The 461373-nt window shown below is 52.2% G+C and carries 411 protein-coding genes, 9 tRNA genes, 1 other RNA gene, 4 pseudogenes and 2 CRISPR repeat arrays (2 of these 427 running past the window's edge); of the genes and pseudogenes, 181 read left to right on the forward strand and 244 right to left on the reverse strand.

The window, feature by feature from the left end:
* On the forward strand, positions 1-1077 hold the 3' portion of the coding sequence (gene actP, locus QWJ20_RS06970; RefSeq protein WP_095701656.1) for a cation/acetate symporter ActP. It extends 582 nt beyond the left edge of the window; 1077 of the gene's 1659 nt are visible here — the last part of the coding sequence; its start codon lies off the left edge, out of view; the stop codon is at positions 1075-1077.
* A 168-nt stretch (positions 1078-1245) separates the two neighbouring features.
* Positions 1246-2166, forward strand: a complete 921-nt coding sequence (locus QWJ20_RS06975) for an Rpn family recombination-promoting nuclease/putative transposase (RefSeq protein ID WP_433992157.1) — start codon at positions 1246-1248, stop codon at positions 2164-2166.
* A 142-nt stretch (positions 2167-2308) separates the two neighbouring features.
* On the opposite strand, the gene QWJ20_RS06980 is transcribed toward QWJ20_RS06975, so the two are convergent.
* From QWJ20_RS06980 to QWJ20_RS07090, 23 genes are all read right to left on the reverse strand, one after another.
* Positions 2309-4054: a polysaccharide lyase family protein gene (locus tag QWJ20_RS06980; RefSeq protein ID WP_433992158.1), complete on the reverse strand. Its 1746-nt coding sequence runs from the start codon at positions 4052-4054 to the stop codon at positions 2309-2311.
* Positions 4055-4377: 323 nt separating this feature from the next.
* Positions 4378-6507 (reverse strand): HlyD family efflux transporter periplasmic adaptor subunit, encoded by a 2130-nt coding sequence (locus tag QWJ20_RS06985; RefSeq protein WP_433992159.1) that lies wholly within the window; start codon positions 6505-6507, stop codon positions 4378-4380.
* 2 nt (positions 6508-6509) lie between these two features.
* Complete coding sequence (locus QWJ20_RS06990) at positions 6510-7865, reverse strand: efflux RND transporter periplasmic adaptor subunit (RefSeq protein WP_433992160.1); 1356 nt, start codon at positions 7863-7865, stop codon at positions 6510-6512.
* Entirely contained in the window at positions 7862-8617 is a 756-nt protein-coding gene (locus tag QWJ20_RS06995) for an efflux RND transporter periplasmic adaptor subunit (protein ID WP_010282272.1), read from the reverse strand. The genes QWJ20_RS06990 and QWJ20_RS06995 overlap by 4 nt, the downstream gene beginning before the upstream one ends.
* Positions 8617-10410 (reverse strand): TolC family protein, encoded by a 1794-nt coding sequence (locus QWJ20_RS07000; RefSeq protein ID WP_433992161.1) that lies wholly within the window; start codon positions 10408-10410, stop codon positions 8617-8619. The genes QWJ20_RS06995 and QWJ20_RS07000 overlap by 1 nt, the downstream gene beginning before the upstream one ends.
* 145 nt (positions 10411-10555) lie before the next feature.
* Positions 10556-18577 (reverse strand): beta-propeller fold lactonase family protein, encoded by an 8022-nt coding sequence (locus tag QWJ20_RS07005; RefSeq protein ID WP_433992162.1) that lies wholly within the window; start codon positions 18575-18577, stop codon positions 10556-10558.
* 57 nt (positions 18578-18634) lie between these two features.
* Positions 18635-20254 carry a pilus assembly protein TadG-related protein gene (locus QWJ20_RS07010; protein WP_349718015.1) on the reverse strand — a complete coding sequence of 540 codons (1620 nt, stop codon included), beginning with the start codon at positions 20252-20254 and terminating at the stop codon, positions 18635-18637.
* A gap of 179 nt (positions 20255-20433) precedes the next feature.
* Complete coding sequence (locus QWJ20_RS07015; RefSeq protein WP_349718014.1) at positions 20434-21066, reverse strand: TadE/TadG family type IV pilus assembly protein; 633 nt, start codon at positions 21064-21066, stop codon at positions 20434-20436.
* Positions 21059-21619 (reverse strand): hypothetical protein, encoded by a 561-nt coding sequence (locus QWJ20_RS07020; RefSeq protein ID WP_349718013.1) that lies wholly within the window; start codon positions 21617-21619, stop codon positions 21059-21061. The genes QWJ20_RS07015 and QWJ20_RS07020 overlap by 8 nt, the downstream gene beginning before the upstream one ends.
* Positions 21619-22470: a tetratricopeptide repeat protein gene (locus tag QWJ20_RS07025; protein WP_095701645.1), complete on the reverse strand. Its 852-nt coding sequence runs from the start codon at positions 22468-22470 to the stop codon at positions 21619-21621. Before QWJ20_RS07025 ends, QWJ20_RS07020 begins: the two co-directional genes overlap by 1 nt.
* A 120-nt stretch (positions 22471-22590) precedes the next feature.
* Positions 22591-23550 carry a type II secretion system F family protein gene (locus QWJ20_RS07030; RefSeq protein WP_095993704.1) on the reverse strand — a complete coding sequence of 320 codons (960 nt, stop codon included), beginning with the start codon at positions 23548-23550 and terminating at the stop codon, positions 22591-22593.
* Between the two features lie 14 nt (positions 23551-23564).
* On the reverse strand, positions 23565-24545 hold the full coding sequence (locus QWJ20_RS07035; RefSeq protein WP_109410774.1) for a type II secretion system F family protein: 981 nt from the start codon (positions 24543-24545) through the stop codon (positions 23565-23567).
* 18 nt (positions 24546-24563) lie between these two features.
* On the reverse strand, positions 24564-25967 hold the full coding sequence (locus tag QWJ20_RS07040) for a CpaF family protein (RefSeq protein ID WP_095701642.1): 1404 nt from the start codon (positions 25965-25967) through the stop codon (positions 24564-24566).
* A 58-nt stretch (positions 25968-26025) separates the two neighbouring features.
* A complete protein-coding gene (locus QWJ20_RS07045) occupies positions 26026-27225 on the reverse strand; it encodes an AAA family ATPase (RefSeq protein WP_014914205.1) in 1200 nt (399 codons plus the stop codon).
* 14 nt (positions 27226-27239) lie between these two features.
* The gene (locus QWJ20_RS07050; RefSeq protein ID WP_400468671.1) at positions 27240-27926 is read right to left on the reverse strand and encodes a CpaD family pilus assembly protein; all 687 of its coding nucleotides are present in this window, start codon (positions 27924-27926) and stop codon (positions 27240-27242) included.
* Positions 27927-27947: 21 nt separating this feature from the next.
* On the reverse strand, positions 27948-29387 hold the full coding sequence (locus QWJ20_RS07055) for a type II and III secretion system protein family protein (protein ID WP_174866538.1): 1440 nt from the start codon (positions 29385-29387) through the stop codon (positions 27948-27950).
* An 80-nt stretch (positions 29388-29467) separates the two neighbouring features.
* Positions 29468-30412, reverse strand: a complete 945-nt coding sequence (gene cpaB, locus QWJ20_RS07060; RefSeq protein WP_249682866.1) for a Flp pilus assembly protein CpaB — start codon at positions 30410-30412, stop codon at positions 29468-29470.
* A 46-nt stretch (positions 30413-30458) separates the two neighbouring features.
* Entirely contained in the window at positions 30459-31010 is a 552-nt protein-coding gene (locus QWJ20_RS07065; RefSeq protein WP_109410770.1) for an A24 family peptidase, read from the reverse strand.
* A 7-nt stretch (positions 31011-31017) separates the two neighbouring features.
* A complete protein-coding gene (locus QWJ20_RS07070) occupies positions 31018-31239 on the reverse strand; it encodes a Flp family type IVb pilin (RefSeq protein ID WP_010285252.1) in 222 nt (73 codons plus the stop codon).
* Between the two features lie 315 nt (positions 31240-31554).
* Positions 31555-33054, reverse strand: a complete 1500-nt coding sequence (locus QWJ20_RS07075; protein ID WP_433992163.1) for a sensor histidine kinase — start codon at positions 33052-33054, stop codon at positions 31555-31557.
* Positions 33032-33742 carry a response regulator transcription factor gene (locus tag QWJ20_RS07080; protein ID WP_433992164.1) on the reverse strand — a complete coding sequence of 237 codons (711 nt, stop codon included), beginning with the start codon at positions 33740-33742 and terminating at the stop codon, positions 33032-33034. The genes QWJ20_RS07075 and QWJ20_RS07080 overlap by 23 nt, the downstream gene beginning before the upstream one ends.
* A 312-nt stretch (positions 33743-34054) precedes the next feature.
* Positions 34055-35701, reverse strand: a complete 1647-nt coding sequence (locus QWJ20_RS07085; protein WP_039485846.1) for a Na+/H+ antiporter — start codon at positions 35699-35701, stop codon at positions 34055-34057.
* A gap of 281 nt (positions 35702-35982) precedes the next feature.
* The gene (locus tag QWJ20_RS07090; RefSeq protein ID WP_095701634.1) at positions 35983-37338 is read right to left on the reverse strand and encodes an NCS2 family permease; all 1356 of its coding nucleotides are present in this window, start codon (positions 37336-37338) and stop codon (positions 35983-35985) included.
* A gap of 215 nt (positions 37339-37553) precedes the next feature.
* Between QWJ20_RS07090 and QWJ20_RS07095 the strand changes: the two genes are divergently transcribed.
* Positions 37554-37970 (forward strand): hypothetical protein, encoded by a 417-nt coding sequence (locus QWJ20_RS07095; RefSeq protein WP_433992165.1) that lies wholly within the window; start codon positions 37554-37556, stop codon positions 37968-37970.
* A 190-nt stretch (positions 37971-38160) separates the two neighbouring features.
* Here the strand turns inward: QWJ20_RS07095 and puuE are convergent, their stop codons facing one another.
* The 3 genes from puuE to QWJ20_RS07110 are packed head-to-tail and all read right to left on the reverse strand — an operon-like array spanning position 38161 to position 40591.
* Positions 38161-39120, reverse strand: coding sequence for an allantoinase PuuE (gene puuE / locus QWJ20_RS07100; RefSeq protein WP_275208028.1), 960 nt, complete (start codon positions 39118-39120; stop codon positions 38161-38163).
* A 14-nt stretch (positions 39121-39134) separates the two neighbouring features.
* Positions 39135-39872: an aspartate/glutamate racemase family protein gene (locus QWJ20_RS07105; RefSeq protein ID WP_433992166.1), complete on the reverse strand. Its 738-nt coding sequence runs from the start codon at positions 39870-39872 to the stop codon at positions 39135-39137.
* Complete coding sequence (locus tag QWJ20_RS07110) at positions 39869-40591, reverse strand: GntR family transcriptional regulator (RefSeq protein ID WP_039513453.1); 723 nt, start codon at positions 40589-40591, stop codon at positions 39869-39871. Before QWJ20_RS07110 ends, QWJ20_RS07105 begins: the two co-directional genes overlap by 4 nt.
* Positions 40592-40742: 151 nt before the next feature.
* On the opposite strand from QWJ20_RS07110, the gene QWJ20_RS07115 reads away from it, so the two are divergent.
* Positions 40743-42227, forward strand: coding sequence for an NCS1 family nucleobase:cation symporter-1 (locus QWJ20_RS07115; protein ID WP_120358730.1), 1485 nt, complete (start codon positions 40743-40745; stop codon positions 42225-42227).
* A 66-nt stretch (positions 42228-42293) separates the two neighbouring features.
* On the opposite strand, the gene lpxP is transcribed toward QWJ20_RS07115, so the two are convergent.
* Complete coding sequence (gene lpxP / locus QWJ20_RS07120; RefSeq protein WP_095701629.1) at positions 42294-43217, reverse strand: kdo(2)-lipid IV(A) palmitoleoyltransferase; 924 nt, start codon at positions 43215-43217, stop codon at positions 42294-42296.
* A gap of 377 nt (positions 43218-43594) precedes the next feature.
* Here lpxP and QWJ20_RS07125 point away from each other — a divergent pair, with 377 nt between their 5' ends.
* A complete protein-coding gene (locus QWJ20_RS07125) occupies positions 43595-44665 on the forward strand; it encodes a DUF1176 domain-containing protein (protein ID WP_433992167.1) in 1071 nt (356 codons plus the stop codon).
* Here the strand turns inward: QWJ20_RS07125 and QWJ20_RS07130 are convergent.
* From QWJ20_RS07130 to xerD, 13 genes are all read right to left on the reverse strand, one after another.
* Positions 44654-45163, reverse strand: coding sequence for an RES domain-containing protein (locus tag QWJ20_RS07130; RefSeq protein ID WP_433992168.1), 510 nt, complete (start codon positions 45161-45163; stop codon positions 44654-44656). The two genes, QWJ20_RS07125 and QWJ20_RS07130, sit on opposite strands and share 12 nt — an antisense overlap.
* A 548-nt stretch (positions 45164-45711) precedes the next feature.
* Positions 45712-46122: a hypothetical protein gene (locus QWJ20_RS07135; protein WP_433992169.1), complete on the reverse strand. Its 411-nt coding sequence runs from the start codon at positions 46120-46122 to the stop codon at positions 45712-45714.
* Between the two features lie 52 nt (positions 46123-46174).
* Positions 46175-46660 carry a hypothetical protein gene (locus tag QWJ20_RS07140; protein WP_433992170.1) on the reverse strand — a complete coding sequence of 162 codons (486 nt, stop codon included), beginning with the start codon at positions 46658-46660 and terminating at the stop codon, positions 46175-46177.
* Positions 46661-46698: 38 nt separating this feature from the next.
* Positions 46699-46944: a hypothetical protein gene (locus QWJ20_RS07145; RefSeq protein ID WP_433992171.1), complete on the reverse strand. Its 246-nt coding sequence runs from the start codon at positions 46942-46944 to the stop codon at positions 46699-46701.
* An 82-nt stretch (positions 46945-47026) separates the two neighbouring features.
* The gene (locus tag QWJ20_RS07150) at positions 47027-47317 is read right to left on the reverse strand and encodes a hypothetical protein (protein WP_433992172.1); all 291 of its coding nucleotides are present in this window, start codon (positions 47315-47317) and stop codon (positions 47027-47029) included.
* A 694-nt stretch (positions 47318-48011) separates the two neighbouring features.
* Positions 48012-48085, reverse strand: a tRNA-Gly gene (locus QWJ20_RS07155).
* 81 nt (positions 48086-48166) lie between these two features.
* Positions 48167-48850: a LysE family translocator gene (locus tag QWJ20_RS07160; protein ID WP_433992173.1), complete on the reverse strand. Its 684-nt coding sequence runs from the start codon at positions 48848-48850 to the stop codon at positions 48167-48169.
* A 62-nt stretch (positions 48851-48912) separates the two neighbouring features.
* A complete protein-coding gene (locus tag QWJ20_RS07165) occupies positions 48913-49668 on the reverse strand; it encodes an AraC family transcriptional regulator (RefSeq protein WP_433992174.1) in 756 nt (251 codons plus the stop codon).
* Positions 49669-49944: 276 nt separating this feature from the next.
* Positions 49945-51462 (reverse strand): lysine--tRNA ligase, encoded by a 1518-nt coding sequence (gene lysS / locus QWJ20_RS07170; protein WP_039487301.1) that lies wholly within the window; start codon positions 51460-51462, stop codon positions 49945-49947.
* Positions 51463-51470: 8 nt separating this feature from the next.
* Positions 51471-52569, reverse strand: a protein-coding gene (gene prfB, locus QWJ20_RS07175; protein ID WP_433992175.1) for a peptide chain release factor 2 whose coding sequence is annotated in 2 segments (ribosomal slippage) — positions 51471-52493 and positions 52495-52569 — 1098 coding nt in all. Because the reading frame shifts where the segments join, the coding sequence is not laid out codon by codon here.
* Positions 52570-52683: 114 nt separating this feature from the next.
* Positions 52684-54444 carry a single-stranded-DNA-specific exonuclease RecJ gene (recJ, locus tag QWJ20_RS07180; RefSeq protein WP_277512853.1) on the reverse strand — a complete coding sequence of 587 codons (1761 nt, stop codon included), beginning with the start codon at positions 54442-54444 and terminating at the stop codon, positions 52684-52686.
* Positions 54445-54450: 6 nt separating this feature from the next.
* On the reverse strand, positions 54451-55167 hold the full coding sequence (gene dsbC / locus QWJ20_RS07185) for a bifunctional protein-disulfide isomerase/oxidoreductase DsbC (RefSeq protein ID WP_010279866.1): 717 nt from the start codon (positions 55165-55167) through the stop codon (positions 54451-54453).
* A 138-nt stretch (positions 55168-55305) separates the two neighbouring features.
* Positions 55306-56205, reverse strand: a complete 900-nt coding sequence (gene xerD, locus QWJ20_RS07190) for a site-specific tyrosine recombinase XerD (protein WP_095701620.1) — start codon at positions 56203-56205, stop codon at positions 55306-55308.
* 311 nt (positions 56206-56516) lie between these two features.
* Between xerD and QWJ20_RS07195 the strand changes: the two genes are divergently transcribed.
* From QWJ20_RS07195 to QWJ20_RS07210, 4 genes are all read left to right on the forward strand, one after another.
* Positions 56517-57839 carry an MFS transporter gene (locus tag QWJ20_RS07195; RefSeq protein ID WP_433992176.1) on the forward strand — a complete coding sequence of 441 codons (1323 nt, stop codon included), beginning with the start codon at positions 56517-56519 and terminating at the stop codon, positions 57837-57839.
* Positions 57840-58062: 223 nt separating this feature from the next.
* Positions 58063-58449 (forward strand): acyl-CoA thioesterase, encoded by a 387-nt coding sequence (locus QWJ20_RS07200; protein WP_039282122.1) that lies wholly within the window; start codon positions 58063-58065, stop codon positions 58447-58449.
* A gap of 339 nt (positions 58450-58788) precedes the next feature.
* A complete protein-coding gene (gene fldB / locus QWJ20_RS07205; protein ID WP_039487295.1) occupies positions 58789-59307 on the forward strand; it encodes a flavodoxin FldB in 519 nt (172 codons plus the stop codon).
* 28 nt (positions 59308-59335) lie between these two features.
* Positions 59336-59659, forward strand: a complete 324-nt coding sequence (locus QWJ20_RS07210) for a hypothetical protein (protein WP_174866551.1) — start codon at positions 59336-59338, stop codon at positions 59657-59659.
* Between the two features lie 65 nt (positions 59660-59724).
* Here QWJ20_RS07210 and rlmF read toward each other — a convergent pair whose 3' ends face one another.
* The 3 genes from rlmF to sdhE all read right to left on the reverse strand — a co-directional run bounded on the left by rlmF (position 59725) and on the right by sdhE (position 61389).
* Entirely contained in the window at positions 59725-60660 is a 936-nt protein-coding gene (rlmF, locus tag QWJ20_RS07215) for a 23S rRNA (adenine(1618)-N(6))-methyltransferase RlmF (RefSeq protein ID WP_109410759.1), read from the reverse strand.
* Positions 60661-60728: 68 nt separating this feature from the next.
* On the reverse strand, positions 60729-61142 hold the full coding sequence (locus tag QWJ20_RS07220; RefSeq protein ID WP_039487287.1) for a protein YgfX: 414 nt from the start codon (positions 61140-61142) through the stop codon (positions 60729-60731).
* A complete protein-coding gene (gene sdhE, locus QWJ20_RS07225) occupies positions 61123-61389 on the reverse strand; it encodes an FAD assembly factor SdhE (RefSeq protein ID WP_039487284.1) in 267 nt (88 codons plus the stop codon). Before sdhE ends, QWJ20_RS07220 begins: the two co-directional genes overlap by 20 nt.
* Positions 61390-61624: 235 nt before the next feature.
* Between sdhE and ygfZ the strand changes: the two genes are divergently transcribed.
* Complete coding sequence (ygfZ, locus tag QWJ20_RS07230; RefSeq protein WP_433992177.1) at positions 61625-62626, forward strand: tRNA-modifying protein YgfZ; 1002 nt, start codon at positions 61625-61627, stop codon at positions 62624-62626.
* 55 nt (positions 62627-62681) lie between these two features.
* Here ygfZ and trhA read toward each other — a convergent pair whose 3' ends face one another.
* Positions 62682-63329, reverse strand: coding sequence for a PAQR family membrane homeostasis protein TrhA (gene trhA / locus QWJ20_RS07235; RefSeq protein WP_433992178.1), 648 nt, complete (start codon positions 63327-63329; stop codon positions 62682-62684).
* Positions 63330-63729: 400 nt separating this feature from the next.
* Here trhA and QWJ20_RS07240 point away from each other — a divergent pair, with 400 nt between their 5' ends.
* The 4 genes from QWJ20_RS07240 to QWJ20_RS07255 all read left to right on the forward strand — a co-directional run bounded on the left by QWJ20_RS07240 (position 63730) and on the right by QWJ20_RS07255 (position 69283).
* Entirely contained in the window at positions 63730-64338 is a 609-nt protein-coding gene (locus QWJ20_RS07240) for an HD domain-containing protein (RefSeq protein ID WP_433992179.1), read from the forward strand.
* Positions 64339-64392: 54 nt separating this feature from the next.
* The gene (locus QWJ20_RS07245) at positions 64393-65397 is read left to right on the forward strand and encodes a LacI family DNA-binding transcriptional regulator (protein ID WP_205556605.1); all 1005 of its coding nucleotides are present in this window, start codon (positions 64393-64395) and stop codon (positions 65395-65397) included.
* 209 nt (positions 65398-65606) lie between these two features.
* Entirely contained in the window at positions 65607-67751 is a 2145-nt protein-coding gene (locus tag QWJ20_RS07250) for an alpha-galactosidase (protein ID WP_433992180.1), read from the forward strand.
* Between the two features lie 269 nt (positions 67752-68020).
* On the forward strand, positions 68021-69283 hold the full coding sequence (locus QWJ20_RS07255) for an MFS transporter (RefSeq protein WP_109410755.1): 1263 nt from the start codon (positions 68021-68023) through the stop codon (positions 69281-69283).
* A 221-nt stretch (positions 69284-69504) separates the two neighbouring features.
* On the opposite strand, the gene QWJ20_RS07260 is transcribed toward QWJ20_RS07255, so the two are convergent.
* The 9 genes from QWJ20_RS07260 to gcvT all read right to left on the reverse strand — a co-directional run bounded on the left by QWJ20_RS07260 (position 69505) and on the right by gcvT (position 79880).
* Positions 69505-70812, reverse strand: coding sequence for an ABC transporter substrate-binding protein (locus QWJ20_RS07260; protein ID WP_433992181.1), 1308 nt, complete (start codon positions 70810-70812; stop codon positions 69505-69507).
* Entirely contained in the window at positions 70805-71893 is a 1089-nt protein-coding gene (locus QWJ20_RS07265; protein ID WP_205594972.1) for an ABC transporter ATP-binding protein, read from the reverse strand. Before QWJ20_RS07265 ends, QWJ20_RS07260 begins: the two co-directional genes overlap by 8 nt.
* Positions 71893-72717, reverse strand: a complete 825-nt coding sequence (locus QWJ20_RS07270; protein ID WP_433992182.1) for a phosphodiesterase — start codon at positions 72715-72717, stop codon at positions 71893-71895. Before QWJ20_RS07270 ends, QWJ20_RS07265 begins: the two co-directional genes overlap by 1 nt.
* A 37-nt stretch (positions 72718-72754) precedes the next feature.
* The gene (locus tag QWJ20_RS07275; protein ID WP_433992183.1) at positions 72755-73675 is read right to left on the reverse strand and encodes a carbohydrate ABC transporter permease; all 921 of its coding nucleotides are present in this window, start codon (positions 73673-73675) and stop codon (positions 72755-72757) included.
* Positions 73665-74537, reverse strand: coding sequence for a carbohydrate ABC transporter permease (locus tag QWJ20_RS07280; protein ID WP_433992184.1), 873 nt, complete (start codon positions 74535-74537; stop codon positions 73665-73667). The genes QWJ20_RS07275 and QWJ20_RS07280 overlap by 11 nt, the downstream gene beginning before the upstream one ends.
* A gap of 178 nt (positions 74538-74715) precedes the next feature.
* Positions 74716-75186 carry a GNAT family N-acetyltransferase gene (locus QWJ20_RS07285; RefSeq protein WP_120358711.1) on the reverse strand — a complete coding sequence of 157 codons (471 nt, stop codon included), beginning with the start codon at positions 75184-75186 and terminating at the stop codon, positions 74716-74718.
* 149 nt (positions 75187-75335) lie between these two features.
* The gene (gene gcvP / locus QWJ20_RS07290; RefSeq protein WP_433992185.1) at positions 75336-78209 is read right to left on the reverse strand and encodes an aminomethyl-transferring glycine dehydrogenase; all 2874 of its coding nucleotides are present in this window, start codon (positions 78207-78209) and stop codon (positions 75336-75338) included.
* A 103-nt stretch (positions 78210-78312) separates the two neighbouring features.
* Positions 78313-78705: a glycine cleavage system protein GcvH gene (gene gcvH / locus QWJ20_RS07295; RefSeq protein WP_095701601.1), complete on the reverse strand. Its 393-nt coding sequence runs from the start codon at positions 78703-78705 to the stop codon at positions 78313-78315.
* 59 nt (positions 78706-78764) lie between these two features.
* Positions 78765-79880 (reverse strand): glycine cleavage system aminomethyltransferase GcvT, encoded by a 1116-nt coding sequence (gene gcvT, locus QWJ20_RS07300; RefSeq protein ID WP_433992186.1) that lies wholly within the window; start codon positions 79878-79880, stop codon positions 78765-78767.
* Positions 79881-80432: 552 nt separating this feature from the next.
* Between gcvT and fucO the strand changes: the two genes are divergently transcribed.
* Complete coding sequence (gene fucO, locus QWJ20_RS07305; protein WP_433992398.1) at positions 80433-81584, forward strand: lactaldehyde reductase; 1152 nt, start codon at positions 80433-80435, stop codon at positions 81582-81584.
* 44 nt (positions 81585-81628) lie between these two features.
* On the opposite strand, the gene QWJ20_RS07310 is transcribed toward fucO, so the two are convergent.
* The 3 genes from QWJ20_RS07310 to budA form a co-directional block, all read right to left on the reverse strand.
* The gene (locus QWJ20_RS07310) at positions 81629-83095 is read right to left on the reverse strand and encodes an alpha/beta hydrolase (protein ID WP_174871908.1); all 1467 of its coding nucleotides are present in this window, start codon (positions 83093-83095) and stop codon (positions 81629-81631) included.
* Positions 83096-83228: 133 nt separating this feature from the next.
* Positions 83229-84908, reverse strand: coding sequence for an acetolactate synthase AlsS (gene alsS, locus QWJ20_RS07315; RefSeq protein WP_433992187.1), 1680 nt, complete (start codon positions 84906-84908; stop codon positions 83229-83231).
* 21 nt (positions 84909-84929) lie between these two features.
* Complete coding sequence (budA, locus tag QWJ20_RS07320; RefSeq protein ID WP_433992188.1) at positions 84930-85712, reverse strand: acetolactate decarboxylase; 783 nt, start codon at positions 85710-85712, stop codon at positions 84930-84932.
* A 129-nt stretch (positions 85713-85841) separates the two neighbouring features.
* On the opposite strand from budA, the gene QWJ20_RS07325 reads away from it, so the two are divergent.
* Entirely contained in the window at positions 85842-86744 is a 903-nt protein-coding gene (locus QWJ20_RS07325; RefSeq protein WP_433992189.1) for a LysR family transcriptional regulator, read from the forward strand.
* A 106-nt stretch (positions 86745-86850) separates the two neighbouring features.
* Entirely contained in the window at positions 86851-87141 is a 291-nt protein-coding gene (locus QWJ20_RS07330; protein WP_029369019.1) for a DUF1435 domain-containing protein, read from the forward strand.
* A gap of 145 nt (positions 87142-87286) precedes the next feature.
* Here QWJ20_RS07330 and QWJ20_RS07335 read toward each other — a convergent pair.
* The 4 genes from QWJ20_RS07335 to QWJ20_RS07350 all read right to left on the reverse strand — a co-directional run bounded on the left by QWJ20_RS07335 (position 87287) and on the right by QWJ20_RS07350 (position 88679).
* A tRNA-Leu gene (locus QWJ20_RS07335) sits at positions 87287-87373 on the reverse strand.
* A 43-nt stretch (positions 87374-87416) separates the two neighbouring features.
* Positions 87417-87503, reverse strand: a tRNA-Leu gene (locus QWJ20_RS07340).
* An 80-nt stretch (positions 87504-87583) separates the two neighbouring features.
* Positions 87584-87670, reverse strand: a tRNA-Leu gene (locus tag QWJ20_RS07345).
* Positions 87671-87773: 103 nt separating this feature from the next.
* A complete protein-coding gene (locus tag QWJ20_RS07350) occupies positions 87774-88679 on the reverse strand; it encodes a LysR family transcriptional regulator (protein WP_433992190.1) in 906 nt (301 codons plus the stop codon).
* A gap of 113 nt (positions 88680-88792) precedes the next feature.
* Here QWJ20_RS07350 and QWJ20_RS07355 point away from each other — a divergent pair, with 113 nt between their 5' ends.
* Positions 88793-89785, forward strand: coding sequence for an aldo/keto reductase (locus tag QWJ20_RS07355; protein ID WP_433992191.1), 993 nt, complete (start codon positions 88793-88795; stop codon positions 89783-89785).
* Between the two features lie 16 nt (positions 89786-89801).
* On the opposite strand, the gene rsmC is transcribed toward QWJ20_RS07355, so the two are convergent.
* Positions 89802-90851 (reverse strand): 16S rRNA (guanine(1207)-N(2))-methyltransferase RsmC, encoded by a 1050-nt coding sequence (gene rsmC / locus QWJ20_RS07360; RefSeq protein WP_109410740.1) that lies wholly within the window; start codon positions 90849-90851, stop codon positions 89802-89804.
* 159 nt (positions 90852-91010) lie between these two features.
* Between rsmC and QWJ20_RS07365 the strand changes: the two genes are divergently transcribed.
* From QWJ20_RS07365 to QWJ20_RS07375, 3 genes are all read left to right on the forward strand, one after another.
* The gene (locus tag QWJ20_RS07365; protein WP_249715552.1) at positions 91011-91424 is read left to right on the forward strand and encodes a DNA polymerase III subunit psi; all 414 of its coding nucleotides are present in this window, start codon (positions 91011-91013) and stop codon (positions 91422-91424) included.
* Positions 91393-91836: a ribosomal protein S18-alanine N-acetyltransferase gene (rimI, locus tag QWJ20_RS07370; RefSeq protein WP_249715553.1), complete on the forward strand. Its 444-nt coding sequence runs from the start codon at positions 91393-91395 to the stop codon at positions 91834-91836. Before QWJ20_RS07365 ends, rimI begins: the two co-directional genes overlap by 32 nt.
* Positions 91837-92052: 216 nt before the next feature.
* The gene (locus QWJ20_RS07375; protein WP_010279759.1) at positions 92053-92532 is read left to right on the forward strand and encodes a discoidin domain-containing protein; all 480 of its coding nucleotides are present in this window, start codon (positions 92053-92055) and stop codon (positions 92530-92532) included.
* A 183-nt stretch (positions 92533-92715) separates the two neighbouring features.
* On the opposite strand, the gene QWJ20_RS07380 is transcribed toward QWJ20_RS07375, so the two are convergent.
* Genes QWJ20_RS07380 through QWJ20_RS07390 form a run of 3 tightly spaced genes read right to left on the reverse strand, consistent with a single transcriptional unit; the run spans position 92716 to position 93909 of the window.
* Positions 92716-93219: a DUF4865 family protein gene (locus QWJ20_RS07380; RefSeq protein WP_433992192.1), complete on the reverse strand. Its 504-nt coding sequence runs from the start codon at positions 93217-93219 to the stop codon at positions 92716-92718.
* Positions 93216-93605: a tautomerase family protein gene (locus tag QWJ20_RS07385; RefSeq protein ID WP_174868578.1), complete on the reverse strand. Its 390-nt coding sequence runs from the start codon at positions 93603-93605 to the stop codon at positions 93216-93218. The genes QWJ20_RS07380 and QWJ20_RS07385 overlap by 4 nt, the downstream gene beginning before the upstream one ends.
* Positions 93606-93609: 4 nt before the next feature.
* Positions 93610-93909 (reverse strand): carboxymuconolactone decarboxylase family protein, encoded by a 300-nt coding sequence (locus QWJ20_RS07390; protein ID WP_174868577.1) that lies wholly within the window; start codon positions 93907-93909, stop codon positions 93610-93612.
* Between the two features lie 100 nt (positions 93910-94009).
* Between QWJ20_RS07390 and QWJ20_RS07395 the strand changes: the two genes are divergently transcribed.
* The 5 genes from QWJ20_RS07395 (at position 94010) to QWJ20_RS07415 (ending at position 101034) form a co-directional block, all read left to right on the forward strand.
* Entirely contained in the window at positions 94010-94906 is an 897-nt protein-coding gene (locus QWJ20_RS07395; RefSeq protein ID WP_174877269.1) for a LysR substrate-binding domain-containing protein, read from the forward strand.
* A gap of 183 nt (positions 94907-95089) precedes the next feature.
* Complete coding sequence (locus tag QWJ20_RS07400) at positions 95090-95632, forward strand: sigma-70 family RNA polymerase sigma factor (protein ID WP_249715555.1); 543 nt, start codon at positions 95090-95092, stop codon at positions 95630-95632.
* Complete coding sequence (locus tag QWJ20_RS07405) at positions 95629-96591, forward strand: FecR domain-containing protein (RefSeq protein WP_249715556.1); 963 nt, start codon at positions 95629-95631, stop codon at positions 96589-96591. The genes QWJ20_RS07400 and QWJ20_RS07405 overlap by 4 nt, the downstream gene beginning before the upstream one ends.
* Positions 96592-96741: 150 nt before the next feature.
* Positions 96742-99237: a TonB-dependent siderophore receptor gene (locus QWJ20_RS07410; protein ID WP_433992193.1), complete on the forward strand. Its 2496-nt coding sequence runs from the start codon at positions 96742-96744 to the stop codon at positions 99235-99237.
* 48 nt (positions 99238-99285) lie between these two features.
* On the forward strand, positions 99286-101034 hold the full coding sequence (locus tag QWJ20_RS07415; protein WP_433992194.1) for an ABC transporter ATP-binding protein/permease: 1749 nt from the start codon (positions 99286-99288) through the stop codon (positions 101032-101034).
* Between the two features lie 17 nt (positions 101035-101051).
* Here the strand turns inward: QWJ20_RS07415 and QWJ20_RS07420 are convergent, their stop codons facing one another.
* Positions 101052-101960 (reverse strand): LysR family transcriptional regulator, encoded by a 909-nt coding sequence (locus QWJ20_RS07420; protein WP_433992195.1) that lies wholly within the window; start codon positions 101958-101960, stop codon positions 101052-101054.
* A 92-nt stretch (positions 101961-102052) separates the two neighbouring features.
* On the opposite strand from QWJ20_RS07420, the gene QWJ20_RS07425 reads away from it, so the two are divergent.
* Together QWJ20_RS07425 and QWJ20_RS07430 are read left to right on the forward strand one after the other, a co-directional pair.
* Positions 102053-102757: a DsbA family protein gene (locus QWJ20_RS07425; protein WP_433992196.1), complete on the forward strand. Its 705-nt coding sequence runs from the start codon at positions 102053-102055 to the stop codon at positions 102755-102757.
* A 61-nt stretch (positions 102758-102818) separates the two neighbouring features.
* Positions 102819-103127 (forward strand): monooxygenase, encoded by a 309-nt coding sequence (locus QWJ20_RS07430; RefSeq protein ID WP_433992197.1) that lies wholly within the window; start codon positions 102819-102821, stop codon positions 103125-103127.
* A 147-nt stretch (positions 103128-103274) separates the two neighbouring features.
* Here QWJ20_RS07430 and deoD read toward each other — a convergent pair whose 3' ends face one another.
* The 5 genes from deoD to QWJ20_RS07455 all read right to left on the reverse strand — a co-directional run bounded on the left by deoD (position 103275) and on the right by QWJ20_RS07455 (position 109576).
* A complete protein-coding gene (gene deoD, locus QWJ20_RS07435; RefSeq protein ID WP_010279739.1) occupies positions 103275-103994 on the reverse strand; it encodes a purine-nucleoside phosphorylase in 720 nt (239 codons plus the stop codon).
* A 45-nt stretch (positions 103995-104039) separates the two neighbouring features.
* On the reverse strand, positions 104040-105263 hold the full coding sequence (deoB, locus tag QWJ20_RS07440) for a phosphopentomutase (protein ID WP_039485939.1): 1224 nt from the start codon (positions 105261-105263) through the stop codon (positions 104040-104042).
* 89 nt (positions 105264-105352) lie between these two features.
* On the reverse strand, positions 105353-106681 hold the full coding sequence (gene deoA, locus QWJ20_RS07445; RefSeq protein WP_039470747.1) for a thymidine phosphorylase: 1329 nt from the start codon (positions 106679-106681) through the stop codon (positions 105353-105355).
* A 93-nt stretch (positions 106682-106774) separates the two neighbouring features.
* On the reverse strand, positions 106775-107554 hold the full coding sequence (deoC, locus tag QWJ20_RS07450) for a deoxyribose-phosphate aldolase (RefSeq protein ID WP_433992198.1): 780 nt from the start codon (positions 107552-107554) through the stop codon (positions 106775-106777).
* 543 nt (positions 107555-108097) lie between these two features.
* On the reverse strand, positions 108098-109576 hold the full coding sequence (locus QWJ20_RS07455; RefSeq protein WP_433992199.1) for an amidohydrolase: 1479 nt from the start codon (positions 109574-109576) through the stop codon (positions 108098-108100).
* A gap of 201 nt (positions 109577-109777) precedes the next feature.
* Here QWJ20_RS07455 and QWJ20_RS07460 point away from each other — a divergent pair, with 201 nt between their 5' ends.
* A complete protein-coding gene (locus tag QWJ20_RS07460; protein ID WP_095702018.1) occupies positions 109778-110077 on the forward strand; it encodes a GIY-YIG nuclease family protein in 300 nt (99 codons plus the stop codon).
* Positions 110078-110101: 24 nt separating this feature from the next.
* Here the strand turns inward: QWJ20_RS07460 and QWJ20_RS07465 are convergent, their stop codons facing one another.
* Positions 110102-110644, reverse strand: a complete 543-nt coding sequence (locus QWJ20_RS07465; protein WP_095701577.1) for a GNAT family N-acetyltransferase — start codon at positions 110642-110644, stop codon at positions 110102-110104.
* On the reverse strand, positions 110638-111162 hold the full coding sequence (gene ubiT / locus QWJ20_RS07470) for a ubiquinone anaerobic biosynthesis accessory factor UbiT (protein WP_433992200.1): 525 nt from the start codon (positions 111160-111162) through the stop codon (positions 110638-110640). The genes QWJ20_RS07465 and ubiT overlap by 7 nt, the downstream gene beginning before the upstream one ends.
* A gap of 356 nt (positions 111163-111518) precedes the next feature.
* Between ubiT and ubiU the strand changes: the two genes are divergently transcribed.
* The 3 genes from ubiU to QWJ20_RS07485 all read left to right on the forward strand — a co-directional run bounded on the left by ubiU (position 111519) and on the right by QWJ20_RS07485 (position 114578).
* Positions 111519-112514, forward strand: coding sequence for a ubiquinone anaerobic biosynthesis protein UbiU (gene ubiU / locus QWJ20_RS07475; RefSeq protein WP_095993649.1), 996 nt, complete (start codon positions 111519-111521; stop codon positions 112512-112514).
* 11 nt (positions 112515-112525) lie between these two features.
* Positions 112526-113404, forward strand: a complete 879-nt coding sequence (locus QWJ20_RS07480) for a U32 family peptidase (protein WP_433992201.1) — start codon at positions 112526-112528, stop codon at positions 113402-113404.
* Between the two features lie 166 nt (positions 113405-113570).
* Positions 113571-114578: a luciferase-like monooxygenase gene (locus tag QWJ20_RS07485; protein ID WP_174868564.1), complete on the forward strand. Its 1008-nt coding sequence runs from the start codon at positions 113571-113573 to the stop codon at positions 114576-114578.
* Positions 114579-114669: 91 nt separating this feature from the next.
* Here QWJ20_RS07485 and QWJ20_RS07490 read toward each other — a convergent pair whose 3' ends face one another.
* The 12 genes from QWJ20_RS07490 to QWJ20_RS07545 form a co-directional block, all read right to left on the reverse strand.
* Positions 114670-116580 (reverse strand): DEAD/DEAH family ATP-dependent RNA helicase, encoded by a 1911-nt coding sequence (locus tag QWJ20_RS07490; protein ID WP_433992202.1) that lies wholly within the window; start codon positions 116578-116580, stop codon positions 114670-114672.
* Positions 116573-116650: a protein YrbN gene (gene yrbN, locus QWJ20_RS07495; protein WP_099606227.1), complete on the reverse strand. Its 78-nt coding sequence runs from the start codon at positions 116648-116650 to the stop codon at positions 116573-116575. Before yrbN ends, QWJ20_RS07490 begins: the two co-directional genes overlap by 8 nt.
* A 105-nt stretch (positions 116651-116755) precedes the next feature.
* Positions 116756-117640, reverse strand: coding sequence for a lipoprotein NlpI (nlpI, locus tag QWJ20_RS07500; protein ID WP_010279700.1), 885 nt, complete (start codon positions 117638-117640; stop codon positions 116756-116758).
* 140 nt (positions 117641-117780) lie between these two features.
* Positions 117781-119901 (reverse strand): polyribonucleotide nucleotidyltransferase, encoded by a 2121-nt coding sequence (gene pnp / locus QWJ20_RS07505; protein WP_095993646.1) that lies wholly within the window; start codon positions 119899-119901, stop codon positions 117781-117783.
* A 249-nt stretch (positions 119902-120150) separates the two neighbouring features.
* Complete coding sequence (rpsO, locus tag QWJ20_RS07510; RefSeq protein WP_010279698.1) at positions 120151-120420, reverse strand: 30S ribosomal protein S15; 270 nt, start codon at positions 120418-120420, stop codon at positions 120151-120153.
* A gap of 122 nt (positions 120421-120542) precedes the next feature.
* Positions 120543-121487 carry a tRNA pseudouridine(55) synthase TruB gene (truB, locus tag QWJ20_RS07515; RefSeq protein WP_433992203.1) on the reverse strand — a complete coding sequence of 315 codons (945 nt, stop codon included), beginning with the start codon at positions 121485-121487 and terminating at the stop codon, positions 120543-120545.
* Positions 121487-121885 (reverse strand): 30S ribosome-binding factor RbfA, encoded by a 399-nt coding sequence (gene rbfA / locus QWJ20_RS07520; RefSeq protein WP_039485963.1) that lies wholly within the window; start codon positions 121883-121885, stop codon positions 121487-121489. The genes truB and rbfA overlap by 1 nt, the downstream gene beginning before the upstream one ends.
* A gap of 74 nt (positions 121886-121959) precedes the next feature.
* Positions 121960-124662, reverse strand: a complete 2703-nt coding sequence (gene infB, locus QWJ20_RS07525) for a translation initiation factor IF-2 (protein WP_095701569.1) — start codon at positions 124660-124662, stop codon at positions 121960-121962.
* Positions 124663-124687: 25 nt separating this feature from the next.
* The gene (nusA, locus tag QWJ20_RS07530) at positions 124688-126217 is read right to left on the reverse strand and encodes a transcription termination factor NusA (RefSeq protein WP_039485969.1); all 1530 of its coding nucleotides are present in this window, start codon (positions 126215-126217) and stop codon (positions 124688-124690) included.
* Between the two features lie 21 nt (positions 126218-126238).
* Entirely contained in the window at positions 126239-126691 is a 453-nt protein-coding gene (gene rimP / locus QWJ20_RS07535; RefSeq protein ID WP_010279686.1) for a ribosome maturation factor RimP, read from the reverse strand.
* A gap of 218 nt (positions 126692-126909) precedes the next feature.
* Positions 126910-126986 (reverse strand) — tRNA-Met (locus QWJ20_RS07540).
* A 330-nt stretch (positions 126987-127316) separates the two neighbouring features.
* A complete protein-coding gene (locus QWJ20_RS07545) occupies positions 127317-127931 on the reverse strand; it encodes a response regulator transcription factor (RefSeq protein ID WP_249687365.1) in 615 nt (204 codons plus the stop codon).
* Positions 127932-128377: 446 nt separating this feature from the next.
* Between QWJ20_RS07545 and QWJ20_RS07550 the strand changes: the two genes are divergently transcribed.
* Genes QWJ20_RS07550 through QWJ20_RS07560 form a run of 3 tightly spaced genes read left to right on the forward strand, consistent with a single transcriptional unit; the run spans position 128378 to position 129913 of the window.
* Entirely contained in the window at positions 128378-128971 is a 594-nt protein-coding gene (locus QWJ20_RS07550; protein ID WP_249687366.1) for a DUF2589 domain-containing protein, read from the forward strand.
* Positions 128964-129425, forward strand: a complete 462-nt coding sequence (locus tag QWJ20_RS07555) for a lysozyme (protein WP_249687367.1) — start codon at positions 128964-128966, stop codon at positions 129423-129425. The genes QWJ20_RS07550 and QWJ20_RS07555 overlap by 8 nt, the downstream gene beginning before the upstream one ends.
* Positions 129426-129481: 56 nt before the next feature.
* Positions 129482-129913, forward strand: coding sequence for a hypothetical protein (locus QWJ20_RS07560; RefSeq protein WP_433992204.1), 432 nt, complete (start codon positions 129482-129484; stop codon positions 129911-129913).
* Between the two features lie 264 nt (positions 129914-130177).
* Here QWJ20_RS07560 and QWJ20_RS07565 read toward each other — a convergent pair whose 3' ends face one another.
* Complete coding sequence (locus QWJ20_RS07565) at positions 130178-133276, reverse strand: amino acid adenylation domain-containing protein (RefSeq protein ID WP_433992205.1); 3099 nt, start codon at positions 133274-133276, stop codon at positions 130178-130180.
* Between the two features lie 326 nt (positions 133277-133602).
* Here QWJ20_RS07565 and QWJ20_RS07570 point away from each other — a divergent pair, with 326 nt between their 5' ends.
* From QWJ20_RS07570 to QWJ20_RS07605, 8 genes are all read left to right on the forward strand, one after another.
* Positions 133603-134232, forward strand: coding sequence for a DUF2589 domain-containing protein (locus tag QWJ20_RS07570; RefSeq protein WP_174871891.1), 630 nt, complete (start codon positions 133603-133605; stop codon positions 134230-134232).
* 131 nt (positions 134233-134363) lie between these two features.
* Positions 134364-135875: an amino acid adenylation domain-containing protein gene (locus tag QWJ20_RS07575; protein ID WP_174871890.1), complete on the forward strand. Its 1512-nt coding sequence runs from the start codon at positions 134364-134366 to the stop codon at positions 135873-135875.
* Between the two features lie 10 nt (positions 135876-135885).
* Positions 135886-136158: a phosphopantetheine-binding protein gene (locus tag QWJ20_RS07580; RefSeq protein WP_119888167.1), complete on the forward strand. Its 273-nt coding sequence runs from the start codon at positions 135886-135888 to the stop codon at positions 136156-136158.
* Between the two features lie 99 nt (positions 136159-136257).
* Entirely contained in the window at positions 136258-136530 is a 273-nt protein-coding gene (locus QWJ20_RS07585; protein WP_174866586.1) for a hypothetical protein, read from the forward strand.
* A gap of 140 nt (positions 136531-136670) precedes the next feature.
* Positions 136671-142172: a beta-ketoacyl synthase N-terminal-like domain-containing protein gene (locus tag QWJ20_RS07590; RefSeq protein WP_433992206.1), complete on the forward strand. Its 5502-nt coding sequence runs from the start codon at positions 136671-136673 to the stop codon at positions 142170-142172.
* Positions 142173-142249: 77 nt separating this feature from the next.
* Positions 142250-146323, forward strand: coding sequence for an amino acid adenylation domain-containing protein (locus tag QWJ20_RS07595; protein WP_433992207.1), 4074 nt, complete (start codon positions 142250-142252; stop codon positions 146321-146323).
* Positions 146324-146387: 64 nt separating this feature from the next.
* Positions 146388-147014 carry a hypothetical protein gene (locus tag QWJ20_RS07600; RefSeq protein WP_205556636.1) on the forward strand — a complete coding sequence of 209 codons (627 nt, stop codon included), beginning with the start codon at positions 146388-146390 and terminating at the stop codon, positions 147012-147014.
* 52 nt (positions 147015-147066) lie between these two features.
* Positions 147067-148083 (forward strand): NADP-dependent oxidoreductase, encoded by a 1017-nt coding sequence (locus QWJ20_RS07605; protein WP_433992208.1) that lies wholly within the window; start codon positions 147067-147069, stop codon positions 148081-148083.
* 60 nt (positions 148084-148143) lie between these two features.
* Here QWJ20_RS07605 and QWJ20_RS07610 read toward each other — a convergent pair.
* The 6 genes from QWJ20_RS07610 to rlmE all read right to left on the reverse strand — a co-directional run bounded on the left by QWJ20_RS07610 (position 148144) and on the right by rlmE (position 153759).
* Positions 148144-148230, reverse strand: a tRNA-Leu gene (locus QWJ20_RS07610).
* A 24-nt stretch (positions 148231-148254) separates the two neighbouring features.
* Complete coding sequence (secG, locus tag QWJ20_RS07615; RefSeq protein ID WP_095701557.1) at positions 148255-148587, reverse strand: preprotein translocase subunit SecG; 333 nt, start codon at positions 148585-148587, stop codon at positions 148255-148257.
* Positions 148588-148836: 249 nt separating this feature from the next.
* Positions 148837-150174 carry a phosphoglucosamine mutase gene (gene glmM / locus QWJ20_RS07620; RefSeq protein WP_349987070.1) on the reverse strand — a complete coding sequence of 446 codons (1338 nt, stop codon included), beginning with the start codon at positions 150172-150174 and terminating at the stop codon, positions 148837-148839.
* A 7-nt stretch (positions 150175-150181) separates the two neighbouring features.
* Positions 150182-151015, reverse strand: coding sequence for a dihydropteroate synthase (gene folP / locus QWJ20_RS07625; RefSeq protein ID WP_039274140.1), 834 nt, complete (start codon positions 151013-151015; stop codon positions 150182-150184).
* Between the two features lie 117 nt (positions 151016-151132).
* Positions 151133-153082 carry an ATP-dependent zinc metalloprotease FtsH gene (ftsH, locus tag QWJ20_RS07630; RefSeq protein ID WP_167385194.1) on the reverse strand — a complete coding sequence of 650 codons (1950 nt, stop codon included), beginning with the start codon at positions 153080-153082 and terminating at the stop codon, positions 151133-151135.
* A gap of 47 nt (positions 153083-153129) precedes the next feature.
* Positions 153130-153759 carry a 23S rRNA (uridine(2552)-2'-O)-methyltransferase RlmE gene (rlmE, locus tag QWJ20_RS07635; protein WP_095701555.1) on the reverse strand — a complete coding sequence of 210 codons (630 nt, stop codon included), beginning with the start codon at positions 153757-153759 and terminating at the stop codon, positions 153130-153132.
* A gap of 143 nt (positions 153760-153902) precedes the next feature.
* Here rlmE and yhbY point away from each other — a divergent pair, with 143 nt between their 5' ends.
* Positions 153903-154196 carry a ribosome assembly RNA-binding protein YhbY gene (gene yhbY, locus QWJ20_RS07640; protein WP_010283039.1) on the forward strand — a complete coding sequence of 98 codons (294 nt, stop codon included), beginning with the start codon at positions 153903-153905 and terminating at the stop codon, positions 154194-154196.
* Between the two features lie 128 nt (positions 154197-154324).
* On the opposite strand, the gene greA is transcribed toward yhbY, so the two are convergent.
* Positions 154325-154804, reverse strand: a complete 480-nt coding sequence (gene greA, locus QWJ20_RS07645) for a transcription elongation factor GreA (protein WP_095701554.1) — start codon at positions 154802-154804, stop codon at positions 154325-154327.
* Between the two features lie 268 nt (positions 154805-155072).
* On the opposite strand from greA, the gene dacB reads away from it, so the two are divergent.
* Positions 155073-156506: a serine-type D-Ala-D-Ala carboxypeptidase gene (gene dacB, locus QWJ20_RS07650; protein WP_095701553.1), complete on the forward strand. Its 1434-nt coding sequence runs from the start codon at positions 155073-155075 to the stop codon at positions 156504-156506.
* A 67-nt stretch (positions 156507-156573) separates the two neighbouring features.
* On the opposite strand, the gene cgtA is transcribed toward dacB, so the two are convergent.
* From cgtA to rplU, 4 genes are all read right to left on the reverse strand, one after another.
* On the reverse strand, positions 156574-157746 hold the full coding sequence (gene cgtA, locus QWJ20_RS07655; protein ID WP_039485897.1) for an Obg family GTPase CgtA: 1173 nt from the start codon (positions 157744-157746) through the stop codon (positions 156574-156576).
* A 259-nt stretch (positions 157747-158005) separates the two neighbouring features.
* On the reverse strand, positions 158006-158968 hold the full coding sequence (locus tag QWJ20_RS07660) for a DMT family transporter (protein ID WP_249682766.1): 963 nt from the start codon (positions 158966-158968) through the stop codon (positions 158006-158008).
* 89 nt (positions 158969-159057) lie between these two features.
* Entirely contained in the window at positions 159058-159315 is a 258-nt protein-coding gene (gene rpmA, locus QWJ20_RS07665) for a 50S ribosomal protein L27 (protein WP_005971498.1), read from the reverse strand.
* A 19-nt stretch (positions 159316-159334) separates the two neighbouring features.
* Positions 159335-159646 (reverse strand): 50S ribosomal protein L21, encoded by a 312-nt coding sequence (gene rplU, locus QWJ20_RS07670; RefSeq protein WP_010283026.1) that lies wholly within the window; start codon positions 159644-159646, stop codon positions 159335-159337.
* A gap of 256 nt (positions 159647-159902) precedes the next feature.
* On the opposite strand from rplU, the gene ispB reads away from it, so the two are divergent.
* Complete coding sequence (gene ispB, locus QWJ20_RS07675) at positions 159903-160874, forward strand: octaprenyl diphosphate synthase (protein ID WP_109410715.1); 972 nt, start codon at positions 159903-159905, stop codon at positions 160872-160874.
* 76 nt (positions 160875-160950) lie between these two features.
* Here ispB and QWJ20_RS07680 read toward each other — a convergent pair whose 3' ends face one another.
* On the reverse strand, positions 160951-161325 hold the full coding sequence (locus QWJ20_RS07680; RefSeq protein WP_039485888.1) for a DNA-binding protein: 375 nt from the start codon (positions 161323-161325) through the stop codon (positions 160951-160953).
* A 249-nt stretch (positions 161326-161574) separates the two neighbouring features.
* Positions 161575-161961: a DNA-binding protein gene (locus tag QWJ20_RS07685; protein ID WP_433992209.1), complete on the reverse strand. Its 387-nt coding sequence runs from the start codon at positions 161959-161961 to the stop codon at positions 161575-161577.
* Positions 161962-162148: 187 nt separating this feature from the next.
* On the opposite strand from QWJ20_RS07685, the gene QWJ20_RS07690 reads away from it, so the two are divergent.
* A complete protein-coding gene (locus QWJ20_RS07690; protein WP_039485882.1) occupies positions 162149-162412 on the forward strand; it encodes a helix-turn-helix domain-containing protein in 264 nt (87 codons plus the stop codon).
* A gap of 70 nt (positions 162413-162482) precedes the next feature.
* Here QWJ20_RS07690 and mdh read toward each other — a convergent pair whose 3' ends face one another.
* A complete protein-coding gene (gene mdh / locus QWJ20_RS07695) occupies positions 162483-163421 on the reverse strand; it encodes a malate dehydrogenase (RefSeq protein ID WP_014914106.1) in 939 nt (312 codons plus the stop codon).
* 469 nt (positions 163422-163890) lie between these two features.
* Between mdh and argR the strand changes: the two genes are divergently transcribed.
* Positions 163891-164361 (forward strand): transcriptional regulator ArgR, encoded by a 471-nt coding sequence (argR, locus tag QWJ20_RS07700; protein WP_010283010.1) that lies wholly within the window; start codon positions 163891-163893, stop codon positions 164359-164361.
* 85 nt (positions 164362-164446) lie between these two features.
* Here the strand turns inward: argR and tsaD are convergent, their stop codons facing one another.
* Complete coding sequence (gene tsaD / locus QWJ20_RS07705; RefSeq protein ID WP_103971827.1) at positions 164447-165460, reverse strand: tRNA (adenosine(37)-N6)-threonylcarbamoyltransferase complex transferase subunit TsaD; 1014 nt, start codon at positions 165458-165460, stop codon at positions 164447-164449.
* 227 nt (positions 165461-165687) lie between these two features.
* On the opposite strand from tsaD, the gene rpsU reads away from it, so the two are divergent.
* The 3 genes from rpsU (at position 165688) to rpoD (ending at position 169804) form a co-directional block, all read left to right on the forward strand.
* Entirely contained in the window at positions 165688-165903 is a 216-nt protein-coding gene (gene rpsU / locus QWJ20_RS07710; RefSeq protein ID WP_001144069.1) for a 30S ribosomal protein S21, read from the forward strand.
* Positions 165904-166057: 154 nt separating this feature from the next.
* Positions 166058-167812: a DNA primase gene (gene dnaG, locus QWJ20_RS07715; protein ID WP_095701549.1), complete on the forward strand. Its 1755-nt coding sequence runs from the start codon at positions 166058-166060 to the stop codon at positions 167810-167812.
* A 153-nt stretch (positions 167813-167965) separates the two neighbouring features.
* Positions 167966-169804, forward strand: a complete 1839-nt coding sequence (rpoD, locus tag QWJ20_RS07720) for an RNA polymerase sigma factor RpoD (RefSeq protein WP_095701548.1) — start codon at positions 167966-167968, stop codon at positions 169802-169804.
* Between the two features lie 95 nt (positions 169805-169899).
* Here rpoD and mug read toward each other — a convergent pair whose 3' ends face one another.
* Complete coding sequence (gene mug / locus QWJ20_RS07725; protein WP_433992210.1) at positions 169900-170403, reverse strand: G/U mismatch-specific DNA glycosylase; 504 nt, start codon at positions 170401-170403, stop codon at positions 169900-169902.
* Between the two features lie 140 nt (positions 170404-170543).
* Here mug and QWJ20_RS07730 point away from each other — a divergent pair.
* The 4 genes and pseudogenes from QWJ20_RS07730 (at position 170544) to QWJ20_RS07745 (ending at position 172663) form a co-directional block, all read left to right on the forward strand.
* Positions 170544-170619 (forward strand) — tRNA-Ile (locus QWJ20_RS07730).
* A 166-nt stretch (positions 170620-170785) separates the two neighbouring features.
* A pseudogene (locus QWJ20_RS07735) lies at positions 170786-171186 on the forward strand (tyrosine-type recombinase/integrase); the annotation flags it as partial.
* Between the two features lie 20 nt (positions 171187-171206).
* On the forward strand, positions 171207-172157 hold the full coding sequence (locus QWJ20_RS07740; protein ID WP_433992211.1) for a hypothetical protein: 951 nt from the start codon (positions 171207-171209) through the stop codon (positions 172155-172157).
* A 146-nt stretch (positions 172158-172303) separates the two neighbouring features.
* Complete coding sequence (locus tag QWJ20_RS07745; RefSeq protein ID WP_433992212.1) at positions 172304-172663, forward strand: YebF family protein; 360 nt, start codon at positions 172304-172306, stop codon at positions 172661-172663.
* A gap of 22 nt (positions 172664-172685) precedes the next feature.
* On the opposite strand, the gene QWJ20_RS07750 is transcribed toward QWJ20_RS07745, so the two are convergent.
* Positions 172686-173588 carry a LysR family transcriptional regulator gene (locus QWJ20_RS07750; protein WP_433992213.1) on the reverse strand — a complete coding sequence of 301 codons (903 nt, stop codon included), beginning with the start codon at positions 173586-173588 and terminating at the stop codon, positions 172686-172688.
* Positions 173589-173769: 181 nt separating this feature from the next.
* Between QWJ20_RS07750 and QWJ20_RS07755 the strand changes: the two genes are divergently transcribed.
* Positions 173770-174531 carry a type 1 glutamine amidotransferase domain-containing protein gene (locus tag QWJ20_RS07755; protein WP_095701544.1) on the forward strand — a complete coding sequence of 254 codons (762 nt, stop codon included), beginning with the start codon at positions 173770-173772 and terminating at the stop codon, positions 174529-174531.
* Positions 174532-174533: 2 nt separating this feature from the next.
* On the opposite strand, the gene QWJ20_RS07760 is transcribed toward QWJ20_RS07755, so the two are convergent.
* Positions 174534-174758, reverse strand: a complete 225-nt coding sequence (locus QWJ20_RS07760) for a hypothetical protein (RefSeq protein WP_433992214.1) — start codon at positions 174756-174758, stop codon at positions 174534-174536.
* A gap of 71 nt (positions 174759-174829) precedes the next feature.
* Here QWJ20_RS07760 and QWJ20_RS07765 point away from each other — a divergent pair, with 71 nt between their 5' ends.
* The gene (locus tag QWJ20_RS07765) at positions 174830-176218 is read left to right on the forward strand and encodes a glycoside hydrolase family 1 protein (protein ID WP_433992215.1); all 1389 of its coding nucleotides are present in this window, start codon (positions 174830-174832) and stop codon (positions 176216-176218) included.
* 74 nt (positions 176219-176292) lie between these two features.
* On the opposite strand, the gene QWJ20_RS07770 is transcribed toward QWJ20_RS07765, so the two are convergent.
* The 9 genes from QWJ20_RS07770 to QWJ20_RS07810 form a co-directional block, all read right to left on the reverse strand.
* Positions 176293-177972, reverse strand: a complete 1680-nt coding sequence (locus tag QWJ20_RS07770; protein ID WP_433992216.1) for a sulfatase family protein — start codon at positions 177970-177972, stop codon at positions 176293-176295.
* A 56-nt stretch (positions 177973-178028) separates the two neighbouring features.
* Positions 178029-179252: an anaerobic sulfatase maturase gene (locus QWJ20_RS07775; RefSeq protein WP_433992217.1), complete on the reverse strand. Its 1224-nt coding sequence runs from the start codon at positions 179250-179252 to the stop codon at positions 178029-178031.
* Positions 179253-179359: 107 nt separating this feature from the next.
* Complete coding sequence (locus QWJ20_RS07780) at positions 179360-180817, reverse strand: sulfatase-like hydrolase/transferase (RefSeq protein WP_433992218.1); 1458 nt, start codon at positions 180815-180817, stop codon at positions 179360-179362.
* A 74-nt stretch (positions 180818-180891) separates the two neighbouring features.
* Positions 180892-182622: a sulfatase family protein gene (locus QWJ20_RS07785; RefSeq protein ID WP_433992219.1), complete on the reverse strand. Its 1731-nt coding sequence runs from the start codon at positions 182620-182622 to the stop codon at positions 180892-180894.
* A gap of 76 nt (positions 182623-182698) precedes the next feature.
* Entirely contained in the window at positions 182699-184615 is a 1917-nt protein-coding gene (locus QWJ20_RS07790) for a beta-glucoside-specific PTS transporter subunit IIABC (RefSeq protein ID WP_433992220.1), read from the reverse strand.
* Positions 184616-184931: 316 nt separating this feature from the next.
* The gene (copM, locus tag QWJ20_RS07795) at positions 184932-185294 is read right to left on the reverse strand and encodes a CopM family metallochaperone (protein ID WP_119888187.1); all 363 of its coding nucleotides are present in this window, start codon (positions 185292-185294) and stop codon (positions 184932-184934) included.
* Positions 185295-185364: 70 nt separating this feature from the next.
* Positions 185365-186834, reverse strand: a complete 1470-nt coding sequence (locus QWJ20_RS07800; protein ID WP_433992221.1) for a GGDEF domain-containing protein — start codon at positions 186832-186834, stop codon at positions 185365-185367.
* A gap of 192 nt (positions 186835-187026) precedes the next feature.
* Complete coding sequence (gene spy, locus QWJ20_RS07805) at positions 187027-187515, reverse strand: ATP-independent periplasmic protein-refolding chaperone Spy (protein WP_014914087.1); 489 nt, start codon at positions 187513-187515, stop codon at positions 187027-187029.
* Between the two features lie 185 nt (positions 187516-187700).
* Positions 187701-187997, reverse strand: a complete 297-nt coding sequence (locus tag QWJ20_RS07810) for a hypothetical protein (RefSeq protein ID WP_433992222.1) — start codon at positions 187995-187997, stop codon at positions 187701-187703.
* Between the two features lie 215 nt (positions 187998-188212).
* On the opposite strand from QWJ20_RS07810, the gene QWJ20_RS07815 reads away from it, so the two are divergent.
* On the forward strand, positions 188213-190267 hold the full coding sequence (locus tag QWJ20_RS07815) for an FAD-dependent oxidoreductase (RefSeq protein ID WP_433992223.1): 2055 nt from the start codon (positions 188213-188215) through the stop codon (positions 190265-190267).
* 38 nt (positions 190268-190305) lie between these two features.
* Here QWJ20_RS07815 and rlmG read toward each other — a convergent pair whose 3' ends face one another.
* The gene (rlmG, locus tag QWJ20_RS07820) at positions 190306-191445 is read right to left on the reverse strand and encodes a 23S rRNA (guanine(1835)-N(2))-methyltransferase RlmG (RefSeq protein WP_224072591.1); all 1140 of its coding nucleotides are present in this window, start codon (positions 191443-191445) and stop codon (positions 190306-190308) included.
* Positions 191446-191606: 161 nt separating this feature from the next.
* Here rlmG and QWJ20_RS07825 point away from each other — a divergent pair, with 161 nt between their 5' ends.
* The 3 genes from QWJ20_RS07825 to sstT all read left to right on the forward strand — a co-directional run bounded on the left by QWJ20_RS07825 (position 191607) and on the right by sstT (position 195338).
* Positions 191607-192605, forward strand: a complete 999-nt coding sequence (locus tag QWJ20_RS07825; protein WP_433992224.1) for a Gfo/Idh/MocA family protein — start codon at positions 191607-191609, stop codon at positions 192603-192605.
* A gap of 253 nt (positions 192606-192858) precedes the next feature.
* Positions 192859-193812, forward strand: coding sequence for a TerC family protein (locus tag QWJ20_RS07830; RefSeq protein ID WP_433992225.1), 954 nt, complete (start codon positions 192859-192861; stop codon positions 193810-193812).
* Between the two features lie 278 nt (positions 193813-194090).
* Positions 194091-195338: a serine/threonine transporter SstT gene (sstT, locus tag QWJ20_RS07835; protein ID WP_095701529.1), complete on the forward strand. Its 1248-nt coding sequence runs from the start codon at positions 194091-194093 to the stop codon at positions 195336-195338.
* Between the two features lie 83 nt (positions 195339-195421).
* Here sstT and QWJ20_RS07840 read toward each other — a convergent pair whose 3' ends face one another.
* From QWJ20_RS07840 to uxaC, 4 genes are all read right to left on the reverse strand, one after another.
* The gene (locus QWJ20_RS07840; protein WP_039481934.1) at positions 195422-195952 is read right to left on the reverse strand and encodes a YgjV family protein; all 531 of its coding nucleotides are present in this window, start codon (positions 195950-195952) and stop codon (positions 195422-195424) included.
* 104 nt (positions 195953-196056) lie between these two features.
* Positions 196057-197547 carry a UxaA family hydrolase gene (locus QWJ20_RS07845; RefSeq protein WP_095701528.1) on the reverse strand — a complete coding sequence of 497 codons (1491 nt, stop codon included), beginning with the start codon at positions 197545-197547 and terminating at the stop codon, positions 196057-196059.
* Between the two features lie 19 nt (positions 197548-197566).
* Complete coding sequence (locus tag QWJ20_RS07850; protein ID WP_039481937.1) at positions 197567-199033, reverse strand: tagaturonate reductase; 1467 nt, start codon at positions 199031-199033, stop codon at positions 197567-197569.
* Positions 199034-199235: 202 nt separating this feature from the next.
* The gene (uxaC, locus tag QWJ20_RS07855; protein ID WP_039481939.1) at positions 199236-200645 is read right to left on the reverse strand and encodes a glucuronate isomerase; all 1410 of its coding nucleotides are present in this window, start codon (positions 200643-200645) and stop codon (positions 199236-199238) included.
* 415 nt (positions 200646-201060) lie between these two features.
* On the opposite strand from uxaC, the gene QWJ20_RS07860 reads away from it, so the two are divergent.
* The 10 genes from QWJ20_RS07860 to QWJ20_RS07905 all read left to right on the forward strand — a co-directional run bounded on the left by QWJ20_RS07860 (position 201061) and on the right by QWJ20_RS07905 (position 208251).
* On the forward strand, positions 201061-202362 hold the full coding sequence (locus QWJ20_RS07860; RefSeq protein WP_095701525.1) for an MFS transporter: 1302 nt from the start codon (positions 201061-201063) through the stop codon (positions 202360-202362).
* Between the two features lie 209 nt (positions 202363-202571).
* The gene (gene exuR, locus QWJ20_RS07865) at positions 202572-203348 is read left to right on the forward strand and encodes a transcriptional regulator ExuR (protein WP_039303063.1); all 777 of its coding nucleotides are present in this window, start codon (positions 202572-202574) and stop codon (positions 203346-203348) included.
* 458 nt (positions 203349-203806) lie between these two features.
* Positions 203807-204490, forward strand: coding sequence for a DedA family protein (locus tag QWJ20_RS07870; protein ID WP_095701524.1), 684 nt, complete (start codon positions 203807-203809; stop codon positions 204488-204490).
* 2 nt (positions 204491-204492) lie between these two features.
* Positions 204493-204888, forward strand: a complete 396-nt coding sequence (mzrA, locus tag QWJ20_RS07875; RefSeq protein ID WP_095701523.1) for an EnvZ/OmpR regulon moderator MzrA — start codon at positions 204493-204495, stop codon at positions 204886-204888.
* Between the two features lie 5 nt (positions 204889-204893).
* Positions 204894-205298, forward strand: a complete 405-nt coding sequence (locus QWJ20_RS07880) for a DUF1090 domain-containing protein (RefSeq protein WP_262253189.1) — start codon at positions 204894-204896, stop codon at positions 205296-205298.
* A gap of 175 nt (positions 205299-205473) precedes the next feature.
* Positions 205474-205779: a DUF883 family protein gene (locus tag QWJ20_RS07885; protein WP_129702748.1), complete on the forward strand. Its 306-nt coding sequence runs from the start codon at positions 205474-205476 to the stop codon at positions 205777-205779.
* Between the two features lie 13 nt (positions 205780-205792).
* Positions 205793-206188, forward strand: coding sequence for a phage holin family protein (locus tag QWJ20_RS07890; protein WP_039282379.1), 396 nt, complete (start codon positions 205793-205795; stop codon positions 206186-206188).
* The gene (locus QWJ20_RS07895; RefSeq protein ID WP_095701521.1) at positions 206185-206475 is read left to right on the forward strand and encodes a YqjK-like family protein; all 291 of its coding nucleotides are present in this window, start codon (positions 206185-206187) and stop codon (positions 206473-206475) included. The genes QWJ20_RS07890 and QWJ20_RS07895 overlap by 4 nt, the downstream gene beginning before the upstream one ends.
* A gap of 276 nt (positions 206476-206751) precedes the next feature.
* Positions 206752-207147, forward strand: coding sequence for a DoxX family protein (locus tag QWJ20_RS07900; protein WP_010282928.1), 396 nt, complete (start codon positions 206752-206754; stop codon positions 207145-207147).
* Between the two features lie 108 nt (positions 207148-207255).
* Positions 207256-208251 carry a glutathione S-transferase family protein gene (locus QWJ20_RS07905; protein WP_433992226.1) on the forward strand — a complete coding sequence of 332 codons (996 nt, stop codon included), beginning with the start codon at positions 207256-207258 and terminating at the stop codon, positions 208249-208251.
* An 81-nt stretch (positions 208252-208332) separates the two neighbouring features.
* On the opposite strand, the gene QWJ20_RS07910 is transcribed toward QWJ20_RS07905, so the two are convergent.
* Positions 208333-209229: a LysR family transcriptional regulator gene (locus tag QWJ20_RS07910; RefSeq protein WP_039481961.1), complete on the reverse strand. Its 897-nt coding sequence runs from the start codon at positions 209227-209229 to the stop codon at positions 208333-208335.
* A gap of 112 nt (positions 209230-209341) precedes the next feature.
* On the opposite strand from QWJ20_RS07910, the gene QWJ20_RS07915 reads away from it, so the two are divergent.
* A complete protein-coding gene (locus QWJ20_RS07915; protein ID WP_433992227.1) occupies positions 209342-210040 on the forward strand; it encodes a pirin family protein in 699 nt (232 codons plus the stop codon).
* A gap of 122 nt (positions 210041-210162) precedes the next feature.
* Complete coding sequence (zur, locus tag QWJ20_RS07920; protein ID WP_010298842.1) at positions 210163-210672, forward strand: zinc uptake transcriptional repressor Zur; 510 nt, start codon at positions 210163-210165, stop codon at positions 210670-210672.
* A 55-nt stretch (positions 210673-210727) separates the two neighbouring features.
* On the opposite strand, the gene QWJ20_RS07925 is transcribed toward zur, so the two are convergent.
* From QWJ20_RS07925 to QWJ20_RS07935, 3 genes are all read right to left on the reverse strand, one after another.
* On the reverse strand, positions 210728-210937 hold the full coding sequence (locus QWJ20_RS07925) for a CsbD family protein (RefSeq protein WP_039289892.1): 210 nt from the start codon (positions 210935-210937) through the stop codon (positions 210728-210730).
* 464 nt (positions 210938-211401) lie between these two features.
* Positions 211402-212010, reverse strand: a complete 609-nt coding sequence (gene lexA, locus QWJ20_RS07930; RefSeq protein WP_005971310.1) for a transcriptional repressor LexA — start codon at positions 212008-212010, stop codon at positions 211402-211404.
* Positions 212011-212120: 110 nt separating this feature from the next.
* Positions 212121-212486, reverse strand: coding sequence for a diacylglycerol kinase (locus QWJ20_RS07935; RefSeq protein WP_039282393.1), 366 nt, complete (start codon positions 212484-212486; stop codon positions 212121-212123).
* A 127-nt stretch (positions 212487-212613) separates the two neighbouring features.
* Between QWJ20_RS07935 and plsB the strand changes: the two genes are divergently transcribed.
* On the forward strand, positions 212614-215109 hold the full coding sequence (plsB, locus tag QWJ20_RS07940) for a glycerol-3-phosphate 1-O-acyltransferase PlsB (protein WP_433992228.1): 2496 nt from the start codon (positions 212614-212616) through the stop codon (positions 215107-215109).
* Positions 215110-215249: 140 nt separating this feature from the next.
* Here plsB and ubiA read toward each other — a convergent pair whose 3' ends face one another.
* The 5 genes from ubiA to QWJ20_RS07965 form a co-directional block, all read right to left on the reverse strand.
* Entirely contained in the window at positions 215250-216113 is an 864-nt protein-coding gene (gene ubiA, locus QWJ20_RS07945) for a 4-hydroxybenzoate octaprenyltransferase (RefSeq protein ID WP_433992229.1), read from the reverse strand.
* Positions 216114-216147: 34 nt separating this feature from the next.
* Positions 216148-216657: a chorismate lyase gene (ubiC, locus tag QWJ20_RS07950; RefSeq protein ID WP_174866615.1), complete on the reverse strand. Its 510-nt coding sequence runs from the start codon at positions 216655-216657 to the stop codon at positions 216148-216150.
* A 265-nt stretch (positions 216658-216922) separates the two neighbouring features.
* Complete coding sequence (gene groL, locus QWJ20_RS07955) at positions 216923-218569, reverse strand: chaperonin GroEL (protein ID WP_095701514.1); 1647 nt, start codon at positions 218567-218569, stop codon at positions 216923-216925.
* A 45-nt stretch (positions 218570-218614) separates the two neighbouring features.
* The gene (locus QWJ20_RS07960; protein WP_005971295.1) at positions 218615-218908 is read right to left on the reverse strand and encodes a co-chaperone GroES; all 294 of its coding nucleotides are present in this window, start codon (positions 218906-218908) and stop codon (positions 218615-218617) included.
* Between the two features lie 253 nt (positions 218909-219161).
* Positions 219162-219632, reverse strand: a complete 471-nt coding sequence (locus QWJ20_RS07965; protein ID WP_433992230.1) for an FxsA family protein — start codon at positions 219630-219632, stop codon at positions 219162-219164.
* Positions 219633-220174: 542 nt separating this feature from the next.
* On the opposite strand from QWJ20_RS07965, the gene aspA (QWJ20_RS07970) reads away from it, so the two are divergent.
* From aspA (QWJ20_RS07970) to QWJ20_RS07990, 5 genes are all read left to right on the forward strand, one after another.
* The gene (aspA, locus tag QWJ20_RS07970; RefSeq protein WP_433992231.1) at positions 220175-221614 is read left to right on the forward strand and encodes an aspartate ammonia-lyase; all 1440 of its coding nucleotides are present in this window, start codon (positions 220175-220177) and stop codon (positions 221612-221614) included.
* 121 nt (positions 221615-221735) lie between these two features.
* Positions 221736-223037, forward strand: coding sequence for an anaerobic C4-dicarboxylate transporter (locus QWJ20_RS07975; RefSeq protein ID WP_095701512.1), 1302 nt, complete (start codon positions 221736-221738; stop codon positions 223035-223037).
* A 131-nt stretch (positions 223038-223168) separates the two neighbouring features.
* On the forward strand, positions 223169-223501 hold the full coding sequence (gene cutA, locus QWJ20_RS07980) for a divalent cation tolerance protein CutA (protein WP_433992232.1): 333 nt from the start codon (positions 223169-223171) through the stop codon (positions 223499-223501).
* A complete protein-coding gene (locus QWJ20_RS07985) occupies positions 223477-225207 on the forward strand; it encodes a protein-disulfide reductase DsbD (RefSeq protein WP_433992233.1) in 1731 nt (576 codons plus the stop codon). Before cutA ends, QWJ20_RS07985 begins: the two co-directional genes overlap by 25 nt.
* A gap of 34 nt (positions 225208-225241) precedes the next feature.
* A complete protein-coding gene (locus QWJ20_RS07990) occupies positions 225242-225817 on the forward strand; it encodes a transcriptional regulator (protein WP_014914059.1) in 576 nt (191 codons plus the stop codon).
* Here QWJ20_RS07990 and QWJ20_RS07995 read toward each other — a convergent pair.
* Positions 225814-226404 carry a LysE family translocator gene (locus QWJ20_RS07995; RefSeq protein ID WP_433992234.1) on the reverse strand — a complete coding sequence of 197 codons (591 nt, stop codon included), beginning with the start codon at positions 226402-226404 and terminating at the stop codon, positions 225814-225816. The genes QWJ20_RS07990 and QWJ20_RS07995 overlap by 4 nt on opposite strands.
* A gap of 35 nt (positions 226405-226439) precedes the next feature.
* A complete protein-coding gene (locus QWJ20_RS08000) occupies positions 226440-227285 on the reverse strand; it encodes an AraC family transcriptional regulator (protein WP_205556658.1) in 846 nt (281 codons plus the stop codon).
* Between the two features lie 172 nt (positions 227286-227457).
* Between QWJ20_RS08000 and QWJ20_RS08005 the strand changes: the two genes are divergently transcribed.
* Both QWJ20_RS08005 and QWJ20_RS08010 read left to right on the forward strand, forming a co-directional pair.
* Positions 227458-227533 (forward strand) — tRNA-Phe (locus QWJ20_RS08005).
* A gap of 161 nt (positions 227534-227694) precedes the next feature.
* Complete coding sequence (locus tag QWJ20_RS08010) at positions 227695-228954, forward strand: tyrosine-type recombinase/integrase (RefSeq protein WP_433992235.1); 1260 nt, start codon at positions 227695-227697, stop codon at positions 228952-228954.
* A 104-nt stretch (positions 228955-229058) separates the two neighbouring features.
* Here the strand turns inward: QWJ20_RS08010 and QWJ20_RS08015 are convergent, their stop codons facing one another.
* The gene (locus QWJ20_RS08015; protein WP_433992236.1) at positions 229059-229253 is read right to left on the reverse strand and encodes a YlcI/YnfO family protein; all 195 of its coding nucleotides are present in this window, start codon (positions 229251-229253) and stop codon (positions 229059-229061) included.
* Positions 229254-229438: 185 nt separating this feature from the next.
* On the opposite strand from QWJ20_RS08015, the gene QWJ20_RS08020 reads away from it, so the two are divergent.
* A complete protein-coding gene (locus QWJ20_RS08020; RefSeq protein ID WP_127031222.1) occupies positions 229439-229780 on the forward strand; it encodes a hypothetical protein in 342 nt (113 codons plus the stop codon).
* Between the two features lie 600 nt (positions 229781-230380).
* On the opposite strand, the gene QWJ20_RS08025 is transcribed toward QWJ20_RS08020, so the two are convergent.
* Positions 230381-230551, reverse strand: a complete 171-nt coding sequence (locus QWJ20_RS08025) for a hypothetical protein (RefSeq protein ID WP_433992237.1) — start codon at positions 230549-230551, stop codon at positions 230381-230383.
* 141 nt (positions 230552-230692) lie between these two features.
* Between QWJ20_RS08025 and mobC the strand changes: the two genes are divergently transcribed.
* Genes mobC through ccdB form a run of 3 tightly spaced genes read left to right on the forward strand, consistent with a single transcriptional unit; the run spans position 230693 to position 232021 of the window.
* Positions 230693-231436, forward strand: a complete 744-nt coding sequence (gene mobC / locus QWJ20_RS08030; RefSeq protein WP_433992238.1) for a MobC family replication-relaxation protein — start codon at positions 230693-230695, stop codon at positions 231434-231436.
* A 58-nt stretch (positions 231437-231494) separates the two neighbouring features.
* Positions 231495-231713, forward strand: coding sequence for a type II toxin-antitoxin system antitoxin CcdA (gene ccdA, locus QWJ20_RS08035; protein WP_015855076.1), 219 nt, complete (start codon positions 231495-231497; stop codon positions 231711-231713).
* 2 nt (positions 231714-231715) lie between these two features.
* A complete protein-coding gene (gene ccdB / locus QWJ20_RS08040; protein ID WP_433992239.1) occupies positions 231716-232021 on the forward strand; it encodes a type II toxin-antitoxin system toxin CcdB in 306 nt (101 codons plus the stop codon).
* Positions 232022-232219: 198 nt separating this feature from the next.
* On the opposite strand, the gene QWJ20_RS08045 is transcribed toward ccdB, so the two are convergent.
* The 6 genes from QWJ20_RS08045 to QWJ20_RS08070 form a co-directional block, all read right to left on the reverse strand.
* The gene (locus tag QWJ20_RS08045; protein ID WP_433992240.1) at positions 232220-233062 is read right to left on the reverse strand and encodes a DNA adenine methylase; all 843 of its coding nucleotides are present in this window, start codon (positions 233060-233062) and stop codon (positions 232220-232222) included.
* Positions 233063-233147: 85 nt separating this feature from the next.
* Complete coding sequence (locus QWJ20_RS08050) at positions 233148-234869, reverse strand: ATP-dependent nuclease (protein ID WP_433992241.1); 1722 nt, start codon at positions 234867-234869, stop codon at positions 233148-233150.
* A 423-nt stretch (positions 234870-235292) separates the two neighbouring features.
* Positions 235293-235781: a GNAT family N-acetyltransferase gene (locus QWJ20_RS08055; RefSeq protein WP_433992242.1), complete on the reverse strand. Its 489-nt coding sequence runs from the start codon at positions 235779-235781 to the stop codon at positions 235293-235295.
* The gene (locus tag QWJ20_RS08060) at positions 235778-236071 is read right to left on the reverse strand and encodes a DUF1778 domain-containing protein (RefSeq protein WP_433992243.1); all 294 of its coding nucleotides are present in this window, start codon (positions 236069-236071) and stop codon (positions 235778-235780) included. Before QWJ20_RS08060 ends, QWJ20_RS08055 begins: the two co-directional genes overlap by 4 nt.
* Before the next feature lie 192 nt (positions 236072-236263).
* Positions 236264-236950: a DUF5710 domain-containing protein gene (locus QWJ20_RS08065; protein WP_233982729.1), complete on the reverse strand. Its 687-nt coding sequence runs from the start codon at positions 236948-236950 to the stop codon at positions 236264-236266.
* A 472-nt stretch (positions 236951-237422) separates the two neighbouring features.
* The gene (locus tag QWJ20_RS08070; protein WP_433992244.1) at positions 237423-237677 is read right to left on the reverse strand and encodes a helix-turn-helix domain-containing protein; all 255 of its coding nucleotides are present in this window, start codon (positions 237675-237677) and stop codon (positions 237423-237425) included.
* 120 nt (positions 237678-237797) lie between these two features.
* Between QWJ20_RS08070 and QWJ20_RS08075 the strand changes: the two genes are divergently transcribed.
* Entirely contained in the window at positions 237798-238058 is a 261-nt protein-coding gene (locus tag QWJ20_RS08075; RefSeq protein ID WP_323635617.1) for a helix-turn-helix domain-containing protein, read from the forward strand.
* 278 nt (positions 238059-238336) lie between these two features.
* Here QWJ20_RS08075 and QWJ20_RS08080 read toward each other — a convergent pair whose 3' ends face one another.
* Together QWJ20_RS08080 and QWJ20_RS08085 are read right to left on the reverse strand one after the other, a co-directional pair.
* Positions 238337-239338: a hypothetical protein gene (locus tag QWJ20_RS08080; RefSeq protein ID WP_433992245.1), complete on the reverse strand. Its 1002-nt coding sequence runs from the start codon at positions 239336-239338 to the stop codon at positions 238337-238339.
* Between the two features lie 48 nt (positions 239339-239386).
* On the reverse strand, positions 239387-239764 hold the full coding sequence (locus QWJ20_RS08085) for a hypothetical protein (protein WP_433992246.1): 378 nt from the start codon (positions 239762-239764) through the stop codon (positions 239387-239389).
* 317 nt (positions 239765-240081) lie between these two features.
* Here QWJ20_RS08085 and QWJ20_RS08090 point away from each other — a divergent pair, with 317 nt between their 5' ends.
* A complete protein-coding gene (locus QWJ20_RS08090) occupies positions 240082-240342 on the forward strand; it encodes a helix-turn-helix domain-containing protein (RefSeq protein ID WP_433992247.1) in 261 nt (86 codons plus the stop codon).
* A gap of 78 nt (positions 240343-240420) precedes the next feature.
* On the opposite strand, the gene QWJ20_RS08095 is transcribed toward QWJ20_RS08090, so the two are convergent.
* The gene (locus QWJ20_RS08095) at positions 240421-241323 is read right to left on the reverse strand and encodes a LysR family transcriptional regulator (protein WP_103164620.1); all 903 of its coding nucleotides are present in this window, start codon (positions 241321-241323) and stop codon (positions 240421-240423) included.
* Positions 241324-241451: 128 nt separating this feature from the next.
* Between QWJ20_RS08095 and QWJ20_RS08100 the strand changes: the two genes are divergently transcribed.
* Complete coding sequence (locus tag QWJ20_RS08100; RefSeq protein WP_433992248.1) at positions 241452-241715, forward strand: DUF2798 domain-containing protein; 264 nt, start codon at positions 241452-241454, stop codon at positions 241713-241715.
* 38 nt (positions 241716-241753) lie between these two features.
* Here the strand turns inward: QWJ20_RS08100 and phnP are convergent, their stop codons facing one another.
* The 12 genes from phnP to aepX form a co-directional block, all read right to left on the reverse strand.
* The gene (gene phnP / locus QWJ20_RS08105) at positions 241754-242506 is read right to left on the reverse strand and encodes a phosphonate metabolism protein PhnP (RefSeq protein ID WP_433992399.1); all 753 of its coding nucleotides are present in this window, start codon (positions 242504-242506) and stop codon (positions 241754-241756) included.
* A gap of 59 nt (positions 242507-242565) precedes the next feature.
* On the reverse strand, positions 242566-243135 hold the full coding sequence (phnN, locus tag QWJ20_RS08110; protein WP_433992249.1) for a ribose 1,5-bisphosphokinase: 570 nt from the start codon (positions 243133-243135) through the stop codon (positions 242566-242568).
* A gap of 2 nt (positions 243136-243137) precedes the next feature.
* Positions 243138-244274, reverse strand: a complete 1137-nt coding sequence (phnM, locus tag QWJ20_RS08115; protein ID WP_174868518.1) for an alpha-D-ribose 1-methylphosphonate 5-triphosphate diphosphatase — start codon at positions 244272-244274, stop codon at positions 243138-243140.
* A complete protein-coding gene (gene phnL, locus QWJ20_RS08120) occupies positions 244264-245010 on the reverse strand; it encodes a phosphonate C-P lyase system protein PhnL (RefSeq protein ID WP_433992250.1) in 747 nt (248 codons plus the stop codon). Before phnL ends, phnM begins: the two co-directional genes overlap by 11 nt.
* Positions 245011-245031: 21 nt before the next feature.
* Positions 245032-245820 carry a phosphonate C-P lyase system protein PhnK gene (gene phnK, locus QWJ20_RS08125; RefSeq protein ID WP_433992251.1) on the reverse strand — a complete coding sequence of 263 codons (789 nt, stop codon included), beginning with the start codon at positions 245818-245820 and terminating at the stop codon, positions 245032-245034.
* On the reverse strand, positions 245817-246722 hold the full coding sequence (locus QWJ20_RS08130; RefSeq protein WP_095701503.1) for an alpha-D-ribose 1-methylphosphonate 5-phosphate C-P-lyase PhnJ: 906 nt from the start codon (positions 246720-246722) through the stop codon (positions 245817-245819). Before QWJ20_RS08130 ends, phnK begins: the two co-directional genes overlap by 4 nt.
* Positions 246722-247825 carry a carbon-phosphorus lyase complex subunit PhnI gene (locus tag QWJ20_RS08135; protein WP_205556668.1) on the reverse strand — a complete coding sequence of 368 codons (1104 nt, stop codon included), beginning with the start codon at positions 247823-247825 and terminating at the stop codon, positions 246722-246724. Before QWJ20_RS08135 ends, QWJ20_RS08130 begins: the two co-directional genes overlap by 1 nt.
* Positions 247825-248406: a phosphonate C-P lyase system protein PhnH gene (gene phnH, locus QWJ20_RS08140; RefSeq protein WP_109410670.1), complete on the reverse strand. Its 582-nt coding sequence runs from the start codon at positions 248404-248406 to the stop codon at positions 247825-247827. The genes QWJ20_RS08135 and phnH overlap by 1 nt, the downstream gene beginning before the upstream one ends.
* A gap of 6 nt (positions 248407-248412) precedes the next feature.
* A complete protein-coding gene (gene phnG / locus QWJ20_RS08145; RefSeq protein ID WP_226307660.1) occupies positions 248413-248856 on the reverse strand; it encodes a phosphonate C-P lyase system protein PhnG in 444 nt (147 codons plus the stop codon).
* Complete coding sequence (locus QWJ20_RS08150) at positions 248857-249750, reverse strand: NAD(P)-dependent oxidoreductase (protein WP_277512630.1); 894 nt, start codon at positions 249748-249750, stop codon at positions 248857-248859. It lies immediately after the preceding gene.
* 52 nt (positions 249751-249802) lie between these two features.
* The gene (gene aepY / locus QWJ20_RS08155; protein ID WP_433992252.1) at positions 249803-250957 is read right to left on the reverse strand and encodes a phosphonopyruvate decarboxylase; all 1155 of its coding nucleotides are present in this window, start codon (positions 250955-250957) and stop codon (positions 249803-249805) included.
* 180 nt (positions 250958-251137) lie between these two features.
* On the reverse strand, positions 251138-252070 hold the full coding sequence (gene aepX / locus QWJ20_RS08160) for a phosphoenolpyruvate mutase (RefSeq protein WP_211025986.1): 933 nt from the start codon (positions 252068-252070) through the stop codon (positions 251138-251140).
* Positions 252071-252859: 789 nt separating this feature from the next.
* On the opposite strand from aepX, the gene QWJ20_RS08165 reads away from it, so the two are divergent.
* Positions 252860-254941, forward strand: coding sequence for a DUF4034 domain-containing protein (locus QWJ20_RS08165; protein ID WP_433992253.1), 2082 nt, complete (start codon positions 252860-252862; stop codon positions 254939-254941).
* Between the two features lie 389 nt (positions 254942-255330).
* Here the strand turns inward: QWJ20_RS08165 and QWJ20_RS08170 are convergent, their stop codons facing one another.
* Genes QWJ20_RS08170 through QWJ20_RS08200 form a run of 7 tightly spaced genes read right to left on the reverse strand, consistent with a single transcriptional unit; the run spans position 255331 to position 271462 of the window.
* The gene (locus tag QWJ20_RS08170; RefSeq protein ID WP_433992254.1) at positions 255331-257445 is read right to left on the reverse strand and encodes an amino acid adenylation domain-containing protein; all 2115 of its coding nucleotides are present in this window, start codon (positions 257443-257445) and stop codon (positions 255331-255333) included.
* The gene (locus QWJ20_RS08175; RefSeq protein ID WP_433992255.1) at positions 257442-263819 is read right to left on the reverse strand and encodes an amino acid adenylation domain-containing protein; all 6378 of its coding nucleotides are present in this window, start codon (positions 263817-263819) and stop codon (positions 257442-257444) included. The genes QWJ20_RS08170 and QWJ20_RS08175 overlap by 4 nt, the downstream gene beginning before the upstream one ends.
* 22 nt (positions 263820-263841) lie before the next feature.
* Positions 263842-264612 carry a 2,3-dihydro-2,3-dihydroxybenzoate dehydrogenase gene (dhbA, locus tag QWJ20_RS08180; protein ID WP_224072617.1) on the reverse strand — a complete coding sequence of 257 codons (771 nt, stop codon included), beginning with the start codon at positions 264610-264612 and terminating at the stop codon, positions 263842-263844.
* A 5-nt stretch (positions 264613-264617) separates the two neighbouring features.
* The gene (locus QWJ20_RS08185; RefSeq protein WP_433992256.1) at positions 264618-267761 is read right to left on the reverse strand and encodes an amino acid adenylation domain-containing protein; all 3144 of its coding nucleotides are present in this window, start codon (positions 267759-267761) and stop codon (positions 264618-264620) included.
* Positions 267758-268633, reverse strand: a complete 876-nt coding sequence (locus QWJ20_RS08190; protein ID WP_130640466.1) for an isochorismatase — start codon at positions 268631-268633, stop codon at positions 267758-267760. The genes QWJ20_RS08185 and QWJ20_RS08190 overlap by 4 nt, the downstream gene beginning before the upstream one ends.
* 10 nt (positions 268634-268643) lie before the next feature.
* The gene (locus QWJ20_RS08195) at positions 268644-270269 is read right to left on the reverse strand and encodes a (2,3-dihydroxybenzoyl)adenylate synthase (protein WP_433992257.1); all 1626 of its coding nucleotides are present in this window, start codon (positions 270267-270269) and stop codon (positions 268644-268646) included.
* On the reverse strand, positions 270266-271462 hold the full coding sequence (locus QWJ20_RS08200) for an isochorismate synthase (RefSeq protein ID WP_433992258.1): 1197 nt from the start codon (positions 271460-271462) through the stop codon (positions 270266-270268). Before QWJ20_RS08200 ends, QWJ20_RS08195 begins: the two co-directional genes overlap by 4 nt.
* 343 nt (positions 271463-271805) lie before the next feature.
* On the opposite strand from QWJ20_RS08200, the gene QWJ20_RS08205 reads away from it, so the two are divergent.
* Together QWJ20_RS08205 and QWJ20_RS08210 are read left to right on the forward strand one after the other, a co-directional pair.
* Positions 271806-273056, forward strand: a complete 1251-nt coding sequence (locus QWJ20_RS08205) for an MFS transporter (RefSeq protein ID WP_433992259.1) — start codon at positions 271806-271808, stop codon at positions 273054-273056.
* Between the two features lie 95 nt (positions 273057-273151).
* Positions 273152-275113 (forward strand): TonB-dependent receptor domain-containing protein, encoded by a 1962-nt coding sequence (locus QWJ20_RS08210; RefSeq protein WP_254592401.1) that lies wholly within the window; start codon positions 273152-273154, stop codon positions 275111-275113.
* Positions 275114-275328: 215 nt separating this feature from the next.
* On the opposite strand, the gene QWJ20_RS08215 is transcribed toward QWJ20_RS08210, so the two are convergent.
* The 7 genes from QWJ20_RS08215 to prfC form a co-directional block, all read right to left on the reverse strand.
* A complete protein-coding gene (locus QWJ20_RS08215) occupies positions 275329-276045 on the reverse strand; it encodes a 4'-phosphopantetheinyl transferase family protein (protein ID WP_433992260.1) in 717 nt (238 codons plus the stop codon).
* 149 nt (positions 276046-276194) lie between these two features.
* On the reverse strand, positions 276195-277472 hold the full coding sequence (locus tag QWJ20_RS08220; RefSeq protein ID WP_095701486.1) for a NupC/NupG family nucleoside CNT transporter: 1278 nt from the start codon (positions 277470-277472) through the stop codon (positions 276195-276197).
* A 316-nt stretch (positions 277473-277788) separates the two neighbouring features.
* On the reverse strand, positions 277789-278586 hold the full coding sequence (locus tag QWJ20_RS08225) for a TatD family hydrolase (RefSeq protein WP_174866392.1): 798 nt from the start codon (positions 278584-278586) through the stop codon (positions 277789-277791).
* A 114-nt stretch (positions 278587-278700) separates the two neighbouring features.
* Entirely contained in the window at positions 278701-278889 is a 189-nt protein-coding gene (locus QWJ20_RS08230; protein ID WP_010284712.1) for a CsbD family protein, read from the reverse strand.
* Positions 278890-279043: 154 nt separating this feature from the next.
* Positions 279044-279205, reverse strand: coding sequence for a DUF1328 domain-containing protein (locus QWJ20_RS08235; protein WP_003019081.1), 162 nt, complete (start codon positions 279203-279205; stop codon positions 279044-279046).
* A 155-nt stretch (positions 279206-279360) separates the two neighbouring features.
* Complete coding sequence (gene osmY, locus QWJ20_RS08240) at positions 279361-279969, reverse strand: molecular chaperone OsmY (RefSeq protein ID WP_039481770.1); 609 nt, start codon at positions 279967-279969, stop codon at positions 279361-279363.
* Between the two features lie 524 nt (positions 279970-280493).
* Positions 280494-282083 (reverse strand): peptide chain release factor 3, encoded by a 1590-nt coding sequence (gene prfC / locus QWJ20_RS08245; RefSeq protein WP_433992261.1) that lies wholly within the window; start codon positions 282081-282083, stop codon positions 280494-280496.
* A 291-nt stretch (positions 282084-282374) separates the two neighbouring features.
* Here prfC and QWJ20_RS08250 point away from each other — a divergent pair, with 291 nt between their 5' ends.
* Complete coding sequence (locus tag QWJ20_RS08250) at positions 282375-283295, forward strand: hypothetical protein (RefSeq protein WP_433992262.1); 921 nt, start codon at positions 282375-282377, stop codon at positions 283293-283295.
* 54 nt (positions 283296-283349) lie between these two features.
* Here QWJ20_RS08250 and QWJ20_RS08255 read toward each other — a convergent pair whose 3' ends face one another.
* Complete coding sequence (locus QWJ20_RS08255; protein ID WP_433992263.1) at positions 283350-284048, reverse strand: YtjB family periplasmic protein; 699 nt, start codon at positions 284046-284048, stop codon at positions 283350-283352.
* Between the two features lie 156 nt (positions 284049-284204).
* Between QWJ20_RS08255 and serB the strand changes: the two genes are divergently transcribed.
* The 3 genes from serB (at position 284205) to nadR (ending at position 287955) form a co-directional block, all read left to right on the forward strand.
* Entirely contained in the window at positions 284205-285182 is a 978-nt protein-coding gene (gene serB / locus QWJ20_RS08260; protein WP_119888978.1) for a phosphoserine phosphatase, read from the forward strand.
* 17 nt (positions 285183-285199) lie between these two features.
* Positions 285200-286582: a DNA repair protein RadA gene (gene radA, locus QWJ20_RS08265; RefSeq protein ID WP_039481782.1), complete on the forward strand. Its 1383-nt coding sequence runs from the start codon at positions 285200-285202 to the stop codon at positions 286580-286582.
* Positions 286583-286701: 119 nt separating this feature from the next.
* The gene (nadR, locus tag QWJ20_RS08270; RefSeq protein ID WP_095701481.1) at positions 286702-287955 is read left to right on the forward strand and encodes a multifunctional transcriptional regulator/nicotinamide-nucleotide adenylyltransferase/ribosylnicotinamide kinase NadR; all 1254 of its coding nucleotides are present in this window, start codon (positions 286702-286704) and stop codon (positions 287953-287955) included.
* Here nadR and QWJ20_RS08275 read toward each other — a convergent pair.
* The 3 genes from QWJ20_RS08275 to zapA all read right to left on the reverse strand — a co-directional run bounded on the left by QWJ20_RS08275 (position 287952) and on the right by zapA (position 289229).
* Entirely contained in the window at positions 287952-288599 is a 648-nt protein-coding gene (locus QWJ20_RS08275) for a 5-formyltetrahydrofolate cyclo-ligase (RefSeq protein WP_433992264.1), read from the reverse strand. The genes nadR and QWJ20_RS08275 overlap by 4 nt on opposite strands.
* A 39-nt stretch (positions 288600-288638) precedes the next feature.
* Positions 288639-288822, reverse strand: a non-coding RNA gene (gene ssrS, locus QWJ20_RS08280) — 6S RNA.
* Positions 288823-288899: 77 nt separating this feature from the next.
* Entirely contained in the window at positions 288900-289229 is a 330-nt protein-coding gene (zapA, locus tag QWJ20_RS08285; protein WP_010284667.1) for a cell division protein ZapA, read from the reverse strand.
* A gap of 192 nt (positions 289230-289421) precedes the next feature.
* On the opposite strand from zapA, the gene QWJ20_RS08290 reads away from it, so the two are divergent.
* The 10 genes from QWJ20_RS08290 to QWJ20_RS08335 all read left to right on the forward strand — a co-directional run bounded on the left by QWJ20_RS08290 (position 289422) and on the right by QWJ20_RS08335 (position 297966).
* Positions 289422-290009: a YecA family protein gene (locus QWJ20_RS08290; RefSeq protein ID WP_095701479.1), complete on the forward strand. Its 588-nt coding sequence runs from the start codon at positions 289422-289424 to the stop codon at positions 290007-290009.
* Between the two features lie 57 nt (positions 290010-290066).
* Positions 290067-291392 carry a Xaa-Pro aminopeptidase gene (gene pepP, locus QWJ20_RS08295; RefSeq protein WP_095701478.1) on the forward strand — a complete coding sequence of 442 codons (1326 nt, stop codon included), beginning with the start codon at positions 290067-290069 and terminating at the stop codon, positions 291390-291392.
* A 45-nt stretch (positions 291393-291437) separates the two neighbouring features.
* Positions 291438-292616, forward strand: a complete 1179-nt coding sequence (gene ubiH / locus QWJ20_RS08300) for a 2-octaprenyl-6-methoxyphenyl hydroxylase (RefSeq protein ID WP_433992265.1) — start codon at positions 291438-291440, stop codon at positions 292614-292616.
* Between the two features lie 28 nt (positions 292617-292644).
* Entirely contained in the window at positions 292645-293856 is a 1212-nt protein-coding gene (gene ubiI / locus QWJ20_RS08305; protein WP_433992266.1) for an FAD-dependent 2-octaprenylphenol hydroxylase, read from the forward strand.
* Positions 293857-294205: 349 nt separating this feature from the next.
* A complete protein-coding gene (gene tssD / locus QWJ20_RS08310) occupies positions 294206-294538 on the forward strand; it encodes a type VI secretion system tube protein TssD (protein WP_433992267.1) in 333 nt (110 codons plus the stop codon).
* 1082 nt (positions 294539-295620) lie between these two features.
* Positions 295621-296043, forward strand: a complete 423-nt coding sequence (locus QWJ20_RS08315; RefSeq protein WP_433992268.1) for an Hcp family type VI secretion system effector — start codon at positions 295621-295623, stop codon at positions 296041-296043.
* A 6-nt stretch (positions 296044-296049) separates the two neighbouring features.
* A complete protein-coding gene (locus tag QWJ20_RS08320; protein WP_349906751.1) occupies positions 296050-296796 on the forward strand; it encodes a hypothetical protein in 747 nt (248 codons plus the stop codon).
* A gap of 28 nt (positions 296797-296824) precedes the next feature.
* Positions 296825-297127 carry a DUF2645 family protein gene (locus QWJ20_RS08325; RefSeq protein WP_433992400.1) on the forward strand — a complete coding sequence of 101 codons (303 nt, stop codon included), beginning with the start codon at positions 296825-296827 and terminating at the stop codon, positions 297125-297127.
* 61 nt (positions 297128-297188) lie between these two features.
* On the forward strand, positions 297189-297623 hold the full coding sequence (locus tag QWJ20_RS08330; RefSeq protein WP_433992269.1) for a hypothetical protein: 435 nt from the start codon (positions 297189-297191) through the stop codon (positions 297621-297623).
* A 40-nt stretch (positions 297624-297663) separates the two neighbouring features.
* Positions 297664-297966: a DUF2645 family protein gene (locus QWJ20_RS08335; protein ID WP_109410644.1), complete on the forward strand. Its 303-nt coding sequence runs from the start codon at positions 297664-297666 to the stop codon at positions 297964-297966.
* A 50-nt stretch (positions 297967-298016) separates the two neighbouring features.
* On the opposite strand, the gene QWJ20_RS08340 is transcribed toward QWJ20_RS08335, so the two are convergent.
* Both QWJ20_RS08340 and QWJ20_RS08345 read right to left on the reverse strand, forming a co-directional pair.
* Positions 298017-299054 carry an NADP-dependent oxidoreductase gene (locus tag QWJ20_RS08340; protein WP_433992270.1) on the reverse strand — a complete coding sequence of 346 codons (1038 nt, stop codon included), beginning with the start codon at positions 299052-299054 and terminating at the stop codon, positions 298017-298019.
* A gap of 94 nt (positions 299055-299148) precedes the next feature.
* Positions 299149-299655 (reverse strand): TIGR00645 family protein, encoded by a 507-nt coding sequence (locus QWJ20_RS08345; RefSeq protein ID WP_012822286.1) that lies wholly within the window; start codon positions 299653-299655, stop codon positions 299149-299151.
* 325 nt (positions 299656-299980) lie between these two features.
* Here QWJ20_RS08345 and rhaT point away from each other — a divergent pair, with 325 nt between their 5' ends.
* The 5 genes from rhaT (at position 299981) to QWJ20_RS08370 (ending at position 302982) form a co-directional block, all read left to right on the forward strand.
* Entirely contained in the window at positions 299981-301015 is a 1035-nt protein-coding gene (gene rhaT, locus QWJ20_RS08350; protein ID WP_249682616.1) for an L-rhamnose/proton symporter RhaT, read from the forward strand.
* A gap of 202 nt (positions 301016-301217) precedes the next feature.
* Positions 301218-301733, forward strand: coding sequence for a hypothetical protein (locus QWJ20_RS08355; protein WP_433992271.1), 516 nt, complete (start codon positions 301218-301220; stop codon positions 301731-301733).
* A gap of 16 nt (positions 301734-301749) precedes the next feature.
* Positions 301750-302136, forward strand: coding sequence for a DUF2750 domain-containing protein (locus QWJ20_RS08360; protein ID WP_433992272.1), 387 nt, complete (start codon positions 301750-301752; stop codon positions 302134-302136).
* A gap of 16 nt (positions 302137-302152) precedes the next feature.
* Entirely contained in the window at positions 302153-302554 is a 402-nt protein-coding gene (locus tag QWJ20_RS08365) for a hypothetical protein (protein ID WP_433992273.1), read from the forward strand.
* Positions 302555-302655: 101 nt separating this feature from the next.
* Entirely contained in the window at positions 302656-302982 is a 327-nt protein-coding gene (locus QWJ20_RS08370) for a hypothetical protein (protein ID WP_433992274.1), read from the forward strand.
* Between the two features lie 114 nt (positions 302983-303096).
* Here QWJ20_RS08370 and QWJ20_RS08375 read toward each other — a convergent pair whose 3' ends face one another.
* Entirely contained in the window at positions 303097-303525 is a 429-nt protein-coding gene (locus tag QWJ20_RS08375) for an SMI1/KNR4 family protein (RefSeq protein WP_433992275.1), read from the reverse strand.
* 221 nt (positions 303526-303746) lie between these two features.
* Between QWJ20_RS08375 and QWJ20_RS08380 the strand changes: the two genes are divergently transcribed.
* The 4 genes from QWJ20_RS08380 (at position 303747) to QWJ20_RS08395 (ending at position 305560) form a co-directional block, all read left to right on the forward strand.
* Positions 303747-304178, forward strand: coding sequence for a hypothetical protein (locus tag QWJ20_RS08380; RefSeq protein WP_433992276.1), 432 nt, complete (start codon positions 303747-303749; stop codon positions 304176-304178).
* Positions 304168-304554, forward strand: a complete 387-nt coding sequence (locus QWJ20_RS08385; RefSeq protein ID WP_433992277.1) for an Imm10 family immunity protein — start codon at positions 304168-304170, stop codon at positions 304552-304554. Before QWJ20_RS08380 ends, QWJ20_RS08385 begins: the two co-directional genes overlap by 11 nt.
* Positions 304555-304708: 154 nt before the next feature.
* Positions 304709-305131, forward strand: a complete 423-nt coding sequence (locus QWJ20_RS08390) for a DUF4265 domain-containing protein (RefSeq protein WP_227003572.1) — start codon at positions 304709-304711, stop codon at positions 305129-305131.
* A gap of 81 nt (positions 305132-305212) precedes the next feature.
* The gene (locus QWJ20_RS08395) at positions 305213-305560 is read left to right on the forward strand and encodes an immunity protein Imm33 domain-containing protein (RefSeq protein ID WP_095993549.1); all 348 of its coding nucleotides are present in this window, start codon (positions 305213-305215) and stop codon (positions 305558-305560) included.
* Between the two features lie 192 nt (positions 305561-305752).
* Here the strand turns inward: QWJ20_RS08395 and QWJ20_RS08400 are convergent, their stop codons facing one another.
* From QWJ20_RS08400 to QWJ20_RS08410, 3 genes are all read right to left on the reverse strand, one after another.
* Positions 305753-306367, reverse strand: coding sequence for a YagU family protein (locus tag QWJ20_RS08400; RefSeq protein ID WP_095701459.1), 615 nt, complete (start codon positions 306365-306367; stop codon positions 305753-305755).
* 448 nt (positions 306368-306815) lie between these two features.
* Complete coding sequence (locus tag QWJ20_RS08405) at positions 306816-307280, reverse strand: MEKHLA domain-containing protein (protein WP_226302182.1); 465 nt, start codon at positions 307278-307280, stop codon at positions 306816-306818.
* Positions 307281-307289: 9 nt separating this feature from the next.
* Positions 307290-309017: a thiamine pyrophosphate-dependent enzyme gene (locus tag QWJ20_RS08410; protein ID WP_433992278.1), complete on the reverse strand. Its 1728-nt coding sequence runs from the start codon at positions 309015-309017 to the stop codon at positions 307290-307292.
* 257 nt (positions 309018-309274) lie between these two features.
* Here QWJ20_RS08410 and QWJ20_RS08415 point away from each other — a divergent pair, with 257 nt between their 5' ends.
* From QWJ20_RS08415 to QWJ20_RS08430, 4 genes are read left to right on the forward strand one after another with little or no spacing between them, the layout of a single operon-like run.
* Positions 309275-310888 (forward strand): ABC transporter substrate-binding protein, encoded by a 1614-nt coding sequence (locus QWJ20_RS08415; protein ID WP_109410631.1) that lies wholly within the window; start codon positions 309275-309277, stop codon positions 310886-310888.
* On the forward strand, positions 310866-311825 hold the full coding sequence (locus tag QWJ20_RS08420; RefSeq protein WP_174871808.1) for an ABC transporter permease: 960 nt from the start codon (positions 310866-310868) through the stop codon (positions 311823-311825). The genes QWJ20_RS08415 and QWJ20_RS08420 overlap by 23 nt, the downstream gene beginning before the upstream one ends.
* Positions 311818-312684, forward strand: coding sequence for an ABC transporter permease (locus QWJ20_RS08425; RefSeq protein ID WP_039482013.1), 867 nt, complete (start codon positions 311818-311820; stop codon positions 312682-312684). Before QWJ20_RS08420 ends, QWJ20_RS08425 begins: the two co-directional genes overlap by 8 nt.
* Complete coding sequence (locus QWJ20_RS08430) at positions 312681-314390, forward strand: dipeptide ABC transporter ATP-binding protein (protein ID WP_433992279.1); 1710 nt, start codon at positions 312681-312683, stop codon at positions 314388-314390. Before QWJ20_RS08425 ends, QWJ20_RS08430 begins: the two co-directional genes overlap by 4 nt.
* 59 nt (positions 314391-314449) lie before the next feature.
* On the opposite strand, the gene QWJ20_RS08435 is transcribed toward QWJ20_RS08430, so the two are convergent.
* From QWJ20_RS08435 to rhaS, 4 genes are all read right to left on the reverse strand, one after another.
* Complete coding sequence (locus QWJ20_RS08435; protein ID WP_012822278.1) at positions 314450-314755, reverse strand: type II toxin-antitoxin system RelE/ParE family toxin; 306 nt, start codon at positions 314753-314755, stop codon at positions 314450-314452.
* Positions 314743-315033 carry a CopG family ribbon-helix-helix protein gene (locus QWJ20_RS08440; RefSeq protein WP_012822277.1) on the reverse strand — a complete coding sequence of 97 codons (291 nt, stop codon included), beginning with the start codon at positions 315031-315033 and terminating at the stop codon, positions 314743-314745. The genes QWJ20_RS08435 and QWJ20_RS08440 overlap by 13 nt, the downstream gene beginning before the upstream one ends.
* Before the next feature lie 61 nt (positions 315034-315094).
* Positions 315095-315949 carry a helix-turn-helix domain-containing protein gene (locus QWJ20_RS08445; protein ID WP_433992280.1) on the reverse strand — a complete coding sequence of 285 codons (855 nt, stop codon included), beginning with the start codon at positions 315947-315949 and terminating at the stop codon, positions 315095-315097.
* 24 nt (positions 315950-315973) lie between these two features.
* Positions 315974-316813: an HTH-type transcriptional activator RhaS gene (rhaS, locus tag QWJ20_RS08450; RefSeq protein WP_095993543.1), complete on the reverse strand. Its 840-nt coding sequence runs from the start codon at positions 316811-316813 to the stop codon at positions 315974-315976.
* A gap of 336 nt (positions 316814-317149) precedes the next feature.
* Here rhaS and rhaB point away from each other — a divergent pair, with 336 nt between their 5' ends.
* The 9 genes from rhaB to QWJ20_RS08495 all read left to right on the forward strand — a co-directional run bounded on the left by rhaB (position 317150) and on the right by QWJ20_RS08495 (position 331397).
* A complete protein-coding gene (gene rhaB, locus QWJ20_RS08455; RefSeq protein WP_433992281.1) occupies positions 317150-318640 on the forward strand; it encodes a rhamnulokinase in 1491 nt (496 codons plus the stop codon).
* Complete coding sequence (locus QWJ20_RS08460) at positions 318637-319899, forward strand: L-rhamnose isomerase (protein ID WP_010285282.1); 1263 nt, start codon at positions 318637-318639, stop codon at positions 319897-319899. The genes rhaB and QWJ20_RS08460 overlap by 4 nt, the downstream gene beginning before the upstream one ends.
* A 4-nt stretch (positions 319900-319903) precedes the next feature.
* The gene (gene rhaD, locus QWJ20_RS08465; RefSeq protein WP_161508746.1) at positions 319904-320728 is read left to right on the forward strand and encodes a rhamnulose-1-phosphate aldolase; all 825 of its coding nucleotides are present in this window, start codon (positions 319904-319906) and stop codon (positions 320726-320728) included.
* A 79-nt stretch (positions 320729-320807) separates the two neighbouring features.
* Positions 320808-321122 carry an L-rhamnose mutarotase gene (rhaM, locus tag QWJ20_RS08470; RefSeq protein WP_010285280.1) on the forward strand — a complete coding sequence of 105 codons (315 nt, stop codon included), beginning with the start codon at positions 320808-320810 and terminating at the stop codon, positions 321120-321122.
* A 430-nt stretch (positions 321123-321552) separates the two neighbouring features.
* Entirely contained in the window at positions 321553-323130 is a 1578-nt protein-coding gene (locus QWJ20_RS08475; protein WP_174869118.1) for a methyl-accepting chemotaxis protein, read from the forward strand.
* A gap of 471 nt (positions 323131-323601) precedes the next feature.
* Positions 323602-326313 (forward strand): magnesium-translocating P-type ATPase, encoded by a 2712-nt coding sequence (gene mgtA / locus QWJ20_RS08480; protein ID WP_433992282.1) that lies wholly within the window; start codon positions 323602-323604, stop codon positions 326311-326313.
* A gap of 438 nt (positions 326314-326751) precedes the next feature.
* Positions 326752-328701, forward strand: coding sequence for a methyl-accepting chemotaxis protein (locus QWJ20_RS08485; protein ID WP_433992283.1), 1950 nt, complete (start codon positions 326752-326754; stop codon positions 328699-328701).
* Positions 328702-329295: 594 nt separating this feature from the next.
* Entirely contained in the window at positions 329296-329931 is a 636-nt protein-coding gene (locus QWJ20_RS08490) for a carbonic anhydrase (RefSeq protein ID WP_010285276.1), read from the forward strand.
* Positions 329928-331397, forward strand: a complete 1470-nt coding sequence (locus QWJ20_RS08495) for a SulP family inorganic anion transporter (protein WP_433992284.1) — start codon at positions 329928-329930, stop codon at positions 331395-331397. The genes QWJ20_RS08490 and QWJ20_RS08495 overlap by 4 nt, the downstream gene beginning before the upstream one ends.
* A gap of 49 nt (positions 331398-331446) precedes the next feature.
* Here the strand turns inward: QWJ20_RS08495 and QWJ20_RS08500 are convergent, their stop codons facing one another.
* Positions 331447-332544 (reverse strand): DUF1615 domain-containing protein, encoded by a 1098-nt coding sequence (locus QWJ20_RS08500; protein WP_433992285.1) that lies wholly within the window; start codon positions 332542-332544, stop codon positions 331447-331449.
* 152 nt (positions 332545-332696) lie between these two features.
* On the opposite strand from QWJ20_RS08500, the gene QWJ20_RS08505 reads away from it, so the two are divergent.
* On the forward strand, positions 332697-333488 hold the full coding sequence (locus tag QWJ20_RS08505) for an HNH endonuclease (RefSeq protein WP_433992286.1): 792 nt from the start codon (positions 332697-332699) through the stop codon (positions 333486-333488).
* Between the two features lie 10 nt (positions 333489-333498).
* Here QWJ20_RS08505 and QWJ20_RS08510 read toward each other — a convergent pair whose 3' ends face one another.
* Genes QWJ20_RS08510 through QWJ20_RS08520 form a run of 3 tightly spaced genes read right to left on the reverse strand, consistent with a single transcriptional unit; the run spans position 333499 to position 336912 of the window.
* The gene (locus QWJ20_RS08510) at positions 333499-334842 is read right to left on the reverse strand and encodes a HEAT repeat domain-containing protein (protein ID WP_433992287.1); all 1344 of its coding nucleotides are present in this window, start codon (positions 334840-334842) and stop codon (positions 333499-333501) included.
* A gap of 38 nt (positions 334843-334880) precedes the next feature.
* Positions 334881-335672 carry a nucleotidyltransferase domain-containing protein gene (locus tag QWJ20_RS08515; RefSeq protein WP_433992288.1) on the reverse strand — a complete coding sequence of 264 codons (792 nt, stop codon included), beginning with the start codon at positions 335670-335672 and terminating at the stop codon, positions 334881-334883.
* Positions 335673-335676: 4 nt separating this feature from the next.
* Positions 335677-336912 (reverse strand): RtcB family protein, encoded by a 1236-nt coding sequence (locus QWJ20_RS08520; protein ID WP_161502920.1) that lies wholly within the window; start codon positions 336910-336912, stop codon positions 335677-335679.
* 191 nt (positions 336913-337103) lie between these two features.
* Between QWJ20_RS08520 and rtcR the strand changes: the two genes are divergently transcribed.
* The 4 genes from rtcR to QWJ20_RS08540 all read left to right on the forward strand — a co-directional run bounded on the left by rtcR (position 337104) and on the right by QWJ20_RS08540 (position 340282).
* Positions 337104-338693, forward strand: a complete 1590-nt coding sequence (gene rtcR, locus QWJ20_RS08525) for an RNA repair transcriptional activator RtcR (RefSeq protein WP_433992289.1) — start codon at positions 337104-337106, stop codon at positions 338691-338693.
* A gap of 160 nt (positions 338694-338853) precedes the next feature.
* Complete coding sequence (locus QWJ20_RS08530) at positions 338854-339123, forward strand: hypothetical protein (RefSeq protein ID WP_039462890.1); 270 nt, start codon at positions 338854-338856, stop codon at positions 339121-339123.
* Positions 339124-339137: 14 nt separating this feature from the next.
* Positions 339138-339482, forward strand: coding sequence for a hypothetical protein (locus QWJ20_RS08535; RefSeq protein WP_109410615.1), 345 nt, complete (start codon positions 339138-339140; stop codon positions 339480-339482).
* A 485-nt stretch (positions 339483-339967) separates the two neighbouring features.
* Positions 339968-340282, forward strand: a complete 315-nt coding sequence (locus tag QWJ20_RS08540; RefSeq protein WP_095701437.1) for a hypothetical protein — start codon at positions 339968-339970, stop codon at positions 340280-340282.
* A 172-nt stretch (positions 340283-340454) separates the two neighbouring features.
* Here QWJ20_RS08540 and QWJ20_RS08545 read toward each other — a convergent pair whose 3' ends face one another.
* Genes QWJ20_RS08545 through QWJ20_RS08555 form a run of 3 tightly spaced genes read right to left on the reverse strand, consistent with a single transcriptional unit; the run spans position 340455 to position 344439 of the window.
* On the reverse strand, positions 340455-341285 hold the full coding sequence (locus QWJ20_RS08545) for a hypothetical protein (protein WP_109410614.1): 831 nt from the start codon (positions 341283-341285) through the stop codon (positions 340455-340457).
* Positions 341282-342910, reverse strand: coding sequence for a hypothetical protein (locus tag QWJ20_RS08550; protein ID WP_433992290.1), 1629 nt, complete (start codon positions 342908-342910; stop codon positions 341282-341284). The genes QWJ20_RS08545 and QWJ20_RS08550 overlap by 4 nt, the downstream gene beginning before the upstream one ends.
* A gap of 17 nt (positions 342911-342927) precedes the next feature.
* A complete protein-coding gene (locus QWJ20_RS08555) occupies positions 342928-344439 on the reverse strand; it encodes an OmpA family protein (RefSeq protein ID WP_109410612.1) in 1512 nt (503 codons plus the stop codon).
* Positions 344440-345165: 726 nt separating this feature from the next.
* Between QWJ20_RS08555 and QWJ20_RS08560 the strand changes: the two genes are divergently transcribed.
* Both QWJ20_RS08560 and aspA (QWJ20_RS08565) read left to right on the forward strand, forming a co-directional pair.
* Positions 345166-346161 carry a LysR family transcriptional regulator gene (locus QWJ20_RS08560; protein WP_039470483.1) on the forward strand — a complete coding sequence of 332 codons (996 nt, stop codon included), beginning with the start codon at positions 345166-345168 and terminating at the stop codon, positions 346159-346161.
* Positions 346162-346396: 235 nt separating this feature from the next.
* Entirely contained in the window at positions 346397-347836 is a 1440-nt protein-coding gene (aspA, locus tag QWJ20_RS08565) for an aspartate ammonia-lyase (RefSeq protein WP_275243843.1), read from the forward strand.
* A 234-nt stretch (positions 347837-348070) separates the two neighbouring features.
* Here aspA (QWJ20_RS08565) and QWJ20_RS08570 read toward each other — a convergent pair whose 3' ends face one another.
* From QWJ20_RS08570 to QWJ20_RS08580, 3 genes are read right to left on the reverse strand one after another with little or no spacing between them, the layout of a single operon-like run.
* Positions 348071-348472: a fucose-binding lectin II gene (locus tag QWJ20_RS08570; protein WP_039481877.1), complete on the reverse strand. Its 402-nt coding sequence runs from the start codon at positions 348470-348472 to the stop codon at positions 348071-348073.
* A 10-nt stretch (positions 348473-348482) separates the two neighbouring features.
* A complete protein-coding gene (locus QWJ20_RS08575; RefSeq protein ID WP_039481874.1) occupies positions 348483-348884 on the reverse strand; it encodes a hypothetical protein in 402 nt (133 codons plus the stop codon).
* Complete coding sequence (locus QWJ20_RS08580; RefSeq protein WP_226309244.1) at positions 348881-350437, reverse strand: hypothetical protein; 1557 nt, start codon at positions 350435-350437, stop codon at positions 348881-348883. Before QWJ20_RS08580 ends, QWJ20_RS08575 begins: the two co-directional genes overlap by 4 nt.
* Before the next feature lie 1297 nt (positions 350438-351734).
* On the opposite strand from QWJ20_RS08580, the gene QWJ20_RS08585 reads away from it, so the two are divergent.
* From QWJ20_RS08585 to QWJ20_RS08600, 4 genes are read left to right on the forward strand one after another with little or no spacing between them, the layout of a single operon-like run.
* Complete coding sequence (locus QWJ20_RS08585; protein ID WP_433992291.1) at positions 351735-353156, forward strand: TolC family protein; 1422 nt, start codon at positions 351735-351737, stop codon at positions 353154-353156.
* On the forward strand, positions 353153-354151 hold the full coding sequence (locus QWJ20_RS08590) for an HlyD family secretion protein (RefSeq protein WP_433992292.1): 999 nt from the start codon (positions 353153-353155) through the stop codon (positions 354149-354151). Before QWJ20_RS08585 ends, QWJ20_RS08590 begins: the two co-directional genes overlap by 4 nt.
* A complete protein-coding gene (locus QWJ20_RS08595; RefSeq protein WP_433992293.1) occupies positions 354151-355266 on the forward strand; it encodes an ABC transporter permease in 1116 nt (371 codons plus the stop codon). The genes QWJ20_RS08590 and QWJ20_RS08595 overlap by 1 nt, the downstream gene beginning before the upstream one ends.
* Positions 355260-356453, forward strand: a complete 1194-nt coding sequence (locus tag QWJ20_RS08600) for an ABC transporter permease (protein WP_433992294.1) — start codon at positions 355260-355262, stop codon at positions 356451-356453. The genes QWJ20_RS08595 and QWJ20_RS08600 overlap by 7 nt, the downstream gene beginning before the upstream one ends.
* Positions 356454-356529: 76 nt before the next feature.
* Here QWJ20_RS08600 and QWJ20_RS08605 read toward each other — a convergent pair whose 3' ends face one another.
* From QWJ20_RS08605 to lptF, 13 genes are all read right to left on the reverse strand, one after another.
* Positions 356530-357690 carry a lipase family protein gene (locus QWJ20_RS08605; RefSeq protein ID WP_433992295.1) on the reverse strand — a complete coding sequence of 387 codons (1161 nt, stop codon included), beginning with the start codon at positions 357688-357690 and terminating at the stop codon, positions 356530-356532.
* 174 nt (positions 357691-357864) lie between these two features.
* Positions 357865-358986 (reverse strand): JmjC domain-containing protein, encoded by a 1122-nt coding sequence (locus tag QWJ20_RS08610; RefSeq protein ID WP_433992296.1) that lies wholly within the window; start codon positions 358984-358986, stop codon positions 357865-357867.
* Between the two features lie 90 nt (positions 358987-359076).
* Complete coding sequence (locus QWJ20_RS08615; RefSeq protein ID WP_433992297.1) at positions 359077-359505, reverse strand: GNAT family N-acetyltransferase; 429 nt, start codon at positions 359503-359505, stop codon at positions 359077-359079.
* A gap of 596 nt (positions 359506-360101) precedes the next feature.
* A complete protein-coding gene (locus QWJ20_RS08620; protein WP_433992298.1) occupies positions 360102-360614 on the reverse strand; it encodes an AAA family ATPase in 513 nt (170 codons plus the stop codon).
* 47 nt (positions 360615-360661) lie between these two features.
* Positions 360662-360937: a type II toxin-antitoxin system RelE/ParE family toxin gene (locus QWJ20_RS08625; protein ID WP_433992299.1), complete on the reverse strand. Its 276-nt coding sequence runs from the start codon at positions 360935-360937 to the stop codon at positions 360662-360664.
* 3 nt (positions 360938-360940) lie between these two features.
* Positions 360941-361189: a CopG family ribbon-helix-helix protein gene (locus QWJ20_RS08630; RefSeq protein ID WP_103808671.1), complete on the reverse strand. Its 249-nt coding sequence runs from the start codon at positions 361187-361189 to the stop codon at positions 360941-360943.
* A gap of 333 nt (positions 361190-361522) precedes the next feature.
* Positions 361523-362557: a virulence RhuM family protein gene (locus QWJ20_RS08635; protein WP_433992300.1), complete on the reverse strand. Its 1035-nt coding sequence runs from the start codon at positions 362555-362557 to the stop codon at positions 361523-361525.
* Between the two features lie 56 nt (positions 362558-362613).
* Positions 362614-365862, reverse strand: a complete 3249-nt coding sequence (locus QWJ20_RS08640; protein ID WP_433992301.1) for a type I restriction endonuclease subunit R — start codon at positions 365860-365862, stop codon at positions 362614-362616.
* Positions 365859-367232: a restriction endonuclease subunit S gene (locus QWJ20_RS08645; protein WP_433992302.1), complete on the reverse strand. Its 1374-nt coding sequence runs from the start codon at positions 367230-367232 to the stop codon at positions 365859-365861. Before QWJ20_RS08645 ends, QWJ20_RS08640 begins: the two co-directional genes overlap by 4 nt.
* The gene (locus QWJ20_RS08650) at positions 367232-369595 is read right to left on the reverse strand and encodes a type I restriction-modification system subunit M (RefSeq protein ID WP_433992303.1); all 2364 of its coding nucleotides are present in this window, start codon (positions 369593-369595) and stop codon (positions 367232-367234) included. The genes QWJ20_RS08645 and QWJ20_RS08650 overlap by 1 nt, the downstream gene beginning before the upstream one ends.
* A 272-nt stretch (positions 369596-369867) precedes the next feature.
* Positions 369868-369952, reverse strand: a tRNA-Leu gene (locus tag QWJ20_RS08655).
* Positions 369953-370170: 218 nt separating this feature from the next.
* On the reverse strand, positions 370171-371247 hold the full coding sequence (gene lptG / locus QWJ20_RS08660) for an LPS export ABC transporter permease LptG (protein ID WP_095701394.1): 1077 nt from the start codon (positions 371245-371247) through the stop codon (positions 370171-370173).
* On the reverse strand, positions 371247-372362 hold the full coding sequence (gene lptF / locus QWJ20_RS08665) for an LPS export ABC transporter permease LptF (protein WP_433992304.1): 1116 nt from the start codon (positions 372360-372362) through the stop codon (positions 371247-371249). The genes lptG and lptF overlap by 1 nt, the downstream gene beginning before the upstream one ends.
* 282 nt (positions 372363-372644) lie before the next feature.
* Between lptF and pepA the strand changes: the two genes are divergently transcribed.
* The 5 genes and pseudogenes from pepA (at position 372645) to QWJ20_RS08690 (ending at position 379207) form a co-directional block, all read left to right on the forward strand.
* Positions 372645-374156, forward strand: a complete 1512-nt coding sequence (gene pepA / locus QWJ20_RS08670; protein WP_010284628.1) for a leucyl aminopeptidase — start codon at positions 372645-372647, stop codon at positions 374154-374156.
* Between the two features lie 216 nt (positions 374157-374372).
* Positions 374373-374822, forward strand: a complete 450-nt coding sequence (locus QWJ20_RS08675) for a DNA polymerase III subunit chi (protein WP_433992305.1) — start codon at positions 374373-374375, stop codon at positions 374820-374822.
* A 12-nt stretch (positions 374823-374834) separates the two neighbouring features.
* Positions 374835-377690 (forward strand): valine--tRNA ligase, encoded by a 2856-nt coding sequence (locus tag QWJ20_RS08680; protein WP_433992306.1) that lies wholly within the window; start codon positions 374835-374837, stop codon positions 377688-377690.
* Between the two features lie 211 nt (positions 377691-377901).
* Positions 377902-378483, forward strand: a complete 582-nt coding sequence (gene tnpA / locus QWJ20_RS08685) for an IS200/IS605 family transposase (protein ID WP_433992307.1) — start codon at positions 377902-377904, stop codon at positions 378481-378483.
* 162 nt (positions 378484-378645) lie between these two features.
* A pseudogene (locus QWJ20_RS08690) lies at positions 378646-379207 on the forward strand (RNA 2'-phosphotransferase).
* Positions 379208-379283: 76 nt separating this feature from the next.
* On the opposite strand, the gene QWJ20_RS08695 reads toward QWJ20_RS08690, so the two are convergent.
* From QWJ20_RS08695 to QWJ20_RS08710, 4 genes are all read right to left on the reverse strand, one after another.
* A complete protein-coding gene (locus tag QWJ20_RS08695) occupies positions 379284-380903 on the reverse strand; it encodes a methyl-accepting chemotaxis protein (RefSeq protein ID WP_349965553.1) in 1620 nt (539 codons plus the stop codon).
* 212 nt (positions 380904-381115) lie between these two features.
* On the reverse strand, positions 381116-382195 hold the full coding sequence (locus QWJ20_RS08700; protein ID WP_174866443.1) for an alpha/beta fold hydrolase: 1080 nt from the start codon (positions 382193-382195) through the stop codon (positions 381116-381118).
* 349 nt (positions 382196-382544) lie between these two features.
* Positions 382545-383582, reverse strand: coding sequence for a M48 family metallopeptidase (locus tag QWJ20_RS08705; RefSeq protein ID WP_174866444.1), 1038 nt, complete (start codon positions 383580-383582; stop codon positions 382545-382547).
* 9 nt (positions 383583-383591) lie between these two features.
* Complete coding sequence (locus QWJ20_RS08710; RefSeq protein ID WP_433992308.1) at positions 383592-384770, reverse strand: YjgN family protein; 1179 nt, start codon at positions 384768-384770, stop codon at positions 383592-383594.
* A gap of 296 nt (positions 384771-385066) precedes the next feature.
* Here QWJ20_RS08710 and QWJ20_RS08715 point away from each other — a divergent pair, with 296 nt between their 5' ends.
* Positions 385067-385570 (forward strand): GNAT family N-acetyltransferase, encoded by a 504-nt coding sequence (locus QWJ20_RS08715; RefSeq protein WP_095701384.1) that lies wholly within the window; start codon positions 385067-385069, stop codon positions 385568-385570.
* Positions 385571-385672: 102 nt separating this feature from the next.
* Here the strand turns inward: QWJ20_RS08715 and rraB are convergent, their stop codons facing one another.
* The gene (rraB, locus tag QWJ20_RS08720; protein ID WP_103861577.1) at positions 385673-386098 is read right to left on the reverse strand and encodes a ribonuclease E inhibitor RraB; all 426 of its coding nucleotides are present in this window, start codon (positions 386096-386098) and stop codon (positions 385673-385675) included.
* A gap of 91 nt (positions 386099-386189) precedes the next feature.
* On the opposite strand from rraB, the pseudogene argL reads away from it, so the two are divergent.
* Together argL and argF are read left to right on the forward strand one after the other, a co-directional pair.
* Positions 386190-386237, forward strand: a pseudogene (argL, locus tag QWJ20_RS08725) (putative translational regulatory protein ArgL); the annotation flags it as partial.
* Positions 386238-386259: 22 nt separating this feature from the next.
* A complete protein-coding gene (gene argF / locus QWJ20_RS08730; RefSeq protein WP_205562764.1) occupies positions 386260-387267 on the forward strand; it encodes an ornithine carbamoyltransferase in 1008 nt (335 codons plus the stop codon).
* 47 nt (positions 387268-387314) lie between these two features.
* Here argF and QWJ20_RS08735 read toward each other — a convergent pair whose 3' ends face one another.
* Positions 387315-387782 carry a YhcH/YjgK/YiaL family protein gene (locus tag QWJ20_RS08735; protein ID WP_095993515.1) on the reverse strand — a complete coding sequence of 156 codons (468 nt, stop codon included), beginning with the start codon at positions 387780-387782 and terminating at the stop codon, positions 387315-387317.
* A gap of 252 nt (positions 387783-388034) precedes the next feature.
* Here QWJ20_RS08735 and QWJ20_RS08740 point away from each other — a divergent pair, with 252 nt between their 5' ends.
* From QWJ20_RS08740 to nrdG, 6 genes are all read left to right on the forward strand, one after another.
* A complete protein-coding gene (locus QWJ20_RS08740) occupies positions 388035-388157 on the forward strand; it encodes a hypothetical protein (protein ID WP_257979712.1) in 123 nt (40 codons plus the stop codon).
* A gap of 74 nt (positions 388158-388231) precedes the next feature.
* Complete coding sequence (gene pyrB / locus QWJ20_RS08745; RefSeq protein WP_095701378.1) at positions 388232-389167, forward strand: aspartate carbamoyltransferase; 936 nt, start codon at positions 388232-388234, stop codon at positions 389165-389167.
* Between the two features lie 15 nt (positions 389168-389182).
* Positions 389183-389647, forward strand: coding sequence for an aspartate carbamoyltransferase regulatory subunit (gene pyrI, locus QWJ20_RS08750; protein WP_039482089.1), 465 nt, complete (start codon positions 389183-389185; stop codon positions 389645-389647).
* Positions 389648-389745: 98 nt separating this feature from the next.
* Complete coding sequence (ridA, locus tag QWJ20_RS08755) at positions 389746-390132, forward strand: 2-iminobutanoate/2-iminopropanoate deaminase (protein WP_174871772.1); 387 nt, start codon at positions 389746-389748, stop codon at positions 390130-390132.
* Positions 390133-390532: 400 nt separating this feature from the next.
* Positions 390533-392671, forward strand: a complete 2139-nt coding sequence (gene nrdD / locus QWJ20_RS08760) for an anaerobic ribonucleoside-triphosphate reductase (protein ID WP_433992309.1) — start codon at positions 390533-390535, stop codon at positions 392669-392671.
* An 81-nt stretch (positions 392672-392752) separates the two neighbouring features.
* Positions 392753-393217, forward strand: coding sequence for an anaerobic ribonucleoside-triphosphate reductase-activating protein (gene nrdG / locus QWJ20_RS08765; protein WP_039470412.1), 465 nt, complete (start codon positions 392753-392755; stop codon positions 393215-393217).
* An 11-nt stretch (positions 393218-393228) separates the two neighbouring features.
* Here nrdG and QWJ20_RS08770 read toward each other — a convergent pair whose 3' ends face one another.
* The 3 genes from QWJ20_RS08770 to QWJ20_RS08780 all read right to left on the reverse strand — a co-directional run bounded on the left by QWJ20_RS08770 (position 393229) and on the right by QWJ20_RS08780 (position 394906).
* Positions 393229-393882, reverse strand: coding sequence for a hypothetical protein (locus tag QWJ20_RS08770; protein ID WP_095993512.1), 654 nt, complete (start codon positions 393880-393882; stop codon positions 393229-393231).
* A 121-nt stretch (positions 393883-394003) separates the two neighbouring features.
* A complete protein-coding gene (locus tag QWJ20_RS08775) occupies positions 394004-394450 on the reverse strand; it encodes a YhbP family protein (RefSeq protein WP_103861586.1) in 447 nt (148 codons plus the stop codon).
* A gap of 9 nt (positions 394451-394459) precedes the next feature.
* On the reverse strand, positions 394460-394906 hold the full coding sequence (locus tag QWJ20_RS08780; RefSeq protein ID WP_040031897.1) for a winged helix-turn-helix transcriptional regulator: 447 nt from the start codon (positions 394904-394906) through the stop codon (positions 394460-394462).
* Positions 394907-395059: 153 nt separating this feature from the next.
* Between QWJ20_RS08780 and QWJ20_RS08785 the strand changes: the two genes are divergently transcribed.
* Positions 395060-396325: an MFS transporter gene (locus QWJ20_RS08785; protein ID WP_433992310.1), complete on the forward strand. Its 1266-nt coding sequence runs from the start codon at positions 395060-395062 to the stop codon at positions 396323-396325.
* Between the two features lie 57 nt (positions 396326-396382).
* Positions 396383-397735 carry a pyridoxal phosphate-dependent decarboxylase family protein gene (locus QWJ20_RS08790; protein WP_433992311.1) on the forward strand — a complete coding sequence of 451 codons (1353 nt, stop codon included), beginning with the start codon at positions 396383-396385 and terminating at the stop codon, positions 397733-397735.
* An 89-nt stretch (positions 397736-397824) separates the two neighbouring features.
* Here the strand turns inward: QWJ20_RS08790 and QWJ20_RS08795 are convergent, their stop codons facing one another.
* The 3 genes and pseudogenes from QWJ20_RS08795 to QWJ20_RS08805 form a co-directional block, all read right to left on the reverse strand.
* Positions 397825-398283 (reverse strand): hypothetical protein, encoded by a 459-nt coding sequence (locus QWJ20_RS08795; RefSeq protein WP_010286715.1) that lies wholly within the window; start codon positions 398281-398283, stop codon positions 397825-397827.
* Between the two features lie 241 nt (positions 398284-398524).
* Positions 398525-399530: direct repeats of the CRISPR family, unit length 29 nt; unit sequence CGGTTTATCCCCGCTGGCGCGGTGAACAC.
* An 84-nt stretch (positions 399531-399614) separates the two neighbouring features.
* Positions 399615-399764 (reverse strand): annotated as a pseudogene (cas2e, locus tag QWJ20_RS08800) (type I-E CRISPR-associated endoribonuclease Cas2e); the annotation flags it as partial.
* Positions 399765-400120: 356 nt separating this feature from the next.
* A complete protein-coding gene (locus QWJ20_RS08805; RefSeq protein ID WP_433992312.1) occupies positions 400121-400453 on the reverse strand; it encodes a hypothetical protein in 333 nt (110 codons plus the stop codon).
* 53 nt (positions 400454-400506) lie between these two features.
* Here QWJ20_RS08805 and QWJ20_RS08810 point away from each other — a divergent pair, with 53 nt between their 5' ends.
* Entirely contained in the window at positions 400507-400680 is a 174-nt protein-coding gene (locus QWJ20_RS08810; protein ID WP_433992313.1) for a hypothetical protein, read from the forward strand.
* Between the two features lie 204 nt (positions 400681-400884).
* Here the strand turns inward: QWJ20_RS08810 and QWJ20_RS08815 are convergent, their stop codons facing one another.
* The 9 genes from QWJ20_RS08815 to casA all read right to left on the reverse strand — a co-directional run bounded on the left by QWJ20_RS08815 (position 400885) and on the right by casA (position 409473).
* Positions 400885-401301, reverse strand: a complete 417-nt coding sequence (locus QWJ20_RS08815) for a helix-turn-helix domain-containing protein (RefSeq protein ID WP_103861592.1) — start codon at positions 401299-401301, stop codon at positions 400885-400887.
* The gene (locus QWJ20_RS08820; protein WP_039482109.1) at positions 401298-401609 is read right to left on the reverse strand and encodes a type II toxin-antitoxin system HigB family toxin; all 312 of its coding nucleotides are present in this window, start codon (positions 401607-401609) and stop codon (positions 401298-401300) included. The genes QWJ20_RS08815 and QWJ20_RS08820 overlap by 4 nt, the downstream gene beginning before the upstream one ends.
* 95 nt (positions 401610-401704) lie before the next feature.
* Positions 401705-403503: a CRISPR direct-repeat array (repeat unit 29 nt; unit sequence CGGTTTATCCCCGCTGGCGCGGGGAACAC).
* Between the two features lie 84 nt (positions 403504-403587).
* The gene (cas2e, locus tag QWJ20_RS08825; protein WP_039482111.1) at positions 403588-403881 is read right to left on the reverse strand and encodes a type I-E CRISPR-associated endoribonuclease Cas2e; all 294 of its coding nucleotides are present in this window, start codon (positions 403879-403881) and stop codon (positions 403588-403590) included.
* Positions 403882-404799: a type I-E CRISPR-associated endonuclease Cas1e gene (gene cas1e, locus QWJ20_RS08830; protein ID WP_012822191.1), complete on the reverse strand. Its 918-nt coding sequence runs from the start codon at positions 404797-404799 to the stop codon at positions 403882-403884.
* A 27-nt stretch (positions 404800-404826) separates the two neighbouring features.
* On the reverse strand, positions 404827-405474 hold the full coding sequence (gene cas6e, locus QWJ20_RS08835; protein WP_433992401.1) for a type I-E CRISPR-associated protein Cas6/Cse3/CasE: 648 nt from the start codon (positions 405472-405474) through the stop codon (positions 404827-404829).
* On the reverse strand, positions 405474-406208 hold the full coding sequence (gene cas5e / locus QWJ20_RS08840; RefSeq protein ID WP_433992314.1) for a type I-E CRISPR-associated protein Cas5/CasD: 735 nt from the start codon (positions 406206-406208) through the stop codon (positions 405474-405476). The genes cas6e and cas5e overlap by 1 nt, the downstream gene beginning before the upstream one ends.
* 9 nt (positions 406209-406217) lie before the next feature.
* Positions 406218-407285 carry a type I-E CRISPR-associated protein Cas7/Cse4/CasC gene (cas7e, locus tag QWJ20_RS08845; RefSeq protein ID WP_433992315.1) on the reverse strand — a complete coding sequence of 356 codons (1068 nt, stop codon included), beginning with the start codon at positions 407283-407285 and terminating at the stop codon, positions 406218-406220.
* A gap of 3 nt (positions 407286-407288) precedes the next feature.
* Positions 407289-407921, reverse strand: coding sequence for a type I-E CRISPR-associated protein Cse2/CasB (gene casB / locus QWJ20_RS08850; protein WP_433992316.1), 633 nt, complete (start codon positions 407919-407921; stop codon positions 407289-407291).
* A complete protein-coding gene (gene casA, locus QWJ20_RS08855) occupies positions 407914-409473 on the reverse strand; it encodes a type I-E CRISPR-associated protein Cse1/CasA (protein WP_433992317.1) in 1560 nt (519 codons plus the stop codon). Before casA ends, casB begins: the two co-directional genes overlap by 8 nt.
* 614 nt (positions 409474-410087) lie before the next feature.
* Between casA and QWJ20_RS08860 the strand changes: the two genes are divergently transcribed.
* Both QWJ20_RS08860 and QWJ20_RS08865 read left to right on the forward strand, forming a co-directional pair.
* On the forward strand, positions 410088-410450 hold the full coding sequence (locus tag QWJ20_RS08860) for a type II toxin-antitoxin system HigB family toxin (RefSeq protein WP_433992318.1): 363 nt from the start codon (positions 410088-410090) through the stop codon (positions 410448-410450).
* Between the two features lie 3 nt (positions 410451-410453).
* Positions 410454-410927 carry a helix-turn-helix domain-containing protein gene (locus QWJ20_RS08865; RefSeq protein ID WP_433992319.1) on the forward strand — a complete coding sequence of 158 codons (474 nt, stop codon included), beginning with the start codon at positions 410454-410456 and terminating at the stop codon, positions 410925-410927.
* Here QWJ20_RS08865 and cas3 read toward each other — a convergent pair.
* Together cas3 and QWJ20_RS08875 are read right to left on the reverse strand one after the other, a co-directional pair.
* A complete protein-coding gene (cas3, locus tag QWJ20_RS08870) occupies positions 410917-413634 on the reverse strand; it encodes a CRISPR-associated helicase Cas3' (RefSeq protein WP_433992320.1) in 2718 nt (905 codons plus the stop codon). The two genes, QWJ20_RS08865 and cas3, sit on opposite strands and share 11 nt — an antisense overlap.
* A gap of 36 nt (positions 413635-413670) precedes the next feature.
* A complete protein-coding gene (locus tag QWJ20_RS08875) occupies positions 413671-414222 on the reverse strand; it encodes a bactofilin family protein (protein WP_433992321.1) in 552 nt (183 codons plus the stop codon).
* 471 nt (positions 414223-414693) lie between these two features.
* Between QWJ20_RS08875 and QWJ20_RS08880 the strand changes: the two genes are divergently transcribed.
* From QWJ20_RS08880 to QWJ20_RS08900, 5 genes are all read left to right on the forward strand, one after another.
* Positions 414694-415617 (forward strand): aminoimidazole riboside kinase, encoded by a 924-nt coding sequence (locus QWJ20_RS08880; protein WP_433992322.1) that lies wholly within the window; start codon positions 414694-414696, stop codon positions 415615-415617.
* Positions 415618-415816: 199 nt separating this feature from the next.
* Positions 415817-417373 (forward strand): carbohydrate porin, encoded by a 1557-nt coding sequence (locus tag QWJ20_RS08885; RefSeq protein ID WP_433992323.1) that lies wholly within the window; start codon positions 415817-415819, stop codon positions 417371-417373.
* A gap of 80 nt (positions 417374-417453) precedes the next feature.
* On the forward strand, positions 417454-418824 hold the full coding sequence (locus QWJ20_RS08890; RefSeq protein ID WP_433992324.1) for a sucrose-specific PTS transporter subunit IIBC: 1371 nt from the start codon (positions 417454-417456) through the stop codon (positions 418822-418824).
* Positions 418824-420233: a glycoside hydrolase family 32 protein gene (locus tag QWJ20_RS08895; protein WP_433992325.1), complete on the forward strand. Its 1410-nt coding sequence runs from the start codon at positions 418824-418826 to the stop codon at positions 420231-420233. Before QWJ20_RS08890 ends, QWJ20_RS08895 begins: the two co-directional genes overlap by 1 nt.
* 30 nt (positions 420234-420263) lie before the next feature.
* A complete protein-coding gene (locus QWJ20_RS08900) occupies positions 420264-421283 on the forward strand; it encodes a substrate-binding domain-containing protein (RefSeq protein WP_039313680.1) in 1020 nt (339 codons plus the stop codon).
* Between the two features lie 125 nt (positions 421284-421408).
* On the opposite strand, the gene exbD is transcribed toward QWJ20_RS08900, so the two are convergent.
* Complete coding sequence (gene exbD / locus QWJ20_RS08905; RefSeq protein WP_095701354.1) at positions 421409-421834, reverse strand: TonB system transport protein ExbD; 426 nt, start codon at positions 421832-421834, stop codon at positions 421409-421411.
* Between the two features lie 3 nt (positions 421835-421837).
* Complete coding sequence (gene exbB, locus QWJ20_RS08910) at positions 421838-422848, reverse strand: tol-pal system-associated acyl-CoA thioesterase (RefSeq protein WP_119889074.1); 1011 nt, start codon at positions 422846-422848, stop codon at positions 421838-421840.
* A 705-nt stretch (positions 422849-423553) separates the two neighbouring features.
* Between exbB and QWJ20_RS08915 the strand changes: the two genes are divergently transcribed.
* From QWJ20_RS08915 to QWJ20_RS08935, 5 genes are all read left to right on the forward strand, one after another.
* Positions 423554-424531 carry a TRAP transporter substrate-binding protein gene (locus QWJ20_RS08915; RefSeq protein WP_433992326.1) on the forward strand — a complete coding sequence of 326 codons (978 nt, stop codon included), beginning with the start codon at positions 423554-423556 and terminating at the stop codon, positions 424529-424531.
* 114 nt (positions 424532-424645) lie between these two features.
* The gene (locus QWJ20_RS08920; protein WP_433992327.1) at positions 424646-425152 is read left to right on the forward strand and encodes a TRAP transporter small permease; all 507 of its coding nucleotides are present in this window, start codon (positions 424646-424648) and stop codon (positions 425150-425152) included.
* 15 nt (positions 425153-425167) lie between these two features.
* The gene (locus tag QWJ20_RS08925; RefSeq protein ID WP_039482152.1) at positions 425168-426460 is read left to right on the forward strand and encodes a TRAP transporter large permease; all 1293 of its coding nucleotides are present in this window, start codon (positions 425168-425170) and stop codon (positions 426458-426460) included.
* A 339-nt stretch (positions 426461-426799) separates the two neighbouring features.
* Positions 426800-427990, forward strand: a complete 1191-nt coding sequence (metC, locus tag QWJ20_RS08930) for a cystathionine beta-lyase (protein ID WP_433992328.1) — start codon at positions 426800-426802, stop codon at positions 427988-427990.
* Positions 427991-428327: 337 nt separating this feature from the next.
* Positions 428328-428987, forward strand: coding sequence for a DedA family protein (locus QWJ20_RS08935; RefSeq protein ID WP_039482158.1), 660 nt, complete (start codon positions 428328-428330; stop codon positions 428985-428987).
* A gap of 29 nt (positions 428988-429016) precedes the next feature.
* Here the strand turns inward: QWJ20_RS08935 and QWJ20_RS08940 are convergent, their stop codons facing one another.
* A complete protein-coding gene (locus QWJ20_RS08940) occupies positions 429017-429985 on the reverse strand; it encodes an AraC family transcriptional regulator (RefSeq protein ID WP_433992402.1) in 969 nt (322 codons plus the stop codon).
* Positions 429986-430217: 232 nt separating this feature from the next.
* Here QWJ20_RS08940 and QWJ20_RS08945 point away from each other — a divergent pair, with 232 nt between their 5' ends.
* The 3 genes from QWJ20_RS08945 (at position 430218) to dkgA (ending at position 433235) form a co-directional block, all read left to right on the forward strand.
* A complete protein-coding gene (locus tag QWJ20_RS08945; protein ID WP_174871753.1) occupies positions 430218-430958 on the forward strand; it encodes an NADPH-dependent oxidoreductase in 741 nt (246 codons plus the stop codon).
* Between the two features lie 3 nt (positions 430959-430961).
* Entirely contained in the window at positions 430962-432125 is a 1164-nt protein-coding gene (yqhD, locus tag QWJ20_RS08950) for an alcohol dehydrogenase (RefSeq protein WP_433992329.1), read from the forward strand.
* 282 nt (positions 432126-432407) lie between these two features.
* Complete coding sequence (dkgA, locus tag QWJ20_RS08955) at positions 432408-433235, forward strand: 2,5-didehydrogluconate reductase DkgA (protein WP_095701347.1); 828 nt, start codon at positions 432408-432410, stop codon at positions 433233-433235.
* Between the two features lie 48 nt (positions 433236-433283).
* Here dkgA and QWJ20_RS08960 read toward each other — a convergent pair whose 3' ends face one another.
* The 6 genes from QWJ20_RS08960 to QWJ20_RS08985 all read right to left on the reverse strand — a co-directional run bounded on the left by QWJ20_RS08960 (position 433284) and on the right by QWJ20_RS08985 (position 440487).
* Complete coding sequence (locus QWJ20_RS08960) at positions 433284-434021, reverse strand: GntR family transcriptional regulator (protein WP_433992330.1); 738 nt, start codon at positions 434019-434021, stop codon at positions 433284-433286.
* 386 nt (positions 434022-434407) lie between these two features.
* Positions 434408-435823 carry a cell division protein FtsP gene (ftsP, locus tag QWJ20_RS08965; protein WP_039482173.1) on the reverse strand — a complete coding sequence of 472 codons (1416 nt, stop codon included), beginning with the start codon at positions 435821-435823 and terminating at the stop codon, positions 434408-434410.
* Between the two features lie 102 nt (positions 435824-435925).
* Positions 435926-436663 (reverse strand): 1-acylglycerol-3-phosphate O-acyltransferase, encoded by a 738-nt coding sequence (locus QWJ20_RS08970; protein WP_039482176.1) that lies wholly within the window; start codon positions 436661-436663, stop codon positions 435926-435928.
* Between the two features lie 150 nt (positions 436664-436813).
* Positions 436814-439084, reverse strand: coding sequence for a DNA topoisomerase IV subunit A (gene parC, locus QWJ20_RS08975; protein ID WP_127157069.1), 2271 nt, complete (start codon positions 439082-439084; stop codon positions 436814-436816).
* A gap of 278 nt (positions 439085-439362) precedes the next feature.
* Complete coding sequence (locus QWJ20_RS08980) at positions 439363-439800, reverse strand: SUKH-3 domain-containing protein (protein ID WP_433992331.1); 438 nt, start codon at positions 439798-439800, stop codon at positions 439363-439365.
* A gap of 36 nt (positions 439801-439836) precedes the next feature.
* Positions 439837-440487, reverse strand: coding sequence for a hypothetical protein (locus tag QWJ20_RS08985; RefSeq protein WP_433992332.1), 651 nt, complete (start codon positions 440485-440487; stop codon positions 439837-439839).
* Between the two features lie 301 nt (positions 440488-440788).
* On the opposite strand from QWJ20_RS08985, the gene QWJ20_RS08990 reads away from it, so the two are divergent.
* The 8 genes from QWJ20_RS08990 to QWJ20_RS09025 all read left to right on the forward strand — a co-directional run bounded on the left by QWJ20_RS08990 (position 440789) and on the right by QWJ20_RS09025 (position 449737).
* Positions 440789-443191 carry a TonB-dependent hemoglobin/transferrin/lactoferrin family receptor gene (locus QWJ20_RS08990; protein ID WP_433992333.1) on the forward strand — a complete coding sequence of 801 codons (2403 nt, stop codon included), beginning with the start codon at positions 440789-440791 and terminating at the stop codon, positions 443189-443191.
* 423 nt (positions 443192-443614) lie between these two features.
* A complete protein-coding gene (locus tag QWJ20_RS08995) occupies positions 443615-445165 on the forward strand; it encodes a BglG family transcription antiterminator (protein ID WP_433992334.1) in 1551 nt (516 codons plus the stop codon).
* 48 nt (positions 445166-445213) lie between these two features.
* Complete coding sequence (locus QWJ20_RS09000) at positions 445214-445693, forward strand: PTS sugar transporter subunit IIA (RefSeq protein ID WP_109410559.1); 480 nt, start codon at positions 445214-445216, stop codon at positions 445691-445693.
* 13 nt (positions 445694-445706) lie between these two features.
* Positions 445707-446021 (forward strand): PTS fructose transporter subunit IIB, encoded by a 315-nt coding sequence (locus QWJ20_RS09005; protein WP_010280229.1) that lies wholly within the window; start codon positions 445707-445709, stop codon positions 446019-446021.
* A 26-nt stretch (positions 446022-446047) separates the two neighbouring features.
* Positions 446048-447139, forward strand: coding sequence for a PTS fructose transporter subunit IIC (locus QWJ20_RS09010; RefSeq protein ID WP_010280227.1), 1092 nt, complete (start codon positions 446048-446050; stop codon positions 447137-447139).
* 11 nt (positions 447140-447150) lie between these two features.
* Positions 447151-448002, forward strand: coding sequence for a class II fructose-bisphosphate aldolase (locus QWJ20_RS09015; RefSeq protein ID WP_433992335.1), 852 nt, complete (start codon positions 447151-447153; stop codon positions 448000-448002).
* Between the two features lie 89 nt (positions 448003-448091).
* Positions 448092-448952, forward strand: a complete 861-nt coding sequence (locus QWJ20_RS09020; RefSeq protein WP_095993488.1) for a ketose-bisphosphate aldolase — start codon at positions 448092-448094, stop codon at positions 448950-448952.
* A gap of 203 nt (positions 448953-449155) precedes the next feature.
* Positions 449156-449737 (forward strand): NAD(P)H-dependent oxidoreductase, encoded by a 582-nt coding sequence (locus tag QWJ20_RS09025; protein ID WP_433992336.1) that lies wholly within the window; start codon positions 449156-449158, stop codon positions 449735-449737.
* Positions 449738-449777: 40 nt separating this feature from the next.
* Here the strand turns inward: QWJ20_RS09025 and QWJ20_RS09030 are convergent, their stop codons facing one another.
* Genes QWJ20_RS09030 through QWJ20_RS09040 form a run of 3 tightly spaced genes read right to left on the reverse strand, consistent with a single transcriptional unit; the run spans position 449778 to position 451570 of the window.
* Complete coding sequence (locus tag QWJ20_RS09030; RefSeq protein ID WP_226308201.1) at positions 449778-450674, reverse strand: LysR family transcriptional regulator; 897 nt, start codon at positions 450672-450674, stop codon at positions 449778-449780.
* Positions 450675-450714: 40 nt separating this feature from the next.
* Entirely contained in the window at positions 450715-450849 is a 135-nt protein-coding gene (locus QWJ20_RS09035; protein ID WP_433992337.1) for a hypothetical protein, read from the reverse strand.
* Positions 450830-451570, reverse strand: a complete 741-nt coding sequence (locus tag QWJ20_RS09040) for a 3-oxoacyl-ACP reductase family protein (RefSeq protein WP_095993485.1) — start codon at positions 451568-451570, stop codon at positions 450830-450832. The genes QWJ20_RS09035 and QWJ20_RS09040 overlap by 20 nt, the downstream gene beginning before the upstream one ends.
* A gap of 82 nt (positions 451571-451652) precedes the next feature.
* On the opposite strand from QWJ20_RS09040, the gene QWJ20_RS09045 reads away from it, so the two are divergent.
* Positions 451653-452306 carry a TetR/AcrR family transcriptional regulator gene (locus QWJ20_RS09045; protein WP_433992338.1) on the forward strand — a complete coding sequence of 218 codons (654 nt, stop codon included), beginning with the start codon at positions 451653-451655 and terminating at the stop codon, positions 452304-452306.
* A 74-nt stretch (positions 452307-452380) separates the two neighbouring features.
* Here the strand turns inward: QWJ20_RS09045 and QWJ20_RS09050 are convergent, their stop codons facing one another.
* The 5 genes from QWJ20_RS09050 to QWJ20_RS09070 form a co-directional block, all read right to left on the reverse strand.
* Positions 452381-453352 carry a quinone oxidoreductase family protein gene (locus QWJ20_RS09050; RefSeq protein WP_433992339.1) on the reverse strand — a complete coding sequence of 324 codons (972 nt, stop codon included), beginning with the start codon at positions 453350-453352 and terminating at the stop codon, positions 452381-452383.
* A 65-nt stretch (positions 453353-453417) separates the two neighbouring features.
* Positions 453418-454542 carry an MBL fold metallo-hydrolase gene (locus tag QWJ20_RS09055; RefSeq protein ID WP_433992340.1) on the reverse strand — a complete coding sequence of 375 codons (1125 nt, stop codon included), beginning with the start codon at positions 454540-454542 and terminating at the stop codon, positions 453418-453420.
* Between the two features lie 114 nt (positions 454543-454656).
* Positions 454657-455379, reverse strand: coding sequence for a dihydrofolate reductase family protein (locus QWJ20_RS09060; protein ID WP_433992341.1), 723 nt, complete (start codon positions 455377-455379; stop codon positions 454657-454659).
* 31 nt (positions 455380-455410) lie between these two features.
* Positions 455411-456631 (reverse strand): MFS transporter, encoded by a 1221-nt coding sequence (locus tag QWJ20_RS09065; RefSeq protein ID WP_433992342.1) that lies wholly within the window; start codon positions 456629-456631, stop codon positions 455411-455413.
* Positions 456632-457007: 376 nt separating this feature from the next.
* Positions 457008-457259, reverse strand: coding sequence for a YdgH/BhsA/McbA-like domain containing protein (locus tag QWJ20_RS09070; RefSeq protein ID WP_157910743.1), 252 nt, complete (start codon positions 457257-457259; stop codon positions 457008-457010).
* Between the two features lie 671 nt (positions 457260-457930).
* Between QWJ20_RS09070 and QWJ20_RS09075 the strand changes: the two genes are divergently transcribed.
* A complete protein-coding gene (locus QWJ20_RS09075; RefSeq protein ID WP_174866470.1) occupies positions 457931-458830 on the forward strand; it encodes an AraC family transcriptional regulator in 900 nt (299 codons plus the stop codon).
* Between the two features lie 142 nt (positions 458831-458972).
* Positions 458973-459857, forward strand: a complete 885-nt coding sequence (locus QWJ20_RS09080) for a LysR family transcriptional regulator (RefSeq protein WP_433992343.1) — start codon at positions 458973-458975, stop codon at positions 459855-459857.
* 84 nt (positions 459858-459941) lie between these two features.
* Here QWJ20_RS09080 and QWJ20_RS09085 read toward each other — a convergent pair whose 3' ends face one another.
* Entirely contained in the window at positions 459942-460661 is a 720-nt protein-coding gene (locus QWJ20_RS09085; protein ID WP_217451242.1) for an NADPH-dependent F420 reductase, read from the reverse strand.
* Between the two features lie 69 nt (positions 460662-460730).
* Positions 460731-461373 carry the 3' end of an NTP/NDP exchange transporter gene (locus tag QWJ20_RS09090; RefSeq protein WP_095701327.1) on the reverse strand. Its footprint extends 704 nt past the window's final position, so only the last 643 of its 1347 coding nucleotides appear in the window; the start codon falls outside the window, past its right edge; its stop codon occupies positions 460731-460733.

The raw sequence follows: 461373 nt of genomic DNA on the forward strand, positions 1-461373 counted from the left end.
GTGATGTACGTGATGTTTGGCGGCATGCTCGCCACCACATGGGTACAGATTATTAAAGCCGTCCTGCTACTATTTGGTGCCACCTTCATGGCCATTATGGTCATGAAATCCGTGGGTTTCAGCTTTGATGCGCTGTTCAAACAGGCGATGGCGGTTCACCCGAAAGGGGCGGCTATCATGAGTCCCGGCGGACTGGTTTCTGATCCAATATCCGCGTTGTCTCTCGGGTTAGGGCTGATGTTCGGTACGGCCGGTCTTCCACACATTCTGATGCGTTTCTTCACCGTCAGCGATGCGAAAGAAGCACGAAAAAGCGTGTTCTACGCCACGGGCTTCATGGGCTATTTCTATTTCCTGACCTTCATCATCGGTTTTGGTGCCATCCTGCTGGTCAGCGCCAATCCTGCGTTTAAGGACGCGACAGGCGCGCTCATCGGTGGAAATAACATGGCGGCGGTGCATCTGGCCGATGCGGTCGGCGGCAACTTCTTCCTCGGCTTTATCTCCGCCGTGGCCTTTGCCACCATTTTGGCCGTCGTCGCCGGTCTGACGCTAGCGGGTGCTTCTGCCGTGTCCCACGATCTCTACTCTAACGTGATCAAGAAAGGGAAAGCGACGGAACGTGATGAGCTGAAAGTCTCGAAAATCACCGTACTGGTGCTGGGCGTGGTGGCTATTTCGCTCGGTATCCTGTTTGAGAACCAGAACATCGCCTTCATGGTCGGATTGGCCTTCTCCATCGCTGCGAGCTGTAACTTCCCGATTATTATCATCTCCATGTATTGGTCGAAGCTGACCACGCGCGGCGCGATGATTGGCGGTTGGGCAGGTCTGTTGACGGCTGTCATTTTGATGGTGCTGGGGCCGACGATCTGGGTGAAAATCCTCGGTCATGCCGCGCCTATTTATCCTTACGATTATCCAGCGCTGTTCTCCATGTTGGTTGCGTTTATCGGTATCTGGTTCTTCTCCATCACCGATCGCTCCGAAGCCGGACAGCAGGAACGTGCACGCTTCCATGCACAGTTTGTCCGCTCACAAACCGGCGTCGGCGCATCAAAAGGCAGCTCCCACTAATATTCCTCTCTCTGGCCCGCATTTCGCGGGCCAGCTCTTCTCTGCAATCCAGCGCTACGCGCTATTGAAAGATTTTTGCGGGGCGGCTTCACGATAGTTATCAACCTTCTGTTCTTCCCTGAACGTTCCGCTAGGGTGTCTGCATAAACATCACAGGGAAAGGATGCGATGCAACCTCACGATGCCATCTTCAAACAATTCTTAAGCGATATTGATATCGCCAGAGATTTTCTTGCGGCCCATTTACCACCCGCTATTCAGCAGCAGTGCGATTTCAGTACATTGCAGTTGGAGTCTGCATCGTTTATCGAAAACACATTACGTTCGCGTCTGTCAGACATGCTGTACTCACTGCAAACTCGCTCTGGTTCTGGGTATATCTATTGCGTCATAGAGCATCAAAGCCGCCCCGACAAGCTCATGGCTTTCCGGTTATTACGCTATTGCCTTGATGCGATGCAGCAGCATTTATCCCAGGGTCATCAGTCGTTACCCGTGGTTATTCCATTCCTGTTCTATCACGGCAAACGCAGTCCTTATCCGTATAGTATGCAGTGGCTGGATCATTTCACCGATCCACCACTGGCGGCACAGGTTTACCACCATGCCTTTCCGCTGATAGACCTGACCGTGATCCCAGATGAAGAGATCAAAACGCACCGTCGTGCCGCACTGCTGGAACTTGTGCAAAAACATATTCGAACACGGGATATGCTGGAATTGGCACACGACATCGGGCTATTATTTGAACACTGGAACCTGTCTTTACCACTGCGGCACGCGTTATTACTGTACGTCGCAAAAGTGGGTAATACATCTGACATAGACAGGTTCATTGATTCAGTGGCTGAGCCCCTGTCAACGCATAAGGAGGACACAATGACCATTGCACAGCAATTACACCAAAGGGGATTTGAGCAGGGGATGCAGGCAGGGCTACAGGAAGGTATGCAAGAAGGGATGAAATCTAGCGCACTAAACATCGCCCGCCAACTGCTGCAAAACGAGATGGAGCAGGAGTTAATTCAGCGCGTTACCCAGCTATCCGATGAAGAAATGGCGCAACTGCTTCGCAGCGAGCAGAAGTAATTTTTTATCGTGGGCTATCCCTGCCCACGCCCCTCCGGGCCAACGCTTCGCGTTGTTGAAAATCGCTCCTGCTCTTTTTTATCGTGGGCTATCCCCGCCCACGGATCTCTGAAACCAGCGCTTCACCTTGTTAAAACGGGGTTTATTCCTCGCTTAAGGTCACCACGTCATACATCACGCTGCCGCCTTTTAATTGCAGCGTGATCGTGTTGTTGCCGTTTTTCAGAAAGCGGGATGACACGGGGATGCGGGCAATGTGATAGCGACCGCTCTGTAGCGCACCGCGATAAATGGTTTTGTCGTTTTCGTAAGTCAGCGTTTCCAGCGTGGTACCGTTTACCGCTACCGCCAGCTGTGGCATGGTCGGCTCACTCATACCACTGTTGCTCGCTGCCGCCAGTGCGATGTTCAGGAAATAGGTTTTCTTCTCAGGTTGCAGGGCAAAACGGATATCCCATTTTCCCGGTTTGGTCTGCGCGTAATACCAGTCACGCTGATAGTCACTGCGGCCAATATCGAACGTCAGATTTGCCGGAACCTCATGCTGCCAGCGGGTATTGCGTGCCTCATTGCCAAAGCGGAATTCACTCGCCTGCCGATTGGCCTGTCCAATGGCCCAAACAACCGATTCAGATTTGGGCAGCGTTATCACAGGCAGCACTTGCTTATCACCGGAAACGGACAGCGTTTGTTCTGCCAATATCCCTGGCTGCGTCCCGCTGTTGGCGTATACCGCCAGATGGTAATGACCCGGACGGACATGGGGAATGGCAAAATTCCCCTGCGTATCCGTGGTTGCCTGATACGAATAGCCGCGGGTTTGCACATCGAACGGTTCATCCATCGATGACGACAGCACGACGGTTACCGGCTGCTGGCTGGCAACGCGTCCACTCACCTGCGTGCGATCGCGCGCATAGCGGGAATCGTCTACCCATTTGTACGGCCAACTGACGGTTTCCGTCAGCGCCTGACGCTGAGCATCCGCCAGCATGTGTCCAGTATCGCCCTGATTGATATACAGCAGCCACGGACCGTAGAATTTTTTCCAGCCCGGTGGAGCTACCATATCTGGCGTGCCAAAGTGCGAACCCGTCATGTAGTTCAGGATGATCGCATCCTGATGCACCAGCAGATCCTGCTTAAGTGCATCGCCGGAGAAATACTCTCGATTTCCATGAATCAGCCACGCGCCCACGCCATTACCGAAAACGCCCCAGAAAGGCGCGGCACGCATATAACCGGCAAAGTCATATTTGGAATAAATGCTGCCATCCGGCAATCGCCAGGTTTCATCCTGCACCTTCGGCGACGCTTCAAGCTGGCTGTAGAGCAGCGGTTTACCCTGACGATCGCCATTGTAGAGATGATCTAATCGGGCGGGATCAAAGCGATAGACGTTACGCAGTTCGCTGACTTTAACGTCCTGAGTTCCGCTATTCTCGGCAACGACATAGCTATAAAGCCCGCTAACGCCGCGACGCATAATCAGATGATATTCAAGCCGTAACAGCCCGTCCCGATCGTCGATATACGCCACATGCGCCATATCACGATCGTTGCGCAGCACCTCTACCCGCTCAGGGACAAAATCTTTGACGCCTTTAGCATGAGCATCGTTAATACGGTCATTATTAATATAGTAATCGAGGTAGGCGCTGCGCGTTTTGCTTGGGTCGCGCGCTGCACCGGACAGGTTGGTGACGATATTTTTGCCTCCCGTCACCATGCTCGTCGCGCTGCCGTCCTCCCCGAACGCGACTTTCAGCAAGCCATTATCCAGAACGGTATTCAAACCAGAAACGGATAGCGACACCGCATTATCCTGCGCGCTATAGCTATAGGGTGCCAGCATGGCCCCTACCAACAACAAGACAGATCGCTTCACAGTCAGCCCTCTTGTGTTCAGTCGGTTAAACGAGAATTTTCATCACAGTGGTGATGGCTATTACCGTTTCAATATCGAGATACACGGGGCTACCACGGTGCGAGGTGTCCCTGCGGGAACCTCATCACCGTGCTTCCCCTAATATCCAGCATTGGGTGTAGCCTGAGATATTCAAAAATTCCCGTTATTTGAAATATATAGCAATGATGGGAACAACATAATCGAGGGGATAAACGCCCTCCTTCACGCCACTGCCAGCACACACAAGAATTTGGCAATAGCGGGAAGAAAGTCAGGATCGACATCGCAGAAATCAAAACTGATCAGAATGACAGCTCGCGAATCAGTACGGCGGACACCACTTTCCAGCCGCGAATCAACAGGCTTTGTGCCTCACCGTCCATCACCACCGTGCCGCGCAGCACCTGTGGCTGAGTACGATAATCGTCAGGCAGGCTGAGCAACACGCGATACACCGCCTGTTCAGGATGCAGCTTGCGTTGTGCATCGCTCAGCGTGGCAATATCGCCGCCATAAATTGATGCCAATTCCGGCGCGGCATTCAGATCGCGGGTTGCCGTGCTGGCAATCTCCACAATGGTGAGCGGCAGCGACGAGCGGCTGACATCCTGTAAATAAAACGTCCCCTTTGCCCCCGTGCGAAGCCGCTGCCAGTCTTTTTCCGATACGAACGCTTCCACCAGCCCGCCGGTTGGCTTGGTGACGACCGCCAGCCATTCGCCCTGCCCCAGCCATTCGCCAGTTTCCAGCGGCGTTGTCATGTCTGCCACCACGCCGTCTATCGGTGCACGCACCGTCAGCTGTTCAGACTGACGCTGCAAGACCTGTAGCTTTTGCAGCGCTGCTTCGTGCTCCTGCTTCACCCGCTGGTGATCGCCAGCCGCTTCCTTGTTGAATACCTGAAAGGTGCTTTGCCAGTTCAGCGTGGCGATTTGTCGTTCCAGCTGTTGCCGTTCATGCGCCAGCGCGTCAGACGACAGCGTAAACAGCGTTTGTCCCACTTGCACAGGCTGGCCGACCTTCACGTCAATGCGCTGAATCATCGCGGGCACGGGCATATACAGGCTACTTTGCTGTTCCGCCCGCAGCAGCGCCGGGGCGTACACGCCGCGCTGCCAGGGAATCATCAGCAAGAGCAGAACCACGGCGCTCACAACCAGTGTTGTCGTCATATTACGATTCATACGGTAATCCTTACGGCGTTTACTCCACTCGCGCACTTCATTCACCACTGGCATCACCACGAAGTAGCCGATTTCAATCGCGAAAAGCAGCATCCCCAGCAGTTTGAACGTCATGTGGTAAACCAGAATCGCGATACCCGTAAACAGGAAGAAACGGTATATCCACACCGCGAAGGCATAGCCCACCAGCGTGCGTTGCAGCCAGCGCGGAAAGTGCTCCGGCGGCGCATCCCCTAAGCCGAACAGCCATTCGCGCATCTGCCAGCGGCCGATAGCGAAGCCCCGGTTTTGCAGGTTCGGCATCTGTAATCCATCGGACAGCAGGAAATAGCCGTCGAAGCGCATCAGCGGGCTGAGGTTAATCGCCAGCGTCATGATCCAGGTCGTCGTCGCCAGCATAAACGCGGCGCTGCGCAGCATGCCGTCCGGCAAGAAGCTCCATGCCAGCGTCGCCCACGCCGCCAGCACCAGCTCGGTCATCATGCCCGCTGCGCCAATCGCCATCCGCTGCCGACGGCGGGTGAGCTTCCACGAACCGGACGTATCGGTGTACAGCACCGGCATCATCACCAGAAACGCGACGCCCATGGTGGCGACCCGCGCACCAAAGCGCTTGCAGGTGTAAGCGTGTCCGAACTCATGCAGAATCTTGGTAAAGCACAGCGTCAGCCCCGCCAGCGCCGCACCTTCCAGCGTGAAGAAATGCAGGAACGTATGCTTGAAGGTTTCCCACTGGCGTCCGGCGAGGAAGAGCCCCAGCACGGCCACCAGCAGCGTCAGTTTAAGGAAAGTCCGGCTGAAAAACGGTTCGACCCACGGCAGGGTCGCGCCCAGAAAACGATCGGGGTGCCATAAGGGGATACGAAAAAACAGATAGTTCTTCAGCAATTTGCGCCAGATCGAAACGCGTGACTGTTCCACCTGACGAGAAAATTGTGCCAGCGCCTCATCGCCGGAAACGCGCGTCAGGCTATTGGCCTGCAAGAAACGATTGAAGTACTGCACATCGCTGTCATCGAGCGTCAGCGCAGAAGTCTGGTTAACCTCGTCTACGATCTGCGCCGCATTCCCCATCGACCAGCGCGATAGCATCGCCATTTCTGCCCAGCCGATACGAAAATAGAGACCGCGCAGCGGATCTTCTAGCGTCCAACTGGGCGATCCGTCGCGGTTAGCTGGTCCGGCATGCAGGATCAGTTCATCGCGCAGCGGGCTAAGCCCAGCGGCTGGCGTTGCGCCTCCGGCCATCGTTAGACACCCAGCCAGACGCGCAGGGAGGCCAGCGGTTTACGCAGCAGGTAAACGAACAGCACCGTGCGTTTCCCGTACAATTTGGCGGTTCCCTTCAGGCCCACGCGCAGCTGCGGGTCATCCTGCGTAAAGCGGGCTCGTAGCCGATAGGCCATGACATTATCCGGCGTCGGTGCGGCACGATAGCCAATCTGTTCAAGCCGCGCTTCCTGTGCCGAATTCGGTGCAACGTTGAGGAACAGGCGCACGTCCGCACCGTTTTCCAGCGCAATCGCGTCCGCCGCAGGCAACTGTATCTCCAGCTCAACATCGTGCGGATCGGCGATCATCATGATGCGTTCCCCTACCGCCACCGAGCGGCCAATCCAGTCACTGCTGTCGTCAAAAATCGCCACGCCGTCACGCGGGGAAGCGAGCTGCATGCGCTCCTGCTGACGTTGCAGAAAATCCATGTCGCTCTGCGCCTGTTCGCGACGGCTTTGCAGCACGGCCAGACTGGCTTTGCTGTTAGCATCGAACAGCGCCTGCTGCTGCGCCTGACGATACTGCGCATCGGCGGTAGCAAAAGCCTGTCGGGCCGATTCCAAGCGATTTTCCAATTCGCGCACGTCCAGTCGCACCAGCGGCTGATTAGCGCTGACGGCCTGATTAGGGCGAACCAGTATGTCATCCACCACGCCCGCCACGGGCGCGCGCACCATCACAGGACGATGCGCGACGATCTCAGCAGGAGCCAGCACCGACTGGCGAACCGGGATCAACAAGATCAGCACCAGCGCCACGATCGCAGCAACGATCAAACGGCGTCTGGCAGGCGGCGTTTTCGACGGGCGGCGACGCACTTTGCACAGACTCGACCAGGCATGCGCGTAGGCGTCAGCCAGTTTTTCCAGCAGCACGATCTCGGCAGGCAGCCACGTGCTGTCCCGCGCTAACACCAGCACCAGTGGCGTATCGCCCTGCGGTAAACGCAGCGGCAGCCAGAGTAAAAATTCAGGCAGATGTTCCTGCCACAAAATCTGGTCATCGGCAGGCAGCTCGCGGCATTGCAGCGCCTGCGTTTGACGCCCTTCTTCCTGCCACTGGCGGCACAGGCGGCTAAATTCGGTACAAAACGGCGCGTTGTGATCGAGCGAGGCCAGCCCGGAAGCTGCCTGCAAGCGCCGTTTATCGCAGTCCCACAGCAGCGCCTGCCGATACTTCACTAAATTATGCGTCTCGTTGACGATAAAAAACGCCAGCTCATCCAGCGTTTCACGCGCTCTGGCACGGCTTTGCAGTTGCAATAACTCGGCCAGCAGCGCCAGCCGGGTATCCTGCTCCGTTTGTGCTGCTGTCGTGTTCCGTTCGGTCATGGCGACACGCTACCCGCATCAGGCGGTACGATTTGCGCAACGCCGCTCATGCCCGGCAGCAATCCAGCGGTAGACTGGGTAATGCGACCAAAGACTTTTACCGACTGACTAACCGGATCGATCGCCGAAGAAAGGCGGCTGATTTCCGCCGGATAGCTCAGACCGGTTTCATCCAGCACGACCTGAAAAGCACTGCCCTGCTTTAACCACACCAGCCAGCGCGACGGCACGATCATTTCCAGCTCGAACGCGCTGTCATCATAAATCGCTAATAGCTCTTTGCCTTCCGGCACGGATTCCCAACGTTTCACCTTGGTTTCCGTCACGCGACCGGAGAACGGCGCTTTAATGACACAGCGTTGCAGCATGGCGCGATTGACGCCGCTTTCGGCCTGCGCCATCGACACCGACGATCGCGCCTGATCGACATCCGACAGGCTGATCGAATTGAGCTTATCCAGCCGATCGGCAATCGCCAGCTTCTTACGTGCGGCATTCTCTGCGGCGTTTGAGTAGTTCAGCTTTTCGCGCAGCACAGTGCAGTCAAACGTCACCAGCGTATCGCCCTGTTTGAAGTGTTCGCCCTCTTTCACCGCAATATCCGTCACTTTTCCGGCAATTTCGCTGGATAACACGGTATAGCGCTGCGCACTGAGCTGTACGCGAATGTCTCCCGTTGTCGCAGCCTGCCCCAACAGGGGCAGACCTAACGCACTGACCAGCAATAGCGGACGCATCATGCCGAAAGCCATTAACGCGAACCTCCCGCCTGTAGGGATTGCAGGTTATCCCACATATCCGTGTTCACCACGCGATAGGGCTTACCCGCGCTAGCCGACGATGATGTAGTCGTCGACGAGGCAATCGGCTTCGCGACTGGCGTAGAGGATGGAGTAGAGACTGTTTTAGCCGACGCCGTCGTGGTAGCAGGCGTAGCCGGTGTTGCCAGAGACAGACGCGGTACCGCAACGCCGCCTTTCTCAAGGTTACCCGTGGTGAGGGCAATTGAGCTGCTCAGCGCCGCCAGACTGACATCGTTCACGTTATCCGGCAGCACATCCAGCCCGGCAGCCTGATACACCGCGCCGAGCGCGTTCTGTACATCGGCAAAGCTGCGGTCGCGCGCGCGGGTCGTCAGAATGGTTTCCGTGCTGACGCGCACCTGTTCCATCTGCGTTTCGGCACGATGCTGTACACTAAGCGTGGTCTGATTAAGGATGCCGCGCTGAATCCGCGCCAGTTCCTGATAGCGGCCAAACATCTGCGTACTCTGCTGATATTCCTGCCAGGCGACGTTCACCTGCGTTAGCACCGCCATGCGTAGCGCCTGACGACGAACTTCCGCCAGATCTTCATTCGCCTGTCCGGCGCGTTTCACCGATGACCACGACAGCACGTTCAGCAGGTTGCCGCTGACCTGAACGCCCGCGTTCGCCCACTGGTGATTGACCAGATAGCTGTTGCTGTCGCCGTTGATACCGGCAAACAGCGACACGCCCGGCAGCAGACGCAGCAGTGATTTACGGGTTTCCAGTACGCTATTGCGTGCCAGATAGCTCTCTTCGCGCACTTCTGGACGTTTAACCATCGAGAAGTTTTCCAGATCGTCGAGCGAGTACGCCATCTTCGGCGCGACCAGACTACTTTCGCTCGGCACGACGACATCGTATTTGCTCGACGGCGGCAGGTTCATCAGCGCCGCCAGACGGGATTTCGCCACCACCAGATCGCTGTCGACGATCTCCAACTGACGCACCATCTCCAGCATATTTTTCTGGAAACGCAGCGCCTCAACCGGTGCCAGCAGACGCTGTTGTTCGGTCTGACGCGCATATTCCAGCGCCTGACGCGCCTGCGTCAGCGCCGTGGTCACTTCCGGCTGCAAACGCTGTGCCGTTGCCGCTTCCCAATAGGCCGTCCGCACCTGACGAGTAATATCCGCAACTACCCGACGACGACGCTCTTCCGCCGCCAGTGATTTGTTCGCCTGTACTTTGGCGTTGAAGTAGCTAATACCGAAGTCCAGCACATTCCAGCTCATTGTCAGATCGGCGGTACGCTGGGTCTGATCCTGACTGGTTGACGCTTCCAGCGACTGCCGACCGGTGGTCACCGATTGGCTGCTGGAACCGGCCACGTTGTCACGGGTTTGTAGCCCAGCGCGCGCGGTCAGTTTCGGTAACAGCATGTCCAGATTCTGTACGCCCAACAGGTCATCTTCCATCGCCTGTTCCAGCAGCGCGACCCGCTGTTGCAGGTTATATTTCAGCGCACGGGCAATCGCTTCATCCAGCGTGATCGTGCCGCGCACCGGTTCCTGATTGGCGAACATCTGCGTTCTGTCGCTCAGCGCCTGTGCAACCTGTTGTTCGATCGTCACCGGCTCAGGTTTGACGGCACAGCCAGCCAGGCCCAGACAGGCCAGGGCTACCGCGATCCGTAACGCCCGGGAACCCGCGATACGTGGTGTAGCCTCGTGTTGAACGTTCTGCTGCTGACTGTCGTGTTGCTGGCTATCCCAGAAATGCGCTATGTGCTGATTCACCCGGGTTCTCCCCATCTTCTATTTGTCTGTTCCCTTCATCTTGCAGGCGGTGGTTTGGTTACCGCCTGCAAGCGCCTGGGTTAGTGGTTAAGTAATAAAATCTCGTCTCGGTATTCGATCTGCGCTTTACCAGGTTTGCGCTTGGTTACGCGCGCAGACTGCTCAGCTCACTGAGCGCCGCCAGCAGCGCATCCTGTTCAGGCTGATGCTGACGCAGCTGTTCGGTAAAGGCGGTTTTCCCCGCTGGCGCTAACCGCTCCGCATCCCGGTTTTCAACCGGATGTACTACAGAGTCAGCAGGCAGTTGCATCGCGCCACGGTCAGTCGCCATCTCTGCGCCATCGCCCTGTCCGGTTTGCAGCGTAATCGGTACGATCCGGCTGGTGCCATCTGCAGCCTGCGCTTTCAGCGCCAGTTGGATCTGATTAACCTGCACTGCGCTGGCATCGGTAATGCGCACCACACCGTTGCGGGAATCGAACTGCACCCACGCAGGCAGCGGACGCCCGTTCGCCAGTTGCAGCGTCAGCGTGGCATTGCCTTCGCGCACGCTAAACATGCGCTGCGGCAGGCTAAAAGCGAGTGCGCCGGAGGCATCCGGCTGTAACGCGCCCTGCACGCTGCTGAAAGCCGACTCCAGCGAGGTTGTCTGACCGCGCACGCTCAGGAATAAGTTGGAATCCGCCGGACGCAGCGCGGCGTTGTCGCGCATAGACGTTTCAGCACGCGAAGAGAAATTGACCTGCTCCAGCGTCGGCATCAGCGATGACATCACCGGATCGAGCACCCAAGGGGCATCTGACTGGCGTGTCGTACCGGTATCGCGCTGACGCACAGGTTCGGTAACGATGTTGTTTGGTAGCGGCTGCACATCCGGGCGAGACAAATCGGCGACAATCGCGCCCAGCGGCTGTTCGCGTTCTCTTTCGCTCGCATCAACAGGCAGGCTCACGCCCTGCTGCACCAGAATCACCGGTGCCGCTGTCGCAGTGTTATCGGGGGTTTCCGGTTGTGGCTCTACATTAGCTTGCGCCACCGTCACGTTGACTAAATGGGTGGCTTCCGCCTTACCATCGCTCGCCGTAAGCACCACAGTAAACTCACCGGATGCAGTCGGTGTGCCAGAAATCGTGCGAGTCGCCGCATCAAAACTCAGCCCATCCGGCAGGCCGCTGACACGCCAGGCCAGCGTGTCGCTATCGGCATCGGTAAACAGGTTTTCCGGCAGTGTATAGTGATACTCGGAGCCCGCTTGTAGCTGGCCCAGATTCAGCCCAGCGTTGTCGTTATAAACTGGAGCACTATTGTCTGGCTCCACATCCGGCGCTTGAGCCACCGTCACCTTGACGGAATGGGTAGCCTCCGCCTTGCCATCACTCGCCGTAAGCACCACGGTGAAATCGCCGAATGCAGTCGGTGTGCCAGAAATCGTGCGGGTCGCGGCATCAAAACTCAGCCCATCCGGCAGACCGCTGACACGCCAGGCCAGCGTATCGCTATCAGCATCGGTAAACAGGTTTTCCGGCAGTGTGTAGTGATACTCCGTGCCCGCTTGTAGCTGGCCCAGATTCAGCCCTGCGTTGTCGTTATAAACCGGGGCGTTATTGTCAGGAGCTTCACCGCCTTCAAAGGTGATGACTGCTTTTTCTTTGAACGCTGCCTCAACATTCTGTCGCCAGTCAGCATCTTCAAATACGGTTAACCCGATAGTGCGGCTACCAGAACCCTCAGTTCCACCGTGGCTATAGGCGAGGCCATCGATTAACTGTGCAGTACTTGCACCATCACGCGTTACATAGAGGGTCACGGTAGCGACACCATTAGCAACACTGACACGGTATTCTATCTTGCTGTCACCGACAAACATCTGATAGTCAACGGTTTTGTCGATAACAATTTCGCCGCCGTCCACATGTAGCACATCACCAGTTGTTGCAGGGGAAATGACGATTTCCATCCTGTGAATATTTTGGCCGACTTCAATAGTGTCTATGGCAGTATTCTTAAACAGGCTGACAGGTTCACCGCCTGACGCGTAGGATCCCCCGACTGGCTCGGTACTGACCACCGCAGGATCGTTAATGCCGACCACATTCACGGCCGCAGTAAATTCTGCCGTATGGCCTTCACCGTCATTGAAGCTGATGCGGAAAGTGGCGGTGTTTCCCGCTAGAGTGGGATCTTGACTGGTGGACTGGTAAGTTATTGCACGCAATACTTGTTGCGCTTCAGCCTGAGCGACGCCCGTCAGGAACGTGATGGTGAGCGCACCATTAGCAGCCGTTGTGACAGCAGCAATGGCCTTATCCCCTTGCCAGATTTGGCCGTCGTTGAAGCTCAAACCACTGGCAGATGAAACCCCAAACTGGTCACCGGTCTGTGTACCGCCAGTGCGCTCAATAACAATGCTGGCACCCTGATAGCTACTTTGGTCGTTTACCGGTGCAGATACCGTACCACCAGGAAGCAACGCTACCGGGTTGTCACTTTCGGTAAAGGTGACATTGGCTGGTTTCAGATCAAGAACAACGACACCCTCTGGGGAACCGTAATCAATCGCACCAGTTATATACAGCTGTTTGCCGTCAGCGCTAAACGCAACCTGACGAACCTCATTCAATAGCGTGCCATTAAAATTGGCAAGGTCGCCAAAACCATCCACAGCCTGCAACTGCGTCAGACTGCCATCTGCAGCACGGGCATACAAAATGATACCGTAGGTACCAAAATTATCGCTTTGTCCTAAATCGCCAGTGATCACCACCGATGTGCCATCGGGCGATACCAACACCTGTTTGACTACGCTAACACCATCTCCCAATGTGAGAGAATCTTTGGCGGTCAACGTACCGTCATCAGCCACAGCAATAATATGAATAAACTTATTGTTATCAACTACATAAATCGTTTCCCCATCGGGAGACACGCTCAACGTAGATGCATAATAGCCGTCTTCACTGGCGCTGACTCCCACAACGGATTGTGCAAAACTCAAAGCGCCGTCATCGCCAATACTAAACCGGCTCACCAAGGTATCGCCGCCAGACGTCGCGACAAACAATGATTTACCATCAGGTGATAACACCAGAGCATTAGCAGCATCAAGTTGTGAACCGCTGCTGTCGCCATCCGTAAAGGTCTTACTCAACGTCAGCATATCGCCATTGCGGGTGAAAACCAGCAGGCTTTCTCCGGTGGTGATATAAACCTGATTACCATTAACCAACACATCGCGCACCATACCAACATCATCACCAAACGTACCGAGCACGCTCAAATCGCTGGCGTTAAGTAGCACGATCTTCTCCGCCCCAATGACATAGAGGCTGCTCCCGTCACTGGACACACGCACCTGCGTCGCGTCAGTCAATCCTGTGATTTCTACGCTGTTAGCCAGCTGTAATGTGCCATCCTCGCCACGCTGAAGCACATAAAGCGTGTTGTAAGCCACGTCTGCGCCGGTTTCGGTTTCAGCGTTATAGACATACTCACTGTGAGTGCGAACCACATAAATATTTTCCCCCACCACGGCGATGCCCTGAATACCGGTAAAGCGCGAGTTCCCGTTGTCGTCCAACACCTCGAAAATTTCTACATAGTCAAGCGAACCGGCTTCTGCCCCCAAATGCGGTATCAGACGAGAGTCCAGCACAGCCACAGAAGCACTGATGTCAAGTTGCGCAGCGTTATCGTTCGCATCGACAAGGCGTGTCAGGGTGACGGTAACGTCGCCTTCAGCCACCGCATCCTCCAATGCCCGGTATTGGATATCGTCAATCAATGCAGCCACAGCGCTCGGTGCATTGTCTCCATCGTGCATCACGAACGTGATAGTCGTCGTGTTATTTTCGACAGACACCTGATACTGGTGCCCATTCGTTGTCACACCCGCAGCATCCGTTGCCGTTAACGGGATTGTACTCCCATCAATCACCAGTGCCTGGTCTGCTCCAGTACGGTTCACCGTGAGCGTCAATTCTGAGAGCGCCGCGCCATCTTTACCCAGAGCAATGTGCACGTCGTCAAATAAATCCACTGCAGCAGGCAAGCCATCCAAGCCAACGTCCACCACTGGCTGCTGGCTTTCCGCACTCATATTGGGTTCAACAGAAGGCGCAACCAGCATCAGCGCCAGTGGAATGTCAGCGGATTTTCCCCCGCTGTCGCGCACACTGACGGTCAGATCAACGCGTGCTGGCAATTCAGTCCCGCTGTTACGGTACGTCACCTGCTGTAAAATCTGGTTAACCACAGTTTTAGATATTGGTGATGTGATGCTGACCGTGATCGTGCCTTCCGCTACCGTTACATCGGCGATTTTCACATTATTGAGCAACAGCGTGCTGCCTTTCAGGCTCAGCCCCTGCCCATTTGCCAGCCCAAACACATCGTTAGCGGAAGCATCACCTGCACGAGCGATCGTGAAGGACATTCCCTGATAGCTATCCAGTTCATCCATATCAACATCGCTAAACTGTATGCCCTGAGTAAAAGGCGTATTAGAGATGGATGCACTATAAGGAGCGTGAACCAGTGCGAGGGACACCATCACACCGGTATTGTAGAAACGTGCACCGGTATACAGCGATTTGCCATCTTCTGATACCGTCAGCGTAGTGACCGGACGCCCAGCTGACAGCATCCCAGTTTGCGTCAGCTTGCCGTCCGTGCCAATCGCGTAAACCGTCACCATACTGTCATTGCTGCCGACATACAGTGTTTTGCCGTCCGCCGAGGCTGTCACGCCCCAGGGGTTGCTAAACGGTAGCGCCTCAACCCGAGCGATGGCGTTCGTCGAGCTATCGTAATGCAGCACCGTGAGTCGATTACCCACGTTGCTGGTGACCACGTAGATATACCCCTCATCCGTCACGGTAAAAGCGGCATTGGCGTGATTCAGTTCATTACTGGTGGCTAACGTTCCGGCCGCCTTTTGAGCTCCGCTACTGTCGGTATAAGTCAGCGTAACCCCATCACTGCCGCGTACCAGTTGACCAGCATAGCTCAATGTCTCGTTTGCTGCTGTGGTGTAAATCGTTATCTTGCCGCTGTTACCCAACACATAAACGGTACCCTTCGCATCAACAGACAAGCCAATCGGCGTCGTGCCATTAACTTGATCGAATGTCGCTGTATTGCTCAGTGTGCCACTTTCACCAATGGTATAGTGGTACAACGTACCGGACGTTAGCGCATACAGGCTTTTCCCGTCATCGGACCGTGCCATCTTCAACACATTGCCAGCTAACCCTTCCACACGCGTCGTCAGGCTTAACACACCGGTGTCAGCATCTTTACTGAATACCAGAACCGTCGAATCGGAACTCAGATAAACCGTGGAACCATCCGCCGAGAAAACGGCTGCGCGTCCGATAAGTCCGCTGACCTCCGTCCCATTATCCGCATTGCCATCATCCATTCCCGATACAAGACGCTGTAATAGCGTTAGTTTTCCTGTTTCAGGATCGCGCAGATAGAGGCTGACCCGCGCATCGCCGCCATAGTTAGTGGTGGTGGAACCAATAACCAGCAACGTACGGCCATCATCGGACAACACCATGCTGCTGACGTAGTTGTCATAGCCAGTGAGCAGCCCATCGGAGTAATACAAATTAGGATCGACCGTGATATCGGTCTGGATGGTTGGCGCATTATTGATGGCTAACGTTAAGGTGGCCGTAATATCCGGGAGGCCGGTATCCACACTCTCACCGCTGGTTCCGCCACTATCACGCAGGCTTACCAACGTCACAGTACGTGTGCCTGTCGTTGCCTCTGTCGTGTCATTAACATAGGCGACACCGTTGATCAGTGTTTGCGCCGCAGACACGGTCATACCAGCCGCATGATGGATAGTCAGCGTGCCATTACCATCGCTCAGAGCATAGGTGTAGGTATAGCCGCTTACCGTTGTTCCCTCGCCAGACTGGGTAAGATCAACGCGCGTGCCATCAATTACCAAGAATTCGTTGGCAGCTTGGGACAAACCGCCAATACTCAGCGTGATATCAAGGATTGTCTGCCCTGCTTCGCCCGCATTAATCTGCGTATTGGTGAACACATTGACGGCTGTCGCCGTTGTATCGTAGTTAGGCAGCGGCACGGCTGTCGCCGTCAGTATCGGTGCCGTATTGGTTGTCACCAGCACCGCCAGCGTAATAGGCAGGCTGTCAGCGTCGCCGTCATTTGCCCGCAAAGACAGCGTCACCACGGTGCCATCGGCTACCGCATCAGTATTCTGGTAGGTGACCTGATGTAAAACGGCATTCGCCTCAGCACGGCTTACGCCCGCCAGAAATGTGACCGTTAGCGCTCCACCACTCTGGCTGAACGTGGCAATCGCGCGATCGCCCTGAAGGATCTGTCCATTCTCCAACCGTATATCGTTCGCCGTGTGGAAATTAAACACATCCTTGTCTGATGCCCCGCCCTCACGAGAGACGATCAGTTGCATACCGTCATAGTTGCCATTTCCCGCATTCAGGGCGTCGAAATTGGCATCTGACAGGGTTATTCCAGAGGCAATCGCCACACCCGAGCCACGGATCTGCGTTAACAGCGTTGAATAACGGCTAACACCCTCACCCGCAACGAGTAAAGAACGGCCATCCTGAGATAACGCGATATCCCCGCCGTTAGTACTGCCCGCCACCTGACCAAGCAATGTCAGTGCGCCCGTCGCGGATACCGCGTAAACGGAAACCATGCCGTCCGTCGTCGCGGCATATAAGCGAGTTCCCTCGGTATTGAGTACCATGCTGCCTACGGGTGTGCTGGTGAACACATTCACTACGATCAGTGCGTTATCAGCTCCAACGCGGTAAAGCGTAATATCATTCGTTGTCGGGTTAGCGAGATAGACCGATTTTCCATCAGCCGACACCGCCATCGCATAATCGACGGGACCTTGCCCCGTTATACCAAGCGCCATGCTGCCTAAAAGCGTCAATTTACCGTCGCTCATACGCTGATAAACTTCCAGCGTATGTTTTTCGTAACTTACCGCTGCACTGTGCGCAATATAAACATACTCGCCTGCGGTGGCGATCACACCGTTGCGATGACGGAGTGAATCAGTGCGAGTTAACTCGCCCGTATCAGTATTACGCTGATAGACAAACACTTCTCGACCACTACCATTACTTGCGTCGGCATAAACTTGCGAACCATCATTCGCTATCGCCAGCCCCCCGTTTGCGCCATTGCCTACCGAGATCGTGCTGATATGGCTGAGCGTGCCGTCCTGAAGGCTAAATTGCATCAGGTTGCCGTTACCCGATAGGGTATACAGCGATTTACCATCGGCGCTGACCACCATGTCATTCACCTGACCCAGATTATCAACCACCAGACTCTGCTTTTGCGTCAGACGCCCTAGTTCATCAACCGTAAAGACCGTCAGCGTGTTATCCGAACCAGCAACATAAGCCTGCTTGCCATCCGTGGAATAGGCCACTTCCGTCGCCCCTGCCAACGAACCCGCCGTTAATGACTCCGCCTCCTGCAGAACTTCACCCGATACCACCGGCGCAACGTTGATCCTACTGTCGATGGTGACGGTAGAGTGAATATTCAGCTCGGCAGTATTGTTGCCCTCATCGCTCAGGCTTTTCAGCGTTACCGTCACATCGCCGCCTGCTACCGTGTTATCGCGTGGCTGGTAGGCAATACCGTCAATTAGTGTTGCAACGTTATTGGGTTGAAATGCATCGGAGGAAGATTCGATACTGATTGTGATGGTGGTCGTCTCACCACTGACCGCAACGCTATAACTGTATTTCCCTTCACCGTTTGTCAGTTGCGCACCATTAACCGCTTCAAGCGTAATTTCAGTACCGTCGATCACTAATGCCTGATTCGCTCCCGTGCGGTTAACGGTAATCACCAGATCTTTCAGTTCCTGCCCGTCTTTATCTGCCGACACGCTAACATTGCTAAACAGATCGACCGCCGGGAAGCTGTCACTGGTATCGGTAATCGTGACTGTCGCCTTGGTGGGTGTCGCATCAACACCCGGTGCGGTATCCGTTGCCACCACAACATGCGCAGCCACATCCACCGCCGTGACCACAGCAGCAGCATCAAACATCATGCGCGGTTCCAATACCCACGCCTGACGCGGCGTACGCGTTAAGCCTGAACCAGATTTTGAGCGGGAAAAAGTCATCGTGTCATGTCCTGTAATAAAGGGGCAAATCGCGTCATTTCTGGCTACCTTCAGCGGTCATTCAACCAGCCGAACATAGCCGCCCTCGGTTTCGATCTGGCCGGCAATACGATCCAGACGTCGGATCAATTGATCCTCTACGCCCTCAGCACCGAATCCTGCACCATCGATAAAACTCATACGTTTCTCACCCTCGGTGCAGACCAGCAGGCCTGGCGTCGCTTCGGCGTCGAACAGGTTGCGGCCAAAATCCTCTGGGTCGCCAGGGCGAATGCCGACAAAATAGAATTTGATGTTGCGCGCACGGAAGCTGGAACACAGATCACGGAAGCGCTGCGCGGCAAAGGTACGGGCAGGATCCGATCCGGTTTGACCACTGAATGCATTTCGGTTGAAGTTGTAGCTATCGGTGTCGAACCAATCACCGACGGTGTTGGCCATCATCACGATCACCTTTTGCCCGTCACCGTTGCCGTCCAGATTGAAATCCAGCGGCAGCGTGGAATCACCCCAACCGTCCGAACCACGCATGTTGGGCGACAGTGCCGCACCCGCCCATGACATCGCGATGGCGTAGTTCACGTTGAAACGGGCAGAAAACTGTTCGATACGCTGATTCAGCCTGTTTTCTTCATTGGTCAGCGGCATCAGTGCGGCATTCGGGCATCCTTTGTCCGCCACGATCCAGCGGGTATCCACCGCATTGTTATCGTCAAAATCAGGATTAGGGCCGCGCCAGGAGATCGGCGGTGCGCCGGGGCTACCGTTTTGCGGCAAGTCGTGGCGGTAATAGATCTGGAATTGGCCAACAGGAGGTTCATCCCAGAAGAAATTTTCTTCTCGTCCCAGCCCGCGATACATGCACAGCAGGTTGGCGCGACGATCCGGGAAACGACGGTCAGCCATGCTACTGACCACGCCGCTGGCAAACAGCGAACGCAACTCCGGCGGGTTCAACGCACCCGGTGAGGCCCAGCGCCGAATGCGGTTCGCGTCTTCCGCGTCATACACGCTGACCGACTGGCTGTACGGCACCAGCGACAACCACAGGTTGTCACGTTTGCCGTCAGCGCTGCTCAGCATGCGCTCGACGAAACTACGGCTAACACTTTTCAGCGAACGGATATCGGCATCACTCATATCCCCCGTCACCGGCATGACAAAGGCGATTTCGGTCGGACGATTGATAACTTCGGCGGTCGAGTACACTTCCTGCTTCCTCGCTCCGAGGTTCAGCAAACTGGGCTTAGTTTCGAAGGCGACGGTGACGGTATAGGTTTTACGCGTCTCGCTGTTGCGCCCTTCCGTGACGGCCACATCGCCCACCACCAGCTTTTCACTCAGGGCATTGTTCATCCCAAGATTATTTTTGACGTAGTCATACGCCAGCTTATTGGTCTCTTCCTGGCTGTATTCTTCGCCATTAATGGTCGCCTGATGCGCGACAGCCAACGCGGCGGCATCCGTCGCGCGTTTGATCTGCGTTGCATCACCGGTTGCCGTGGAGGTATCCACGATAAAAGCCGCTGTCACCAATAACGCCATCGCACCCAGTGCATAGAATCCGGTGCCCGCGCCTTTTTCCTGCTGAATAAAGGCAGACAAGCGTTCACGCCAGAACAGAGTAATTCCGGTAGCATCTTTTTTTACTTTTCTGTTCTGTAAGGTTTTTTTCATTCCTTCCTATCCTGTATTCCTGGATTCAGCGCGTACTTAACCCGCCCATAAAACGGGGAAATAAAAACGACATTGCTCATATGCCTATAGATTTTTAATGGTTTCATTATTCCGGTAACGAGAAGCTCGCTGCCGTTTGCGGTCTATTGCCGCTTCTGTATCTGGTATAAAACCTGTAGCTACTGATCTTCTTCTTCCAGACCAGCCTCTTTTCTGAGTACTTCATCCAGTTCAACCACGTCGACAGCGACCCGGTTGACCGACGACGCATGCAGCAGACCGCCCAACGACAGGCCACCCAGCAGGCTCACATCTTTCCCCTGACGGCAGATCTCGACCACGATCATGGAGATATTCTTGCTGCCCTCTTCACGGTCTCTTTCCGGCAGTTCAGGAAGGTACTCCTCGCCCGGCAGGGTTTCACTTTCTTCGCACAGCGCCTCTGCCGTGCCTCTGCTCAACTGCCAGTGCAGCTCACCGGTCTGGCGCACATTGCTGATTAACAGCTGGTAATTGCCTACACCTTCCGTTGGCAACACCGTATCGAGCAGCCCCTGTAGCCCACTCTCATCCAGCTTCTGCTGCATCGCTAATATCGATGCGATGGTGCCCGCACGCTGCTCCATGCGTGTACGCTCAAGCCCGACGGTGTAGATATCCGCGCACAGCGACCCAATCGCCAACACAATCGGGAACGCTAACGCCGTTTCTACCGCAGTAGAAGCACGGCGAGAAAACCAGAAGCGGCGTATCCCGCTCAGTAAACGACTGGCTTTCAGTAAACGACTGGTTTTCAATAAACGATCAGTCATTGCGAAGTTCCGTCCCAAACACATGTTTGTACTGATAGCGGAAGGTGTCACCCAGCGTTAACACTTCCGGCAGCGGGGTAATAAACGCCTTTTTAATCTGCACCGTCACGGACCACACCGGCAGCGTCGTCGTTTCCTCGCCATTGGGGTTGTCCTGACTGCCATTGCCGTTCGTCAGCCCACCAAGCTGGCTCAGATTGTCGAAGTGCAATACGCTGACGGTTAAATCGTCTTCCTTGAGGTAGCCGTATCCCGCTTCAACCATGCGCGCTTTTAGACGGGTTCCCATCTGCTCCGCGCTGTCCGATGCAAGGTTATCGAGGCGGAAAGCCTGCACAGCTTTATCCAACGCGGCACTGCCAGCAGCAATCACCAGCCCGATACGCGCCAGTTCAAACAGCATCATCACCCCGACCAGCACCACCGGCACCAGAAACGCCACTTCCGTCGCGATCACGCCGCACGTGCTGCGCCAGTGACGTTCATGGCGCGGCACGATACTTTGCACTACGCCTTCATCACGCCACGGGCCGAGATTACGAAGCCACGCCATTACTCAGGCGTACTCAATTGCAGGCGTTGACGGCTGGATAACAACAGCGCTTCGCCACGGGATTTATCCTGCTGCATCTGCTGTAAACGCTGATTCAGCTCATCAATCAGGCCATCAATACGCTGTGGCTGTGCAATGGTTGCCAGCGCAGCACGCGCGTCATCGTCTCTGCCACTCGAGAGATAGGCCAGCGCCAGATTCAGCCTGCCTGTCGCGTTGCTGTCATCCACCGAACGCAGCAGAGAAATCGCTTTGTCCGTGTTACCGCTTGCCAGCCATGAGAGCGCCAGATTATTGAGTGCCGCGACATCTGCTGGGTTTATCTGCAACGCTTTTTCAAACAGCTGACGCGCTTCGGCGTGTTTGCCAGAGGCATCCATCACCACGCCCATGCCATTCAGTGCGCCAGCGTCGTTCGGTTGTGCTTTCAGCGCGCAGGTAAAATCGGTTTGCGCCATGGCATTACGTCCTAATGCGAGCTGCGCACGGCCCATTCCCAGACACACCGCCAGCGCTTCTTCCGGCGTCATTTTGTTGGTATCGCCGCCCAGCGCCTGGCGTGCTCGTCCGTACAGCTCCAGCGTTTGCTGCGGTGGACGTGCCAGAGCCGCCACACTGGCATACTCCAGCATCTCTGCCCCTTTCAGCGCATCGCGGCTGTCGAGGCGCGCATACACTTCCGTCGCCGCTTCAACACGGCCCTGATCGCGCAGCAGACGCGCCAAGCGCAGGCCTTCATCTTTGCTGCCTTTAATCGCCATCGAGCTGCTGCATCCCGCCAGCACGGTACTGACTATCAGCAGTGCCAGCATGGGCGCGCCGCGCTTAAGTTTTGCTACCAGATCGACCATCTTCGATAACTCCATCGGTTGTAACCTTGGTGATTTCCGGTTCATACCGGGAATCGATGTTTGTAAAATCATTACCTTTAAAATCAGTGCTTTTAAAACCAATACGTTAAAAATAAAACATTACTGCGCCAGCAGGCGGATCACTCGCACCAGTGCAGGCGATGCCATAATGGCGATAATCGGCGGCAGGATCAGCGCCATCAGCGGCACGCTCAGCTGCGCAGGCAATTTACCGGCCTTCTCTTCCAGCCCCAGAATCAGCGTCTTGCGGCTTTCATCCGCAATCGTGCGCAGCGCCTGAGACAGCGGCGTGCCGTAGCGTTCCGCCTGAATCAGCGTCGCCACCATGCTTTCGATCTCGCTAACGCGGGTACGCTCCGCCAGATGCTTCATCGCCAGCGTACGATCCGACAGGATCTGTAATTCGGCGGCGGTGTAGTGCAGTTCATCTGCCATTTCCGGTGAAGACAGCCCCAGCTCTTTCGATACCACCTGCAACACGCGTCCGATAGGCAGACCGGCTTCGGCGCAGACCACCATCAGATCCAGCGCATCCGGCACCGCTCGCGCCAGCTTTTCACCCCGACTTGCCGCACGCCACTTCAACCACCATTCCGGCACCATCGAACCGACAAAGAAGCCGATCAGCCCCGCCGCTACGCCCGTCAGGCCCGCGCGGTCAGCAGGTGGCAACCATCCCCACACCAGCGCGATAGCGAACAGCGCCCCAGCGGCAAATTTTCCCATTACCAGCCAGCCCACCGCTTCGCTGCGGCGGAGCCCAGCCAGATCCAGCAGGCGGCGCAGATTGCGGCGATCGCGATCCGATCCCGACAGACGCTCGCCCTGCGCGGCAACGGGCTGCAAGACTTTGTCTAACCAGGGAGATAATGCAGTTCCCTGTCCTCTCAGGATGTTTTCCTGAGAGCTCGCCTCTGTCGAAGTGACGGGCAGATGCCCGCGCATGCGGATTTCCAGCTGTTTGTATTGCTGGATTTTATGTTGTGTACGGGCCAGATAGATTCCAGCCACCATCAGCACAAGCGCCAACAGTAATAAGGGATCGTCAAAAACAGTCATGAGTAGCTCTCCCTTTACCCTATCCGTTTAACCATAACGTGCGTGATCAACATGCCGACTGAGACGCTGCACAAGGCGTAAATCAGTACCGTCGTTCCTACCGGATCGGAGAATAAGAAACTGAAATCCTCCGGTGACTTCATGTACAGATAGGCCAGACAGCCGGGGAACAGGGCGGCGACAATCTTGGCGGACGCCCGCGCTTCCGACGTTTTGGATTGCACTTTCAGTTGCAATTCACGACGTTCACGCAGCGTAGCGGACAGACGCTCCAGCGTTTCCCCCAGTCGCCCACCCGCTTCCTGATTGATAATCAGAATCACCACGAAGAAACGGTATTCGGACATCGGCACCCGTGTAGCCGAGGCCTGGATCACCTGACGCAGCGGAATCCCCAGCCGCAGCCAGTGATCGATCGTCTTGAATTCATTCGCCAGCGGCCCGGTCAGGTGCTCCGCGACAATTGAGAAGGTATTCGCCACAGGCACACCCGCACGGCAGCTGCGGGTAATGGCATCAATGGCTTCCGGCAGGCTCTCACGTAGCGCTTTCAGGTGTTTTTGCAGCGTCGAACGGAATAGCAGCATGCCGATGCTGATAAACAGCACCAGTGTAAATATCAGCCCCATCGTGAGCGGCAGCAGGGTGCGTTGCCCCAGGATCATGCCGAGAATCAGGCTCACCGCCGCCAGCGAAAGGGAACGCTGAAGCAGGTTCTTTTTCCAGCCGATGAACGTCATCTGCGCCCAGAGAATCGCCAGCCAGCGCCCAATCACCGGGACACCCATCAGCGGCGTTCTGATCTCGTCACGCAGAATGGAATCAGACGCCACGGCGGCAGCCGACGGACTGACCTCATCCAAAATCTGCTGCCAGCGTTGTTCGCGCTGCATGCGCTGCTGCCGTGACTTTTTCCAGGCGTTGATCGCCAGAAACAGCATCAGCACGCTGCCAAATACCAGCAGCGTGATCAGATTCAGGCGTAAATCACTCATCGGCGTCTCCTCAGTCCGTCATTGCGCATCAAACAAATGCGCTTTATCGCTGTAGAACTGCGGGCGCTGAATGTGCTGAACATATTCACCGGTCAACAGACCCTGTCCATCCATCCCCTGAATGTTGAAGCTGAACAGATCCTGAAGCTGGATCACTTCGTTCTCCATGCCACACACTTCGGTGATGGAAACCACACGGCGCATACCGTCACGCATACGTTCGATCTGCACGATCAGGTGAACAGCGCTGGCGATCTGACGGCGGATCGCCATCAGCGGCAGCTGCATATTCGCCATCATCACCATGTTTTCCAGACGCTGTATCGCATCGCGCGAGGTATTGGCGTGCACCGTACACAGCGAGCCGTCGTGACCGGTGTTCATCGCCTGCAACATGTCAAAGCTCTCGCCGCCGCGCACCTCACCCAGAATGATGCGGTCAGGGCGCATACGCAGGGCGTTACGCATCAGATCGCGCTGATCGACGCGGCCGGTGCCTTCGGCGCTGACAGGACGAGTTTCCAGCCTCACCACATGCTCCTGCTGCAATTGCAGTTCGGCGGCATCTTCGATGGTGATGATGCGATCGGTGATGCCGATCTTCTGCGACAGCGCATTCAGTAAGGTGGTTTTACCCGCCCCCGTGCCGCCGGAGACGATCACGTTAACGCGCGCCTGCATCGCTTTGTTCAGAACATCCGCCATCGCGTAGGACATGCAGCGGCGCTCTGCCAGCATTTCCAATGACAGGTTGCGACGCATAAATTTACGGATCGAGATCGTGGTGCCGTCGATCGCCAGCGGATAGGTGATGACGTTGACGCGGCTACCGTCCGGCAGACGTGCATCCACCATCGGGCTGGCTTCGTCGATACGACGACCCACCGCGGCGGCAATACGCTGCGCGGTGTTAAATACATGCTCTTCATCAATGAAGGTAATCGGCGACAGTTCCAGCTTGCCAAAACGCTCGACAAACACCTGACCGGCACCGTTGACCAGAATATCGTTGACCGTGTCATCCGACAGCAGCGGCTGGATCGGCCCGATCCCGGTCATCTCATCCAGCATTTCGGTGGCGATGGCTTCCTCTTCCTGGCGAGAAAGCTGTAAGCGCTGCTCATCACAGATGCGGCGGATCACCGTTTCGATCTGTACCAACAGCTTGTCACGCCCCATCATCGCCGCTTTACCCGCGTCGATCTGATCGTAGAGCTGTGCACGGATAATCCGACGCTGGCTGTTTCGGTTGTCCGTCTGGCGGGCAGCCGGTGCAGATCCAGAAGACGTGTTCGCCGCAGGCTGTGTGCGGTTCTCCGCAGCCGGGCGCGTTTTCAGTTCTGCCACATTGGCAGCAGGCGCAGGCTGAGGCGTGCTTTTTCCTGCTTCACTTTTTTGCAGGTTGTTCTTACGAATCAACATGTCCGTAACCCTAAAATAGTCCGTTAGCCCTTTGAAAAACGGTAAACGCTGAACATCATCAGGCGCGTTTTAACCAACGCGAGAACCAGCGTTTTTCCGCCGGTCTGGCACGTACACCGCAGGCTAGATCGACCAACTGGCGTAATCCCTGCTGGAAAGCAGGTGCCGCGGCAAGATTCAGTGCGCCGAGCGTCAGGCTCTGAGATAACGCGTGGCCCGCATTCGGCAGCACGACATCAATCTTCCGGCCAGTAAATTGTTCGAACTGATCGCGGCTTAACGGCGCGGTCGTAGCAAAACGGCTCTGGTTATGCACCAGCAACAGACGTTGCCCTTCGCTTTCGTCACCGATCTCATTCAGCACGCGCCGTACATTACGCGCATCCTGAAGCGTCAATTCCGTCACGATGATGCGCAGATCCGCGTAGGTCAGCACGTCGAGCGCACCGGTCGGATAGCTGCTGGGCAGATCCCAAATCACCTGATTGAACATGCGGCACAGCGCACCGCCAAGATTCAGCACGTTATCGACGTCAACCGGGGCCAATTCCCCCAGTTCCGGCTTCTGTGCCAGCAGATGCAGACGGGTATCCACGCGTAGCATGGCGCGTTGCAGCAGTCGGGTATCCAGTTCCTGCGTACCCAACACCGCCGCCAGACCCGCGTCATCGGTTTGTCCCTGCAACAGCAGTTGGTCGCCGTTACGACGGTCAAAATCCACCAGCGCCACAGGCAAATGACGCTCGCCGGACAGCAGGCGGCTCAGCCCCATCGCCACGGTACTTGCCCCACTTCCGCCGCTGGCGCTGACGACCGCTATCGTCCTGCCCATGCGGGCATATTCCGGCCCGGCCTGTTGGCCTTCACACTTCGCCAGCGTTGCCGCCAGCAGATCCAGCGTGAACGGCTTAACCAGATAGTCCACCACGCCCGCCTGAAGCAGTGCGCGGTACAAGCCGACATCCTGTTCTTTGCCCGTCGCAATCACCTGGCTGGTGGGGCCGCAGACGCTCAGCAACTCCTCGAGTGCTGGAAGCGGCCAGTGCGCCCCTTCCAGATCCACCAGTAAAATGCGCGGCGGGACATTCAGTTCACACCACTGACGCGCGGCGGCGATACCGCCGGACATGACCGGTACATCCGGCTGTTTCAGGCGAGTAAAGAGATCGCCGATATCGGCCACGTCGCGTACATCATTGGCGAACGCCACCAGCGGCAGCGCCAGTTCTTCACCATCGTTAGGGGTAATTTCACTCATGGAATGTCACGCCCTTAATCTTCTTCAAAGTTAATGTCGATGAGCTCTTTCACTTCATCTTTGTGATAGCGTTCGATGCTATTGACCGCAGTCACGCCATCCGCACTATCCAGCGCTTTCGCCTGAATCAGATCGCGTGGCTCCGCAACCATCATCGCCAGATTATTTTGCGTGGCGCAGCCGAGAGAACCAATCGCTTCATAAGGCTTCACCATCAGCTGATTGGGGTCATTGATCGTGCAGCGGGTGGTTTTGACCACCAGCGCCTCGGAGATCACTTCCAGATCGCCATTCTGCCCACTCGCCGTAGAACGGCGCATCTGCTTCACATTCTGTGCATTGGCACCGGCGTTTTTCAGCACGGTAGCCAGTCGCCCTGCCATCTGCTCACCGCTTGCGCTGTGTGGGATCAGCGTCAGCGTCTGTGCGGAGAGTCGTCCCTGATCCTTCAGCATGATATTGAGCTGTCTCAAGGATTCAGGCAGGAACCCGCGCCCGTTCGGTGCAACCAGTAACGGCACTGACACCGATGAAGGCTGGACGGCAATCGGTTGAAGCCCAGGCTGATCAAAGCGCTGCATACGTACGTCGTTAATCGGCTTATTCCATCCGCATCCTGCCAGCAGAACAACGGCGGTCAGCACCGCCACACGCATGTGCAGCGGGCGAAGCAGGGGGTAACTGTTGTTGATCGTTTTCATGTTTTATTGCCCCTCGCGGACTCAGTAGAGATAGCCGATGGATGCAGAGCGCGGCATGGACGAATCCAGCATTTTTACGCCTTGTCCCGGTGTCTGAAGATCGCCCGCGTTAACTGGCTCAACGACATAGGCGGTCGCGATAATCACCAATTCCGTTTCTTCCTGACTGGTAGATTCGCTTTCAAACAGGCGGCCAAACATCGGAACGCTGCTTAATCCCGGCACACCGTTGATCGTCTGGCTACCGGCGCTACGCAGCATGCCCGCCAGCGCAAAGCTCTGTCCGCTGGCCAGCTCTACCGTGGTATCCGCACGACGTACCGTTAATGCAGGAATACGCGATCCGCCTTCCAGCTGCACGGAGCCGACGTCGGTTAGCTCACTGACTTCCGGCGCAATGTGCAGGCTGATGCGGTTGGCAGACAGCAGCGTTGGCGTCATGCGCAGAATCACACCGTAGGATTTGTAATCGATGCTGACGCTGTTATTGGTGATCAGGACGATTGGCACTTCACCACCTGCGGCAAACGCAGCGGTTTCCCCTGACATCGCCGTCAGGTTTGGCTCGGCCAACACGGTCGCCATGCCCTGCTGGTTCATCGCGGTTAACAATCCGCTCAGTCTGGAGCGACCGAAGTTCAGGAAGCCAGTATCCGTTGGGTTAGCAAATCTCCCGGTCGTGGCGCTGAACAGATTAAGACGCGATCCGCTGCCTGCGGTCATGTTGCCGCTACCGGTGCTCAGTGATGCCGCCCAGTTGAAGCCCAGTTCGCTGGTTAACTTGCGGGACACTTCCACCACGCGCACCTGAATATTGATTTGCGAAGGCGTTTTGATTTTGAGCTGGTTGATCACTTTGCCGGAGGATTCGCTGGAGCCAGGCAGTCTTTCGCCACCTCCTCCACCGCCCTGCCCACCACCGCCGGCGGACGCGCTGATATAAGCCTGTATGCTGTCGATCACGCGCTTGGCGTCCTGTGGGGTATCGACGCTACCGCGCACAATCACACCGCTGGGAATCGAGGCTTCCAGTTGGATATCCGCACCGGGGAATTCACGCTTCATGCGTTCACCCAGCGCTTTCAAATCATGCTCGGATACCAGACGAATGGCGTTGATCACATTGCCATTTTCATCCATCGCATAGAGCGTGGTGGTACCAACGCTTTTGGCGTAGACAAACAGGTTACCCGGTGAAGGCAGTTCGAAACTGGCAATATTCGGATCGGCCACCAGCACGCTGTCCGGCAGCTCGCTGAGTTGCAATAACCGTCCCTGGTGCACGGTCAGTCGTACCTCATCGGTTACCGGCGCTACAGATACCCCAGCAGCCAGCGTAGTCGCAGGCAACATCATCGTCGTCAGCGTGACAGGCAATACCGCATTAAACAGGCCAGCGGCCAGCAATCGTTTGCACGTACCCCGAAAGTCCGATTTCAAAAACAGCGAAAACATCGTCATTTACTTAATTTCCGTAATGGGCTTCATTTTTCCATGAGCAGCTCGCGGCACCCCGCAGGCTGTCAGATTGCGTGTTCGTCCTATCGGGAGGGGAACGTCACCACGTCTTTTTGCTCAGCGCGATAGATTTTCACTTTGTGCCCATCAGATCCTGCTGAGAATGCACCGTAGATATCGGTTGCCAGAGGCACTGTGGTCACATGAGGTCGCCCTGTTGCAGGATCGACTACATCATCCAGATCGGCACTGCGCAGCGCCAAATGCAGAATGCCCAGCTCTTTGGCAACCGCCAGCGCTTCAGCCTGCTGCGGCGTCACTTCCAGCGTAACGGTTTGATAGGTTGCAGGACGAGAACGCACGGCAGACTCACGGCTTTTGGCGGTGGCATCAAGCACCGTACCGTCTTCCGCGGTATCAAAGCGTGGGTATATCGGCGTACCGGTTTTATCGTTCAGCGCCAATACGCGTAAATCGCGCACGATCGTTTGTGATGCCAGCAGTGGCATCACAACAGGCTGGTTACGGCTTGCAGGTAGCTCTGACTGATCGTCTCGTCTCATGCTGAGGATCACATCAACACGATCGCCAGCGGACACTAGCCCGGCATTACTCGCAATAGCACTGGTAGGAACGGAGATAGCACGCATCCCTTTACGCAGCACAGCAGCAACAAAGCCCGGCTCATTGGGGTTCACAACAGCATTACTGCTGAGCCACGCGCCTTCCTTCACCGTTTCACGCAGGGTCGCGCCCAATAGCAGGGACTGGCTGTCCTGACCGCGAACAAAGTTAAACGCACGGGAAACCGATTCATCCGTGGTCTGCCAACGCAGCGAGGTAGAATCAATGAAATCACCGGGATGCAGATCTTTCGCGGCCACCAAAACAGCAATTTTTTCCGGCGCTTTAACCACGACCGGAGGCGGCGCAGGGGGTTCAGAAGAGAGATGGCTACGCACCATCAGCGCAACAATGCCTGCCAGAACGAGCGCGCCTGACAGTACGTATGTAGAGTTCACTTTCATTTCAACTTGCCTACCCTAGCGTGTGTGTCTTAAAGCTGCGACAGAATTAAAACAAGGGAAAAATCAGGACATACATCGCGCCGAACGCAATGGCGACGCCGTAAGGTATGCCTTGAGAAAGATCGGCGGGCAACGCGGGTGGCATAGGCAACCGACTCTTGAATATCCGGTTGGTGGTTTGAATGCCCATCGCCACCGCTGTGGGTACGGTATTCAGCAGCGGCAAGCTAAGCGCCAAAACACCGCCAGCCAGCGCCGTCACCATGACGAAAACGATCTGGTGTCCTTGCCCAACCCACAGGCACAGCACACTCATCAGCTTGACATCCCCAGCGCCTAATCTGCCGGTGAGGAAAAGCACAAATCCCACAACCAGTACTGCCGCCGCGCCTGGCAGCGCCCAGAGCGTTTTGCGTAGTGCCAACATATCTAACGCACCGGATTGCAGGACATGTGAAGCGCTGAAAAACAGCCAGCCCAGCAATAAAATCAGTACCGCCTGATTCGTAATTTTGCGTACTAACAGGTCGGTACTGATACACCACAGCAGGCACCCTATCAGCAGTACCGTCTGCGGCCAGTGCGCGTAATCCGCCATCTCGCGCTTATTTCGCTGCGCCGGATGTACCGCCGCTGGTGCCCGTACCGGTAATTTGATCGGCGATTTGGCTGAATTTCTCATTCAGCGCTTTCACGAAGATACCGTCGCCGCCGAAAATAGCGCCGATGGCTGCCGCCATTGCCGCCGCAAGAATGCCGTATTCGATTGCCGTTACACCGCTCTCGTCACGCAGGAAAGAACGCAATTTTGCTTTCATATTTTTCATGGGAAGACTCTCTAATCCGCAGGCAAAGAAATCATGGCCTACTCGGAAATTCGGGGGGGTGCCATGATGATAATAAGATTAATAATGAGACTTATTATCAAGCGCCGCAAGCAGTAGAACATTAATATTCGTTAATCTTTCCATACAAAAAATTATCAATATAAATCAATAATTAACACACTTTACATTGCAGGAAAAATTAATAAATATTCATGTTTTTTGCAGGGATATTCATAAACGATCAAGAGAAAATGGTCGCGGCAAGCAGGGGAAACCCACTCACCACGCATCGTATTCATCGAGAAAAAAAGAGGATTAGCAGCGATTAAGGCACAGATAAACGTTCAGGCCCGGCTCTGAGGAGTCCAGATAGAGCTTGCCACCGTGCAGGTCGGTAATCGCCTGAACCAGAGATAATCCCAACCCGTAGCCGGACTGAAACCAGGTATCCAACCGCTGAAAGCGCTGTAGCGCTTTGGCATGCAGCGCGGGCGGAATGCCCGGACCACGGTCAGCAACACTCAGGGCGATCCAGCCACGATACAGCGTCACGCTCAACGTAATGTATTTTCCCTGCGCCGCGTATTTCAGCGCGTTTTCCACCAGATTGGCCAGCGCCTGAAACAACAGCGCCCGGTCGCCAAAGAGCTGAATGCCGGCTTTGATTTCAATCTTCAGACGACAGCCGCGCTCTTCCGCCAGCGGCTGATAATATTCGGCAATTTCTTCCAGCAGCTGGCGCGCTTCAATGTTCTCAAACTGGTGCACGCAGCGCCCGCTTTCGATTTCACCGATGCGCATCACGGTACGGAATAGCCCGAGGATTTTATGTACCTCGCCCACCGCCAGATTCAATTCATCACGAATATCGTTATCCAGCCCTGCCCGCTCCGTCAGGTTGAACAAGCGATTTTGCAGATGCGTCAGCGGCGTACGTAGTTCATGCGCGACATGGCTGGAGGTGCTGCGCACCTGCTCCATCAAGCGCTCAATCCGTTCCAGATTCTGGTTAATATCGGCACTCAGGCTGTCAAAATCATCATCGTAAGGCGACAGCGGCATACGCACCTGTTGCTCACCGCTGCTGTAGCGATGCAGCGCCGCGCGGATTTTCTCCACGCTGCGCAAGCGGCGTAAACTGAAATGACGGCTGATAAACAGGCAGAAAAGCAGTACAATAAACAGTCCGGCCCCCGCCACAAGCGGGATTGTCCTCACCCGCTCTAACATGGGTCGAATGTTGTAAGCGGTAAACAGCACGCCACCGTCATCCAACATCACGGACAAACCGATCAGATTGGGATCGTCAGGGCTGGAAATTTCGGCTTTAAGACAGCTGACATCCATCTGGCAATCGGTATGCTGCCGCATTTCCAGAGGGTGCGAGTTTGCAGAACGGGGGGTTAAAAGATGCATTTTTAAGGGATGATTGTGATACAGAATATCACCGTGTTTATCCATCACCAGAAACAGCGGTAATTCATCCCCTTTCGCTCGATTATCGTGCCGTAATTGCGTAATCAGGCTATCGGCATTCGTTAAACGCGACTGCATCGAGTAGTCGTAAATATTACCCAGAATAACTTCACGGACATGCGTTCTAATCAGCGTTTCACTTAATGAACTGAAGCCGACAATACACATCAGCATCATCAATAAGAACAGAAAAACAATGGTTATTGCCTGGCGAAAATTAGAGGTGCATAAAAAGCCGGGATATTGGCTTGCCCCCAGTAATTGCCAGTGTTTTATTTTTACCTGCCAGCGCTGCCCAAGCTTCTTTATTTTTACTTTATTCAGCGTGGCTGCCAACATCGGTTTTTTCCTTATCTACCGCGCCTAATGCGTAGCCCATCGCTCTCAGCGTTTTAATTAATGGATGCGGGAAGCCTTTATCAATTTTTGCCCGCAGTTTTGACATATGAACGTCGATCAGATTGGTCTGCGGATCAAAATTGTAGCCCCATACGCGCTCTAACAGCATCGTACGCGTAATCGCCTGACCCGGATTTTCCATTAATATAATCAGTAACTTGATCTCTTTATCGGTCAAGTCGATACGCTTGCCGCCGCGCCATGCGACGCGCTGCATACGGTCAAGTTGCAAGTCTTCAAAGGTCAGCATGGAAGGATTATCGACATGGCGTTTACCGCGCCGCGCCATAATATCCAGACGTAATCTAAGCTCATTAAAATTAAAAGGCTTGCCGAGATAATCTTCCGCACCAAGCTCCAAACCCATCACCCGGTCGACATCACGATCCAGCGCCGAGAGCAGCATAATAGGCGGATGACGCGAGCCTTGTAATTCACGTAATACCGTAAATCCATCCATGATGGGTAACATTCTGTCCAACAGAACGACATCATAAACTTCATCCTTGATCGCTTTTAATGCGTGTGCGCCATCATGCACCATTCGGCAAGAATGGCCGTGGGAATGTAATTTAGACCCCAGCCAATGGCACAGCACAGAATCATCATCAACCACTAATACACGCATAATGTTCCCCTATAAACGTGGCTTATTACCTAATTAATTTAGGGTTAATGTCCGTTTATTTTATCTGATCCTTCAAACAGCCATTCACCCCACACGATGTTGATACCGTGCGGGCCGTTTTTCACTTCTAAGAAAAGTCCTACGGATAATAACAATCATTATCATTTAGTGACAAGCAGTTTACAATCGCCTGACGTCGTTCTTAGACTGGACGCATAAAAAACATCCCCATCGCTTACGCCATGGGGATGCAGAGAAAGGAAAGAGAAGAGAAAGAAATCAACGCAGTAACGAGGATCGTCTCACCGCGTCTTACTCATTTTCGATCAGAAGCGCTTCCATCAGGTCGAGGTCGCGCAGCATTTTTTGTAATGTCTCATTGCTGATTTGCTGCGTGGCACGCAGATGATACAGCTCCGCACGTTCGGAATTCAGCGCAGTCAGGCGAAAACGCCGTTCCAGATTCTCAATCAACAGGCCATTTTCAGGATCGTCTTTATCAATGAGCCGTCGACGCAGATTACCAATGACGCGTGCGCTGACTTCTTTTAGCACCTGCTCATCAATGTTTTCCTCTCGATCGGCGGCCAGACGCTCCTCCATTTTGTGCATACTTTTGATCGCCACTTCTGCCACCGCCATACGCGCCATGCGGATTTCTTTGGCATGCGCGGCCTTGTCCGCGACCACCACACCGCGCAGCAGAAACGGCAACGCCAGCACACCACACAGCAGAGAAAACAAAATAACGCCCGTGGCGATAAACACCAGCTGATAGCGTGATGGGAACGCGGTGCCGTCCGTCAGCAGCAGCGGAATAGATAGCACGCCCGCCAGCGTAATCGCCCCTCGCACGCCGGCAAAGGACGCGATCCACAGCTCGCGCGTGGAAAACTCGGCAAAGATCATCGGACGCTTTTTCTGAATGTGCATGCTGTATCTTTTCATCACCCACAGCCAGCAGAAACGTAGCAGCAGCAGAGCACCATAGATAATCACGATATCGGTAAACAGCATCCAGGTTTCAACCGTTGGATCCAGTTCTGCCTGCGTCACCGAAGTTTCCAGAATGTCCGGCAATTGCAGGCCCAACATGATGAACACCATGCCGTTAAACACGAATTCCAACATCGACCACACGCCGTTCGCACGCAACCGCATCGTCAGTGGCGCGCTACGAATCACGCCCGACTGCCCGATGGTCATCCCCGCCGCCACCGCAGCCAAAATTCCCGACACGCCGATGTGTTCGGCAATCAGATACGACGCGAAAGGTAACAGCAGCAGCAGTACGATCTGCGTTGCGGCATCATCACCACTCCAGCGGCTGATAGCGCGCAGCGATTTACCGAATAGCCAGGTCACGCCGACGCCCGCCAGCAGCCCGCCCAGTGCGACCTGCATGAATTCCAGCGTCGCACCGGAAACCGTAAACACCATCGTGCCCATCGCAATCGCGACAGCAAATTTCAGCGACACCAGACCGGACGCATCGTTCATCAACGCTTCGCCCTGCAAAATGCCCATCAGCTTTTTCGGAATACGATCTTCACCGACGATGCCAGACAGTGCGACGGCATCCGTTGGCGACAGCACGGCGGCCAGCGCGAAGGCCGCAATTAGCGGCATGCCCGGCACCATCCAGTAGATGAAATAGCCGATGCCCACTACGGTAATCAGCACCAGAACCAGCGCCAGACCAATAATTTCTCGACCGTGTTTCAGGAACTCACGCGTCGGCGTTTTCCAACCGTCGGCAAACAGCAGCGGCGGAATGAAGAGCACCATAAACAGCTCGGGATTGAAATCAACGTGCAAACCGAACTGGGGCCAGGCAAGGATGGCACCAAGCGCGATTTGCATTAAAGGCAGAGGGATTTGAAAAGGTAAAATGCGGGTAACGACCCCAGACAGGGATACAACCAGGGTCAAAATAAGAATCGTAAAAAATATTTCCATGCTTTCCTTAGACGTACTCCTAAATCAAAAAAATTCTGCCTGTTAGCGAGCAAACTGCTCTTCCATATTTAACGCATTTAGCTCGGTATGAAAATGGATTTCTGGTTGGAGGAGAGAAGTAATTACTTTACTGATTATCACACAAGTTACATCAACCCAAAGCCAATAAAAGGGCACATAAAGTCGCGTTTGGTGTGAGAAATGCTAAGGAAGGGAAAGAAGAAGGAAAGACGAGGAATGACAGACCTTCTGGACGGCGCCAGAAGGTCTGTTGGAAAGGATTACAGCGCCCAGCCGCCAGCGTAGAACACCACCAGCGCGACAGCAATCACCACGGTGCCGATGTTCAGTTTACGCCATTCGCCGGAGAAGATACGGCCTAATACCAGCGCACCAAAGCCCAGCATGATACCGGTCACGATGTTACAGGTCAGCACGATGAATACGGCGCATACCAAACCGGACATAGCATCGACGAAGTCATCAAAGTTCAGTTTGGAGACGTTGCCCAGCATCAGCAGGCCGACGTACATCAGCGCAGGTGCGGTGGCATAGCCAGGCACCAGATACGCTAACGGAGACACAAACAGCAGCAACAGGAATAGCACGCCGACTACGGTTGCCGTTAAGCCCGTTTTACCACCGGCTGCCGTACCCGCTGCGGATTCGATGTAAACCGCTGCCGGAGACGTCCCGACCAGACTGGAGAAAATGCTGCTCACGGAGTCTGCGGTCAGGGCTTTACCACCGTTGATGATTTGCCCGTCTTTATCCAGCAGGTTCGCCTGTCCGGCGACAGCACGGATCGTCCCCGTGGCATCGAACACAGCGGTCATCACCAGCGCCAGCACGCTCGGCAGAACCATCGGCTGCAATGCGCCCATGATATCCAGACTGAAGATCAGTGACGAACCGTCAGCAGCCGTCAAGCTCGGCAACGCAAAGAAGCCCGCGTATTTTACATTCGGGTCAAAAATCAGCCCCAGAATAGAGATCGCGATGATAACCAGCAGAATACCACCCGGTACGCGACGCTTCTCTAAACCGATAGTCGCTGCCAGCCCCAGCAGGGACATAATGACGGGGAAAGAGGTGAAATCACCCAGCGCAACCGGCAGGCCGTCAATGGGGTTTTTTACCACCAGACCGACACCGTTGGCGGCAATAATCAGCAGGAACAGACCGATACCAATCCCTGTGCCATGCGCCACGCCCATCGGCAGGTTACGCAAGATCCAAGAGCGGATGCCCGTGACGGAAATGATAGTGAACAGCACCCCCATCAGGAAGATCGCTCCCAGCGCCACAGGAATGCTGATTTGTTGCCCCAGCACCAGACTGAACGCGGTGAACGCCGTCAGCGAAATCGCACAACCAATCGCCATTGGCAGATTGGCCCACAACCCCATCAGCAGCGACCCCAGACCGGCAACCAGACAGGTTGCAACGAACACGGCGGTAGGCGGGAAGCCAGCCTTGCCCAGCATACTCGGAACCACAATCACGGAGTAAACCATCGCCAGAAACGTCGTCAGGCCCGCTAATACTTCCTGACGCACGTTACTACCGCGCTGTGTGATTTTGAAAAAAGCATCAAGCGTGCCCTGCGAGCCTGCCTGACGGGTGGTGTTTGACATGGTGGTATCCCCTGAAATGCCATTATTATTTAAGATCGATTCTGACGGTTACCGCGGCCTTGCTCCGCGAGCGCACCAACATTGCTGGCGCGGCATGAACCGTATAGCTCCGCACGCAAACGATTAACTCGCTGCATGCAAAGCTGGAAAACGTTGCTATATCAAGACACTGCTGTATCAAAAACAGGCTGAACTAAAACAAGCTGGATAAGACGGTGTCAGGCAATGTGAAGCGCGTGATTATCCCGCTTCACCTGCGCTTATTTCAACTGCTAATCGAGACAATTTACCTATCTCACTTCATCTGTCCGATAAGGAAGCGCACAGCCAGTACAGGTAATGCTCAATCAGGCCACTCGCTGAAAGTGAGTCAGTATGAAGAAAAAGCAGAAAGGGTTTTTAGACGGAAATCAAAACAGTGGTTTACTCCTCACAAACTGATCGTTCATTTTTTTGTGATTCACGTCACAAAAAAGTTGACCACCCGTATCAGTGCGAGTATTCTTAAAAACGTGAACAGCATCACAGAAAACAAATCAACTAACAACGAGGAAATGACCATGAAACTGCTGAACAAAATCATTGCTATGTTTGAAAACATCAACATCAACTTTGGTACTTTCAACCAATAATTATTTAAGAATCGTGGGGATAAAAAGATGCGCGTTGTCCGCAAAATCAATCAAATATTAAAAGCGTTGGGCAAAACCTATCGCGGTGTTAACCCCCACGCTATCTTCCGTTAATCGTACTTAAGTACGTTAACCACCATAAAATGGCTGCCATCCGGTAGCCATTTTTGTTTCTGGTATTCTCTGAGCTTCACAGCGCGACATACGGATGGTGCTGACGCCAATGCTCGGCGATATCCTGACGACGGCAAATCCACACTCGCTCATGCTGTTGAATATAATCCAGAAAACGCTGCAACGCCCGAAAACGGCCTGGCCGTCCTAGCAAACGACAGTGCATCCCGATAGATAGCATTTTAGGTGCGGTTTCTCCTTCCTCATAGAGCACATCAAAACTGTCTTTCAGATAGGTGAAGAACTGATCGCCGCTGTTAAATCCCTGTGGTGAGGCAAACCGCATATCATTAGCATCCAGCGTATACGGCACAATCAGATGCGGACGCACCTCACCATTGCTTTTTTTGACCGTCATCCAGAACGGCAGATCGTCACCGTAGTAGTCGCTGTCGTACCAAAAATTGCCGTTATCGACAACCAACTGGCGGGTATTGGGGCTGTCGCGCCCGGTATACCAGCCAAGCGGAGCCTGACCGAATAACGTCGTCAGTACATCAATGGCTTTATGCATGTGCTCGCGTTCGGTATCGATATCCATGTGCTGGTAATGAATCCAGCGCCAGCCGTGACTGACCACATCATAGTTAGCCGATTTGATCGCCTCGACCACCTCGGGATTACGCGCTAATGCCATTGCCACACCGAATACCGTCAACGGCAACCCGCGACGCTGAAACTCGTTATGGATACGCCAAAAACCGGCGCGCGAGCCATATTCATACAGCGAATCCATCGACATATGACGATCCGCATAACTCGCCGCACCGATAATATCGGACAGAAACTGCTCGGATCCGGCGTCACCATGCAAGACGTTATTTTCCGCACCTTCCTCGTAGTTCAAGACAAACTGCACGGCAATGCGTGCATTTTCGGGCCAGTTAGCATGCGGGGGCTGCCCTGCATATCCGATAAGGTCGCGCGGATAATCGCTCTCAATGCCATACATCGTTGCAGCAGGTGCTGTGATCATATCCTTTCCCTTTTTTAACGCAGCGAACTAAACATACCGCTCAGCGGCTTGGCAATTGGGTAATCCAGATCGCCCTGCTTACTGGTCGTCAATCCCAGAGCCGACAATGACTCAATCAGCTTGACGGCAGCGCTAACGCCGTCGATCACCGGAATCGACAGTTCTTGCGTCAGTTCCTGCGCCAGATCGGCCATTCCACCACACCCAAGCACAATCGCACCCACACCATCCTGACGCAGAGACTGTATACAATATTCACGCACCTTGTTCTGTGCGATCCCGCTATCCTGCTCCAGCGCGAGCACTGGCAAATCGATCGAGTGCAGCGCAGCACAGTGATGTTCAAAGCCATAGCGCTGTAGTAAATGGCGGGCGATGATGACGGTGCGCGGCAATGTGGTAACAATCGAGAAGCGCGTTGCCACTAGCGTCGCCATATGCATGGCGGCTTCGGCAATGCCGATGACCGGTTTACTGGCGACTTCACGAGCAGCAAGCAGCCCAGGGTCGCCGAAGCAGGCAATAATGTGCCCGTCAACGCCCTGCGCTTTTCCTTGTTTCACCTGTTCCAACACACCAATCGCGGCTATCGCTTCGTCAAAATGCCCCTCAATAGACGGTGCGCCCTGAGAAGGACACACCGCGACAATCTCCGTTCCTGGCGATGCCACGGCGCGCGCCGCAGCACCGATCGTTTCGGTCATAGCAAGGCTGGTATTGGGGTTAATCACCTGAATGATGCAAGGTTTCACGCGAGCTTCTCCTTAATATGGCCAAACAGTCGGCGGAAATCCGGCTCCACGTTTTCATCCCGGTCAAAACGCAGGCTGGCAACAATGTCATCAAAATGCTGCGTCATTGCTTCCGCTAACCCTGAGACATTTTTATCCCGTAGTAACGCCAGCAGATCGTGATGATCGTGGCATCGACACCCCTGCTGCCACGGCGTGCCATAGGCGGCGATAACCAGCGATGAGCGCAGCGTCAGTTGCGACACAATTCCCGTTAGCACGGTATTGCCAGAGATCGCCTGGAGTTGAATATGGAATGCGGCAGACAGGCGGATCGCTTCTGCACCGTTTTGGTCTGCGTGTGCCTGCTGCTCTGCCACGATCAATCGATCTAACGCCGCCAGATGAGGAGACTGGCAGCGCAGCACCACTTCAGACAGATTGGCACACTCAATAAAGCGGCGAGTCTGGAAAATTTCCTGCGCTTCTTCAACGGAGGGCGTCGATACCTGCGCACCACGTTTGGGCGTTAACGTCACCATCTGCACCATTGCAAGACGTTGTAAGACTTTTCTAATTCCCGTTCGACTCACATCAAACACATCTGCCAGCGCTTCCTCCGGCAATTTTGTGCCCGGCAGTAATTGGTGTTCGACGATAGCGTTAAGCAGAGCCTGGTAGATAACATCATCTTTTTGCTGCAAAAACTGCTCATTTCCCAGTCCGTAAGTGTAGTTCATTCGCTTTTCTCGTTGTCATATTCTTATCAAATCGTACACAAAAAACATAAATCACGTATACAAGAAATTAATTTTGGCCTGATTAATGCAACTCCTTTTCTACATACATAACGTCATTCATTTCACGACTAGGGTAAAAGGAGCAGATTCCATGCCAGAAAAAATGATTACAGGTAATGGTAGCAACGCGTACAGCCCCAAACTCTGCAATGAGGATCTGGCACCGACACGTGTTCAAACCTGGTCTTGGTACAACATCTTTTCATTCTGGATGTCAGATGTGCACAGCATGGGTGGATACGTGGTTGCAGCCAGCTTTTTCGCACTGGGGCTGGCAAGCTGGCAGGTGTTGCTGTGCCTGCTGGTGGGCATCTGTATTGTGCAGGTCTGTGCAAATTTGGTCGCGAAACCCAGCCAGATGAGCGGCGTTCCTTATGCGGTGATTTGCCGTCAGGCATTCGGTGTCTTTGGCGCGAATATTCCCGCTGTCATTCGTGGCCTCATCGCTTTTGCCTGGTACGGGATTCAGACATATCTGGCGGCACATGCGCTTATGCTGGTTCTGCTGAAGTTTTATCCTGCGCTCGCCCCACTGACACAGAGTCACTGGCTCGGCCTGTCCGCACTGGGATGGATCTGCTTTGGCATCATGTGGTTCCTGCAAGCCCTTGTGTTCTGGCATGGCATGAACGCGATTAAACGCTTTATTGATTTTGCAGGCCCGGCGGTTTACGTGGTGATGACGGCACTCGCGATCTGGATTGTTTACCAGACCGGATGGGAGAATATTTCTTTTACGCTGACCAGCAAAACACTCACGACCAGCGAGCAACTTTGGCAAATGCTCACCGCCACTGCACTGGTTGTTTCCTACTTTTCCGGCCCGCTGCTGAACTTCGGTGACTTTTCTCGCTACGGTAAAAGCATGCAGGAAATCCGTCGGGGCAACCGCTGGGGTCTGCCGTTCAATTTTCTGCTGTTCTCTATTATCACCGTGGTGATTGTTTCCGGAACACAGTCATTATTCGGCCGCATGATTACCGACCCGATTGAAACCGTCTCGCATATTGACAGCGGCTTTGCCGTCGCGCTTGGCGTGCTGACCATGATTATCGCAACCATCGGGATCAATATTGTTGCTAACTTCGTCTCATCAGCGTTTGATTTCTCCAACTGTTCACCGCAGCGTATCAGCTTCCGCACGGGCGGAATGATCGCCGCTGTCGGCTCCGTACTGCTCACACCGTGGAACCTCTTCAACTCGCCAGAATTAATTCACTACACGCTCGACGTACTCGGTGCCTTTATCGGCCCGCTGTTCGGCATTCTGCTCATGGATTTCTATGTCATCAAAGGCGGGAAAATCTATGTGGACGATCTGTTCGACGCGACGCCAAAAGGGAAGTACTGGTATCGAAATGGCTTCAATCCCAATGCGATAATGGCATTGATTCCCGCGGTGACCATTGGGTTGATAATCACCTTCACGCCACAGTGGCGTGACGCAGCCAACTTCAGCTGGTTTATCGGCGCATTCCTTGCCGCTGGCTGCTACCGCTATCTGGCTCGCCACGAATACGTTGGTGCAATGAAAAAATCCTTCGCTCCACGCGGGCTACTGTTAGAAAAAGAATAAAGCACCATCAGCAACGCCGCACCGCGTGAAAACCGGTGCGGCACTGCGTCTCAGGCGTAGTTCGTATCAGGCATAGAGCGACATTTCACCTGCCGGACGGGTTTTAAAACGACGATGCAGCCAGAGATACTGCTCAGGCGCACGCATGATTTCTGTCTCAATCACCTTATTCATGTAGCACGCCGCAGCCTGCTCATCGTGATAAGGATAATCCTGTAATTCAGGCTGAATCACCAGTTGATAACCCAAAGCATTGGGCTTGCGGATCAGCACTGTTGTCATCATCGCCGGTTTTGCCAAACGGCTAATGGTATACGTGCCGCTAGTGGTCGCCGCATTTTTCACCGCAAAGAACGGCGCAAAAACGCTACCTTTAGGGCCGTAATCCTGATCGGGCGCGAACCATACCGCTTCACCCCGTTTTAGCGCTTGTACCATGCCACGCAGATCTTTACGGTCGATCATCGCTTTGTTGGAACGAGAACGTCCCCAGGTTTGGACCATTTCCATCGCTTTATTATTGTGCGGACGGTACATCGCCATCATTGGCTGACACAGCCCCATCGCCCTGCCACCCAGTTCCAGCGACATAAAGTGAATACCAATCACCATTACGCCCTGACCTTTTGCAGTAGCGTGCTGTAAATGCTCCAGCCCTGAAACATCAAACCACTGGCGCACGCGGCGATCGGACCAAAACCAGGCCATGCCGGTTTCAACCAATGCCATTCCGAGCGAAGCAAAATTGCTGTCGATCATCGCTTCTCTTTCGTCATCAGAGATCGTAGGGAAGCACAATTCAAGATTGCGTCTGGCAATCGACACCCGGCGTTTCAGAAAAACGCGGGATAGACGACCCGCACTGCTTCCGAGCTTCATCAGCAGCGGGTAAGGGAGTTGAACTAATAAAAACAGCACGCCAAGGCCGAACCAAGTCATCCAATAGCGCGGGTGGAGTAATGCCCAGGTAAATGTTTGCTTAATCTTCATGATACTCGTCTTTAAGTGATTAACAGCGTACCGCATAAAGAGTCGTTCTCATCGCGCTACATCTATCATGACACTTTTTTATAGGGATCGTTTCAACTGTGTGGAAAACTGTTTCTGACCGTTATCGCGCGTGAGGTTAAAAAGCAGGATAAACATGCTGATAACACTGAGGGGATTTTGAGCAGCCGATGAACGGTTAACGGCAGCGGCATCATACCCGATTTACACTTAATAATGGAGTGGTCGGACAAGAAATATTCGCAATATCACGCCGCCTAACGCTACCATCTTGGTATATGTCAAAAACAGCTATTGGCTTTCTGGCAGCGAAAATAGGCTGGCGGCAAGCCACAACATAATCAAGGACTTGATGGAAAATGACTTTTTTTCTCCCTTCTCGCCTCCCTATGCTAACCGCATTGATCACCGGGATGCCTATTCTGGCGTTTGCCACCACCTTCGCCGATAGCACTTTCTTTCATAAAGACTGGGAAGTGGTCTGTGATAACACGCTAACGTGTCGGGCTGCCGGCTACTCGCCAGAAGAGAAGTACACGGGAGAAGATAAGGAAGCACAGGACGTCTCGATTCTCATCACACGCCATGCTGGGCAAAATACGCCAATAACGGCCGACGTTACGCTCGCTGAGGTAGACAAAGCGATGCCTCAAGGCACCAAACTCACGCTAACCATTGACGGCGTAGATAAAGGCCAGCTCACCTCAACCGGAGACAACCTCTGGCAGCTAAATGAGACACAGATTCCCCTCGTCCTACAGGCACTAAAAGGAAGCGGAAAAGTGGCGTTTCATCACAATGGCATCGTTTCCGAACTGTCTGGAGCGGGTGCCTACGCCGTTTTGTTAAAGATGGATGAAAGACAGGGTCGCATTGGCAAAACGGACGCTATCACCAAAAAAGGAAATGAAAGCAGCGCGTTACCTGCTGTAGCAACCCCCGTCATCTACGCGGCAGCAACTAAACAGGCACGATCAAGAAATCTGACAGACGCGGAACAGGCGGCCATCCAGAAAACGCTGCTTAAGACGCTAAAGGCAGATGACTGCGACAGTTTCCCACCGCAGGATTATCAAGAAGCAGAGCCAATTGAACGCATTCCGCTGAATGACAGCATGTCGCTGCTCAGTACTCTCTGCTGGCGCGCCGCTTACAACGAAGGCTACGCTTATTGGGTTATCGACAACGCTATGCAGACTCAGCCGCAGCTCGTGACGACAAGTGGAACAGGCTATGAAAACGGTGAGATTACCTCAGTGCAGAAAGGACGCGGGCTCGCAGACTGCATGAGCGATGAGGCCTGGACCTGGGATGGCAAAGCATTCCAATTGAGTCGTATGTCAATCACGGGCTCATGCCGCATGATCCGCCTCGGCGGCACCTGGGATTTACCCTACTGGACGACGACGGTGATTAAATCAGGAAAGTGAAACGTTGATTGGATCGCCGCAAACTTTTACCTGCGGCGTTTCTGGCTCATTCCACCGGAAGAGGCAAAGATGCCATCCATTAGGAATGTTTCGGGAACAATCAATCATGCCGTCAGCTCCACTGGCTCTTGCACGATCTGCGTTAACCCATGAACCTGGGACTAGCCCGCTCCTGATCGCCTCCCGCCAAGAGCCATTCGACGTTTGCGGATTAATTCCCATACGTAGAGAGATCTCCTCATTCCGCTGATCCAGTACCCATGCATCGGTAACGCTAATTGGGATAAGAACACGAGCAAGACCATCTTCTCTCATATAGCCTGAAACAGCACTGATTGACCATTCTGGAAATGGACTCATGTAGAGTGCAGGCTGGCCATGTCTATGATAGCGCCCTGCACTTTGTGGCCCTGGCGGATCAAGGACAGCCCCAGCATTCGTCGCCAACACAGAACGGTAGAAAACACCCTGAATTTGAAGAAAGTTTCTACGAACCATGAGGTTACTCTCCCTACCAGATGAATTTCGACCATAACAATCACCAGAAAGCGCGCTTAAAACTCTACACGCTTTCTTGGATTTTACTCTATGGCTTGGCACAGCGGTTCTCAAAATCTGTAAATGGAATGTGTATAGTATTTCAGGTGTCATCATTCCCTATACGCATAACTATACGCATCACTATACACATTAGGTTGTAGATTTAGATAGACGCGGGTTTTCCCCCAACGGCGGAGAATTAGCGCTAAGCCTTGTCATTACTGGGTTTATTGGACCTGGGTGAACGTTGAGAGAATAGAGGTTGGAGCGAGTGAAGGGAATCGAATATGCCACATAACTTAATGTAATTGTTTAATTTTTATGATTTGAAAAAACCAGACTAATCACATTCCTATACATATCTCTCTTCAACAACCACTTAGACAACTAGAAGATAATAAGGCGTTAGTCAACATGCACCGCATACAGAATTTTAAATTTGATAAAATCATACGTGGCTATGAGCAAAGCTCCTAAACTGCATCACAACTCAAAAATGCAAGCCATTAGCTTAGGATATATCTTTTTATTGCTAAATATTCCATCACTTTTCCATTCCAGTGTTCACTGGATTTCCCCATGGAGTCAATCAACTCATCAAAAAGGAATTCTCTATTATTTGATATAATCTCTTTATCAGGGATTCCTTCAGGCGATATCTTATGAAGATGCATCATAACATTAAATTTTTGAGTTTCACTTGCTGAGTCGTTTCTAGAGCAATCATCAATTATTGACGTTATTGATATATTTTTACCTCGAGAGACCTCAATCATGAATTCAAATTCATCTATTGTCATATAATAAATTCTATTCTTACTTATGGAAAGGAAACCATGCTTATTTTCAATCATATTAAAAAGTGAATGATCTAACATTTCCTCAATCGACTTACCAGTGGAAATATAATGATCCATGTGAGTTATTATTATTAAAGAATCACGTTCAGATATAGGTTTTTTGTATATTTCATTTATTGCTCTCGCACAGTCTTGTGCCTTGTATGACACCTTTAATAAAGCTATTACTCAACCGTTGTTTAATGTGTAGGGGCGTATTTGAATACTTTACTGTTTTATCTGGCTCGATCGCTTTTGAGTCAATATATACATTACCTTCAGTTTCGCAAACAACAAAATCAACAACTTTAGTTTTTTCAGATATTTTATTGTCTCTATACAGCTTGATAAGCTCATTTTCTACAATAACATCAGATGAAAGTTCACCTAGTAAAGTCGCTATATAAGACTCCATGACACGTCCAAATTTATCCTTATAGTTTGAACCATCCTCTTTTTTTAGCACTGAAGGAACTAGGGCTGCGAGAGAGGCTCTTAAAAGATGTTTGCTTAGTATAACTAAGCCATCATCTGTATGAATGAAGGGTTTATTCAACATTGGTGGATCTAAATAGTATTCAATCTCTTTTGACTCAAAATCTTTAAATTCACTCAAAAAGCTTCTTAATTCAACCTTTTTCACTGATACTAAATTTAAATATTTTTTAAAACATCAGCACCAAAACATGGAACAAGATGAATCAAATAAGTTTGCACAGGAATAAGTGTTGATTCTTTACCATCATCAATGCATGACAGCATCGCAAAGTATGCGCTAATTTTATAATAAGACTCAAGGCTTAGACCATATAAATCAAAAAACTTTTTTTCAAAATATCCGCCATCATAATTGCAATACCAATAATACTGCCGAGATAATGTATTTAACTCTAATTTCATAGGGACTTGATATAACTTTTGATTTATTAACATCCTACGTATACTTAATAACATCTTATTATTATCAAACAGGTCTTTCACTTCATTTTGAATGATTATATATCCTGTTTACTATATCAATAAAATCTCGCTCATGCATTGATACAGTTCTTCCTTTCAATGGTTCAGTAAACTTCCACTTTAGTGCTAAAAAACAGCACCATGGGAAATTTGATGTAACCCCATAATCAGGCTCTCTGATTTTTTGAAAATGTTGATAAATATTATAAAGAAAAGAATCGTCATCATAGGTGGATAATTTCTTTTTTATTGCTGCAACCTTTCCTTTATAATCTTTTTTTATTTTAACTTGAATAGGATGTTGTAACTTCATTAAATGCCCCATGACTTATATAATTATTTCAGAGCTATGTATCTGTAGTTTATAGCATCTTCCATAGAATAAAAACATTACCACACTTAAATTATATTCTGACAAAATCGGCGCTACACCGCACCCGCCTGCGGTTTTCGGATCATAAAAATTTTTCAGTTTTCTTTTTCTACAAATCAACCCGCCAGCCCGCGCCATTACTGGGCTTGTGCGCTTGGGTGCCAACTGAAATCATTGAAACAGATTTCAGTTTTGCCGCTTTTTTTCAGTTCTGGAACCCACAAAAAATTACGATATCAATTTGAATTTAAAGACAAATTATTATTTTATGTGGCGTGATGAAAAAATCAGGTAGGAAAATAAACGGATAGATACATCAATAGGCAAATGAATTTATAACAATCACGCTGTCCCTTCGGTCCGTTAGGTTAGGGAAGCCATAACCATCATTTCTGATGTAGACCTTGTCGCTGCTGAGTTCAAAACCTGTAAGCAACATCTGTATAGTTTCTCTCCTAGTATTGGAGTGACGCGTATAGTATTTCAGGTGTCATCATGCCCTATACACATCACTATACACATTAGGTTGTAGATTTAGATAGACGCGGGTTTTCCCACAACGACGGAGAATTAGCGCTAAGCCTTGTCATTACTGGGTTTATTGGACTTGGGTGAACGTTGAGAGAATAGAAATTGGAGCGAGTGAAGGGAATCGAACCCTCGTATGCAGCTTGGGAAGCTGCCGTTCTACCATTGAACTACACTCGCACGCAGAAGCGACTGGCATTATAGCGCTATGCCGTTGCCGAGCAAGTAAAAAACCCGGCAAAGTGCTGATATTTTAGCCGGTTATGCAGCGGTGGAGAGCGGTAAAAACAGCGTCTCATAGCCGTTGGAAATGACGTGCCAGGCAAAGTAGGCAAATAATAGCGCGGAAATCAGGCTGCAATAGAATGAGATCCGTTCTTTCAGCAGACGTTGGCCGTATTTCACCAGCGCGGCAAGGAAGAACGTCCACAGCACGCCGCCGACGAAAAAGCCCAGCAGAAACAGGCTAATCATGAAGGCTGAGCCATCGGTAGATTGCGCAATAATGGTGCCGCCAATCGCCGCAAACCACAGTAGCGCAGTCGGTGACGCCAGCGCCATGCCGACGCCGCTGAAGAACTCGGTATACCGGGCAGGGGGCGCAGTGAAATCCGCCGCATTCGCTTGCGCAGACAGGTCAGCGAAGCGTTTAACCTGATAGTCACGCCATGCTGCACGCGCCATGCTGAACGTCATCCAGAGCAGAATCAGCCCGCCACCAATCCATAGCACCCAGCGGACGGGCGTCAGGTTAAACACCACCGCCAGACCCAGCACCGACAGCGTGGCATAAAACAGATCGCCAAAACAGGAACCCAGCCCGATATAAAACGCCGAGCGCGCCCCGTGCCGCAGCCCACGGTTAATAATCGCGGTATTGACCATTCCCAGATCGAGACAGAGTGACAGGGATAGCAGCATCCCCGTGAAGACAACTAACAGCATGGTATTCCCTTCGAGCGTTAAGCAATAAGGCGAGTGTAGAGCCGAAGGGAAACGCTGTATTGTCAAAAATTGATACGGCGGAACTGCCCTGGTGTCATGGCGTTATAGCGATTGAAGGCCTTCGTGAAATGCGCCTGATCGGCAAACCCGACATCGCCCGCAACCTGACTAATCGCGGTGCCCTGCCGCAGCAGCTCCCGCGCTTTACACATGCGTCGCTGCATCAGCCACGCCAGCGGCGGCAACCCAACCGCCTGATTAAACGAGCGCACCAGATGTGCGACCGACAGATTTTCCTGCTGCGCGAGCTGGTCGAGCGTAGGGACATCGCTGAGATCGTTCAGCAACCCGTCTTTGATCCGCGTGATCCGCTCTGCTTCTTTGACCTGACCTTGAGACGGCACATGATGCTGGTTTTCCATCAACCCCGCGAGCAGCAGGATAATGCGCTCCTGACGCGTGCTGTCGTCCAAATCAGAGATGACCAGCTGTTTTAGCTCGGACGCCAACTGTGCTGACGGATTCCAGCCCCGTGAGAACCGAAAGGTTTGGTGGAAATAATGCTCGAATGCCTGTGGGTGAACATACAAGGATGCGCACTGCCAGCGGTCAAATTCGTTATCGCTGCCTTGTAGCTGATTGGGATTGTAGGTCGTCACCATATCGTTGGTGGCAACAAAGGTCTCTCCATCCAGCCAGACCGTTTCCAACCCGCTGAGATTGGCGCTGATGACGAACTCGTCGTGCGTATGCCGTGGAAAACTGCGGCCATTGGTTAACAGCGCCAGTTCGAACCAGGCATCGCGGTATGTCATCATGAGGGTGTTCCGGCAGTGAATGAATGCCTGAAAATAGCATCTTCCCCCGTCGGGCGACAATCACGAAATGACGGCAAGAATGCGGAGGGAAAACGAGGTGATAATACTATCGAGGTGAGATCGAGATACACGGGGCTACCACGGTGCGAGGTGTCCCTACGGGAACCTCATCCCCGTGTTTCCCCTAAAATTTGGCATTGTTGATAATAAAAAAACCGGTGCAGTTGCACCGGTTTAATAAAGTATGACGACAACGTCAGGCAGACTTTCTCTGTCTTATTTCTGCGGACGCATCGCTGGGAACAGGATCACGTCGCGGATGGTGTGGCTGTTCGTGAACAACATCACCATACGGTCGATACCGATACCCAGACCCGCGGTTGGCGGCAGGCCGTGCTCCAGTGCGGTCACGTAGTCTTCGTCGTAGAACATCGCTTCGTCATCGCCTGCATCTTTAGCGTTCACCTGCTGAGCAAAACGCTCTGCCTGATCTTCGGCATCGTTCAGCTCGGAGAAGCCGTTACCAATTTCACGGCCGCCGATGAAGAACTCAAAGCGATCGGTGATTTCTGGGTTCTGATCGTTACGGCGCGCCAGCGGCGACACTTCAGCTGGATATTCGGTGATGAAGGTTGGCTGGATCAGGCTGCTTTCTGCCGTTTCTTCGAAGATCTCAGTCACGATACGGCCCAGCCCCCAGCTTTTCTCGATCTTGATCCCCAGAGACTGGGCGATCGCGGTCGCTTTCTCCAGATCGTCCAGATCGGCAACGTTGGTTTCAGGACGGTATTTGCAGATTGCTTCGCGCATCGTCAGCTTCTCAAACGGCTTACCGAAGTCGAATGTCTGGTCGCCGTATTGCACCGTCGTCGAGCCCAGCACGTCCTGCGTCAGCGTGCGGAACAGGTTTTCCGTCAACACAATCAGGTCTTTATAATCGGCATACGCCATATAAAGCTCCATCATGGTGAATTCAGGGTTGTGACGCGGGGAAACACCTTCGTTACGGAAGTTACGGTTGATCTCGAACACACGCTCAAAACCACCCACAACCAGACGCTTCAGGTACAGTTCCGGCGCGATGCGCAGGTACATGTCGATGTCCAGCGCGTTATGGTGCGTGATGAACGGACGGGCAGATGCGCCGCCGGGGATCACCTGCATCATTGGCGTTTCAACTTCCATAAAGCCGTTATCCACCATGAAGCGGCGAATTGCCGCCATCACGTTAGAACGGATGCGGAAGGTATTGCGTGATTCGTCGTTAGCAATCAGATCCAGATAGCGTTGACGATAGCGGGTTTCCTGATCGGCCAGACCGTGGAATTTATCCGGCAGCGGACGCAGTGCTTTGGTCAGCAGACGCAGTTCGGTACAGTGGATGGACAGCTCGCCAGTCTTGGTTTTGAACAGCTTGCCGCGCGCGCCCAGAATATCGCCCAGATCCCACTTCTTGAACTGCTCGTTATAGATGCCTTCCGCCAAATCGTCGCGGGACACATACAGCTGAATACGGCCGCCAACGTCCTGCAAGGTCACGAAAGAGGCTTTACCCATGATGCGACGGGTCATCATACGACCCGCGACAGTCACTTCGATACCCAATTCTTCCAGCTCTTCGTTCTCTTTGGCATCGAACTCAGCGTGCAGACGATCGGACGTGCTGTCACGGCGGAAATCATTCGGGAATGCGATCCCGGTTTCACGCAGCGCCACCAGCTTTTCACGACGCGCTTTTAATTCATTATTCAGATCTTGCGCCTGATCGGCACCCTGTGATTGTGATTCAGCCATGTGAATTCTTATAACCCCGCTTTTAAACTTGCTTCAATAAATTTGTCCAGATCGCCATCCAGTACCGCCTGAGTGTTACGTGTTTCCACGCCGGTACGTAAATCTTTGATGCGCGAATCATCCAGAACATAGGAACGAATTTGACTACCCCAGCCGATATCAGATTTGTTGTCTTCCATCACCTGTTTCTCAGCATTTTTCTTTTGCATCTCAAACTCGTACAGCTTGGCTTTCAGCTGTTTCATCGCCTGATCTTTGTTTTTATGCTGGGAACGGTCATTCTGACACTGCGTGACAATGTTGGTCGGAATGTGGGTAATACGCACCGCGGATTCTGTCCGGTTAACGTGCTGACCACCCGCACCGGATGCGCGGTAAACGTCAATACGCAGGTCGGCTGGATTGATTTCGATATCAATATCGTCATCCACTTCCGGATAGACAAACGCGGAGCTGAATGAGGTGTGACGGCGACCGCCGGAATCGAACGGGCTCTTACGCACTAGACGGTGTACGCCCGTTTCAGTACGCAGCCAGCCAAACGCATAGTCACCGATGATCTTGATAGTGGCGGATTTCGTACCGGCCACGTCACCGTCTGACTCTTCAATAATTTCGGTTTTAAACCCTTTGGCTTCCGCCCAACGCAGGTACATACGCACCAGCATGCTCGCCCAATCCTGTGCTTCCGTGCCGCCAGACCCTGCCTGAATATCCAGATAGCAATCCGCGCTGTCGTACTCGCCGGAGAACATGCGACGGAACTCGAGCTGGCCTAACTTACTTTCCAGCACGTCCAGTTCTGCCGAGGTTTCATTAAACGTCTCTTCGTCGTCTTCTTCCACCGCAAGCTCAAGCAGACCGGTCACATCTTCCAGGCCCTGAGCCAGTTGATCGATGGTATCGACGATAGCTTCCAGCGAGGAACGTTCTTTCCCCAATGCCTGAGCGCGTTCAGGCTCATTCCAGACATCGGGCTGTTCCAGCTCGGCGTTTACTTCTTCGAGGCGTTCTTTCTTGGCATCATAGTCAAAGATACCCCCTAAGAACGGCACTACGTTCAGACAGATCCTGAATGCGGTTTTTTACCGGATTAATTTCAAACATGATTTTTTATATTCTTACGTTAAGTCGTTGACAACGGAATGGTGTAACCCGCCATTCTAGCGGATAAAAGGCCCATTTTATAGACTTTCTGCCCGCCGTATTCGGTTCACGCTATCAGCGCGGCCACAGATGTTGGATCATCAATTGCACCGAGCGTTTACCGCGAAACTCGTTAATATCTAGCCGGTACACCATTTCCACTTCTTTAATGCTCGGATCCGGCCAGATGGTGGTATCGATATTGAACGCGATACCGTCTAACAGCGGCACCTGCCCGGTTGCGCCGATCGGTTCAAACATCGCTTTCAAATGGCGCTCTTTGAGTAGGCGAGGTTGCAGAATGCGGAAGCAGCCATCGAACGTCGGTTCAGGGAACGCCTGTCCCCACGGCCCTGCATAACGCAGCATTTCTGCCGTTGAGAGCAAATCCAGTTCCGGCAGCACAAGTTCACCGTCAGACCAGACAACACCTTCAAGCTGGGACGGATCGAGCCATTCGCCAACCAGTTCGCCGAAACGCTGACGAAAATCTTCAAACCGATCTTCATGCAACGATAGCCCTGCCGCCATCGCGTGTCCGCCGAATTTCTGCATCATACCGGGATACAGCGTATCCAGACGCTCCAGCGCATCACGCAGATGCAGGCCAGAAATGGAACGCCCTGACCCTTTCAGCATACCGTCGCCCGCAGGTGCAAAAGCAATCACTGGACGATGAAAACGCTCTTTAATACGCGATGCCAAAATGCCGACAACGCCCTGATGCCACTCTGGGTGATACATCGCCAGCCCGTAAGGCAACTCCGTACGAGTGCGCTCCAGCGATTCGCACAGGCGCAGCGCTTCGACCTGCATCCCTTGTTCGATCTCCCGACGATCCTGATTCATTTCATTCAGTTCGTTGGCAAGGATGCGAGCTTGTACAATGTCATCGCTGAGCAGCAAGTCGACACCGATTTTCATGTCGTGTAGTCGCCCAGCAGCATTCAGCCGTGGCCCTAACGCAAAGCCTAAATCGCTGGCGACCAATTGGCTGGCATCGCGGTTTGCCACTTCCAACAGCGCCCGAATGCCCGGACGACATTCCCCCGCACGAATGCGATTCAGCCCCTGAGCGACCAAAATGCGGTTATTGGCATCCAGCGGCACCACGTCAGCCACCGTGCCCAGCGCGACCAGATCCAGTAATTCGGTGAGATTCGGCTTCGCCAGCCCCTGTTGCATAAATAAGGGCTGCGTAAACCAGTCGCTGTCACGCAGGCGCACGAACAGTGCCATCATCAGGTAAAACGCGACGCCTACGCCAGCCAATGACTTGGAAGGAAACTGGCAGTCAGGCAAATTGGGGTTAATCATCGCGTCGGCATCAGGCAAGATTTCGCCCGGCAGGTGGTGATCGGTCACCAGCACCGCGATACCGCGCCGGTGCGCATCTTCGACACCCGCGTGAGAAGAGATCCCGTTATCCACGGTCACAATCACTTCAGCACCCAGCGCGGCAGCCTGCGCCACCACTTCTGGGCTTAGCCCGTAGCCGTTTTCAAAACGGTTCGGCACCAGATATTTCACGTTCACGCCGCCCATACTGCGCAGCGCTAATACGGTGAGCGCCGTGCTGGTGGCACCATCGGCATCAAAGTCACCAACGATGACGATGCAGCGCTTCTCGGCCAGCGTGTGTTGCAGCAGGTCAATCGCTTTATCAATGCCGCTGAGCAAACGGTAATTCAGCAAACCACTCAGGCTACGTTCCAGCTCCTGCGCACCTTTCACGCCGCGCTGCGCATAAAGGCGACGCAGCAAAGGCGGAACGGTGTCAGGTAAATCAATGTCCTCCGCCAGCGGGCGCCGACGGAGTTGGGTAATCATATCCACGTAGTATTAACCGCCGGTTTTCTTCGAAGCTTTGTGTGCTTCCAACATCGCCAGCATCTCTTTCGGCCCTTGATATCCCGGCACGACCATACCGTCTTGCAGCACGATGGCAGGGGTGCCCTGCACGCCAAACTGTATGCCCAGTTGGTAATGCGCGGCGATATCGGTTTTACACGTTGCTGCCGAGATTGCGTCGCCCTTCATCGCGCTATCAAACGCTTTATTGCGATCGGCCACGCACCAGATGGACTGCATGTCTTTCGCTGCTGGCGATTTCATACCCTGACGCGGGAAGGCCAGATAGCGCACGGTAATGCCCAGCGCGTTGTAGTCTTTCATCTGTTCATGCAGTTTGTGGCAATAGCCGCAGGTGATGTCGGTGAAAACAGTGATAACGTGTTTTTCCTGCGCGGCTTTATACACAATCATCTGTTCCTGTAGCGCATCCAGCTTGCCGATCAGGATTTTATTGGTGGTGTTGACTGGCATGGTGCCGCTCACGTCATAAAGCGGGCCTTGCAGCAAATGCTTGCCGTCTTCGCTGATGTACAGCACGCCGCTATCGGTAATGACGGTTTTCATACCCGCCATCGGCGAAGGCAGAATTTCCGCCCCCTGCATGTCCAGACGCGTTAACGTCTGCTTGATCGCAGCATCATCGGCGTGCGCAAAATTGGTCGCCGTCGCCACCAGCAAAGAAAGCAGTAATAACCCTTTTTTCATTTCATCAATCCTGTTTTTCGCAGCATGGTCCATAGCAAAATAGCCTTGTACCAATGCGCTGTGATAGTGAACGGGGGTGTCCCGTCAGCCAGATAACGTCCTGTTACTCTGATAGTGACTCGATTGGTTATGTTATCCCTAGGCGCGCGGATGGTGCTGCTGATGCAGCTGTTTCAGCCGCTCCGTCGCGACATGGGTGTAAATCTGCGTCGTGGAAAGATCGCTGTGCCCCAAGAGCATCTGTACGACCCGTAAATCCGCGCCGTGGTTCAATAAATGGGTCGCAAACGCGTGGCGCAAGACGTGCGGCGAGAGCTTTTCGCTGTCGATGGACGCCAGTACCGCATAATGCTTGATACGGTGCCAGAACGTCTGGCGCGTCATTTGCCGTGCGCGATTGCTGGGAAACAGCACATCCAGCGTCTGCCCATTTAGCATCCACGGGCGACCATGTTCCAGATAATACTCGATCCAGTACACCGCTTCTTCACCCAGCGGCACCAGCCGTTCTTTATTGCCTTTCCCCAGCACGCGCACCACGCCCTGCCGCAGGCTGACATCGCTCATCGTCAAACTGACCAGCTCGGAAACACGCAGCCCCGTCGCATACAATACCTCAAGCATTGCCTTATCGCGTAATTCCAGCGGTTGTTCAATGCTTGGGGCGTTGAGCAACGCATCAACCTGCGCCTCGCTCAAATCTTTGGGTAGACGCTGCGGCAGTTTTGGCGATGACAGCACGGCACTCGGATCGTCGCTGCGCAGCTTTTCCCGGTAAAGGTACTGAAAGAAGCGGCGCATCGCACTCAGCAAACGAGCCGAGCTGGTTGCCTTGTAGCCCCCCTCGACTCTGTCGGCGAGAAACGCCTGAAGATCGAGCGACTGCGCCTGCAACAAATCGTTGTCATGATGTGCAAGCCACTCCGCGAGCGTTCGCAGATCCAACCGATAAGAGGCCAGCGTATTCTCTGCCAGATTTCTTTCCAGCCACAACGCATCGAGAAACTGTTCGATAAGCGCCTGATCGTGTTCTTGCATCGCCGTGTCCTTCTTCACTGATTGGCAATATTATGCCGATGAAGCGGCGACTTTACACCTTCATCGAGTCCGCATTCTCTCGCAAACAGAATTGTGCGCGATCTCACATATTCCGCGAACACCAACATAGCCATAACATTCTCCGGCAAAAACAAGGCCGCGGCACATTATATTTTATGTATCGTCAATATATCGGAACAGGCTCCTTGAAGCCGCGTGCCTACTGGTATTGACCTTACTTAATCAACGTTGAAAAGCCGATTTTTCTGTGCGTAGAATGGCCGTTCGTGTTGTTAAAATAAAGAAACATTATGCAAGCCACCACCACCACTCTCGATGCCGAAGCGGAAGCACCACCCGTAAACTCACGCAATAAAGTGATTGTTGCGTCATTAATTGGCACCGCCATCGAATTTTTCGATTTTTATATCTATGCCACCGCCGCGGTGCTGATTTTCCCGCACATTTTCTTCCCACAGGGCGATCCGACTGCCGCTACGCTACAGTCGCTGGCAACCTTTGCAATTGCCTTTGTGGCTCGCCCGATTGGCTCGGCGGTCTTCGGTCACTTTGGTGACCGCGTCGGACGTAAAGTCACGCTGGTCGCTTCTCTGCTGACCATGGGGGTTTCAACCGTTCTGATTGGGCTGTTACCGACCTACGAAACCATCGGTATTTTTGCCCCGATTCTGCTGGCACTGGCGCGCTTCGGCCAAGGTCTGGGTCTGGGCGGTGAATGGGGCGGCGCGGCGCTGCTGGCGACCGAAAATGCCCCGTCCAATAAACGTGCGCTGTATGGGTCGTTCCCCCAGCTTGGCGCACCGATTGGCTTCTTCTTCGCTAACGGTACCTTCCTGCTGTTGTCCTGGTTGCTGACGGAAGAGCAGTTCATGACCTGGGGCTGGCGCGTGCCGTTCGTCGCGTCCGCCGCGCTGGTTTTGGTTGGCCTGTATGTTCGTATCTCTCTGCACGAAGCTCCTGTCTTTACCAAAGCGGTCAAAGCGGGCAAGCAGGTGCGTATGCCGCTGGGCACGTTGCTCAGCAAGCATATGAAAGTCACGATCCTCGGCACCTTTATCATGCTGGCGACCTACACGCTGTTCTACATCATGACCGTTTATTCCATGACGTACGGTACGACGCCAGAACCTAAAGGGCTTGGCTTCTCGCGTAACAGTTTCCTGCTGATGCTGATGATCGCGGTGATCGGCTTTGGTCTGATGGTACCGGTAGCCGGCTATCTGGCGGATGCTTTTGGCCGCCGTAAGACCATGATTACCATCACCTGCCTTATGATCGTCTTCGCCATGCTGTTCCCTTATATGCTCGGTTCAGGTAATCAGGCGCTGGTGATGGGCTTCCTGGTGCTGGGTCTGAGCATCATGGGACTGACGTTCGGCCCGATGGGTGCCCTGCTGCCGGAGCTGTTTCCGACGGAAGTGCGCTACACCGGTGCGTCATTCTCCTATAACGTTTCGTCGATTCTGGGCGCATCAGTCGCACCGTATATCGCGGCGTGGCTGACGGCTAACTACGGCCTGTTCTACGTCGGCGTTTATCTGGCAGCCATGGCGTCGCTGACGCTGATTGCACTGCTTCTCACCAAAGAAACGCGTCACCAGTCTCTGGGATAATTTCCCTTCAGTGGGGGCTACGGCCCTCACTGCTCCTTTCCTTTTCACGATGTCACCAAACCGTTCACCCCACTCAAATCATAACTCCACGTTATTATCACTTTGATACATTTTCGCATTTACCACGCTAATCAAGTGAGGTATACCAACAGGCCTGTCGGTGTAACAAATCCGTTCGATACAACAAATCAGTTCGATACAACAGCCAAATTGGGATGCAAAAATGTTTTCAAAACATTATGAAGTTGAGGACAGTCATATCGACTTTCAGGGCGTCGTCGACGGTCTCTACTACCCGTTTTACATGGAGTGGACACGCCATGCCTTTATGAAAGAGGCGCTGGGCATTGATATTGAAGAAGAGTTCAAGCAGGGAAAGATTTATATGGTGCTTGAGTACACTCTGCGCTTCCGTAAAAGCCTGCAAAAGGGCGATCAATTAGAAGTGACCTGCCAGTTGGAAAAGAACGAAAAACGCAATCGTGTCAATTTCGTTCAGCAAATCAAGGTGGGTGGAGTCCCTTACGCAGAAGCCACGTTTGTCGCCACTTGCCTGACCAATGGTCGCCCATCCATGCCGGAAGCGGTAGTGAATGCGTTAGCGCTTTAAGCGCCCGTGTTGCCATGAGTTCTCTTCGTTAGCACACTCAACATATACGCGGGTGTGCTAATGCAGAGACGCTGAATGTTGTAATGCGATACGCCCTTCCCTCTGAAATCACTCCCTCAATACGGTTCTTTCCCCCGCCATTTAAGCCAACAGCTCTGCCCCGCGTGTTTCACCAGCGATTGTAAAAGACCTCAATATCATCGAATATGACAGCCATTGCCTGTTTTCTGCTGCAAATGAGCGATGGACTTGTCGCCTTTAGGCAGTCACATCGCCGCGCAGAGACTGAATCAACGCATTGATTGTAGAAAATAATTAAATCATGGACTTATAGATAGTATGAAAATCGGTCTGTTTTACGGCTCAAGCACCTGCTACACCGAAATGGCGGCGGAAAAAATTCGCGACATTCTGGGCGAAGAACTGGTGGATCTGCACAACGTTAAGGATGTCGATCCTCAACGTATGGAAGATTACAGTACGCTGATTCTCGGCATCCCTACCTGGGATTTCGGCGAGATTCAGGAAGACTGGGAGAACATCTGGGGTCAGTTAGCGACGCTAAACCTCAAAGGCAAAGTCGTGGCGCTCTACGGTATGGGCGACCAGCTTGGCTATAGCGAATGGTTCCTTGATGCGCTGGGCATGCTGCATGACCAACTGCTGCCGCTGGGTGTCACATTCATTGGATACTGGCCGATAGAGGGCTACGAATTCACCAGCCCGAAACCGCTGACCGCCGACGGCAAACACTTTGTCGGGCTGGCGCTGGACGAGGTGAACCAATACGATCTCAGCGATGAACGGCTGGAACAGTGGTGCGAACAGATTCTGCAAGAAATGGCGTCACTGCTGTAAACAGTACGACTCAACAGAGGTAAGCACGATGAAAATGTTACTCATTGCGGTCGCAGGATTGTTGCTTGCTGGTTGTGCTCAAACAGGCACGCAAGAATACGCCAGAAATCTGGGCGGGAAATGCGATGTGCCGCAGCATTACGCTATCGATTTCTCAAGGTTTGATGAGACAGCGCAGCAAATCGCGCACGCAACAGGCTGTGGCATCATCACCGATACCACGCTGACTGGCGCGATTAAACCGCATCCCGTCAAAGGCTATCTGACCCGACGGGAAGCGGTGTTTATGGCGATTCAGGGAACGTCGTTGAAGGTGACTCAACAGGAACCGGATACGATTACCGTCGAGTAACACGTTCACGGATACCGTCGTGACCGGTATCCGCGAATATTGATATTTGTAGACGTTGAAATGGCTTAGCGCTTTTGTAACCAGCGGGTACGCGCAGCGGTATCAAGGAAACTCCACGCGACAAAGCGGCTTTGCTTCTGGCCTTGCGCCATATCTATCGTTCTGACCTTCTCCACGTCAACCGCTTCCAGCGCGCGATAAATCTCCGGCAGGTTCTCTTTACGTGACACCAGCGACGTAAACCACAGGCACTGACGGGCGAAACCGGCGCTTTCTTTGATCATCTGACCAATGAAAGCCGACTCGCCACCTTCACACCACAGCTCATCCTGCTGCCCGCCAAAATTCAGCGGTGAGCGCTTATCCAGTCCCAGATTATGCAGTTTGCGCTGCGATCCCTGACGGGCATCTTCAGCGGAAGCATGGAACGGCGGATTACACATGACGGCATCAAACGTATCGTTCTTGTGAATGATACCTGCCAGTATTGCTTTGCTGTTCTTCTGACGACGCAGGCGAATCGACCGATTCAAGCCGGGGTTCGCCTCAATGGTCTCATTGGCCGCTTTCATCGCCAGCGGATTGATCTCGCTGCCGGTAAAACGCCAGCCGTATTCGCGATGCCCAATCAGCGGGTAGACACAGTTCGCACCGCAGCCGACATCCAACACGGACGCATCACGCGGCACAACGGAACGGTTATCTTCCGCCAGCAAGTCAGCCAGATGGTGGATATAGTCGGCGCGGCCAGGAATTGGCGGACACAGAAAGCCGTCTGGAATCGTCCAGTGCGCAATCTGATAAAAATGCTGTAACAACGCCTGATTCAGCGTTTTCACCGCCTCGGGGTTGGCAAAGTCCACGGATTCATCACCGTAGGCATTCACCTTTACAAACGGGATCAGTGCAGGATAGCTCTCTTTGAGCGCGGGAAAATCATAACGGTCGCGATGGCGGTTACGAGGATGCAGACCATTTTTTTGCACTGCGGGCTTAGTCATCAGTTATATCCAATCAATTTCAAAGCACGGCCAAACGATGACCGAATAAAAATATTTCCAACGCGCGGCTATCTTGCCCAGTGTTTCTGCTGCAAAAGAAGCTGACGCAAGTGACGCCACTCTTCATCACCCATGCTGTCCGATGCCAGCCACAGCTGTTGCTTGTCTTTACCGTTAACCGCTCGCAATGACAGCAATACGCCATTCTTCAGCAGCCACGGTCGTTTAACGATCTGCCATTCCTGCTGCCGCCAGTTCAGGGTCGTTTCGCTAAGCAGAACGATTTCCCCCTGTCGGGATTTGATATTCTTTTGGCTACGGATAAAGCCGAACATCACCATCGTGACCAGGCATAGCCATAGCCATGCATAGCCGTCCGGCCACGGTGCCAGCAGAATGAGCAATACTAATAGGCCATGCACAACCAATGACAGCAGTTGCATGCGCCAGGAAACACGAAGGTCACATTGCCACTGGGCCACGATCTTTATTTCGCGTCTGAATAAGGGAAATAATGCGTTTCAGCTCTCCGTCCTCCGGTTCACCGTGGTTCATCAGCCAGTTGAATAAATCGGGATCGTCGCTTTGTAACAAGCGGACAAACGTGCGCTTATCCGTGTCATTAAGTGTGTCATAGTCATGCTCAAAAAACGGCATGATCGCGATATCCAGTTCGCGCATACCACGGCGACATGCCCAATGAATGCGTGATTTATTATCGATTTCCATATTTCATGTCCACCTTGTTATCGCTGCTTGCCGCTAGTGTACTCCGATTCCGGTAGCGGGTATCAACTAATAGTAACATTTTGACATAGTTTACCGACGGGCACCGCGCCAAGTGCGCTCACCTGTCTCAGGATGTGCTATGCAATAACGCTGCGTGAATAACCACTTGCAAACCCTGAGCGCTCTTTTACCATTAGGCCATTCGGGAATCGCCCTTAGCGCAGGATTGTACTATATGGTTAACCAACATACGGCTTATCAACTTCCTTTTGCATCACAGCTCCCATTTGCTTCCGCCCAACTGGCCGCCACGCTCATCTCACTGGATGACTGGGCACTGGTCACACTCGTCGGGCCGGATACCGTCAAATATCTTCAGGGACAGGTCACCGCAGATGTCGGCGCACTGCCTGACGATGGGCACACGCTTTGCGCCCACTGCGACGCAAAAGGGAAAATGTGGAGCAACCTGCGTCTGTTCCATCACGGCGAAGGCTTTGCGTTTATTGAGCGTCGCAATCTACGCGACGCTCAGCTTAGCGAACTGAAAAAATACGCCGTTTTCTCGAAAACGACCATCGCACCGAACGACAACACCATCCTGCTGGGCGCGGCGGGTGCGGGCATCCGCGAGCTGCTGGCCTCTGTATTTAACCAGCTTCCAGACGCTGAACATCCAGTCGTGCAGCACGAAGGGGCTACCTTACTGCATTTTGCCCATCCAGCAGAACGTTTCTTGCTGGTGCTGTCTCCTGAGCAAAGTACATCGCTGCTTGAACAGCTCGGCGATAAAGTCAGCCTGAACGACAGTCGCCAATGGCTGGCGCTGGATATTGAAGCAGGTCAGCCCATCATTGACAGCGCAAACAGTGCGCAGTTCATCCCGCAAGCGACTAATCTACAGGCATTAAATGGAATTAGTTTCAGCAAAGGGTGCTATACCGGTCAGGAGATGGTCGCTCGGGCAAAATATCGTGGTGCCAACAAGCGAGCGCTTTATTGGCTGGCGGGTCAGGCAAATAAGGTGCCGCAGGCGGGGGATGACCTCGAATTGCAGCTCGGTGAGAACTGGCGTCGTACTGGTACGGTGCTGGCAGCCAGCCAATTGCAGAACGGTGACGTGTGGGTACAGGCGGTGCTGAATAACGATCTCACCGCAGAGAACGTTTTGCGCGTCCGTGAAGATGCCGAAAGCCAGCTCACGGTTCAGCCCCTGCCGTATGAAATAACGGATTAATCCGACGAGTGATACCGCGCATGAGTCATGCCTGGCTCATGCGTTTTATGCAGGCTCAGATATAAAGATAAATCGCCAGAAAGTGGCAGACGCTGCCGCCTAAAACAAACCCGTGCCAAATCGCGTGATTATAGGGAATCCGCTTGCTGGCATAGAAAATCACGCCCAGCGTATACACTACGCCGCCCACCGCCAGTAACGTCACGCTTCCTGCCGACAGCTTCATCACCATCTGGTAAATCACCACCAGCGACAGCCAGCCCATCACCAGATAAGTAATCAACGACAGCACTTCAAAACGATGAGCAAACGCCAGTTTGAAGATCACACCCAGCAGCGCCATTCCCCAGATGACAACCATCAGGCCATGCGCCAACGGTGAATCCAGCCCCACCAGCAAGAATGGTGTATAAGTTCCGGCAATCAAGATGTAGATAGCGCAATGGTCGAATTTTTTCAGCCACGGCTTAATACGCTGAGACGGAATCGCGTGATACAACGTCGATGCCAGAAACAGCAGGATAATGCTGCCGCCATAGAGGCTGTAGCTGGTAATCGCCACGCTGCCAGCGTCATTGTTGACCGCCTGCACCAGCAATAATATCAGCCCCACAATCCCGAAAATCACACCGACTCCATGGCTTATGCTGTTCGCAATTTCCTCTGCCAGAGAGTAATCCGGCATTTGTGCATTTTTTGACATCAATCGATTCCGCAGTATTCGGCAATAGTCCACGCTCTTGTGCAAAACGAAGCAGGCGCAGGTGTTTAACCTTTGAGCAGATTAACTGAGAATAGTTTCAGTGTACACGTGTAAGCTAAAATATTTACTCTCGCTTTACCTTCGGCTTTCTCTCTTACTTAACGTGCAATCATGCGTGTCAATCTCGGGCAACATCCCCTACAATGATCGGCGTTGATATCTCCCTGTTTTTTGAAGGGCTCTGCCGTTTTTACCGGTTATTCGCGTTAACGGTCATCCGGTTCTCACGCTCACAGCGCCTTCCTGTAGTTTTCACTACATATCGTTTTGGTTTTCACTACGTCTCGTTTCACTGCATGATTTTTACTGCATCGTTTTCACTGCAAGAGGTAAGTTTTTCATGTCATCTGCCCCGTCTACTCTGAATTTCGGTTCCATGACCGATGTTTTCAGCTTTCTGATAGAAATCGATAAATTAAAAAGCGTACAGCGCCGTACCAAGATTATCGGCAGCGAACGTCACGAAGATTCTGCCGAACACAGCTGGCATTTTGCCGTCGCCGCGATGGCATTAGCGCCTTATGCTGGTGAAGGTGTGGATATCCAGCGCGTGATCCAAATGGCACTGATTCACGATATCGTCGAAATCGATGCAGGCGATGTGATCGTTTACGATCTTTCCGCTCGTCTGGCGATTCACGATCAGGAAGTCGCCGCCGCCGCCCGTATTTTCGGCCTGCTGCCCGAACCACAGCGTCAGCAATTCCACGATCTGTGGGAAGAATACGAAGCGAATGAAACTCCCAGCGCCCAGTTCGCTCTGGTGCTCGATCGCGTCATGCCGATGCTGATGAACCTGTACAACGGCGGCCAAAGCTGGGTAGAAAATGGCATCCGTCTGGAACAAGTTCTCGACCGCGCCGAGTTCATCGCCACGATCAACCCGGAACTGTGGCAATACCTCCAGCAACATCTGGAAGACGCCAAAGCCAAGGGCTGGTTGCTATAATTCGGTTTTCCCGCTAGACGCCCCGTCGCCGGGCATTCACGTCAGGAGAGGGTGATGTCTTTAAAAACAATCGCGAATAACCTGGGTTTGTCCGTGGCGGCGGTGAGTCGTGCGCTGAACGGCCATCGGGATATCTCCGACGCCACGCGCCAGCGGATTCAGGAAGAAGCGGAACGCATTGGCTATCGCCCTAATACTCACGCACGCCGCCTGAAAATGGGCAAGAGCGACGCGGTCGGGCTGGTCTATCCCTACGCCTCTTCCCTGAGTAACGATATCTTTTTTGAGATGATTGGCGCGATCAGCCGCAAGCTGGCGCAGCATGAAGTCGATTTTCTCCTGCTGGCAGACGAGCAAGACGCCTGTCAGGGGGCCGCCCGGTTGATCGCCAGCCGCCGTATCGACGCACTGATCGTGGCACATACGTGCGAACAGGATGCGCGACTGACATTACTGCAACGTAACAACGTGCCGTTTCTGGCGCTGGGACGCAGCCAGCTCCCCCATCCTTACGCCTGGTTCGATTTTGACAACCGCGCAGGCATGGCGCTGGCGACCGAACACCTGCTTGAACTCGGCCATCGCCGTATCGCCATGTTAAGCGAAGATCACCCGCAGGCGTTTATCATGCAGCGTCGTCAGGGCTATCGCGATACCCTGCAACGCCACGGCTTGCCGTTTCACGACGCCTATCTGCGCTGTGTGAACCCCACGCGCCGCGCAGGTTATCAGGCCATGCTCGATCTTCTGGCGCTGCCTGAACCGCCCACTGCAATTGTGATGGATGGCAATGTCCACGGCGATGGTGCCGTTGCCGCATTACAGCAGGCGGGTCGGCTTTCCGGTTCGCACCCCATCGCATTAGTGATGTATGACGGCTTACCACAGGACAGCCTGACCGACCTCAACGTGACCGCCATCGAGCAGGCGACACGCGAGCAGGTTGGCGAACAGATTGCCAGTATGATGCAGGCGCTGATCGCGGGCGAAGCCGTAGAAAACTTGCAGGTGTTATGGCAGCCAACATTACGCATGGGTAACACGAGCTTTCCCGCCTAATCTATTCCGTTATCTGCCACATTTCATAAAGCCATCGGTTGGTTTGCTACACCAACCGTCAGCGAGATGATCTTCACATCTTCATCGCAACCTTTTTCCATTTCCTAACGATTATTTTAACAACATCACATTTCTTAAACGTTTAAGTTGATGACTTAAACGTTTAAGCTTTCACTGAGATCCACTCTTCGTAATTTGGAATCCTCCTCATGATGCGTGATATTGTTCAATTAACCAGCGCGCAGTGCGATGTCATCGTACGCTGCGCTCCAGCGGCAGAAATTCTCTACTGGGGGCCACGGCTACGCGGCTTTTCACCAGAAGATATCGTTTCTCTGCAACGCCCCGTCGCTAACGGTCGTCTGGATGTGGATCTTCCTCTAACGCTGGCGATGGAATACGGGCGCGGTCAGTTCGGTTCGCCGGGTATTGAGGGGCACCGCTCAGGCTATGACGCCGCGCCGATCTTCACGACGATGCAGGCTGACGTTCAGGGCAATACGCTCACCATCACGGCGAAAGATGAACTGGCAGGGCTACGCCTGATCAGCGAACTGCGTCTGGATCCGCAGACCGACGTCCTGCAACTGCGTCACTCGCTAGAGAATCTGCGTGCGGATGCCTGGCAAGTACAGCGCCTCGCCGTCACGCTGCCCGTCCCGGAACGGGCGAGCGACGTTATGGCATTCCACGGCCGCTGGCTGCGTGAGTTTCAGGCTCACCGCCTCACGTTGCAGCACGGCGGTTTTATTCAGGAAAACCGTCGAGGAAGAAGCTCCCACGAATATTTCCCCGCCTTTATCCTCGGCGAGTCCGCGTTCAGCGAACAGCGTGGATCGGTATGGGGCGTGCATTTAGGCTGGAGCGGCAACCACCGCCTGCGTGCCGATATCAAAACGGATGGCCGCCGCGTCGTGCAGGCGGAAGCCTTGTATCTGCCGGGTGAAATCACGCTGGCGCAGTCGGAATCCCTCACGACGCCGTGGGTCTACGCCGCCTTCTCCGATGCCGGTTTAAACGGCATGAGCCAGCGCTATCACACCTTCTTGCGCCAGTCCCTGATCCAATTCAGCGGCGATAAGCCACGCCCGGTACATCTCAATACGTGGGAAGGGATCTATTTCGATCATGACCCCGAGTACATCATGCAGATGGCGAGCAAAGCTGCCGACGTCGGCGTAGAGCGCTTCATTATCGATGACGGCTGGTTCCGTGGGCGTCACCACGACCAAGCCGCGCTCGGCGACTGGTATCTGGACGAGGAAAAGTACCCTAACGGGCTGATGCCAGTGATTGAGCACGTCAAAGCCTTGGGGATGGAGTTCGGCATTTGGGTCGAACCGGAGATGATCAATCCCGATTCCGACCTGTTCCGCGCCCATCCTGACTGGGTGCTGCAATTGCCCAGCTACACACAGCCAACAGGCCGCTACCAGTACGTGCTGAATTTAAACCAGCCTGAGGCCTTCGCTTATCTGCTGGAGCGACTTAGCTGGCTACTGGGTGAGCACCCGGTCGATTATGTGAAGTGGGATATGAACCGCGAGTTGGTGCAACCCGGACATGAAGGGCGTCTGGCCGCCGATGCGCAAACCCGACAGTTCTATCGTCTGCTCGATACCCTACGCCAGCGTTTTCCCCATGTTGAATTTGAATCCTGCGCCTCCGGCGGCGGCCGCATCGACTACGGCGTACTGGAGCGTACTCAGCGCTTCTGGGTGTCGGATAACAACGATGCGTTAGAGCGCCAGACTATCCAGCGCGGCATGAGCTACTTCTTTCCACCAGAAGTCATGGGGCAACACATCGGGCACGCCCGCTGCCACGCCACCTATCGGCGTCATACCATCGCCTTTCGCGGCCTGACGGCTCTGTTCGGCCACATGGGCATCGAGTTGGATCCCGTGAAGGCTGACGACGACGAGTTGGAAGGCTATCGCCACTACATCCAGTTGCACAAAACGCTGCGCCCGCTGCTGCACAGCGGCACCACTTGGCGGGTCGAGATGCCGGACGATACGGTGCAGGTCACCGGCGTGGTGAGCAACGATCGGCAGCACGCCGTTTTCCAGATCGCCCAGCTGCGTATGCCGGATTATTCGCTGGCGGGGACGCTCCGCATCCCCGGCCTGCTCCCCGACGCACGTTATGAGGTCACGCTGCTGGACGGCCCGGAAATCAAAACGGTGCGTGAAGGCGGCGGCACCATGCGTGAGCTCCCGCCTTGGTTACGTCAGCCAATCGTGGTTTCCGGCGACTGGCTGATGCAGGCCGGCCTTGCCCTGCCCGTCCTGACGCCGGAAACCGCCATTCTGGTCGCGCTTTCCGCGGTGCCGGACACCGCTGGCAGCTAGCTTTTTTGCTGTATAGCAATCATGGAACACCAACACATAACCACACACCTATACCCTAAATAATTCGAGTTGCAGGCAGGCGGCAAGAGAAGGCATCCCGATGAGCTTACTCAAGTAAGTGATTCGGGTGACAAATCTGCCGGGAGCAGATTTGAACGCTGCTAGCAGCGGCCCTTAGGGCGAGGCCCACGACGGGCCGAGTATTTAAGCGCAGCCAACACACCTGCAACTTGAAGTATGACGGGTATACCCTTTAGAGGGAAAGTAAGATGCCTACAACCTCGTGCTACTACAAAAACAACCGTAACTTCTGGATTTTCGGCGCGTTCTTCTTTCTTTATTTCTTTATCATGGCAACGTGCTTTCCGTTTTTGCCAATTTGGCTGGCGGACGTTATCGGGCTCAACAAGACCGATACTGGCATCGTTTTTTCCTTCCTGTCGTTGTTCGCGATCCTGTTTCAGCCTTTCCTCGGCATCCTGTCCGATAAGCTGGGCATGAAGAAGCACCTGCTATGGGTGATCTCTGTGCTGTTGCTCTTTTTTGCCCCTTTCTTTCTGTATGTCTTCGCTCCGCTGTTAAAAATCAACGTGATACTAGGTGCTTTAGTCGGCGGCCTGTATATCGGGTTCTCTTTCAGCGCGGGAGCCGGAGCCATTGAAGCCTACATCGAACGCATCAGCCGACAGCACCACTTTGAGTACGGTAAGGCGCGCATGTTTGGCTGTTTTGGCTGGGGTATTTGCGCCTCAACGGCGGGTATGCTGTTTAACATCAATCCCGATATTGTGTTCTGGATGGGATCCGGTTCGGCGATTATCTTGATCGTGTTGCTGTGTCTGGCGAAGACGGAAAGCAACCCGACCGCCGCCGTCATGGATTCACTCGGGGCCAACGCCTCGCCTTTTAGTGTGAAGATGGCGTTAGGATTGCTGGCCAATCGCCAGTTCTGGCTACTGGTGCTGTACGTGGTCGGCGTCGCCTGTATTTATGACGTCTACGATCAACAATTCGCTAATTTCTTTAAATCATTCTTTAGCTCGCAGGAACAGGGCAACCAGATCTTTGGTTTTGTCACCACCGCAGGGGAAGCAGCAAATGCGCTGGTGATGTTCTGTACGCCGTGGCTTATTAACCGGATCGGCGCTAAAAATGCGCTTCTGGTGGCGGGAACGATTATGTCGATCAGGATTTTGGGATCGGCCTGTGCCACCTCCATCACGGAGGTGATCATACTGAAAATGCTGCACGCCTTCGAAGTACCGCTGCTGCTTATCGGGATTTTCAAATACATCGCCAATACGTTTGATTCGCGCCTGTCGGCCACGATTTATCTGGTGGGCTTCCAGTTCGCCAAGCAGTTTATGGCGATATTCCTCTCCTCCGTCGCAGGCAATCTGTACGACCGCATCGGCTTCAACCAGACTTACCTTATTCTGGGCGGCATCGCGCTTACCTTTACCGCGATCTCCGCTTTTACGCTGTCATCGTCACGTAGCTCGGCGGGGATGAGCTCTCAGGCTGCGCATTAAAGGTGAGTCGAGCGGTGATAATGGGTAGATCGTAAAGACGCTGCAAGTACCTCCCTGTAAGCTCGAGCCGCGCCATCCCTGGCGCGGACGCTTTACTCTTCTATCCCATTATCACCGTTTTCGTTCTGCAAATAGGCTTGTTAACGATCTAAATCGCTCAGAACCGTTTTTCAACGCTCACCCCGCCCCGTTGAATGAGTGTCAACTGGGCGGGGATAGTGTTATTTCACGTCTCGCAACGCCGTTTTATCCACATAAGGCTTCATGATGCCATCCGCCTCTTTTTGTGCGGCAGCGGCAGCGTCATCGACCTTTTTCGCCGGATCGTTTAGCAGCGCCGCCAGCTGATTTTCCATCGCTTTGCGTACTGCAACCGTTTCATAGGTGGCGTACCACGGATGGGCATATTGCAGCTGTGACAGCGCAATGGCCGCACGCGGATCTTTCGCCAGATAGTCCTTCATTTCCGGCAGATCGTAGGCCGCCATGCGCGGGGCGAAGTAGCCGGTAAAACGACTCCAGTTTCCGCTCACTTCTGGGCTGACCAGATAGTTCATAAACTGCCAGGCCGCTTTCTTCTGATCTTCAGAAATCCCTTTGAAGCTCACCAGACTTGCCCCGCCGATGGTCACGCCACGACGCTCTTTTTCCGGCATCATCGCCACGCCGAGCTGGAAATCTTTGGTGTTTTCACGCATAAAGCCCAGCGCGCCGGTGCTCAGCATCGTCATCCCCAGCTTGCCGGAGAAAAACGCGGCGCTGATCTGTTTGGAATTCAGCACGCCAGCGGGCATCACTTTGTCGCGATACACTAAGTCGCGCCAGAACTGGAGCGCGCCTTTGGTTGATGCGGTGTTGTAATACACTTCGCCCGGATAGTCGGCATTGTAATACGCCCCGCCGTTGGCACGCGTCAGCGCAGACAGCATCCAGCCGCCGTAGTCGTCGTTCGTGGACGGGATCATGATGCCCCACTGCCCTTTTGCTGGGTCAGTCAGCTTCTTCGCAACCGTAATCACTTCATCCCAGTTTTTCGGCGGTTCGTTGAAACCGGCTTTCTTCAGCATGTCTTCGTTGTAATAAAGGATCGGCGTCGAGTTGTGGAACGGGATCGCATAAGTTACGCCCATCACCTGCGCGTTCTGATGCAGTGCAGGCCAGAAATTTTTGGTCAGGAATGGCGTGGCCTTTTCGTTGCCGTATTTGAACAGCTCATCCATCGGCAGAATTTCATCTTTGATGACCAGATCGGCAGTGAAGTTTGCCGACATAATTACCAGCGCCGGAGGATCGCCCGCTTTAGCAGCGGCTTCCGCTTTCACCTTCGTCGTGTCGTAATTGCCGGTGAAGATCCCACGCACTTCAACCTGATCCTGCGATTGGTTGTACTCCTTGATGATGCGCGTCATTTCCATCGTCAGCTTGCCATCAACCGGCGCGGGAAACATGAAATCGATACTCTCTTTCGCCAGCACAGGGCCGGACATCAGCAAGGCTATCGCCAGCGCCATCATACGGGGCTTACGCATTTCTTTTCTCCTGGGATAAATTACGGGCGGTTTGCCCGGAAAACCAATGACAATCCTGCGGTGAAAAATGAAGCACAATGGAGGCGCCGACATCCGGCACGCCATCGCGATTTGGCCGACGGTAACGAATATTTCCCAACGGCGTATCCACATGAATCAGATACTCCGCGCCAAACAGCTCCCGTTGCTTCACCGTTCCCGACAATGACAAGTCGCCGTCTGACGCGGCGTGTTCGGTAATATGCTCAGGGCGGATCCCGAGCAGCACACTAGTTAATGAACGCGTTTCTTCACTGGCGGGCAGCGCCACAGACAATGCCTGTAGAAATGCCAGTCCATCAGCACAAGGCAGCGTCACCATATTCATCGCAGGCGTGCCGATAAATCCGGCGACAAAGACATTCGCGGGGTGAGAATACAGCTGTTCCGGCGTGCCAACCTGTTGCAGCACGCCGCGATCCAGCACGGCGATTCTGTCCGCCATCGTCATCGCCTCGATCTGATCGTGCGTGACGTAAACGGTGGTCGTTTTCAGCTGCCGATGCAGATCCATAATGCCGTCCCGCACGTCGCTGCGCAGACGGGCATCCAGATTCGACAGCGGCTCATCCATCAAAAACAAGCGCGGATCGCGCACGATCGCCCGCGCCATTGCTACGCGCTGGCGCTGACCGCCGGACAGTTTCCCCGGCTTGCGTTTCAGGAGTGGCTCAAGCTGGAGCAGGCTGGCAACGCGCTGCACGCGCTGTGGGTATTCCGCTTTCGGCTCACCGCGCATCCGCATCCCGAAAGTGATGTTCTGCTCGACCGTCAGGTGCGGAAACAACGCGTAGTTCTGGAAGATCATCGAGAAATTACGCTGCTTCGGGCTCCACGTCGTAATGTCGTCGTCACCCAGCAGGATTTGCCCATCACTCACGTCTTCCAGACCGGCCAGCATACGCAGCAGCGTACTTTTGCCGCAGCCAGACGGCCCGACCAGCACCAGAAACTCGCCGTCAGCGATATCCAGCGACAGCGACGCCAGTGCCTGCATGTGCTCGAAGCGTTTACTGATATTACGTAACTGAATCACTGCCATTACGCATCCACCGGACAGCTGATACGCGGATCGTAGAGGTAAGGCCCAGGGTACGAGGTGATCGACTGGCTGTAGCTCACCAGCCCGGTGACTGGCACATAGCGGTGCATGACCACACTGGCAGGTTCCAGGTTGTAGTACGACGTATCGTCATAGTAGAAATACGGCACCTGATGGACGGTACCCGGCACGGTGGCGATAATCGCCTGCCGATGCTGCGTCATAATCAGGCGGTGCGTATGTCCACAGAAGATCCGCGTAAGCTGCGGGAAACGCTCGATCAGCGTCAGCAGCTCACTTCCGTTTTCGCAGGCGATCCGATCCATGTGTGCCGATCCCAGTGGGAGCGGTGGATGGTGCATGAAGATCGCCGTTTCGCGCGTTGAGTGCTCCTGCAACTGCTGCTCCAGCCAGCCCAGCGTGGACGGCGTCAACCAGCCTTTCGCCTGCCCAGCCAAACTCGTATCGATGAACAGCAGGCGCATCGGGAAGTCATCCACCGCATAGCGGATGTTCTCGGGATCATCGCCTAACTGCGGGCAAAGCGGGCGCATTGCATTGAGGAAATGCTGCTTATCATCATGATTGCCCGGAATCACATACATCGGGTAATCCAGCATCTGCAACACGCGCTGTGCCACCTGATACTCCTGCGGGCTTCCGCAGTTGACGATGTCGCCGCTAATCACCACCGCGTCCGGCCGCTCGCTCAGCGCGTTTAGCTGGTTAATGACCTTGGCGTTTTCTCCGTTAATATCAATAAATTCATAGAGCTTGCGCCCCTCACTGCGAAAATGCAGATCGGAAATTTGTGCCAGCAACATAACCACCACCTCTATCGTTATTTCGCCCGTTGGCGATTCACTTAATGCCCGAGAAGCCGAAGCTGCTCAGGAACTGCTTCTGGAACACCACAAAAGCCACCATCAACGGCAGGCACACCAGCAGCGTACCCGCGCAGATCAATCCCCACTGCCCGCCAGATTCCGCGCCCATAGCAAACGACACCAGCCCGATGGTCAGCACCTGTTTGTCAGGGTCATTGAGCACCATCAGCGGCCAGAGATATTCGTTCCAGTGGTAAGTAATGCTGACCGTGGCAAAAGCCAAAATCGACGGCCAGGTCATCGGGATCAGGACGTGAAACACCACCTGCCACCAGCGACAGCCTTCCATCAACGCGGCTTCTTCGATCTCTTTGGCGATATTGAGAAACGCCTGACGCATCAGGAATACGCCAAATGCCGAGGCGAAATACGGCATCATCACGCCGGTCAGGGTATTGAGCAGGCCGAGCTGTTTGAGCGTCATCATGTTCGGCACCATCATGACGACGGGCATGATCATCATTTGAATCAACAGCAGGTAGAACAGCAGCGTTTTGCCGCGAAATTCGTGATAGGCAAAGATGTAGCCCGCCGTGGTGATCGTCACCAGCTGTACCAGAAACGTGCCGACCGCAAAGATCAGCGTGTTGGTGTAAAGCCGTAACCAGTCAGCGCTGTCCCACGCATCGCGGAAGTTATCGAGCGTCAGTGGGAGACGCGGTAATAGCGAGGCCATGTCCACGCCAAAGCTGCTGGTGCTGACGGAAGAAGACAGCATCCAGATAAACGGGCTGACCCACAGTAACGCAGCGCAAATCAGCAACAGCGGCAGTGTGAACCGCGTCGTAATGCGCAGCGGATGGCGATTGGCAACGCTGCGGTTTGCAACATGCCGAACGTCAACGCTTAGGTTCTCAACATTCGGGTGATCAACGCTCGGATTTTCAACGTTCATAGTGCGCCCCTTTCTCCAGCACTTTCAGATTCATAATGGAAAAGGCGAACAGTATCGCCAGCGTCAGGAAGGTGGCCGCAGAGGCTTTACCCAGATCGTGCGTGTCATTCGCCAGATCCTGGATGTAATAGAGCAGCACGGTCGTCGCATTATTCGGCCCGCCGCGCGTCATCACGGCAACATGGTCGATCTGGGTAATGGCGTAGATAAAAGCGATGGTGACCACAAAGGCGATAGTCGGCCGCAGCAGCGGCAGCGTGACGTAGAAAAACACCTGACGCCGTGAAGCCCCTTCCATCAGCGCCGCCTCGCGTGCAGAGGCTGAAACGGCTTGCAGACCGGCGAGAAAAAACAGCATGTAGTAACCGGCGAATTTCCAAATACCGATGATGCTCACTGCGACCAACGCACTGTCGCTCATGCCGAGATAGTTGTTGTTCATCGGGCCGAATACTTTCGCCAGATAGTAATCCAGCAGCCCCAACCCCGGCATAAAGATGAACAGCCACAGCGTCGCAGCACTCACCAGCGGAATAATCATCGGAAAGAAGAAAGCAGTACGCAGCCAGCGGTTAACCCGCGTGTTTTCCCACAGCAGCACCGCCAGCAACAGCGCCAACAGCACGCCGGGCACCACCGTCATCAGGATATACAGCACATTGTTCAGCAACGCCTGCCAGAACACTGCGTCCTGCACCAGACGTACAAAATTATCCATCCCGACAAACAGCGGCGTATCGGCATTCAGCCGGGTGTCATACAGGCTGTCGATGACCGAGCGCAACAGGGGGAAATAGGTGAAGGCAAGCAAAAAAACCAGCGTCGGCAACAGCACAAGATAGGGAAAGCATTTTGCACGCATAACTCAAAGGTCGCTCAGTGTGAAACACAGAGGCCTTACCCTAGAACGCTAGCGTGTCAGTGGGGCGTCAGTTTAATGACAGTTTGTTTTCGAAAGTAAATAATTCGCTGGCTAAGTTGAGGGGTTAAATTCAGTACAACAATGAGCTAGCGCCATACAAGCCGCAAAGCAGCCAATACTACAATTTGAAAACCATATCTATACAGCGCATCTCACTCCCAGTAAGAGTGGATTGATATAAGCTTTCCTGCTGAAACAGGAAACCATGCTTTTGATAGAAAGAGTGAGCATTAGGGGTTGAGGATAATGTTAATTGCTCATAACCACGTTCGCGTGCCTCATTCTTTATAGCGTCAAGAATCATTCCAGCCAACCCTCTCCCAACATACTCAGGTAAGGTAAAAATAGCCTCAACACTGCGAGAAGAAATATCGAGAAAACCTGTAGCAACCGGTCTGTTATCTAAATCCACAACAACAAAGAACGGGTTAGTAGCAATAGCTCGCCTGTATCCCTCCGGCATGGATTCTGGTGTCCATGCTGCAATAATTGTCGCTTCATAGCTGCTCTTGCATCCATGGCGGATAGCCTGATTCCTGATCTCCCAACATTCTTCTGCTTCATCAGGTTCTGCAAGTCTGACTTTCATTTTATCTCCATTGTGGGCTATCCCTACCCACTGCTTATGCCTAACTGATTAGGTGATACAAGGCGGTATCTGAAAACTATCGTTAATTCGATAACTCAGTGTCCGCCTATCACATCACTGGCAGTAACCATCTCAACGATCGCGGTTAATTACGCATAATCGCTCATCGGCACACACGAGCAGAACAGGTTACGGTCACCGTACACATCGTCCAGACGCTTCACGCTCGGCCAGTATTTGTGTTCGCTGCCTGCCGGGAAGACCGCCAGCTCGCGGCTGTACGGGTGCGCCCAGTCAGCCACCAGCTCCGCCTGCGTGTGTGGTGCATTGACCAGCGGATTGTCATCCAGCGGCCATTCACCCTGCGCAACGCGGTTGATTTCGGCACGGATCGCCAGCATCGCGTCAACAAAGCGATCGATCTCTACCTGACTTTCCGATTCCGTTGGTTCCACCATCAGCGTGCCCGCTACCGGGAATGACATGGTCGGCGCATGGAAACCGTAGTCGATCAGGCGCTTGGCGATATCCATCTCGCTGATACCCGTGCTCTCTTTGAGCGGACGAATATCCAGAATGCACTCGTGCGCCACGCGACCGTCACGGCCGGTGTAGAGCACCGGATACGCCTGCTGCAAGCGCGTCGCGATGTAGTTGGCGTTCAGGATCGCCATCTGGCTAGCCTGTTTCAGCCCTTCCGCGCCCATCATGCGGATGTACATCCAGCTAATCGGCAAAATAGACGCACTGCCGAACGGTGCTGCAGAGACCGCGCCTTGTTCCGTCAGCACACCCTCGATTTTGACCACCTGATGACCCGGTACAAACGGTGCCAGATGCGCTTTCACGCCAATCGGCCCCATGCCTGGCCCGCCACCGCCGTGCGGAATACAGAAAGTTTTATGCAGGTTCAGGTGCGAGACGTCTGCGCCAATGTAGCCCGGCGTCGTGATGCCAACCTGCGCATTCATGTTCGCACCGTCCAGATACACCTGACCGCCATATTGATGCACGATCTGGCACACTTCGCGGATCGTCTCTTCATAGACGCCGTGAGTGGATGGATAGGTCACCATGATGCAGGAAAGCTGTTCGCCCGCCGCCTGCGCTTTCTCACGCAGATCGTGCAGATCGATATTGCCCTGCTTGTCACAGGCGACCACTACCACGTCCATCCCCGCCATCTGCGCCGATGCTGGGTTAGTACCGTGGGCGGAGCTAGGAATCAGGCAGAGATTGCGGCCAGCTTCATTGCGGCTTTCATGATAGCGACGGATCGCCAACAGCCCCGCGTATTCACCCTGCGCGCCTGAGTTGGGCTGCATGCAAATCGCGTCATAGCCCGTCAATTGCACCAGCCAGCCCGATAGCTGTTCGATCATCTGACGATAGCCCAGCGCCTGTTCCGTCGGGCAGAATGGATGCAGCTCGGCAAATTCCGGCCAGGTAATCGGCAGCATTTCCGCCGCCGCGTTGAGCTTCATGGTGCAGGAACCAAGCGGGATCATCGCCTGATTCAGCGCCAGATCCTTACGCGCCAGACGGTGCAGGTAGCGCATCATCTCGGTTTCGCTGTGATAGCGGTTGAACACCGGATGCGACAGGATCGCGTCGTGGCGCACCAGCCCAGCAGGGATCGTTGCCACCTTCTGACCGATAGCCGCATCAAGCGCGTCAATATCCAACCCGTGATCGTCGCCTAACAGCACGGCAAACAGCGCCAGCACGTCTTCACGCGTGGTCGCTTCATCCAACGTGATGCCTACCGCACTCGCCAAATCGCTGCGCAAGTTGATGCCAAAACTTAATGCCCGACTCAGCACCGCGTCTTTGTCCGCGACTTCGATAGTCAGCGTGTCGAACCAGCTGCGATGACGCAGCAGCAGCCCGCCCTGCGTTAATCCCGCCGCCAGAATATCGGTCAGACGATGGATACGTCCTGCGATACGTTTAAGCCCTTCCGGCCCGTGGAATACCGCATACATCCCCGCAATGTTGGCCAGCAACACCTGCGAGGTACAAATATTGGAGTTCGCCTTCTCGCGGCGAATGTGTTGTTCACGCGTCTGCATCGCCATGCGCAGCGCGGTATTGCCTGCCGCATCGCGCGACACGCCGATAATACGTCCCGGCATAGCACGTTTATGTTCATCACGGCAGGCGAAGAACGCCGCGTGTGGCCCACCGTAGCCCATCGGCACGCCAAAGCGCTGTGCGGAGCCGAAGACGATATCCGCGCCCTGCTTGCCCGGTGCGGTCAACAGCACCAGCGCCATAATGTCGGACGCCACGCAGCTGACGACCTTGCGTGCTTTCAGTGCGGCCATCAGGTCGCTGTAATCGTGCAGTTCGCCCGTCGTCCCTGCCTGTTGCAGCAGTACGCCGAACACCGCATCGTCTTTCAACGCTTCTTCCGCCTTACCAATGACAATCTCAAAACCGAAAGTTTCTGCACGGGTACGCACCACGTCCAGCGTTTGCGGATGCACGTCGTCGGCGACGAAGAAACGTTCGGCCTGTTTGAGTTTGCTGATGCGCTTCGCCATCGCCATCGCTTCCGCCGCCGCGGTCGCTTCATCCAGCAGCGAAGCAGAGGCCAAATCTAGCCCGGTTAAATCCTGTGTAACCTGCTGGAAATTCAGCAGTGCCTCAAGACGCCCCTGAGAAACTTCCGGCTGATACGGCGTATAGGCGGTGTACCAGCCTGGGTTTTCCAGCACGTTGCGTAAAATCACTGGCGGCATCAGCACCGCGCTGTAGCCCATACCGATGTAGCTTTTATAACGTTGATTGCGTCCTGCAATGGCCTTCAGCTCAGCTAACGCTTCATGTTCCGTCACCGCCTCTCCCACCGCTGGCGGGCTAGGCAATTGAATGTCCACCGGGACAATCTGGCGGATCAGCGCATCCAGCGACGTCGCGCCGACCACCGACAGCATGTGCTGCTGTTGGCTGACGGAAGGACCGATATGGCGCTCGATAAACGCGCCGTCATGTTCGAGTTGACTGAGTGTCTGGGTCATTACAGTAATTTCCTGCATTAATCGTGATCGCTGCCGCGCTGAAAGATGACGCGGGCGAATAAAACAAAACGCCCCCGGTTCAGCAAAACCGGGGGCGCGATAACTACTCGTCTTCTTCTAGCGACGCCTGATAGCCTTCGGCATCAAGCAATTCGTCCAAATCAGACTCATCAGAAATTCTGATGCGGAACAGCCAACCATCGGTATAAGGCGCGCTGTTGACCAGCTCTGGGGAGCCTTCCAGATCTTCGTTAACTTCTAGGATCTCACCGCTGATGGGCGCATAAATATCCGACGCCGCTTTTACCGACTCTACCACCGCACAGTCATCGCCTGCGGCGACGACCGTGCCAACTTCTGGTAAATCGACAAAGACCATATCACCCAGAAGCTCCTGCGCGTGTTCGGTAATGCCCACGCTGTAGACACCATTGCCCTCGTGCAGTACCCATTCGTGCGACGTGGTGTATTTTAATTCTACTGGTACATTGCTCATTGCATCCCCTTTCCTAAAGTCGTTAATCCCGTGCGCTTATCTTTACAGGCAAGCGGCTATTAATACTGAACGATGGCTTTTCCGGCGCGGACAAAGCCGGGTTTGGTCACATGGACAGGCAGTTCACGGTGACGAATCTGCACAATCGCCTGTTCACCAATCCCCACCGGAACACGCGCCAGCGCTATGCTCACGCCAAGCGTCGGCGAGAACGATCCGCTGGTGATGACCCCTTCTCGCATCGCGCCATCACTATCAGTAAAGCGCACAGGTAAATCATTGCGCAATACGCCTTTTTCCGTCAGCACTAAACCAACCAGTTGATCGGTCCCTTTTTCGCGCTGATGCGTTAATGCTTCACGTCCGATAAACTCGCGATCCTCCGGCTGCCAGGCGATTGTCCAGCCCATATTGGCCGCCAGCGGCGAAATGCCTTCATCCATATCCTGACCGTACAGGTTCATCCCCGCTTCCAGCCGCAGCGTATCACGTGCGCCCAGTCCGCATGGCTTCACGCCAACAGTCAGCAGTTGTTGCCAGAAATCGACCACCTGCTCATTCGGCAGCGCAATTTCATAACCGGCTTCGCCTGTATAACCCGTCGTGGCAACGAAGAAGTCGCCCGCCTGCTTGCCAAAAAACGGCTTCATGCTGGCGACAGCAGCCACGTCTGCATCACTCAGGCCTTTTGCCTTCAGGATTTCTTGCACTTTTTCCTGCGCCTGCGGGCCTTGCACCGCGACCAGCGCCAGATCGTCGCGCTCACGGATTTCAACCCCGAACGGTGCAGCATGCTGCTCGATCCAGGCGAGATCTTTTTCACGGGTCGCGGAGTTCACGACCAGTCGGAAATTGTCTTCCGTGAGAAAATAAACGATCAGATCGTCGATGACGCCGCCGGAGGCATTCAGCATGCCGCTATAAAGCGCTTTGCCTGGCTGTGTGAGTTTGGCGACATCATTCGCCAGCAGATAGCGCAGGAATTCACGCGTTCTCGCGCCGTGCAAATCGACGATGGTCATGTGGGAGACATCAAAAATGCCGGCTTCCCGACGCACAATGTGGTGCTCATCCAACTGGGAACCGTAATGCAGCGGCATCATCCAGCCGTGAAAATCCACCATTTTGGCGCCATCGGCCAGATGTTGTTGGTGCAACGGGGTCTGCTTTGCCATTCTTCATCCCTCTTCAGCGCATGGCGTTCAGGCGATAAAACACACTGCGCAAACGATATCTTATGACTGAACTTACCACCGACGCGCAGGTTAAACCACTCTCTTAGTCATAAGATAAATTATATAGAAGACAAAGAAAGTCGAGCCGCCCACAAAAAACAAAGCAGCGTAATATTCTTAATAAATGACAAAAACAAGCACGTAAATTATTTAAATCAGAGAAAACCACAAATTAATGACATTAAAACTGGCTAATGCAGGCATTGACACGCAACTGAAAACGCCATTCGGATTAGATAATATAATGATAAAAACAAACCTAAATTAGATTTTTTCAATCAAAAACCAACAACGCCCCCCAGACTGACTCCCTCCCTTACGCTGCATTCTGTGAACCGCTTCTCAGGCGTCTTTACCTCAGTGCCAGCGAACAAGATGACATGGCACCTGACGGAAGGCGCTGATAACCGATTTATCCCACACTAATAGCAAGGAATTGCGCGGCATGTATTTTTCGCTTTATCAAAATCAAACGTGATTAGGAGATAGATGATGGCTAACAGAATGATCCTTAACGAAACGTCCTACTTTGGCGCGGGCGCAATTGCCCACATCGTCGATGAAGTGAAGCGGCGGGGGTTCAAAAAAGCGCTGCTGGTGACGGACAAGGACTTGGTAAAATTTGGCGTCGCGACCAACGTCACGGCGAAGCTGAATGCAGCAGGCTTACCCTACGATATCTACGATGAAGTGATTCCCAACCCAACCATCGCCGTGGTGGAAAAGGGCGTCGAACGCTTCAAGGCATCGCAGGCCGATTACCTGATCGCGGTTGGCGGAGGCTCACCGCAGGATACCTGCAAGGCTATCGGGATTATTATCAATAACCCTGAATTCGCCGATGTCCGCAGTCTGGAAGGCGTTGCGGCCACCCGTCGCCCTGCCGTCCCGATAATCGCGATCCCGACCACCTCCGGCACGGCCGCAGAAGTCACTATCAACTACGTCATCACGGATGAAGAAAAACGCCGCAAATTCGTGTGCGTCGATCCGCATGATATTCCGATTGTCGCTATCGTCGATCCCGACATGATGATGAGCATGCCTGCCTCGCTGAAAGCCGCTACGGGGATTGACGCCCTGACGCACGCCATTGAAGGCTTCACCACCAAAGCCGCCTGGGAACTGACCGATACGCTGCATCTGAAGGCCATTGAGATTATCAGCCGTTCACTGCGCGATTCCGTCGCTGGGAAACCAAAAGGCGTGGAAGAGATGGCGCTGGGGCAATACATCGCTGGCATGGGATTCTCGAACGTCGGGCTTGGGCTGGTACACGGTATGGCGCACCCGCTTGGCGCGTTTTACAACACCCCGCACGGCGTAGCCAATGCCATCCTGCTGCCGCATATCATGGCCTACAACGCGGATTATACTGGTGAAAAATTCCGAGACATCGCCGTGGCAATGGGGGTAAAAGGCGCGGCAGAGATGCCGATTGCTCAAGCACGGGAAGCCGCAATTAACGCCGTGAGGCAGCTTTCCCACGATGTAGATATTCCACCGAGGCTGCGTGATGTGGGAGTAAGAGAAGAGGATATTCCCGCACTGGCACAGGCCGCCTTTGATGACGTTTGTACGGGCGGCAACCCGCGCGATACGAATATCGATGAGATTAAAGCACTGTATCGATCTATTTATTGAGAATATCTCAACGCCACCCGCGATATCCCGCGGGTGGCCGTTCACTATCGTGGAATTTTCTCTTCAATACGTTGGATCAAGTAGGGATAAAACGGATTCGATGACAGTCGCAGCAGCGTATCCAGATCGACCACCAGCGCAGCACGTTCTCCTCTTGGGGTAATTTTCCCCAGCGGCAAGCCAAACTCGGTAGGGTTCTGTGAGAAACGGCCATACAGCGAATCTGAATCCGGGAACGGCAGCGCGACATGCGATAGTGAATACACGTCAGATGGATAATCCATTCCCAGCTCGCGCGTCTGTTCTTGCGTCGTCCCCGCGGCGACGTCAAACGCTACGGCACGCGAACTATGCGGGACAGCATTGGATATCACCGTTGTATCGTAATGGCGTGGAGCGGCAGGTAGCAGTTGGCTGACAGCACCATTCGTTGACTCACGCAGAAGCGGGCCAAAATTAACGGTACGGTTTACATCAAAGAGTACAAGCTGACTGCCGTTAGCAGGCAACAAATTATAGAACGCCGTAATAACGGCACGCGTACTAACGGTGAAATCCATCACCGACTGGAACGTCAGCACCGGCGGCATATTGACCAACGTGCTCGCCTGCGCTTTACGGCTTAGCTGACTCTGAAGTTCATGCGTCAACAGCCAGGATTGGCGAGCACCATTTACCGGAAATGAATTGTATTTGAAGGGATTAAATTCCGGCAAAATACCCAGCCAAGCAGATTTGGCAAAGGCGGGAAAGATCGCGGGTAACCCAGCCAGTCCCGCAAAGCGCGCATAGCTGGTAATACCGATCATCGGGGAAATGAGGATGAGCTGGTCAGGGCGCACCAGCGCGGGATTATCTAACGCATCCAGTGCGTACTTCAGCGCCAGCGCACCGCCGTTGGAAAAGCCGACAATATGTAGCGGCAGCCTTTGGCCCTGTTGCATCGTCAGGTGTGACGTCGCTTCACGCACAGCAAGCCTCGTAGCCGCTAGCCAATCTTCCCATTCCACATCGGTCAGCGCCCCCGGCACCGTCCCGTGGGCAGGTAAACGAATCCCGACCACGAAAAAACCACGTTGGCGATAACGCTCCGCAACATGTCGCAAGCTGTAGGGGGAATCGGTCAGGCCGTGCAACATCACTACCGCGCCTTTCAGTTCCCCTTCCGGCGACAGTTCATAGGAACGATTCCAATCATGTTGAAATTTCCCAGGATAAACCGGGCTACCCGAAAAGTAGCGGTTGACCGGACGCTGTTCATCTTCGTCCAATTCCTGCGTGACGTGCTGATTAACTTGCTGGAAGATGAGTGCTTCCTGCTTTACATACGCAGTCCAATCGCTTTTATCCAACTCATCAGCGGACAGTTCATCCGGCACATAGGTATGCCAGGGTGCAAGCGGCGGCCCGCTTTGCGTATCATAAACGCGAATAGCCAGCAGCGTCATCGCGATCACCCCAATCACAATGAGCCCACGTCTGACAATGCGCCGGGCTGATTTCATTAGCATGCTCGTTTCCCTTACCGTTACCGTGTAGCGATGCAGATGATTCTAAAGAAAATCATGCAGACACACAGTATTATTTAGGGAAACACGACACACTCCCGCCCGATACCACACAGGCGGGTGATTACCTGCACTATCAGATCAGCACGCTAATATTTAGATTCTCCATCAGCCAGTGGTTATCGGAATAATCAACGGGGATCGCAATCACGGCAGGGCCGTCAACGTCCATCGCCTGACGGAGTTTGCTGACCAGTTCATCCGCGGATTCCACCGCAAACCCTTTAGCACCGAATGCTTCCGCATACGCTTTGAAGTCAATCGGCCCAAACGACACGCCCGCCGGACGGTGGTATTTGTGCAACTGCTGGATTTCCACCATGTTGTAGCCGTTATCCACCCAGATGATATGCAGAAGATTGCTTTTCAGGCGCACTGCCGTTTCCAGCTCCATACTGGACTGCATAAACCCGCCGTCGCCGGAGACGGACACCACTTTTTTGCCGGGCTGCACCAGCGATGCGGCGATCGCCCACGGTAGCGCCACACCCATCGTCTGCTGGCCGTTGGTCATCAGAATCTGTCGCGCCCGGAAGCTATACAGGTAACGCGCTAGCCAGATATGGAAACTCCCCATATCTACACACAGCGTGACATCCTCATTCACGATATCCTGCATCGCCCGCACCAGACGCAGAGGGTGGATCGCAAACCCCGCCATGTCGATCGCGCGCGTACTGAGATCGTGACGCTGGCGCTGACGATCCTGCAATACGAACCGTGTATCAGCAGACAAGATAAACGGTTCGCTGATGCAGGTATTCAGCGTGTCCACCGTCATCGCGATATTCCCCAGCAACTCAATATCGGGACGATAAGCACTGTCGATCTCCGCCCGCAGCACATCGATGTGGATCAGCGTCGCCTTACCGCTATTCCACAAAACCGGATCGTACTCAATCGGGCTGTAACCTACGGTCACGATCACGTCCGCCTGTTGCAGTAGCTTATCGCCAGCCTGATTGTTGAATAATCCGACACGTCCGGCAAAGTGATCGAACTGCTGCTGATCGATCACGCCAGCAGCCTGATACGTGCTGGTCACGGGGAGTTTGCTATGGTGAAGGAAACGACGCAGCGCCTGCGCATTTTCCTGCTGGCTGGCCATTAATCCGAGCAACAGCACCGGATTTTTAGCCTGCCGCAGCCGTTTGGCCGCTTCGGCAATGTCGCTATGCGGCGCGCCGTTTAGCAATGGCAAGTTCGGACACGCCAGCACCGGGCTAATGACCGGTTCATTGACGATATCCTGCGGCAGGCTGACAAACGCCGCCCCCGGACGCCCGCTCTCCGCTGCTCGGAACGCATTCGCCAGCACTTCAGAAATCGCACTGGATGCCGTGATTTCCGCACTGAATTTACTGACTGGCTGAAACAGGCTGACGGTGTCCAGACTCTGGTGCGTCAGCTTAAGTTTATCTGCCCGCTTAACCGCTCCGCCCAACGCCACAACGGCATCTCCCTCTGCGGTCGCCGTTGCCAGCCCAGTCACTAAATTTGAACAACCGGGGCCAGACGTCACCAGCGTCACCCCCGCTTTCCCCGTGAGACGCCCTATCGCCGCCGCCATAAACGCGCCGTTCGCCTCATGCCGTACGGGGATCGTTTGGATCGTTGAGTCTTCCAGCTCATCAAACACGCGATCGATTTTTGCGCCGGGAATACCAAAAATATGCTTCACGCCCTGCGCTTCCAGGTGCTTTACAATCAGCTCGGCTCCGCTACTCCAGCTTTGCTTTTCGGTGGACTTTTCCATGACATGACTCCGATGAAATGACTAACTCTCTACTGACTTGATGACGCTGTTGAGGTTTTCTGAGGACAGATCGGCATTGAGAAATTCCCGATCCTGAGGCAGATCGACGATCAGTTTGGCAATCACACCAAACGTCAGCGTGCCGTGGTCGACGTCATAATTCAGAATATGGCCGCCGCCCTGGCGATCGTCAGTAATGAAATGTTCGTGGTAACCCGCGACATTAATTCCCTGAGTGTAAGCTGGACTACGAAAACCAATAACGCTGCCGCTACGGTGTTCAAAATGAAATGTTGGTTGCCCTTCAATCGCTTCCTGCATCGGTTTATAAGGTCGGCACTGTCGGGGGACGGTACGCGTTTCAACGCAGCGAAAATCCCCATCAATCCGCAAAGCACAGAACAGATTGTCCGTTCCCACGATCTCATCGATCTGGCGATGTACGTCTGCACGCGAGGTCCAGCGATCAAAACGGATCGTTTCTGTCGGGCGAAAGAACGTCATCACCGCAAACGGCGTTTTCTGCTCCGGCTTTGCCGCCCGTGCGCTGCCATCGGATAACAGCTGGAAAATCTGGCTATTTAAGGCAACCAGTTCCCCATCCAAACTATTAAATGTTCCTAATCCAAAGTCGCCATGCTTCAGTAATTCAGCCATCGTTCGGCTACCTTCGTATACGCCATTTATTAGTCCACTCATTAATGAGGTTTGATAAATAACGCTATCTGCATGCTGTCGCCGAAAGTCATAGACGTAGCTAGCAAAGGCTTCTTCACAGGATTGATCACCGACATTCGTTTTCATACCTTCCTTCTCACCGCACCTATTACTTAAACATTACTAATCTTTAGATAAAGATTGACGCGGAAGAGGACAAAATTCCAATATGCCATTCAGGTCATTTCAAGATCGGAAACATATGGAGTTACGTAAATGGAGCTACGTTATCTGCGCTATTTTGTCGCCGTTGCCCAAGCGCGGCATTTCACGCGTGCAGCGGAAAATCTGGGGATGTCACAGCCGCCTCTCAGCCAGCAGATCAAGAAATTCGAGCAGGAGATCGGTACACCGCTGTTCAAGCGCCTGACGCGCGGCGTAGAAATGACGGAAGCGGGACAGGCGCTGTATGAAGATGCACGTCAGATTTTGCAGCTTACCGATTCGGCAATCGCGCGGACAAGAAGCATTGCGCGAGGTGAGAAAGGTAGCCTGAACGTGGGGTTTTCGCCGTCGGCCATGTTCCATCCGACCGTGCTTGCGCTGCTGCATCGTTACTGTCAGCAGCATCCACACGTTCAGCCGCTGCCAAAGGAGGAAAATCCAGCTGCGCTCATCACGGCGCTGCAAGAACGCAATATCGACATCGCATTTCTGCGCCTACCCTGCGATCTCAGTGATGATATTAATGGGGAAATTTTGGCCGAAGAGCCGATGAAGCTGGTGTTACCCGCTGGACACGCGCTTAGCCATAAAGCACAGATTTCACTCAGCGAACTGCGTCAGGAACCACTGATTATTTTCCCGCGCGAGGTGTGTCCGGGGCTGCACGATATGATTATCCGCACCTGCTATCTGTCAGGCTATGGCCCTAGACCCAGCCCATTTGCTCCGCAGTTAATGGCCACCATCGGGATGGTCGCCGCAGGCTTCGGCATCACGCTTGTGCCGGAATCTCTCGCCTGTATTAAGGCGGATAATGTGACCTATCATGATATCGGCATGCCCGAAATCCATACACAAATTGCGGCTATCTGGCGCAAACATGAACGATCGCCCACTATCGTGAATATGATCCACCTGATACGCCAGCATTTAAGCACTCAACATCCCGATTAACGCGCCTAGGTAGAAAATTCCAACCATCTGCTCGTCAAAAAGCTAGTAATTGATATAAATTCTTATATGATATTAGTTATCATTATCATTTTTGACGGGTGGAAAAATGCTGACAGCAATGATCACAGCCTGCGGGCTATGGGGTGTGAGTTGGTGTATGGGGAAGCATCTGTCTAGTGCGTGGGGCGTGCTGCTGCCTTGTGCCATCATGCCGCTATTGGCACTGCTCAACCTGAACCTGACACATCTGAAAGTGATTATCGCCATCGCCCTGCTGGCGACGCTTGTCATGCTGTTCCATCAACGCTTACGCCACTATTTACTGCTGCCATCCTGCATTGCACTGGCTGGCGGTTTGGCGGCGTTGTCCGTCACGTTTAACCTGACGACGCTGTAAATGTACGTTGATCAGTAAATGGATAAGTAGACGTGGCAAAATGCAAAGAATCAGAATTTCGAACAACGAACAGGTATAGAAAAGCCAGAAACGGGATAAAAGAGAATAAATAGGGGGAAAATCAGGGGAGTACAGAGCAAGTCTGTGGTGCGAAGAGAGGGACTTGAACCCTCACGTCCGTAAGGACACTAACACCTGAAGCTAGCGCGTCTACCAATTCCGCCACCTTCGCACTGAGAACGTTGTTTGTCTTATACGGTAAATCTATTACGACATGGTGCGAAGAGAGGGACTTGAACCCTCACGTCCGTAAGAACACTAACACCTGAAGCTAGCGCGTCTACCAATTCCGCCACCTTCGCAACTTTGTCATGTAATAACTGTGTCATGCAACACTGATTTACTGCTTCGGTTCGACAAACCAGAACCGTTGTAATGATGTTGGTGCGAAGAGAGGGACTTGAACCCTCACGTCCGTAAGAACACTAACACCTGAAGCTAGCGCGTCTACCAATTCCGCCACCTTCGCAACACTGCTTTACGCAATATCACTACGGGGGCGAATTCTAGAGGTTTTCGCGTTCACGTCAATGATTATTTCCTCTGGAATGCGGGGTTTGCTGCAAAAATCGTCATCTCGCTGCAGCGTTGCGCGTAAAGAGCTCATCGAGCCATTCTATAAACACCCGAATCCGTGGCGCGAGAAAACGACCGGGCGCATACATCACGTAAAGTGGCATCGCAGGCGGCGGCATTTCCGGCAGGATCTCCACCAGTTCCCCACTTTCCAGAAACGGACGCAGGCCACGACGCGGTGCCTGAATAATCCCCAGCCCGGCACGCGCGCTGGCGATGTAAGCATCGGTGCCGTTAACCTGCAACGCACCGGGCAACATACGCGTAATGCACTCATCACCCGACATGAATTCCAGCGGATAACGGTGTTCGGTACGCAGAGAGAAATAGCCAACCATCTGATGCCCCGACAGCTCATCAAGCGAACGCGGCACGCCGTATCGCGCCAGATAGTCGGCCGACGCACAGGTCATCTGCGGCATTGACGGCAAATGGCGGGTTGCCAGCGTTTCGTCGTCCGTCTGCCAGGCGCGCAGCACACAGTCGACACCTTCACGCAGCACATTAATCGCCGCATCGTTGGCGCTCAGCATCAGCGTCACCTGCGGATAGCGCGCGTAGAATTCGCCCAGCGCCGGAACGACGATTTCCCGCGCCAGCGAATGCGGCATATCTACCCGCACTTTACCCACCGGCTGCTGCTTTTGCTGCGTGAACAGCGTGTCGATCTCTTCAATTTCCGCGAGCAATTGCAGACAGCGTTCATAATAAACGCGCCCTTCATCGGTGATCTGCACCTGACGGGTCGTGCGTTGCAGCAAACGAACTCCCAGCCGAGCTTCAAGCTGTTTGATGGTGTTGCTCACCGTCGCGCGTGGCAGCGTCAGTCGCTCCGCTGCGCGGCTGAAGCTGCCCAGTTCGACAATACGCACAAAAACCCGCATCGCCTGAATGTGATCCATCGCTGCCACCATTGTTAGTTATTTCTGAATAGTGTTGCATAAAAAGCAGTATTTATCTTTGTTGGATAAACAACCAGACTGCTTGCACTGCCAACGAGATGAGGAAGATGACAATGCAACAACGCAAATTAGGCGCGAACGGCCCGCAGGTGTCGGCTATTGGGCTGGGCTGCATGGGAATGAGTGATTTCTATTCCACGGCGCAGGATGAAAAAGAATCCATTGCCACGTTGCATCGCGCACTGGAACTGGGCGTCACGCTGCTGGATACCGCCGACATGTATGGCCCCCACACCAACGAGCAACTGCTCGGCAAAGCGATAAAAGGCAAGCGTGAGCAGGTCTTCCTGGCGACCAAGTTCGGCATCATCCGCGATCCGGCAAACCCCAATGCACGCGGCGTCTGCGGTAAACCGGACTACATCCGCCGCGCGGTGGAAGGCAGCCTGACGCGACTCGGTACGGACGTTATCGATCTTTACTATCAGCACCGCATCGATCCAACCGTTCCCATTGAAGAGACGGTCGGCACGCTGGCCGAGCTGGTTCAGGAAGGCAAGATTCGTTACATCGGCCTGAGTGAAGCCTCCGTCACCACGCTGGAACGTGCGCATCGCGTGCACCCTATTACGGCGTTACAGAGCGAATACTCACTGTGGACCCGCGATATGGAAGCCGAGATTCTGCCCACTTGTGAGCGTTTGGGTATCGGATTTGTGCCTTACAGCCCATTGGGGCGTGGTTTCCTGACCGGCGCGATTCGCAGCCCAGACGACCTGGCCGCCGACGATTTCCGTCGTACCAATCCACGCTTCTCGGGGGAAAATTTCGGTAAAAATCTGCAGTTGGTAGAGAAAATCAACCAACTGGCGCAGGAAAAGCAGGTTACGCCATCACAGCTGGCGCTGGCGTGGGTATTGGCACAGGGTGAACATATCGTGCCGATTCCTGGCACTAAACGCCGCCGCTATCTGGAAGAGAACGTCGCAGCGCTGGATGTCACGCTGACGAAAGAGGAACTGGCCGCCATTGATGCCATCTTCCCGCCCGATGCCGCAGCAGGTGAACGCTACGGCAAGGAGAGTATGGCAGCACTGAATCAGTAAAAGGAAGTATCAGTAATTACCGACGACGGCCTTTAGTGCCTTTGCGCGGCGGGCGGCCCACGATGGCCTGGTATACCTTGAAGCGCCCGGTCTGCGCCAGCACTTCATGGCTACCAAAGGCGGCATCTAACAGCGCTGGATAAGGCAGGAAGGCGTTAGCGACGATGCGCAGCTGTCCGCCAATCGATAAATGGGTCACCGCACCACGAATCAGCATTTCAGCGGCTTGCAGGCTAGTCTGCAAGCCGTCATGGAATGGCGGATTAGACACGATCATATCGAAGCGACCGTCGATGTCTGAGTAGACGTTACTCGCAATCACACTGCCTTCTAACGCATTCGCCGCCAGCGTTGCCTTGCTGGATTCAACGGCGGCTGCGCTGACATCGCTCAACGTCAGGCGGATTTTCGGTGACTGTTTCGCCAGTACCGATGCAAGCACGCCTGCACCACAAGCGATATCCAGCACTTTGCCTTTCATGTGCGGCTCAAACGTAGACAGCAGCAGTCGGCTACCCGGATCCAGGTCATCGCGACTGAAGACGCCCGGAAGCGTTTTGACGGTCACGTCGTCCGTCACATACTCGTCCCACCAATCATCCAGCGTGAAGCTGGCCTGCTTGTCAATCCGACCGTGGTAAAGCCCACAGCGACGTGCACTGTCGATTTTTGCCAGCTCAACGAAGTCAGACAGCACGGGTTCAGCACTACGTACGCCGCTGCGGTTTTCCCCAACAACGAAGATTTCCGCACCGACCGGCATCAGGGACAGCAAGTTACGCAGTTGGAATTCTGCTTCCTGTTTGCTCTTCGGCCAGTAATAAATCAGCGTGTCGCTATCTGCCACCAGCGCCGCATCCGCGACCAGACCATATTGAGCGTTATCCCCAAGTGGCTTTGCCATCTGTTGCCAGTGGTGATATTGGTTGCAATGGACACGCACCGACGCCGCCTCAAATTGCGCGGGCAGGGTATCCTGCAAATCACCGGCAAACAGAACTCGGCGTGAAAGAAATTCGTCACTATGGCGCAGTATGACTTCACTGGCGGGGGTTAATGCGGACATCGGGCTACGGCTCCTTAATCATTGAGCGGGGGATTATATACGCTTCGTCCCCGAAGTTGCAGAGCGGAGAGGAAATAACCGCATCGACGTTGGCGCAGCCTGACGGGGTTTGTTAGCATAGGCACGAATTATTTTCTCGCACGCCAGACAGGATAACGCATGGAATCAAGACGTGACAGGCTGCTACAGCAACTGGGGATTACGCAGTGGACGCTGCGTCGCCCGACAGTGCTGCAAGGCGAAATCGCCGTCAGTCTGCCCGAACAGGTGCGTCTGGTAATCGTCTCCGCCGAGCCGCTGGCCGATGATGAACCGCTGTTGACCGACGTTCTGCGCAGTCTGGCGCTCACGCCTGCGCAAGCCTATCGCCTGACGCCACAGCAGATTGAGATGCTGCCCGCCGATGCACGCTGCCATAGCTGGCGGTTGGGCATCGCGGAACCCATTGCGCTACAGGGCGTTCAGCTTTCCAGCCCTCTGCTTTCCGAACTTTATCAAAATGCCGACGCCAAACGGGCGCTGTGGCAACAGATCTGTGAACATGAACACGATATCTTCTCTGACGCCAGCTGACCTGGCACAAGCCTTTAAAATTGAACAAGTCAGCCACGCTTTTCCCTGGTCGGAAAAGACGTTTATCAGCAATCAGGGTGAACGTTATTTCAACCTGAAATTGGAACATGACGGGCAGCTTGCTGCGTACGCCATCACGCAGGTCGTGCTGGATGAAGCGACGTTATTCAACATCGCGGTGCATCCCGATCACCAGCGTCAGGGATTGGGTCGCCAGCTATTGGAACACCTGATCGACGAAATGGAGCGACGCGGAATTCTGACGCTGTGGCTGGAAGTCCGCGAGTCAAACACACGCGCCATCGCGCTGTATGAAAGTCTGGGATTTAACGAAGTCTCCGTGCGCCGGGATTACTACCCCACGGCACAAGGCCGGGAAGATGCCATTCTCATGGCGCTGCCGCTCGGCTAACACCTTTATCTATACTCCAAATAATTCGAGTTTCAGGAAGGCAGCGGGTGCCATAATGTGCGCCCCGTCCCGCTCTGCTTTTTTTCCTGCCAGAAAAATCCCCGCAACGTGATCGTCATAAATAAAACCTCGTTTCTTTTTTATCACAATTACATTCCATTTCATGTTTCTGGTTTGCAGGCATGCATGGTTTATCCGTTATCTACGAGGAATAATATGAAAAAATACACTCTGGCTACGACGCTCCTGTGCGGCTTATTCTCTCTTTCCGCTTACGCGGTACAAGTAACGGCGGTGACAGCTTCCGCTTATGATTCAGACAAGGGCCACAAACCCGCCAACATTGCCGATGGCGACGTAAAAACCCGCTGGGCAGCAAATGGTGAGAGTTGGGTTCAGTTAGAACTGGATAAAGAACAGTCGGTTGAGAACTTTGTTCTGGTTCCTTTCAAAGCGGACGAGCGCAAACTGAAGTTCTCCGTTTCCTACTCCACCGATGGAAAAACCTGGCAAAAACTGGCCGACAATTTGGTGACCTCCAACAATGCCAAAGACGGTGAAAAATTCACTTTCCCTGCCGTGAAAGCGAAATTCTTCAAGCTGGATACGTTTGGCACCGATGTGAACAAATGGAGTGCCATCAACGAGATCAGCTTTAACAGCGCCGCACAGGTTCCGGCTCAGGCCATTAAGTAACACTGTCGGGGTGACCTGGAGCTTAGGTCTCATGCTGGTCAGTTAAGAGAATATGTTGATAAAAGCTGCTATTTCATTATGCGATAGCAGCTTTTTTGCTTAGTAGGGAGTGGGTGCTACAGATACCACCAAGGTGACAAGCATCTACAACGACGTTATCCAGATGATGTACCTAACAATGAGTTACCGTACTTCATTCGCGACATATTCAATACGAAAATTCTCCCGTTCGGCCTGTGGAGCATCACCAAAATTAACCTGCAATACTTGCCAACGGCTGACATCCCATGCGCAAAGTTGCCCATCCAGTGCCAATGATGCTAGCTCGCTATACGCGGCAATGTTCTGCGCTGTCATCGACAACCAGGCAGCGTTATTCACTTCGTCAATAGCTGGAAGACGCAACGTCAGCCAAGTATCGATCTGCGGCCAGCCAAAATCCAGTGTCAGCTTTTTAAAACCGGGGCTCTGTAAAAACTGCGCCATCGCTTCAGCATTTTTCCATACATAGAGCGGGGCATAGCAGTTTTCATTGTAAAAAGCGTCATCACGTAGGGAAATGAGATAAGCCTTAAACAACAGGCCAGGGAAGCCATTAAGTTTAGCGCCGTTCTGCACAATGCGTGTCTTGACGATAGCCATGTCGTAGTCGGCTGGTAAGGTAAAGCGATATTGCATCACAATCATAATATTTCCTCCGACAACATCTGGCCGTTGCTGAAACTCCATTCATCGGCAGTATTAAACTGGATTATCACCATCACATCATCCGGATGAATATTCAGCACGCTATGCAGTCGCTCGCTTAGCATGCGGAAGAAGTTTCGCTTTTGCTCACGTGTTCTAGGTTTTCCCGCAAAAATATGGAACTGCATAAAATTGTCGCTACGTCCGCCACTTTTATAATGTCTGTCAAATATGCGCTGGCCGGCTGGCAGCGTTTCAAACACTTGAAAGCGATCGGCAGGCGGGACAGCAAACTCATCTATCAGGCTTTGTTGCAGAACATCGGAGATCTGACTTATCTGTGCGTCACTATAACCCTGACGCAGGGTTATACGGGTGAAAGGCATTTCCTTATTCCTCCAAACAACCAAGGGCGGAAACTGCCGCTGGCCAGCCTGCGTAGAATGCCAGATGAGTGAAAGCCTCAACGATCTCTTCGCGGGTTAACCCATTCTGCTGTGCGAAGTTGATATGCCAAGGAAGCTGCTGCACGCGCCCTTGCGCCGTCAGGGCCCCCAGTGTGATCAGGCTACGCTCGCGCGGGGAAAGCGTTTCACGCTTCCAAATATCATTAAACAGTGTGTCTATGCTCAGTTCGGCCAGTTTCGGTGCGACGCTGGCCAGCGTTTCACGATCAAGCGATTTCGCCATGGTATTTTCTCCGTATTGACAGTAGATCAATTCTGGCGCGATAGTTTCATCCCGAAAATCAAATTATTTTCAAATAACCATCCCGAATTTCAGGACGATAATGGACAAACTTTCTCTGACGCTTGACCTCGATGCGCTACGCAGTTTTGTGACAGGTATGGAGTGCGGCAGCTTTGCACTGGCTGCGACACGACTTTGCCGCTCAACCTCGGCGATAAGCGCCCAACTAAAAAAGTTGGAGCAACAGTGCGGTGCCAAACTGGTGGTAAAGCAGGGCCGTCACCTGGTGTTGACCCATACAGGCGAGATATTGATAGGCTATGCCCGTCGTCTGTTGGCACTGAATGATGAGGCGCAGCGAGCAGTGAAAGGTGAGCTATTGCAGGGGGAAATCCGCATTGGCATGCAGGAAGATTTTGGTGAGTCGCTGATGCCTGGTATTTTGGGTGAGTTCAAACGCCACCATCCGGGGCTGCGGATTATTGCGCGAGTAGATCGTAACCAAGCGCTGCTCACCGCACTTGATAACAACGCACTTGATATGGCACTACTGTGGCAGCCGGAGAACACCACGCGTGAAGGCCGACTGCTCGACCAGTGCCAGTTGGAGTGGATACAGCATCCAGAGCTGGACATCAACACACTACTAGCACGGGGGGAACCCTTGCCGTTAGTGATGCTTGAAAGCCCCTGCCTGATGCGTTCACGTGCCACAACCAGCTTAGACCGGGCTGGTATTGCGTGGAAAGTGGTGTTTATCAGCCATAGCCTGAGCGGTATCTGGGCAGCAGTGCAGGCCGGGCTGGGTATTACCGTGCGTACGCGTATTGGGATGCCCAACAATCTCCACATAATGGGGAATGTTTTACCCTCACCAGGGACTATCGGCATTAGGCTGGAGCAAAGGACTGAGAATCAAGCCGTTCACAACGTGCAGGCAGTTCTGGGACAGTTGATGGAAAAGGCGCTGTTAAATGTGAAGCTTGAGTCGCCATGATCAACCTAAAGGCCAGTCTCCCACGGGTTTTACTTAAACGCCCCTCTGATAACCGTACGCAGGTGGGATATTTTCCCTCTCCCCATCAGTACCCACATTTTCCTTAGCATTGAAATAAAAATCATTCTCAACTAATATGCGCCTGAAATTTGACCTCCTATCGCTCCGTTTCAGGCACCAGACATGTCATCAGCCAATATTGATACCTCAGCAGATCTGCATCAGCTCTATTGTCAGCATCATGGCTGGTTACAGGGGCTATTGCGCAAACGGCTGGGGAATCTGTGTGATGCGGCCGATCTGGCGCAGGATGTATTTTTACGGCTTTTGCTGAAGCCGCGTCAGTTCGACAACCACGCAGGCGCGCGGGCTTACCTGAGCGTGATGGCGCAAGGCATGTGCGTCGATCTCTGGCGCAAACGGGAAATTGAGCGCGTCTGGCTCACCTCATTAGCCGAACAGCCGGAGCCAGTTGCTCTGTCGGCGGAAGACAGCAACATCATTCTCGAAACGCTGTATCAGGTTGATGCCATGCTGCGTGCACTACCGGAGAAGGTGCGTGCCGCCTTTATCATGGCGCAGGTGCAGGGATTGCCCTATCGGGAGATTGCCGAAACGCTGGGCGTTTCCGAACGCATGGTGAAAAAGTACATGGCGCAGGCCATGCTGCACTGTGTACTGCTGGAAGCGGAGATAGACGCGGACGGTCAGGCCGTTCATTCATGAACAAGCCCAGCTTCATTGCCTTGCAGCAGGCATCGCAATGGTACGCCCAACTGTGCGATCGGGAACCTGACGATGAGCGCTACCACCACTGGCAGCGCTGGATGGACGAAAGCGAAGAGCATCGTCAGGCCTGGGAATACGTGCAAACGGTCAGCCAGCGTTTCCAACCACTGCGTGGCGACAATCAGCAACCCGCGCTGAACACGCTACTGCACCAGCCTGCGCCGATGACACGCCGCCGTGCGCTCAAGCTCACCGCGCTGCTCAGCACTGGTTCTCTGCTGTCCTGGCTGACTTACCGCCACACGCCGTTAAAAGGCTCGCTGCTGGCGATGACGGCCGATCATCACAGCGCGGTAGGAGAAATCAAACCACTGACCTTACCGGACAACACCCGACTGTGGCTGAACACCGCCAGCGCGATTGATATCCGCTACAGCGACCAGCGGCGGGAAATTGCCCTGCTGGCGGGGGATATTCTGATTGATACCGCCGCCGATGCTCGCCCTTTCTTCGTCACCACCGCGCAAGGGCGCTTGCAGGCGCTGGGCACGCGCTTCAGCGTCGCACAGGAATCGGACACCACCACGCTGACCGTGTACCAACACGCGGTCGACGCCAGCGCCAAGAACGCCACCGCCGCACGTCGAGTCAACGCGGGCTATCACCTGAGTTTTAACGCTGACGGTCAGGGTGACATCGTGCACAACCAGCAGAACGATGCCGACTGGTCACACGGCGTGCTCCAGGCGGACAACATGCCGCTAGGGGACGTCGTGGCGCAGCTGTCCCGCTATCGCCACGGCTATCTGGCGTGCCAGCCTGCCATCGCGGATTTACGCGTGATGGGCACCTTCCCCTTAGCCGATACCGACATGGCACTGAACATGCTGGCGCAGGCCTTCCCGGTCCGCATCCATCGCCGTTTTCCGTGGTGGGTGACCGTCGAACCGCGCTGATATCGCCGTCTTTTTTAGATACCGTTTTTTGGATACCGTTTTTTGAGAAGACAGCCAAAAAATTTTCTCTTTTGAGTTCCCCTTTTTCCACTGTCGTTCGATTCACAGTAAAACCACCAATTTTTACTCTGGGTCAGAAGGCGAATTTTCATGGCATTGATTCCATTTTTCTCTACACAGCGCACACCGTCCAAACTGGCAATGGCCGTTCATCTACTACTGTGCGGCGCACCGCTGGTCGCGCATTCCACCGCAACGGCGGCAGAAACGACAGTCGCGGCGGCAACCAAAACCTATTCCATCTCTGCCGGGCCGCTTAACCAGCAGCTAAACCAGTTTGCCGCCCAGTCGGGCGTTTATCTGGTCGGCGATGCACAGCTGGCGACCGGAAAAACCGGGCCGTCCCTGCAAGGGAATTACAGCGTCGATAGCGGGTTTTCGGCACTGCTCGCCGGAAGCGGGCTTCAGGTGATTCCGCAGCCTAACGGCGTCTGGCGCTTACAGAGAATACCGCAGGGGGATGAAATGCTGGTCGTGGCGGGCGTCAACCGCCACGGCGTGACCGAAGGCACCCAGTCCTACACCACGCGCAGCATGAACACCGCAACGCAGCTGAATCTGTCGCCGCGAGAAACGCCGCAGTCGGTGAGCGTCGTCACGCGTCAGCGGATGGACGATCAGAATATGACCTCTCTGGATGAGGCGATGAAGCAAACCACTGGCATTAACGTGGTCAATCAGAATAGCTATCAGGTGAAATACGAATCGCGCGCCTTCGTGATGGATAATATCAAGGAAGACGGCGTTAACTTCTCAAGCCAGAACAGCGTCTCCAACATGGGCGCGGTGCAAGCTTCCAGCGAATCACCCGATCTGGCGATTTATGACCGCGTCGAGATCCTGCGCGGCGCGTCTGGCCTGTCACAAGGCAATGGCGAACCCGGCGGCACCGTTAATCTGGTGCGCAAACAGCCTACCCACAATTTTCAGGCATCCGGCAGCGTTGGCGCGGGCAGTTGGGATAATTACCGCAGCGAGCTCGATGTCTCCGGGCCGCTGAACGACGATGCCAGCCTGCGCGCCCGTCTCGTTGGGGTTTATCAAGATAGACAGAGCTTTAAAGATTACGAGCACAGCGAAAGAAAAGTGCTGTTCGGTACGCTGGCCTACGATCTGACGCCGTCCACCACGGTCACTGGCGGCATCAACTGGCAAAAGACCCGAGGCGTGCCTGATGTTTATGGCATCCCGTTCGCCACCAATAAAAGTAGCCTGAACCTGCCGCGATCCACCTATCTGGGCGCAAGCTGGAACCGTATCGAATTTGAAAAAATTAACCCGTTTGTCGAACTGGAGCACCACTTCGATAACGACTGGACGCTGAAAACCGCGCTGAACTATATCCATTCCCGCGCAGACAGCAGCTATATCGGCATCATGAACGGCACAAGCGGCGTCAATCCGGCAACGGGAAATTCGTCGCTGAACAATAACCTGCGCTACGACAATAAGGCCGAACAGTGGGGTTACAACCTGAGCCTGAACGGCCCGTTCGAGCTGCTGGGACGAAACCATGAACTGGTGGTGGGCGGTGATTATCAGAAGGAGAACTTCGATAACAACCACATCCGCATCAACAACACCAACACCGTGAATATCTTCAACTGGCAGCCGAATTCGCTGGCAGAACCAGACTGGTCAAATACGAGTCTCTACAGCAATCACTACAACGACCGCTTTAATTTATATCAGCGCGGCGCGTTCGCCACGGCCAGATTCGAGCTGGCGGACGACTGGAAGCTGATTCTGGGTGGCCGCTACAGCGCCTACAGCTACGACGAATATTTCACTAACCATTTCCGCAATACGTCCTCACTCAGCAGCCTGCATGCCAGCAATGAATTTGTGCCTTACGGTGGCCTGCTGTGGGACTTTGCCGACAACTACACCTGGTATCTGAGCTACGCCGAGATCTACAAGCCGCAGAGCGAAAAAGATCGCAACGGTCAGCTGCTGCCAGCCATTACCGGCACCAACTATGAAACCGGCGTGAAGGGCGAGTTCTTTGATGGCGATCTGAATACCTCTCTGGCGCTGTTCCGCATTATTCAGGCAAACCGTGCGATAGCCGTCGCGGATAGCTCGGTTTGCCTGATCGGGACAAGCTGCTCCCAAGCTCAAGGCGAAGTACGCAGCCAGGGTGTCGAGTTCGATGTCACGGGCAAACTGGCCGAAGGCTGGCAGATTCAGGCCGGTTATACCCTGACTAACAGTAAATATCTTGAAGGCAGCGCAAGCGAAAGAGCCGCACAGTTCAGCCCGCGCACGCCGAAGCATATGTTCAAGCTCTACACCTCATACAATCTGCCGGGTGAGTTGAACCAATGGACGATTGGCGCGGGTATGACGGCACAGACCGAGACGCAAACCTACCCTAATCGGGCTTATGGCCTGCATCAGGGCGGCTACACCCTGTTTAACGCCAATATCCGTTATCAACACAGCAAAAACCTGAGCTTCAATCTGGTGGGTAATAATCTGACGGATAAAACCTACTTCTTAAACCTGAACAACCGCCATCTTAGCGGCAACAACTATTACGGCGATCCGCGTAATTTCATGCTGACCGCGAAGTGGAATTTCTAAGCGAACACGCCTGCCAGCTTCTGCTGGCAGGCCATCGCCCCATCCATTATGCAAACGCTTAGACGCTTTTATTCACTGGTCGCGCCTTTCTGGCTGACTACACGCGCCACGCTGCTGTGGTTTTTGCTGTTGCTGATTATGAGCCTGACGCTCTCCGTCGTGTGGATCAGCGTGCAGTACAATAACTGGAGTCGGGATTTTTACGACGCGCTGGCCGACTATTTTCAGCATGCGTCAGTCTACGATATGGCCGTGCGCTATCTGGCCTACACGCTGCTGTTCGTGCTGGTGATCATCTGCGGCAACTGGCTCAAGAAACAGCTGATTATCCGCTGGCGCGATACCATGACGCAGCAGTATGAGCAGGATTGGCTGCGCAATCATGCCCACTATCAGCTCAACTCAGGGCTGGATAATCCCGATCAGCGCATCGCGGAAGATATTCGCCTGCTGATCGAACAAAGCCTCGAACTCCTGCTTTCGCTGCTGAAAAATACCGCCCGTTTTTTCTCTTTCATCGCGATTCTCTGGCAGCTTTCCGGCGTCCATACCTTCACGCTGAGCGGCTACACCATCACGATACACGGCTATCTGGTGTGGATTGCGCTGGTTTACGCCGCAGTAGCCAGCATCGTGACGCACCTGCTGGGGCACCGCCTGCACAAGCTAAATATTGAGCGTCAGCGGACGGAGGCCGACTATCGCGCCACGTTGTTGCGGGTACGGGATAACAGTGAGCAGATTGCGTTTTACCAAGGGAGCGACGCCGAGCAGCAGCGGATGCGGCAGTATTTCCAGCCCATCGTGCAAAACTGGCAGCGCTTAATGGCGCGGGAATTCCGGCTGGAGAGCTTTACGACCAGCTATTTCCGCTTCAGCCTGATTATCCCAGTTTTCGCTACGCTGCCACTGTTTCTCGCACGTCAGATTAGCCTCGGGGCGATTATGCAGGCGCGATCCGCCTTCGGCTATGTGCTGGATGCGTTTGGCTGGTTTATCGATGCCTATCGCCAGCTGGTTCAGTGGTCTTCCACGATTGAACGCCTGTGGGAATTCCAGCACCGCTTACAGCAACTGCCTGTGCCAGACGCCCCGTGCCATGAAGGTCATACTCTGCATATCAACGCGCTGTCCGTACCGCGCCCCGATGGTTCGCCGTATTTCGCCCCGCTGACGCTCACGCTTCAGGCTGGCGAATGGGCGACGCTTAACGCAGCCAGCGGCACGGGAAAAACCACGCTGCTACGGGCGCTGGCGGGGCTGTGGCCTGTCTCACAAGGAGGCTGGCATTTCCCAGCGGGCCGCGCGCTGTTTCTGCCGCAAAAGGCCTATTTACCGCAGGACACGCTGCGTCAGGTACTGTGTTATCCGCAGGCACAGTTAGCGGATACTGCACAGCTGATTGCAGTGCTGGAACAAACCGGGCTGACCGCACTGACTCCTCGTCTGGACGACAAGGCGAACTGGAGTCGGGAGCTATCGGGCGGCGAACAGCAGCGCCTGTCGCTCGCGCGTGCGCTGTTGCTCCGCCCGACGCTACTTTGTCTGGATGAAGCCACCAGCCAGCTCGATGACGCAGCGGCGCTTCAACTGCTAGAACACATCAGGATTACGCTGCCACAAACCATTGTTTTGGCCGTCAGCCACCAGCCTGCCGTACAGGCCAGTTTCAGACATCAGATACGGTTAACACCGCTCGAACCAGAGAAGAAAGCGCACACAGAAAACCACGCAGACGATCCTTCTGTTGCGCCGCTAGCGGCGGACAATCAGCAGGTTGCTTATGGAAAGATGTGAAGAAAACAGCAGGGACGCTAATGACGTGCATCAAAATCATATTGCTCCACTATTTCCATTAACCATGAAATGAAGCATTCAACTCTTTTGGGCAGGTGCTTTTTACTCGGATAGAGGATTGTGACGTTTTTCTCAGTCAGGCTCCACGTTTTAAAAACAGGGACAAGCATCCCTTTCTTAACATAGGCATCAGCAGCCAGATACATTCCGGGGCATACACCGTACCCTGACGCACAATAGGCTAATGCCAGATCTTGATCGCTAATAAATTGGTGCTTCCCACTTCTGACAACAGCGTGTTCCTTCGCCTTTTGCAAATGCCAAATCAGTTCTTTTTCATCATTTGCCATCCAGGATATTAACTTTTCATCCTGAAGGCTTGATGGACACGGCGCTTGTGATAATGAACTCGCTAATTCAGGCGAAGCATAAAGCTGAAAAGGAATATGGCATAACGGCCTCGCAATCAAACTTGAATCTTCCAGACTCCCACCTCTGATAGCAAGATCGATACTTTCCTGATGAATTTTTGCTATCGAATCATTGGACCTCAGGCTGATCTGAATCTCTGGATATTTGGAATTAAAGTCGTGCAAATGAGGCTGAATAATCCATCGGGCAATAGGAGATAAAACATCTACCGTTATTCTTCCTGAAAATGAATGCTGTTCAAGCTTAAGGTTCTGCTCAACCCTGTCAATATTCTTTAACAAAGCAGCACATTCTTCGAAGTATTCTTGTCCGGCATGTGTAATTTTCACTGCTCGAGTTGTTCTTTCAAAGAGCCTAATACCCAATTCACTCTCAAGGTCATTTATTCTTTGAGAAATTCTTGCTTTTGGAAGATTGAGCTTAAGGGCAGCTGCGCTGAAACTTCCTGTTTCAGCCACAGAGATAAAAGCTTGCATTGCTCTCAATTTATCCATTGTCAAAAAATCCTGAACAGTGAGTTAAATTTTATCGGATTGTACCTAAACGCCGGGAATAATAAAATCATACCATTCAGAAGGAGTCTACTATGCTATGTGATAATGAGACAGGCCAATGCCTGATCGATACAAAAAAAGAATTATCTCCTATCCCCGATCGGCAAACAGAAAAAGAAGCTGTGATCGTCCATTATGTCGGAGACCCAATGTGTTCCTGGTGTTGGGGAATATCTCAATCCGTCAGCCGTATAGAGACGTTTTGTAACGACAATCAATATCAATTCACACTGACAAACGGCGGACTGCGTGCTGGTGGCGGAGATGAATGGAATGCCTCCTTCAAAAATTTCTTACGTCGGGAATGGGAGCACATCAGTTCGAAAACAGGCCAGCCATTCTCCTATACGTTGCTGGATGCAGAATATTTTAATTACGACACCGAGCCAGCCTGTCGTGCCGTTGTCAGCGCAGGGCTTATTGCAAAAGACACAAAAATTGCGTTCTTCCGCGAAGCACAAAGGAAATTCTATACACAATCGGAAGACCCAAAGAAAATAGAATTTTATGAAAGTATCTGCCTTACCACTGGCATTGATTTCGATGATTTCAAGAAAGTCTTCACGTCAAAATTTGCGATAACAGAAACCATCAATGAGTTTTATAGAGCGCGTCACTTTGGTGTTAATGCTTTCCCGACAATCCTGATTGAAAAAGATAGCATCATTAAAAAAATCGCCTCTGGCTATGTCAGTGAAAGAGAAATAACGGCTATATTAATTGAAAACTTATCATAATTTACATTTCATAAATACCAGCCAATCTATAACATCCGCTTTATTTTATCGGAAATAATACATGTCTAATAAATTACTACAGCTTCACTTTCGCTTTACGGGCCCATTTGGTCGTGAAATGTCTCGCCAATTAGTTGACCTTGCCGAGTCAATCAATCGCGAACCGGGCTTTATCTGGAAGATTTGGACGGAGAGTGAAAAGAATCAGGAAGCCGGTGGAATATATCTCTTTAAAGATGAAGACGCGGTGAATGCTTATCTCAAGATGCATATTCCCCGCATTCAATCATTCGGCGTTGAAGAGGTCATTTACAAGATTTTTGACGTCAATGAGCCTTTAACGGCCCTGAATCATGGGCATGCTGAATAACAGGATTATCCTAGAGATAATGACTGACGTATCCCATGATCTTGAATAGGGATCGGCTCATTAGAGAGAATGCAGACCTGAATTGCACCTTACTCAGTTGAATTTTCAACGTTTAGGGTGCAATTCAAACCAATCTACAGATTGGTATTACTCGTTATCGCCCAGCAGAACGGATTCCAGCGCGATTTCGATCATTTCGTTGAAGGTGTTTTGACGCTCTTCTGACGTGGTCTGCGCACCGGTACGAATGTGGTCAGAAACGGTACAGATGGCCAGCGCTTTCGCACCGAACTCTGCCGCGACACCGTAGATACCGGCTGCTTCCATTTCCACACCCAGAATGCCGTATTTTTCCATCACGTCGAACATCTGCGGATCTGGAGTGTAGAACAGATCGGCGGAGAAGATGTTACCGACGCGGACAGAAACATCGCGAGCTTTGGCAGCATCAACGGCATTACGCACCATGTCGAAATCGGCAATCGCCGCGTAGTCGTGATCTTTGAAACGCATACGGTTCACTTTGGAATCCGTACAGGCGCCCATGCCGATCACTACGTCACGCAGTTGAACATCTTCACGTACCGCACCGCAGGAACCTACGCGGATGATCTTCTTCACGCCGAATTCGGTGATCAGTTCTTTCGCATAGATTGAGCAGGATGGGATACCCATACCGTGGCCCATTACCGAAATTTTACGGCCTTTGTAAGTCCCCGTGAACCCTAACATGCCACGCACGTTGTTCACTTCGCGGGCATCATCCAGAAAGGTTTCTGCAATGTACTTAGCGCGCAGCGGGTCGCCCGGCATCAGTACAACGTCCGCGAAATCACCCATTTCTGCATTAATATGTGGCGTTGCCATGCGTTTATTCCTTATTAATCAAGTTCACGTAAAAAACGGTGTGTTTTACAGTATCGATTTGCCGTAGTCCATAGGCGACAGGCCAAAGTAGGCCGCGACCGTCTGCCCGATATCGGCGAAAGTTTCACGGTGGCCGTATGACCCCGGTTTCACGTTCGGCCCATAGATCAACACCGGGACGTTCTCACGAGTGTGATCGGTGCCGTGCCAGCTTGGGTCACAGCCGTGGTCGGCCGTCAGAATCAGGATGTCGTCACCCTTCACGCGGGACAGCATTTCTGGCAGGCGGCGGTCGAACAGCTCCAGCGCGGCAGCGTAGCCCGGAATATCGCGGCGGTGGCCGTAGGCGGAATCGAAATCAACAAAGTTGGTAAACACGATGGTGTTGTCGCCTGCGCTATCCATTTCTTTCAGCGTGGCGTCAAACAGCGCATCGATGCCGGTGGCTTTCACTTTCTTCGTGATACCGACCTGCGCGTAGATATCTGCAATCTTACCGACGGAAACCACTTCGCCGCCTTTTTCATCCACCATTTTTTTCAGGATGGTTGGTGCTGGCGGTTCAACGGCCAGATCGTGACGGTTGCCGGTACGTTCGAAGTTGCCGGGTTTGTCGCCGATAAACGGACGTGCAATCACGCGCCCGATGTTGTAATCCCCTTCGGTCAGCTCTTCGCGAGCAATTTCACACAGCTCGTACAGCTTATCCAGACCGAAGGTTTCTTCATGGCAGGCAATCTGGAACACGGAATCCGCAGAGGTGTAGAAAATCGGCTTGCCGGTTTTCATGTGTTCTTCAGCCAGCTGATCCAGAATCACCGTACCGGAAGAGTGGCAGTTGCCCAGATAGCCCGGCAGATTGGCGCGCTTCACCAGTTTATCCAGCAGTTCCTGCGGGAAACTGTTTTCTTCATCTTTAAAATAGCCCCAGTCGAACAGGACAGGCACACCGGCAATTTCCCAGTGGCCAGACGGCGTATCTTTACCCGAGGAGATTTCGCTGGCGTGCGCGTAAGCACCGATGATATCTGCGTTTTCATCCAGCCCTGGCGGGAACGTTCCCGTTGAGGCCTCAGCAGCTTTACCCAGCCCCAGACGGCTCAGGTTCGGCAAATGCAGCTTGCCACTACGGCCTTTATCCGCCGTCCCCGCGGCACACGCCTGAGCGATATGACCCAGCGTATCCGAACCGACATCGCCAAAACGTTCTGCATCAGCACTGCTGCCGATCCCAAACGAGTCGAGAACCATAATATATGCACGTTTCATTCTTTTTCTCCTGCGCAGCTATGCGCTAACGCCCTGCCGAGAGGCAGGGGAAAATCAATTCAAGACGACCACTAACCGGCCCTGTGCGATCACGCTTCTGCGCTCACTCGACGATAGACCATCGGGGTCTTTTCTGGCGCGGTGTCGCCCAGTTGGATCGCAGCACGGACTTCATTCGCCGCCTGCTGCCACTGCGCTTCCGTATTGGCATGGATCACTGCCAGCGGGCGCTGCGCATCAACGCGCTCACCCAGACTGATCATGCTATCCAGACCGACGCTGTAATCGATCGTATCCGTGGCCTGACGGCGTCCGCCGCCCAGCGAGACGACGGCCATGCCCAGCGCGCGAGTATCCATCCCAGTTACGATGCCTTCACGCGTCGCGAAGACCGGTTTACTTAATGTCGCTACCGGCAGGTAACGATCGTAGTGTTCGACAAAATCGCCCGGACCACGCTGTGCGGCGACCATGCGACCAAAGACTTCGGCAGCTTTGCCGTTATCCAACACGGCTTGCAGACGTGAATGCGCATCGTCCGCCGAGCTGGCCAGTCCGCCCGCCAGCAGCATCTCGCCACATAGCGCCATAGTAACATCATACAGGCGCGGATTGCGGCTCTCCCCCGTCAGGAAACGCACGGCTTCCCGCACTTCTAGCGCATTACCCGCACTCGAAGCCAACACCTGATTCATGTCAGTCAGCAATGCGCTGGTGCGGCATCCCGCGTTGTTCGCTACGCCGACAATCGCCTGCGCCAACTGCTCGGACAGTTCATAGGTCGGCATAAACGCTCCCGACCCCACTTTGACGTCCATCACCAGCGCATCCAGCCCTTCAGCCAGTTTCTTTGCCAGAATTGACGCGGTGATCAGCGGGATTGAATCGACCGTGGCGGTAATGTCACGCGTGGCATAAAAGCGTTTATCCGCCGGAGCCAGCGATGAGGTCTGTCCAATGATCGCGACGCCAACCTGCTGGATGATGCGGCGAAAATCTTCATCGTTCGGGAAAATATCCAGTCCCGGAATCGCTTCGAGCTTATCCAACGTGCCGCCAGTGTGCCCTAAGCCGCGCCCGGAGATCATCGGGACATAGCCCCCACAGGCAGCGACCATCGGCCCCAGCATCAGCGAAGTGACATCGCCGACACCGCCGGTAGAGTGTTTGTCCACCAGCGGGCCGTTCAGGTTCAGACTCTTCCAGTCCAGCACCGTGCCGGAGTCACGCATCGCCAGCGTCAGCGCCACGCGCTCGTCCATCGACATGTCGTGAAAATAAATAGTCATCGCCAGCGCTGCTATCTGGCCTTCGGAGACGGTATTGTCACGAATACCGTTGATAAAGAAGCGGATCTCTTCTTCGCTCAGAGCTTTTCCGTCACGCTTCTTACGAATAATTTCTTGAATCAGAAACAAGGTCTGTACTCCTGATGAATTCTGATGTGGCTCAGCAGCCTATCGCTGCGAGCACATTTGCTGTGAACAAAATCGTACGCTGTGTGCACGTAATTAGTAGCAACCCTGCGAGGTCGCTGTCGCGTGGCCAAGCGTGGTCAACAGGCTCGCCAGCAGACTGGATGCACCAAAGCGAAAATGCTGCGCCGTCGCCCATTCCGCGCCCATGATATCGTCCGCCAGTTGCAGGTAGATGGCGGCATCTTCCGCGTTACGCACACCGCCAGCCGCTTTAAAGCCGACATGTTCGCCTACACCTTTATCGCGGATCACCTTCAGCATGATCGCCGCGCTTTCTGGCGTCGCGTTCACCGGCACTTTACCGGTCGAGGTTTTAATGAAATCGGTACCCGCATCAATAGCGATCTCGCTCGCCTGACGGATCAGCGCTTCCTGTTTCAGCTCGCCCGTCTCAATGATCACCTTCAGCAGTACGTGGGCATCCTGACACACGGCTTTACATGCCTGCACCAGCTCAAAACCGATTTGTGCGTTGCCTGCGATCAGCGCGCGGTAAGGGAATACGACATCAACTTCATCAGCGCCGTAGGCGACTGCCGCCTTGGTTTCAGCAACAGCAATTGCCACATCATCATTGCCATGAGGGAAGTTGGTCACCGTCGCGATGCGGATATCCGGCGTACCCTGCTCACGCAGGATCTTTTTTGCCAGAGGGATAAAACGTGGATAGATACAGATAGCAGCCGTTTTTCCGGCCGGGCTGTTCGCCTGACGGCAGAGTGCCGTCACTTTTTCATCCGTATCATCCTCATTCAGCGTGGTTAAATCCATCAGCGCCAGCGCACGTTGCGCGGCCGTGGTCAGCTTGGTCATACAACACTCCAACTCGTCAGCCGGTCTAACCGGCCCTGAACATTAACTGGTGCAAAACCAGCACGTTTGGCGAGCGGACTTGGTTCCTTGAAGATAGCGCCCAGGCGAAACAACCTGTAGCGGCACCGAGATCCTTCTCACCGCAATCAGCCTTCCTCTACCCTTCATTCTGTGATTATTTCAACACCGAAAGAACGACATCGAAAGAAACCTATTTATTCATTAAATAAAAGACGACTCATCAGACATTTGAACACGCCATGCCGGACCATTTTGTGCATTCATTCACACTTGATGTAAGAGAAATGCAATAGATAGTGATTATATGTGATTTTTATCACACATACTTCCCTGAATAAGGCCAAACCGGGGAATAGCGCTGACAGCCCTGTCGGCCAAACGATCCCTTTATACTGGGAAAAAGAAGGGGTCAACCACGGGCCACGCGCGGGATAGAAACCGCCTGCTGCGGGTTGATGTCATAGAGTAAGCATAGCGGCTTCTCCCTAAACACAGGGAGAAACCGCAGGCAGAGCAGGAAAATTATTTCCCTGCGGAAGGTTTACGGTAATCCAGCGCGGGTTTTCGATCGCCCAGCAGCGGCTTATAGTGGAAGTTCTCGCCACGGCTCTTATCAAATTCCGCTTTCGCCTGCTGAATTAATGCGGGATCGCTCAGTAGCTTCGCCCCTGTGACGGCCAGCGTTTTGGCTGCAATGTCCATACCTTTATAGCCAATCGCCATGCCGCCGGATGCCACAGCCTGCCAGCTGTGCGCAGGTACACCCGGCACCCAGGTCGCCGTTCCCAGCCCAACCGTCGGTACCACCCAGCTGACATCGCCCACATCGGTCGACGCATAGCCCGTTTCACCAAAATGGTACGGCGCGATCTGACCGGCACTGGAAAGCGGCGGCAGTTTGGATTGATCCAACGTTTTCTGTAGCGCGGTTGCAAAATCCGTATCCGCCTTATCCCACTGCGGTGCCCCGACGCTTCTAAGGCTGTCATCCATCACTTTTCCCAACACGTCGTTCGGCAACAGGCTGTACACGCCGCCGAGAATTTCAAATTCATAACGCGTTTCGGTTCCCAGCGCGGCACCTTCCGCCGCTTTACGGATGCGATCGGTCACGCTGGCGACCACGGCCGGATCGGGGTGACGCACGTAGTAATACACTTCGGCAAAATCCGGCACTACGTTCGGCGCTTTACCGCCATCGGTAATCACATAGTGAATGCGCGTTTCCTGCGGTACATGCTCTCGCATCGCGTTCACCATAAAATTCAGCGCTTCCACGCCGTCCAGCGCCGAGCGCCCTTTCTCTGGTGCCATCGCAGCATGCGCGGAGCGACCATAGAAACGGAATTTACCGTTCACGTTCGCCAGCGAATAGTCTTGCGAAGCAGAATTCTCATCGCCGGGATGCCAGTGCAGCATCACATCCACATCCTTAAACAACCCCTCACGCGTCATATAGACTTTACCGGAACCACCTTCCTCCGCTGGCGTGCCGTACACCCGGATTTGGCCCGGTTTACCCGTCGCCTCCAGCCACTGTTTCAGCGCAATTGCCGCGCCTACCGATCCCGCACCAAACAGGTGATGCCCGCAGGCATGTCCGGCCTCAATACCCGCAACCGGCGAACGTTCCGGCGTTGCGGCCTGAGAGAAGCCCGGCAGCGCGTCCATCTCGGCCAAAATACCAATAACCGGCCCACCGGATTTCCCCGCCGTCGCCACAAACGCGGTTGGGATGCCTGCGACGCCCGCTTCAACACTGAATCCAGCGGCTTTCAGCTCATTCTGTAACAGTTGGGAGGTGTTGGTTTCCAAATAGCCCAGCTCAGGCTTTGCCCATATTTGCTGAGCAACGGTCGTCATCTGGCCTGAGTAATTCGCGACAGCGTTCACAATCGTTTCCCGATCTTTCTCTGCCAGTTCAGCGGCATAGCCCAGTGAGAGCAAGCAAGAAGAGAACGCCACAGCCAGCGCAGGCGGTATATATCGTTTCAGTGTCATACGTTTTTCCCTATCCGTAAAAGAAATACATGTCTTTGAATAACAGCCATTAATGTGATGCAGTGCCCGTTATTTGAAATGCTAGTGCTTTGAAATGCTAATTGTTTGAAATACGATTGGTGTGAGGTGCTATTTATGTTTAGCCGTACCGAGCAGCTTTTTCAAAAAATAATCCACAGGCAATAATCCACAGACAACACCATGACTGAACACGCCGAAGATTCTCACTGGTATCTGTACATACTGCGCACGGTCGCTGGGGCGTTGTACACGGGTATTACAACGGATGTCAGCCGCCGCCTGAATCAGCATCAAACGGGAAAAGGGGCAAAAGCGCTGCGGGGAAAAGGCGAGTTAACGCTGGTGTTTCACTGTCTGGTGGGCGATCGCTCAGATGCACTGAAACTGGAATATCGCATTAAGCAGTTGAGCAAAAACCAAAAAGAAAGGCTGGTACAAGACCAGCCCAAGACACTATGCATTTCAGACACGATGTATTGATGCGCTATCGGCTAGCGAATCACGTTAGAGAAAGCGGTTAAACGGTTCGGCGTATTCCACCAGCCCGCTCGTGCTTTCAAACCCGCTTTCGCCCTCAGGATGCCCTTCACCGACAACATGATTATCCGCCAGCGGGTAAACCTGAAAAGCCGATTCACTGTCCGGCCAGCGGCAGTGCAGCTGATGTTCTGTAGCCGGGACAAAGCCAAAACGAGAGTAGTACGTTGGTTCACCCAGCACGACGACGGCGGTATAGCTAAATTCATTCAGCGCATCCAGCCCTTCGTAGACCAGTTGCTCCCCCACGCCCTGTCGACGCAGGCTGTCGTCTACCGCCAACGGTGCAAGCGCCACCCACTGGCGATCCTCACCGTCGATCAGCACCGGACTAAATGCCGCGTAGCCCACCACGCCACCTTCATCGTCAGTCGCCACAACGCCGAGCGTCAATAAGCCATCTTCACGCAGTTGATGAACCAGATCCGCTTCTGCGCCCGTTGGAAAAGCACGGCGCAATAAATTGTCGATCCCTGCTGCATCAACGGGAATTTCCACCCGAACTAGCATGATACTGGCGCGTGATTCGTTGGTTGCACTACGCCCTCCTGTAAGCCGGCTTCAACAAAGTTCGCCAGTTGCAGCAGGCCAATGCGCAGCGGCGCAGGCATCGCTTCCAGTTCAATGGCGTCCATCAGGTTCTTCACATACAGACCTAATTCGGTATCACCTTCAATGCGCAAACGACGCTGGAAAAAGAGCGTATCGGGATCTTCTTTACGCGCGGCGATCAAAATCAGATCGTTCGCGTCTGCACTGAAGCTGACATCCGGCGTCTCAGCGTCGCTCACGATCAAACGGCCATCGCGCAGGGTCATAAACCACTGCAAGCCGACATCACGCACCTCAATTTTCAGCCAGCGGCTTTCGAGAAATGCCAGATCGCCCTCTTCCAGCGCCTGACGGAACTGCCAGCCCAACATCTGTTCCAAAACCTGACGCTGTAGCGCAAAGGGGGTGAACTTGAGTGGCTTACCTAATAAGCTCGGCCCCTGACGCACAATCTGCGCTCGTAGTTTTTCCAACACTGGCGTACTCCTCTTAAAGCAATCTGACTGTTCAGATAATCTGCAAACATTTTGCCACATCCACCGCACGCGGCAGAGGTCTATGTCAATAATTTAGTCGGTTATCCGATTATGCCCAACAGATTTTGTCCTTGCGCGACGATTAGCACCATAAACTGCCTTAAATCAAAGTCCTTACCGATTTGGTTAATTAAGATTCCCAATCGTTAACAACATTCATCGACTGATAAAAAATCGCTTACGTCGACCCGCAAGGGTGGCAGGCAGAATGCCCGTCATAAACGCGATCGTCAGTCTGAACATCATTGATCGTACCGAGCCGCTACGGCTCCAAAGGGATTAATGAAGGATTGTGTATGGAACTGCTTTGCCCCGCTGGCAACCTGCCGGCACTGAAAGCTGCCATCGATAATGGCGCAGATGCGGTCTATATCGGCCTGAAAGATGACACCAACGCACGTCATTTTGCCGGGCTGAACTTTACCGATAAGAAGCTACAGGAAGCGCGTGAGTACGTGCACCGCCATCGGCGTAAGCTGCATATCGCCATCAATACGTTTGCGCACCCGGACGGCTATCAGCGCTGGCAGCGCGCCGTGGATATGGCCGCGCAAATCGGGGCTGACGTGCTGATCCTCGCCGATATCGCCATGCTGGAATATGCCGCTGAGCGCTATCCCAACATCGAGCGTCACGTGTCAGTTCAGGCGTCGGCGACAAACACCGAAGCGATCCGTTTCTATCATCGCCATTTCGATGTCTCACGCATCGTGCTGCCGCGCGTGCTGTCCATTCATCAGGTGAAGCAAATCGCCCGCACCAGCCCCGTGCCGCTCGAAGTGTTCGCCTTCGGCAGCCTGTGCATCATGGCGGAAGGCCGCTGCTATCTCTCTTCTTATCTGACCGGTGAATCACCGAATACCGTAGGTGCCTGCTCACCAGCGCGATTTGTACGCTGGCAACAGACGGAAAACGGTATGGAATCACGCCTGAATAATATCCTGATCGACCGCTATCAGGACGATGAAAACGCGGGTTACCCCACGTTGTGTAAAGGGCGTTATTTAGTCGATGGACAGCGCTACCATGCGCTGGAAGAGCCGACCAGCCTGAACACGCTGGAGCTGCTGCCTGAATTGATGGCCGCCAATATTGCCTCCGTGAAGATAGAGGGCCGCCAGCGCAGCCCGGCCTACGTTAGCCAGATTACGCAGGTATGGCGACAGGCTATCGATCGCTGCCGTGCCAATCCCGAGACATTCGTTCCCACTCAGGCCTGGATGGATGCATTAGGTGCGGTGGCAGAAGGCACGCAAACCACGCTCGGCGCTTATCACCGTAAATGGCAGTAGCAGGAGAACACATGAAATACGCATTAGGGAATATTCTCTACTATTGGCCGAAAGAGGACGTTGAGGCGTTTTATCAGGCCGCGGTGAGCAGCAGCGCCGATATCATTTATCTCGGCGAAACAGTGTGCAGCAAGCGCCGCCTGATGAAGGTGGCAGACTGGTTCAACGTTGCCCGCGAGGTCGCCAACAGCGGAAAACAGGTGGTGATCTCTACGCTCGCGCTCTTACAGGCTCCATCTGAACTTACCGAGCTAAAACGCTATGTGGAGAACGGCGAGTTCTTGCTGGAAGCGAACGATCTGGGCGCAGTTAACATCGCCGCCGAACGCAATCTGCCGTTTGTCGCCGGACATGCGTTCAACTGCTACAACGCTTACACCCTGCGAGTCCTGCATAAACAAGGTATGGTGCGCTGGTGCATGCCCGTTGAGCTATCCCGAGACTGGCTGCAAAATTTGCTGAATCAGTGTGACGAGCTTGGCTTTCGCCATCAGTTTGAAGTGGAAGTGCTCAGCTATGGCCATTTACCGCTAGCCTATTCCGCCCGCTGTTTTACCGCCCGTTCAGAAGATCGGCCGAAGGATGAATGCGAAACCTGCTGTCTCAGCTATCCGCAAGGCAGAAAAATGCTGTCGCAGGAGAACCAGCAGGTGTTTGTCCTCAACGGCATTCAGACGCAAAGCGGCTATTGCTACAATCTCGGCAACGAATTGGCGTCAATGCAGGATCTGGTCGATATCGTCCGGCTGTCCCCGAACGATATCAGCACTCCGGCGATGCTGGATAAATTCCGCGCCAACGAACAAGGCAATGCGCCATTAACGCTGGAAAATCAGGCAGATTGCAACGGCTACTGGCGTCGCGTCGCTGGCCTTGAGCTTGTCCAGTAACTCATTTGCTATCAGGGCGGCCAGCCGCCCTTTCCTTCCTAAGCGCACCTTTTGAATTACATAGCACTGCAACATTCCCTCATACTGCTCTGACTTTCATCATTGACTGACGGCGTTAGCATCCACCGAATGGGTGGAGTCAGTGAACAACAAAGTGAGCCATATTATGTCTACACCTTCTCAATCCGCCGTGTTTTCCGTCCTCGATCTTGCACCTATTCCGCAAGGTGCGACAGCACGTGACGCCTTCCATCGCTCGCTGGATCTGGCGCAGCATACAGAAAAATGGGGCTATCACCGTTATTGGCTGGCGGAACACCACAGCATGACAGGTATCGCCAGCGCGGCGACGTCGGTACTTCTCGGCTATCTTGCTTCGGGAACACAGCGCATCCGCCTCGGTTCCGGCGGCGTGATGCTACCGAACCACTCACCGCTCGTCATCGCCGAGCAGTTTGGTACGCTGGAATCGCTGTATCCCGGCCGTATCGATTTGGGATTAGGTCGCGCGCCCGGCACCGACCAGCGCACCATGATGGCGTTACGTCGCCACCTCAATGCCGATATTGAAGATTTCCCACGCGATGTGCAGGAGCTGCAACGCTATTTCGCCGATGCACAGCCAGGTCAGGCAGTGCAGGCTGTCCCCGGACAAGGTCTGCACGTTCCGATCTGGCTATTAGGATCGAGCCTGTATAGCGCACAGCTGGCCGCGAGACTGGGTTTACCTTTCTCCTTTGCCGCCCATTTCGCCCCCGATATGTTGCTGGAAGCATTCCGCCTCTACCGTGAAAACTTTGTCCCTTCAGCCACCCACGCCAAGCCCTACGCGATGGTTTGCGTCAATGTGGTTGCGGCCGATAGCGATCGGGATGCACGTTTCCTCTTCACCTCGATGCAGCAGCAGTTCATCAATCTGCGCCGTGGCACGCCGGGCCCGCTGCCCGCCCCAGTAGAAAATATCGACACGGTCGGATCGCCTGCCGAGCAGTTTGGGGCAGAGCAAGCACTGCGGCTGTCGATTGTTGGCGATAGCGCGAAAGTCCGTCATGGATTGCAGAGCCTTTTGCGTGAAACGCAGGCGGATGAAGTGATGATTAATGGCCAAATCTTTGACCATCAGGCGCGACTACGATCGTTTGAAATCGCAATGGATGTACGGCAGACGCTGTAATATCGAACGAGTGAGTTTATTCTGGCCAAAAAAAAACGACCCGTTCAGGGTCGTTTTATATTGCAGCAGATTTTTTTAAATCAATCGTAGCTTACGCGTCAGCAGGACGACGACGTGGAGCACGTGGTGCAGCTGCATCACGATTGAAAGAACGTTCGCGACGCTCACCGCCGTTAGCGTTACCTTCACGGCGTTCACCACCGCCGAAAGAGCGACGTGGCGCTGCGCCATCACGACGTTCGCCGCCCGCACCCGCAGGACGACCACCACCGCGACGTTCTGGCTGTGCGACTGCATCACCCAGCAATTGCATATTCATTGGTTTGTTCAGAATACGCGTGCGGGTGAAGTGTGATAACAGGTCGCCCGGCATACCTTTCGGCAATTCAATCGTCGAGTGAGACGCGAACAGTTTGATGTTACCGATGTAGCGGCTGCTGATATCACCTTCGTTGGCGATAGCACCAACAATGTGGCGAACTTCAACGCCGTCATCACGACCCACTTCGATACGGTACAGTTGCATCTCACCCGCATCACGACGCTCGCGACGCTGTGGACGGTCACCGTCACGGGGTTCACGGGAATCGCGGGAATCACGAGGTTCACGGCGACGATCGCCACGTGAATCACTACGAGACTCATCACGATCGCGGTATTCGCGACGCGGACGGAATGCCGGATCTGGTGGCAGAATCAGAGGACGTTCGCCTTGCGCCATTTTCAGCAGCGCAGCAGCCAGCGTTTCAACATCCAACTCTTCCTGCGGTTGCAGTTTCGTCAGCAGCGCACGGTACATATCCAGATCGCTGCTTTCCAGCTGTTGCTGCACTTTAGCGGCAAATTTAGCCAGACGACGTTGACCCAGCAATTCTGCATTTGGCAATTCCACTTCAGGAATCGTCAGCTTCATTGTGCGTTCAACGTTGCGCAGCAGGCGGCGTTCACGGTTTTCAACAAACAGCAGTGCGCGACCGGCACGACCTGCACGGCCAGTACGACCAATACGGTGGACGTAAGACTCGGAATCCATTGGGATATCGTAGTTGACGACCAGGCTGATACGCTCAACGTCCAGACCACGCGCAGCAACGTCAGTTGCGATCAGGATATCCAGACGACCATCTTTCAGACGCTCCAGCGTTTGTTCACGCAGCGCCTGATTCATGTCACCGTTCAACGCAGCACTGTTGTAACCACTACGTTCCAGTGCTTCAGCCACTTCCAGCGTCGCGTTTTTGGTACGAACGAAAATAATCGCCGCATCAAAATCTTCCGCTTCGAGGAAACGTACCAGCGCTTCATTTTTACGCATGCCCTGCACCGTCCAGTAGCTCTGGCTGATGTCTGGACGCGTAGTCACGCTTGATTGAATGCGAACTTCCTGTGGATCTTTCATGAAACGACGCGTAATGCGGCGAATCGCTTCCGGCATGGTTGCAGAGAACAGCGCAGTCTGATGCGCAGCAGGAATCTGAGCCATGATGTTTTCAACATCTTCGATGAAGCCCATACGCAGCATTTCATCGGCTTCGTCCAGCACCAAACCACTCAGGTTGGACAGATCCAGCGTACCACGCTTCAGGTGATCCAACAGACGGCCCGGCGTACCAACAACGATCTGTGCTCCACCACGCAAAGCGCGCAGTTGCACGTCATAACGCTGGCCACCGTACAGGGCAACGACGTTAACGCCATGCATATGCTTGGCAAAATCATTACAGGCTTCAGCAACCTGAACAGCCAGTTCGCGGGTTGGAGCCAACACCAACATCTGCGGCGCTTTTAACTCAGGCTTTAAATTATTGAGTAATGGCAGAGCAAAAGCCGCAGTTTTACCACTGCCGGTCTGTGCCATACCCAGCACATCACGACCGTTCAGCAGGTGGGGAATACATTCAGCCTGAATTGGCGACGGTTTTTCATAGCCCAGATCGGTCAGGGCATTAATAATAGGAGCAGACAGCCCCAAATCGGAAAAAGAAGTAAATAAATCAGTCATGTACACGTGCCTCATTAAACATGGCGGCCAGTCTACATAACTCGTCGTGAAAATTTTCAGTCATTTTCATTGAAAAGTGTGAACCGGCTCAAATTGGATTAAAAAGCGAACAAAAAAGCCCTCACCCGCGAAGGTGATAACCGAAGTTTTTTCAGGCTGATTAAGTGTTCGTCAGCTATTGCTGGTCCGATCCTGATAGGTCGTCTTGCTCTTGGCCTAATAGCGCCAATTCCAACAATGCATAGCGGTGCTCAACAAAGTTATGGACGTTGTTGGCAACCGTCAGCTTGAACAGCGCCAAAGCGGTGTTCTTGTCCCCCAGACTTAGGTAGTGCTTACCTAAATAGAAGTCAGTTTCACTGAGATGCTCAGCGAGCGAAGTGTTATCCGTAGCTTCTACCTGTAAACGCTGCATCAGTGTTTTTTCACTGATACTGCCCAGATAGAATTCGACAATATTCCATCCCCAAGGCCCTTTCTTGGCGTCGTCATAGCGTTTCTTCAACGCAATTTTGGCCGTCTCTGGATTGATTTCTCGCTCCACAAGATACAGCCACAACGAACGGAAAGGATCATTCGGATCGTCTCGATAAAACGCCAGCAGATCATCCTGCGCTAACAGGTAGCGACCGCCATAATACAAAGCGATGCCCCGGTTTAAACGCGCATAATTGTAAGTTGGATCAAGCTCTAGTACAGAATCAAACGCTTCATAGGCAGCATCAAAATTGCCTGCCTGCGTTAAATAGATACCCAAATAGTTAAAAACTTCTGGAATATCAGGGCGGATCGTCAGCGCTTGTGAAAAATCATTCCGCGCCAATGCCCGTAACCCGAGACTATCATACAGCACTCCGCGCTCATATAATAGCTGTGCTCGCTCATCATCGGTTAATGCCCGGCTTGCAAGGATTTGTTCCATGCGTGCCAGAATCACTTCCTGCTGCAAAGTAGGCTGTAACGGAATCGCCAATACTGCGTCTTTACGCCAATCAGTGTTGCTGCATCCTGCCAGCATGAGTGCTGTTGCAACATAACACCAGCGCAAGAAAGGCTTCATTTCCCACTCCCGAAGACAAACATTGGATGAACATCCTGTCCCGGACCGCTCAACGTAAGAGCATCCATTCCCTTACGATACACGCAGCACCTTGCCATGATAATCAGGCAAGGTGCCATAAGACCGTTTTCTAACAGTCGTTATTCCTCAGAAGACGGGGCTGCCGCTTCCTGAGTTTGCGCATTTGCTTCTTTGATGCTTAAGCGCACGCGGCCCTGGCGATCGACTTCCAGAACCTTGACCGGCACTTCCTGACCCATTTGCAGGTAATCAGTCACTTTCTCTACGCGTTTGTCGGCGATCTGAGAAATGTGCACCAGGCCTTCTTTGCCGCCGCCAATAGCGACGAAAGCACCAAAATCAACGATGCGGGTAACTTTACCCTGATACACACGGCCGACTTCGATTTCGGCAGTGATCTCTTCAATACGACGAATTGCGTGTTTCGCTTTTTCGCCGTCGGTTGAAGCGATTTTCACAGTACCATCGTCTTCGATTTCAATGGTCGTGCCCGTTTCTTCCGTCAGCGCACGAATCACAGAACCACCTTTACCGATCACGTCTTTAATCTTATCGGTACTGATCTTGATGGTGTGAATACGCGGTGCGAATTCAGAGATATCACCACGCGGTGAGCTGATCGCCTGCTCCATCACGCCCAGAATGTGCAAACGTGCACCTTTGGCTTGATTCAAAGCAACCTGCATGATCTCACGGGTAATCCCTTCGATCTTGATATCCATCTGCAGCGCAGTGATACCTTCACGGCTACCGGCAACTTTGAAGTCCATATCGCCCAGGTGGTCTTCGTCACCCAGAATGTCGGACAGAACAACAAAGTTATCGCCTTCTTTCACCAGACCCATCGCGATACCCGCAACGGCTGATTTAATTGGCACGCCTGCATCCATCAGTGCCAAAGAAGCACCGCAGACAGACGCCATGGAAGAAGAACCGTTGGATTCTGTGATTTCAGACACGACACGCACGGTGTACGGGAATTCGTTTGCCTTAGGCATAACGGCCAACACGCCACGCTTAGCCAGACGACCGTGACCGATTTCACGACGCTTAGGCGAACCGACCATACCCGTTTCACCAACACAGTACGGAGGGAAGTTGTAGTGCAGCAGGAAGCGATCGGTACGTTCGCCAGTCAGCTCGTCGATGTTCTGCGCATCACGCTCAGTTCCCAACGTTGCGGTTACCAACGCCTGCGTTTCACCACGGGTGAACAGTGCAGAACCGTGAGTACGCGGCAGTACGCCAGTACGCACATCCAGACCACGAATCATGTCTTTTTCACGGCCATCGATACGCGGTTCGCCAGCCAGCACGCGGCTACGTACGACATTTTTCTCAACGTCACCCAGAATTTCCTGGATATCGCCCGCACTCAGGGTCTCGTCTTCAGCCTGCAGAGCAGCAACAACATCCGCTTTGATGACATTAACTTGTGCATAACGCTCTTGTTTTTCAGTGATGCGGTAAGCGTCACCCAGACGTGCTTCAGACAAAGCCTGTACACGCTGCTCTAAAGAAACGTTAACTTCTGGCGCGTGCCATTCCCACTTCGGTTTGCCCGCTTCAGCAACCAGTGAGTTGATGTTCTGGATAACGATCTGCTGTTGCTCGTGACCAAACACCACCGCACCCAGCATCTGATCTTCGCTCAGCAGCTCAGCTTCAGATTCCACCATCAGAACCGCGCCTTCCGTACCTGCAACCACCAGATCCAGACGGCTTTCTTTCAGCTCGTCCATCGTTGGGTTCAGGACATACTGGTCGTTCAGGTAACCAACACGCGCAACACCGATAGGGCCGTTGAACGGAATACCAGACAGGCTCAGCGCCGCAGAGGCACCAATCATGGCAACGATGTCAGGGCTAACCTGTGGGTTAACAGAAACAACGGTCGCAATCACCTGAACTTCATTCAGGAAACCTTCTGGGAACAGAGGGCGAATCGGGCGGTCAATCAGACGAGAAGTCAGCGTTTCGCCTTCACTTGGACGGCCTTCACGACGGAAGAAACCACCAGGGAAACGTCCAGCAGCGTAGGTACGCTCCTGATAGTTAACCGTCAACGGGAAGAAACTTTGACCCGGCTTAGCACTTTTAGCGCCTACAACGGTAACGAATACCGCGGTGTCATCCATGCTTACCATCACAGCGGCGGTAGCCTGGCGTGCCATCATACCGGTCTCTAACGTGACGGTATGCTGACCATATTGGAACTTACGAACGATCGGATTCAGCAAAATTATGTCCTTAGCTGGGGCGCGCTACACGTATTCAAGATAAACGCGCCAGTGAACTCCCGACCTTTGCACTACATTCTCACGACTAATGACAACCCTTATCTTGCTTATGCAGATAAAGCCTCTCATTAGCCGCGCGAACCTCTGTAATGAAAGATCATATTAACAACAATACACTACTCTGTTTTGCTAACGCTTCCTAGAAGAAAGGGGCCAAAAGAGGCCCCTTCCCACTGAAACACAGAAGACTTAGCGACGCAGACCCAGACGCTCGATCAGACTGGTGTAACGTGCTACATCTTTACGCTTCAGGTAGTCCAGCAGCTTACGACGCTGAGAAACCATACGCAGCAGACCACGACGGCTGTGGTGATCTTTTTTGTGCTCAGAAAAGTGGCCTTGCAGATGGTTGATCTGCGCAGTCAGCAAAGCAACCTGAACTTCAGTAGAACCACTATCGTTAGTGCCACGACCGAAGTCTGCTACGATTTTAGCTTTAGCTTCAACACTTAGAGACATTGTAATACTCCAAACATTATAGATAAAAAAACAGGCGCCGATCTCTAATTCAGCCACCCAATAGTCAAGCCGCGCTATTCTACCCTCAGCGTTCTGCGATAGCAAGGCAGCAACGGGCGGGTTTACACTGGAAACTCAACAACCAAACGACGCGGCGCAACGCGGCCATCGCTGTCGATTTCGCCCATCCCAATAAATTTGTGCTCGTCACCTTCGGTGATTCTCACCATGCCGTTCAATGGCGCATTCGCGGCCTGAACCGCTTGCCCCAGCTTCAAATAGCCAGCAACAATCGGCGTCAAATTCACTTCGGGAAAATCAATAACTGGGCTTTCCATCGGCATGAGCAGCGGATCAAGACTCAGCGAAAGTGGGTCTTCTTGTGTTTGAGCCAGCTCGGCCAAAGCCGCTAACTGCTCCAACGTCACCATTCTTTCGGTAGGATACGTAGCAACCTGCAAACGACGCAGATAAATCACATGTGCACCACAGCCCAGCTTTTCGCCCAGATCGTCAATGATGGTACGGATGTACGTCCCTTTCGAGCAGTGAATCTCTAGCTCCAGTTCATCACCTTCCCAGCGAATGAACTGCAGTTCGTAAACGGTGATTTCACGTGCTTCACGTGGAACCGTCAGCCCCTGACGGGCATACTCATACAGCTTGCGCCCTTGGTATTTCAGCGCCGAGTACATGGACGGCACTTGCTGCGTAGTACCACGAAAGCCTTCCAGCGCCTGCTCCAAATCCGTAGCAGAAAAACCAATCGCACGCTCTTCAATCACGTTGCCATCGGCATCAGAGGTGTCAGTCCGTTGCCCAAGGCGAGCAATAACACGGTAGCGCTTATCAGAATCCAGCAAATACTGGGAAAACTTCGTCGCTTCCCCAAGACAAATCGGCAGCATACCGGTTGCTAATGGATCCAACGCCCCCGTATGGCCCGCTCTGTTCGCGTTAAAAATCCGTTTTACTTTCTGCAAAACATCATTAGACGACACGCCCTGCGGCTTATCTAATAACAATACGCCGTGTACATCACGGCCACGGCGGCGAGGACGGCTCATTAATCCTCCTGATCTTCGCCCGTAACAGGACGACGTTCCGTATCGTTTCTGACCACATTGGTCACCAGATTGGACATTCTCATCCCTTCAACCAATGAGTTGTCGTAGGAGAAGGTCAATTCTGGAACAACACGCAGGCGCATTGCCTTGCCAATCAGCTTACGGATAAAGCCAGACGCATCCTGCAGTGCTTTTATTGCTATTTGAACTTGCTCTGGTTCGTTATCATTCAGGAAGGTCACAAAAACCTTGGCATACGCCAGATCGCGAGACACTTCCACACCGGAGACGGTCGCCATGCCGATACGCGGATCTTTCACTTCACGCTGAATAATAATGGCGATTTCTTTTTGCATTTCCTGCGCGACGCGCTGGGTGCGGCTGAATTCTTTTGCCATGATAAATCCTCAAGTAAAAATCGGGGGGCACTAGGCCCCCCTTACTAATAACTTACATCGTCGCTGAAAACGGATTATGCGATCGTACGTTTGATCTCAATCGTTTCAAAGACTTCGATCATATCGCCAGGACGAACGTCGTTGTAGTTCTTCACAGCGATACCACATTCCATGCCGTTACGGACTTCGCCAACGTCATCTTTGAAGCGGCGCAGAGATTCCAGCTCGCCTTCATAGATAACCACGTTGTCACGCAGTACACGGATCTTGTTGTGACGCTTAACGATACCTTCAGTCACCATACAACCCGCGACGGCACCAAATTTCGGTGATTTAAAGACGTCACGCACTTCAGCCAGACCGATGATCTCTTGCTTATATTCCGGCGCCAACATACCGCTCATCGCCTGTTTCACTTCGTCGATCAAATCATAGATGACGGAGTAATAACGCAGATCCAGACTTTCCGCTTCAACGACGCGGCGAGCTGATGCATCTGCACGAACGTTAAAGCCAAGGATAATCGCATTCGATGCTGCTGCCAGCGTAGCGTCCGTTTCTGTGATACCGCCCACACCGGAGCCGACGATCTTCACTTTCACTTCATCAGTAGACAGTTTCTGCAGTGAATCGGAAATCGCTTCACAAGAACCCTGAACGTCAGATTTCAGAACGATGTTCAGTTCAGAAACTTCACCTTCCGTCATGTTGGCAAACATGTTTTCCAGTTTAGATTTCTGCTGACGAGCCAGTTTAACTTCACGGAATTTACCCTGACGATACAAGGCCACTTCGCGTGCTTTCTTCTCGTCACGAACAACCGTCGCTTCGTCACCTGCGGCAGGAACACCGGACATACCGAGAATTTCTACAGGAATAGAAGGACCTGCGGACGTGATTTCACGACCCAATTCATCACGCATCGCACGGACACGGCCATATTCGAAGCCGCACAGAACGATGTCGCCTTTATTCAGCGTACCTTCACGTACCAGTACGGTTGCAACCGGGCCACGACCTTTATCCAGGAAGGATTCGATCACAACACCATTCGCCATGCCGCTACGGACCGCTTTCAGTTCCAGAACTTCGGCCTGCAACAGAATCGCATCCAGCAGTTCATCGATCCCCGTACCCGCTTTAGCTGATACGTGAACAAACTGAGATTCACCGCCCCACTCTTCCGGCATGATGCCGTACTGAGACAGTTCGGTTTTCACACGATCTGGATCGGCATCAGGCTTATCGATTTTGTTTACTGCGACAACAACCGGAACCTGAGCGGCTTTCGCGTGCTGGATCGCTTCGATGGTCTGAGGCATCACGCCATCATCCGCCGCCACAACCAGTACCACGATATCCGTAGCCTGAGCACCACGAGCACGCATTGCGGTAAACGCGGCGTGTCCCGGTGTATCCAGGAACGTAATCATACCGTTGTCGGTTTCAACGTGGTAAGCACCGATGTGCTGGGTAATACCACCCGCTTCACCTGCTGCTACCTTGGTTGAACGGATATAGTCGAGCAGAGAGGTTTTACCGTGGTCAACGTGGCCCATGATGGTCACGACTGGCGCGCGCGATTCTGCCGCAACACCCATATCACGGTCGCTCATTACCGCTTCTTCCAGCTCGTTCTCACGACGCAGGATGACTTTATGGCCCATTTCTTCCGCCACGAGTTGCGCGGTTTCCTGGTCGATGACCTGGTTGATTGTTGCCATTGCGCCCAGTTTCATCATCGTTTTGATGACCTGAGAGCCTTTAACTGCCATTTTGTTAGCCAGTTCAGCAACGGTAACCGTTTCACCGATTACCACATCACGGTTAACGGCCTGAGCGGGCTTATTGAAGCTCTGCTGCAGTGTACTTGGCTTACGTTTACCTTTACCACCACGGGTAACGGCACGCGCTTCTTCACGGTCAGCCTTGGACTCAGACTGGCGATTACCTTTCTTCTGCTTGGTAACTTTGGCAGCGCGAGTACGGGTACGGCGCTCACCTTCAACCTGACGGTCGTTTTCATCTTCCGCTTCGCGGGCATGATGAGACGTCGTCACATGATAATCAGCAGATTCTTCAGGTTTAGTCGCGCTTTCCGCTTCCCAGCGCCCTGCATTTTCTTCAGCCATACGGCGAGCTTCTTCAGCAATACGGCGAGCTTCTTCTTCAACCTTAAGACGTGCAGTTTCTTCTGCTTTACGCTTAAGTTCGGCAGCTTCCGCTTCGCGTTTCGCTTTCTCAGACTGAGCCGGCTTGGTCATATTTTCGTTTTGTTGGTTCGTCACTTTTTCTTTTTCCGCTACATCACGCTTAGCTTTTTCAGCGGCTTCACGTTTGGCTTGCTCGTCGGCAGCACGCTTCGCTTTCTCAGCAGCTTCGCGCAGATCGGCCTCGCGTTTAGCCTGCTCTTCAGCGGCACGTTGTGCCTGTTCTTCCGCTTCACGCCGTGCCTGCTCTTCCTCTTCTGCCTGTTGGGCATCAATCGGATCGCGTTTTACATAAGTGCGTGTCTTGCGGACTTCGATCTGCACCGACTTACTTTTTCCGCCGGTGCTAGGGACATTTAACGTGCTACGCGTTTTGCGTTGCAACGTCAATTTACTCGGCGCATTACCGCGATCGCGGTTCAAATGCGCCAATAACGTTTCTTTTTCATGCTGGGTCACAGAGTCCGATGCAGACTTGGTCATTCCCGCATCAGCAAACTGCTGTACCAGGCGGTCAACCGGAGTTTGAATCTCTGCGGCCAGCGATTTTACGGTTACATCTGTCATGCTGTTCCTTTCCTGCTACAGTTCGTTATTCGTTGTCGTCGCCAAACCAACAGATATTACGTGCGGCCATAATCAATTCGCCCGCTTGCTCATCATTGAGCTCTTCAATATCTGTCAGGTCGTCAACGCCCTGTTCAGCAAGATCTTCCAGCGTACAAACACCGATCGCAGCAAGCTTGAACGCCAACTCACGCGACAGCCCAGGCAAGCCAAGCAAGTCTTCAGCAGGTTGACCGTCACCAAGGCTTTCTTCATGCGCCAGTGCCAGCGTGGTTAATGCGGCTTTCGCACGCTCACGCAATGCTTCAACGGTTTCTTCATCAAAGCCTTCGATAGCCAACAGTTCCTTGATTGGCACGTAAGCCAGCTCTTCAAGTGAGGAGAAACCTTCTTCAACCAGCACGGTGGCAAACTCTTCATCAATATCAAGGTGCTTGGTAAAGACGTCGATTGCAGCATGTGCTTCAGCCTGATGCTTGGCTTGAAGATCTTCCACTGTCATCACGTTCAGTTCCCAACGATCGTCTGAACGATGCTGTTTCAACAGTTGGGAAGCCAAACGTACGTTCTGCCCGTTTCGACCAATCGCCTGAGCCAGATTGCTCGACTCAACAGCGATGTCCATCGTGCAGGTATCTTCATCAACCACGATCGATACCACATCGGCAGGTGCCATGGCATTGATGACAAACTGTGCAGGATTATCATCCCACAGAATGATATCAATACGCTCACCGCCCAGCTCGCTGGAAACAGCCTGAACACGTGCACCGCGCATACCCACACAAGCACCGACGGGATCGATACGCTTGTCATTCGTCTTCACTGCAATTTTCGCACGTGAACCCGGATCGCGGGCTGCGGCCTTGATCTCGATAACTTCTTCACCGATTTCTGGCACTTCAATGCGGAAGAGTTCAACCAGCATTTCCGGACGGGAACGGCTGACGAACAGTTGAGCACCGCGAGCTTCAGGGCGAACAGAGTACAGCACACCACGAATACGGTCGCCAGGGCGGAAATTCTCACGAGGCAGCATATCTTCGCGGCCAATTACCGCTTCTGCACTGGTGTTAGAGCCATCGATTGGTCGGACTTCAAGCGAAATATTATCACGGTTCACCTTCTTGACGACACCGGTGATAATCTCGCCTTCTTGCTCACGGAACTGATCAACAACCATCGCACGTTCTGCTTCACGAACTTTCTGTACGATAACCTGTTTTGCCGTTTGCGTCGTGATGCGGTCAAAAGTTACGGATTCGATTTGATCTTCAACGTAACCACCAACATCAAGAGCAGGATCGTCAAACTGCGCCGCTTCAAGCGTAATTTCGCGCGTTGGCTGAGTGACTTCATTTACCACTAACCAACGACGGAAGGTATCAAAATCGCCCGTTTTGCGATCGATACTGACGCGGACATCAATTTCCTGCTCATATTTTTTCTTGGTCGCTGTCGCCAGTGCGGTTTCCAGCGCTTCAAAAATCTTCTCGCGCGGAAGGGATTTCTCATTGGAAACTGCTTCAACAACAGCCAGAATCTCTTTGTTCATCCTAGTTGCCTCATCCAAACTTTAAAAGTGGGGTACAAGATTCGCTTTCTGAATGTTGCTCAGTGCGAATACTTCATCTTTGCCTTCCACTGTTATGGTGATCATTTCGCCGTCAACAGCTTTGATCACACCCAACCATTTACGGCGATTCTGGACTGCCATACGCAGCACCACTGTGACTTCTTCACCAACGAAATGCAGGTAATGTGCTGCCGTGAATAAGGGACGCTCAAGCCCTGGAGACGAAACCTCCAGGTTATAGGCGACAGTGATTGGATCTTCTACGTCCAATACCGCACTGACCTGGTGGCTGACATCAGCACAATCATCAACAGTGATCCCATCTTCACTATCAATATAGATACGCAGCGTCGATTGACGACTACGGATGAACTCAATCCCAACCAATTCGTAGCCTAATGCGGCAACGGGTGCTGAAATCATCTCTGTTAATTTTTGCTCTAATGTGGACAAGTCCACCCCCAAGACATAAAAAAAGGGCCTAATAGCCCAGTTGTTTGTTGCCAAATAACAAAAAACCCCGAAAAATCGGGGCTTTATGCAACTGGACCCTAATACCGCTAACCAGCGCGGCATAACTTTCGGTGAAGGATTTTTTCAAAAATCACTGCAAAAAGAGATAGAAATTGAGTGAAGAACGTATTTGAAAAAACACTTTACTGGAAGTTAAGTGGTTGCGGGGGCCGGATTTGAACCGACGACCTTCGGGTTATGAGCCCGACGAGCTACCAAGCTGCTCCACCCCGCGTCCGAAATCGTGGCAAATACTACGCTGACAACTGCACAAATGCAAGTCATCCATAGGATTGGTTCGAAGGCGATTTTTATACGCTGGATAGGCTTCTTTGTCAAGAATAAGCGTTCGCCCGAAGGTGGTCATCGCAACAGTGGATACTCTACTTTTTGTAAGCAGATTTTTTGTAAGCAGGCCTTATGCCATCACGCTAGCCGCAAAGTAGGCTAGCCGTAGAAGGTCGAAGCAAAGACCCTGATGCCAAGAAGGCTGAAAGAGATGACGAGTGAGATTCCCTGATGCTTAAAAATCAAACAATAACTGGATAATATAATAGGATAGAACTTATCTTCGTTCTTCTTCTAATAGTACGATTGCAGCCTGTGTTCTATTACGCACATTAAGCCGCCTGAAAATCGACTCCAAGTGTGACTTCACGGTTCCTGCACTGATGTTTAATGTTCGGCTGATTTGTTTATTAGAAGCGCCTGACGCAATCAGTTGCAGAACCTCATGCTGCCTTTCACTGAGTTTGCCTTTTACACTGTTATCAACACTCCACCCCTCATAGATCACCCCGTCATCTGGCAAACAGACCATACCCATCGATACCGTTTTTAATGCCTGAGCAATAGAATCAACGGGCGATGTTTTAAGAATGACGCCCATAACATGGTGTTTCAGATAGTTATTCAAAATATGTCTTTCAATCGCATCAACCATAATAATCACACTAACACCAATATATTTCTCATGCAGTTCCTCAAGGAATAAACTGCACTCTCCATTTTCTTTATTACAATTTAGTAAAATAAAAGCGTTATTCATCTCCTCAAGACAAGGCCATACATCATCAATTCCATTTACGCCAACAATATTGACATCGTGCATAAAATCATTCAGCCCAACAGATAAGCCCTGAATGAAAACAGGGGATTTGTCAATAATAACAACATTCACTGTGCAATCTCCATTTACCTTTATTTTAAAAGTGCCATATTTAAAAATACTCTCTAATAAGTTTTAGCCTATCTTGAAAGATATGATGTTGCGCCATTTGGCATATGCCGTTTACCTTATAGACTTAGCCATATTTATTCGCGCATACTGACATGATAATTTCAGACAACCTCCCCAAAGAGAAATACCCTTAGCAATGAAATACTATCTCAAAATAAGACATAATGGCGTAATGATTTCATAAATACACAAAGTATTTATCGCGAAATTTTAAAAATGAAAAATACAAATCGAAAGTGAATGGCCTATGCCATATTGCACTATATCTATAACATAATGGCTGATACGCGCCTCCCTCATTAGCTGTTAACGTTTTCTCAAATTATCATTTATTTCACTCCAGGCCATTCATGTTTATCGCCTGAAGAATAAGATAAGGAGAGCGTATGTCATTCAAGAACTGGATAATGGGGAAAAATAAAAAAACAGAAAATGGCGATAATACCAAAAAAGAAAATCTCCATTCCACACGGAACGATAACATAACCTCATCAAAGGCAATAACGCTAGCAGATATTGCTCGCGGCATGCAGCATGCTGCTACCGCCGCCAATCAATTTATCGCTCATCAATATCAACAAACTCTCGATCCTTTTTTTGAACGTGACGCTGATGGCGTGTTAACCCCGAAGACGGTTGCGATTCAACTCGATCCCCGTCACCACGTCGAACTGCCACTGGTTGCGCTTTCTACCCCAAGGGGGTTGATGCTGGAAAAAATGAAAGTGCGAATGACAGTAAGAACCGATGCGGTCAGCCAGGACGAAATAACCTCATCTTTAGACGAGCATAACATCACTAATTTTCACGTCAGCATGTCGCCTTCAGGCAAAAACAAAAAAGGAAGAAATAGTCAGCACGTCGATATAGAAATGCAATTCACTGCGCTGGATCCTCCAGAAAGCATCATGCGGTTAATTGATGAATACACCAATCTCGTTCTCCCCCGAATAACGCAAGAGGAAAAAAACAATGGCTAATATTCCAAACACGATCAATGAAGCGGGTCTCTCACTGATTAAGAGTTTTGAAGGTCTGAAATTAACAAAGTATCGTGACACAGCAGGTAAATGGACGATTGGATATGGGCATTTAATACTGCCGAATGAAAATTTTGATAACGGAATTACCCTTCAGGAAGCGGATCTGCTGTTACGGCAGGACTTAAAAACGGCGGAAACGGGTGTTCAGGATTGTGTAAAAGTTGATCTCAACGGAAATCAATTTGGCGCATTAACGTCATTTACCTACAATCTGGGAGTTGAAAATCTAGAGGAATCGACCTTATTACGCCTGCTTAATCAGGGGAATTATGACGCCGCTGCTGAGCAGTTTCCGCGCTGGGACAAAGATGGTGAGCAAGTCGTGGAAGGACTCCTTCGCCGTAGAGAAGCAGAGAAAGCACTTTTCCTACAAGCCATCACACCAAATTAATATTCAACAAAAGTTAAAAAACGCTATTTCATAGAAATCACTATAACGAGAATATTATGGATCTTTCAACATCCCCTATCATCTATGGCATTTTGTTCAGCGATATCATTGCGTCCATTTCAGGATTGTTCGGCGGACTCAGTATTTCCTTTTTCTGGCGACCGCAGAAACTGAATAATTATGACAAATTTGTCGCCGCATTAATTATTATCATTATCAGCATTTCAGCAGCCTTCTCACTGGTAGGGATTATCGCCGAATTGCTGCACGTGAATATTAATAAAGTGGAGAATGCAATAGGATTAGGTTATCTGGTTGGGGCTATCAGCGTAGGATTGATTACGCTGATAGCCAATTTCTTCAGCTATCGGGAGAATAACGATATTCTGGATGTCGCATCGGAAATAAAACAGGCCAGGAAAGGCGTTCATTTGATTAATGAAGCCCAGAAAAAAACGCCCGATGACAAAAACCCATCAGACCCTTAAGAGAGTGTTCTTAAAGGCCAATGCTCTTGAGAACAAACGTTCTTGAGAGCAAGCGTTCTTGAAGGCTAGAGTGCTTAAGAATAAGGGCTTTCAACCGCAAGCCGCACGTATAGCAGGAAGGCACCTCGTTGCCTTCCTGCTACTGCTTTCCCCTTCCTGACGTGTTCAGCCACCCCAGTCAATGCCTTGCCAATAAAGCCATTGCCTACATGCGGGGCTCCTCAACGAAGGTGTCTCAATTCGGGACACCTTCGTTAGCATTCTCTACAGGTTACTGCACAAGAGAGCCGTATTTGGCTGTACGATATCCATCAGAATTTGATGGTACTGATGGGACAGCGCAGCAATTTCTTCCGCGTTAAAAGCCGCCTGCTGATAATTAAAACACAGCGTCAGAGCCTCATCGTCATAAACAGAGAGCGTTAAATCCAGCCGCGCCTGATGATTAGCAATATCCGTAATCTGATAGGTAGTTTCATTGATCTGTACAGCTGGCGGCATGGCCGTCAGATAGTTAAAACTGACAGGAAAACGCAGCTTATCAGACCATCCTTTGGCCCGGACGTCAGCCATTAACACATCATAGGGCAGCGTCTGATTGTCCAAAATCGCATGGATCTTATTCTGACTGCGGGCCAGAAGCATGCTGAAAGACTCCTGAGCCGGCAAATCGTCGTAGTAAGCCACCATATTAACGAAACAACCTATTGTGGTGGCGTTTTCAGTCAACATACGGTTCGACACCGGAATACCGATGGGAACATGACGATAGTTTGTCGTTTTGAGCAGTTGGGTAAAAGCGGTCAGCATGCAGACAAACGGTGTCGTGCGATGCTGCTGGGCATAGTGCTTTATCGCCTGCGTCAGCGTATCTGACAAAATGCACCAATAATTTTCTCCGTCCTGGCTGTCACTGAGCGGGAATGCCGTCGCATCGGCTCCTGCAGTCAAGTAATCCTCCATCTTATCCAGCCAGAACTGGCGTTCTCTCGGGTAGTACAGATCTTTGGTGAGCCGTTGCTGCTGCCGATAGCGCAGATAGCGCGCTTCACTACCTATTCGATAGCTGCGATCGCCCGCGCTATAAGCACGGACGTAATCAACAAACTGATGGAAGAACAAACCAATAGCGTCATGATCGAATACCGTATGGTGTACACGTCCCAGCAAAATATGCCGTTGCGTTGTCAGCGAAATCAGATGAAAACAGATGAGCGGCGAGTGTTCTACATCCATTTCCGGCGTACTGATCAACTCCAGCAGTCGTCGGTCGCTCAGCGTATTCTTTCCCCCATCGGGAGAGAACGCCGTCAGCCGTTCAATCGGGATTGCCTCGATCGGATAATCGCCCTCAAGGCACTGTAGCCGATCCAGATCGAAGCGAGTTCGCAACACCGGATTACCTTCCAGAATACGCCGAAGACTCCACTCCACGGCAGACTCATCCAGTGGGCCCTTTATCGTCAGACGGAAAGCCAATTGATAGGCCGACGGCTCTGGGCTGAGCTGGTCCAGCGTCAGAAAATAACGCTGCTGCGATGAGGGTGCGAGCGCCTCGATATCCGCGTTGTTCTCGTTAAACGCAGGGTCGTCATCGTTCACATAGTAAGGGACGATGAAAGCCAGCAGATGGGGCGTCGCGTTGTTGAAAAATAACGGGTAATCAATGTCACTAAACAGCCGTTTTCTAATCAGTAGCCGGGCTTTCATCGCCTGAAGCGAATCGCCCCCTAAATCGAAAAAGTTATCGTTGGCGCCGAGTTCACGAAAGCCAAGCACCTCTTGCCAGATATCGATCAGTTCCTGTTCCAGCTCGTTACCTGCGGTTTTAACCGGATATCCCAACTCAGGGCGCTGCGGACAAGGCTCTGGAAGCCGGCTCACATCCAATTTTCCGTTAGGCAATTTGGGCAGGGTTTCCAGCATAATAAAGTGGGATGGATGCATCGCTCGCGGCAGTTTATCCTGCAAGAAGCAGCGCAGATCGTTCGTGGCAAGCGACGGGTTATGGCTCACTAGATAGGCCACCAGACGCTGACGCCCGTTTTCCTGAATCGGCCGCACCAGCGCCTTGTCGATATCGTCATGCTGACGTAACACAATTTCGACTTCTTCAGGCTCGATACGTATTCCATTAATCTTAATCTGACGATCGATACGTCCCAGATACAGGATCTCCCCTTCTGGCGTCATTTTCCCTAGATCGCCGGTACGGTGCCCCCAATAGCGTTTATCGGCTCGAACATGGGTGAAGAAACGCTGCTGCGTTAATTCGTCGCGGTTAATATAGCCACGGGCGACGCCTTCACCGAATGCGCAAATTTCCCCTTCTTCCCCTTCAGCTACGGGACGCAGACTCTCATCCACGATCATAATTTCGCTGCCACGCAGCGCCTTACCGAGCGTCACATTTTTCCCCGGCCTTAATTCAGAAAATGAGCAGTTGGCCGTCGTTTCCGTCGGGCCATACAGATTAAAGAGCCTGACATCAGGAATCTGCTGGAACGTACGCTCTTTTAAATCAAAAGAGACAGGCTCGCCGGAGAGAAAAACCGTTTTAGGTAATGCCCATGCATGAGAAGAAGAGGCCTGATAGCGCAGCAGTTCATCCCAAACGGTCGGCACGCAATAAATGGCACCGTCTGAATGCTGCTGATGCCAGCGTAATAACACCTCCGGCTCATTCAAGCTGTCGGCAGGCAAAATAAACAGAGTGTCGCCGCGCAACAAAGGCGCATAAAGCTGTGTCACCGCAGCAGCAAAGCTGAGTGTCGATGTCAGAGGGAGCGTCGCACGGGTCTCTGGCCACACATCTTCATTAAACCAGTTCAGATAATAACTCAGGTTCCGGTGCTCAATGGCCACCCCTTTTGGTTTCCCTGTAGAACCGGAGGTATAGAGAATATAAGCAAGGTCGTTTTCGCAAACGGGCGGCAATGTGGCCACAGGCTCAGCAGGATAATGGATATCCTCTAATACCAGCGTGGAGGGAAAAACCTTATCGATAGCCGTTTTATTTAACATCGTTCGCGTGGAAATAAGCAAAAACGTCGAAGAGTCCTCAAGAATTTGAATGATTCTTTCTGAAGGATGAAAATGCGAGAGAGGAACATAGGTATGTCCTGCTTTTAAAATAGCCAGCAAGACCACGGGCATCATCACACCAGGCTCCAGATAGACGGCGATTCTGCCACGTTTATTATCCGGGTAATGTGATAACAAATAATCGGCCAAAAGGCGCGACTGAGATTCTAGCTGTTGATAATTCAGCCTGTCGCCATTAAATTCCACCGCTGTCTTATTGGGACTTTTCAGTGACCATTCAGAGATAATTTCAAAGACCGCTTTTCTATTCTTCATCATTTTCCTTCCATATTGTAAAAGGATGCTTTTTCGGGAATGGTTCTAACGCGACTTCCGGTATCTCACGCGGTGAAAAAAATTAATGCTGTAAAAATGAGAACACGTAATGATGGGTTCGTCATGCTAATACCAGGAAAGACACATGAAATAACGCGCATGCCTGAGTATGGGTTTAACAAATAAAAGACATTATTGCCTATATACCAAAAGGACTACGCCAGAATGCGAAAGTCCCCCCGTACCCTGACGGGTATTATTTCCCCTTCCTTTTGCTATTTTTTATTGACAGTGCATCACACCCTATTCGCAGATAATTGGAGGCTCCGATGGATTCACAATTTATCGGTTCTGTTATTAATGCGCTACCGCTGGAAAATATGATTAGCGGGCCATTACAGGCAATGATTAACGCACAGGTTCAGGCCAGCAAAGCCTATACGGATTTTCTATTGTCCGTATGCATTCAGAATAATAAAGCCGTCGCCATCCAATTCGACTACGACGAAACGCTTATTGATGAAAGCGGAGTCGCAAAAGGCTCGGTGACAAAAACGATGCGCATACCGCTCATTGCTGCGATTACCCATCCGATTATTTCTATTGAAGAAGGGACGATCGATTTCGAGCTTGAAGTCACACAGAGTGAATCTTCATCCGATGACACCGGAGAAGACGGCAACCTGGCGGCGTCACTGGGATGGGGGCCGTTCAACGTCAAAATGGCCGGTCGGGTATCACACAAGTCGGCGCAGACCCGAGCGACCGACACACGTGCTAAATACAGCATTCACACGCAGGTAAAACGTCAACCCGCGCCTGAAGCACTCATGCGCGTCATCGATTTTCTAACCGATGCCGCCATCAGGCCAAGCATTCCCAGTGGAGAAAGCACGCCACAGATAGCGGAAAACGCCGCGCCAGCAGCACCTGCGGAGCAACAAGAAGCGTCATCATAATCAAAGCACATTGTTCAGCAGCAACATGACTCAGTGGCAATTACTCAGCGGCACAGTGCAGGTGTGCCGTACCTGTATAACGCGTAAAAGGATGCCCGGCGTGACCCCTGGCATCACCAGAGGATCAGACCATGGCATCGGCAAGAGTGCTCCACACCTTATTTGAACAGCAGCGGCATCAGACGCCAGACGCCATCGCCCTGAGAAGCGATACAGAAACGTTGACCTACCGGCAATTGGATCAGCGAGCAAACGCAATGGCGAGCGATCTATTACAGCGGGGCGTAAAGCCGAAAGATGTTGTCGGTATTTATTTGAATAAAAGCCCGAATCTGATCGTCAGCCTGCTCGGCGTATTGAAAACCGGTGCGTGCTATTTACCGCTTGATCCTTACTATCCACACGAGCGTCTGGATTACATGGTCAATCATGCCGATGCGCGTCTGGTCATTACCGACAATGCACACGCGCTTACGCTGGCACCGAGCCACCGTGAGATCGTTGACATCAATCAGATCGATCTGAGCGTTCAGACTACCCCCACGTTTCCCTCGATCAGTGAAGAACAGCTTTGTTATGTGATGTACACCTCCGGCTCCACCGGAACGCCAAAGGGCGTCATGGTCAGCCACAGGACGGTGGTCAATTATCTGGCGTGGATGCAAAGCGCCTTCGTGCTGCAGCACAAAGATGTTGTCCTTAACCAATCCACGTTCAGCTTTGACGTCTCGGTGTGGGAAATTTTCTGGCCGCTGATCGCCGGTGCAAGCTGTGCGGTCATTACCGAAGATGCCAAGTACGATCCGCAGCTGCTGGCTGAATTTATGCATCGCCATCACGTCACCGTCTCGCAGTTCGTGCCAACGGCACTGCGCGTCATTGTGGATGCGGAGGTGCTATCCCGCTGCACCTCGCTATGCCACATCTTTTCTGGCGGCGAAGCGCTCGATCAAACGCTGGTCAACGATCTTTCCCTGCAATATCCGGGAAAGATCCACAATCTCTACGGCCCAACCGAGGCAACAATATTTGCCTGTCATTGGCTCTGCCAGCCGGGAGCAGAAGAAAAAATTGCCCCGATTGGAAAGCCCATCCCCCATGCTGCCGCTTATGTATTAGATGAGACACAACAGCCTGTCGCATTGGGGGAAAGCGGTGAACTTTATCTGGCTGGGGACATTCTGGCAAAAGGCTATCTGCATGCGGAAAAGCTGACGCATGAGCGATTTGTTGATGACCCGTTTAGCCATCAGGCCGGGCAGAGAATGTATAAAACCGGCGACTGGGTTAAGCAACGTGTCGATGGCGTTCTGGAGTTCATTGGCCGAATAGACAGTCAGGTTAAATTGCGTGGACACCGTATTGAGCTGGCGGAAATAGAAACACACCTACAGGCGCTGCCGCAAATTAACCATGCTGCCGTTATTCTCGAAAAACGCTCGGAAAACGCGGCGCCATCGCTCTCAGCATTTTATGTATTACGGCATCAAAAGCACATCGATATTCAGGAGATAAAAGCGCACCTTGCCAAGACGCTGCCTTTTTTCATGGTGCCTTCTCATTTCATTGCGTTGGAAAAAATGCCAACGCACCCCAATGGAAAAATTGATAAATCCAAGCTGTGTTCCTGCGTAAATAACTAATGGTGAAAAAATGTCAAACGACAAAGCAATATTACCTTCCGAGATAGAGAAAAATATTATTTCTATCTGGCGGACCGTACTCAATAATCCAAAAGTCTCTGTCCAAGAGAACTTCTTCGATGCAGGAGGAAATTCCCTGCTGATGTCCAAGGTTTATCGCGAAATAAAAAACAAAATGGAGTCACCTATCTCTATTGTTGATTTATTCCAATACCCAACGGTACAGATGCTAAGCAAGCGTATTAGCGAAATACACGCTGGGAAATCAAGCAGCACGAAGTAATTACGCCAAAAAGCGTATTTATACTCCAGGGGAATAACCGTCCAACAATGGGCAATATGTTTCATCATCCTTATTTCACTGATAATAGGTGGTAATACCATGTCTGCAAATCAATTGAACGCTGCCTCGGCAGTCAAAGCAAAAGTGGCTTCAGCAATTAAATTTGTTCTGAGTCACCAAAACTCATCCAAGCCCGCTAACTACTATGCGCTTGGCCAGAAAATCCTTCCTAACACCAAGAAATATTGGAGTGCGAAGTCTATTCCAGCCATTCCTGTTTCAATCAAAGCAGCATTGCAACACCCGTCGGCATCTAACCTGCAAAGCCTCATCAGCCGGGTTACTGCTGGCGTCGCAGGTAGCAAAAAGTAATTAACTTTTAATGTAGCTGTCCCTTCTATATTCACGGCGTAGGACGTCGACCTTTCTTCCTCTGGATCGTATTCGGAGAAAGAAGGTTAGCGGCCTGCGCCGTGAAAAGGAGGCGAATATATTCACGGTGAGGTAATGAAATGAAACAGCAACAACAGTTCCGCGATAAGGATATTGCCATTGTAGGAATGTCGGCTCGCTTTCCCGGTGCAGAAGATACCGCAATATTTTGGCAAAACCTGTTGGACGGCGTGGAGACGATCAGCACATTCAGTGAAGAAGAACTGAGGGAGTCAGGCATTGAAGAAGAGATGATCGCCTCGCCCAACTATATTCGCCGCCGGGGCATTCTGGGCAACGCACAGCACTTTGACGCTAATTTTTTTGATATTACGCCCCGTGATGCCGAAATTATGGATCCACAGCATCGTGTCTTTTTGGAGTGTTGCTGGCACGCGTTTGAAGATGCTGGCTACGTCCCTGCCACCTACCCAGGAAAAGTCGGCATATTCGGCGGCACGGGAACCGCCTGGCATTTGAGTAAAGTGAATGCCCATCCTGAAGTGCAGAAGTACGCCAGTGGTGCGTCGGTCGTCACCAACAATGATAAAGACTATGTCACGACCCGAGTGTCTTACAAGCTCAACCTCAAAGGGCCGAGCGTGAACGTACAGACCGCCTGTTCAACCGCGATGGTCGCCGTCGTGATGGGTATGAACAGCCTGCTGAACGGGGAAAGCGATCTGATCGTCGCGGGCGGCGTTTCCGTGGACACGCCAGAACGCCGGGGTTACCCCTACATGCAAGGCGGCATGGAATCCGCCGATGGCCGCTGCTATGCCTTCGACTCGCGGGCCAACGGCACGGTGTTCAGCCGCGGTGCTGGCGTCGTATTACTGAAACGTCTGAATGATGCCGTACGCGACGGCGACCATATTTATGCCGTGCTGAAAGGCGGCGCAGTGAATAACGACGGTAACCTGAAAGCTGGCTTTACCGCACCAAGCATCGACGGGCAAATCGCCGTTGCCAAACAGGCGATCGCTAATGCGCAGCTTGATCCCGCCACGATCAACTTTGTTGAAGCCCACGGCACCGCGACGGCGCTGGGCGATCCCATCGAATTCACCTCGCTCACACAGACGTTTCAGGAATACACGGATAAAACACAGTATTGCCGTCTGGGATCGGTGAAAACCAACATCGGCCATACGGACGCGGCGTCAGGCATGGCCAGCCTCATCAAAGCGTCACTGGCGCTGGAAACCGGCAAACTGCCAGCCTCGCTCCATTTCGAATCGCCAAACCCTAACATTGAGTTTGAAACCAGCCCATTCATCATGAACACCGAACTCAGTGAGCTGGAACCGTCGGACACACCGCATCGCGCGCTGGTGAACTCTTTTGGCGTCGGCGGCACCAATGCTTGTGTCATTCTGGAAGCAGCGCCGCCACTAAAAGCGGGCGATACCCATGACAACAGTCTGCTGGTTTTGCCTTTTTCCGCGAAAAGCCGCACGGCGCTGGAAGACATGAAACGCCGTCTGCGCGATTACCTCAGTGCGCATGACGATGCCAATCTGGCAGATATCGCCTACACCTTGCAGGTTGGGAGACAAAAATTCTCTCACAGCACAGCTATTATCGGGAAGGATCGCGATTCCCTGCTGGCCAAGCTGGATCAGCCTTCACTGGTGGTGACGCAGCAGGGAAAAAACCAAAAATCCGTCGTGTTTATGTTCCCCGGACAGGGCAATCAGTACGTCAATATGGCGCGTGAGCTGTACGACTCCTACGATGTTTTCCGCGCGAGCATGGATCAATGCTGTGACTATCTGGAGCCGATTCTGGACGTCAATCTGACGTCGATTATCTTTCAGGACAGCGATGATATTGCCGAGTCCCGCATCAATGAAACCCAGTTTACCCAGCCGTCCCTGTTCGTGGTGGAGTACAGTCTGGCAAAATTGTGGATGTCATGGGGCATTCAGCCGGATGTCATGATCGGTCACAGCGTGGGGGAATACGTGGCAGCCTGCCTGTCCGGCGTGTTCTCACTGGAAGATGCACTGAAAGCCGTCGCAATGCGGGGCAAGATGGTACAGGCATTACCGGCGGGAGATATGCTTGCCGTCCTGCTCGATGAAGAAAGCCTGAAGGCCAAACTTCACGGCAGCAAGCTGGAAATTGCGGCAGTTAACTACCCTGGATTATGCGTCATCGCCGGTGCTTCAAACGATGTCGCGCGTTTCCAACAGCAGTTGGAAGACAGCAATATCTTCTGCAAACATCTGGATACCTCGCATGCTTTCCACTCACACATGATGGAACCCATGCTGCCCGCCTTCAAAAAGGTCATTGATAGCACCACGCTGCACGCGCCGCAGATCCCATTTGTGTCTACCGTTAACGGCGAATGGGTGACGGAAGCGCTGGCGAAGAACAGCGACTACTGGGTGCGTCACGTACGAAATCCAGTGCTGTTCTCTCATGCTTTCAAAACGCTGATGGCTGAAGAACATCACGATTTCGTGTTCCTTGAAGTCGGACCGGGGCGCTCGCTGGAATCGTCCGCCAAGCAGCATTTCAGCGCAGAAGACGGCGCGTTGATTTATGCCTCCTTGCCAACGGCGAAAGACGTGGCCTTATCCGGCGAACATCTCCTGTCGACGCTTGGTGCGCTTTGGGCCAGCGGCGTAAACGTTCCCTGGCATCAGCATCATCCAGAACAGCACCGTCGCCGTATCCCGCTGCCGGGTTACCCTTTCGAGCGTAAACGCTTCGCCCTGCCAGCCCTGTCGTCAGCCAGTAATGACATGCAGAGTGAGCAATCTGTTAAGGCTAAAAAGCGGAAACAGGCGGATATCGGCGATTGGTTCTATATGCCGACCTGGAAGAAAACCATTCCGGCGAAATACATGGCGGGCAAACGCGTTGACGCAGAGAACACCTGCTGGCTGCTCCTGACGGATACGCTGGGTATCGCCGAACGTGCGAAGCAACTGCTGGAAAAGGACGGGCATAAGGTCTTTTTCGTCAGCCCGGGAACGCAGTATCAGGAAGCGCTTTCCGAAGGCCGATATACCCTCGATGCATCCTCGCGTGCCGACTATGTCCGGCTACTGAAAAGCCTGACAGAACAAGGGTTACGTCCATCGCGTATCCTGTATTTATGGAACCTGACGGCGGCGGAACAGGTCCAGCCGCTTGAGCACACTTATCTCTCCTCACCGCTGAACACGTTCTACCCTGCCCTCTATCTCCAGCAGGCGCTGGTGAACGAGAATTTGCTGGACGATCTGCATGTGACCTTCGCCACCAGCAACACGTTCAGCGTGATGGGTGAGCGCATCGCGTCACCAGAGAATGCGTTACTAGTCGGGCCTGCACGCGTGTTCTATCACGAATATCCTGAAGTACAGTGCCATCTGGTGGATATCGATCTTAAACAAAATGCCGAACAGCTTGATGAATTTGCCCACAGTCTGGTTGCAGAAAGCCATATCGCAACACATGGCAATTTGGTGGCTTACCGCGGCAACCAGCGCTGGGAAGAAAGTTATCAGGCCGTGCATCTGAAGCAAGACGCCCTCGGGTTACCTGCGGAATTGAAAGACGATGGCGTCTACCTCATCACTGGTGGCCTCGGCGGATTGGGGATACTGCTCGCCAACCACCTGTCTGAAAACAGTAATGCGGCTATCATCCTGACTTACCGTGCAGCGTTACCACCGCGTGAAGAGTGGCAAGCCTGGATCCAACAGCATCCGGTTGACGATCCTATCAGTGAAAAACTGGCGAGCGTTTTACGTCTGGAAGCCCGCGGCAACACGATACATCTGGCACAGGTCGACGTGAATGACTATCACGGTATGCGCGAGATGTTATCCGCGTTCCCGCAGGTCGATGGCGTGTTCCATACGGCAGGCGTGGCTGGCGGCGGTATCATTGCACTGAAGAATGACGCCGATTGCGCCAACGTGCTCGATCCCAAAGTCGCAGGTTCGCTCATTCTGGATGAACTGCTGCAGGACAAACAGCCTGACTTCTTTATTTTATTCTCTTCTATTACCTCCATCGTCGGTGACGAAGCCCGCATTGATTACTGCTCGGGTAACGCGTTTATGGATGCCTTTGCGCATTACCGCAACCAGCATCGCCGTGGGCGCACCGTCTCGCTGAATTGGGGAAAATGGGGCGATGTGGGAATGGCCGTCCGTTGGAGCAAACAGCTGCAGGAGAAGAAAAACAGCAAGCTGGCTGCCGTTGAGGAAACCAAAGGCGACCTGCTGACGCAGCTTGAACGTGAAGGCATGCAGGAAAGCTATCAGGTCAATCTCACCGTGAAGGACTGGGTTATCGATGAGCACCGCCTTGCAAAACAACCTTCACTGGTAGGGGCGACAATCTTATCGCTGCTGCATGAATTCATGACATGCTTTAAGTCTCAGGAGAGCCTTCAGGTCAAGAACCTGATGCTGACCAAGCCAGTGATCTATACCGATGCCTGGCCGCGTCAGATGAGGCTATTCATCACGCCAGAGGGGAAAGGCTATAAATTCAGCCTCAAGACGCGGGGCGTACTGGAGCTGGCATGGCAAGAACACGCGTTCGGAAGCCTAGGCCACGGCGCTCCAACGGCTGACCTCACGCCACAATCGATTGACGCCATCAAACAGCGCTGCACCACACAGGTTCCCTACACGCCGTTTATCACCGAGCTGGGAAATGCCAACACGGGCGAGCATTTCCTGTCGTTTAGCCAGCGCTGGAACAACCACCGCGAGATTGTTCAGGGCCATAACGAATGGCTGATCCACAAAGTGCTGGGAAGCGAATATACGCACGATCTTACCCGCTACCCGTACCATCCCGCAGTGATTGATGCCACGGCCATCTCCTGCCTGTCATTGATTACACAGGAGAATTTCCTGCCTATCAGCTATGGCAAGATGACCTTCTTATCGCCATTGGGGCAAGAGTGCTACGTCCACGCCAGGCTCAAGCAGGCCTATCAGCCGCAGGATAACGCCATCGTCATGGATATCACGTTCCTTTCACCAGAGGGCGTTCCGCTGCTGGTTCTGGAAAACTACACGCTGATGAAGATGACGATGGGCAATCAGCTCGCGACGTCAGAAAACACATCAGCGGCAGCCACCGCAGCAGTAAAAGTGAATCTGGCAGATAAAGACATTCTGTTGCCAGAAGGGCTGGATGCAATAAAACGCCAGCTCGCGCATCTGGAATTTGAACAGTTAGTCGTCGTCACCAGCGATCTGGATCAGCTCATTTATGAGTCGATCCCTGAACAGGAAACGCCGGAATTCATCTTGCAGGATAGCGAAGCAACGGAAGGGTATGCCCGACCGGCCCTCTCTGTGGATTACGTTGCGCCAGAAAATGATATCGAGAAGGAGATCGTCAAAGTCTGGCAGTCCATTCTGGGGATCTCGGGGATCGGCGTTAACGACAGCTTTACTGAACTGGGCGGTAACTCGCTGCTGGCAGTACAGGTCGTTTCTACCGTTTCCGGCGTATTTGAAATCGATATTCGCGTTGATCTGTTTTACCAGAACCAGACCGTGAAAGGGTTAGCCACGCTGATCCTTACCGAGCTGGAAGCCTTATTGCAGGAATAAGGGAACGGCCGCCTTCAGTATGCATGCCGAAGGCGGCCGCTAATGTAAAACCGAATGTCACAAAATGAGACTCGATAATGACGCAGCTTCCCACCGCAAAACTGACCTCGCTTAGCCTGGATGAACTCAAAAAGCTGGCAAGAGAAAAGAAGAAAACGGGCACACCCCCCTCAGGCAAAGCCATTGTTCCGCACGCGACACCCGGCAGAGTACATTTCCCGATGACCAGCGCGCAGAAGCGTATCTGGATGCTCTCCCAATACCTTGACGATAGCCAGGTCTATAATAATCCCTACGTGCTTGCTTGCAGGATCGAGCACGACATGGAGCCGCAGCGCGTACAGCAAACGCTCGACTATCTGATGCAACAACATGACATTCTGCGTACGACATTCCGGCTGGTCGATAACGACGTGTGCCAGTGCGTTGCTGACGACATGTCTTTCACATTCAGCTTTGAAGATATTTCCGCATTCAGCGAAGAAGACATTGAAAAATATGTCTCGGAGACGGCCAAGGCGAAAGGGAATATTTTTTTTGATCTGGAGAATGGCCCCTTGGTTTATCTCCATATGGTTAAAACCCATCAGTACGACTACGTTCTGTTCCTGACATTTCACCACATTATTTCCGACGGGTGGACGGTCAATGTGTTCTTCAAGATGCTCATGGAAAACTACTTTCGTCTGCTGCAGGGCGGGGCATTACCCATCGAGAAAACGCTCCAGTTCGCCGATTATGCACTGGCGGAAGATCGGTGGTATACCGAGGGCGAATACCAGACCGGGCTGGCCTACTGGGCGAAGAAGCTGGATGGCATCACAGGGCAGTTAGATCTGGCGACGGATTACCCGCGTCCGGCCAAAATGAGCACCACCGGGGGAATCGCCAGCCAGTTCTTTGATGCGTCTTTCTGCCAGCGCTTACAAACCTGTGCGACACAGCATCAGGCGACACAGTTCCACGTTATCCTCACGGCATACCAACTCCTGCTGCATAAATACAGCGGGCAGCAGGAAATCATCATCGGCGCACCGTTTGCCAACCGAAATTTACCTGCCACGCAAAACATGATGGGGCTATTCATGAATACCCTGCCATTACGTTTTGATATCGATCCTCATGCCAGTGTCGCCTCCCTGATTGAGGGCGCGCGCGCCGAGTGTGAAGAAACCTTGAGATACCAGGATGTGCCGTTCAATTATATTCTGGACAAGATTACCTATGTGCGTAATCCCCAGATCAACCCAATCTTTCAGGCAATCTTGACGTATCAGGTCTTCCCCCATTTTCACAGCAGCCATGGCGGGTTCAAATATAAGCCGTTAAAAGTGGATTACGGCACCGCAAAACTGGATCTGAACTTATGGGTAGAAGAAGACAAGGATAGCGACGGCCTGCTGTTCACCATGAACTACAGCAGCGCATTATTTTCCAGCGACACCATCCAGCGCATGCTGAACGATCTGCGGACGGTTCTTGAAACCTTAATCGCCCAGCCGCAGTTAACCGTCCGGGATATCTCACTGTTAAGCGACGAAGAACGCCGTGCGACAATCGCAAAATGCCGCCCGACCGCTAACACATTCCCGCCTGCGGTTCATCGGCAGTTTGAACAACAGGCACAGCAACATCCCGACGCCATCGCAGTTCGCTGTGAAGGCCGCTCGTTCAGCTATGTTCAGCTCAATGAACGGGCAAACCAGCTGGCTCATCAGCTCCAGAAAGATGGCATTGCTCATGGCGAGTGTGTCGCGCTGTTCATGCCGAAAAGCGAGTATTACGTCGTCGCGATTCTGGCCGTGTTAAAAGCAGGCGGATGCTATGTTCCGATCGATATCGATCTCCCTGAACAACAGGTTGAGTTCATCCTGCAAAACTCCGCCGCCCGCTGTGTCATCATCGACGAACAGGCACCCGGTAACAGGCTCCCCTGCCTCTACGTAAGACAAAATCGCAGTATGATGCCGGTAAGCAATCCATCGCCGCCACAGGTTACGGATGGCCCGGCTTACATCATTTATACCTCGGGCAGTACCGGCAAACCGAAAGGCGTCCGTGTCAAACACTCACAGCTTAGCCACTACTGTCAGGCCATTCGGCCCGTGCTCAACCTGCCGCCCGATGCCCGCTACGGCATGTTTTCATCCTTCACAACTGATTTGGCACACACGGTACTGTTCCCCGCGCTGATTCATCAGGGTCAGTTAGACGTGATCAGCACGGAATTACTCCGCTCCCCACAGGAGCTGTTCGCTTATCTGGCGCAATACCCGGTCGATTGCATAAAGATTACGCCGTCGCATTTAGCGACGTTATTGACGTCACCGCAGGCTGAAGCGCTGTTGCCTCGCCAGTTATTGGTTATCGGCGGAGAACGCGTTCCTCTGTCACTCATCAGGCGCGTACGCGAGTTCCGAACATCTTGCCGCATCCTCAATCATTATGGCCCAACCGAATGCACCGTCGGCGTCACCACCTATCCGGTGCCGGACGATCTCAGCCTCCTTTCAGACGACTATTTGCCCATCGGTAAGCCGCTGTCCGATAGCCATGTTCTGCTGCTTGATGCTTATCACCAGCTCGTTCCAGCTGGCTTACCGGGCGAAATTTATCTGGGCGGCTCGCATGTCGCAGAAGGGTACATCGGCCTGCCAGATCAAAATAACGCACGCTTTATTCCTCACCCTTACCTTGAAGGCGAGCGGCTTTATCGCAGTGGTGACAAAGGCCGTTTCCTGCCTGATGGCAATCTTGAATTTATGGGGCGTTTGGATCGTCAGGTTAAAGTGCGCGGCTACCGTGTTGAGCTGACGGAGATCGAACAGGCATTACAACAGGTGGCTAATGCGACTCACGTTGCTATTAAACAAAACACGCTGCCCAACGGGGAAACCGTCTTAACCGCGTACCTGTGCGGCATTGATGAACCCAGTCAGTCCACAGTAAAAACAGCGCTGCAAAAAAAACTGCCAGACTATATGCAACCAGAACGCTGGGTATGGCTAGACGCGATGCCATTAACCGCCAGCGGTAAGATAAATTATGCTGCATTACCCCTGCCCCCAGCAGAAAAGCGCGTAGCATTCCATGCCCCGGAAAATCAGCGTGAACACGACCTGCATGAAATTTATCGCGACATTTTACAAAGCGAGACGATTGATACGCAGGAGAGCTTCTTTACCCTTGGCGGGAATTCTCTCAGCGCATTAAAGCTCATCCTGAGCGTTAATCAGCATTTTGGGACATCCCTGTCTCTGGGGCAACTGTTCGAAAACAGCAGCATTGCCCAGTTGGCCCGCGTGATTGAAGAAAAGGGATCGCAGACTCAAGCAGCAAGGGTGACGATCAATCGTGGGCAGCCTGAAGATAACCCCACTTTGCTTCTGATCCATCCAGCAGGCGGTAACGTGCTGTGCTATTCCGGGCTGGCGCGTGAATTGGGCGAGCGCTATCCGATCTATGGCATCCAAGTGCCCGATTTCAGTGTTAACCAACCTTATAACGCAGATATCAAAGCGCTTGCCGCTTTCTATCTCGCAGAAGCTGGCGACATCGTTCATCACTCTCGTCTGGTACTCGGAGGATGGTCTCTCGGCGCAACTATCGCTTTTGAAATGGCGCAGCAGCTCGCGAAAAAAGGCATAACACCGACGGTGTTAGTGCTGGACCAGCCTGCGCCAGAGATCAACATCGACGGCTCAGCAGACATGAACGAGGCTGAACGTCTGGCGTACTTTGCGCATAAAGTGGCTTTGTTTACCGGTGCATCTTTCGATCTTTCGGAGCAGTCGCTTGCAGACATGAGCAATGCTCAACGAACGTCGCGCTTTCTGGCTGAATTTAAACGTGTGGGGCTGGTTCCTGAATCGATTGGGCCTGAAGCATTTCAGGACTTTATCAATATCCTGCAAACCCATATCTATGCGACGGACGCTTACCGTGGCGAACGCTACTCAGGTGATGTGTTGGTCGTCGAAGCGGAAGATATTTTACCCGGTCGTATCCGCCTGCCAGAGTCGGGACTGGGGTGGCGTCGCCTCACTTCAGGTTGCCTGACGGTACTGCCGACGTCCGGCGATCATATCTCAATGATGAACGCACCGCACATTTCCCGCATAGCCGAACAGCTCAAAAAAGTATGGCAATAACACATTCGCCGTCTGCGGTTTCAAACGCAGAACGGCGATTTTATGACGTAAGTGAGGAGAAAACATGGGCCATCCCCCGTCATTAACCGTCTGGCGATATCTGGTATCGCGCGATGCACTTCTGACCATCATCATACCGGTCGTTATTTATAACATCGCATTTTTACAATGGGGGGCTGGCGTCGCGCTGTTAATAACCGCGATCTATTCCGGTGTACTGCAACTCATCAGCCGTTGGCAAGGTTATCTGCCCATCATTGCTCTCATCCTGGTATCGGGGCTTAGCCACTACCTTTATCTGGAAGGCGTCATCCTGTTTGATATCCATCAAGAGAGCGTCTTTTTGTCGGTCAGCGGCGCGCTTTCAACCGTGATTATTTTTACCTTTTACAGCATCAAGGGGCGTCCGGTCATACAAACATTGGCGGAACAAGCTACGCCAGCGCTTAAGACACTCCCCGTTTATGGCACACCGCAGTACGTCCGAGTCTGGAACGAGGTATCACTGGTCTGGATTCTGGTTTATCTGGTGAAAGCCATCATTGTCTACCTCCTTTCCCGCCAGCCTGATTTGCCGATGGATATGCTTGTCCTCATCAGCGGATGGCCGCTTACGCTACTGCTGGTGATCTTCAGTTTCCGGTGGCCAAAGCATCGCTGGTCCTCACACGCACACGATAACGCTGCCTGATCAGCGCTGCAGGCAGTGCATAACATAATGAATGCTAAATATAGGGAATATTATGAATCCGTTAGAAAACAAGCTGATTGTACTGAATCGTCATCCTGATGGTCCTGCACAGTTAGAGGATTTCAGGCTCGAAGAACGCCATATCAATGCACTACAGCCCGGCGAATATCTGGTTGAAAACAAATGGCTATCCATTGACCTTTATACACGCCCACGGCTTAACAAGAACACAGCCTATGTGAGCCCGATCAAACAGGGAGAAGTGATTCAGGGCGAAACGGTAGGCTACGTCGTGGCAACGAAGAATCCACACTTTAGGGTTGGAGATTGTGTGTTCACCTTTTCAGGTTGGCAGAAATACTATGTCGGTACGCCTCAGGATTTTATTACACATCGCCTGCCGCCAACGGCATTGTCACCCTCTATTTTTCTCAGCGTGGTCGGCACACCGGGACGTTCCGCTTATTTTGGCATGAACAAAATTGCCAAACCCAAAGCGGGAGAAACGCTGGTGGTATCCGCCGCGTCAGGGGGCGTAGGTTCCGTCGTCGGTCAGTTAGGTAAACAGGCAGGATGTCGGGTTGTCGGTCTGGCTGGAAGCGAAGAGAAATGCCGCTATGTCGTTGAGACATTAGGCTTTGACGCCTGTATTAATTATAAAGAAGATGACTTGAATCACGCCTTACGAGCTGCCTGCCCTAACGGGATTGATATCTATTTTGAAAACGTTGGCGGCAGAATTTCACTTTTCGTTGCCAAACTGCTTAACGAAGGCGCAAGAGTCCCCGTCTGTGGCAGTGCGGCACAATACAATCAGGATCCTGACGTTGATGCTTCCAGCACGGTAGCATTTTTCTCTTCTCTGCCCGATGCCCCGCTAAGCCGCTTTTTTCTTGTGACAGAATGGTTCAAAGACTATGCGGAAGCAAACATCTGGCTATTGGATGCTGTGGAGAAAGAGCGGTTAAAGTACCGAGAAAACATTATTGAGGGAATAGAGAATGCGCCTCAAGCCTTTATCGACTTATTAGACAGCAAGCACTTTGGCAAACAGTTGGTGCGCCTGTAAGGCAGAGACCATAAATTAAAGACAAAAAAATAGACGCCTATTGACGTCTATTTTTTATGTTGGTACCGAGGACGGGACTTGAACCCGTAAGCCCAATCGGGCACTACCACCTCAAGGTAGCGTGTCTACCAATTCCACCACCACGGCATCACAATTACTGCTTTAAAACGCTTACTTCGGAATGTCACTCGCCGGCGTTGAAGGCGCAGCAGGCGTTATCGTCTGCTCTGCTTTTTCTGGCTGGTTCAGGTTGTCCCATGTTCCGCCTCTTTTCTGCAGCGAACTTAAGTTGCCCAGAATGAGACTGATAATGAAGAACAGAGTTGCCAGTATCGCTGTCATGCGGGTCATGAAATTACCAGAGCCGCTCGAACCGAACAAAGTTGCAGAAGCACCTGCTCCGAACGAGGCCCCCATATCAGCACCTTTACCCTGCTGAAGCATGATCAAGACAACAAGCCCGATCGATACTAACAGGAAAATCACTAATAGAGCTTCGTACATAGTCGTACCCGTTAACCGTTTTCCCCATGATTCATGGAGATGCTATATTCTGGCGGTAAACCGCGTGTCATTCCGCTAAGCAGGATGTAGAACATCCCTTATCAAGCGGGTCTGAATACTAACCAAAGGATGTAGCGTACGCAAGGGTAATTTAGTCACCACAGGTTGATTGCAGAAAAAAACAGCGGCTTTCGACGCAAGAGACCTATCGAAAGCCTTATCTACCTGATTGGCGAATCAAAAACGCTCTCAGCCGGCCGCTTTCACCGCATCGGCAATACGATTCGCCAACGCGATTACCGTCTCTTCGCGTTCACCCTCAACCATGACGCGGATGAGTGGCTCAGTGCCGGATTTACGCAGCAATACTCGCCCGCGTCCAGCCAATTCTTTTTCCACATCCTGCGTAATCTGCTGCACGTTTTTGTCTTCCAGCGGATCGTGTTCACCCGTAAATCGCACATTGACCAAAATCTGTGGAAACAGCTTCATACCGCTGCATAAATCATGCAGGCTCATATGGTTTTTCACTATCGCGGTAAGGACTTGCAAACCGGCAATCACACCGTCGCCCGTCGTGGTTTTGTCCAGCAGAATCACATGACCGGAGTTTTCTGCCCCGATGCGCCAGCCTTTTGCCTGCATCATTTCTAATACATAGCGGTCACCCACTTTGGCACGAGCAAACGGGATACCCAGCTGCTTTAACGCAACCTCAAGCCCCATGTTACTCATCAGCGTGCCAACAGCGCCACCACGTAGTTGCCCTTGGCGTAGACCTTCGCGAGCAATAATATACAGAATCTGATCGCCATCGACCTTGTTGCCTAAATGGTCGACCATGATGAGCCGATCGCCATCGCCGTCAAACGCCAGACCAACATCCGCTTTTTCAGCGAGCACGCGTGCCTGTAGCTGTCTGACGTCCGTCGCACCACATTCTTCATTGATGTTCATCCCATCAGGCTCACAGCCAATCGCGATGACTTTAGCGCCAAGCTCGCGCAGTACGCTGGGGGCGATATGATAGGTCGCACCATTGGCACAATCGACGACTATCTTTAAACCATTAAGGCTCAGCTCGCTCGGGAACGTTCCCTTGCAAAATTCGATGTAGCGTCCGGCAGCGTCAACAATGCGGCTGGCTTTGCCTAATTCAGCAGACTCAACACACGTCAGCGGTTTTTCCAGTTCAGCTTCGATTGCTTCTTCTACGTCATCCGGCAGCTTGGTGCCGTCAATTGAGAAGAATTTAATGCCGTTGTCGTAATACGGGTTGTGAGAAGCAGAAATCACGATACCCGCTTCAGCACGGAACGTACGGGTCAGATAAGCAACCGCAGGCGTCGGCATCGGGCCGGTAAAAGAAGCGGACAAACCCGCAGCCGCCAGCCCAGCTTCCAGCGCAGACTCCAGCATATAGCCAGAAATACGGGTATCTTTGCCGATAATAATCTTACGAGAACCATGTCGCGCGAGAACTTTCCCAGCAGCCCAACCCAGCTTAAGCACAAAATCAGGGGTAATCGGCGTATCACCAACCTTGCCACGTACGCCATCGGTACCAAAATATTTGCGGTTACTCATCTCGTTTTTATTCCTTCGCAGAAAGGGTGGCCTCAACAATGCGCATGGCATCAGCCGTTTCTTTAACATCGTGCACGCGAATAATCTGTGCTCCCTGCATCGCCGCGATCACTGCGCAGGCGATGCTGCCATGAACACGCTGCGCAGGCGGTACGTTGAGGATCTGTCCAATCATGGATTTCCTCGACATGCCAACCAGAAGAGGCAGTTCAAAACGATGTAACTCGCTCAAGCGAGCCAGAAGCGCATAATTATGGGCAAGATTCTTACCGAATCCGAACCCAGGATCCAGCAATAGCTTACTTTTCGGAATATTGGCGTTCACACAGCGATCAATCTGCTGCTGCAAGAAATCGCCAATGTCCTGCATAAGATCATCATAGTGCGGTTTGTGCTGCATGGTTCTCGGCATACCCTGCATGTGCATTAGGCATACTGGCAAACCTGTAGCCGCTGCCGCCTCCAGAGCACCGGGCTCTTGCAAAGCGCGGATATCATTAATCAGATGTGCTCCCGCCTGCGCCGATGCCGTCATCACTTCCGGCTTTGACGTATCGACCGATATCCATACGTCAAAGCGTTTAGCAATGGCTTCAACCACAGGCACTACACGGTCTAGCTCTTCTTCCGTACTAACTTCAGCCGCACCGGGACGCGTCGATTCACCGCCAATATCAATCAGGGTCGCACCCGCGTTAACCATCTCCTGAACGTGCAGTAATGCCGCATCGAGCTTGTTGTGTTTACCACCATCGGAAAAAGAGTCCGGCGTGACGTTAAGAATACCCATGATGTGTGGGCAGGAAAGATCCAGCGTTGAATCTCTGGCAACCAGCTGCATGATTTACCTCCGCATTCTGGTGTAGTTAGCATGAAATGTGATTCGAAGAACACTCCCAGTAAAAAACCCCAGCCTGAGCTGGGGTTTCGTAAGTTACAGATGTCAATTGCAGGCGAATTATTTGTCGTCCACTTGCTCAGACATTGTATTACCAGGATTAGGTGTCTGCGGCTCATCTACTGGTGTAGGGGCTTTAGGTGTACCGCCACCGTTGCCAGCATCGTTGTCAGAACGAGACTCTTCCCAACCTGCTGGTGGACGAACGTCTTTCTTACGTCCCATCAGGTCATCGATCTGCGGCGCATCAATGGTTTCATACTTCATCAATGCATCTTTCATTGAGTGAAGAATGTCCATGTTTGCCATCAACAGTTCGCGAGCACGCACGTAGTTACGTTCAACCAGAGATTTTACTTCCTGATCGATGATACGCGCCGTCTCATCTGACATGTGTTTAGCTTTTGCCACAGAACGACCGAGGAAGACTTCACCTTCTTCTTCCGCATAAAGCAATGGGCCCAGTTTTTCGGAGAAGCCCCACTGCGTCACCATGTTACGAGCAATCGACGTTGCAACCTTGATATCATTGGACGCGCCTGTCGAAACATGTTCCACGCCATAAATAATTTCTTCGGCCAGTCGACCGCCGTACAGCGTAGAGATCTGGCTTTCCAGCTTCTGACGGCTAGCGCTGATCGCATCGCCTTCAGGCAGGAAGAACGTCACACCCAGTGCACGGCCACGCGGAATGATCGTCACTTTATGGACCGGATCGTGCTCTGGCACCAGACGACCAATGATCGCATGCCCAGCTTCATGATACGCCGTCGATTCTTTCTGCTTCTCAGTCATTACCATGGAACGGCGCTCTGCACCCATCATGATTTTGTCTTTAGCTTTCTCAAACTCGACCATCGAAACAACGCGTTTGTTACCACGAGCGGAGAACAATGCAGCTTCGTTAACTAGGTTAGCCAAATCTGCACCAGAGAAGCCTGGCGTACCACGTGCAATCACTGACGCATCGATATCTGGAGACAGCGGCACGCGACGCATGTGAACTTTCAGAATCTGTTCACGACCGCGAACATCCGGCAGACCAACCACAACCTGACGGTCAAAACGACCTGGACGCAGCAACGCGGGGTCAAGAACATCAGGACGGTTAGTTGCCGCGATGACAATAATGCCCTCGTTGCCTTCAAAGCCATCCATCTCAACCAGCATTTGGTTCAGCGTTTGTTCACGTTCATCGTGACCACCGCCCAAACCTGCGCCACGCTGACGGCCAACGGCGTCGATTTCATCGATAAAGATGATACAAGGCGCAGCTTTCTTCGCCTGTTCGAACATGTCACGGACACGAGAAGCACCGACACCGACAAACATTTCAACGAAGTCAGAACCGGAAATCGTAAAGAAAGGCACTTTTGCTTCACCGGCAATCGCTTTTGCCAGCAGCGTTTTACCTGTTCCCGGCGGGCCGACCATCAGAATGCCTTTCGGAATTTTACCGCCCAGTTTCTGGAAACGGCTAGGTTCGCGCAGGTACTCGACCAGTTCGCTAACCTCTTCCTTCGCTTCGTCACAACCCGCTACATCAGCAAACGTCGTCTTGATCTGATCTTCAGTCAACATACGCGCTTTGCTCTTGCCGAAGGACATAGCGCCTTTACCGCCGCCGCCTTGCATTTGACGCATGAAGAAGATCCAGACGCCAATCAGTAACAGCATCGGGAACCAAGAAATAAAGATAGAAGCCAGCAAGCTCGGTTCTTCCGGCGGCTCACCAACGACTTTCACGTTCTTCGTTAGCAGGTTATCCAGTAGCTTGGGGTCATTGACAGGAATGTAAGTCGTGTATCTGTTGCTGTCTTTTTTGATAACACTGATCTCACGCCCGTTAATACGTGCTTCACGGACCTGATCCTGATTCACTTCAGTCAAGAAGGTTGAATAATCCACCCTACGGCCATTCGACTCGCTGGGCCCAAAGCTCTGGAAAACAGACATCAGCACAACTGCGATGACTAACCAGAGAATTAGGTTTTTCGCCATGTCACTCAAGGGATTAACCTCATATTACAACTGTGTTAAAAAACAGCGTTAGGGTACTACAGTTTGCGCCCTGTCGCTACAATATACACTTCACGAGACCGGGCACGTGAGGCGTCTGGTTTACGAATTTTCACTTTCGTAAACAGGGAGCGAATTTCCCGCAGGTATTCATCAAAACCTTCTCCCTGAAACACTTTCACCAGGAAACTTCCGCCTGGTGCTAATACATCCCGACACATACCAAGTGCTAATTCAACCAGATACATCGACTTCGGAATATCAACGGCTGGTGTACCACTCATGTTAGGGGCCATGTCAGACATCACCACCTGAACTTTGCTATCGCCAACCCTTTCGAGCAAGGCTTTGAGGACCAGTTCATCACGAAAGTCCCCTTGCAGGAAATCGACGCCAACAATCGGATCCATCGGTAAAATATCACACGCGATAATTCGACCATTTCCACCTATTTGCGTGACCACATACTGTGACCAGCCACCAGGTGCCGCGCCTAAATCCACAACGGTCATACCGGGTTTAAACAGTTTGTCGCCTTGCTGTATTTCGTCAAGTTTAAACCAAGCACGTGAACGCAGCCCTTTTTTCTGGGCCTGCAGCACATATTTATCGCTAAAGTGTTCCTGCAACCAGCGACTGGAACTTGCAGAACGCTTTTTATTCGCCATCGATTTTCCAACTATTCTCAGTAACACGCTCGTGGTGGGGAGAAACTTCTCACATATTACCAATCAGAGCAGTCAAATTGGTTATAATCATGAGATGGCGGTAGAATGACCCGTTTTCAATCCCAACCTAAGTAAAAAAGACAATGAACCTAAGTAATAAACAAAAACAACACCTGAAAGGCTTGGCACATCCGCTAAAACCGGTTGTCATGCTGGGCAATAACGGTCTCACCGAAGGTGTTCTGGCTGAGATCGAACAAGCATTGGCACATCACGAGCTGATCAAGATAAAAGTAGCGACCGAAGATCGCGAAACCAAGGCCTTGATCGTGGAGGCAATTGTTCGTGAAACGGGTGCCGCTAACGTTCAGGTTATCGGCCATACGTTGGTGCTCTACCGGCCTGCAAAAGAACGTAAAATTGTGTTACCACGATAACACTTTTTATTTCAGGATACTCGGTTTTAACGGAAAGGTGCCATGCCTATCGGTTAGAGAAAAGGCCGCAAGCGGCCTTTTTCTTTTCTTTACAATTTTTGCTGTTTTAATCAACAATCCAGCAAAATTTATAGATATTCGACCTTCAGGATCTCATATTCCACGTCGCCGCCCGGCGTACGGATGACCACAACGTCATCTTGCTCTTTGCCGATCAGGCCACGCGCGATAGGGGAGTTCACAGAGATCAGATTCTGTTTAAAATCCGCTTCGTCATCGCCAACAATCCGATAGGTTTGCTCTTCTTCGTTATCCAGATTCATCACCGTCACGGTCGCGCCAAAAATAACACGCCCGTTGTTCGCTGACATTTTCGTGACATCGATAACCTGTGCGTTAGACAGTTTTGCTTCAATGTCTTGGATACGTCCTTCACAAAAGCCCTGCTGCTCGCGTGCGGCATGATATTCTGCATTTTCTTTCAGATCGCCGTGCTCACGCGCTTCGGCAATCGCGGCAATAATTTCAGGTCGACGCACAGATTTCAGGTGGTCAAGCTCTTCGCGCAATTTTTCAGCGCCACGCAACGTCATCGGAAATTGTTTCATATTGTCTATACCTCTAAAAAAGTCCGTAAGACTCAAATAATCGTCATCCTGACGCGCTAAAAATCAAAGGCGACGGAGTCTCTGCAACGTGTCTGTCCTCACTGGACATAAAACAAAAGCAACCAGCCCCGGAACAAAATTTCCAGGCTAGCAGCGGTTTTGCATTTTGATACGTATTTTACCCCAGAGTTCAATGAGGGTCATCGTTTACTTTAGACCTTATTGCGCCGTAGTATGACCACACGTTACCCCGTTATTAGCTGAGATTATGCGTTTTTCATCGATTGTTACCGGACTTGCCTGCGCTTTTGTTCTGCATGCCAATGCAGCTTCTGTTGAGGATCATCGCCAATATTTACCCGATGGTGCCAATTTGGCGCTATTGGTACAAAAAGTTGGCGCAACAACACCCAGTATGGCCTTCAATAGCCAGCAAATGGCGCTTCCGGCCAGTACGCAAAAGGTGATAACCGCATTAGCTGCATTACTACAGTTGGGTCCAGATTATCGATTCATCACCACGATGGAAAGCCACGGGCCTGTCACCAGCGGTATTCTGAACGGTAATCTCATCGTTCGGTTTAGCGGCGATCCTACGCTTAAGCGCCAGCAAATACGCAATATGGTGCAGGAATTAAGAAAGCGCGGGATACAGGAAATCTCAGGTGATGTGCTGATCGACACCTCAGTGTTCGCCAGTCACGATAAAGCGCCAGGCTGGCCCTGGAACGACATGACACAGTGTTTCAGCGCCCCGCCGGGGGCTGCAATTGTCGATCGCAACTGCTTCTCCGTCTCGCTCTACAGTGCGCCTAAAGCGGGTGATAATGCGTTTATCCGCGTTGCATCCTATTATCCGGTGCAAATGTTCAGCGAAGTCCGCACGCTGGCTAAAGGCTCAGCCGATGCCCAATATTGCGAATTGGATGTGGTACCCGGGGAATTAAATCGCTTTACGCTTACAGGTTGTCTGGTTCAGCGCACAGAGCCGCTTCCGCTGGCATTCGCGATTCAGGATGGCGCCAGCTATGCCGGTGCTATCGTTAAAGATGAGCTACAGCAGGCAGATATTCGTATTAAAGGCAGCCTTCGCCGCCAGACGCAGCCAGGTCCAGCAGGAAGCGTACTGGCCCAGACACAATCGCCTCCGCTGCACGACCTGCTCACTATCATGCTGAAAAAATCAGACAACATGATTGCCGATACGGTCTTTCGTACTATTGGGCACGAGCGTTTTAGCGTACCAGGAACATGGCGCGCTGGCGCTGATGCCGTGCGACAAATTCTGCGCCAGAAGGCAGGTGTCGATTTAGGAAACAGCATTGTGGTGGATGGTTCAGGCCTGTCACGACATAACCTGATTTCACCGGAAACGATGATGCAGGTCTTGCAGTACATCGCACAGCACGATAATGAACTGAATTACATCACGATGCTTCCGCTTTCAGGTTATGACGGCACGCTGCGTTATCGTGGCGGCCTGCATGAAGCTGGCGTCGATGGCAAGGTTTCGGCTAAAACCGGGGCATTGCAGGGCGTATATAATCTGGCAGGCTTCATTACTACCGCGAGCGGGCAGCGCATGGCATTCGTCCAGTTCCTGTCCGGCTATGCCGTGCCGCCAGAAGACCAGCGCGCACGTCGTGTCCCTCTGGTGAGATTTGAAAGTCGTCTCTACAAAGATATTTATCAGAGTAATTAAAATAACAACGCGGCCTTACTTTGAGGGTAAGGCCGCGTTGGCGAGATCTGACTAGCAGGAGAACGAATTATTTTTGATAGATGATCTCAACACCTTCATCATCTTCATCGTCCCAGTCATCATCCCACTCTTCTTCGGCTTCTTTTTCTACTTCTGCCAGTTGTTCACGGTGATAATCATCCCACATGAACTCCACTTTTTCCGGCGCGCTTTCAGCGATTGCCGTCATTTTCGGATTGGCTTTCAGGAAGTTCATCACGTCCCAGCAAAGTGGGTTGACGCCTTCACGGTTCGCCGCAGAAATCAGATAGTATTTATCATCCCAGCCAAGCGCGGCCGCAATCTCTTTGGCACGTTTTTCCGCTTCAGCCTTATCGATCAAGTCAACCTTGTTGAAAACCAACCAACGCGGTTTTTCTGCCAAGCCAGCACCATACTGCTCTAACTCGTTGATAATGATCTTGGCATTTTCAATCGGATCTGACTCATCAATCGGTGCCAGATCAACCAAATGCAGCAGAACACGGCAGCGTTCAAGGTGTTTCAGGAAACGAATCCCCAGACCAGCACCGTCAGACGCACCTTCAATCAGACCTGGGATATCCGCTACAACAAAGCTCTGCTCACTATCCATACGGACCACACCAAGGCTCGGCACCAAGGTGGTGAACGGATAATCGGCCACTTTCGGCTTCGCTGCTGATACTGCGCGGATAAAGGTCGATTTACCTGCGTTAGGCAGGCCAAGCATTCCCACGTCAGCCAGCAACAGCAGTTCCAGCGTCAGCTCACGCTCTTCGCCTTTTGTACCATTGGTTTTTTGACGCGGAGCACGGTTGACTGACGATTTAAAACGCGAGTTACCCAAACCATGCCAGCCGCCTTTCGCGACCATCAGGTTCTGTTGATGGCGAGTCATATCGCCCAGTACTTCGCCCGTTCCCTGATCAAGAACACGGGTACCGACAGGAACTTTAATCGTAATATCTTTACCGCGTTTACCCGTACAGTCGCGACTTTGCCCGTTTTGTCCACGCTCAGCGCGGAAAGATTTTTCAAAACGATAGTCGATCAACGTGTTCAGGTTTTCGTCTGCCAGCAGGTAAACGTCACCGCCATCCCCGCCGTCACCGCCGTCTGGGCCACCGTTAGGAATATATTTTTCACGACGAAAGCTGACACAACCGTTACCGCCATCGCCTGCCACAACGAGAATTGTGGCTTCATCTACAAACTTCATTGATTCTCTCCGCAAAAAACCAATAGAGAATATCTACGTGTTTTAGGCTTGTTATTGGTTCTTCTTGGCGTAACTTTTTGATTTTAAGGCATGTAGCGTATTTCTACTTACCATTAAAAAACTGACGCACCAGAACGCATTCCAGCAAAGGAGCGGATTGTACCTGCCCGCTCCAATAATTTCATCTGTATTAAAAATAAACAACACATGCAGACTGTCAAAAAATAGCTGTGACCGCTGCAATACGTTTTCTCTTAAGCTATTTTTTTGCTACCAATGGCAGCACAGGCTCTTTCTTTCCAGGAAGGAAACGATGCCCAATAGCGGAAAACATGGCGCCAGCAACAACCACAAACGCACCGACGTAACCAATCCAATTCAATACTGGCGCAGCAAAGAAAGTCGGCCACCCTAACGCCAGCAGATCGGAAAACAGCAGCGTAAACAACGGCGTCAGCGTAATGACCGCGCTAACCTGCGACGCCTGCCAGCGAGCCATTGCTTCCGCCAGCGCACCATACCCAATCAACGTATTCGCACCGCAGAATAACAGGCAAATAAGCTGCCAGTTGCTCAGTTGAAAAATAACCTCAAGCTTGGCAAAAGGCGTAATAAAGACGACACACAGAACATATAACAAAAACAGAATCTGCTGTGATGTCAGACGTCGCAATAGAACTTTCTGCGCTACGCCATAGGATACCCATACCGCCGAGGCGCAAACACCCAGCAGCACGCCCAACGTGTAGTCTGTCAGTCGGGTAAAAATCTCAATCAGGCTGGTATTAAAGAACAGGAGCAGACCACAGATCAGCATGATCGCGCCAATGATCTGCGTGCCGCGCATCTTTTCCTTTAGGATAAGTACGCTGGCGAACATCATGCCTACAGGGGAAAGCTGCCCGATAACCTGAGACGCTGTCGGGCTCAGATATTGGAGAGACGAGCTAAAGAAAACAAAGTTGCCCAGTAGCCCAGCCGTCGCAATCAGTAGCAGAACCCACCAGCGCCGATGCCGGAAAACCCGCATTGGCGGCAACTTATTACGGGATGACAGAATAATGCCGAGTCCAATGGAAGCAATGAAAAAGCGATACCAAACAATCGTATAAGGTTCCATCACCACCAGAACCTGTTTCATGGCTATCGGTAACGCCCCCCAGCAAACAGCCGTAGTCAGCGCCAGACAAAGACCGATGCCCGTCTGTTGTTTAGTATTCATACTTATCCAGATGGTTTACTCAGAATCAGAATGTAAAAAGCCCCGCAAAGAATTGCGGGGCTTAAATCCGTCAGACCTAACGCGAAAAGTTATTCAGCAACGATGCTGATAAATTTACGGTTTTTTGGGCCTTTAACTTCAAACTGAACTTTACCATCAGTCAAAGCAAACAGAGTATGGTCTTTCCCGCAGCCAACGTTAGTTCCTGCGTGGAATTTAGTACCACGTTGACGAACGATGATGTTGCCAGCCAGTACACTTTCGCCGCCAAAACGTTTTACGCCCAGACGTTGTGCGTTAGAGTCACGACCGTTACGGGTTGAACCGCCAGCTTTCTTGTGTGCCATTTAATCCGCTCTCCTAATCTTAAGCGCTGATGCCGGTAATTTTCACGTCAGTGAACCACTGACGGTGGCCTGCTTGCTTACGGTAGTGTTTACGGCGACGGAACTTAACGATCTTCACTTTTTCGCCACGACCATGAGCAACAACTTCAGCTTTGATTTTACCGCCATCGACGAAAGGAACGCCGATTTTGATTTCTTCACCGTTAGCAACCATCAGAACTTGGTCAAACTCAACGGCTTCACCAGTTGCGATGTCCAGCTTTTCCAAGCGAACGGTTTGCCCTTCGCTTACTCGGTGTTGTTTACCACCACTTTGGAAAACTGCGTACATATAAAACTCCGCTTTCCGCGCACCCGTTAATAGGTTTCAGAGCGCGCTATAAATATTCATAATAGGGCGCGAATTCTACGCAAAAATACTGAGGATGACAAGTGCATAATCAACGGATGTGAAGAAAAAGAATACAACGTATCAACTGCCGTTTATCTCTCTCATTTTTCAAGTACAATCGGCCCAATAAGTTCCGTCTTGCCGATATGCAACAGCAATCTTACGGCAGTGTTGAAGACATACGTTGGCACAAACCATGAATCTAGAACAAATTACAACATTAACTACGCAGGATATGGCAGCTGTTAATAACGTCATTCTTGAACAACTGAATTCTGACGTCGTTTTGATAAACCAGCTTGGACATTACATCATCAGCGGTGGTGGAAAACGTATACGCCCGATGATTGCAGTCCTTGCGGCCAGAGCCCTCGACTATACCGGTGATAAACATGTCACTGTTGCTGCGCTGATCGAATTTATCCACACTGCAACACTGCTGCATGATGACGTGGTAGACGAATCCGACATGCGCCGGGGTAAAGCGACGGCAAATGCCGCCTTTGGCAACGCAGCAAGCGTGCTGGTTGGGGATTTCATTTATACCCGCGCCTTCCAGATGATGACCAGCCTCGAATCATTACGCGTTCTGGCGCTGATGTCAGAAGCGGTGAACGTGATCGCTGAAGGCGAAGTCTTGCAGTTAATGAACTGCAACGACCCGGATATCACCGAAGAAAGCTATATGCGCGTCATTTACAGTAAAACAGCGCGTTTATTTGAAGCCGCAGCGCAATCTTCATCGATCCTTGCCGGCGCGACGCCAGAGCAAGAAAAAGCGCTTCAGGACTATGGCCGCTACCTGGGCACTGCATTCCAGTTAATTGACGATCTGCTCGACTACAGTGCGGACGGCAAAACGCTGGGTAAAAACACGGGCGATGACCTCAATGAAGGCAAGCCAACGCTGCCATTGCTGCACGCAATGCGTCATGGTAATGCAGAACAAAGCTCGATGATTCGCAAGGCGATTGAAGAAGGAAACGGGCGTCATCTGCTGGGACCAGTTCTTGCGGCCATGCAGCAATGCGGTTCACTTGATTATACGCGTCAGCGTGCCGAAGAAGAGGCAGATAAGGCGATTAGCGCACTACAGCTGCTGCCAGAAACGCCACACCGCATGGCGCTCGAAGGCCTTGCTCACTTAGCCGTACAGCGCGATTTCTAACGTGGTGTAAGTTCTATCAGATAAGATCGTTGATTCATAAGTAGCGCTGCCTTGCAGCGCTACTCGTTCGCCAGACTTAGGCAGTCTGGTCGAGTGTGACATCATCCAGCCGAGACAGCATCGCTATTGTCCCTTCACGCAAGATGAAATTAATCAGCCGGCTTCGTTCATCAACGGAAAGTTGATGGAAAATATGCACCCACGATGACAGTAGGGTCGGCTCATTATCGATACGATAATACTCGGTTGGCGGATTTTCTTTTACCAGTAGAGAGTTCCTGACCTCGTTCGGCAAACTGCGAATAGAATATTCGACACCGCGCCCTTGAACCCCTTTCCGCCTGCGCTTTTCCCAACCATCGTCTCGCGCCCGTTTGTTCAGCCCCTGCGGCGACTTAGGCAATCCACCTACGCCAACCAGCTCACTTGTTGCAAACCACTCTTTGTCCATACTCGTCACTCCCTTGTTTGTTTTGAACAGGCATTACGTCAACTCGCCCAAAAGTTTCCATATAGTAGACTATAATTACCTAAACCGCTAACTTTTACACGTTACCGACACACCTAAGTAATAGAAGAAATGATTAAATCCAGCGTGATGTCCAACCACCGCAGCCAGAGAAAGTGCTACAAAGCGACAGAAAATACAGGTTCCTTTTCATCACTGAGGCTAACGTTCAGAAAGATCGCCAAGAGCGAATCAGTCAATCACCATCGATGAGACAGGTTCCCCATCCGACGGTGTGATGCCTAACTGACTCAGCGTAGTAGACACACCGACTCGCAGAATATAAGCGATTAACTCATCTCTTTCTTTTTCAGATAGTTGCCGATAAATCTGCATCCATACGGCCAGTGCCGCAGGCTGCTTCGCCGAGTAGGCGGAAGGCTCGATTTCGAGTAATAGGGATTTTTTTACCGTATCCGGCAAGCTGTGAATTGAGTACTCCACTCCTCTTCCCTGGACGCCTTTACGGCGACGCTTCTCCCATCCATCCTCGCGGGCGCGCTTATTTAATCCTTGTCTTGATTTCGGAAGGCCGCCGACTCCAACCAATTCGCTGGTAGCAAACCACTCTTTTTTCATTGCCTTTCATCCTGATAGTGCCATCCCTAACAAAAACGCCCTTATTTGGAAATTAATTGAGAATTTTAAGGAAAATTAATGCTATATTATTTCCAAATAATAATGTCATGTTAGTTCGGCATATAACTAACATCCGTTATTTATACCACTAATCTACAGTCGTCTTATAGCAAATAAGGGAAGGATTATGATTTTAAGGAAACAAGACTGGCATCCCGCTGATATCATTGCTGCACTGCGCAAGAAAAACACAACGCTGGCGGCGGTATCGCGAGCGGCCGGATTAAGCTCATCTACGCTAGCTAATGCACTCTCACGCCCTTGGCCCAAAGGGGAGTGGCTTATTGCCGATGCGATGGGTATTCACCCATCAGAGATTTGGCCCAGCCGGTACTACAATCCAGAAACCAATGAGCTTATCGACAGAAAAAAACTCATCCGTCCCGATTAAAAAAGAAAAAGCCGGAGATCGATATCTCCGGCTTTTTATTCAGCGTCACGTATTACAAGAATCTCAATGATTAGTTCTTGATGAACGTCTCGCCTAGCTCAATATCCTGCTTCAGCGTATCCAGCATGCTGTTCAGCGCATTTTGCTCAAAAGCGCTTAATGTGCCGATGTCTTTACGCTCGGCGACGCCGTCTTTACCTAACAGAATCGGTTGAGCGAAGAAGCGGGCATATTTGCCATCGCTTTCAACGTATGCACATTCCACCACACCGCTTTCGCCTTGCAGCGCACGAACCAGAGACAGACCAAAACGTGCCGCCGCCTGACCCATCGACAACGTAGCCGATCCGCCACCTGCTTTGGCTTCAACAACCTCAGTACCCGCATTCTGGATACGCTTGGTCAGATCGGCCACTTCCTGCTCGCTGAAGCTGATACCAGGAACCTGAGACAGCAGCGGCAGAATCGTCACACCAGAGTGTCCACCGATAACCGGCACATTAATGTCCTGCGGCTGTTTGCCTTTCAGCTCAGCAACGAACGTGTTGGAACGGATGATATCCAGCGTTGTGACGCCGAACAGTTTGTTCTTGTCATACACGCCAGCTTTTTTCAGCACTTCGGCTGCAATGGCAACGGTCGTATTCACCGGGTTGGTGATGATACCGATACAGGCTTTCGGGCAAGTAACCGCAATTTGCTCAACCAGATTACGCACAATGCCAGCATTGACGTTGAACAGATCGGAACGATCCATACCAGGTTTACGTGCCACACCCGCGGAGATCAGCACGATATCTGCACCAACAAGCGCTGGTTTAGCATCTTCACCGCTATAGCCTTTGATCTTCACTGCTGTAGGAATATGGCTCAGATCGACGGCAACACCCGGCGTTACTGGGGCGATATCGTAAAGGGATAGTTCTGAACCTGAAGGAAGCTGGGTTTTGAGGAGGAGTGCGAGTGCCTGACCGATACCACCTGCTGCTCCGAGAACTGCAACTTTCATCCTAAACTCCTTATTATCATAAAATAAAAAAGTGCCGTGAATTCATTTGGTTATAAACAGAATATAAAAATGGGGATACGAGCAACCTACTTATCTTTCCACAAATGACACGAGAGACAAAAAATACGCTATGTCTCTAATAATAAATCAAAAACAACCATTCGTTTGAAAGGTAAGTAAAGTTAATAAGCTATTGAGCTATAACGCGGTGTTCATTCACGTGCGTTTAACCAGTGCGCTACATTACACCGATCAATGGCGTCCGAACAACATCATTCTGATAACATTTGATTTACTTTTATGTGACGCAGGACGCATTTTTCGGACTACCCGAGAGTCGATTTTTTTTGAAAACAGCGACTAACGCATATCTGGTGAAATGGATTGGAATTATACGCGATTTAATTGCATAAAAATTCACACAACTGCATAATAGGAAGATTAACCATAACAATTAATCCGGTGCAGAATGCGAAATTCGACAAAACAAGAAGACCTCGTTAAAGCGTTCAAGGCGCTGTTAAAAGAAGAGAAGTTCAGTTCTCAAAGTGAAATTGTTCAGGCATTGCAAGACGAAGGATTTGAAAACATCAACCAATCCAAGGTGTCACGCATGCTAACGAAATTTGGCGCCGTGCGCACACGCAATGCCAAAATGGAGATGGTGTATTGTCTCCCTGCCGAACTTGGCGTCCCGACGACATCCAGCCCGCTGAAGAACCTTGTGCTGGACGTGGATTATAATGATGCCGTCGTCGTGATCCATACCAGCCCTGGCGCCGCGCAGCTCATTGCTCGCCTGCTGGATTCACTAGGTAAATCAGAAGGCATTCTCGGCACTATCGCGGGGGATGACACTATTTTTACCACCCCAGCGAGAGGCTTCAGCGTCAAACAGCTCTACGAAGCGATTCTGGTGTTATTCGAACAAGAGCTGTAATCCGCTTATCCGCTAATGTTTTTGCTACGCTTTCTTCACTACGTGTAGACCCGCGCTCTACACGTAGCGATTACCGCTCGAACACTCACACCGCAGGCAATTCAGCCAACGGCCAACGTGGCCGAACAGATACGCCCAGCGTCTGGCTCGCGCCATGAACGAGACGCACACTGCCTGCGTAGGCAATCATCGCGCCATTATCCGTACAGAATTCAGGCCGCGCATAAAACACTTCACCACCGCGTTTCGCCATCACTTCACCTAAGCGCTGGCGCAGTGTCCGGTTTGCACTCACGCCCCCCGCCATGACCAGTCGTTTAAAGCCCGTCTCATCCAACGCACGACGACATTTTATCGCCAGCGTATCTACGACGGCGTCTTCAAACGCACGAGCAATGTCAGCACGCGTTTGATCGTCATCACCATTGCTACGAATCGTATTGGCAGCAAACGTTTTTAGCCCGGAAAAGCTGAAATCCAGCCCCGGCCGATCGGTCATCGGGCGCGGAAACGTAAAGCGTTGGGAATTCCCCGCCTGCGCCATTTTCGACAGCATTGGACCACCGGGGTAATCTAATCCCAGTAACTTCGCCGTTTTATCAAACGCTTCACCCGCCGCATCATCAATCGACTCGCCCAGCAAACGGTATTCACCAATTCCTGTCACGCTGATGAGCTGCGTATGGCCACCAGAGACCAGCAGCGCCACGAAGGGAAACGCCGGCGGGTTATCTTCCAGCATCGGTGCCAGCAAATGCCCTTCCATATGGTGCACAGGAATCGCCGGTACACCCCAGGCGAATGCCAACGACCTACCGATCGTCGCGCCCACTAATAGCGCGCCAACCAAACCAGGGCCGGCGGTGTAAGCCACGCCATCGATATCGTCAGCCTGTAGCCCAGCTTCACGCAGCGCCGCCTGAATCAACGGAACCGTTTTACGCACGTGATCGCGTGAGGCGAGCTCAGGCACTACGCCGCCGTAATCAGCATGCAATTTGACCTGGCTGTATAACTGATTGGCGAGCAAACCGGTTTCCGTGTCATAAATGGCCACACCGGTTTCATCACAGGATGTTTCGATACCCAATACGCGCATTGCTGTTCCTAACTTTGATGATGATACGAGCATGCGTTAAATGCCGCTTGCTTCAAACTGCGGATAGTCTACCATAAGCGGCCTGATTTCTACGCTGGCAGTGGTTGGGCGTTTTATGATCACCGCAATGCTTTACAAAGACGTCACGTTTGCAGTAGAATTCCGCACCATTTTGAAAAGGCTGGCACAAGCCAGCAGCAAACCGAATTTATTGAGGTGAGAGGCACATGCCGGTAATTAAAGTACGTGAAAACGAGCCGTTCGACGTAGCTCTGCGTCGCTTCAAACGTTCCTGTGAAAAAGCAGGCGTTCTGGCTGAAGTTCGTCGTCGTGAGTTTTATGAAAAACCAACGACCGAACGCAAGCGCGCTAAAGCTTCTGCAGTGAAACGTCACGCGAAGAAATTGGCTCGAGAAAACGCACGCCGCACTCGTCTGTATTAATTTTCAGGAGGGTTTCCCTCCAACGCGTGATTAATCCGCAGACTTAGCAGTTGCATACGTAAGGCCGTGCTTTCCGAAAGGAAGCGCGGCTTGTTGTCGTTTATAAGCTATATCCAATGTAATCACCTTACAGAAGGGTATACACCAGGGGCTTATGGCTGGACGAATCCCACGCGTATTTATTAATGACCTGCTGGCTCGCACCGACATCGTCGATCTCATTGACGCGCGCGTCAAACTGAAGAAGCAGGGCAAAAACTACCATGCGTGTTGTCCGTTCCATCACGAAAAAACCCCCTCATTCACCGTAAACGGTGACAAACAGTTCTATCACTGTTTTGGCTGTGGCGCACACGGCAACGCCATAGACTTTTTGATGAATTACGATCGTCTCGAATTCGTTGAAACCATTGAAGAACTTGCCACCCAATATGGCCTCGAAGTGCCTTATGAAACCGGCACTGGCCCAACCCAGTTAGAGCGTCACCAACGGCAAAGTCTGTACGAATTGATGGGACAGCTCAGCGGGTTCTATCAACAAGCACTAAGCCAATCAGTCGGTACGCCAGCGTTGCAGTACCTGCAACAGCGCGGTTTAAGTGCAGAAGTGATCAGCCATTTTGCGATTGGCTTCGCCCCGCCCGGCTGGGATAACGTTTTAAAGCGCTTTGGCCGCAATGATGACGATCGCAGCACATTGAACGATGCTGGCATGCTGGTGACTAACGATCAGGGTCGAATGTACGACCGCTTCCGCGAGCGTGTGATGTTCCCCATCCGCGACAAACGGGGACGAGTTATTGCCTTCGGCGGACGAGTATTAGGCGACGGTACTCCAAAGTACCTTAACTCGCCGGAAACAGAAATTTTTCATAAAGGTCGCCAGTTGTACGGCCTGTATGAGGCGCAGCAAAGTCACCCAGAACTCAAACGACTCTTGGTTGTTGAAGGCTATATGGATGTGGTGGCGCTGGCGCAGTTTGATATTGACTATGCGGTGGCATCGCTGGGTACCTCCACGACAGCCGATCACATTCAGTTACTATTTCGCGCCACAGACCTGGTGGTGTGTTGTTACGACGGAGACCGTGCCGGACGTGAAGCGGCATGGCGCGCGCTGGAAACTGCGCTACCCTATTTGAACGATGGTCGTCAGCTACGCTTTATGTTCCTGCCAGACGGTGAAGACCCCGACACGTTGGTGCGTAAAGAAGGCAAAGTCGCCTTTGAGCAGCGGATGGAACAAGCCCTGCCGCTGTCGCAGTTTCTGTTTGAAACGCTGCAACAGCAGGTGGATATGAGTTCACCCGACGGCCGTACCAAGCTCAGCACGCTGGTGCTACCGCTGATAGGCCAGGTACCGGGAGAAACGCTGCGGATGTATTTGCGCCAGCAGCTCGGTAACAAGCTAGGAATTTTGGACGACAGCCAGTTGGACAGACTGCTCCCAAAAGTGGCAGAGCAGGCTCAATCCTACCAGCCGCCGCAACTAAAAGTCACAACTATGCGTATACTTATAGGACTTTTAGTACAAAACCCAAGATTGGCGGCAGAGGTGCCAGACCTCGCGCTGGAAGGCATTGAAGAAGACAAAGTGGCGGGTTTATCCCTGTTTCAGGACTTGGTGAAAACCTGCAACGCCAGCCCTGGGATGAACATGGGTCTGCTGTTGGAAAAATATCGCGACAGCAAGTACCGCAAACAACTTGAAACCATGGCTTCATGGAACCATATGATCGTAGAGGAAGAGCTCGACGAGAAGTTCAGAATCAGTCTGGCAGAGCTCTACGATCAGCTGTTGAAACAGCGACAAGAGACATTGATTGCCCGTGACAGAACGCATGGGCTCAACGCCAAAGAAAAAAAAGAGCTTTGGTCGTTGCAACTGGCGTTGACCAGAAAACACTGATACAGAGGCTTAATTGCCGATAAATAGCAGGGTTGAGCCCTGCAAAGAGCCGCTACAGGGGCGCGGCGATAAGAAAAATACCCCTAATGCTATTGTTAGCGAACTACGCTGACCGACACCAACCCAAATACTCTGAAGTGTGGATACCGTCTTATGGAGCAAAACCCGCAGTCACAGCTGAAGCTGCTTGTCACCCGTGGTAAGGAGCAAGGCTACCTGACCTATGCTGAGGTCAATGACCATCTGCCGGAAGATATCATCGACTCGGATCAGATCGAAGATATCATCCAGATGATTAACGACATGGGCATCCAGGTGATGGAAGAAGCACCGGATGCAGACGATCTGTTGCTGGCCGAAAACACCAATGATGCCGATGAAGATGCAGCAGAGGCTGCTGCGCAGGTTCTATCCAGTGTTGAATCGGAAATTGGTCGCACCACCGATCCGGTTCGCATGTACATGCGTGAAATGGGTACCGTTGAGCTGTTGACGCGTGAGGGCGAGATCGATATCGCCAAGCGTATCGAAGACGGTATCAATCAGGTTCAGTGCTCTGTTGCAGAGTATCCTGAAGCCATTACTTACCTGCTGGAACAGTATGACCGCGTCGAAGCGGGCGAAAGCCGCCTGTCCGATCTGATCACCGGCTTCGTCGATCCTAATGCGGAAGAGGACATTGCGCCTACCGCGACTCACGTTGGTTCCGAGCTTTCGAGTGAAGAAATGGACGATGACGATGAGGAAAAAGAAGACGAAGAGGAAGAAGAAGACGACAACAGCATCGATCCTGAGCTGGCGCGTGAGAAGTTCACCGAGCTGCGTGTGCAATATGAAACGACCCGTCAGGTTATCAAAGCTCACGGTCGTAGCCATGCATTGGCAGCACAGGAAATCCTGAATCTGTCCGAAGTCTTCAAACAGTTCCGTCTGGTGCCGAAACAGTTTGATTTCCTGGTTAACAGCATGCGTTCCATGATGGATCGCGTTCGTACTCAGGAACGTTTGATCATTAAGTTGTGTGTTGAACAGTGCAAAATGCCGAAGAAAAACTTCGTCACGATGTTCACTGGCAATGAAACCAACAACACCTGGTTTGCCGCAGCAGTCGCAATGGGCAAGCCTTGGTCTGAAAAGCTGAATGATGTTGAAGAAGACGTCACCCGCAGCCTGCAAAAACTGCAGCAGATCGAAGAAGAAACTGGCCTGACGATCGAGCAAGTTAAAGACATCAACCGTCGTATGTCGATTGGTGAAGCGAAAGCGCGTCGCGCCAAGAAAGAAATGGTGGAAGCTAACCTGCGTCTGGTTATTTCTATCGCGAAGAAATACACCAACCGTGGTTTGCAGTTCCTCGACCTGATTCAGGAAGGCAACATCGGTCTGATGAAAGCGGTAGATAAATTTGAATATCGCCGTGGCTACAAATTCTCGACCTATGCCACCTGGTGGATCCGTCAGGCGATCACCCGTTCTATCGCCGATCAGGCACGTACCATCCGTATTCCGGTACACATGATTGAGACGATCAACAAACTGAACCGTATCTCTCGTCAGATGTTGCAGGAAATGGGGCGCGAGCCAACGCCGGAAGAGCTGGCTGAACGTATGCTGATGCCGGAAGACAAGATCCGTAAAGTGCTGAAAATCGCGAAAGAGCCGATTTCAATGGAAACCCCGATTGGTGATGATGAAGATTCACATTTGGGCGATTTCATCGAAGATACGACGCTGGAGCTGCCGCTGGATTCTGCCACGTCGGAAAGCCTGCGTTCTGCGACACACGACGTTCTGGCTGGCCTGACCGCACGTGAAGCGAAAGTCCTGCGCATGCGTTTCGGTATCGATATGAACACCGACCATACGCTGGAAGAAGTGGGCAAACAGTTTGACGTTACGCGTGAACGTATTCGTCAGATCGAAGCGAAAGCGCTGCGTAAACTGCGTCACCCAAGCCGTTCCGAAGTGCTGCGTAGCTTCCTGGATGATTAATTCATCCTTCAGCTAATCCACACGATAAATAGCCACACTAAATAACCCCGGTTCGCTGGGGTTATTTTTTGCCTGTCAGAACGCTCAGATTGAATTTATACGTTATCCTGCAACGCCTGATACAGTTCCTGATACGACGCCACCAGCGACTCCAGCGTCGCACGATTCAGCCCGCTAGGGTTCGGCAGCACCCAAACCTGCGTTTTGCCAATACACAGCTCCTGACGCCCCCAGGAAACCTTCTTGATACCAAACGCCTGACTGAACGCCTGCTTCCCTAACACCGCCAGCGCACGCGGCTGATAGCGTTCCATCTTCTCAACAATCGCATTACCACCTTGCAGCAGCTCATCTCGCCCCAGCTCGGTCGCTTCAACCGTTGGGCGCTCCACCAGCATGGTGATGCCACATCCGGTATCCAGCAGATGCTGCTCTTCCGCAGGTGTCAGCAAACGTTCAGTAAAGCCTGCCTGATAAATCACCTTCCAGAAGCGATTACTAGGGTTAGCAAAGTGGTAACCGTGATGGGCCGTCGACAGCCCGGGGTTAATACCGCAGAAAACCACCTGAAGATTCATGGCCAGAATATCGGTAATCATGTCTTTCCCTACTTCCGTTGACTACAGCCATCGTAAATTCTGATAAGAATAACAACAAGCTATCTTGAGTATAAAACCACCACCCGGCAGATAGGCTATAGACCTCCCCCCGCACATTACCGTATAATCATCGCCCATTCGGCCCCTTAGCTCAGTGGTTAGAGCAGGCGACTCATAATCGCTTGGTCGCTGGTTCAAGTCCAGCAGGGGCCACCAAATTTTAGTTTTAAAATCATATGATTAAGCCACCTTTTGCAAGGTGGCTTTTTTGTATTTAAAATTGGGTGTAGCGATAAAGTGGCGATGGGAACTTCGACATAACGCAATTGTGGGGCTGCCGTCGGAGTATGCCTCTCTACTGGTGTTTGATGGTCTGAGGCAGAGAAAAAGCCAACTGACTAAATATACAATCACCTACACCAACACAAAAGGCAGAAAAAACCACACCGTTCTCATCAGCAAAGAACTTTATGACTCCCTGCCTGATGATAGAAAGAGTCTGTTGTTTAGTGATTGCTATGGTACGTTCCGGTCAGCATTGGAAAGAACAGATATAGAATTACCTGATAGACAGCGATCACATGTTTTGCGGCATACGTTTACGATCCACTATGATGCGTGGAAAGGGCATTTTTGTTCTGCAACGCATCCTTGGTCACACTGATATCAAAGTGACAATGCAGTATGCTCATTTCGTCAGACCATCTTGTAGATGGCTATAAAAATAAACCCGTTGAATCTCATTTAATTAAAAAATGGATCGCTCATGCCGATGATAAATGAAGCAAAAAAGGAGGATAAAATTGAAATTTCTATATAGTCAATATCAATTGGAAACCGTAATATTTATATTAACAGTATATATTTTAATCGCACATGCTAAGGAATGGTATAAACTCTCGCCAAAACCATTGTATAATCACCCTTTTTTCTGGGCTTCAATTTTTTTACCAATTTTAATTTTCTGTATTTTTTCTTATTACGATCTATCTAATAAAAAAATATCAACTCTTGGTGCAGATCAATACGACATATCAACATTTACATTATCTATATTAGCTTTAGTACTGCCAGCAACAACAATACTTTCAGCTATTCATCGATCTATACAAACAGATGAACAAATAAAAATAGCAGAAAAAAAGAATGAAAGCGACAAATATTATGCACATCAAAAATACATTATTGAATGCTTGACATCATTAACGAAAAATGAAATTAAAAGCTCATGTAATGGTCATGAAAATAGCAGAACCATTAGCATTTCAAACCCTCATAAACTCTATCGACAAGCATTTAAAAAACCCTCACCAGAAAATGCTTCATTTGAATTAAATAGCTTGATAAATGAAGCTCTTGTAAACTTATGGACATGGTTAAATACTGAGTTATGTGCTATCCAAAATAATAACTCACCTACCATTTCCGCTAATTTCCTCTACAAGGTTGAAGGAAGACTAGTGGGTTTATCACGCCACTTTGGATTTTCTAGACCAAATGGGCCTTGGAGTGCAAATATTAAAAACCAATTCAATTTGATCACATCCTTCCTGAGCGAAGACGAATTTATAAGAACTATACATAGTTATAATGAAGTCACAACTGAAGTATGTGACATACTAAACATTGAAATTGATTTTGGTAAAATTTGCCCTGACATAATGAATTATATATACGGTGGAAAGAAAACTTTGCAATGTTACCATCCTAATTATATAGGTTACATATCCTATAAGCAGCCAATGTTTACTTGACTTTAAGAATAAATGTAAGTTTGGAAGTCATAACTCCTCAGTCACCAGCCCAAGTCCAGCAGGGGCTAAAAAACTCAAGGAGTTGCGTTAATAGCGCAACTCCTTTATTTTTGGGCGTCTGTTTATATTTATCAGGGAGAAGCGAGATGGGATGGAAAACCAAGACGGTCTGTTGCGTGCTGGCGGCAGCTAGTGCCTTAGCTGGCTACGATTATTACCTCAGACATAGTGGCCCGTCCTGCCTGGAGGTGACGTATGAGCAAGCCGTTGACCATGTGAAGAACGATCTCCTGACACACCGTATTCTGCGCTGGGCTAAATTCCAACCCGAAAACCTCGGTACCGCAACACCAGTGATTGCTTTTGATAAAGCCGATTCATCTACGTTATCCAACCCCGAGGTTTACCTCCTGGCATTCACCGTCTCCGGCCCACAGAAAACACACTCGCTGTTTGCCATGTACGAATGCAAAACAGGCTCAGTTGAATACTCTTCGAAAGACTGACGGACGAGCTCGGCCTATTCATTCACGTCTTAATTATCTGCGAACACACGTCGATAAACGCGCGCAATTTAGGTTGGTTCCTCGCGGCTCTTGAGAAATAAAGAAAGAGGCCGTCATTTCCCGGCGAGAGATCGAGTAACGCGGCTTCCAGCGTGCCGTTTGCCAGTTCGCGTGAGGTATGGAAAGTGGATGAGTAAATAAGCCCAACGCCCCTGACCGCGAGGCTACGCATGAGCTCGCCATCGTTCACGGTAATTGTGCCGGCTGGCTCAACTCTTACCGTTTCTTTATTTTCGACAAACTCCCACCGATAAATATCTCCCTTTTCAGGGCGACGAAAGCGAATACATTCGTGATGCTCCAGATCGCGCGTCGCTTTAGGCTTACCGTTCGCTTTGAAATATTCCGGCGAACCGAATACCGCCCACTTAAATGGTGGGGAGAGCCGTACTGCAATCATATCCTGTTCGATATAGGAACCGATCATGATGCCAGCATCATAGCCTCCAGAGACGAAGTTATCGTGACGATTACTCACCGTGATATCGATATTCAAATTCGGCCATGCCTGACGAAATGCAGGGATGAGCGGCTCGATGACATGAGGCAATGCCAAACGTTCTACGATCAGCTTCAACGTCCCCGATGGTTTTTTTGCCGATTGCGCCACATCTTCAAAACCTGTTGCGATAACGTGTGCTGCAGGCTCGATTCTCAGCAGCAGGTCTTCTCCTGCTTCCGTCAATGCCATCTTGCGCGTCGTGCGGTGGAAAAGTAGCACGCCGAGGCGATGCTCCAGTTTCTGGAGCGACAAGCTCACCGAGCCCGGCGTCTTACCCAGATCGAGCGCAGCTTTGCGAATGCTCAAGCGTTTCGCTATAGCCAGAAATTCTGCCAGTCCATCAAAGCTATCGGATTGCCCCATCAGGGTTCCTCATCGTCATGTAACACAGGGATCATCAAACGTATTTTACGATAATTTATCACGCCAATATAAAGTGATTACATCGATTTTTTAAACAATGCATTCCACTTTTACCGCCTGTTTTCCACCCATTATCACGGATATAGTGGCGACCATCACCACCTGCTGAAAGGAGTTTTTTATGTCAATCATCAAGCGCTGTGCTGGTCTTATCGCCGCGATGGCTGTGTTTGCCGCAGCCTCCCCCGTTTTCGCCCAAGCCAATCTGAAAGAAGAGAAGGTCTTAATCGTCGTCTCCAGTTTGGATAAAAAAACACCCGATCTCGTTGGCGGCTTCTGGCTTCCTGAATTGACCCACCCGGTCGAAGTATTCGACAAAGTCGGTCTGTCTTACGATATCGCCAGTCCCAAAGGTGGGATGCCTCCGTTTGACGGATTCGATCTCAAAGATCGGGCGAGTCTGGATTTCTGGACTAACCCGGAACACCGCAACAAACTGGCTAATTCAATCCCGCTGGCAAAGGTTGATCCCGCGAAATATAGCGCGATCCTGCTGGTTGGCGGACATGGACCCATGTGGGATTTCGTCAACAATCCTGAGTTGATCAACATCGTGCGTACCATGTACGAGAAAAATGACATCATCAGTGCCGTTTGCCACGGTCCGGCAGGCTTGCTGAATGTGAAGCTCAGTAATGGTGAACTGTTGATTAAAGGCCGTCGCCTTACCGGCTTTACTGCGGAAGAAGAAGCGTCCCGTAATTACGACAAGATCGTTCCGTTTGAACTTGAAGCGGCGCTGAAAAAAGATGGCGCAACATTCGAAGAAGCCCCAATCTTCGAAAATAAAGTCGTCGTTGACGGGCGACTGATCACCGGTCAAAACCCGGCATCCGCTCAAGCGCTGGGCGAAGCCGTCGTCAAGGCTCTGCAAGCGAAGTAACGTCATGAAGCCACGGCGTTAGGGGGTAAAACGCCTAACGTCTGGCAACACCGAATCGCGCCAGCAGAGATGTCGTGACCGGAGTCACATAACCAAACGGGGGCATTGCCGCAGAGATTCAGGATTGTATAGTGTTCTAACAAGACGTTACCGCCAATGGCGGGCGAGACTTGGGCAGAGGTGAGTAGCACTACTCTCTTCTGCCCAAGTTTTTTTTTGCCTGTCATCCGGCGGTTCCCAGCGCGGAGCCACAGCCCGGCACAGCGTAATGATGTAGAAAACGATAAGGAGAAATACCATGAAAGCATTCCCCGACGGATTTTTATGGGGCGGTTCAGTTGCAGCAAACCAGGTTGAAGGGGCATGGAATGAAGACGGTAAAGGCGTATCGACCTCCGATCTTCAGCTAAAGGGCGTACATGGTCCGGTGACGGAACGCGATGAGAACATTAACTGCATCAAAGATCAGGCCATCGATTTTTATCATCAATACCCGCAGGATATTCAGCTGTTTGCCGAAATGGGTTTTAAGGTGTTGCGCACCTCGATTGCCTGGACGCGCATTTACCCCGAAGGTGATGAAGCAGAACCCTGCGAAGCCGGTCTGGCCTTCTACGATCGTCTGTTCGATGAAATGGCAAAACATCAGATTCAGCCGCTGATTACGCTGTCGCATTATGAAATGCCTTACGGGCTGGTGAAAAAGCTGGGAGGCTGGGGCAACCGTGCCGTCATCGACCATTTTGAGAAGTATGCGCGTACCGTTTTCAGCCGCTACAAAGACAAGGTGAAGCATTGGCTAACCTTCAATGAAATCAATATGGCGCTGCATTCACCCTTTACGGGCATCGGGCTGGGCGGCGAACCCTCAAAGCAAGAGATTTATCAGGCTATTCACCACCAGCTGGTTGCCAGCGCACGCGCGGTAAAAGCCTGCCACGACATTATTCCGGATGCAAAAATCGGCAATATGCTATTGGGCGCGGTACGCTACCCGATGACCTGCCATCCGAAAGATGTGCTGGAAGCGCAGAGCAAGAACCGTGAATGGCTGTTCTTCGGCGATGTGCAGGTACGCGGCACCTATCCGGCCTGGATCCAGCGCTATTTCCGGGAAAATGGCGTCGAACTCACGATTACTGCGCAGGATAAAGATGATCTGAGCCACACCGTAGACTTTGTCTCCTTCAGCTATTACATGAGCGGCTGCGCGACCTTCGAGCCGGAGAAATATCAGTCCTCACGCGGCAATATCATCCGTCTGATTCCTAACCCACACCTTGAAGCCTCCGAATGGGGCTGGCAGATTGACCCCGAAGGCCTGCGTTTCCTGCTAAACGAGCTGTATGACCGCTATCAAAAGCCGCTGTTCATCGTGGAAAATGGGCTGGGTGCACGAGACGTGGTGGAAGAGAACGGCAGCATTCACGACAGCTACCGTATTGATTACCTGCGTCGCCATCTGATTCAGGTGCGTGAAGCCATCGACGATGGCGTCGAACTGCTGGGCTATACCAGCTGGGGGCCGATCGATCTGGTCAGCGCGGGGACGGCGCAGATGTCAAAACGCTACGGCTTTATTCATGTGGATCGCGATGATGACGGCAAAGGCACGCTGGAGCGCCGGCGCAAAGACAGCTTCTACTGGTATCAGGATGTGATTAACAGCAACGGAAAATCGCTGTAATCCTATAGCACATAAGATGATAGAGAAAATCAGACGGCGTGTTCACACAGCGCCGTCTGATTTATTAAGAAAGATTACTTATCCATCAGTTCTTTCAGCAGTGGCTGGCTCTTTTCCGCAGCCTCATTTGAGGCTTTCACCTTCGCTTCTTTACCGACCTGATCGGGGATAAAGCCGGCGAGAATCTCCTCGTGGTTGTACCCTTTCAGCCATTCGCGCGGGAACGGCGCGAGCTGCTCACCGGTGCCTTCATAGCGATAGACCTGTCCTTGCCCTGTACGCTGGTTATACGGAATCACATTCTTACCCTGCCGATCGCCCAACTCTTCATACAGCTTTTTGCGCAGCGCGATTTTGACATTCACGATCTTCTCATCGGTCGAATCGATCAGGTTGTGCTTCTCTTCCCGATCGTTCTGCATGTCGTAGAGCTCTTCTTTATCCCACACGCCATAATATTGGATGTATTTGTATTCCGGCGTGCGGATCGCAAACGTGGTGGGCGTCTGCGGGAAGCTGTATTCCCAGAAGTATTCATAGACGAAGTAGTCTTTGCGCTTCGGCACGGTATAGCCATCCAGCCCCAGACGCCAGAAGCTCTGCCCGTCATAATGCTTTGGTGCAGCAACGCCTGCGGCTTCCAGAATGGTTGGTGCCACGTCGATGTTTCTGACAATGTCATCCACCACTTTGTCTTTGGCGAAGCCCGGCCCAGAGGCAATCAACGGCACGCGGATCGACTCTTCATAGGCGTTACGCTTATCGATCAGCCCATGTTCGCCGAACATAAAACCGTTATCCCCCATCACCATGATAATGGTGTTCTTATCCAGCCCCTGCTTTTGTAGCCAGTCGCGTACGCGCCCTACGCTGTCATCCACCGAGCGCAGCGTTTCATAGTAGTCGCGCTGATACTGCTGAAGATCCATATCCGTGTTGTAGGGATAATCCACGCCGTGCCAGCTGTTACGCTGGTTCTTCACCCACATCGGTTTGCCAGCATAGTTTTCCGGCGTATCGGCATAGGTATCCGGCACAGGGAATGTCACTTCTTTCATGCTGCCACGGTGCCGATTGGCGGGCAGGAAATCGGAGTGCACGCCTTTATGCGACAGATACATCATGAACGGTTTTTTCTTATCGAGCGTGTTTAGCCAGTCTACGGCGTAGTCCGTCAGCTCATCGGTGATGTAGCCTTTTTGCGGCACCATCTTGCCATCAATATTGAGCATGGTCGGCTTGCCATAGTTATCAATCGGATAATAGCTGCCTTGCCCCAGCAGCCCTACCCAGCGATCGAAACCGGCGAAGCCTTTCGTGGCCGTTTTATCCGCGCCGCCGAAGTGCCATTTACCAAAGAAACCGGTCTGATAGCCGTTGTCGCGCAGCAGTTCTGGGAAGTAGTTCAGATGAGAGAGATCGGACGGATTGTTATCCGATACCCCGTGATTATGCACGTACATCCCCGTCAGGATGCTGGCACGGCTGGGCGAGCACAGCGAAGTGGTCACGAACGCATTCTTAAAATACGTCCCTTCTTTGGCGATGCTGTCCATATTCGGCGTGTGAATAGCCGAGTTCAGGAAGCCAAACGCGTCGTAACGCTGATCGTCAAGAATGATATAAACCACGTTTGGCTGCTTTCCATCCGCCGACGGCACCGTCGTTGCAGGAGAAGTCGCCGCGGCAGCCTGTCCCCCTGCCGCTTGCATACAGGCCAGCGTAATCGCGGCCAGAAGTCTGTTTCTTTTCATTATTTTTCCTTTTATGCCATCCCTTCCCAGAGCACTCGAAGAGTATTCGGCATCGGTTAATAAAATTCGGCTTTCATATTCCTTCTTATTTTCTTCATCGATTCCTGGCGTCCCAATTGAGAGAGCAAGGCATTCATGCGTGGTAACACATGGAATAGGTGCGTTTTAAAGCCATCGCAGAAGTAGTTTTTATTCGGTCGCCCATCGCTGGAAATTTCAAACCGATGCTTCGGGCAGCCGCCATGACAAACTGCTTTCACTTCACAGTTCAGGCAATCTTTGCTGATGTTTTTTCGCTTATTTTCACCAAAGGCGAGGTTTTGCGGCGAATTCACCAGCGACGCCAGATCGTCCTGATTAATATTGCCGAGCTTATTTTCGGGATAAACGAAATGGTCGCAGGAATAGACGTCACCGTTTGCTTCAACAATCAGGTTACCGCCGCAGGTTTCGTTGATAACGCAGGCGCTAAGCTGCCCAGTCATTTTGGTCAGCGTTTGCTCGAAGTTCATGACAAACACATTGCCCAGATCGTGCTGAACCCAATGGTCAAAAATCGTATTCAGGAAACGACCATACGCTTTGGCAGGCACTGACCACTCCGTCACGCTGCACTGGCCCGAAAAATCCGGCTGAATCAGCACCAGTCCGTTGTCATCCGGCTCAGCAGCGCGGCGTTCCACCAGCGGAATGAACTGCATGTAGCGGCTACCGATGCGTTTAAGAAACTGGTACACATCCAGCGGGCGTTTCACGTTTTCCGCATTCACCACCGTCAGGGTATTAAACTCGACCCGATGACGCTTCAGCGCTTCCAGCCCCTTCATCACGTCATCAAAGGTGCTTTTCCCTGCCCGCGTGAGGCGATGCACATCATTGCTGATACGGTCACCGTCAATCGACAATCCCACCAGAAACTGGTTCTCTTTCAAAAAACGCGCCCAGTCGTCATCAATATTGGTGCCGTTGGTCTGAAAGAAATTATTGATCTGCTTTGTGCCACGGTATTGGTTTTGCAACCGCACCGCTTCGCGGAAGAAATCGATACCCAGCAGGGTCGGTTCGCCCCCCTGCCACGGGAAATCAACAACAGGTGCCTGCTGGCTACTGATGTTCTTTCGCACATAGTTTTCCAGCGTGTCGCCATCCATCTTCCAGCGGCTTTTGCGCTCGGGATAAAGATGCTCCTTCTCCAGATAAAAACAGTATGAGCAATCTATATTGCACACGGACCCTGAAGGCTTGGCCATCAACTGAAAATTGGCAATAGACTGACTCATTGGCACCTCAACGTAACTTAACGGCTACACGATGTTCTCTTTGCTGAGAGAGGTTCTCTTTCCTGAGAAAATCGCCGCCAACTTCCCTGTCGGCGGATCGTTTGCGATTACAGATCGAACTGCGGCGGTTTCTTCTCACCCAGCGACTGTTCATACGCCCGCGCTTTCTCAATCAGCGCCCGATAGCGATCCGGCTCTTTCGCCGACAGATCGTGCTGCTCAGAGACGTCATCGCGCAAGTTGAACATGAGCGGTTTTTCCAGATCGACCGGAATACCCGCTTTCTTGTCACGGAAGACCACCTTGTAGTCGCCGTCACGGTAGGCATCCATCTTGCCCCAATAGAAATACGGCATGAAGGTACGCGCGCTCGGCTTTCCGTTCAGGAAGGCGGCGCTGAGATCCACGCCGTCCAGATCGCGCTGGGCATGCTGGCTACCGGTGATCTTCATCAGCGTCGGCAGAAGATCCAGCGTACTGCCGATATCATCCACCACTTTCGGCGTGATATGGGATTTCCAGTTCACGATAAACGGCACGCGCTGCCCGCCTTCAAATACGGTGCTTTTACCCGAACGCAGCGGAAGTGCCGAACCGGCCAAACCGTCTTTGTCATACTGCAACCACGGACCGTTGTCGGAGGTAAAAATCACGATGGTGTTTTCCGCCAGCTTGTTCGCTTCCAGCGCCTGATAGATCTGCCCCACCGACCAGTCGATCTCCAGCATCACATCGCCGTAAGGGTTATGTCCTTTGCCTTTAAATTCCGGCGAGGTAAACAGCGGTACGTGGGTCTGCGGGTAAGCCATATACATAAAGAACGGCTGATCTTTATTGTCGGCAATGTACTGCACCGCCTTGTTCGTCACATCCTTGGTAAAACTGGCCTGCTGGAAGCCCTGCGGCACGGCGTAATCGACCTGCTTTCCTTTGTCTTTGTAGGAGTGATAAAGCGGTACATTCCAGTATTCCTGCTGCGGTGCGCGGTTGATCTCTTCCATTTTATTCAGCAGTTCACGCCTTTTCGGATCGGTTCTCGCCAACCGATTCATCTCCACCTGATCGACAACGGTGCTGAAGCGATCGTTGCTGGTCGGGATCCCGTACCATTCGTCAAAGCCGTGGCGCGTTGGAAACGCATTCGACTGCGTCCCTAAGTGCCATTTGCCGTACATGATGGTGCGATATCCGTTGTGCTGGAGTGATTCCGCCATGCTGACTTCATCGTCAGGGAAACCATCAGGATCTTCATCCATAAACACGCCGGGAATTTTCGTGCCGTATAGCCCGGTTTTGGTTTCGACGCGGCCCGTCATCAATCCGCCACGGCTGGGAGAAGAAATCGCCGAAGAGACATAAAAATTGGTCCAGCGCTGCCCTGTTGCCGCCAGCTTATCCAGATGAGGCGTCGGCGTTTTCGCGCCCTGTACCGACATATCGGCCCACCCCATATCATCGGTAAACAGGATGATCACATTCGGCTTTGCCTGCACCGCCGCAGCGGCCGCCGGCCCAGCCAGCAGCGCCGTCGCGATAGAGAGCGCCATGACCTGTTGCTTCATCATCTTCCATCCCCCAGAGTGTCGTTTTAGCTTTTCTCACATCATCAAGGTATGTGAACAGATACACATATCGGTTTTCACGGCTGAATGGGCAATGTACCGACCGGGCTTTCCTGCCAGCCATAGCGGATCGCCTTGAATTGCAGCTGCGATGCGCTCTTCAGCGGCGTGATGCTGCCCGTGTACAGCTCCCACTCTTTGCCATCCCAGCTGTAGCCAATGGAGGCATCCTGCGTGCGGTTAGCCAGATAAATTTTGTGGCTGACCGCATCCCACTGCGCCACGGGCGTCAGCGTGGCGCGCTGCTTGCCCTGCTCATCCAGCAAATCCGCCACCATCTGATCTTCCGCGATCAGATTCATGTCGTTCTCACGGTTACGCCAGCGATCCATCTCCTCACGCATCCGCACCAGTACGGCATTTTGGGCCGGATCGGCCGCTAAGTTATGCAACTGCAAAGGATCGCGTTGCAGATCGTAAAGCTCTTCCGCCGGACGATCGGCAAACCAGCTTTGCTGCTCGGCACTCAGTTGGTGTTGCTCATGCGCCGCATTCAAATCTTTCATCGATCCGAGCGCGTTGCGGAAAGCAATGCCGATGCCCCCCGGCGTGGTCGCTAGATTACGGACATATTGATAGTCACGATCCCGGACAAAATAGGCGCGCATGTCGTATTCATCCATCCGCCCCCGCACGCCGTAGACAAACTGGCGCTGCGGCGCGAGATCCTGTGCCAGACTGATACCGCGCATATAGTCAGGCTGTTTGATGTCGGCAAACCCTAGAATGGTCGGTGCCAGATCCTCGAACGACACCAGCCGATCGTTATTGCTCCCTTCCGCCGACCAGCCTGCTGGACGATACTTCTCAGGGATATGCACGATCAGCGGAACATGGGTGCCGGAGTCATAGCCCTCACGCTTATGACGCGGGATCCCATCGCCGTTATCCGCCGTGAAAATGACGATGGTGTTATCCCACAGCCCGTCCTTTTTCAGCCCGTCCAGCAGCTTACCGACCTGCATGTCCATAATATGAATATTGTCGTAATGCTGCGCCAGTTCCTGTCGGGTTTGCGGCGTGTCCCGCAGATAAGGCTCCAGTTTCAGACTTTGCGGATCCGTTGGCGTATAACGGTATTGCTGGCGGAAAGTATCCCACTGTTTGACGAAGCGCGACTGGCCCGCTGGGTGGTTTTCCGCCGTAAAGAGCGCCGATTCATGCGTAATCTGCGGGTTGAAATTCATGAAGAACGGCTTGCCCTTCAGATCGTAATTACGCCAGGCTAGCTGAATATGTAGATCGTCCATGCTGCTGTACTCCCCGTGGCGCGTCCACAGGGTGAAAGGGCCAACATCAGCATGGCCTTTCGTAAACTGGTAATCCGTCTTGGTGTCGTTATAGGTGAAGTAACCGCTGCGGCGCAGCAGTTCGGGGTAGCCTTTCACGTAAGAAGGCGGCACGCCTAAATAACCGCCTGCGGGTCGAGTCGCCGTGCGCATGTGCTGCAACCCAGTGGTATGTTGAAACATGCCGGTAATCAGCCCCGCTCGTGACGGTGCCGAGACGCCCGCCATGGTGAAGGCTTGCGTAAAGACAACGGACTCTTTTGCCAGCGCATCCAGATTCGGCGTTCGCGCCTGCGTATCCCCGTATGCGCCCAGACGGGGATTCATATCCTCCGCCACAATCAGCACCACGTTCGGACGCGGGCTGGCGATCTGAGCGGAAAAATCGGCACCCACCGCCTGACCAGACAGTGAAAATGCCGCCAACATCGCCACGACCAGCGGTGTCTTCTTCATCATTTAGGTTTCCTCAGACGTCTTGAGCTGCGCGCCGCCACGCGTTATCTGGCGGCAAATGCTCTTATCATCCACCGCCCTACGCCAGCGCAATAACCGTCTCTCCGGCCTGCTGCTGACGTGCAGCACCCTGGCTGAATACGCGATAGTCTTCCGCATTCGTGATCACCATCGGCGTCACGATGTCGTAGCCCGCCTTCTGGATCGCGTCCAGATCGAACTCCAGCAGCAGTTGGCCTTTTGTCACCTTATCGCCTTCCGCAACATGCATCTGATAATGCTGACCTTCCAGCTGTACCGTGTTGATGCCGACATGAATCAGAATCTCCGCACCATTTTGCGAGAGAATGCCGACGGCGTGACCGCTGGCGAACGTACTGGCAATCATGCCGTCCACTGGCGAATAGATACGACCTTCTTGCGGCAGAATAGCAACACCCTGACCAACGACGCCGGAAGAGAACACCTTGTCATTTACCTCTTCCAGCGAGATCAGTTCACCTTTTGCCGGCGACCCCAGTTGTTCCGCCGTCTCCGGTGCGTCTTTCAGCGGTAGAGGCACAGCATTGGCCTGCTGGCGTGATACTGGCGCAGCCGGTGTCGTGGTGGGTGAATGCGTGGGAGTAGGCGTGCTTTCGGCAGGCGGGGTTGGATCATCAAAGCCAACCACAATAGTCAGCACAAAACTTGCGACAAATGCGATAGCACAGCCAATGAGGAACCCAACGAAGCCTTCACCATAGAAAATCGGCAGTGTCAGCAATCCAGGCATCCCCATGGAAATCGCCGAGCTTTTCGCATAGCCTGCGATAGCCCCGCCCATTGCCGCGGCGATCACTGCACAGATAAACGGTTTTTTCAGCTTCAGCGTGACGCCGTAGACACCGGGTTCCGTGATACCAAACAGTGACGCAATGAACGAACTCCCCGCCAGCGCTTTGAGCTTTTTATCTTTGGTGCGCACCATGACGCCCAACAGTGCGCCAGACTGAGCGAAGACCGACGGGCTGGATGCCGCTTTGAGGTAGCTGTGTCCCATGACCGAAAGGTCATTAATAAACACGGTCACGAAGCCCCAGTGCACGCCGAAGATCACTAAAATCTGCCATGCCGCCGCAATCAGCGCCCCGGCAATAATCGGGTTGAAGCTATAGATACTGACAAACACCGACGCAATCAGCTTACTGGCCGAGATACCAATCGGCCCGATGGTCATCAGCGTTAGCGGCACCATCAGCACCAGCAGGAAGAACGGCGTCAGAATATTGCGCACGCTTTCGTGAATATGGCGATTCAGGAAACGCTCGATATACGACATCAGCCACACGCTGAAGATAATCGGAATCACCGAGGAGGTGTATTTCATCATGACGACGGGCAGGCCGAAGAACGTCACCGGCTGACCGGCATCAAATAGCCCCTGAATCGTCGGGTAAACCAGCGCACCGGCAATCGACACTGCCACAAAAATGTTGGTTTCGAATTTACGCGCGGAGGTAATCGCCAGCAGCATCGGCAGGAAGTAGAACAGGCTGTCAGACGCCGCATGCAGAATGACATAGGTGCTTTCTTTGGTATTCAGCCAGCCAAGCGCAATGACGATAGCCAGCGCCCCTTTTAGCACACCCGCTGCCGCCATCGCCCCCAGCAATGGGGTAAAAATCCCGGCAACCAGATCAATCAACCGCCCCATCGCAGATGTTGATGCCTCACTTTCTGCTGCCTGACGTTTCCCGTCGCCGTCCTCCAGCAGTTTGGAGATCGCACCAAACGCGCGGTACACCTCCGGCACCCGGTTCCCGATCACCACCTGCAATTGCCCTGATGCGTTGATGACCGTAATGACGCCTTCCAGCGCCTCAAGCGCAGCCACATCCACCTTACCGTGATCGACAATCTTAAAGCGCAAGCGTGTTGCACAATGCACCAGAGTGGAGACATTCGCCTCTCCCCCGACCAACCTCAAAATATTTTCAGCTAGCACTTTGCTATTCATAATGACTTCCCGTTTCGTCAATGGCTGCAACTGCCCAATACACGTCATCCCGCTTGTTGTCCGCTGGCCAGCTAGAAAATAAGCAAAAAAAAACCTGGATAAAGCAGCGTGCTATACGCTGCTTTATCCAGGTCTCGCCCAGAAAATTCTGGTGACGTCCTTTCCTGTTTTCTAACAAGTTCACGCGGAGAAAGCTATCTCTACGTTTTATTCTGTGAAAACAGTCACTAAATTTTTACCAATCGGGTGAAGCCGCCCACTCCACGGCGTGATAAAAACAAAATGGCGCCTCTCAAAAGAGGCGCCATCAGCAAATTTACGGCTTGCTCTGCTTCTTCAGCCAGGTTTCCATTTGGTCGATCTCCGGCTGCTGGGCTTTGATAATCTCTTCCGCCAGCTTGCGCAATTCCGGGTCTTTGCCGTATTGCAGCTCCGTTTTTGCCATATCAATCGCGCCGCGGTGATGCGCAATCATCCCTTTGGCAAAGGCAATATCAGGGTCGCTGGACTGCATCCCTTTCATCATGTCGCTATGCATCGCATCCATCCCTTGCTTATACGCCTGCTGGGAGGACGACGCGTCGTTCGCAGCACCGTGGCCGCTATGCGCGCTGTCGGCCGCGAACGAGAGAAACGGAACCAGCAACGCTGCCGTTAATAACAAATGGACTTTCTTCATCACAACCCCTCAATCAGTCACAGTAGGTTTGAGGGTAGACGTTCCAGTAAGGGGAAGGTCAAGGAAAGAGTCAGACCTCTTCGACCAGACTCATACAGACGCGATTACGCCCCTGCGCTTTCGCTTTATACAACTGCTCGTCCGCCAGCCCGATCAGATCGTAAATATTGCCGCCTTCATACTGGGGAAACGTGGCAACGCCAATACTGGTCGTAAAACGGATTTCCCGGCCGTCGGACAGCGTCAGCGCCGTGGATTCCGTAAGATGCCGCAGCGCTTCAGCCATCGCTTCGGATTGCTCAGCCGTCAGGTCATAAGCCGCAATCACGAACTCTTCCCCACCCCAGCGGCACAGGATGTCGCTCGGACGAATCGTGGCGCTCAGCATACGGGCAAAGCTGGCGATCAGTTCATCACCGCAGGCATGACCGTAGGTATCATTGACCTGCTTAAAATAATCGATATCCAGAAACAGCAGCGTTAATTGGCGCTTTTTCTTATTCATCAGCACGCCCTGCCGCCCGTTCAACATGCTGAGAAAAGCGCGACGATTGAACGTGTTGGTGAGCGCATCCTTCAGGCTGCTGCTTTCGATGATTTTAATCAGCCGCCGGTTCATCGAGACAAAATGAGAGACGCTCAGCATCGCCATAATTAACATCGCGATGTTCAGCCTTGCCGTAGTGAGAAACGAATTAATGTACGCTTCGGAATTCGAATCGATGAGTATACCGACCTGATTAATATAGAGATAATTCAGTATTACGCCGGTAATCGCACAGAGCAGCGACATGATCGGAAAAGAGTAATTGAACGCACACAGCGTGAGTGGAATAACGGACAGCGTAATCAGACTGGCATCAAGGAAAAAGAGGCTCACTAATAAGAAAATGATGAAGACCAGAAAGGGAAAGATATTTTCTCTGATGGTCTTAGGACACAGCGGAATATTCCGTAACGCGCGCAGGATGTCTTTACCCCGCAGGAAAAAGAACGCGAGGATAATGCCGGTCCCCAGCTGTTCGCTGAACCAGTCCATAAACTCGGCATAGCGGTTTCCCGTATCGTAAACATACGCATAAACCCCATACGCCACGCCGGATAAGAACGCGCCGACAAACGTCGAAGCGAAAATAATGTAGACGTAATATTTGCTGAATTTTTCAAATGTCGACCACTTTCCAGTAAACCGACACATCAGGCAAAAGGCGCACCAGGCCGTCACCACAAAGACCATATTGCACAAACATAACAGCACCTTGGTTTTTAGCGGCGAGCTATTATCCATCAGTAACGCGGCCGACAGCATCGCCGCATAGCTCACCAAAAAACCGATACCGATAGAGAACGTTTTACCTGTTATCGTCCCTTTTCTGGCTCTGAAAATGATCATGAGGCAAAAAACCAGAATGTTGGCGGGCCAAAACAGCGACAGCTCATCCAACACACGAAAACGAAATCCCAGACAGCTCACGATGAGAGTGGTCAGAAACAGCAGCGGCATGAACTTTATAGCTTTCAACGTCAAATCGTGATTCATCTGTCCTTTACCGCCCGCTGTCCGATCATTTCACCTGCTGTCTCCGCGTGAGAATAGCATTAATCATTTCCCTACTCACAGTGCGATGGCGACGGGAAAATAAATAAAAAACCACCGGACCGAGGCATTACCCGTGAGGTAATACGTCAATCCGGTGGTCTTGTTGACTGAGTTCGTTATCTTACCGACGCGTTATTCCGCAGGAACAGGCTTGCCGTCAGGTTTTGGCGGTTGAGTCAGTCGTTTTTCAAAATTGTCGTTGTACTGTTTCTTCTGTTCTGGCGTCAGAACGTTGTAAATTTTGTTTTTGGTTTCCAGTCCGTTAAGCATTCTGGCCTTGTGTGCAGCATCGGCTTTATCCAACTGTGCCTGTGCTTTTGCGGCATCAAACGTATCGGATGCAACCAGGCTATGCATGTCACGACGATCGTCCTGCATCGCTTTGTGCATTTTCTCGCGGGACTCTTTCATGATGTCTTTAATTTGCTGCTTCTGCGCTTCCGTCAAATTCAGCTCCTTAAACATCGCATCCGGCCCCATCATGCCACGATGCTCCCGACCCTCTTTCATCATCATCTTGTGTTCCGGGCCAGGACCTTTCGGGGCATCATTAGCATGCGCGATACCTGCCGCGCCCAATGCCAAAGAAGAAGCAACCAGCATTGCAGTGAGTTTACGCATATTCTATTCCTCTCTCTGAATTGACTTGTCGACGGCGAGTGCCGTGCTACGAGGGAAAGTATAGGCCCGACACCTTCAGTTAATTAGAGTAAGGGTAAATCTCTGCAAGTGTCGGCTCCACATTTGCGCCAATTATGGAGAATGAGGAGGAATTGTGTAAGGAAGCGGAAGTATTGCGTTAAGCGTTACCGCAGTGAACGCCTAAAGGCGCTGGCTTCTTGTGCCAACACATCAAGATGGGCATGAACGACCTTCATTTTCTGAATCAGCGGATTACGCTCCGGCGAGCTATCCATCGCGCTCAGCTGTGCAGAGAGCCGTTCAATCTGCGTACAAAGATAAGCGTCACGCTCTTTCGCCTGAAGCAGCAGTTGCTGGAGGGACTGATGTTCCTGCCGCCACGTCTGTTGCTGACGTTGAACGCTTTGCTCTAACGCCCGAAGCGCGCTATCCAGCCGATATTCCAACTCTTCCACCCGCATAACGATACCTTTGCCCAATAAACTCGCGGATTATAATGTGACACGCCCCCGACAACAAACACTCCAGCACACGATCCCTTGCCTGCACGCGCTTTCCCCCAAGATTCGCAATGACATCAATCACAATAAATAAACATAAATTTCACAACTCCCTCAATTACGGCTAGATTGAACACCATGACTCATCAGACCAGTTAACTTCACCGGAGAGTGCAATGACTGCCTACCCCACGCTGCTTTCCCCACTCGATCTTGGCTTCACGACATTAAAGAACCGCGTGGTGATGGGATCCATGCATACCGGTCTGGAAGAACACCCGGACGGCACCAAAAGGCTGGCGGCATTTTACCGTGAGCGCGCGCAGGGCGGCGTTGGCCTGATTGTCACCGGCGGGATTGCGCCAAACGCCAAAGGTGCCGTTGCCAAAGGCGGCGCGACCCTGCATGACGAGGCGCAGCTGGCGCATCATCAGGTGCTGACGCAGGCGGTACACGATGCGGGCGGGAAGATCGCGCTGCAAATTCTCCACGCCGGACGCTACAGCTATCAACCCGATCCGGTCGCGCCATCGGCCATTCAGGCACCGATTAACCGCTTTGTACCACGAGAAATGAGTACGCAGGATATTGTGCAAACCATCGACGACTTTGCCCATTGCGCCGCGCTGGCGCAGCAGGCGGGTTACGACGGCGTGGAAATTATGGGATCGGAAGGCTACCTGATTAATCAGTTTCTGGTGACGCACACCAACCATCGCGATGACGAATGGGGCGGCGATTTCCAGCGCCGTAGCCGCTTCGCGCTTGAGATTGTTCGCGCCGTGCGGGAACGAACGGGGCCGGACTTCATTCTGATTTACCGTTTATCGATGCTCGACCTGATAGAAGAAGGATCAAGCTGGCAAGAAATTGTGCAACTGGCGCAGGCGATTGAGCAGGCAGGTGCCACCCTCATCAATACCGGTATCGGCTGGCATGAAGCGCGAATTCCGACTATCGCCACGCTGGTGCCGCGCGGTGCCTTCGGCTGGGTAACGCAGAAGCTAATGGGGAAAGTCCGCATCCCGCTGATTACCACCAACCGCATCAACGATCCCGGCGTCGCGGAACAACTTTTAGCCGAAGGCTGTGCCGATATGGTGTCGATGGCGCGTCCTTTTCTCGCCGATGCAGAACTGGTAGCAAAAGCGCAGTCGGGGCGTGCGGATGAAATCAATACCTGCATCGGCTGCAATCAGGCCTGCCTCGATCAGATTTTTGCTGGCAAGGTCACGTCCTGCCTGGTCAACCCACGCGCCTGTCATGAAACCGAACTGCCTATCCAGCCCGCACGCGTTGCTAAACGCTTTGCGGTGGTCGGCGCAGGGCCTGCTGGCATGGCCTTTGCCGTCAATGCCGCCGCACGCGGCCATCAGATCACGCTGTTTGAATCCTCTTCCTATATCGGCGGGCAGTTCAATATTGCCAAACAGATACCCGGCAAAGCGGAATTTTATGAAACACTGCGCTATTACCGTCGACAGCTAGAATTGCTCGGCGTCACGCTTCGCCTGAGCACGCAGGCAACTGCCGCTGATTTGCTTGGTTTTGATGACGTGATTCTGGCCTGTGGCATCGTGCCGCGTATTCCCGCGATTGCCGGTATCGATCACCCTAGCGTGTTGAGCTATCTGGACGTGCTGCGCGACAAAAAGCCAGTCGGCAAACGGGTCGCCATTATCGGCGCAGGCGGCATCGGTTTTGATACCGCGCACTATCTTCTTAACGAGAATAGTCTTCTTAGCAAGAACCATCGTCTTAATCCCCTGCCTTCTCAAGCGGGACATGCTGACTTTTATGCGGAATGGGGAATCGATAAGCAATTGCAGCACCGGGGCGGCCTGCTACCCCAACAACCTGGCGGGCTTCCCCATCAGCGGGACATTACCGTATTACAGCGGAAGACCGGCAAGCCCGGTGAAAATCTGGGGAAAACGACAGGCTGGATACATCGCACCACGCTGCTGCGCCACGGTGTAACGCTGCTGGGCGGCGTGGAATATCATCATATTGATGATGAAGGGCTGCACATTATCCACGACCAGCAACGACGCTGTCTGCCAGTAGATAACATCATCATTTGTGCTGGTCAGGAACCCAACCGTAAGCTGTATGACCCTTTACTGGCTGCCGGATGTCACGTTCATCTGATTGGCGGTGCCGATGTGGCGCAGGAGTTGGACGCACGCCGGGCGATCGATCAGGCTACCCGGCTGGCGTTAATACTGTAGTTCGTGAGGCTGAATTAGCCTCACGAAACAGGAGCGGCTTAGCGGGACGAGCCCGTTTTCACCGAGCGCAGTACAGCGAACTTCGTGTTGCTGGCGAGGGTTTCACAGTTACCGAACAAGCGCTTCATCTTGTGGAAGTAATCCAGATGGCGATTCCCCACGATGCGCAGTTCTCCGCCAACCTGAAGGCAACGGCGGGCATCCATAAACATCTGCCAGGCGATTTCATCGGTCACCGCTTGCTGTTGATGGAAGGGGGGATTACACAATACCGCCTGCAACGTATCGCGCTTAACGCGAGACAATCCGTGGTTCACCACGAAGCTACAGCGCTCAATATCCTGCGGGCGGTTGACTTCAACGTTCGTCTGGCTCGATGCCACCGCCATGTAGGATTCATCAAAGAAGCCGACGGTGGCTTCTGGGTTAGCTTCCAGCGCCGCTAGCCCAATGACGCCATTGCCACAGCCAAGATCGATGATCTTACCGTCTATCTGTTCCGGCAAGTGCTGCATAAAGAAACGTGCGCCGATATCCAACCCATTACGCGAATACACGTTAGCCAGGTTTTGAATGCGATAGCCGTAACCATCCAGCTCCCACTCAGTAGTAAGTGATTGTTCACTGACTTTGAGTTCCGCCCACTCACAGTGAACCAGACGCGCCTTTTTCCAGGCCAGAGAGGTTTTCGTCGGCCCCATCACGCGTTCAAACAGTTGCAGCGTAGAGGTATGAATATCCCGCGCTTTCGCCCCGGCAATGATGCGCGTTTGCGGTGTAACAACCTTGCGCAACATTCTCAACTGGTGTTCCAGCAGCGCGATCGTTTTGGGGATTTTTATCACCACCAGCGCAGGCGCATCAGGTAGCTCTGCCATACTGTCCAACAGGGTTACCGCATCGGCATCATAACCGTTCAGTTCCAGATTATGTCGCGTCGCCAGTTGGCTCAGATAAGAGTCGCTGATACTGACGGGCGATTGCGCCTGTAAACCGCAGGCCAGCGCACCAAACGTATCATTGAAAATCAAGCGCGGGCCCGGCGCGATTTCCATGGTAGCCAGTTCACGCAGCAGATATTCATCTGCGGCATCCCATGCCTGTAGCGCCGAGTTTTCAGCGACCTGAGGATAACGCACCAACGTCAGGTTGCACGTTTCCAATTCGAGTTGGCTCATTAGCCTCTCCTGCATCATAAAATTTGCGCTGTTTATCCCTTAAAACAGCCCGTCAGTAAATGCTTTTCTCTGCCAAAACCGGAAATGATTGACGTTGCCTTGTCATTTCACCGTGATAATCTGCATAGTCATCCCCCATGCCTTCAGGATACCTAACGCTTATGATTCGCTTCGCCATTGTAGGAACCAGTTGGATCACCCGCCAGTTTGTTGACGCCGCCCATGAAACCGGCAAACTGAAGCTCACCGCCATCTATTCACGTACGGCAGAAAAAGCGCAGCCGTTTCAAGCCGATTACATGGTGGATACGCTGTTTGATTCACTGGAAGCCATGGCGAAATCCGATCTTATCGACGCCGTGTATCTGGCCAGCCCTAACTCCCTGCATTGCGAACAGGCGCTGCTTTTCCTGAGCCACGGTAAGCACGTCATCTGTGAAAAACCGCTGGCTTCCAACCGTTATGAAGTCGAACAAATGGTCGCCTGCGCCAGAGAAAATCAGGTCGTCCTCTTTGAAGCGTTCAAAACCGCCAGTCTGCCCAATTTTAGCGTGATCCAGCAGGCACTGCCAAAAGTCGGCAAATTGCGTAAAGTGGTGCTGAGCTACTGCCAGTATTCCTCACGCTATCCGCTCTATCTGGCGGGTGAGAACCCCAACACGTTCAATCCGGCGTTCTCCAACGGTTCTATCATGGATATCGGCTACTACTGTCTGGCCTTCGCCGTCGCGCTGTGGGGAGAACCGTGCACCACGCAGGCCAGCGCGACACTGCTGGAAAGCGGCGTTGATGCGCATGGCAGCATCATCCTGAATTATGGCGATTTCGATGTGACCATCGTCCACTCCAAAGTCAGCCACTCCGCTATTTCCAGCGAAATTCAAGGGGAAGACGGTTCGCTGGTGATTGAAAAAGTGTCCGAATGCCATAACGTGAAATTCATTCCGCGTGAAGGCAAGCAGTTGGATCTCAGCCAACCGCAGCATATCAACAGCATGCTGTACGAAGCTGAAGTCTTTGCCACGCTGGTGAACGATAACGACATTAACCATGCGGAACTGGCGCGCTCACGCACCGTCGCAGGGCTGCTGACGGAAATTCGCCGCCAAACGGGTGTCGTATTTCCTGCCGACGCTGCGACGCCGGGAAATGCGGAGTAAGACAGCGATAATTATTTGACCAGGATCATCTTTTCACCTATCTTCAGTCAGGCAAAGGGGAGTAACTTTTCCGCCAGCTAATCGTCATTACGATGCGTTTCGCATCCGGTTACTGGGCAACCTTGATGAGACAGTTTCATTAACGTTGTAAGTGAGACCTTGCCGGGAGGCGAGGTGCATTTGCAGCTTTAATAACAAGCGGCCAGCGTCCTTCCGATGTTGGCCGTTTTTGTTTCTATTTAAGGATCTTGCTATGCACACCATCGGCACGCCATGGTTATGGGGCAGCTTCGCTGTCATTGTTATAGTAATGCTGGCCATCGACCTGCTCTATCAAGGGCGCAAAGGGTCGACGGTAATGACGTTCAAACAGGCTGCAGTCTGGTCTATCATCTGGGTCACGCTCTCTCTGCTGTTCAACGCCGGTTTCTGGTGGTATCTGGATGGCTCGATGGGTCGCGAGGTGGCCAACGCCCAGTCGCTGGCCTTCCTGACCGGTTATTTGATCGAGAAAGCGCTTGCTGTCGATAACGTCTTCGTCTGGCTGATGCTATTCGGCTACTTCGCCGTTCCCCCGCAATACCAACGTCGCGTGCTGATTTACGGCGTATTGGGTGCCATCGTTCTCAGAACGCTGATGGTGTTTGGCGGCAGTTGGTTAGTCACGCAGTTCCAGTGGCTGCTCTATGTGTTCGGCGCGTTCCTGCTGTTTACCGGCCTTAAAATGGCGTTGGCTAAAGAAGGTGACGGAGCGATCGGCGACAAACCGCTGGTACGCTGGCTGCGTAGTCGTCTGCGCATGACGGATAGCATCGAGAATGAAAAATTCTTCGTCCGTCGTAACGGCATCCTGTATGCCACGCCGCTGTTTCTGGTGCTGATTATGGTTGAAATCAGTGACGTGATTTTCGCCGTAGACAGTATCCCGGCTATTTTCGCCGTCACGACCGATCCCTTTATCGTACTGACGTCAAACCTGTTCGCGATTCTAGGCCTGCGTGCGATGTACTTCCTGCTGGCTGGCGTGGCTGAACGCTTCTCGCTGTTGAAATATGGTCTGGCCGTCATCCTGATCTTCATTGGTACCAAGATGATGCTCATCGACATTTTCCATATTCCGGTGGCGATTTCTCTGGGCGTCGTTGCCAGCATTCTGGTCATCACCATGCTGATCAACGTCTGGGTGAACAAACGCGCCGAGCGTTAATCCTGCTTTTCACCTCTCCGCACGGTGACGGACAAGGACGTCCGTCATAAAAAAACGTCGGGAGCGTTTTTCAACGTTGCGCAGCAACGGCCCGAAGGGTGACGGACAAGGATGTCCGTCATAAAAAACCACATCATTGCTTTTCTCAAAAATAAATTTTCATATACTGATACACGCAAACACACTTCGTTACGGAAAGAAAAAGCCACCCGGCGCATGCCAGAGGTGTCAGCTCCGTACAGACAACTACTTAGCGGAACGGTTACATCGTCAAAATTATGGAAACTCAACACTCTCGTTTTTTGCAGTACATTACCCACGGCAGCCTGGTTAAACAGATTCTTCTGGGGCTTGCGGCGGGTATTATTCTGGCTTCACTGTCCACGCAGGCCGCGCTGGCGGCTGGCTTACTGGGAACACTGTTCGTCGGCGCATTGAAAGCCGTCGCCCCCATTCTGGTATTAGTGCTGGTCATGGCGTCTATCGCCAACCACCAGCAAGGGCAGAAAACCAATATCCGCCCGGTCCTGTTTCTTTACCTCATCGGCACCTTCTCGGCGGCGCTGATTGCTGTCGTGCTAAGCGTCTTGTTCCCTTCCACGCTGGCGCTCAACGCGCAGGCCGCCGACATTACGCCACCATCAGGGATTGTCGAAGTGCTGGAAGGGCTGTTGATGAGCGTCATCGCCAACCCGATTCACGCGCTGCTGAATGCGAACTACATCGGTATTCTGGTCTGGGCCGTTGGGCTGGGCATTGCATTCCGTCACGGTTCGGACAGCACCAAGAGCATGATTAACGATGCTTCCAACGCGGTCACCATGATTGTGCGCGTCGTGATTCGTTTCGCACCGCTGGGGATTTTCGGTCTGGTCGCCTCAACGCTGGCGGAAACGGGCTTCGGTGCACTGTGGGGCTACGCCCATCTGCTGATGGTGCTGATTGGCGGCATGCTGCTGGTCGCGCTGGTGGTCAACCCGCTGATCGTCTACTGGAAGATTCGCAGCAACCCTTATCCGCTGGTGCTGCGCTGCCTGCGTGAGAGCGGCGTGACCGCCTTCTTTACCCGCAGCTCCGCCGCCAACATTCCGGTAAATATGGAACTGTGCCGCAAGCTGAATCTGGATGAAGACACCTATTCTGTCGCCATCCCGCTAGGTGCAACCATCAATATGGCTGGCGCGGCGATTACCATCACGGTGCTGACGCTGGCCGCCGCCCATACGCTGGGTATTCAGATTGACGTGCCGACTGCGCTGCTGCTCAGCGTCGTGGCTTCACTGTGTGCCTGTGGTGCATCGGGCGTGGCGGGTGGTTCACTGCTGTTGATTCCACTGGCATGCAGCATGTTCGGTATCTCCAACGATATCGCCATGCAGGTGGTTGCGGTTGGTTTTATCATCGGCGTATTGCAGGACTCGGCAGAAACCGCGGTGAACTCCTCAACGGACGTGATGTTCATCGCCGCCGTATGCCACGCGGAAGATGCCAAGCTGGCGGAAAAAGAGCGTTTGAATCTGCTGTAACTGATTAGGGATTGATTATCCCCTTCCCTCTCACGCCGTTCGCTGCAAAACGGACGGCGTTAGATGACGAGAAACACCTGAAATTACGCTTTATTCTCTACGCTGAAAGGATCGATGCCGCGCTGCTGCATGCGCCAGAAGCGGATGATGTTAAAGCCGTTCATCAGCAGGAAACTGCCTTCAATCAACGACCCACCAATCGAGCCCAGCCAGATATTATGCGCGACCCAGCAGGCGGTTGAGCACCACATCACGCAGCGCGTCGTTAACCCAGACGTACGAAACAGCGCCCAGGTACTGGCGACCGTGCCCGCTATCGGCAGCAGTTCCATCGCATGGTTCATGCCCGACAAACCAAAGAGCAGCGTCAGTGAGATAAAGACAAACATCACGAGGATGTTGTGCGTTTTGAGTGAGATTAACGTACGTGCCGAGTTCAACAATGCACTGGCACCTGCCGCATTTGCCCCCATCAGGAAGAAATGCAGGCCAATAACGGCGCTGTATGCCGAGAGCTGTATTTTGAATTTTTGATCGTTACGGTTGAAAAACATGGTGATGCCGACCATAAATGCCAGTACACCAACAGACTGGGCAATCCAATAATGTGTCATGATCCCTGCCTCTAAAAGTTGTAGCGAATAAAAGTTGTGGCGAAAAAAAACGACGTCATTATAAAAATGAAACGCCGTTTTATTTTAATTGGAATGGATGTGATTTACAACGTCACGCCGCTCTTAAATATGGCTAATTCGCGGAAGTCGTTCACTTCATTCTTCGTCCGCTTGCCGTCAGCAATCTCGACAATCAGCTCCACAAACTGGCTCAGCAGTTCATCCATCGGCATGTCGTGAATCAGACGCCCTGCATCGAAATCAATCCAGTGCGGTTTCTTCTTCGCCAGCTCGCTGTTGGTCGCCAGTTTTACGGTAGGCACGAATCCACCGTAAGGTGTGCCGCGTCCAGTACTGAACAGCACCATATGGCAACCGGCACCCGCCAGCGCGCTGGTGGCGACAGCATCATTCCCCGGTGCGCTGAGTAGGTTGAGCCCTGGGGTATGTAAGCGCTCACCATATTTCAGCACGTCCACCACCTTGCTCTGTCCGGCTTTTTGCGTACAGCCCAGTGATTTCTCTTCCAGCGTGGTGATCCCGCCCGCCTTGTTACCCGGCGAGGGGTTCTCGTAAATCGGCTGGTTGTGCGCGATGAAGTACTGTTTGAAATCGTTCACCATGTGCACGGTTTTCTCAAACGTGGCTTCATCACGGCAGCGGCTCATCAGGATACGTTCTGCACCGAACATTTCCGGCACTTCGGTCAGCACGGTAGTGCCGCCGTTGGCGATCAGATAGTCAGAGAAACGGCCTAACAGCGGGTTGGCAGTAATACCAGACAGCCCATCGGAGCCGCCGCATTCCAGACCAAACTTCAGCTCGCTCAGCTTACCCGGTTCGCGTTTGTCATGGCGCATCGCCTCATACAGCGTATGCAACCGTTCCAGACCCGCTTCAACTTCATCATCCTGCTGCTGGCACACCATGAACGTCACGCGATCGGAATCAAAATCGCCCAGCGTCGTGCGGAAGGCGTCAACCTGATTGTTCTCACAGCCCAGACCGATCACCAGTACGGCCCCCGCATTCGGGTGACGCACCATGTTTTGCAGCATCGTACGGGTGTTTTCGTGATCCTGACCGAGCTGTGAACAGCCGAAGGTATGACTGAACAGGTAAACGCCGTCGATCCCTTCCGCATCGTTGGTTTCTTTCAGGAAACGCTGCTGAATTTGGCGAGCAATCCCATTCACACAGCCGACGGTGGGTAAGATCCACAGCTCATTACGGATACCCACATCGCCATTTTTGCGACGATAGAGCTGCACATCCCGATTGCCCATCTGCGGCGGCAGTTCGAGAAATTCAGGTTCATACTGATATTCATCCAGATCGCTCAGATTGGTTTTCGCATTCTGGGAATGGATGTGTTCTCCGGGAGCAATAGACACCAACGCATGGCCGATCGGCAGGCCATACTTGGTAATCATTTCTCCCGGTGCGATGGTTTCCAGCGCGAACTTATGTCCGCGCACGACAGGTTGCTGAAGTGTCACCGTATGGCTATCCACCGACACCGTTTCGCCTTGCTCGACATCACGCAGGGCGACAGCCACATTGTCCAGAGAATGAATTTTTATAATACTTTGCATGGATAACCCTTCTTACTGATTAGCAATAACCTTCCACGGCTGCGCGCATGCCGCGCTCAACGATGGTTTGCAACTGTTCAGTCACCTGCGCAGCCAGGCCAGGAACCAGTGTTAAATCCTGCTCCCAGTGATCGGCATCGCGCAGTACGACATTCACCAATTCAGCCAGGCTGACGGTGTTTTCTTTTACGCCCGCCCACAGCGTGGAATAACGTTCCAGCCAGTGTGCATCGTCCTGCAACGGATAGGTTTGTAACGCATCGCCTTCACCGCTGCGCTCGCCGCGATAGAATGCAATCAAGGCCGCTAGCGCAAACGTCAGGCGGGCAGGCAGCTCACCGTGGCGCTCACGGTAGGTCAGCAACTGCGGCAGAATACGGGTGCGGAATTTGGTCATGCCATTCAGCGAGATAGATAACAGCTGATGCTGAATGAACGGATTACGGAAACGGCTTAGCACAGCCTGAGCAAACGACGTCAGTTCGTCATGCGGCAAATCCAATACCGGCACAATCTCTTCGGCAATGGTCTTTTCCACGAATTTGCCAATCAGCGCATCATTCATCGACTCGCCAACGGTATCCAGGCCTGCCAGGAATGCCACCGGTACCAGCGCAGTATGAGCACCGTTGAGAATCGCGACTTTACGTTCTTTGTACGGCTTGATGTCATCAACGATACGAACGTTCAGATCCAGCTTGTTCAGACGCAATTCTTCCGCCAGCCACTGTGGCCCCTGAATGACGAACAAGTAGAAGTGTTCCGCCGTATCCCAAAAGGTATCCTGATAGCCCATTTCCTGCTGTAACGCTTCCACTTCGGCACGCGGGTAACCTGTCACAATACGGTCCACCAGCGTCGAGCAGAAGGTGTTGTGATCGTTCAGCCAGGCGGTAAACGTTGGCGTCAGTTTCCACTGTGCGGCATAGCGCAGCACCAGTTCTTTCAGCGCCACGCCGTTGTAATCAATCAGCTCGCACGGCAGCAGCACCCAGCCTTTATCCGCCGCGCCGTCAAAATGACAGAAGCGCTCATACAGCAGGCGGGTTAATTTGGCAGGGAAGCTGACAGGCGGCGCATCGTTCAGACGGTCATCTGCGTGATAGCTGATACCCGCTTCCGTGGTATTCGAGAACACGAAACGGATATTCGGATCGTGCGCCAGCGCCAGATATTCATCGAACTGACGGTACACGTTAATTTCACGGTTGACCGAACGGATCAGACGGGGTTCGCGAACCGCCTCGCCCTGCTCGTTCAGACCACGAATAATGGTGGTGTAAAGCCCATCCTGAGTGTCCAGCGCGGGCGGGAAATCGGAATCAATCGGACGAACCACGACAATACCCGCATCCAGATCGGTGTGCTCATTCAGCAAATCCAACTGCCAGTCGACGAAAGCGCGCAGGAAGTTGCCTTCACCAAACTGGATAACACGATCTGGGTGCTGACGACCGGGGAAGTTACGACGATTTAACGTTTGCATTAACAGGCTACCTTAGGACGAATCTCACATTCAGGGCACGACCGATCAATCACCGTCATCCTTGCCCTATATTCATATTCACCCGCACCACATAACTACGCGTGCCGATGACAAAAGACCGAGACACCGGGAGTCGCGGCGTAAGCCCCTTTAGGAATCTTACTGCCGCGTCCCTCGCGCAACTCACACCTACGCGGTGGAATTACAGCTCGATGGCAAAATAGTTTTTAGCGTTATCGAAACTGATGTTTTTCACCATTTCGCCCAGCAACGGCAGGTCGGCTGGCGCTTCGCCATCTTCCACCCAACGGCCAATCATCTGGCACAGGATGCGGCGGAAATATTCATGGCGGGTGTAAGACAGGAAGCTGCGGCTATCGGTCAGCATGCCGACGAAGCGGCTCAGCAGACCAAGCTGTGCTAGCTGAGTCATCTGACGTTGCATGCCGTCCTTCTGATCGTTGAACCACCAGCCGGAACCGAACTGCATCTTGCCCGGCATCCCTTCGCCCTGGAAGTTACCGATCATGGTGCCAAGCACTTCGTTATCACGCGGATTCAGGCAGTAAAGGATGGTTTTCGGCAGCAGATTTTCTTCATTCTGCTTGCTGAGCAGGCGAGACAGTTCCTGAGCCAGCGGACGGTCATTGATGGAATCGAAGCCCACATCCGGCCCCAGCAGCTTGAACTGACGCAGGTTGTTGTTGCGCAGTGCGCCAATGTGATACTGCTGAACCCAGCCACGACGGGCATATTCCGCACCCAGCCAGACCAGAACGCCAGTCTTGAACTGTGCCACTTCATGTTCACTCAGCGTTTCGCCAGCAAGGCGACGCGCCAAAATTTTATCCAGCGCGGCGTCATCGGCTTCGGCAAACATCACCACATCCAGCGCGTGGTCAGACACTTTACAGCCGTGTGCGGCGAAGTGATCCAGACGCTTGGTGAGCGCGGTTTGCAGATCGCTGAAACGACGAATATCGGTGTCAGAGACTTCACCCAGTTTCGCCATGTAGTCGTTGAAGGTTGCCAGCTCAATGTTGAACGCTTTATCCGGGCGCCAGCTCGGCAACACTTTGATAGAGAAGCTTGAATCCTGAGCAACGGTTTTATGGTGGCGCAGATCGTCAATCGGATCGTCTGTCGTCCCAACCATTTTCACGTTCATCTGTTGCATGATGCCGCGCGCGGTAAAGTCATCGCGCTCCAGCATGGCATTACAACGATCCCAAATGTCTTTTGCCGTGCTCGGCGACAGCAGCGTGCCGGTGATGCCGAACGGACGACGCAGTTCCAGATGTGTCCAGTGGTAAAGCGGGTTGCCGATGGTGTGCGGCACGGTAGCAGCCCAGGCTTCAAATTTTTCCCAATCGCTGGCATCACCCGTACACAAACGCTCAGGCACGCCATTGGTGCGCATCGCACGCCACTTGTAGTGATCGCCTTTCAGCCAGATGTCATACAAATTTTTGAAGCGATAGTTTTCCGCGATCTGCTCAGGCGGCAAATGGCAGTGATAGTCAAATATCGGTTGGTCGACGGCATACTCATGATAAAGACGACGGGCAAATTCACTGTCTAACAGAAAATCTTCACTCATAAACTGGGGCATGTTCTCTTCCTTACCGTGCTTCTTGTGCACCAAATTAGTTAACCGTTAAAAGATATCACACCAATTATGCGCGATATCTCACAGTATTTGTGAGGTCATGATCGCAAAAATGTAACAAACAGTACAATAACCCAGCATTTATTGCCGTAAACGGCCTGTCTCTCTCGGTTTAAACGAGGAATTAGCTATTCCACATAAAAATAATGGTTTTGTGATATCACTCAACTTTTAAAGTTGTATGACAAATTATTGTAGCGCTGCCTTAAGCAGGGATTCAATCGCTATCTCACAAAGAGAAGGGGTTTCCTGTTCAGCACAACAACAAAACGTGTCGCACGACATCACAAGACACATCACACCCTGAGGCCACTCAAGAGCCATTACGGTGTTTTTTATTGACTCGGAGAGAAAGTAAATGCGTAAAATCAAAGGATTACGCTGGTATATGATCGGCCTGGTGACCATTGGCACCGTGCTGGGATATCTGACGCGTAATGCAATGTCTGTCGCCGCACCGACGCTACAAGATCAGTTGCACATCACGACACAGCAGTATTCTTACATCGTTGCTGCCTACTCAGCTTGTTATACCATTATGCAGCCCATCGCTGGCTATGTACTGGATTTGCTTGGCACAAAAATCGGCTATGCCATGTTCGCCATTCTGTGGGCCATCTGCTGTATGGGCACCGCGCTGGCAAACAGCTGGGGTGGTTTAGCGATCGCCCGTGGCGCTGTCGGTATGGCAGAAGCGGCCATGATCCCTGCTGGCCTGAAAGCCAGTAGCGAATGGTTTCCGGCAAAAGAGCGCTCTGTTGCGGTGGGTTACTTCAACGTGGGGTCATCCATCGGCGCCATGATCGCGCCACCGCTAGTCGTGTGGGCGATTGTGGCGCACAGCTGGGAAATGGCCTTTATCATTACCGGTGTGCTGAGCCTGATCTGGGCTCTCTGCTGGCTCGTTTTCTATAAGCACCCGAAAGATCAGAAAAAACTCAGCGACGAAGAGCGCGACTACATTCTTAGCGGGCAGGAAGCACAGCACCAAACCAATAACGCGAAAAAAATGTCCGCCTTGCAGATCCTGCGTAACCGCCAATTCTGGGGTATCGCACTGCCGCGTTTTCTGGCTGAACCCGCCTGGGGAACGTTCAACGCGTGGATCCCGCTGTTCATGTTCAAAGCCTACGGCTTTAACCTGAAAGAAATCGCCATGTTCGCCTGGATGCCGATGCTGTTCGCCGATATCGGCTGCATTCTGGGCGGTTACTTGCCAATGCTGTTCCAAAAACACTTCAAAGTGAACCTGATCGTTTCTCGCAAAATGGTCGTCACGATGGGCGCGGTACTGATGATTGCACCGGGCATGATCGGGCTGTTCTCCAGTCCTTATGTCGCTATCGCCCTGCTGTGCGTCGGTGGTTTTGCGCACCAGTCGCTGTCCGGCGCGCTGATTACGCTGTCATCTGACGTATTTGGCCGTAATGAAGTGGCTACCGCGAACGGTTTGACCGGCATGGCAGCCTGGATGGCAAGCACCATGTTTGCTCTGGTTGTGGGCGCACTGGCCGACACGATGGGCTTCAGCCCGCTGTTCGCGGCACTGGCCGTCTTTGACCTGTTGGGTGCCATCGTCATCTGGACGGTGTTGAAAAACCAACCGGCATCAGAAGTCGCCGCCGCAGCTGAAACGTTGAAAGAAGCCAACCAACACTGATAATCCCTGCATTATCCTGGCTCATCCGGTATGATCTGCGACTGGGTGAGCCACCTCCCTCCGATAACACACCGCGATAACTGTGACCACAACATTGGTTGCTGCTATGATTAAGTGGTATAACAAATCATCCCTGAAAGATTAACGAGATAGACACTCAGGCCCTGACGTGGCACATGGACCGTCATCTATCGAGAGTAGACATCATCATGGCACTCACTGAACCCCGACGGCTATACCAGCAGTTAGCCGCAGAATTAAAACAGCGCATTGAAAGCGGTATGTATCAGGTCGGCGAAAAATTACCGGCAGAGCGCTATATTTCTGAAGAAATGAACGTCAGCCGCACTGTGGTGCGCGAAGCCATCATTATGCTGGAAGTCGAAGGGTACGTTGAAGTACGCAAGGGTTCAGGCATTCACGTTATTTCCAACCAGCAGAAGAATCCGTTCATTAATAGCGGCGATATTGAATTTGTCGCGGCGGGCCCATTTGAACTGCTTCAGGCTCGCCAACTCATTGAAAGCAACATTGCCGAATTTGCGGCCACGCAGGTGACTCGTCAGGACATCATCCAACTGATGGAGATTCAGGAATACGCGCGACAAGAAGATCGCTTCCGTGATTCTCAGTGGGATCTCAAATTCCACGTTCAGGTCGCGCTGGCAACACAGAACTCCGCTATGGCGACCATCGTCGAGAAAATGTGGAGCCAACGGATTCATAATCCTTACTGGCGCAAACTGCATGAGCACATTGACGACAAGTCGATTGAAAGCTGGTGCGAGGAACACGACCGCATCCTTAAGGCACTGATTCGCAAAGATCCTTATGCAGCCAAACTGGCAATGTGGCAACATCTGGAAAACACCAAACAGATGCTATTTCGCGCCACAACGGATGATTTCGAGTTTAACGTCGACCGTTATATGTTCGCCGAGAATCCGGTCGTCCACCTCGACCAGATACACACGGGCAAGTCCTAAATGTGCATCCTCCCCTTCGTTTTACGCGAAGGGGAAAAATTTTGAACCAGGGGGAAAAAGTCAGAAAACGTTGATTTCTGTCAGCGAGTGTAAAATATCGCAGAAATCCCCACTCTTCTTCGAAAAATCCCCCTAAACCGCCCCAGTTGTCGTAATATTTTTCTGTCTCAGGAACACCTATTTTGTTACAGTTAACGCGTCTTTCTTACGCTTAATCCGCCGGTTTGGATGCAAAGTCTGCCAAGACCAAACAATCCCCAAGCTGCCTGTTTATCGGGCTCGCAGCGAAAAGCGAGCATCAAGTCAGACGCCAGCTCCACTATCAGGCAGAAAAAACAGAGATCATCAAAAAATCATAATCCTGTGCCCTGATAACACTGTATTCACTCTTATCATGTCCAGAAGCGTGCGTGATTGTCGCCAAGGCTAAAATGCAACAGCAGTATTAGGAATACCGGATGGAATTAATCAAAGAACTGTTAAACGCACTCTGGCATCAGGATTTCGATATTTTAGCCGACCCAAAGTTGGTATGGACCATCTACATATTACTGTTTCTGATTATCTTTCTGGAAAATGGCCTGCTCCCAGCGGCTTTCCTGCCCGGCGATAGCCTGCTCATTTTGGTCGGCGTCCTCGTCGCCAAGGGCACAATGAATTACCCTTTTACGATATTTCTCCTGACGACGGCGGCCAGCCTCGGCTGTTGGGCCAGCTATATTCAGGGGAAATGGCTTGGCAATACGGGAGTGGTTCAGGGCTGGCTATCACATTTGCCCGCGCACTATCACCAACGCGCCCACCAGCTCTTCCATCGTCATGGTCTGTCCGCGCTTTTAGTGGGCCGTTTTCTGGCTTTTGTCAGAACGTTACTCCCAACCATCGCAGGCTTGTCTGGCCTGAATAACGCACGCTTTCAGTTCTTTAACTGGATGAGCGGGTTCCTGTGGGTATTTATTCTGGTTACGCTGGGCTATGCCTTAGGGAAAACAACCGTCTTCCTGAAATATGAAGACGAGCTGATGCTCTGCCTGATGATACTGCCGCTGGCCCTGCTGTTTATCGGCCTGTTTGGATCGCTTTTTGTCTTGTGGCGTAAAAAACGTGACGATAAAACAAATAATGCAGAAAAGGGGAGCTAACCGTGTCAATTCGCGGGTTATTCTCTAGGCTCTTCTCCAGAAAAGCAGGTCGCATACTGCTATTGCTTGCTCTACCGATGATTGCATTGACGCAGTCCCAGTCACTACGCCGTTCCCAGGACGATGCTATGCTACACATCAAGCCTTATGACGGTGCCGCGTTGCCCGATGGCTTTTACGTGTATCAGCGTCTCAACGAAAAAGGGATTGCGATCAAAAGCATTACGCCAGAGCAAGATAGCCTGATCGTCCGTCTTGCCTCGCCGGAACAGAGTATCGCTGCCAGAGATGTCCTGCGTTTGTCTCTACCCAAAGTCACGATTACCGCGCAGCAAGTGACAACCCCGACACCGTTCTGGCAGCAGAAACTGACACAGAAACAATCCAAACTGGGGTGACGACTATGAAATTATCTCCATCGAAACTATCTCCATCCATTATTGCATTATCTGTCCTGCTTTCCGGTCATGCACTGGCGAATACTGCCAATCAGGTAGAGACCTGTCAGCAGAAAGCGCAAGATATTCAGCGCCAAATTGATGAAGCGCGTAAGCATGGCAATCAGAATCGCATCAGCGGGTTAGAGAAGGCATTGGACGGCGTGAAAACCCACTGCACAGATGCCGGATTAGCAGAGAAGCGTCAGGAAGCGATTGCGGAAAAACGCAAAGACGTCGCTGAACGGCAGCAGGAACTGAATGAAAGCCGCCAGAAAGGGGATGACGCCGAGAAGATCCTCAAGCGCGAAAGAAAGCTGGCTGAAGCCGAGCAGGAATTGCGCGCCGCAGAACGTGGCACGTCGCAATAACCCATCACTACATTGTCCCTACAAAACACACGTCAACTGTTCATTTTGTATTCAAAAACCAAATCGCTAAAATTTACAGCGAGTTATCAGAATTGTCCGTACCCGTTTGGGGCGGCATAAATCTCAGCTTCAGCTATAGTTAACGTTCAGGTTTATAACATGAAGGGTTATTAATATGGCTAAAGATCAAAATTCTGAGTACCTACGCGCCGAATTGAAATCACTGGCGGACACGCTGGAAGAAGTATTAAGCACCTCCAGCGATAAATCTAAGGCGGAACTCGACAAGCTGCGCAATAAGGCAGAAAGCGCGCTGAAAGAAACCCGCAATCGCCTGAGCGATACGGGTGAGCGCATCGCTTCCCAAACCAAAGAAGCGGTTGAATCGGCAGACGATTATGTACGCCAGAATCCGTGGACCGGTGTCGGCATTGGCGCAGCAGTCGGTGTCGTGCTTGGCGTCCTGCTGTCTCGTCGCTAATTAGCGGATTGCTATGACGGATAAATCACAACAAGGCCCCGCAAGCGGGGTCATGGCTTCTGCTCAGCGCATCATCTCTATTATTGTCAGTATGGTGGAAAGCCGCGTTCGACTGGCCGTTATTGAATTAGAGGAAGAGAAAGCCAATCTGATTCAATTGCTGATTATGGTCGGCCTGACGCTGCTTTTTGCCGCTTTTGGCATTATGAGCCTGATTGCGCTGATCATCTGGGGCATCGATCCGCAATATCGCCTCTTTGCGCTGGGGTGTATTACCGCCACATTGCTCGGACTCGCGCTGATAGGCGGCATATGGACACTCGTGAAGGTACGTCGTTCCACCTTGCTCAAAGCGACGCGTAAGGAGCTAGCGACCGACAGATCGCTGCTGGAGGACGATCCCAAGTGAACCAGCGTCAGCAGCGAGACAGAGAAAAAGCCCAGTTACTGCGCCAGATACAGCAGCAGCGGCTGGATTTATCGGCAGGTAAGAAGCACTGGTTAGATACCACCGTCCGTTACGATCGCGGCTGGCAAAGCCTGATGCAGTGGCGTAAATACTGGATCGTGGGCTCCAGCCTCGTGGCACTCTATGGCGTGCGCCATCCTAGCCGCATGATTCGCTGGGGACGCCGTCTTGTCGGGCTATGGGGCACAGTCAGACTCGTCCGCAAAACGTTTGAGCCACGTCCGTAATCCTTACTATCGCTTCGGCTATCTGTCTTATCTATACGCTACTACTTTTCATCTGACTTTTACCTAACGCGCTCATGTTATTACAGCGCGTTCTTGCACAGTTCACTGAACATCAATTTTTCTGAAATACAGCAACAATTATACTCGCTGGCAGAGCAAATCATCTCTCTATACTATCTGCCCATAACCTGATGGCGGGCCAGGCTTTCAGACCACACCTGCTACAACAAACAAAACAGGGCAATATAGCCCACAACAAAATTAATTGGAGAGATGATGAAAAATTTAGAAAGTACTGCACTGCTGGTTGCACGTATCTTAATGCCAATTCTGTTTATCGTTGCAGGTTACGGTAAGCTGGGTGATGCCTATGCAGGCACACAACAATACATGCAGGCGATGGGCGTTCCGTCCTTCCTGCTGCCGCTGACCATTCTGCTGGAACTGGGTGGTGGTCTGGCGGTTCTGTTCGGTCTGCTGACGCGTACCGTCGCGCTGTTCACTGCGGGCTTTACGCTGCTGACTGCACTGATTTTCCACTCTAACTTTGCGGAAGGCATGAACCAACTGATGTTCATGAAAAACCTGACCATCGCTGGCGGCTACCTCCTGCTGGCTGTCACTGGCCCAGGCGCATTCAGTATCGACCGCCTGCTGGGCAAAAAGTGGTAAGACGAGCCTCTTCCGGCCTGTACTACACTTAATAGTCGAATAACGAATGAGACGGCAAGCAGATAAGGCTTGCCGTTGTTTTATCATCACTCACTAACGGGAGGATTTATGGGACAACTGGTTGACGGCGTATGGCACGATACCTGGTATGAAACCAAATCTACCGGCGGCCATTTTAAGCGTTCAGAATCCGCATTCCGCAACTGGGTAACGCCCGATGGCGCACCCGGCCTCACCGGCAAAGGTGGCTTTCCTGCCCAGTCCGGCCGTTATCATCTCTACGTTTCACTCGCCTGCCCGTGGGCACACCGCACGCTGCTCATGCGACAGTTGAAAGGGTTAACCGATCACATCGCCGTTTCGGTGGTTCATCCGCTCATGCTCGATCACGGCTGGACGTTCGATACCGATTTTGAAGCCGCAACGGGTGACTCACTCTATCAGCACGAATTCCTCTACCAGCTCTACCTGCACGCTATGCCAGACTACAGCGGTCGGGTGACCGTGCCTGTCCTGTGGGATACCGAGCAGCACACCATCGTCAGTAACGAATCCGCCGATATCATCCGCATGCTGAACAGCGCTTTTGATGGCGTGGGAGCAACGGCGGGAGATTATTACCCAGAAGTGCTACGCGCGCAGATTGACGAATTGAACGGCTGGATTTACGACAAGGTCAACAACGGTGTGTACAAAGCTGGTTTTGCGACAAGCCAGTCAGCCTATGATGAATCCGCCACAACCGTTTTTGCCGCGCTCTCCGATCTGGAAAGCATTCTGGCAAAACAACGCTATCTGACAGGTGAGCAGTTAACCGAAGCCGATCTGCGGCTGTGGACGACGTTGATCCGTTTCGATCCGGTCTATCACACGCATTTTAAATGCGATAAATATCGCCTGAGCGATTACCCAAATCTGTTCGGTTTTCTGCGTGATATTTATCAGATGCCCGGCATCGCCGATACCGTCGACATGGCGCATATTCGTCACCACTACTATCGTAGCCACGGCACGATTAATCCGCATGGCGTGATTTCGCTGGGTCCAGAGCAAGATCTGAATCAGCCTCATCAGCGTGATAAGACATTTGTCGATTTATACTAGAGTTTTGTCGATTCACACGAGCTAGTAGTGAAGTGCAGAGGCAAGGTGTGGAACCACACCTTGCCGCAAAAAGCGCGGGATTTAAGGCTGGTTCAATAGTTTCGGAATCTCACGCAGGAACCAGGATTTCGCCTCGCCCATGCTGTCTCGCCGCCACGCCATAATAATCTGGCTTTCCATCTGATGCTCCGGCCCAATCACCAGCAAACGCCCTTCGGCAATATCTTGCGCAACCATCGGATAAGGCATGGTCGCGACGCCTAATCCCGCCAGCAGCGCACGCCGTTTATCATCCAGCGAACTCACCGTCAGACGTTGCTGTTTATCCAACAGCTGCACGGTCAGTACCGGGCGTTCGCGCGCGGTGTCTGCCATCGCAATCCCACGGTATTTCACCCGTATTGCATCCGACAGCGGTTCAGGTTCCTGATGAATCGGATGTTCCGGGCTGGCGACATAAACGTTATTCATCGTGTACAGCTTACGGGTATTCATTTCGGAAGACGCGCGAAAATGCATGTCTGGCGCAATCACAATATCGGCGCGCCCTTGCTCAAGACGCTCCCACGCCCCGGCCAGCACTTCCGTCAGAATCGATACCTGCGTATTGGCTTTGAGCGCCAGTTTATCGATCAAGGGGAAAATTCGCTGAGTCGGAATTAGCGCTTCCGTCACAATCGTCAGGTGCGTTTCCCAACCGCGTGCCAGTGCTTCTGCGTCCGTCGTGAGCTTATCCGCGGCCTCCAACAGAATGCGTCCGCGTTCCAGCAGCATCCGCCCAACATTCGTGAATTTAGTACGATGCCCGGAACGATCGAACAGCACCACATCTAACTCTTCTTCCAATTTCTGCATGGTATAGCTCAGCGCCGAAGGCACCCTACCCAGCTCGTCTGCCGCAGCGGCAAAGCTGCCACGACGATCGATCGCATCCATCACCCTCAAGGCTTCCAGCGTCAGTGCTCGTTCTCTCGCCATCTTCGTACTCATTCAGGAATTTTGAATATACCCACCAGATTAACTAGCTAACAATCCAACGTCCACACAATTACTATCAGTTCAATAAATAATTCTCTGGGGGATAAAAATTATGATCACACGAAGAGCAGCAGGGCAATGCGGCCAGGCCGACTATGGCTGGTTGCAGGCGCGCTATACCTTTTCTTTTGGTCACTATTTTGACCCACAGCTGCTGGGCTACGCATCTCTGCGCGTGCTCAATCAGGAAGTATTGGCACCGGGGGCATCATTCCAGCCGCGAACCTACCCACGGGTTGATATTCTGAACATTATTCTTCAGGGCGAAGCGGAATATCGCGACAGCAACGGCGGCCACATTCAGGCCAAAGCCGGAGATGTGCTGCTGCTCTCCACGCAGCCAAACGTCAGCTATAGCGAACATAATACCAACGCCAACAAGCCGCTGACGCGGCTGCAATTATGGCTGAATGCCTGCCAAACGCGAGAGAACAGCCCGTTGCAGCGCATGGGGCTGAGTTCAGCAAACCATACGCTGCTTGCCTCACCGGAAGGTGAACACAATAGCTTGCAACTGCGCCAGCAGGTTTGGGTGCATCATGTCGATCTCCAGCAGAATGAGCAAAGCACCATCGCGCTACAGGGAAATCAGGCGTACCTCCAATTGATCCACGGTTCAATGGCGGTAAAGGGTAATCAGAACAGTGAAACACTACACTGCGGCGACGGAGCCTTCATTAAGGAAGAGACGTCGTTGACGCTACAAGCAGAGTCGCCTTTGCGGGCGCTGCTCATCGATCTGGTCGTGTAGCGCGTCTGTCCGTTCTTTTTGTAGGGAGTTGTTTTTGTAGGAAAACGCCGCCAGTTCGGCGTTTTTATTCAGTCGTGGTAAGATATCCGTCTTGTTCCTCAACGCGTCAGGGTGATATGACAATGGATTCAACCAAACAGGACAAACTTCTTGCCCAGGCTGAACAGATTTGTCAGCAGCGCGCTGTGCGTCTCACGCCACAGCGGTTAGAGGTTTTACGCCTTATGGCACAGCAGTCCGGTGCTATCAGCGCTTATGACCTGCTGGACCTGCTGCGTGTTTCCGAACCTCAGGCAAAACCGCCGACCGTCTATCGCGCGCTGGATTTTCTGTTGGAACAAGGCTTCATTCATCGCGTCGAATCAAACAACAGCTACGTGCTGTGCCACCATATCGAAGACCACAGCCACACGTCCGCCCTTTTCATCTGCGACCGCTGCGGGCAAGTCACCGAACGTCAAACCGAAGGTGTGGAAGAAACGCTGCGTAGTCTGGCACAGCAGTCAGGGTTTACGCTGCGTCACAGCGTGGTGGAAGCACACGGCTTGTGTGGAGGCTGTCAGGAAGTTGCATCATGCAAACAGCCGGATCATTGCGATCACGACCATACCGTTCCGATTAAAAAACGATAGCCCAAGGGCTATCGTTTTTTCTGTGGAGAGACATCACTGTTGTTACCAATGATAGCTACCAGTGATATTTGTGGTGATCTTCCCAGTGTTTCACTTCTTTCTCTGCCGCTTCTTTTTCGTACCCGTAACGTTCCTGGATTCTCCCCACCAGTTGGTCACGTTTACCTTCGATGACCGTCAGATCGTCATCCGTTAATTTGCCCCATTGCTCTTTCGCTTTACCTTTAAACTGTTTCCAGTTACCGCTGGCTTGGTCTTTATTCATAAGAATCTCCGTACCTTAGGTGAATTGCGCATAAAAAATCGTGACTACCGACTTATGCGTCAGTTTCAGATAAATAGATTTATTCAGTAAGCAGCATCATAACTCTGTGAACTATGACGACGATGTGAAAGATGACGGTACTCTTCGCCACTGTCTCCCTTGATTACCGGGCTATCTCAATGTGATGGCTAATGATCAATCGACAAGCGATCAACCAAGATAAAAATGCTTACCTTGATAAAAATTATAGTCGAATATTTCACTTAATATTAAAAATCAGGAATCTGTGACTGGATTAAACATTAAGAAAGGGAAAATCACCGCAAAAAGCAGTGAAAAAACAGAAGGGTAATGGGGATCGTAGAAACACGCGCGAAATGTAACTAAATATATATGGTTAGCAGATTAACAGACGAACATGATGCACTGACCCAGACAGACGAGCAGTGCATCTCTGCGAATGGTTAGCTCCAGTCGCTGTTACGAATCACGCCAACCGCTAAGCCTTCTATCGAAAAGCTTTGCTGACGAAGATCGACAACAATCGGGGCAAACTCTTCATTTTCAGCGAGGAGGTGTACTGTATTGCCCTGCTTTTTCAAGCGTTTCACCGTCACTTCATCATCAATACGCGCGACGACAATCTGACCGTTGCGCACATCTTCTGTTTTATGCACGGCCAGTAAATCGCCATCCATAATACCGATATTTTTCATCGACATGCCGCTCACCCGCAGCAAGAAATCAGCGCTAGGTTTGAACATTGCAGGGTCAACCTGATAGCGGCACTCGATGTGTTCCTGTGCCAGCAGAGGTTCACCAGCGGCCACGCGACCAACCAGAGGAATACCCGTCTCTTCTTCCATCAGCAGACGAATACCACGAGAAGCGCCCGATACAATTTCAATCACGCCTTTACGCGCCAGCGCTTTCAGATGTTCTTCAGCCGCATTAGGAGAGCGAAACCCCAGTTGTTGAGCAATTTCCGCACGCGTTGGCGGCATTCCGGTTTGCGCAATATGATCGCGGATCAGGTCATAAACCTGCTGCTGCCTTGCTGTTAATACTTTCATTCCGCCCCCTGGTTGTTTATACAGTCTTGCTGTGAGTATATACAGGTAAGCCACAATTGGGAATGACGATATCGGCAAAGCCCCTGACTTTTACTCATTTATGCGTGCCGTCAGGCAAAATGTTGCCAGAGGATGCTGCCCCAGACGACAGCGGCTAACAGGATGGCAACAAAGACAGCGGCCGACCCGATATCTTTCGCTCGACCGGATAATTCGTGGTGCTCAAGTCCAATGCGATCGACTACCGCTTCAATGGCGCTATTAGCCAGCTCAAACAGCATAATCAGTACCACAGACCCAATCAGCAGCAGTTTTTCGACCAGCGTAACCGGCAGTAAACACGCGATAATCACGCCGACAAGGGTCAGTATCGTTTCCTGACGAAACGCTGCTTCATGCTGCCACGCCTGCTTCAGTCCCTTAAAGGAATAACCGGTCGCCTTAATAATCCGGGTCATCCCCGTTGCTTTATTCATTTATCCTCCATTATTTACGCAAAATAGTTCGCATTTTAACGCGCTTACGTTGTCTCATCACCACAGATCTCCGGCGCAGTTTCTGGTATCCTTGCGGCGCATTGCTAACAAGAGGCTCCATGTTGTTATGTCAGGTTGGCGTAAAATTTACTATAAATTATTGAATCTCCCACTGAAACTGCTGGTGAAGAGCAAAGTTATTCCCGCAGATCCGGTGGTCGAGCTGGGGTTAGATCCCTCACGTCCTATACTCTATGTTCTGCCTTATAACTCTCAGGCGGATCTCTTGACGCTACGTGCGAAATGCCTGGCATTGGGGCTACCCGATCCCTCGCAGTCGTTCGAATTCAATGGCGTCGAACTCCCTAGCCACGTCTTTATTAATGACGGGCCGCGCGTCTTCCGCTATTACGTTCCCAAGCAGAAATCCGTCAAGCTGTTCCACGACTATCTGGATTTGCATCGTGCCAATCCAGATTTAGACGTACAGATGGTGCCGGTTTCCGTGATGTTTGGGCGTTCTCCAGGTCGGGAAGGCCATTCGCAGGCCGCACCACACCTGCGCTTGCTCAACGGCATCGAGAAATTCTTTGCCGTCCTGTGGCTAGGCCGCGACAGCTTTGTCCGCTTCTCCAGCCCGGTATCGCTACGCTATATGGCGACCGAGCACGGCACTGACAAAACCATAGCCCACAAACTGGCGCGTGTCGCACGTATGCACTTCTCTCGCCAGCGTTTGGCGGCAGTTGGGCCGCGCTTGCCGGTGCGTCAGGAGCTATTTAACAAGCTGCTGGATTCCAAAGCGATCAAGAAAGCCGTCGACGATGAAGCGCGCAGTAAGAAGATTTCTACTGAGAAAGCGCAGCAGAATGCCATTGCGCTGATGGAAGAAATCGCCGCTGACTTCTCCTACGAAGCCGTGCGTCTGTCGGATCGCGTATTAAGCTGGACGTGGAACCGCCTTTATCAGGGGATTAACGTCCACAACGCCGAACGCGTTCGCCAACTGGCGCAGGATGGCCACGGCATTGTCTATGTGCCCTGCCACCGCAGCCACATGGATTATCTGCTGCTGTCCTACGTCCTGTACCATCAGGGCTTAGTGCCGCCGCACATCGCCGCTGGCATCAACCTTAATTTCTGGCCAGCAGGACCGATCTTCCGCCGTCTTGGCGCGTTCTTTATTCGCCGTACCTTCAAAGGCAACAAGCTGTATTCCACGATTTTCCGTGAATATCTGGGTGAACTGTTTGCCCGCGGTTATTCGGTTGAATACTTCATGGAAGGCGGACGTTCACGCACAGGCCGTCTGTTAGAACCGAAAACCGGTACGCTGGCGATGACCATTCAGGCCATGCTGAGAGGCGGTACGCGCCCCATCACGCTGGTGCCGATTTATGTCGGCTACGAACATGTGATGGAAGTCGGCACCTATGCGAAAGAGCTGCGCGGTGCGGTGAAGGAAAAAGAAGGCTTTATGCAGATGGTGCGCGGTTTGCGCAAACTGCGTAATTTGGGTCAGGGTTATGTGAACTTCGGCGAACCACTCCCGCTGACAACCTACCTGAACCAGCATGTACCGCAATGGCGTGATGCGATCGATCCTATCGAGGCACAGCGTCCAAGCTGGCTCACGCCGACGGTGCAGGATATTTCTATGGATATCATGGTGCGCATCAACAATTCTGCGGCAGCAAACGCGATGAACCTGTGCTCTACGGCCTTGTTAGCCTCGCGCCAGCGCTCGCTGACGCGTGAACAAATGCACGAACAGCTGGATTGCTACCTCCAGTTGCTGCGCCAGGTTCCTTATCATAAAGATATTACGGCACCGAAGAAGACAGCAGATGAACTGCTGGAACACGCGCTGGGCATGAACAAGTTTGAAGTCGAGAAGGATAGCATTGGCGATATCATCATTCTGCCGCGCGAGCAGGCGGTACTGATGACGTACTACCGCAATAACATCCAGCATCTGTTGGTCTTGCCGTCGCTGATCGCCAGCATCGTAATCCACCATCGCCGGATTACGCTTGCCGAAGTCGTGCGACAGATCGCGCTGATCTATCCGCTGCTGCAAGCTGAACTGTTCCTGCATTATTCCAAAGAGCAGTTGCCGGGTGTGCTGGAAACGTTGGCTAATGAACTGATTCGACAAGAGCTACTGTGCAGCCGTGATGGTCAATTAGCTATCAATCCGCCACGCATCCGTACGCTGCAACTGCTGTCAGCAGGCGTGCGTGAAACGCTGCAACGCTATGCGATTACGCTCTCTTTGCTATGTGCAAACCCAGAGATAAACCGTGGAACGTTGGAGAAAGAAAGCCGGAACATGGCACAGCGTCTGTCCGTCCTGCACGGCATCAACGCGCCGGAATTCTTTGATAAAGCGGTGTTCTCAACGCTGGTCGCAACCTTACGCACAGAAGGGTATATCACCGACAGTGCGGAAGCGGCACAAGGCGATATCCTGGAAATCTACAATATCCTCGGCGATCTGATCACCCCGGAAGTTCGGTTGACTATCGAAAGCGCCAGCTCATCCGCTGAAATGGAAGCCAATAGTCAGATAGAAACCGCCAGTCAGGCAGTAGAAAAAGTGGAAGAGACAAAGCAGGCGTAGCCGGACAGTAACGGGAAAATGGCGGATAACACCCCCGCCATCAAGCCGTGGAGGCGTTTGGCATAACAAACTCGTCTGAGCATTCCACCATAAAAAAAGCAGCGAGAAATCGCTGCTTTTTTTGTTTCCGTCAGTTCAATCTATATGCCAAACAGCACACCAATAAATATCGCCATACCCGCGTATTTATTATTGTGAAAGGCTTTGAAACAGGCATCACGTTCGCGCTCAGCGGTCAGGATTTGCTGATAAACAAACATCCCCGCAGCCACCAGCAGCGAAATATAGTATGGCGTTCCTAATCCGGTGGCGATTCCCAAAGCCAGCAGCAACGCCAGCATACTGAACTGCAGTAACCCGATGATGATATTGTCAAAACGGCCAAATAGGATCGCGGTAGATTTCACGCCGATCTTCAAGTCGTCATCACGATCCACCATCGCATATTGCGTATCGTAGGCGACCGTCCAGCAAATGTACGCCAAAAACATCATCCAGCAGCTTGCTGGCAGGCTTTCACTCACCGCCGCATAAGCCATCGGGATTGACCAGCCAAACGCCGCACCCAGCACAAACTGAGGAAGATGGCTGACCCGTTTCATGAACGGGTAGACCCACGCCAGAACCAGCCCCGCAACGGACAGCCAGATCGTCATCTTATTCAGCGTCAACACCAGTCCAAACGCCAGCAAGACCAGCACGACAAACAGCACTTTGGCAGCTCGCTCGCTCACTTCACCGCTAGGCAATGGGCGAGAAGCAGTACGTTTTACATGGCCGTCAAAATGGCGATCGGCATAATCATTGATGACACAGCCTGCTGCACGCATCAAGAAAACGCCAGCGACAAAAACAAACAGCGTCCACGGTGCAGGCGCTCCCCCACCCGCTAGCCACAGCGCCCATAGCGTTGGCCACAGCAGCAACAGAGAACCTATCGGTTTATCAATTCGCATCAAGCGACAATAAGCCAGCCATTTCCCTGCTGTAACACTTCTTTCCAAGGATTTATCTCCTCAAATTACCTGCCAACCTTCATCACCGGCTGAAATAAATCGGTGATTCCGGTAAGAAAAGCTCAGTCAACAGTAACGGATAGCCAGAGACACACAGGCGGGAACGCCGCGCCCATAAGCCTTCACTGCATCCGGTATGGATATAGTCACGCGTCAGCGCCTTTTGTCCAAACAGGTAGCGGCCTAGCGGCTGATTGCCTATTTTCGTCAGAGCTGAATCCGTGCCATCGAGCGTTTGTTGCGGAACAATGGTACGGCCAAAAAGCCAGGGACGATCGTCACCATACAGCACCACTTCACGCAGCCAGTAACGCTCACTGTAAGGCAGCTGTTCGCGCTCTTCGCCCAGCGCCTGTGGCGTAATGAATTTCTCATTGCACAGGATGGTCTTCAGTTGGGCACAATATTTTTCAAGTCGCCGCGTCATGGAGCCGGTTTCCATCAGCCAGTCACCAATGTGCTCAGGTAATACCGAAGGGGGCTCAGTAAACCAGGAAATAGAGCGCAGAAGCGTAGACGCATCGTCAGACATTGTCCCTACTCCGAACAGGGTTGTTTTGAATAAAAAGGTATTCGTAAATAAAGTAACGCCGCCATTGTAGCGCAGAATGCTTCCCCCGATAACAGGCTATAAACGCATTCATCAACGATACGGCAACATTTCAGCAATGCCGCGCATAAAAAAAGCACCACCCAGTCTCGCGACCAGATAGTGCTCTTTAAAGGACAGAAAGACGTGCTTCTGTAACCTGACTCCCTGTCACCAGAAAATGGCTTCCGGCGACAATGGCGTCATATTACATCATGCCGCCCATACCACCCATGCCGCCCATACCACCAGCGCCACCTAAGTCAGGTGCATCGCCTTTCGGCAGGTCGGTAACCATACATTCGGTAGTAATCATCAGACCAGCAACAGAAGCCGCGAACTGCAGAGCAGAACGTGTGACTTTGGTTGGGTCCAGAATACCGAAGTCGATCATGTTGCCGTATTCTTCAGTTGCTGCGTTGTAACCGTAGTTACCGTCACCAGCTTTAACGTTGTTCGCAACCACAGATGGCTCTTCGCCAGCGTTGGAAACGATCTGACGCAGTGGAGCTTCCATCGCGCGCAGCGCAACTTTGATACCCACGTTCTGGTCTTCGTTTTGAGCAGTCAGAGAAGCCAGTTTGGCTGCAACGCGAACCAGCGCAACACCACCACCAGCAACCACGCCTTCTTCTACCGCAGCGCGAGTCGCAGCCAGGGCATCTTCAACGCGTGCTTTCTTCTCTTTCATTTCAACTTCAGTTGCTGCGCCAACTTTGATAACGGCTACGCCGCCAGCCAGTTTAGCCACACGCTCTTGCAGTTTTTCTTTGTCGTAATCAGACGTTGCTTCTTCAACCTGCTGACGGATCTGAGCAACACGGCCCTGAATCGCAGCTTCTTCACCCGTACCATCGATGATAGTAGTGGTGTCTTTGTTGATCACAACGCGTTTCGCCTGACCCAGATCTTCCAGCGTCGCTTTTTCCAGCTCCAGACCGATCTCTTCAGAGATAACGGTACCGCCAGTCAGCGTCGCGATATCTTGCAGCATCGCTTTACGACGGTCGCCGAAGCCCGGTGCTTTCACCGCAGCAACTTTCACGATGCCACGCATGGTGTTAACCACCAGCGTTGCCAGCGCTTCGCCTTCAACATCTTCAGCAACGATAACCAGCGGTTTGCCGGCTTTCGCTACCGCTTCCAGTACTGGCAGCATTTCGCGGATGTTGGAGATTTTTTTGTCAGCCAGCAGGATGAACGGGCTTTCCAGTTCTACAGCACCGGTTTCCGGCTTGTTGATGAAGTACGGAGACAGGTAGCCACGGTCGAACTGCATACCTTCAACCACGTCCAGTTCATCTTGCAGACCGGTACCTTCTTCAACGGTGATAACACCTTCTTTACCGACTTTGTCCATTGCTTCGGCAATCATTTTGCCTACGGTTTCGTCGGAGTTAGCAGAGATGGTACCAACCTGAGCGATAGCTTTAGAGTCAGAGCACGGTACAGACAGTGCTTTCAGCTCTTCAACAGCAGCGATAACGGCTTTATCGATACCGCGCTTCAGATCCATCGGGTTCATGCCCGCTGCAACAGCTTTCAGGCCTTCAGTGATGATAGCCTGCGCCAATACGGTTGCGGTCGTGGTGCCGTCGCCTGCTGCGTCATTCGCTTTAGAGGCAACTTCTTTCACCATCTGTGCGCCCATGTTCTCGAACTTGTCTTCCAGCTCGATTTCACGCGCAACAGATACGCCGTCTTTAGTAATGGTCGGTGCACCGAAGGATTTATCCAACACGACATTACGGCCTTTCGGGCCCAGGGTAACCTTCACTGCATCAGCCAGTACATTTACGCCGCGCAGCATTTTTACGCGCGCGTCATTACCGAATTTTACGTCTTTAGCTGCCATGGTCTATTTCCCTCAAATTCTTTCAGTTCAGATGATTACGCGCAATTACGCTTCAACAATTGCCAGAATGTCGCTTTCAGACATGATCAACACTTCTTCGTTATCAATCTTCTCTGCTTTCACGCCATAGCCATCATTGAAAATAACGATGTCGCCAACTTTCACATCCAGCGGCTTCACTTCGCCATTTTCCAGGATACGTCCGTGACCTACGGCCAGAACTTCACCGCGGGTAGATTTACCAGCAGCGGAACCAGTCAGTACGATACCGCCAGCAGATTTTGACTCAACTTCTTTGCGCTTGACGATCACGCGGTCATGCAATGGACGAATATTCATTGATAGCTCTCCTTTGAGAAAGTCCATATCGGTTTAGGATAAACGCCGACTATGTCTTCATAACAACTATGTTTCATAACGATTATGCTTTTCATAATCGGCCTTGTGGTGTTCTAAGTGGGGGCGTTTCACCGCCCTTCAAGGGAAAAAATTCATTTTTTTTGCGTTAGGCGTCTGCCTATCGCTGACATCTGATAAAAAATAAGGATTATCAATATGATAATCCTTATCTGCTTTTCAATTCGTCTTGACGTTAACGGTTGTCACTATCGTCACGATGTTCAATATTTCCGCGCCCGCCATCCTTGCGCTGGTATTCACCTTCAAAGGTGTTACCGCCGGAAGACGATGCACCAGGACCAGAACGCCAGACGTGCAGGTGAGGCATCAGTTTGAGCGTCAGCCTTTTCTGCACTGGCGGCAGCAGTAACAGCAGCCCCAGAAAGTCAGTCAGGAAGCCCGGAATCAGGAGCAGGAAGCCCGCCAGCACCAGTGACACGCTTTTTACCATCTCGGCTGCTGGGCTTTCACCTGCCGCCATTTTCTGCTGCATCTGCACCAGCGTTTTCATCCCCTGATTACGCACCAGTGAGACGCCCACGCAGGACGTGAAGACAACCAGCAGCAGGGTCATGGCGACGCCAAGCACCTCAGCCACCTTAATAAACAGCGATATCTCGATGTAAGCCAAAAGAAAAATAAGTAATAACGGTAACCAGCGCACCCGGTACTCCTGTGTGTTTTACGCGTACTGTTCTAATAAAACGTCTGTGAATAAGAACGTGTTAAGCCATCGCTATTGAAAATCCAGTACGCCTTACTACCCATCGACTTTACTACCAATGGATTAGGTAAAATGCGCGCCTGCTCTGCGATCCGGCACATCATGATTTACTAAAATGGGTACGGCTTTGCGCATTTTCAAGCCGCCGCCCTACGATTATTGTTCTAAAATAGTGACTCGTGACTACAGTCACAGTTCATTTACCGTCGTGGTAGAGAACGCCAGTATAGTGATCTAAACACCTGTTTTTCGCTGTCGTAACGACATATCCTCACGGCAATGGATACCTGGTTGGTCAAACATCCCGAGACTATTGCCGAGATAAGACGGTTTATCCAAGGCTGCTCTGTTTTTCTGAAAATAGCTGTTTTTCTGAAATGGCTGTTCTTTTGAAATAACAGTTTCCCAAGATAACGCCGCCCGACACACCAGTCCACAACGTCTAGTTGCATCACTAGTCGCACAACAGGATAGGCACTCTCATGTCAGAAAACATTCGTATTGAAGAAGACCTGTTAGGCACCCGAGAAGTTCCCGCAGACGCGTATTATGGCGTTCATACGCTACGCGCTGTCGAAAATTTCTATATCAGTAACAATAAAATCAGTGATATACCCGAGTTTGTGCGCGGCATGGTTATGGTGAAGAAAGCCGCAGCGCTGGCGAACAAAGAGCTACAAACTATCCCGAAAAAAATCGCCGACGTCATCATCCGCGCCTGCGATGAAGTGCTGAATAACGGCAAATGCATGGATCAGTTCCCGGTAGATGTGTATCAAGGGGGCGCTGGCACGTCGGTCAATATGAATACCAACGAAGTATTAGCCAATATTGGTCTGGAGTTAATGGGCCACCAGAAAGGCGAGTACCAGTATCTGAACCCCAACGATCACCTGAACAAATGCCAGTCCACCAATGACGCCTACCCCACCGGATTTCGTATCGCGGTCTACGCGGCAGTCCTGAAACTGACAGAGGCGATAGCGAAGTTGAGCGATGGCTTCGAGCGTAAAGCCAAAGAATTTGAAGACGTGCTGAAAATGGGTCGCACCCAGTTGCAGGACGCCGTGCCGATGACACTCGGTCAGGAATTTCATGCATTTAACGTGCTGTTGCAGGAAGAAATCAAAAACCTGCTGCGCACGTCGGAACTGCTGCTTGAGGTCAATCTGGGCGCAACCGCAATCGGTACGCGCCTGAACACGCCAGACGGCTATCAGCAACTGGCGGTGCAGCGTCTGGCGGAAGTCAGCGGTCTGCCGTGCGTGCCAGCAGAGGATTTGATCGAAGCCACGTCAGACTGCGGTGCCTATGTGATGGTACACAGTTCGCTGAAGCGGCTGGCCGTGAAGCTATCGAAGATCTGTAATGACCTGCGTCTGCTCTCTTCCGGCCCTCGCGCTGGCCTGAATGAAATCAACCTGCCGGAGCTACAAGCGGGTTCCTCGATCATGCCCGCCAAGGTGAATCCGGTCGTGCCGGAAGTCGTCAATCAGGTGTGCTTCAAGGTCATCGGTAACGACACCTGCGTCACGATGGCGTCAGAGGCCGGGCAATTACAGTTAAACGTGATGGAGCCAGTTATCGGTCAGGCGATGTTTGAATCAACCCACATTCTGACCAACGCCTGCTACAACCTGCTGGAAAAATGCGTCAACGGCATCACCGCCAACAAGAGCGTGTGCGAAGCCTACGTCTTCAACTCCATCGGGATTGTGACGTACCTGAACCCGTTCATCGGCCACCACAACGGCGATATCGTCGGCAGAATCTGCGCGGAAACGGGGAAAAGCGTGCGTGAAGTCGTTCTGGAGCGCGGCCTGCTAACGGAAGCCGAACTGGATGACATTTTCTCCATCCAGAACCTGATGCATCCAGCGTACAAAGCCAAGCGCTACACCGATGAAAACGAGCTTCCTTAACACCAACACCTAATACCCACAGGCACGTCCGTTCACGAAGAACAGCGTGCCTTTATTTTTTGCCGCCTACGTCCATAAGAATAAATTATGAAATTTTTATTATTAATTAAGGAGCATAGTCATGCTTGGTCTTGAGTTACTGATCGTTCTGCTCGCCATCTATTTGGGGGCGCGGCTAGGAGGCATCGGCATTGGTTTCGCCGGTGGCCTGGGGGTGCTTGTTCTTACGCTGGGGTTTCAGATAAAGCCCGGCGTGATCCCTTTTGATGTCATTGAAATTATCATGGCCGTTATCGCCGCCATTGCCGCCATGCAGGTGGCGGGCGGAATGGATTATCTGGTCAGTCTGGCGGAGAAACTGCTGCGTAAGCACCCGAAATACGTCACCTTTCTCGCGCCGCTGGTTACCTACTTCATGACGATTCTGGCTGGAACCGGACACACCGCGTTTTCCACCCTGCCGGTTATCGCCGAAGTCGCCAAAGAGCAGGGGATTCGCCCTTCTCGCCCACTCTCTATCGCCGTTGTCGCCTCGCAAATCGCGATTACCGCCTCGCCGATCTCGGCAGCGGTGGTGTTTGTTGCGGGTATTCTTGAGCCGCACGGCGTCAGCTATCTGCTGCTGTTAGGCATCTGTATTCCTACCACACTCGCCGCGATCATGTTGACGGCAATTGTGACCAACTTCCTGGGTAAGGAGCTGAAAGACGATCCGATTTATCAGGAACGTCTGAAAAAAGGCGAAACCACGCTGCGCGGTAATAGCCAGCATGAGATCAAACCGGGTGCCAAACTTTCCGTGATGTTATTTCTGATCGGCATCGTCGCTGTCGTGCTGTATGCCACAGCGATCAGCGGCACGGTTGGGCTGATTCAGAATCCGGTTCTGCCACGCAACGAAGCGATAGTGGTCTTTATGCTGACGATCGCCACGCTGATTTGCATCACCTGCAAAATCGACACCTCGCGCATCCTCTCTGCCAGCACGTTTAAGTCCGGCATGAGCGCCTGTATCTGTGTGATGGGCGTGGCCTGGCTGGGCGATACCTTTGTTAAAGCACACATTTCCGATATTCAGGATACCGCTGGCGCGCTGCTGCAAAGCTACCCGTGGATGCTGGCCGTCGTGCTGTTCTTCGCCGCCACCCTGCTTTACTCACAGGCGGCAACGGCAAAAGCGCTGATGCCTGCTGCGCTGCTGTTGGGCGTATCTCCGGTCACGGCCGTGGCGTCTTTTGCTGCCGTTTCTGCCCTGTTCGTTCTGCCGACCTACCCGACTCTGTTGGCCGCCGTGGAGATGGACGACACCGGCTCAACGCGCATCGGCAAGTTTGTGTTTAACCACTCCTTCCTGATTCCGGGCGTGATGGCGATTACGCTGTCGGTGATCTTTGGCTTTATCCTCGGCAGCATCCTGATCTAAACATTGCCTGTCAGACAGTCCCTCGCGGATCGGCGTAACTCGTCGATCCGCTTCATTCCCTTCAAACAATAAAGCAAGGTATAGTGTGGCTCTGGTTGTCTGGAATTTGTTCATCTGACACGGAGGATGTGATGTCTGACCGCCCGCTTTGCGATGCTGTCGTCATATTATGTACCGCACCTGACGACGCCTGTGCGCAACGGCTTGCTAACTCGCTACTGGAAACGCGGCTTGCCGCCTGCGTCACCCTGCTGCCCGGCGCACGTTCGCTCTATTACTGGGAAGGCAAGCTCGAACAGCAATCAGAAGTACAAATGCTGATAAAAAGCGATACCTCACATCAGCAAGCCCTGCTGACTCACCTGAAACAACAACACCCTTACGATACGCTGGAGCTGTTAGTTCTGCCGGTATCCGGGGGCGATAGCGATTATCTGACATGGCTCAACGCATCTTTACGCTGATTTTCCTGTTATGGACGGCTTTCGGCACACCCAGTGTGGCCGCCTCTTCTTTCGGTCAGAAACTGTTTGGCAACAGCACGACGTCACGCTTTCTGCCAGTCGATGGCGCTTTCGCCTTTGAGTTTCAGCAGCAAGATAACCAGCTCAACCTGCGCTGGGATATCCATCCCGATTACTACCTGTACCGCGCACAAATCAAGATCGAAGGGAACGGTGCCACGCTTGGCAAGGTGGATCTGCCACAGGGCGAAAGCCATAACGACGAGTTCTTCGGTCAGGTCTTTATCCTGCGGGATCGGCTGGCGCTAGCGGTTCCGATTCAACAGGCCGACAACGGCGCGACGGTTAAAGTCACCTATCAAGGCTGCGCCGATGCGGGTTTCTGCTATCCGCCGGAAACGCGAGTTGTTCCTCTCAGTCAGGTGCTTGCTAACGCAGGCACGGATACCTCGAATTCCGCATCAGCCCAGACGGCACCGCCGCAGACCACGCCGATGCCGTTCTCGCCGTGGTGGGCGCTGTTGATTGGTATCGGCGTCGCCTTCACTCCTTGCGTTCTGCCAATGTACCCGCTGATTGCCAGTCTGGTGCTGGGCAGAAAAGAACAGCTGACGCCGCGCCGCACGCTGCTGCTGTCGATGACCTACGTTCAAGGCATGGCGCTGACCTACACGCTGCTTGGGCTGGTTGTCGCCGCCGCCGGATTACGCTTTCAGGCCGCGCTCCAGCATCCGTATATTCTGATTGGCTTATCGGTGATGTTTGCCGCGCTGGCGCTGTCCATGTTTGGCCTGTATACGCTCCAGCTCCCGTCATCGGTACAGACCCGGCTGACAGAGTGGAGCAACCGTCAGCAGGGCGGCTCCGTCACTGGCGTATTCTGCATGGGCGCGCTGGCTGGGCTGATTTGCTCCCCCTGCACCACCGCCCCGCTCAGCGCCATCCTGCTTTACATCGCCCAGAGCGGCAACATGCTGGCAGGCGGCGGCACGCTTTATCTCTACGCGCTCGGCATGGGCTTACCACTCATTCTGGTTACGCTGTTCGGCAACAAACTGCTGCCGCGCAGCGGCCCGTGGATGCAGTACGTTAAGGAAGCGTTTGGCTTCATCATTCTGGCACTGCCCGTCTTCCTGCTGGAACGCATTCTGGGCGAGACGTGGGGGATACGCCTGTGGAGCGCGCTCGGTATCGCCTTCTTCGGCTGGGCACTCATGCTGACGCTGCGCAGCAGCAAAGGCTGGATGCGCGGCGTACAGCTACTGCTGCTGGCAGGCGTGGTGATCAGCGCCAAACCGCTGCAAGACTGGGTATTTCCTCCGGCTGGCGTGGCGCAAGCCCATACCTCAGCACTGAACTTCGCCCCTGTCACCAATATTGCCGATCTCAACAGTTCGCTGGCAAAGAGCGCTCAGCCTGTTATGCTCGATCTTTACGCTGACTGGTGCGTGGCTTGCAAAGAGTTCGAGAAATACACGTTCAGCGACCCGGCGGTGCAAAACCATCTGTCGCGCATCACGCTGCTACAGGCGGACGTCACCGCTAACCGCGAAGAACAAAACGCGCTGCTGAAAAAGCTACAGGTTTTAGGGCTGCCGACCATCGTATTTTTTGACGCTCAGGGGAAAGAGATCCCCAGCTCGCGCGTCACCGGTTTTATGAACGCTGAACAATTTAAGGCGCATTTGCAGAAATTCAGCCCATAAACAACACGAGATATGTGCTTCTGGAGGAGACCTAATGCAACGGGAAGATGTTCTTGAACATGCGCTTACTCTGCTGGAGCAGCACGGCTTTGCCATGACAACGCTGGATATGCTGGCGGAGAGACTGGGCGTTCCGGTAGAGGAACTGACGCCATTCTGGCCGGATCGGGAGGCGCTGCTGTACGACGGCCTGCGCCACCATAGCCAGCAGGTCGATACCTGGCGACGTCAGCTTCTCTTGGACGACGAGAAAAGCATCGAGCAAAAGCTGCTGGCACGCTATCAGGTGCTGCATGAGTCGGTGAACAAACAGCGTTATCCGGGCTGCTTGTTTATTGCGGCGTGCAGCTTCTTCCCTGATATCAATCACCCTATCCACCAGATTGCGGAACAGCAGAAGCTGGCGTCTTACCAGTACACTCGCGATTTGCTGGAAGAGCTGGAAACCGACGATCCTGAGATGGTGGCACAGCAGATGGAATTGATTCTGGAAGGCTGCCTGAGCAACCTGTTGGTCAAGCATCAGGCCGCCAGCATCGCCACGGCCCAGCGGTTGGCAGAGGATGTCTTACGCTTTGCGCTGTGCCGCAAAAACGGCGCGTTGACCTAAGCGAGCATGCCTGCCCAGGCGGAAACGAACAGACACAGCGCCATCAGGCGCTGAAAGCGCACCATTGCAACGGTGGTGCGAAACACCCTGTTCACGGCCTTCCCCAGCCCTGCCCAGCACACCAGACAGGCCATCGAGATAATCAAAAACCACAGCGCCATTATCGATATTTCCCGCAACGCATGCTCTCCCGCAGGAGCGAACAAGCTCACGACAGCCAATGCCATCATCCACGTTTTCGGGTTAATCACCTGTAACAACGCCGCTGCGCGAGCCGTAAAACGGCTGTGCGATTCGCCAGAGAGATTAGCGGCGGGAGCCTTGAATAACTGCCAGCTCATCCAGCTTAGCCATAGCACACCCGCCCAGCTCATCCCCTGACGAACCACCGGATACTGACGCAGCATCTCTCCCGCACCGGCACCGGAAATAAGGACGATAGCGCTTGCCGCCACACAGGCACCGACCACCGCAGGTAGCGTGTTTCTCACGCCATGGCGCTGGCTGTTGGTTAAAATCAGGATATTTGTTGGCCCCGGCGTTATCGAGGCGACAAATGCAAACAGCAGAAACGGCATCAAACTCACAGGTCACTCCTTTTTTAAGAGCCCTGACTGTGCCGCTATTTTCTGGAAACGTCTGGAAGGTTTGTGCACAACCGACGGTAATGGGCAGGCGAGATCCGATACGCCCGCTGAAACCAACGGCCAAGATGGCTTTGATCGGAGAAACCTAGGGTCGCAGCCACGTCGGCAGGCTGATCGCCGCACGCCAGTAGCTGCCGTGCTTTCGCCAAACGAAGTTGGATAAGCCAGGCGTGCGGAGCAAGATGAAATTCACGTTTAAAGCAACGTGTCAGCGTGAAGCGATCGGTGCCTGTCTCCCGCGCGAGATCAGACAGACCGATATTTTCGCCCAGATGTGCATAAAGATAATCGCGTGCTCGATGCGCCACCGCCGTGCTTTGCAGCTGCGAGGGTAACCTTTTTCGCCAGTGACAATGTGCGGTGATCTGCGAGAGCAGGTTATCCATGGCGCTCTGCTGCACAATTTTCATTTCATCGTTGTGAAGCGTGGCGAACGTGTCGCCAATCGAACGAACCAGCTGTGGATCACGCGTGAGTGTTTGCGCAAAATGAAGCGAGTAACTTCCTGGCGTGGAAGCATATAAGCCGTGCAGCGCATTAGTCAGCCACTGCTCATCGAGGTAAAACGTCAGATAGGTAAACCCACCATCGACCGGCGCGTCACCGTCGTGGATTTCACCCGGCTCCAGCAAAAAGGCATCACCAGGCCGACTATGATGTCGCTCACGGCGACAGTGAAACTGCTGCGTACCGGAAAGCGTCACGCCCACGAGGTAGCTGTCGTGCCAGTGTGGATCATAGGCGTGCCCTTCAAAATGCGCCTTGATCGTTTCAATCCCCGTATCTGCATGCTGACGTAGCTCAAGCCAGTCGTTCGCCATCTCGCTCCCCTCTTTTCGCTCTCAGCATTACCCGTTCATAGGCATCAATTCTGGAAGATTTGTGCAAAATCGACGCCTACCCGATCAGATTGCCGTAAAGTTAAGCAGTTGAACAGCTTTTCCCTAAATAGGGTTGACGATCATACGGGATTAAGGTTTAATGCGCCCCGTTGCCCGGATAGCTCAGTCGGTAGAGCAGAGGATTGAAAATCCTCGTGTCCTTGGTTCGATTCCGAGTCCGGGCACCACCTTTCCTTTTTTATGCCTCCTTATAAATTCCTATGCGTATGTAATTCAATAAGTTGGCGTGAAAATCTTTTCCGATGCGTTTTGATTTATCCCTTCGTATCGGGGAATTTGTGGGTCAGATTGCGGGTCATTCAGTTCGATGAACGGGAGTGACCCTCATATGTTAACTGACAGCAAAGTCCGATCTACGAAACCTCTCGCAAAATCTTACAAGCTCACTGATTCGCAAGGCCTGTACCTCACGGTATCACCCAGCGGCGCTAAGCTATGGTATTTCCGCTATCGCTTCGGCGGTAAAGAAAGCCGTCTGGCCTTTGGTCCCTACCCCCAAACCACACTGGCAGAAGCCCGTGAAAAGCGTGATGCGGCGCGTAAATTGCTGGCATCCGGCATCAGCCCTTCTCAGCTTCGCAAAACGAACAATCCCGCCGTTGATGAATCCCGCACCTTTCAGTCTGTCACAATGGCGTGGCACACCAGCAGCCTCAAGCTCTGGTCGGACGCGCACGCCGATAAAATCCTCACCTGCCTGAAACGCTACGTTTTCCCTGCGATAGGTGCGATGGATATCGCGCAGGTTGAAACCCGCCATCTGGCGCAGTTGGTTAAGGCGATTGACGACAAAGGCGTGCATGACGTCGCCGGACGAGTACGCCAGCATCTGACCAAAATCATGCGCCACGCCGTCCAGCAGGGCGTAATCAAATACAATCCGGCTTACGATTTGGACGGTGTCGTGACCCCGGTTGTGACCCAACATCACCCCGCTCTGCCGCTGAAACGCCTGCCTGAACTGCTGGAGAAGATGGAGAACTACAAGGGCCGGATGCTCACCCGTCTGGCGCTGGAGCTGAATCTACATGTGTTTCTGCGCTCCAGTGAACTCCGTTTTGCCCGCTGGGATGAATTTAACCTGAAAGCACATATCTGGAGCGTACCCGCCCAGCGCGAAGCGGTAAACGGCGTGAGGTTTTCAGAACGCGGGGCAAAGATGAAGGATGAACATCTGGTGCCGCTGTCACGGCAGGCGGTCGCCCTGCTAAAACAGATTCAGGCGCATTCCGGCGAGTCGGTCTTCGTTTTTCCGGGTGCCCATACCCTGAACAAGCCGATGAGTGAAAACACCATCAACAAGGCGCTGCGCGTGATTGGCTACGACACCAAAAGCGAGGTGTGCGGCCACGGCTTCAGAACGATGGCCTGTAGCGCTCTGAACGAGTCCGGGCGCTGGTCAAAGGATGCCATTGAGCGGCAGATGAGCCACAAAGAGCGCAACGGTGTGCGGGCGGCGTATGTGCATAAAGCGGAGCATCTGGAAGCAAGAATCGAAATGATGCAATGGTGGTCGGATTATCTGGACGTAAACCGTGAAGGATATGTCGCACCGTATATTTATGCGCGGAGTCACTCGGCTGGCTAACGCGCTGCGCTTGTTGGCTCCTGACGGGCTTTCTATGTGATAGAAAACCCGTCAGGAGCGTTGTCTTAAAACCATCTGGGCATTCTGCCAAACGTTTCTTACCGTTAGGATTTCACTGGCTTATCGCGTTTTGGCGTTGCCAATTTTTGGCTGCATGCATCCAGAACCCAGGCTGAAAAATTAGCATCGGGATCTTCCGCTTTCTCCTGCGCAACGCTGGCGTTTATTTCTTCGATAAGCTCATGCGGGAAGCGAATTCCCTTTGTGGTCGAACGCTTGTTTTTAGAACCTGTAGGCATGCCATTTTCCTTTCTCGCTGAACGCACACTATACAAGGAAAAATATTTTTAAACACGTTGACGTGTATGTGCACCTAGCGTTAAGGTGTATGGACACCAAGAGCGAATTCATGGTGAAAAACGAAACCCGGCAGTGCGCCAACACTAACCGGGCTTCTGACCACAACATTATGAGGACTAATGCTATGGCTGACACCGATAGTAACACGGGCGCGTCTTATCAATCACTGCCGGATTATGAGAACCGTTACTCCGCCATGAGTGCCGCGCTGGCTCGTCTGGACTTTTCACACATGGACAATGATGAACTCTCGCAGGTCACAGAATATTGCGCCGAAACACAGGCCGGGCTTTGCCATTGCCTGAATTTCATTGGCGATGCGCTGATTACCTTTGCCGATAATGACGTGTGTGAATCGACGCCAGAAAGTTTGTGCCAGTTGGGGCATGGGTTAACCGCAATCAGTTTACTCATCCCTGCCCTTACCGATATGCAAAAACGCGCACATTCACTCACCGCCAGATAGCCATCTGAACATCACCAGCTTGATTAAAGCTCTGCCGTTGTTGACTCACGGTCAGAGCTTTTTTGCTTTCGTGACTCAATAACAATAATTCTTCCTATCCGATATTGAGTTGTTTGCAGGCATCCTTCCTTTTTCCCGATAGCCTTCCCTATCGGCTGATTTCAGCAGGGGGAAGACATGCCAGCACGTTTTATTTTCGCAACGCTGACAGCGCTCAACAGGCTATCTAGGCACGATGCAGGACGCGACGGGTTTAGGCGGGTGAAGGCCTGCGTCTCGCGGGCATTCATCCGTGGCGTGAGGCGAGTAAATTCAATTTCGCAGAAATTGCTAATTTGCGTCGCCCGAACCCACCGGCGAACGTTGCCCCCAAGGGAAACCGAGCAGGCCGGGGGGAGCCGAATAAATTTTGCCGCCCCAGCGAGCAAAAAGACGCGCCCACGCGTCGGTTTATTTGGGGGGCATCAGCCCCGCACACCGTCGCGGCTAAGTCTCCGGCCACAAGCCGGTAGCGAGGCGCGACTACCCGCTTTGAAGGCGTTTTCCCATTTTTTCGCTGACCGGAACGGGCAAAAGAAAAAGTGGGCTAAAAACGGCGTCTCAAAGGGGGTAGTCGCGCGTAGCGCGCGACGGTGTGCCGCTGTTGACGTTGGGGGTTTTGGCGTGGCGTCCAGCCGCGACATTACCCTCATGCGACAGGTAATAAGGGCGTCCAGCCCGCATGAACTGGCGCACACCGTTTTGTGCCGGGAAATGTATTTTCCGGCGCATGACCGCATCGCGGTCACCTCTTTATCCCCACAGGATCGCCTCATGACGTCGACTCATACCAGTGGGCGAAGGTATTCCCCCATGCAATGAGGCGATAAAACCGAAAGAGCGAACACCCCAGTAAAATGCGAAGGAGGAACCATGCTGATTTCTGATTACCGTGAACGCCGGGCGCGTAGTCACGAAAAAATGCGACTTCTGCTCACCTTTCTGAAAGAAGAAACCTACAGCGATTTTAAAACCCTGATGCTGCTTTTTGATTATAAAAATCACAAACCGCTTTATCTATTGCTGGCAAAGGCCATCGACATGGGATTCATTCAAAAGCAGACGTTTTGCACAAGGATGGAGAAAATCTCACTGTGGGGGATCACCAACGACGGATTAGCCGCAGTCGTCACACCAGATGATGACGGTTTTCCTGCTCGCTTTGAGCCAGCTAAAATCACGGGCTGGACGCTGGAACATCACCTTGATAACCAGCTCGCCCGGCTTATTCTGGAGAAGCAAGGCGCTTATGGGTGGCTTCACGGCAACCGCCCAACATTTCGCAGCCATTATCGAACCACACACCGCCCGGATGGGGTGATAACGCTCCCGAACGGAACGGTCATCGCAGTAGAGACTGAGCGCCGTCTGAAAACCAAAGCACGCTACCAGTCGATTATCACCAACCATTTACTGGCGCGTACTCAAAAGCACTGGATGTACGTTTTCTACATCGTGCCAGACTCACAGAAAAAGCTTGCTCTCGAACTGCTGTTCAATAGCATCAAACACGTCATCGTGAATCATCAGCGTATCCCGCTGGAAGCGAAGCACCGTCATGTTTTTCGGGTTTATACGTTTGAGGAGTTGAAAGGGTTGGAGTTAAATTTTGACTAATTGCTGAACAACCACGCGGAGTATATACTCAAAGTATGCACAAGAGAGGAGCACCATCATGAAACACCGTGTCAGCGTTACCGTGGACAAAGACAATTATCAGGTTCTGAGTGCTGCCGGAGTCAATATTTCCGGGCTGGTGAATGACGCCATTGGCAAAGAAGCCCGCCGTATCAAGGCTGAAGAGTGGAAGAAGGAAAACCGCGAAGGGATGGAAGAAGTCGCCCGATTTATCGCGCAGAATGGCTCCTTTGCAGATGAAAACAGGAATTGGTGATCATGCAATTCATTGTTTATCAATACAAACGCGCCAGCCACTACAAAATGTTTGTCGATGTACAAAGCGATATTGTCGACACACCAAAGCGGCGTATGGTCATTCCGCTTATCGAATCACATTACCTGTCTGAGAAAGTGAATAAGACTTTGTTCCCTCTGATCCGAATCGACGGCGAAGATTATCGGCTGATGACGACTGAACAATCTAACGTTCCCGCTGAGGTCATTGGTGAAGCGATTGCAGATCTTGGCGACTACGCCGATGAGATTAAGGATGCGATTAATCTTATGTTTTGGGGGATTTGAGAGGGGTCTAGGCGTTCACATCACATTTTATTCATAGTGATCTCAGTAAATGAGTATGATCAGTAATGGTACGATTTGCTGGGATACTTACAGTAAGACCATCATAGGATTTTCATAACATTATCACTCACCGTGAGTAAATAAATTGCAAACAACCAGTCATCATTAATATACTCAACAGTTCATAAGAATTACTAATCACTTAAAAACACGAGGTCTCTTCAACCCATCGCTAAAAAACATCACTTCAGAGCCCAAATATCTATCTTGAGCACTATACTTTATGCCATAGGACATTTTTTTACATGGTTTATATAAATCATTGATCTGAGGGACATTATCATAACTTACAATCCACGGTACATTAAGTTCAGAGATCACTTTTTTTGAGATTAAAGTGTGATCATCATGCTTATAGTGATTTTCATATAACCCCTGACCTTTGATATAATAAGGCGGATCTAAATAAATAAGGGAATCCCCAGAAAGCCTTACTACAATATAATCTAGAAAATCAACAGCATCCATATTCGTCAAGAATATGCTATCACTTTTTTTATTTATCTTTTGAATTCTATCAATTAAATTGTTTTTATTATATCGTGCATCTAATTTCCAATTACCGTCTTGTTTTTTACCGCCAATAACTCCGCCTTTAAGAATTCCAGAACGATTAGTTCTATTTAGGAAAAATGTTGAGAACCCTAAATCAAGAGGACTTACATCTAATTGTTTAGACATTATATCCTTTTGTCTATGCCACTCATCAATTGTGACACAGGTATCTTCAATCAAAGAGCAAAGCTCATCACAATGATTTAGTACCGAGTACCAAAATGAATAAACGGCATTATTAATATCATTGAGGTGTATAACCTCAGCACTCCCTTTCATCAACAAATTTAGAGCAAGTCCAGCACCACCGGCATAAGGCTCTGCGTAATGAATTGATGTAAACCTATTTAGTCGTAATAATTCTTCGACAAAATTGGTTAATTTTGCCTTACCACCAGGGTATCTTAAAGGGGTATTAAAACGCATAGTAACTCATATAAAAAAATTTTGGCCATTATAACACAAAACATACGGGCATGGCCATCTGGAAATAGCCATGCCTTTCAATAAATTAGCTTTGGATGCGAGGAGTGACAAGTGCCACCTCGAGGCCATAACCGCTAACTAGAACATGTATTAACCCAGAAATAAACCTATCCAAAAATCCCCCTGCGAGGTCAGGATTTTTCTTTGCCCAATACCTATAAGGATTTATTGAAACTTTACCACCTACGACCTCTAGTATTTTTTCTTTTTTCGAGAATTGTTTAAACATTTCTCTAACTTGTCCTTTTTGATACTCAGGCCGTCTTCTAAATTGATCAATATAATTTTGTAAATTTATTTTAATGCCAGGACTCACTGTGATGCTCAATTTCTGATAAATATCAGATGCAGCTCGTTCAAACACCGCCTTTGTGAATCCTGTATCATTCTCCCAATAGGCGTCCTCAGGTTCTAAATTACACAAAAATTCAAAAAGTAATTGATCAGGAGGCAAAGATGAAGGTAGCAGAATTACATTTTTTTGATTTTGTATATCTTTGTAATTTTTATCATCCTTAACATCAGAATCTAGGACAATAATACTCCTTGCGGAAAATTCGGGGATTTTTCTTGTTACCAAACTGATTAGGTCACTACAGCTAATATTAATATCCTTCAATGGATGAATTATTTTCTTTAGAGTAGCCTTTGTAATTATAGCATTATATAAATCAAATCCCTGAAGGTCTTCAAAGTAAACATTAACCTTAGGAAAATAGTCATCTTTAACTTTTACAGTATCAACATGTAGATCGGCATAAATCTGCGGCCATGATAAATCGTTTTTAACTTTTATTTTTCCATATGTATCTGTCAAATATATTGTTCTATAATCTTTAGATACTTTACTTAATTTATATACTTCTTCGATCATTGTAGGAGAGTGAGACGTCATTACAACCTGTAAGTTTAACTCCTTTGTTATCTTCGTTAATAGCTTGATAAATTCTAACTGAGCTGCCGGAAACAATCCAGCATCAGCTTCATCAATTAATAATATCCCGCCATGATAATTTTTGTATTCTTCCTTTAATTTTTTAAATGATAATAATGCTTGTAATATTTGACCAACATTATCCTCACCAACCGATACCGAATCTTGATCATAATAATTTGCATGACCTACTACAGATTTAATGCTACCAGAAGTAGCCGTAATTTGAGTAGACGTTGTTTTTATAAGAATCTTATTATTTAAACCCTTAAAATAATCAGAATTACTCCGAATATATCCTTCATTTCTTACTGAATATTCTCTTCTCGTTGTTATTGGTTGCAAACGAGCAAGACTTAGATATATAACTGGATGAGTAATATTTCGACTAGTATTACTAACCCCTTCTATTTTATTTCCTCTCACCACTGGACGAACTTTATCTCTATCGGCAACATCATAAACACGGAGTTTTAACTCCGATTGAGTTGTATCAGACGCACCGTCATAAACAACAAATCCTATATCCATTGAGCCTGGTTCATCATGTTTAGAAAACCTGAAATGATCAGAAAAAACAGACTCAAAATTAACATCAGTTAATGTCTTAAACTTTAAAATTTCAGGCGGATTTTCTGAATAATCTTTTTTAAAGCTAAAAACCTGAGCAATAATTCCCAATATAGTAGATTTTGAGGTGCCATTTTTACCGCAAACAATTGTAATACGATCAGCTATATCAAGAGATACACCACTTAGTCCTCTAAAATTCTTTATATCAATAGACTTTAATTTTGTTATTTTATTTGCCACGGCTAATAAGTCCTCTAAGGGATAGTCAATTTTAGGTAATTGCTCAGGAAGCTACTAAGTAAACCTAACGCTTCTACAAAACTTTTTCAATAAAAACAGCATTCAAATATAATTAATGAGCAGATTCCACATTAATGATCTACATCACAAAAACATTATTACATCGATATATCTACCCAACATAGGTCGGTAATTCACATAAAGAATACCGACCAATACACATTCACCTACAGATTTCCGATTAGTTGATATCTACACACTATCTAACTTCCCTCACTAAAAAGATCATATCCATCGCATCAGGCACATTGATATAACAGCGTAGCGCGTGCTCATAATCATCCATAGTAAGCCAGCACAGACTGTAAGTATCCCACTAAAACGAACCATTCATTTTTTGATCTTACAGACACAACATCAAGTTCAAATTGATAAACTCCCCACCAAATCCCCCAGCGTCACCATCATCGGATCTATCGGCGAAGGCTCAAATCCCACTCGCAGGTAAAACTCTCGCGCTTCATCAGACAGCGCATGAACCAGCATCCCGCGAATGCCAATAGTATCCGACACCTGAATCACTCTTAGCCCAGCATCACGTACTAGAGCCCGGCCAACGCCCTGACCATGCAATGACGTATCCACCGCTAGACGTCCCAGCACCACGACCGGGATCGGATCGGGCATATTGCGGCGAAAACGTCCGGGGGCGGCACTCGTTGCCACAGCACTGGAAGTCAATGAATAATACGCCAACACTTTTGAATCATCGCAACTGACGAAAGTTCGTGATGCACCAGTAACCTGATTTTTCATCGCCCGTAGTTTTAGCCAGTTGTCCATAGACTCCACGCCGCAACAGAATGAAGATAGTACATGTTCGGCGCGTAGGGGCTCAGGGGCGGAAATCATTTTTTCTGTTCCCATGGTGCAGGCGTTTGCATGGTTTTTCGCAGCGCAGCATTTGGTGCGGGAGCCTGATCCAAACGAGCAAGGAATTCCTGATAAGCATCGGGATCTGCCATGATGATGCGCTGATCGAGCAACGCTTCCTCTGCGGCGGCACGGGCAGCCTCAAGGACAAAATCAGTACGATTTTTTCCTCTGGCCTTCGCAGCACGATCAATCAGATCGCGTTCTGCAGGCTTGATGCGTAAATTCAGTGTTTCGCGTTTAACAGAAACGCTGTTCGCCACTGGCATGATGTTATCCTCCGACCTACTCTCTGGATATTAATCATACAGCGACCGTAACGCTAATGTCATTACGATTTACTAAAACAGAGCTGATCGATAATGATCTTTCCCTATCTGCTGTTGTGATCAGCAAGCATCCTTACCTCACTTAAAAAGTGTCAAATCAAAACTGAACGGAGAATAGCTGCTATTAGCACCTCAGCTTACGATTTTCATCCAGGAAAACATTTCACCAGCCGTAGAAACGCCCGAATCACCAAAATGGATGCGAATATGGTCATGTGAAATACCATTACACGCTGCAGAAAACGGTGTGTTGATGGTACGCAATTCTATACTTTGCCCATAACGAACCTCCAGAGGGCAGAAATAGCCGTTGGGTTCACAATGCAGGGGAAAGTCTCCCTGTTTAGCATGACAGTGCTGACAATGATTCATCCAGTAACGACTGTCCGTCGTTTTACTGTAATCTTTGGACAGATAATGCTTAACCTGTCCGAGTTGCGTTGATACCCCCCGTGGCATGTCATCAATATAAAACACGAAAGCGGGCTTCTCGTGCACCATCCAGTATGTCTGCAATGCCTCTGAATCTGCCGCCTCGTCGTTGACATCATTTTCATCCGCTTCAAGAGTTTCATGCCCCACTGGCAGCAATATTGACGTCAGTAACGTTTCCTCACGACATTTCCAGCATGCACCGAATGTTTGTGCAATGTACCAGTATGGTGCACGAACATTTCTGAAAGGTATCCATTTTTCAAACGGTTCTAGATGTGTACCATCAGGAATATACCAAGTCTTGTTTTCAGGATCCCAACGGCTACCTAGACGTTTAGCTTCGTCTTTCTCATCAAACGGAACATTAAGGTCTATTCTTGCCATTTATCCTCCTTGTATGGTTTTTGGTAATCAGTATCGCCTAAAATTATTTTTATCACAGATAACGGGCAAGGGTATGGAACCGCGTACTGGCCTCGCCAGTTAATTTAACGCTTCACGCTCGAGATAAATATTATCCATCGGCATGATATACCCTTTCGTCCTACTCTCTGGACATTAATCACATAGCAACCGTAACGCTAATGTCATTACGATTTATAGACATCATAGGGAATCGAACCAAAGGAACGAACCAGACATTTCTTTATCGCATACATCCCATCATTCTGATCTATCTATAAAAACACGGGTCAACCTATGGGTCTTGACAACAGCCACGGTTAAAATTTATGCTACATTTCAACTTAATAGAAAGCTGAATGATCCCGAGTCCGGGCACCACTAATTTAAAGAAACCAGCCTAACGGCTGGTTTTTTGCTTTTGGGGATTGGATTCTGAACTGGGTTCAGTTCTCTACGAGCGTGCTATCCCGCCTCCCCTTTCCCCATGATTCGGGTTCATACCTTGATAGCGTGACGGCCAGATCTCTTCCGGCTTCTTTCCCAATGCACCAGCAATTAATCTCTCACCTTTCGGCCAATGTCTTGTCAACGCGTTAGCAAGTGTTGAAGACGCGAGTCCAGATGCCCTTGAAACCGCCGCCAGCGTTGTGCCTTTCTTCCTCAAGCCAGCAATAATGTCTGCCGGATGCCAATCCTTATCAATCATCTCCATGATCCTTATTTTATGGCTTCACATTAAACACGCCTTGTTCAGTAACTCTAAACAACCACGATGTTAAGTAATGCTAAACACTAAGTCAATGTATGATCATTGATGGTGTAATGAATGCTTCCTGCTCGTCTCAAAACGGCGCGACTACGTGCTCATCTAACCCAGGAAAAGCTGGGTGTCCTTGCAGGTATTGAGGAGGAAACTGCGCGTTCCCGCGTGTCTCAGTATGAGGGGGGAATACATCGCCCAACATTTGAGACGATGTGTTCATTCGCAAAGGTTCTAAATGTGCCGGAATGCTACTTTTACACCGTTAACGATGATTTTGCTGAGATGGTTTTGGAGCTTTACTTGAAACATAAAAATAAGACCTAGTTGACATCAATAGTATTAGCTCAGGTTAGAGTTGATACTTTTGTGGATTAGAGCCATGCCTAATCTGACAGACAACTCTGTGCCGTGAGTTCAACCGATAGATGCAACACAGCCAAAAGCGGACGTTAAAAAATACGATGAGTTAATTAGAATAGACTTAACTACTATCATATAAGTTTTATCGATTAATTTAGAAAACATTTCATTTATAACTACAAATCCCTTCTATATCGTAGTAAAAGATCGATTAGAAGGGATCACTATAAAAATGATGATATTTATTCAATATCATTTTCAATTAACGTCACTTCTTTTTTATTAGGAATGTCAGGGAACTTTACCCTACCAATTGTTTTCAAAATTGCATTTCTGCAACGCTTAGCAAAAGCTTTACTCTGATTATCACTCAAATATTTAGCAACCATAAATAGATCGGGTGTGAAAACTAATGCAGTAGAACTTGCTTTGGCAGATGAAACGCATTTAGCTGAAAATGGTTCATCTCTATTCTCTATAGGAAGCATTCTATAAGGGTTGCCAAATAAAACCGACTTAGCTGGTTCAGATATATCATCACGCTTAAGATCTTCATGAATATTCAAAGCAATTTGACGAAGTTTCTCTATATTTATAGGCTTATTATCCTTCCCTTCTGCCTCTCCAATAAAACGACCCTCTTCAGAAATGAAAATCGCATCAAACTCTGATTCGCCATTGTCGAAATGGCTAACTTTAAAACCAATTGCGTTTAATGCTAAATGAATTGCTTGCTCGAGAGGTTTTCCTTTTTCAAACAATAAATTACGCAACTCACTAGCCCCATGAATCTTATCAAGAAGTTCTTCTTTATCCCGTTGAATATCATTAAGTTTCTTCTCAACCTTTATAAGTTTCTCATTAATTACCTTTTCCTTTTTTAACTTGAAGGCAGTCGCTTCCGTCCATTCTGGTGGAGGTGTTATCTCACTTGATGAATTAATTGCTTTTGAAAGCTTTATGATCTCTTGAATGAATCTAGCGGAAAATTGTACGGCATTATCAGTCCATTCCCCTTCATCATTAAGAAAATCTTCTTCATAAAAATCAATGTCAGGTAACAGAAGTATAGCGCCATTACCTTGTTCACCCTGAACCAATGAGCCTACCTCCATATCACCAATTTTTGTAAAAATAATTGGAGTGGATCTCTCAAGATTCAATGTAACATTGAATCTTGATTTGTTAGAAAACTCATTCCAATATGAAAGTATTATCTCGGATTTTTTATTTGATAACTTCATCTCCTTTCCTTTACCGCTAGTAGGGTTAAGCGATAGTGGAATGCATTTTTAATTATCATATTCATCGACAATTCTAGTGACTTTTTGATTTCGTCCAGTACCTGAAGTTTTTTTATTTCCAGTTGCAATATATAACTTCTTCAAATCGCATAAAAAAACAATCACCAGTTTACCATGCTGAACAGCTGCTTTTATTTCTCTTCGCCAATGTTCAGATTGGGATTTTAATTTGAAAGAGTCGTAGTCTGAAAGACATGGACTACCTTGAAAAGATGATTGCTGTCGAGATAGATATTCGTTAATATCAGGCTTTAAAAGGATTACATCCCAATCCAATAGAGATATGTCGTTATCAAAAGAACTATATTCTGAATCCGTGTCACATAATTCAAATCCAATAGTTAATATCTTTTTTTTTGCCATCATTCTCACCTCGATAACTAGTTGTAATTTGCATTTTCTCAGCGGGTTATATTTTTGTCTATCTACACCAATACATTAATGTGTAGTTGATCACTAATTACATCTGAGCACATTAATAAACATACAAAATATTAGTTATGCCTTCCTGTTCTGTTGCCAATTATCAGGCCTAGTTATGCTCTGACACAGAACATTGCCAGATAAAGCCCGAACGAATGCACAGAGATATATAATCCACAGTCATTGTTTAGCAACTCTAAGCAACATCGCTGTAAAGTAATGCTAAACATGCCATCAATATCATTATTGATGGCACATCTATGTTACCTATTCGCCTTAAAACCGCTCGCCTACGGGCAAATCTTACGCAAGAAAAATTAGGCGTACTCGCTGGCATTGAGGAAGCTACGGCGCGTTCTCGCATATCACAATATGAAAGCGGTATACATCGCCCAACATTTGAGATGATGTGCGCATTTGCTAAGATGCTTAATGTACCAGAGTGTTATTTTTATACGGTTGATGATGAATTTGCTGAAATCATACTGAAAAACTATAAAAAGTGGTCAAGTAACCTTTAATTCATTGAAATATAAATCATCAGAATGTGTGAACCTTCATTTAACTGTATTCACGCAGAAAATCGCGGCGTCCTCGTCTTAAATCTCAGCTTCTAAAAACGCAATAAATGCTCTTACCTTCGAATTCAGTGCCGAACGTTCATTAACACAGGCATAAATATTCATCGGTAAAGACTCTACGTGGTTACCGTTACTGTGGTCTGAGCAGAACAAAGGAGTGAGTTGACCACTGTCTATCAACGGCTGGGCAACAAAGCTTGCCAGACGGGTAACGCCGCCTCCGTTTGCTGCTATCTTTGCAATGATATCAATATCATCACTGATGAATTTAGGGTTGAGCTTCACGTTAACAGGTTGCCCATTAACCATAAATGTCCAGGGAAGAAAACGTCCATCAGTGGGATAGCGGAAAACCAGGCAGGCGTGCTGGCTGAGTTCTTCGGGAGTCTGAGGGGTGCCCGCGCGATCCAGATAGGCCTGGGCTGCGCAGAATATAAATGGCATCGATGCGATTTTTCTGGCAATCAGTTGATCGTTCAGCTGTGCCTCGATGCGGATACTGACGTCTACGCCTTCCAACCGATGGTTGACGTTGCGATCGGTACTAATCAGTTCGATATCAATATCGGGGAAAGACGCTTTGAAAGCAGGCATCAGTGGAGCGATAACGTACCGACCAAACGCAGCAGTCGTCGCGATGCAAAGCGGACCTTGCAGTTTGGTTTCACTCGCAGCAGCCTGCGAGGCGAGCTCGATATCATGTGGAATATGACGTACTTTCTCGAAATAACGTTTACCGTTTTCGGTTAATGTCATGCTACGAGTGGTGCGCGATATCAGGCGCACACCCAAATGTGTCTCAAGCCGTGAAAGGCTCTGGCTTACCGCCGCCGGACTCATACCTTTAGCTCGTGCCGCCGCGGCGATACTGCCGTTCTCCACCACGCGGATAAAATTGCTAATCAGCCCTAACACATCCATATTATCCCCAACGCTTGATTCGTTACTTTTATTTAATAATGATTAAAGCATAGCTGCTCTACTACCATCCTAGTTAGCTTGATAGGTTAGCAACCGTTTCACTAACCATTGTTAACCAGGATAACTTGATGACTAATGCTGTTGCTAAAAATACCCCGCGATTCCGCTTCCCTAAGCACACGTCACCCTACGTATTTGCTCTTTATATGGCGACCATCATGGCATTTCTGATGTGTCTGGTCATCATTCTGGCCGAATTTGGAATGGGGCCACATTACATGGAAAATGTGATGAATGCCTATCAGGTTGCCATGCCAGCCGCTTTTGTTTGCATACTAATTGTCCGTCCTATTGTTACCCGGTTGGTAAGATTGACTGTTCACGGTCACTGAGTCATTCAATACGTTATTTCGCCGCTCGCCGACGATCCCTACAACCCCAACACCAGCCCGTCATACGCCGCATGGACGTTCTCAGGCAGCAGCGTCTGCGTTTGGAGCCAGCGATCCAGTTCGTGGCCGATGTGGGTCAGGTACAGTTGTTTGGGGTTTAGTTGAGTGAAGATTTCCAGCGCACGGGTGACGTCATTGTGGTTTCGCGGTGGCGTCGTCTGGGGAGGGTGGCTGCAATCGACCACCGCATAGTCCAGCGAATGTGATGCAAGAAACTGAACGGTTTCAGGCGGCAGGCCGATGGTGTCGGTCAGGTAGGCCAGCGTATACGTCGGCGTCTGGATGAGGTAACCGTAGGTTAATTTGGAATGGATTAAGGGAACGGGTGTGATGCTTATGCCGTCCAGTTCGAAGGGCTGGAAAGGCACCAGAGGCGGCTGAAAATGCAGAATGCCTGGGTGTTTAAAGAGATCGTCGCAGCCCGCTTCATCCGGTGGCCCAAAAACAGGAATGGGATCGCCGTAACCCCAGCGTAGGGGAAATAATCCCTGAACGTGATCCATGTGATAGTGGGTCAGCAAAATATACCGAGTCGGATAGGGAAGCAGATATGGCGCTAGCTCGGGTAATCCGGCATCAATCAGGATGATCCGGTCTTGTGTTGTGATGGCCGCACAGCAGGCACGACGCCGTTTTTTTTCATCGCGTTGCGCCTGCTGGCAAATCTCACATTCACAGCCAAAGGCGGGAACCTGCTGTGCGCCGCCGGTTCCCAGAAAGTGAAAAACGATCCCGTCACTATTTGCTGCCATCGGTTTTCTCCTGCTCTCCGGTGCGTTTGCCACTCAGTCTATCGTTCGCTGCGCGTCTTACAGGCGCTGTCGAACGGCAGCAGCGACCGAAAGGTGGATAAGGTGCGTTGCAGATCGCCGTCGTTATTCAACAAAACACAGTCGTTTGCCAAGCGGCTTTGCTCTTCTTCGGCACGTTGCAAACGCGTGGCAATTTGCTGTTCGCTCTCCCGCCCTCTGGCGCGTAGCCGCTCTCGCAGTGCCGATTCAGAGACAGTCAGGCATATCGGAAACAGCGTGTTGCCATAACGTTCACGCGCCTGAGTCAGGTAAGCCCGCGAGCCATTCACGATGACGTCATTCCCCCGCTGTAGCCAGTCATCAATCTCTATCCCGATGCCATAGTGGCACTGATGCGCCTGCCAATGGAGCGCGAAGAGGCCAAGCTGCTGACGGTTCACGAACTCCTCCGGGGTCAGCGCAATGTGATTCTCTCCTTGTATTTCAGCGGGACGAGTAATGTACCGATGCGCCACCAGCAGGCGTGGCGGCGATAGCTGACGAATCGCCCGCAGCAGGCTGTCTTTGCCTGCGCCGGAAGGGCCAATGAGGTAGATGAGTTTCGTCATGATCAGAATACCCGGACGCCCTGACGCCACACGCGCAGCAGCTTCATTTGTGGCGCGTGCCGTTTGACGAGCAGCAGGTCGGCTCGCCGCCCTTCTTCAATGCAGCCGCGATCGTCAAATTGCAGCGCCTGAGCGGGGTTGTGGCTGACCAGCGCCATCGCTCGCGGCAAGTCGTAATCATTGCGCTCATCCTCTGCGATCATAAACGCCGCCTCCAGCAGGCTGGCTGGATAATAGTCCGAAGACAGGATGTGAAGCACGCCAAGCGTCGCCAGATGATGTGCCGACACATTGCCAGAATGCGAGCCACCGCAGATGACATTCGGTGCGCCCATGAGTACGTTCATGCCAACGCCGTTCGCCTGCTGCGCCGCAATCTCGGTGGTAGGGAATTCGGCAATAGCGACACGATGCTGATGGGCTTCGCTGATATGTTCCGGCGTCGCATCGTCATGGCTGGCCAGCGTGATGCCTCTATCGTGACAAAGCCGGACAATGGCCTCGCGGTTAGGCTGCGACCAGCGGCGTGAACCCGCCAGTTGCTCCTCCTCAAACGCGGCCATCTGTTCATCATTCAGGTGATACTTGCCTTTGTAATACTGATGATATTTCTCCTGAGAGGAAAATTGCCGCTGCCCCGGAGAGTGATCCATCAATGACGCGAGCGCGACCAGCGGAATATCCGCCAGTTGCTCAAAGAGGGGGAATGTATCCTGATGTGGCAGCTCGCAGCGCAGGTGCAAATGATGATCCGCCCGATTGGTGCCGTGCTGCTGGCTGTGCAAGACCGCATCCGTCATGCGCCGCAGGTTCTCAAGCCGATGCCCGCCATCGCGCACATCCCCCACCGCGACGGCATCCAGCACGGTGGTGATCCCGCTGGCGATAATCAACGCGTCGTGATTGCGCATCGCCGCTTCAGCAGGCCAGTTAACGCCGGGGCGTGGCGTGAAACACTTATCGAGATTATCCGTATGTAGCTCGACAAGCCCCGGCAGGAGCCAGGCCTGTTCGCCATCCAGCGCACCGGGGTGACGGCTGGGCCTGTCGCTGATGTGGTGAATCACGCCGTTGCGCACTTCCAGTGAGCCATGAATGATTTCCCGTGAGAGCACCATATTGACGTTATTAATGATCATTTGCGGTCTCCTGAGCGTTGGAAGCGATCGGCAGCGTGTTCATCGACATCGCGTTCACTGACATCGTGTAGAGGCTATCGGCCACCTCCTGACGCACTTCATCATCATGAAAGATCCCGACGATGGCACACCCTTTGTCTTTCGCATTGTTAATGAGCTGTGTGACAGCCAGTCGGTTTTTAGCATCCAGCGAGGCCGTCGGTTCGTCTAACAGCAGAATCGGGTAATCACCAATAAACCCGCGAGCAATATTGATGCGCTGCTGTTCACCGCCGGAAAAGGTAGCGGGAGCGAGCGACCAAAGCCGTTCAGGGACGTTCAGATGCGTCAGCAGTTCACCGGCGCGAATCTCGCTTTCCTGACGCGACATGCCGCGTTCCAGCAACGGCTGGATGACCACGTTCAGCGTGCTAATACGCGGGATGACGCGCAGAAACTGGCTGACCCAGCCCACGGTTTCACGGCGGATTTCCAGCACATGACGGGCGTCCGCGTTGACGATATCGACCCAGCGTTCACGATGGCGTACCCAAATATGCCCGCCGTCAGGCTGATAGTTGCCGTACAGAGAACGCAGCAGCGTGGATTTTCCACTTCCTGAATGCCCGTGCAACGCCACACACTCACCGCCTTTCACGGACAGGCTGACGTCATGGAAAACCGGCAACCGTGTGCCCTGCTGGTTATATAACACGAACGTTTTATCAACGTTCTCGATGCGTAATTGCGTATCCATCAAGCGTCCTTTTGTCTGGATTTACAGAATGGAAGAAACGAGCAGCTGGGTGTAAGGGTGGCTCGGATCGTCCAGCACCCTGTCCGTCAATCCCTGCTCAACGACCCGCCCACGCTGCATCACCAGCAGACGGTGCGACAGCAGGCGGGCGACGCCGAGATCGTGCGTCACGATGACGACGGAAAGCTGCATCTCCACAACCAGCGTTCTGAGCAGATCGAGCAACCGCGCCTGCACCGATACATCTAATCCGCCGGTGGGTTCATCCATAAAGATCAGCCGCGGTGCCGTCACCAGATTGCGTGCGATCTGGAGGCGTTGCTGCATCCCGCCGGAAAACGTGGTCGGCAAATCATCCAGACGGTTTTCGGGCAGCTCGACGTTTTCCATCCACTGCGCCGCCTTGCTGCGGATATCGCCGTAGTGCCGATTGCCGATTGCCATGAGCCGCTCGCCGATATTGCCGCCCGCAGACACCGTGGGACGTAATCCCGCCAGCGGATGCTGCCAGACAATCCCCCACTCGGTACGCACCAGCGCGCGCCGCTGCCGTTCACTGATGTCATAGATCGAGAGCGCCTGCTGCTCGGCGTTGCGGTAGATAACCTCACCTTCCTGCGGTGCCAACCGTGCGGAGATCGCGTTCAGCAGCGTGGTCTTCCCTGAGCCCGACTCGCCAACAATCCCTAAAACCTCCCCCGGCCACAGCTGAAACGACACGTCTCGGAAGCCTTTTTCCGGTGCATACAGGTGCGTGAGGTGTCGCACATCGAGCAGCGGGCTGTCGGATGCGTGATGTCCTGTCGTCATGACGGTTCTCCTCCCTGGCTTTGGCGCTGCTGGCAATAGTCGGTGTCAGAACAGACGAACATGCGCGTGCCGTCATCGTCCATCACCACTTCATCAAGGAAGCTGTCGCGCGCGCCACACAGCTCACACGGCTTGTCCCACTGCTGTATTGTGAAAGGATGATCGTCAAAATCGAGGCTTTCTACCGAGGTATAGGGCGGAACGGCATAGACCCGCTTCTCACGCCCGGCACCAAAGAGTTGCAGCGCAGGCATCATGTCCATCTTCGGGTTGTCGAATTTCGGGATGGGGGACGGATCCATCACGTAGCGATGATTCACCTTCACCGGATAGGCGTAAGTCGTGGCGATGTGCCCAAAACGCGCGATGTCTTCATAGAGTTTCACCTGCATCACGCCGTATTCTTCCAGCGCATGCATTTTGCACGTCTCGGTTTCGCGCGGTTCAATAAAGCGCAGCGGCTCAGGGATCGGCACCTGAAAGATCAGGATCTGATCCTCTTTAAGCGGCGTTTCAGGAATGCGATGCCGCGTTTGGATCAGCGTCGCTTCACTGGTTTTTTCCGTGGTTGATACCTGTGCTACCTTGCGGAAAAAGGCGCGGATCGACACCGCATTGGTCGTATCGTCAGATCCCTGATCGATCACTTTAAGCGTATCGTCCGGCCCGATAATGCTGGCGGTGATTTGAATACCGCCGGTGCCCCAGCCATAAGGCATGGGCATTTCCCGGCTGCCAAACGGCACCTGATGCCCAGGAATGGCGATCGCTTTCAGGATCGCACGCCGTATCATCCCCTTCGTGCTTTCATCCAGATAGCCATAGTTGTATTCCGTATCTGAACCGCTACATTCCGTTTCTGGCTGGCTGTCTTTCTGGCGGAAGATCGTTGTCTGGCCCATTACGCGTTACTCCTTGGCACAGACGCGAGGTATTCCTCACGTAGTCGTTTTAATAGCTCCAGCTCTGACTGGAAATCGACGTAATGCGGCAGCTTGAGATGCGAGACAAATCCCGCCGCTTCCACATTGTCAGCATGAGAAAGAACAAACTCCTCATCCTGAGCCGGACCGCGAATTTCCTCTTGATAATCGGCGGCCTGAAGGGCGCGATCGGCTAATGCCACCGTGATGGCCTTGCGTTCTGAGCGGCCAAATGCCAGCCCGTAGCCACGGGTAAAGTGCGGCGCATCATTATCGGGTTTCACAAAGCCGTTCACGGTTTCGCATTCGGTTAGCAAGATCTCGCCAATATCGATGGCAAAGCCCACCTCTTCGGCGACGATGCTCACCGTGATATAGCCCGTGCGGATCTCTCCGACAAACGGATGGTTGCGGCCATAGCCGCGCTGGGTGGAATACCCGAGCGAGAGAAGAAACCCTTCGTCACCGCGAAACAGCTGCTGGAGACGCGATGCCCGCGTGCCGGGGTAGCTCGGTGGATCCATCGTGATATCTGGCGGATCGCGATCGTCACCGTTGTCTCGTTCAGGCGCGAAGCCCTGCTGGGAAAGGAACTGAAACGCGTGAGGAATGTGTTCACGCATCGCGTCATCCTCATCAACGGCGTCAGGTTGTGGTGCGACAGGATCCTCACCGTTGGCCAGCAGCGAGAAATCCAGCAGGCGGTGGGTATAGTCATAGGTCGGGCCGAGTAGTTGCCCGCCCGGTAAATCTTTGAAAATGGCCGACACACGGCGTTCAAGACGCATATCCGGCGTATTAAGCGGCTGACTGATTCCCCAGCGTGGCAGCGTGGAACGGTAGGCTCGTAAGAGAAAGATACTCTCCACCAGATCGCCGCTGGCCTGTTTAATGGCGAGCGCGGCGAGTTGGCGGTCGTAAATATTGCCTTCGGTCATGACGCGATCGACGGCTAAGTTAAGCTGCTGTTCTATTTGTGAACAGTCTAATTCTGGTACATCCGTGCACCCGCGGCGGCGGCAGGCTTGTAGCTGGTGGGCGGCCTCAATGGCCTTTTCCCCACCTTTGACGGCAACATACATTAGCATTCCTCCACGTGGGTACTTCTGGGGATCGCAAAGAGCTTTTTCCCAGACGTAAAGAGAAAATCCAGTCCTGTCGGGAAGGCATGGGGGCGGTTGCACAGGTAGTCCCTGACGCTAACGGGCAGACGGGGAGAGATAATGCGATGTGTCTTGATACCCGGCCCGGTCAGTTTCAGGCAAGGCCCGTCATGCATCCCTTCCACTTCGACAATAACGGTGGTGGATTTTTCTGGTTCGACTTCGCTGCCGCAGGAAAGCGCCATCAGGTCATAAGAAAAACGGTTGCCGCTCAACAGCACAAAGTCAGCACCGTCGAGCGTCGTGGCGATCGGCACGTTCGTATGCAGGCAAAGCGTGCGCAGCAGCAGCGGGTTACCGATTTTGGGATCGATAAACAGCGGCGTGGTGTGGCTGGTCAGCGTAAGCAGCGTGGCCGCCGTGGCGGACGACATCGATTCCAGACCAGAGACATTCGGAACCGTGACCAGAGAACCCGGCTCGCTCATGGCCTTCACGATTTTGCGAAAGCAGAGCTGTGTACCAAATACGGGGTGGGCGAAGCCCGTCATCGTTGTCATGACAAATCATTCCCCCCTGACCAAAGTAAAGAAATTCACTCGGCTGGCCGCGACGTCATGCTGTTGCTGTTCACGACGCGCACGCTGCTGGTCTGCTAACGGTGTGATGATGCGTTCCCATATTTCATGGAAATAGGAGCGGGTTTGCAGGAGTGCATCGATCCAGGCGCACAGCTCGGCATGCGGCTTGTTTCTGCCCGCGATATAGCTGTAGCCGCACGTTCCATCTTCCAGTTGCACCGCCGCGCGGGTCACCGTCATGTCACCCACAATAAAGCGCGGGCCATCGACCTCCATTCTCCCTTGCAGCTGGATCAAACCGATCTGCGTCGGGCGTAAGAGCTGGTAGTCCGTTGGAAAATGCAGCGTGTCCCAGTGCGCTTCCAGCGCGGAAGGATCGCTGTGAGCGAGAATAGACATCCAGCGTTGTCGCTGTGTTAGCTCTGACATCTAGTCCCTCCCCGCTGGCAAAGTCCGTGAGAGATAAGCAAAGCAGGCCGTTTGATCCTGAGGCTCGGCCGAAAGATCCGCCGTGTTTTGATAGCACTGTCGCGCCGTATCGAAGAACTCGCTTTGAATCGTCGAGCGCTGGAAAAGCGTCTGTGCCAGATCGAGATCTTTCAGGCGAATGGATAACGGGACAGACACGGCTTCACGCGGGTTCAGATAGCGATCCAGCATCACTTCCATATAGGTCGAGCGTCCGCGCCCCAGCGTCAGCGCGTTTGCCAGCACCTCCGGGGCAATGTCGTGGGCTTCCGCCAGCAATAGCGCTTCCGCCGCCACCAGCAGATGCACCGCCTCGCAATAGTTATTAATCACCTTCATGGTCTGTGCGCTGTGGTTACTCGCCATCAGCACGTAATGATCCGACAGGCTGGTGATGACGTCGTTAACCGCGCTGGCAACGTCATCCGCATAAGGCCCGACCCAGGCAGCAAGCTTGCCCTGCCGCGCGCCCTCCGGCCCGCCCGACACCGGACATTCCACATAATGCGCGCCATGCTGGTGAAAAAAGGCCTCCATCCAGCGGCTCTCTTCCGGCCCTATCGTGCTGATATTGAGCAACACAGGACGATAGCGGGTCAGCTTCTGTATGACCTCTTCAGACTGAAAAACGTCACGTATCGCCTCCGCATCCTTCAGGCAGATGAGCACAATTTGTTTTTCCTGCGTGAACAGCTGGTGCAGTTCGGGGACGGCTTGAGCACCTTCGGCAGCCATCTCGTTCGCTTTGCGGTGAGTCCGGTTGAACACGCTAAGCGAAAAATGCCGCTGTAATAGTCTGAGCGAGATCGCTTTTCCTAATACACCAACACCAACTAAAGAAACAGAATGAGTCATATCGGCAATCCTTGTCGCTAAGGGGTGGGCAATACTCAGGTATTGCCGCTCATCAAGAGATCTGAGGAGGTGTATTAAGAAACTGCATAAATGCATCGCGGTTTTGCGCGGGAGAGGTCGCTGGCCGCCCCAGATCGCTGCGATGACCCACGCGGCATTGCACCTCAATGAATTGACTACGTTGTGCCTGCAACGCCTGTTGCAGCGCAGCCTGTAAGGCCTCTTCTGTCTCGGCGTAGTAGGTCGCGCCATAACCGCTGGCGGCAGCGATAGGTGCCAGCGGTAAGCGGGACGCCGCCGTGGGCTGCCCTCCCACAGAGTCATGGGCACCGTTGTTGATGACGATGTGTATCAGGTTGCTTGCCTGGGCGGTGTTCGTCAGTCCGCCCATGTGCATCAGCAATGCCCCATCGCCATCCAGACACACGACTTTCCGCTGCGGCTGCGCATCACACAGGCCCAGTGCGATCTGGCTGGCCAGGCCCATTCCACCGACAGTCAGAAAATCTCGCTGATGCCCTTCCCCGCGCTGTTCGCGCAGTTCATAGAGTTCACGGGACAACATGCCCGTGGTGCTGACGATAGGGAGATGAGATGGCAGTACGTTCAGGCAGGCCGCGACGATGGCTTCTCGCCGCATCAGCGTCGTCTCAGCCGTTGGGTTGACGGGGGCTTCTGGCGAGGAAAAGGTATTTTTTCTCACCACCAGCGCCACAGGACGGTGTTCATCATGCGCACGCTGGAGCAACGCCTGAATATCATCCCACGGCGGCCTGTTATGGCTATCCAGCACGATATGCGGAATATCTAGCACATTGAGCTGAGGCAACGTGACTCGCCCCTGCATAACATGCTGCGGCTCATCGTGCAGTTGCTTACCGCTCTCATCGACTTCGCCACGCCAGCCAATAATGAGTAACAGCGGAATGCCATAAACATCCGGCGTAGCCAGAGAGCAGAGGGGATTGATCGCATTGCCCAATCCCGAGTTTTGCATATAGACCACGGGCAGCGTTCGCGTCGACAGATAATGCCCCATCGCCATGCCCACCGCGCAACCTTCATTACTCGCGATACGGTGTGCAAGCCCACTATTATTACTTCCAATCGCCAGACAAAATGCTTTTAATAATGAATCAGGGACGCCACTGAAGAAATGCACGCCACGTTGAACAAGAAACTCGATAAGCTTATTCGGGTCAATCACAATAAACCTCCCCTTCGCATCACGCTATATTTAATAGCGATGATAACGCCTTGGCTTTTTCATTATGTGGTGCGGATAACTAGGGGCAATATAATGGCTTTCCCTCAACAACAGAAATAAGCCTACAGCGCTAAATAATAGCGTTATAAAATAATTATACTGACACCCTAATATAGCGCGTTATCGCGTACCGGGTATAAGATCCAGAATGTCTTTTATCGACATGCATTTATCCTCAACTTCCAGCGTTCGACCATGCTTGAGGATTTCTGGCAGAATGGATTTCATGGCAGGATAAGCCGCACGTAACATATGGTTGGCGTAAATAACGATATTGAATCCACCATCAATCAGCTGATCGAAAGTAATATCGTTAAAACTGGTTGGAACACAAACCAACGGTAAATGGGGGTAATGATCGCGGAATTGTCTGGCGAACGTTAAAATCTCAGAAGGGTTCTTATGCCGACTGTGGATCATAATGCCATCGGCACCGGCATCAGCATAATGCAGGGCACGGTTTAGCGCATCCTCCATACCGACGTCCAGAATCAGGCTCTCAATACGCGCGATCAGCATAAACTCAGGTGTCAGCTGTGCCTTTTTGGCCGTCGTAATTTTTTCGCAAAAATCCTCTATAGAAGCCTGCGTTTGCTTTACATCGTTACCAAATAAAGAGTTCTTCTTCAGGCCCGTTTTATCTTCGATAATCATGGCGGAAATACCCAGATTTTCGGCAGCCCGGATGCGGTGGGCCAAATGCTCCGTTTGTCCGCCGGTATCGCCGTCAAAAATTAACGGCCGGGTGGTAACATCAAATATTTCCGTAATGGCATGGAAACGGTGGCTGATATCCACCAGCTCGGTATCGGGTTTCCCCCGCAGAGTCGAATCCGTGAGTGAACTCGACCAAAATGCATCAAATTGATAATGAATATCGCCATCTTCATAAGCGGCTTGTTCGATTAATAAAGCAGAAAGCGGACTGTGAGCCTCCATCACACGAATACCTTTTTGCTGCTGTAATAATTCACGGAGCGCACTGCGGCGTGAACCCGGCGTGCATCCCTTATAGGAATCCGTTGGGGTATGATTAGATAAAATGATAGACATGGTTATCTCCTATGTACCATAGAGTTGGGGGTATACTTTCCCTAGTAAACCAAGTGCAACAATCAAAAGACCACACGCTATATTTATTTCAATTAAATAGACCAACAGCTCGATTCTATTCGTTGAAGACAACTCTTCAATAGGGGTGGAAATTTTTTGTTTATTTTTTAATTTCGCCTACCTTATTGAAATAGCATCAATTTTAAACGAGAAGAAAACATTAGAAACAGGACGTTAATTACAATACACATCGTTATTCATGTTAAAAAACTAAAAAAATAGTTATTTTTGGTTATTTAATTCGATACATATCTACTACGCAATGAGGAAGTACAGAGAGGAAATACGATTGGGATGGATATTCACTACTGAGAATATAATTAGAAGATAAATTATTAGCATGTAAATTCGATAATATTGATAGACTATCATGGTTTTATGACAATTTTATTTATGCCTCATCAATGTGGAAGTATTGAATACCAAAGTATGGCGTTAGCGCGGCAGTTTAAAAATTTTGGCATTTGTCCATCCAGAGTCGACTTTCAGGCAACGATCTAAACCAGCAACGTCCTGCCGTCTCCGCTTCCCCCGCCCTCATTCACACACTTTTAAACGGTTATTTACATTTATGTAAATATCGATGTCTGAAAACCGGTTTGTTGGTATAACTGTAATCATTATCAAGTAGATACAACACAGTCACCCCCGAAATCCTGCCTGCACATGTTGCTGATGAAGCACCGTGTGTCGGCATTATGACTCAACAACAGGCTAAGAATTTACGCTATGACATTAATTTCTGAATCACTCACCGCATTGGTGAAGCGCCGCGCGCAGCTGCGCGAGATGTTCGCGACGCATCAATTCGATGTACTTGATACCCTGCTGGAGCAAGAACATCAGGTTTGGCTGGACGGCCCAAACCTGCCTTATACCTATCTCTGGCACGTCAATTCGCTCTTTGACCCAGCGGTATCTGATGCCGATACCCTGCCGCACTTGCAGGCGTGGGTTGCCGCACGCCCTGAGAGCTATCACGCCACTTATCTGACAGGGCAATATTGGGAGAACGCCGCTGCGCGGATTCGCACCTCAAGTAGCGGAGAATATGTCGAAAACGATCGCTGGATAGGAGCGGAGCTGGCTCGCGATCTGGGCGTCGCGGCATACCTGCGCGCCAGTGCTTTACATCAGCGGCCTGCTCTGACCTTTTCACGCCTGTTTCGTTTGACCTGCTATTTAGGGGAACCACAGTGGCTCGGCGTCTTACTACAAGGCGGTGAGCCACTGACCTACGCACAGCGTCAGGCGCAGATTGAACCCGAGCTTTGGGAAGCCGGTCTACAGCACCTGCGTAATGAAGGTGCACAAGAACTTGTTGAGCTTCCTGTTGCTCTGCCCGCTTCACTGCCGGCCAGAGAGGAACACGAATGGGAAGAGCCTATGCACTACTGGCTGCGTGCCACCTTAGCCGTTCGTCCACAGGACGTAGAAGTGCGCAAAGAGTGCGTTTACTTCCTGTACCCACGCTGGGGCGGCAGCCATGAGGTCATGACACAATTTATTGATGGACCACTGTGTGAAGTGCTGACAGAGCAGGAACGTAACAGCCTGCGTGTGACGCAGTGTTGGGACTACCTTGGCTATGCTGGACTTATTCCAGACATGGGCGATACCGAAAGCATCACGTACTGTCGGGAAACGTTCGACTGGCTGCTTAGTCTGGAACTCTTTCCAGAAACCCGCGCGCGCGTTTTACGCCAGTACGCCTGGTTCCTCAGCCACTATGCACGCATTGAGGATGAAAACGGCATTCGCTGGAATATAGCGGATATGCAACTGGCCTACGATCTGATGGTGGAAGCGTGGCAGGTTGATCCGCCAGAATCCGATCCCGAAAGCGATGCCTTCAGCACATTAATCAGCTGTCTGGATTTCGCCCACATCGAAGATACTTTTGGCCTAATGCCGAAATGGCTTGAACGCAGCCAATACTGGGGCGACACGCACTATGAAACCACCATTGCGGCGCTCGCCAGTAAATTTGGTTTCTACGGTATCTCAAAAGGCCAATTTGATAGCGATGCGCTGCTTGCCCGTTGCCGCGTAATGAAATCAGATACCAACTTTGGTCAAGCGGCCACAAACCTGTTCGAGTTCGTTTCTGAAGAAGCGGGCGTATTCCTGCTGCACGAAGCCGCCAACTGGGGCGAAGCTTCCTCAATGGCCGCGCTGTCGGATCTCTATTCCGGTCATCTTTCCCGCCGTAACGGCCGCGATCCTTCACCTTACGAAGATCAGGAAAAATCAAGCTACTGGCAGGAACGGGCAGCGGATGCAGGCAACGAGATTTGCCAGTACAACATTGCCTATTGCCTGACCAGAGATAATGAAACGCTGTCGCCAGAGCAATACCAGCGCGTGCGCGAACTGATGTTCAGCGTACTGCGTCACCCGAATGTGGGGAAAACGGTGTGGACGCGAGCAGCCAGAGAACTCAGCACGCTGCTGCTGTTTAGCAACATTGCGGAAGATCAGACTGTCTGTGTGGATGTCGTCCTGCCCGAATTATGGAACGACGATGATGATGATAACCGCGACTATGCGGCAGGTTATTACTCGTATGCTTTCCGTAACGGCGCGGGCGTCGCCCAGAATAGCTATCTGGCCAAAGTGTGGATCGACCGCGCGTTGGAAATCAGCCCTGATAGCCAGTACAACCACGATCGTGCGAACGAAATCTATCAACGCAGCGGCATGCTGGGCGGCGTTCGCGCCAAAATGGGCTTTAGCCGCGATAAAGCACAAATGGATGCGCGTGGACGTGCGATCACGTTTGGCGATGACGCGAATCAGGAGCACCAGTAAGCCCCCCTATCATCGTGCTGTTTTATATACAAATAATATAGCGGCGAAACTGGGGTTGACCGTTACCCGGCGTAAGAAATTATGCTGAGGCGGGAACAGGTTTAGGATGAGCCGCATGGACGCGGCGAAAGCTTGCGCCACGTATGGAACGTGTCGCAAGCGGTCCGTTAAACCTGATACCGACGAAGGTATCGCGCAGCGACATAATTTAGCCGGAAGCCAGGGTTCACAGGGCGACGGCAACTGAGCCGCCCTGTGCGGGCGCGTGCTACGGGGTAGCATGAAAATAGCAGTATTGTGGCGCACGAAACCGTCTCCGCATTCGCATAGAATGTGACGAGGATACTGCTCATCGCGGTGAAATGGCTGCACCGCTGCCCCAGAGGCTATCAGACGTCCGTCAAACGCTTGCGATCGACCTTACCGCTGCCGGTTTTGGGCAGCTTGTCGAGCACCACAATGCGTCCCGGCACCATGTATGCTGGTAAGAACTGATGCAGCTGTTTGCGCAGCGCCAGCTTGGTCATCTCCGAGCCGGGTTTATATTCCACGTAACCGACCAGTACCGCCTCATCTCCCTCACCCTGAAGTTTGACGGCCGCATCCTGCACTTGCTCGATCCGCTTCAATTGCGCCTCGATTTCCCCTAACTCGATGCGAAATCCCCGTAATTTTACCTGATCGTCGAAACGCCCCAGATACTGATAACTATCGTCCGCCAGCAGCCTGACTTTATCGCCGGTGCGGTACATTCGCTGCCCGGATTCTACCTGCTGAATAAAACGATCCTGCGTCAGATCGTCACGCTGCCAGTATCCGCTGCTCAGCGCATCACCGAGAATGCACAGTTCGCCGACCATCCCTTCCGCCAGCGGATGACGATCGTCATCGATCACCAGATGCTGATAACCCGACAGCGTGTTGCCCAGCGCGACCGTGTGCTGATTCTCCAACGCCGCGCCATCAATCTGCGCCATCTGCGACCAAATTGTCGCTTCGGTTGGCCCATAGCAGTTCCACAGCGTCCTGCAACGGCTGACCAGACGCTGCGCCAGTCGCAGATCCAGCGCTTCACCGCCGCACAGCGCGACCAAGTCGGGTTTACCCTGCCAGCCCGCCTTGAACATCATGCGCCAAAACGCAGGTGTGGCCTGCAAGACATTGATTTCCGGTCGAGTCTGCAAGTACACCGCGACCGCCTGCGGATCTTTGTATTCCTCATGCGTGGTCAGATGCTGCACGCCGCCAACCCATAGCGGCGCAAACACTTCCAGCATGGAGATATCAAACGCCAGCGTGGTAATCAGCAGCCAGTTGGCTTTATCCGTTAAGGCCAGCCGATCGACGCTGGCATGAATAAAGGTTTGCAGCGCCCGTTGACCAATCACCACGCCTTTTGGTTTCCCCGTCGAACCGGAGGTAAACATCATGTAGGCCGCCGTTTCCGGTCCACCGTCCCGCGCCAGCTGTACGCTCGCCGTGGAATCGCTGGCGGCATACGGCAAATCGCAGAGGTTCAGTATCGGGCAGTCAAACGCCAGCGAGCCGCCGGTATAACCGTCCTGCAAGACCGCTGCCAGCGCCGCTTCCTGCTGAATCGCCTGTAGACGCTCCCCCGGAAAATCCGGCTCCAGCGGCACAAACGTCACCTGAGAAAACAGACAGGCCAACAGTGCCGCCACGGTGTCAGGCTGGCGGCTAAGGTGCAGCCCCACGCGCTGACCAGCCGTCACGCCCTGTGCAACCAGCGCCTGCTGAATCAGCGCCACCCGTTGCAGCAGTTCCCGATAGCGAATTTCGCGTTCCTGAAAGACGATCGCCACGCGATCCTGACGCGCTTCCTGAGCGAGGCGTGCCAGCAGTTCATCATGCAGCTCGAGCGTCGTCGCCCTGTGCGGTAACGGCACCACCTGCGGGCTGAGGCGAATCTGTGCCAGTCGCTCCCAGCGCGGTGCCAGCAGGCCATCAAGTAGCTGCGTAAGATCGCGGGTAATACGCTGTAGCTGCCGATTGTCGAACAGCCCATCAGGTGCCGTCAGAATGACCCGATCGTTCTGAACCTGTACGATCAGCGCCACGTTTTGCGCCGCTTTTTGTACTGCCACAGGTAACGATGCCATCTCCCCCACGATCAGCAGGCTGCTAAACAGCGCATGCTGGGTATCTGCGGCCGGAATCTCTGGCGCAGACTGCGGATCGCACGACGATCCCACGGCAGCGATCCACTCGCTGACGAGGCGATCGCGCTGGTAAAAATGCACGATCAGCGGCCTTACGTTGTCAGGAAGATCGGCCGTGACGAGCGCCGCACACACCTGCTCTTCACCGCTGTATTTGTACAGCAGCCAGCTCCACGCCGCGCTCACCAGCGACGTGGGATAGTGCTTAATCAACTCACTGCTGTGCCGCTGTTCACCGTGCGCGGCACCCACCCGCTGCCCGAAGGCCGTGGGCTGTTGGATATCCGCCAGCGGGTTCCCTACAGCTTCATCGTTCCCTGTCATGACAGCGTTTCCTCATTGGCGGTAACTCTCGATTGTGCCAGATACCCGCTCAGCGCCTGCGGTGACGGGTAGCGTTGTAGTAACGCCACGCTCACCGGCTGTGCTAACGTCCGGCTTAATGCCTGTGCCAGCGCAATACGCTGGAGCGAATCAACACCGCTTTCACACAGCGTCTGCGACCAGAGGCTGGATTCACCGAGGCGGTGTTCACTGAGGCTAGGTTCACTGAGTTTCAGCGTCTGCGCCCACACGCGCAACAGCGACTGGGCAGACGGCGAATCAGGCGAACCAGCGTGATTCTCCAGCGCAGTTTCCTGCGTCGTGCCGCGTGCCGCCACGGCGGCGGTCGCCTTACTATGTCCGATAATCTCGGCTGGCTGCTGTGGTGAACTATTCACCAGCGCCACCACTTCGTCATGCCAGCGCATCAGCACGCGACGCGCCTGCGCGCTGTCCAGCACATCGGCATCAAACTCGAAGCGCAGCAGCATGCAGCCCGCCTGTTCACGCACCACCAGATTTAGCGGCATCTCGACTTTTTCATAGGAGGCTGAAAATTCAGGAGATAACCGATGCGGCTCATCAGCGCGTTGGCTATGTTCTGCTTTCGCGTCTGGCCGGTTTTCATTAACGGGGTAGTTTTCATAAATAAACAGGCTGTTGAACAGACGCGGACGTCCGGCCGTCAGCGCAATCAGCGACTGCGTAGCATGCTGATTCATCGCCATCAGCTCATTCTGCAACTGCACCAGATGCTGTTGCAGCGATACCGGCTGCTGCCAGCTCAGCGCCAACGGCAGGCTGTTGATGTACAGACCCACGCTGCTCGCCACGTCCTCCACCGGACTTTCCCTGCCCGACAGCACATTCCCGACAATACTGACCGCATCGCCGGTCGAGCGCGCCAGCAGCCGGTGCCAGGCGTATTGCGCAATAATACTGTGCGTGACGCCCACCTCGCGGGCAAAGGCGATTAGCGTCGCCTGATCCTGCTCATTCAGACTCACGCCAGTGACCTGCGGTTCAACCTGCGTCAGATGCTGGCTGAGATCGGCGCGTTTCCCCGCCGCCGCAAACAGCATCGCTACATCGTTCGTCTGCGTCAGCAGCGGCTGCCGCTGCTGCCAGAAGGTATCGACAGCGGGCTGCTGCGCCACGGCGTGCAGCGCGTGATCCACATAAGCACGATCCGACTGAATCGCGGATGTTTCGCCGCGCATCAGCAGCAGATAATCACGATGCACCGCGCCCAATAGCTGCGGGCCACTCCAGCCATCAATCACGCTGTGATGACAGCTCAGGAGCACTCGATAGTCACGCTCACCCAAACGGAAACAGGCAATGCGCAACAGCGGCGGCTGCGACAAGTTAAATCCGGTGCGTAAATCCTGCTGGCGATAGCGCTCGATGACCGCGTGCGGATCGGCTTCCTGCGCCACATCCTGATAGTAGAAAGGCAGGTCTGCCAGCGTCACAATCACCTGCACACTGGCACACTCGCTTTCCAGCGCGGCACGCAGCGCCGGGAAACGCTGAATTTGACGCTGCCATGCCTGACGATAACCTTCCACATCCAGCGCCTGCGCATAGCGAATCGGCGTTTGCAGATGGTAAGCATCGTCCTGCGGACAGCGCAGGCGGTGATACAACATCGACTGCTGGAGCGATGACAGCGGCAGCAGAGTGTCGATGTCATAACGCTGCGACAGGCTGTCGAGTTGCGTCTGGCTCAGCGTCACCGCCGGGAAGTCACTGGGGGTAAAGGCGGTGCCGTGGTTCAGTTGGGCCAGACAGGCTTCCGTCAGCGCACGCAGATTTTCCGTCAGCCGCACCATCAGGCGTTCGCTGTCACGCTGGTTGAGGCAACCCACCTGACGCATTGTCAGCCGTCCGCCCGCAATTCCCCCGTGAAGACTGATAACCTCCGCCGGTTTATTCTCCAGTGAGACGCAGCTTCCCGGCGCGACATCCACCGGACGCCACACGCCAGCCGCCTGAACCGACAGCCCGAGATAGTTGAACACAATCGGCGACAGCGTCAGCGAATTGCCCTGCGGGTGATGGTAGCGCAGCGGGTTAAACCCGACGCCTTTATCCGGCACCTGACGCAGCTGTTCTTTGCTGGATTTAATCAGAGAAGCCCAGTCGGAGCGATCTTGGAGACGCACCGGATAGGTGCTGGTAAACCACCCCACCGTGCGGCTGACATCCAGCGTCGGATCAATCGCTTCGCGGCCGTGTCCTTCCAGCATGATGCGTGCTTTGTCGCCCCAGCCGAGATCGTTTAGCGTGCGGGCCAGCGCTGCCAGCAGCAAATCGCTGACTTCGGTATTAAAGGCACGGTTGGCCTCACTCACCAGTTGGCCTGTGGTTTCCGCATCCAGCGTCAGAATCGCGGCGCTGGCCTGGCCCTGCGGATCTTTCGCCGCCAGCAGCGCCGTCTGATCCACGCCATCTTCCTGCGCCTGCCAGTACGTCAGCTGTTCCGCATGCTGTGTAGCATAGTTATTCAGCGCCGTGCCCCACTGGCGATAGCTCGACGTTTTCGGCAGCAGCGGCTCACCGAGGTACAGCCGTTCCAAATCGTCGACCAGAATGCGCCAGGACACGGCATCAATCACCAGATGGTGGAAAGCGAGGAACACAGCCGTGTCCGCCTGCGGATGGTGACGCACCAGTGCGGCGGCCATCGTTCTTCCCTGCGCGGGATCGAATTCACTCTGCAACGCGGTAAACACCTGTTGCAGGCCGTCGTCGCCGAGCTGGCGATAATCCAGCGTCTGCAATGTAGGGCAAGGCACATCCGTCAGATAGCGCTGTCCATCAGCATCACAGGCCAGACGCAGCGCGTCATGCTGCGCCATCAGCGCCTGCAACATCGTCGTCAGGCATTCGGTATCCACGTCCGGCAGTTGAATCATCGCCGCCTGATTCCAGTGTTCAGGACGCGCCATCGGCTGTTCCATAAACCAGCGCTGAATCGGCAGCAATGCAAATTCGCCTTCCAGCGTGCCCTGCTCCGCGACAATCCCTGTGTCGCGGGTATTCTGTGCCAGCACGCGGCACAGACGCCGCACGCTCTTCGCCTCGAAAACGTCTTTCACCGTGCAGATATAGCCCGCGCTGCGCAGACGGGTGGTCAGTTGAATACTGAGAATGGAATCGCCGCCTAAGCGGAAGAAATCATCCTCAACGCCCAGCGGCGTATTCAGCACGCTGCGCCAAATCGCCAGTACGTCCGCTTCCAGAGGATTATCGGCTTCGCCGTCTCCTTCATTGGCCTCAAGCACTGGCGGCAGCTGTTTCGTATCGAGTTTGCCATTCGGCGTCAGCGGCATGTCTTCCAGCAGAATCAGCCGGAAAGGCACCATGTATTCCGGCAGGTGCTTCGCGACATCAATCAGCACGGCCGCAGGTTCCGGCGTGCTGCTGTCGGCTTTCACTGTGCCATAGGCGACCAGCGCCGGACGGTTCCCGACCTGTGCCACGATGACTTTAACCTGCTTCAGCGACGGACAGACCGCCGCCAGCTGTGCCTCAATTTCCCCCGGTTCAATGCGGTAGCCGCGCAGCTTAATCTGCTCATCAATACGGCCACAGTATTCATAGTCGCCGTTGTTCAGCAGTCTGGCCTTATCACCCGTGCGATAAATGCGCAGCGTCGCCGTGCCGTGTTCGACATTATTCACATCACTCAGCGTGATATGTTCAAAGCGGCTGGCCGTCATCTGTGGCTGATTGAGGTAGCCACGCGCCAGCCCAAGCCCCGCAAGGCATAGCTCTCCCGGCACGCCCGCCGGACACAGTTGCCCGGCCGCGTCCAGAATCAGCGCCTGAATATGGGTGATAGGTTTACCGATGGTGACAGGCTGACCTTTACGCAGACGGGTGCTCAACGCGGTGACGGTACACTCCGTCGGCCCGTACATGTTGTACAGCGCGACCCTATCGGCCCAGTTTTCCACCACGGCGTTCGGGCAGGCTTCACCGCCCATGCCAATCGCCTGAATGCCATTAACGTGCTGTGGATCGAGAATCGACATCAGCGCCGTCGGCAGGATCAGGTGCGTCGCGCCCGCCTGTTCAGCCTGCATAATCGCCCGATCGTTAGGCTCGCCAAACGCCAGCGTGCCACCGCTGCTCAGCGGCAGCAGCGTCGTCATGTTGCCGGCGTCAAACGAGAGCGACATACAGTTGAACATGGTGCTTTGCGGCGTGAAATCGATGCGATCGCGATGATCATCCAGCAGATTGATCAACGAACCGTGTTCGATCATGACGCCTTTCGGTTGACCGGTCGATCCCGAGGTGTAGATCACCTGCGCCAGCTGTTGTGCGTGGCGCGGAATGGCTGGCGCTTCATCGCCCGGCAGATCGTACCACTGTGCAGCAACCGTAGGATCGGTCAGATCGATGCACTGTTCGGCAGGCCACTGTGCCAGCTGTTGCCCATCGCCGCCGAGAATGACGGCAAGATTGGCATCGGTAATGATGTGGCGCAGTCGCTCTGGTGGATAGTCGGGATCCAGCGGCACATAGGCGGCACCCGCTTTCCAGACGGCCAGCAGCGCAATGACAAAATAGCGATCGCGTTTAGCCAGCACGCCAACCAGCGACTGTTCACCCAGTCCCTGACGGTGCAGCCAGTGCGCCAGCTGATTCGCCTGCCTGTTCAGTTCAGCGTACGTCAGCGTATCCGTGCGCTGTTCGCCATCAAAGGCGATCGCCAGCTGCTGGGGATCGCGCTGAGCGATGGCTTCAATCACGTCGGTTACCGTCAGCTGCGGCTGCGAATAGCTACGCGGCAGTTGCTGACTCTCTGCCAGCACGGCGGCAAATCGCTCCGCTTCCATCAGCGGCAGATGCCAAACGTCGGTTTCCGGTGCCTCCACCACGGCCTCAATCAGCCGGATAAAGCGGTCAGCGTAATACTGGATCGTCTGGCGCTCAAACAGCGCGGTCGCAAATAGCCAGTCCAGTCGCACCTCGCCCATCAACTCCGTCACCTTGACCGAAATATCGGTCTTGGCAGGCAGCACGGGCGACGTTTCTTCCGCTGCATCACAGCCGGGGATCAGATCGTTGAAATCCACTTTGGCCTGATACACCAGCATCACCTGGAAGATCGGGTTGATCGCAGTGGTACGATCGGAACCGATCGCCTCGCTCAGCGCTTCAAAACGGTAAAGTTGATGATCGAAAGCCGACAGATCCTGCTCGCGGCAATATTGCAGGTAATCGACAAAGCGCTGGCTGTCCTGCAACTGGGTGCGCAGCACGATGGTGTTAACGAAGAAGCCGACGACGTCTTCGATATCCGGCCGCTCGCGGTAGGCCAGCGGCGAACCAATAACGATATCTTTCTCACCGCTGATGCGCGCCAGCATCAGGGAAAACACCGCATGCAGGCCAATGAAGTTAGACGTATTGTAGCGCTGGCACAGGCGTTTGAATTTATCCCACAGATCGTTGTTGATCGCGGAGAAGATCACCTCACCGCCGCTATTCTGGTGCGCCGGACGGGGTTTATCCAGCGGCAGGCTGTGCACCTCAGGGATCCCCGTCAGTCGCTCAACCCAGAACGGCTTGAATTCGTTGTGGTAATCCAGAAATGACGCAGAATTGAACCAGTGTGCGTAATCGATATAGTTAAGCTGAGTCGGTTCGACGGGATGAGGTTGACGGTTTTGACAGGCCAGAAAAGCCGGTTTGAAGTCCGCAAACATATTCTTCACCGACCAGCCATCGGAAATAATATGGTGCTGGGTGATCATCAGCACGTGCACCCGTTCGCTCATCTTCACCAGCCGCACGCGGGTGAGATCGCCTGCGGTGAGCTCGAACGGGCGGCTGATTTCCGCTTTTACCTGCTGTTGCAAGCTCGCTTCCCGTTCAGCTTCTGGCAGCAGCGAGAAGTCATCATGCTGTATCACAAACGGTTGATAGGCATCGATACGCTGTTCACCCTTGCCTTGCTCATTGACCACAAAGCGGGTGCGCAGGCTGGCATGGCGCTGCGCCAGCGCGTCAAAGGCAAACTCCAGCGCGGCCACATCCAGCGTGCCGGTCAGGCGAAAATAGACCGGCATATTGTAGAGGTGTGACTGCTCTTCGTACTGTTCGATAAACCACAGTCCGCTTTGCGATGACGACAGCGGGCCAGACGTCGCATTCTGCGGCGTGATGGGGTGCTCAAACGCCTGCTGCGCCGTCAGGCAGCGCACAATGGCGTCTTTGTTTTCCTTAATCGTGCGCCCAATGTCTGCCGTGATCGCGTCTTTGTTGGACTGCGAAATCAGCTGTCCCTGTGCATTCAACGCCAGACGAACGCCCTGCCGTTCCAGCTGCTTTAACAGCGTTACGATATCTTTCATGACTTGTCACTCTCTCAGCAAATCAGGCCGTCAGCGTTGCCCCGCCATCCACCACCACGTCCTGCATGGTGATGTGGCTGGCCAGATCGGAAGCCAGAAAAACCACGGTATTGGCGATCTCTTCCGGCTGAGCAATCTTGCCCAGCGGAATCCCCAGTTTGTACTGGTCAGGAAAGCCCGCGATAGTGCGCTGTTCGGCATCGGCGCTGTGCCACATGCCGCGCTGCATCGGCGTATCCGTCGAGCCCGGCGACACCAGATTGCAGCGCACGCCGTAAGGCGCCAGTTCCAGACCCGCACAGTGAGACAGGCTGGTGAGCGCCGCTTTTGACGCGCAGTACGCCGCCATCTGTAGACGGGGAACATGCGCGGCATTGGAGCCGACGCAGACAATCGCACCACGGCGCTGCTGCTTGAAATGCGGCAACAGTGCGTTTAGCAGGTAAAACGCACCGGAGGCGTTGACGTTGATGCACTGATGCCAGTCGTCCACGCTCAGCGCGTCGATGTCACCCAGACGCAGAATCCCGGCGGCGTTGACCAGAACGTCGAGTCCCGTTTCCGCCAGCTGCTGGCGACAGACCGCCGCCACGCTGTCCGGCTCGCTGATATCCAGCGTCACGCAGGTAAACGGATGATCCTGATGTCGGAATGCGCGGTCGAAGCCGATCACGTTCGCGCCTAGCGCGACAAACTGGCGGGCAATGCTTTCGCCAATGCCGCTCGCCGCACCGGTGACCCAGACGGTCTGGCCGCTGAAATCAAACTGAAGAGGTTGTGCCTTGTTCATCATTTTCCCTACCACACCATTTCCACGCTGTTTTCATCCTGTGACAGCCTGTCATCCAGATAGCGGCAGAAGTCGCTGAGCTGGGGATGATCGAACACATCAGACACCTTGATGCTGACGGAAAATTCGGCGGCCAGACGGTTAACGATCTGGATGGTCTGCAACGACTGTCCACCCAGTTCGAAGAAGTTATCCCGCGATTGGATCCCCGACACGCCGAGGATCTGCTGCCAGATAGCGCTGACCCGGTTCTCGGTTTCGTTGGCTAATGCCTGCGCCGGTGCTTCGTCGCGGTATTCCGCTAATAGACGCTTGCGATCGACCTTGTTGGAACCAGTTTTCGGCAGCTGGCGGAAGGCGCGATAATCGGTCGGGATCATTGCTGGCGGCAACACGCTGCCCAGACGCTGCTTCAGCGCACGCGCATCAATCTCGCCCGCTTTCGTGGCGACAAATGCCACCAGTCGCCGCACGCCGTTGGGGTAAACAATGCCCTGCACACAGGCTTCATCAACGTCCGGCTGCGCCAGCAGATGGGCTTCAACTTCGCCTGGCTGGATCCGGTAGCCGCTGATTTTAAACTCGTTGTCCATGCGCCCGAGGTACAGCAGCTGTCCTTTCTCTAGCCGCACTCTGTCACCGGTGCGATAAGCCGGAAGCGCCTGATCGCCCACCGCCAACTGAGTAAACGCCGTGTGTTCTGTACCGATGTAACCCGCCGCCAGCGTTGGCCCCAGCAGCACCAGTTCCCCTTCTGCCGCAGGGCGATCGCCCACCGCCAGAATCAGCGCGTTGACACCCGCCAGCGGCAGACCGATAGGAAGCTGAGCCACATCGGCAGACTGCGTTTGCAGATCGCAGCTGGTCGCCACCACCGTGGTTTCGGTTGGGCCATAGGTATTGATTAAGCGCAGCGTGTTCGGCGCATGGCGTTGCCACTGCGCCAGCTGTTCGGGGTACACCGCCTCACCGCCGATGATGATGGCACGCAGTGCGGAAGGCATGGTCAGCGTGCCGGTTTTCAGCCCCACAACCCATTCGTTCCAGAATGCGGTCGGCAGATCGAGCAGCGTAATCGCCTGTTCTTCTACCTGTTCGACAAAGGTCGGAATCGATTCCAACATTTCATCGGTACGCAGCACCAGCGTTGCACCGCTGGTCAGCGTGGCAAAAATTTCTTCAATGCTGGCATCAAAGTTAAATGGAGCAAATTGCAGCACGCGATCCGCTGCACGCAGGCCGTAGCGCTGATGTGCTGCCGCAGTGAAATGATCCAGCGCGCTGGCGCCGATCTCCACGCCCTTCGGCAATCCAGTCGATCCCGAGGTGAACATGACATAGGCAATCTGCCCGTCTCTCGCTTCCACAGGCGGCAGCGCGGCAGCCTGTGCGCTGGATGACAGAAGATGCCCCGCCAGAACGATCTCGCCGGAAAAGACCGACGCCAGCCGATGCTGGTAATCCGCCTGCGTCACAATCGTGCGTAGCCCGGCAATCTGGATGATGTGCTGCTGACGTTCGTGCGGCTGTTCAGGATCGAGCGGCACATATACCGCGCCGCACTGCATCACGGCCAGCAGGCAAATGATAGTTTCCGGGCTGCGGTTCAGCATAATGCCGATTCGCTCGCCGGGCTGAACACCATGCTCATGCAACGCCGCGGCAGCCTGACCGCTCAGATCCAGCAGTTGCTGGTAGCTGTACTGTCGATCGCGCTGCGTCAGCGCCGGATGATGCGGGTTTTTGCGCGCCTGCTTGGCAATCGCCGTCAGAACCGGTTCAACAAAGGGTTCTGGCTCGCGGCTGGTGATCAGCGCCAGTTCGCGTTCCTCACGCAGCCAGTTTCCCAACAGCTCGCCGCTGGTTTGCTGCGGCTGTGCCAGCCAGCGTTGAAGCAGCGTGAACAGCGTTTCTTGCAGGCTGGCAAGCGCTTCCGCGCTGTAACAAGCCGGGTTGGCATCAAAATCCAATACCGGTGTGCCATCGGGTTTGAAATGGATCTCGATCGTCAGATCTTCTACCGGCCCGGCGCTGAGATTCAGCGTGCTGGACGACAGCGATCCGTAGTTGAGCGGGTGATCGAACGGCATGATATTGATCAGCGGGCCGAAGAGCCGCTGTTCACCGCCAACGCGGTTCAGATCGCGCCGTAAATGCTCATAACGATAATGCTGATGACGACGCAGCGTGCGTTTGGTACGGGCAACCTGCTTCGCCAATGTGACAAAGTCCGCCTGTTCATCTACCTGAATGCACAGCGGCACGATATTCATCTGCATGCTCGGCACCGTCAGCGAGGCGGAGCCGATACGGTTCATCACCATCATGCCGAACGTCAGTCTGTCGCTGCCAGACACCAGCTTGAGGTGCGTCGCCAGCATCGCCAGAAACAGATCCGGCCAGCTGATTTTGTTACCTTCACACAGCGCCGTCAGCGGCTGCCAAATATCCGTCGGCAACACGCTGCTCTGGCGCAAAAAACGCGCCGCAATCGGTGCTTTCTTCTCGCTGAAACTGGCCGGTTCCGGCATCGCATTCAGCGTTTCCAGCCAGAAATCACGCGCCTGCGCCGTCTGCCCGCTGGCATCACACTGCTGTTCTTCTTCCAGCACCTCGCTGAACGGGCCGAATTCCGCCACCGCCACGGGTTGCCCCGCCGTCAGCGCGGTATAGATCTGGGCGATGCGTTGAAACAGCATCGTCGTGCCAAAGCCGTCCAGCGCAATGTGGTGAACGCAACTGTAGAGAAAATCACGTTTTTCACCACACAGCAGCGCAAAGCGGCAGGGTAATCCGTTCAACAAATCCAGCGGCTGAGCGATTTCCTCGCGCGCCCACTGGCGTATCGCCTGCTCTTCATCCTTCATCGGCGCAGGTAACAGTTCAATAATCGGCAGCACGCCAATCGGCACTGGCAGTTGTGAAGCTACAAAGCCGATTTCCGGCTGGTCGGCATGTTCACCCGCGACCTCAACAAACTGGCAGTACAGGCACTCGCACTCCATGACCGCCTGACGGATCGCGCTCAGCATGGCTTCAATATCGACCTTGCCATCAAACGCGATGCACTCTGCCGTGTTGAACGTCGCTTTATCATCGTTCAGGGCATGACCTAACCACAGCCCGCGCTGCGCAACGCTCAAGGGCTTCATGATGCGGCTCCCTGCTGTTTTTCGATCAGCGCCCACCAGGCATTCAGGCTAGGGTTACGCGCCAGATCGACAAAGCTCAGCGTGACGCCCTGATTACGCCATTCGGTCAGCAGCGACATCATGCGCACTGAATCCAAACCGTAGTCGATCAGGTTTTCATCTTCATCGAACTGATCGTCTTCTTCGTCGATCAAGGTCAGCAGATGCGCTCTCAGTCCTTGTTTCGTCAGTGCCTGAGCCATTTTTGCTCCTGTGAGTTCTGCCGTGCTAACCACCCGTCCAGCGCGCGTTGCCACATATTTCAGCGCCATCTGGTGTTCCTGAAGTGAGAAATCCGCCACTGCATCGCCGACCATGAACGGCTTGATGTCGCGCATGAAGGCATCCGTCGCAGTAATCATGCAGCCGATATGCCCGTAAACGCCGCAGATAATCAGCTGATCTTTGCCCATCTCTTTCATCATCGGTTCCAGCGGTGAACGGTGGAATGCGCTGTAGCGCCACTTCACCAGCACCGTGTCGTGCTCATCCGGTGCCAGCGCACTCACGACACGTTGTTTTTCAGGATGATTGTTCAGCCCTGCGCCCCACATGTCGTTCAGCAGCGCCCGGTCGGCCGCGCTTTGCTCGTTCGGCTGCGCGGTATACACCACCGGGATCCCCTGTGCTTTGCAGTAGGTTCGCAACGCCACAATGTTCTCGATCAACTGCTGCGCCAGCGGGCTGTCCGCGCCATAGAAATTCACGAAATAGTCCTGCATGTCGTGAATCAGCAGCACCGCGCGCTCAGGCTCAAACGCCCAGGAAACTTTGTTCTCAGGGAAATCCTGTGCGCGCGGCAGGGGATAAGAAGCAATAGAAGGGATTGCCATCACAAAATCCTTATTTATTTTGAGTGCTAAGTTGGGTCTGGATGCGCTGACGGAGTGATTTCTTATCAATCTTGCCGACCGGCGTAACGGGTAAGGTGTCGATCATCTCGAAGCGGTCCGGCAGTTTGAATTCAGCAATACCCTGATTGCGAAGATATTTTCTTAACGTGATGGCTTTCAGCGAGGAATCGCTGACCACCAGAAAAGCGCAGCTCTTTTCGCCCATAATCGGATCGGGCATGGATACCAGCGCGGCATGAAGAATACCGTCATGCTTGAGCAGCAGGTTTTCGATCTCTTCCGCGGCAATCTTTTCACCGCCTCGGTTAATCTGATCTTTTTCCCGCCCGACCACGCGCAAATAGCCATCCTCAGTCATCTGCACCACATCACCCGAGTGATAGAAACCTTCACTGTCGAAGGCGCGGGCATTGTGTTCCGGGCTGCGGTAATAGCCGCGGAAGGTATACGGGCCGCGCGTTGCCAGCAGACCCGCTTCGCCTCTCGGCACCGGATTGCCATCGATATCCAGCACTTTCACTTCATCGTCCGGACTCATCGGATAGCCTTGCGTCGTGAAAGTATGCTCGTCGCTGTCGTCCAGTCGGGTGTAGTTCACCAGCCCTTCCGCCATCCCGAGCACCTGCTGTAGCTGGCAGCCCAACACCGCCGGAATACGGCGTGCGACGGTTTCACTCAGCTTCGCACCGCCCACCTGCAAGATTTTCAGGCTACGCAGTGCATCACCAAACTGTTCGGCCGCCTGGATCCACAGCGCGGCGGCGGGCGGCACCAGCGAGGTAATATCGATCTGATGGCGTTCGATCAGCGGGAAGCAGGTCATCGCCCCCGGATCCGGCGCCAGCACGACGCGTCCACCGGCGTAAAACACGCCGAGCGAACCGGGTGAACTTAACGGGAAGTTATGCGGCGCAGGCAAGGCGCACAGGTAGCGGGTGTGTGGCGTCAGCTCACAAATTTCTACGCTGCGACGCACACTGTAGTAATAATCGTCATGAGTGCGGGGAATCAGCTTCGGCGTGCCAGTGCTGCCGCCAGAAAGCTGGAAGAAAGCCACCTGCCCCGACGCAGAAGGCTGATATTGGTTGGTTGATGCGCGCGGTTGCAACCAGTCAGACAGACTGTGCCCCAGCGGGCTGTCGCCGAGCATCACCACCGTTTGCAGGCGGGGAACCTGCGTCTGTAGCCGATCCAGAAAATCACCGTTGCCGAACAGCGAATGTTCGGCCGAGGCGATCAGTAAGCGCGGTTCGATCTGCGTGGCGTACGACAGCAGCTCCAGCTTGTTATGGCTGAACAGTGCGTTAACCGGCGCGACGCCCATTTTCAGCAGCGCAAAAAATGTCAGATAAAACTCGGCCACGTTCGGCAACTGCACCAGCGCGGTGTCGCCACAGCGCAGGCCGCTTTCCGTCAGGCGCGATGCCAGTGCGGAAGACTGTCGATCCAGTTCCCGATAGCTCCACTGCCGCTCGCCGCACACCACCGCAATGGCGTCGGGCTGCGTCGCCAGATGGCGATCCCAGGCATCCGTTAACGGCAGGCCGACCCAGTATCCCTTGTCGCGATAACGCTGTGCCAGTTCCTCTGGCCAGGGCGTAAATTCAATACTCATAGTCCATCCACACCTGAGTTAAGCCCAAACGCATTCAGCATCGTGTTTAATTTGGCGGCGGTCTCAGCCCATTCATCCTCGGGGACGGATGCCTCAACAATGCCCGCGCCAGCAAACAGACGGACTTTGTTGTGTTTAATGGTGCCGCAGCGAATCGCTATCGCCCATTCACCATCGCCGTTGGCATCACACCAGCCGACGATGCCGCTGAATACGCCGCGATCGTGCGGTTCCAGCTCGGCGATCAGCTGACGCGCTTCCTGCGTGGGGAAGCCGCACAGTGCGGGGGTCGGATGGAGCTGACAGGCGACCTGAAGCGCCGTCATCTCAGGGTTCGCCAGCTCGCCGCGGATAGCGGTAGACAAGTGCCACATGGAGGCGGTGTGCATCAGCGAAGGAACCGATGGAATCGTTAACGACGCGCACAGCGGCATCAGGCGTTGGCGGATGTCGTCCACCACCAGCTTATGTTCGTGCTTGTCTTTACCCGATTTCAGCAGACGCTGGCTGTTGAGGTAATCCAGATGTTCATCGTTCATTCGTCGCGCCGATCCCGCCAGCGGATTAGAGACAATGACGTTCCCCTGCTTACGCAGCAACAGTTCCGGGCTCGCACCCAGCAATACCGAACCATCCGGCAGCGGCAGTGAGAAGTGATAGCCACCCGCGTTCTGCACCATCAGGTTATTGAGGATCGTTTGCGCCTTAACGGGGCTCGCCAGCTCAATGTCCAGAATACGTGACAGCACCGCTTTGCTCAGTTCACCACGGCGGAAGCGCTCAACGGCCTCTGCCACGATGGACTTGAACTGACATTCGTCCGGGATGCTGTTTAACGTTAACGCGGTTGGGCCCGCCGCCGTGTGCTTACGGGCACGGCTGACAAGTTCAGACTTCGTCGTAACGGTATAACTATCAGGGATATAGAGACAAGATGGTTGCGTGGTATCAAAGGGAATCGCCCCCACAACAATAGGCAGCGACTGCCCTGCCTGACGCGCTCGCTGGAATGCCTGCGCGATTGCAGGGCTAAGCCTGTCATCGTGCGAGCCCAGAACACAAACAGGGGAAGGAATACGTTCAAATAAGCCAGAAGTAGAAAGGCTTCGGTGTTCCGATGCATATAAAAAAGCGGTCTGTTCCGAATAGGTTAGCCCGCTAGATGCTTCAGTTTCTGTAATCAGTGTATCCACAAGACAGCTCCTGCGCTCGCAAATTAAATACCAATGATTATTAAAATCATTATCATTTATATTAAGCGCAGTTAAATTACACTGAAGTAACGTGTTCGGTCAATCCTTCCACAGAATGGTTATTCACGCCCATTAATTAGGGGTTAAATTGATGTTAATCAATTTTTTTGTGTATGTTTCAGAACGGATAATGATTAGCAAATGGAATGTATTGATTATAAAACCCACATCACAGATGATAATGAAAATACTTATCATTCATTGTCAGGAAAATTAAGCTGCGCTAGACTGCGCAAATATTTTACTAACTGTGTCTAAATGTGAGCCTGTCATGGATGAAAGCATGTACCGCCCGCACACCCGATCTGTTGTGCATCTGGCGCTGCTAATTAACATGCTTTCCCTCGGTAGCCTGATGATGGTGATGCCGTTAGGCCCCGATTTCATCAGCGCGCTGTCGATGGATGCCAAGAACATCGGCTACATTAGCGGCGGTGCAACGTTTGCCTCTGCCATTGTCGGCTTCCTCGCCGCTCCCTATCTGGACAGATTTAACCGTAAACATGCTCTGATTGTGCTGCTAACGCTACGCTTCGGCCTGACGGCCGCCTGCATGTTTGCCACCAGTCAAACCCATCTTTTACTGCTGTTTATTCTGGCAGGCTGTGTGGCCGGGCCAGCATCTGGCGTCCTGATGGCGGCAGTTGTCGACATTGTGCCTGCCAACGAGCGCGGAAAGCAGTTGGCGTATGTCGGCATGAGCTTTTCGCTCGCGGCGATTGTCATCATGCCGCTGTCGCTGGAGTTGGCGCATCGTATTAACTGGCAGGCGCCGTTTTATACTTTCGGCCTTGGCGGCCTGCTGCTGGTGTTGTTGGTGCTGTGGCGCTTTCCGTCAATGCCGCCGACGCACCGGGTTCAGCAAGGTTCTTCGCCCACGACAGCACCCGCTTCGGTATTACATGACCTGTTAGCATCCCCGCTTTTCCTGTTGGGGCTGACGATCATGTCGCTGCAAATGTTCGGTCATTTCCTGCTGATCCCCCATTTTTCCAACTACTTTCAGTTCAATCTGGCTTTCCCGCGGGATGATATTTCCCTGCTCTATCTCTGCGGCGGACTGGCAAGCATGGTGACCATGCAGCTGTGCGGCAATCTGTTAGATCGAGGATATGCCAACCGGACGATTGTCGTCACGACGCTGCTGCTGGCCGTTGTGATTCTCTGCGGTTTCGTTTTGCCGTTTTCACTTTCCCTGTATCTGGTGTTCACCCTGTTCATGGCGCTCAGCGCAGCCCGCTCCAGCAGCACGCTGGCGATTACCGCAGGTATTCCGCTGCCGCATCAGCGCGCCGCGTTTATGTCCTATCAGGGAACTGCGGCCAACGTAGCGTCGGGGCTTGCCAGCGTCGCGTCTGCCGCTTATCTGAGCACCTCTGCCGAGGGGAAAATTGACGGCTTCTCACAGCTCGCTATCGCCAGCGCCGTATTTGCGCTGGCCGCCATGCTGCTGACCATGCGCCTGATTCCGCAGTTGGCTGAACGCAGCCGAAAGATAGCCGCACGCCAAACGGTACAGGCTACAGGGCAATAAACCGATCGATTCACGCACGAGTGGGTCGGCAATATAGGTAATACAGCACGTTATTTACGGGGATGTTTTTTCCACTCTTTGATGGGGTCTTTGACATGCAGCTAAAACCGGAAAGTCGTTTTTCACATCATCATTTCCCACACAGCAAGGTGTATCGTGCCCTGCTGGTGACCGGATTACTGACGTTACCTGCGCTTGCACAGGCGGAAAACGCAGCAGATGAAAAAATCGTCGTGACAGCAACACAGACGAAACACACCACGTTGAGCGCTCCCGCCAGCGTTTCTGTCATCACTCACACCGAACTGGAAAAGATGTCGGTGAACAACGTTTCCGACGCGGTGAAAAAGCTGCCGGGCATAAACATCAATCCCTCTACCAGCTACGGCCGTAACGAAATCAAAATCCGTGGCATGAAAGCAGACTACACGTTGTTGCTCATCAATGGCCGCCGGGTAAATTCTCGTGACGCGCTTGCGGGCAACATGGGGAACGATTTCGATCTGAGTGCGATTCCTATCTCCGCTATCGATCGTGTCGAAGTCATCCGTGGCCCGATGTCTTCTCTGTACGGTGCTGATGCGTTAGGCGGCGTTGTTAACGTCATCCTGAAACAACCAGGTAACGACCTAAAAGGCGAAATTGGTTATAACTTTGAAGCACCAACAGAAGGGTCTGGCGGCGATCATAACCGTCTGAACGGTTATATCAGCGGCCCACTGATAGAAAATACGCTGCTGGGAAGCCTGCTGGTCGATGGCGGAAAACGTGACGCATGGAAAACGGAACAGTCGATCAATCAGAATACCGATGCGCTGGAAAAACGTGATAATTACAACGTCATGGGAAACCTGACGTGGCTGCTTAATTCCCAACAGAGCTTGGATTTTGACGTAACATATACCAAAGACGACCGTGATGTACGTTGGAATAACTATGGTACCGCAGCGCGTAACATTCAAAAAATGGAGCGACTGGGGCTGGGGTTAACGCACAACGGCAGTTGGGATAACGCCGATACGCGTCTGCGCTACTTCTATGAAAATGTGGAATTGATGGATAATTCCCAGCTCAATAATGGCAAAGCGGATATTACGCAGGACAACCATACCCTTGACGGACAGGTCTCTGGTTACCTGGGCGACCATCTGCTGACCGGTGGCGGAGAATACCGTCTGACCTCACTGAAACACAGCATGAATCTGCCCAACGGTACCATTGACGTGAGTCAGGGAGCACTCTTCCTGCAAGATGAGTTCAAACTCGCCGATCTGGCATTAACCTTCGGCGGACGTGTCGACAAACATGAAACGTACGGTACAGAATTCAGCCCACGCGCTTATGCCACCTATAGCCTCACCGACAACTGGGTGGTAAAAGGCGGCGTCAGCAAAGCGTTTAAAGCGCCTTCCATTGCACAGTCATCTGAATCGTATGCTATCGCGGCCTGCCGTGGCCGTTGCCAGACGGTAGGTAACCCAGACCTGAAGCCTGAAACATCAATCAGCTACGAAATCGGCACCGCTTATGAAGCCGAACGCTTTGGCGCGGGCGTTACGTTATTTAATAACGATATTAAAGACATGATTCAGGTCCAAACCTGGGACAGAGTCGCGACACGTCTCACTTACGAAAACGTCAATAAAGCACGGATTCAGGGGATTGAAACCTCGTTCTGGGTCGATGTGACAGATGATTTAAATTGGACCACCAACTGGACCATCGTCGATGCCGAAGACCGTACGACCAGAATGCGTCTGAAGCAAACGCCGAAAAATACGGTTAACACACAGTTGAGCTGGCAGGCGCTGGATAACTTATCAACCTATATTGCTTACCAGTACACGGGCAATCAGTATCTGTTTGATAAAGAAGTCAGCAAGACACGCGGCTTTAATACCGTGGATATCGGTGCCACCTATACGCCGGTCAAAAACGTAGACCTGAAGCTAGGCCTCACGAACCTGACCAACGAAAAACGGGATTACGTCGCTACCAACAACGACTACTTCCTTTCTGGACGTACGGTGTACGGCGGCGTGAGCTATAAGTTCTGATGAATGACTCTAGCCCGCTAACGCGGGCTTCAGACCGTTGACAAACCTATTTGCCGAATGAAAACGGGTGTAACGGAATAGAAGAGTAAAGCGTTTGCGCCAGGGATGGCGCAATCCGAGCCTACATGGACGTACTTGTAGCGTCTTTACGATCTATCCGTTACTCCCGCTCAACGGTCTTTGTCAGCAACCTCAGCCCGCTAACGCGGGCTTTTTTAGCAACAGAGAAACGTGGTGACGTCGTACTCTCTTAACAGATACGCGCCTTTAAAGCGGCGTCCGGAGTAAAATGTCGGCGTCAGATCGGTCAGCAGTTCCAGCTCGAACTCGCGTTTGGTGATATCCAGCGCCACCAGCCGAGCATCCAGAAAATCAAAATAGTGCCGCACCTGCGGGTAAAGCGCCTTGAACAGACTCTCCTTCGCCGAGAAGCTGATCGTCAGCAAACAGCTAAATGCCTCATCCCGTTCCTGAAACCATTGGAACTCTTCATCGCCAATGATGCCGGGCCACAGCGACTGCGCGCGCTCGTCGGACATAAATCCTTCGATATCCACGCCCACGCACGATAGCGCATCGCACCGTAAATGGGCGGCGCAGAGTACGCTGTCTTTGTTATGGCTCAGCGAACCGGCAATATTGCCCGGCCACTGCGGCGAGCGGTCTTCCCCGCTATGCAGAACAAAGCCAGGGTGTTCCAGCTTGTTCAACACGTGTTTGGCCACACAGCGTCCAGCCAGAAATTCGGCACGTCGTTTCGGTACGGCGCGCTCTAGCGCGTCGGAGAAAGGAATGTTCGCCTCGGCAAAAAGCGCGTCGTCGTAGGCGGACAAATGGAAATGGCAGCGAGCAGTAATACCTGGGTAGGCGGCACCGTCCGTTGCCCGTGGAAAAGTAATCCATTCAACATCATCAATAAAAGCAGAAAGCATGTTGCTCCACTCAGGCAAGCATATCGCACCTGCATTCGGTAAATGCTGCATAGGCCACGCTTAAACCCTAAAAAACGTAGGGATTTAAACGAACAATGGGCGACTTTCGCCGCCCATCATCTCGCTACTGCAAGAATGCCTGGTTACATTTACAGGGCCAGGAAGAACCCTGCGATGCAGGCGCTCATCAGGTTAGAAAGCGTACCTGCCGCAACCGCTTTCAAACCAAAGCGGGCAATATCTTGGCGCCGAGTCGGTGCCATACTGCCCAAACCTCCAATAAGGATAGCAATAGACGAAAGGTTAGCAAAGCCGCACAGCGCGAACGAAATCACAGCTTTGGTATGATCCGACAGAACCTGCAAACCTGCGGCCTGCACCACGTCATCTGCTTTCAGATATTCACTGAAATTCATGTAAGCGACGAACTCATTGACGATCAGCTTCTGCCCAATGAACGAGCCCGCAACGCTTGCTTCACTCCACGGAATACCAATCAGGAACGCAACAGGCGCAAAGCACCAGCCCAGAATCAGTTCCAGTGACAGCTGCGGGTAGTCAAACCAGCCACCGATGCCGCCCAGAATGCCGTTCAACACGGCGATCAACGCGATAAACGCCAGCAGCATCGCGCCCACATTCAGCGCCAGTTGCATACCGGAAGCCGCACCGCTTGCCGCAGCATCAATGACGTTAGCCGGACGATCGTCTTCATCGACAAAGCCAACCATCTCATCGTGGTCGTGCGTTTTTTCCGTTTCCGGCACCATCAGTTTCGCGAACAGTAACCCGCCCGGTGCAGCCATGAAGGATGCCGCAATCAGGTATTCCAACGGCACGCCCATCTGGGCATAGCCCGCCATCACCGCACCTGCAATCGACGCCAACCCGCCACACATCACCGCAAACAGTTCTGACTGCGTCATGTTGGCAATATACGGACGGACCACCAGCGGCGCTTCCGTTTGGCCGACAAAGATATTGGCCGTCGCAGAGAGCGATTCGGTACGGGAGGTTCCCAACAGTTTCTGCAATCCGCCACCAAGTATCTTGATGACTATCTGCATAATGCCCATGTAGTACAACACGGCGATAAGGGAAGAGAAAAAGACGATAATCGGCAATACGCGGAGTGCGAAAACAAATCCGCCACCGCCAAATACTTCGAACATTTTGTCGGATACCAGACCGCCAAACATGAACGAAACGCCTTGATTTCCGTAGGCGATAACGTTTGCTACACCGCCCGTCAAACCTTCCAGAATCTTGCGGCCTACTGGTACATACAGCACCAGCGCACCAATACCGATCTGAAGAATGAAAGCACCGGCTACGGTGCGCAATCTGATAGCTTTACGGTTATTGGACAGCATAACCGCGCACAGTATCAGAACAATCATGCCGACGAGACTCATAACGAGTTGCATGTGCAGTTCCCTATAACGCGTGAAAAAAGTGAGAGCATAATAAAAATCGTTTCGCCAGAACGGTAAGCACGCGCTGGCGAGCCGATTATAAAGACAGGCCCGTAAAGGTCGCTAATTTATGTCACAAATACACACAACATCGAACAGTCCAAAACACTGAAAAGTGATCTTAATCACAATTTTATGGTTGGTATATGAAATCGAAATGGCTGTTCTGTTCGTTATTGCACAGAAATAAGAGAAAAGCGGAAGCAAAGATTCTTCCACTTGGGGGAATGGCAGTGGTGTAACGGGTAGCGTCGTAACACTCTCAGCGTTATGACGGGGTAAGCCGTCCAAACAGCCTGAACGAATTCTGTAACAGCGCCTCGGCAATCTCTTCAGGCGATTCTGTACGTAACTCACACAGCGTTTGAAACGCGCACGAAATACGCTCGGGTCGGTTGGGTTGCCCCTGATAGCCACTCATCGGCATGTCGGGGGCATCAGTTTCCAGCAGTAGCCGATCTAACGGCAGCTGCGCGATCGCCTGACGCGTTTTATTTGCTCTGTCATAGGTAATGGTTCCCCCCACACCGATGTAATAGCCCAGCCGGATAAAGGCCTGCGCCTGCGCCAGGCTGCCTGCAAACCCGTGAACCACGCCGGTACGTGGCACGTCGATACGGCGGAGTAATTGCGCCAGCCTGTCGTGACTGCGTCGCGAGTGCAGGATCGTCGGGAGATCGTATTTTTTCGCCAGCCGAAGCTGAGCCTCAAGGAAGGTAAGCTGCCGCTCAAACTGCGGTTCCGGCATATAGAGATCCAGCCCAATCTCCCCCACCGCCACCAGCTTTACAGGTAGCTGGCGCAGTTCCTCTTCCAGACGGAGCAGGTCGCTTTCCTGATGTTCTGCGATATAAAGCGGGTGAAGGCCCAATGCGGCGTAAAGCGGAGAGTAGGTGCGAGCGAGCGTCAACACGCGCTCAAAATGCTGAGAAGCCACAGCCGGAATAATGATGCGCTCAACGCCAGCGTCTTGCGCCAGCCGCAAGCTTTCCGGTGCATCATCATAGAATAGGGGGAAATCAAAATGACAGTGGGTATCGATAAAGCGGTGTCGTTCAGAAAGCACGTTGCTTCTCTCCGTCAAAATTAGGCCCGTCAAGATGAGGCGACCTAATCTACGCCCAAGAACTATCCTGCCAAAGCCTCATGGCAGAATCGGACTTGTCGTTACGGTGAGGCCTCAGTGTAACGTGGTTTTTTCTGAGGATACCTCTTCGTGCGCTTTTCCGTAACCCTCTTGCAAAACGCCGGACAGGTAATCGTTACTCCCTTCCAGCCAGGCGCAGTCGCTGTCAAACCAGTCGGCCCACAGCGCCAGGAAATTCCCTTTCCACTGTTTCCATTTGCCAACAACGATATCGCTATTCATCATAACCCTCCTGATAAACTGTCGAAATGCAGCAAATACGCGGGTAGTGTCAGTAGAAGATAGTGTGCCGGTAAAATGTGACAGCCGCGTGGCGCGGCTGTGTGCTCTGTATGACATTTCTTTCTATGGAGAAAGAATGAAGGAATGTGCTGTGCTACGGCCGTTTTCGACCCGTAAACAAGCTAACCAGAAACAGAATAATACCGACCACAAAGACGATTTTCGCCGCGCCAGCTGCTGTACCGGCCAATCCGCCGAAACCCAGTGCTGCCGCGATCAGTGCGATGACTAAAAATATAATGCCCCAACGAAACATACGCTCTCCTTACCAGACAAAAATGAAAAATAATCATGGTGGTCATCCTGACGCGCTTCTTGCGTCCTGACTGCGTATCCACAAGTGGTGTTTTATTGTGCGGATTAGGTAGGGTTATCCGCGACTACGGATAACCCTGTACGGTATGGCGATGGTTATTTCACTGCCAGGTCGTTCTTAACGCTTTTCACGCCGTCAACGGCCTTCGCAATACTTTCAGCCCGGTCGGACTGCGCTTTGCTGTCCACCTCGCCGCTCAGCTGCACGACGCCAGCCTGCGTTTCGACTTTCACTTTACGAGACGGAACAATGTCATCTGCCAACAGTTTGGCTTTAATCGTGCTGGTAATCACTGCATCATCGGCATAAGCGCCAACCGATTGTGATTGGGAATCTTTCACCTGCAATTTGTCGCTGACAGACTGCACATCCTCAACCTGCGTAGCGATTTGCACCGCACGGGTACTCAATTCCTGACTACCGACAAAGCCGCTCAGCGTAACGACGCCATTTGATGTTTCAACGGAAATGTCGCTGCTGGTAATCGATTTGTCTTCCAACAACGCACTCTTCACTTTTGCTGTGATAGCGCTGTCACTGACGTAGCCAGAGGCTTTATTAGCGGAGCTATCGATTTTTGCACCAGTTGTGTCCGCGATACGTTCTACTTTCTGCCCTAACGTTTCCTCAGCCATGGCACCGCCGGCCAGAATCGAACCCAGAGCAACTACGATCAGCGATTGTGTCAATTTGGTCTTTTTCATCGATGTCTTCCTTCTTATGCTCTTCTATAAACCCGAAATAACCGATTTGGGTCACGTTAACGCCTGCACCGTCATCAGCAAATCAAGGTGATAATGACGTTATCAACACTCAGATGATTTCCTCTACTTGCATAAAAAAATCAGAGCATTGAATTGCAAAGGCGAAACAAATCAAAATAATGAACCAACTTAAATTGCACTAACAGTTGAACAAGCTAAATCAGTTAACACGCTGTTAACTATAGCCCACAGAATGGAAAATCACAGGGGAACAAAGGAATATGCACAGCAATTCAGATTTGTCTGTTGCACCGAGACGAGAAATTACAGCAGGGTAAAAATCAGACTAATATATTGTTTTTTAATACATTTTAAAATAAAAACACCCGGCACTTTTGGCCTAAAGCCAAGCATAACCGGGTGATGATTATTTTAACAACATGGTCATGATTTAAACGCTACAGTCACGATGATTTTCATGAAACCGTAGCGCAACCAATCCATGTCATTATAAAAATAAAAAATTAATGCTCGCGTGTTTGGTGGAACTTCACTTCTGGATAGCGTTCCCGCGTCAGGTTCAGGTTCACCATCGTCGGTGCGATATAGGCCAGATTATCGCCGCCATCCAGCGCCAGATGCTGTTCGTTCTTACGCTTAAATTCTTCGAATTTCTTCACATCGCTGCATTCAACCCAGCGCGCGGTAGAAACGTTCACCGACTCGTAAATCGCCTCAACGTTGTATTCCGTTTTCAGACGAGCAACCACCACATCAAACTGCAGCACACCGACCGCACCCACGATAAGGTCGTTGTTGGTCAATGGACGGAAGACCTGCACTGCGCCTTCTTCAGACAGCTGTACCAGCCCTTTAAGCAGCTGTTTCTGCTTGAGCGGGTCACGCAGGCGGATACGACGGAACAGTTCCGGCGCAAAGTTGGGGATACCGGTGAATTTCATGTCTTCACCCTGCGTAAACGTATCGCCAATCTGGATAGTGCCGTGGTTGTGTAACCCGATGATATCGCCGGGGTAGGCTTCTTCAATGTGGGAACGGTCGCCCGCCATAAAGGTCAGCGCGTCTGAAATCACCACGTCTTTGCCCGTACGCACCTGACGCAGCTTCATGCTTTTTTCATATCTCCCGGACACGACGCGCATAAACGCCACGCGGTCACGGTGTTTCGGGTCCATATTGGCCTGAATCTTGAACACAAAGCCGGTGAATTTCTCTTCCGCCGCCATCACTTCACGGGTATCCGTTTTACGCGGCATCGGCGCAGGTGCCCAGGCGACTAAGCCGTCCAGCATATGGTCAACGCCGAAGTTACCCAGCGCCGTACCAAAGAAGACCGGCGTCAGTTCACCTGCCAGAAACGCGTCCAGCTCAAATTCGTGCGATGCCCCTTGCACCAGCTCCAGCTCTTCACGCAGTTGCGCAGCCAGCTCTTCGCCAACGGCGGTATCCAATTCCGGGTTATTCAGCCCTTTAACGATGCGCACTTCCTGAATCGTATGGCCTTTACCAGTCTGATACAGGTAGGTTTCGTCTTTATAAAGGTGGTACACGCCTTTGAACAATTTGCCGCAGCCAATCGGCCAGGTAATCGGCGCGCAGGCAATCTTAAGCTCGCTCTCGACTTCATCCAGCACTTCCATCGGATCGCGGATGTCACGGTCAAGCTTGTTCATGAACGTCAGAATCGGGGTGTCACGCAGACGAGTGACTTCCATCAGCTTACGCGTACGATCTTCGACCCCTTTCGCGGCGTCGATCACCATCAGGCAGCAGTCCACCGCCGTCAGCGTACGATAGGTATCTTCGGAGAAGTCTTCGTGCCCTGGGGTATCCAGCAGGTTAACCAGACATTCGCGGTAGGGAAACTGCATCACGGACGTGGTGATGGAGATACCACGCTGCTTTTCCATCTCCATCCAGTCGGATTTCGCATGCTGGTTCGAACCACGCCCTTTTACCGTACCGGCAGTCTGGATCGCCTGTCCGAACAGCAGGACCTTTTCGGTAATCGTGGTTTTACCGGCATCGGGGTGAGAAATGATAGCGAACGTTCTTCTTTTAGAGACTTCGCGGGCGTATTCACTTGGAGACATGATTTTCAGGTTTCTTTTGTTAGCCACCCGGCGTCAGCATCAAGTCAACAACACACCGATGTCAGATCGTCAGGCAAAGCGGAAATAAACTGTAGCCGAGTATTTTCCCTGATTTAACGTGCAGACACAATCGGTGATGGCATAAACAGCGCGGAGACATCATGCCCGCCGTCACCGTTCTGATACCTCCGTCAACAATTACGCCATAAATCATTTATAAAGTTATCATTTATCTTTGCCGATAACATTTTGGCCAATATTTAACCACGTGATCGCACTTAAGGAGAGAGTATGAGCTTGTCTGTAAATAATACGGGTTATGGCAATTCTCAGGCCCAAAGCACCGCGACATCATCGAACACCGCACGATCCACGACAACAGAGCCCACCACGGCCAGCAGCGACATCACACAGATTATCGATCCGATTACCGGAAAAACGGTGCTCACCTTCCCCAACAATATAAAAATCTCTGCGGAAGCGATGGCACGTTTGAAAGAAAATGTCGGCAAGCCCCTACATCCTGACGTGACCAAGATAGATGAAAATGCGCAGCGGACAGAGGCCCAAGCCCAAGATCTCGCACGACAAAGAAACGCCACGGGACCCACCTTGGGCATCAATCTATCTGTTAATGATGTCGAGACCAACAAAATGGCGCTCGAAGACTGGTCAAATAACCTAAAAGCAGACAGCGATATCAGCAAAGAAGACTTTGTCGGTCTGGTGAATCAGGCACTGTCGAGACCGTCCAGCGTGACATTATGGAACTACACCACCGATAGCATGGAAATCACCATAAAAGCGGCAAAGCTGGAAGAACTGAAAAACCGCTATGTGGATAGCAGCGCGCACCAGCAAGCCGATAAGGATATTCAGGACTTCATCCAGTACCAGTCTGATGCGCTGAGTAATGTGGAAAAACATATTCTGCAAGATGAGTATCAGCGCAGCGTCGACGCGGGAGACACCGATAAGGCGAACGCGACTTTCCAGGAACTACAGAAAAACGCGGAAGGCACGTCAGCCACGCAGGTTCAACGCCAGCAAATCTTTTCTCTGGCTGCATCAAGCGACAACGACGCCATGTTCAGCCGTTTTCGTAACTATATTTCCGCTACGGCATCCGATCGCTACACCAAAAGCGAATACACCTCGATACTCAATCAATTCCATAGCCACTGGCTGGAGTTTCAACTCGCGTTGAAATAACTCGCTGCACCCTCCGTACAAACAAAGCGTTTGTACGGGGCGGCCGTTCGTATGTCAGAGGCTTTTCTCTTCCCCGTCTTTTTTCACTACCGCACCGTTCTCCGGCAGCGTTTCACTCTCAACCTCATCCCCTTCTTCTTTCACTGGCGTACTCGCAGTGAGAAGATAAGGCGACTGCTGCCAGCGGGTACGACGATTCTGCAAGAGCGTGCGGGTCAGGATGATGCCGATAGCCAGCGAAAGCAAAATCATCAGACGTAGAATATTGGTGGTGTTATCGACCTGTCTGGCTTCGGTCGCCAGCACATGGGTATCTAAGGTAATCCGCAGGAAGCCGATCGGCCCTTCTTTTCCCTCAATCGGCTGAACCAGTTGATGGTTAAAGTAGCTACCGACCCGATTGCCATCCAGCGCCAGCCGGTCTCTCAGTTGCACTTGCTCACCGATATGCGCCACCAGCGAGCCGTCCTGCTGATATACGCCGGCATCCAGAATGCGGCTGTGATCGGTAAGCTGTTTGAGGATGGTATTAATTTTTTGACTATTATCATCCACGCTGCCCATCAACGGAGAAAGGCTGTAAGCCACCTGTCTGGAGAGCGTACGTGCCAGATCTTCAACCTGTTCAGATCGCGCCATCTGGTGGCTCAAACTGAAATAGGACGCACCTTGCATTAATACCACTAGCAGAGCGAGGCAAATCAGCACAATTGCCGTGCGGTGTAGACGAAATTTCACCCGGGCGCGAACCATGATAATCCTTACACGATTTGGATACTTTCATGTTGCCAGAAGCGCCGACGATAGGATAGCTTGTTGCCCAGTTTTTGGAGGGATATGTTTGGTCGACGCCGCATCCCTCTTTATCGCACGACTTTATCGCACTACTGCCAGCAGAGGATTTACCCCATGTCGAATAGTCTGACCTATCGTGATCTCCCTGATGAGATCAACTGTTGGCCGGGACTGCCACTATCACTGAGCGGTGACGAAGTGATGCCGCTTGACTACCGCGCTGGCGACACCGGCTGGCTGATTTACAGCGACGTCCTCGATAAGAACCTGATTTCCCGCTACCAGCGTAAGCTGGGGAGCGCGATGGTGATCGTGAGCGCCTGGAACGTGGGCGATTATCAGGTCGTGCGTTTAGCGGGCACGTTGACGCCACGCGCGACCAAGCTGGCCCACGAACTGGGTATCGATGTCGCGGCCATGCGTAACGCGCCAACGCTGCGTTCACCGGGTTTACTGGTGATGGACATGGATTCCACTGCAATTCAGATCGAGTGTATTGATGAAATCGCCAAACTGGCGGGTACAGGTGAGTTGGTAGCCGAAGTCACCGAACGCGCGATGCGCGGCGAGCTGGATTTCGCTGCCAGCCTGCGACAGCGCGTAGGAACATTAAAAGGTGCCGACGCCAATATTTTACAGACGGTGCGTAAAACGCTGCCGTTGATGCCGGGCCTGCGTAATATGGTTAGCCAGCTTCAGGAAGCAGGCTGGCACGTCGCGATTGCATCGGGCGGGTTTACCTACTTTGCCGATTATTTGCGTGATGAGTTAGGTCTGGTCGCCGCCGTTGCCAACGAATTAGGCATGCAAGACGGCAAGCTGACCGGCGACGTCATCGGCACGATTGTCGATGCAAAATATAAAGCGACCACGCTGCAACAGCTGGCGGAAAAGCTGGAAATTCCAATGCATCAGACCGTTGCCATCGGTGACGGCGCGAACGATCTGCCGATGATCAAGGTAGCCAGCTTAGGTATTGCCTATCACGCCAAGCCGAAGGTCAATGAGCAGTCTGCGGTAACCATCCGCCATGCCGATCTGACTGGCGTGCTGTGCATCCTTAGCGGCAGTATGAGACACGAAAAGCGTTAATCAGTTGGAGGTGATACGTGGCAAAAGCTGTCAAACGGGCGTTTGTATGTAATGAATGCGGGGCTGACTACCCGCGCTGGCAAGGGCAGTGCAGTGCCTGCCATGCCTGGAACACCATTACCGAAGTCCGCCTGGCCTCGGCGTCAGTATCACGTTCCGACCGTCTCACCGGCTATGCGGGCGAAAGCGCTGGCGTCAGCCGGGTACAGAAGCTCTCGGAAATCAGTCTTGAAGCCCTGCCGCGCTTTTCTACCGGCTTTCAGGAATTTGACCGCGTTCTGGGCGGCGGCGTCGTTCCCGGCAGCGCGATTCTGATCGGCGGTAGCCCCGGCGCGGGTAAAAGTACCCTGCTGTTGCAAACGCTCTGCAAGCTGTCAGAAAACATGAAAACCCTGTACGTCACTGGCGAAGAATCGTTGCAGCAGGTGGCAATGCGGGCACATCGCCTCAATCTGCCGACTCAGAATCTCAACATGCTGTCGGAAACCAGCATCGAACAGATTTGCCTGATTGCCGAGCAGGAACAGCCGAAGCTGATGGTGATCGACTCCATTCAGGTCATGCATCTCGCCGATATTCAGTCGTCTCCCGGCAGCGTGGCGCAGGTACGTGAAACCGCCGCCTACCTGACCCGCTTCGCCAAAACGCGCGGCGTTGCTATCGTGATGGTCGGTCACGTCACCAAAGACGGCTCGCTCGCCGGGCCAAAAGTATTGGAACACTGTATCGACTGCTCCGTGCTGCTGGACGGCGATGCCGATTCACGCTTCCGTACCCTGCGCAGCCATAAAAACCGTTTCGGTGCCGTTAATGAACTGGGCGTGTTCGCGATGACGGAACAGGGTCTACGCGAGATTAGCAATCCGTCAGCAATTTTCCTCAGCCGCGGGGACGAAATCACGTCCGGCAGTTCGGTCATGGTGGTGTGGGAAGGTACGCGTCCGCTGCTGGTCGAGATTCAGGCGCTAGTGGATCAGTCGATGATGGCCAATCCGCGTCGCGTGGCGGTCGGGCTGGAGCAAAACCGCTTGGCGATCCTGCTGGCGGTGCTGCATCGCCACGGCGGCTTGCAGATGTCGGATCAGGATGTATTCGTGAATGTCGTCGGCGGCGTTAAAGTCACCGAAACCAGCGCCGACCTGGCGCTGCTGTTATCGCTGGTCTCCAGTTTCCGCGACCGCCCGTTGCCGCAGGATCTTGTCATCTTCGGTGAAGTCGGTCTGGCGGGCGAAATCCGCCCGGTGCCAAGCGGACAAGAGCGGATTACCGAAGCCGCCAAGCACGGCTTCAAACGCGCCATCGTTCCCCATGCCAATATGCCGAAGAAAGCCCCTGCCAGCATGCAGGTGTTCGGCGTGAAAAAGCTAGCCGACGCGCTGGCGATCCTCGACGATCTCTAAACGGACCACAGAAGGCCATCCGCCCCTTCCATCCTGAGCTAAACAGGGGATGAAAGCGTAGCGGATGTTGTCCTGTTCTGTGGTACTTTGTTTAGTAAGCTAAACAAGAGTGCTGCACCATGTCATCATTTGATTACCTGAAATCCGCCATCCGGCAGAAGGGTTGCACCCTACAGCAGGTTGCCGACGCGACCGATATGACCAAAGGCTATCTCAGTCAATTACTTAATGCCAAAATCAAAAGCCCTAGCGCACAGAAGCTGGAAGCGCTGCATCGCTTTCTTGAACTGGAATTCCCGCGCTACGAAAAGAACATTGGCGTCGTCTTCGGCAAGTTCTATCCGCTACACACAGGCCACATTTATCTGATTCAGCGTGCCTGCAGTCAGATCGATGAACTGCATATCATTTTAGGTTACGACGAACCGCGTGACCGTCTGCTGTTTGAGAACAGCTCGATGTCACAGCAGCCTACCGTCAGCGACCGCCTGCGCTGGCTGCTACAGACCTTTAAGTATCAGAAAAATATTCATATTCACGCCTTCAATGAGCAAGGAATGGAGCCTTACCCGCACGGCTGGGATGTGTGGAGTAAAGGAATTCAGGCGTTTATGCAGGAAAAAAGCATCACGCCGAATTTCGTCTACACCAGCGAAGAGCAGGATGCCGCACAATACCGCGAGCACCTGGGCATTGAGGCTGTCCTGATCGACCCGCAGCGCTCCTTTATGAACATCAGCGGTTCGCAGATTCGCCACGACCCCTTCCGTTACTGGGACTATATCCCGACCGAAGTGAAGCCGTTCTTTGTGCGTACCGTTGCCATTCTTGGCGGCGAGTCCAGCGGTAAATCCACGCTGGTGAATAAGCTGGCGAATATCTTCAACACCACCAGCGCCTGGGAATATGGTCGCGATTACGTGTTCTCCCATCTGGGTGGCGACGAGATGGCGTTGCAGTATTCCGACTACGACAAGATCGCGCTGGGTCAAGCACAGTACATTGATTTTGCAGTGAAATATGCCAATAAAGTGGCCTTTATCGACACCGATTTTGTCACCACTCAGGCGTTCTGCAAGAAATACGAGGGTCGTGAGCACCCGTTCGTTCAGGCGCTGATCGATGAATACCGCTTCGATCTGGTGATTTTGCTGGAAAACAACACGCCGTGGGTCGCCGATGGGTTGCGTAGCTTAGGCAGCACCACCGCCCGTTCGGAGTTCCAGGACCTGCTGAAAACGATGCTGGCTAACAATAATATCCCGTACGTTTACATCAAAGAGTCGGACTACGATTCGCGTTTCCTGCACTGTGTGGAATTGGTACAGCAGATGTTGGGCCACGATCGCTCGCCCGAACCGATCAAAAGCTAGCGCGTGTTCCACTGCCAATGGCGGGAGGGGGTAATGATTTCCGGCAACGGAATATCCCAGCTTTCCACTGGCAGAGTGTCAACCTGCTGACAATCGTGGGCCAGACCGATCGGATAAGGCCCACGCGACATCTGGTTGCGATACTGCAACGTACGATCGTAAAACCCGCCCCCCATACCAAGCCGCTGTCCCAGATGATCAAACGCCACCAGCGGCGTCAGCAGGACGTCCAACTGCGGTAACGGCAGCACCTGACGCACGTCCAGACGCGGCTCCATAATCTTCAGACGATTGCGTACCAACTCGGTGTCTGGCGCATAACGCAGGAACAGCAGATATCCGACGCGAAACGGATGCAGAACCGGCAAATAAACGCGTTTATCCTGCTGCCACAGCTGTTGAATCAACGGGGACGTATCCAACTCGCCATCAAATGATAGAAATACCGCCACACTCTCTGCCCGTATGATTTTCGGGTGCGCTATGACGCGCTCACACGCCTGTAGTGCAAAGTACGTCTGCTGCTCTGGAGTCAGTAAACGCCGACGTTGCCGCACAGCCTGACGAATCTGCTGACGCGATGCTACCGTAGAGGAGAGTGAAGTATCAGGAAGTGCCGAGGAAGATGGATCAGAAAATGACATGGGCTGCATTCGCCACGGGTCAAGAATAATAAAAGAAAGGGAATCTCCGAGATGCCGCCGCAGGCTGTAACCCTTGAACCCTTGGTTCAAGGTGAACATAACGTCGCAGTCTTAAGGCTTCTCGGACGAACCGAGCGTGCTCACCAACCGCAGAGCATTACATTCTGTTGGTATGAAATATCGGCTCAGGGGACTGGCCCGCTGACAAACATCTCAGAGAAATTTTATTCGTTGTTACTTGCGATAAACCTTAGCACGTCTTATCGCGTAAAAACACCGTACTTTTGTCAAAATACGACGTTATTCAAATTGTGCACCCTGACGTTCGGTGATCTTGCCCTGCTCCAGCAACGCCTGTTCGATGGTCTGCTGCAACATACGAATACGCTGTTCCATATTCGACGCATAATCACGCGTCTTACCCCGTTCCTGCGCTAGCTCATGGCACACGTTCAATGCAGCAATAAACACCAGTTGCTCAGTGTTTGTGACTCTAGTGCGAACTTTAAGATCTTGCAACCGCTGGTTAAGATCTTCCGCAGCCTGATTCAACGCATCTTGTTGTTCTGGCGGGCAATTCACTCTTAACGAACGGCCAAAAATTTGAATATCTACTGGTTGTGCAGACATACCACCTTCCTGCCTTTTGTCGTTCTTGCGCCCGCGTGCCGCATAGCATGAGCATTACCCGTTACATCGGGCTCGTTAAAGCGGGCGCAACTATATATAGCCGAGATCTAAGATACAAGCGCTTTCTGGTATCGAAAGGGAGCTTGGTGGTAGCATAGCACGAACCAATCCAGCCAACGATGACGAATCCGCATGTCTATAGAGAATACGTTTCCCGCCTATGAAGGCCTTGACCAACTGCTTCACCAACAGCAAGTCGCGCTGACCGCAGCAGAAATGCACGGTTTGATCAGCGGGATGCTGTGTGGTGGAAACCATGACGACAGTTGGAGAACGCTGGTTTTTGAACTGACTAACGAAGGCATGGCGTTTACCCAGACGCTGTCGCAGCCGCTTCAGGACCTGTATCAGGCCACGCGTGAAGCGCTGGAAGATGATGGCTTTCTGTTCCAGCTTTTCCTGCCGGACGACTCGCTGGATGACGTGAGCGTGTTCGATCGCGCCGACGCGCTGGCAGGCTGGGTCAATCACTTCCTGCTTGGGCTGGGCGTGGCTCAACCGCAGTTGAACAAAGCCAAAGGCGAGCTGAAAGAAGCCATCGAAGATTTACGCAACATCGCACAGCTTGGCTACGACGAAGATGAAGATCAGGAAGAGCTGGAACAATCGCTGGAAGAAGTGATTGAGTATGTTCGCGTTTCTGCCATTTTGTGTCATACCGAATTTACCAACCAGCGCGTTGTGACTGCGCCCGAGCAGCAAAAACCGACGCTGCATTGATTTTCATGCAAGGCGGAAGGGAAAAGTAACCGCACGGACTATTTTCAGGAGCAGGTGATGAATCCACAAGAATTTCTTCGTCGTCGTCAGGGTCTGTTAGAAAAAATGGCACCGGGCAGCGCGGCGATTATTTTTTCTGCGCCGGAAGCGCAGCGCAATGCCGACAGTGACTATCCTTATCGTCAAAATAGCGATTTCTGGTATTTCACCGGCTTCAACGAACCCGAAGCCGTGCTGCTGCTGGTAAAAAGCGATGTAAAACATCATCACAGCGTAATCTTCAACCGCGTGCGCGATCTGACAGCCGAAATCTGGTTTGGTCGTCGTCTCGGTCAGGAAGCGGCACCAGCCAAACTCGGCGTTGACCGTGCACTGCCGTTTGGCGAAATCGGTGCACAGCTGCATCTCTTATTGAATGGGCTGGACGTGGTGTACCACGCGCAAGGGCAGTACGATTATGCCGACAAGCTGGTCTTCGCCGCGCTGGATACCTTGCGCAACGGTACGCGTCAGGGCTTTGCTGCCCCTGCTACGCTGACCGACTGGCGCCCTTGGGTGCATGAAATGCGCCTGTTCAAATCGCCTGCTGAAATCAGCGTGATGCGCCGTGCCTGTGAAATTACCGCACTGGCCCACACCCGCGCGATGCAGAAATGCCGCCCCGGCATGTATGAATATCAGCTTGAAGGCGAAATTCACCACGAATTTACCCGTCACGGCGCGCGCTATCCTTCTTACAACACCATCGTCGGCAGCGGTGAGAATGCCTGCATCTTGCATTACACCGAAAATGAAACGCAAATGCGCGACGGCGATCTGGTGCTGATTGACGCCGGCTGTGAATACAAAAGCTATGCTGGCGACATTACCCGCACTTTCCCCGTCAACGGTAAATTTACCGCACCACAGCGTGCCATTTACGACATCGTGCTGCGCTCACAGCTGCGCGCGCTGGAACTGTTTGGTCCGGGTCGCAGCATCCGTGAAGTGAACGAAGAAGTGGTGCGCATCATGGTCAGCGGGCTTATCAAGCTCGGCGTGCTGAAAGGTGAAGTGGAAGAGTTAATTGCCGAGCAGGCACATCGCCAGTTCTTCATGCACGGACTTAGCCACTGGCTGGGTCTGGACGTGCATGATGTAGGCAATTACGGCACCACCGACCGAGGGCGTCCGCTTGAGCCAGGTATGGTACTGACCATCGAGCCGGGTCTTTACATCGCGCCCGATGCCAAAGTGCCGCAGCAGTACCGGGGAATCGGCGTACGTATCGAAGATAACATCGTGATCACCGAAAACGGCAATGAAAACCTGACGGCTGGCGTGATCAAAGACGCAGATGCCATCGAAGCGCTCATGGCGCAACAGCATGACAAGCAACACTAAGCAGCCCTTTCAAAGGGCAACGGCATAATTGCAAAGGACAACAGCATGGCGGTCATGATTGTCGGTGGCGGGATGGCGGGCGCAACGCTGGCGCTGGCAATATCGCGGCTTTCGCAGGGCGCAATCCCGGTTGACCTGATCGAGGCACACTCGCCACTCGACAAGGAACACCCAGGTTTTGACGCACGCGCCCTCGCGCTGTCTGATGGCACACGTCAGCAGCTCGCCGCGTTGGGCATCTGGCAAGCGCTGTCGGGTAATGCAACGGCGATAACCGACATTCACGTCAGCGAACGCGGGCACGCCAGCGTGGTGAATCTGAAGGCCTCGGACTATCACGTTCAGGCATTAGGCCATGTGGTTGAACTGCACGATGTCGGACAACGCCTGTTTTCCCTGCTGCAACAGGCACCGGGCGTGCGCCTGCACTGCCCGGCCAAAGTGGTTGCCGTCACGCGGACGCAGGATAATGCGACGCTAACGCTGGACGATGGCACCGCGCTAACGGGTCAACTGCTGGTCGCTGCCGATGGCTCGCGATCCATGCTGTCGCAGTCCTGCGGGATTCAATGGCAGCAGCATGATTATGATCAGACCGCGACCATCGCCAATGTGACGACCGCCGAACCCCATCGCGGCCGCGCGTTCGAGCGATTTACCCCGCACGGCCCGCTGGCGCTCTTGCCGATGAGCAACGGTCGCTGTTCGCTCGTCTGGTGCCATGATAAGCACCGTCAACATGCGGTCGATGGATGGAACGAAGCCGAATTTCGCCAACAGCTACAGCAGGCTTTTGGCTGGCGTCTGGGCCAATTCACCCACATCGGCGAACGCCACAGCTATCCACTGCGCTTACTCACGGCCAGCCAGCATATTAGCCATCGGCTGGCGCTGGTGGGTAATGCGGCGCAAACGTTGCACCCGATTGCCGGACAGGGCTTTAATCTGGGGATTCGCGATGTGATGTCGCTGGCGGAAACCCTCGTCGACGCAGCAAAAAATCAACAGGATATCGGCCAGTACACGGTACTCAACCGCTATCAACAGCGGCGCACGCCCGATCAACACACCACGGTGGCGATCACCGATGGACTGGTCAGGCTGTTCGCTAACCGCTATGCCGCGCTGGCCGTCAGCCGCAATCTGGGTCTGATCGCCATGAATAACCTGCCACTGATGCGCGACGCCTTTGCTCGTCGCACGCTGGGCTGGGTAGAACGTTAATTAAGCTCGCCAACAGGAAAAGACGGAAATGCAATCATTCGACGTGGTTATTGCTGGTGGCGGTATGGTCGGTCTGGCGCTAGCCTGCGGCTTACAGGGCAGCGGCCTGCGCATCGCCGTGCTGGAGAAACAGGCGGCTGAACCTCAGCCGCTCGGGAAAGACCATGCCCTGCGCGTCTCCGCTATCAATGCCGCCAGCGAATGCCTCCTGCGCCATATCGGCGTCTGGGAAAGTCTCGTGGCGCAACGCGTCAGCCCTTACAACGATATGCAGGTTTGGGACAAAGACAGCTTCGGTAAAATCAGTTTTAGCGGTGAAGAATTCGGCTTTTCCCACCTTGGACATATCATTGAAAATCCGGTGATTCAGCAGGTACTGTGGCAACGCGCCTCTCAGTTAAGCGACATCACCCTGCTCTCTCCCTCATCATTAAAACAGGTCGCCTGGGGCGAGAACGAAGCCTTCATTACGTTGCAGGACGACAGCATGCTGACTGCCAGGCTGGTAGTCGGTGCGGACGGTGCCCATTCGTGGCTGCGTCAGCATGCGGATATTCCGCTAACCTTTTGGGACTACGGCCATCACGCGCTGGTCGCCAATATTCGTACAGAACACCCTCATCAGTCCGTTGCGCGTCAGACGTTTCACGGCGACGGCATTCTGGCGTTCTTGCCGCTGGACGAGCCTCACCTTTGTTCAATTGTCTGGTCGCTTTCACCGGAACAGGCTCAGGCGATGCAAAGCCTGCCAGCAGAAGAATTCAATCGTCAGGTCGCTATGGCCTTTGATATGCGTTTGGGGTTGTGTGAACTGGAAAGCGAACGTCAGACTTTCCCACTGACCGGACGCTACGCTCGCAGCTTCGCGGCACACCGGCTGGTGCTGGTCGGCGACGCAGCGCACACTATTCATCCGCTGGCGGGGCAAGGCGTCAATCTGGGCTTCATGGATGTCGCCGAACTGATTGCGGAAGTGAAGCGCTTACAGGCGCAGGGCAAAGACATCGGTCAACACCTTTATCTGCGACGCTATGAACGCCGCCGCAAACACAGCGCCGCGGTGATGCTCGCCAGTATGCAGGGATTCCGAGAACTGTTTGACGGCGATAACCCGGCGAAAAAGCTGCTGCGCGATGTCGGTCTGGTGCTGGCGGATAAACTGCCCGGCATTAAACCCACGCTGGTACGTCAGGCAATGGGATTACACGATCTGCCAGACTGGCTTAGCGTCGGGAAATAATAAAACCAGAATAGATAATAAAGCTCGCCGCTTAAGCGGCGAGTTATCAATAACGCATTCTTCTTAATTAAATCGCTAATCTCTTTACCCATCCCCCTAGTTATTTAAACGACTAAGCTGTTTTTATTTATATAATAAACTTATCATCAAAACATAATTAGCAGAGTAATAAAAACACCTACCCTTCACAAATAATTGCCATTAAAAACAATCAATTATAGAGTTTTGAAAAGGATATCTTTCTGACGTAAATCATATTTCTTATTAAAGAGTCGAGTTCTTCTTTTGTTCAATAAAGATTTACGTTATAACTTTCCCAACAAGGATTGTTTAACAGGGAGTTACACGAATGGCTAATTCTATTTTCATGAAGATCACCGGAAAAATTCAGGGACTGATCTCCGAAGGGTGTTTAAGTATCGATTCTGTAGGAAATAAACATATATCTGGTCACGAAGATGAGATTTTTGTTTATGCAACGAATTACGACTTATCAAGAGATCGACACGTCAATCATCACCCCTTTTCCGTGACCAAAGTCGTTGATAAGTCTACACCGTTAGTCCTAACCAGCATCGCTAATAATGAACTGCTGGAAGTTGAGTTGAGATATTACCGCACCTCCGCCAGCNATAACTTTCCCAACAAGGATTGTTTAACAGGGAGTTACACGAATGGCTAATTCTATTTTCATGAAGATCACCGGAAAAATTCAGGGACTGATCTCCGAAGGGTGTTTAAGTATCGATTCTGTAGGAAATAAACATATATCTGGTCACGAGAAATCCGTTTTCATCGTATGAAAACGATCTTATTCATATTTATTTTATTATTTTCCCTATTGTTTTTTTGGGGATGGCTTATCATCGTTCCTTATACCGTTTATACGGAAAAAGACATTTTTAAGTACTATACATTAACCTATAAAGAAATCAGGGACGTACCGAGACTGTCAAAGAATTATTATTTTTCTTATGGGCCGAGTGATGAGGCAAACCCTCAGATAAGTACGATATATTTATGCGATCTAGATAACATTAATGAAGCTTACAATAAGTTGCTCGATTATGTTAACAGTACTGGAGTCCCATTAGTTGATGATTTCTCCTTAGGTAATTATCCATCATTCGATGAGTATTTTCAGATCATTAAAACAAAAGAGCAAGACAGGGTAACAATGAAAGAAATCGAATGTCTAATGTTGGATTTATCCAAGGAGCAACGTTAATTAATACTGTGATTGAGTGAATAACATTGTGGTTTAAAACATGAGCACATTTGCGTTTTATCTGCCCTTGGCTTAGAACCATACCAAAAACATTTATAATTAATAAAAAATAACAGGTTTTATTAGTCTATTACCTCAGCGTTTATGGAATGTGATGAACGAACATGCGTGGAATAATAGCTACTTTGAAAGCATAAGCAGCTTTCGGAATGCAATGTTCAATTTTTTCTCAACCAAGCGCCAGAAATAGCTAACTCACTGACATCCAGAATTCACGATCGCTTTCAGATGCTCAAACCTACATCTTGAGGTTTATTGGGTATAATAAATTTATCATTTAAATATAATTAGCTGACTAATAAATTTCATCCTATATGGTGACTTATCATTAAAAACAATAAATTATAGAATTTTGGAAAGGATATCTTTCTGATAGGAATCATATTTCTTATTAAATAGTCGAGTTCTTCTTTTGTTCAATCAAGATTTACGTTATAACTTTCCCAACAAGGATTGTTTAACAGGGAGTTACACGAATGGCTAATTCTATTTTCATGAAGATCACCGGAAAAATTCAGGGACTGATCTCCGAAGGGTGTTTAAGTATCGATTCTGTAGGAAATAAACATATTCGACACGTCAATCATCACCCCTTTTCCGTGACCAAAGTCGTTGATAAGTCTACACCGTTAGTCCTAACCAGCATCGCTAATAATGAACTGCTGGAAGTTGAGTTGAGATATTACCGCACCTCCGCCAGCGGGACGCAAGAGAACTACATGACAATCACATTAAGGGATGCCTCTATTGTCAATCTCTCTAATCAGAATCCCAACTCATTGACGCATAACGATATGCAGCCATTTGAAACCCTGAGCTTGCGTTATGAAAGCATTACCTGCCAACACAATATTGCAGGTACATCGGGGTACAGCATATTAACTGAAAATATGTACTGATAAGCCATGAATAAACTCAATGAAATTATCAACGAATGCGACCTTAGTTTTTCCGATTGGGGAAAGAACTACCCACGCTGGTCGCCTATTGACTTCGTTTGGTGGAAAACATTTGGCGGTGATGATTATTTAAATAAATACAAGGATAGTTATATTATTTTCCACAAAGAGAAAATAAAAGAGATTGCTCGACAATATAAAATACCAGCAACTCTCCTTGCCTTGGTTGCCCGTTCCGAAGCCGGAGGTATGGTTGATTATGTTAAATTCCCAGTTTTATTTTATAGGCAGTCTAAGCATACCTATAGTGACTGGGCAAACCAAGATACTGTTACGCCACCTCCAGAGAAAACATCAATAGGCATTATCGCGATGCAAATTAGGGTGGTTGCCGAAATTTTTGGCAAGAATCCCAGTGAATTGAAAAATGCTGAAGCAACGTACATCTCCATTTGTCTAAATAAAGATAATTTCAACCTTACTATGGTCGCACGCCATCTTTATGAGTTAATCAATTACGACTACCCTGGTGCTGACACGTTGAACCTAACAGACGAGCAGTTTATTCTTGCTGGTTCACGCTACAATAGAGGCATTGAACGCAGTCACAGTGATTTTATTCGTTCGATAAATGCAGAAAAAAGTTTGGTAGACGTAAGGGACTGGACATCATATGGTAGAAGAATGTTAAGTCATCGCGAAAAAGTAACAAAATTACTTTATAGTAGTACGACTGTTATGCAAAGACCGTAGGATAAACATGCAGCTAAGAGAAATATCAATGTCACGAGCAAAAAAATTCCTCGATCATGTGTACTTTTATGCCTATTCCGCCTTATGCTTTTTTCTAATCAACGCTTTTTCTACCACCAAATATGAATGGATGATAGATGGAGACTCAGTAGCAAATTTCTGTGAAGTGCCGGAAGCCGATGCTGATGGCTTTTTCAGTATCATTATCGTTCCTTTATCTATCCCTTTTTTCCTTTTTAAAAGAAGCCTACCTAGAATCATTACTTATCTTATCATCCTCGGATATCATTCATACCGTTTTTATACACGAATCAGTCTTTGTCCAAATTAGTCTATTTTGAGTAAAATATAAACCAATAAAATTGACGAATTGAATAAAAAAAGACAATAATATGTTGAAATTTAAATACAGTGACTTCATAAAAGCAATATTTTTACTATTTATCTCAATTGGCGTATTTGTTATTTTTGCTGGGTTATTCTACGAAGAAAGCTACCACTACAAAAAAGATGATTATTTTACACACTATGCTTTAACCCTGGATGAAGTAAAAGACATACCTGTTATTTCTGACAACTACGAATTTTACTATTACTCACCAGATGGCACGCAGCGATTAACCAATGGCGTAGTTTTTTATAACTCAATGCCTGAGCATAAAGCTGAATTGGTAAAATATATAGAGACGCTTGGATTTAAAAAAACCAAAAGCATCCCATGGAGTTACGGAAATATAAATGAAGTATGGATAAAAGGACATGATGAGGTTAATCTAGTACAAGATGATAAAAACAGAACGATTAATGTCTCATTTATTAAACAGTAAGATTAATTTTTCATCAAAATTCAAAAAGGAATTTGAAAGCATGTTTAAAAAAAACCACATCGATAACATCTATTTTTATGCTTATTCTGCCTTATGTCTTTTTTTAATCCATGCTTTTTCATCAATCGAATATGAATGGTTATTTGGTGACAGCTCACTTAACAATTTTTGTGAAAACCCGAGAAGCTATGCTGATAGTTTTTCAAATTTCATTATCATCCCTTTGTCTATCCCTTTTCTTTTGGTTAAACGAACACCGCCAAGAATAATTACTTACCTTGTTATTCTCATGTATTACTCAGGCAGTTTCTATACACGTGTGACTATCTGCCCATACTGGTAACATACTCTGTCGAGTGCAAAACTCGCCGCCGCAGCGGCGAGTCTGGTGTATCAGGCGTCGGGTCCGACTCTGACCACTAATTTACCGAAGTTGCGACCGTGCAGCAGGCCGATAAAGGCTTCGGGAGCGTTTTCCAGCCCGTCGACGATCTCTTCGCGATATTTGATCTTACCTTCCTCCACCCACGGCGAAACGTCCTTCCAGAACTCATCGAAGCGATGACCATAATCATCAAAGATAATGAATCCCTGCATCCGAATACGTTTCTTCAGGATCGTCCCCATCAGCAGCGGTAGGCGATCTGGCCCATCCGGTAACCCTGTCGCATTATAGCCAGAAACTAATCCGCACACTGGAATACGCGCCGAGGTATTCAGCAGCGGCAGCACCGCGTCAAAGACTTTCCCGCCGACGTTTTCAAAGTAAATATCGATTCCCTTCGGGCAGGCTTGTTTCAGCTGTTCTGCAAAATCATCCGCCCGGTGGTCGAGGCAAGCATCAAATCCCAGCACTTCAACCGCATAGCGACATTTCTCTGCGCCCCCCGCCACGCCAACAACCCGACAGCCTTTCAATTTACCGAGCTGCCCAACCGTCGCGCCGACCGGGCCGGTCGCGGCGGCCACCACCAGCGTTTCACCCGCTTTAGGCTGGCCGATATCCGTTAGCCCCATATACGCGGTAAAGCCCGGCATACCCAGCACGCCAAGCGCGTAGGAAGGATTCGTCGGCGACTGACCCAGATTCGTTAAGCCTTTCCCGTCGGAAATCGCATAATCCTGCCAGCCGCTGAAGGACAGCACCCAATCACCGGTCTGATAATCTGGGTGTTTTGACTCCACCACGCGGCTGATTGTCCCGCCGACCATCACGTCATTCAGTTCGACGGGTTTAGCATAAGAAGGGGCGTCGCTCATGCGGCCACGCATATAAGGGTCAAGGGAGAGGAAAACCGTACGTAGCAGGATATGTCCTGAATCGACCTGTGGGACAGGCTGCTGTTCCAGACGGAAGGTCTCTTGTGTTGGCGCGCCGTGCGGGCGCTGAGCCAGAACCACACGGCGGTTAATTTGATCGGTTTGCGGCATAATATCCTCCGTTAAACAAAGCGTATTGATAAAATCACTTCGTTAACAATAGGATCTGTTCTTTCATCTGGCTACGCAAACAGTGCGGCGTTCGTTATGCCGTTTTGCTTTTTTCGTAACGCGACATGCGATCCAGATACCCCATGACAAGTGCAGACAGCACAAACGTCAAATGGATAATCACGTACCACATCAGCTTGTTATCCGGGATATTACGGGCATCCATGAACACGCGCAGCAGGTGGATCGACGAGATAGCGACAATCGAGGCGGCAACTTTATTTTTCAGCGAGCCGGAGTCCATCTTACCAAGCCAGCTCAGCTTTTCTCTGCCTTCGGTGATATCCAATGCCGAAACAAAGTTTTCGTAACCGGACAGCATCACCATCACCAGCAATCCACCGACCAGCGTCATATCGATCAGTGACAGCAGCACCAGCACCAAATCGGCTTCAGCGATATCCAGGATATTGGGCAGGACGTGGAACACTTCCTGGAAAAACTTGATCGCCAGCGCCAGTAATCCCAGCGATAGCCCGAGGTAAACAGGGGCAAGCAGCCAGCGTGATGAGTACATCAGATTCTCAATAAAACGTTCCATAACTCACTATATGCAGGTGGAAAAGAGGGAAATAATAGCGAAAAGTCCTGCTGTGGTGTTAATCAATTCTTGAGCAGAACGCACCATTTACAGAATGCTCTGCCCTGACTTGTCCTCTGCGAGGATTTCCGTGTTTTGTGATCGGACCGGCCCTCACCTTCAAACCGATGCCGTCCTCCTACTGCTCGTGGCACGCATCTGAAGGTTCACCCTTTTTCACCTTCCTACACTGTCTAGCGCCAGCATGTCTGGCAACAATCATACACTGCACTCTACATTCAGAGCCGAATACAGGCTTACCACAAAATAAAACAAGGGGTTACGCATGAGCAATCCTATTTTGCTTGGTATTTTCTGGCACTTCATCGGTGCGGCCAGCGCGGCCTGCTTCTATGCGCCGTTTAAGCAGGTCAAAAACTGGTCGTGGGAAACCATGTGGTCACTGGGCGGATTTTTCTCGTGGATTATCCTGCCCTGGAGCATCAGTTGGTGGCTACTTCCTGATTTTTGGCGTTATTACGCTTCGTTCGATATGGCGACCCTACTCCCCGTCTTTCTCTTCGGCGCGATGTGGGGGATCGGCAATATCAACTACGGCCTGACGATGCGCTACCTTGGCATGTCGATGGGCATCGGTATCGCCATCGGCGTGACGCTGATTATCGGCACGCTGATGACACCTGTTCTGCAAGGCAAGTTCTCCATTCTGTTTGGTTCGGCGGGCGGCCAAATGACGCTACTGGGCGTGCTGGTCGCAGTCATTGGCGTCGCCATTGTCAGCTATGCCGGTTTACTGAAAGAACGTGCGCTCGGTATTCGCGCCGAGGAATTCAACCTGAAAAAAGGGCTGATTCTGGCCGTGATGTGCGGCATCTTCTCCGCAGGTATGTCCTTTGCGATGGATGCCGCGAAACCCATGCATACCGCAGCACAAGAGTTGGGGATCAATGCACTGTATGTCGCACTTCCCAGCTACGTGGTGATTATGGGCGGCGGTGCCATCGTCAATCTGGGCTTCTGTTTTATCCGTTTGGCGACCTGCAAGGGCATTTCATTAAAAGCCGATCTGGCACAGGCCAAACCGTTGCTGATTGCCAACGCGCTCTTCGCCATTTTGGGCGGCGTCATGTGGTATTTGCAGTTCTTCTTTTATGCCTGGGGACACGCCAACATTCCGGCGGATTACACCTATATCAGTTGGATGTTGCACATGAGTTTCTACGTCCTGTGTGGCGGCATCGTCGGTCTACTGTTTAAGGAGTGGAAAGCCGTTGGCCAGAAACCGGTGCGTATGCTGATTCTCGGCTGCGTGGTCATTATTCTGGCGGCGAACATTGTCGGGTTAGGCATGGCCGCGTAAGCGCCTTATCATCGCGTTCGGTGTCACCAAAGCGAGTACCGAACGCGATGACAATAGCCTTAATCAATTGACGGAAAAAATACGTTGAGCCGTTGATATTGCTGTATTCCTCCCTATATCCTGCCGTTGTAAAGACGCCATTATTAATCATGGTGTGAATCCAATTTCATCGGTTAAACACTCCCAAAAACAAGGATTAGTAATGGAAAATGTAGAAAAAGGCGCTTTCTTCGTACTATTAAAAGCGTTTGACAGATTGGCCGATGTTCTTCAATCGATGGACATGAATTTACCGAAAGCAGTCGTTTTACTTACGGACGATCTCTGGAACTACCTTGCCTCAGAGACGCAAGACATAAACATCAACCCAGCGCTTGAGGCTATCGATGCTACCGTGGTGGATGAACAGGCTGCGAATAGCGAAGAGATTTTAAAAAATCTGTATCTGTACGCCTTTTCAGATTTTCTGATGTTTTTCTCCGAGGGAAAGGCAAGCTTAGAGGCAGCAGAGTCATCCATTATTGACGCTTATGATTACATGGCAGCTCAACAATTTTTACGCAACGAGAAAGAAGGGAAAGCGGTCATGTTGAGTAATGATGACGAGAAGAAAATAAAAAGCGACCCACGATATGTGGAAGAACTGACTGCGCTAAAAACCGACAGGACTTTCGCTGAAAACATCGTTCTGTGGGACAACGTGGTGGCATTCCGATGAGGATATTATTTAAAGAATGACGAGAGCACACCCTAAAAAAATTGAAAATATTTATCGTTTAGACCCGCAAGAAAGGTGTGATTACTTTATCCGTAAGATTACTGATTTTGAAATTGTCTGGGGATTATTTAATGAGGGGTGGGAAACGGCGACATCCGGTCAGAAAATGGCTATTCCCTTCTGGCCTGAGGAAAATTTTGCCACACTGTGCGCTAATGGTGAATGGGCAGGATTCACAGCAAAAGCGATTGAGCTAAACGCATTCCTATCACATTGGCTTCCTGGAATGCAGAACGACGGTAAAATATGTCAAATTTTCCCCACGCCAAGTGAACACGGTTTTTTCATTCCCCCCACAGCCTTACTGCACGCCATTAAAGAAGAGCTTGAACAATATGAATGACCAAGGGGAAATGAGGATGTCAGACGTTTTTAACAAAATAGCCAGGCTTTCCCCGAGAGAGTTGCAACGCTATGCCTCCGCTTGTTTGCAGGCCTATTGCCACGCAAAATTGATTCAACATCCCGCGATCGATGCATTGATAGCTCACCTTAATCGTTACCCTGAGAGTGGCAGTCTGGTTGAATGGGAAAGAAGCGGCGCATTGCTGCCGTTAAATGGCCGGGGAGACGAGATGCCGCAAGATCTTACCCTGTCAATTTCACCTCAGAATATTGAAGCATTCTCTTATCTTGTTGATACCACGGTAGAGGTCGGAATCGTGGATATGTATGGAACACCAACAACACTTCCGGTTGAGTTTATAGGAAAAATAGCCATGATTCTTTCCCAAAATAATATCGACCTGCCTGAGATTTAGGTAAAAATAAATATCGTATCCAGAGTGGCAAGAATATTGAGACGAATATTGAGGCAGTGCTCTGATGAAGATAGTGAAACCTAGCAGCGGACACCCAGAACATGAGCTATGAGTACCAATTAGTCTTTGATGATGCCTCGACTGCTCAACAGGTCATCAGCACGATTAAACGCAGTGAGGCCTGCATTCGTGCCGAAAACGGTGATATCTATTTGAAAGACAAATCCCTAAACAATCGCGCTGAATATGACGTCCGCCTGATCGATGAAGACGATGGCTCACTGTGGCTACAGGTTAACGTTAAATCTGTCGATTTGTACGCACTCATGCGAGAAACACTAAGCGGGAAACCTTTCAAATGCTTTGAAGATGGGGATACCGAAGACGAAGTAGAACTGAGCGAGGCTTTTCGTTTAAAGCACCGTTAACCTGTTTACTATTTTATACGGTTTCCTCCCCACTTCGAGACATCACTTTTGATTCACACCCTGAATGTAAAAAAAGGCGAGAATCCAACTATAAAAGGATTTCGCCTCAACACATTACTCAATCTGCTCTGACATCGTCAGAAACACGCCAAAATTATCTGCCTGCTGGGTTGCTTCTCCCGTTTCATGTGACCATAAAACAATAATTGGCTCCCCTGCTTTCCCTAATACGGCGTAATCAAAACAGTAATAATCTCCCGTACCACACTCCGCAAAAGGCAGAAGGGTCGAAAAATCCTGTGTTGTATCGGAAAAATTGCTCAGCCACGCCTGCCAGCCTTCCTTAAAATGACGAACGATTGATTCCCATGTTTTTCTCGGGTCGCGAGAATCAAATACCGGGAATATCGTTAATGCTCCAAGCGCTCTTCCATTATTCACCAGAAGCCAGTCCGAATAAGAGAGCGGTAACTTACGGTCTAGCTCACGTTCTGCGGCTTGAATCGCCTCTATCGATGTGCCAATGACACGTATTCTGCCCATCGTTCCTCGCTTATTAAAACGTCTCGTATTTTGGTCAGGGCATTAGCCAAGTTGTAGAAAAAATCGGCCACACACATTTGCTGTTTTATCCCAGAAACGCTCATCTAAAAAGAGATAGCCCATGCCATCCGAGAGTATTCCTTAACAGAGAGTGGCCAGGATATCTCACTAGGCAAATAAACCCCGCCGCCGACATAGGCATCATGAGGCGCATTGGAGTCATGGGTAAAAATCAATTCATCGTACATCAGCATTTCTCGTCTTCATTATCGATAGCCACAGCCCATTTAAAATGGCTTACTTCTTCCGCCAAACGGACGAATCACCTGATGTTATCTCGGCAAGCTGCCCGCCATTATCCTAGTGACATAAAAAGTGAGTATGATAAGTCGGCTATGGAAGAAGCCCCCTTGGATGTCTGGTTCGACGTTCTTAAAAAATATCCAGGTTATGGAAAGTGGGTGGCACATAATAAAACGGTGCCGTTGGAGATCCTCGAGACTTTATGCTCGTTTGATGAAATAACACGGGCATGTGTTGCGAGTAAAAGAAAATTGTCGCCGGCCTTGTTCGAGCGTCTTTCGCGTGATGCAAGTCGTACGGTACGAGTGGCTATCGCGGACAAAACGGTAGGAGAGAATCATGAGCATTAAATTTCCAGCAACCTATTACCATTCATCCTTTGAAGAGGACGTTTTGACAGTTGGATTTGCCGATAGTGAAGATAACCCGCAGAGCTTTCTTATTCTGCAACGGGCTGAAGATCCTGACGAGCAAGATGAAGAACTGGGTCAGGATACCTACTATGTTGAGATAGGCGATTCAGGCATGGCCGGATATGGTGGGATTGATGATGTTTCGATTACGGAAGAAAAAATAATCTTTACCTATTCCGACACCACGAACTGGTGCAAAAAGATAAAAACGCTTGAGATAGACATATCGCCTCAGTTGGCAGCCATTGACGACATTGAAGTATCACTTCGAGAAATATTTACCGGCACGCCAACAAACCTCTCCCGGTCATAGCAGCAGCCTGCGGTACGTAAAAAACCACGGAAAACAAGATACGCCAGCGTATTTTGGGCTAACATCGGGACATCGTTTTACTTCACTGACTCAAATATTGGTAATTACCCAGCCTATGTTAGTTAATGTCTATGTCGCACATGGCAATAAGCCCGTGTTTGAAGAGTTGCCTGTCCGAGAAATCGAGAAGGACACTTACGAATTGCTGTCTTCTCCTGGCCTTGCATTAAACCTGGCGCGTGGAGATATCTTCCGAATTAAAGATAAGCATGCACACCCGGAAGTCTTAAAAAGAGGCGGCAATTTTTGCATTCATATTTATGCCGATGAGCTTCCCTCTGAAGACATCGCCAGTTTAGAAAACGACGTAGCCAAGCAGCTGAATGGAACGTTAGACGGCGTATTTAAGGGAAATTTGACATTGGCCGTTCCAGCCAGGAATGGGATGGATAAAATTGCTGACGTTTTCGACGCCTTTCGCGAAAAAACAGGCGTTCAATGGTACTTCGCGAACATTTATAAGAATATCGATGACGATGAAGACGAAACGCTTTTAAATTGGTGGCTGGATAGCTAGGTGCCCACGGCTAGCCCCCTCAGCTGAAATAACGTATCTCGAGCATCCCGACATGCACGAAAAGCGACAGCGGACTTAACCATGCAAAACGCAGCTCGAACCCTACCCAATGCGCGACAGAAACAGACCTGCGATAAGTACCAATTACCACAGCATCCGCCAGAAGACATGGTCGCAATTGCTTTAGATACCTTACAAAGCTCGCCCATTTACGGAACCCGGATCGCATTGCCAGAAAACGGCACGATAAGCTGGTTTATACACTGTGGCGAACATTCATCCGAGAGCGGATTTTATCAGGCCCTTCACACCAGTCACTTAGAGGACACGTTGCCTGAAGTCGTACCATATCTCTTTTTACCCGAAGGGACGAAATTCATTATCGATCGAGCAGGATATGAGGACGTTTGGACGGACGAAACAGAATAGATGACACTTTATGTTTCTACCTATGCCTCTGCCTGAATCCATCGTTTCCCCGTCGAATATACCTTTCTCGTCGTCATACACTGTGAGAGGCGATTGTTCGTGGGTAAGAGCGGAGGCGTTGATTTATTAATAGTGCGATACTTAAATAATAAGCATCGCACTCTTTCACATTATCTAAAATAAAATCACAGCCTATCGTGAAGCACTCAAAGGAATCTCTGGATCCGGTTCATGAGTCATTCGATTACGTAAATCACGACGAATAATCTCAATAGACCAGAACCAAATGAGGTGGCCTACGATTTCTGATACATGCTCATACCAAGGGAGAACAAACAGAGATGGCGTAAGCCCCATCAATGGGAAGGAAATCATATGAACAAACAGCTGAGCCAGCGCACCAGCAAACAGACCCTGCCATAATTTTATTTTAGGAAATACTTCTGCAACAACGCAGTAACCTAAAGCAAAAACAATAGAGAAAATAATATGCGTTACACCAACCCAATTGAATACGTGGCCGGCAAAGGTATAAACCGCCGCATTAGGGTCAACCACCCCAAGCCAATCGCGTAAAAAGATGTAGGGAGGGTTAAGAAAATTACGAGAGCAATCAATTTGCTCGGCAGCTCTAATCAGTGACTCAGGTGCACAAGCACCGGTAAACATATCAGTAGGGCTACGTGGAGGAAGCGGGTTTTCTGCGCCCCACTTAACGAAAGATGAAACAATACCTGCAATCAAACCAATAAAAGCAGCCAATCCATAGCGTCTCCGAGATGGAGGAGTTTGTTCAAAAAAGTTCATTTTTTTACCAATCTAACCATTAAAGGTTATAGTCTTACATAAACATCATGTACTTATAAAGAGGTTAATTGATATATCGAACAATCTCTCTAGTATATTTTGTTATTAGGAACGCAGTTTTAAATTTTATAAAAATAAAAAGAAGAAATTATTCGTTTATTTTTTGTGAAACTTTTATCCAATAATTGAAAAACCAGATTCTCTAACATGTCTGAAATGTATATCCCCAATGATGAGAAAGAATAATAATTCACCAATAATATTATCAATAAGAAATAGCTTGGTTATTTTTTTGTGAAACGATCACAGTTTAGTCACTCATATTCTCCCTTTGCATCACGCACAAATCCGATCCCGTGTTTTCACTCGCTTCACTGAGCGCTGATATTCAGTTGTAATAGATCGACGGGATAAGACGCTCCATAAAACCTCATCCAATGCTTATTTCTTAATCAGATTTGAACCAATCTGGCCGCTGATGTTCCTCGCGCCAGAATAGCGAGGCCATTCCCCATGACGTCCCATCAGAATGGCGTAACTGCCAGACCACGCCGCCATAAATCGGGAATGTCTGCCCATTTTTCTTGACCCGGATTCCTACGTAATTATTGGCGATCCCTTGCTGAGACACGCTTTCCAGAAACTGCTGCCGTACTGACCGTAAAGATACCTCGACACACAATCGAGAAGGCAACGCCAGCATTTCTGCTTCGCTATACCCGAAGCAGTCGAGCGCAAAGTGATTGGCATAAATAAAGTGAGGATCGTCCCCCACTCCTTGCGCCAACACGCTATACGGTGCCTGTTCATGCAGCCATCTGTTGCGTTCAGCCACGCCAGCAGGCGAAGGCAATACAGCACCGCTCAAGGCCAGATAGCACGCATCAATCTTCTCAAGCAACGCGAGTGACATGGAGCCTCCTTAAAGATTCCGTATACGTGGATTCCTCCCAAGCCGTTGATGCGCATCAACAGGCACTTCAATCAATAGAGAAGGACGCCCAATTTCGCCCGCCCTGACCAGCACATCCTCTAAATTGGCGAGGTCGGGCTGAAGCGTCTTCACATCCCAGCCACAGGCCTTAGCAATGGCGCAGTAGTCGAGAGGGCACACGCCAGCGTGATAATGTTCTGGCGCGACCTCCGGCAGGATTTTGGGCAACCCTTGCGCCACGATAGCCAGGCTCTCATTATTTAACAGGAAGATGACAATACCGAGTTCCCGAACTTCTCCTAACGCGCCAGAAAACTGGCGAAAGCAGCCATCACCGGTGAATAAAAAGACCGCGTGTTCCGGCCGAGCCAGCTTCGCACCCACAGCTGCGCCAAATGCGCCGCCCATCGCCGAACCCCGGTAAAACGAATAGAAACGAATATGGGGATGCGGCCGCTGCGTCACGTACTGACGATCTTTATACGCAAGGCAAATATCATCAAACCCAATCGAATCCGCAGGCCACCAGCTATCCAGACGCTGATATAGCGTCGCCATATTGACGTAACCCTGACGCGGGGAAGCGAAGGCATGCTGATTTAGGTTATGTGGTGCAGGGGCAACCCCCGTGTTAGCAAAGGGGCACACTTCCGTAGCCGCAATCAACCTGAGCAGCGATTGATCGATCGGCCCATGAAGATGGTGATAATGCCCCGAAGTCCGGTGCTGAAAGCCGCCTTCAATCTGGCCGTAGGCCTGCGTAATATTGCTCAGGTAGAACGTTTCGCCGGCGGTAAAAGGCTGTAAATTTACCGAATATTCATCAGGGCTCGCTCCCAGAACCAGCAGAACATCATCGTTATTCAGCGATGCATAAAGCGCTGTCGCACAGTCGTTTCCACCAAAGCCGATATAGCCGTAACCATACGGATTATCTCGGCTGACGGCGTTCGCACCGTTGATCGTCCACACCGTTGCGGCATGCAGTTGCATAGCGAGCTGAGTCGTCAACGCTGGCGCATTGGGATACCGCGCCATCTCCTCTCCAACCAACATCACTACGCGCTTCCCCTGCACCGCCTGACGAAAGCGATCGACAACGCCGCCGAGATCGTCACAGGAAGAAACGGGTCGTGAATCTGGAGGAAGAGCATTCTCACTGGCGGCTTCAGCCAGCGCATGATGCACCAACACCAGCACCACTGGTTTCGCATTTCCCAACTGCACCCTTGCCAATGCTAATGTTTCATTCAGCGTCTGTGGGTTATCGAGCACAAAAACCGAATCAGGCAGCTCGGCCCGCAGCTGTTGCACAATATTGCTACCGTGCTCCCACGTATCCTGTAACGGTAAGAGGCCTTCCGTATGCTTCCCCGATAGCGCGACCAGATAAACCGCAGGAATATCATGCAGCTTGGCATCACTAAGCCCACAGCCTAGCAGCTTCGTTGCCGCTCCCGTGGTAGCCACCGCCGCCGCGTATTTTCCACTGGCGAGATAGTAGCCCAGCGGAACAAAGCCCGCGCTGTACTCACACAGCGTTAAAAAACCGGTTTTATCCTGAACCGACCAGTCAACGGGATGAATGTCTTTAACAAAATGAATCACCCCGCCGCCTGTCACACCCGTGTAGAGCGTCACGCCAACCTCAGAGAGAAAATCAAACAAGCGCGCATATCCATTTGATTTAACGTCACAAACCTCTGGTGTCTCCATGCAGCCCTCCGTCTGGAACCGTAGGTCATGAAATAAGCGTAGTTGCCGTTATGGAGGGAATACATCGCGAACGAATAAAAAGGAGCCTGAATCATAAGGTTGCTGAGACACCTGAATCGTGGCAGCCAGCGTTCGCATATATATTTTTATGGAATTGAAAATCCATTTTTATTCTTTTACATGCATAAGCCCGCCCTCTAGAGTAGCGAAAAACACCGCCGTGTATGGCCTCATGTCATTTGTAAGGGACACAGGGAATGGAAAAAAATCATCCGCAAGTTACGACTCTCGCCGCAGGGTTACTCTCGTTACTTTTCGCATTCAATCCCGGTGCGTATGCTGCGGAAACCGGTGAAAAACCGGTGTCTGGCGGCATTCTGAATGTTGGATTGGGCAGCGATACACCGATTATCGACCCGCACATTACGGCCTATGGCGTTACAGCGCTGATTGCGCGTAACGTGGTGGATTCACTGGTAGGACAGGCGGAAGATAACCGTTTTACGCCTTGGTTGGCGGAAAGCTGGAAAATTAACGACAACAACACCGAGTACACCTTCCACCTGCGCAAGGACGTGACGTTCAGCGACGGCACCAAGCTGGATGCGGAAGCGGTGAAATACAACATTGAGCGTATTCTCGATCCGAAAACCACCTCCAGCTACGCGAAATCGCTGTTAGGTCCTATCGACAAGATCTCAACGCCGGATGACTATACGATTGTGCTCCACTACAGCTCACCGTTTGCGGCGCTGTTACAGGGGCTGAGCCTGCCGTATCTGGGCATTCAATCACCGACGTACCTGAAGAAAACACCAAACACTAGCACCACCGTGGTGGGTTCCGGTCCGTTTATTCTCGATTCCTTTGTGAAAGGCAGCGGCAGCAAGCTGACGAAACGCCCTGATTACAACTGGGGACCGGGCTATGCCAAACACACGGGCCCAGCCTATCTGGACGGTCTGGTGTTCAAATACCTGCCGGAAGCGTCGGTTCGCCTTGGCGCACTGAGCAGCGGCCAGATTCAGGCGATTGACGCCGTGCCGCCTGCCAATTTCCCGACGGTGAAGCGCAATCCGAAGCTGGAAGTGATCACCTATGAGAACCCGGGCGTGAACCGCGTACTCTATCTCAACACCACCAGAGGCCCTTTCCAGGATGTCGCGGTGCGTAAGGCATTCCAGAGCGCGGTGGATACCAACGCGGCAGTGAAAGTCGCCTTCTTCGGTACGCTGAAAGCCGCCGATAACGTTCTCGGCCCGGCCACGCTGTACTACGATCCGAGCGTCGCGTCCCGCTGGGGCTTTGATGCGAAAAAAGCCAACGAACTGTTGGATAACGCAGGCTGGAAACAGAAAGACGGCGAAGGCTTCAGAACCAAAGATGGCCAACGCCTGAGCGTCAGCTTCGTTTACGCCTCAACCAACGTTGAAGCTGCGGATGTCGCGCTGTTCCAGGCGGTGCAATACCAGGTGAAGCAGGCAGGCTTCGAAGTCAAACTGACGCCAGTTGATGCGGGTGAATTCACCACACGCACCAATGCCAACGAGTACGATATCGCCTCTAACTTCTTCGTGCGCGCAGAGCCAGATATTCTGCGTACCGTGTTCGATTCGGCCTATGCGCCACCGAACGGTAACGGCTTTACTCGCATCAGCGCGCTGGACGGTAAACTGAGAAAAGCCATCGGTGCTGGCGAGGCGGAACGTAAACAGCTTTATAGCGAGATACAGCGTGAGGTCATCGATCAGGCGTATGTTGTTCCACTGTACATTCCCGCCTATCAACTCGGCCTGTCCAAACAGGTACAGGGCATAAGCTGGGCCACCAACGCAAAACCGAACTTCTATGATGTCTGGATTAAACGTTAATCTGTACGCGATAGGTAAACGTCTTTTCACCATTCTGGCTGTGCTCTGGGGCGCAGCCACATTGACGTTTATTGCCGTCAAACTGATCCCCGGCGATCCGGTCGCCATTCTTAGCGGCGGCGATAACGTGGTGGATGAAGCCTATCGCGCCGTACTCATCAAACAATTTGGGCTCGATCAGCCGCTGTGGGTGCAATATCTGCGCTACTGCGGGCAGGCGCTACAGGGCGATTTTGGCGTCAGCTATCTCTACCGTCTGCCTGTCGGCAGCGTGATTAGCGATGCGATGCATGAAACCCTGCCGCTGGCGCTCGGCGGCCTGATTCTGGCCTTGCTCCTTGCCATCACCAGCGCGCTGCTGACCGCAGGCCGCTATGGCGTACTGCGTACCGCCGTTTCCTGGCTGGAGCTCACGCTGCTTAGCACACCGGTCTACTGGATTGGTATCGTACTGTTAAGCCTGTTCAGTTTTCGTCTGCAATGGTTTCCGGTCACCGGCAACGACGGCGTCATGTCGCTAGTGCTGCCGGTTATCACGCTAGGCCTGCCGATTGCCGCCATTCTGAGTCAGGTGCTGCGCGACGGTCTGGAAGATGCACTCTCCCAACCGTTCTCGCTCACCGTGCGCACGCGCGGCGTCAGCGAAATCCGACTGCGTTTTCGCCACGGTTTACGCCACGCGGCGCTGGCCGCCTCAACGCTGACCGGCACACTGCTGGCAAGCGTACTTGGCGGCTCCGTACTGACCGAAACCGTCTTTGGTCGCGCGGGTATCGGACAGGTCACGCTAAGCGCAATTGAAAACCGCGACATGCCGCTGGTGCTGGGCGTCGTCATGCTGTCCGCGTTCCTGTTCGTCATCATTAACCTGCTGGTGGATGCGCTGTACCTCATTATCGATCCCCGCTTACGCAAGAAGGCGAGCGCCCATGAGTAGTGAACCTATGCCCTTTGCGCAAACGCCCTCAAGAAAAACCTATCGCAGCCCGTGGCTGAGCACGGCGACGTTGCTGCCTGCCGCTATCGTTTTCCTGCTGGCGCTGGCGGTCTTTTTCCCCTCGCTGTTTACCAGCCGTACCGCCGATGAAATGGATATGGGCGCGGTATTTCAGTCGCCAAATTCGACCTATTGGTTCGGCACCGATCAGCTGGGACGCGACATTTTTTCCCGTATCGTTCACGGCACTTCGCTGTCGCTGGGGATTGGCGTCGGCGCGATGCTGATCGCCTGCGTCGGCGGCGTGCTGTTTGGCACACTGTCGGTGCTCGCGCCGCTGCGCATCCGTCAGGTTCTGGTACGTCTGCTGGACATCATGCTGGCGTTTCCCGATCTGCTGCTGGCGCTGCTGGTTATCGCCGTTCTGGGACGAGGACCGGAAAACACCATGCTGGCCGTTGGTCTGGCGGGGATTGCTGGCTATGCGCGTTTGATTCGTTCTCAGGTGCTGCAAGTCAGGCTATCCGGCTACGTTGAGCATGCGATTGCGCTGGGTGAACACCCGCTGTATATCGTTTTCCGCCACATCATTCCCAATACGCTGCGCCCGTTGCTGATTGTCGCCACTATCGGCGTCGGCCACGCGGTGCTGTCCGCCTCGGCGCTGAGCTTTCTGGGGCTGGGCGTCGTCCCACCGACCGCCGAATGGGGCGCGCTACTGGCTGACGGACGTAACTTCCTTGATATCGCACCGTGGGTCAGCTTGCTGCCCGCCAGCGTCGTCGCGCTGTCGGTGATTTCCATCACGCTGCTGGGGCGTCGTTTACAGGCCATTTTGGCAAAAGGAGAGGCACGATGAGCCTGAACATACATTCTCACCCCTCTCATTCATCTTCAGAAACGTCCGCGAAGACGCCGCTGCTGCGCGTAGACGGACTGAGCGTGACCTTTCCCAGCCCTTTCGGCCCTGTTCGTTCGGTTAAAAACCTTTCTTTTCAGGTGAATGCCGGAGAAATTCTGGCGCTGGTCGGCGAATCGGGTTCAGGGAAATCCGTCACCGCGCGCACGCTGGTGGGTCTATCCGGTGAAAACGTTGACGTACAGGCAAACGCGATTGAGCTCACGCGCCATGATGGCAGCCTGTGTGATTTACGCTATCTGACCGACCGAGACTGGCGGGCGATTCGCGGCCGTGAAATCGGCTTTGTTTTGCAGGATGCACTGGTGTCTCTCGACCCGCTGCGCAAGATCGGGCAGGAGGTCGCCGAACCAATTCTGACCCATCGCCTGTTGCCTCGCCAGCAGGTTTCCGCACGCGTTGCCGAACTCCTGACGAAGGCGGGCATTCCCGATCCAGAGAATCGTGCTGCGCAGTATCCGCATGAACTGTCCGGCGGGCTGCGCCAGCGTGCGCTTATCGCTTCCGCGTTGGCGGCGGGCCCACAGCTGCTGATTGCCGATGAGCCGACCACCGCGCTGGATGCCACGGTGCAAAAGCAGGTGCTGAAAGTCTTTACGGCATTGGCACAGGCAGGGCACGGCGTTTTACTGATCACCCACGATCTTGCCGTTGTCGCAGAGGTGGCAGATCGCGTCATCGTGATGCAGCAAGGATCGCTGGTAGAAGGCGGTGAGGCGCGGCAGATCCTGTCAGCGCCGACGCATCCTTACACCCGCAAGCTGCTGGCAGCGATCCCGACCGCATCTACACGTGGAAAATGGTTGGCTGGTGCTGACCCGTTACAGAGCGGCATTGCGCCGTCACCCGCTTCTTTGGCAGCCGGTCACACCAACACCGACGACGCCATTGCACTCACAGCGGATCGGATTGCGATGTCGTTCAAACGCCCAGACGGTAGCCGGATGCAGGCCGTCAATCAGGTGTCTCTCCAGATCAAACGCGGCGAAACGCTGGGCATCGTCGGGGAATCTGGCTCCGGTAAAACCACGCTGGGTAAAGTCATTCTGGCGCTGCAAAAGCCGGACAGCGGCGAAGTCCGACTCGCAGACAATGCCTGGAGCACATTAACGGAACGCGAGCGCCGACCGCTACGCGCGCGTATTCAGACGATCACACAGGATCCGCTTAGCTCGTTCGATCCGCAATTTACCGTCGCCCAGATTCTGAATCAGCCACTACGTTTGCGCCGCGATTTGAGCGACGATGAGAAACAGCGGCGCATTCTGACGCTGCTCGAGTATGTCGGCTTGACGCCCGACCTGCTGAGTCGCCGCCCAACGGCGCTGTCCGGTGGGCAACGTCAGCGCGTTTCCATCGCACAGGCGCTGGCTTCAGAACCCGAGATTCTGATCTGCGACGAACCGGTATCGGCATTGGACGTCACCACACAGGCACAGGTGTTGGATTTGCTGGTGGCGTTGCAACGCCAGTTGGGGCTGACAATGCTGTTCATCTCCCACGATCTGGGCGTGGTACAGCATATGAGCCACCGCATCGCGGTCATGAAAGACGGGGATATCGTAGAAACAGGGCCGGTCGAGCAGATCTTCAATCAGCCGCAGCACCCTTACACGCGCCTGTTGCTCTCGACGGTGGCGGAATAGCGCTATTGACGTGTAGTGGCCCGCTGAATTTGGCGAATGGGTAATCTCAGAGGACAGTATTAAGGGTTTTGGTAACCGGCTTCTTTTTGATGCTTGACGGTCAGTATCACCACTCTGTCTGTCAGTTCATCATGACGGTAAAGCATCACGTACCCGCTGCTGCCGAATTCGATCACCAGTTCCTGATATTCAAGAGGGAGATGTTCAACTGGTCGCCCGATATTCGGCAGCGCTTCTAACTGACGAATGCCACGAATCAAAACTTCAGCGGCCTTTTTCGCAGCCAGCGCATTTTTGTTTTTTAGAAAATCCTGCAGACGCTGCAAATCACGCCTCGCGCGTTCTGAAACAATCACTTGTGGCATGCAGGCGCATCCTGTTCATGCCCAGAACCCCAGGATTCTAACCAGGTGACAGTCTCATCTGCGGTGATGTGTTCGCCGGTGTTCTGGTATTCCTCCCACGCGGCCAGCGCCTCTTTACGGTACTGACTGCGTTTTTCTTCACGCTCCACGTATTCGGCGATGGCTTCCAGCATTAGCGCATGGGCTGAGCTATGGCGGTCATCGGCCAACGTTTTCAGTCGTTCTTTAATGTCCTGATCGATGCGCAGCGTCGTGGTTTGGCGTGGCGTGTCAGCCATGATGTGCTCCGGTTAATATCACTGGTGTCACCAGTGATATTAACTCTGAACGATGCAGGTGTCACTCCACATTCAGGAAGCGCTGACGATAGGCGCTGGGTGAGACGCCGAACGCCTGATGGAACACCACAGAGAAGTAGTTGCTGTCTTCAAAACCGCACAGTGCGGCAACGTCGCCAATGGTTTGCAGATCATAACGCAGCAGTTCCATCGCTTTGCATAGTCGTAGCTGGCGCAGGTAGTGCGGCACGCTCATGCCGGTTTGTTCTTTAAAGCGCGAACGTAAACTGCGGGCGCTGAAGTGGTGCTGTTCGCAGAAGGCTTCAAAGCGGAACGGGGCCGCGATGCTGGCACGCAGCGCATTCATCAACATATCCAACTGATGCGCATCGGCCAGCTGTGGACTATCCGGCGTGTGACGATAGCGCGCCGCCAGTAGCGCTATCTGTAACAGCAGCGCTTCACTCAGTTGCAGCGACAGTGCATCCGACTTCATGCACTCCTGCGTCAACGCATCCACCTTCTCGCGGAGGGTATCCATGCCCTCCGAGCCTAAACACCAGTGGCGCTGACTTTGTGGAAGCTCCCCGCCCGGCAGCAACGCTTGCCAATCGGCAGATAGCGTCAGGCGATTGCGGATATAGAGAATGTTGTCCAGTTCGAGTCCGTGGACGGATTCATAGCTGTGGTGATCGTTCGCGGAAACATAGAACATATCGCCGCGAGTAATGCGGTAAGGCACATCATTCCAGAGGTGCAGGCCATTGCCACGCCAGACGATGACCAGTTCATCAAAATCATGATGATGCAGCGGAAACACAGGCTGTGGATGCCGTTCGGCAACCATCACGGCATTCTTGTCGGTGAGGAAATAGTCTTCAGTCTGTAATTTCAAACCCCGTATTACTGTCGTCATTCCCTCACCCGCAGTTGCCGTTACCTACTCTTCACGAGAAAACGCCTGATGGCGCAGAGACTTAGGTGCCTGCGAGAATGCCTTGCGGAATTGCGTCGAGAAGTGATTGCTGTCGCTAAATCCACAGGCGTGCGCAATAGTGGTAATGGAATCATCACTCTGCTGCAACCGCCGACGAGCCTCCAGTAATCTTAACCGATTCAGATAGCGTTGTGGCGTCATACCGGTATGTTGTTTGAGCTGACGGTGCAGCGTACGCAGCGGCAGCGAGAACTGATCGGCCAGATTGCCCCAGTTCACCTCTTCGCTGTAGTTATTTTGCAGCCAGCCCAGCAGCGCCTGTACCCCCTGACGCTCGGGGCCGTTGGCCTGCGTCTGGAAACAGTGCTGGCGCAACTGCACCAGAATGTGCAGAAACAGGCTCTCGCTGGCGGCAATCGCTTCTGGCGCATCGCTCTGTGCCAGCTCCGCCAGACTGTTCATCGACTGTTTCAGTTGCTGCATCCCCGCCGCATTCACCTGCCACTGCCCTTGCCACTCACCGTTCGGGCCATACGGCAAAAAGGCAGCGATATCGGAAAGGAAGCGGAATCCGCGCGGCGAGCGGTACAGCATGTTGGTCAGGCACAGCCCTTCCACGTCTTCAAACAGATGCCGATCGTTATCGCGAACGAAGAATACCGAACCGCTGCACAGGGCATAGGGCTGATCGTTAAATACATGGACGCCAGCGCCCTGCTCCACCAGCACAATTTCCCAGAAATCATGATAATGCTCAGGAAACGCCGCTTGTGGGGTGCGCGGCTCCACCGCAACCGTTACGGCACGCGAAGTAAAAAAATCATCACCACGAAGTAACGTCATTTCAGTTCTCCATTCAGCCTCTGGCAAAAGTGCAGCCTTTGAAAAAGGGTAGCCAGAAGCCACAAGACCGGCCTTCAAATACCGTCGCCCACGCGTCATCTGGCTGCTCTTTTTTTAAGATCGCACCGCCTAATTGATTGAAGTGTGGTAAGGATCACACCGCCTTTTCCCTGGTTTTTTCATGGTTATTCCCTAAATAATTTCCCAGATTGTGAGCCCTTTCACGGTCAGCTTTGTCATTTTGCCAACCGCCTGTTGTAGATGGCACTCATAGGAAGGTGGCTTCTGTTACCGCTCCTTACACTGCAACACATCCAACAATGAAGGAGTGCGGCTATGGCGGTGAAGAATATCGTGGCGGTGGATTTAGGTGCATCCAGTGGTCGGGTCATGCTGGCAACCTTGCACACCGCAACGCAGCATCTGACGCTGAAAGAAATTCACCGTTTCAGCAATACGCTGGTGTTTCAGGACAACCATCACCAGTGGGATCTGGCCGCGCTGGAAGGCGACATCCTCACCGGATTACACCAAATCGATGCCATGGGTATCACCCCCGATAGCATCGGGATCGACAGCTGGGGCGTGGACTATGTGCTGCTGGATAAGGACGGGCAGCGTGTTGGCCTGCCGTATTCCTATCGCGACCACCGCACCGACGGCGTGATGGCTACCGTCACTGCCGAACTGGGGCGTGAGGCGATCTATCAGCGTACCGGGATTCAGTTCCTGCCATTTAATACGCTGTACCAGCTTAAAGCGCTGTGTGACACATCATCTGACGATCTGAATCAGGTGGCACACCTGCTGATGATCCCCGACTATTTTCACTATCGCCTTACGGGGAATCGGGTCTGCGAATACACCAATGCCAGCACGACCCAACTGCTTAATCTGGAACAGAAAACCTGGGACAGCGAACTGCTGGACTATCTGGGCATCCCGCGTCGCTGGTTGAGCGATCCGGTGCAGCCGGGGCACGCAGTAGGCAAATGGACAGCGCCGAGCGGACGGCAAATTCCCGTTACCGCGGTCGCCACGCACGATACTGCCAGCGCGGTGGTCGGCGCACCATTGCTAAGCCGTGACAGCGCCTACCTTAGCTCCGGCACCTGGTCGCTAATGGGCATCGAGAGCGACACGCCGTTTAACAGCCCGCTGGCGCTGGCCGCCAATATCACCAACGAAGGCGGCGTGGACGGCACCTATCGGGTACTGAAAAACATCATGGGCCTGTGGCTGTTACAGCGCGTTTGTCAGGAGCGTGACATCAAGGATTTAGGCGCGCTGATTCAGTCCGCCGCCGCTCTGCCCGCTTTCGTCAGCCTGATTAACCCGAATGACGATCGCTTTATCAATCCGCCGTCCATGCATCAGGCGATCCGCGACTATTGCCGTGAGCACGGCCAGCCCGTACCCCAAAGCGATGCCGAACTGGCACGCTGCATCTTCGACAGCCTCGCACTGCTCTACCGGCAGGTAGTACTGGAACTGGGCGAACTGCGCCACGCGCCAATCCGCCAGTTGCATATTGTCGGCGGCGGCAGCCAGAACGCTTTCCTGAACCAGCTGTGCGCCGATGTGTGCCAGATTCCGGTGCTGGCCGGGCCGGTCGAGGCCTCGACGCTTGGCAATATCGGCTGCCAACTGATGGCGCTGGACGCCGTCGCCGACCTTGCTGCATTCCGGCACATGCTGACTCATAACTTCCCTCTGCATCGCTATACCCCGCGTGCGGAGAGTGATTTTGCCGGGCACTGGCGTCGTTTTCAGGCGCTCAGCCAGCCAGAAACCGCCCCACAGGGCAAAAAGGAGACTACGCAATGAGCACACCAATTGAAGCTGCCTGGCAGTTGGCAAAAGCACGTTATGCCAGCCTAAATGTTGACGTAGAGGCCGTGCTGGAACAGCTCGACCAGATTCCGGTGTCAATGCACTGCTGGCAGGGCGACGATGTAGCCGGATTCGAGAACACCGGCGGGCCACTGACTGGCGGCATTCAGGCCACTGGCAACTACCCCGGTAAGGCGAGCACGCCGGATGAACTGCGAGCCGATCTGGAACAGGCCTTTGCGTTGATCCCCGGTCCTAAACGTCTGAACCTGCACGCCATCTATCTGGAATCCGCGCAGCCCGTCGCCCGCAACGAGATTGCCCCCGAGCATTTCAGCACCTGGGTTGAATGGGCCAAGCGCCACCAGCTTGGGCTGGATTTTAACCCGACCTGCTTTTCTCATCCGCTGAGCGCGGACGGCTTTACCCTGTCGCATCCAGACGAAAAAGTACGCCGCTTCTGGATTGAACACTGTCAGGCCAGCCGCCGGATTTCCGCCTACTTCGGGCGCGAACTCGGCACGCCGTCCGTAATGAACATATGGGTGCCAGACGGCATGAAAGATTTGACCATCGATCGTCTGGCGTTCCGCCAGCGGCTGCTGAGCGCGCTGGATGAAGTCATCGCCGAACCGCTCGATCAGGCACACCATATCGACGCGGTGGAAAGTAAACTGTTCGGGATCGGCGCGGAAAGTTTTACCGTCGGCTCCAGCGAATTCTGCCTTGGCTACGCGGCCAGCCGCGGCACCGCGCTCTGTCTGGATGCCGGACACTTCCACCCAACCGAAGTGATTTCCGACAAGATTTCCAGCGCAATTCTTTACGTCCCGCGCCTGCTGCTGCACGTCAGCCGCCCGGTACGCTGGGATAGCGACCATGTGGTGCTGCTGGACGACGAAACACAGGCCATCGCACACGAAATCGTGCGCCATAAACTGCTTAACCGCGTGCATATCGGGCTCGATTTCTTTGATGCCTCGATCAACCGCATCGCCGCCTGGGTCATCGGCACCCGCAATATGAAGAAAGCCCTGCTGCGCGCGCTGCTGGAACCTACGGAAACGCTGCGCACACTAGAACAAAACGGCGATTACACCGCGCGTCTGGCCCTGCTGGAAGAGCAAAAATCGCTACCGTGGCAGGCCGTGTGGGAACACTACTGCCAGCGTCACGACGTCATCCCGGGCAGCGAATGGCTGCAACAGGTGCGTCAGTATGAAGAAACCATCCTCACTCAACGTCAAGGGTAAGACTATGCAAGCAATTCTCTCTTCCTGGTTTGTACAGGGAATGATTAAAGCCACCAGCGACATGTGGCTCAAAGGCTGGGACGAACGTAACGGCGGTAACGTCAGCCTGCGCCTGACGGCTGAGGATGTGACGCCTTATGAAAGCGATTTCTATCCACAGCCGCGCTATGAAGCACTTTCACAACCAATGCCTGCACTGGCAGACTGCTGGTTTATCGTCACCGGCTCCGGCAAATTTTTCCGCAACGTGCAGTTGGATCCAGCTGATTCACTGGTGGTGTTGCAGGTCGATAGCGACGGTAAAGGCTATCGCATTTTCTGGGGGCTCACCAACGGCGGCCTGCCGACTTCTGAACTGGCTTCGCATTTCCAGTCGCACATTGTGCGTATGGGTGTCACCCACGGGCGCGACCGCGTCATCATGCACTGCCACGCGACCAATCTGATCGCCTTGAGCTATGTGCTGGAGCTGGATACCGCTAAGTTCACCCGTGAACTGTGGGAAGGCAGCACGGAGTGTTTGGTCGTCTTCCCGGACGGCGTGGGGATTGTGCCGTGGATGGTGCCGGGCACTGATGCCATTGGCGATGCCACCTCCGAACAAATGAAGCGCCATTCGCTGGTACTGTGGCCTTTCCACGGCATCTTCGGCACCGGACCGACGCTGGATGAAGCCTTCGGCCTGATCGATACCGCAGAGAAATCCGCCGAAGTGATGGTGAAAGTGATATCGATGGGCGGTAAGAAACAGACGATCTCGACCGAAGAGCTGATCGCATTGGGTAAACGTTTCGGCGTCACGCCAATGGAAGCCGCGCTGCGCGTGTAGTGCACATAACGATTAGACCTCAAACCGCCACGGCATTACCGCCGTGGCGTTCTGCCAACGACTACGGGGGATTTCATCCATGTTGCGTAAGGCTTTTGTGATGTCAGTTTTTCCTGACAGCCACGATGAATATCAGCGTCGCCACAATCCTATCTGGCCGGAACTGGCTGAGGTGCTCAAGAACCACGGGGCGCACCACTACAGCATTTTTCTGGATAAGCAGCGCAATCTACTGTTCGGCTATGTCGAGGTCGAATCCGAAGCGCGCTGGGAAGCGATTGCACAAACGGATGTCTGCCAGCGCTGGTGGAAACACATGAGCGACGTCATGCCCGCCAATCCAGATAACAGCCCGGTTAGCGATGCACTGGAACCGGTGTTCTATCTGGACTAAAGCATTCTCTGAACCAGGCATCATCGTGTAGCGGTAATAACATTACCGCTGCGTCATTATTTTGAAGAGATAAAAAAGAAATATCTTGTCATTTAATTAATGAATCCTGTTACATACAAGTATTGTTAACGATATAAATAATTATCGATTATTGATGGCTATCACATTTTATTTTTCCTATTTGTGAAATATAGTTTTCTCACATTAAAAATAAAAACATTTATTAAAACAATATTTAACAACCCGCTTTCACTTAAAATAATCCATTACCAGTTTAAAAATAAACAGAATTTAGTCTCGCCATGATGAGCCTGATTATTATTAAATGCCGTTTATTCACCAACCTCTCTTTATCGAATTACGTATTATAAAGATCTTATTTTATTTGCCGTTATCACTACTACCTTCTCTATAATCAATAAGAATAACGATGAAATTTTCTCAGCTCACAGTGTTCTCCAAATTATTGCTCGGTTTTTCGGTCCTGATAGCGATGATGTTGTTATTAGGTGTGGTTTCACTACTCCAACTTAGCGTTAATAATAGTCGCATTGATGAATTAAGCAGCAGCAGCCTGCCCGGCGTGCGATATAGCCTGGAAATGCGCGGTTCGTTGTCTGAAACGCGTTTGCAGCAAATACAATATATCGATTCCAAAACTCCCGAAGAGCGCGAAGGCCACCGCAAAGAATTACTGCAAAACGCCGATGCCTTCCTTACCGCGTTTAAGAACTACCAAGCCATTGCTAACAGCGAGGATAAAAAAGCGCTGATTAAGGTGATTGGCGAAAACTTCTCCGGCTTTAACTCAGTCAATGCCACGCTGGTTGATACCGTCAATCGGGGCGATCTGGCAGAAGCGAGTAAAATCAGCGGCGCAAGCTCTTCCAAGTATCGTAGTCAGTTGATGAAAGATCTGGCTAAGCTGGTGGATATGGAATTGGCGACGGCAAAAAATATCGTCGTCAGTGCCGATTCAACTTACCGGACCTCTCAGTACTATGTTTGGGGATTGCTGCTGCTCGCCCTGCTGGCCACCGCAATTATCGCGACCGTTATCTCACGTAATATTTCACGCCAGCTCGGCGGCGACCCACATTACGCCCAAGAAATCATGACTGAGATTGCCTCTGGTAATCTGACGGCGCAAATCCAGCTGCGCCAAGGGGACAACAGCAGCCTGCTGGCCTCAATCCACTACATGAACCAGCAGTTGATGAGCATCGTGCATACCATCATGAGCGGCAGTGAATCCATCTCGCTGGCGTCCAACGAGATTGCTCAGGGCAACAGCGACCTGTCGCAGCGTACTGAAGAACAGGCGGCCTCACTGATTCAGGCATCGGCCAATATGCAGCAGCTGACGCACACCGTGCGTCAGAATGCGGATAACGCCAAGGAAGCGAGCCAGTTGGCGCAGCAAACCTCGGAAACGGCCTCTCAGGGCGGGCTTATCGTGGACGATATGCTCAAGCGTATGCATGAGATCTCAGACAGTTCACAGAAGATCGTCGATATTATCGCCGTGATCGAAGGCATTGCCTTCCAGACCAATATCCTTGCACTGAACGCGGCGGTAGAAGCGGCCAGAGCAGGCAGTGAAGGGAAAGGCTTTGCCGTCGTAGCGGGTGAAGTCCGGACGCTGGCACAGAAGAGCGCCAACGCCGCCAAAGAGATCAAAACGCTGATCGAAGGCACCGTCGAGAAGATTACCGACGGCTCCGCGCGGGCAGACAAAGCCAGTCAGGCGATGTCGGAAATTGTGCAGTCGGTGAAAAAGGTCACGGATATCGTGGCGGAGATTTCTCAGGCCTCCAACGAGCAGCATATCGGTATCAAAGAAATCAGCCTGGCGGTAGAACAAATGGATCGGGTCACTCAGCAAAACGCCGCGCTGGTTGAAGAATCCGCCACGGCGGCACACGCCATGACGGAACAGGGTGCGCAGTTGCGTGATGCGGTTCGTTTCTTCAAAGTTAATCAGGACCACACGCTGAGAATTCATTAATGCTCCTCTGCCCCGCCAGCGACTCGGCGGGGCAGCCCCCTATTTCTGATCACGATTGTTTCTGATAACTATCATTTCTGATAACTATTGCTTCTGATAACTGCTGGCTCACCCTGTTTGCTTCATGAACAAACGTTGACGTCTGGTTTAGGCAAACGGGGTTATGGTTGCACCACTACACTACGTGCTGTGTTTTTACGTACCCGTTTTCTACGCAATCTGCTTCGTCAGCTGACGACTATTTTTTACATCTCGCCGCACGGCGATAAGGAGACAACATGGACGAGCACCCTCGATGGCCCGGTAAACCGCATCCGTTAGAATAAGGACCGTCTTCTTCCTCGACCTCTCTGTTCTCTCCGTCTGCGCCGTTTACCTCCCTTAATACCTTCATTTTTTTCCGCTTTACGTCCCTTTATCCGGGATGCGCGCCCGTGCGCGGCGGACAGGCAACATTAAGAGAGCAGCATCATGACCGATATGATCACGCAAACGGGGTATCGCCGCGCCCGTAAGACACCCACGGCCACCTTTGCGATTGCCCGCGAGGCACAAAACAGCCTCGATCAAACACTGGCTAACCTGAATACGCATCTGCACGGCTTAAGCCATGATGACGTCATTGAGCGTCAGCAAACCTATGGCGAAAACCGCGTCGCTCATGAAAAAGCGCCGCACGCGCTGGTGCAGTTGGCCGCCGCGTTTAATAACCCGTTTATTTACGTACTGATGGCGCTGGCCGCGATCAGTTTTTTCACCGACTACTGGCTACCGCTGCGCCATAATGAAGAGACATCGCTCACTGGCGTACTCATCATTCTGGTGATGGTGAGCCTAAGCGGCCTGCTGCGCTTTTGGCAGGAGTTTCGGACCAATAAAGCCGCCGAAGCACTGAAATCGATGGTGCGGACAACGGCCACCGTGCTGCGCCGCCCTCACGCCAGCGCCACCGCCGTCATGCAGGAAATTCCGCTTCAGCAGTTGGTTCCCGGCGATATTCTGACGCTCTCCGCCGGCGATATGGTGCCAGCGGATGTCCGACTGGTGGAATCACGCGATCTGTTCGTCAGTCAGGCCGTCCTGACCGGTGAATCACTGCCGATCGAAAAATATGACGTATTCAGCGATATCAGTGCCAAAGGCTGTCAGCCCGCAGGCTGTGTAGGCGAAAGCGATTTGCTGGCGCTCTCCAACATTTGTCTGATGGGAACCAACATTTCCAGCGGCACGGCAACGGCCATCGTCGTGGCGACCGGTAGCCATACTTACTTTGGCTCGCTGGCAAAATCGATTGTCGGCACCCGTTCCCAAACCGCCTTCGATCGCGGCGTGAACAGCGTAAGCTGGCTGCTGATCCGCTTTATGATCGTGATGGTGCCGGTCGTGCTGCTGATTAACGGCTTCACCAAAGGCGACTGGATGGAGGCTAGCCTGTTTGCACTGGCGGTCGCCGTCGGCCTGACGCCGGAAATGCTGCCGATGATTGTCTCTTCGAATCTGGCAAAAGGCGCGATCGCCATGGCACGGCGTAAAGTGGTGGTCAAACGCCTGAACGCGATTCAGAACTTTGGCGCGATGGACGTCCTGTGCACCGACAAAACCGGCACGCTGACGCAGGATCGCATCATCCTTGAACATCACCTGAATACACAGGGTCAGGTCGATGCGAGCGTACTCCAACTCGCCTGGCTCAACAGCGCGCACCAGAGCGGCATGAAAAACCTCATGGATCAGGCCATCATGCATTTTGGTCGCCATAATCCCGCCATCGCCGCGCTGGGCCGCTATCGCAAAATCGATGAGCTGCCGTTTGATTTTATTCGCCGCCGTCTGTCCATCATCGTTGCCGATGAACACAACCAGCAACGCCTGATTTGCAAAGGCGCGGTAGAAGAAATGCTGGCGGTCGCCACGCACGTGAGTGAAAACGGGCAGCGGTATGAACTGGACGACGAGCGCCGCAGCACGCTAAAAGCGCTGGCGGAAAGCTACAACCAACAAGGATTCCGCGTGCTGATAATCGGCACCCGTGAACTGAGTCCGGTGGGCAGCACGCTGCCGCTCAGCGCCGCGGATGAACGCGACCTGACAATTTGCGGTCTGCTGACGTTCCTCGATCCGCCGAAAGAAAGCGCTTCTGCTGCCATTCGCGCCCTGCATGAAAACGGCGTGACGGTTAAAGTCCTGACGGGCGATAACGCGATTATTACCAGCAAGATCTGCCGCGATGTCGGGCTGGAACCGGGCGAGGTGCTGGAAGGCAACGCTATCGATGCGCTCAGCGATGAACAGCTCGGCGTTCTGGTAGAACAGCGCACCATTTTTGCCCGACTGACCCCGCTACAAAAATCCCGCGTGCTGAAAGCGCTGCAAGGCAATAGTCATACAGTCGGCTTTTTGGGCGACGGTATCAACGATGCCCCCGCCCTGCGCGATGCCGATATCGGGATTTCCGTCGATACGGGTACAGATATCGCCAAAGAGTCGGCCGATATCATTCTGCTGGAAAAGAACCTGATGGTGCTGGAAGAAGGGATCATCAAAGGGCGCGAGACGTTCGGTAATATCATCAAATACCTGAACATGACAGCCAGCTCCAACTTCGGTAACGTGTTTTCCGTGCTGGTCGCTAGCGCCTTTATTCCGTTCCTGCCGATGCTGGCAATCCATCTGCTGATTCAGAACCTGATGTACGACATCTCTCAACTGTCGCTGCCGTGGGACAAAATGGATAAGGAGTTCCTGCGTAAACCGCGTAAATGGGATGCCAAAAATATCGGTCGCTTCATGCTGTGTATCGGGCCGACGTCATCGATTTTTGACATCACCACCTACGCACTGATGTGGTTTGTGTTTGCCGCCAACAGCGTAGAGCATCAGGCCCTGTTTCAGTCAGGCTGGTTCGTTGAGGGGTTGCTGTCACAAACGCTGGTGGTGCACATGCTGCGTACCCAGAAGATCCCGTTCATTCAGAGTACAGCGGCACTGCCAGTGATGCTGATGACCGGGCTGGTGATGGCGCTGGGTATCTATCTGCCGTTCTCCCCGCTGGGGCCGCTGGTCGGTTTGCAGCCGCTGCCGTGGGAATATTTCCCGTGGCTGGCCGCCACGCTGATTGGCTACTGCACTGTCGCTCAACTGGTCAAACGCGCCTATATTCTCCGCTTCGGCCAGTGGTTCTGATCCCTTCTTTACCTCTTCACGGCGGGTGCGCTGTTGCCCGCCAAATCAGGAGCCGCTATGAAACCTTCTCGCCATGCATTCAGGATCGTTGTCTTCTTTCTGACCCTGATTTCACTGATTAACGTCACGATGCTGCTTACCGTAATCTAGACTGTAAAAATACCTATACAGTGGCAAAAATAAATACCACCTTAGATTTAGCATAAGTTAACAATATCATTGCTAAAAAAAGAGAATAAATCACATAATCAATTAAATAATAAGGATTATGTTTCATACCACGTAGTGGTAATCAAAATAGACATAGCTTTTTTAAGGGAATGAGGGGATCAACGCTAAACCATTCCCTTATTAGGCCGAAACTAAAATAAACCCCTGTCTACTTTTGCAAACTGCACATGTCAGGAACGGACTACTTGCAGGCTATGGAGCACACCTATGAAATCCCTTCATCACATCTCGATCCGTAGTAAGTTCATTCTTGCCCTTCTCCCGCCTATCCTCGCACTCCTCTGGTTCAGTTTTTCCGGCGTGATGGAACGCCGCAATACAGAAAATGAAATGATCCGTATGGAGAAACTCATCACGCTGGCGCGCGATGCAGGCGAGTACGCTCACCAGTTACAGCGTGAGCGCGGCTTGAGCGCGGGCTATTTTGGCAGTCAGGGGAAAAATTTTGGCCCAGAGCTCACCACGCAGCGACAAGCCACCGATCGGGCACAGCAGGTGCTTGAGCAAACCGCCGCAAACCTGAGCCGCGCCGAACTTGGGGATGCCGTCAGCGAAGAACTCGGTCGCGTCACGCAGAAAACACAACAGCTTGGGGAACATCGCCGTAGTGTCGATAGCATATCGATACCCGTCGCCCAAGCCATTGGCTACTATTCCGACTCGGTCAGCAATCTGCTGAATATCGTCGGGGATATGGCCCATCTGGTTAGCGACGGCGGTATTGCCCAACGATTGGCGGCCTATTACAACCTACTGAACGTCAAAGAGCAGGCCGGGCTTGAACGCGCCGTGCTTTCCAACGCATTCTCTGCCAATAGCTTTGCTACCGGTATGTTCGAGCGTCTGAACCAGATGGTTGGCCGGGGAGATGCCTACACCACGGCCTATAACATGTTCGCCAATCCCGAGCTGCGCAAGGCTTTTGAACAGGCCCTCAGCAATCCTTCTGCACAGAGCGCACTTCAGATGCGTAATAAGGCCATCACCTCGCCTGGCGGCAATTTTGATATCGATGCTACCCAGTGGTTTAACCAACAAACGGCAAAAATTGATGAGTTGAAAAAGGTTGAACAGCTCGCCACCAACGACCTGACGGCGCAGGTGAATACCTTAGCCGCCAAGGCTCGCCAGTCATGGATTAGCTATCTGGCCGGTGCGCTGGTTTCTCTGCTCATGGCACTCGGCCTTGCTTCCATGGTCATGCGCAGCATCAACGAGCAGCTTCAACAAACACTGACGACCATTCGCGAGATGGGCGGGGATCTTACCCGTCGCCTGCGCGTGCCGGGAACCGACGAACTGTCGCAACTGAATCAGGCGTATAACGCCTCACTGGAAAATATCGCCGATATGGTGGTGAGTATTAAGCGCAGCTCGCAGACGATCGGACAAGCCAGCAGCGAGATCGCCAACGGCAATCAGGATCTGGCGCAGCGTACCGAAGAGCAATCCGCTTCGCTGGTGCAAACCGCCAGCAGCATGGAAGAGATTACCGTTACGGTAAAACAAACCGCTGACTTTGCCGGACAGGCGCGCCAGTTGACGACAGAGGTGGACGATCAGGCTCACCGTGTCGGCACCATTACCGAATCGGCCAGCGGTGCGATGGAAAGAATTCAGGACGCCAGCCAGCGCGTGAACGCGGTGGTTTCCGCCATTGATGCCATTGCCTTTCAGACCAACCTGCTGGCGCTGAACGCGGCAGTTGAAGCCGCACGAGCAGGACAGCATGGCCGCGGGTTCTCTGTCGTCGCAGCAGAAGTGCGTCAGCTGTCGCAGCGCAGTGCAGACGAAGCGGGCAAAATCCGCGCGCTCATCGCCGACAGCATTGCCAGCGTCAGCGAAGGGACGAAGCTGGTGAACCAATCGAACCGGGGAATTAACGATATCGTCACTGGCACCCGTAAAGTGCGCGATTTGGTAAATGAAATCGCGGTCGCCGCCGATGAGCAATCGCTGGGCATCGCGCAAATTAACGAAGCGCTCAGCCAGTTAGAAATGGTCACGCAGCAGAATGCGACGCTGGTTTCTCAGGCTTCCGTTGCCAGCCAGTTACTGGATGAACAGGCGATTGAAATGGAATCGCTGGTCAGCCGCTTCAAGGTTGAGGACAGCGCACCGCAGCAGACTTTGCGACAAGCGCTGTTAGCAAGGTAGCGCATAGACCGGCAGTAATGCTTTCTGCTCTCTTAGCCGGGCGATGTAGCCCGGCTCCATGTCATTATTTAGGCGATATATCCCGTATATCCCTCATCACTTCCCCCTCTATATTTCTTCTATATCTCTTCTATTTATTTCCACACTTTATATTGGGTTAATTTGGATAAAATATATTTTATATTTCCAAACATAATAATAATTGGTACCCTCGTCACTTTAATTAACTAATTAAACTGGATATCGGTAATGCATTACTTTATACAAACAGGCCTGACGATAAGGATATAAATTGCAATATCAATGCAACATTAAATACCTAACCTCAAAGGAGGTCAAGTAAAATAGCTTTTTCTTATCATAAGGATATCAACCATAAATTATTGTTTTAAAAGGAATTAAAAAATAGCTTATTTATATAAATAACAAATGAAAATATAAGAAAAATCTCAATAAGCATCACAATTTAGAAAACACCAGAACTAAATTTAATTATGCCTAACTTAATTAAGTGAAGGCTAATAATTAATGATCCCGTTTCCCTTCCCAACTGGGCGGGAAATACCCCTGTGTTTTCTAAAGAGAGAGTTTAATTTGACGACATTAAAACCCCTATTAGCCAAAAACCGCAGTTGGGCCACGTTGCGTCGCCAGCGCCATCCCCACTATTTCAGAAAGCACACGCAGGGCCAGACGCCCCACTCACTCTGGATCGGCTGTTCAGACAGTCGTGTCCCTGCCGAAGTGCTGACGGGTTCCGCTCCCGGCGAGCTTTTTGTTCACCGCAACATCGCGAATATGGTGGTGGCAGACGACGATAATTTCATGAGTGTGCTGCAATATGCCCTCGAATACCTGCATGTTTCCCGCATCGTGCTCTGCGGCCACTATGGCTGTGGCGGTGTTCAGGCGGCGGTGAACCTACCCGAAATGGGGCTCGCTCAGGAGGATTCCGCCCTTTCCCGCCGCATCACGGATCTTCGTCAGGCGCTTTCACCGCATATTGCCGCCTCGCAAGATAGCGATGCCGATGAAAGCACGCGCCAGAATCAACTGGTGGAAGCCAACGTGCTGGCACAGTTCGCCCACCTGATCGCCTGTGAACCGGTGCAAAAAGCCTGGCGCAATGGCGTCGAGCTTGATGTTTTCGGCTGTGTCTACGACCTGCATAGCGGTCATCTAAAAGAACTCATCCACCGTCACGCCCAGAAACAGGAGGCATCCCCATGAATCTGAGCACACTCCGACATGATATCCCCGCGGGGCTCGTCGTCTTCCTTGTTGCCCTGCCACTGAGCCTCGGTATCGCGCAGGCCAGTGGTCTTCCTCCTTTTGTCGGTCTGCTGACCGGCGTCGTCGGCGGTATCGTTGTCACCCTGTTCAGTCCATCTCGCTACGCCGTCAGCGGCCCTGCCGCCGGTCTGGTTACTATCGTCTCCGGCTCTATCGCCAGCCTGGGATCGTTTTCGGCATTGCTATTGGCGATCATGCTCGCAGGCGTGCTGCAATGCATTATGGGCCTGCTACGCGCCGGGCGTTTCATTACGCTCATCCCCGGCACCGTGATTAAAGGTATGCTGTCTGCTATCGGCATTCTGCTGATTATGCAGCAAATCCCGCTCGCCTTCGGATCGGACGGTGAGGACGATCTGAAATCGCTCTTCGACGCCTCCGAACCTGGATTCTCCGCCAGCGCGCTGACCGTCTGTCTGGTCGGGCTGGCGATTCTTTGGCTCTGGACCACCAAGCCCGTGCAGAAAATCAGCGCCTTTAGCTGGCTTCCCGGCCCGCTGGTCGCCGTGCTCTTTGGCGGACTCTTTACCGTCTACGGCGAGCGCCTGTCTACCGAGATGGTCGATAACCTGCCGCGTATTGTCCTGCCGGAATTTGGCAGTCTGGAACAACTGATGGGGGAAATGACGCGTCCTGACTGGCAGGCGTGGAAGAACCCGGCGGTTTATTTCGTCGCGGTGACCTTAGCGCTGGTGGCGAGCCTGGAAACGTTGTTAAGTCAGGAAGCGCTGAAGAAAATTCGACCGCAGCACCCTGCGCCTTCGCCGGATAAAGAGATGCGTGCGCAAGGTATCGGGAACATGCTCAGCGGTTTTCTGGGCGGATTGCCAATCACTGCCGTGATCGTGCGCAGCTCCGTCAACGTCAACGCCGGCGCGCGTACCAAATTTTCCATCCTGCTGCACGGCGTGCTGCTACTACTCTGCGGCCTGTTTATGACCGATTTGCTCAACGTCATCCCGCTTGCCAGTCTGGCAGCCGTGTTGCTGTACACCGGCTATAAGCTGGCTTCTCCGCAACAGTTCCTGCTGCTGTGGCGTCAGGGTTTACAACAGTTCGTACCTTTCGCCGCGACCGTTGTCGGGATCATCGTGTTTGGGATGCTGGCAGGCATCGGAATTGGTATCGTGACCCAGCTGGCCTTCAGCATTTACAAAAGCCACCGCAACGCGATGCAGCTCACGCGCTACGGCGATCACTTTGTCCTGAGCTTTCAGCAGAACCTGACGTTTGTACACAACCCGCGTCTGCAAGGCTTGCTCAACAAGATCCCCGCCAACAGCGTCGTGATTGTCGAACACGACAACGCCGACTACATCGACCCCGATGTCCGCACGATGCTGGAGGATTTCCGCGAGAACGCGCAAGAACGCGGCATCAAACTCAGCCAGTGGCCGGTTTGACGCACTAATTGCAGCGAATGACAGCAACGCCCTCGGTGGAGGGCGTTGCCTATTTAGCCCTTGCCAAACACCGCTGCCGACGCTCGTCGACCCGATTAGCAAACCACGCCGTGGTGAGTTTACGCGTGATTTTCGGGCTTTCCAGCGTGATTCCCGGCAGGATGGCGCGCGGCGCCTTCGCGCCCGACTTATCTGCCAGCGCAAAGACGCGCTCATACAGGCTGGTGTCTTCAAAATCGAGGCTATTGCCTTTCTCCAGCGCACGACGAATGGCGCTGTCACTCATGTCCAACCGTTTCCCCAATGCGCGAACCGCCAGCTCCGTAGCGCTGGCTTTATCCGAACCGTAGTTGATTAAATCACCGTCCAGCGCCAGCTTGATCCCTGTCAGACGGCTCACGGCACGCTGGAACGCTGCATTTCGGCTGGCATACCACCCTGCGTTAAAATCCGCGAATCGGTATATCGACTGCGGATAATTCGCCGGATAGCCCAGCAGGTGTTTGATGCCAAAGTATATCCCGCCACGACGGCTAAACACCGCCTGACGAATCGTGCCGTCCAAGGTATACGGATAGCCCTTCGCGTTAGCTTCCGCAAACGCGATGCTCACCTGCATCGGCCCGCCGGTATGTACCGGATTCAACCGACCGAACAGCGTCTGCCCCATCGGCACCATGTCGATAAAATCATCAAAGATCGCGCTAAGCTCTTTTTCTGTGCGTACCTTATCAAGCCGCTCGCTGTAGCTTTTTCCGTTAGGGGATTTGATGAGCAGTGCGGTACGCACCAGAAATGCCGGAACATGAACCTGCTCCGCGCGGCGGTCGATCTCCTGCCAGGCGATTTTCGACAAATTCGGCACCTGCGGATCGGCATTAAACGTCGATTCCTGCTCGGTTACGGCCAGTACCGAACACAGGTTTTCATTGCTGGGATCGAGCCCCTGCGTGGTGAACGCCGTGGCGATATCGGTCGCCCAGCCTTGGCGATCTTTCACGTTGTCCGGCAATAGCTTGAGTAGCTGGGCACGAACATCCGCAGGCCGCGATTCCGGCGTCGTCGCAGTCTTGCTGGCACAGCCCGCGAGCACCAGCAGAGCCAAGGCGCACAGGGGACGAAACAAGGGAATGGAAGAACGGGACATAGTCTCTCGCATCATGATAGGAAGGCTGTCAGAACGTTAGCGCAGCCCGCACCAATTATCCAGCCGGAGGCAAGCACATGCATTTTACGAGCTGACCTGGCATAGTTAGCGCTATCACTAACCGAATGCGCTAACGAACGGACGACACACGTATGGCTGCCACCAACCATTGGACGCGAGATCAGTTATTGATCGCCTTCACCCTGTACAGTCAGATACCATTTAGCAAATTCGATAAGCAGAATAAAACCATCATTCGCTACGCCGAGTTGATTAACCGCACGCCTTCCGCACTGGCAATGAAACTGTCTAATTTTGCCAGTCTCGATCCGGTGATTATCGATTCTGGCCGAAAAGGCTTGAGTGGAGCCTCCAACGCTGACCGCGCGCTGTGGCAGGAGATGGACAGCAACCCCGAGTTATTTGAACAGCAGTGCCAACAAGCGATGGTATCGCTCGAAGCAGGAGTGGCGGAAGCGACAACAGCCCCCTCTCCGTTCCAAGCCAACGACAGCGAAATCCCTGATTATCACGGCGGCGAGCGCCTTACACAGGTAAAAACGCGCATTGGGCAGCAGCTGTTCCGCAAACGCGTGCTCAGCAACTACGGCGAACGCTGCTGCGTTACCGGATTGGAAGAACACGCGCTACTGGTCGCCAGCCATATTCAACCGTGGAAAATGGCGGCAGAATATCGCCTCGATCCCAGTAACGGTCTCTGCCTGTCCAACCTGCACGACAAAGCCTTTGATATGGGACTCATCAGCTTCAATGATTCGCTGGAAATGCTGCTTTCTCCACGCATCAAAAAGCTGAAAAGCACCATCAGCGACGTCAACTTCGCCCAGTACGAAGGCAAACAAATCCACGTGCCAGACACCTACCCGCCAAACCTGTCACAGATGGCATACCACCGTGAGCATATTTTTTTGGGACGTGGGTAAAAGCGACAAATCAACTATACAAAAACAGGGCGATATAGGGGCTGTCGCGCGAGATGACGTGCGGATTTTCATCAAGCAGCATCCGCAAACGCGCCTGCTGCCGGGTATTCGGCAGCATGCCCGAACGGTTGAACCGCTGTACCCAGCTCGCCACGCTAGCCTGCGTTAGTGCCGTATTCTCTGGCTTAGCGTTATCCAACAGGAAAATCAGCCAATCCCATTTATTCAGCTTGTGCGCTAGAAAGTAGTACACCTCGGCGTGTTCTCTGGAAGACGCACTTTCCAGACAACGTTGAAGCTCAGGCAGCGACAGATAAATTTTCTGCTGGTAAAACAGCTTCCGCGCAACCTTCGCAATAGCCAGCGAGGGGTGACGCAGAGAGGCCAACAGCTGCTCACGCGCGTCATCACCCGTGCGCAGAATGAGAATGCGCAGAGCACTGTAGTAGAGGCTGGGATAGCGCTCGTCCAGATTGTGATCCGCCAGCGCCGCAATGCCGTCATAGCGATGTTCATCCAGCCCCCAGAGCGTGATTTTGCGCACTGTAACGGTACTCGCCCGATCCAGTGCAGCAAGATAATGCGCAACCGGATCGCCGTTTCGTTCGCGCAGTAGCGCTGAGGCGCGCTGACGCACCAATGCATTCTTATCAAACAGTAAGGCAATCAGTTGAGGATCAGACACGGGGAACGCATTGTCTATCACATACTGCAACGCCACCTGCTTGATGGGTGCGAACGAGTCTTTCAACAGAATGGTCAACACGTCGTGATCGACATCCTTGCCCGCACTGAGCAGATACCGCGCCGCGTTCGCTCTGACTAACGGATCGCGATGCAACATCGCCTGACCAAAGATCTGCTTCAACGGGAATCGCTCACGCTCAGCCAGAATATCCAGTGATAATCGGGCGACGGTTTTGTCTTCCGAACACAACCCCGCGAATAGCGACGGCGCGTGCGCCTCCTCGGCCAGAAAGTTCACGATCTCATCCACCAGCGGCTGATGATCTTCTCGCTGGCACTGCAACAGCCAGAAAATGGCAGGCAAATTGGCGACAAAAGACGCGGTGTTATTCGGCGTTAACAGCAGTCGCACACTCTGTTTAGCCGCGCGGCGTACCGGTTCAGCCCAATCATTCACCCGTTCAATCAGCGCTGGTAATGCCGAGACCTCGTCCATGAAGCCCAGACACAGCACCGCACGCTGCCGAATATGCCCGTTATAGTGACGCGTGAGCGTTATCAGGTGTGACGCCGAACCCAGTGCATCAGCCTGCGCGGGCCGATAATAGTTATCTGGCAAAGCCACCAGCTTTTCCAACTGTTGCAGGAGCAAATTGTACGATGCCATATCCCTCACCTTCTCTTTTTTCGCTTCCATATCAATGCTTACGCCATCACCGTCCGATACAGCAGTGCATCCAGCATCGTATCGTCAACAGACTGACTGTCTGATAACACAACAGGGTTATCAGCATCGTTCAGCATTTTCGTGATGAACGCGTGGATCGCCTCCCGGCGCGGGCCGTATTCCGCCTCACCCGAACGCTGTTTGATCTCCAGCAACTGATGGATTTCAGCCAGCAGATATGGGTCGCCTACCGTTCCTGCAAGCAACTGCGAAAAACGCATGGGCGGCATACCCTTGCCTGCCTCTATCCAGCGTACCGCCAACAGCGGACGCAGGACGTAAAAATACTTTTTGAGGCGCACCGTTTCGTCTTGCAGATAACCGCGAAAGTTCTTGCGCGCCATCGACAGATAGTGCCAGCGCGCCTTGGACGGAGAGAACCACGTCGGCACCGCTGCCCGTAGGTCAGACGTCGTTTCCCGATCCTCCTGATAGACAACGGGCGAATCTAGCCACTCGATCAGCGTCGGGTTAGCCCGCTTGAGCAGGCCAAGCGCTTTACGCCATTCCCAACCGCAAACGTCCAGTTCATCGTCGATGGGCAGCTCTATCACATCGCGCTGCGGCTCAACGCGCAGATACCACTCTGGCCGATGCACGTAGAGAAAACGCACATCATAATCGCTATCTGGGGACGAAAATCCCCAGCCACGGCTACCCGATTCACAGGCATAAAGCACCTTCACCTGATAGCGTTCTTCTACATCCTGCAAGACTAATTTCACCCGCGTTCGCATGGCTGCATCGACGCGATAATCGTGTTCCATCATGATCTTATCCTTTCACACACACCACCTGACGCAGCGTATGCACAATTTCCACCAGCGATGACTGTGCCGCCATCACCTTATCGATATCTTTGTACGCCATCGGAATTTCATCGATAACGTCGCTGTCTTTTCTGCATTCGACGTGTGCAGTCGCGCGAATCTGATCTTCTACCGTGAAGCGTTTTTTCGCGGCGGTACGGCTCATGGTTCTCCCCGCGCCGTGGCTACAGGAACAGAAACTCTCTTCGTTCCCCAATCCGCGCACGATAAAGCTCTTCGCGCCCATCGACCCTGGAATAATCCCCATCTGCCCTTTCTGCGCCGACACCGCCCCTTTACGTGTAATCAGCACCGATTCACCAAAGTGCGTTTCACGCTGCACATAGTTATGGTGGCAGTTCACGCCTTCCTGCTGGGTGGTAAATGGCTTCGTCACAATTCGGGACAGCGCCGCCAGCGTATGCGACATCATCACTTCACGGTTATGACGAGCAAAATCCTGCGCCCACTCCACCGCTTCAATGTAATCGTCAAAGTGCAGGCTACCTTCCTCGAAATACGCCAGATTACGGTCCGGCAGATTCGCAATGTGCTGCTGCATATCTTCCTGCGCCAGCTTGATGAACAGCGACCCAATCGCGTTCCCCACACCACGCGACCCGCTATGCAACATCACCCACACGCGATCCACTTCATCCAGACAGATTTCGATAAAGTGGTTACCCGTCCCTAACGTTCCCAGATGCTGATAGTTGTTGGTTTTCAGCAACTGCGGATATTTATCCGTCAAACGTTTAAAACGCGGTTCCAGCAGTGACCAGTGCGCATCCACCGTCTGCGGCGGATTCTGCCAGGAACCGACATCACGTTTGGAACGCGTTACGCTACGTCCGTGCGGCACCGCTTGTTCAATCGCGCTACGCAGCCCCATCAGGTTATCCGGCAGGTCGCTGGCAACCAGTGACGTACGCACCGCGATCATCCCACAGCCGATATCCACACCGACCGCCGCCGGGATAATTGCGCCACGGGTGGGGATCACGCTACCAATCGTCGATCCTTTTCCCAGATGCACATCCGGCATCACCGCCAGATGTTTAAAAATGAACGGCATTTTGGCCGTATTCAACAGTTGGTCCCGAGCTTCCGGCTCCACAGGCACGCCCTGCGTCCACATTTTTACCGGTGCGCTATTCACTGGCGACATCATGTCGTAATCCTGCGTTTTCATTTCTTCCATTTTTCATTCTCTATGTTTGTCATTGTTCGTTGTAGATATAGCGAAAGACGTGCCAGTTTTCTGAAAACGACAGAATATAATTTTAATTAATTGATAATTAACAAATAAAAAATTTATCACGTGAACTAGCAACGAAATAAAAGAACAGGTAAATTTATCCCATAGGATAATAATTTATAAAAAGGTATAGCATGAAGCGTCGCGTCGTCATTGGTGTGCTGGGCACCACGCTGGACAAACGGGGAAAACGGAAGAATCGCTGGACGAAATGGCGGCCTACCGTCGGCCTGTGCCAGCAGCCAGATTTTCCGGTCGACCGTCTGGAACTGCTGCACCAGTCTCGCAACAAGGGGATGGCACAGCAGGTGGCAGAGGATATCGCCGTAGTGTCACCCGCCACGCAGGTCACGCTTCAGGCCGTTGAACTGCGCGACCCGTGGAATCTGGAAGAGGTCTACAGCGCCTTTCTGGACTTTGCGAGCCGCTACCCGTTCGATACCGAGAACGAAGAGTATTTCGTTCACATCACCACCGGCACCCACGTCGTGCAGATTTGCTGGTTCCTGTTAACCGAAGCTCGCTACCTGCCAGCCAAACTGCTGCAAACTGCACCGGGAGAGAAATCGGATCGTCCGGCACCGCAGGGCATCTACTCTGTCATCGATCTGGATCTCAGCCGCTATGCTACCCTCACCAGCCGATTCCAACATGAGCAGGAGCGCTCTGTCTCGTTCCTGAAATCAGGCATCGAGACGCGTAATGCCACGTTTAATGCACTGATCGACCAGATTGAACGTGTCGCACTACGTTCCACCGCACCGATGCTCTTAACCGGCCCAACGGGTGCGGGGAAATCCTTTCTGGCACAGCGTATCTATCAGCTACGCCAGTCCCGCCACTTGGTCAACGGCCGCTTTGTTGCGGTTAACTGCGCCACGCTGCGCGGCGACAATGCGATGTCGACACTGTTCGGCCACGTAAAAGGCGCGTTTACCGGCGCGTTGCAGGCCAGAACCGGACTCTTACGTGAAGCAGACGGCGGGATGTTATTTCTGGATGAAATTGCCGAACTCGGGCTGGATGAACAGGCCATGCTGCTCAAGGCCATCGAAGAAAAACGCTTTTTACCGTTTGGTTCTGATAAAGAAGTCAGCAGCAATTTCCAGCTCATTGCTGGCACACATCGCAACCTGCGCGAGTGGATCGCACAAGGCAAATTCCGTGAAGATCTCTACGCCCGTATCAACATGTGGACCTTCCCTTTGCCGGGGCTGGCGGAACGTCGGGAAGATATCGAACCGAACATTGAGTATGAACTCCAGCGCTTCACTCGCGATCACCAAACACAGATCCGCTTCGATAAAGACGCACGCCAGCGCTACCTCGCCTTTGTCAGCTCGCCACAGGCAGCATGGCGCGGCAACTTCCGCGAACTCGGTTCCTCCATCGCCCGTATGGCGACGTTGGCGGAACAAGGGCGTATCACCGTGGCACTGGTAGAGGAAGAAATCACTCGCCTGCGGGCCAGTTGGCAGAGCGATGCCCCGACAACCGCATTTTCACCTAGCCTATCGCCTGAACTCGCCAACATCGACCTCTTCGAGCAGCGCCAGCTTGAAACCGTGCTTGATGTCTGCCGCACCGCCAATTCGCTCTCCGAAGCTGGCCGACGACTGTTCGCCGTCTCACGCCAGCAAAAACAGAAGCCCAACGACGCCGATCGGCTGCGTAAATATCTGGCACGTTTTGGGCTGAGCTGGGAGGGGTTGAAGCGGGTATAAATTTATCATAAATTTATACTTTAACACGTAGGCTACGATATCATTACTCTGTTACCCTCGGGCAATAGCAAGATGGAAGTGCTCGCTATACCACATGGCAGGGGTCTATCGCCTATAGCTAAATTCACAATAAGATATTGTTTTAATTAAGGTATGTGATATGAAGACCACAATGTCTCAGAAGTCGGCCCGTGAAGGCCTTGGCAACCCTGAACTGTTTCAGGGGGGGGTTTATGTAACGAAAAACGGCTCCGCAGAACTCTTCGTGCAAACAGCGGCGGAACGGGAAGCAGAACTGCTGGAGAGAGAAAGAGAAAGACAATCTAACGCACTCTTGAAGCTGGTGATGACGGCCAAGAAAGAAATTAAAAACGGTCAGGGAATGTCCGCAGAGGAAGCCCTACAAAAATTACGTGAAGCGAGAACGTAAAACAAGGAGTCAATTTGGCCAGTTCGTACACCATTAAAGTCGCTCCCGCGGCTGTCTGGTCTTTGCAGGATGCTGAGTCTTATAAATCTCACTATATTGGCATTGAACAAGCTGCTACGTGGTCGGAATCCCTGTTCTTATCATCCATACAGGCCATTTCTCAAGATCCTGCCCGCTACAGACACAACGCAATATTATCTGATAAGGGAATCGCACTACGTGAACGCCTCTCGATAGAAGATGATTTTCGCTGTTTATATGATGTTGATGAAGAGCATCGCGTCATCGAGATCCTGCTTTTTGTCAGCATGAAACAGGACCTTGAGAAAATGCTTTATCGCTATCATGTGTTGAGCTGATGGGTTCCATAAAATACCGCTCAATAAACAGAACACGTTTCCGCGCTCACAGGCAACATAGTCGTCTCATTTTAGGGGAAACACAGGGGGAGGTTCCCGCAGGGATGCCTCACCCCTGTGGTCGTCCCGTGTATCGCAGTTTGCCAGCGACAAGCCTTTCAGACATTTCTGCGAGCACCATTCCAAAACGCGCTGTAATTCCACTGTAAATCCATCCACCCTATTTCACGTTTTTCGTCGTTGGAATAGAGTCTCTGTGCTGCGGCAACATCCGCAGCCGGGCTTGGAACCCCGAACCTCTCAAGACTGAAAAACACTTTGTTTTTTCAGGGGCTGCGTGCACACTCTTTACGGTGACGCAGGCAGGGCAACTGCAAGGTTGACCGGTCTTCTTGAGAGCCGGGGTTCCAATCCTGTCTGTGTCACCACCCGAATTTGGAACCTTGTGTGGTGGCGAACTTAATTATCTCAAGGACAAAATGACCATGACGGACACTCACGCCACACCCGCTGACAGCACCATTACCATTTTCCGCGACCTGATCGCCAGCCTGCCTTTCGCGCAGTTAGATGACGTTCAGCTCTGCGATCTCGGCGCAATTGCCGCCGAATCAGTTGAAGGCCTGTGCCACGGCCTGCACTACCTCGGCGACACACTGCAAAATGACGTTGAACTGCCACAAGAAAGCCTCAGCCAGCTCGGCGCGTGCCTCAACGCCACCGCGCACCTGATTCCTGCACTGCTGGAAATGTGTGAACAGGCAGAACGCCACGTTCGAACAGTAACACCAGTAGCGTGACTTGCTTCTCACCACGCAGTAAAAACAATGTGTTAGGTAAAATAAGGTGATGACCTTTACTTCCTAACTTCTTCTTCATAAGGGAAGCGAGCCAGAAGCGGAATCTGTCATCAACTGAACAAAAAAGGCGCTAATGTCATTCATACATTAGCGCCGTTCAGTAGGACAAAAATTACTTCAGATCGACTGTCAACTCAGGGGCACCGAAACTCACCAGCGCAGCTTTCGAAGCCGCGAAATATTGTCGCCAGAAGGCTTCAAGCTGCTGCATGACCTTGCCGGATCGATAATTGTTTTTCGAATCCGTATCGATCAGCCCCGCCCCTGCGATATACACATTCGCCCCAGCAAAATCCGCCACCAGATTTTGCTTCCCAGCACGCGCCATCTCTTTTTCCGGCTCTAACAAACGGATACTGTTGTTGCTGTAAAAGCTGCCAAAATCGCTATTTTCCAGCATGTCGGACACCAACAGAATCGTTTTGCTGGCAGCAGAGGTCTCTTTTAGATCATCACCAATGCGCTTAAGGCTATCCATAATCTCACTTTTGGCGATGTTATCCCCACTTTCGGCGAAACTTTCGGCCATTTTCTTCCCGATGTTTTGTGCAAAAAATTGCCTTTGCTGCACAAGACAACCATCTAGTGATTTCAGGCTGTCCATACCCAGGCTATTACGCACCTTCTGATCGATAAACGGCATTTCCAGCTTGCCGTCAAACACGCGTTTCATGTAGTTATCCTGCAACAACGCCGAGAACTGATACATCACAACATGATCGCCAGGTTGCACATAGCGCACGACCTGATTCCAGACTGACTTTTTTAGGTCAACAGGTACTTTAACTGTCTGGTCAACAATCAGGACCAATTCCCGGCCACTATCCGCAGGTCGATGCTGATCGAGTTTGGCAAAACTGTAACAACTGGGGATATCGTTACGTTCTGCGGCTTGCGCCACACAGGTTATCCCCAGTAGCAGCAGCGAGAGTAGCGTCCTCATACGTTCTCCTTCGGACGCGCCTTATTCAGCAACGCCTGTACGCGCTGACGTTTCTTCAAGGACTCCAGCGACAGTTCCTGATCGTCAGCAATCAGCTGTAGCTCTTCCTCGCTGAACAACGTCAAATCACCCAGTTCATGGATACGTTGTTTCTCATCATCGCTCTCTGGCGTATTTACTGCCGCCGCAGTGACTGGCTGAGCAGCATGAACAGATTCAGCGACCGTTGCTGTCGGCGCTGCGGGCTGGCTAACCACCTCAACGGGCTGAACGGCAACAGATTGAGTAGCAGGCACTGGCTGTACGGGTTCGTTTGTCGCTTGTAAATGCGCATTCAACTCCGCGTTAGAGCGTGCTTTGTCACGCAACTTGCCGCTGATGTAATCATCAAATGTCGGCAGCGTGGTAAGCGGTTCACTCTGGCTATTAGTGCGCTTCATCATCAAACGATTTTGCAACGCGGTTAGCTTTTCTTGCCCATCACGTTCCACGCGTTCACGCCGCATGGCATGCCATGACGCAAATTCCTCAGAACCACTGAAATTACCGATATATTTCGCAGCCGCTTTGGATTCAATCCCGGCAAATGAGCGATAAATACCAATCAAAATACCAATCAGCTGCACACCAACAAAAATGACAGACAGGATGATAAATGTCAGTTTGGAAGCGAATATACGGTTATCCGTGATCTCTTGTGACGCCTGCGTATCCGCTTTGGCATTGTCCTCGACCGCACCCGACGGCAGATCAAACGGAGAAGCTTCACTGGTTTGAACAACCTGTGAGAATGGCGAGCCGTTCACTGCCTGTGTATCCATGGCATTGATAGTCGCCGCACGGACCAGATAAGCACCCACGGAGAAGAAAATAATCAGTGCCAGTGCGACCGCCGTTGCCCAATACTGCGGCTTAACATGAACATTGTGTGTTACGCGGTTCAACATCTGGATATAGTTTGGATCGTTGTCATCCAGACGGGTATTTTCCAGCGAAATTTCGGGGTTCTTGCTCAACCCTTTCGCAGAGCCGCTATGGCGGGCTTCTGAATACCAGTAACGGATCTTTTTCAGCAGCGTATTTTTATGTAATTCGGACCCCATCAGGTGGGTCGCTGGCACTAACACCACACCAATCAGAACAGAAATGACAATCGCCGAGAACTCGGCCTGATTGGCAGAAATGTTGCTGGCGATAAACGGCGAGAGCACCAACGCGAAAATAAAGGCTTCGAGAAGGACTAACACCACACTGCAACCCCACAAGATTACACCTGTCGGTTTGCGGCCCCGCTCATCTACCTTGTTCAGGTAGTTAACGCAGCGCAGGTAAAAATCGGCATCCAGATTAGACGTTTTATAGTACTGCCAGTATTTGGCGCAAATGGCCTCTTCTGCAGGATACCAAGCCAGTTTCCCCGTACCTTGACGACGCGGTTCATTAGCACGGGACAAACGGGATACATGACCGATAAGTGGCATGCTGCTCATCATGTTAAGGAAAAAGTAACTGACCTGATCCCACCAGCGGATGAAGACCAGAACCAACGTCATCAGCACCAATAATGGCCAGAAAATGTAGCGATAAAGCGAAACCGCCTCAGCGATGCTTTGAAATAATTCCATGAATCAATACCTTTTAATTAACTACGCGTCGGAGTGTAGCTCGCGATGTACTCTTTGCTGTGATTGCTGTAGAACAGCTGCCCTTGCTGTGCCTTACTGGCCTTTTTCGGTACCAGTAAATCTACGCAGGAAAGTGCCTGTTGTGTTTCATCTTGCAGATAAACCCGATACAGAATGCTATCTTCACCTTCCCACGCATTCGCCACCGCATTTAATGGTGCATCCGCTTTACGGTTACCTTTGGACTGGTAATCGCGCGTGACATACACCTTCGGATTTTCCACCACCGTGGCGTTATCACTCAGAACCTTAACAGGTGAGAGCGTGACCAGATGGTTATTCACCAACCCAGCCCAAGCCCGACCGTTCATGCCCGGCAGATATTCTCGGGTTTCATGGGTTTCAACCGCTTTCCCGCTAGCCAGATTTTTGGCTTGTCCACTGACGCGCACATTATCTGCTACACAGCTTTTTAGCATGCTGCTGGCGTTTGCTTGTGGAATCAGGCTAAACCCGCTGCTACGTGGCTTAAGACCCGCAGCCAGAACTGGCGTGGAGGAATTGACTGGCTGCCCGCCAAAATCAACAAAGTTCTTGCTATTGGCTGGCTCGGCGGCTTTCTTCGCGGCTGATGGCTGCGGTACTGTTGATGGCGTTACCGCCACAGTCTGTGTTTCTGCTTTACCGATAGGTTCTGCTTTACGATTTGAGGATGATGCCGCTGGTTTCGTCTTGCGATTTGATGCAGGAGAAGAACTGGTTTTAGACGCAGCCTGCTCCACCGTGCCATAACGCAGATAAGCGAGGTTACTGCCCTCCTGCTCAAGTCGCTGCTTTAACAGAGTTTCATTTGCCAGCCCCACAATTTCGACTCGCCGGTTTGACGTTCTCCCAGTTACCGTAGCGTTATCAGCCACAGGACGGGAAGATCCTGCCCCCTGGAAATAAAGTTTTTGTGCACTCAGGCCAGCTTGTTCAAGCACCCGACCGACGTTCTGTGCGCGTTGCTCTGAAAGACGCTGATTCCATTCTGCACTACCGGTAGCATCAGTATGTCCCACTACCAGAATGACACCGCTTTGATCGCCCTCTTTCATCGCTGTAGCAATCTTTTTGACCTGCCGTAAACCGTCTGTAGAAAGCTGCGCACTATTAGTATCGAACATGCCGCTGTCTTGAACCTGAGCCACCAGTCCTACGGTTTCAGTACCGCTTTTTTCCTGAGATTGCAGCGCGCGCGTTGTAATCGCAATATTCTCTTCCTGAGCAATTTTTGCCAGTGCTTCCTCACGGTTCTGCCAAACGTTCCCCAATGCACAGCCTGCGGCACCACCTAACAATCCCCCCGCCACGGCTTTCTTGGCATCCCCCGTCACCAAATAGGTAATGCCACCGCCCAATGCAGCCCCGCCAATACAACCAATCGCTGTTCCATAGCTGCGCCCCGTATCATGCAAGGTCGCACAGCTTGTTGTCAGCGTCACAATGGCAGCAAGCAGGCTAATTCTTCTGACTTGATAATGCTTCACTCCATATCCCTCATCCTTAACCATCCAAAACACGCAAGAACGCCGACAAACGGAATTCTTTTATCCCTTAATTAACATATCGTTATGTCATTTTTTGAGAAAACCTGCCAAGCGTGGTGAAATATCCCGCCATGTCGTTTTCTCAGTAATCAGAACAATTAATTCGGCATAATTTTTCCGCACTTAACCGCCACTCATGTAAATAGAGTGGGCGAAATGCGAAATCAGTTTTTATATTTATCTCATTGAATTAGAGTAAAAAATTAAGAAACACACGCTAGTCGATGTAAATCAGTAAGAGAGTATTTCGTATCGTAACAAAGGTGTCAACACACTGTTAAAGGGAAACATCCTAACTTAGTCCTTTGAAATACAGGCGCATTTTTTACCCTATTGTGGACAGGGTCCCCCTCGTTCCTTTCATCACATGTTGTTCACTCACCGTTTCTCAATAGTGACTATTTATTCGCCGAAAAGGACTGCCCAGCTTTGGTGGGTGCATTCGCCCTTCTCCGGGCTATTTCATGCAGAACAACCTATGAGACTCATATCTTCAGATCCGCTAAAGCTAGAAATAAGAAAAAATTAATCAGTGACGCGACCTGTATTTTTTCTGAAGTTAGCCGACTATTCTGACATCAGTTAGCGAGGTCGTAGTCAGCGAGATGAGATAGACTAACGCTTCATATTTCGACGACATTCACCTTGCAGCGTAGGCAAACTCACATGGTTAAACGCACAGTGTCCGCCAATAAATCGATCGATATGTACGCCGTCTATGTTTTTGTGACGATGGCGGAAGCAGGAAGCATGACGGCAGCCGCCACGCGGTTAGGCCTGACGCCTTCAGCGATTTCGCAAACGATCCGGTTATTGGAAGAAGATTTCGGCGTCAAATTGGTTAACCGGGCTCGTCGCCCTTTTGTCCTGACGCCCTACGGCATTGCGTTGAAAAACCGGGGAGAAATCCTGACGGAGGAGATCGCGAACCTCAAGGCACAGGTGCTAGAAGCAGGAAAAGGGATTAAGCCCGACCTGCGTATCGGCTTGGTGGATTCGTTTGCCATCACCTGCGGTTCGGTGTTTACCAAGAGTTTGATGAAGAGTTCGTCGCAGTTGCTAATTCGTACCGGGCTTAGCCCGCAGCAGGGTGAAGCGTTAATGCGGCGCGAGCTGGATCTGATCGTCACCAGCGACCCGTTGATCGACAGCGATAGCGTGGTGCGTCATCAGCTGTTTTCCGAAGGCTATTTCATTATCACGCCACCGGATTACCGCAAACGCATCAAAACGGTTGAAGACATCCGCGAGCTTTCCTCAGCACTGCCGCTGGTGCGCTTTAACCGAAACTCGCAGATTGGGATGCAGATTGAGCGTTACCTGCGACGCATCGATGTCCGCGTACCGAACATGCTCGAATTTGATAATGCGGATACCTTAACGTCGATGGTGGCGGCTGGTATCGGTTGGGCGGTAACCACTCCGCTTAGTTTCCTGCAATCCGTTGCGCACTCCAGAGAAGTGCTGACGCATATGCCGGAACAGCTGAATATTAAGCGCTCGCTGTATATTGTCGGGCACCGTGATGAATACAGCGCGTTTTTTGAAGAAGCGTGTGATGTCACACATGACATTATCAAAACCGTATTTATTCCGAAGCTAAAAACGCTGAACCGCGGAATAGAAAAGCTGGTTGAGATCAACCCGGATAATACGGAATAACCTATTAACGATTGGGAGACAGAATAATGGAGGAATATATCCACCACTAGCCATTTAACGATGCTAATTCAATGTTCGTCTCCCCGAGAACGCTTTTTAGTCATGATTTGATAAAAATCGTGATGGGTTCGTGTTACCTGAAAATCAAAAAACAGGAAGACAAGCCCTAAAAGATCATAGTCTTAATATTGAAAACGATGCTATGTACATCGAACAAGAAAAAGGAAGAAGAACCATGTCAACGAATATCCGTATTGAAGAAGACCTGTTAGGTACCCGTGAAGTCCCTGCCGATGCCTATTATGGTATCCATACGCTACGTGCGATTGAGAACTTTTATATCAGCAATAGCACCATCAGCGATATTCCAGAATTTGTCCGCGCCATGGTGATGGTAAAAAAAGCGGCCGCGTTGGCGAATAAAGAACTGCAAACCATCCCACGTAAAATTGCCGATACCATTCTGCAAGCCTGTGATGAAGTACTGAATAACGGTAAGTGCCTGGACCAATTCCCTGTCGATGTCTATCAGGGCGGCGCGGGTACGTCAGTCAACATGAACACCAACGAAGTGTTGGCGAATATCGGTCTGGAACTGATGGGTCACCAGAAAGGTGAATACCAATACCTGAACCCGAACGACCACCTGAACAAATGCCAGTCCACCAACGATGCCTACCCGACTGGCTTCCGTATCGCGGTGTACACCTCCATCCTGAAACTGGTCGAAGCGATTACCCAGTTGAGCGATGGCTTTGAGCGCAAAGCGAAAGAGTTCGAAAACATCCTGAAAATGGGCCGTACCCAGTTGCAGGACGCCGTGCCGATGACGCTCGGTCAGGAATTCCACGCGTTCAACGTGCTGCTGAAAGAAGAAAACCGTAACCTGCTGCGCACCGCAGAATTGCTGTTGGAAGTGAACCTTGGCGCAACTGCCATCGGTACGCGCCTGAACACGCCGGATGAGTACCAGAAGCTGGCCGTTCAACATCTGGCAAAAGTCAGCGGCCTGCCTTGCGTACCGGCTGAAGACCTGATCGAAGCGACCTCCGACTGTGGCGCTTACGTGATGATGCACAGCGCCCTGAAACGCGTTGCGGTTAAAATGTCGAAGATCTGTAACGACCTGCGCCTGCTGTCTTCCGGCCCGCGCACTGGCCTGAACGAAATCAATCTGCCGGAACTGCAGGCGGGCTCGTCCATCATGCCAGCCAAAGTTAACCCAGTCGTACCAGAAGTGGTCAATCAGGTGTGCTTCAAAGTCATCGGCAACGATACCTGCGTCACCATGGCGGCAGAAGCCGGTCAGTTGCAGTTGAACGTGATGGAACCAGTTATCGGACAAGCGATGTTCGAGTCCATCCAGATTCTGTCTAACGCCTGCTACAACCTGCTGGAAAAATGCGTCAACGGCATCACCGCCAACAAAGAAGTGTGTGAAGCTTACGTCTTCAACTCTATCGGTATCGTGACCTACCTGAACCCGTTCATCGGCCACCACAACGGCGATATCGTTGGGAAAATCTGTGCCGAAACCGGTAAGAGCGTACGTGAAGTGGTACTGGAGCGCGGCCTGCTGACCGAAGAACAGCTGGACGACATTTTCTCCATCCAGAACCTGATGCACCCGGCCTACAAAGCCAAACGCTATACCGACGAAAACGAAGCCGTTTAATTAATCTTTGCAACAAATATCAGGCACAGGGGAGTTACCCTTGTGCCTGCATTCACAGCCCTTATATGACCAATCAACTTGAAAGAGTAAGTTAGCTACTCATATGAGCCATACCACTGCTTCCGTATCGCACTGAATCAACGCTACATTTTCAAGTAACGTGGATATAAGACTGTTCCACACTTCAGAGGAAACAAGGAGCGTCACCAGACGTCCCTTTGTTGAGAAAAAATATTATCCAACGTTTTCAAACCATTGCAGCTGAATGAACGAGTCGTTGTAGTCATAGTCGGTAGAATCTTCGCTGGCAAAAACATACTTGCCAAAGAACACAGAAGAACCACGAGTAATCACATCTTCAGCCCACAACACCTGGGACCAAGATTGACCACCGTTGGTGCCGATCCAGATTGTGTATTTCCCCACAGCATCAGTTTGAAAAAAACCGCTGCCAATCTGTGTAGGCGTACCGCCTCTTGAACTTGCCCCCTGCACGCTAAAGACCGAACTCGACTGACTGTTTTTCAATTGAATAAACTGGTTAGCAGAGCTTTGCACTAACGCTGACCAGAACACTACCTTACCAGGTGGAATACTGATGGCGATACCACCACCACTGACAGGACCGATCGACATGACTTACTCCTTAACCAATGCTGTTAAACCAAGTTAATGTCAGGCAGGTATCATTAAAGTCTTGATCCGCACCATCTTCAGTAATGAAATTGAAACCGCTGGAATAGATTTTGTTGCCAATATTCAGCGTTATTTCATCCCACATCACCTGTGACCAAGATTGTCCATTGTTAACACCAAGGTAGATGGTATAGGTACCATTCCCAGTCGTCACAAATGTGCCGTTACCAATCTGCGTGGGAGAATGTCCACCTTGGGATGCACCACTGGCCTGGAACACAAGCTGGTTATTGCTGTCACGTACCTGAACAAACTGCTGCCAAGATGCCTGGACGTTCACAGTCCAGAACACTGTTTTTCCTTGCGGTAAGGAAATGGCAATACCATTTCCGGAAACAGGTCCGACACTCATAATCCCCCCTTGCTTTTAACTGTTAGTGGTTGCGAGCTTTTACGGGCTACTTCATTCAATTGCATCCCGGTTTTACACACAAACGAAGGCTGCTGCTGTTTTAAAGCCGCACAAATCTGGTTGCTCATATCGGTTTGTACTTGCTGAGTGAAACTATTCGGAAAAGGTGCCGCAGTAGAGAAAATAGGTCGCAGTTGCTGATAATAACGGTTCCCCGTAATCAGCGGTTGTTGCCAGAACGCCTGATTTGCCACCAGCAATGTACGCCACGGCGTACCCACAGCAAGATCCTGCGATTGCACGATATAATTTTTCGTTGCCACACTGGTCATCATGGTTGTGAAAGCCTGCGCGTCGCTGGCACATCGGCTACCCGGTACACAAGTTGCGGCGCTGGAAACAAACCCATCCTGGAAGAGCAGAGGCTGCGGTTTTTCTCCCCACGGCACTGGCGTAACATACAATGGCGCGTTTTGTGGTGAGCGATAGAGATTCACGAAAAATGACTGCTCAGAGAACCCCATGTCCGTACTGGCCTGCCCACTCGCAAATACCTGTTCGCTGGAACCATTAGGCAAATTGTGGAACTTATTGTTGGTACAGGGGTTAACACCATTTTTTTCACATGTATCCGACAACGAAACTAATTGTTTGATCACTGCATTGTCCGGCGGCATTTGCATTGACTGCGGCAAGGATGACAAACCATAGGTTTGCACATAGGTATTGATATAATCTGAAGGAATGGCCCAGCTACCATTAAAGCTCCCCACCAATTTCGTGATGGCGGAGGGGGTCGAACTCAACCATGCCAACAATTGCGACAGGTTTTTTTGCTGTGCGATAGCTGGGTCAAAAGAATAGAGAAAATTCATACACAGCCAACTCGGGATCGCCCATAACTGGCCTTTATAGGTAGCTCCTTCTTTTGCCACAGGCCAAGGCATATCACCAGCGATCTGTGCTGGATTGATTAGTTTGTTATCAGCCAAATAACCGAGATAAAGTAAGTCCAGTTCAATGACATCAAATCCCTCTTTGCCAAGCAGAGTCTTGAGCGTTGCAAAATCATAAATATTAACTTCCTGGCTCAACACCGCGTTCAGTAATACTTCTGGATGTTGCGACTGCCAGGTTTGTACAACCCAAGCCACCAGAGATTCAAAATTATCAGTGGGTAACGTCGGCAAGTAAGGATAAAGCGACACATTTAGTACCCGTGTTTGCTGACCATTGAGCACCAACGTCTGGTTCGGCCCTGTCGGCGTAATGTTCATCGCCCTCGTCTGCAAAGTATTACATTTTACCCAGTTGATAATGGGTGAATAAGGTCGACTGGTATTCTGCCCAACATAAAAGGACTGACCAGGCTCGACTTTGATAAACCAGTCAAAATTATTTCCGGAAGATATTGTCCAGCCATCCACGGTACAAGTGATCGGATTCGATGAGATATTTTTAAGGATCAACTGCCCCGCCAATACACTCATACTACTTAATGCTAATAGCACAATAACGATCATGCGCACCGTCATCTGACAGAGAGAAACCATAATCATATCCTCTATTACTTTAGTATGTGAAAATTAACAAAAAAATCCTAAACTGCGTTATTTACACTCAAAAAACAAATACAACCCCCAGAAATAAATACATTAACTCAACCTATCAATGTTGATTTAACGATTTGAAAAACATCACTAACACTATTTTTCAGAACCCTACATTTTCTCTGTGTGGATGTACGAATCATAAATAAATCAGGCTCATCATCCCTGCTCTTGAACTTTGGCGTTTCATACCGCCAGATAAATTATCTGCCGTATCTCTGTACCTAATATGTAGGTCGAATACATGATGACTTTTTGTAGATATACCCGCCATACCCCAAGCCGCATGTGCATTGTTCAAACATTACCGTTAGTCCGCAATTCGAATTATTTAGGGTATAAACCTGTGGCAGTAAAACTATCTGCCATACCAAAAAGATTCTGTAGCATTCCTCAGTTGGGGGAGATGATACTGACCTTGGTTATCTATCTCCTTTTAATTCAGTGAATTGAAAAATCCTGAGATGTTCTATTCAACCATCACATTCAGAATATCCATTCAACGTTCATATCGAGCGCATTATCCTTTAGCTGCATGAAATAAAAAACATTCAGCGTTCACTGATTATATTTCCATGAAAAACACTATTAATATCATGACTAATGATATTAATATGATGATTATTATTTATTTTAGTACGAACATACGAAATAATTAGCAACCTAATAAAATGAGAGGCAAGATCATTAACAATTAAATTAGATATAGACTCATTTTAATTAACTTACAACAAATTTATCGATTAATTGTAGTCGTACGGAGGATAGACGTTTTGAACGACGTTAACGCTAGATAAATAGAGCCTGGTTAACCTCTCGCCATTAAATTAATCAACCATAAACAAACAAATAACTTCAAGCATGACAGAAATATTAATTCTCAATAAAAATCCAACACCTTAATTTAATTCACATTAAGCTATTCACACAATATTTTTAACCCTAAAAGTACATAGAAACCGTTATGGCACTACAAGATTTATACCCGTCATACTTCAAACTGCTTGTGCATTGACTGCTCTTACTCAAGCCACTCTATTATTTGAATAATTTAAAATTTAGACCACACTACATTAGTGTAATCAAAACTGGCTTTTAGATAAAAATGAAACTATTCGCTTGGTTATTATTATTACCGAAAACTACTATCATATAAAAACGGACAAGCCTTGTGCTGTTTCCAGCAGGCTGATTCCTATCAATTTGGCAGTATTTGGGTAAAAGGATGATTTCACCTGACATGCCTCAAATAACACACGGCAAAATCCGGCTTCTGACTTATTTCCCCGTCGCGCTGCTGCTGTTGCAGTGCTGGTCGTCCACGGCATTTGGGCAAACCATCTCGTTTAATCAGGCCTGGGCTCGCCTGCTGCAAAGTGATGACAGTATTGCCGCCGAACACGCTGGGGTCGATCGTGCGCAGTTCCTGAAAGAAGCCGCCAAAGGACTCTATTGGCCGCAGGTCAACGTGGGGGCAAGTTATACGCGCCTCGATAAACCTGTCGAACTGGACGCACGCGACTTAAACCCGCTGTCGAATCACCGAGACATCTTTGCTGCGCTAAATCAGCTGATTAATACCAACGGCAACCCCTTCGTCACCCGCTTCACAGAACAAAATGTGGTAACCAGCTCCGTTCAGGTCGTCTGGCCGCTATTTACCGGAGGCCGGATTGATGCGGCACAATCGATTCGTTCTGCGCAGGTCAATGAGGCTGAACAGATGCTGATCGTCCGCACGCTGGCGCAGTTTGAGGCACTGGCACAGACTTATTACGGCGTGGTGATGGCACATCAGGTGATGAAGACGCGTCAGGATATAGAGAAAGGCATGGCGCAGCACTATGACCACGCCCGCAAGCTGGAAGCGCAAGGCCAAATCGCCCGAGTCGAGGTGCTGTCCGCCCAGTCCGCTTATGACATGGCGCGTATCGAAACACAAAAGGCGCGGCGCAGTATGGAGACCACCGAAATGGTCTTCGCAAAGCTGATCAAGACAGAAGGCGCAACGCCCTCCTCTTCGCTGTTCGTCAATAAAACGCTCCCCGAACTGCCTGCGCTGGTGAAACAAACGCTCAACACGCATCCCGGCCTAAAGGTGCTCTCTGCCAAGCGCGAACAGGCTAAGGATCTCATCCGTATTGAACGCGCCAAATACGCTCCTGACGTATTTCTGTTCGGCAACTATCAACTCTATGAGCAGGACACGCTGGCGGCCAGAACCACGCCGGACTGGATGGTCGGCGTCGGCGTTTCCATCCCGCTCATCAGCCGAGAAGGCCGTTCCGACACGATCGCCGCCGCGAAAAGCGCAGAAATGCAGGTTAACTATCTGGAAGCCGATATGCGGCAGAACCTTGAAATAGTCGTCGAGAGTACGTGGCGAGAAGCCCGGCTGGCACTGGAAGAGTTCAATTCCCTGTCTTCAACGGAAAAACTGGCCGAAGAGAACGTCCAGCTACGCAACAAGGCATTTATGCAAGGTATGTCTACCTCGCTGGACGTCGTGGATGCGCTAAACCAACTCGCTGGTGCCAAAACGCAACGCGCCTCTGCGGCCTATCGTTACGTGGTTTCTATCGCAAGATTGATGGCAATTTCCAGCCAGATAAACCGCTTTTCTGACTACCAGACCCAACACGCCATACAGGTGACACCATGACACAACCGCAGCCCTCTTCACGTTCAAAACGAAAATGGCTCCTTCAGGCCGCTCTGCTGATTGTGGTTGTCTGGATAGCCTATCGCTTCTGGCTCGCCTATCAGCCCGAACCGGTTCGGCTACAGGGACAAATCGAAGCACAGCAGTATTCAGTCTCGTCAAAAGTGGCTGGCCGTATTGCAGAGGTGCAGGTACAAAAAGGCCAGCAGCTTGACGTCGGCGATCTCGTTTTTACGCTCCTGACGCCAGAATTGGACGCGAAGCTGGAACAGGCAAAAGCGGGGGAAGCTGCGGCAGGCGCCGTGGCGCTGGAGGCCAAGAAAGGGGCTCGTGAGCAGCAAATCGCCGCCGCCAAAGATCAGTGGCAAAAAGCCAAAGCGGGTTCGGAGCTAAGCCATAAGACCTATCTGCGCGTGCAAAATCTCTATCAGGAAGGTGTGCTGCCACTGCAAAAGCGGGATGAGGCCAAAGCCTCATGGGATGCAGCACGCTATACCGAGGGGATGGCATGGCAAGAATATCAAATGGCACAGGAAGGCACGCGGAAAGAAACACAGGCAGCGGCAGAGGAAAAAGTCCGCATGGCCGCTGGTTCTGTCGCTGAAGTGGAAGCCTATTTGGCAGAGGCGCGCGTCGTCAGCCCGCACACAGGAGAAGTCAGCAATGTGTTACTGCGCAGCGGCGAAATTGCGCCACAGGGCTTTCCTGTGGTCACGTTGCTGGACATGAGCGACATCTGGATTCAGTTGGCGGTGCGCGAGGATCTCCTTGAACGCTTTGCGATGGGCACCGAATTTGAGGCAAGAATTCCGGCGCTGAACAACCAGACATTCCGGTTTAAGGTGTCTTACGTTTCCGTGATGGGCGACTTCGCCACGTGGCGCGCAACGGATACCCAACAAGGATTCGATATGCGGACGTTCGAAGTGGAGGCGCGTCCGATTCAACCCATTAGCGGGCTGCGCGTCGGCATGAGCGCACTGGTAGAAATGTGATGATGCGCGAATGGAGGGCGCTGTGGCGCGACCGTTGGGGGATGGCTTTAGCACTCTGGTTGCCACTAATCACTATGCTGATTGCCTGGTGGACGTTATCCGGGGCGATTGTGCGCGAACTCCCCATCGGCCTGATCGATCTGGATAACAGCACGATGTCGCGCCAGTTTGCCAGAGAGCTGCATGCTTCGCCGTCTTTCAACCTGAACCATCAATTCTCGACAGTCGCAGAAGGCGCAACGTCATTGCGCGGCGGCGAGATCTACGCGCTGGTGGTGATCCCACGCCACTTTGAGCGTGATATTCGCCTGAGAACCTCACCCACCATCACCGCCTGGAATAACGGGCAGTTCGTCCTGATTGCAAAGGTCATCAACAGTTCGCTGGCACTGGTGGCAGGGACGTTCAACGGGCAGATCGCCGTAGTGCAGGCGCTGGCTCAGGGCGCAGCCGTTCCCGAAGCCAAAGGACTGGCAGTACCGATTGGCGGACAGATTACCGCGCTGTTTAATCAAAATGCTAACTACGCCCAATTTTTGCTGAACGCGATGATTCCCTCGATCTGGTCGATTTTGCTCGCACTATACGGCCTGAATACGCTGGCTCGGGAGGATCGGTTCGGGGCACATTGGCTACCAGAGAACCGCGCTGCCATTGGTGCTAAATTCCTGACGCACTGGCTGATAGGCTGGGCATGGGGTGGCATCTGGAGCTATGCGCTGTATAGCCTGCTTAATTACCCGCTCAACGGTTCAGAACTACTGCTATTCGTCTCGATCGGCGTGACGGCGGGTGCCTGCGTCGCATTAGGCATGGCCTTCTATGCACTGATTCGCGACCCTGCACGTGCCGTTTCGATTGTCGGGGCGTTAATGGCCCCCGGACTGGCGTTCATGGGTATCACCTTTCCGGCCGCAGCAATGGAGACATTCGCCACGTTCTGGCGGCAGTTGCTGCCCGTCGCTCACTACGGCGATATCGCGATTGCCATCACCAGCTACGGTGCCGGACTCATTCAGGTCACGCCCGCGCTGGCGGCGCTCGCCCTATTCTGGCTGCTGCTACCGCTCACGCTGTGGCGCTATCGGTCAGGTGACAAGGAGGCAGCATGCTGACCTTCGCCAAACTCATCCGGTTTGAGCTGCGCAGTTTACTGCGCGATCCGACGATCTTGCTCACCCTGTTCGGCGGTATCCTGCTCTATTCCTTTCTCTATCCGCGCCCTTACCTCGCCCAGACGCCACGTGAACTGCCGGTGGTGCTGGTTGATGAAGATGGCACCCAGCTCTCGCGTCGTCTGGCGTTTATGGCCGATTCCACGCCGGAAGTAAGGCTGGTGGCGCAGCGCAATACGCTGGATGACGCAAAAACGTTGCTTCTGGATGGCGAAGCAAAAGGGATCCTCTACATTCCTCGCCACTTCTACCGCGATATCATGCAAGGGAAAAGCGTCACGGTCAGCTACTCGGCAGATGCCAGCTACTTCCTAATCTACGGCGCGATCGCGCAGTCTCTGGCGACCGTTGGCGGCACCGCAGGCGCACAGGTTAAAGTCGCCCGGCTGCTGGCTCAGGGGGAAGGCATACCCGCCGCCAGCTCACAGTGGCAGGCCACCTCTCTGAATGCCGTGCCGGTATTTAACCCGACCATGGGCTATGTCGATTACGTGGTTCCCGGTGTTTTCATGTTGATACTGCACCAGATTTTGCTGATGGGGTGCGGCCTGCTCGGTGCCGGACAAAATCAGCGCACGCAGTCTGGTGAGGTTCGCTACTGGCAATACGCGGCACCGTGGCGTTTGCTGCTGGCTCGTACGCTGGTCGTTGGCGGTGCCTACCTGCTCTCGTTGCTCTACATGCTCGGCTTTTGTCTCGATGCCTACGGCATTGCACGCGAAGCCAGCATGAGCCAACTGCTGCTGTTTGCGCTGCCCTTTATGCTCTCAACGCTGTGGCTCGGTGTAGTGCTGGGAGCCGCTTTTACGCGCAAAGATCTCCCCAGTCAGGCAGTGCTGCTGTCTTCCATCCCCATCGTGTTTCTTTCTGGCTTTATCTGGCCCGTGGAAATGATCCCCGCGCCGCTGAACTGGCTTGCACAGTGGGTGCCCGCTGTCTTCACGATTCAGGGAATATTGCGTCTTAATCAGATGGGCGCTGACTTTGCCCAGATCGGCGCATTTTGGTGGCATTTGTGGATGCTGGCCGCGCTGTACGGCCTGCTAGCGTGGATCACGTTAGCGTATCGGCAGCGGCAATACCGTCGAGAAAGCCAAGCCGCACGCCGATGGCTGGAACATTATTGATGATTAGAAGAATCACCGATAACGGGAAGAATGACGTCCCAGCAGTCATGCCGGGACGTTAGTGTGAAAGCGTCGCTTAATGTTTTTTCGCGTCAGCGTGCAAATTTTTCAGTACGAAAGGAACCGAGTCACGCAGTGAAACATTAACGGTTTCGCTGTGGTTCATCCCCTTATATTCATGCACATCCACCGACGTTCCGGCTTTAGCCACATCACGCGCGAATGCGCGCTGCATGATGGCGGGTACATCAATATCCTGCGTCCCAGTACCAATAAACACCGGATGGGCGATTTTCAAGGTGTTATAGCGCAAACTGGCCGTCTGACTTTCCAGTAATTCCTGTGATGCAGGCTTCAGGCTATTGCCCGCATTCAGGCCATCATCCATCACTTTTTTCGTTAACGCATCGATACACATTTCACGCGCGGCAGACACATCAGCAGCGGCTTTCGGCGTGAAATAATCATCAATATTCAGCCCTTTTTCCGTATCGGCTGCTGACAGATAGATGTACATCGCATAGGGAATTTTGGGATCGCCGCCCTCTTTCACCCCACCGCCCCCGGCGAAAAGTGCCGCCGCAGAGGTCTTATCATCAAAATAAGGCGTGCCAGTCAAGACGGTTGAGACAACATGCAAATCCGGCGCATAGTCAGGCTGGTAGCCCACGCTCGCAAAAGCCGCATGTGCCCCTTGCGACTGCCCCACAATGGTTAATTGATTGCGTAGCGGGAATGCGACAAGCGCGGCTTTCACACCGTCCAACACGCTCCACGCTTCTCCGCGTGCATTGAGGTAGTGATGCAACCCAGAAGATCCGAGCCCCGCATAGTCGGGAGCCACGATGGCAAACCCCAGCGACAGCCATGTATTCAGGTACTGCGCGTCACGCGCTGAGCGCGGGTTAAGAGAAGGCGCGCAGGTTGTCTGCACGCCAACTGTCCCATGCGCCCATACCACGACGGGCCAGCCCCCTTTGGGCGTTTCACCTTTCGGGATGAAAACAGCTCCGGTGTCTTCCCGCGGGCTTTTGCCATCCACGCCGCTCAACGAACGGTATCGAATCAGATACTGTTCTGCTGCTTCCTGTAAGCCATTTTTCGCATCCAGCGTCGTTTTTTCTATCAACGTGCCGGGCGTTGTCACCTCTGCTGAAGAAAGCAGAGGCATCATACCGACCGATATGGCAAAAAATAACGTCAAGAACCTTCGCAGTAGCTGAGATAAAGGGAACATGGTATCTCTCCGGGTGATTGATTTCACATCACCCTAAAAGATAGTTCACTTACCCATTGCCAATTAATTCAATCAATAACTAATTGCTAGCCATAGCGGACCATTCGTAGGCTAAGACGCGGCTTTGAGCCACACCGTGCCGTGTGTTCTCATAAGCCGCCAGCGAGAAGCATGTTATTCGTCGAAGAACCAGTAGCCCTGATTAACCAGTGCGGTTAATTCAGCCACAAAGGCCGGATTCTCCAGCGCTTCACCCAACTCTTTTTTACCGAGAACGGTATAGCGACACAGCGCATCCGCCGCTTTCGGATCAACCGTGTCCAGCGGTTCGCTGTTGATGAAGTAGCTACCGCCGACTTCCAGAACGCGCAGTCCGCTCAGACGTGTCAACACACTGCCGTCCATCAGCGCACCCACAATCTCATCCTGCTCGTAAGGCGGCTCTGCCGGAGCGATATCCAGCTCGTGGCGCGGCGTCGTCACAAAGCGACCGAACCACGCTTTCAGCGCTTCCGGCTGATTAATCACGTCGATCATCATCTCGCGCAGACGGTCAAACTCGTATGCCTCAACCCGCCCCGGATGCTCCCGACAGGTCAAATCAGGGTCGCTATAGTGCTCACCGCCGAGATCGTTCTCAAGCACATAGTCAGCAAAGCTGCTGATTAAATCTCTACCGTTAGGCCCACGGAACCCCACGGAGTAGTTGAGTGCGGTTTCATGCGTGAAACCATCGTGCGGGAAGCCTGGCGGAATATAGAGAATGTCGCCTGGCTCAAGATCCTCATCAATGATCGGCGGGAAAGGATCGACATGCAGCAACGCAGGATGCGAGCAAAACTGACGCATCGGCAGCTTGTCGCCCACGCGCCAACGGCGGCTGCCCATTCCCTGAATGATGAAGACATCATACTGATCGATATGCGGGCCCACGCCACCGCCCGGTACGGAAAAGGAGATCATCAGGTCGTCTAAACGCCAGTCCGGCAACACGCGGAACGGGCTCACGAGTTCAGCAGACGGTGCATGCCAGTGGTTCACCGCCTGAGCCAGCAGCGACCAACCGGTTTCACCCAGATTATCAAAATGCTCAAACGGCCCGTTGCTGGCCTGCCACTGACCATTTTTATGGCTGACCAAACGGCTATCGACCTCCGCCTCCATCGCCAGACCCGCCAACTCATCCGGCGTAATTGGATCAACAAAATTCGGGAAGGCGTTCTTCAATACAACAGGTTGTTTTTGCCAGTATTTTTCTAAGAATTCAGGCCAGTTAAGATTAAGTTGGTAAGCCATGCGTCCACACCAGTGAGAAGAGAAACGGGCCTGATTATAAGGAAGGTGGTGCCAGCACGACTTTGTCATTGGTCAATGGGCGGGTAACTATCATGCAGCCTGCATATTTTTCTTTATTAGATAGTGCCTTAACATGCCTTCCTCAGGAAAATCAGGTAACGACATTTGCAGTTGATAACCTTGCTTTTCATAGAAAGGAAGTGCCTGAAAACTAAACGTATCCACAAGCGAATGACGACATCCAAGACGCACTGCTTCCTGTTCCGCTTCTTTCACTAACGCGCTACCGAGCTTCAGACCTCTGGATTCCTCACCAACCCACAAATAATCAATACACAGCCACAATCCTTTACGGGTTGCGATTAGCCCACCAAGCATAGTCCCGGCACTATTGCGGTGAAAAATACCGATTTGCCCAAAGGACGCAGGATTAATAAACCGATGGTTGTAGCTTCTCAGGCCGACAAAAAGTTCTTCCCGATCGCTATCGGTAATATCGTGCGTCACGATTAATTCCACTCGCCCTCCCCCAGCTACCGTTTATTAAAAGTTCATGACCTGTATGAATAACGTGTAGTCGAAATCTGGTTTCAGAGATCCCCGAACTTCTGCAAGCAACCCAGCACAGGTACTGCGTTTCAGCATAAGCACAATCCCCCTTTCGGTATATGATTCTTTTTCATGGTGATTGTGATTATCTGTGTGGTTGGATGATTTGAGAAAGTTGAGGGAAAAGAGATTAAGGAAAAGGTATAACCATCTGAATTTCAGACATAAAAAAAGCAACCCTAAGGTGACTTGATTTTCATACTATGGTGCGAAGGCCGGACTCGCACATAGCATATAACCTCATGATTTATTATTAATTTAAATAAAGACTAAAGACATTATACCAACACAGATACCAACGCTTGAAATTGTTAAATTTGGGACTCGAAGCCGCGCAGATGTTTTAGAAGGGGAAGATTGGCATCTGACGATACCATTGCAGCAGAGTTGCATGCCTTCAATTTAATATTGCCTACTATAATCCCCACCTTCAGCAGTAGCCCTGCATTGTCGCGGTGATGTAACACTTTGCCAACCTGAGCATAAAGAACACCATAGCCTGAGAGTCAGAATCTGCGTGATTCAATATGCTGGAGAATAACCTCTACGGCTTGCTCTGGCGTTAACACTGAAGTATCTAGGGTGATATCAGTGGATAACCAAACTTCATACTGCCGAGAGATGACTTTCTGCCAGTCGGGCAGTATATGCCCAGCAATATCTGCGCTGCGATGCTCAACCCTCTCCTTATGCTGCGCTTTATCGGAACAGATAATTTCAATTTCCAACGCAGGCGTGGCATTTTCTGAAGCCACATCTCGCCAAGCCTGCCGGGTAATGGCGAGAGGATTTACCGAATCGGCAATGACGCTGTTCCTTAACTTCAGATTGTCCGCAGCGATGGCATACGCGACCAGATACCCGGCAGGCCCCATATCAGACATTGTGATTTTTTCTGAACGAATCAGTGACTGTTCGATAGAGTCGATACGCAGCCAGACCGCGTTCAGTCTGGTTGCCAATAAACGGGCAATGGTTGATTTCCCAGTTCCCGGTAACCCACCAAAAATGATTAACATGAGCGCCCTTATATGACTATAAGCAGGTCTAGATATAACAACAAAATTCAGCGATCTTCTCGTGTATGCCAAAGATCGACGATATAAATAGTATCGTGCTGAATTTCATAGTGAACTTCATAATCATCAAACAAGATCTTTCTCACCTCGCGTGGTTCATATCTTGCCTGAGATACGCCGATTCTCGGGTGGTCAGCAAGCCCCGTGGTGCCGATGATCAAGCGATCTAACACCTCGTCAGCATGTTGCCGACTGTACTGACTGGCAAATCCGTAAATACGTTCCAGGTCATTCTGTGCCTTTTGCGTCCAACGTATTTCCATTGATTATGACTTTTTCAGTTTGTTGGCGAAGTCGATCACATCTGCATGGCTTACTACTCTTCCCGCATCAACATCAGCAAGACCTTTCAAAACCCGCTGATGCCGACGCTCCCTCTCTTCAATCATTGCGGTCAGCGCTTCTTTAATCACCCAACTTTTGGATCTATCCAATTCAATAGCCAGGCTTTCAACCGCAGCAGCAAGCTCGGCGGGTATCTGAGCACTGATCGTCTGTTTCGCTGGTTGCCCCATGAACGCCACCTTTTAATAAAAATTAATAACACTTATTAAAATAGCATAATTTTATTAGCGTCACGACCTGTGGCAAGCACCACATCAGCATCCCTGCTATGTCATACGCTCACTGGGTGATGTGCCACCTGTTATCTATGCAAGGCAAAAACTGGTCGGAGACCCTCATTGGCAGTGGTACTAAAAACCGGAGGGACTACAGAATCACATAACCACACGGCAATCTGGATGCACTTTAATCAGAAAGCGCCCCACGGCCTGAGGTCACGGAATGCAGGTGAAACGAAATGTCAGCGCCGGAATTTTAGCGCTGCATTCTTCCTAGGATTTTGGCTAATCCTTAGTTTTCGGATTGGCTTGCCACTGTAATAGCTCAGTGATATCCCGTTCGCCCTCTGCTTCTTTTATACGGCGCTGTTGCTCGGCAAACTGTTCATATTCAACCTGAGCCTTGTCATCTGCTATTTTCTTGCTGATCGTACCTGCACCTTTTAATATTTCACGATCGTTGAATTGCAAGAATTGATCTAATTTTTCCTGCCAGTCGCGTAGAAATATCTGCTGCCGGCGTCTGGCCTGATCTTCAGCAAAATCCAGCCACATATTGACTACGCGGTTCAGTTCGTCAACTTCACTCTGATTGAGATAATTTTTAGCGACGGTGACATCCCCTTTACGCACTTCATCACCCTTAAAGCTGGTCAGCCCCATATGAGGAAGACTGGCATTGGCGCGTTGGTGAATAAGCTCAGCAGCCGTTTTTCCGGTACAGGCAAAATGCAGCTTATTCTGGATAGTCTGGAAAAAGAGCGTTGTCTCTTTCAGTGAGGGTTGATAATCCGCTGCAAGAGCAAAGATTTCCCGTACCCGTAAATAGACGCGCCTTTCACTGGCACGAATATCGCGGATGCGTTCCAGCATCTCGCCAAAATAATCGGGCACCACTGACGGGCCGACCGGTGGATTTTTCAGTCGCTCATCGTCCATCACAAAGCCTTTAATCAGGTATTCCTGCAAGGTTTGCGTAGCCCACTGGCGGAACTGGATGCCTCGGGTTGAACGGACGCGGTAACCGACGGCCAGTACCAATGACAGATTAAAGTATTGAACCTGATATTTTTTTTCATCGCTGGCAGTTGTTCGGTAAAACCGAACAACTGAATTTTCATCCAATTCACCGTCTTCAAAGATGTTTTTGATATGCTCGCTGATCGTCGATTTGGCTTTGCCATATAGCTCACCGAGCATCGCCTGCGATAACCATAACGTATCGTTTTCGAAACGGCATTCAATACGTATTTTGCCATCCTGACTGGTAAACATGATGAATTCACCGGCTGGGGCTTGAGGTAAGTGTTTATCTGTCATACTGCCTCCGTTTTTATGGTCCATCAGCCGAATGGTGATACCCGCTCAGTGAAAAATCAGGCCCCTTTCAACATATCAAACACCACCCGGGCAAACCCTTTCGCCAGTTCAGGATTAGACAGATATTGCATCATCATGTCCTGCTGAGCGTCATTGCTATCCAGCACCGCATCATCAATGGCTTTAGGGAAATCGCCCAGCATAGCCTGTTCGCGCGTGTTATTCGCAATCTGCGTCATCACCGCCTGATTTTCTGATAACTTGTCGCGCACGCTAAAAGCGTAATTAATCATGTCTTTGTCGGTCAGATTATCCGTAATAAATAGCTCGTTAAGACGTGCCAGAATATGCGAAAGAAACTCTTCTTTCTTATCCTTTGGCTTGGCGGTGCCAATGTCATTGCCCGGCTTTATTTTGTATTCTTCGGCATCTTCCTGAAGTTTCAGATGCTGCTCGTGAATTTTTGACAAGCGGTAATGACTCATTTCCACATTGCTTAAATCAACCTCATCTTCTTCAATATTCTGCTCATGCAGCAATGGTCGTAGATGACGAGCAAACAGGCTGAGCTTCTCCAGTTCCTTATCATCGTACTCAACGATTTGTGACATAAATTCGTAGAAACGGACAAAACTACCGAGATCTTTCTTGAAGATATCCAACTTGTCTTTCTCTTGCTTACAGCTTTTAAAGCTGTTTTCAGCATTGGTAATCAGCACCACATCGTTGGTTTTCTTCGTACGCTCAAAAATTTCTTTTGCCAACACATAGGCATCAATGGCCGAGGTATAGCGCTTTTTCCAGCGCTCAACGGCGGGTTTACAAATATTGCTAATTGCCGCGTTGGATTTATTTTTGGTAAAGAACGCTTCGCAAAATTGCTCAACTTCATTCCATAAGAAAATACCGCTGGCGCGGAGCTTCTCGAATAGCTCGAAGACTAGCTGTGGGTCGCTGACATCGGTCAACTCGGCGGTCTGATAGTAAGGCTGGAAAGCCCCCAGAATATCATCCGGTTCATTGTAGAAATCGAGCACGAAGGTGCCAGAGTGCGCTTTACTCGGGTAGATACGGTTTAGGCGTGAGAGTGTCTGTACACACTCCACCCCACCAAGAGGCTTATCCACATACATGGCACACAGCTTAGGCTGGTCAAACCCCGTCTGGAATTTATTTGCGACCAGCATCACCTGATAATCATCACTGTCAAAGGCTTTGCGCATATCCCGGCCTTTCAACCCTGGATTCATATTGATTTCGGTGAATTTCTTGTTCAACAACGCAAGACTATTTTGATCGCTTTCAACAAATTCCACTTCGCCTGAGAATGCCACCATGGCATTAATTTTCTGGTAGTGATTCTCAGCAATATACTTATCAAACGCCAGCTTGTAGCGCACCGCCGCTTTACGCGAACTGGTCACGACCATGGCCTTCGCCTGTCCGCCGAGTAAATGCATGACGTGTTTTCGGTAGTGCTCGACAATCACTTTTACTTTTTGCGAGACGTTATGTTCATGCAACGTAACCCACTGGTTCAGTTTGATTTTGGCTTTTTTACTGTCTACTTCCCGGTCAGGATCGTCCAGCTTTTGCAACAGCTTATACGCCACTTTGTAGTTGGTGTAATTCTTCAGTACATCAAGAATAAAGCCTTCTTCAATCGCCTGCCGCATCGAATAAACGTGGAATGCTTCCGGCTTATTGGTCTTGGATGCGGGTTCCTGAGGGCTAGGACGGCGGCCAAACAGCTCCAGCGTTTTGGCTTTTGGCGTAGCGGTAAATGCATAGAAGTTAAGATTATTACTGCCTTTTCGCGCGGCAACGGTGGCATCCAAAATATCTTCCGACGACAGCACCACATCGTCATCTGCTTCTTCGGTCATCAGCACTTCTTTTAACTGACGCGCCGTGGAACCACTTTGGGAAGAGTGCGCTTCATCCGCAATTACCGCATATTTGCGTTGCTTAAGGCTGACGCTGTTTTCGATGGCTTTGAGCACAAACGGGAAAGTCTGGATGGTAACGATAATAATCGGCTGTGAGTTTTCCAGCGCACTGGCGAGCTTTTCTGATTTAGAGCCGTCGCCTTCTTTATTATTAATGCGCCCGACCACGCCGTCCTGATGCTCAAACTGGTAAATAGTATCCTGAAGCTGGTCGTCCAATACGGTACGGTCGGTAACAACAATCACCGAGTGGAACTGCTTTTCACCCTTATCATCATAGAGTGTAGAAAGCTGGTGGGCGGTCCAGGCAATCGAATTGGACTTACCGGAACCAGCGCTGTGCTGAATAAGATATTTATTTCCGGTGCCTTCTCGCGTGGCAGCGTGAATCAGTTTATTCACCACATCCCACTGGTGATAACGGGGGAAAATTAAACTCTCTTTTTTAACCTTCAGCCCGTTCCAGTCTTCTTTTTCCTCAATTTGCAAATGCACGAAACGCGCGAGAATATTTAGCAAATTGTCCGGCAGCAGCACCTCATTCCACAGGTAGCTGGTAGCGTACTCGTTTTCATTTTCAGGAATGTCATTCCCTGCACCGCCGTCAGCCGTGCCTTTATTAAAGGGCAGGAAGAAGGTGTCATCACCGGCTAATTTCGTCGCCATAAACACGTCATACTGGCTGACGGCAAAGTGCACCAGCGCTCCGCGTTTAAAGGTCAGCAGCGGTTCAGGTTTATTGATTAACGGATCTTTCGGCAAACGCGTTTTCTTATATTGTTTAATCGCGTTTTGTACCGCCTGCTTAAACTCGGATTTCAATTCCAGCGTCGCCACCGGCAGGCCGTTAACAAACAGCACCAGATCGATACGCCATTTTTTCGCTTTTAAGCCCGTTTCTTCAAACGCCGCTTTTGTGGCATACGGGCTATAAACCAGCTCCGGCACAATACGGCAGATGTTCTGCTGATAACGCGCCAGCGTTTCCGGGTTTAAATTGTGCTCGGGTTTAAACTGGCATAGCGTAAAACGCGCATTGCGGATTTTTAGCGCATTGCGCAATACGCCCAACGTACCGTAGGTGCGCGAGAGTTTATCGGTAGCGTTACTATCGGCTTTCTTAAGCTGTACCACTAGCGCATCGAGGAAATGACGCTCGGTATCGGTAGGGAAAACCTTAACCAGCTTTTCCCACTCCTGCGGCTGAGTCATTTTAACGAAGGTCAGCACATCTTGCGAATACAGCGCACGTTCACGGTCATAGCCATCACCTTTGCCAACAATCCAGCCATGTTCAACCATCTGTGCAATCATTTCATTTTGGAAGATCGCTTCTTTGGTGGAGTCCATGCTCATGCGTTCACCTCCAGTGATTCCTCAATGTCCCGCGTGTCAGGTGCAACCCAATCTCGGACGTCGATTTTTCCGGTGACGGCGGCGGAGATAAGGGCGGTGCGGCGTTCTTGCATTAACTCTATTGCCGATTCGGCTTTCGAAATTAAGAGTTCAAATTTAATCGATAGTTTTTCTATCTCTAAACATATTGAATAAATTTCATTTTTTGGTGGAAGTAAAACAGGAATACCACCAAGATCTTCCATTGATAAATTTGGCTGCGCTGCCTGGACAGCACCCATACCGATTATACGTTGAGTAAATTCAGCCCCCAGCCAATAATAAATCCAATCAGCATGATTAATGTTTTTAGGACGAATAAAACTAACTGCTTGGTTAGTATTTGCAGGTAGCAACTCTTTTTGTAGAACTGAAGCCATGCCAGTAGTCGCACCAGCAATAATTACTAAGATATCCTTATCTTGAAGTCGACTTCTTGAGATCTGTTTATCTACAGCACTGGTAATATAGAATTGTGGATATAAATTTACCTCTTTCGACTTACCAATATTTTCTGCTTTTAAGAACCTAATACCATCATCAACAAAATCACCACCAATTGTGCTTGGTGTTGTACCTTTCGATATCTGCTTTGATAATTGTTTAATACGGCAAACATCCCAATGTTCTGGCACTTCTCCCAACCATTCAACACCAGAATCTTTCATCGGCACATCAGGGTTTAACCCTTTGGTTACAGCATAGCTAATCACTGTCTGACGTTTTTCTTTTAGCAGTTCAATCAGTTGCTGCTGTTTCTCGATCAGGTTATCGATCTTTGCGGTTTCGTGATCGAGGAAACTGTATATGCTCTCCTGTTCACTCTTGTCGGGCAGTAGAAGTTCAATATTTCTGAACTCATCAGGATCCAGATCCCATTGACTGACACGTATACCTTTGGAACGGCTCAAATATTGAGTAACGTAAATCGGGTTGCGAAGTAAATAATGCACATACCTTAGATGCGCTAGTTCAAACAGAACCTTATTTGGTTGATAAACAAAGTATGCAGGACTAACTATCCCTTCATATTCTGAAATTGCGATTGAACCTTGCCAGGCTTTCATTTTATTCATTACCAAATCATTTGGTTCAACCAACTGATAAGGCGACAAATCCTCTGAAGGCTTATTATTGTTATCATCCCGGCTGGATTTAGGTATAACTCCATAATCCCGATAAACGGAAAGCAACTCTTTCCCTGTATATCCGGTGCGTTTATTCCTAGAAAATAATCTGGATATGGATATAGTTCTCCAGTGAATCGGGACATTCCCCAACCACTCAACCCCAGAATCCTTATATTCAGGATATGCCTTATACTTAGCCATCAGGAATGCACCTCCTGCAACAGCTTCATAATCTCGGCGCTGACTGCATCCAGATCGGCATCAATCTCTTCCAGCGGGCGCGGTGGCTGATACACGTAGAAATGGCGGTTAAACGGAATTTCATAGCCGACAATACCAATTTCGCCGTCTTTCTCATCGCGCTTATCGGCATTAATCCAGGCATCGGCCACATGCGGCAGCACTTCCGCTTTAAAGTAGCGCTCAATCAGGTCACTGGTAGACACCGCTGGGTTTAACGACACGTTCTCGTTATCCCGCAGCTCGCCGTCCTGCTCAAACTCCACCACTTTTCCCTGATATTCAAACTCACCGTACAGCGGCCGGGCGGGTTCTTTCAGTACCTTCTTCACCACCGGTTCTGCATCTGGGTTTTTCGTGGTGATCGCGTCAATAAGCTGCTTGTTCTCTTTGGCATCCAGCTTCACGCCTGCGGATTTGATCGCCCCTTTCAGGGTAAGCTGGAACTGGTTAAAGTCGTTACTGACCCGCGTTTTTCCACCGGCTTGTGTGCCTAACGCAGCTTGAATCTGCTGCGCTTTTTCCATTAATTCGCGCTGTGCCAGCCACAGCTTGCTGTCCAGCAAATCTTTAATTTGCTTCTCTTTCAGCTCGGAAAACTCCGCTTTGATGATAGCGCGAGCTTCAACTTCGATGTCTGCAAAACTCCCATAGTTATCGCTTTGCCACTGTGCGGAAAACACCTCAAACAGACGTTCCATCGGTGCATTAAACGGCTTCGGCGCAAAGCGCAACATCGCGATCGCTTCATCCGTCACTTGCGCCGACAAACGCAGCGGGCGCTCAATGGTCAGGCGACGGTAGCCAAAATCCGTGCTATTGAAGATTTTGCTGGCAAAGGTTTTTGGCGCTTCGGTTTTAGCCGTAGCAGACTGGCGACCACGGTTGGATTTTTGCTCCGGTGCTTTTTCAAGACCTAAGGCTTCAAGAGAAATCGTGTCAACTACCTCAAAAGCACCAAACGTGCGGGTGATAAGCTTAATGTCATCCTCACCCATCAGGTTACGCTTGGAACCCAGAGATTTACGCATCTTGCCGCACAGGTTGGTGCCATCAATCAGTTGAACCTTGCCTTTGCGTTCCGTGGCTTTCTTATTCGACAGAATCCAGACATAAGTCGCAATCCCGGTGTTGTAGAACATATCCGTCGGCAGCGCGACAATCCCTTCCAACAAATCAGCTTCCAGAATATAGCGGCGGATTTCGCTCTCACCGCTACCCGCACCACCGGTAAACAGCGGAGAACCATTGAGGATAATGCCGATACGCCCACCATCATTGACTGAACCATCAGGATTATGGGTATCACGCATTTTGCTGATCAGATGTAGAAGGAACAATAGAGAACCATCGGACACACGCGGTAAACCAGGGCCAAAACGGCCATTAAAGCCTTTCAGTTTATGCTCGTCGTTAATCTCACCTTCAATCTTTTTCCAGTCAACACCGAACGGCGGGTTCGACAGCATATAGTCGAACTGGTCTTGCGGTAACTGATCGTTGGAAAGGGTGTTGCCCAGTTTGATGCGGCTAACATCCTGTCCTTTAATCAGCATATCGGCTTTACAAATTGCGTAAGACTCTGGGTTCAGCTCCTGACCAAACGCACGCATCACCGCATTCGGGTTAAGCTCGTGCACGTATTCCATGCCGGAAGAAAGGAAGCCGCCCGTTCCCGCAGTTGGGTCGTAAATGGTACGAATGATGCCGTCTTTAGACAACGCGTCATCATCCTCCATAAACACCAGTGAGGTCGTTAAACGCACGATATCACGTGGAGTAAAGTGTTCCCCGGCAGTCTCATTCGAACTTTCCGCAAAACGACGAATCAGCTCTTCAAACACCAGTCCCATTTCATGGTTGGAAATAGCCTTCGGGCTTAGGTCGTATTTGGCAAATTTTTCCACGACTTTGAACAGCAGGTTGGCATCATCCAGCAGGCCAACGAACTCACTGAATTTGAAGTGTTCAAAGATTTCACGCGCATCCTTTGAGAAACACTGAACGTAATTCTCCAGATTAGCCTTAATGTCGTTCTGCCCCATCTTGCCGAGATCCATCGGAGAAGTATTGAAGAACGACAGACCATTGGTAGCACGTAACAGAAACTTATCTCGCCCTTCTTCTGGCAGCGGACTAGCCTTCAGCTTTTCGACTTCCGCTAACACCGCCTCTTTGCTCGCGACTAACACACACTCAAGCCGACGTAGGAGAGTAAAAGGCAGAATCACGCGCCCATATTGGGATTGTTTGAAATCACCACGAAGCAAATCAGCAACTGACCAGATAAAGGCAGCCGTCTGAGAAAAGTTAGTGTTAGACATGAGGATTACCAAAGAGTGTAACGAATAGAGGTGATTATACATAAGCCAGCTAGCATCGCACGGCATTGATTCCCGTCGTTTTGAAACGGAATTTTGACAATGGCTTTTTTGGTAAACATTTTCAGGCGGGATGGTGCGACAGGTATATGACACATAATAAAGCAGCGATATTACCCGCGATTCATCGCTCGGTAATGGGGAGAAAAAGTCGCTTATCTACTGAATTTCATACATAAAAAAAGCCACCCTAAGGTGACTTGATTTTCATACTATGGTGCCGAAGGCCGGACTCGAACCGGCACATCTTTCGATGGTTGATTTTGAATCAACTGCGTCTACCGATTTCGCCACTTCGGCACAGAAGTAGTATGCGGAAAACGGGTGCATTATACCGTTTGACGGCCCACGCGCAACGTTAATCCACTCCGTGTTCGGTTAAGTGCTGAAAAAATCATCTCTAGCAACGTGTTATGACTTTTTTACCTTCACGATGGTGTGATAATGAGTGTTATTGAGAGCAATAAAAAAGCGCCGAGGGGTTAACCCACTCGCCGCTTTTTCGGGATTGCTGGGTTCTATCGGCGTTTTAGCAGCAGCGCCACGCTGATGAACAGAAATACCGAGCTCGGCAAGATCGCGCCCAGGATTGGTGGGATGCCATAGACCAAGCTGAGTGGACGGAAAATCTCATTCAGCAGGTAGAAGAGGAAGCCGAAGCTGATACCTATCACGATGCGTGAACCCGCCGACACGCTGCGCAGCGGGCCGAAGATGAAAGAGACAGCCATGAGCATCATCACCGCCACTGAGACTGGTGCAAAGATTTTGCTCCACATGTTCAGCTGGTAGCGATTCGACTCTTGCCCACTTTGTTTCAGGTATTTGGAGTAATTATGTAGCCCACGGATCGACAGCGCATCCGGCTCCAGCGCCACCACGCCGAGCTTATCCGGCGTCAGGTTGGTTTTCCATTCTCCGCTGAACGTCTGGCTACCGCCAATCTGCTTACCGTCGCTCAAATCAGATTCATCAACCTGCGAGAGCTTCCAGACATTCCTGTCCTCTTCAAACTCGGCGGAGGCCGCATAGCGCACAGATAGCAGCTTGTTCTTATCGTCGAAGTGATAAATGTTGACGCCAGACAGCTCTTTATCGCCCGTCACTCGTTCGATATAGATAAAGTCATTGCCGTCTTTTGCCCACAGTCCGCCCTGCGTAGAGATCATCGACCCACCGGAGATCATCTGAGAGCGGTAGTTGCGCGCCATCTGTTCCCCTTGCGGAGACACCCATTCGCCAATCGCCATCGTCAGCAGCACCAGCGGGATTGCCGTTTTCATCACAGCCGTCGCAATCTGCAAGCGGGTAAAGCCAGAGGCCTGCATCACCACCAGTTCGCTACGGGTCGCAAGCTGGCCCAGCCCGAGCAACGCACCGAGCAGCGCCGCCATCGGGAAGAAGATCTCAATATCTTTAGGTACGCTGAGCAGCGTATACAGCCCTGCGCCCAGCGCCGAATACTCGCCCTGCCCAACTTTACGCAGTTGGTCGACAAACTTGATGATGCCGGAGAGCGACACCAGCATGAACAGCGTCGTCATGATGGTGGTAAAAATCGTTTTGCCGATATAGCGGTCTAATACACCAAACATCAGGCCGCTCCTTGTGTTCTAAGAGTACTAGGCTTAAAGCGGGCGCGCATCTTGCGCATCGGCACGGTATCCCAGAGGTTAAGCATCACTGCGATACCGAAGTACATCAGGTTAGTCAGCCAGACCCATACCATCGGATCGATTTTTCCTTTACTCGCGTTAGAACGCAGCGAGCTTTGTAGCAGGAAGAAAATCAGGTACAGCAGCATCGCGGGCAGCATGCTCAGCACCCTACCCTGACGCGGATTCACCACACTCAGCGGCACCACCATCAGCGCCATGATCAGCACCGAAACAATCAACGTCAGCCGCCAGTGGAACTCGGCACGCGCATCGTGCGCATCCGAATGCCAGAGGGTCTGCATACCCATTTGCTGCACGTCGCTATTGTTTAGCGTCACGCTCTGGTGACCAATCACGGCCTGATAGTTGGTGAAATCCGTGATACGAAAATCACGCAGCAACGCCGTGCCTTCATAACGAGAACCATTATCCAGCGTCACAACCTGCGCACCATCTTCGTTCTGCGTGATATGACCGCGATCGGCGACGACGACCGAAGGCCGAGCATTCCCGCTGGGGCGCAGTTGCGCCAGAAAGACGTGCTCAAACTCCGATCCTTTGACATTGCCGACAAACAGCACCGCGTTACCGCCCTGTGCAGACTGGAACTGCCCTTCTACCAGCGCGGCCATACTGGGGTTCGCCTTCGCTTCTGCCAGCACTTCTTCCTGATGCCGAGACGACCACGGGCTGAGCCACATGACGTTAACCGTTGCAATAATGGCAGTGAACACCGCCAAGGCCAGCGCAGCTTTCAGCAACACGCGTTTGCCCAGCCCACAGGCGTGCATGACGGTGATCTCGCTTTCCGCATAGAGGCGGCCAAACGTCATCAATACGCCAAGAAACAGGCTCAATGGCAGGATGAGCTGCACCATCTCTGGCACGCCCAATCCCAACAGGGAGATAACCAAATTTGTCGGGATTTCACCATCAACAGCGGCGCCCAGTATCCGCACTAATTTCTGGCAAAAGAAAATCAGTAACAGAATGAAAAGGATGGCCAGTTGACTCTTAAAGGTTTCCCGTACCAGATATCGAATGATGATCACGCTTAATTACGCCTGTGAAAACTTGTCTTTTTGCAGGAAAATCGATAGTTTCTTCGCTAACGCGCCATTTATACTCATTTTTGGCTGCCCTCTTAGCTAAAACTGTATTACAACACACTGCGTTTGAGCTGTTGTATCAGAACCTGCTTATTAGTCACTAAAACAGGTTCGTTACGTCGTTAAGATTAACACAGGTTATGTTAACGCAACGCCGGGAAGTATTACGGAGTGTCACATTCTAGCCGTTGCCCCCGCCGTTGTCTTTAAGATTCAGGAGAGTACATGGAGTTCAGCGTAAAAAGCGGTAGCCCGGAAAAACAACGCAGTGCCTGCATTGTCGTCGGCGTGTTTGAACCGCGTCGTCTGTCCCCTATTGCCGAACAACTCGATAAAATCAGCGACGGCTACATCAGCGCGTTGCTTCGCCGTGGTGAATTAGAAGGCAAAGTGGGGCAATCACTGCTTTTGCACCATGTACCTAACATTCTTTCCGAGCGCATTCTGCTGATTGGTTGCGGTAAAGAGCGCGAACTTGATGAACGCCAGTACAAACAGGTGATTCAGAAGACGATCAACGCGCTGAACGAAACCGGCTCGATGGAAGCGGTCTGCTTCCTGACCGAGCTGCACGTGAAAGGCCGTAACACGTACTGGAAAGTGCGTCAGGCCGTCGAAACCGCAAAAGAAACGCTGTATACCTTCGATCAGCTTAAGAGCAATAAGGTCGAACTGCGCCGTCCGCTGCGCAAAATGGTCTTCAACGTGCCAACACGCCGTGAGCTGACCAGCGGCGAGCGCGCCATTCAGCACGGTCTGGCGATTGCTGCGGGCATCAAAGCTGCGAAAGATCTCGGCAACATGCCGCCGAATATCTGTAATGCCGCGTATCTGGCTTCGCAGGCGCGTCAACTGGCCGATACCTACAGCCAGAACATCATCACACGCGTGATTGGTGAACAGCAGATGAAAGAGCTGGGCATGAATGCCTATCTGGCCGTGGGTCAGGGCTCGCAGAATGAATCGCTGATGTCCGTGATCGAATATAAAGGCGATCCAAACCCAGAAACCCGTCCGATTGTGCTGGTCGGTAAAGGGCTGACGTTCGATTCCGGCGGCATCTCCATCAAACCTGCCGACAGCATGGACGAAATGAAGTATGACATGTGCGGCGCGGCCACGGTCTACGGCGTGATGCGCATGGCAGCCGAACTGGCACTACCGTTGAATATCATCGGCGTGCTGGCGGGCTGTGAAAACATGGTCGATGGGCGCGCCTACCGTCCGGGCGACGTGCTGACCACGATGTCCGGCCAAACGGTAGAAGTGCTGAACACCGATGCGGAAGGCCGTCTGGTCTTGTGTGATACGCTGACCTACGTCGAGCGTTATGAGCCGGACGTGGTGATTGACGTCGCGACTCTTACTGGCGCGTGCGTGATTGCGCTGGGGCACCACATTACAGGGCTGATGGCGAACCACAATCCGCTGGCGCACGAGCTGTTGAGCGCGTCCGAGCAGTCTGGCGACCGCGCATGGCGTCTGCCGCTGACCGACGAATTCCAGGAACAGCTGGAATCCAATTTTGCCGATATGGCGAATATTGGCGGTCGTCCGGGTGGTGCGATTACCGCAGGCTGCTTCCTGTCGCGCTTTACGCGTAAGTACAGCTGGGCGCATCTGGATATCGCGGGCACGGCCTGGCGTTCTGGTAAAGCCAAAGGTGCAACGGGTCGTCCGGTCGCGCTGTTATCACAGTTCCTGCTTAACCGCGCTGGACAGAACGACGTAGAATAAGACTTTCACGTCAACGGCGATGACCAAAGCCAGCGATGACTTTTGTTCTTATACTCTAAATAATTCAAGTTTCAGGAAGGCGGCAAGGGAAGGAGTCCCGATGAGCTTACTCAGGTAAGTGATTCGGGTGAGTGAACGCAGCCAATGCGCATGCAACTTGAAGTATGACGAGTATAATCGGGCCGGATATTCCGGCCCTTATCAATAGTGTAAACAATGAAAAACGCAACGTTCTATCTTCTCGAACACGACAGCAAAAGCGGTGAGCTCAGCGCCCATGAGGCACTGGCATGCGATCTGGCGGCAGAACGTTGGCGAGCAGGAAAGCGTGTGCTGATAGCCTGTGAAGACGAGCAGCAGGCCACCAGACTGGACGAGGCATTGTGGCAGCGCGATCCCAACGCCTTCGTGCCGCATAATCTGGCAGGCGAAGGGCCACGCCACGGTGCGCCGGTCGAACTGGCCTGGCCGCAGCGGCGTGGCAACGCGCCACGGGATCTGCTGATCAGCCTATTGCCGCAGTTCGCAGATTTTGCCACCGCTTTCCATGAAGTGATAGACTTTGTCCCTTACGAAGACTCCTTGAAACAGTTGGCGCGCGACCGCTATAAAACTTATCGCAGCGTCGGCTTCCAATTGACCACGGCTACGCCGCCAACTCACTGAATTTTGAGCATAATGGAAACGAAATATAACCCGCAAGATATCGAGCAGCCGCTCTACGAACACTGGGAAAAGCAAGGCTACTTCAAGCCGCACGGCGACACGAGTAAAGAAAGCTTCAGCATTATGATCCCGCCGCCCAACGTCACCGGCAGCTTGCATATGGGTCACGCTTTCCAGCAAACCATTATGGATACGTTGATCCGCTATCAGCGTATGCAGGGTAAAAATACCCTGTGGCAGGCAGGTACCGACCACGCCGGTATCGCCACGCAAATGGTCGTTGAGCGCAAGATCGCCGCAGAAGAAGGCAAAACTCGCCACGATTACGGCCGCGAAGCATTCATCGACAAAATCTGGCAGTGGAAAGGCGAATCCGGTGGCAACATCACCAATCAGATGCGCCGTCTTGGCAACTCCGTTGACTGGGAACGCGAACGCTTCACCATGGATGAAGGCCTGTCCAACGCGGTGAAAGAAGTTTTTGTCCGTCTGTATAAAGAAGACCTGATTTACCGTGGCAAGCGTCTGGTGAACTGGGATCCAAAACTGCGCACCGCGATTTCCGATCTGGAAGTAGAAAACCGCGAAGTGAAAGGGTCGATGTGGCACCTGCGCTATCCGCTGGCCGATGGCGTGAAAACCGCTGAAGGGAAAGACTATCTGGTCGTCGCGACCACTCGCCCGGAAACCATGCTGGGTGATACTGGTGTTGCCGTTAACCCGGAAGATCCGCGTTATAAAGATCTGATCGGCAAAGAGGTGATCCTGCCGCTGATTGGCCGTCGTATTCCGATCGTTGGCGACGAACATGCCGATATGGAAAAAGGCACCGGCTGCGTGAAGATCACGCCAGCGCACGACTTCAACGACTATGAAGTCGGTAAACGCCACCAGTTGCCGATGGTCAATATCCTGACGTTCGACGGTGATATCCGCCAGAGCGCTGAAATTTTTGATACCAATGGCGAAGCCAGTACCGTTTGCAGCAGCGACATTCCTGAAGCCTTCCAGGGTCTGGAGCGTTTTGCCGCGCGTAAAGCGCTGGTCGCTGCATTCGATGAGCTTGGCCTGCTGGAAGAGATCAAAGCGCACGATCTGACCGTTCCTTACGGTGACCGTGGCGGCGTCGTCATTGAGCCGATGCTGACCGACCAGTGGTACGTGCGTGCTGCCGTGCTGGCTAAACCGGCAGTGGAAGCGGTGGAAGATGGCCGCATCCAGTTCGTACCAAAACAGTACGAAAACATGTACTTCAGCTGGATGCGCGACATTCAGGACTGGTGTATCTCTCGCCAATTGTGGTGGGGCCACCGCATTCCGGCCTGGTACGATGCCAATGGCAAGGTCTATGTCGGTCGCACCGAAGCGGAAGTACGCAGTGAAAACAACCTCGCTGACGATGTCGTTCTGAATCAGGACGAAGACGTACTGGATACCTGGTTCTCATCCGGGCTGTGGACGTTCTCTACGCTGGGTTGGCCAGAGCAAACGCCCGATCTGAAAGCGTTCCACCCGAGTAGCGTGATGGTCAGCGGCTTCGACATCATCTTCTTCTGGATTGCCCGCATGATCATGCTGACCATGCACTTCATCAAAGATGAAGACGGCAAACCACAGGTGCCATTCCATACCGTCTACATGACTGGCCTGATCCGTGATGATGAAGGTCAGAAGATGTCCAAATCCAAAGGGAACGTGATCGACCCGCTGGATATGGTCGACGGCATTTCGCTGGAAGCGCTGCTGGAAAAACGTACCGGCAATATGATGCAGCCGCAGCTGGCGGAAAAAATCCGCAAGCGCACCGAGAAACAGTTCCCGAACGGTATCGAGCCGCACGGTACAGACGCCCTGCGCTTCACGCTGGCGGCGCTGGCCTCTACCGGCCGCGACATCAACTGGGACATGAAGCGTCTGGAAGGTTACCGCAACTTCTGTAACAAGCTGTGGAACGCTAGCCGCTTTGTGCTGATGAACACCGAAGATCAGGATTGTGGTTTTGGCGCAGGCGAGAAAGTGCTGTCACTGGCTGACCGCTGGATTCTGGCAGAATTCAACCGCACGGTGAAAGCCTACCGCGAGGCGCTGGACGGCTATCGCTTTGATATTGCGGCCAACATTCTGTACGAATTCACCTGGAACCAGTTCTGTGACTGGTATCTGGAACTGACGAAGCCTGTGATGAATGGCGGTTCAGAAGCGGAACTGCGCGGTACGCGTCACACGCTGGTTACCGTGCTGGAAGCGTTGCTGCGTCTGGCGCATCCGATTATTCCGTTCATTACCGAAACCATCTGGCTACGCGTTAAAGCGCTGAAAGGCATTAGCGCCGACACGATCATGTTGCAGCCGTTCCCTGAGTTCGATGCCGCGCAGGAAGATACGCTGGCGCTGAACGATCTGGAGTGGATCAAGCAGGCGATTATCGCTGTGCGTAACATTCGTGCGGAAATGAACATCGCACCGGGCAAACCGCTGGAAGTCTTACTGCGTGATGTCACTGCTGAAGCACAGCGTCGCGTGGAAGAGAACCGCAGCTTTATCCAAACGCTGGCGCGTCTGGAAAGCATTACGCTGCTGCCTGCGGGCGATAAAGGTCCGGTTTCCGTCACTAAGCTCATTGAGGGTGCCGAGCTGTTAATTCCGATGGCAGGCCTGATCGATAAAGCGGCAGAGCTGGATCGTCTGACGAAAGAAGTGGCGAAAATCGAAGCCGAGATTGAGCGCATCGAAAGCAAGCTGTCCAACGAAGGCTTTGTGGCACGCGCACCGGAAGCGGTCGTAGCCAAAGAGCGTGAGAAGCTGGACGGCTACGCCGTAGCGAAAGCCAAACTGCTGGAGCAACACGCGGTCATCGCTGCACTGTAACGCTCACCGATTTTCTAGCGGTAGAACGGCAAGTACGAAAGCCTCGTTGCAAAACGAGGCTTTTTATTGTGCCCAGAAAACCCCCAGCTAGGCTGGGGGTTCAGTAAAGCTTTCAGCTTTGAGCCAGTTATAAAAACCCCTTTTGATTTGTTAAAACAGTTTGCGGTCTGGCAACTGCAAACGTTCAACAAGAAATCAAAAGGGGGTCCCAATGAGGGACGAAAAGAGCTTAGCGCACACCCGATGGAACTGTAAATATCACATAGTTTTTGCACCGAAGTATCGAAGGCAGGTGTTCTACGGGGAAAAGCGCAGAGCGATTGGCAGCATTTTAAGAAAGCTGTGCGAATGGAAAAACGTGAATATTCTGGAAGCGGAATGCTGTGTGGATCACATCCACATGCTTCTGGAAATCCCGCCGAAGATGAGTGTCTCGGGATTTATGGGATACCTGAAGGGAAAGAGTAGCCTGATGCTTTATGAGCAGTTTGGCGATTTGAAGTTCAAATACCGTAACAGGGAGTTTTGGCTGGAAATCCCGCCGAAGATGAGTGTCTCGGGATTTATGGGATACCTGAAGGGAAAGAGTAGCCTGATGCTTTATGAGCAGTTTGGCGATTTGAAGTTCAAATACCGTAACAGGGAGTTTTGGTGTCGAGGGTATTATGTTGATACGGTGGGGAAAAACACGGTCAAGATACAAGAATACATAAAGCACCAACTGGATGAGGATAAAATGGGAGAGCAACTGTCGATCCCGTATCCAGGTAGCCCGTTTACGGGCCGTAAGTAATCCATAGATGCAAATGTCAGATCGCGATGCGCCTGTTAGGGCGCGGCTGGTAACAGAGCCTTATAGGCGCATATGAAAAACCTCCGGCTATGCCGGAGGATAGTTTTTTTTTATTCGCTTCACACTTATTCACCTCACAAAATGCATAAATGGAGTAACACAATGAGCGACACGAATCATGCTGAGGTCAGCAAGTTTCTTAGCTACGTTTTACGACACAAGCCCGAAGCCATTGGGCTAACGCTGAGCAGCGAAGGCTGGGCAAACATAGCTGAACTGATTAGTGGTGCGGCAAAAGATGGACGGCTTCTTACCAGAGACGTGATTCACGTCTGTCGTCGATAGCAGCGACAAAAAGCGTTTTTCTATTTCGGCGGATGGGTTATCGATCCGCGCAGCGCAGGGGCACTCGTCATCGCAGGTCGATATGCGTTACGAGCCCAAAGTGCCGCCCGAGTTTCTTTACCACGGCACCGCAACCCGATTTGTCGACTCGATAAATCAGCAGGGTTTGCTTCCTGGTTCACGTCAGTATGTGCACTTGTCTGCCGACGAAGCCACAGCGATAAATGTCGGCCAACGGCACGGCAAGCCCGTGGTATTAACAATAAAGGCGCGGGAAATGCATCAGCAGGGGTTTGTTTTTTATCAGGCGGATAACGGCGTCTGGTTAACGCTGACGGTTCCCGTGCCGTTTATCGCTTCAAAACCATTAATTGATTGATGAATGCGAGCATAAGTCACCTGTCTTCGCTGTCCACATAACAGTAGCGAAAACAGGTGATAAGCTCATTTAACGATTAGCGAGCATCGGCCAGCGCAATGTTCCGGCGCAAACCGGGCAGCACATTGTCCATTTCCATGTTTTCTCTTGCGATCTGGAAACGGGAAACGGACTGTTGCAGATTAATAACCTGCTCCTGAAGTGAATTCGCCGAGGTCGCCACTTCTGATACCAAGGACGCATTCTGCTGAGTCACACCATCCATCTGATTGATGGCGATATTGATCTGCGAAATACCGCGGCTCTGCTCGCTGGAAGCCAGCGTGATCTCATCCATGATATCGACCACTTTTTTCACATCCATCAGCACTTCGTCCATGGTGTTACCCGCGACTTCAACCAGCCCTGCGCCCTTCTCAATGCGGCTGAGAGAATCATCGATCATGGTGCCGATTTCTTTCGCTGCCGTCGCACTGCGCGCAGCCAGCATCCGCACTTCGGAAGCCACCACCGCAAAGCCTTTACCGTATTGACCCGCACGCGCAGATTCCACCGCAGCGTTCAACGCCAGCAGGTTGGTCTGGAAGGCAATACCGTCGATTACACCCACAATATCGGAGATCTTGGCAGAACTCTGCTTGATGGAACGCATGGTATCCACCACTTCGGAGACAACATTCCCGCCGCGAGATGCGGAATTAGAGGCTTTCAGCGCCAGATCGTTGGCTTTACGCGTGTTGTCTTCGTTGTTTTTCACCGTCGACATGATCTCTTCCATGCTTGAAGCGGTTTCATCCAACGAGGCTGCCTGCTGTTCGGTACGGCTGGAGAGATCGATGTTGCCGGAGGCGATTTCCTCGACACCCACGCTGATCGCATCGGTTCCGTTACGCACTACGCGCACCATGTTTTCCAGCCCGTCGCGCATACGTTGAACCGCAGCAAACAGGTGTGCGATTTCATTTTTTCCGCTGCTATCAATCTGCGCCCGCAGGTCGCCTTCGGCGATGCGGTCAAAGACGGAAATCGCCTGATTCAGCGGTTTCACGATCATGTTGGTCATCACGGACCAGGCCAGCGCCGCCAGCAGTAATGCACAGGCGATCGCACCGTACAGGATGGTTTCCATCTGCGCCACACGCCCATTCGAATCCGCGTAGGCTTCATCAATGCTCTTCAGCTTGAAGGCAACCAAGGCTTTAGAGGATTTATCAAACGCGGCATACAGAACCGTCGATTTCCCGGCACGCTGGCGATATTCATCCAGATTCCCTGCGTTAAGCGCAGCAAATGCCGGATCGATAAACTCCTGCATCAGCGTATTGCGTTTCTCGGCCATGTCTGAAGAAATGACTTTTTCCGCTTCGGACTGCGGATATTTCAGGTATTCCTGCCACTTTTCACTGGCACCGTCGACCTTGCCTCTGGCGCGCCCTAGCGCGACTTTAGCGGCTTCGACATCCCCTTTCCCCATTAATGATTCGTACAGACGCAAATCCAACCGACCACGCAACAGCAGTTCTGAGCTGTCATTCAGCGCAACCAGCCCTGGCAGCACTTCCATATCGACACGAGCAAATGATTTATTCCCTGACTGAACGGCAACCAACCCTAACACGCCGACGAAAAGCAGTAATGCCGCTAACGAAAACACCATCATGCTGAGTGCAGTACGGATCTTTATCTTACGAAACATAAATTATCCCTGTGGCCTAAAAATAAGAAAGGATGAGCGCCAGCTCCAGAGCAGAGCCGTTCCGTTATTTACGTAATAGTCGTTATTCAATTTCCAGACGCGTTAATTTCCACGAACTGAAATAAATTCGTTATAAAACCGTAATAAAAATAAAGAAACGTATAAAAAAATAATGACCGACAGAAAATAGGTATTCTATCGGTCAGTAGGATTTATTTTTTATTCTTTTTCTGAGTCTGATTTTTTTCTAAGAAACGTTGTAGCTCATCTTTATAAAACTTCGCTGACATCATGGTGCCATGCCCGCTGGTATCTTTGCTGGCTGGAATAAGGAACAATGTTGCCTGCTTAATTTTCTTAAGCTCATTCTCCAGGATGCCTGTTTCAATAGGATTACGCTCATCATCCGCAGAGTTAATCACCAGAACAGGTGCCTTAATTTTATTCAGTTCCGGTGCCGCGTTATAATTTGCAGACGAGCCCCAGATATAAATAAAGTCATTCGCATCGCTGGTCGACGGTGCCGCAAGGCGATCTTCTACCAGTTTGTCCGCCTGCGCGCGCGTCGGCGCTTTGCTCTGATACGCGAGCGTGCCGCCAGTGGTGGCAATGCTGAACATAATGCTGGCTGTTTTCAGCGTTGGCGGCTGCTGCGTGTAGTCGCCGTTATTCCACGTTGGATCGTTCTTGATGGATTCAATCAAGATGCGGCGCATCATCCAGTTACGACCAGACAGCTCATTTGGCAGCGATGCCATTGGCACCAGCGCATCCATCATGTCTGGGTATTTTTCACCCCAGAGCCAGGTTTGCATGCCGCCCATGGAATATCCCATCACCAGGCTCAGGTGGTTAATGCCCAGCCCTTCTTTGATTAAGCGATATTGTGCCTGCACCATATCGTTATAATCGTACTGCGGGAATTTCATCCGTAAGCCATCTGACGGTTTGGACGATTTTCCAGAACCAATGCTCTCCGGCATGATAATAAAGTATTTGCTGCTATCCAGCGCCTGACCCGGCCCGAACAGCTCTCCGCCAAAGCCATTGGCTAGCAGTGATTTAATCGGCTGGTTCGTTCCATGTAGCAATAAGATAGCGGGCTTGGTTTTATCACCGATCGTGTAGTAGTGAATACGCAGATCTTTTAATTTTTCGCCGCTGTTGAAGGTAAATTCTGGCGCAATCCAGTCGCCTTCTTTGGGCTCTGGGAAATTTGCCTGTGCATGCGTTAATGGTGACAGCATTAACAGAAATGCGCCCACCACCCCTGATAGAATTCGATTAATCATAAATAACTCTTCGGTAATCATGAAGTCGTGAAGCCGCGATTTTAATGTCTATTAGGAAAAATCCCAATAAACATAAGCGAACTAATAATAAAAAGAGATTATTGTCTGGTTTTTTTATTTATCGCGAGAGATTCTACAGATAGTTTTTAATAGGATGATATTTAACGCATTCCTGTTAATCGTCCGGCTACATAGCTCATACTTTTCGCTCGACATTAGCGTTTATAAAAACAGCAAAGCGCGCTTTTTTTGTTCAAATGTCTAATAGGCAGGGGATCGTGCACGGTGATACCGCACACGATCGACATAAGGCAGGGTTAGGTCGGAGTTGAGAATCAAGCGCTGAGGATTAGCGCTTATTCATCTCGCTTTCAATGGCTCTCAGCCGCTCATCCATATCCGGGTGCGTACTCAGCCAGTCCGGTAAATCCAGCGAATCAATTTCATCCTGACTGCGGTCGTTAGCGATCAAGGCCCGATACATTGCCTGCATCGACTGAAGCGAACGCCCTTGCTGCTGCATTTCTGCTATTGCCCATGCGTCGGCTTCCCGTTCCATATCGCGGGAAAACTGCATCTCATTGATAAAAGCGGCAGACTGCAACAAGGTATCCCCGACTCCGCTGACATCTCCCGTCATCCACATGAAGGTCAGCGATACCAGCGATGAACGCACCACCATGCGCATTGGGTGGCGATAAGCGTGATGTCCCATTTCATGCAGCATCACCGCGGCCAGCTCGTTGTCATCTTTCGCCAGCTTCACCAGGTCGTCACTGATAATCAGCGTACCATCTGCCAGCATAAAAGCATTCGGCCCGATAGGCGCAGACATGATCTCCAGGCGCAGTGGCGTTTTGTCTTCCCGCATGTCAGCGGGCATAACCTGTTGAAACAGCGCTTGCATCGCTTGCTGGCGTTCAACAGGCAATTTAGAAGGCTTAAAATCACTGTGTCGTAACAGCTTTAGCGTATTTTGTCCCAGTTGCTGTTCGATAGCGGTTGGCATCCGTAGTGCCAGCGCAGAACTTGCCCACGGCAGTACCACGTAAACGTAGTTTATGACGAGCAAGATTGTGGCGAGTAGCGTGAGAATGACGCCACGCTTATGGCGTTCTAAACGATGGACAAGCCCCGGGCGACGTCGTGCGGAATACCACGCGCGAAAAGTGGGATCGTCGGCAGGAACAAAGCGACCGCCGTCAGGAAATGTGAGCGTTAGAGGAATCGAGCCCAGCGCATCGGAAACCGTGACCTGCTCCAACGCAAATGTCGTATTCGATGACCCGGTGTTCAGCACCATCATCGAACCGTTGTCCGATAAATGAAGAGAAGCGGCCACGCGGGCCGCCAATCCGGGGTATTGATAATGCCCCTTAATATTCATATTCCTGCCTTAGAGACCGACACCCAAATCGAGCGCCTGCACGGCTTCTTCGGCCAGTGCGCTGTTTGCTGTGTCCTGATGAGCCTGAACATGCAGCAGTTCCAGATCGCCTTCAACCGCTGTCGCATTCGCGATATAGCGTGCGTGACGAATCTCTGCCACCGGTGCAGCCCAACCCAAAGAGAAAATAGTAATCAGGCTATTGGTTATCAGCAGCCCCATGTAAGACAGCGTTTGCATGGAAGAGTGCAACTTCACACCACCATTCAGCGACGTCTGGTTAAACAGATAATTACGCTGTGCGACAACCAGATAACTGCTGGAAACCAGCACACCCAGCAGCGCCACAACGAACATCATAATAAAATTAAAGGCATTGCTCAGCAGCATCATGGCAATGGTTTCAGAATCTGCGCCCATCATAATGATCTGATACAGCGTAAAAAAGAACGACCCCATGAATGACAGCGCGGCGATCAAGAAAGGAACAAAAATCAGCAGGCTAATCAGGGCGAATTTAATAAACGCCGCTTTCGTCAACTCCGCTTTAAACGCCGTTTTACCGAAGAACAGGTTATTAACATAGAGATCGAGCTGCATCATTTTCATGATGCCATTGACCGCCGCAAACCCTGGAACCACCAGCGCCAGCACGATGAGTGTAATGATAATCGGGCTATCGCTCTGCATACCAATGAACATCGCCACCGCTAAAACAGCATAAAAAGCCAGCAGCAGCAGAATAGGGCAAAGCAGCAACACCCAATACGCGCGACCAGTCTGGCAATGATAATTAAAGCGAATACCACGATAGCTGGACATAATAGCGTCATAACGCCAGTTGCGGATCACGATAATCGGAATCAATGCCGCAAATGCCAATGCGAGAATAGTTCCCAACGCTGGTGACATCGCCAATACGACATAAAACAGAATCAGACCAGCGATAACCAGCAAACGTCCTTTGAGAATCTGAATCGGGTCCGCATGGTAATCAAAACGGTCACCGTTAATTTCCGTGTTGCCGTAAAAATAACGGCGGCGACGCACTGTCGCCCAAGCAGAATAAATACCCAAAGTGACGATCGTTAATAATGCATTCACCAGCCAAATTGCAAAATATTCCCCAGCCTTACCATGAAACTGCACGCGATGCTGCGTGCTATTTTTTGAAGTATTGATAGTCATAGACCTTTCATCCTAAAAGAAATAAGCCTTATAAACGCTTCATTCGATACGTTATTGGCATACAAAAAGCGGCTTATTTAAGCATGTCCTGTTAATGACAACAATAAAAGTTAACAGCAATTAAACAAGTTCATATACTTATGAATTACAAGGAATAGAGAAAGTCATAGAGAAATCGCCCCCAGACAACGTGAAGTATGACGGGTATAGACGTTGCATCAATGTGGTCTGAAATGGTATTACAATCGGCTAGGATCATTCCCCCCTCGTAAACCGTAAGAACAAGAGTACGTATTATGACAACCGCGACCTCCGCCAATCTTCAGGTACGCCCAATTACCGCGCAGGACGATGCCGCTATCGCTCAGGTCATCCGTCAGGTTTCTGCTGAGTTTGGTTTGACAGCCGATAAAGGCTATACCGTTTCCGATCCGAATTTGGATGCGCTATTTGCCCTGTATAACCAGCCGAACAGCGCCTACTGGGTGGTTGAATATGAAGGCCGCGTGGTTGGCGGTGGCGGCATTGCCCCGCTGGTCGCAGGCGAAGAAGATGTGTGTGAATTACAGAAAATGTATTTCTTACCCGTCGTGCGGGGCAAAGGGCTGGCACGTCAGTTGGCGATACAGGCGCTTGATTTTGCTCGTCAGCACGGCTTTCGCCGCTGCTATCTGGAAACAACCGGACACCTGACCAGCGCGATCCGACTGTATGAATCGCTGGGCTTCGAGTCAATTCCCCACGCAATGGGCAACACGGGCCACACCGACTGTGAAGTGACGATGTTGAAGGCACTGTAATCGGTTTGAGGTGCAGTCACCGCGCGCAGTCATACAGAGTAAAAAAACGCCGCAGGGGGTTCCTGCGGCATTCAGTGAGGCGTGTTCTTCGAGATTAATGACTTAGTGGCGCTTGCCGTCATCATCTTCGTCATAAAAATCTTCATCATCCCCATCTTCTTCGCCTTCACCATCTGGATCTTCGAAGTAGGTACCCCAACCGTCGTAATTCACGCCGTGGCGTTCTGCCAGCGCCAGCAGCTGTTCTACCTGCGTGTCGATCAGTTCCGCCTTCAGCGCAACTTCACTAATGGCATCGCAGCACATCAGCAGCACGCCATCTTCCACTTCCAGTTCTTCCGCATCCGTCACTTCATAACCCAGCTTGAAGGCTTCTACAGCGACTTTTTCCAACACTTCAAACTTCTCAGCAGAGAAATGGTGTTCAATGGTATAGAGCGCGTCAGGATCGCTGCCATCATCCAGCAGTTCTTCAATGATCAGGCGTGTCTCTTCCCGTTGCTCTTCCAGTAATTCGCGGTTTGCCATGCCTCAGTCCTCATTAAACGACGTAATATTACTTATTGTCCCACAGCCCTGCGGCTTGCTCCACCACAAAGTTTGATATCACCACTTGAATTTGAATAATTACACATATAAAGTGAATTTTAATTCAACCAATGGTGTTGAGCCACATGGAGAGGTACATCATGCAACCGTTCTATAAGCGTCACTTTTTAAGGTTAATGGATTTTACACCCGCAGAAATTGCCAATCTTTTAGCCCTGTCAACGAAACTGAAAGCCGATAAAAAAAACGGGACAGAAGTCCGCCGTCTGCAAGGTAAAAACATCGCACTCATCTTCGAAAAAGATTCGACTCGTACTCGCTGCTCTTTCGAAGTTGCTGCATACGATCAGGGCGCGCAAGTGACCTATCTCGGCCCAAGCGGCAGCCAAATCGGCCATAAAGAATCCATTAAGGATACGGCACGCGTGCTGGGAAGAATGTACGACGGCATTCAATATCGCGGCTATGGTCAGCAAATTGTCGAAACGCTGGCGCAATACGCGGGCGTCCCGGTCTGGAACGGACTGACGAACGAATTCCACCCTACGCAGCTGCTGGCGGATCTGCTGACGATGCAGGAACATTTGCCGAGTAAATCGCTGTCAGAAATGACGCTCGTCTATGTCGGTGATGCGCGCAACAACATGGGTAACACCATGCTGGAAGCGGCGGCACTGACCGGGCTGGATTTACGTCTTGTTGCACCAAAAGCCTGCTGGCCGGATGCCGGTCTGGTGGCTGAGTGTCAGGCGGCGGCAGAACAAACCGGTGGCAGCATCACGCTGACGGAAGATATCGCCGCGGGCGTCGCGGGCGCAGATTTCATTTATACCGACGTCTGGGTTTCTATGGGGGAACCGAAAGAGACCTGGAAAGAGCGTATCGCGCTGCTGAAACCGTATCAGGTGAACATGGCGATGATCGCCGCGACGGGTAATCCGCAGGTGAAGTTCCTGCACTGCCTACCCGCGTTCCACGACGATCAGACGACAATGGGCCAACAAATGGCGGAGCAGTATGGTCTGCACGGTGGAATGGAAGTCACGGATGAGGTCTTTGAATCCGCGCACAGCATCGTGTTCGATCAGGCGGAAAATCGCATGCACACCATCAAAGCGGTGATGGTCGCCACGCTGGTACAGGATTAAGATTGACGTCCCTCCCCAGAGCGGGGAGGGAGAGGCTTTCCAGCGGTTTACACCACCAGTGACGCGTCGATTTTCACCACGGCTTTGCGCACGTGCGCAGGTTCACCAACGGCACACAGCGGTTTGTGCACTTCGCCTGGGAAGAAGACGACAAAATCCCCTTCCTGCATCACAAACTGTTTTTCCTGCTCGCCCGCAGGCAGGAAAGCAATGTCTTTATCTGCCAGCCAGTCGGTATCCGGCGTGCCCGCAGGCAGGTTACTGAACGTCATCCCTTCCACACCGGACAGCACAATCTGAATGTCCAGATATTTGGCGTGATACTCGGCGCGGCGTTTTTCCAGCAGATCGGTGCTATCGTTGGAGATCAACACAAACACGCTGTTGCCTTCGATATCATGCTTGCCCAGCGGCGTGTCTGCCGTGATGTTTTGCTTCACGTATTCAATCGCTTCGCGCAGTTTGGCAGGCAGATAAGGAACCAGTTCAAGGTGGTGGACGTTGCCAGTAATCATAAAAACCCTCGTTGATATAAAAATGAAACCCTGTTTTACAATCCTTATACTCTCCAAATGTGACGCCCGCCAGCGTGTTAATACGAAAAAGTGAACTGCCCACCACTCTTCTCTATCTGCCTTCTCCCGCTCACGAGCGTTATGCATACAGCACGCGACCCGCAATCGATTGCGATGCGTAAAAAACCACGCTTTCTGCTTGAAATAGCCTAGTCGGCGCGTATAATTCCCGACAGTTTGCCGGGAGGGGTCATGCACCGTTACACCAAAAAATCTGCTGCTTATGTTGGTTCTCAACCACAACTGCCATCCGGCAGCCAGCTAGCGTTTTCCTTTCCGTTGCTCAATGATTCAATGAAGAAAGCCCCTCAATGAGGGGCTTTTTTTTGGCCCACAATCCGGGCAACCCGATACGACATTTCCTGTGTACACGTTAGGAGAAAGACAACATGGTCAATCCGCTCTATCAAAAACATATTATTTCGATTAACGACCTCAGTCGGGAAGATTTGGAACTGACGCTGCGTGTCGCCGCCAGCCTGAAAGCCAATCCTCAGCCTGAGTTGTTGAAACATAAAGTGATTGCCAGTTGCTTCTTCGAGGCCTCCACTCGGACACGTTTATCCTTTGAAACCGCGATGCATCGCCTCGGCGCCTCCGTCGTCGGTTTCGCTGACAGCAACAACACATCGCTGGGGAAAAAGGGCGAAACGCTGGCCGATACCATCTCCGTCATCAGCCAATACGTGGATGCCATCGTAATGCGTCATCCGCAGGAAGGCGCTTCCCGCCTGGCGACCGAGTTCTCCGGCGGTATTCCGATTCTGAACGCCGGTGACGGTGCGAACCAACACCCGACGCAGACGCTGCTCGATTTGTTCACCATTCAGGAAACGCAGGGCCGACTGAATAACATCAATATCGCGATGGTCGGTGATTTGAAATATGGCCGCACCGTGCATTCACTCACGCAGGCGCTGGCGAAGTTCGAAGGCAACCGCTTCTACTTCATCGCCCCGGACGCGCTGGCGATGCCGGACTACATTCTGAGCATGCTGAAAGAGAAGAATATTGCTTACAGCCTGCACAACAGCATTGATGAGGTCGTCGGCGAGCTGGATATTCTGTACATGACGCGCGTGCAGAAAGAGCGTCTGGATCCGTCCGAATATATCAACATCAAATCCCAGTTTGTCCTGCGCGCCGACGATCTGCAGAGCGCCCGCCCGAATTTGAAAGTACTGCACCCGTTGCCGCGCGTTGATGAGATCACCATTGATGTGGATGCCACGCCTTACGCCTATTATTTCCAACAGGCCGGCAACGGTATTTACGCCCGTCAGGCGCTGCTGGCGCTGGTCCTGAATCGCGAACTGGTTCTGTAAGAGGAAGAAGCCATCATGACACACGATAATAAATTACAGGTTGAAGCGATCAAACGTGGCACGGTGATCGACCACATTCCCGCACAGGTGGGTTTTAAGCTGCTGACGCTATTTAAACTGACCGCGACAGACCAGCGCATCACCATCGGCCTGAATTTGCCGTCCAACCACCTTGGGCGCAAAGATCTGATCAAGATCGAGAACATTTTCCTGACCGAGCAGCAGGCGAATCAGTTAGCGATCTACGCACCGCAGGCGACCGTCAATCAGATTGATGACTATGACGTCGTCCGCAAGCTGGTGCCGACGCTGCCAGACCACATTACTGGCGTGCTCACCTGCCCAAACAGCAACTGCATCAGCCGCAGCGAGCCGGTTTCATCGTCATTCAGCGTGAAGCAGCGTGACGGCGACGTGCACCTGAAATGTAAGTACTGCGAGAAAGAATTTGAGCGTCAGGCTGTACTGCAAGATCGCTAGTTTTCTGCATTGCCCCGCAATGGACATTGCCTGTGGCGGGGCTTTTTTGAATAATGGCGGCGTCCGCGTTCCTTTTACGCCCCCATCAAGGAGATACCATGTCACGCATTATCAGCACTGAGCACGCCCCAGCCGCCATCGGCCCTTATGTTCAGGGCGTCGACCTTGGCAGCATGATCTTCACATCCGGCCAGATCCCCGTGAATCCGAAAAGCGGTCTGGTGGCAGATAACATCACCGCTCAGACGCGTCAGTCACTGGAAAACGTTCAGGCGATCGTGGAAGCTGCTGGCCTGAAAGTTTCCGATATCGTGAAAATGACCGTATTCGTGAAAGACCTGCACGATTTCGCTCTGGTCAACACCACGTATGAAGCCTTCTTCAACGAACATAGCGCACCGTTCCCGGCTCGCTCTTGCGTTGAAGTCGCACGCCTGCCAAAAGACGTGAAGATCGAGATCGAAGCGATCGCCGTTCGTCGCTAAATATCACCGCAATATCCCTAAAAAGCGCACGGTAACCGGTGCGCTTTTTTTCTGTTCTTTCTTTCACCACAACAACATTATTGACATTCCCAGCGCACATCACGGTCAAAAAACAAACAAATTTTCGCCAAGCCGCGCGTAGCAAGCCTTCCCACTCTCATCGCCTTTTTTGACTATTTTTTGTTCAGGCTCAAATTCCCCGCGACATGAGGATTTCTTTGCTCTACATCAATTTTACAGCGATAAAAGCGCAAACACCCCTACGCAATTTCAATATATAGTGCCTATCCTGTAAACATGAACTACATATAGTGTTTATCCACAGTGTCATCCACAGCCCCCTGTAACCCTTGTCAGTTACGGTTTTCGCCTGTGGATAACCTTTCCAGAGGAAGAAAACGTGAAACCAGTAGTGATTAAACGGGACGGTTGCCAGGTGCCTTTTGATGAAGTGCGTATCAAAGAGGCCGTCGAACGCGCGGCACATGCAGCCGGTGTCAATGATGCAGACTACTGCGCAACTGTGGCCTGTGCGGTCGGTCAACAAATGCAGGATAAATCGCGCGTAGATATCCGCGATATTCAGGATGCAGTCGAAAACCTGCTGATGTCCGGCAATTACAAAAAACTGGCGCGTACCTACATCGAATACCGCCATGACCGCGATATTGCACGTGAACGCCACGGTCGTCTGAATCAGGAAATTCGCGGTCTGGTTGAGCAGAGCAACATGGCGCTGCTGAACGAGAACGCCAACAAAGACAGTAAAGTGATTCCCACCCAGCGCGATCTGCTGGCTGGTATTGTCGCCAAGCATTACGCCAAACAGTACATCCTGCCGCGTGATGTAGTGCTGGCGCACGAGCGCGGTGAGATTCACTATCACGACCTCGACTACTCGCCCTTTTTCCCTATGTTTAACTGCATGCTGATCGATCTGGATGGCATGCTGACCAACGGCTTTAAAATGGGTAATGCGGAGATTGAGCCACCAAAATCGATCTCAACCGCTACCGCCGTCACCGCGCAGATTATCGCGCAGGTTGCCAGCCACATTTATGGCGGCACCACGATTAACCGTATTGATGAGATTCTGGCGCCGTTCGTCACCGCCAGCCATGCGAAACATAAATCCGTGGCAGAAGAGTGGCAGATTCCCGATGCAGAAAACTATGCCTTAACCCGCACGCAAAAAGAGTGCTACGACGCTTTCCAGTCACTGGAATACGAAGTCAACACGCTGCACACCGCTAACGGCCAGACCCCGTTCGTGACCTTTGGCTTCGGGCTCGGCATCAGCTGGGAATCGCGTCTGATTCAAGAATCGATCCTGCGCAACCGCATTGCCGGGCTGGGTAAAAACCACAAAACGGCGGTCTTCCCAAAACTGGTTTTTGCTATCCGCGACGGTCTGAACCACAAAGCGGGCGATCCGAATTACGATATCAAACAGCTCGCGCTGGAGTGCGCCAGCAAGCGCATGTACCCAGATATTCTGAACTACGATCAGGTTGTGAAGGTCACCGGTTCGTTTAAAACTCCAATGGGCTGCCGCAGCTTCCTCGGCGTTTATGAAGAGAACGGCCAGCAGATTCACGACGGCCGCAATAATTTGGGCGTAATCAGCCTGAACCTGCCACGCATCGCGCTGGAAGCCGAAGGCAATGAAGACCGCTTCTGGACGCTGCTGGATCAACGTCTGACGCTGGCGAAGAAAGCGCTGATGACGCGCATTGCGCGGCTGGAAAGCGTGAAAGCTCGTGTCGCGCCAATCCTGTATATGGAAGGGGCTTGCGGCGTGCGCTTAAAAGCGGACGACAGTATTGCGGATATCTTCAAAAACGGACGCGCCTCGATTTCACTGGGCTATATCGGCCTGCATGAAACGATTAACGCGCTCTTCGGTAGCCAAACACACGTGTTTGATGACGAGACGCTGCGTGCCAAAGCCGTGGCCGTTATCACTCGCCTGAAAGCCGCCACCGAGCAGTGGAAAGACGAAACGGGTTACGGCTTCAGCCTGTACAGCACGCCGAGCGAAAACCTGTGTGACCGCTTCTGCCGTCTGGATACCGCCGAGTTTGGCGTCGTGCAGGGCGTGACGGACAAAGGGTATTACACCAACAGTTTCCACCTCGATGTGGAGAAGAAGGTGAACCCTTACCAGAAAATAGACTTCGAGCTGCCCTATCCGCCGCTGGCTAACGGCGGGTTCATTTGCTACGGCGAATACCCGAACCTGCAACACAACCTCAAAGCGCTGGAAGACGTGTGGGATTACAGCTACAGCCGCGTGCCTTACTACGGCACCAACACGCCGATCGACGAATGCTATGAGTGTGGCTTCACCGGTGAATTCGAGTGCACCAGCAAAGGCTTCACCTGCCCGAAATGCGGCAACCACGATTCGGCCCGCGTTTCGGTCACGCGCCGCGTGTGCGGTTACCTCGGCAGTCCGGATGCACGCCCATTCAACGCCGGTAAGCAGGAAGAAGTGAAGCGTCGAATCAAGCACTTAGGCAACGGTCAACTGGGGTGATCCCTTCTGGGCCGCAGCAATGCGGCCCACCTTTCGCGGCACCGTCAACACGCGCCCGCTTCATAACATGGGCTCTACAGCATGAATTACCACCAGTATTATCCCGTTGATGTCGTCAACGGCCCCGGCACCCGCTGCACGCTGTTTGTCGCGGGCTGCGTGCATGAATGCGTGGGGTGCTACAACAAAAGCACCTGGCGACTCAACTCTGGTCAACCGTTTACGCAGGAACAGGAAGATCGGATCATCGCCGATCTCCAGGATACGGCGATCCCACGGCAGGGAATTTCGCTGTCTGGCGGCGATCCGCTTCACCCACAGAACGTGCCTGACATCCTGCGGCTGGTCGAACGGATACGCGCGGAATGCCCAGGCAAAGATATCTGGGTCTGGACGGGCTACGTGCTGGCGGAACTGACGCCGGAGCAACAGCGGGTGGTCGATCTCATCAACGTGTTAGTCGATGGAAAATTTGTGCAAGATCTGAAAGATCCCGCACTGATCTGGCGCGGCAGCAGCAATCAGGTTGTCCACCGCCTGCGCTGATCGACAAGCGGCTACTGAAGCGCCTGCTGCTTACCCAGTGAACGTAATTGATCGGATTCCAGCACGGTGACCCGCGCTTTGGGCTCGGGTGAGAACGCCTGATTCAGCAACGCCTGCGCGACCGTTTTCCCTTCAATGGCTCGCCATTTTGCCGGGAACAGACGAAACAGCGGTGCGGCCAGACTTTCTAGCGGACGGCTATCTTCTCTTTCCCCCAGCAGCATCGACGGCTGTGCCAGTGTCAGATGCTGCCAGCCTTGCTGACGCAGCGATTTTTCCGCTTCTCCCTTCACTCGCGAATAGAAGAAAGGCGACGTCGCACTCGCGCTCAGCGAACTGACAACCAGAAGGTGCGTCGCGCCTAGCGCCAGAGCCACCTTTGAACCTTCCACCACCAGCGTGTAATCCACATAGCGGAACGCCTGCTTACTGCCTGCCGTCTTGAGCGTCGATCCCAGACAGCAAAACGCGATATCAACAGGATCGGTCAATTGCGCCAGCGCGGCAGACAGATCGGGATCGTACGGATTGACCACTTTCTCCGACGGTGCCAGCGGCTTACGGGTCGGCGCATAGATCGTCTCTACCCGATTATTGGCTTTCAACAGCTCTAACAACTCGTGCCCCACTAACCCCGTTGCACCTAATAACAGTACTCGGCTCATCGGTTTTCCCCCTTGCTCAGCGTCTTTCACTATCCCAATTTTTTTATGTTTCTGTTGTTAGTTATGACAAATGTTAGTTATGACAAATGCACTCTGTAACGACGGTTATCTCTGAAGAACGCTAGCGCTGCCAGTGGCGTTTCTTACCAAAGCCCAGCGTATTGTCCGTCATTTTGATTTCTGTCAGATCGAGCCGCCAAATCGGTGCTTGCGATGCCCGAGCAATAGGGAAACGCGCGTTATACCGTGCTCTGGCCTGTTGCGCGTCATCACCTTCCAACTGCACCGCCTGCGCCCGAAACTGCACGCCCTTAATCAGCATGACGCTCTTCGGCTGGCCGCTCACCGTACCGGCCACCTGCGGCAGCCTTGCCATTATTTCACCGTGACGCGTCTGCAACTCTGTCATTAGATAGAAGGCTATCTGTTGATCGTCATAAGTATAGAAGCAACTCGCACACCATAATTCCGAATTTTCACCCACGCATAACGTCAGTACGTGCAACTTCTTCAAATAGCGGGAGATTGCCTCAATATCGCTGTCTGTTTTTCTCAGTTCTTTCTGCATTACGCTGCCTCAATCCACTTTCTGAACGAACGTATCCTGCCCGACCACTAACTGCCCTTCCGCAGAGTGCGGCAGCATGGTTTGCAGAGGCTGGCCGGTGTGTTTATCCAATAGCAAGGAGTGAGGTTCTCCCTCCGCAAACAGCTGCTGTTCCCCCCACTGGCGCAGCGCCACAACGAGCGGGAATAGCTGTTCACCTTTTGGCGTCAGGATATATTCCTGATAGGCCGAGCTTTCGGAAACGGGCTGAACGGACAAAATGCCTTCCTCAACCAAGGTGCGCAGACGGTCGGTAAGGATATTTTTGGCAACACCCAAACTGCGCTGAAAATCGCCGAAACGGCGGCGATTGTCGAAGGCATCGCGGATAATCAGCAACGCCCAGCGATCGCCAACCACATCCAGCGCGCGAGCGACGGGACACGCATCCTCTTTCAGACTTTTGCGCTTCACCATGACTACTTCCTCCCCTTTTTCCTGTTCATCCTGCCTGCCTTAGCCACAGGCTGAAAACTGATCGCACGATTTTTGGTTGCAGAATAAAACCAGAGTATTTATGCTTCAAGTGGTTTTATTTTGAAACCAAATTGAGCAATGAAAGCCAATACCATGAAAACAAGCCCTATTCATACCACGCCATCCGTTACCGAAGGCGATCTTTACAGCACTCCTTGCAGCACGCAGACGGCATTACCGCGCGCGTTAGTTTTGCTGTTTGCCTGTGCCAGCGCCCTTAGCGTCGCCAATGTGTATTACGCACAACCGCTGTTGGATGCACTATCGGTAGATTTTCACATCAGTATCGCTGCCGTTGGCGGCGTGATGACCGCAACACAGCTTGGCTGTGCGCTGGCATTAATTCTGCTGGTGCCGCTGGGCGATATCCTCAATCGGCGCTATTTGATGCTCGCCCAGTTAGGTGCGCTCATCGTGGCGCTGATCGCCGTTGGGCTATCCACTACGCCTCTGTCTTTATTGATCGGCATGCTGGCCGTGGGCATGCTCGGCACAGCAATGACACAGGGGCTGATTGCTTATGCCGCGACCGCAGCCGCACCGCAGGAGCGCGGACGCGTTGTGGGTGCCGCACAGGGCGGCGTGGTGATTGGGCTGCTGCTGGCGCGCGTGCTATCCGGCTTCATCGCCGATCTAGCAGGCTGGCGCAGCGTATACTTTTTCTCTGCGCTGCTGATGCTCCTGCTTGCCGTGCTTTTATGGCGCGCGCTGCCGCCTCAGCCGCTTGCACAGCGACGCCCACACTATGCCGCATTGCTGCTTTCTATGCTGACCCTGCTGCGTCAAGAGCGGATATTGCAAATACGCGGCACCATCGCTTTACTGATGTTTGCTGCCCTGAGTATTTTCTGGAGCGCGCTGGTTCTGCCGCTGAGTCGCGAACCGTATTTCTTCTCTCATACGGTGATCGGTGCGTTTGGTCTGGTCGGTATTCTCGGCGCGCTGGCGGCGGTAAAAGCGGGTTCGCTGGCCGATAAAGGCCGTGAACAGTGGGTCAGCGGCATCGCCCTGTTATTGCTGCTGACATCGTGGCTGCCGCTGTGGTTAGCGCCCTATTCTCTCTTCGCGTTGGTAGTCGGCATCATCGTTCTCGATCTGGGCGGGCAAGCCATTCACGTCACCAACCAAAGCATGATTTTCAAGACGCATCCTGATGCGCACAGCCGTCTGGTTGGCTGTTATATGCTGTTTTATAGCATCGGCAGTGGGCTTGGCGCGATGGCAACGACAGCGACATATGACGCTGCGGGCTGGTCAGGCGTATGCATTCTTGGCGCAGCCGTCAGCCTGCTGGCACTGCTTTTCTGGAAAATAACGCTGCACGCCTCAGCGCCGTCACCGGCCGCCTCCACGCCATAGTGATAGCGGAACAACGCTTCTTGATAACAACACAATCCGATTGATAAGGGAAAAAGCATGAGCGAACTGACGTTACTGGCTGATGCCGACGAGCGCGGCCGACGCTATCTGGCTGAGACGGCACAGCGTCGGGTTTTCCCCGATGCCGATGCCCTCGCAGCGCTGGCACGTTTTGATGAAGCGCTACCGCAACAGGGCTTCTCGCCCGAAAGCACGCTGACGCTGCTGGATGAGATCGGCTCACCAGCTACCACCGCCTCCAATGGCCCGAACTATTTCGGCTTTGTTATCGGTGCCTCATTGCCGGTCGCCGCCGCTTCCGAGCGATTAATGATCGCCTGGGATCAGTGCGCGTCCACTTTTGATAATTCACCGGTATCCGCCACGCTGGAACGCCTCGCCAGCCGCTGGGTGCTCGATGCTCTGAACTTACCCAAAGAAAGCGCCGTGGGTTTCGGCACCAGCGCCACCGCCTGCACGCTTTCCTGTCTGGCGGCCGCGCGTCGTGCTCTGCTAGCAAAACAGGGCTGGGATTTTGACAACGATGGATTGAACGGCGCGCCTGAAATTAAGGTCGTGATTTCGGAACTGACGCACATCACCGTGAAGAAAGCGCTGCGCGTACTCGGCTTTGGGCTACGCCATTTACTTATCGCGCCCGTGAATGCGTTTGGGCAGATCGATGTGTCGCAGCTTCCTCCGCTGGACGATCGTACGATTCTTTGTTTGCAAGCGGGCGAGGTCAACACAGGCGAGTTCGATGACTTTGCGCAGATCATTCCCATCGCAAAAGCAGCAGGTGCCTGGGTTCACGTTGATGGCGCATTCGGGCTGTGGGCCAGAGCCTCATCCCACGCTGCGCTCACCGACGGCATTGAGCTGGCCGACAGTTGGACAACCGACGCGCATAAGTGGCTGAACACCCCTTACGATTGCGCGATGGCGATTTGCCGCGATGCGGACGTGCTGGCGGAAGCGATGAACGCGGATGCCGTCTATTCCAGTGCGGCGCGAGATGCACAGAAGAACCTGACGCTCGAATTCTCCCGTCGCCCGCGCGGCATTCCGGTGTGGGCAGCACTGCGTACGCTGGGGCGCGACGGCGTAGCAGAGATGGTCGAACGACACTGCCGACAGGCAACAATCATCGCCGACGGCCTGCGCCATGCAGGATTTGAGATACTGAATCGGGTTGTACTTAATCAGGTTCTGCTGCGGGGGGAAACCGACAGCCAGACGGCAGCAATACGAGAAGCGTTGCAGGCGTCGGGCAAAGCATGGTTTGGCGGCACCGTCTGGCAAGGACGTCCGGCATTACGCATCAGCATGTCATCCTGGCGCACGCAGGACAGCAACGTGCAGGCGCTAATCACGCTGCTGACGGAAATCAAAGCTCAGGCCCAACGCTGAGCGAAACCTAAACAATGAGCGCGATATAAAACAACTCTCCCCGCAAATGCGGGGAGAGACGTCATCAGACTACGGTGCGCTGAAATACGCTAAACGTAAACGCTAATGCTGGAGACCTGCCCCTGAAAGCGGTTTAGCGCCTCTGCGGCACGTTGCAGGCTTTCGGTATTCTGCACTTCGCTACGGGATGATGCACCCGCGACACCTTGCTGAATGGTGTCGAAAACATTAATCGGCTGGAACACATTGGAAGGCGGAATACTCCCCCCTTCGGCTCTCGGCGACGAGACAAAACCCAACAGCGCGGAGCCTTCTTCACGCCCCAACCGCCCACTACTCACAAGGCCTTCAACCGTTTCATACAGCTCGGCTGGGCTAATGCGGGTGAAATCATACCGTGTCGTCTCACCGGCAGGAACAGCACCGCTACCCGCCTGATAAGACTGAAGCTGTTCGGACAGCGCCGCTTTCTCGGCATGCTCTGTGGAACGCTTCGCCATCACCTGCTGGCTGGCAAAAACGGACGACTCTGCGGCTTCAACTTTCATATCACCTCCTTACGGTAACGTATGGAAGACAAAATCATTGGCATAGCGCCTCACCGTGACGGTGGGTGCAAAAATGGCGTGCTTTAATACTGACACGCAATCCCCCATCGCGCCAGCCAGAAGCGGGATTTGACTCGTGCGGGGGATATTTAGACCAACATGCAACAAGGGATATAAGCCCAGCCTATCCCCGCTAGCGCGGGGAACTCGCCGTCCTAAACGTCCTCTGGAATTACATCCTCGGTTTATCCCCGCTGCCGCGGGGAACACGATGACGGCGTTTTTATTAAATAACCCATCACCGGTTTATCCCCGCTGGCGCGGGGAACTCTAACGGTTGATAATTTCCCGCCGCTGCTCGTTCGGTTTATCCCCGCTGGCGCGGGGAACTCGTGCTGAGCGCTAATCGTTTTCTGACTAACAGCGGTTTATCCCCGCTGGCGCGGGGAACTCGCCCTCGTCATCCTGATCGTCAAACAGGAACTCGGTTTATCCCCGCTGGCGCGGGGAACACACCAACTCCCAGCACAATATTGGCTACCGGCGCGGTTTATCCCCGCTGGCGCGGGGAACTCGGCATTCCGGCCAGAACAAGCCCGATCCCCGCCGGTTTATCCCCGCTGCCGCGGGGAACTCCTTGCGCGCTGCTCTTAATGCCTCTTGGCTACCGGTTTATCCCCGCTGGCGCGGGGAACACAATGTGCGCTCAGATGACAGGCTGCAAATCAGCGGTTTATCCCCGCTCGCGCGGGGAACTCGATTGGTGTCAGCAATGCAGATGCCGATCCGTCGGTTTATCCCCGCTGCCGCGGGGAACACTCGGATTTTGGGAGTTTGAGATAATCGCAACGCGGTTTATCCCCGCTAGCGCGGGGAACACGGGCTTCCATGTCAGTTACGGGAAAGCCAAATCGGTTTATCCCCGCTAGCGCGGGGAACACGCAGGCGCAACGGTCTGGTCTGGACTCGCACACCGGTTTATCCCCGCTAGCGCGGGGAACACCATGCGCATGACAGACGTAATCAATACGTTTGCGGTTTATCCCCGCTGGCGCGGTGAACACGTGAACGTCTCAACGTTGTTTCCTGTTGCGGCCGGTTTATCCCCGCTGGCGCGGTGAACACCAGCAAGCTGGCGCGATCAAAAACATCCATTACGGTTTATCCCCGCTGGCGCGGTGAACACGAATTCACCTTTCCACGTGCGGCGGAAGTTTTCGGTTTATCCCCGCTGGCGCGGTGAACACTCTAAAAGTAGAGAGTTGTTTTATAACACTTTTTTCGGCATAAAAAATTCTACCGATTTTTCCATGTTGTTAAGGTTCGCTAACTTATTGATTTTCAATAGGTGAAAAAGAGACTAACCGCAAACCATCCAGATCTACCGGCATTCGGCGGTTTTCGCCCCAGGTTTGGAGCCCAAAACCGAATTCCACATTCGCCGCCCACACCATCACTACGTTTCCCTGATTTGCCAGTTTGATTTCAGACAGCAGGAAAACGCTCAGTCGCTGAATTAAACGCTGTACACTTTTGCAAGAGTTATACCACTATGATTCTATTTCTAGGTAAAGAACTTCTCTGTTAAAAATATTCTTTCTCAACCGAATTTCAATATATCTTGTAAATACCAAGGTTTTTCATCCACTATATCTAATGATTACAAGCATATTGACATAAATTGGAAGCAATCAATGCATATCCGTCGCATTTAAGTAACACAGTAAATAATTAGCAGAGAATGTAAATGAAAAAACAACCCAATTAAATATAAAAATAATAATGAAAATTTTTATACTTGTGTTATAGGTTTAATAGATGCCGTTAAACCCCGGCACTAAGTAGCAAATAAAAGACAACCTAATGTAACAATCGTCTCCCACTCTTCGTCAATATAGATGAATAAAATGAGAGTTATTCTTGTTATATCTATCGCTATGTTGTTATCTGGGTGTATGGTTACAAAAACCATTGATAATAATTCACCAACGCTTGTCAGAAGCAGTTCAAGCCAGAGAGTTGGCATCTTAATGCCAAACAATGCCAATGTTAAATATTGTCCCGATGCTCCAGCAGATACGGCAAAAACTTTTGATGGTACTATGACTGCCGAATTGACTGACAAATTAGGCAATGATGGGAAAATTGATACCAGTTTAAAAACAGCCATAGTGGATCTAGCCAAAAGAAATACCACCACTAATGTATTAGTTTATTCTTTCTATGAATGGAGAACTAAAAGATCCTGAAGTAGCAAAACGATTCGATGCAGTTTTAAAAGTCGTTAGTGATATAGCAAAAGCAGATAAAGATATTGCTGAAAAGGAAAAATCAGAAGCAGAAGAGAAATTAATTCTAAGAAAATTCAATTTAAGTAATAATATTATAAAAAGGTAAACGAATACATTACCTATGTCTTATTAAATCACTAACTCTGTATTCTTTATATCAATACTGACAAGCGTGTCGGCGATTCATTTTAATCGTTTTTTTCTGGTTATTCCGCGCCCCTGCGGGGAATAACCAGCCATAGCACCACAACTCAGTTTATCCCTTATAAAGGCATCAGTTGCCCTTAGCAAGAATCGCTTAACAGTCGTGTCAATCAACAAAAGCACTCACAGGAATATTGAATCGTTTAGCAAGCGCTCTCATGTGATCCAGCGTTAGAGTGCGCTCACCTTTTAGAATGCGGGATACCAGAGACTTTTTACCAATCTCAGCTTCAAAATCACTCTGCGTTAGCTGATGCTGATCCATAAGGACGCGCAGTAAAGCGATACCGGCTGGGAGTGCTTTAACACGTTCGTTGAAGGCTGCAAACTCCGGCGCATCATCTTCGTATTTGTCAATTTTGGCAGTCAGCATATCGATTAGCGGACTGTCAGGTTCACTCTCGATCAGGTATTCGGTTAGTTTCAGCGCATCCTCATAATCCTTACGAGAGGTGCTGCCTCCGAGGAATGGTACGATACTCGTCAGGTTGTTAGCTGCCTTGATGGCGTCTGCGTACATCATTCTTTATTCCTCCGGTAATACTCTGTCAGCCTGTCGTACTCTGCATGGGATGTGATGTGCTTGATGAAGATTTTCCCTCGCTCAAAATCAGCAAAAAACATCACTCGAAGATGCCCGCCACCAATATCAATAACCCACCATTTTTCCCGATATTTCATCCTATCTAGACTAGGGAAGCGTTTTTTCATATCGTCCGGCGTTGCATACATTTCGCGTTTGATAACCCGATATAGGTCATCAAGTGCTGCCGCCTGATTCGGAAACTGAGTGGTTGCAGTGTCGAAAGGTGCCCGCGAAATAACATGCATTCTGATGCCTTCCCTAGTATTTCCAAATTGGAAACACCATGCCATAAACAGAACGAGTTGACAATATGGAAATATGTGTGATTTACATTTCACATCAGTTTATCCCCGCTGGCGCAGGGAACACTGCAACTGTAACGCCAGCCCCGCCTTTTTTCCCCGGTTTATCCCCGCTGGCGCGGGGAACACGTGACTGGCGACGTGAATTCAATACTAAAAATCGGTTTATCCCCGCTGGCGCGGGGAACACGGCGGGTCTGTGATTCAGCAATAGCACCGATACGGTTTATCCCCGCTGGCGCGGGGAACACTAATGTGGAGCTGGATGGTTTACCGTTCCGGCCGGTTTATCCCCGCTGGCGCGGGGAACACCCATTTTACGTGCCACATGCGGGTTACGTCGTCGGTTTATCCCCGCTGGCGCGGGGAACACCAAAGCGTAAGAATCACGCATTATTGACCACTCGGTTTATCCCCGCTGGCGCGGGGAACACGAGCAAGCGCCCAGAAGCAAAGCGGGTAGTAACGGTTTATCCCCGCTGGCGCGGAGAACACATCCGACTCTGGGTAGCGTCGATAGCAACGGTCGGTTTATCCCCGCTGGCGCGGGGAACACATTAGGATTGGCTTTTATCAAATTCGCGGGGTCGGTTTATCCCCGCTGGCGCGGGGAACACACAGGCATGTGAGCGTGTTTTAATGTCCTTCCCGGTTTATCCCCGCTGGCGCGGGGAACACTAGATCCTTTTACGATGGTTACGCGCACTTTGCGGTTTATCCCCGCTGGCGCGGGGAACACAACCCCAGAGATTTGACCACTAAATTTGGCTCCGGTTTATCCCCGCTGGCGCGGGGAACACGTGAACGTCTCAACGTTGTTTCCTGTTGCGGTCGGTTTATCCCCGCTGGCGCGGGGAACACACTGATGGCGGGGACGGAAGTGATGGGATTCTCGGTTTATCCCCGCTGGCGCGGGGAACACAAATGCATGTTGATTACTGTCACATGGAAATGCGGTTTATCCCCGCTGGCGCGGGGAACACGGCATATTGACGCGAACCTGAATGAACATACCCGGTTTATCCCCGCTGGCGCGGGGAACACTATTGTCAGGCTTCGTAATAGTGTTTCGGATTCGGTTTATCCCCGCTGGCGCGGGGAACACATTTTGTAGATGCCAAGTTTCTCATGCAGAGGCGGTTTATCCCCGCTGGCGCGGGGAACACACCTGGCCGACCGCGATAGTACGATCGCTAAACGGTTTATCCCCGCTGGCGCGGGGAACACTACGCGTGTCGGGGTCGCCCTGATTAGCATAGCGGTTTATCCCCGCTGGCGCGGGGAACACGTCCTGGTGCGTGAATAAATGTAAAGGGGAGTCGGTTTATCCCCGCTGGCGCGGGGAACACTCCCGCATGAAAGACGCTATCCAGATCGTGCGCGGTTTATCCCCGCTGGCGCGGGGAACACGTCCACTCCGCTAGCCTTTGCCAGCGCATTAACGGTTTATCCCCGCTGGCGCGGGGAACACTCGCCCAAGCATTATTCTTTTCGAAGAAATTGCGGTTTATCCCCGCTGGCGCGGGGAACACCGGATTCGGGTTCGTATCTGCCGTATTCGCTCCGGTTTATCCCCGCTGGCGCGGGGAACACTTAGATGAACCAAAGCTAAATGAAGTCATTGCCGGTTTATCCCCGCTGGCGCGGGGAACACACCTCTCAGCCTTGGCCCGCCGCCAGCTCTCGCGGTTTATCCCCGCTGGCGCGGGGAACACAGCGCGAAAGGCAAGATCTAAAATCAAAGAGGCGGTTTATCCCCGCTGGCGCGGGGAACACTCCATCGCGTTTGTTAGCACGCCGTAACGAGCCGGTTTATCCCCGCTGGCGCGGGGAACACTCTAAAAGTAGAGAGTTGTTTTATAACACTTTTTTCGGCATAAAAAATTCTACCGATTTTTCCATGTTGTTAAAGATCGCTAACTTATTGATTTTCAATAGGTGAAAAAGAGACTAACCGCAAACCATCCAGATCTACCGGCATTCGGCGGTTTTCGCCCCAGGTTTGGAACTCAAAGCCGGATTCCGTATTCGTCGCCCACGCCATCACCACATTGCCCTGTTCTGCCAGTTCGATAATCTGCTGCCAGACCATCTCCCGCACCCGCTGTGACGTATCACCGACATACACGCCTGCACGGATTTCCAGCAACCATACCGCCAGCCTGCCGCGCAAACGCGGCGGCACATTTTCCGTCACAACCACCAGCATGCTCATTTAACCTTGTCCTCGGTGACCGCTGTCACCAAACGGTTTCGGTTCTGGGATCGCCGGAGGCTGTGCATCGTCCGGCGGTAGCGGCGGCGTAATGCCACCCGCAGACAAGACTTCCTCAATCAAGGGAATCAGTTTGCTCAGCGTTTTCTGGCTGCGGAAAATATCACGACAGGCAAGCCGAACTTCACGATCCGGCTCAGCAGGGTTGCGGGCTGCAATTTCAAAGGCTTTCGCCACCACTCCCTCGAATTTGATGATGTCGGCAATGTCGTAGACAAAAGAAAGTGGTTTGCCGCTGTGGACAAACCCGATTGCTGGCGCATAGCCCGCCGCCAGCACGGCCGCTTCCGTAATGCCATACAAGCAGGAGGTTGCCGCGCTAATGCACTGGTTGACCTTGTCGCCTCGCTCCCAGTCTTTCGGATCGTAACGTCGGCCGTTCCATTTCACGCCATACTGCTGCGCCAACAGCGTATACGTTTGGCGTACGCGAGCACCTTCAATTCCCCTGAGCTGATCGACCGAACGGCGGCTCGGCGCAGGTTCACCAAAGCGTAGCTCAAACATTTTGCGCACCACTTTAAGGCGCAGTTCCTCATCCAATGCCAGCTTGGCCTGATAGAGCAATTTATCTGACCTCGCGCCGCCGGGCTGGCCAGACGCATACAGCCGTACACCCGCTTCGCCGACCCATACCAGCAGCGTCCCGACCGTCGCAGCTAGCCGCACGGCCGCATGAGAAACCCGCGTGCCCGGCTCCAGCATGATGCAGGCAACCGACCCCACGGGAATATGCGTGCGCACGCCGGTTTTATCCACCAGCACAAACGCACCGTCAATGACATCAATCTGCCCGTATTGCAGAAAGATGAGTGAAACCCGATCCTTAAGCGGGATCGGGTTGAGCGGAACATACATCGTCAACTCTCCCTGTAACGGAGCAGGCTACGCCCGTTTCAATAGCAGCAGGCCACACCCCAATGCTTTGCTTTTTCCTAACCCTTGTCGGGCAACCGTCGCAAAGCGTTCAGCATCCGTAATGTGGAGCACCCCGTCATAATCCACGCTGCTGAACATAATCGCCGCAGACTGGCCAGGCTTGTTCAGGCGGTGACGTTGATAGCCATCGACCCGACACGACAACACCGCAAAGCCCGCGTTTTCCCCCTGACGCACCAGCCAGTCATGAGCACGCTGCTGTTGGTGCTGCCACAGTTCTACACCGGATAGCCCAGTTGCTTTTGCCTGATGACGCGCATCCATCAGCACATCGCTACGCTTGCCGTCCCGCGTGACCACCGGGTTAGCACGCAGCGAAAATGCCAGCGTCATGCCGTTATGCCACTGCGGTTGATACGGTTTGGTTTCTACCTGAAATAGATTATGACCCACCTGCGGAGCCTGTTCGGAGAGCAGGTAAAACAGGCTTTTGGTCTCATGCGCTTCTTCGCGGAACAGAAACGACCGCTGTGGCTGTTCGGGGAAAAGTTGCCAGAGCCACTGGTGGCTGGCATAGCCCCCTGCGTGAAGCCGCTTTTCCGCCATCACGCGCGGCAACGCATTGAGTTGCAGTGTTATTCTGGAAAAATACATCATTCCTCTCCCTTTTCACTGCCGACATATTGCACGCGGGAAGTGAATTGCCAGCGCCGTCGATCGGCCGGCTGATCGTTCCGTGAGACGCGGTATTGCGGCGTTAGCCCCGTGTCGTTTTCCTGTTCCCAGTAGCACACACCTTCGGCACGACCGATCGTCTCTAATGCGAGGTCGTTCAGTGCTGGTGTTTGCTTCGCTAATTGCCACACCTCAGCCAGCGTGCCAGCAAACAGGTGTGGTGCCAGCGGCAGCGCAGGCGGACAGCTTTTACGTCCGAAATAGAGCGTAAACATTGGTGATAACAGCGCGTCCCGCAGCGCACTTAACGAGTAAGGCGCATCCGGCGTGGCGCTAATGGCGATGTGGTAATAGGCATCACAGCGGTATTCGCGTGAGGTCAGCATAGTTTCGAGCGATTGTCCCGCCTCTGGCCGCAGTTCATCACGCCTTGTGTAGCGCGGCACTTTGCGGTTTTCTTTCGGCATCTGCACCGTGTGGTAGTCATTCAACCAGGTTTCACGATCGGAAAGCGGCCGCACCGCCACGTGATAATGCTGGTTGAAAACCGTCAGCGCGGCTCGATCGTCACGCCGGATCCCCAGCGCCGCTGCCAACAGCCCCAGTAACGCCGAACGACTGGGCACCGTAGAGGTATGACGCACTTCACCAACCGCGACTTCCCCCCACGACACCAGCGGAGCATAGATCTGGAAGACCAGATAGTTATCCATATCGCGCTCCTACTGGCTGATGAAATCCAGTAACCCTTGCAGTGAACCGCCCTCACTTTCAGCTTCCACGTTCAGCTCATAGGAAGGAACGCTGCCCGCAGAGGCGTACACCCGATCAAATTTGGTTTTTTGTTTACGCAGCAGTTCGATGGCGTTATCGACCTGATCGTCATTGCGGATAGGTTTGAAAAACGCGACCGACAAGGTACGCGGCTGATCGCTTCCCTTCTCTGCCAGCGCATAGGTTGCCAGCGCCCGACTGGCAAAGCTGTTCTGCTTGCCACCCGGCGATACGGTCAGCGCCGTTTCCGTCAGCGCACGCAGGGTACGCGCCACCAGCTCTTCATCGTTATTCAGATTTTCCAGCAGCAGATCGCGGTTAATGCAGACATAGTGATAGAACAGCGCCGAGGCAAAGCTCTGTTCGCCCATATGCGCCGATCCGCTGTCGGCTGACGTATTCAGGTCATCCACCGCCGTGAAGAAATCGTCTTCGATGGTGACGGCACTCACGCCCAGCGCATGTGCTACCTGACAGGCCGCTTCGACATTGAATTCTGGCTCGGCGGCCAGCATCCTGCCAAACAGCGCGATATCAACGCTGGCGGCGTCCTTACGCAGTAGCTTTAGCTCTTCGCTATTCGGCTTACGTGATTCTGCGATCAGGCGAGCAACCAGTTGATTGATCAGCGCCCTTTCCTGCACGCTGAAATGAGCAAGCTGTTCGATATCGTATTTTTCCTGCGGGTCTTTACTGCCTTTTTCTTCTTTTTTCGGTTTACCGAACTGCTCAGCAATGCTCTTCGCCGCCTCATCGGCCAGCTTTTCACTCATACCGCCAGCAATCAGCGCCGCATAGATATCACGCCCTATGCGGCGACTACGAGTGCCGATATGGCCGTCCATTGCGGATTCAAAAACCTCAGAAGTGCGCCATGCACGTTTCAGGCTTTGCGAGGACACCCGCAAACGCTCGACGCCGCCGACGATTGCGGTTTTCGGACGACCCGCATCATCACGGTTCAGGTTGGAAGACGGATAAGCGGTTAAAAAATGAAGCTGGATAAAAGTGGTCATCAGTTATTCCTTGTCTGAAGCTGTCGTTAACATTGCTGTAGTGTCTGACTCATCGGCGGTGAGGTTTTGTGAGGCCTGCGCATACTCGCACGCCCAGCGCACGGCGTTGCGTCGTAAAGGGTGAAGCGTCGGCGCGCGGTTTTCCTGCCGCGCCTGCCACTCGTCCGCCCACAGGAAAATACCGTCCGCCAGCGAAGGGAGGTTCACGCCTGCCTCACCGCGTATTTGTACCGCGCGAAAAAGCTGGCGATACAGTTCTTCCGGCGTTTGCGACCGCTGGAGCCGTTCAAAACGTAAAGGGGAGAGAAACGGACGGTCGCCGCCCTGTTTTTCACCGAGCTGGGCGGCAAAGCTGGTCTTCAACATGTTTTTCGCCGCATGTGCCGCGACAGAAACAAAAATCGCCAGCGCCACAATGTGGTGCTCTTTTTTCAGTCTCGCTGCCAGCTTCCCCGCCAGATCGTGATATCCCGGACAGGTCAGCACACCGTAAGGGGGTTTAGCTCGGCGCAGTTCAGCACGCCGCGCCCGTCCGTTACTGGTGGTGTTATGGCGGTTTTGCAAAGCCTCAAACCAGCGATTAATTTTGTCTTCATCATCTTTGCCGATGACCAAAAGATCAGCCGTGTTAGCCATCCACTGCCTCCTGCATTTGTTTAATGGTTTCTGCCGCTTTTTGCTTATAGAAAAACGCGCTCAGCTTTTTCCGCGTTCCCGCCGCCTTAACCAGATCGCGGTGTTCGTCTGGGTTGCTAAACACGCGGGCATCGTAGTTCTCCAACAGGTAACGATAGAGCGCCTGCCGCCACGTTTTCAGCGCCATAGCGGGAGCGTCACCCTGCGCCAGCGACTGGCACAGCCGCCTAAAATTGGATTCCGTTTCCTGCCAGAACGCGACATCAATGGCGCTGAAATCCCCTTTTGCGTCCTTAGGGCGTGAAAACCAGGCTTCTTTAATCATCTGACGCAGCAGCGTAGCGCTGTCTCGCGCCAGCTCCACCGCCAGTTGCAAATGGTCTTTATATTCACGCAGCGCAAGGAGATCATCACGAAAACGGGCAGAGGCAAACAACTGCGGAACGTGGTGCTCATACCAGCAACGAGCCTTCATGTTGTCCATATCGTAGCCAAAACACCACAGCCCAGACTCTCTACGCAGTTCATCTCGCCGGGCATTGTGGTGCACGACCGTCGCGGGAAAGGTGCTATTGAGCTTATCTTCTCCCTGAATCAGCAGCCCCAGCCAGTCACGATACGCCAGCCCGCCCGGCTGCCCTTTCACCGACAGAAAAGGGGCATCGCCTTTCAGCGCATGACGATAGGGAGTGAGCGGGTGCCGCCAACTGTCGTACTGGATGCCATAGTTTTTGGTGCGATAGTGCGTGAGCAGCGTGGCCGATTCCGTACCGCACAAATCACATTCACCCGCCTGTAGCGTGGTGAAATCCAGCTCAATGCGGCGCGGCATGCCCCAATAGGCTTGCAGCCGATGCGCATTTTCCGGCGTCACGGGCGGGTGAGCGCCATCACTGGTAGGCGTAGCAGCTAACCACGGGAACACCGTGGCATCGGGTTTCCCCTTGGGCATTACCTCTTGCGTCACCACATTCATCCAGAGCTTTTTCCACAGCGGCAGACCGGTTTCTTCCGGCATGAGCAGCGTGGTGATCGGCCCACCGCCGCGCATCCCAGTGCGATGCCCTTGCCCGCCAGATGGCGCATTGGTTTGCAGCGTGAACAGCGCCATTGCCGCACAGTGCGGGCACATCGCACTGACCGTGCCGCGCTTGATGAAGTGATCTTTATTCAGCTTGAGCGTGTTGCCGCCGGGGGCATCGATCAGCAGTCCGGAAATTGGCGTCGGGTCGCTGTCGAGCGTGGCAAAATCCTGCATAAACGCGGGCTTCTGTGCGCCAAACTGCATCGCCGGTGCCAGCGTGGCTAACGCTTGCGGAAAATCGAGGCCAAGCCCGTTCTCCCAAATCTCTCTCCAGTCATCGTCATCGGCGGGGGCATAGGCGGTTTGCAGCAGGCCGATAAGAAGCTGATAGCCCGCGCCCTGCAAATCGGCACGCGGCCAGGCGAGATCGATAATATTGTCGTCGGGGAGCTGTTGCGGGGAAATGTTACCCATCCGACCATCCGCAAAGACGGCGGGCAACCAAGGTTCTTCAATCAATGAAAACATCGTACCTCCTGTGTGTGCCGCATCCCTGCGGCAATCCTGATTAAGGCTGGTTCTACCGTCTCTTTTTTAACGCATTCAGCCCGCGACGCCAGAGAGATGGCTCACGTTTGTGGCTGAGGGTAAATACGGACTCGCATTCGTTTGCTGTATGTCAAAGTAGTGAACATTTCGTGCACCACTATTTCACTATTCTTAAGCCACTTCATCGCACGAAACCAGCATATTCCTTGCAAATAACTAACCGATAAACACCCCAATTACGGCACTGCTCGCAAAAGCTTCAATCAGTATGACAAGGGTGGGAACTCCTGTTTGCCTGCTTCCAACGTCTGGCGATATAGTTGCCTCGCTGCCGCAAGCCCGACTACTGGGCGTGAGAATCCGAATGACTTCAAAGCGATAACGGACACGTTACGCGTGGCATCAGCCAATCGTTAAGCGATTGTCAGATTCACTCAGCAAGCGCTATTTAATTGGCACAAACCACAGGGAATAGCAGAAAAAGATCTTCCGCAAAAAGGGATATTTTGTATGTTAACAGCGCGCTCTGTGGGGTACCGAATACGCCGTATTTTTGCAATTATCGCAATTTGCGATATTATTAGGGAGCAAGAATGAGAGTCATCTCAGCCAAGGCCATCACCGACGCGATGAAAAAGCATGCGAAATGGAAAGTTGGTTTGAAGTTATGGCTGGATGTTTTTGACAAGCCATCACTGCGGTTTGAATCCTACGAACAGTTATGTCATGTATGGCGAAATACATCTTGCTGGAATGTCGATCGCATACCTTTCGCATTGCTAGAAAACGAAAGCCGCAAAGGACCACTTGATATATATGTATTTGATATTAATGGTAAAAGTTGCAGAATCATAGCATGGTTAAACCCTAATACGGGCTCTTTGTATGTGAAAGACGTGTGCTCTCACGCCGAGTACGATAAGTGGTGGAAAGCTCAAACGAAGACAAAAAGGTGAATTATGCGAAATACATCTCTGGGTTCTAACAGTTCTGTAGGAATCAGTGGGCTCATCGAAAATTTACCTCTTCTGCTTCAGGAAGCCTCTGAGCAGCTTAACAGCCTGTCTGTTTTGCTCTCTGCCTGTATGGAACCTATTGAAGACGATAACGATCTTCAGGAAAGAATGGAGTGTATCAATCAACTTTACCTCTATTCTTCTGATGTCAATGATATTCCAGCCACTTTCGCAGAGCTAATCGCAGACAGAGTCTATGAATATGAAAAGAAAAATCGGGATGTGCCCCACGTCAGTCAGGCTGAAGCCTTAGCTTTTTTTATTGAAGAAAGAGGGCTGAAACAGTCAGATTTGAAGCAAATTGCAACGCAAAGCGTCATTTCCGACATTATTAACGGTAAGCGAACCATGACATTGCAGCAAGTTAAGGATTTTTCTCGCTATTTTAATGTGCCTATAGAGACATTTATCGACTGAGCATTAGCCCCACCCGCTCACTATAAAATGCGTGGGTTTCACCCCGATTCAGCAGCAGCACTTCGGCCTGTGGGCGGTGTAACCGCTGCCGAAACTGTTCCAGCATGTCACCTTCCAGTATCAGTAATCCGGTTTTACGCTTCTGCCACCAGCTTAACCGAACCTGCACGCGGCTCTGCTCCCAGGCGAAAGTTTCCGATGTGGCGTAAGGCTGCGGGAGTTCGCCGTCGTTTTCCGCTTTCCACGCCAAATACAGATCCTGTGTCTCTTCTCCCATGCGGGTAGAGATATCCACCGCATCGCTCCAGCCTGCTTCGCTGGATTGAGCACAATAACCGTGTACCAGCGCCAACGATGACTGACCCGCCACTGAACGCTGGCCATATCGTTCTCCCAGAACCTTGTTAGCTATCGCTTCCAAGGCCGGCGGCACCGCGATCTGTTCTTCATACACGCTGTTGATCAGCAGTCGCGCCGCTTCCGGCATTTTTATCGCACCGTGTTCACGTAATATCGCCTGCGTACGCCACAGCGCAGCATGATCGGGATAAACATAGCCGCTATTGTGCAGTTCATCGCCCAGCCAGTCAGCCTCCGCTTCCGGCTGCCAGACCGGTGCCATAATGTACAGCACTGCCGCCGGGCGCTCATCCTTCAGCGGCGCGGTGTCCGTCTCGGTTTTACGTCGCCCATCGAGCAACCGAATATGCCGCTGTAGCCGCCCCGCGCGTTGAATCAACAGATCGATAGGCGCGAGATCGCTAATCATGTTATCAACATCAATATCCAGCGACTGCTCGACAACCTGCGTAGCAATCAGCACCTTGCCAGCACGTTGCTCCGGCGTGCTGTCTTTGCCAAACCACGCCAGCGCCTGTTCCTCAATCGCCATACGATCGCAAAAGGCAAAACGGCTGTGGAACAGCAACATATTTTCCTCAGCAATACCCGCCTCAATGAGTTGACGATACACGGCGATGGCGTCATCCACCGTATTCCTAATCCAACAGATCGATTGCCCCGCTGCCACGGCAGTTTTCACACGTTCAATGCCCTGCAACCGTTCCGTCAACCAGCTAATCTTGACCTCGCGCCGTACTTCTGCCCGCGTTTCGAGCGCCGTTTCCCGTAGTCCTTCACGCGTTAACTGCGTCATCCACGGATAAGTCGCCCCGGGATCGGGCTGTGCGGCTTCACACGCTATCCCCTGCGCGAACGCCCACGCCAGCTTTTCCCGCAAATTAAGCGGCAACGTCGCGGTGAGGATAATCACGCTGCCCCCCTGCTGCGCATGAAAACCAATCAACAGCTCGATCAGCTTGCTCATGTAGGCGTCATACGCATGTACTTCATCCAGAATCAGCAGCTTGTTCTGTAGCCCCAACACCCGTAGCGACTGGTGGCGAAATGGCATCACCGCCATCAGCGCCTGATCGAGCGTACCCACGCCGATATCTGCCAGCAGCGCTTTCTTACGTGAGTCCGCAAACCAGATGTTACAGTCTTTGCTGGCAGCATTTTCTTCCTTGTCATACTGCGCCTGCCCCTGACTGTCGCCTTCCCACAGCGATTGCATAAAAGCTGATGACATATGCCGCGCCCCGTGCGCCAGCATCAGAGAAGGGTTGTGCTCTGGTGAATATAATGTGCGGTAGGCTTCGGCAAGCCGCAGGTACATCGCATTCGCCGTCGCCATTGTCGGCAGGCCGACATAAATACCGCTCGCTTTTTGCTGCGCCATCAGCCGATGCGCCAGTATCATTGCCGCTTCCGTTTTCCCCGCGCCAGTTACGTCTTCCAGAATGAAAAGCTGCGGCCCGTCAGCGGAGATATCAGCTTCCAACGCTTGCTGTTGCAGCGGCGTTGGCCGTTGAATAAACGGAAAGAGCTGTGGGATAGAATGAAAAGGGGCAGGAGACGGGGTTCGTGGCAAGCACGAGACAACCTTTTCTGCCGTCGGTAGCGCGTGTTCGTGCCAGTAGGTTTCAAGCGGCATCGGCGTGCTGCAATAACGGAAATCTTGCTGGCGTGAACCCAGCCAATCCGCCAGTACGGTCAACCCCGCCAGCGCCCAGCTTTGCTGTTTCAGCCTGTTTCGCCAGCCTTTATCAGCGAAACAGGCTGGGAACGTAGACACTTCGGGAAAGCACGTTTCCAGGTCATGCAGGTAATGTTCTACCGCCAGATAATCATCACGATGAAAAGCCAGGCTGCCTTTGCACGCCGCTGCTGGTTTGCCGTGGTGCCCGGTGACGATATTCAGCCAGATCCCCAGCGTATCTTTCACTACCGAAGTGGGCTTTTTCGTCCCGAAAGGAAATAAATTGGGAATGTCATCACGCATCGTCCATAGCCAGAAGCCCAGATCGTCATGCCTGTCCCTCCCAGACTGCCCCGAATGCGGGACTAACGGGGAATCAGGATTAGCATATTTGCCCTGAAAACCACGGGCAAACTTTCCGATATCGTGCCAGGCCAGAAAATACGCAAACCATGCGGCGACATCATCATCGCCAGATGCCAGTTCACGCAGCACATGGTTAGCCTGAAAATAGTTTCCCTTTAATAAGAAATAACCGCAGGCCGCCACATCCAAACCGTGATAAGGCAGAAGATGATAATCATCCCCCTCCAGCGCATCCGCCGATCTTTTTGCTTTTCCCCAATAGTGGAAATAGCGTCGGTCGATGATGTCTTCCTTGTCCATAGGTTTTACCTGTCAGAGTGACCTTTCCCGACGCTATCACGCCGTTGGCGTATTGCTCGCTAGCGCGACGACGTTCTCTTGCTCTGCGGGGGCTTTGCCAGGTTTCTCTTTTTTCTTTTCCACGTAGGTCAGTTTTTCTTGGTTCTGCGCTGGCGGGGTCAGCGGGTGGGATTGGCCAGTGAAGACGCCACCTTTTTCGATGGAGAGTTCATCGGTGAAAATATCGCCGAATACTTTTCCCTGCGCCAGAATGGCTACAACGCTGGCGGCTATACGTCCTTCTACGCGACCGTTGATGACGATCTGTTGCGATTTCATTTCGCCGTTGATCTGACCGGTGTGCTCCACTTTAATCGTGTTATCACACTGCACATCACCCTCTACCCGGCCTTCCACGGTAATGTTGCCATCCACGGCCAGAGAGCCCGTCATACGCGCGCCCTGAGAAATGAAGGTGTCTTTTTTCACGCGCACAGGGTTCACTGAATTAATCAACTCGTTCGATGGACTGATAGCGGGAGAGCTGTTTATTTCACTGCGCTCTTGCGGTTCTTTGGCGTCTTTTTTGTTTTTATCGAATGAAAACATCGTGTTATTCCTTTTAACAGTATAGAAAAATGCGATCGTGGCACTTGTGGCGAGTACAGCAGCCACTCCCTGACCATAATATCGAAGGGGAAATTCGCTATAAATATCAACAAGCCAGGCGATCACCAATAAAGCCCATATCGCCCATATTCCCCAAAGCAGGTTGTAATTACGCACCGGGACAAACCCGGAAAAAGGTGGGGTAATGCATATCCTTCTCCATTCGTCCTTTTTTGCGGCTTGATTTCCGGCTTAATTCAGCCACGCCCCATAGATATCGGATAACAGGCCCGTTTATTTAGTCCGATGACCGTGGCAACGTGATGACTATCGCATGAATTTTCGCCAACGCGATGTGGAAATGTGCGTTTTATTGATGTGGGTGTGTCTCTGTGGTGAAGAGTATTGCTTAGCTAAACCGATTCTTCTATTTTAGCAAACAGTCTAATAATCATTGATAAGAGTAACGTTATGGCAAACAGAATTTGGGTCATGGGCGACGCGGTTGTCGATCTCATCCCGGAAGATACGGAACGCTATCTGAAATGCCCTGGCGGCGCGCCTGCCAATGTTGCGGTCGGTATTGCCAGACTCGGGGGAAACAGCGCCTTTGTGGGTCGCGTCGGCGACGATGTTTTTGGCCATTTTCTAAAAACGGTGCTGGAACAGGAAAGCGTTGATACCCGCTATATGGCACACGACAGGCTCCATCGAACCTCAACCGTGGTCGTGAGCCTCGATGAAACAGGGGAACGCACCTTCACGTTCATGGTTCGCCCAAGCGCCGATCTGTTTTTACAGCCGCAAGACCTGCCAGTGTTCAGCCAGAGAGAGTGGCTGCATCTCTGTTCCATTGCACTTTCGCAGGAGCCCTCACGCAGTACCGCGTTTGCAGCTATGCAGCAGGTGAAAGCCGCACAGGGATGGATCAGCTTCGACCCGAATATCCGTGACGACCTCTGGCAAAGCGAGCAGGAACTGCGCGACTGTCTGACACAGGCGCTGATGCTGGCCGACGTGGTGAAGCTATCGCGTGAAGAACTGGCCTTTCTCTGTTCAACACCGGATGTTGAAGCGGGGATTCAGCAATTTATGCAGCGCTACCCTACCCAACTCTTGCTGGTGACGCTGGGCGGCGAAGGCGTCTGGCTGCACGATCGCCACCAGCTACGGCACTTTGCCGCACCATCGGTGACGCCCGTCGATACCACTGGCGCGGGGGATGCCTTCGTCGCCGGTTTGCTGCACGGCCTGGCGCAGTATGACGATCTGTCACAGCCGCAGAGCTGGGACCCGATTATCGAGCAGGCGCAGCAGTGCGGAGCACTGGCCACCACGGCAAAAGGCGCGATGACCGCACTCCCCTACGCTCAGCAGTTGCACGCACGCCCTTAGCCAAGCGCTAATCCCCTCGTTTGATACGGTTACCGCCCGGTTTTGTAGTCAGGATCACAGTTACAGAATCGGGTAAGTGAAATTTCTTGCTAACCCTTCTTTTGGCTTTTATTTTCCTCATGAAAAACCGGTTTAGCAATTTAGCTAAACACGAGAAATCCAAAAAACAATAAATCTCCTTCACGACGAGAACGAAAAAATGAAGCCAAGCCACCTTGCTGTGACGATAGGATTATTACTTTCCTCCCCGTTTTATGTTTCCGCTGCCAACACCGACAGTATTGAAGCCCGTCTGAACGCCATGGAACAGCGTTTGCAACAGGCAGAAGCCCGCGCTCAGGCCGCCGAAGCCAGAGCCAATGCCGCTGAAAAACAAACCCAGCAGTTAGCGACCCGCACGACCCAAACCGAACAGAAAACCCAGCAGGTGGAACAGCGTACAACGGCGCTGGCCAAGCAGAAGTCGTTCGCTGATGGATTTGAATTCCACGGCTACGCGCGTTCTGGCCTGTCGATCAATGATTCTGCCACCAGTGCCAAAACCGATATCGGGCCGGGCATGTCCCCTGCGGGTCAAACTGGCGGACATATTGGCCGTTTAGGCAATGAAGACGACACCTACGTTGAGATCAAACTGGAGCACAGACAGAAGCTGGATAACGGCGCAACCACCCGCTTCAAGGTGATGATGGCGGACGGTCAGCGCAGCTATAACGATTGGACGGCGGCCACCAGCGACCTGAATATCCGTGAAGCGTTCGTCGAGCTGGGTTCACTGCCAACCTTCACCGGTGCCTTTAAGGACACTACGCTGTGGGCAGGTAAACGTTTCGATCGCGATAACTTCGATATTCACTGGCTGGACAGCGACGTGGTCTTCCTCGCGGGCACCGGCGGCGGGATCTATGACGTGAAATGGGCGGATAGCGCCAAGAGTAACTTCTCGCTGTATGGCCGCAGCCTCGGCGAAATTACCTCGCTGGATAACGACATCAAAAACTACGTCTTCACTGCTAATAACTACGTCGGGCCATTCCAGTTCATGCTGAGTGGATTAAGCGCTAAAAATAACGACGTAGAACAAGCCAGAGCAAGCGACATCCAAAACGCCAATGCACGAAATACATCAACCTGGATCAGTAACCCTAATGCGGGTGACAAAGGCTATCACGCGATGGTGGCTTACCACGGCGACAGCTTCTACGGCTTGCGCGACGGGACATCGAAAACCGCGATCCTTTACGGTCACGGACTGGGCGGCGAAGTGAAGAACATCGGCGCCGATGGCAACCTGACCAACGATGCCAACACCTGGCGCTTTGCGACCTACGGCACAACGGCGCTGAACAAGACCTGGAGCTTCGCGCCGTCCATTCTGGCGCAAACCAGCAAAGACCGTTACGTCAGCGGGGATAGCTACGAATGGGTGACGTTTAATGCGCGCCTGATTCAGGAAATCACCGAAAACTTTGCACTGGCCTATGAAGGCAGCTATCAATACATGGACCTCGATCCGCGCGGTTATCGGAGCCTGAATCAGGTTAGCGGCGGCTTCTACAAGCTGACCTTCGCACCAACGTTCAAGGTCGGCGATATCGGTAACTTCTTTAGCCGCCCTGAACTGCGCGTGTTTGCCAGCTACATGGACTGGGATAAACGACTGGATAACTACTCCAGTGAAGACACGTTTGGCTCCACCGGCTTTAAAGCAGGCGGCGAATGGAACTTCGGTATCCAGATGGAAACCTGGTTCTGATAATTGTCTGACCTTGGCGTCGATTACGCGCTAATCGACGCCAAAGAAACAGCATATCCTATTGAAAGAAGAGGAATAACATGGATATCAACGCTACTGCCGCCGCGCTCATCCCCCTTCTCGGCGGGAAAGAGAACATCGCCAGTGCAGCCCACTGTGCGACTCGCCTGCGTCTGGTGCTGAATGATGACAGTCTGGCCGACAAGAAAGCGATCGAGAACGTCGATGGCGTTAAGGGCTGCTTCCAGAATGCCGGACAAATGCAGATCATTTTCGGCACAGGGTTGGTTAACAAGGTGTACGCCGAATTCATCAAAGCGGCAGGCATCAGTGAATCGAGTAAATCCGAAGCCGCCTCTATTGCCGCGAAAAAGCTGAACCCGCTGCAACGTCTGGCGCGTCTATTATCGAACATCTTCGTCCCTATCATGCCGGCGATTATCGCGTCCGGTCTGCTGATGGGGCTGCTGGGCATGATCAAGACCTACGGCTGGGTCGATTCCAGTAGCGCGATCTTCGTGATGCTGGATATGTTCAGCTCCGCAGCATTTATTATCCTACCTGTTCTGATCGGCTTTACCGCCGCGCGGGAATTCGGCGGCAACCCTTATCTGGGCGCGACACTGGGCGGTATCCTGACGCATCCAGCATTGACCAACGCCTGGGGCGTCGCCAGTGGTTTCCAGACCATGCACTTCTTCGGTATGGACATCGCCATGATCGGCTATCAGGGCACCGTGTTTCCGGTTCTGCTGGCTGTCTGGTTCATGAGCATCGTGGAAAAACGCCTGCGTAAGATCGTACCGGACGCGCTGGACATCATCGTCACACCGTTCCTGACTGTCATCATTTCCGGCTTTGTTGCCATGCTGCTCATCGGCCCGGCCGGACGCGCGCTGGGCGATGGCATTTCTTTGGTTCTCAGCACATTGGTTGCTCATGCTGGCTGGCTGGCCGGTTTGCTGTTCGGCGGCCTCTACTCCGTTATCGTGATCACTGGCGTTCATCACAGCTTCCATGCCATTGAAGCCGGACTGCTTGGCAACCCGAATATCGGCGTCAACTTCCTGCTGCCGATTTGGGCGATGGCGAACGTGGCACAAGGCGGCGCGTGTCTGGCGGTATACTTCAAAACGCGTGATGCCAAAACCCGAGCGATAGCCGTTCCCGCCGGGCTTTCCTGTCTGTTAGGCATCACAGAGGCAGCGATATTTGGTATCAACCTGCGCTTCATTAAACCGTTCCTGGCGGCGCTGGCAGGCGGTGCGCTCGGTGGCGCATGGGTGGTCTTCAATCACGTCAATATGACGGCCGTCGGGCTGACCGGTTTTCCGGGACTGGCGATTGTGCAAGGGGGCTCAATGCTTAACTACCTGATTGGGATGTTAATTGCGTTCGGTGCTGCCTTTACCATTTCCTTACTGCTGAAATATAAAACGGATAGCGAATAATGAAGGAAGTCCACTTACTAAAGCGCATGGCGCACGCCCTGATGTCAGGCCATTCACGGAAACAGGAAGATCCGTATCGCCCGGAATGGCATCTGTCTCCGAACGTTGGTCTGCTCAACGATCCGAACGGATTTATTCATCACAACGGGCGTTACCATCTGTTTTATCAGTGGAATCCTTTAGCCTGTGCCCACGGAGCGAAATTCTGGGGGCACTGGAGTTCCGCCGATCTGGTGAATTGGACGCATGAACCCGTCGCGCTGGTACCGAGCGAAAGCTATGAAAGTCACGGCTGCTACTCTGGTTCTGCCGTGGTGGATCATGGCGCGATCACGCTGATTTACACAGGTAACGTCAAATACGATGACGGCTCACGCACCGCGTTTCAGTGCCTCGCCCGTGAGAATCCTAACGGTGAATATGACAAGCTGGGAGCGGTTCTGACGCTCCCCGACGGCTACACCGGCCACGTTCGCGATCCCAAAGTGTGGCGCCATGACGACCACTGGTACATGGTGCTCGGCGCACAGGATCTCGATCTGCAAGGTAAAGTGCTGCTCTACCGTTCCGCCGATCTGCTGGCATGGGAAAAGATCGGCGAGATCGCCGGTTCCCGTTTGGGCGGGCTAGGTGATTTTGGCTATATGTGGGAGTGCCCAGACCTGTTCCCGTTGGATGGCAAAGACGTACTGATTTGCTGCCCACAGGGCGTTCCCGCCGAAGAAGAACGCTATCTGAATACCTTTCAGGCTGGCTATTTTATTGGCTCACTCAATTACGAAAACGGCGCTTATCCGCATCAGGATTTCCACGAACTGGATCTCGGCTTCGAGTTTTACGCTCCACAAACCACGCTGAGTGAAGACGGGCGACGCCTGCTGTTCGGCTGGATGTCGATTCCTGACGACAATGAATTTTTTGAACCGACGATCGAACACGGCTGGATCCATACCATGACCTGCCCGCGTGAACTCACGCTGCATGACGATCGCGTTTATCAACGTCCCGCGCGCGAGTTGCAGCAACTGCGCGGACTGCATTACACCTGGCAGGGTGCCGCAGACTACGCCTCTCCGCTTGACGCTAGCAGCGCGGAAATCCTCATCACCGTGCAGGGGGAATTCCAGCTCAACCTCGCTTCCCAGTTGGTTCTCTGTTGGGACGGTGAACGCGTCACGCTGAGCCGACGCAACCGTCGCACCGGCGAGCCCGAGCATCGCTACTGGCGCGGCGACCTGAGCCAATTGCAGATCCTGTGCGATCGCTCCAGCGTTGAAATTTTTATCAACGACGGCGAAGCCGTGATGTCTGCACGCCATTTCCCGGAAAGCGAGGCAGTCATCACGTTCAGCGGCTCTGGGCAATTAACGCTACAGCACTGGCTGTTAGCGCCATGCGTGATAGAATAACTTCCCTTTTTTCTGATAGCAGACCTCGCGGTGAAACCGACTAAACGCATAACAATCAGTGACATCGCCGCGCTGGCCGGTGTATCAAAATCCACCGCCAGTCTGGTACTTAACGGGCGCAGCAAAGAGTTTCGCGTTTCTGATGAAACCCGCGATCGCATTTTAGCCGTCGCGCACGAGCAACGTTATCAGCCCAGCATTCACGCACGTTCGCTGCGTTCCTCACGTAGCAACACGCTGGGGCTGGTGGTGCCGGAAATGACCAACTACGGTTTTGCCGTGATTTCCCGCGAGCTGGAAATGTTGTGCCGTGAAGCAGGGCTACAGCTGCTGATTGCCTGCACCGATGAAAATGCCAGTCAGGAGATGATGGCAGTCAACAGTCTGGTGCAGCGTCAGGTCGATGGCCTGATTGTCGCTTCCAGCCTGTTAAGCGATGTCGAATATCAGAAAATTAATCAGCAGTTGCCCGTCGTACAGTTTGACCGAGTGATTGGTGATTCCACGCTGCCGATGGTGATTTCCGAAGCGGTAGAATCCACGGCGGAAATGGTCGAACGTATCGCTCGCCAGCATCGTGATGAATTCTATTTCCTTGGCGGCCAGCCGCGAATCTCCCCAACTCGCCACCGTCTGGAAGGCTTCCAGCTTGGACTGACGCGCGCAGGTATCGACTGCAAGCCAGAGTGGATTATTCACGGCAGCTATCACCCTAGCGCGGGTTATGAAATGTTTGCTCAGCTATGTGCAACGCTGGGTCGTCCGCCAAAAGCGCTGTTTGTTGCCGCCTGTGGCCTGATGGAAGGCGTGCTGCGCTATATGAACCAGCATAACCTGATGGAAAGCGGCATTCGACTGTGCTGCTTTGACGATCACTATCTGTTTGATTGCTTACCGCTGAAGATCGATACCGTGGCGCAGGATTGTGAAAATCTGGCGCGCAGCAGCTTTGAGATGGTGACCAGCCTGATTGCACAACAGCCGCTTGAAGAAGATCGACGCTATATCCCGACGCGTATTCACTGGCGTCATCCTGATTCGCGGGCGTAGGCCAACGCCCAAGCGCTTGCCATCATCCAGACATAAACCTGTAGACGTAAACCTGTAGATATAAAAAAAGGAATGCGGTTTGGATTTTCACCCCGCATTCCTTCTTGAAACACAACCCTCTGCCGTTATTTAGCGGCAGCGGTTTCCGCACCAACCAGGCCGACCTTGAGGTAGCCCGCTTTACGCAGTGAATCCATCACGCTCATGATGGTTTCATAATCGACGCTTTTATCAGCCTGAAAGAAGATGGTCGTTTCTTTGTTGGCACTGGTTTTCGCATCCAGCACCTGCGCTAGCGACTGCTCGCTAACCACCTCTTCACCCAGGAACATTTGCTTATCCGCTTTTACCGTCAGATAGAGCGGTTTTTCCGGTCGCGGCTGAGGTACCGCCGATGAAGCTGGCAGATCGACACGAATGTCTACCGTTGCCAGCGGGGCCGCCACCATGAAGATAATCAGCAGAACCAGCATGACGTCAATGAACGGCGTGACGTTAATGTCATGCATTTCACCGTCATCACTCACGTCCTCCTTCAAATGCATCGCCATGACTTAACCCACCCGCAGTTTATGCGCTGCTGAAGACGCCCGGTTATCGTTGCTGGCAGCCACGTCGAGATCGCGACTTTGCAGCAGCAGCACTTGTGCAGCCACATCGCCGACCATCGCTTTGTAGCCAGCAATCGAACGAGCAAAGACGTTATAGATGACCACCGCAGGAATCGCAGCAACCAGACCGATTGCCGTTGCCAGCAGGGCTTCGGCGATCCCCGGCGCAACGACTGCCAGGTTAGTGGTTTGCGTCTGCGCGATACCGATGAAGCTGTTCATGATGCCCCATACCGTACCGAACAGCCCCACGAACGGAGCAACCGCGCCGACCGTCGCCAGATAGCCGTTACCACGCCCCATGTGACGCCCGGTAGCCGCTACGCGACGTTCCAGACGAAACGCGGTGCGTTCTTTAATTCCGTTGTTGTCATCAGAACGTGCGGAAAGCTCCAGTTCGTTCTGCGCATCGACCAGCAGTTGCTGTGCAACGCTGCCGGCTTTGAACGCCTCTGCGGTTTCCAGCGCGTCGTCCAGCGTTTTCGCCTCTTCCAACGCCAGATACTCACGGCGCAGGCGACGTTTCGCGCCAGACATCTCAACGCTTTTACTAAAGAAGATCGCCCAGGTAATCACGGAGGCCAGCAGCAAACCGATCATCACCGTTTTCACCACGGCATCGGCGTGCTGGTACATACCCCAGACGGACAAATCGGTTTTCATCAGGTTATTGGTGCCCGGTGCCGCACTGGCAGGCAGCGAGAGTGCTGATGCCGGAGCCTGTGCATCGGTCGTCACAGGAGCGGAAGGCGACGCAGCAGCAGGCTGAGCGGCTGGTGCTGCATTCTCTGTCGATAACGGTGCCGTTGCTGGAGCCGCAAACGCATTTCCACTTAGTCCCGCCGTACACAGCAGGATAACCAGCACGCTACGGGAAAATGCGCTGAACGCGCCACGTTTTTTTTGCCAGGTTGATAACACCTGTTGAGTTGTATTACTGACAGCCGTCTTCACGCTGTGCCTCCACCATTCGTTCTGTACAATCATCTGTTCTGTACAATCATCTGTTCTGTACAATATCCGCACATATTCGCAGGTATAATGCCGCAATAACGCAGCCTGAAATGATACCAAACCCTGAACGAATTGATAGTCGTTCTCATTATTATTTACATCAGATAACGCACTTTCCTTGCGTTTTGACAGGATTTCAGAGGGTATTGCTCGCACATCGGCAGGAAAAGCATAAGAACGACAAGAAAAGTAGCATTCAGGAATATATCAGGCAGGGGATCCCCACTAAAAAACGGTGCGATAGCCAAGATTTTTATGATCGGCTTTTGTGATCAACATTAAGTTATCACACCATTTCATGATGGCTGGCGATAAGTTTACCGAAATAAATAGATACATATGCACATAATAAGATAAATAAAAACACCAAGTTACGTATATTCCTATAAGTCAAATAGGAATAAAATCCATATAAAACAGCATTTCATATTAGCTTTTTCTTTTGTGACACGAGTCATTCTACGAAGTTGTATAATAGGTTAGCTTAACTCGCAGAGAATACTGACACACGCCACAATAATACGTAATAGGCGGTCGTCTTCTCATCATTAAACCCACTCTTCATTACGCTATTTTTCATGGGTTTATATTTTTAAATCACCATTTGATTATCGATAATGTCACCCCACCTCTGGAGATAATTCAATGAAGCTGTCGAAAACATTGATCGGCGTTTGTCTGGGTTCTACTGCGCTCCTGATGAGCCAAGCGATTCAGGCACAACAAATTAAAGCCTCTGATGTTCACCCTGAAGGATATCCTAATGTCATCGCCGTTCAGAAAATGGGAGAAAAATTAAAAGCCGCCACAAATGGCAGGCTGGAAATTAAAACCTTCCCCGGCGGGGTATTGGGTGATGAAAAACAAATGATTGAGCAGGCACAGCTCGGCGCGATTGATATTATCCGTGTATCAATGACGCCCGTTGCCGCTATTTTACCGGAAATAGAAGTCTTCACGCTGCCCTATATTTTCCGTGATGAAGATCATCTGCATAAAGTGCTGGATGGAAAAATCGGTCAGGAAATTGGTGACAAGATTACTCATAGCAGTAAATCAAAATTGATTTTTCTGGGCTGGATGGACGCGGGAACGCGTAACTTAATCACCAAACAACCGGTGGTGAAACCAGAAGACCTGAAGGGCATGAAAATTCGCGTGCAGGGTAGCCCGGTCGCGCTGGCAACGCTAAAAGCGATGGGGGCCAACTCGATTGCCATGGGCGTCAGCGAAGTCTTCAGCGGTATGCAAACCGGCGTAATTGACGGCACCGAAAATAACCCACCAACGTTTGTCGCACACAACTACCTGCCTGTCGTGAAAAACTATACCTGGAGCCGCCACTTCATTATTCCTGAGCTGTTCCTGTATTCCAAAACCAAATGGGACAAACTTTCTAAAGAGGATCAGGATCTTATCCTGAAGCTAGCGAAAGAAGCGCAGCAAGAACAGCGCGTGCTGTGGAATGAATATACTCAGCAATCTCTGGATAAAATGAAAGCCGGTGGCGTTCAGTTCCATGAAATTGATACCGAGTACTATTTCAAAGCCACGCAGCCCGTCCGCGATCAGTTTGGTGCCAAATATCAGGATCTGATTAAAGCCGTCGCTGACGTCCAATAATCAGTACCTCATCTCAGCGGATAAATAGCCTGCTATTTATCCGCCACCATTAATAGCCTGATATCAACAATGATCCTTTGCTTATCACCCAGCGAAGTGAGTATAGGTGGACAAATGGCACAGTCTTATCTTTCCAGCATGGATGTACTCTATCGTATTGCCATGTGGGTTTCTGGTCTGGCGTTATTAATTATGACGCTTGTTATTCCTGTCGGCATATTCGCACGCTATGTTTTAAATGCCGCATTATCCTGGCCAGAACCCATTTCTATTATTTGTATGGTGACGTTTACTTTTGTCGGTGCCGCAGTCAGTTACCGTTCCAACTCACATATTTCCGTCAGTATGTTGACCGACAGATTGCCAGAGGCCGGTAAGAAGGTTTGCGTTCATCTTGCGAATCTCCTGATGCTGTTAATCAGCCTGTTTATTCTCTATTACAGCACCGTGCTCTGCATGGAATTATGGGAACAGCCCGTCGCGGAGTTTCCATTATTAACCGCAGGTGAAAGTTATTTGCCGCTGCCTATTGGCTCATTCATCACCGTGCTGTTCATCATCGAAAAAATGTTCTTCGGCCCGCAGGATAAACGCCCTGTGGTAATGCTTGGCAGTGCTTAATTCGGAGCCAATACCATGGATGCATTTATTCTTATTGCCACACTGGCCGTGCTGCTGGCGGTCGGCGTTCCCGTCGCCTACGCGGTAGGGCTGAGCGCGATTGCTGGCGCGTTCTGGATCGATCTGCCGCTTGAGGCCGTCATGATTCAGATTACCAACGGCGTGAACAAATTTTCGCTGCTGGCGATCCCTTTCTTTATTCTGGCTGGGGCGATTATGGCCGAAGGCGGTATCGCTCGTCGGCTGGTCAGCTTCGCGTATATTTTTGTCGGTTTTATTCGCGGCGGCTTATCGCTGGTTAACATCGTCGCCTCGACATTTTTTGGTGCGATATCCGGCTCTTCCGTAGCGGACACGGCTTCTATCGGTTCGGTGATGATCCCAGAAATGGAGAAGAAAGGTTATCCGCGCGACTTCTCCGCCGCCGTCACCGCCAGCGGCTCCGTGCAGGCGATTTTGACACCGCCGAGCCACAACTCCGTGATCTACTCGCTGGCAACCGGCGGTACGGTTTCCATTGCTTCGCTGTTCATTGCGGGGATCCTGCCTGGCCTGCTGCTCAGCCTAACGCTGATGGTGATGTGCGTCGGCTTCGCACATCGTCGGGGCTATCCAAAAGGCGAACGCGTACCGTTCCGTCAGGCGCTGAAAATCTTTGTCGATACCCTGTGGGGATTGATGACGGTGGTCATCATCATGGGCGGGATTCTGTCCGGCATTTTCACCGCAACTGAGTCTGCGGCCATCGCCTGCCTATGGTCCTTCTTCGTGACCATGTTTATCTACAAAGACTATAAGTGGTCAGAACTGCCCAAGCTGATGTACCGCACGGTAAAAACCGTCACGATCGTGATGATCCTGATCGGCTTCGCCGCCGCGTTCGGTGCCATCATGACCTACATGCAGCTGCCGAGCCGCATTACCGAGTTTTTCACCTCCATTTCGGATAACAAGTACGTCATCCTGATGTGGATTAACATCATGCTGCTGCTACTTGGCACGCTGATGGACATGGCACCGCTGATCCTGATCCTGACGCCCGTTCTGCTGCCCGTCGCCCTCTCGCTCGGCATCGATCCGGTGCATTTCGGCATGATCATGCTGGTGAACCTTGGGATCGGCCTGATTACACCGCCGGTGGGGTCGGTGCTTTTCGTCGCCAGTGCGGTGAGTAAGCAGAAAATAGAACAGGTCGTTAAAGCGATGCTGCCCTTCTACTGCGCGCTCTTCTTTGTGCTGATGCTGGTCACCTATATTCCGGCCATCTCGCTCTGGCTGCCTAAGTTCTTTGGCGTCCATACGGGTTAACGCACGCCCAATTGCGCCATGTTGTTCGCAGCAATGCAGAAGAACATGGCGCTTTCCCTGCATTTTCTGACCTGAAATATTTTCACCTACTTCCGACCTTCTCACCACAAAACGGGCAGAAAGCCCGTTCTCCACGGGAATGCCAGCAGTGCGGAGCATTTTTCCGCGGTGACAAAACCCGCCCACACGCCGCCCAAGCCGTGATAACGTAGACCTCATCAATCGAACGCTTATAAATCCAATCATGCCCCGCCCCGCCATTCCCTCCGCGTTCGCCGTGGGGAATCGTCGGCGTAGTGAGTCATCCGGCAGAACTGAACAGAAAAGGTGATAGTGGTTATGACAAGCAAAAAAACGGCAACAGCATTAGTCGCCGCAGGACGCAGCAAGAAATTCACCCACGGCTCCGTCAACCCCGTTATTCAGCGCGCGTCCTCTCTGGTATTCGATACCGTGCAGGACAAAAAAAACGCCACGATTAACCGAGCAAAGGGGGCGCTGTTCTATGGCCGCCGCGGTACGCTGACCCACTTTTCGTTTCAGGAAGCGATGGTTGAACTGGAAGGCGGCGCGGGCTGTGTGTTGTACCCGTGCGGTGCAGCAGCTATCTCTAACGCCATTCTTTCTTTCGTCTCAGCAGGCGATCATGTGCTGGTGACCGGTTCGGCCTATGAACCCACGCAGGGTTTCTGCAATAAAGTCCTCAGCAAAATGAACGTTAGCACCACCTACTTTAACCCGCTGATCGGTGCCGATATTGCCGAGCTGATCCAGCCTAATACCAAAGTGGTCTTTCTCGAATCGCCCGGCTCCATCACGATGGAAGTACACGATGTGCCAGCCATCGTACAAGCTGTGCGCCGTATCAATCCCGATATTATTGTCATGATTGATAATACCTGGGCGGCAGGCATTTTATTCAGAGCATTCGACTTTGATATTGATATCTCCATTCAGTCCGCCACCAAATATATCGTCGGCCATTCCGATGCCATGATAGGCACGGCAGTTGCTAACGAACGCTGCTGGGCACAGCTGCGTGAACACTCTTACCTGATGGGACAAATGGTTGATGCCGATACCGCTTATCTCGCCAGCCGTGGCCTGCGCACATTGGGCGTGAGACTCAAACAGCATCAGGAAAGCAGCATCCGCATTGCGAAATGGCTGTCGGAGCAACCCGAAGTCGCGGTGGTTAACCACCCTGCCTTACCAGAGTGCAAAGGGCATGAATTCTATGTCCGCGACTTTAAGGGCTGCAACGGCTTGTTCTCCTTTGTGTTGAAAGAGAAATTGAGCAAAGAAGCGTTGGCGCACTATCTGGACAACTTTGAGCACTTCAGCATGGCGTACTCCTGGGGCGGCTTTGAATCGCTAATTTTGGCGAATCAGCCGGAAGATCTGGCTGCCATCCGCCCTGCTGGCGGCGTGGATTTTACCGGCACTCTTATTCGGTTACATATTGGACTTGAAGACAGTGACGATCTGATTGACGATCTGGCCGCGGGTTTCAGCAGACTGAGCGCTTAGTCTGGCAAGTCGTCAGTGGGCTCAGTTAGCCAAACGACAGGAAATAAATACAGGTAGGAAACAAAATAGAGAAAGTGTGACGGCCATAAAGCCGCCGCGTCTTGATTTCCCCTGCGGCGCGGTGGGTAATGCGTTATGATAATAATGAGTCAACGCTTACCAAAAACCGCGTTACCTTAACCAAAATTAAGCATTAAGCCCTGTCGCATTCTCATTATGCGGCAAGGCGTTTTGCCCATACCGATTTTAGGGCTTGATAAGCAGTAGATTTCAGGTAGCCCAGCGTCCCACGCCGCAGCCTGAGAGATAGTGAATATCGTCACTGGCGGGAAGTAATATGAGTGTGGTTCACGACATTATTCAGGCGCTCTGGCAGCAGGATTTTAGTGCACTGGCCGATCCCCACGTTGTTTGGGTGGTTTACGGCATTCTGTTCACGACACTGTTTCTGGAGAACGGCCTGCTCCCTGCCTCTTTTCTGCCTGGCGATAGCCTGTTGCTGCTCACGGGTGCCATGATTGCCAAAGGCGTGATGAGCTTTTTCCCTACCATGATTCTGCTCACCATCGCCGCCAGCCTCGGCTGCTGGCTCAGCTACCTTCAAGGGCGCTGGCTGAGTGATACGCGCTTGGTAAAAGGTTGGCTGTTGCAGCTTCCTGCCCATTACCACCAGCGTGCTCATAACTTGTTTCACCGCCACGGCCTGATGGCGCTGCTGGTTGGCCGCTTTTTAGCGTTCATCCGCACGCTGCTGCCAACGATGGCGGGCATTTCCGGGTTAAACAATACACGTTTTCAGATTTTCAACTGGCTCAGCGGGCTGCTGTGGGTCGGGGGGATTGTCACGCTCGGCTATGCGCTCAGCCACATTCCGCTGGTCAAACGCTATGAAGATCAGGTGATGACCGCGCTGATCCTGCTCCCGATTATTTTGCTGGTTAGCGGCCTGATTGGCATGGCTGTCATGGTGTGGCGCAAAAAACGTGCGGTCGCCTAATCGGGCAACGGCACGCTTTCTTCACGTCTTCAGCTTTCCTCAACCGCCAGGTTACTGGCCTTTACTCTCGTGACTTCATCGCTCGGCGTCGCGCCGAAATAGCGCTTAAATTCCCGGCTAAACTGCGACACGCTCTCATACCCGACGCGAGCCGCCGCAACGCCCGCTCTCAGCCCCTCGCTGATCATCAGCACACGCGCTTTATGCAAGCGATAGGATTTCAGGTACTGCAACGGTGATGTGTTGGTGACGGCTTTGAAGTTGTGATGAAACGCCGAGACGCTCATGTTCACTTCAGCCGCCAGCTGTTCCACATTCAGGCTATCGGCATAGTGGTTTTCAATACGTCGCAGAGACTTGGCAATCTGGCTGAAGTGCGTATGCCGATTCACCAGCGCCTGTAACGCCGCACCGCGTTCACCGCAGAGCATATGATAGATAATCTCGCGCACAATCGCCGGGCCCAGCACGCGGGCATCACGCGGGTTATCCATCGCATCCAGCAGCCGTTCAACGGCGCACAGAATCTCATTGGTCAACGGCACGCTGTTCACTCCACACGTGCAGGCACAGGGGCGGATCGCACTGTCGTCATCACCGATGTCGATCAGCAAATCCTGAAGCATCTGGATATCAATACGGATCGCCATCCCCACCAGCGGGTGTTCAACGCTGGCTATCGTTTCACATTCGAACGGCAGCGGCACGGTCATCAACAGGTAGTTTTCCGGGTCATACTGGAACGTTTTCCCGCCCAGATAACCAATCTTTTGGCCCTGAAAAATGATGACGATCGTCGGCTCATACATCACCGGCACACGCGGATGGTGCTGTTCCGTATAAAGAATTCTGACCTGCGGGACGAGCGAAGGCGTAGCCCAGCTTTTGGTTGAACAGCGTATTGCCTGCTGCACAATACGCTGCCGCACCGTCTGTTCTGCTGGCTCCTGAACTATTGTTTTCTGAACAAGCCGCTCGCCTTGGCTTTCCGTCAACATGCATTGGGTTTGCGTCAAAATGGTGTTCTCTCGCTACGGGTTCGCTTTTCCTGTCCGAAGCCCCTCTCCTGACAGAAGAAACAAAATGACATACCTGCGAACTATTATCACCCTTTTCTCCTATATTTTGGAGAAATAGGCAACAACCAGACAGAAATGTGCATTGAACGTCTTACGTAGGTTGATGACAATATTGAGCATACCGCCATCCCCTCATCCCACGGGAAAAGACATGAATAAAACGATTGAGCTGTTCACCTCACACCGCAGTGAACGTAGCTATCTTGATAAAGCGATTCCCGATGACGTGCTGGATGCCATTATTCAGTCCGCGCATCTGGCACCAACCTCCGTGAACTCTCAACAGGTCTCGCTCATCGTCACCCGCGACCCGCAACGCAAAGCGCACATTGCCGAATTGGCTGGCGGCCAGCCGTGGATTGCCCAGGCACCGGTCTTCATTACCGTGGTGCTGGACATGCATAAAACGCAGGTCGGGATTGCCATGAGCGACAAGCAACAGCACGCGCATGAAAGCCTCGAAAGCCTGATTTCCGGCACAACGGATGTCGGCATCGCGCTCGGCACGCTGATGGCCGCCGCACGCTCGTTTGGACTGGGCATCGTCCCAATTGGCGGTATTCGTCGCGACCCACAGGCGATGATCGACTTTCTGGAACTGCCTGAACTGACGTTCCCCGTTGCAGGCGTCGCGATCGGCTACGTGGATACCCCGGCGCATCAGAAACCGCGCCTGCCGCTGAATTCCTTCCGCCATGATGAAACCTATCATCAGGACGTTCTGCCTGCGGCGATTGAGCAATATAACCAAACGCTGGTGGCACACTGGCAGCAAACCAGCCGCACAGACGGCGACAACTGGGGTGATAACACCGCCAGCTACTATCAGCACATTTACTTCCCGAAAGTCTTGCCCGCGATCCTCCAACAGGGCTTTAAACTGGACAAATAACCTATGCTAAATTTCACACTCCATACCCCTACCAAGATTTTGTTTGGCGAAGGCCAGATTGCTGAATTAGGCAAAGAAATTCCTGCCGATGCCCGTATCCTCATCACCTACGGCGGCGGCAGCGTGAAGCACAATGGCGTGCTGGATCAGGTCTATCGCGCCTTACAAGGCCGCAATGTCCGCGAATTTTCCGGCATTGAGCCGAACCCGACTTACGAAACGCTGATGAAAGCCGTCGAGGTCGTTCGGGCGGAGAAGATTGACTTCCTGCTGGCAGTTGGCGGTGGATCTGTCGTCGACGGCACGAAATTTATCGCTGCCGCCGCAGATTATCAGGCCGCGCAAGACCCGTGGCATATTCTGCAAACCGGTGGCGCAGAAATCGATCGCGGCGTTGCGATGGCGGCTGTGCTCACCCTGCCTGCGACCGGTTCGGAATCCAACAATGGTGCGGTCATCACGCGTAAATCGACCAACGATAAGCTCGCTTTCCGCTCACGCCACACGCAGCCGCTGTTCGCCGTGCTCGATCCGGTCGTAACCTACACCCTGCCCGCTCGCCAGATCGCGAACGGCGTAGTCGATGCCTTCGTTCACACCGTTGAGCAATACCTGACGTATTCCGTCGATGCCAAAGTACAGGACCGTTTTGCGGAAGGTTTACTGCTGACGCTGGTTGAAGAAGGCCCGCGCGCACTGGCTGAACCGGAGAACTACAAGGTCAGAGCCAATGTGATGTGGAGCGCCACCATGGCGTTGAACGGCCTGATTGGCGCAGGCGTGCCACAGGACTGGTCAACCCACATGCTGGGACACGAATTAACGGCGCTGCACGGCCTTGACCATGCCCAGACGCTGGCTATCGTTCTGCCCGCCATGCTGGCGGCAAGAAAAGCCCAGAAGCGCGACAAGCTGCTGCAATACGCTGAGCGCGTCTGGAACCTGCGTGACGGTAGCGAAGATCAACGCATCGACGGCGCGATTGCCGCTACGCGTGACTTCTTCGAGACAATGGGCGTGCCGACCCGCCTGTCTGACTATCAGTTGGATGGCAGCTCCATTCCGACAATGGTGGCCAAACTCAGCGAGCACGGCCTGACGGCTCTGGGCGAGCATCGCGACATCACGCTGGAAGAAAGCCAGAAGATTTACGAGGCGGCGCGTTAAGCGCCTCTGACCCAAATCATTCGAGTGACAGGAGAAAACGCTATCGTTTAAACCACGCCTATATCAGATGATATACCCTCAATGCTGTGTCTGTTAAAGGGAGCCAATCGGCTCCCTTTATCATCATGCAATGTATAGCCGACGAATTTTTCTACTAGAATGAAATCATATGCCTGTTCCTGAGAGGGATCACGTTGCCCTATTTTCGTGATATGAACAGGTCGCCCATCCAGTTAACCCTATGATACTTTTATGGATTAACGGATATAAAAGGAGAATGAGATGACGCAACCGAAAGTTAAGCTGGCGGACGGCAATATCATGCCCCAGTTGGGCCTTGGTGTCTGGCGAGCAAGCAGTGAGGACACGGTGATCGCCGTGACTGAAGCATTGTCCATCGGTTATCGGGCGATCGATACCGCCGCGATTTATAAGAACGAGGAGGCCGTTGGTCAGGCACTGAGTTCCGCGAACTTGCCGCGTGAAGAGGTGTTCATCACCACTAAGCTCTGGAATGGCGATCACACCGATCCCCAAAAAGCGCTGGAAGAGAGCCTGAGAAAACTTCGGTTAGATTATATCGATCTCTACCTGATTCACTGGCCGCTCCCGCAACAGAACACCTTCGTGGATGCCTGGCGCGGACTCATCAAACTCCAGGAACAGGGTCTGGCGAAAAGTATCGGCGTCAGTAATTTCCATATTCACCACTTACAGCGGCTAAAAGAAGAAACAGGCGTACTGCCGGTCATCGATCAGGTCGAGCTACACCCTCTTCTTCAGCAAAGACAGCTCCACGCCTGGAATGCTACCCACCATATCCAGACAGAATCCTGGAGCCCGCTGGCGCAGGGCGGCGAAGGCGTCTTCGACCATCCGATTATCCGTAAACTGGCGACAAAATACGGCAAAACGCCGGCACAGATCGTGATCCGCTGGCATCTGGACAGTGGGCTGGTGGTGATTCCTAAATCGGTCACGCCATCGCGTATCAAGGAAAACTTCGAGGTGTTTGATTTCCGCCTGGATAAAGACGAGCTCAGTGAAATTGCCAAGCTGGACTCCGGGAAACGTCTGGGATCAGACCCTGACGAACCGAGAAACGACTAATCTGCCTTCGATGCCAGCCTTCACCGGGCTGGCATTTTTCTTCTTATCCTAATCAGCAAACTGAATCTCATACACATCACTACGGCAATGTGCTTCGCTGTATTCCAGCAGTTCACCCCGTTCGTTATAAACATGCAGTTCGCAATACAGCGCTGGAGCCTCCGCCGCGATACCAAGAAGCGCAGCGATTTCTGCCGTATAGGCAATCGCTTTGAAACGATAGCGTTTTTTGTCCGGCGTGATGCCACGCGTCATCCAATATTGATAGAGAGACTGCTCAAGCGCTTCGGGATCAGGTAGGAATTCTTGCGGTATCCAGGTGGTTTCCAGCGAAACGGGTTCGCCATTGCTGAGCCGGACGCGTCGCAGATAGGTGACGGCCTCGCCTTCCGGCAGAGACATTTTCGCGGCGATGGCGGCGGGTGGAACCTGTATTGCTTTTTCTAACCAGAGGCTGCCAGCGACGCCGCCTTGTTTCAATATCAGCGCGGTGAACCCTTCATCCTCGGCGCTCAACGCGTAGTTAAGCCGTTGAGCCACGCGGGTTCCCACCCCTTGCTGGCGCACAATCAGCCCTTTTTCTTCCAGCAGTGACAGGGAACGGGAAACCGTTACGCGCGATAATCCCAACTGCTGCGCAATCAGTCTTTCGGCGGGTAAGAACTGGCCGGATAACGTCTTACGACGGCTGATTTCTGATTCAAGCAACGACGCGAGCTGCATGTAGCGAGGCGCCGACGGCGCTCCAGCCAGCTGATCTCTGACCCAAAGCAGTAATTCCCGCATAGTGCAGCCCTTTTAGTGACGCAGCGTTCTGGCTACGTACAGGTTAAAACAGAAAGTGAACCTGATTTCATGGCGAAACGAAACGTTCGGACTTTGACATTGTTGTAATAAAAGATGTTCTTTTAGCACGAATCAGACCCGAAACAGCACGCGACGCAAAACGCAATTCACCCTTAATTAATAGCAACATCAATATATAAGGTATCGTCCGCACGGCTTAGCATCTTTAATTTTGGTTTGTCTGAATAGAGGTGGATCACATTAAGAAACAGATAAGTCTCGGAAGCGTTGCCGTCTGACGAGCGAGCGGCGCGTCAGACGCGGCAGCCGTCACATTTGTCACGGCGGAGAGGTCACGCGGAGAAGCTGGCAGGCTATAGGTTGGTTTACATCGCAGACTGTACGATGAGCTGTCCCGTCGAGCCGCGATCGGCCAGTTCCAACGTCTGGCTGTAATACAGGAAAGGGAACGCCAGTGAGGAAGGCTGCGTGAAATAAACCAGCAGCTCGACATCGTTATCCACCCACACCGTATCTTTCCAGCCGCTGTCTTCCACCGCCGGTGGTCTACCATTCGCGCTGCGCACCAGGAACTTGACGCCCTGAATGTGGAAGGCCTGCGCCGTGTCGGCGTGGATAATCCAGCGCTCACAGCGACCAAGCTGGGTTTGTACATCGGCACGCGTCATGTCCCACATCGCGCCGTTGATGCCGGGCAAACTGTCACCCAGACGGAATTCGCGCGTGCGGCTGATGCTGCCTTCAATGATGTTGTCGGCCAGCAAACGCATCGGCAGGTTATCCGTGACTAATGGCAACAGCCCCGTCGGCTTCAGCGTAAGTATTTGAGTCGAAATCAGGATGCTGGAAGGCTCAAACAGCCCGCGCAGACGATCCATAATCCCAGCCGACTCACCTGCCGTTAGCGTAACTTCTTCGCCTTGCGACATGTCGACCAGAATTTCGCGCCGTTCGCCGGGTGCGAGAGAAAGCTGGTTCACCGCCATCGGTGCCGGTAGCAGCCCTTGATCGCTGGCGATCACATGCATCGCTCGCCCATCGCTCAACCGCATCACGTAACGCCGGGAGTTCGAGGCGTTCAACAGTCTCAGGCGAACCCAACCACGGGACACTTCAACAAAGGGATTTTGCACGCCGTTGACGAGCAGCGAGTCCCCCACGAACCCACCGTTAGAAGGCGGGTTATAGAGAGGGACACCAAAGTTATCCAGTCGTTTATCCTGAATAATCAACGGGAAATCATCGACACCGTAGTGATTGGGAAGCGGTAGGGATTTACTGGTGCTGTCTTCCACCAGCCATAGCCCAGCCAGCCCGTTATAGATATGCGGGGCCATGCGGTTCGGCGTATTCGCATGATACCAGCAGGTCGCCGCGGGCTGACGAACGGGCAACACCGGTGACCAGTCGTTTCCTGGAGAAATGATACGAGCCGCGCCACCCATCAGCGGCCCCGGCACCTGCAACCCGCCGATCGTCATCGCGACAGGCTCATTCAGGCGGTTACTGTAAATCAGCTTAACGTCGTCGCCGTCATACACTCGCACCGTCGGCCCTAAATAGCGGCCATTGATTCCCCAAATGGAGGTCTTACGGTCACCGGAGAATGCCCAATGAGCACGCTGCATGGTCAGAAAAAGAGGCTGGCCTCGGCGCGACTCCAGTAATGGCGGTATCGGCAATGCGCCGGGATTCCCACTGGCTTTAGCTGCCAGTGGCGTCATACCCGCACATAATGCAATGCCCGATGCCTGAATAAACTGACGTCGGCTGAGTGACATAATGACTCCGTAAATCCAATAAACCGTAAGCAAAGTTTATCTTCCGATTCGTTCTTGAATAGACAATCGGAAGAAATAATAGAGTAACTCGATGGGATAATTTTATTTTTTGTCTGCTGCTTCGCGCGCCGCGACTTCCGCATCCAGTTCCGCAATCTTGGCAGCCATCACATCATGGCAATGTGCAGCCAGCTCGCGAACCTGCTCTTTGGTATATGCGCGGGTATCGATGGGTGGCAACATTTCTACGATAACGAGTCCGTTATTCCAGCGGTTCAACTTCACCTTATTGCTGGTCGTAGAAACGCAAATCGGCACAACCGGCACGTCTGCGCTAATCGCGGCATGAAAGGCACCGGTTTTGAAGGGCATCAGGCCGCGTCCACGGCTGCGCGTACCTTCGGGGAACATCCAGATAGACGTGTTGCGTTCTTTAATATGCTTCACAACCTGGGCAATGGTGCCATGCGCTTTAGCGCGGTTTTCACGGTCAATCAGCAAGTTACCCGTCAGCCAATACAGTGGCCCGAAGAACGGGATCCACAGCAGGCTTTTCTTGCCTACAGTAACGGTACGAGGCTGAACCGCGCTAGATACCGTGACCATATCGTAGTTGTTCTGATGATTCGCGATATAGATGCAGTTGCCGTAATGCGCAGCTTCTTCCGGTATCCGCATTTCTACTTTCAGGCCAAACACCACGGACAAGCGACCAAAAAGATGGCCGAAGGTCGCGACATGGCGGGGATTTCGAGGGCTGAACAGGCAGTAAAACAAGCCAAAAATACAGATCAAAATCGAAAATATAATGACAATAAAAAAACGCAAAATGGATAACATAGCAACCTCATTAGCCGACAGCCGCCGCTAGTATAGCGATTCCGCGCTAAAACACACGGTGATTCAATTTGCGGCAGGATGGCAACTGGAAACTAAAGAAAGGCGGTATGACACCGCCTTTCTCAACATGCACAAGACAATACGGAGGCGTTATTCTTCGCTGCTGCCGGTGCTAATTTGCTGCGGTGCATCCACCTCAATTCGGTCGATGCGCTGTAGCCCACGCAGCAACGTGCCTTTCCGCCCACGCTCGCCCTGATACTTCTGAAGCTCGTTTGGACGCAGCACCAGCTTACGCTTACCGAAGTACAGCGTGACTGAAGCCTGTGGTGGCAGCAGATACAGCCAGGTCAGGCGGTCTTTACCTTCCGCAAAATCAGCCGAGGAGATGGACACAATCTTGTTGCCCTTGCCTTTCGACAGCTGTGGCAGGTCGGAGACAGGGAACAGTAGCATTCTGCCTGCGGCGGTGATCGCCATCAGCAGGTTGTCGTCGCCGTTAATCTCGATCGGTGCCAGCGCCTTCGCGTTATCCGGCAGCGTAATAATCGCTTTACCCGCGCGGTTACGCGCGACCAGATCGTTGAAGGTACACACGAAGCCGTAGCCTGCATCGGATGCCATCAGCAGCGGCTGATCGTCTGCGGCCATCAGCACCTGTTCAATCGTCGCGCCCGGCGGCGGCGTGAGTTTGCCCGTCAGCGGCTCACCCTGACCGCGTGCAGAAGGCAGCGTGATCGGATCCAGCGCATAGCTGCGGCCAGTGGAGTCAATGAACACCACGGGCTGATTGCTCTTGCCTTTCGCAGCGGCACGGAAGCTATCGCCCGCTTTATAACTCAGTCCGGCAGGATCGATATCATGCCCTTTCGCGCTACGTACCCAGCCCATTTCCGACAGCACAATGGTAACCGGTTCGGACGGCACAAAGTCGTGCTCGCTCATCGCTTTCGCTTCGCCACGCTCACGCAGCGGAGAACGACGATCGTCACCATAGGCTTGCGCATCGGACTGAATTTCTTTCTTAATCAGGTTGCTGAGCTTACGGTCTGACGCCAACAGTGCTTGAAGCTGATCGCGCTCTTTTGCCAAATCACCCTGCTCACCGCGGATTTTCACCTCTTCCAGCTTGGCCAAATGACGTAATTTCAGCTCCAGGATCGCTTCGGCCTGTGTTTCACTCAGGCTGAACTGGCGCATCAGAACGGGCTTCGGCTCATCTTCCGTGCGGATGATATGAATGACTTCATCAATATTCAGGAACGCGATCAGCAAACCTTCAAGGATATGCAGGCGCTTGAGCACTTTTTCCAGACGGTAGTTCAGGCGGCGACACACGGTGTCACGACGGAAGACCAGCCATTCGCTCAGGATCTCGACCAGCCCTTTCACGCTAGGACGACCATCCAGACCGATCATGTTCATGTTAACGCGATAGCTTTTTTCCAGATCGGTCGTGGCGAACAGGTGGTTCATCACCTGATCCATATCGATCCGGTTCGAGCGCGGCACCAGCACCAGACGGGTTGGATTCTCGTGATCGGATTCATCACGCAGGTCTTCGACCATCGGCAGCTTCTTCGCACGCATCTGGCTGGCAATCTGCTCCAGCACTTTGGCACCGGAAACCTGATGTGGCAGCGCGGTAATCACGACATCACCGTCTTCTTTCTTCCACACCGCGCGCATACGCACGGAACCACGGCCATTCTGGTAGAGTTTGCGCACTTCATCGCGTGGCGTGATGATTTCGGCTTCCGTCGGGAAATCCGGCCCTTGAACATGCTGCAATAACTCTTCCAGCGAGGCCTTCGGATTTTCCAGCAGCATCACGGCGGCGGCGGCGACTTCACGCACGTTGTGCGGCGGTATGTCCGTGGCCATGCCGACGGCGATCCCGGTGGTGCCGTTCAGCAGAATATTAGGCAGACGCGCAGGCAGCATCTTCGGCTCTTGCATCGTGCCGTCAAAGTTCGGGGTGTAATCGACCGTGCCCTGCCCGAGTTCGGACAGCAGCAGTTCCGCATATTTAGACAGCCGCGATTCGGTATAACGCATGGCGGCGAAGGATTTCGGATCGTCCGGCGCCCCCCAGTTCCCTTGACCATCCACCAGCGGATAGCGATAAGAGAACGGCTGCGCCATCAGCACCATCGCTTCATAGCAGGCGCTGTCGCCGTGCGGGTGGTATTTACCCAGCACGTCACCCACGGTACGGGCGGATTTTTTAAACTTGGCGCTGGCATTCAATCCCAGCTCGGACATCGCATACACGATGCGACGCTGCACAGGCTTCAGGCCATCGCCAATGAACGGCAATGCCCTGTCCATGATGACGTACATGGAATAATTTAGGTATGCATTTTCGGTAAACGTGCGCAGCGCAAGGCTTTCTGCGCCGTCATGAGTCATCTCACTCATTTATCTCACTTCCCTCACATCGCGGCGCGATGGTTACGCTTTCCGGCACGCCATAGCGGCGGTATGTTTGGCGGGAATAGTACCTTATCTGATGAGGTGATGTCACAGGGAACCATTCGCAGCCAATCACGCTACAGGGAACGCTGTCGTCTCAGAAAATCATCACCCCGGACGATGATCGGTGTGAATCCGACGGCTGCCGGAGAAAGTCGTTAGCGGTAGCGATGAACGCTCGGATGATCGGCGGTAATCGTTTCACCATAGATGGAAATTGACGGCTAGTCTGGCCGCCGCATCTCTTTCCCCCTGCGGCCAAGCAGAATACGTTCAACGGCGACACCGAAAGACGCACCTTCAAACCAGAATGAATCATCTACAAAGCTCATGCCGTAGCAGACTCCCACGTTATCCATCAGCAGAGCACCGTGCGCATGATGGGTTTCGCCGACAAGAATCAACGTTGTGTCCAGAATACGTTGCCATTCCAGCAGCGTTTCATCCTGCTGCAAACCTTCCTTGCCGCCAAAAACGATATCGCTGGTGGCACACTCTTCTCCTGCATCGCACTCCCCAACCGTCAGCCCGCTGAACGTGAGCAGGATGGCAGAGGCCGGATGATTCTCAGGCACAAACGGCGGAATTGATTGCGTTTCGGCACGTGGCCAGCCTGCTGCGTGAAACAATGGAAGTACGGATTTGGGGATTTCAATCGACATCGTTAGTCATCTCGTCATTGTGGTAAAAGAATAAAGTCAGCGTTGATTTTTCAGCCGCTGACGAATAGCGCGTATTGTACTCGTCCTTATCGTTTCATACGGTGAAACCAGATCGCGATGGTTTGACAACCGTTCCAGAGACGATGAATCGCCAACGCCACGGAGCGCACAGAATATCAGGAAGGTCTGGTGTTCCGACGTTGCCAGCGGTAACAGCCGCATCAGGAAAGCGCGCACCGCCGCAGCCTGCTCGTCCGTCGCCACAACGCCGTCTTTGATGCTCAGGAGTAAGTTAAAGGTAGAAGTAAGACGCCATGCCGTTTCGGGCGCTAACTCAGGTGCCTGCATGACGCCAGCAAAGAAAGCCATCAATGCATTCACCGCCGCGTGTGATCGAAGTTCTTCAAGCAGGCCAATCACATACGCGGCATTGTCAGGTTCGGCCGCCAAGACGCCGAGAGCGTCAGTTCCTTCTTCTGCATAAGCACCTGCAATTTCAGCCCATTTCGCTAACGGAACAACATGTGTGCCGTCGGGCAAATAGGGTGAGTGAGACCAGCCAAATTCATCGGACAGCCGATTAAGTTCATCGCGTAACCCTGGCACACGCGCTTTCGCTGCGGCAAGAATATGCTCAACCTCAAGCGTGTTACGCCGAGCCTTCGACCTAAGTGCAGAGATTTTCATCTATATAAATACCCTATCAACCCTCAGAGCAGTCAGTTTCGTAAGTCGGTAATGTCATTACGCCTCATTGATTCATCGCCCGTCGCTTCCGTTTTGATAGCAAACATACCGTTTCATTAAGAATTATTCATCATCGTTGCAACATCAGATGATAATGCTTAGCATATTGATAATAATTATCATTACCACATGATAATTAATGTTATTCGCCGTTTTGCATTTCCCTTGCAGACGTTAGCGACCAGCACGCCATGTTTCCCCAACGCCGCTGGCCAGAACAACCTTATAGCAGAGTATCATTATGTTAATTAACAAGAATTTAAATAAAATTCTTCTCACCGGCATCTTGACTGGCGTCGCGCTGAATAGCATGGCAGCGGATAGCACCACAGGTAACAACGCACTCAACGTGAAGAACCAAGACGATTCGGCGGCGAAAACGGGACAGACTGACGATGTGATGACGGTTCACTCGCCAAAAGTCGAGAAAAAAGCCGGTTCAAGTACGACGCTGACTGCCGCAGATATGCAAAGAGAAGGCGGCAACAATTTCGGCACGATCATGCGTTATCAACCCCTGGTGAGCGCAACCGGGTCCAGCGGCGGCAGTAATACAGGGAAAAGCGGCTTCGACCGCGGCGGTTACACGGGCTACAACATTCGCGGCATTGAAAGTAACCGTGTTGCGATCGATACCGATGGTATCGCCCTGCCCAATGCCACGGGCCGCAGCTACGCCAGCCGTGCCGGATTCAATACCTTCGGGATGGGACGCGACTATATCGACCCTTACCTGTACAGCAGCGTCGATATTGAGTCGGGCGTTACCTCCGCAGAAAATACGGTCAACGCACTCGGAGGCAGCGTCTCCTTTCGCCCCAAATCTGCCGATGACTATCTGAAAGCAGGCAAGCAAGACTACTTCGGTTTTCAGAGCGACTACGACTCCGCCAACCACGGTTGGCACAATGGCATCACGGCAGCAGGCGGTGATGACGAACTGCGCGGTGTGGTCGTATTTAGCCGCCGTGACGGCCAGCAAACACGTAATAACAGCGACGAGATCGCCGCTTACCCCGCCAACTGGCACTCTAACGCCATTTTAGCGTCCGGCATTTGGCAGGCTAACGACGAGCATCAGCTCACCGGTACGCTGGATTATTACCATAAAACCAACCACACCCATTATGACTACTGGGGTAGTCTGCCAAGCGGCAACAACACCATTTACGGCACAGCGCAACAGAGCAGCCAGACACGCCGTTGGACCGCCAGCCTGAAAGATCGCTGGACGCCCGTTAACAACACGTTGGTCGATTTGGTTGATAGCCGCATTTACTTCCAAAACAGCGAATCACACGACAATACCTGGCTGCCCGCAACCACAGGGATGGCGGCGGCAGATAGCCACCGGGTCTATTCCGACTACAATGTCACCACTTATGGATTCGATACCCATATGGTGAAAAGCTGGGATCGCCACGAGTTCAGTTGGGGCCTTAACGCCAGCCAAAGCAAAACAGAGCGTCCGTTCAGGCAGTCGCCTAACCAAACGGGTGCCAACAACATCATGCAGCCGGAAGCCGATAGCAACAGCTATACCGTTGGAGGCTTTGTGCAGGATACCGCTACGTGGGATCTGGCGGGGCACGCCTTCTCGGTTGTGCCTGCCGTGCGCGCCATCCATCAGCGTACCAAACCGGCTAATACGACTCGCCTGAGTGGTGACGGCAGTGTCATCAGTGAATCCGATGTCAACAGACTGTACGGCAAAGCCAACAGTGATACGCAAGTTCTGCCGTCTCTGAGTTTCCTCTACGACATCACGCCGACGCTGACGACCTATGTGCAGTACCGCCGTGGCGCGCAGTTCCCGGATGCCAGCCAGCTTTACGGCAGCACCAACCTGGATTCCAACTTTGCCGGGCCGTTCCAGTATGCCTTTATCGGTAATAGCGACCTCAAAACGGAAACCAGCAACAACGTAGAGTGGGGATTAAAAGGGGAAGCGACAGAGGGAATCACCTTCCGTACGGCGCTGTTCTACAACACGTATAAGAACTTTATCGCCAATACCCGCTACCGCCGTAGCGCTAACCCCGATAAATTTACCAACGTTCCAAGTAATATCAGTACGATATATCAGGCAGAAAACCGTGATAAGGCTTATATCTACGGCGGCGAAATCAGCAGCAAAATACAGCTAGGCACCTGGTTCCCAGCGGTCGATGGGCTCAGCACCACGCTGGCGTTTGGCTACACCAAGGGCCAATCGCAATCGCGCTACCTCGGCGACCGCTATGTCGATCTCGACAGCGTCGCGCCAATGAAAGCCGTGATAGGTATCGCCTACGACGATCCTGCTCAGCGCTACGGTGCTGCCCTGACGTCGACCTTCCAGAAAGGGAAGCAGGCGAAGGATACCAGCCGCGAAAGCTATACCAATGCTGGCAACGCGGTCGCCACCTCAAATACCGAATATATGCGGATTCCCGGCTATGGCATGGTTGATCTGACCGCCTACTATCGCATTAGCAAGAACGTGAAAGTCAACGGTGGCGTGTATAACCTGACTGACCGTAAATATTGGGATTATCTCAGCAGCCGTCAGATTGAAACCAACGATCGGCAGGGGCAGTATGACCGCGCCCTCTCCGTGCAACCTGGCCGTTCCTTCCAGCTGGGTGTGAATGTGGATTTCTAATCCGCATCACTCACGCTGTCATTGAACAGGCGATGCCTCATTCGGTATCGCCACCATTCAGGCAAGAATGCGAACCGCGGCTTTCTTGCCTTTTATTTTCCTCTACACGCTCTTCCCGCCACGGCCCGTTTAATTACGCCAACATCGTTATTTTCACAGCATTAAATAATGAATATGCCGATGAAAATGTCGGACTTAAATAACGTGATCGCGATCTCAATTACTATTCAGTCAACGCCATGTTTTAATTTTGTCCTATTCAGCGGACAGCATTTAGTATTGTCCCTATCGACTATCACGACTAGATTAATCACTACAGCATCCTATTTAAATAAACCAAAAGAGAAAATAAAACAGGAAATTATTTAGAAAAAATTATCAATTCGATAAGCATCAGAAAATCTAAAGACAAATGAGGGTAATATGATGCAGCCACTCACCTCCCGCCAGAACCGTTTATTGAAATATCTGTTACAACACCAGGGATACGTAACGGTTAGAGATATTGCACATTACCTGGATGTGTCGGAAAAAACGGTCTATCGTGATATGCAATTTGTTGAAGCCTTCCTTTCTGTCTGGAATATTTATCCAGACAAAAAGGTCGGTGCGGGCATTATGTTAACAACGGATGACGACCGACACCTCGCGTTGCTGGAACAGCAAATTGTCGTGGACGACGGGGACACCGATGCCCTAATCAACAATGCTCGCCGCGTCAAAATTGCCTCGCAGCTGTTAAGCGATACGCCTCATGAAACATCCATCAGTAAGCTGTCTGAGCGCTATTTTATCAGCAGCGCTTCTATCGTTAACGATCTGAAAATCATCGAAAGCTGGCTACATCCGCTGGGGCTGTCGCTAGTGCGCAGCCAGAGCGGCACGCACATTGAAGGCAGTGAAAATCAGGTGCGTCAGGCGATGGCCTCGCTCATTAATGACGTGATGCACCATAAAGAACCCGGCCCGCTTAGCCATTCTCGTCTCGACCCCGGCAGCTATAAGGCGCTGATTCATTATTTCGGTGAAGAAGACGTGTCCTTCGTCGAATCGCTGTTACAGAGCATGGAGCGGCAGCTTTCTTATCCGCTCGGCGAGCCTTATTACATCAACATTTTCACCCATACCTTAATTATGATGCACCGCATTGCGCAGGGAAAAGCATTAGTGATGGCGGAAGAATCGGTGCATCAGCAGGTTGATAACCGCATCTTCTCCATCGCTCAAAATATGGTGAGCCAAATAGAGCAGCGGGTCGAGAGCACGCTGCCTTCGGATGAAGTCTGGTTCATTTACCAATATATTATTTCATCAGGCATTGTGATGGAGGAGCGGGAAAATAACCAACTGCTGCGTTATCAATTCTCTAACGGTGAATCACGCAGAATCACGCGCGCCTTGACGCAGATATTTTCTGATTTAATTAATGTCGACTTGCGCACAGATAAGTTATTACATGAAGGGCTACTTATTCACATCAAGCCGTTACTGAACCGATTAAAATATCAAATACATATTCGCAACCCGTTACTAGACGATATCAAAAGCGAGTTTATCGATATTTATGAAATGACGCAGCAAGCCATGAGCGAAGTCTGCCAGCGGTTTCAATTAAAACCGGTCGCTGAGGATGAAGTCGGCTATTTGACCATTCATTTTCAAGCCGCGCTGGAACGACAAATTGCCCATAAACGTATTCTGGTGGTGTGTTCCAGCGGCGTAGGAACATCACATCTGTTGAAAAACCGTATTCTGCGCGCGTTTCCTGACTGGATTATTGTTGGCGTAATCTCTGCCAGTAATATGCAGGCATTTTGCCAACAGGAAGAGATTGAGCTGATTATTTCCACGATTCATCTGGAAGAGCAACACATTCCCGTCGTCTATGTTTCCGCCTTTTTTAATGACGATGACATTAAGCGCGTTACCGAAAAAGTTATCGCTAATCAATTGCATCAGGCCGTCCCTCACTGATTATCGGCCTAACGTTAGTTTTTTAATTTTATAGATGAGGTGTGATCAATGGATATCAATAAAATACTGAATGCCAATCGCGTGAAGTTAAACATGTCCGCAACCAGTAAAGACGAAGCCATTAATGAATTAACCGAGTTGCTGTATGCCGATGGGGCCATTACCAATAAACAGGATTTTATTCACGATGTCTGGTTACGCGAAGCGGAAGGATCGACCGGTTTTGAAAACCATATTGCGATCCCTCATGGGAAATCCTCTGCCGTCAAACAGACCACGCTCGCGATTGGCCGCACCCGTCAGGATATTCCCTGGGAGACGCTGGACGGTAGCCAGGTCCGCTGCATTATTCTTTTTGCCGTGCGTCTGGAAGATCAGAACACGACACATATTCGCCTGCTGTCTCAGGTTGCCAGTGCACTGGCCGATGATGAGGTGATTGCCCAACTGCTCGACGAATCCGATCCCCATAAAATTATTCGGCTGTTTAGTCAGTATGCAGAAACAGCTCCCGTCACTCCGACATAAGACGAGGCTCAAAATGAATATTGTTTGTGTTGCCGCCTGCACGGCCGGTATTGCGCATACCTATATCGCACGCGAGAAACTCATTAAGGGTGCGAACGCCTTAAATTACGCCATTAAAGTGGAAACCCAAGGCACCATTGGCACTGAAAATGAATTAACGCCCGAGGAGATAGCCGCAGCCGATGTCGTTATTCTGGCCATCGATATCAAAATAACAGGCGAAGAACGATTTAAGGGTAAACCCGTCGTTCGGGTAAAAACGGAGGTCGTTATTAAATCTCCCATTAAATTTCTGGAAAAAGTCGCTAGTTCTTTAGCGGGTGCCTGAATAGCTAATTTTTCGGGGTAATCATAATGAACACCAGAAAAATCACTGTTGGACAGGAAATAAAACGGCATCTCCTTACCGGTATTTCCTGGATGATTCCGCTGATTGTCGCCGCCGGGATCTGTATTGCACTCGGTCAGGTTATCGGCGGCCCGGATGTCGGCAAGCAAACCGGCAGCATAGCGTGGATGCTCAACCAGATCGGCGGCTGGGGCATGGGGCTGATTGTGCCGCTGATCAGCGCCGCTATCGCTTACTCCATTGCCGACCGACCCGGCTTCGCTCCCGGCCTGATCGTGGGCTTTATCTGCGGCCAGATTCAAACCGGGTTTATCGGCGGTATTCTCGGCGGCTTCTTAGTCGGCTATACCGTGCTGCTGCTGCGCCGCTACATCAAACTGCCCACCTCGATGCAGGGGCTGATGCCCGTCATGATCCTGCCGCTACTCAGCACCATCATCGCCGGGCTACTGATGATGACGTTTATCGGCCAGCCCATCGTCTGGCTGCAAAAAGCGCTGATTCATCTGCTGGAATCCATGCAGGGCGGCTCGAAATTCCTGATGGGGGCGATTTTGGGGGCGATGGCAACCTTCGATTTCGGCGGACCGGTGAACAAAACAATGTCGCTCTTCGCGGACGGCATGCTGGTCGATGGCATCTACGGGCCGGAAGCCGTCAAATTTGTCGGCTCAATGATTCCGCCTTTCGGCATCACGCTGTCCTTCCTACTGACCCGCTACAAATACACCCGCGCTGAAAAAGAGGCGCTGAAAGCCGCCTTCCCGATGGGGATCTGCATGATTACCGAAGGGGTGATTCCGATTGCCGCACGCGACCTGTTCAGAGTCGTCGCCAGCTGCGTTGTCGCCTCGGCCATTGCGGGCGGGCTCATTATGGTCTGGGGCGTGGAGGCGCCCGTGCCACACGGCGGCATGTTTGTGGTTCCGCTGTTTACCAAGCCGCTGATGTTCTGTCTAGCGCTCGGTATCGGTACGGTCATCTGCGGCGTGATGCTGTCGCTGATTAAGAAACGCGTCACACAGGCAGATGAAGAGTTCGACGACGTTGACGACAGCAGCGTGCGTGACGAAGACATTAAATTCACTCTCGAATAACAGGAGCCGCCATGTATGCCGCAATGAAAGCCCTCATTGATGACGCGTATCAACAGCAGTATGCCGTGCTCGCCATCAACTGTTTCAATCTGGAGACCGCCCGTGCGGCGATTGCCGCCGCCGAGAAACAGCGTGCGCCGCTGATTCTTAATGTGTATCAGGGTCACTGCGCACACTTTCCACCGCATCTCGCGGTGCCGCTGGTCAACGCGCTGGCCGAGCAGGCCACTGTTCCTGTAGCGCTCAGTCTGGACCACGGCACAGCTTTCAGCCTGATTGGGCAGGCGTTCCGCGCCGGTTTTACCGGACTGATGATCGATGCCTCCAGCCACCCGCTAGCAGAAAACATCCTGCGCACCCAGCAGGTAGTGACCATCGCCGCGACCGCGGGCGTCTGTGTGGAAGGCGAGCTTGGGCATATCGCCGATGCGCCCGTCTACGACCAAGAGGATGCCGCGGTGAAAATGACGCAGGTGGAAGACGTCGCTCCCTTTATCCACCAAACCGGTATCGACCTGCTTGCCGTGTCGGTCGGCACCGCTCACGGCATTTATCCACCGGGGGTGACGCCACAGATTAATTTTGAGCGTCTCGAAGCCCTGCATCAGGCATCGACCGTGCCGCTGGCGCTGCACGGCGGCAGCGGCACCAAGGCCGACGACATTCGCCGCGTCAGCCGCCACGGCGTCGCCAAAATCAACGTCGGCGCGGCCGTTTTTGAGGCCGGCAAAACCGCATTGCAGCAGGCGCTGCATCAGCACCCGACAACAGAGCTGTCCGACCTGCTGGCGACGATGGAATCTGCCTGCCGCGATGTGGTCGCCGATTACCTCAGTTGGTCAGGTTCCGCCAACCAAGCCTGACCGTTCGCACTTTACCGACTTTCGCCATCAGTGGTTTTCCACTGGTACAGGAACGCTTTGCCCTTTATTCGATACAGGAGAGACATAACATGTTGATTTCAATGACCGACATCCTAAAACCCACGCGTGAGCATCGCTTCGCTATCGGCGCCTTTAACGTGGCCGACAGCTGTTTTATCCGCGCCGTGGTGGAAGAAGCAGAAGCAACGCATACCCCAGCCATTATCTCTATCCACCCGAGCGAGCTGGAATTCGTGACCGATGAATTCTTCGCCTATGTGCGAGAAAGAACGCTGCGCAGCCCGGTGCCGTTTGTCATTCACCTCGATCATGGCGCGTCGATCGCACACGTTCTACGCGCCATTCAGTGCGGGTTTACCTCCGTGATGATCGACGGCTCGCTGCTGCCTTATGAAGAAAACGTGGCGCTCACGACCGAAGTGGTGAAGCTGGCGCATGCCGTTGGCGTTTCCGTGGAGGGGGAATTAGGCACGATTGGCGATACCGGCACCACGATAGAAGGCGGCGTCAGCAAAGTAATCTACACCGATCCCGAGCAGGCGGAAGATTTCGTTAACCGGACCGGCGTTGATACGTTAGCCGTCGCTATCGGCACCGCGCACGGCATCTATCCCAAAGACCTGAAGCCAGAGCTGCAAATGCATATCCTGCGGGATATCTCGCAGCGGGTTTCGATCCCACTCGTCCTGCACGGTGGTTCCGCCAACCCAGACGCCGAAATTGCCGAAGCGGTGACGCTTGGCGTGGGCAAAATCAATATCTCCAGCGACATGAAATTCGCCTATTTCCAGAAAGCGCGGGAAATCCTCAGTCGTGAAACCTGGTGGGATCCTAATGCCATCTATCCGGAACCGATTAACGCGGCAAAAGAGGTGATTCGCTACAAAATGGCGCTCTTCGGCTCAATAGGAAAAGCCGATTTATATTGATTCGCTAAACGCACTGAACAAGGCAAGGGAAGGATTCTCTTGCCTTTTTACTTCACCCACATTATTTCAATATGACATCCGCTTACTTCTGATTGTTGATATTCAGTCAATAGTGTTATGCGCTAGCGCACATTTTTCTGCACTGCTCTCTGCTCTAGACTACGCACAACATCTTCGTTGATAACCGATTCGAGAACAGACCTATGCAGAACATTTTGCTGATTAACGCAGGCAAGTCATTCGCCCACTCCAAGGGAGAGTTGAACCAAACCCTTACCGATGTCGCCGCCAGTTTCCTGCGCGATAAAGGTCACGACGTCCGCGTGACGGTCGTGGACAACGGCTATGATATTGAACAGGAAATTCAGAACTACCTGTGGGCGGACACCATCATTTACCAGATGCCCGGATGGTGGATGGATACGCCGTGGATCCTGAAGAAATACATCGATGAGGTGTTTACCGCCGGTCACGGTTCGCTTTATGCCAGCGATGGTCGCAGCCGTTCAGATGCCAGCAAGAAGTACGGTTCAGGCGGGCTGTTACAAGGCCGCAAGTACATGCTGTCTCTGACGTGGAATGCACCGCTGGAGGCCTTCAACGATCCCGAACAGTTCTTCCACGGTGTGGGCGTGGACGGCGTGTATCTGCCGTTCCATAAAGCGAACCAGTTCATCGGGTTATCCCCACTGCCGACCTTCATCTGCAATGATGTGATGAAAGAACCGGACGTCCCGACTTATCTTGCAAATTACCGCCAGCATCTGGACGAACACTTTGCCTGATCGGCGTTTTCCCCGACTCTCTACCGCTGTGGGTCACGCCTCACAGCGGATTTTCCGTGAGTTGTTCGCTCATAAAATCGAGAAAGCAGGTAATACGCGCCGCTAGCTGACTATTGCGATAATACACCGCGTAAACCGGCAGGCTGGCGTCCACCGTCTCTTCGGTGAGGATCGGCACCAGTCGCCCCGCCGCCAAATCGTCCCGAATCAGGAAGTTGGACATGCGCACAATCCCTTCGCCCCGCAGCGCCAACTGACGCAATATCTCACCGTTTGATGCCGACAGCGTGGGCGTGATGGGATAGAAATCCTGAAGCCCGTGCCGGAGCGGCCAGTGGTTCAGTGACTCCGATTGAGTAAACCCCAGACAACGATGATTGGCCAATGACTCGACCGTCGCAGGTGTTCCATACTGCTCCAGATAGTCAGGGCTGGCGACGATTCGCAGCTTGCTTGCGCCGAGCGATCGGGCATGAATGGTGGAGTCTTTGAGCGTGCCAATGCGAATGGCAATATCGGTATGCTGTTCAAGCAAATCAATAATGAAATCATCGGTATTGAGTTCAAGAACGATCTTGGGATAGCGGCGGCGAAATTCCGGCACCAGCGGCACAATCACATGCTGCATAAATGCCGAACCTGAGTTAATCCGCAGCCGCCCGCTAGGTTGCTCATGGCGCAGCAGCACCTGCTCTTCAGCATGTTCCACCGCGTGAATCACGCCACGGGCGTGCTCAAGAAACATCATGCCCTCTTCAGAAAGCGAGAGGCGTCGCGTGGTGCGATGCAACAGCGTCGTCCCCAGCTTGTCCTCCAGACGCCGCAGCGCCCGACTGATGCCCGACGTGGTTTGCCCAAGCTGTTCCGCTGCCGCCGTGATCGAACCGGTGTCGATCACCACCACAAAAGCCTGAAGTTCCTCAAGCGTGACTTTCATAAGCGCGTACACCTGCCGTCGATTCGGTATTCACCAAATGTTATCGTGTACTCGCATCATACCGCAGCCACCAGTAAATGACTGCCACCGCCTGAACATCGTCCTGCCGACGCGGCTTACCCACCTCGGCAAGATGAAACAGGATAAAGCTCGCGTTAGGCGTTAGATCCGCCATCCACCGTGATCCCGGTTCCCGTAATTTGTCGGGCTGCCGGACTCGCCAGAAACGCGACGGCTGCCGCAATGTCTTCAGGCTTGCCATAATGACCCAGTGCGATCGACGAACGCTGCGCCTCGGAATACTCGCCGTCAGCCGGGTTCATATCGGTATCGGTTGACCCCGGATGCACCAGATTCACGGTGATGCCATTTGGCCCCAGCTCACGCGCCAGCCCGCGGGTGAAAGACAGTAGCGCCGATTTAGACATCGCGTAGACCGACATGCCCGGCATAGGAACACGCTCGGCGACACTCGAACCTATCGAGATAATACGACCGCCCTGGCCTAAATGCGGGATCGCCGCTTGCGATGCCAGCAACACGGCACGCACATTCACGTTCAGCGTGTCATCAATATCCGCCAGGCTCAGCTGAGACAGCATGCCGCCGCGGGCAATCCCCGCGTTATTGACGAGAATATCCAGACCGCCCAGCGCGTCTGCTGCCTCATTCACCGAACGCACAACGGCTTCGGCGTCCGCGCTATCGGCCTTTATCGCGAAGGCGCGACGGCCTTTGGCTTCAATCGCCCGCACTACCTCCAATGCCCGTGCCTCAGAGTTCTGGTAGGTGATCGCCACATCTGCGCCTTTCTCCGCCAGTTCAAGCGCAATGGCCGCACCAATACCGCGAGATGCGCCAGTCACCAGTGCTTTTTTACCTGCAAGTTCGGTCATCGTTTACCCTATTCTGTAGTGATTGATATATAATGTTATAAACGCCCTCTGGGTAACCGTCAATCCATTTATGTAACGAACGATGCAGAATTCATTTACTCCTAAAAACGTAGCAACGGAACGCCCTGCCAAAGGGCGGCCGCGTGCGTTCGATCGCGAAAAAGCACTGGAAAAGGCGACTCACCTTTTCTGGCACAAGGGCTTTTCAGCCACCTCAATGTCCGATCTCACTGCCGCAATGGGGATCGGATCGCCCAGCCTGTATGCCGCGTTTGGGTCGAAAGAGGATCTGTACGCCGAAGCAGTTCGCTATTACGCCGAACACTACGGCCCACGCGTTTGGGCGGGCTTCGATAGCGCCCGGACGGCTCGTGATGCCGTTCAAGCCTACCTGATGGATTCAGCCGCGGCGCTTACCGGGGCGAACGGCTCAGACGATCCTCCCGGCTGTATGCTGGTGCTGTCCGCCGTCGGCGAAGAGGGGAATTCCACCCTTGGCGCTATCGTGCGGGACGCGCGCGCGCAGGCGCTGAAAAAGCTAGAAACACGCTTTGCACAAGCAGTGTCCGAGGGGGAATTGGACGCCGCGCTGAACGTTAACGGACTGGCACGCTATGTTCTCGCGATACAGGGCGGAATGGTGCTGCAATCACGCGATGGCACCAGCCGCACAGAGCTTGAGAATATCGTTCAATACGCCCTGTCAGGATGGGATGCGCAGACCACGAAAGGTTGAAAAGCTGAACAGTGGTGGTTGAAAGTATCACGCCTTAGCCTGTTTCAGGCTAAGGACGATGACACATCAATGCATTACGGAATGAGTACCATGGTTCGTGTGGCAGAACGAGATTCAAGCTGGCGGTGTGCTTCTTCTGCGCTTTCCAGTGGCAGTTCCAACGGGGGCTCTATTTTAACGCCGCCGGATGCCATTACCTCAAACAGCGCGCGGCTCATGGCAATCACATCCTCACGTTCATGTAGGTACTGAGTTAGCCCCGGCCATGTGGCATAAAGTGACCCTTTTTCAGCCAGAATGCGGATATCAAAAGGGGGAATCGCGCCAGATGCCATTCCGTAGCTAACGAAGTATCCAAACGGGCGCAGGCAGTCAAGAGAACCGGGGAAGGTTGCCTTGCCTACGCCGTCGTAGACGACATCACAACCTTTACCACCGGTAATATCCTTCACTCTCTCGACAAAATTCTCTTCGTTATAATTGATAACGTGGTCGCATCCGTTACGTCGGGCGATAGCGGCTTTTTCAGCCGTGCCCACCGTGCCGATGACGGTAGCGCCGAGCTGTTTAACCCACTGGCTCAGTATGGAGCCCACGCCACCCGCTACAGCATGAATCATAACGGTCTGCCCCGGTTTCACCTTGAACGCTCTGTGGCTCAAAAAGTGGGCGGTCAGCCCTTTGAGCATCGACGCCGCCGCCGTGACATAACTCACTGAATCAGGCAGATGAACGACAAAATGCTCAGGAACGATGCTCATCTCTGCGTAGGCACCGAGAGTTTCTACATAGGCAATGCGGTCGCCGGGTTTAAAGCCGGTCACGCCAGCACCGACGTCAACGATTTCACCTGCTGCCTCTTTTCCTGGTACAAAAGGGAATGAGGCTGGTGGGAATACGCCGCTTCGGGAATAGATATCCGTAAAATTGACCCCCACCGCCCTATTTCTGACGAGAATTTCGCCAGCCCCCAGTTTACCCAAACTCATATTCTCTGGAGTAAGAACGTCGGGGCCGCCAGTTTGATGTATGCATATCGCTTTCATTAATTCCTCCTTTTCTCTTTTAGCAAAAGTAATAGGAGCGTGAAGCACGCCCCTTGGTTAGCGAATTAATTAATCCCTTCCCACCAGGCACCGAATTTCTGCTGTGTATTATCAAGCTCAATCGGCTCACCAATTTTTGGCGTCAGAAGCTGATAATTTTTTCCTTTGCTGACCGCAGTAATACGCTTGAAGGGATCGTCCCAAGGGTGACTTGCAAGCGCAAAGCGCCCGACGTGAGCAGGAAGCAGAGATTTCGCATTTAATTCGAGGGCAACGCGCGAGGCTTCTTCTGGGGTCATATGAATATACGGCCACAGTGGATCATATTGCCCCATATCGAGAGCAACCAGATCAAAGTGTTTAAAGCGAGCCGCGATGTCCTGATAGTGAGGACCGTATCCGCTATCGCCACTTAACAGAATGCGCTTGCTGCCGGATTCAATCACATACCCTGTCCAAAGCGTTTTATTGGCTGTCAGCGCTCGACCAGAATAGTGACGAGCTGGGATTGAATAAAATGTCAGTTCAGATTGCGTGTTGAGCGCATCATTCCAGTCCAACTCATAAATTTTTGCCTCTGAATATCCCCAACGAACAAAATCCTGGCCGACGCCCAGCCCAGTAATCACGCAGTCTACCTTGCTTTTAAGCTGGCTGATCGTTGGGTAATCGAGGTGATCATAGTGGTCATGCGTAATGAGCAGATAATCAATATCCGGCATATCCTCGACACTGTAGAGCGTCGTTCCTGTGAATGCCGTACCACCCAATGCAACAGGAGAGGCCCGTTCACTGAAGACCGGATCCACCAGCATGCGCTTGCCGTCTAACTGAATGAAATAAGACGAATGCCCCAACCAGATGACCGTGTCCGTATTTCTATTGAGATTTTTCAGATCCGTTTTCACAACGGGCAACGGTGTTTCTGGAGCAAGCCGAGATGTTTTGGCAAACAGATAGCTAATATTAACGGTAAGGAAATTATTTCCTTCTGAAAACATCGGCGTATTGATCTGATTTCTAAATTCACCATTAACATAATTGGCTGATTTTTCAATTCGCTCAAGGCGAGCACCTTCGGGTTGCTCACCAAAAACCGGCGTTCTGAGGAAGAAGAACACCGATGTCGTAATGATCAGCAGTAACAGAATAATTACGGAAATTAATTTTCTTTTTTTTATAACCATCATATTTACAACCTACAGAGATAAAGGAAAGGCAGTAATAAAATGCCTGACTCGGTAAACAGGCTCACCGATTAACTCACGGTGAGCCTTCGGAAAATCATGAAAAATGGATCGGTTTTATTCCCTTTCGAATGCATAACGAAGCCATACGATGCCCTCATCCAGTATTTCACTGGACAGTAGACGTAAAGAAACGCCTTTTGCTGGCTTTTCACCTTCTTCACCAAGATAGTGAAAAATACTTGGCGCACTCGCCAATCCATCAATCCCCGGATAAATAAGCAGACTCAGTTCATCAATCAGTCCTGCTTTAAGGAAAGTACCATTGGTTATTCCACCGCCTTCAAGCAGGAGGGTCTCAATGCCGAAATCTTTATTCAGCGTTTCCATTGCCTGATGGAGATCCGTCCCATCCTCTCCGGCAAAAAGATAGGAAACGCCTTCTTCACGTAGCTCAGATAGATAAGAGTCAGGGACATAATTGCCGAGCACTGCGACGAAATGCTCATCACCACGATGTGATTTACCGTAATGCAGCTTGCCGTGTGGGTCGATGGCAACGGCGATACTGCGACCATTGCGGTGACCAATGAACGTATGGCGCATATCCGTTGCAGCCGGGTACGTTATTCCGCGTATCCCTTTTGCCATCGGCTCCATACTCTTGCGGCCAACCACCCATCCTTGCGCCTCCAAACGAGAGGCGACAGTTTCATAGGTTGAGCTGACAATATTACGATCTGTCCCTTTTGCGGGAGCTGTCCATCGCTCGACCTGTAATCGGCCATCGACTGAACTGATCATATGGCAAATAATTTTAGGTCTCATACGGGTGTGCATATCTTTAAACTCCTGACGCTAAATCCAGACATTATTTATATTCAACGACCGATATATTCATTTTCACGCTGTTATTTTTTGTCAGCCACGCAAAATAAGCCGAGCCAAGCAATAAAATCAGGCCGAATGCGAAAGGGCTCCACCACCCCACCGAATCGAAAAGCACACCTCCAAGACCGGCACCTAATGTGATGGCAGCCTGAATTACGGCCACCATCAGGCCACCGCCAGCCTCGGCATCATGAGGGAGTGCCTTACTCAACCACAGCCCCCAGACGACAGGCATCGGTGTGGCAATCAACCCCCACAGCGCAAGGAGGATGCCTACAGCCATAAATGAGGTCCCCATTTCGATCAGCAGCCCAGCAATAACGGCCATGAACAACGGGATGGCAATCAGATACGCAAAGAGTCGGCGTTGCAGTAAATGCCCAATAAACCAGGTGCCAATCAGCCCAAATCCGCCGAGTGCTAATAGCAGCAACGATAACTGTGTGACAGAAATATGCGTAATCTCCTCCAGAAACGGTCGAAGATAGGTGAACACCGCAAACTGCCCCATAAAGAAGAACATAATGCCCGTCATGCCCAGCGACACCTGTGGAATACGCAGAAGGCGAAAGGGGTTAACCGATACATTCTTATCTTGATTACCCGGCATAGAGGGAATACTGCGCCACTGCCAGATAAACGCGATTACAGCCAGAGGGACGACAATAAAAAACGACCCACGCCAGCCAATGTACTGACCGAGGAAACTTCCGAGCGGTGCCGCTATCGTCGCAGCCAAGGCATTTCCGCCGTTAATCAACGCGAGCCCCTTTGCCACAGCATGAGTGGGAACAAGGCGCATTACCGTCGCCGTGGACATCGACCAGAATCCCCCAATCGCCACCCCCAGCAACGCTCGTCCCGACATAAACATCACGCCATTCGACGCAAACGTGACAATTAGACCGGAGAGAGTAAGAAGGAAGGTAAAGCCGATCAGCACTTTTTTACGATCCAGATGACCGGTCAACGGGGTATTCAGCAGGCTCGTGATAACGGCAAAGAAACCGGAAACGGAAATAGCCTGACCCGCCTGTCCCTGGCTAATCGCCAGATCCTGAGCGATCGGCGTGAGGAGGCTGACGGGCATAAATTCAGAGGCGATAAGTACAACCACGCCCAGCGCCATTGAAAACACTGCCCCCCATGCTGGGTGATGAGTTGGCCTGCCTGATGTTGTTGTCTTATTTAATGCATTCATTACGTCGTTCCATTTTCAAACTATGTGCAAATAGTAATTGACCAAGCTAGCGTTGATTAGATAAGGCAATTTCCATGTGCTTGTGAAAAAAATTCAGCAATACGAAAAAGCCAGATATCGAGCGAGTAATCACATCACGCACCTGTCGACAGAGCCCATGTTTCCCTCTCTATGGATAACGGATTGCTGCTCGTTGGGGGTGGGATAATTGAGGGGAGAGGAAAATGCAATTCGGATGATTTCTACTCGTAAAAGATAAAAAGTCAGTCCGGTTTTTATTGCCGGACGACTTTTTTAAAATTACGACATAAGTAATGTCATGCATATATTTTTTTCCTTGCCAGGAAAATGGGGCGTATACGTTATATTGCGACTTTTATTTATAAATCTTTGCAGTACCGGTGAGAAAGTCATTACCGCTGATAGAGACGACTTTAAATGACTTCGCTCCCAGTCTTTCCGCTTTTTCCTGTAGTAATTGCGTTACATCATCAACCGATGATCCACCCGCTACGCGGATAAGCGTATGATTTTCATTATGGTTCACAGTAGACACTTCCTGTGCAGCCAGAACGCTGCCAGAGAAAGGCAGGATGAAAAGTGCAGTCAGAATCATTTTCTTAAACATAAAAATTACCTCATAAAGTAGGGAAGGGAATGAACTATATTGCGAGAGGTAATTTATCAAGCACGCTTTCTCTGATAAACAGGGTTTTAATAAATGGGCTTTTGAGAAAATTTCATTAATCGTTATGCCAAAAATCTGAACAGCACAATCTTGAATCCTATCGGCGTAAATTAGGCTTATTTTTGTCAGCATTCCACAATAATGATTAATGAATTGTCAGGAATATAAAGTTATGTAAAGCACCACGATAGATAAAAACCTGAATGATGTAAAGCACGCGGTGATGTAAAAAAAATAGAACCACGCCTAACGTCTTATAATAAAAACCATGCATAAAAAAAGGCCGCATAAGCGGCCAAAGAGACACAGTTGTGGGTATGAATAAGAGGGAAAACGCTTACCATGATGATTGCTCTTGCAAAGCGTGGGCCTTATGAGAAACCCACCGCTTTATTTCAGGCCAGCATGCACAGTAACGGGCACAGTAAAATCATTTCGATCCCCTACAGATACGTACAAGCCACATTGACTATAATCTAGCGATCAAAGATTTTCAGATAACACATTGCTCTGAAATTCTTGCCTGATTGTATGAATTGTTGATGGGTCGAATAGGCTGGTCAATTTGGGCGGAGTATTATGATGGCTGATTAGAGAGAGGAAAATAGGTTATGTCAGAGAAACCCGAAATAATGCGATGCGATGATCTTGCAGAGATCATCAGTAAATATCTGGCCGACGAAGGCGATATCGACACTGGCATCGCGGAACTGTCCTTGTTTCGCCGCAATATCCCTGAACAGCCGTCATTCTGTATGGTAGAACCGAGCATCATACTTGTCGTGCAGGGGACGAAGCAGATTATTGCGGGCGGCGATACCTACCGGTATGACCCTTCGCGCTTCCTTCTGACATCGCTGGATCTTCCCGCCACCTCACAGGCAATAACGGCGAGCCCAGACGTCCCTTGTCTTGGCCTGATGCTCAAACTGGATATGCAGATGATTTCTGAAATTATCCGGATTAATGGCGATCTCATCACCAAAAGAAGTCAGACGCCTAAAGGGATCGAAACGGGCCTGGTAACGCCTCCCCTCCTTGATTCATTCCGCCGCCTGCTTGCGCTGCTTGACGAACCAGAGGCGATTCCTGTTCTCGCCCCTTTGCTGAAAAAGGAAATTCATTACCGGCTGATTAAAAGCGATCAGGCGCAAAGGCTGTGTGAAATAGCGTCTATTGAATCGCATGGGTATCGCATCGCTAAAGCCATTGACTGGATGAAACTGAATTATACCAGCGCAATAAAAATCGATGAGCTTGCCGCCAAAGCCCAGATGAGCCGACCCAGCTTTCACCACCACTTTAAGCAACTGACCTCGATGAGCCCCATTCAGTATCAGAAATGGCTCAGGCTCAATGAAGCGAAGCGTTTGATGTTAAATGAGCGCCTTGATGCCGCCACCACATCCTACCGTGTCGGTTACGAAAGCCCGTCTCAGTTCAGCCGTGAGTACAATCGGTTATTCGGTTCACCTCCCAAAAAGGACATTAATAGCCTCAAGGGTAAATAAGCTAGGGTGAAATGCATCTGTCAGCCCTGATAGTTTTTCTTTAGTAATGGGCTCAAACGTGCTGGCCAACTAAGGGATTTTTATCACTTTGGGTAAGGCTTGTTTATTTGTGAAAAATATTCGGTGATGAGGTTTCATAACCATGAATGACATCCTGGCCTTCCTTGCAGTCGCAAAAGAACAAAGTTTTACCCGTGCTGCCATCCGACTTGGTGTCAGCCCCTCAGCGCTCAGCCATACCATCCGTAATCTGGAAGAGAGGCTTGGGGTACGTTTACTGACCCGCACCACCCGTAATGTTGCCCCGACTGAAGCAGGGGAACGGCTAATGACATCCGTAGGGCCGCTCTTTGACCAAATCGGGGCGGAAATAGAGAAAATTGGCGAACTGAGAGATAAGCCAGCAGGAACGATTAAAATCACCTGTTCTGATGATGCTGCCGAACAAATTCTACGTGCGGCGCTGCCCGCTTTTTTTGAAGAATATCCTGATATCAATGTGGAAATCAGCATTGATTATGGCTTCACAAATATTGTCGAGCAGCGTTTTGATGCGGGGATTCGAATGGGGGAATCCGTCAGCAGGGATATGATTGCAGTAAGGCTGGGCCCAGACTGGCGACTGTCCGTTATCGGTTCGCCCGCCTATTTCAAAAAGAACCCTATCCCCATTCACCCTCACGATTTAACCACACACAAATGCATCAATATACGCCATTCATTTGGCGGCAGTCTTTATGCCTGGGAATTTGAAAAAGAGGGGCGAAGTATGGCCGTCCGGGTAAACGGGCAACTGACCGCTAACAGCAATATTCATATCCTGAACGGTGCGCTTGATGGGATCGGCCTTGCCTATATTCCCGATTTTATGGCTCAGCCTTACATTGAAGATGGCCGCCTCATTGAAGTCCTGACAGACTGGTGCCCTTATTTTTCTGGATTCCATCTCTACTATCCCAATCGGCGCAATGCTTCCCCTGCATTCTCAGCCTTTGTGGCTGCGATAAGATACAAGGGAAAGAAATAAACCATGGTATGTGGCCGATACCATCAGTCAAACGGAACGGTCGGCCATTTCCTCTTTGGCGCCCTGGCACCGAGAGATAGCGAATTAGCGTGCAGGTAAATTCAACATCTTACGCAGCGTCGCTTCATCCGTGTCTGCCTCATCGATAGGCGTGCCATCTTCAAAGACGCGTGAAGATGCCAGATTACCCGTGATGACCGGAGCACTTCCCGCATCGCGTACCAGTTGTGCGGCAACATCCAGTGCTTCGGTATCATCACTCGCAATCGGGATCGCGAGCGTCGTACGGCGACCATTTGCCGAAGCATCAATTGCCGTCGCATTCACCGCACTGAAAGCACGAACTAAACGTACACCGGGAAGCAGCCGTGCAGAGGTCGCCCCCACCCCATCCCGACTCGCCGCCCTCATCAAATCACCATCGCGGAACGCCGTTGGGTTACTGGCATCGAGCACAATTTTACCGCGGAGCTCTTCCTGCAAATCCCGACCAATACCCGGCAGCGCCGAGTAAGGCAGAGCAACCAGAATAACGTCTCCGAAGCTTGCCGCCTCTTTTGGCGTACCGACTGAAGCCCGTGGACCAAGGGCTTCCGCCATGGAGCGCAACTCTTCCGGATGGCGACTGGCGAACATCACTTCATGTCCAGACTTCACCCATGCACGACCGACCGCGCCCCCCAAGCTTCCTGAGCCGATTACGCCGATACGAATTTTTTGCGTTTCTGCAAAAGCGCTAATCGTCGTCAATGATGCGACGACCATCACCGCGGTGCACAACACGGCGCGTATAGAAAATTTCATCGTTTTTTCCTTCTAGAAAAGTATTTCGATTAACTGACGTATGCCATTCATACCGTCATCGGATTACTGCTACGTATTCACCGGAGGCGAACTTTCTGTCATCGAGACGCCTGTGGCAGAGCGTTCCTGCGCTTTTTCCTGTTGAACATGTGCCCGGCCTAACCAAATGCTGATTGCTAACCAGATGATCGACAGCGGTATACCCACTAAAGCGATCTGGCTGATGCCCAGACCAAGCGCCATCAGGCCCGCGTAACTCCAACTCGCGACCTGATCGCCGCCGCGATAGATCACCGTGTCGATGAAGTTCTTAGCCTTATAGCGATCTTCACGTTTGCTCGATGTGAACAAGACTTCTCGCGCAGGGCGAGCAAGAGCGAAGTTAGCAACCCGACGCGCCACCTGTGCCACGACAAACACAATCACGGTTGGATAGGCGGTGAGGCCAGCAAACCCGATAACGCTCACAAGGGGCAAAACGCATAGCGTCAGCAGAACGCCGAATCCAGCCATCAGTCGGCCTGTCAAAAATATTTGAACAAACAGCGTGATGGCGTTTACCCAGAAATCGATGTTGGCAAAGAATGCCGTCCGAGCTTCACGGGTTGGAAAATTGACCTCAGCGATACTCGCCTGCTGAAAATAGAGAAAGGTGGACGTGATGGAATAAATGAGCACAAAGCACGCAATACCCAGCAAATAGGGAGAGCGA

The sequence above is a fragment of the Pectobacterium sp. S5 genome, assembly GCF_051707265.1.
Taxonomy (GTDB): domain Bacteria; phylum Pseudomonadota; class Gammaproteobacteria; order Enterobacterales; family Enterobacteriaceae; genus Pectobacterium; species Pectobacterium polare.

Excerpts from the sequence above, each read along its gene's own strand:
- QWJ20_RS06975 (WP_433992157.1), top strand. The coding sequence starts at position 1,246 with ATGCAACCTCACGATGCCATCTTCAAACAATTCTTAAGCGATATTGAT.
- QWJ20_RS06985 (WP_433992159.1), bottom strand. The coding sequence starts at position 6,507 with ATGGCCGGAGGCGCAACGCCAGCCGCTGGGCTTAGCCCGCTGCGCGAT.
- QWJ20_RS06990 (WP_433992160.1), bottom strand. The coding sequence starts at position 7,865 with ATGACCGAACGGAACACGACAGCAGCACAAACGGAGCAGGATACCCGG.
- QWJ20_RS06995 (WP_010282272.1), bottom strand. The coding sequence starts at position 8,617 with ATGGCTTTCGGCATGATGCGTCCGCTATTGCTGGTCAGTGCGTTAGGT.
- QWJ20_RS07005 (WP_433992162.1), bottom strand. The coding sequence starts at position 18,577 with ATGACTTTTTCCCGCTCAAAATCTGGTTCAGGCTTAACGCGTACGCCG.
- QWJ20_RS07010 (WP_349718015.1), bottom strand. The coding sequence starts at position 20,254 with ATGAAAAAAACCTTACAGAACAGAAAAGTAAAAAAAGATGCTACCGGA.
- QWJ20_RS07015 (WP_349718014.1), bottom strand. The coding sequence starts at position 21,066 with ATGACTGATCGTTTATTGAAAACCAGTCGTTTACTGAAAGCCAGTCGT.
- QWJ20_RS07020 (WP_349718013.1), bottom strand. The coding sequence starts at position 21,619 with ATGGCGTGGCTTCGTAATCTCGGCCCGTGGCGTGATGAAGGCGTAGTG.
- QWJ20_RS07025 (WP_095701645.1), bottom strand. The coding sequence starts at position 22,470 with ATGGTCGATCTGGTAGCAAAACTTAAGCGCGGCGCGCCCATGCTGGCA.
- QWJ20_RS07030 (WP_095993704.1), bottom strand. The coding sequence starts at position 23,550 with ATGACTGTTTTTGACGATCCCTTATTACTGTTGGCGCTTGTGCTGATG.
- QWJ20_RS07035 (WP_109410774.1), bottom strand. The coding sequence starts at position 24,545 with ATGAGTGATTTACGCCTGAATCTGATCACGCTGCTGGTATTTGGCAGC.
- QWJ20_RS07040 (WP_095701642.1), bottom strand. The coding sequence starts at position 25,967 with ATGTTGATTCGTAAGAACAACCTGCAAAAAAGTGAAGCAGGAAAAAGC.
- QWJ20_RS07045 (WP_014914205.1), bottom strand. The coding sequence starts at position 27,225 with ATGAGTGAAATTACCCCTAACGATGGTGAAGAACTGGCGCTGCCGCTG.
- QWJ20_RS07050 (WP_400468671.1), bottom strand. The coding sequence starts at position 27,926 with ATGAAAACGATCAACAACAGTTACCCCCTGCTTCGCCCGCTGCACATG.
- QWJ20_RS07055 (WP_174866538.1), bottom strand. The coding sequence starts at position 29,387 with ATGACGATGTTTTCGCTGTTTTTGAAATCGGACTTTCGGGGTACGTGC.
- cpaB (WP_249682866.1), bottom strand. The coding sequence starts at position 30,412 with ATGAAAGTGAACTCTACATACGTACTGTCAGGCGCGCTCGTTCTGGCA.
- QWJ20_RS07065 (WP_109410770.1), bottom strand. The coding sequence starts at position 31,010 with ATGGCGGATTACGCGCACTGGCCGCAGACGGTACTGCTGATAGGGTGC.
- QWJ20_RS07070 (WP_010285252.1), bottom strand. The coding sequence starts at position 31,239 with ATGAAAAATATGAAAGCAAAATTGCGTTCTTTCCTGCGTGACGAGAGC.
- QWJ20_RS07075 (WP_433992163.1), bottom strand. The coding sequence starts at position 33,054 with ATGTTGGCAGCCACGCTGAATAAAGTAAAAATAAAGAAGCTTGGGCAG.
- QWJ20_RS07080 (WP_433992164.1), bottom strand. The coding sequence starts at position 33,742 with ATGCGTGTATTAGTGGTTGATGATGATTCTGTGCTGTGCCATTGGCTG.
- QWJ20_RS07085 (WP_039485846.1), bottom strand. The coding sequence starts at position 35,701 with ATGGAAATATTTTTTACGATTCTTATTTTGACCCTGGTTGTATCCCTG.
- QWJ20_RS07090 (WP_095701634.1), bottom strand. The coding sequence starts at position 37,338 with ATGTCAAACACCACCCGTCAGGCAGGCTCGCAGGGCACGCTTGATGCT.
- puuE (WP_275208028.1), bottom strand. The coding sequence starts at position 39,120 with ATGATCACAGCACCTGCTGCAACGATGTATGGCATTGAGAGCGATTAT.
- QWJ20_RS07110 (WP_039513453.1), bottom strand. The coding sequence starts at position 40,591 with ATGAACTACACTTACGGACTGGGAAATGAGCAGTTTTTGCAGCAAAAA.
- QWJ20_RS07115 (WP_120358730.1), top strand. The coding sequence starts at position 40,743 with ATGCCAGAAAAAATGATTACAGGTAATGGTAGCAACGCGTACAGCCCC.
- lpxP (WP_095701629.1), bottom strand. The coding sequence starts at position 43,217 with ATGAAGATTAAGCAAACATTTACCTGGGCATTACTCCACCCGCGCTAT.
- QWJ20_RS07125 (WP_433992167.1), top strand. The coding sequence starts at position 43,595 with ATGACTTTTTTTCTCCCTTCTCGCCTCCCTATGCTAACCGCATTGATC.
- QWJ20_RS07130 (WP_433992168.1), bottom strand. The coding sequence starts at position 45,163 with ATGGTTCGTAGAAACTTTCTTCAAATTCAGGGTGTTTTCTACCGTTCT.
- QWJ20_RS07135 (WP_433992169.1), bottom strand. The coding sequence starts at position 46,122 with ATGGATCATTATATTTCCACTGGTAAGTCGATTGAGGAAATGTTAGAT.
- QWJ20_RS07145 (WP_433992171.1), bottom strand. The coding sequence starts at position 46,944 with ATGAAATTAGAGTTAAATACATTATCTCGGCAGTATTATTGGTATTGC.
- QWJ20_RS07150 (WP_433992172.1), bottom strand. The coding sequence starts at position 47,317 with ATGAAGTTACAACATCCTATTCAAGTTAAAATAAAAAAAGATTATAAA.
- QWJ20_RS07160 (WP_433992173.1), bottom strand. The coding sequence starts at position 48,850 with ATGCTGTTAGTTGTCTTCACGGGGATGCTGCTATCCCTGTCACTCTGT.
- QWJ20_RS07165 (WP_433992174.1), bottom strand. The coding sequence starts at position 49,668 with ATGATGACATACCGCGATGCCTGGTTCGAACTGGCGCTGTTAACCAAT.
- lysS (WP_039487301.1), bottom strand. The coding sequence starts at position 51,462 with ATGGCTGAATCACAATCACAGGGTGCCGATCAGGCGCAAGATCTGAAT.
- dsbC (WP_010279866.1), bottom strand. The coding sequence starts at position 55,167 with ATGAAAAAAGGGTTATTACTGCTTTCTTTGCTGGTGGCGACGGCGACC.
- xerD (WP_095701620.1), bottom strand. The coding sequence starts at position 56,205 with ATGCAAGAACACGATCAGGCGCTTATCGAACAGTTTCTCGATGCGTTG.
- QWJ20_RS07195 (WP_433992176.1), top strand. The coding sequence starts at position 56,517 with ATGCAAGCCACCACCACCACTCTCGATGCCGAAGCGGAAGCACCACCC.
- QWJ20_RS07200 (WP_039282122.1), top strand. The coding sequence starts at position 58,063 with ATGTTTTCAAAACATTATGAAGTTGAGGACAGTCATATCGACTTTCAG.
- fldB (WP_039487295.1), top strand. The coding sequence starts at position 58,789 with ATGAAAATCGGTCTGTTTTACGGCTCAAGCACCTGCTACACCGAAATG.
- QWJ20_RS07210 (WP_174866551.1), top strand. The coding sequence starts at position 59,336 with ATGAAAATGTTACTCATTGCGGTCGCAGGATTGTTGCTTGCTGGTTGT.
- rlmF (WP_109410759.1), bottom strand. The coding sequence starts at position 60,660 with ATGACTAAGCCCGCAGTGCAAAAAAATGGTCTGCATCCTCGTAACCGC.
- sdhE (WP_039487284.1), bottom strand. The coding sequence starts at position 61,389 with ATGGAAATCGATAATAAATCACGCATTCATTGGGCATGTCGCCGTGGT.
- ygfZ (WP_433992177.1), top strand. The coding sequence starts at position 61,625 with ATGGTTAACCAACATACGGCTTATCAACTTCCTTTTGCATCACAGCTC.
- trhA (WP_433992178.1), bottom strand. The coding sequence starts at position 63,329 with ATGTCAAAAAATGCACAAATGCCGGATTACTCTCTGGCAGAGGAAATT.
- QWJ20_RS07240 (WP_433992179.1), top strand. The coding sequence starts at position 63,730 with ATGTCATCTGCCCCGTCTACTCTGAATTTCGGTTCCATGACCGATGTT.
- QWJ20_RS07245 (WP_205556605.1), top strand. The coding sequence starts at position 64,393 with ATGTCTTTAAAAACAATCGCGAATAACCTGGGTTTGTCCGTGGCGGCG.
- QWJ20_RS07250 (WP_433992180.1), top strand. The coding sequence starts at position 65,607 with ATGATGCGTGATATTGTTCAATTAACCAGCGCGCAGTGCGATGTCATC.
- QWJ20_RS07255 (WP_109410755.1), top strand. The coding sequence starts at position 68,021 with ATGCCTACAACCTCGTGCTACTACAAAAACAACCGTAACTTCTGGATT.
- QWJ20_RS07260 (WP_433992181.1), bottom strand. The coding sequence starts at position 70,812 with ATGCGTAAGCCCCGTATGATGGCGCTGGCGATAGCCTTGCTGATGTCC.
- QWJ20_RS07265 (WP_205594972.1), bottom strand. The coding sequence starts at position 71,893 with ATGGCAGTGATTCAGTTACGTAATATCAGTAAACGCTTCGAGCACATG.
- QWJ20_RS07270 (WP_433992182.1), bottom strand. The coding sequence starts at position 72,717 with ATGTTGCTGGCACAAATTTCCGATCTGCATTTTCGCAGTGAGGGGCGC.
- QWJ20_RS07275 (WP_433992183.1), bottom strand. The coding sequence starts at position 73,675 with ATGAACGTTGAAAATCCGAGCGTTGATCACCCGAATGTTGAGAACCTA.
- QWJ20_RS07280 (WP_433992184.1), bottom strand. The coding sequence starts at position 74,537 with ATGCGTGCAAAATGCTTTCCCTATCTTGTGCTGTTGCCGACGCTGGTT.
- QWJ20_RS07285 (WP_120358711.1), bottom strand. The coding sequence starts at position 75,186 with ATGAAAGTCAGACTTGCAGAACCTGATGAAGCAGAAGAATGTTGGGAG.
- gcvP (WP_433992185.1), bottom strand. The coding sequence starts at position 78,209 with ATGACCCAGACACTCAGTCAACTCGAACATGACGGCGCGTTTATCGAG.
- gcvH (WP_095701601.1), bottom strand. The coding sequence starts at position 78,705 with ATGAGCAATGTACCAGTAGAATTAAAATACACCACGTCGCACGAATGG.
- gcvT (WP_433992186.1), bottom strand. The coding sequence starts at position 79,880 with ATGGCAAAGCAGACCCCGTTGCACCAACAACATCTGGCCGATGGCGCC.
- fucO (WP_433992398.1), top strand. The coding sequence starts at position 80,433 with ATGGCTAACAGAATGATCCTTAACGAAACGTCCTACTTTGGCGCGGGC.
- QWJ20_RS07310 (WP_174871908.1), bottom strand. The coding sequence starts at position 83,095 with ATGCTAATGAAATCAGCCCGGCGCATTGTCAGACGTGGGCTCATTGTG.
- alsS (WP_433992187.1), bottom strand. The coding sequence starts at position 84,908 with ATGGAAAAGTCCACCGAAAAGCAAAGCTGGAGTAGCGGAGCCGAGCTG.
- budA (WP_433992188.1), bottom strand. The coding sequence starts at position 85,712 with ATGAAAACGAATGTCGGTGATCAATCCTGTGAAGAAGCCTTTGCTAGC.
- QWJ20_RS07325 (WP_433992189.1), top strand. The coding sequence starts at position 85,842 with ATGGAGCTACGTTATCTGCGCTATTTTGTCGCCGTTGCCCAAGCGCGG.
- QWJ20_RS07330 (WP_029369019.1), top strand. The coding sequence starts at position 86,851 with ATGCTGACAGCAATGATCACAGCCTGCGGGCTATGGGGTGTGAGTTGG.
- QWJ20_RS07350 (WP_433992190.1), bottom strand. The coding sequence starts at position 88,679 with ATGGATCACATTCAGGCGATGCGGGTTTTTGTGCGTATTGTCGAACTG.
- QWJ20_RS07355 (WP_433992191.1), top strand. The coding sequence starts at position 88,793 with ATGCAACAACGCAAATTAGGCGCGAACGGCCCGCAGGTGTCGGCTATT.
- rsmC (WP_109410740.1), bottom strand. The coding sequence starts at position 90,851 with ATGTCCGCATTAACCCCCGCCAGTGAAGTCATACTGCGCCATAGTGAC.
- QWJ20_RS07365 (WP_249715552.1), top strand. The coding sequence starts at position 91,011 with ATGGAATCAAGACGTGACAGGCTGCTACAGCAACTGGGGATTACGCAG.
- rimI (WP_249715553.1), top strand. The coding sequence starts at position 91,393 with ATGAACACGATATCTTCTCTGACGCCAGCTGACCTGGCACAAGCCTTT.
- QWJ20_RS07375 (WP_010279759.1), top strand. The coding sequence starts at position 92,053 with ATGAAAAAATACACTCTGGCTACGACGCTCCTGTGCGGCTTATTCTCT.
- QWJ20_RS07380 (WP_433992192.1), bottom strand. The coding sequence starts at position 93,219 with ATGATTGTGATGCAATATCGCTTTACCTTACCAGCCGACTACGACATG.
- QWJ20_RS07385 (WP_174868578.1), bottom strand. The coding sequence starts at position 93,605 with ATGCCTTTCACCCGTATAACCCTGCGTCAGGGTTATAGTGACGCACAG.
- QWJ20_RS07390 (WP_174868577.1), bottom strand. The coding sequence starts at position 93,909 with ATGGCGAAATCGCTTGATCGTGAAACGCTGGCCAGCGTCGCACCGAAA.
- QWJ20_RS07395 (WP_174877269.1), top strand. The coding sequence starts at position 94,010 with ATGGACAAACTTTCTCTGACGCTTGACCTCGATGCGCTACGCAGTTTT.
- QWJ20_RS07400 (WP_249715555.1), top strand. The coding sequence starts at position 95,090 with ATGTCATCAGCCAATATTGATACCTCAGCAGATCTGCATCAGCTCTAT.
- QWJ20_RS07405 (WP_249715556.1), top strand. The coding sequence starts at position 95,629 with ATGAACAAGCCCAGCTTCATTGCCTTGCAGCAGGCATCGCAATGGTAC.
- QWJ20_RS07410 (WP_433992193.1), top strand. The coding sequence starts at position 96,742 with ATGGCATTGATTCCATTTTTCTCTACACAGCGCACACCGTCCAAACTG.
- QWJ20_RS07415 (WP_433992194.1), top strand. The coding sequence starts at position 99,286 with ATGCAAACGCTTAGACGCTTTTATTCACTGGTCGCGCCTTTCTGGCTG.
- QWJ20_RS07420 (WP_433992195.1), bottom strand. The coding sequence starts at position 101,960 with ATGGATAAATTGAGAGCAATGCAAGCTTTTATCTCTGTGGCTGAAACA.
- QWJ20_RS07425 (WP_433992196.1), top strand. The coding sequence starts at position 102,053 with ATGCTATGTGATAATGAGACAGGCCAATGCCTGATCGATACAAAAAAA.
- QWJ20_RS07430 (WP_433992197.1), top strand. The coding sequence starts at position 102,819 with ATGTCTAATAAATTACTACAGCTTCACTTTCGCTTTACGGGCCCATTT.
- deoD (WP_010279739.1), bottom strand. The coding sequence starts at position 103,994 with ATGGCAACGCCACATATTAATGCAGAAATGGGTGATTTCGCGGACGTT.
- deoB (WP_039485939.1), bottom strand. The coding sequence starts at position 105,263 with ATGAAACGTGCATATATTATGGTTCTCGACTCGTTTGGGATCGGCAGC.
- deoC (WP_433992198.1), bottom strand. The coding sequence starts at position 107,554 with ATGACCAAGCTGACCACGGCCGCGCAACGTGCGCTGGCGCTGATGGAT.
- QWJ20_RS07455 (WP_433992199.1), bottom strand. The coding sequence starts at position 109,576 with ATGACACTGAAACGATATATACCGCCTGCGCTGGCTGTGGCGTTCTCT.
- QWJ20_RS07460 (WP_095702018.1), top strand. The coding sequence starts at position 109,778 with ATGACTGAACACGCCGAAGATTCTCACTGGTATCTGTACATACTGCGC.
- QWJ20_RS07465 (WP_095701577.1), bottom strand. The coding sequence starts at position 110,644 with ATGCTAGTTCGGGTGGAAATTCCCGTTGATGCAGCAGGGATCGACAAT.
- ubiU (WP_095993649.1), top strand. The coding sequence starts at position 111,519 with ATGGAACTGCTTTGCCCCGCTGGCAACCTGCCGGCACTGAAAGCTGCC.
- QWJ20_RS07480 (WP_433992201.1), top strand. The coding sequence starts at position 112,526 with ATGAAATACGCATTAGGGAATATTCTCTACTATTGGCCGAAAGAGGAC.
- QWJ20_RS07485 (WP_174868564.1), top strand. The coding sequence starts at position 113,571 with ATGTCTACACCTTCTCAATCCGCCGTGTTTTCCGTCCTCGATCTTGCA.
- QWJ20_RS07490 (WP_433992202.1), bottom strand. The coding sequence starts at position 116,580 with ATGACTGATTTATTTACTTCTTTTTCCGATTTGGGGCTGTCTGCTCCT.
- yrbN (WP_099606227.1), bottom strand. The coding sequence starts at position 116,650 with ATGAAAATGACTGAAAATTTTCACGACGAGTTATGTAGACTGGCCGCC.
- nlpI (WP_010279700.1), bottom strand. The coding sequence starts at position 117,640 with ATGAAGCCTTTCTTGCGCTGGTGTTATGTTGCAACAGCACTCATGCTG.
- rpsO (WP_010279698.1), bottom strand. The coding sequence starts at position 120,420 with ATGTCTCTAAGTGTTGAAGCTAAAGCTAAAATCGTAGCAGACTTCGGT.
- truB (WP_433992203.1), bottom strand. The coding sequence starts at position 121,487 with ATGAGCCGTCCTCGCCGCCGTGGCCGTGATGTACACGGCGTATTGTTA.
- rbfA (WP_039485963.1), bottom strand. The coding sequence starts at position 121,885 with ATGGCAAAAGAATTCAGCCGCACCCAGCGCGTCGCGCAGGAAATGCAA.
- infB (WP_095701569.1), bottom strand. The coding sequence starts at position 124,662 with ATGACAGATGTAACCGTAAAATCGCTGGCCGCAGAGATTCAAACTCCG.
- nusA (WP_039485969.1), bottom strand. The coding sequence starts at position 126,217 with ATGAACAAAGAGATTCTGGCTGTTGTTGAAGCAGTTTCCAATGAGAAA.
- QWJ20_RS07550 (WP_249687366.1), top strand. The coding sequence starts at position 128,378 with ATGTCATTCAAGAACTGGATAATGGGGAAAAATAAAAAAACAGAAAAT.
- QWJ20_RS07555 (WP_249687367.1), top strand. The coding sequence starts at position 128,964 with ATGGCTAATATTCCAAACACGATCAATGAAGCGGGTCTCTCACTGATT.
- QWJ20_RS07560 (WP_433992204.1), top strand. The coding sequence starts at position 129,482 with ATGGATCTTTCAACATCCCCTATCATCTATGGCATTTTGTTCAGCGAT.
- QWJ20_RS07565 (WP_433992205.1), bottom strand. The coding sequence starts at position 133,276 with ATGATGAAGAATAGAAAAGCGGTCTTTGAAATTATCTCTGAATGGTCA.
- QWJ20_RS07570 (WP_174871891.1), top strand. The coding sequence starts at position 133,603 with ATGGATTCACAATTTATCGGTTCTGTTATTAATGCGCTACCGCTGGAA.
- QWJ20_RS07575 (WP_174871890.1), top strand. The coding sequence starts at position 134,364 with ATGGCATCGGCAAGAGTGCTCCACACCTTATTTGAACAGCAGCGGCAT.
- QWJ20_RS07580 (WP_119888167.1), top strand. The coding sequence starts at position 135,886 with ATGTCAAACGACAAAGCAATATTACCTTCCGAGATAGAGAAAAATATT.
- QWJ20_RS07585 (WP_174866586.1), top strand. The coding sequence starts at position 136,258 with ATGTCTGCAAATCAATTGAACGCTGCCTCGGCAGTCAAAGCAAAAGTG.
- QWJ20_RS07590 (WP_433992206.1), top strand. The coding sequence starts at position 136,671 with ATGAAACAGCAACAACAGTTCCGCGATAAGGATATTGCCATTGTAGGA.
- QWJ20_RS07595 (WP_433992207.1), top strand. The coding sequence starts at position 142,250 with ATGACGCAGCTTCCCACCGCAAAACTGACCTCGCTTAGCCTGGATGAA.
- QWJ20_RS07600 (WP_205556636.1), top strand. The coding sequence starts at position 146,388 with ATGGGCCATCCCCCGTCATTAACCGTCTGGCGATATCTGGTATCGCGC.
- QWJ20_RS07605 (WP_433992208.1), top strand. The coding sequence starts at position 147,067 with ATGAATCCGTTAGAAAACAAGCTGATTGTACTGAATCGTCATCCTGAT.
- secG (WP_095701557.1), bottom strand. The coding sequence starts at position 148,587 with ATGTACGAAGCTCTATTAGTGATTTTCCTGTTAGTATCGATCGGGCTT.
- glmM (WP_349987070.1), bottom strand. The coding sequence starts at position 150,174 with ATGAGTAACCGCAAATATTTTGGTACCGATGGCGTACGTGGCAAGGTT.
- folP (WP_039274140.1), bottom strand. The coding sequence starts at position 151,015 with ATGCAGCTGGTTGCCAGAGATTCAACGCTGGATCTTTCCTGCCCACAC.
- rlmE (WP_095701555.1), bottom strand. The coding sequence starts at position 153,759 with ATGGCGAATAAAAAGCGTTCTGCAAGTTCCAGTCGCTGGTTGCAGGAA.
- yhbY (WP_010283039.1), top strand. The coding sequence starts at position 153,903 with ATGAACCTAAGTAATAAACAAAAACAACACCTGAAAGGCTTGGCACAT.
- greA (WP_095701554.1), bottom strand. The coding sequence starts at position 154,804 with ATGAAACAATTTCCGATGACGTTGCGTGGCGCTGAAAAATTGCGCGAA.
- dacB (WP_095701553.1), top strand. The coding sequence starts at position 155,073 with ATGCGTTTTTCATCGATTGTTACCGGACTTGCCTGCGCTTTTGTTCTG.
- cgtA (WP_039485897.1), bottom strand. The coding sequence starts at position 157,746 with ATGAAGTTTGTAGATGAAGCCACAATTCTCGTTGTGGCAGGCGATGGC.
- QWJ20_RS07660 (WP_249682766.1), bottom strand. The coding sequence starts at position 158,968 with ATGAATACTAAACAACAGACGGGCATCGGTCTTTGTCTGGCGCTGACT.
- rpmA (WP_005971498.1), bottom strand. The coding sequence starts at position 159,315 with ATGGCACACAAGAAAGCTGGCGGTTCAACCCGTAACGGTCGTGACTCT.
- rplU (WP_010283026.1), bottom strand. The coding sequence starts at position 159,646 with ATGTACGCAGTTTTCCAAAGTGGTGGTAAACAACACCGAGTAAGCGAA.
- ispB (WP_109410715.1), top strand. The coding sequence starts at position 159,903 with ATGAATCTAGAACAAATTACAACATTAACTACGCAGGATATGGCAGCT.
- QWJ20_RS07680 (WP_039485888.1), bottom strand. The coding sequence starts at position 161,325 with ATGGACAAAGAGTGGTTTGCAACAAGTGAGCTGGTTGGCGTAGGTGGA.
- QWJ20_RS07685 (WP_433992209.1), bottom strand. The coding sequence starts at position 161,961 with ATGAAAAAAGAGTGGTTTGCTACCAGCGAATTGGTTGGAGTCGGCGGC.
- QWJ20_RS07690 (WP_039485882.1), top strand. The coding sequence starts at position 162,149 with ATGATTTTAAGGAAACAAGACTGGCATCCCGCTGATATCATTGCTGCA.
- mdh (WP_014914106.1), bottom strand. The coding sequence starts at position 163,421 with ATGAAAGTTGCAGTTCTCGGAGCAGCAGGTGGTATCGGTCAGGCACTC.
- argR (WP_010283010.1), top strand. The coding sequence starts at position 163,891 with ATGCGAAATTCGACAAAACAAGAAGACCTCGTTAAAGCGTTCAAGGCG.
- tsaD (WP_103971827.1), bottom strand. The coding sequence starts at position 165,460 with ATGCGCGTATTGGGTATCGAAACATCCTGTGATGAAACCGGTGTGGCC.
- rpsU (WP_001144069.1), top strand. The coding sequence starts at position 165,688 with ATGCCGGTAATTAAAGTACGTGAAAACGAGCCGTTCGACGTAGCTCTG.
- dnaG (WP_095701549.1), top strand. The coding sequence starts at position 166,058 with ATGGCTGGACGAATCCCACGCGTATTTATTAATGACCTGCTGGCTCGC.
- rpoD (WP_095701548.1), top strand. The coding sequence starts at position 167,966 with ATGGAGCAAAACCCGCAGTCACAGCTGAAGCTGCTTGTCACCCGTGGT.
- mug (WP_433992210.1), bottom strand. The coding sequence starts at position 170,403 with ATGATTACCGATATTCTGGCCATGAATCTTCAGGTGGTTTTCTGCGGT.
- QWJ20_RS07745 (WP_433992212.1), top strand. The coding sequence starts at position 172,304 with ATGGGATGGAAAACCAAGACGGTCTGTTGCGTGCTGGCGGCAGCTAGT.
- QWJ20_RS07750 (WP_433992213.1), bottom strand. The coding sequence starts at position 173,588 with ATGGGGCAATCCGATAGCTTTGATGGACTGGCAGAATTTCTGGCTATA.
- QWJ20_RS07755 (WP_095701544.1), top strand. The coding sequence starts at position 173,770 with ATGTCAATCATCAAGCGCTGTGCTGGTCTTATCGCCGCGATGGCTGTG.
- QWJ20_RS07760 (WP_433992214.1), bottom strand. The coding sequence starts at position 174,758 with ATGACAGGCAAAAAAAAACTTGGGCAGAAGAGAGTAGTGCTACTCACC.
- QWJ20_RS07765 (WP_433992215.1), top strand. The coding sequence starts at position 174,830 with ATGAAAGCATTCCCCGACGGATTTTTATGGGGCGGTTCAGTTGCAGCA.
- QWJ20_RS07770 (WP_433992216.1), bottom strand. The coding sequence starts at position 177,972 with ATGAAAAGAAACAGACTTCTGGCCGCGATTACGCTGGCCTGTATGCAA.
- QWJ20_RS07775 (WP_433992217.1), bottom strand. The coding sequence starts at position 179,252 with ATGAGTCAGTCTATTGCCAATTTTCAGTTGATGGCCAAGCCTTCAGGG.
- QWJ20_RS07780 (WP_433992218.1), bottom strand. The coding sequence starts at position 180,817 with ATGATGAAGCAACAGGTCATGGCGCTCTCTATCGCGACGGCGCTGCTG.
- QWJ20_RS07785 (WP_433992219.1), bottom strand. The coding sequence starts at position 182,622 with ATGATGAAGAAGACACCGCTGGTCGTGGCGATGTTGGCGGCATTTTCA.
- QWJ20_RS07790 (WP_433992220.1), bottom strand. The coding sequence starts at position 184,615 with ATGAATAGCAAAGTGCTAGCTGAAAATATTTTGAGGTTGGTCGGGGGA.
- copM (WP_119888187.1), bottom strand. The coding sequence starts at position 185,294 with ATGAAGAAAGTCCATTTGTTATTAACGGCAGCGTTGCTGGTTCCGTTT.
- QWJ20_RS07800 (WP_433992221.1), bottom strand. The coding sequence starts at position 186,834 with ATGAATCACGATTTGACGTTGAAAGCTATAAAGTTCATGCCGCTGCTG.
- spy (WP_014914087.1), bottom strand. The coding sequence starts at position 187,515 with ATGCGTAAACTCACTGCAATGCTGGTTGCTTCTTCTTTGGCATTGGGC.
- QWJ20_RS07810 (WP_433992222.1), bottom strand. The coding sequence starts at position 187,997 with ATGCGGGTGGAAGAGTTGGAATATCGGCTGGATAGCGCGCTTCGGGCG.
- QWJ20_RS07815 (WP_433992223.1), top strand. The coding sequence starts at position 188,213 with ATGACTGCCTACCCCACGCTGCTTTCCCCACTCGATCTTGGCTTCACG.
- rlmG (WP_224072591.1), bottom strand. The coding sequence starts at position 191,445 with ATGAGCCAACTCGAATTGGAAACGTGCAACCTGACGTTGGTGCGTTAT.
- QWJ20_RS07825 (WP_433992224.1), top strand. The coding sequence starts at position 191,607 with ATGATTCGCTTCGCCATTGTAGGAACCAGTTGGATCACCCGCCAGTTT.
- QWJ20_RS07830 (WP_433992225.1), top strand. The coding sequence starts at position 192,859 with ATGCACACCATCGGCACGCCATGGTTATGGGGCAGCTTCGCTGTCATT.
- sstT (WP_095701529.1), top strand. The coding sequence starts at position 194,091 with ATGGAAACTCAACACTCTCGTTTTTTGCAGTACATTACCCACGGCAGC.
- QWJ20_RS07840 (WP_039481934.1), bottom strand. The coding sequence starts at position 195,952 with ATGACACATTATTGGATTGCCCAGTCTGTTGGTGTACTGGCATTTATG.
- QWJ20_RS07845 (WP_095701528.1), bottom strand. The coding sequence starts at position 197,547 with ATGCAAAGTATTATAAAAATTCATTCTCTGGACAATGTGGCTGTCGCC.
- QWJ20_RS07850 (WP_039481937.1), bottom strand. The coding sequence starts at position 199,033 with ATGCAAACGTTAAATCGTCGTAACTTCCCCGGTCGTCAGCACCCAGAT.
- uxaC (WP_039481939.1), bottom strand. The coding sequence starts at position 200,645 with ATGCCCCAGTTTATGAGTGAAGATTTTCTGTTAGACAGTGAATTTGCC.
- QWJ20_RS07860 (WP_095701525.1), top strand. The coding sequence starts at position 201,061 with ATGCGTAAAATCAAAGGATTACGCTGGTATATGATCGGCCTGGTGACC.
- exuR (WP_039303063.1), top strand. The coding sequence starts at position 202,572 with ATGGCACTCACTGAACCCCGACGGCTATACCAGCAGTTAGCCGCAGAA.
- QWJ20_RS07870 (WP_095701524.1), top strand. The coding sequence starts at position 203,807 with ATGGAATTAATCAAAGAACTGTTAAACGCACTCTGGCATCAGGATTTC.
- QWJ20_RS07880 (WP_262253189.1), top strand. The coding sequence starts at position 204,894 with ATGAAATTATCTCCATCGAAACTATCTCCATCCATTATTGCATTATCT.
- QWJ20_RS07885 (WP_129702748.1), top strand. The coding sequence starts at position 205,474 with ATGGCTAAAGATCAAAATTCTGAGTACCTACGCGCCGAATTGAAATCA.
- QWJ20_RS07890 (WP_039282379.1), top strand. The coding sequence starts at position 205,793 with ATGACGGATAAATCACAACAAGGCCCCGCAAGCGGGGTCATGGCTTCT.
- QWJ20_RS07900 (WP_010282928.1), top strand. The coding sequence starts at position 206,752 with ATGAAAAATTTAGAAAGTACTGCACTGCTGGTTGCACGTATCTTAATG.
- QWJ20_RS07905 (WP_433992226.1), top strand. The coding sequence starts at position 207,256 with ATGGGACAACTGGTTGACGGCGTATGGCACGATACCTGGTATGAAACC.
- QWJ20_RS07910 (WP_039481961.1), bottom strand. The coding sequence starts at position 209,229 with ATGGCGAGAGAACGAGCACTGACGCTGGAAGCCTTGAGGGTGATGGAT.
- QWJ20_RS07915 (WP_433992227.1), top strand. The coding sequence starts at position 209,342 with ATGATCACACGAAGAGCAGCAGGGCAATGCGGCCAGGCCGACTATGGC.
- zur (WP_010298842.1), top strand. The coding sequence starts at position 210,163 with ATGGATTCAACCAAACAGGACAAACTTCTTGCCCAGGCTGAACAGATT.
- QWJ20_RS07925 (WP_039289892.1), bottom strand. The coding sequence starts at position 210,937 with ATGAATAAAGACCAAGCCAGCGGTAACTGGAAACAGTTTAAAGGTAAA.
- lexA (WP_005971310.1), bottom strand. The coding sequence starts at position 212,010 with ATGAAAGTATTAACAGCAAGGCAGCAGCAGGTTTATGACCTGATCCGC.
- QWJ20_RS07935 (WP_039282393.1), bottom strand. The coding sequence starts at position 212,486 with ATGAATAAAGCAACGGGGATGACCCGGATTATTAAGGCGACCGGTTAT.
- plsB (WP_433992228.1), top strand. The coding sequence starts at position 212,614 with ATGTCAGGTTGGCGTAAAATTTACTATAAATTATTGAATCTCCCACTG.
- ubiC (WP_174866615.1), bottom strand. The coding sequence starts at position 216,657 with ATGTCTGACGATGCGTCTACGCTTCTGCGCTCTATTTCCTGGTTTACT.
- groL (WP_095701514.1), bottom strand. The coding sequence starts at position 218,569 with ATGGCAGCTAAAGACGTAAAATTCGGTAATGACGCGCGCGTAAAAATG.
- QWJ20_RS07960 (WP_005971295.1), bottom strand. The coding sequence starts at position 218,908 with ATGAATATTCGTCCATTGCATGACCGCGTGATCGTCAAGCGCAAAGAA.
- aspA (WP_433992231.1), top strand. The coding sequence starts at position 220,175 with ATGTCAGAAAACATTCGTATTGAAGAAGACCTGTTAGGCACCCGAGAA.
- QWJ20_RS07975 (WP_095701512.1), top strand. The coding sequence starts at position 221,736 with ATGCTTGGTCTTGAGTTACTGATCGTTCTGCTCGCCATCTATTTGGGG.
- cutA (WP_433992232.1), top strand. The coding sequence starts at position 223,169 with ATGTCTGACCGCCCGCTTTGCGATGCTGTCGTCATATTATGTACCGCA.
- QWJ20_RS07985 (WP_433992233.1), top strand. The coding sequence starts at position 223,477 with ATGGCTCAACGCATCTTTACGCTGATTTTCCTGTTATGGACGGCTTTC.
- QWJ20_RS07990 (WP_014914059.1), top strand. The coding sequence starts at position 225,242 with ATGCAACGGGAAGATGTTCTTGAACATGCGCTTACTCTGCTGGAGCAG.
- QWJ20_RS08000 (WP_205556658.1), bottom strand. The coding sequence starts at position 227,285 with ATGGCGAACGACTGGCTTGAGCTACGTCAGCATGCAGATACGGGGATT.
- QWJ20_RS08010 (WP_433992235.1), top strand. The coding sequence starts at position 227,695 with ATGTTAACTGACAGCAAAGTCCGATCTACGAAACCTCTCGCAAAATCT.
- QWJ20_RS08015 (WP_433992236.1), bottom strand. The coding sequence starts at position 229,253 with ATGCCTACAGGTTCTAAAAACAAGCGTTCGACCACAAAGGGAATTCGC.
- QWJ20_RS08020 (WP_127031222.1), top strand. The coding sequence starts at position 229,439 with ATGGCTGACACCGATAGTAACACGGGCGCGTCTTATCAATCACTGCCG.
- QWJ20_RS08025 (WP_433992237.1), bottom strand. The coding sequence starts at position 230,551 with ATGCGCCGGAAAATACATTTCCCGGCACAAAACGGTGTGCGCCAGTTC.
- mobC (WP_433992238.1), top strand. The coding sequence starts at position 230,693 with ATGCTGATTTCTGATTACCGTGAACGCCGGGCGCGTAGTCACGAAAAA.
- ccdA (WP_015855076.1), top strand. The coding sequence starts at position 231,495 with ATGAAACACCGTGTCAGCGTTACCGTGGACAAAGACAATTATCAGGTT.
- ccdB (WP_433992239.1), top strand. The coding sequence starts at position 231,716 with ATGCAATTCATTGTTTATCAATACAAACGCGCCAGCCACTACAAAATG.
- QWJ20_RS08045 (WP_433992240.1), bottom strand. The coding sequence starts at position 233,062 with ATGCGTTTTAATACCCCTTTAAGATACCCTGGTGGTAAGGCAAAATTA.
- QWJ20_RS08055 (WP_433992242.1), bottom strand. The coding sequence starts at position 235,781 with ATGATTTCCGCCCCTGAGCCCCTACGCGCCGAACATGTACTATCTTCA.
- QWJ20_RS08060 (WP_433992243.1), bottom strand. The coding sequence starts at position 236,071 with ATGCCAGTGGCGAACAGCGTTTCTGTTAAACGCGAAACACTGAATTTA.
- QWJ20_RS08065 (WP_233982729.1), bottom strand. The coding sequence starts at position 236,950 with ATGGCAAGAATAGACCTTAATGTTCCGTTTGATGAGAAAGACGAAGCT.
- QWJ20_RS08070 (WP_433992244.1), bottom strand. The coding sequence starts at position 237,677 with ATGATTGATAAGGATTGGCATCCGGCAGACATTATTGCTGGCTTGAGG.
- QWJ20_RS08075 (WP_323635617.1), top strand. The coding sequence starts at position 237,798 with ATGCTTCCTGCTCGTCTCAAAACGGCGCGACTACGTGCTCATCTAACC.
- QWJ20_RS08080 (WP_433992245.1), bottom strand. The coding sequence starts at position 239,338 with ATGAAGTTATCAAATAAAAAATCCGAGATAATACTTTCATATTGGAAT.
- QWJ20_RS08085 (WP_433992246.1), bottom strand. The coding sequence starts at position 239,764 with ATGATGGCAAAAAAAAAGATATTAACTATTGGATTTGAATTATGTGAC.
- QWJ20_RS08090 (WP_433992247.1), top strand. The coding sequence starts at position 240,082 with ATGTTACCTATTCGCCTTAAAACCGCTCGCCTACGGGCAAATCTTACG.
- QWJ20_RS08095 (WP_103164620.1), bottom strand. The coding sequence starts at position 241,323 with ATGGATGTGTTAGGGCTGATTAGCAATTTTATCCGCGTGGTGGAGAAC.
- QWJ20_RS08100 (WP_433992248.1), top strand. The coding sequence starts at position 241,452 with ATGACTAATGCTGTTGCTAAAAATACCCCGCGATTCCGCTTCCCTAAG.
- phnN (WP_433992249.1), bottom strand. The coding sequence starts at position 243,135 with ATGACGAAACTCATCTACCTCATTGGCCCTTCCGGCGCAGGCAAAGAC.
- phnM (WP_174868518.1), bottom strand. The coding sequence starts at position 244,274 with ATGATCATTAATAACGTCAATATGGTGCTCTCACGGGAAATCATTCAT.
- phnL (WP_433992250.1), bottom strand. The coding sequence starts at position 245,010 with ATGGATACGCAATTACGCATCGAGAACGTTGATAAAACGTTCGTGTTA.
- phnK (WP_433992251.1), bottom strand. The coding sequence starts at position 245,820 with ATGACGACAGGACATCACGCATCCGACAGCCCGCTGCTCGATGTGCGA.
- QWJ20_RS08130 (WP_095701503.1), bottom strand. The coding sequence starts at position 246,722 with ATGGGCCAGACAACGATCTTCCGCCAGAAAGACAGCCAGCCAGAAACG.
- QWJ20_RS08135 (WP_205556668.1), bottom strand. The coding sequence starts at position 247,825 with ATGTATGTTGCCGTCAAAGGTGGGGAAAAGGCCATTGAGGCCGCCCAC.
- phnH (WP_109410670.1), bottom strand. The coding sequence starts at position 248,406 with ATGACAACGATGACGGGCTTCGCCCACCCCGTATTTGGTACACAGCTC.
- phnG (WP_226307660.1), bottom strand. The coding sequence starts at position 248,856 with ATGTCAGAGCTAACACAGCGACAACGCTGGATGTCTATTCTCGCTCAC.
- QWJ20_RS08150 (WP_277512630.1), bottom strand. The coding sequence starts at position 249,750 with ATGACTCATTCTGTTTCTTTAGTTGGTGTTGGTGTATTAGGAAAAGCG.
- aepX (WP_211025986.1), bottom strand. The coding sequence starts at position 252,070 with ATGTCTATCATTTTATCTAATCATACCCCAACGGATTCCTATAAGGGA.
- QWJ20_RS08165 (WP_433992253.1), top strand. The coding sequence starts at position 252,860 with ATGACATTAATTTCTGAATCACTCACCGCATTGGTGAAGCGCCGCGCG.
- QWJ20_RS08170 (WP_433992254.1), bottom strand. The coding sequence starts at position 257,445 with ATGACAGGGAACGATGAAGCTGTAGGGAACCCGCTGGCGGATATCCAA.
- QWJ20_RS08175 (WP_433992255.1), bottom strand. The coding sequence starts at position 263,819 with ATGAAAGATATCGTAACGCTGTTAAAGCAGCTGGAACGGCAGGGCGTT.
- dhbA (WP_224072617.1), bottom strand. The coding sequence starts at position 264,612 with ATGATGAACAAGGCACAACCTCTTCAGTTTGATTTCAGCGGCCAGACC.
- QWJ20_RS08185 (WP_433992256.1), bottom strand. The coding sequence starts at position 267,761 with ATGAAGCCCTTGAGCGTTGCGCAGCGCGGGCTGTGGTTAGGTCATGCC.
- QWJ20_RS08190 (WP_130640466.1), bottom strand. The coding sequence starts at position 268,633 with ATGGCAATCCCTTCTATTGCTTCTTATCCCCTGCCGCGCGCACAGGAT.
- QWJ20_RS08195 (WP_433992257.1), bottom strand. The coding sequence starts at position 270,269 with ATGAGTATTGAATTTACGCCCTGGCCAGAGGAACTGGCACAGCGTTAT.
- QWJ20_RS08205 (WP_433992259.1), top strand. The coding sequence starts at position 271,806 with ATGTACCGCCCGCACACCCGATCTGTTGTGCATCTGGCGCTGCTAATT.
- QWJ20_RS08210 (WP_254592401.1), top strand. The coding sequence starts at position 273,152 with ATGCAGCTAAAACCGGAAAGTCGTTTTTCACATCATCATTTCCCACAC.
- QWJ20_RS08215 (WP_433992260.1), bottom strand. The coding sequence starts at position 276,045 with ATGCTTTCTGCTTTTATTGATGATGTTGAATGGATTACTTTTCCACGG.
- QWJ20_RS08220 (WP_095701486.1), bottom strand. The coding sequence starts at position 277,472 with ATGCAACTCGTTATGAGTCTCGTCGGCATGATTGTTCTGATACTGTGC.
- QWJ20_RS08230 (WP_010284712.1), bottom strand. The coding sequence starts at position 278,889 with ATGAATAGCGATATCGTTGTTGGCAAATGGAAACAGTGGAAAGGGAAT.
- QWJ20_RS08235 (WP_003019081.1), bottom strand. The coding sequence starts at position 279,205 with ATGTTTCGTTGGGGCATTATATTTTTAGTCATCGCACTGATCGCGGCA.
- osmY (WP_039481770.1), bottom strand. The coding sequence starts at position 279,969 with ATGAAAAAGACCAAATTGACACAATCGCTGATCGTAGTTGCTCTGGGT.
- prfC (WP_433992261.1), bottom strand. The coding sequence starts at position 282,083 with ATGTCTCCAAGTGAATACGCCCGCGAAGTCTCTAAAAGAAGAACGTTC.
- QWJ20_RS08250 (WP_433992262.1), top strand. The coding sequence starts at position 282,375 with ATGAGCTTGTCTGTAAATAATACGGGTTATGGCAATTCTCAGGCCCAA.
- QWJ20_RS08255 (WP_433992263.1), bottom strand. The coding sequence starts at position 284,048 with ATGGTTCGCGCCCGGGTGAAATTTCGTCTACACCGCACGGCAATTGTG.
- serB (WP_119888978.1), top strand. The coding sequence starts at position 284,205 with ATGTCGAATAGTCTGACCTATCGTGATCTCCCTGATGAGATCAACTGT.
- nadR (WP_095701481.1), top strand. The coding sequence starts at position 286,702 with ATGTCATCATTTGATTACCTGAAATCCGCCATCCGGCAGAAGGGTTGC.
- QWJ20_RS08275 (WP_433992264.1), bottom strand. The coding sequence starts at position 288,599 with ATGTCATTTTCTGATCCATCTTCCTCGGCACTTCCTGATACTTCACTC.
- zapA (WP_010284667.1), bottom strand. The coding sequence starts at position 289,229 with ATGTCTGCACAACCAGTAGATATTCAAATTTTTGGCCGTTCGTTAAGA.
- QWJ20_RS08290 (WP_095701479.1), top strand. The coding sequence starts at position 289,422 with ATGTCTATAGAGAATACGTTTCCCGCCTATGAAGGCCTTGACCAACTG.
- pepP (WP_095701478.1), top strand. The coding sequence starts at position 290,067 with ATGAATCCACAAGAATTTCTTCGTCGTCGTCAGGGTCTGTTAGAAAAA.
- ubiH (WP_433992265.1), top strand. The coding sequence starts at position 291,438 with ATGGCGGTCATGATTGTCGGTGGCGGGATGGCGGGCGCAACGCTGGCG.
- ubiI (WP_433992266.1), top strand. The coding sequence starts at position 292,645 with ATGCAATCATTCGACGTGGTTATTGCTGGTGGCGGTATGGTCGGTCTG.
- QWJ20_RS08315 (WP_433992268.1), top strand. The coding sequence starts at position 295,621 with ATGGCTAATTCTATTTTCATGAAGATCACCGGAAAAATTCAGGGACTG.
- QWJ20_RS08320 (WP_349906751.1), top strand. The coding sequence starts at position 296,050 with ATGAATAAACTCAATGAAATTATCAACGAATGCGACCTTAGTTTTTCC.
- QWJ20_RS08325 (WP_433992400.1), top strand. The coding sequence starts at position 296,825 with ATGTCACGAGCAAAAAAATTCCTCGATCATGTGTACTTTTATGCCTAT.
- QWJ20_RS08330 (WP_433992269.1), top strand. The coding sequence starts at position 297,189 with ATGTTGAAATTTAAATACAGTGACTTCATAAAAGCAATATTTTTACTA.
- QWJ20_RS08335 (WP_109410644.1), top strand. The coding sequence starts at position 297,664 with ATGTTTAAAAAAAACCACATCGATAACATCTATTTTTATGCTTATTCT.
- QWJ20_RS08340 (WP_433992270.1), bottom strand. The coding sequence starts at position 299,054 with ATGCCGCAAACCGATCAAATTAACCGCCGTGTGGTTCTGGCTCAGCGC.
- QWJ20_RS08345 (WP_012822286.1), bottom strand. The coding sequence starts at position 299,655 with ATGGAACGTTTTATTGAGAATCTGATGTACTCATCACGCTGGCTGCTT.
- rhaT (WP_249682616.1), top strand. The coding sequence starts at position 299,981 with ATGAGCAATCCTATTTTGCTTGGTATTTTCTGGCACTTCATCGGTGCG.
- QWJ20_RS08355 (WP_433992271.1), top strand. The coding sequence starts at position 301,218 with ATGGAAAATGTAGAAAAAGGCGCTTTCTTCGTACTATTAAAAGCGTTT.
- QWJ20_RS08360 (WP_433992272.1), top strand. The coding sequence starts at position 301,750 with ATGACGAGAGCACACCCTAAAAAAATTGAAAATATTTATCGTTTAGAC.
- QWJ20_RS08365 (WP_433992273.1), top strand. The coding sequence starts at position 302,153 with ATGTCAGACGTTTTTAACAAAATAGCCAGGCTTTCCCCGAGAGAGTTG.
- QWJ20_RS08370 (WP_433992274.1), top strand. The coding sequence starts at position 302,656 with ATGAGCTATGAGTACCAATTAGTCTTTGATGATGCCTCGACTGCTCAA.
- QWJ20_RS08375 (WP_433992275.1), bottom strand. The coding sequence starts at position 303,525 with ATGGGCAGAATACGTGTCATTGGCACATCGATAGAGGCGATTCAAGCC.
- QWJ20_RS08380 (WP_433992276.1), top strand. The coding sequence starts at position 303,747 with ATGGGTAAAAATCAATTCATCGTACATCAGCATTTCTCGTCTTCATTA.
- QWJ20_RS08385 (WP_433992277.1), top strand. The coding sequence starts at position 304,168 with ATGAGCATTAAATTTCCAGCAACCTATTACCATTCATCCTTTGAAGAG.
- QWJ20_RS08395 (WP_095993549.1), top strand. The coding sequence starts at position 305,213 with ATGCAAAACGCAGCTCGAACCCTACCCAATGCGCGACAGAAACAGACC.
- QWJ20_RS08400 (WP_095701459.1), bottom strand. The coding sequence starts at position 306,367 with ATGAACTTTTTTGAACAAACTCCTCCATCTCGGAGACGCTATGGATTG.
- QWJ20_RS08405 (WP_226302182.1), bottom strand. The coding sequence starts at position 307,280 with ATGTCACTCGCGTTGCTTGAGAAGATTGATGCGTGCTATCTGGCCTTG.
- QWJ20_RS08410 (WP_433992278.1), bottom strand. The coding sequence starts at position 309,017 with ATGGAGACACCAGAGGTTTGTGACGTTAAATCAAATGGATATGCGCGC.
- QWJ20_RS08415 (WP_109410631.1), top strand. The coding sequence starts at position 309,275 with ATGGAAAAAAATCATCCGCAAGTTACGACTCTCGCCGCAGGGTTACTC.
- QWJ20_RS08420 (WP_174871808.1), top strand. The coding sequence starts at position 310,866 with ATGATGTCTGGATTAAACGTTAATCTGTACGCGATAGGTAAACGTCTT.
- QWJ20_RS08425 (WP_039482013.1), top strand. The coding sequence starts at position 311,818 with ATGAGTAGTGAACCTATGCCCTTTGCGCAAACGCCCTCAAGAAAAACC.
- QWJ20_RS08430 (WP_433992279.1), top strand. The coding sequence starts at position 312,681 with ATGAGCCTGAACATACATTCTCACCCCTCTCATTCATCTTCAGAAACG.
- QWJ20_RS08435 (WP_012822278.1), bottom strand. The coding sequence starts at position 314,755 with ATGCCACAAGTGATTGTTTCAGAACGCGCGAGGCGTGATTTGCAGCGT.
- QWJ20_RS08440 (WP_012822277.1), bottom strand. The coding sequence starts at position 315,033 with ATGGCTGACACGCCACGCCAAACCACGACGCTGCGCATCGATCAGGAC.
- QWJ20_RS08445 (WP_433992280.1), bottom strand. The coding sequence starts at position 315,949 with ATGACGACAGTAATACGGGGTTTGAAATTACAGACTGAAGACTATTTC.
- rhaS (WP_095993543.1), bottom strand. The coding sequence starts at position 316,813 with ATGACGTTACTTCGTGGTGATGATTTTTTTACTTCGCGTGCCGTAACG.
- rhaB (WP_433992281.1), top strand. The coding sequence starts at position 317,150 with ATGGCGGTGAAGAATATCGTGGCGGTGGATTTAGGTGCATCCAGTGGT.
- QWJ20_RS08460 (WP_010285282.1), top strand. The coding sequence starts at position 318,637 with ATGAGCACACCAATTGAAGCTGCCTGGCAGTTGGCAAAAGCACGTTAT.
- rhaD (WP_161508746.1), top strand. The coding sequence starts at position 319,904 with ATGCAAGCAATTCTCTCTTCCTGGTTTGTACAGGGAATGATTAAAGCC.
- rhaM (WP_010285280.1), top strand. The coding sequence starts at position 320,808 with ATGTTGCGTAAGGCTTTTGTGATGTCAGTTTTTCCTGACAGCCACGAT.
- QWJ20_RS08475 (WP_174869118.1), top strand. The coding sequence starts at position 321,553 with ATGAAATTTTCTCAGCTCACAGTGTTCTCCAAATTATTGCTCGGTTTT.
- mgtA (WP_433992282.1), top strand. The coding sequence starts at position 323,602 with ATGACCGATATGATCACGCAAACGGGGTATCGCCGCGCCCGTAAGACA.
- QWJ20_RS08485 (WP_433992283.1), top strand. The coding sequence starts at position 326,752 with ATGAAATCCCTTCATCACATCTCGATCCGTAGTAAGTTCATTCTTGCC.
- QWJ20_RS08495 (WP_433992284.1), top strand. The coding sequence starts at position 329,928 with ATGAATCTGAGCACACTCCGACATGATATCCCCGCGGGGCTCGTCGTC.
- QWJ20_RS08500 (WP_433992285.1), bottom strand. The coding sequence starts at position 332,544 with ATGTCCCGTTCTTCCATTCCCTTGTTTCGTCCCCTGTGCGCCTTGGCT.
- QWJ20_RS08505 (WP_433992286.1), top strand. The coding sequence starts at position 332,697 with ATGGCTGCCACCAACCATTGGACGCGAGATCAGTTATTGATCGCCTTC.
- QWJ20_RS08510 (WP_433992287.1), bottom strand. The coding sequence starts at position 334,842 with ATGGCATCGTACAATTTGCTCCTGCAACAGTTGGAAAAGCTGGTGGCT.
- QWJ20_RS08515 (WP_433992288.1), bottom strand. The coding sequence starts at position 335,672 with ATGATGGAACACGATTATCGCGTCGATGCAGCCATGCGAACGCGGGTG.
- QWJ20_RS08520 (WP_161502920.1), bottom strand. The coding sequence starts at position 336,912 with ATGGAAGAAATGAAAACGCAGGATTACGACATGATGTCGCCAGTGAAT.
- rtcR (WP_433992289.1), top strand. The coding sequence starts at position 337,104 with ATGAAGCGTCGCGTCGTCATTGGTGTGCTGGGCACCACGCTGGACAAA.
- QWJ20_RS08530 (WP_039462890.1), top strand. The coding sequence starts at position 338,854 with ATGAAGACCACAATGTCTCAGAAGTCGGCCCGTGAAGGCCTTGGCAAC.
- QWJ20_RS08540 (WP_095701437.1), top strand. The coding sequence starts at position 339,968 with ATGACGGACACTCACGCCACACCCGCTGACAGCACCATTACCATTTTC.
- QWJ20_RS08545 (WP_109410614.1), bottom strand. The coding sequence starts at position 341,285 with ATGAGGACGCTACTCTCGCTGCTGCTACTGGGGATAACCTGTGTGGCG.
- QWJ20_RS08550 (WP_433992290.1), bottom strand. The coding sequence starts at position 342,910 with ATGGAATTATTTCAAAGCATCGCTGAGGCGGTTTCGCTTTATCGCTAC.
- QWJ20_RS08560 (WP_039470483.1), top strand. The coding sequence starts at position 345,166 with ATGGTTAAACGCACAGTGTCCGCCAATAAATCGATCGATATGTACGCC.
- aspA (WP_275243843.1), top strand. The coding sequence starts at position 346,397 with ATGTCAACGAATATCCGTATTGAAGAAGACCTGTTAGGTACCCGTGAA.
- QWJ20_RS08570 (WP_039481877.1), bottom strand. The coding sequence starts at position 348,472 with ATGTCGATCGGTCCTGTCAGTGGTGGTGGTATCGCCATCAGTATTCCA.
- QWJ20_RS08575 (WP_039481874.1), bottom strand. The coding sequence starts at position 348,884 with ATGAGTGTCGGACCTGTTTCCGGAAATGGTATTGCCATTTCCTTACCG.
- QWJ20_RS08580 (WP_226309244.1), bottom strand. The coding sequence starts at position 350,437 with ATGGTTTCTCTCTGTCAGATGACGGTGCGCATGATCGTTATTGTGCTA.
- QWJ20_RS08585 (WP_433992291.1), top strand. The coding sequence starts at position 351,735 with ATGCCTCAAATAACACACGGCAAAATCCGGCTTCTGACTTATTTCCCC.
- QWJ20_RS08590 (WP_433992292.1), top strand. The coding sequence starts at position 353,153 with ATGACACAACCGCAGCCCTCTTCACGTTCAAAACGAAAATGGCTCCTT.
- QWJ20_RS08595 (WP_433992293.1), top strand. The coding sequence starts at position 354,151 with ATGATGCGCGAATGGAGGGCGCTGTGGCGCGACCGTTGGGGGATGGCT.
- QWJ20_RS08600 (WP_433992294.1), top strand. The coding sequence starts at position 355,260 with ATGCTGACCTTCGCCAAACTCATCCGGTTTGAGCTGCGCAGTTTACTG.
- QWJ20_RS08605 (WP_433992295.1), bottom strand. The coding sequence starts at position 357,690 with ATGTTCCCTTTATCTCAGCTACTGCGAAGGTTCTTGACGTTATTTTTT.
- QWJ20_RS08610 (WP_433992296.1), bottom strand. The coding sequence starts at position 358,986 with ATGGCTTACCAACTTAATCTTAACTGGCCTGAATTCTTAGAAAAATAC.
- QWJ20_RS08620 (WP_433992298.1), bottom strand. The coding sequence starts at position 360,614 with ATGTTAATCATTTTTGGTGGGTTACCGGGAACTGGGAAATCAACCATT.
- QWJ20_RS08625 (WP_433992299.1), bottom strand. The coding sequence starts at position 360,937 with ATGGAAATACGTTGGACGCAAAAGGCACAGAATGACCTGGAACGTATT.
- QWJ20_RS08630 (WP_103808671.1), bottom strand. The coding sequence starts at position 361,189 with ATGGGGCAACCAGCGAAACAGACGATCAGTGCTCAGATACCCGCCGAG.
- QWJ20_RS08635 (WP_433992300.1), bottom strand. The coding sequence starts at position 362,557 with ATGACAGATAAACACTTACCTCAAGCCCCAGCCGGTGAATTCATCATG.
- QWJ20_RS08640 (WP_433992301.1), bottom strand. The coding sequence starts at position 365,862 with ATGAGCATGGACTCCACCAAAGAAGCGATCTTCCAAAATGAAATGATT.
- QWJ20_RS08645 (WP_433992302.1), bottom strand. The coding sequence starts at position 367,232 with ATGGCTAAGTATAAGGCATATCCTGAATATAAGGATTCTGGGGTTGAG.
- QWJ20_RS08650 (WP_433992303.1), bottom strand. The coding sequence starts at position 369,595 with ATGTCTAACACTAACTTTTCTCAGACGGCTGCCTTTATCTGGTCAGTT.
- lptG (WP_095701394.1), bottom strand. The coding sequence starts at position 371,247 with ATGTTTGGTGTATTAGACCGCTATATCGGCAAAACGATTTTTACCACC.
- pepA (WP_010284628.1), top strand. The coding sequence starts at position 372,645 with ATGGAGTTCAGCGTAAAAAGCGGTAGCCCGGAAAAACAACGCAGTGCC.
- QWJ20_RS08675 (WP_433992305.1), top strand. The coding sequence starts at position 374,373 with ATGAAAAACGCAACGTTCTATCTTCTCGAACACGACAGCAAAAGCGGT.
- QWJ20_RS08680 (WP_433992306.1), top strand. The coding sequence starts at position 374,835 with ATGGAAACGAAATATAACCCGCAAGATATCGAGCAGCCGCTCTACGAA.
- tnpA (WP_433992307.1), top strand. The coding sequence starts at position 377,902 with ATGAGGGACGAAAAGAGCTTAGCGCACACCCGATGGAACTGTAAATAT.
- QWJ20_RS08695 (WP_349965553.1), bottom strand. The coding sequence starts at position 380,903 with ATGTTTCGTAAGATAAAGATCCGTACTGCACTCAGCATGATGGTGTTT.
- QWJ20_RS08700 (WP_174866443.1), bottom strand. The coding sequence starts at position 382,195 with ATGATTAATCGAATTCTATCAGGGGTGGTGGGCGCATTTCTGTTAATG.
- QWJ20_RS08705 (WP_174866444.1), bottom strand. The coding sequence starts at position 383,582 with ATGAATATTAAGGGGCATTATCAATACCCCGGATTGGCGGCCCGCGTG.
- QWJ20_RS08710 (WP_433992308.1), bottom strand. The coding sequence starts at position 384,770 with ATGACTATCAATACTTCAAAAAATAGCACGCAGCATCGCGTGCAGTTT.
- QWJ20_RS08715 (WP_095701384.1), top strand. The coding sequence starts at position 385,067 with ATGACAACCGCGACCTCCGCCAATCTTCAGGTACGCCCAATTACCGCG.
- rraB (WP_103861577.1), bottom strand. The coding sequence starts at position 386,098 with ATGGCAAACCGCGAATTACTGGAAGAGCAACGGGAAGAGACACGCCTG.
- argF (WP_205562764.1), top strand. The coding sequence starts at position 386,260 with ATGCAACCGTTCTATAAGCGTCACTTTTTAAGGTTAATGGATTTTACA.
- QWJ20_RS08735 (WP_095993515.1), bottom strand. The coding sequence starts at position 387,782 with ATGATTACTGGCAACGTCCACCACCTTGAACTGGTTCCTTATCTGCCT.
- QWJ20_RS08740 (WP_257979712.1), top strand. The coding sequence starts at position 388,035 with ATGCACCGTTACACCAAAAAATCTGCTGCTTATGTTGGTTCTCAACCA.
- pyrB (WP_095701378.1), top strand. The coding sequence starts at position 388,232 with ATGGTCAATCCGCTCTATCAAAAACATATTATTTCGATTAACGACCTC.
- pyrI (WP_039482089.1), top strand. The coding sequence starts at position 389,183 with ATGACACACGATAATAAATTACAGGTTGAAGCGATCAAACGTGGCACG.
- ridA (WP_174871772.1), top strand. The coding sequence starts at position 389,746 with ATGTCACGCATTATCAGCACTGAGCACGCCCCAGCCGCCATCGGCCCT.
- nrdG (WP_039470412.1), top strand. The coding sequence starts at position 392,753 with ATGAATTACCACCAGTATTATCCCGTTGATGTCGTCAACGGCCCCGGC.
- QWJ20_RS08770 (WP_095993512.1), bottom strand. The coding sequence starts at position 393,882 with ATGAGCCGAGTACTGTTATTAGGTGCAACGGGGTTAGTGGGGCACGAG.
- QWJ20_RS08775 (WP_103861586.1), bottom strand. The coding sequence starts at position 394,450 with ATGCAGAAAGAACTGAGAAAAACAGACAGCGATATTGAGGCAATCTCC.
- QWJ20_RS08780 (WP_040031897.1), bottom strand. The coding sequence starts at position 394,906 with ATGGTGAAGCGCAAAAGTCTGAAAGAGGATGCGTGTCCCGTCGCTCGC.
- QWJ20_RS08785 (WP_433992310.1), top strand. The coding sequence starts at position 395,060 with ATGAAAACAAGCCCTATTCATACCACGCCATCCGTTACCGAAGGCGAT.
- QWJ20_RS08790 (WP_433992311.1), top strand. The coding sequence starts at position 396,383 with ATGAGCGAACTGACGTTACTGGCTGATGCCGACGAGCGCGGCCGACGC.
- QWJ20_RS08795 (WP_010286715.1), bottom strand. The coding sequence starts at position 398,283 with ATGAAAGTTGAAGCCGCAGAGTCGTCCGTTTTTGCCAGCCAGCAGGTG.
- QWJ20_RS08805 (WP_433992312.1), bottom strand. The coding sequence starts at position 400,453 with ATGGCTGTTTTTAAACTGGTATCAATTTTCCCATCATTGCCTAATTTG.
- QWJ20_RS08810 (WP_433992313.1), top strand. The coding sequence starts at position 400,507 with ATGAATGGAGAACTAAAAGATCCTGAAGTAGCAAAACGATTCGATGCA.
- QWJ20_RS08815 (WP_103861592.1), bottom strand. The coding sequence starts at position 401,301 with ATGATGTACGCAGACGCCATCAAGGCAGCTAACAACCTGACGAGTATC.
- QWJ20_RS08820 (WP_039482109.1), bottom strand. The coding sequence starts at position 401,609 with ATGCATGTTATTTCGCGGGCACCTTTCGACACTGCAACCACTCAGTTT.
- cas2e (WP_039482111.1), bottom strand. The coding sequence starts at position 403,881 with ATGAGCATGCTGGTGGTTGTGACGGAAAATGTGCCGCCGCGTTTGCGC.
- cas1e (WP_012822191.1), bottom strand. The coding sequence starts at position 404,799 with ATGTATGTTCCGCTCAACCCGATCCCGCTTAAGGATCGGGTTTCACTC.
- cas6e (WP_433992401.1), bottom strand. The coding sequence starts at position 405,474 with ATGTATTTTTCCAGAATAACACTGCAACTCAATGCGTTGCCGCGCGTG.
- cas5e (WP_433992314.1), bottom strand. The coding sequence starts at position 406,208 with ATGGATAACTATCTGGTCTTCCAGATCTATGCTCCGCTGGTGTCGTGG.
- cas7e (WP_433992315.1), bottom strand. The coding sequence starts at position 407,285 with ATGACCACTTTTATCCAGCTTCATTTTTTAACCGCTTATCCGTCTTCC.
- casB (WP_433992316.1), bottom strand. The coding sequence starts at position 407,921 with ATGGCTAACACGGCTGATCTTTTGGTCATCGGCAAAGATGATGAAGAC.
- casA (WP_433992317.1), bottom strand. The coding sequence starts at position 409,473 with ATGTTTTCATTGATTGAAGAACCTTGGTTGCCCGCCGTCTTTGCGGAT.
- QWJ20_RS08860 (WP_433992318.1), top strand. The coding sequence starts at position 410,088 with ATGAGAGTCATCTCAGCCAAGGCCATCACCGACGCGATGAAAAAGCAT.
- QWJ20_RS08865 (WP_433992319.1), top strand. The coding sequence starts at position 410,454 with ATGCGAAATACATCTCTGGGTTCTAACAGTTCTGTAGGAATCAGTGGG.
- cas3 (WP_433992320.1), bottom strand. The coding sequence starts at position 413,634 with ATGGACAAGGAAGACATCATCGACCGACGCTATTTCCACTATTGGGGA.
- QWJ20_RS08875 (WP_433992321.1), bottom strand. The coding sequence starts at position 414,222 with ATGTTTTCATTCGATAAAAACAAAAAAGACGCCAAAGAACCGCAAGAG.
- QWJ20_RS08880 (WP_433992322.1), top strand. The coding sequence starts at position 414,694 with ATGGCAAACAGAATTTGGGTCATGGGCGACGCGGTTGTCGATCTCATC.
- QWJ20_RS08885 (WP_433992323.1), top strand. The coding sequence starts at position 415,817 with ATGAAGCCAAGCCACCTTGCTGTGACGATAGGATTATTACTTTCCTCC.
- QWJ20_RS08890 (WP_433992324.1), top strand. The coding sequence starts at position 417,454 with ATGGATATCAACGCTACTGCCGCCGCGCTCATCCCCCTTCTCGGCGGG.
- QWJ20_RS08895 (WP_433992325.1), top strand. The coding sequence starts at position 418,824 with ATGAAGGAAGTCCACTTACTAAAGCGCATGGCGCACGCCCTGATGTCA.
- exbD (WP_095701354.1), bottom strand. The coding sequence starts at position 421,834 with ATGGCGATGCATTTGAAGGAGGACGTGAGTGATGACGGTGAAATGCAT.
- QWJ20_RS08915 (WP_433992326.1), top strand. The coding sequence starts at position 423,554 with ATGAAGCTGTCGAAAACATTGATCGGCGTTTGTCTGGGTTCTACTGCG.
- QWJ20_RS08920 (WP_433992327.1), top strand. The coding sequence starts at position 424,646 with ATGGCACAGTCTTATCTTTCCAGCATGGATGTACTCTATCGTATTGCC.
- QWJ20_RS08925 (WP_039482152.1), top strand. The coding sequence starts at position 425,168 with ATGGATGCATTTATTCTTATTGCCACACTGGCCGTGCTGCTGGCGGTC.
- metC (WP_433992328.1), top strand. The coding sequence starts at position 426,800 with ATGACAAGCAAAAAAACGGCAACAGCATTAGTCGCCGCAGGACGCAGC.
- QWJ20_RS08935 (WP_039482158.1), top strand. The coding sequence starts at position 428,328 with ATGAGTGTGGTTCACGACATTATTCAGGCGCTCTGGCAGCAGGATTTT.
- QWJ20_RS08940 (WP_433992402.1), bottom strand. The coding sequence starts at position 429,985 with ATGTTGACGGAAAGCCAAGGCGAGCGGCTTGTTCAGAAAACAATAGTT.
- QWJ20_RS08945 (WP_174871753.1), top strand. The coding sequence starts at position 430,218 with ATGAATAAAACGATTGAGCTGTTCACCTCACACCGCAGTGAACGTAGC.
- yqhD (WP_433992329.1), top strand. The coding sequence starts at position 430,962 with ATGCTAAATTTCACACTCCATACCCCTACCAAGATTTTGTTTGGCGAA.
- dkgA (WP_095701347.1), top strand. The coding sequence starts at position 432,408 with ATGACGCAACCGAAAGTTAAGCTGGCGGACGGCAATATCATGCCCCAG.
- QWJ20_RS08960 (WP_433992330.1), bottom strand. The coding sequence starts at position 434,021 with ATGCGGGAATTACTGCTTTGGGTCAGAGATCAGCTGGCTGGAGCGCCG.
- ftsP (WP_039482173.1), bottom strand. The coding sequence starts at position 435,823 with ATGTCACTCAGCCGACGTCAGTTTATTCAGGCATCGGGCATTGCATTA.
- QWJ20_RS08970 (WP_039482176.1), bottom strand. The coding sequence starts at position 436,663 with ATGTTATCCATTTTGCGTTTTTTTATTGTCATTATATTTTCGATTTTG.
- parC (WP_127157069.1), bottom strand. The coding sequence starts at position 439,084 with ATGAGTGAGATGACTCATGACGGCGCAGAAAGCCTTGCGCTGCGCACG.
- QWJ20_RS08980 (WP_433992331.1), bottom strand. The coding sequence starts at position 439,800 with ATGTCGATTGAAATCCCCAAATCCGTACTTCCATTGTTTCACGCAGCA.
- QWJ20_RS08985 (WP_433992332.1), bottom strand. The coding sequence starts at position 440,487 with ATGAAAATCTCTGCACTTAGGTCGAAGGCTCGGCGTAACACGCTTGAG.
- QWJ20_RS08990 (WP_433992333.1), top strand. The coding sequence starts at position 440,789 with ATGTTAATTAACAAGAATTTAAATAAAATTCTTCTCACCGGCATCTTG.
- QWJ20_RS08995 (WP_433992334.1), top strand. The coding sequence starts at position 443,615 with ATGATGCAGCCACTCACCTCCCGCCAGAACCGTTTATTGAAATATCTG.
- QWJ20_RS09000 (WP_109410559.1), top strand. The coding sequence starts at position 445,214 with ATGGATATCAATAAAATACTGAATGCCAATCGCGTGAAGTTAAACATG.
- QWJ20_RS09005 (WP_010280229.1), top strand. The coding sequence starts at position 445,707 with ATGAATATTGTTTGTGTTGCCGCCTGCACGGCCGGTATTGCGCATACC.
- QWJ20_RS09010 (WP_010280227.1), top strand. The coding sequence starts at position 446,048 with ATGAACACCAGAAAAATCACTGTTGGACAGGAAATAAAACGGCATCTC.
- QWJ20_RS09015 (WP_433992335.1), top strand. The coding sequence starts at position 447,151 with ATGTATGCCGCAATGAAAGCCCTCATTGATGACGCGTATCAACAGCAG.
- QWJ20_RS09020 (WP_095993488.1), top strand. The coding sequence starts at position 448,092 with ATGTTGATTTCAATGACCGACATCCTAAAACCCACGCGTGAGCATCGC.
- QWJ20_RS09025 (WP_433992336.1), top strand. The coding sequence starts at position 449,156 with ATGCAGAACATTTTGCTGATTAACGCAGGCAAGTCATTCGCCCACTCC.
- QWJ20_RS09030 (WP_226308201.1), bottom strand. The coding sequence starts at position 450,674 with ATGAAAGTCACGCTTGAGGAACTTCAGGCTTTTGTGGTGGTGATCGAC.
- QWJ20_RS09035 (WP_433992337.1), bottom strand. The coding sequence starts at position 450,849 with ATGGCGGATCTAACGCCTAACGCGAGCTTTATCCTGTTTCATCTTGCC.
- QWJ20_RS09040 (WP_095993485.1), bottom strand. The coding sequence starts at position 451,570 with ATGACCGAACTTGCAGGTAAAAAAGCACTGGTGACTGGCGCATCTCGC.
- QWJ20_RS09045 (WP_433992338.1), top strand. The coding sequence starts at position 451,653 with ATGCAGAATTCATTTACTCCTAAAAACGTAGCAACGGAACGCCCTGCC.
- QWJ20_RS09050 (WP_433992339.1), bottom strand. The coding sequence starts at position 453,352 with ATGAAAGCGATATGCATACATCAAACTGGCGGCCCCGACGTTCTTACT.
- QWJ20_RS09055 (WP_433992340.1), bottom strand. The coding sequence starts at position 454,542 with ATGATGGTTATAAAAAAAAGAAAATTAATTTCCGTAATTATTCTGTTA.
- QWJ20_RS09060 (WP_433992341.1), bottom strand. The coding sequence starts at position 455,379 with ATGCACACCCGTATGAGACCTAAAATTATTTGCCATATGATCAGTTCA.
- QWJ20_RS09065 (WP_433992342.1), bottom strand. The coding sequence starts at position 456,631 with ATGAATGCATTAAATAAGACAACAACATCAGGCAGGCCAACTCATCAC.
- QWJ20_RS09070 (WP_157910743.1), bottom strand. The coding sequence starts at position 457,259 with ATGTTTAAGAAAATGATTCTGACTGCACTTTTCATCCTGCCTTTCTCT.
- QWJ20_RS09075 (WP_174866470.1), top strand. The coding sequence starts at position 457,931 with ATGTCAGAGAAACCCGAAATAATGCGATGCGATGATCTTGCAGAGATC.
- QWJ20_RS09080 (WP_433992343.1), top strand. The coding sequence starts at position 458,973 with ATGAATGACATCCTGGCCTTCCTTGCAGTCGCAAAAGAACAAAGTTTT.
- QWJ20_RS09085 (WP_217451242.1), bottom strand. The coding sequence starts at position 460,661 with ATGAAATTTTCTATACGCGCCGTGTTGTGCACCGCGGTGATGGTCGTC.